Here is a 461,373-nt window from a genome sequence, read left to right as displayed (position 1 = left end):
TATCTGGTCCGCGACGGCTACTTTGATGACTGTGATATCGCGATCACATGGCATCCGTATACCATGAATAAAGCAATGAAGGGCGGTTATCATCTGGCAAACTTCCGTGCATTCTTTACTTTCCATGGAATTTCCTCCCATGCGGCAGGTGCTCCGGAGCTTGGGCGTTCTGCGCTGGACGCAGTTGAGATCATGGATATCGGTGTCAACTATATGAGAGAGCACATGATCGATGCGGCGAGAGTTCACGGCGCTATCACAAACTCCGGCGGAATCGCTCCGAACGTGATCCCGGCGGAAGCCCAGATCCTCTATGCGATCCGCGCACCGAAGGTAACCCAGGTGAAGAAGCTCTATGAACGGATGTGCGACATTGCGAAGGGCGCTGCGCTGATCACAGGAACAACGGTGGATATCAAACAGGTTGCGGCCTATTCCAACCTGATCAATAATGACACTCTTGCGGATCTTGTCCAGGAGAACCTGGAGCATGTTATCCCGGTCGGCTACACAGAGGAAGAGCTTGCCTATGCGAAGAAGTTCCAGGGCGTCATCACGGAACTTGATAAAGAAGGATTAAAAGATCAGGCATCCGCGATCGGAGGAAAAGAGCACCGTCAGGAGCTTTTAGAGAGCCCGATGTGGGATTTCATTGTTGATAAGAATACTTCTTACGGCGGAGGCGGATCCACGGATGTCGGAGATGTCAGCTGGGTCGTTCCGACAGGACAGGTCTACACGAGCTGTTTCCCGGCAGGTACTGCGCTCCACTCCTGGGTAGCGGTTGCCCAAGGTAAATCATCGATCGCCCATAAGGGAATGCTGGCGGCAGCGAAAGTCATGGCTTATGTCGGCGCTGAGCTTCTCCTGAATCCGGAGCTGATCGAAAAAGCAAAGGCAGACTGGAAGGAAGAGCTGGACGGAGAGACATATCCGAATCCGCTTCCGGCAGATCTGAAACCGTCGATCTGGTAAGGAGATCGTACTGCGGGTGATCCTGCATAGGAATTGGATTGTTTGAACCATGATTGCGGTGCGCGGCTGAGCTGTTTTTGCGCACCGCGATCGGTAAAACAAAAAATTGAATAAAAATTTCAAAAAGTGTTGACAGAAACGAAAATATGTAGTAGAATACTTTTCGTTGAGTGAGTTGCGGTTCACCAAGACTTCTCAAATGTGCGTCAGTAGCTCAGCTGGATAGAGCATACGGCTACGGACCGTAGTGTCGGGAGTTCGAATCTTCTCTGGCGCGCTGATTAAGGCATCTGCATTAGCAGGTGCCTTTTTTCGTATCATAGGAGACAGCATATGAAGAGAAAGACAGAACATTTTACATATGAACTGATCCGGGCGAAGCGCAGGTCCATGTCCTTAAAAGTGGATCTCGACGGGACGATCACGGTCCGGGCGCCTTACCGGACGCCGGTGCAGACAGCGGACTGGTTTGTCGAGGGACACCGGGACTGGATCGAGGTGCGCCTGAAAGCCGGAGAGCGGATCATGGCGGAGCGTCCGTCCTACACGGATCAAGAACGGGCGGAAGGCAGAAAACGGGCAGCAGAGGCGATCAGAGCCCGATGCAGCCATTATGCTCCGCTCATGGGCGTCTCTTACGGGACGATCACGATCAGGGAGCAGAAGACCCGCTGGGGAAGCTGCAGTGCGAAGGGAAACTTGAATTTTAACTGGAAGCTGGTGCTGATGCCTCCGGAGATCCTGGACTATGTGGTGGTGCACGAGCTCGCCCACAGACTCCAGATGAACCACAGCGCGGCATTCTGGGCGGAAGTCGGGAAAATCCTGCCGGATTACAGGGAACGGCGGCAGTGGCTGAAAGTAAATGGACAGAAATACTGATGGAAAACTTTTATCTGGCAGAAAAACGGTAAAAAATAACGGGAGAAAAACATGGAGGAAAAGAAAGAACTCTGGATGGTGCAGACGAAGCGGGCGGATTTTTCCGGTCTCGCCATGCGGCTGGGAGTCAGCCCGGTCGCGGTGCGGGTCATGAGAAACCGCGGACTGACGGAAGAAGCGGAGATGAGAAAATATCTTTATGGGACGCTGGACGATCTCTATGATCCGCGTCTGATGAAGGGGATGGAGCAGGCGGCGGAGCTGATCGCAAGAAAGCTGAAAGAGGGAAAGCATGTCCGGATCATCGGGGATTACGATATCGACGGCGTGTGCTCGACATATATTTTGTTAAAGGGATTTCAGCGGGCGGCAAAAGAACTATCGCAGCGGTGCTCATTGGAGGCAGGCCGATACAGCGTCGAGAAAGAAAATGATACTCAGATCGATTACGAGATCCCGGACCGCATCAAGGACGGATATGGGATCAACGAGTCGATTATCCGCCAGGCGTCCGCAGACGGAGTGGATACGCTCGTGACCTGCGACAACGGGATTGCGGCACTCCGTGAGATCAGCATCGCGAAACAGCTGGGAATGACGGTCGTGGTGACGGACCACCACGAAGTTCCGGTCGATGAGTATGGTCAGATCCTGCCTCCGGCGGACGCTGTGGTCGATCCGAAGCAGGACGGGGAGACTTACCCGTTCCACGAGATCTGCGGCGCTGTGGTCGCCTGGAAGCTCATCCGGGTGCTGTATGAGAAGCTTGGGATCCCGGAGAGTGAGTGGATGGACCTGTTGGAATTCGCCGCCATCGCTACGGTGGGGGATGTCATGAAGCTCCAGGACGAGAACCGGCTGATTGTAAAATATGGTCTCAAAAAGATCGGATCGACGAAGAATACCGGACTCCGGAAACTTATAGAAAAAAATAACCTGGATATCGAAAATTTAAGCGCGTACCATATCGGCTTTGTGATCGGTCCCTGCTTAAACGCCGGAGGCCGGTTAAAGAGCGCGAAGGTCGCACTGCGGATGCTTTTGGCGGAAGATCCGGAACGGGCCGGCGAGATGGCGGATGAGCTTAAAGAACTCAACGATATGCGGAAGGACATGACCGCGAAAGGGGAGGCGGAAGCGATCGAGCAGGTGGAAAAACAGTACATGGACGATAAGGTACTCGTTGTATTTCTTCCGGAGTGCCATGAATCGTTAGCCGGGATCATCGCCGGAAGACTCCGGGAACATTTCCACAAGCCGTCCTTTGTGCTGACCCGCGGAGAGACCACGGCGAAAGGTTCCGGCCGCTCCATCGAGCAGTATCACATGTACCAGGGACTCTGCAAAGTCTCGGATCTCCTCGTGAAGTTCGGCGGACATCCGATGGCAGCAGGACTTTCCCTGGAAGAAAAGGATATCGATGAGTTCCGGAGGCGGTTAAACGCGGACGCAGAGCTCACGGAGGAAGATTTTGTGCCAAAGATCTGGATCGACGTCCCGATGCCGTTCGAGTATGTGAACGAGAAGATCGTCCAGGAGTTAAAGGACCTGGAGCCGTTCGGACAGGGAAATGAAAAACCGCTGTTCGCGCAGAAAAGTCTGGTGATCCGGAATGCGAGAGTTCTCGGAAAGAACCGGAATGTCGTAAAGCTGAATCTCGTGACGGAGACGGGGCAGCCGGTGGACGGACTTTTGTTTGCCGACGGGGACCGGTTCCTTGAGGAGCAGGCGGGAAGAAATATGATCGATATGATCTACTACCCGGATGTAAATGAATATAATGGAACAAGGACATTGCAGGCCGTGATCAGAAATTATAAATTTCATTGAGAGACGCGGCCGGGTATGTTTTTCCCTCCATCCTCATAAACTTGCTAAAAGCAGGAGAGGATGGGGGGATTTTTTGTTTGAAGAAAAAACAGTCTTTGACGTAAAACGGGAGTTGGATGCCGGGGATCCAGGCGGTCTGTCCGACAGGGAGGCAAAACAGCGGCTGTCCATATATGGAAAAAATGAACTGCAGGAGAAGAAGCCTCCGTCTGTCCTGAAACGGCTGATCGGGCAGTTCATGGATCCGCTGATCTATGTACTGTTAGCTGCCGGTGTGATCTCAGTCCTTTTAGGGGAACAGGGCGACGCGGCGATCATCGCGGCAGTCGTGCTCTTAAATGCGGCGGTGGGAGTGGCACAGGAAGGAAAGGCGCAGAAAGCGCTGGATTCCTTAAAGAAGATGACGAGGCTCACGGCCGTGGTGCGGCGGGACGGGAGAATCCTTGAGGTGGATTCCGCCGTGCTGGTCCCCGGGGATCTCGTGCTGCTCAGTGCCGGGCAGCAGGTTCCGGCAGACATCCGGCTGATCACTGCGGAGAACTTAAAAACGCAGGAATCGTCACTCACGGGGGAGTCGGTTCCCGTGGAGAAAGACGCAGGATTTCTGGCAGGGGCGCATACCCCGCTGGGGGACCGGAAAAATATGGCGTACATGTCCACATTTGTGACAGCCGGGAGCGGCGAGGGGATCGTCACAGCGACGGGAATGGAGACGGAGATCGGCGGGATCGCAAAGCTGATCCACGAGACGCCGGAGGAGATCACCCCGCTGCAGAAGCGGTTAGGAGACCTCGGAACGATGTTAAGCATCCTGGCGGTGGGACTCTGCGCTGTTTTATTTTTGATGGCGATCTTCCAGAAGCGGGATGCGGGGGAGATGTTCCTGACGGCGATCTCCCTGGCGGTGGCGGCGGTCCCGGAAGGACTTCCGGCGGTCGTCACGATCGTTCTCGCACTCTCAGTCTCCAGGATGGCAAAAGTAAACACGATCGTACGGAGGCTGCCGTCGGTGGAGACGCTTGGAGCTGTCAATGTGGTCTGCTCGGATAAGACGGGTACGCTGACAAAAAACGAGATGACGGTGCAGGCGCTGGACGGGGATCCGGAACTCCTTCTGACGGCATTTCTTCTCTGCAATGATGCAAAATGGGGAAAACGGGAGGTGATCGGGGACCCCACGGAGGCGGCATTTTTACTCTATGCGGACAGAGAAAGCGAAGATCAGAAAAAGACGGACGTCAGAGACAGAAAGAAGAGAGGCCGGGAAAACGAAAGATGGTCAGAGAAGCTGAGAAGGGAGTGGGTCAGGAGCGCAGCACTGCCGTTTGACTCGGAGCGGAAGCGGATGACAACGGTATGCCGGAGACAGGACAGGATCGTCTCATTCACGAAAGGGGCGCCGGATGTGATCCTGGAACGGTGTGACCACTATAAGGACGAGACGGGGATCCATCCCATGACGGAGCAGCGGAGACAAAAATATGAAAAAAAGGTTTCCGCTTATTCCTCGTCAGGCGGACGCGTCCTGGGGGCAGCCATGAAGAACGGGAATGACATGTCCGAGCGAGGGATGACATTCCTGGGGCTGGCAGTCCTGGAAGATCCGGTGCGCCCGGAGGCCGCGGAGGCAGTAAGGGAATTTCGCCGCGCCGGGGTCACAACGGTGATGATCACGGGGGACCATAAAAATACGGCCCTGGCAGTGGCAAAAAAGCTTGGGATCGCGGATTCCCCGGCCCAGTGCGTGACCGGGGAGGAATTAGACAGGATGGGTGACAACGGGCTTGAGAAACGGATCGGATCGATCCGGGTGTTCGCGCGGGTCTCCTCGGATCACAAAGTCAGGATCGTTCAGGCATTTAAGAAGGCGGACGGGATCGTCGCTATGACCGGGGACGGGGTAAACGACGCTCCGTCTTTAAGGGCGGCTGATGTGGGGATCGCCATGGGAAAGAACGGGACTGATGTGGCAAAACAGGCGGCGGACATCGTTCTGACGGATGACAATTTCGCCACGATCCGGAATGCCATTGAGGAAGGAAGAGAGATCTATGAAAACATCAAAAAGACGGTGATATTTCTGCTTTCTTCGAACTTTGGGGAGATCATGACCATGTTTTTCGCGATCCTGTTTTCGCTGCCAGCCCCGCTCAAGGCAAGCCACATCCTTTGGATCAACCTGATCACGGATTCTCTGCCGGCACTGGCACTGGGGACGGATGTGTGCGACGGAATGGAGCTGATGGAAAAGGAGCCGCGAAGACCGGGAGAGAGCCTGTTTGCCCACGGAGGCGGGATCTGCACGGTGTTTTACGGATTTCTTATCGCACTGATCAGCCTGACCGCTTTTCTGGTCGTTCCGACAGCTCTTCTTGTCGGGAGCGGAAGACCGGCTGCACTTGCCGGGATCAGAAAAGTGCTGGAAGATCCCATGATCCTGGCGCACTGCCAGACGTATGCCTTTACCGTCCTGGGACTGTCCCAGCTTTTCCACGCGATCGGGATGCGGGATGTGGAAAAGTCTGTTTTCCGGATGGATCCTGTGAATAACCGGCTGATGATTCTGGCGCTGGCGGTCGGATTCTCCCTGCAGTTTGTGGTGACGGAACAGACGTCGCTCGTTGCGGCGTTCCAGACCGTGCGGCTCACGAAGACAGAATGGGCAAGACTTATCATCCTCTCCGCCATGCCGCTGTTTGCTCATGAGCTTTTACTCCTGCTGTCGCATTTTGGGAGAGGAACGGGGCAGGACGGAGATCCATCGGGGAAAGTCCGGTGATGGAAACGAGCACTGCAGAGGGACAGAAGCAGGATAAAATGGGGAAAATTTGAGGAAAAGATAAAAAAACAGGAACTGGGTATTCCCAACAAAGAGAAAAATTGGTAGAATAGTGGTGAAAATTGGTCCTGTTCATCTGGCAAAGAAAAGGAACAGGCACAAAAAAATCTGCGAAGAGCAGTCACCAGGAGGTCTTTCAATGAGTAAGCTACTGAAAGAATTCCGTGAATTTGCCGTTCAGGGCAATATGATCGACATGGCAGTCGGCATGATCATCGGTGCTGCATTTAAGGATCTTGTAAATTCCTTAGTCAGCGACATGGTGATGCCTGTGATCGGACTTTTCACGGGAAAGCTGGATTTCAGCAATATGTTTATCTCACTGAACGGAGAGCACTACGCGACTCTGGCTGAGGCACAGGCGGCAGCGGCTCCGACCGTAAACTACGGTCTGTTTATCACAGAGATCATCAACTTCATTATCATGGCGTTCGTGATCTTCATGGTAGTCAAACAGCTGAACCGCGCAAAGAAAATGTTCGAGAAACCGGCAGCTCCGGCTCCTGCTACGGAGAAGGAATGCCCGTACTGCAAAACAAAAATCAATATCCATGCGACACGCTGTCCGCATTGTACATCCGTGCTGGAAGACAAATAGTCTTTTCCGGGCGGTAACAGGCAGATGAGCCAGAAATTCCCGGCGGATCAAGGAAGAAAATTCTGCCGGGAATTTTTGTTTACCGGGAAAAGCCGGAACGGGTCCGCTTTGAGATCAGGAAGGAACAACAATGAAGAATAATATTCGCATTACGCTGGAATATGACGGAAGCCGGTATGACGGCTGGCAGAAACAGGGAAATACGGAGAATACGATCCAGGGGAAACTGGAGGCAGTGCTTTTAAAAATGGCGGGAGAGGAAGTGGAGGTCCACGGGTCCGGAAGAACAGACGCGGGAGTCCATGCAAAAGGCCAGGTGGCAAATTTCCATGTGGACGCGAAGATCTGCCCGGACGGAGAGACTGCGAAAGAATACTTAAACAGGTATCTGCCGGAGGATATCCGGGTGCTTGAGGCTGATCCCGCACCGGAACGCTTCCACAGCCGTTTGTCCGCCTCCTCAAAAACATACGGATATTATGTGGAGACCGGGGATAAGAAGAATGTGTTTGAGCGAAAATATGTTTACGGATTTGGAAAAAAACTGGATCTGGAGGCCATGAGGCGCGCGGCAGGCTTCCTCATCGGGGAGCATGATTTCAAAAGTTTCTGTGCGAACCGCAGGATGAAAAAGAGCACGGTGCGCCGGATCGATGAGATAAAGATCGTGGAACACGGAACGAAGATCGAACTTCTGTATACAGGAAACGGCTTTCTCTACAACATGGTGCGGATCCTGACGGGAACGCTCCTGGAGATCGGCAGCGGAATGCGGAAACCGGAGGAAATGAAGGTGATCCTGGAGGCAAAGAACCGGGACATGGCGGGGAGAACTGCTCCGCCGGAAGGCTTATTCCTTCTTCACGTGGCTTATGAAGGCGAGAGGAAAACGGTATGATGAATCAGAATGAAGAACATGAGGACATACTCTTTGAGGAGAAGAAAAAGCAGACGGACCGAAGGGAAGCGGGAATGGGAGCTGACGGAGAATTCTCCGCGGAATCCCTGAAAAAGTGGTTTACGAGGGCAGGAGGAGCGCTGGCGGCCTGCGCAGCTGCCGTCTGCCTGATGACGGTCCTGATGGCTGGAAAGAATCAGAAAGAGTCCCTGATCATGGAAGTAAATTCCGATATCCTGATGGAATTTACCATGAACCGGAGGGGCGCAGTGCTGTCGGCATCCGGAAAGATGGCGAGGACAAATGAAACAGTCTCCATGGATGCGTTTGACGGAAAAAGTCTTGGGATCACTGTGGGGAAAATTTTTGACCGGCTCGCTGAGAATAACAGTCTGGGCGAGGACGGAGGAATCCTGATCTCTGTCCGGAGATCTGATCCGGACAGTAAGGCGTCGCCGGAGAAGATCGTAAAAGAAGTTCAGAAGGAGACAGAGTCCGAGCTCCAAAAAAAGGAGTCCAGGGCGAAGGTCTACGTGTTTGAGGCGGATGAGGACGCAGACACGAAAAAACTTGTGACGGAATATGGGATCACGGTGACGAAGGCGGAGTTCTTAAAGCGTCTGTTTGCGGAAAATCCGGAGATCACAGTGCCGGAAAAGGAAGAACTCGCCGGGTATTCCTCGAAACGTCTGGTCCGTGAGATCGAAAAACATGAATATCAGCTGTCGCTGGAGCCGGTGATCGTAAAGACGACGTTTGAGAAGGCCAGCGAGGAGAGTACAGAGGAGGAGACAACTGCTCAGGAGAGCATGGAAGATGTCTTAAAGCAGGAAACAGAGACTACGGATGAGTCTGCTGCGGGTGAAGAGACAGAGACTACGGAGAACGATGGCCTTTCGGAGATGCAGAGACGCCGGAAAGCCCTGGAAGCCGGAGAGAGCGTGGACTGGGTGGACCAGGATACAGGAAGCTACCGGAAAGACGGGGATGACGAGGACGATGAGTCTGAGCGCGATGAATATGGAAGTTCTGAACGGAGACGGAATCGGAATACCTGGGAGTATGGAACTTCTCATGAGACGACCGGCGTTCCGGAAACTTCTCCGGCGGAGACGGCTCCTGCTGTAACTGCAGCGCCGGAAACTGTGCCGCCGGAGACAGCCGCGCCGACAGCCTCGGAGACAACGGCTGCGGTCCCGGAGACCACCGCGGCGTCCGGAATGCTGACACCGGAAACAAAGACTCCGGCATACATGCAGGGCCCTGGTTTCGAAGATCCGGACAATCCGCGGAATCATTAAGACAGGTGAGGGAAAATGTTCATCCACAGGCAGTAATTTTCCGGACTGGAAAGCCTGCAGCAGGATCCAGTAAATAAAAAATAAAAAAATTAAAAAAAATAGTTGACGGATCAGAGTCGTTGCGCTATAATATGTCTCGTTGATGCATTGGGCTATCGCCAAATGGTAAGGCAACGGACTCTGACTCCGTCATTTTCAAGGTTCGAATCCTTGTAGCCCAGTTTATAAACTAAATATTGTCGAAGTGCTTTAAGCACATATTATTATTGGGCTATCGCCAAATGGTAAGGCAACGGACTCTGACTCCGTCATTTTCAAGGTTCGAATCCTTGTAGCCCAGCTGATAAAAGGCTGTTAATCTTTGTGAATGCAAGGCTTAATGGTCTTTTTTGTTACTGTACACCTTTTTCTTGCGCTTGACATCCATTTGTGTTAATGTAAAGGCGAAGCTAACTGTTCAGTAGGTCTGCGCATTTACTGCGCTGACCGTACGAAAACATGGGCTGGCAGGCAAAAATCCCATTGCCGCAGGCAATTTTTAATGGATTTTTGCTCGTGACTGTGAAGGTACTGAACAGTTACAGGCGAAGTCGGAAAAAGAGAGCGTGTTTCGCGGGAATGGATTTTTGAGTCGGAATACGGATCTTGCCGATCGGTGAGGTAGATTATGTATGAATTAAACAGCCGGGTCCGGTACAGCGAGACGGATATTGACGCGAAGCTGTCCCTGACCGGGATCATGAATTATATGCAGGACTGTTCGACAATGCAGTCGGAAGACGCGGGAGTTGGGATCGGATATCTGGAGCAGGAGAAGAAAGCATGGCTGTTATCATCCTGGCAGATCATGATCGAAAGACGCCCGGCGCTGGGTGAAAAGATCCGCGTGGTCACATGGCCGTATGGGGTAAAAGGACTTTACGCCCTGAGAAACTTCGCGATCCTAGATGAAAAGAACGAATATCTCGTGAAGGCAAATTCCTACTGGTTTCTCCTGAATACGGAGACGGGACGCCCGATGCGGATCATGGAGTCGGACACAGCTCCTTACGGGGAGTTCAGCCCGAAACTCGAGATGGAGGATGCGGGAAGAAAGATCCAGGTGCCGAAGAAGATGGGGGAGACGGGCCGGATGGTGGTCATGAAACACCTTCTCGACACGAACCTTCATGTAAACAATGCCCAGTATGTGGACATTGCGAGAGAACTTCTTCCGGCCGGGACGGAAATTTCGGAGATCAGGGCTGAATACAGGAAAGCGGCTGTGCTCGGGGATGAGATCGTGATCAGGAGCGCGCGGGAAGGAAAATCCTATCTTGTATCGCTCTGCAATCCGGACGGCGATGTGTTTGCAAATATCGAGTTGAAAGAGATGTAACCGGATCCTGCTGATGGTTGGCAGGATCATGACAGTGAAAATAAAAAGAGAGGACGCAGCGGAAAGATCCTGGTTGCTGTTTGCATGGAACGTGAACAATGCCGGGGATGCAGCTGCGGGAGGACGAAAGACATGATGGAAATCGGAAAAATTCAGAAACTGAAAGTGATCAAAGAGAAGGACTTCGGAATTTATCTCTCTGACGGAGATAAGGCGGATGCCCAGGGCGTCCTTCTCCCGAAGAAGCAGGTACCGGCGGGAACGAAGATCGGGGATGAGCTGGAGGTGTTCCTCTACAAGGATTCTGAGGACCGCCTGATCGCGACGACATCCCGCCCGAAGGTCACTCTGGGTGAGACGGCGGTCCTTGAGGTGAAAGAAGTCTCAAAGATCGGCGCGTTTCTCGATATGGGACTGGAGAAAGATCTCCTGCTCCCGTTTAAGGAGCAGACCCACCAGGTCCGCAAAGGGGAGAAATGCCTGGTTGCCCTCTACGTGGATAAGAGCAAACGTCTCGCGGCGACCATGAAGGCGTACCAGTATCTGAGATGCGATTCCCCGTACCACACCGGAGACGAGGCGGATGGATTTGTATTTGAGATCAATCCGGATATGGGCGCATTCGTTGCGGTGGATGGGATCTACCAGGGAATGATCCCGAAAAAGGAACTGTTTTCCGGCTACAAGGTAGGAGATGAGATCCGTGTCCGTGTGACGAGAGTCCGTGCGGACGGAAAGCTTGACCTCACAACGAGAGACAAGGCGGGAAGCCAGATCTTTTCTGACGCCGATCTTGTCATGAAGGTCATTGAAGAGTTTGACGGAGTCCTGCCGTTTAATGATAAGGCAGCTCCGGAAGTCATCGCGCGCGAGTTCAAACTCAGCAAGAACGCATTCAAGCGTGCGGTGGGACATCTGTTAAAAGAAGGAAAGATCGAGATCACGGAGAAAAGCATCCGGAAAATCGATAAATAAGGAATCATGGAGGAAAATCACATGAAGAAAGTTATCAGCACAACAAACGCACCGGCAGCGATCGGACCGTATTCCCAGGCAATCGAGGCAAATGGTTTTGTATTTGCATCCGGACAGATCCCGGTAAACCCGGAGACAGGTGAGATCCCGGAGGGGATCGAGGCTCAGGCAGAGCAGGTCATGAAAAATGTGAAGAATCTTCTCGAGGCAGCAGGGACATCTGTTGACCAGGTTGTAAAAACAGGCGTATTCATCAAAAACATGGATGATTTCGCAACGATCAACGGCATCTATGCAAAATATTTCGCAAAAGACTGCCCGGCACGTTCCTGCGTGGAGGTTGCAAGACTTCCGAAGGACGTCCTTCTTGAGATGGAAGCGATCGCAGTAAAATAAGAATGATCGCGACAGTCGCCAGGGTCTCGTACAAGCGCGGACTTTGGCTCGTTGTTTGCGTAAATAAAAAAGGCGGAGACTGTGAGTGAAAACAGTCTCCGCCTTTTTGGTAATTTTGATAAGAAATTAACTAACCGTCTGTCTGTTTTTATGGAAAAAGGGCATATTTTTCAAAAAGTCTGAGTGGTCCTATGGAATATGCATGGAAAAAACGCATTTTTTTTGTGGAATAACCATATGGAAAAACATGTACTGTTTGTGTATGATGGATACAATAGATATAACAATAGGTTAAGTCTGCAATCCTGCAGATGAATATATCATACAGATCAGGAGGAAATTGATGTCTGGTTTAGTGTTAAAAAATATCAACAAGACGTTTCCGGGTGACCAGCAGGCAATCCGGGATTTCAATCTGGAAGTGAAGGATAGGGAATTTCTGATCTTGGTGGGACCGACGGCGTGCGGAAAATCGACGCTGCTTCGGATGATCGGCGGACTTGAGGAGATCACTTCAGGCAGCCTGCTGATCGATGGGATCGACATGACGGACGCGGATCCGAAAGAGAGAAACGTCGCGATGCTTTTTAAGAACAGTGTACTCTATCCGGGAATGAGCGTGGAGGAAAATCTCATGTTTTCACTCCGGATGGCAAAAATGAACCCGGCGGAGATCGAGAGAAGAGTGGAAGAGACTGCAAAGATCTTAAATCTTGGGGAGACTCTTGACAAGATGCCGGAAGAACTCTCAGCCGCTGATACATATCGTGTCCTTCTCGGACGTGCCCTGATGCGCCGCCCGGGGATCCTGCTCCTGGACCGCACGATCGCGGAGGCGGATCCGGATGTTCAGGAAGTGATGAGAAAAGAATTTGCAAACATCAACCGTGAGCTCGGGATCACAGTGATCTACGCGACAGACAGCCAGAAAACGGCAATGGCGCTGGGGACAAGGATGATCGTGATGAACGAAGGCGTGATCTGCCAGGAAGACTCCGCACAGAATATCTATAACCACCCGGGCAGCCTGTTTGTTGCCGGATTTTTCGGAACACCGCGGATGAACTTATCCATCGCGAAGGTGACGGAGGAGAACGGCAGTGTTGTCCTGAAGTTTTCATCAGGAACAATCCCGCTCTCAGAGAAAAAAGGAAATTTCCTCAGAGAGCTCGGCTATGTGGGCAAGGAGGTCTTAACAGGTGTCCGCCCGGATAAAGTCGCTCCGGCAAAGAACGGAGAGAACGGTGAGATCACAGGGGAACTCATCGGAGGCGAGGAGATCGATGATGCGCCGTATATCCGCTTCCGTGTCGGTGAGAATGAATTCCTGGCAAAGGCGGAAGGCGGAGAAAATCTCACCGGAAAGAAGATGTCCTTCAAAATTTCCGGCGACAATGTGTACCTCTTCGACAAAGAAACAGAAAAAATCATTGCAGAATAACCAAAATATCAGGCAGGCCGGTCCTTTTACGGGGATCCGGTCTGTTTTTTTAGTGAAAAATACAAAAAAATTCTTTTCTTTTTTGTGATTTTGCATTAGAATAAATGTGAATATGTCCATGCCTGCAACGATTGCCATTCATCCCGAAAGGAACTGCAAACCGTGGAACCTGAGGAGAAAGGTACTGGATCGTCGCGATACTGTGAAAAGGAGAGGACGCTATGATTTCAAATCAGATTTTACAGTCGAATATCGAAGGACTGAAAGAGATTACAAGAATTGACCTTTGCGTCTGTGATGTGGAGGGAAAGGTCCTGGCTTCCACATTCGAGCATGCGGAAGAGTATGAAAGCTCCATACTCGCGTTTGTGGATTCTCCGGCGGACAGCCAGGTGATTTCCGGTTATCAGTTCTTTAAAGTGTTTGATGAGCACCAGCTTGAGTACATCCTGCTCGCAAAAGGCGGCAGCGATGATGTTTATATGGTAGGCAAACTGGCAGCGTTTCAGATCCAGAATCTTCTGGTGGCCTACAAGGAAAGATTCGATAAAGATAACTTCATCAAGAACCTTCTTCTCGACAACCTTCTTCTCGTTGATATCTACAACCGCGCGAAGAAGCTCCATATCGAGACGAATGTAAAACGAGTAGTATATCTGATCGAAACAAAGAATGAAAAAGACAACAATGCTCTGGAGACGATGCGGAGCCTGTTCTCTACAAAGACAAAAGATTTCATCACGGCTGTCGATGAAAAGAATATCATCCTCGTCCGCGAGGTAAAGCCGGGTGAGACTTACGAGGATCTTGAGAAGGTCGCGAACACGATTCTGGATATGCTGAACACGGAGGCAATGTCCAAGGTGCGCATCGCGTTCGGTACGATCGTCGGCGAGATCAAGGATGTCTCCCGCTCCTACAAAGAGGCGAAGATGGCTCTCGACGTCGGAAAGATCTTCTACAACAGCAAGAATGTAGTTGCTTACTCGAACCTTGGTATCGGACGTCTGATCTATCAGCTTCCGCTTCCGCTCTGCCGGATGTTTATCAAGGAGATCTTTGACGGGAAGAACCCGGATGAGTTCGATGAGGAAACACTCACAACGATCAATAAGTTCTTTGAGAACAGCCTGAATGTCTCCGAGACATCAAGACAGCTCTACATCCACAGAAATACGCTTGTTTACCGTCTGGATAAGCTCCAGAAGAGCACCGGCCTGGATCTGCGCGTATTTGAGGACGCGATCACCTTCAAGATCGCCCTGATGGTTGTAAAGTACATGAAGTACATGGAGAATTTGGACTACTAAATTATGATAGAAATTTCAAAACTGACAAAGACCTATGACAGGGGTACGAAAGCCCTGCGGGATGTGAACATCACGATCGACGATGGGGAATTTGTCTTTATAACCGGCCGGAGCGGCTCCGGAAAATCCACATTGATCAAGATCCTCTTGAAGGAAGTGGAGCCGACTTCCGGCCGTGTTGTCGTTAATGACATGGACCTCGTGAAAATGCCGAGAAGATATGTTCCGAAATACCGCAGACGCCTTGGTGTCGTATTCCAGGATTTCCGTCTTTTAAAAGATAAGACAGTTTATGAGAATGTGGCATTTGCCCAGAGAGTGATCGGAGAGTCCAGCCGGACGATCCGGGAATCTGTTCCGCATATGTTGAAGATGGTAGGTCTTTCTTCCAAATATAAGTTTTTCCCGCACCAGCTTTCCGGCGGAGAACAGCAGCGAGTGGCGATCGCCAGGGCTCTGATCAACCGTCCGGAGATCCTGCTTGCCGATGAGCCGACAGGAAACCTGGATCCCCACAATGCGATGGAGATCATGGGACTTCTGGAAAAGATCAACAGGCGTGGGACAACCGTGATCGTTGTCACGCACAGCCATGAGATCGTGGACATGATGAAAAAACGTGTTATTACGATCGACCGTGGTATGGTGATCCGTGATGAGGAGGAAAGTGGGTACCGTTATGAGGATTAGCACATTCTGGTTCTGCATGAAGCAGGGACTGGTGAATATATGCAGAAATATCTGGTTTTCCCTTGCGTCGACCGCGATCATTTCTGCATGTATTTTTTTATTCTGCGTATTTTTTTCTGTGATCACCAACATCGAGTACATGGTCCGCACGGCGGAGACAACGATGGGGATCACGGTATTTTTCGATGAGAACCTGACGGAGGACGAGATCAAAGACATCGGGGCAAAGATCGAGTCGGATAAGTCGGGAATCATAAAAGAGATCAAATTTGTCTCCGCTGAGGAGGCGTGGGACAGCTTTAAGAGCGAGTATTTCGGGGACGAGGAGGCACTTGCGGAAGGATTTGCGGACGATAATCCTCTTGCGGGATCTTCTTCCTATGAGATCCGCTTAAACAACATCACGGATCAGGACGGGATGGTGGCTTACCTGGAAGGACTTTCCGGAGTCCGCAAGGTAAACTATTCCAACAGTGCGGCAACCGGCCTCGCGAGCTTTAATAAGATCATGGGACTCCTGTTCGGCGTCCTGATCGCCATGCTGCTCGCCGTTGCGGTGTTCCTGATTAGCAATACGATCTCTGTCGCCGCTGAATTCCGCAAGAACGAGAACAGGATCATGCGGCTCATCGGAGCGACAAATTTCATGATCCGGGCACCGTTTGTGGTGGAGGGAACGATCCTGGGGCTGATCGGAGCGGCGATCCCGCTGGGAGTCATGCTGTTCGTTTACCGCCAGACCGTGGAATATGTGATGAACCGGTTTGAGCTGCTCTCGGGGATCATCCAGTTCCTGCCGATCGGAACCTTCTATCCGACGATGGCGGCGATCGCCCTCGCACTTGGCGGCGGACTTGGATTTTTCGTAAGTTTCTTTACGATCCGCAGAGAGCTGCGCGTGTAGGAGGGAGAGACAAATGAGAAGATCAGGAAAATTTCTGGCTGCGGCCTTGTCTTTTGCCCTCGTTCTCGCGACGCCGCTTTCCGTCCAGGCGACGAAGAGCGGACTGAGTGACGCGAAGAGCAAAAAAACGGCGTTGGAAGCGGAAAAAAAGAAAACAGAACAGGAATTAAAGAACCTGGAAGGACTGAAAAGCGACACGACCGCCTATGTCAAAAAGCTGGATTCCAGCCTGGAATCCATTGGAAATGAGCTTTCAAAGCTGAATGATGACATCGACGCGAAGGAAAAGCAGATCGATACGACAAAGCAGGAACTCTCCGAGGCGAAGGAGACGGAGAAAAGCCAGTATGAATCCATGAAGCTCCGGATAAAATATATGTACGAGAAGGGAGACAGCACCTACGTGGATCTTCTCATGGAGGCGGGTTCCCTCTCAGAGCTTTTAAACAGGGCGGAGTATATCACAAAAATCTCTTCCTATGACCGGCAAAAACTCGATGAGTATGCCGCAACGAAGGAGAAGATCGCAGAGAAAGAGAAAGCTCTGGAAGGAGAGCATGCTGAACTATTAACTCTTCAGGATGAGACGGAGGCAAAACAGGCGTCCGTGGAGAAGCTTCTCGCCGCGAAACAGACGGAGCTCCAGAACTACGAGACGAAGATCGCTTCCGCAGAAGGTCAGATCTCCGAATATGCGAAGGCGATCGAGGCGCAGGAAAACCAGATCAAGTCCATCGAGGCGGAAATCAAACGGAAGGAAGAGGAAGCGAGAAAGAAAGCCGAGGAAGAGAAGAAAAAAGCTGCTGCGGCAAACAAGGCGGCACAGACGTATAAAACCGTGAGCCTTGGGGACATTAGCTTTACATGGCCGTGTCCGGCGAGCGGACGGATCACTTCGGGATTCGGAAGCCGGAAATCCCCGACAAAGGGAGCTTCTTCGAACCACCAGGGAATCGATATCAGCGCGCCGACAGGAACTTCCATCGTCGCGGCTGCAGCGGGTGAGGTCGTGATCGCGACTTACAGCTCTTCCGCTGGAAATTATGTGATGATCAGCCATGGAGGCGGCGTCTATACGGTTTATATGCACGCGTCCAGTCTTCTGGTATCACAGGGACAAAGTGTGAAAAAGGGACAGACGATCGCGAAAGTCGGCTCAACGGGCTATTCCACCGGATCCCATCTCCATTTCGGAGTCCGGGTGAACGGTTCCTATGTGAATCCGACGAAGTATGTAAGTCCATAGCGGACTTTGACAGAGCTGCGCAGATCATGCGGACAATTCGGATCGTGATAGGCTTTGCTGTACATAATGGATTTCAGACAGCAATGGAAGAGAAAAATCTCCAGACAAAAACAGCTGCAGAAGGATGAAGGAGAGAAGACATTGGAAGAGAAAGAGACGAAAAATAAATTCTGGAAAGGCGTCCTGGTGGGCGCACTTGTGACGGCTTTTGCGGGATTTGCAGTGGTTGGATTTGCAACCGGAATATGGATCATCGGGCGTCGGACTTCGGAGAGTCAGAGCGCACAGACGACCGGAGCGGATGCCAACAAGCTGGATATGAAAAAGATCGAGCCGAAGCTTCAGTACATGGAGGCACTGATCGACAAGTACTTCCTGTTTGATGAGAACATGACGGAGGAAGAACAGAAGAAGAACGGGACAGCGGAGGACTGGATCTATCGTGGGTACATGTATTCTCTGAACGATCCGTATTCTGTGTATTATGATAAGGACGAATATACCAGTCTGAACGAGGAAAATTCCGGTACCTACTGCGGGATCGGCGTTCAGGTCAGCCAGAATGTATATACCGGGATTATCACGGCTGTGAAGGTGTTTAAGGATTCCCCTGCACAGGAAGCCGGAATGCTTCCCGGAGATATCCTCTACAAAGTGGAAGATATCGAGGCGACCGGTGAGGACCTCTCTCTTCTCGTGAGCGATCACATCCGCGGTGAGGAAGGAACGAAGGTCCATCTGACTGTTTACCGTCAGTCCACGGATGAATATGTGGAGATGGATGTGGAGCGGCGCATGGTGGAGAACCCGACGGTGGAGTATGAGATGGTGGAAAACAAAGCCGGATATATCTCACTTTCTTCCTTTGAGGAGGTAAGCTCCGAACAGTTTAAGAAAGCTGTGGATGACCTTACAGCTCAGGGAATGGAAAAGCTGATCGTCGATCTTCGAAACAACGGCGGCGGTGTTGTCCAGGCGGCGAAGGAAATCGCAGATTATCTTCTTCCGGATGGAAAGACCATCGTAAGCTTTAAGGGAAAAGGAATCGATGACAGCACCTACTCTTCCGATGACGGACATGAAGTGGATGTCCCGATCATTCTTCTTGTAAACGGCGAGAGCGCCAGCGCCTCCGAGGTACTGACGGGTGCCTTAAAGGATAACAACTGGGCAACGATCGTCGGAGAGAAGACCTTCGGAAAAGGAATCGCCCAGGGAGTGTTCAATCTCCCGGACGGCAGTGGCCTGAAACTCACAACGGCATACTACTATACCCCGTCCGGTGAGTGCATCCACAAACTCGGCATCGAGCCGGATGTGACAGTCACACTCGACGAGGATTTGAAGTCAAAGATCGAGATCCCGAAGGATGAGGACAATCAGCTGCAGACAGCACTTGAAGTTTTCGATGAAGGCGTCGATGCGGTAAAAGCGAAGATCTCCGCGGAGACCGGGGAGACAGAAGCTGCGAATGATGACTTTGAGGCGAAGGTAAAGGAGAATCTGGAGATCGAGAAAGAGACAGGGGCTGAGAAGTAGGACCTGCGCATTAGATTCTGAGAAATTGATAACGGGGAAAATTGAATATCTACTATATTATATAGAAGAAACAGGATGCTCCCTGAAGCGAAAAGAGGAAAAAGTCACATGAGAATGGATCTGATGCGACCTTTTTCCTCTTTGCTGTTTCAATCTGTGCATGGAAAACTTCGATTTGAACATGCTCCTGCCGATTATCCACAAATTGAAAAAACCCTTAAAAAATAAGCAAAAAAGGCTTGATTTTTAGATTACGATGTGTTATTCTTATCTGGCTGTGACATGATAGCGTAGAAGCGAGAGGTTGCTGCCTGAGAATGGCAGGTGTTCCGTGGAGCGAATGTCAAGTTAGGAAACTGGCGACAAGTCACTGTACCAAATTAACAGCTGCTCAGGGTAAGGGGCAGTAACAACGTGTGAATCGGCATGATACACACGAGACCGTGTACAGTCACCGCTTGTCGTACTTCGATTAAAAGTGCGAAAAGGAGGCGACTTTTTTTATGGCAAGTCAGGTTATGAGAATCACATTAAAGGCTTACGACCATCAGCTGATCGACCAGTCCGCTGGAAAGATCATCGAGACAGTAAAGAAAACAGGAGCACAGGTGAGTGGTCCGGTTCCGCTGCCGACAAAGAAAGAGGTTGTAACAATCTTAAGAGCTGTTCATAAGTACAAAGATTCCAGAGAGCAGTTCGAGCAGAGAACTCATAAGAGACTCATCGATATCGCAAGCCCGAGCCAGAAGACAGTAGATGCACTGTCCAGACTGGAAATGCCGGCTGGTGTTTATATCGACATCAAAATGAAAAACAAATAATTGAAAAATATTTATTTTTCATGCTACTGAAATGTAGCCACTAAAATTAGAAATCCTGAATGGTTCTGATATAAAAGCAACACTACTCATCCTGAAAGGGAATCAACATCATTACAATATGTAATGTCATAGTGTTCCACCTATGTTGGGCTGCTCTAGGATGAACGCACAGAAAATTCTGTTTTGCGTTCCGCTGTAGATTAGTAACAGGAGGTAAAAACAATGAAGAAAGCGATTTTAGCTACAAAAGTCGGAATGACTCAGATCTTCAACGATGAAGGCGTTCTTGTTCCGGTAACTGTTCTTCAGGCTGGTCCGTGTGTAGTAACACAGGTTAAGACAGAGGAGAACGATGGATACAAAGCTGTACAGGTTGGCTTTGTAGATAAGAGAGAGAAACTTGTAAACAAGCCGGTAAAGGGTCACTTCGACAAGGCTGGCGTATCTTACAAGAGATTCGTTAGAGAGTTCCGTTTTGAGAATTCTGAAGAGTATAACGTAAAAGACGAAATCAAAGCTGATATCTTCGCTGCTGGCGATAAGGTTGATGCAACTGCTATCTCCAAAGGTAAAGGTTTCCAGGGCGCTATTAAGAGACTTGGACAGAGCAGAGGACCGATGGCTCATGGTTCTAAATTCCATCGTCATCAGGGTTCCAATGGTTCCGCAACAACTCCGGGCCGCGTATTCAAGGGCAAAGGCATGCCGGGTCAGATGGGTAACAAGAAGATTACCACTCAGAACCTCGAGATTGTCAAGGTTGACGTTGAGAACAACCTGATCCTTGTTAAAGGCGCTGTACCGGGACCGAAGAAGTCCTTAGTAACATTAAAGGAAACAGTAAAGGCTAACAAATAAGCTTTTACAGGAAAGGAGGAAACAGAAATGGCAAACGTATCCGTATACAATATGGAAGGTAAAGAAGTTGGCACAATCGAGCTGAACGACGCTGTATTTGGCGTTGAAGTGAACGAGCATCTCGTACACATGGCTGTTGTTGCACAGCTTGCAAATAAACGTCAGGGAACACAGAAAGCAAAAACACGTTCTGAGGTTTCCGGTGGCGGCAGAAAGCCGTGGAGACAGAAAGGAACAGGTCACGCTAGACAGGGTTCCACAAGATCTCCGCAGTGGACAGGCGGCGGAATGGTATTCGCTCCGACTCCGAGAGATTACACAATCACTCTTAACAAGAAAGAGAAGAGAGCTGCTCTTAAGTCCGCTCTTACAAGCAGAGTAAACGAGAACAAGTTCGTAGTTGTTGACGAGTTAAAGTTCGACGAGATCAAGACAAAGAACTTCAAGGCTGTTATGAACAACCTCAAAGTTTCCAAGGCTCTTGTTGTTCTTGCTGACAACGATCAGAACACAGTTCTTTCCGCAAGAAATATCCCGGAAGTTAAGACTTCCCTTGTTAATACAATCAATGTATTCGACATTCTGAAATACAACACTGTAGTAGCTACTAAGGCTGCTGTAGCATCTATCGAGGAGGTATACGCATAATGGCAAACGTACAGTACTACGACGTAATCCTCAAACCGGTTGTAACTGAGAAGAGCATGAACGCTATGAGCGAGAAGAAATACACATTCCTCGTACATCCGGAAGCAAACAAGACCATGATCAAAGAAGCTGTTGAGAAAATGTTCCCGGGAACAAAGGTTGACAGCGTAAACACAATGAACGCTGACGGTAAGAACCGCAGACGTGGCATGGTAGTAGGCAAGACTGCTAAGACAAAGAAAGCAATCGTTAAGCTTACAGCAGACAGCAAAGATATCGAAATCTTCCAGGGTCTGTAATTTTTGAAACTATGCGGCAACCAAAGCCGCGATACGAAAAATAGAAACGCCAGAAGGCGTTGAAAGGAGTCAGAAATGGGAATCAAAACCTATAACCCATATACACCTTCCAGAAGAAATATGACAGGTTCTGATTTCTCCGAGATCACAAAGACAACTCCGGAGAAGTCCTTAGTAGTTTCTTTAAAGAAGAACGCTGGTCGTAACAACCAGGGTAAGATCACCGTTAGACATCAGGGCGGTGGAAACAGACAGAAATATAGAATGGTTGACTTCAAGAGAAATTCCAAAGACGGAATTCAGGCAACTGTAATCGGTATCGAGTACGATCCGAACAGAAGCGCTAACATCGCTTTAATCTGCTACGCAGATGGTGAGAAGTCCTACATCCTTGCACCGCAGGGCCTTACAAACGGCATGAAGGTTATGAGCGGCGAGCACGCAGAGGCTAAGGTCGGCAACTGCTTACCGTTATCCTTAATTCCGGTTGGTGCACAGGTTCACAATATCGAGCTTTTCCCGGGCAAGGGCGGCCAGATGGTTCGTTCTGCAGGAAACGCTGCACAGTTAATGGCTAAAGAAGGAAAATACGCTACACTTCGTTTACCGTCCGGCGAGATGAGAATGGTTCCGATCGAGTGCCGCGCAACAATCGGTGTTGTAGGCAACGGCGACCATAACCTTGTTAAGATTGGTAAAGCAGGTAGAAAACGTCACATGGGTATCCGCCCGACAGTCCGTGGTTCCGTTATGAACCCGAATGACCATCCGCATGGTGGTGGTGAAGGTAAGACTGGTATCGGCCGTCCGGGTCCGTGCACACCGTGGGGCAAGCCTGCTCTTGGTCTTAAGACTAGAAAGAAAAACAAACAGTCTAACAAGTTAATCGTAAGAAGAAGAAATGGTAAGGCGATTTCATAATCGATAGGAGGTAAAACGATGGCTCGTTCACTTAAAAAAGGACCATTTGCAGACGCTAGCTTACTGAAGAAGGTAGACGCTATGAACGAGGCAGGACAGAAACAGGTTATCAAGACCTGGTCCCGCCGTTCTACAATCTTCCCGCAGATGGTTGGTCATACAATCGCTGTACATGACGGCAGAAAGCATGTACCGGTATACGTAACAGAAGATATGGTTGGTCACAAACTTGGTGAGTTCGTTGCTACAAGAACTTACAGAGGCCACGGCAAAGACGAGAAAAAGTCCGGACGTAAATAATAGATACGCTTTGAAAGGAGGTTCCAGTAATGGCTAAGGGACATAGAAGTCAGATTAAGAGAGAGAGAAATGCCCAGAAGGATACAAGACCGTCTGCAAAGCTGTCTTACGCAAGAGTATCCGTTCAGAAGGCTTGTTTCGTATTAGATGCCATCAGAGGCAAAGATGTTCAGACAGCACTTGGTATTGTAACTTACAATCCTAGATATGCTTCCAGCTTAATCGAGAAATTATTAAAATCTGCAATCGCAAACGCTGAGAACAACAACGGAATGAACGCAGAGAACCTGTATGTGGAGGAGTGCTACGCATCTCAGGGACCGATTATGAAGAGAGTAAAACCGAGAGCACAGGGTAGAGCTTACAGAATCGAAAAGAGAATGAGCCACATCACTATCGTGCTGAACGAGAAATAATAGGAGGCAGTTATGGGACAGAAAGTTAATCCACACGGCATGAGAGTCGGCGTTATCAAAGACTGGGATTCCAGATGGTACGCTGAAGCTGATTTCGCTGACAACCTCATCGAGGATCACAAAATCAGAACTTACCTGAAGAAGAGATTATACAGCGCCGGCGTTTCCAAGATCGAAATCGAGCGCGCATCTGATAGAGTAAAAATTATCGTTTTCACAGCAAAACCGGGCGTAGTTATCGGTAAGGGCGGATCTGAGATCGAGAAGGTCAAAGCTGAAGTTCAGAAGATGACTGCTAAGAAGGTATTTGTAGACATCAAGGAAGTTAAGAGACCGGACCGTGAAGCTCAGCTCGTTGCAGAGTCCATCGCTCAGCAGCTTGAGAACCGTGTTTCCTTCCGTCGTGCTATGAAGTCCACAATGTCCAGATCCATGAAGGCTGGCGTTCTTGGTATCAAGACAGCAGTTGGCGGACGTCTTGGCGGCGCTGATATCGCACGTACAGAGTTCTACAGCGAGGGAACAATCCCGCTTCAGACATTAAGAGCAGATATTGACTATGGTTTCGCAGAGGCAGATACAACTTACGGCAAACTTGGCGTTAAAGTTTGGATCTACAAAGGCGAGGTTCTTCCGACTAAGGGAAATAAGGAAGGGAGCGATAAATAATGTTAATGCCGAAAAGAGTAAAGCGCCGCAAACAGTTCCGTGGAACTATGGCCGGTAAAGCTTTAAGAGGAAATACAATCTCCAACGGTGAGTATGGCCTTGTTGCCCTTGAGCCGTGCTGGATCAAATCTAATCAGATCGAGGCAGCCCGTGTTGCCATGACTCGTTATATCAAACGTGGTGGTAAAGTTTGGATCAAGATCTTCCCGGACAAACCGGTAACAGCTAAACCGGCTGAGACTCGTATGGGTTCCGGTAAGGGCGCTCTTGAGTACTGGGTAGCAGTAGTTAAACCGGGCCGTGTTATGTTCGAAATCGCTGGCGTTCCGGAGGAGACAGCAAAGGAAGCTCTTCGTCTTGCTATGCACAAACTCCCGTGTAAGTGTAAAATTGCTTCCAAGGCAGATTTAGAAGGCGGTGATAACAGTGAAAACTAATAAGTATGTAGAAGAATTAAAAGCGAAAACCGCTGCAGAGTTAAATGAAGAATTAGTTGCAGCAAAGAAGGAGCTCTTCAACCTGAGATTCCAGAACGCAACCAACCAGTTAGATAACACAAGCAGAATCAAAGAGGTTCGCAAGAACATCGCAAGAATTCAGACTGTTATCACAGAGAAGGCAAGAGTTGCTAACTAATCCCGTATCGGTGAAGAACCCCCAAGGCATACTTGCGGGTTGAACAGCTGTCGTTATGACACACGCCGATGCGTGTAACAAATCGATTTTGAAAGGAGATTATCCGTCGTGGAAAGAAATCTTAGAAAAACACGTACTGGTAAGGTAGTTAGCAACAAGATGGACAAGACAATCGTCGTTGCTATCGAGAACCACGTAAAACATCCGTTAATCGGAAAGATCGTTAAAAAGACATATAAATTAAAAGCTCATGATGAGAAAAATGAGTGCAATATCGGCGATACAGTTAAAGTGATGGAGACAAGACCGTTATCCAAGGATAAGAGATGGAGACTTGTTGAAATCGTCGAGAAAGCAAGATAATTGATTCGAGGAAGGAGTAACAGGCATGATTCAGCAGGAATCCAGATTAAAGGTTGCCGATAATACAGGTGCAAGAGAACTGCTTTGTATCCGCGTTATGGGCGGTTCTACAAGAAGATATGCTAACATCGGTGATGTAATCGTAGCCTCCGTTAAAGAAGCAACACCAGGCGGCGTTGTAAAGAAGGGCGATGTAGTCAAAGCCGTTGTAGTTCGTTCTGTAAAAGGCGCACGTCGTAAAGACGGTTCTTATATTAAATTTGATGAGAACGCAGCAGTTATCATCAAAGATGACAAGACTCCAAAAGGAACCCGTATTTTTGGGCCGGTTGCAAGAGAGCTTCGTGAGAAACAGTTCATGAAGATCGTATCTCTGGCTCCGGAAGTATTATAAGGAGGTGCCAGATAATGCATAAAATCAAAAAAGATGATATGGTAAAGATCATCGCAGGTAAAGATAAAGATAAAACCGGTAAGGTTCTGAGTGTAGACAGCAAGAAGAACGAAGTTGTTGTTGAAGGCTGCAACATGGTAACAAAGCATACCAAACCGAGCCAGACAAACCAGAATGGCGGAATCGTTCATCAGGAAGCTCCGATCGACATCTCCAACGTAATGCTGTTCGTTGACGGAAAAGCTACAAGAGTTGGCTTTGAAGTTAAAGACGGTAAGAAAGTCCGCGTTGCTAAGGCAACCGGTAAAGTAATTGACTAATAGCAGAGAGGAGGAAACACAAGTTGGCTAGATTAAAAGAAATGTACCAGAACGAGATCGTTGAAGCAATGATCAAGAAATTTGGTTATAAGAATATCATGGAAGTGCCGAAGCTCGACAAGATCGTTATCAACATGGGCGTAGGCGAAGCAAAAGACAACGCGAAAGTCCTTGACTCTGCAGTTCGTGACCTTGAGATCATCTCCGGTCAGAAGGCAGTTCTTACAAAGGCTAAGAAGTCTGTCGCAAACTTCAAACTCAGAGAGGGCATGGCTATTGGATGCAAAGTTACTCTTCGCGGCGAGAAGATGTACGAGTTCGCTGATCGTCTGATCAACCTCGCTCTTCCGCGTGTACGTGACTTCCGCGGCGTAAACGCTAACGCGTTCGACGGCAGAGGTAACTACGCACTCGGCATCAAGGAACAGTTAATTTTCCCGGAAATTGAATATGATAAAGTTGACAAGGTTAGAGGTATGGACATCATCTTCGTTACTACCGCTAAGACTGACGAGGAAGCTCGTGAACTTTTAACATTATTCAACATGCCGTTTGCAAAGTAATTAGGAGGAGTAACCATGGCAAAGACTTCAATGAAGATTAAACAGCAGCGTCCGGCAAAGTTCTCCACAAGAGAATACAACCGCTGCAGAATCTGTGGTCGTCCACATGCATATCTGAGAAAATATGGCATTTGCCGTATCTGCTTCCGTGAGCTCGCTTACAAGGGCGAGATCCCGGGCGTAAAGAAGGCAAGCTGGTAGGATTTAGCTGCTTAAAAGGCGTCAGAAGTCAGGTGGGAAACGGCGAGTTCCCCCGCCTGACCGTGCAGTGAAGCGCCTGGCAAGCTGACTGGTCCCGTTCTTCGACCACAGGGAAAAGAACTTCCCTATTCATCGTAACAACGCCTATACGGAAAACTTGTTTTCCCCAGGCCGAACAACATTCCTGTGCAGCGCGAATGATTCGCGAACCACAGTGATAAACCAACAACCCATTAGGAGGAAATATAATCATGACTATGAGCGATCCGATTGCAGATATGCTTACAAGAATTCGTAACGCAAACACTGCTAAACACGATACAGTAGATGTTCCGGCTTCCAAGATGAAATTAGCTATCGCTGATATCCTTGTAAGAGAAGGCTACATCAAGAAATATGACATCGTTGAGGACGGTGCATTCCAGACAATCCGCATCTCCTTAAAGTATGGCGCAGACAAGAACGAGAAGATCATCTCCGGTATCAAGAAGATCTCCAAGCCGGGCTTACGTGTATACGCTGGCAAGGAAGATATGCCGAAGGTACTTGGCGGACTTGGTATCGCTATCGTATCCACAAACCAGGGAATCATCACTGACAAGCAGGCTAGACAGCTTGGTGTCGGCGGAGAAGTTCTTGCGTTCGTTTGGTAATTATTGATGTTATCGCACCCCGCCTGCAAAGCCGGATTTAAGATCTGGAAGGGCGGAGTTTGCGTGCGTCTGGAGATAACTTCAGACTATATATAACATAGAAACTGAAAACAGAGAGTGTTAAAGCACTTTCCGAGAATCTAAGTAGGAGGTAAAAGGCATGTCACGTATTGGTAGAATGCCGGTAGCGATTCCAGCAGGCGTAACTGTAACAATCGCAGAGAACAACAATGTGACCGTTAAAGGTCCGAAGGGAACACTGGTAAGAGATTTACCGGTAGAGATGGAAATCAAAGAAGAAGATGGACACATCGTCGTAACAAGACCGAACGATTTAAAGAAGATGAAATCTTTACACGGTCTTACAAGAACGCTAATCCATAACATGATCCAGGGTGTTACTGAAGGCTACGAGAAGAAGCTTGAGGTAAACGGTGTTGGTTACAGAGCTCAGAAGCAGGGCAAGAAGCTCACACTTTCCCTTGGTTACTCCCATCCGGTAGAGATGGAAGATCCGGAAGGTATCGAGACTGTTCTTGATGGACAGAACATCATCATCGTTAAGGGCATCAGCAAAGAGAAAGTCGGCCAGTATGCAGCTGAAATCAGAGAGAAGAGAAGACCGGAGCCGTATAAGGGCAAAGGTATCAAGTACGCTGATGAGGTTATCAGACGCAAAGTTGGTAAGACTGGTAAGAAATAATTTAAGGAGAGTGTAAAAATGGTTAGCAAGCAGTCAAGAAGCGAAATCCGCAGAAAAAAACACTATAGATTACGCAATCGCTTTGCTGGTACAGCAGAGAGACCGCGTTTAGCAGTGTTCAGAAGCAATAATCATATGTATGCTCAGATCATCGACGATTCCGTTGGACATACTTTAGTATCTGCTTCTACTCTTGAGAAAGAGATCAAAGCAGAGTTAGAGAACACAGATACCGTTGATGCAGCTGCATATATCGGAACCGTAGTAGCAAAGAGAGCAATCGAGAAAGGCATCAAAGAGGTCGTTTTCGATAGAGGCGGTTTCATTTATCAGGGTAAGATTCAGGCATTAGCAGATGCAGCCCGCGAGGCTGGTCTCGTATTCTAATAGAGAGGAGAAAACAGCATGAAGCGTACAATCATTGACGCAAGTCAGTTAGAGTTAAATGACAAAGTTGTTGCCATTAAGCGCGTATCCAAGACTGTTAAAGGTGGACGTACCATGAGATTTTCCGCTCTGGTAGTAGTAGGAGACGGCAATGGTCACGTAGGCGCAGGCCTTGGTAAAGCAGGTGAGGTTCCGGAAGCTATCCGTAAGGGTAAAGAGGCTGCTATGAAGAACCTTGTAGAGATCCCGATGGATGAGAACAATAGTATCCCGCATGACTTCCTTGGAGAGTTCGGAAGTGCTTCCGTACTTCTTAAGAGAGCTCCGGAAGGTACTGGTATCATCGCTGGTGGTCCGGTTCGTTCCGTAGTAGAGCTTGCAGGCATCAAGAACATCCGTACAAAGTCTTTAGGTTCCAACAACAAGACAAACGTAGTTCTCGCAACAATCGAGGGTCTTACAAAATTAAAGACTCCGGAAGAGGTTGCTAAGAACCGCGGCAAATCTGTTGAAGACGTTGTTTGCTAATAGGAGGATAATAAAATGGCAGAGAAGTTAAAAATCACATTAGTAAAATCCCCTATCGGCGCTGTTCCGAAGCAGAGAGCAACAATCGAGGCACTTGGTTTAAAGAAGATGCACAAGACTGTTGAGATGCCGGATAATGGTGCAGTTAGAGGCATGATCCAGAATGTCAGACATCTGGTAAAAGTTGAAGAGATCTAATAGATATAAGTAAGGAGGTGCAGTGATGAACTTATCTAATTTACATCCTGCTGAAGGATCTAAACACAGTGATAGTTTCAGAAGAGGTCGTGGACACGCTTCTGGAAATGGTAAGACAGCTGGTAAGGGACATAAGGGCCAGAAGGCACGTTCCGGCGCACCGAGACCTGGTTTCGAGGGCGGCCAGATGCCGTTATACAGACGTCTTCCGAAGAGAGGATTTACAAACATCAACTCCAAGGAGATCGTTGGAATTAATGTAAGCGCATTAGAGAGATTTGAGAATGACTCCGTAGTATCCGTTGAGACATTACTGGAGACAGGTGTGATCAAAAACCCGCAGGACGGCGTTAAGATTCTTGGTAACGGAGAGTTAACAAAGAAACTTGTCGTTAAAGCCAATGCTTTCAGTGAAGGCGCAAAAGCTAAAATTGAGGCAGTAGGTGGAACCTGCGAGGTGATCTAATATGCTAAAATCCTTACAGAAGGCATTTAAGGTGAAAGAAGTCCGCGACAGACTTCTTTACACCTTCATGATGCTTGTAGTCATCCGAATCGGCTGTTGTCTTCCGATTCCGGGCGTTGATCCCAGCTATCTGCATGATTTCTTTTCCAATCTCCAGTCATCTGGAATGGGATTTTTCAATGCGATCACAGGAGGATCTTTCTCCTCCATGTCGATCTTTGCGCTGAGCATCACCCCGTATATCACATCGTCCATCATCATGCAGTTGCTTACCATTGCAATTCCGAAACTTGAGGAAATGCAGAAGGATGGTGAGGACGGAAGAAAGAAGATCGCAGAGTACACCAGATATCTTACCGTTGGCCTGGCTCTTTTCGAGTCCTGTGCAATGGCAGTCGGCCTTGGCGGTAAAGGACTTCTTCTCGAAGATCACCGCAATGTCTGGGGATACCTCACGGTTGTAGCAGCTATGACCGCAGGTTCCGCTCTTCTGATGTGGATTGGCGAGAGGATTACAGACAATGGAGTCGGAAACGGTATTTCCATCGTACTTCTGATCAATATCGTATCTGGTACTCCACAGGATATGATGACATTATATGAGCGATTTATGGCAGGCAAATCAGTTGCAGTTGCAACAGTAGCATGCATTATTGTACTGGCGATCATCATTGCGATCTTTGTCTTCGTTATCATCTTAAATGATGCGGAGCGCAGAATTCCGGTACAGTACAGCAAGAAGATGCAGGGCCGCAGAATGATCGGCGGACAGTCTACCTACATTCCGTTGAAGGTAAACACCGCAAACGTTATTCCGGTCATCTTTGCTTCTTCCATCATGTCCATGCCGGTCATGATCGCTCAGTTCTTCCACGTAGATTATTCAACAATCGGTGGAAAGATCCTGTTAGCGCTGAGCTCATCCAACTGGTTTAAACCGGAAGCTCCGGCTTACTCCATTGGTTTGCTCGTATATATCGTATTAGTCGTACTGTTCGCGTATTTCTATACGTCCATTACGTTTAACCCGCTGGAAGTTGCTAATAATATGAAGAAATCCGGCGGCTTTATCCCGGGCATCCGCCCAGGTAAGCCAACTTCGGACTACCTTAACAATATCTTAAACTATATTGTATTTATTGGAGCCTGCGGTCTGGTGATCGTGTGCATTATCCCGATCATCGCATCCGGTCTCTTCTCCGTTGGTAATCTTTCCTTCGGCGGCACATCCCTGATCATTATTGCAGGTGTTATCCTCGAGACGATCAAGGCTGTGGAGTCTTTAATGCTTGTAAGAAATTACAAGGGATTCTTAAATGACTGATTTGACAGAGAAATAGCAGCAGCTGCGTGCTGAAAATCGGAGCGGGCGGAAAGATGCTTTTCGCCCGCTTTTTCGGTTTTTTAGGACGAGTGGAGGAAATAACAATTATGAAGATCATTATGTTGGGCGCGCCGGGTGCCGGAAAAGGAACCCAGGCACAGAGAATCGCGGAAAAGTACGGAATCCCGCACATTTCTACCGGAGATATCTTCCGGGCTAATATCAAGAACGGAACAGAACTTGGAAAGAAAGCGAAAGCATTCATGGACCAGGGACTTCTTGTTCCGGATGAACTGACTGTTGACCTTGTTATGGACAGGATCAGCCAGCCGGACTGCAAAGAGGGATACATCCTCGATGGATTCCCACGTACGATCCCGCAGGCAGAGGCTCTCACAGAGGCTCTTGCGAAAAAGGGAGAGGCGATCGATTTCGCGATCGATGTCGACGTACCGGATGAGAAGATCGTTACCCGTATGGCAGGCCGCCGTGCATGCGTAAAGTGCGGAATGACCTATCACATCGTATATGCTGCTCCGAAGAAGGAAGGCATCTGCGATAAGTGCGGCGCTGAACTCATTTTAAGAGATGATGATAAGCCGGAGACTGTTACAAAACGTCTTTCTGTTTATCATGAGCAGACGCGCCCGCTCATCAGCTTCTATGCGGATAAGCACGTCCTCTACACCGTAGACGGAACGCAGAATATGGAACAGGTATTTGAGGCTATCACAAAGATTTTAGGAGCTTAAAAGAATGGCAGTAACAATTAAATCGCCGAGAGAGATCGAACTGATGCGAAAAGCCGGAGAAATTCTGGCGCAGGTACACGAGGAGCTGCATGCAGCCGTTCATCCGGGAATGTCCACGATGGACATCGACAAGCTGGGAGAGCGCCTGATCCGCAGCCATGGGTGCATTCCGTCCTTTAAGAATTATAATGGATATCCGGCATCCATCTGCGTGTCCGTAAACGATGAGATCGTACATGGTATCCCGAATAAGCACCGCATTTTAAAGGAAGGCGATATCGTCAGCCTTGACGCGGGAACGATCTATAAAGGATACCATTCCGACGCAGCCCGCACCTGGGCAGTAGGAAACGTCTCCCCGGAAGCACAGAAACTGATGGATGTGACAAAACAGTGCTTTTACGAAGGTATTAAATTTGCAAAAGCAGGCAATCATCTGAATGACATCTCCACGGCAATCCAGGCATATGCCGAGAAATTCGGCTATGGCGTTGTCCGCGAGCTGGTTGGACATGGAATTGGTACCCACCTTCATGAAGATCCGGAGGTCCCGAACTTCGCAACGAAGAGAAAGGGGATCCTTCTGCAGCCGGGCATGACACTGGCGATCGAGCCGATGATCAATGCAGGTACACCGGATGTAATCTGGATGGACGATGACTGGACCGTTGTTACAGCAGATCATGCCCTGTCCGCTCACTATGAGAATACGATCCTCATCACCGAGGGCGAGCCGGAGATCCTCTCCCTGCGTCCGGGCCTTGAATAGGAGGCCCCGCATGGAGATGACCCCGGGATTCCTGGCGAGATCACTTGCCGGAAATGACAAGGATAAAATCTATGTCATAACGGAGGACCTTGGAACATACGTTTCTCTGCTTGCAGAGAACGGCCGGGTCCTCCGGAAAAATAAAAAACATGTCCAGATCATTAAGAAAGCAAACAGGAGGTAAATTTTATGTCTAAGGCTGACGTAATCGAGATCGAAGGCGTTGTTGTAGAGAAACTGCCGAATGCCATGTTCCAGGTTGAACTTGAAAATGGCCACAAGGTTTTAGCAACCATCAGCGGAAAACTGCGTATGAACTACATCCGTATTCTTCCGGGAGACAAGGTAACATTAGAGATGTCCCCATACGATTTATCCAAGGGACGTATCATTTGGAGAGATAAATAGTATCTTTGAGGACGGGCAGAAAAAAGTTGAAGAAAACCAGCAAAAATGCTTGATTTTCCTGTAAGGAAGTGTTATAATGCTCAAGCGAACTTTGTTGGAACGCTTGTATTATGCCCATTTTCAGGTGCTTTTTATACAGGTATAGCAACCCGTAATGCCGTTTCCAGATGGCACGGAATCGGTGTGTTTCCGGCAGTAAGGGAAGCGGACTACGAAGGAAAGGAGAATTACTGTGAAAGTAAGATCATCAGTAAAACCGATTTGCGAGAAGTGCAAGGTTATTAAGAGAAAAGGCAGTATCAGAATTATCTGTGAAAATCCTAAGCACAAACAGAGACAGGGCTGATGCCGCATATTTGCCTGTATTTTTTCGCGCGGCTTTGACATGAAACGCGAGAGTGCGTTGTCGTGTCGGCAATAACTATTTCTACAATATTTAAATGGAGGTACCACTCATGGCTCGTATTTCAGGTGTTGATTTACCAAGGGAAAAACGTGTCGAAATCGGCTTAACTTATATCTACGGTATCGGTAGAGCAAGTGCAGACCGTATTCTTGCTGCGGCTGGTGTAAATCCTGACACTCGTGTAAAGGATTTAACCGATGACGAAGTAAAGAACATTGCAGCAGTAATCGCTGAGACTCAGACTGTTGAAGGTGACTTACGTCGTGAGATCGCTTTAAACATCAAGAGACTTCAGGAGATCGGATGCTACAGAGGTATTCGTCACAGAAAGAGTCTTCCTTGCCGTGGTCAGAAGACCAAGACAAACGCAAGAACATGCAAGGGTCCGAGAAAGACTGTTGCAAACAAGAAGAAATAATAATCAGTAACAAATGTTATGAATCACGTTGCATGTTTTAAAGACAGGAAACAGGGTTCAGTAAATGAGAAAGTAGGTTAGTTTAAAATGGCTAAAAAAGTGTCCACTGCTAAAAAAGTGACAAAAAAGCGTGTAAAGAAAAACGTTGAACGCGGACAGGCGCACATCCAGTCATCTTTTAACAACACAATCGTGACATTAACAGATGCACAGGGTAATGCCTTATCTTGGGCAAGTGCAGGCGGTTTGGGATTTAGAGGTTCAAGGAAATCTACTCCATATGCAGCACAGATGGCTGCAGAAACTGCAACTAAGGCAGCTCTTGTACATGGTTTAAAATCCGTAGACGTTATGGTTAAAGGACCGGGATCAGGCCGTGAGGCTGCTATCCGTGCCCTTCAGGCATGTGGTCTTGAAGTAACAAGCATTAAGGACGTAACACCGGTTCCGCACAACGGATGCCGTCCGCCAAAGCGTAGAAGAGTCTAATTAGGAGGAAATAAAATGGCAGTTGATAGAGTTCCTGTTCTTAAAAGATGCAGATCCCTTGACCTTGATCCCATTTATTTAGGAATAGATAAAAAATCCAACAGAGAATCTAAGAGAGCAAACAAGAAGATCAGTGAGTATGGTCTTCAGTTAAGAGAAAAACAGAAAGCTAAGTTCATCTATGGCGTTCTGGAGAAGCCGTTCCGTAACTACTACGATAAGGCTGAGCGTTTAAACGGACAGACAGGTGAAAACCTTATGATCCTTCTTGAGCGCAGACTTGACAACGTTATCTTCCGTCTTGGTTTCGCAAGAACAAGAAAGGAAGCTAGACAGATCGTTGACCACAAGCACGTTCTTGTAAACGGTAAGTGCGTAAACATCCCGTCCTACCTTGTAAAGGCTGGCGATGTTGTTGAGATCAGAGAAAAGAACAAAGGCGACAACCACTACAAGCTGGTTCTCGAGACCACAGCTGGCCGTCTTGTTCCGGCATGGTTAGAGTCTGACCATGAGAACTTAAAGGGCGAGATCAAAACTCTTCCGACAAGAGAAGAAATCGACGTTCCTGTAAACGAGATGCTCATCGTCGAGTTATACTCCAAATAATTCACCGGAGCGGTTTTTACAAAGTATCTGGCCTTTTTTCGGCCGGATGCTTTGTGTTCTAAAATGCTCCGTGGCATTTGTCAAAGCATACCCAAAAGGAGGGGCTTTTTGTGTTCGATTTTGAGAAACCAAACATTGAGATTGCTGAGATTTCCGAAGATAAAAGATACGGAAAGTTTGTCGTAGAACCGCTTGAGAGGGGTTACGGCACAACTCTGGGAAATTCCCTGAGAAGAATCATGCTTTCTTCTTTACCGGGTTCTGCTGTCAGCCAGGTGAAAATTGATGGTGTACTTCATGAGTTCAGCTCCATCTCCGGCGTTAAGGAAGATGTAACTGAGATCATCATGAACATCAAGAGCTTAGCAATTAAGAACAACAGCGATACAAACGAGCCGAAGACTGCGTACATCGAGTTCGAGGGCGAGGGCGTGATCCACGCATCTGACATTCAGACAGATGCTGACATCGAGATCCTCAACCCGGATCAGGTGATCGCAACATTGAGCGGCGGTGCAGACAGCAAGTTCTACATGGAACTTACGATCACCAACGGCCGTGGCTACGTGAGCGCTGATAAGAACAAGAGCGACGATCTTCCGATCGGAGTCCTCGCTGTAGATTCCATTTACACACCGGTTGAGCGTGTCAACATGTCCGTTGAGAACACCCGTGTTGGTCAGCAGACAGACTACGATAAGCTCACACTTGAGATCTACACAAACGGAACACTTGATCCGGACGAGGCAGTCAGCCTTGCTGCTAAAGTTTTAAGCGAGCATCTGAATCTCTTCATCGACCTCTCTGAGAATGCAAAGACTGCAGAGGTTATGGTTGAAAAGGAGAACAACGAGAAAGAGAAAGTTCTTGAGATGAACATTGACGAGCTGGAGTTATCCGTTCGTTCCTACAACTGTCTCAAGAGAGCCGGTATCAATACCGTTGAAGAGCTTTGCAGCCGTACATCTGAGGATATGATGAAGGTTAGAAACCTTGGTCGTAAGTCCCTCGAGGAAGTACTTGCAAAGTTAAAAGAACTGGGCTTACAGCTCAATTCAAGTGACGAACAGTAAAATTTAGTTGTGATACACACCCGGATGGTAAGTCCAGAGAAGCACGGACGGGCGTAGAGCGACTCATTATGGAGAAAAAGGCGGCAGTCCAGTAAGTCCAAAGATGCGTGGGCGGCTGTTCCACAAATGGAGGAGAATTAAATCATGGCAGGTTATAGAAAACTCGGAAGAACTTCCAGTCAGAGAAAAGCATTACTTAGAATCCAGGCTACAAACCTTTTATATCATGGAAAGATCGTTACAACTGAGGCTAGAGCTAAAGAAGTAAGAAAGATCGTTGAGAGCCTGATCGCTCTTGCAGTAAAAGAGAAAGATAACTTCGAGACTGTAAAAGTTACTGCTAAAGTTGCCCGCAAGGACGCTAACGGCAAGAGAGTAAAAGAAGTTGTTGACGGTAAGAAAGTTACTGTATACGACGAAGTTGAGAAGGAAATCAAGAAGGACATGCCGTCCAGACTTCATGCAAGAAGACAGATGGTAAAAGCTCTTTATGACGTAACAGAAGTTCCGACAGCAGCAGCTGGTAAGAAGAAAAACACAAAAAAAGTTGATCTTACAAACAAGCTGTTCAACGAGATCGCTCCGAAGTACGCTTCCCGTAACGGTGGTTACACAAGAATCATCAAGATCGGTCAGCGTAAGGGCGACGGTGCTATGGCAGTTCTGATCGAGCTCGTTTAATTCTGTATAGCAATTAGCCGTACGGCAGAACTTAAGACCGGTGGAATACGTTTTATGCGTGTTCTGCCGGTTTTTTTGCGTCATATGGAAAAAAGGAAAGCCACTGTTCTTCTTCCGCGATCTTTTTGTGATCGATGGAAGGGAACAGTGGCTTTTCGATTGCCATAAAAGGTGATCAACCGGCTTTTGAAACAAAAGATTAATTGATCCCGAACTGCTGCTGAAACTGTTCAAAGAACTGGTTGAAAGCTGCCGCGTTGGCCGGGTCCTTCATCAAGTTGGTGATCGTCAGAGCATAAAAGAATTCACCGACACCGAGGAGAATGGCGATCACACCGAGAATGATGCCTGCGATGGCTGTTCCGCGGAATGCCTGCCCGCGTTTGGAGATGATCGCGAAACAGATCGCGCCGACTCCGCAGATGATCGCAACCGGGAATGCGAAACAGCAGAGCGTCAGGATCGCGAAGATACCGCTGATCAGGGACATCGCTGCGAATGAGTTTTTCTCGCGTCTTGGGCGCTGCGGCTGATCCTGCCAGTAGGGCGGCTGCCCGTTATGCTGAGGAGGGATCTGCTGGTTGTTTGGGTTCTGCCAGTAAGGATTCTGTCCGTTGTTCTGAGGAGGGATCTGCTGGTTATTTGGGTTCTGCCAGTAAGGATTCTGTCCGTTGTTCTGAGGAGGGATCTGCTGGTTGTTTGGGTTCTGCCAGTAAGGATTCTGTCCGTTGTTCTGAGGAGGGATCTGCTGGTTATTTGGGTTCTGCCAGTAAGGATCCTGTCCATTATTCTGAGGAGGCATCTGCCTATTGTCCGGGGACTGCTGGTTTGTATCCTGTCCGTCTGCCGGGGATGAAATCTGCTGACCGGTCTGTTCTGCAGGAGCTGTTTCAGTGGTTTGGTCTTTATATTCAGATGAATTCTGATCGTCGTAATCTGTCATGAAAATTCCTCCTAAATGTATGTGAAACTTGTCCGCGCCGCGGAAAAATGACACGGAACAGTTACCGTATAGTTTAACATGAAACGCCGCGCATGTCCACATTTAAGTTGCATAAGAGGATGGATTGAATTATAATGGAGATTGACATCTCCGGCAGCCTGGAGCCGTCCGGGGAAGAACCAGAAGGAGAAACAACATGGACATTTTAGGCGTACTGACAGCGGAATTAGGGGTAAAACGGAGCCAGATCGAGGCAGCCGTAAATCTGATCGACGAGGGAAACACGATTCCGTTTATTGCCAGATACCGGAAAGAAGTAACCGGTTCCTTAAACGATGAGGTATTAAGGAACCTGGATGAACGATTAAAATATCTGCGCGGACTGGAAGAACGTAAGACCCAGGTCCTCGCGGCGATCGAAGATCAGGGAAAACTTACCGCTGATCTGAAGAAAAAGATCGAGGATGCTGAGACGATGGTGGCGGTCGAGGACTTATATCTTCCGTTCCGCCCGAAGAGAAAGACGAGAGCAAGCGTTGCAAAGGAAAGAGGACTTGAGCCGCTTGCCGATACGATTATGCTGCAGATGGCGAAGGAGCCGATCGAGACTCTTGCGGCCCCGTATGTATCAGAGGAAAAAGGTGTTGCGAACGTGAAAGCAGCGATCGACGGCGCAAAGGATATCCTCGCGGAGCGGATCTCCGAGGTTGCGAAATACCGCGCCTATATCCGAAACGTGACGAAGGAAGAGGGATCGATCGTCTCCGAGGCAAAGGATGAGAAGACAGAATCTGTCTATGAGATGTACTATCACCACGAGGAGCTCGTGAGAAAGTGTGCAGGACACAGGATCCTCGCCTTAAACCGCGGCGAGAAGGAAAAGATCCTGACTGTAAAGATCGTGGCTCCGGAGGAGAAAATCCTGCGCTATCTGAACAAGATGGTGATCACGAGAGAAAACCCGGTGACAACTCCGATCCTGCAGGAAGTGATCGCGGACAGCTATAACCGTCTGATCGCTCCGGCGATCGAGCGTGAGGTCAGAAATCTTATGACGGAAAAGGCGGAGGACGGCGCGATCCAGGTATTCGGAAAGAACCTGGAACAGCTTCTCATGCAGCCTCCGATCGCCGGACGCGTTGTTCTTGGATGGGACCCGGCGTTCCGTACCGGCTGTAAGCTGGCTGTCGTTGATGCGACCGGAAAAGTCCTCGATACCGTTGTGATCTATCCGACCGCACCGCAGAATAAGGTCGAGGACGCGAAAAAGACCTTAAAGAAGCTGATCGAGAAATATCAGATCTCCCTGATCTCCGTCGGAAACGGAACTGCTTCCAGAGAGTCTGAGCAGATCATCGCGGAGTTTATCAAGGAGATCCCGGAACACGTCCAGTATGTGATCGTAAACGAGGCGGGAGCTTCCGTATATTCTGCCAGCAAGCTTGCGACAGAGGAATTCCCGAAATTTGATGTAGGTCAGAGAAGTGCTGTCTCCATCGCGAGACGTCTCCAGGACCCGCTTGCAGAGCTTGTAAAGATCGATCCGAAGGCCATCGGCGTCGGTCAGTATCAGCATGATATGAACCAGAAACACCTCGGTGAGGCGCTCGGGAATGTTGTGGAGGACTGCGTAAACAAGGTTGGAGTTGACCTGAACACAGCATCGGCATCCCTTTTGGAGTACATCTCCGGCGTGTCAAAGATGATCGCGAAAAATATTGTCGCTTACCGTGAGGAGAACGGTGCATTCACAAACCGCCGCCAGCTCTTAAAGGTCGCAAAGCTCGGCCCGAAGGCGTTCGAGCAGTGCGCCGGATTTATGAGGATCGCGGGCGGGGATAACCCGCTTGACGGAACGTCTGTGCATCCAGAGTCCTACAAGGCGGCGATGGAATTGTTAAAACGTGTCCATGTGGAGCCGGAGGAGATCACAAAAGGCGGAGCTGCCGGGATCTCAAAGAAGATCATGGATTATAAAAAGCTCTCAGAGGAACTGGAAGTCGGTGAGGAGACCTTAAAGGATATCGTAAAGGAACTGGAAAAACCAGCGAGAGACCCGCGTGAGGAGATGCAGAAACCGATCCTCAGAACGGATGTCCTCGATATGAAGGACTTAAAACCGGGAATGATCTTAAAGGGAACCGTCAGAAACGTCATTGATTTCGGCGCTTTCGTAGACATCGGTGTCCATCAGGACGGTCTTGTGCACATTTCCCAGCTTTCCAAGAAGTACATCAAGCATCCGCTTGAGGCGGTCAGCGTAGGGGATATCGTTGAGGTGAAGGTTCTCGGAGTGGATATGGCGAAGAAAAGAATTTCCTTATCTATGATATTGGACGAGGAATAAATTCTAAATTGTCGATATGAAGGAATATTTAATTGACGGAAAAGTCCTGAAATCCCTGCGGCAGGAAGAAACTGATTTTAGCGTAGGAATGCCAGAGATATAAGGCTTTTAAGGAGACGAACCAGATAAAAAGGAATACACGGGACAGACGGAGAATATTCCGGCGAGCCGAAGAAATGGAGGAGTCAGTCATGAAGTATAATTTTGATGAAGTGATCGACCGTAAGGGAACCCATGCAATGAAAGTTGAACGTCTGCCGAAGGGAGCTGACAAAGATTCCCTCGCCCTCTGGGTGGCAGATATGGACTTTGCCTGCGCAGAACCGATCTTAAAGGCTCTCCATGAGCGGATCGACCGGAAGATCTTTGGCTATACCATGTACGATGCGGACGAGTGCATGGATGCTGTGACAGGCTGGATGAAGAAGCGCTATGGCTGGGAGGAGAGCAGGGAGAATCTGTTCTTCTGTCCGGGCGTTGTGGCGGCTTATGCAGCGCTCATCAACCTCCTCACGGAACCGGGGGACGGGATCGTCCTCCAGCGCCCAATCTACTATCCATTTACAAATAAAGCCAACAGCAATGGCCGTGTTCCGGTGGATAACGCGCTGATCTATGAGAACGGTGCTTACCGGATCGACTTTGAGGATCTCGATAAGAAGATGGAGGACCCGGCAAACAAGGTTCTCGTGGTGTGCAGTCCGCATAACCCGACAGGCCGTGTCTGGACGGAGGACGAACTTAAAAAGACGGTTGAGATCTGTAAAAAGTACGACAAATGGATCATCTGCGATGAGATCCACTGCGACCTGATCCGCCGTGGCGTGACGTTCATACCGATCATGAATGTGGCTCCGGAGTATGCGGACCGGATCGTTGTCTGCACGGCGCCGAGCAAGACCTTCAACCTTGCCGGAATGAAGACCTCCAATATCGTGATCCACAATAAGGAACTTCAGAAAAAATGGAAAGACTATGTGAATGGCAGCCTGTCCATGGATGGCGCTTCCGCTCTGGGCATGACGGCGATGATCGCGGCCTACACAGAGGGGGAAGAGTGGCTGGAGCAGCTGAAGGACTATCTGGATGGAAACTTCGCGTATATCGACGAATATTTAAAGAAATATCTTCCGAAGGCTCATCTCGTCAAGGCGGAGGGAACCTACCTCGCGTGGCTTGATCTCAACGGATACGTTGACCGGGATGAGAAAAAACTGGAAGAACTGATGCAGAAGAAAGCAAAGGTCGCTCTGGATGAGGGATATATCTTCGGTGAGGAGGGACGCGGATTTGAGCGCATCAACGTCGCTTCCCCGCGCAGCGTCATCGAGGAGTGTATGAACCGGATCCGGACGGCATTTGAAGAGGAAAAAATGGTATGAAAATTCAGGTAAAAATGACAGCGAGAGATATTTTTGATTTCTCCATGTACAGCGCGTATTCGGGATTTGCCGGGATCTTTACATTTGTGTTCCTGATCCTGGTCATCGGGATTCTCGGATACGCATGGAGCTCAGTGGCAGTGATGCAGAGAGTCATGCTTTTGGGCTGTATCATCCTTTTTGTGTTTGTCCAGCCGATCATGATCTGGATGAAGGCAAAGGCGCATGCGAAAACGACCGGATACTCAACGCCGATCAATCTTGACGTTTCGGATGAGCAGATCGGGGTCGAACAGGCCGGTGTGACCGGAGAGTTGAAATGGGATCAGATCTGGAAAGTCGTTCGGATCCCGAATATGTATATCATCAAGGTCGGACCGACAAACGGATATCTTGTGCCATTCCGGTCCATTGAAGGGAGAAAGCAGGAGTTTGTTGATTTCTGCAAGCGGAATCTTCCGCCGAAGAAGACGAAAGGATTAAAGGCATGATAAAGGAAACAAATGCACCGGAGGAGACCTTCGCCTTTGGAAAAATGCTTGGGGAACAGGCAAAGCCGGGCGAAGTGATCTGTCTGAACGGCGATCTTGGCGTCGGGAAAACAGTTTTTACGAAGGGCTTTGCTGAGGGACTCGGAATCACGGAGCCGGTAAACAGCCCGACCTTCACGATCGTCCAGCAGTATGACAGCGGAAGAATGCCGCTGTACCATTTCGATGTGTACCGGATCGGTGATATCAGCGAGATGGATGAAGTCGGATACGAAGACTGCTTCTACGGGGATGGTGTGACGCTCATCGAGTGGTCCAACATGATCGAGGAGATCCTGCCGGAACATGTGAAGACCGTCACGATCGAAAAGAACCTGGAGAAAGGTTTTGATTACAGAAAGATCACGGTGGAGGACAAATAGATGCGGATTTTAGGAATTGAGAGCTCCTCACTGGTGGCATCGACGGCCATCTATGAGGATGGGATCACGATGGCGGAATATACGGTGGATTTCAAGATGACCCATTCACAGACTCTGCTGCCGATGATCGATGAGATGGTAAAACTTGTCGGGATCGATCTGAACACGATCGATGCGATCGCGGTGTCAGGCGGTCCGGGATCCTTTACGGGACTCAGGATCGGCTCTGCGACTGCGAAGGGACTTGGACTGGCATTAAATAAGCCGCTGATCCATGTTCCGACGCTTGACGCGACAGCGTACAACCTGTTCGGTGCATCCGGACTGATCTGTCCGATCATGGATGCGAGAAGAAACCAGGTCTACACGGGAATCTATCGCTTTGAGAAGAAATTTGAGACCGTGATGGATCAGGATGCGATGGATATGGGCGAGCTGATCGAAAAACTGAACGCGATGGGCGAGCGCGTGATCTTCTTAGGTGACGGTGTGCCTGTTTACGAGAAGCAGATCGCGGAGAAGATGACCGTGCCTTATGATCTTGCCCCGGCGCATGTAAACCGCCAGAGAGCCGCATCTGTGGCCGCTCTCGGTGCTGTCTATTTTGCGGAGGGAAAGACAGAGACCGCCATGGAGCATAAGCCGGACTATCTGAGAAAATCCCAGGCAGAGCGGGAGCGTGAGGAGAGAGAGGCTAAGAACGCTTGATCATTCATTATCCAGGTTATTATAAAAAGTTTCGCTGTCTTGCGGGGGAATGTCCGGATACCTGCTGTATCGGATGGGAGATCACCGTGGACAGGGAGACGGAAAAAACATATCAGAAACTCCGGAAGGGGAAAAGTGAGCTGGCAGAGCGCCTGAGAAGATCAGTCCGCCGCCGTCTCATTATCCCGGACGGAGACAGATGCCCGTTCCTTGCTGGGGACGGGCTTTGTGATCTCTGCAGAGAATACGGGGAAGCGGCGATGACGAGGACCTGCAGGCGCTATCCGAGACATGTGGAGGATTTTGGAGATATCCACGAGGTGGAGCTTTTATGTTCCTGCCCGGAGGCGGCGAGACTGATCCTGTCGGAGGATTTCCGGCTTATCACGAGGAACATGCCGGAGCGAAAAGGAAATACGGACGGGATCGATGAGGAGCGCCTGGCGCTTTGGTTTTCCGTCAGGGAGCAGGTGTTCGCGATGGCGGGAGACCGCAGAATGCCGCTTTGGGCTCGCATGAGGCGGATCCTGGCATTTTGTCATGACGTGCAGGGAAGACTGAGAAGAGAAGATACGGCTGGCGTGGAGGCGCTTGTGGAGCGGGCGAAAGAAAGCGTGCCGGGAAGATTGAAAGAAGCCGATCACAGGGAAAAAGATTGGGAAAGAACTAACGATGTATACACACCAGGGAAGGCAGACATGCATAACCTGGAAGAGCGTTTTTCTCTCATGGCGGATTTTTTCGCCGAGTTTGCATCCCTCTCCCCGATCGGACACGGATTCCCGGAACTTTTGGAGCGCAGCAGGACGTTTTTGTATCATTCGGAGGACAGCCGCAGCCGGTATGAGGAACGGCAGCAGGAGTTCCGCCGGAATATGCCGGAGGCGGAAGTCTGTACGGAACGGCTCCTGTTCTATTTCCTGTATTCGTTTGTGATGCCGGGGTTCTACGATGGGGATCTTTATATGAAAGCGAAGATGGCCGTGTTCGGTGCTGTGGCAGCAGAAGAGCTGGAGATGGCGGAGTATTTCAGAGATCCCGGGAAGTATGGGAAGAGAACCGGAGAGGGCAGAGGGAAAGATGCAGAGCCTGTAACGTCTCTGGAAAATGATGAAATGGTCACAGAAAGATCTGCGAAAGAACGGATTTCAGCACTCTCCCGCACCGCGTATCTCTTTGTGAGACAGATAGAAAATTCAGCGGAAAACAGGGATCTGCTGGAACAATTATTAAAACAGCCGGAATTTGGGATCCGGCGGATTATAGAAACGAAAAGTTGGTTTTAATAGCTAAGAAAAGGTCCATGCAAGTATCGAGACAGATATTTGCATGGACCTTTTTACTATAGAGGAAGCGAAGAAATCTCGCGAGAAATTTTTTTGAGTTTTTCTGTCATCTTATTTAAAAGTTCTTCCTGAGCTCTTTGAACTGGAATACTTACACATATGGCTGCGATCGGACGTCCGGTATATTTATAAATTGGAACAGCTATATTTACGACACCTTCTTCATATTCTTCCTGTTCCAGGCAGATTCCGGAAGTATGTATTTTTTCCAATTTTTCTTTTAATGAGGAAAAATCAGAATCGCTGAGTGAAGAATGTCCCTCTGAAATCAAAATCTCTTTCAATACATCACTGGAAAGACTGGATAAGAAGATATAGCCAGAAGCAGTGTGCATCAAAGGAAGCCATTTTCCGACAGCAACAGAAACACGCACTGGATGAGTGGATTCAACGTAGCTGGTACATAGAACCTGAGTGAGACCATTGATTTTTGAGTAGTGATAGACTCCGACCGTTTCATTAAACTCGGAAACCAATTGCTCAAGGTATGGCTGGCAAATGGTGGTGAGATTAATATTCTGATATGCCTTTGATGCGAGTTCGAAGACCTTTCCGCCTGTTTTATATGAAAGCGTATCAGGGCTTTGTTCCAGATACCCGCGTGCTTCCAGGGTTTTAATCAAATGAAAAGCAGTTGTTTTATTGAGATGACAATGTTCGGTAATTGTTGAAAGCTTTTGACCATTCCCACTGAAAACTGCGAATTCCAGGATATCAAGAGCGCGATGAACCGACTGAATTGTTTTTACGTTTTTTTCCAAATTATCCATAAGAATACCTCCGGATTAATCATAACATATCACAGAATGTTTTACAATATAAAACATAATAAAAAATAAGTTCCTATTGTGAAAAAATATTTGACAGACAGAAAAAGTGTTCTTATAATAAAAATGAGCTCAATTATAAAACCTGGTTTTATATTATAAAACACAAAGCAACTAATAAAGGAGGAAGATTATGACAGGATCACAGATTGATGTATTATTGAAAACAATGGCATTAGTTGGTACCTTGCTGTTGATTGGCACTTTTTTGCGTGCAAAAGTTAGTTTGTTTCAAAACCTTTTTCTTCCGGCTTGTGTGATCGGCGGGATTATCGGACTGATTTTAGGGCCGAGAATGCTGGGAGTGTTGCCGATTTCAGACGAGATCATGACAACTGCCTCTAATATGCCAGGTCGTTTTTTTGCACTGATCATTGCGGCATTACCGATGTGCAGTCAGAAATTAAAAAAGGGTGAATTGTTTCAACGGATCGATGCAATCAAGCTGGGAATTATCATTTCTTTGATCAGTGCGTTACAATTTGCAATTGGATTTCTAACCAATATTGTTTTTACAAAGCTTGGTCTTGAGATGTACTCCGGATATGGACTGGAAATGATGCTCGGCTTTTGCGGAGGACATGGAACAGCGGCTACAGTCGGAGGAATCCTGCAGAATCTTGGTCAGGACTATTGGGAAGTTGCCCAGGGTATGGCGATGACGTTTTCTACGATCGGTATGGTCGGTGGAATCATGATCGGAATCACGGTAATCAATATCGTCTCCAGAAAAGGATTAACCAATTATGTCAAAGATCCAGGTGCGCTTCCGAAAGAGATGAAAACAGGATTATACAGTACAGTAGATGAATGTCCTTCAGCAGGCCGCATTACAACTGCAGGAGGAAGCATTGATACACTTGGACTGCATTTAGCACTTATTTTCCTCTCTGTTGGTGCTGGATATGTCATTAACTACATGATCAATAAGTATCAAATCCCTGGTCTGACGTATTTAAGCTCATGGTTCTGGATGTTAATGTCGATGTATGTGATCTGGTTTGCAGTGCGCAAGTTAAATTGCGAACAGTATTTTGATGCAAATATAAAAAGCAGAATTCAGGGATGTGTCACAGATTTTATTGTAACAGCGGCTATTTTCAGTATGCCGATCGAAATGATCGCTGAATATTGGCTGCCGCTGCTTACAACTTCTGTTTTAGGATTTGTTGTGACAGTGAGTGTACTTTTATTCCTTGATAAAATGTATCTGAGCAAAGACTGGATCGAAAAATCGATGGGACCGTTGGGAATGCTCACTGGTGATTTTATTACCGGCGTTTTATTAACGAGAATGGTCGATCCGGACTTCAAGTCAGAGGCAATGGGAGATTTCTCTATTGCATATTCAATCAATACATTTTATTGTGTTGCAATGCTCGCAATTCTGTTCCCATTTGTTGTGAAACGCGGAGCGATGGCAGCGATGATCTTTACGGTAATTCATGCGGTTATTTTTATGGTAGCTTTATGTCTTGTCAATCTGAAAAAGAAGGGGTAAGGTGGGATTAGAAATATGAGAAAACTAAATGGATTATCAATTATCGAAAATGAATATTGCTATAACGAATGGAGATTCGATACGAGCACCAAAGAAAGAAAACGGATCCTGTCATCGATACGGGAGTACAGAGATCCAAGGGATACTACTTATTATAAAGAGTCTGGAACTTACCAAAAAGCGGGAGTTGATTATAAAGTCTTCAAAACAGACTTTGAAAGAAGGGAAAAATGTGAGCCCTATGAAGGAGTATTGAAAAATCTTTCGGATTTGGTTTGCAAAGAAATAAAAGAGGGAAACGGAATTCTGATGTCCAGTGGATACTGCGCGCATGCGCCTGCGATTGCCGGAGGAATTGAACGTGCAGTTGGTCCGGATAAGAAAATCGGAGTGATATGGATCGATGCTCATGCAGACAATCGAATTGCAGAAACTACAGAATCGTTAGATATCAGATTGGTTGGCGTTCCTGTTTCTGTCATGGTGGGACAGACAGCTGAAGATTATAGAAAAAAAGTTTGTGGTTTAACAGTCCCGATTGCAGGAGAGCATATCCTGGTTAGTGATGGTCGAATGAACATCCCGGAATTTGATGAGAATCTGAAAAATGCTGGTAGTAAAAAAGTTTCTGGAGAAATATTTGATGATCCGGAAAAATGGAAAGAAGAAATACAAAAACTTGCGGATCAGACAGATCTTTTATATTTGTCTGTGGATGCAGATATTCTTGCAGCTGAATGGATTCCAGCTTATGCGAAATATGTTCCGGACGGACATAGCTTAGAGACCGTGAAACAGAATGTACAGATCGTGATGGAAACAGGGAAAGTGATCGCATTTTCATTATTTTGCGTGGATTTTGACCGGTACGATATGGGAGGAGAAAAGACCTATAGCAGTGGAAAAGAAATTTTAGAGGCAGGATTGACATCCTGGAAACAGCTGCCGGATCTTGTATAAAAATAAGAAAGTTAAAACAATGGGGGCGGATTAGATCCAGCCCCCATCCATTTTAATGATCTGACCGGTCAGATATTCCGGTGCTTCGACGAGTTTCATGACGAGGTCAGCGACTTCCTCGGGTTTTCCCATGCGTCCGGCCGGGATCTCATCCAAAAGCATCGCATGTTCTTCCTCGGAGAGAAAACCGTTCATCTCGGTGTCGATCGCGCCGCAGGCGATCGCGTTGACCTGGATATTCGACGGGGCGAGTTCTTTTGCGAGAGCCATTGTGAGTCCGTTGACGCCGCCTTTTGTCGCGGAATATGCCGCTTCACAGGACGCGCCGCAGACTCCCCAGACGGAGGAGATATTGATGATCTTGCCACTGTGGTTGTGGATCATGCCTGGGATCGCGAGTTTTGTACAGTGGAAGACGGAGGAGAGATTCGCGGAGACGATCCGGTTCCAGTCTTCAAAGCTCAAGTCCTGTAAGAGCCCGATGATGGAGATCCCGGCGTTGTTTACGAGGACATCTACATGACCGAAGCGGGACTCGATCTCCTGAAACAGGCGCTTACAGTCTTCCGGATTTCCGACATCCGCCTGTACCGCCAGGCACTCTGCACCGAGCGTCTCCACTTCTTTTTTCACTTCTTCCATCCGGTCCGCACTTCTGGCGCAGTTGATCACGACCCGGTATCCGCAGGAAGCAAATTTTAAAGCCACCGCCCGCCCGATCCCGCGGGAGGAGCCGGTGACGAGAACTGTTTTTTTCATAGAGAGACACCTCATTTTTTATTTCTCCCTTTCATGTGTGGGAGAGATGTATAATTGCTCTTCAATCGAAGAGGGGAAAGTCGTCCGGCTTTCCGATGTGCGAAGTATAACATATCAGGTTAAATCATACAATGGTAACGATGAAAATCCCCCCGAAATATTTCGGAGAGATTTTGTGTAAGTTTATTTCTGCTGTCTCGCCTCATTCAGGCTCATTCCGCCGCGGACGAGGTCTTCGATCCGGTCTTCCTTTGCTTTGATCTTTTTGGCTTCTTCGAGAACTTCCTTTAAATGTGCACTTGGAACGACGGCAACGCCGGTGCGGTCCATAAGGATGAGGTCTTCCGGGCAGATCTGGACGCCGCCGATGAATACCGGGACATCGGTGTCAACCGTCTCCATGAAACGGGCGCTTTTTACCGGGCTTGTGCTGCCCAGATAGACCGGGAATTTCAGGTCTGCGATCTCGTCGATGTCGCGGAGACTTCCGTTTGTGAGTTCCCCCATAACGCCGCGCATCTGGGCTCTTGTGGCTAACATGGCGCCGCCTGTGGCGATATCGGTAAGACCGGTCGCCTCGATGACGAGAAGATCGCCGTATTCGGTCTGGGTGTCGATGATGGATGCCTGTTTTGTCAGCGCTTTTCCGTCGAATGCAGTCTTTCTGCGCATCTGGCGGATCGTTTTCGCAAAGCCTGCAGTACGCGGCTGGTAGACATCCAGAGCGTGAAGTCCGAGTACAACTCCGGAGCGGAGTCCGAGATTGTCCATGGCATCGGAGATGTTTGCAGTCGGAAATTTTTTGTAGTTTTCGATCCAGTAGGTTCGTTCTTCTTTATTGAACATGGTCATTTGTATCACAGCGTTTCTGCATTCATACAGCTGTGATTCTCCTTTCTAAATAATGATAGATCATTTCTGGAAGAACCATTTGAATTCTTCCCAGGCGGTCATAATTTGATTTTAGTATATCAGAAAAACAGCAGGGATTTTATGAATTTGGCGCAATTCATCATGCCAAAATGTCATGAAGATTCATTCCTTAAATTTATTACTTTTTAAGAAAAATGCCCGATGAAGATTCACCAGGCATTCCAAAGGATGTATTTGGGACCTTCAGTCCCTGAATGAACAAAAAAAATGGAATAATCGAAATTATTTAGCAAATTAGCATATTCATGCAATAATCTTATAAATTCCAATAAAAGCGAATACTGCCAACACCGCAAGCGCGATGAAGGATACCGCGAACAGCTCGACAAACAGTCTGTTCTGCGGGAATTTTTCATCTGCATCCTCCTGCTGCGCAACACCTGCCATGATGAGAGCACCGGTGGTGGAGATCGGTGTGAAGCCGGAAACAGTTCCGCCGATAACGATTACGGAGACAAGCTCTAACGCTGTCACGCCGCCGATGCTCGCAGCGAGCCCGCTGGCTGTCGGGATCAAGGTCGGGAATACGACACCGAGACCGGAACTGAAGAAGGACATGAGACCTGCTGCGATCGCCATGATCGTTGCGGCTGTCTTCGGACCCATAACGGATTCCAGACCGTCGACCATGATGTCGATACCACCGGAGAGGGAGATGACATTCATTAAGATGCCGACACCGAGAACCATGATGATCACGTTCCATGGGATCATCTTGAATGCAGTCTTTTCATCGCCGCATCCGAGAACGATCAGAACAGAACCGACGGTAAATCCTGTGAGACCGACATTCCATGAAAAGAACAGGGCACCGATGGCGAGAGCGGCAAGTCCCGCGAGGGAGAGCCACTGATTTTTGCTGAATTTCGGAAGAACGTCCTCATGAGCTGTGTGCGGAGCGACCTTCCATCCTTTGTAGTAGATGTACACGAGAACAGCCACGACAAGAGCTGTCACAGTGAGGCACATCATGATCGGAACGGTATTTCCTGCGAGTCCCTGTGCTTCCATAAGCTCACGGACAACGGCACTCTCCGGAGTCAGCGGGCTCATACGTCCGGACATAACGCCGAGATCGCCGATGATTGCCGTCATGATCGGGTTCACACCTGCGGATATCGCAACCGGGATCGCGATGACCGGAACGATCGCGAGAGACGGGATAGCTCCCGGTCCCACCGCACAGATCAGGAATCCGAGCAGGTACATGACGAACGGGATCAGCGCCTTGTGCGGTCCGACAAGCGCTACCATTTTTTTTGCGAGAAGCTCCAGAGTTCCGTTTTCGTTGATGATGGCAAAGAGATAAGTGATACCGATCATCTGCATGCAGAGGGAGGAACTGAAGCCTTTGATGATGTCTCCAGCCTTGATCCCGTAGACGAGGCCGAGGATCATGGAGAAGCCGATACATAAGATTCCGACGTTCGCCTTGCGGACGAAGCCGATGACGATGGCTGCTAAAAGAGCGATCAGTGAAATAAGACCAAGATTCATATGTGTACCTCCCTATCGGAATGTGATGCAGACCGGACTTTCGGCTGCGATCACGCGGCCGGTGTATTCCATGCGGCCCTGTTCAGAGTCAAGCTTCATCTCGATAATGGTATCGCTGTCCTCATTTGCCATATAGAAACGGCTGTAATCCGGATTGAAGGTAATGAAACGTGGGGTGAGACCCATTGCCGGGTAGTAGCCGAGCTCCTTCATATAACCGGTCTCCTGATCGATGTGGTAGAGAACGATGGACTCGTGGATGCGGTTGGAACCGATGAGGATCTCGCCGTTTTTATCAAGGAGAGAGGCGCTGGCCTGTCCTTCGCCGGTGTATGTCTCGGGAAGTGTCGGCAGGTTCTGGCGCGGAAGAAGCTTTCCGTTCACGTCATCAAAGCCGAAGTATGTCATCTTGTTGCCCTTTTCATTGATCAGGTACGCATACCGGTTGTTCGGATGGATCGCGATGTGGCGCGGCTCATCGTACTCTCTGGAGCGGAAGCAGTCGGTCTCGGTGAGAGTCCCGTTTTCTGCGTCGAAGCGGTATACGAGAACCTGTCCGTATCCCTGAATCCTTCCCTGGGTCACAACGAAGAGGAAGGTCTTTGTCTGATCCCAGATGCACTGGTGCGCGAAGGAGACGGATCCCTCTTTTTTGCCAGGAAGATGAGTCTCAGAGACGATCTCGCCGAGGCTTCCGTCTTCATTTCTCTTAATGACATAGACAGCGCCGCCCTGGAGAGCAGCAACGACTAAAAAGCGGTTTGTTCTGTCAGCAGTGATGAACACCGGATTTTTTCCGCCGATATCGATCATATTTAACGGAGATAAAGTTCCGTCTTCAAGAATTTTATAGCTGGAGACTTTTGTCTTGTCTCCGTGTACGGAATAGAGAAAATTTCCCTCATTGTCGAGTGTCTGGTAGGATGGATTTTCCTCCTCCGTTTTTAAACACTGGATCAGGTTCCAGTCTCCGGTCTTGTCGTTGATCTCGAAAACTTTTAAGCCTTTTCCGCGTGCATTTCGTTCTTTTGTTGTTCTGCAGCCCACATAAGCGTAGCTCATTTCCTTTTCCTCCTGAGATGAATATAGATCATATAAAAGATACCCACTTGATCACGTTACGGGATTCCCAGATCCGATGCCGGATTTCCTGCAGCCGGAGTGATGGCTTCAGGGAAAGATCGGAGGGATCCTGTCTTGTGATATCTTTATGATAAATTATTAACATGTCAAATGGAAATTCAGGAAAAGAATAGGCGCGGTATTCCATTATGGAATATCACGCCGGATTACAAACAGGTTTCAGACAGCCGGATCCAATTTCAGTTTACTCCGTAATAGTTTTCCACAAACCGGATAAAATCTGAGATTCCCTCACTTTTATAGCAGCGGTCCGAGATCAGCATGGAGACTTTTCTGGAAACAGGATTTCCGTCCCGGTCATAAGCAGGGATCAGCTGTAGTTTTTCCTCGTCGATCTTCCAGTCATCTCCGAACACGAAACAGATCCCGAGCCCGTTTTCTGCCATTTCGATGGCGATGTCAAAGTAGGGAACCTGCTGTTTCTCATGGGGACTGCTTCCGAACTGACTTTTCCACCATTGATTGATGATCATGCGGACCATCGGATTATAGAAGGTCTCGATGAGTGGCATATGTTCGATGGAATCCATGGTTGCTGTTTTCGGGGCAACGATGTAGAGCTCTTCCTGAAACAGGCATACCTGGTCACCGAGATACGGGAAATCGCCGCAGACGAGACCGATATCGATCGTATCGTCGATCAGATCCTTTAAGATCACGTCGCTGGAGTTGGAAATTGTCTTGATATAGAGATTGGCTCCGCTTTTCTGGTATACGGCGAGGAGTTTCGGAAGATGGCGCTTTGCAAACGAGTTCGGGACGCCGAGTTTTAAGGATTCCATCTTTGTATGGCGGTCTGCAAAGTGGTCCCCGATCTCCTGGAGAAAATCCAGCATGATGTTTGCCTTCTGTACCAGATATTTTCCGTCTTCTGTGAAAGTTACGCCGCGGCTTGTCCGTTCCACGAGCTGGCGGCCCCACTCGCTCTCGATCGACTGCAGCCGCTTTGTCAGGGCGGACTGGGTCATAAAGAGGGCGTCGGCGGCCTTTGTGATGCTGCGCTTTTCATATAATACTTTTAAAATTTTCCAGTCAATGTTTTTCATAGAAGTTCCTTCTTAAAAATAAGCAGATGAAGATGAAAATGAAGCAGCAAGCGATTCCGTATATTTTATAAAATCGGCAAGCTTTTCCGGCAGTCGTTTCTCCTTTGGGTACACAAACCATGTTTTTCTCGTCACCGGTGTTCCGTCCGGCCATGTAAGCGGCGTGAGCGTCAGCTGATACCGGTTCTCAAAGTTTTCCGGCAGAAAACTCAGGGCATATCCCATCCCCTCATCGATCAGCTTCCATGCCCCGTCAATGTGCCCGACCATCATTCCGGACGGGTAAGCGCTCTCAAAGCACATTTCCCACCATCTGTTCAGGATCCTGGTCGTCTTTTCGTTCGTTTTATAGTCCAGCCGGTGCATTCCGGGAAGCGCAGACACTTCCACGGCTCCTTTCGTGACAAGGAAACCGCGGGTCTCCCCTAACAGAGTCCTGTTTACCGGTCCCTCATAATCCCCGCGCAGAAATCCTACATCCACGGATCCGTCCAGGACCTGGCGGTAAAGAGCATCACTGGAATCATTGACGATCCGGAATTTTATATTTGGATGCGCGATCTGGTACGGAACAAGAACATCTGCGAGAGAGTATTTGCTGTAAGTGTAGGAAGCGCCGATCACGATCTCCGTCAGTGCGGCATCCTGCAGTTTTTTTAATTCTTCCTTTGTGTCATGGAACAGCTCCAGATATTTTTCTGCCTGTGCGGCAAGAAAATTTCCTTCTGCGGTGAATGTCAGGCCTTTTGGCGTCCGGTCCACAATGGTACATCCCCATTCGGTCTTCATTTGTTTTAATACCCCAAGTGAATTGATCAGGATGTAGAAAAACGCAGTCGTACTCCCTCGTATGGCTGCGTTTTTCTGTATTTTGCCACAGGAATGCCACTTAAATTTCAGTGAAACTGATTGTATAATAGATATATATGGTGCTATACTATACAAGGCGTATTTTTGTGTTTTGTGACCGCCTGGTGCGGACATGAAGAACAGGATGTGCGGAAAATGTATCACATATATCGATTCTGAGATTGGAGGCATCATGGAACAGATTTATGATCTGATCATTATCGGTTCCGGTCCGGCGGGACTCGGGGCTGCGATCTACGCAAAACGCGCGGAGCTTGAGACACTCGTGATCGAAAAAGAGATGATGAGCGGCGGACAGGTGCTTACAACATATGAGGTAGACAATTATGCCGGACTTCCGGGGATCGGCGGCTTTGATCTCGGAATGAAATTCCGGGAACATGCCGATAAGCTCGGGGTGGAATTCGCAAAAGATACCGTACAGAAGATCGAAAGTGCGGAGTCCGCAGACGCATCCGGGAAGGAAGAGGAGCAGGAACTCCTGACGGCAGCAGAAGCCGGGGCGGAGCGCCCGCCTGTGATCTATCAGGTTGTCTGCAAAAAGGAGACGAGACTTGCGAGAGCGGTCATCATCGCTTCCGGGGCGCATCACAGAAAGCTTGAGATCCTGGGAGAGGCGGAGTTTACGGGAAAAGGTGTTTCCTACTGCGCGACCTGTGACGGTGCGTTTTTCCGGAAAAAGACGACTGCGGTGATCGGCGGCGGGGATGTTGCCCTTGAGGATGCGATCTTCCTCGCGAGACTCTGCGAGAAAGTCTATGTGATCCACAGAAGAGACGAGTTCCGGGGAGCGAAGAGTTTACAGAAGCGTCTGATGGAGCTTCCGAATGTGGAGATCTTATGGGATACAGTCCCGGAAGAAATTGTCGGAACAGATAAGGTGGAAACACTCAGAATTTTAAATAAGAAGACCGGGGAGAAGAATGACCTGGCTGTGGACGGCGTGTTCGTCGCGGTCGGGATCACCCCGAACAGTGAGATATTCAGAGGATCCGTGGAGATGGATCCGGCGGGATATATCGCAGCCGGCGAGGACGGAAGGACAAATGTTCCGGGAATTTTCGCGGCCGGGGATGTCCGTACAAAGGCGCTCCGCCAGATCGTGACGGCGGTGGCGGACGGCGCGAACTGCGTCGCATCGGTGGAAGCTTATCTGAACGGGCAGAATTAAGTATATCGACAGCTTTTGACAGGATGCAGAATTAAGACGGGATTGCCGGTAATTGACAGGAGAAAAGAAAAAGAATGAACAGAGCAGGAAGAATCATCGCAGTCTGCGGGCTGAGCATGGCGCTCATGATGCCGCAGGCTGCTTATGCGGCTGAGACGCTTTCGGTGCAGGTGAGCGCCAGAGAGGGGATCACGACCGTTGGAAATAAACAGTCGGCTTACGATAATGTGGCGATCTCCCACGTGAGCAACTATGTAAATATCCGTTCTGAGGCGAACACCTCCAGCAGTATTGTCGGAAAGATCTACAATAACTGTGCGGCGACGATCCTTGCAACGGTGGACGGAGAGGGAGGAACCTGGTATCAGATCCAGTCCGGTTCCGTTAAAGGTTACATAAAATCAGAATATTTTATTACCGGTGCTGAGGCTGAGAAGATCGCAAAGAATGTGGGAACTGTATATGTCACAGTCAGCGCGGACGGTTTAAATCTCCGCGAACAGCCGAATATGAACAGCGCGGTCCTCACAACACTTTCCAAAGATTCGGAATATCTGGAAGTGAAGGAAGACGGCGATTTTATCGAGATCCAGGTCGATGAATCCCTGAGCGGATATGTTCATAAGGATTATGTCACACAGAGGGTAGAGTTCAAACAGGCGGTCAGCGTTGAGGAAGAAAAGCAGAAAGCTGAGGAGGCTGCCCGGATCAAGAAAGAGGCGGACGATGCGATCGCAAAGGTTGAGGAGCTGAAAAAGGAATCCGGACAGAGCACGGAAAATAAGGACACTCCGTCAACCTCGATCGGTATGATCGCGCAGAATCCGAATGCGGACAACGGAACGACGAAGGAGCAGACGAACCAGAGCAGCCAGGGCAGCACAAGCCAGAATACCGGCAATACGGCAGGTCCGGGCGGTGACGGCAGTAATACTTCCACAGGCAGCAGTACGGGAACCTCCGGAAGTTACCAGGATACCCAGAACGGACCGGGAAGTGCGGTATATGATTCTGCAGTCCGCACAGCGATCGTGGCTTATGCGAAACAGTTCCTCGGAAATCCGTATGTATACGGTGGGACAAGCCTGACAAACGGAGCGGACTGTTCCGGATTTACGATGCGGATCTTTGAGCATTTTGGAGTTTCCACCGGACGTACTTCGAGAGATCAGGCATCGAACGGAAAGCAGATCTCCCTGTCTGAGATCCAGCCGGGTGACCTTCTGTTCTATGCGAGCGGAAAGACGATCAACCACGTTGCGCTCTATATCGGCGATGGAAAGATCATTCACGCCAGCACGTCAAAGACCGGTATTATTATTTCCAACGCGTATTACAGAACGCCGGCGAAGGCGGTTACGTTCCTGAATTAAGGTTTGGTGAAAGATACGCGGCAAGTCTCCGGTCAGGAGTACTCGGTAATTCAGGGAAGGTTCCTCTAAGCTCCCGGGAGACTGCTAAAGGCGGAGAAGAGGAGACACAACTCGCTTCGCTCAGACAAGTGTCTCCTCTTCTCCAACGCAGTCACCCGCAAGCTAAGAGGAAGCCAGATTCCTGAATTAAGGCACTCCTGCCCGGAGACTTGCCGCTGGGAGTTGTCGGGAATAGAGAGAAGAACAAGCGAAGAATTACAGCAGGAACTATAAAAAAGAAACGATAAGGAGCTGTGGAAAAACAGCTCCTTTTTGTGTATAATAGTGGATAGTGTAGTATGTAGAAAAAAAAGCAAAACGGCAGCTGCGTTTTATAATCCAGCGCTGCGTATTTTCCATGCAGCATCATGGCCGTTTTGCGAAAAATACAGGAAATGAGGAAACAGGTATGAATGAGATCGGAACGTTCGATATTCTCGGACCGAATATGATCGGACCGTCAAGCTCTCACACGGCGGGAGCGCTGAGGATCGCCTTTATCGCCGGAAAAATGGTGGAGAAACCGGTGTCGGTGCGCTTTGTTCTCTATGGCTCTTTTGCGCGCACGTACCATGGGCACGGCACGGACCGGGCGCTGGTCGGCGGTATCTTAGGGTACCATCCGGATGATGAGAGGATCCGCGATTCGTTTGAGTACGCGAAGGAGGCGGGACTCCAGTTCAGTTTTGAGGAGAATTTTACGGACAAGGAGATCTATCCGAACACGGTGGACATCTATGTGAAGGATGAGAACGGGAATGAGATGTCCCTGCGCGGAAAGTCCATCGGCGGCGGAAATGCGGTCATTACGCGGTTAAATGGCGTTGATGTGGATCTCACCGGAAATTACAGTACGATCGTAGTCCAGCATATCGACAAGAAGGGAACGCTTGCATTCGTGACGGCAGTTTTAAGTGCATACGACTTAAATATCGGCTCCCTGCGCCTCTACAGGGAGAGCAAGGGCAAGATGGCCTATGCGATCATTGAAGTGGACACGACGGTCTCAAACCAGGTGGTAAACGCTCTGCGCGGCTTTGAGGCGGTCAAAAATGTACTTTTGGTTCCGGCGATCAATCTGGACTGACGGGAGGGAAAACGATGAATTTTACAAATGGAGCAGAACTTTTAGAGTACTGTGAGAAAGAAAAGAAAACGATCTCCGAGGCGATGTTTGAGCGGGAGACGACCTTCCTGGAGCAGGATCCGGAAAAGACGAAGGAAAAGATGAAAAAGGCATGGTCGATCATGCAGGCGTCGGCGAAAAAGCCGTTGAAGGAGAACATCGTCAGCATGGGCGGCATGATCGGCGGGGAGAGCCGGAAGCTGCACACACTCCGGGAGAACGGAAAGAATATCTGCGGGGATGTAGTGTCGAAGGCGATCGCTTACGCGGTGGGAGTTCTCGAGGTCAATGCCTCCATGGGACTTATCGTGGCGGCACCGACCGCAGGATCTTCGGGAGTGATCCCGGGAGTTTTCTGTTCGCTGCAGGAAAATTTCGGATTTACGGATGAGGAGATCTGCAAGGTGCTGTTCAATGCGGCGGCAGTCGGCTACCTGATCACGAGAAATGCAACAACGGCAGGAGCGGAGGGCGGCTGTCAGGCGGAGGTCGGAGCGGCGAGTGCGATGGCGGCGTCCGCGGCCGTGGAGCTTCTCGGAGGAACTCCGGCACAGTGTCTCGATGCGGCATCCTTTGCGATCGTGAATATCTTAGGACTCGTCTGTGATCCGATCGGAGGACTGGTTGAAAATCCATGCCAGAACCGGAATGCGATGGGCGCTTCGAATGCGCTGATCTCAGCAGAACTCTCCATGGCCGGGATCCGGAGCATCACCCCGATCGATGAGACGATCGGAGTCATGTATGCGGTCGGACGTTCGATCCCGTCGGAGCTTCGCGAGACATCCCTCGGCGGGATGGCAGTCGCGAAGAGCGCATGTGAGGCGTGCGCGGCGTGTGCAAAAAAGAAGAGATAAAAGAAGACAAAGAACAGGCGATAACCGATTTCAGATCAGGTACCGCCTGTTTTTCTACTGATCCGGAGAACCGGTCACTGTACGATGATCCGTATCGGTGCCGCTATCCGGTGATTCATTCTTATGAAATTTCAGAACACTTAGAACTCCGGCTCGATCAGTCCGTAGGAGTTGCCTTTTCTCTTGTAAACAACGTTTACTTCGTTTGTATCTGCGTTGAGGAACATAAAGAAATTGTGTCCTAAAAGTTCCATCTGTACGCATGCCTCTTCAGCATCCATCGGTTTCATCGCGAAGCGTTTTGTCTTTACGATATTAACGGTTTCTTCCTGCTCTGCTTCTTCCTGAAGGAAAGCTTCGCTGAAAGCTAATGCGCTCTGTTTCTTATCGACGATCTTGGTTTTATATTTCTTGATCTGGCGCTCGATGATCTCTTCTACAAGATCAACGGATACGTACATATCGCTGGAATCCTGTTCAGCACGGATAATGCTGCCTTTGACAGGAATCGTAACCTCTATTTTCTGACGTCCTTTCTCTACGCTTAATGTTACCTGTACTTCTGTATCAGGAGAAAAATAGCGCTCCAGTTTTCCTAATTTACTTTCCACGGCATCTTTTAAGCCTGGTGTAATGTTGATATTTTTTCCGCTGATTGTGTAACGCATAAAATCAACTCCTTTGTTTGGGATGGCTTAAGTATAACACAAAATTCTGTAAAAGACAACTAAAATACACAAAAAATGAGAAAATTTCAAAAGGTAAAAAAAGGTGTATAAAAGCTCAAAAGCTAGATAAAGTCTTCCGGGTTTGTCAATGGGATCGGGCAAAAAAGTTGTCGGAAATGTAAATTTTATGAGATGTTCACAAAAATAAAACAAATATAAAGAGAGTGTAAAATCCACCGGTGGGGAGGAAAAAACCTGTGGATAATGTGGATAACTTGGTGTATAACTGCGAAATAGCGTGAAATCGGCATTTTTCGAGGTGGACAACTTTCCACATAATTTTGGTGGATTAGTGTGGATAAAGTGGATAACCGGAGAATCGAATGTATGGTTTGTGCAAGTTGTACAGTCTGGGGGAAATGGGGGAATCATGGAGGAAAAGCTGCGGGAAGAGGATGCCGGAAGGGGAGAAGATGGGAAAAATGAGAGGGGAGGAAAATATCTGAATTTTTGGAAGTGTGTGGGAAAGGGGCACAGTTTTTAAGTGGAAAATGGTTTGGCAGGAATTTGGGGAGAAGAGATTGCGGGCGCTGGGGAGTATCTGCGGGCCGGTGAGATTCCGGGCAGAAGCACCGGCGATCCAGGGAGGGTTCCTCTAAGCTTGCGTGCGACTGCTAAGGGCGGAGAACGAGGAACACAACTCGCTTCGCTCAGACAAGTGTTCCTTGTTCTCCAATGCAGTCACCCGCGAGCTTAGAGAAGCCATCTCCCCGGATCAATGTGCTCCCGCCCGGAATCTCACCGGTCCGCTGCCACAGTGGTAGTAAACCGCGGCGAGTGCATGTGCTGGTACGGTTTCGGGAGCTCGTTGGTCTGCTGCCCGTAGAGGTGTTCAGCCGCGACAACATGCTTGGGAGTCGCGCTTGTTTGCTGGAGGCGACATTAATTTGTAAATTTATAAAGTACCGTCCTTAAAAATAAGAGATTTATGTACGAATTGTTAAAATTAAATGAAGTCATTGAATAAAAGCCCGGAAGGTGTTAAAATATTAAGGATTGTACGATGCAGTCGTATGCGGTCATGTGAAAAGTGCCGCAACATAGAAGAAAAGGCATCGGATAGAGATTGAAACAGTGTATGTGGCTGGATTTTCAGTTGAAAGCCTGGGGGTAGCCGCATGTGGATATTTATTTATATAGGAGAACAAGCAGAATGAATTTTGTTGAAAAAATATTTGGTACGCACAGTGACCGGGAATTAAAGTATATTTACCCGATCATCGATAAGATCGAGAAACTGCGCCCGACCATGCAGGCGATGTCTGATGACGAGTTAAAGGATCAGACGAGAAAGTTCAAAGAGCGCCTTGCTGCAGGAGAAACGCTCGACGATATTCTGCCGGAGGCATTTGCAACTGTCAGAGAGGCAGCAAAGAGAGTCTTAAATATGGAGCATTACCCGGTACAGCTCATCGGTGGTATCGTCCTTCATCAGGGACGTATCGCAGAGATGAAGACAGGTGAAGGTAAAACTCTTGTTTCCACCTGTCCGGCATATTTAAATGCCCTCTCCGGTAAAGGCGTCCAGATCGTAACGGTCAATGATTACCTTGCAAAGCGTGATGCTGAGTGGATGGGACAGGTTCATGAGTTCCTCGGCTTAAAGGTCGGAGTGGTATTAAACTCCATGACTTCCGAGGAGAGAAAAGCAGCTTACCAGTGCGATATCACTTATGTGACGAACAATGAGCTCGGTTTCGATTATCTTCGTGACAATATGGCGATCTACAAAGATCAGATGGTACTCCGTGACCTGGACTACTGCATCATCGATGAGGTCGACTCCGTATTGATCGATGAGGCGAGAACCCCGCTTATTATTTCCGGACAGAGCGGAAAGTCCACAAAGCTCTATGAGGTTTGCGATGTCCTTGCAAAGCAGCTGGTCCGCGGTGAGGAATCCGGTGAGTTTAATAAACTCAACGCCATCATGGGCGAGGAGATCACTGAGACCGGTGATTTCATCGTAAATGAGAAGGAGAAAGTCGTAAACCTGACAGAACAGGGTGTGAAGAAGGTCGAGGCATTCTTCCACATCGACAACCTTGCAGATGCGGAGAACCTTGAGATCCAGCACAACATTATCCTCGCACTCCGTGCACACAACCTCATGTTCCGCGATAAGGACTATGTGGTCAAGGATGATGAGGTCCTGATCGTCGATGAGTTCACAGGACGTATCATGCCGGGCCGTCGTTACTCCGACGGTCTCCATCAGGCCATCGAGGCGAAGGAGCATGTAAACGTCAAGAGAGAGTCCAGAACTCTTGCAACGATCACATTCCAGAACTTCTTTAACAAGTACGCGAAAAAAGGCGGCATGACCGGTACAGCCCAGACTGAGGAGAAAGAGTTCCGTAATATCTACGGCATGGACGTTATCGTGATCCCGACAAACCGTCCGGTAATCCGTAAGGATCTTGATGACGCTGTATATAAGACAAAGAAAGAGAAATTCCACGCAGTTGTCGAGGAGATCGTAAAGGCACACGAGAAAGGACAGCCGGTCCTTGTCGGTACGATCACGATCGAGACATCTGAGATGCTGAGCCAGATGTTAAAGAAGCGCGGAGTTCCGCATAAAGTATTAAACGCGAAGTATCATGAGCTGGAAGCTGAGATCGTAGCGGACGCAGGTGTTCACGGTGCGGTAACGATCGCGACGAACATGGCAGGCCGTGGTACCGATATCAAGCTTGACGATGAGTCCAAAGCACTCGGCGGCTTAAAGATCATCGGTACAGAGCGCCACGAGTCCAGACGTATCGATAACCAGCTCCGCGGACGTGCAGGACGTCAGGGTGACCCGGGTGAGTCCCGCTTCTATATCTCCCTTGAGGATGACCTGATGCGTCTCTTCGGTTCCGACAAGCTGATGAGCATGTTCAATGCCCTCGGTGTTCCGGAGAACGAGCAGATCGAGCACAAGATGCTGTCTTCCGCGATCGAGAAGGCACAGCAGAAGATCGAGACAAACAACTACGGTATCCGTGAGAACCTCTTAAAGTATGATGAGGTCAATAATGAGCAGCGTGAAGTCGTATACGCTGAGCGCCGCCAGGTACTTGACGGTGAGAACATGCGTGAAGTGATCATGAAGATGCTCAACGACGTTGTCGAGGGCGCTGTGGACATGTCCATCAGCGACGAGCAGACTCCGGAGAACTGGGGATTCAAGGAATTAAATGATCTTCTTCTTCCGATCATTCCGTTAAAGCCGATCGAGCTGACAGAAGAGATCAAGAAGATGAACAAAGATGAGTTCAAGCACATGTTAAAAGAGCTTGCGACGAAGTTCTATGAGTCCAAGGAAGCAGAATTCCCGGATGCAGAGCAGGTTCGTGAGATCGAGCGTGTCGTACTCTTAAAGGTTATCGACAACAAGTGGATGTCCCATATCGACGATATGGATCAGCTCCGTGAGGGAATCGGCTTACAGGCATACGGCAACCGTGACCCGCTCGTTGAGTACAAGATGAGCGCATACGAGATGTTCGATGATATGACTGCGGCGATCCGTGAGGACACGCTCCGTATTCTCTGCCATATCCGTGTAGAGGAGAAGGTCGAGAGAGAGCCGGCAGCCAAGGTTACAGGTACAAACCGTGACGATTCCGCGGCAAAAGCTCCGCAGAGACGCCAGACCCAGAAAATCTACCCGAATGATCCGTGTCCGTGCGGATCCGGTAAGAAATATAAGCAGTGTCACGGAAGAAAACCGCTGGCATAGAGACGGCAGCCGGAAAGATACTGAAATGTTACTGGTCAGCGCAAATTCTTGCGCTGACCTTGTTAAATCATTATTAAGAAAGGGCAGAGTCAATGGTTGAGTTAGACCAGTTTAAATACACCTTGTCCACATATGAAACTCCGTTAAAGGAGGTTCGTGATTCCCTGAATCTGGAGGCAAAGATCAGAAGGATCGATGAGTTGGACAAGACCATGGAAGAGCCGAGCTTCTGGGAGGATGCAGAGAAATCTACGAGACTCGTGAAAGAAGCGAAAAACTTAAAGGACACGGTCGCAGAGTACAACAAGCTCCAGAATCAGTATGAGGAGATCGGACTGATGATCGAGATGGGGTACGAGGAGAATGACCCGGCGATCATTCCGGAGATCCAGGAGATGCTCGACGAGTTCACTTCTGAGCTCGATGCGCTTCGTCTGCGCACACTTCTGACCGGAGAATATGACAATAACAATGCGATCTTAAGACTGAATGCCGGAGCGGGCGGAACCGAGTCCTGCGACTGGTGCAGCATGTTATACCGCATGTACTGCCGCTGGGCAGAGAGAAAAGGCTATCAGGTCGAGGTCCTCGATTTCCTCGACGGTGAGGAAGCCGGTATTAAGTCGGTAACGATCCAGATTAACGGTGAGAATGCTTTCGGCTACTTAAAGTCCGAGCGCGGCGTTCATCGTCTCGTAAGAATTTCTCCGTTCAACGCGAACGGAAAGAGACAGACCTCCTTCGTATCCTGTGATGTTATGCCGGATATCGAGGAAGATCTGGATATCGAGATCAACCCGGATGACCTGCGGATCGATACCTACCGTTCCAGCGGTGCCGGCGGACAGCACATCAACAAGACGTCATCTGCAGTCCGTATCACCCATATCCCGACCGGCGTTGTTGTCCAGTGTCAGAATGAGCGTTCCCAGTTCCAGAATAAGGACAAGGCAATGCAGATGCTGAAAGCGAAACTGTATATGTTAAAGCAGCAGGCAAATGCAGAGAAGCTCTCCGACATCCGCGGCGATATCAAAGATATCGGATGGGGCAGCCAGATCCGTTCCTATGTACTCCAGCCATACACGATGGTAAAAGACCACCGGACCGGATTTGAGAGCGGAAACGTAAATGCGGTGCTCGACGGCGGACTCGACGGATTTATCAGCGCCTACCTGAAGTGGGAGAGCCTTGGACGGCCGCAGGTGAAGGGCGGACAGGACGTAGAATAGATCCGGAAGAATGACGGATGGACGGAAACAGATCCATACGAAACGATGGAATGGCCGGGCAGCCGGTGATAGATCAAAAAGGAATCAGATAAAGAAAATTAAGAAAGTGCGTCAGATGATGGAGAAATTCATTGTCTGGCGTACTTTTTTTAGGAAATTCCCTGGAGGTTCCTGTAAAGTGACATACTCCCACCACTTAGCTCACGCTTGAAGTGGGGGCTTCTCGTTCGATTCCCCCGTTGGGCAAAGCATTCACGAGCGATCCCCGTGTGTCCCACGGTTCTTTTGGACTGATATCTTTTTATGATGCTTTTTCGCTCTTTTCCAATATGATCCCGGATATTCTCAGCCCTTCCCGGCAGATGTTGACCGCCGCATTTTCATCACGGTCCATCCGGTTTCCGCAGCTGCAAAGATATACCCGCTCTTCCAGTTTCAGATCATGTTTTATTTTTCCACAACAGCTGCATGTTCTGGAACTGGGATACCAGCGGTCGATGCGGACAAGCTTCTTCCCTTCCCGTTCCAGTTTATACTGCAAAAAATCTGTGAACATTCTCCAACCGTTGTCATGAACACTTTTTCCAAAATGATGTTCCCCGCTCATCGTCTTCAGATCCAGATCTTCGATACATACGATATCATAGAAATTGGTTATCTTTCTTGATTCTTTATGCAAGTAATCTTTTCTCTGGTGAGCGATATGTGTATGGATCCGCGCCACTTTTTTCTGTTGTTTTTTGTAACGATTGCTCCCCTTCCGGCAATGACTCAGTTTTCTCTGCGCTTTCGCCAGTTTTTCCTCGCTGTTTCTGAAATAGTGCGGATAACCTGCATGTTTTCCATTGGAATCTACATATAGTTCTTTCATGGAAAAATCGAGTCCGACGGCCTGCCTTATGTTCCTTATTTCCACTGGCTTTTCTTCACAAAAATACAGAAGGGAAACATAATACCGCCCATCAGCTTCCAGACAGATGGATGCACCTTTCAGGCAGGCATCTTTCCGGATCTTACGATGCTGCCGGATCCGGATCCAGCCTGCCTTTGGGAGCTTCAGCTTCCCATCTTTTAACAGGATATTTCCATTTACACTGTTTGTGGTATAGCTTTTAACAGGATTCTTTTTTGACTTGAATTTTGGAAATCCAAACGATGGATCCCGGAAAAAGTTTTTATAAGCAGTCTGCAGATGCAGCTGGGCATTGCACAGAGCAAGGCTGTCCACTTCTTTTAGCCATGGAAATTCTGCCTTATATTTTGCCGGAGTGACCTTCAGGTTTTTTCCGGTCTTTTCATAGCATTCCTTCTTTTCTGCCAGCATTCGGTTATATACAAACCTGACACATCCAAATGTTTTTGCAAACAGTTCCTGCTGTATTTTATTGGGATAGATCCGAAACCGGTATACTACGTTCATGTTTTTTCTCCCCCTGTGTCTCGATGTACTGACGGATCACTTCGATCGGAGCTCCGCCGGCACTCAGGAGGCAGAAGCTCTGACTCCAGAACATTTCCTTCCAGAGCTTCTGCCGGATCTCCGGATACTCTTTTTTGATCAGACGGCTGCTGGCACTTTTATAGGCATTGATAAATTTACTGAGTTCCGACTTCGGATGGGCACGGAACATGATATGGATATGGTCCTCATCGTGATTCCACTCTTCCAGGGTGATATGATATTTGGGCGCGATATATTCAAAGATTTCTCGTGCGCGACCCGAGATCGGATCATTCAGGACCTTTTTCCGGTACTTTACAACCAGGATCAGATGATAACAGAGTAAAAATACTGAATGTGCATTATTGTCGAGTTCTCTCATATTTATCAGCCTTTCTTTCTATTTCGACTGATTTAATTATATCACAAATGAGATCATTTGTCTATTATATTTCAGAACATTTGTTCTGTTTGATCTGCAATCTATTTTTCCTTCAGGCTTATTCATTGTATGCAGGATTGATGATATAGCACGACTACAAAAATCAATATATGAGAAGTTTACAATACACAGCACAGCTATGTGCAATAATCTGATATTTACATGCCAACTATGGCACTATGCAAGAGATAGCAATTCATCTCACCACCTATGGAGGTGGGAGAATTCTTGCTGATTATTGTTAAAAAAGGCACTTATAGGAGAAATATAAAACGTAAAAAGCCGGCTCAGGATCTGAACCGGATTTTTGGGGGTATGAAATTTTTATGAAGGTATCCAAATAGTGGTAGGATTATTCTCTGATGTAGGTCTTATCGTTTACAATAATAGTATCGTAGTCCACGATCGTCATATTGCGGGAATTGGAGGAGTCACGATATTTTGTATCACTGGATTTCGCAAAATTGTAGATATGGGTGTCACCGTCGTTGTCATAGTAGAAAGCTGCGATGGAATCGCCTGCACCGACCATGAGCTCGAAGTAATCTTCTCTGTTCTCGTCATTTGTCATGAAGGTTCCGACCATATCCTCGTTTGTGTAGACGGTGGAATCGCCAGAGGAAGTGCTTTGGTTGTTATCAGAAGTGTTGCCGGAGTTATTCTGGCTGTCCATATCTTTCTGGTACTTTAACTGTACAGAGTTGCCGATCGTCCAGGCACCGTCCGCATTGACGGTGTAGCCATCCGGAGTTGTTGTATTTGTATAGATATATCCGTTGGAATCGAAAGCATAGCACTCGTAGATCCCGTCCTTATTTCCGTCAAGCCATTTCCACTGGGATACCGGGTAGGAACCATTGTCTTCCTGCCACCACCAGCCGGTCGTGTTCTGAACCCACTGTCCTGCAAAAGCGGTCATTCCCATGGAAGCAGCCATAGCTGCGGTAAGTGCGAGAGTCATAAATTTCTTTTTCATCATGAAACCTCCTGTATTTGATGATTTTGATCCGGTAGAACTGCGGTACCCGTGAATATTACGGACAGTTACAAAATGTGAATGTGAGTATTTTAAAGAGTGCCGGTCAGTTTTCCGTTGGTTTTTATTTCCTTTTGACATATTAAGTATATCAGGGAAATGTGATTAACATGTGAAGACTTTGCGGTGAAACGTGAGGAAAGTGTGGCAGAGGTGAGTCAAAAGAATGGTTTATTTTATGAAAATATAATCAAAAACAGGTGATGCAATTACCGGATCGTAATCGCATCACCTGTGCTTTTTTTGTTATGAAGGACTAGGAAAAATCAGAAGATCATGATTTCTTATCTGCTTCCGGTCCGTAGGTTACGATACCGGATTTATCGGTGCAGTAGTAGTTGTCATCTGCGTCTTTGATGTTTTTCTTGTTCTTCTGGATCGTACCTTTTTCATTGACGAGGTACTGGGCATCTTTGTAAGTTACAACTCCATATTTAGAATCTTCATCAGCAGTCAGACGGAGACCATTTACATAAATGTATCCATCGGAAATACCTGTTTCGCCGACGCCTCTCGGAGAACCGTTGGATCTGAAGCTGAAGGTGTAGGAAGTACCATCAAGGGAGATCGTGGTTGTTCCTGTCTTTGCAGCACCACTGGATTCGAAGTAAACAAGCTTCTGAGTGTTGGAATTCATATTCTTAATAGTATCAACAGAATCTACTTCACCGGAGTAGGAAGTATATTTACCATCTTCATAGTATAAGATCCTGAGACCGGTTACCATCTCACCTTCATTATTGAAGAGGTAGGATTTTCCGTCGATCGTCTTGCACTCTTTTCTTGTAATCTCGCCTTTGGAGTTTGCATAGTACCAATGTGTGGTGTCGCTTTCATGATCACTACTGTTTAAATCCTTCGGCGGAACTGCTTCGAACCAACCAGTATGAAGCTTCGGTTCGTCTTCGTTGCCGTAGTATTTCCAGGTGTCTTTATTGCTGTCATGTACCCAGGAATCCTGTGCAACGCCTCTGTCGTCAAAGGTGTACTTCACGTTGCCGATCGTTTTCTCTGTGCTTACCGTCTTTTTACCGTTGGAAGCAAAGTAGAAGTGGTAAGTCGGCTCTTCATCGTCTTCATTGTCGTCATCTTTTACGCTGATGTATACCCATGCGTTTGTAACGAGGCTTCCGTCGCCTTCTGCGTCACCGTAGTATGTAGCCGTTGCCCAGTCGGAATCATCGGAGATATTCTCACCTGCAGCTGTGATCCAGCCTGTGAGCATTCTTCCATACATATCAAACGCATACTTCTTTCCGCCGATATCAGCGATCTTTACGCTGTCACCGGTCGTGCGGAGCGCACGTCCATTGTTATCGAAGTAGTACCAGCTTGCGTCGCCGACTTTATCGTCGCCCTGCCAGCTCGGGTTCTCAAGGAAGCGCCAGCCGTTCTTTAACATCTGGCCGCCGTTTCTTAAGTAGTAGTAGTTTCCGTTGTCCTCAAGAAGAGTGTTGCGGATCATATAGCCGTCCTCACCGAGGTAATAGGATTCGCCGTTGTCGGTTCTCCATGCGCTTGTCACGTTGTTGCCGTTATTGTCAGTATAGACCCATTCACTGTTTATGGACTTCCAGGCAGCAAAAGAACTGAATGAAGCACCCAGAGCGAGAATTGCGGATGCGGAAAGTACTGCCAGGCAGAAATTTTTCTTTCTCATTTAATTTTCCTCCTCATGGAAATTGTAACAGCAGCCAGATCGTTGTTTTCACGGCTGCTGAAAATTTTTAAATTGTTTACATATTCTATTATATCAGAATTCCGATTTATGACAATGGTATTTTCCCTTCAACTTGTGGTAAATGTGTGGCAGGGGAATTACAAATTGTTTAAGAAAAAAGTACGGATCAAACTTTATGATGAAAGTGATCGATCCGTACGTTTCGTAGTTCTTATTTTATGATTTCAGGTAATCCGACGCGTCCTTTAAGAAGCTGGCGATGATCAGCAGGATCACGAACGCTACCGGAAACGCTGCAATGATGGAGACACTCTGCAGGTTTGCCATGGAGCTGTCGGAAAATACAAGTGCCATGGGCAGCAGGATCAACAGGATCGCCCAGAAGGCTTTTACTGCATTGTGCGGCTCCTCGTCACCGGTGATCTGGCGGTATGTGTAGGAGGAGGCTACAAGGGCGATGGAGTCAAAGCTGGTAGCATAGAAGGCCACCATGGCAACGATTAAAAGCACAAGGACAAACGGTGCAAGCGGCAGTGTCTGGATAATGGCGATGATCGTTGTGTAGAGATCGCTGCCGGCGGCATAGATCGCCATAACGTCAAGCTTTCCGCTTACCTGGAGTCCGAGACTGTAGTTTCCTAAAATGATAAAGCTTAAGAATGTAGCGCTGACGCTGCAGGCATATCCGCCGAGGATCGTCTGCCGCACCGTTCTTCCGCGGGAGATGGATCCGATAAAGAACGGAGATGCCACGCACCACACCATCCAGTAGGCCCAGTAGAAGATCGTCCATGTCTGCGGAAAGGAAGTGGTCCGCTGCGGATCTGTGAAGGTTGCGAGGCCGAGGAAATTCTGAGCAAGATTTCCGACAGCCGCAAAGCCTGTCTCCAGAATATACCGTGTCTCTCCGCCAAGGAACAGCACATATGCGAGCAGGGCAAAGAACAGATACATGCAGGACTTTGCAAGCAGGGAGATCCCCTTCATGCCGTGCAGCAGGGCGTATGTATAAAAGACGCAGGTGACGGCCAGGATCGCGATCGTGATCCATTTCGAGGACGGAAGATGGAACAGGGTCGTGAGGACCTGGGACATTAACGGAGTTGCCAGTGCGAAGGTCGTCGTTGTCCCCGCGAGCAGGGCGAAGAGGGCGAGGAGATCGATCAGTTTTCCCGGGAGTCCATCGACTTTGTTTCCGAGAAGTGCGCGGCATGCCTCAGAGTATTTCTGCTTATGGCATCCGCGGACATGAAGCATGAAGCCGAAGCACACGGCGAGCACCAGGTAGAACGCCCACGGGATCGGACCCCAGTGGAAGAGCGGGTAGGTGCTGGACCAGGTCTGCATAGAGCCCATCTCGGAGATATGCGGGTCGTTGGCGTAGAGGATCCACTCACAGAAGGAGTAGAACAGGATGTCAGCGGCGAGGCCGGAGGTGAACATCATGCTGGCCCACACGAAGAGCGGGTATTTCGGCTTCTCATCCGGCTTTCCGAGGCGGATATTTCCAAACCTGGAGAAAGCCAGAAACAGGGAGAGCAGGAAGACGAAGAGGCCGACTGCCAGGTAGAACAGGCCGAAGGTGTCGCCTAGGATAAAGCGGATCGTGTCGAGAACGCTCTTTGACGCGTCCGGCATCAGGATGAAGCAGACGCAGAGCGCCAGGATCGCAAGAAACGGTACGATCACAGTGATCCAGTCGATCCGATCTTTTAATGGTGTTTCGGAATTTTTGGAACTCATAATTTGAAACCTCCTATGATGTTCAAAAATTAAATATTTATCAAGATATTGAACATTATAGCACTGCAGGAGAGAGAATGCAAGGGGGAAATGATATGATTCTGCCACGGCCACTGTATTATACAACATTTTCAGTTCAGAACTTGCCTGCCTCCCTGCACGGGAACAAGGACTCAGCGTCAGTTCGGATCATGGGAGGATGGAATGTTTGAGTTTTGCCCTGCGATCCGGATAAAATTGACCGTCAGGAATGTCACACAGAGTATCCAGCCGAGACCGGAAAAGAGAGCAACCGCGGTGAGCCCCATCTTTCCGATCATGATGGCGGAACAGATCGCACGGAAAATAATGTGTAGGGTTGTTCCGCAGAAGGCGATGACCATGTAGCCCTGTCCTTTAAAGTATCCCATGTAAGCACTTCCTGTAAAGCAGAATATATAGAAAACAGAGATCAGCCTTATATAACTATTTCCGTAATAGAGAGCCAGTTCGTCTGAAGAACTCAAAAACAGCCGGAGTGCAGGATCGGAACCAAAGAACATGAAAAGGGAGATTACCACACAGACCGTCCAGTTTAACATCAGCCCCCAAAATAGACTTTTTTTCACCCGGTCATGATTTCCGGCCCCAAGATTCTGGGAGACCATGACGGAGACCGCATTTCCTCCGCTGTCACCGAAGGAATTCGCGAACCCCTCAATGCGGGTCGCTGCCGTATAGGCGGCGATTCCCGGTGTTCCGAGTGTATTGACACTGCCCTGAACGAGAATCTTTCCGATATACAGGCTGGAGGCCTGAAGCGCTGAGATGAGACCGTAGCGCAGAGTGTGGATCATAAGATCCTTATGAGCTCCAATATCTTCTCTGCGGCAGAGCAGTCCCGGATAAGTATCCCGCAGATACAGAAAACAGCAGATTGCGGAGAAAAACTGTGACAGGATCGTGGCCGCGGCAGCACCGCCGGTTCCAAGTCTCAGAATGCCGATAAAGAGAAAGTCCAGAGCAATGTTCATTGTGATGGCGGCAGCGAGAAAAGACAGGGCAACTCTGGTGTTGCCGATAGACCGCAGGATTCCGGATAAAAGGTTATAAAGACAGGTAAAAGGAAGCCCTGCGAGGATAATGAAAAGGTAGGATTCAGCGTAAGGAATGAGTTCGTCCGGGGTGTGGATCAGGTTTAAGATCGGATTCAGAAAGACGGTACACACACCGCTGATGATAAGGGCGATAATCATGCCGAGAAGAAGGGCGGTGAAGACTTCCTCGCGGTATTTTTTTCTGTCACCGCTTCCGTAGAACTGACCGAGGATTACCGTGATCCCGGTGCAGAAGCCGTCGAGAATGAAGATAAAAAGGTTCATAAGACTGCCGGATATTCCCACAGAGGCAAAGGCATTGGTGCCGAGAAATCTGCCCACGATCAGTGAGTCGGCAGTGTTGTAAAGCTGTTGTAAAATGTTTCCAAGCAGCAGTGGAACAGCGAGGGTTAAGATCTGCTGCCGGATATTGCCGGAAAGCAAAGAGGTCTGGTTCATGGTTATGTACTCCTGAAATATAATCTTCTGATACCGGATATTCCGCACTGCGTACTCCAAATTCTATGCGCTGCTCCGGCTGGTACCAAATCTGATGGTTCAGTACCTTCACAGAAATCAGTGTATCACAGAAAATATTAATTGAAAAATGAATAATTAAAAAGTAAAATATAATCAAAATGATATATTTTGAACAGGATAAAATATTTGCAGTAAAGAAAATCGGAGAAAACGGAGATCATTATGACAAAAACAGAGTTGGAGGCATTCCTGGCAGTTCTCCAGTATGGCAGTATCTCAGCAGCGGCAGAACGGCTTTTTATCACACAGCCGGCTATGAGCCGCAGAATGAAATCGATGGAAGAGGAACTGGGATACAGCCTTTTTGAACGTGGACGCGGTCAGAGAAGTGTGGAACTTACAGAGAATGGAAAAGAATTCGTTCCGGTCGCGGAACGCCTGTTGACACTTTACAGGGAGGCGGAGGAGATACCGAGAAGAAAGAAAAGTCCGCTTCTGCGGGTCAGCACAGTGAACAGCATTGCTTTTTATCTGATGCCAGCTGTATTAAAAAAAATGATGTCCGATCGGGACACCTGCAGCATTGAATTTAAGACGGGGCGTTCTTCTGACATTTATGGGTATGTGGAAAATGGAAGTGTTGATGTGGCTCTGGTCTCGGATCTTTTAAATTCCAGAAGAATAGTTCCGTTCCCTGTGTTCAGGGAGCCGTTTGTGTTTGCCGGTGGTGAGAGCTGGAGAGAAACAGGGAGAGTGACTCCGGATATGCTGGATCCGGAAGAACAGATCCGGCTGCCGTGGAATCCGGAATATGATATCTGGCACAGCCGATGGTTTCTGCCGGATGCAAATCCGAGTCTCACAGCGGATAAGATGGAATTTCTGGAATATTTTCTGAATGGAAAAAAATGGGCGGTGATCCCACTTCTTGTTGCAAGGCGATTCAAGAGACAAGACGTGTGGATCTGTCCGATGGAAGGCGGACCGGAGGACATGACGATCTATGGACTCACAAAAGAGAACCGGATGGATGATCAGATCCGAAGATTTTTTCAGTGTGTGAGAGAAGAACTGCAGATGATCGATGGGATAGAGTTGTTTTCAGGAAGATAAGAAGAGATCCTGGTCTCTCAGAAAAATTTATAATTAAATTTCAGACAGGAAAAAGGGCCCAGCCATCGGAACATACCCCAAGATTCCGGTGCGGGCCCTTTTTCAAGAGTTACAATTTATAATCCAAAATTGGATCTTACAGGAAGTTCATAAATGTCGTAATGATAAGCGCATTGAAGAAGTCGATGAACAAGCTTCCTACTAACGGCACTACGAAGTATGCGGTCGGAGCCGGACCATACTTTGCGGTGATCGCCTGCATGTTTGCCATAGCGTTCGGTGTAGCACCCATACCAAATCCACAGAAGCCGGATGTCATAACGGCTGCGTCGTAGCTCTTTCCGAGAAGGTTGAATACTACGAAGTAAGCGAAGAATGCCATGAGAACTGTCTGTGCCGCAAGCATTACGATCATCGGAAGTGCAAGCTCTGCAAGCTGCCATAACTTTAATCCCATCATTGCGAGACCAAGGAATAAGGAAAGAGAGAAGCTTCCGATCGTGCTGATCTCTTCCATCGGCATATCTTTGTGGGTTGCGTCAACAACGTTACGGATGATAGCAGCAACAACCATTGCTCCGATGTAGCTCGGGAATGTCATTAACTTGTTAAGGAATAAAGAAACGATCGTGCCGGCACCGATTGCGATTGCAAGGTATAATGCGCCGTCCAGGAATCTTCTGGAATCGATCGCGCCGGTAACTTCGTTCTTATCAACTTTAACCTCATCACTGCCGGTAGCAGTCTCTGTGGACTTTAAGTTCAGGGAATGGATACGACGGTAAGCGAGCGGTCCGCCGATCACACAGCCGGCAACAAGACCGAAGGTTGCGGATGCGATCGCAACCGCGTTAGCGCCTACGACACCGGCTTCCTCAAGAACCGGTCCGAATGCGCCTGCGGTACCATGTCCGCCGACCATCGGGATGGAACCAACCGCAAGACCAAGTCTCGGGTCGAGATGGAAAGCACCGGCAAGTACAGCGCCAAGACCATTCTGAAGAGCAACCATGATAATGGAAACTAACAGGAATAAGAGTACCTGAACGCCGCCCTTCTTTAAGAGACGGAAACATGCGGTGTAACCAACGCTACAGAAGAATACAGTCATGAAGAAGGACTGTAATGTGTTGTCGAAAGAGATTTCGAGGATCCCTGCGGATCTTAAAATCAGGTGAACAACAGCGTAAACAACGCCGCCGACAACCGGTTCAGGAATACAGTATTTTGTTAAGAATGGGATCTTGCTTACAAGGAAACGTCCAAGAAGCAGAACCAGTGCAGCAACTGCAACTGCTTGATACATGTTGAGCTCGATTTGTAACATAGTTTTTATACCTCCATACCTTTTATGTACAGAGTATAAGCATGTCCCTTCAAAAAACTTCACAAAGTTACAAAAAGTTACAAAAATTACTTAACAAAATTTGTAATTCCTTAACAATATTTTTATACACAACAAGGTAAAATATGTGAAAAATTCCAATATAAGGAATGTGAAGATGGAAAGGGAATTGTTCCGGATGTGGATTTCCGAGGAATGAAGAGACGCATCAGAAATAGAAAAAACCAGGTACGATCCGTTTTTGCGGAAGATGTACCTGGATCATGAAAAACTATCGTTCGGCTTCCAGCATCAGCCCGTCGATGAATTTTTTGATGCTGACCTTGCCGCCGGATGTGCGTTTTCCCCGGAGATAGTCCATCTCCGCTTTTACGTCCTCGAAGGAGAATAAAGTTCCGGAGTAGAGAGTGTAGGTCTCGTTCATGAAATCCTCGATCCCCATGTGGGCAATGTTGGACATTCCGGCCGCGATCGTCCTGCGGACGCGCTGCTCCATGTTTTTCGGCGAGTCGCTGACAGCCTCACACATCTGGGCAACGCTCAGGTTGGAGACTGGAATGTGGTTGTCGTGGAGATATTCGCAGATCTTTATGATATCCGGGCATCCTTTTTCGCCGGACATGCCGATGCGGTTTAAGATGTACTTTAATTTCCGGCCGTAGTTGTCGGCTTTCGGCTTGTCATCTTTGGCAGGATGTTCGATCTCGTTCATGAACATGCGGCGGATGTTTGCGAGTGTACGTTCGTTGGTGATCTGCTGTTCTACATTTTTTAAGACGGAACGGACTTCAATGAGATTGATCGGTTTGCTGATAAAGAAGTCGACTCCCGCGCTGTAGGCTTTGCTGATCAGCTCTTTGGCAGATACCTGGGAGATCATGATGCACTTGATCGAGGTGTTGACGGCGCGCAGTTCCTTTACGAATTCTACACCGTCCTTAACGGGCATGAAAAAGTCAACGAGGATGACATCCGGCTTGGCGCGCAGCACGTCTGCGAGATTTGCCGGTTCCCCGCCGCAGTCTCCGCAGATTTCCCCGAGATCCTGTGTCTCGATGATGTCCTCTAAAATATTGATGACGGACAGGTCATCCTCTACAATATAGATTCTCATAATGTTTCCTCCACAAGGGAAGTGGCCGGAATCGTGATGGTGAAGGAGGTTCCGATCCCCTGCTCCGATTCAACGTCGATGCTTCCTTTAAATTGTTCTTCCACGGTCATTTTTACGCCATAGAGGCCGACACCGCGGAAAATGTTCCCTGTTTTCTGGTCAAATTTTGTCGAGTAGCCCATCTTGAAGATGTTCGGAAGATGACGGGGGGAGATTCCCGGACCATCATCGGTGACGCGGAAAACATAATTTCCGTCGGTCAGATGTTCCTCAATGTAGATCATTCCGAATTTCCGGTCAGATTCGATCGCCTCGATGGCGTTATTCACGAGATTTTTGAGAACGGCCATCAGCTCATAGTGTTCTTCGGTCATAAAATTATCGGAACACTGGAATTCCAGCTGAATATGGACATTCTTATTTTCCAGAATATGGTAAGTTGTGTCTTCAAGGATCTTTAAGATATCCTGAAAGCTCATCTGCTTTTCGTCATATTCTTCGGAAATTTCTTCCTCGATGCCCTGGATGATGCGGATATAATCCTTTTTGATCTCGTGGACATCGCGGGCGATAGCAAGAGACATATGTTTCATGTCTTCCGGCACATCCATTTCATTTAATTTCTCATACAATTTATATGCGTTTGCCATAACGGATTCGATCTCTTCAGAATTTTTCCGCATGAAGTAGATCTCATTTTTCAGTCCTGTTGTCATAAGGAAAAGACGGCGGTAACGGTTCTCGTGCTCTTCGTTTTTTAAGAGTGTCCGGTAGTGACCTTCCGCCATCAGGATCAGACCGGCAAGAAAGGTACGGAACAGTGCGATCAGGAAGAGATATCCTGCCTTGTCCGGAGTCATGGAGTGTGACATACTCTCGGAAATGCACAGTTCTACCAGGTTGGAACCGAAATCAGCAAAAAAAACGGCCGGAAACAGGCGGCTGTAGGAGACGGTATGTTTTCCCGGGACCATGGCTGCGAAAATAATACCGTAGCAGAAATAGAAGATCGCATTCGGAAAAACACTTTTCGCTGAGACGAGGAGACTGGTCCCGCTGTGGAGCGCTGGAAACAGGCGGAAGAAGAACACGATGACTGCGGTCACGGCGCAGGTGAGCGGTGTGGAAAGACTTTTTCCAAGTGTCATCAGAAGAACGGGCAGTATGATCACGGAAGAAGAGATCCGGAAATTATTTATAAAGATATTCCAGTAAAGCTGGGACACGAGAGCAACGATCAGTCCGATCAGGATCATTCGCCGGATATCGCGCGTCCGCATATTATTTGTCATAAAGCCATTCTCCTTTTCAGAATTCGAAGCAGATGGAATCATCATCCTATATCTTATTATAATACGTTATTGTTAAAGAAAAGTCAATGAGACGGTCAGGAGTTGCTTCGCGGAGCGCGGACCGAAGCACGGAAAGAGCTGAAGACGGGGAACAGGGAGCTGCTGCAGGCGGCAATGACTAAGATTTTTATGGGGTCAGGTTCAAAAAAATAAAAAAACAGAAGCAAAACTTTATTTTATAAGTTGAAATATTGGTTTTAATGAATTATAATAAGTGCTCAGGGAAAAGATAATCTGAAATATATCGTTGAATCATGAGGAGGAAACTGACATGAAACCATATCGCGAAATGTCAAAACAGGAACTTGCGTCTTTAAAGGAGCAGCTGGAAGCGCTGTATAAGGAGTATCAGGGAAAAAATCTTAGCCTGAATATGGCGCGGGGAAAGCCATGCAAAGAGCAGCTGGACCTTTCTCTTCCTATGATGGACGTTTTAAACAGCAGCAGTGATTATATGACATCGGACGGTGATGTGAGAAACTACGGAGTCCTGACCGGGATCCAGGAGGCGAAAGAGCTCATGGGTGCGATGATGGACTCGCCGGCCGAGAATATCGTGATGTACGGAAACGCGAGTCTGACACTGATGTTCGATACCGTGAGCCGTTCCTGGACGCACGGGGTATGCGGAAGTACGCCGTGGTGCAGACTTGACAAGGTGAAATTCCTCTGCCCGGTCCCGGGATATGACAGACATTTCGCGATCACGGAATACTTCGGGATCGAGATGATCAACATTCCGATGACAGGTGAAGGTCCGGATATGGATCTTGTTGAAAAATATGTAAATAATGACGAGAGTGTGAAGGGAATCTGGTGCGTTCCGCTCTATGCGAACCCGAGCGGTGAGTCTTACTCAGATGAGACTGTGAGAAGATTTGCAAACCTGAAACCGGCTGCGAAAGATTTCCGTATCTACTGGGACAACGCATACTGTGTTCATCATCTGCACCCGGATCACCCGGATCATGTCCTCGACATTCTTTCTGAGTGTGAAAAAGCAGGAAATCCGGACATGGTATATAAATTCGGTTCGACTTCAAAGATCAGCTTCCCAGGCTCTGGAATCTCCGCGATCGCTACTTCAAAGGCAAATATCGATGCGCTGAAGAAGCAGATGAATGTCCAGATGATCAGCCATGACAAGATCAACCAGCTCCGTCATGTCCGCTTCTTTAAAAATATCGATGGTTTAAAAGCGCAGATGGCTAAGCACGCTGAGATCCTCAGACCAAAATTTGAGGCAGTCGATGAGATCTTAAATGAGGAACTTGGCGGTCTGGAGATCGGGAAGTGGACAAAACCGAACGGCGGATATTTTGTCTCCTTCGACTCTCTTGACGGATGCGCGAAAGCGATCGTTGCGAAGTGCAAAGAGGCCGGTGTTGTGATGACCGGTGCCGGAGCGACTTACCCATACGGAAAAGATCCGCACGACTCCAATATCAGGATCGCGCCGTCCTTCCCATCCCTGGATGACCTCAGACAGGCGGCAGAGATCTTCTGCGTGTGCGTAAAACTTGTGAGTGTTGAGAAGCTGCTCGCAGAATAAAACGTCGTAACTGTTCAGCAGCCGGATACCTACAGGAACCTCCCACGGAGCTTCCATTCGGATGCATGGCAAGTTACGAGCAAAATCCATTCCAAATCGCTTTAAAAGAAGGTTACAGTACACGGGCACTCCATGCCCGCGCCCTGTAACAGGATTTTGCCGATGCTTCGCATTCCGAATCGGCAAAATCCGCAACCATAACGGTATCATACGGAATTTTCAGTTCAGAAAATTCCTACCCGTGAAAAGTAACAAAAGAAGGACTGACAGCTAGAAATTCGGCTGTCAGTCCTTTACTTTTTTGCGTTGGTATACTAAAATGAAAAAGACTATCGAATATGATAGGGAAATCCTGAAAAAATCGGAGGAACGTTTTGAAAACGATGATTCCGGAAAAGGACGGAAATATTTATGAATGAAAAAAATGAGAAGCCGGAGAGCGGACAGAAAACGGGGACAAAAAAGTCCGGTCTCGCCAGGGAAGGGATCGCTTATCTGATCTTCGGAGTCCTGACGACGGTGATCGACTACGCGATCTCGAATCTTCTATATTATATGTGGAAGATGGATCCGGTCCCGGCCCAGACAATCGCCTGGGTGGCAGCCGTATTGTTCGCATTTGTGACGAACAAATGGTGGGTGTTTGAAAGCCACACCTTAAACCCGGCGAAGGTATGGAAGGAATTTGTCTCGTTCATTTTATGCCGGATCGCGACATTTTTATTTAACCTGGCAGCGCTGTTTATCATGGTGGATCTCATGAAGATGGAGTTTTTTATCTGCAAGCTGCTGATCTCCGTGGTGGTCGTTGTTCTGAATTATGTGTTCAGCAAGATCCTGATCTTTACAGGAGATAAAAAGAAATGATCTACGATGTCTGCCCGGCGGATGTTGGGAGTATGAAAAAGCAAAAATGATTACAGGCTGATGAAGCCGGAGGAGTTTTTACTTTATGACAGAAATAAAAGAAATCGATACGATCCCGGATGAGCCAACTGCGGATCGTCCGGAAAATCGAAGGAAAAAGCGGCAGACAACGCCGTTTTTAAAGCCGAGGGATGGTCTTCTGATCGCCTTCTTTGTCCCGGTGCTCGTCATGATCTGCATTTTCGTTCAGAGGGGGATCTTTCCATTCGGGGAGAGGTGCTTTCTGAGAACAGATATGTATCACCAGTACGCCCCGTTCTTTTCGGAGTTCCAGTATAAGCTGCGGACCGGCGGAAGTCTCCTTTACAGCTGGGATGTGGGAATGGGCGTCAATTTCGCGGCGCTGTATGCCTACTACCTGGCCAGCCCGTTAAACTGGCTGATCCTGCTCTGCCCGAAGAAGTTTATCATCGAATTTATGACGATCATGATTGTTCTGAAGATCGGACTTTCGGGGCTGAGCTTTGCCTGGTATTTAAAGAAACACAGCCAGAACTGTATCCTGGGGGTTGGGTTCTTCGGGATCTTTTATGCCCTGTCCGGATACATGGCGGCGTACAGCTGGAACATCATGTGGCTGGACTGCATTCTTCTGTTCCCACTGATCGTATACGGCCTTGAGAGACTCGTGAAAGAGCAGAAAGGCATGCTTTACTGTGTGACGCTCGGACTTTCGATCCTCTCAAACTACTATATCTCGATCATGACCTGCCTGTTCCTGGTGCTTTATTTTATCGCACTGCTGATCATGGAAAAGCCGGGGCCGGTGAGAAAATACGTGGACAGCTGCGTCCGGTTTGGAATTTACTCGCTGCTCTCAGGCGGACTGGCAGCAGGAATCCTGCTTCCGGAGATCTATGCGCTGCAGAGCACGGCGTCCGGTGATTTTGACTTCCCGAAGGCGTGGAGCTCGTATTTCCCGATCTTTGACATGATCGCCCGCCATATCGGAAATGTGGAGACGGAGATCGGTCTTGACCACTGGCCGAATATCTACTGCGGTGTCGCGGTATTCCTCTTCTTTTTGATGTATCTCGCATGTAAGAAGATCGCAGTGAAGGAGAAAGCCGTCTACTGCGGACTGCTCCTGATCTTTTTTGCGAGCTTTTCCATCAATGCGCTGAATTTTATCTGGCATGGATTCCACTATCCGAACAGCCTTCCATGCAGACAGTCCTTCATCTACATCTTCCTGATGCTGTTTATCTGCTTCCGGGCGTATATGTATCTGGATGAGACGCCGAAAAAGCATATCGCGATCGCCTTCTGGGGGAGCGCGTGCTTTGTCCTGCTGGCGGAAAAGCTGGTGACACAGGAACATTTCCACTTTATCGTCTACTATGTGGCAATCATCTTCCTGGCGGCTTATGCCGGACTGATGTATCTCTATAAGGACGGAAAGCGGACGGTGTGCGGATTCCTGGCACTGACGCTGGTCGCAGTTGAGGCTTCGATCAACATGTCGGTGACGAGTGTGACGACAACGAGCCGTGAGTCCTACACCAGCGACAATGAGGAGGTACGGATCTTAAAGGATTCCCTGCAGCCGGCATCGGATTTCTACCGGGTGGAGAAAAAGACGAGAAAGACGAAGAATGACGGGGCATGGATGAACTTTCCGTCAGTATCCCTGTTTTCCTCAACGGCGAACGCGGATCTCTCGAAGTTTTTTAAGAAGCTTGGATGTGAATCGTCCACAAATGCTTACAGCATCACTGGAAGCACGCCGCTTGTCGACAGCATTTTTTCTGTGAAATATGCACTCTGTTCCGAGGCAGTCTCCAACACGGAGCTCATGATGTATCTGAGGGAGAGCGGCGGAACATATCTCTATGAAAATCTCTACACACTGCCGCTCGGCTTTGTCCTTCCTTCAGATATCGAGGAAAACTGGCAGTATGAGATGGATAATCCTGCGGAGGTCCAGAATGATCTCTGCCTGGTTTCCGGGGCGGATGAAGTTCTGGTGGATGCCGGCGGAACGGTGAATAAAAACACCTTCACATTCACACCGGATGAGACGGGCGAATATTATGTGTTCGTCATGAACAAGAAGGTAAAGACTGTGAAGGCGGAACTGCCGACCGGACAGAAATCCTTCAGCAACGTGGACCGCGGATATCTTCTGGAGCTTGGAACTCTGGCTCCGGGCGCAGAAGTGAAGCTCACGGCGGATGAGGCCGGCGAACAGTTAAATGCGATCGCCTACCGGTTCTCAGAGAACGCGATGATCCAGGTCTATGACCGGCTGAACCAGTCCCCGATGCATCTGACGAGCTGGAAAGATACGAAACTTTCCGGAACCGTGAGTGCGGCGAAAGCGGGAATGCTTTTCACCTCGATCCCGTTTGATAAGGGATGGACCGTAAAAGTGGATGGTGAGAAGGTGGAGACGAGAAAGGCGTTCGGTGCATTCCTGGCTATCGATGTGAGCGCCGGCGATCATGTGATCAACTTCTCCTATTTCCCGGAGGGCTTAAAGACCGGCGGTCTGATCTCAGGCGGATCCATCGTGATCCTGATCCTTCTGTGGTTTTTGCGCAGGGAGATGGATCGCCGGGAAGCGAGAAAGAGAATGAAACAGATCCGGAACATGCAGCAGGAAGAGGAAGAAGATCCTGATGAAGAACCGGAATTTGAAGAGATTCCGGATCTCGATGATGAAGATCTGACAGACACTATAAATAATAGAAAAGAGACAACGGAGGAACAGCTATGAAACTTTGGGGCGGAAGATTTACGAAGAAAGAAAACCAGTTAGTACATAACTTTAATGAGTCCATCTCCTTCGATCAGAAATTTTACAGACAGGATATCGCGGGCAGCATCGCGCATGTGACGATGCTCGCAAAACAGGGGATCCTCACAGAAGAGGACCGTGACGCGATCATCGCAGGCTTAAAGAGCATCCGCGAGGACATCGACAACGGAACCTTAAAGATCACAACGGAGTCCGAGGATATCCACTCTTTCGTTGAGGCGAACCTGATCGAGCGGATCGGGGATGCAGGAAAGAGACTCCACACCGGCCGCAGCAGAAACGACCAGGTTGCTCTCGATATGAAGCTCTACACGCGAGACGAGATCGACGAGATGGACGGACTTTTAAAGGGACTTCTTGAGGTCCTCTTAAAGCTCATGGAGGACAATCTTCATACTTACATGCCGGGCTTTACCCACCTTCAGAAGGCACAGCCGGTAACACTGGCGCACCATGTCGGCGCATATTATGAGATGTTCCGCCGTGACAGAGGACGCCTCGCTGATATCAGAAAGCGCATGAATTACTGCCCGCTGGGATCCGGCGCTCTTGCAGGGACAACTTATCCGCTGGACCGTGAGTACACTGCAGAGCTTCTCGGCTTTGACGGACCGACCTTAAACAGCATGGATTCCGTATCCGACCGTGATTACCTGATCGAGCTCCTGGCTGCGCTCTCCACGATCGCAATGCATCTGAGCCGTTTCTCCGAGGAGATCATCATCTGGAACAGCAATGAGTACCGCTTCGTGGAGATGGATGATTCCTACAGCACCGGAAGCAGCATCATGCCGCAGAAGAAGAATCCGGATATCGCTGAGCTGATTCGCGGAAAGGCCGGGCGTGTCTACGGCGCTCTGATGTCCATGCTGACGGTCATGAAGGGAATCCCGCTGGCTTACGATAAAGACCTCCAGGAGGACAAGGAGCTGACCTTCGACGCGATCGATACCGTAAAGGGTTGCCTCTTACTCTTCACAGGAATGGTATCCACGATGACCTTCCGCAAGGATGTGATGGAGGCGAGCGCAAAGAACGGCTTCACAAACGCGACAGACGCTGCGGACTACCTTGTAAACCACGGTGTTCCGTTCCGCGATGCACATGGAATTATCGGACAGCTGGTCCTTCTCTGCATCGATGAGAACAAGGCGCTTGACGATCTGACTTTAGAGCAGTTCAAGTCGATCAGCCCGGTATTTGAGGAAGATATCTACGATGCGATCTCCATGAAGACCTGCGTGGAGAAACGTGTGACAATCGGAGCTCCGGGTGCGGATGCGATGAAGAAAGTCATTGAGGTCTATAAGAAAGAACTGAACGGAGAGAAATAAAAAAAGAAAGGCCCTGGCTGTTCCTGCAAAATGGGATCATTCAGGGTCTTTGTATACATAGAAAATGTCGGCTATATCTTTATACGAACACAGCCGCCACGGACGATACCCCAATTATCGTTCCGGGCGGCTGTGTTTCTTTTATATCGCGTTGTAAAATATAATGAGAAGAAAGTTTTTGGGAGAAGTTGGTGCGGCTTCTCCGTTCATTTGATTATTATAGCATGAATCATGCGGAATGTAAAATGATTGTTGTCGAATGAAAAATAACAAATTTTACCATTAAATGTTAATAATACATTATATTTATTCTGTTACAGCGCATGGGAGAGGCTCATATACTGTCGTGAAAAATGTGAAAATTTGTATAGCGGCAGGGAGACCGGCGCTCATAGACAAGTGAAAACATGCTTCGTGAGTGTTCTCTTGTTATCGCGGCAGTCGCCAAGGTCTCGCGTAAGCGCAGACTTTGGCCTGTTGTTCGCGTAAATGAAAAAAGCCTGCATTCACAGGCTTTTTTCAGGGATTTTTCATCACATATATTGTTTCAATCCACAGTCGGTAATTTCACGGAGACTGACTGTGCTTTGCTTCGTGTCAGTAGGAGAATCCTTGCTGTTGTTCGTTGAATATATGGGAAGAAAGCTAAGTTTGATCTGTCCTTATCACCGCCGGAGCGGGAGAGTTTTACGAATATGGAAGGTTGTCAGATCAGCCAAGTTTCTTTAAAGCTGCTTCCATACGGTTCATACCTTCGATCAGGCTTTCCATGGAGTTGGAGTAAGCGATACGGATGTTGTCCGGAGACTCGAATGCACCGCCCGGAACAACCGCGATCTTTGCCTCGGCAAGGAGGTAATCTGCCATTCCGAAGGAATCAGCGATCTTCTTTCCGTTCCACTCTTTATCATAGAAAACAGTCATATTCGGCATTAAGTAGAAAGCGCCGTCTGCGTTGTTGCAGGTGATGCCATCCATGGAATTTAAGCGCTCTACCAGGAATTTACGGCGTTTGTCGAATTCAACTCTCATGGATTCCACGCTGTCCTGCGGTCCGCTGATCGCTTCGAGAGCTGCGTACTGGGCGATCGAGCAGGTGTTGGATGTTGTATGACCCTGAAGAGAAGTCATTCCTTTGATGAGAGCTGCATTTCCGGCTGCGTAACCAACTCTCCATCCGGTCATGGAGTAAGCTTTGGAAACACCATTGATGACAACGGTACGATCCTTTACTTCCTCGGAGATCGAAGCAACGCAGAAGTGTTTCTTTCCTTCATAGATCAGCTTCTCGTAAACTTCATCGGAAATAATATAGAAGTCATGTTTGCAGGCAAGTTCTGCGAGCTCTGTGAGCTGTTCTTTTGTATATACAGCACCGGTCGGGTTGTTCGGTGTGTTGATCATGATCGCTTTTGTTTTCGGTGTGATGGCTTTCTTGATACCTTCCACGTTGAGGGCGAAACCGTCTTCCTCACGGTTCTGTACGAGGACCGGAGTAGCACCGGAAAGTTTTACCATCTCGATGTAGCTGACCCAGCACGGAGTCGGGATGATAACCTCGTCACCTTCTTCACAGAGGGCAAGAACTGCATTGACGAGCGGCTGTTTTGCGCCGGTTCCGATACAGATCTCGTTCGGTTTGTAAACGACATTGTTGTCTTTTAAGAATTTTGCACAGATCGCTTCTTTTAAGTCCATGATACCGGAGACAACCGTGTATTTTGTTTTCTGGGCATCGATCGCTGCCTTTGCCGCATCACAGATATTCTGCGGAGTACCGAAATCCGGTTCGCCGAGGTTGAAGGCGATCACATCGATTCCCTGTTTTCTTAATTCAGCGACCTTTCCGGTCAGTGCAAGTGTAGCGGCCGGTTTAATGTTCTGGATCCTCTTTGTAAGCATCATAATGATTTCCTCCCTGTATGTTTTGATATTCCCCTGAGATTCGAACAATTCGTTCTTGTTTATGCTTAAATGATACCATAAGTGAATATAATTGTAAAATGTTTCTTTTTTTGATATAATATTCATAAATATTAACATTTAACTGAAAAGAATGTTACTATAAATATAGAAGAAACAGAAATGGAAAATGGTAGCTGTCAAACTTTTAGTTTTCAGAATTGAACTATTTTCAAATAATATTTCTGGACAAAAATGAAATCCTGTGGTAAAAAAGCAGAAGAGAGATGAGCGTTATAAAAAAACATGTGTGAAAGCAGGATCGAAATAGAAAACTGCCGGTCCCGGCAGAAAGGAGAACGTGATGACATTTCTGGAAATTGAAGCATTTTTAAAGATCGCTCAGTGCGGAAGTTTTTCCGCGGCGGCAGAAAAATTATATATCACACAGCCGGCTCTTGGACGAAGGATCCGGGCGCTGGAGGAAGAACTTGGATATTCCCTGTTTATCCGGAATAAAGGAGTCCGCCATGTGGAACTCACGAGACAGGGACGTGCCTTTGTCGGGATCGCTCATCGCTGGCAGGCTCTCTGGAACGAGACACAGGAAGAATCGCTCCTTGGAAATGAGAAGAGTTTCTATGTTGCGAGTGTAGGAAGTCTCCTGGCATTCATGCTTCCGACCGTGTTTCAGGAGTTCATGAAAGATACGCCGGAGTGCAGCCTGCATGTGACGACACTCCATTCCAGTGATGCCTATGGGTATGTGAACAATAAGACGGTGGATATCGCATTTATCACGGATCCGATGTACTCTTCCCAGGTAAAGACGGAGATCCTGTTTAAAGAAAAGCTCTGCCTGGTCGTCGGGACGGAGCTGAAACTTCCGAAGCGGATCAGCATTTCGGACCTCGATCCTCGCAAGGAGATCCGGACGCAGTGGGATCAGAATTTTGACAGTTGGCACAACTACTATTTCAGTAGTGCGGCCGTTCCGAGTGTTTATCTCGATGAAATGGGCTTTTTACAGTACTTTACGCAGAATGGTGACAACTGGGCGTTTCTACCTGTGTCGGTTGCAAAGAGCATCTTAAAAAGCACCCCGGTTTCCATCCATGAACTGGATGTGGAGCTCCCGAACCGGACCCTGTACTATCTGTACCGGGCAGGGGATGAATCTCCATATCAGGAACATCTTCTCGAGATCTGCAGGCAGAAATTAGCCGGGGAGAGCGGGATCACGCTGATGGAGCCGATTCTGAATCTGTGAGTGGAGAAAAAATTCAGATTTAGCGGATCGTTTAGAGAAAGAGATCATTTGCAGAAATAAAAAGCAGCAGCATTTTCTGGAGAGAATGTCAGAAAATGCTGCTGCTTTTTTGCGGACAACGAGCCAAAGTCCGCGCTTGCGCGAGACCTTGGCGACTGTCGCGATAACAAGGGGAAACTCGCGAAGCGTGTTTTCACTTGTTTACAGGAAATTCCGATGGAACTTCCCGTCAAAAAAATGGACACAAGTGATACGCAAAATACATATCTGAAAATAGTGTAGCAGGAGATTGGCTTATGATACAAAAATGTGAAGCTTTGCGATCGCATCTGCAACCTTCGGACTTGTTGCCGGATGTGCGATCGGCGGTCCGATCGCGACACGCCGGATCAAACAGTTTAATCTTCATTCAACGGAAAAAGCAGAGGGCGAGACAAAGAAAGAAGAAGGAGAGCCTTCCTAAAATGAAAGCTCTCCTGAAAAAACGGGAAAATACTATCTCTTGTTGCTTGCTCTCCAGATATGCATCTTCTCAGCCTCTGCGATCAGCTGGTCGCGGAACTGCGGATGTGCTACGGAGATGATCGCTTCAGTCTTCTGCCATGTGGAGAGACCTTTTAAGTTTACTTTACCGTACTCAGTAACGAGATAGTGGATATTCGCACGGGTATCGGTAACGATGGAGCCAGGAGCCAGAGTCGGAACGATCCTGGACTCTAAGGTGCCGTCTTTCTTCTTGAAGGTAGAAGAGCAGCAGATGAAGCTCTTTCCGCCCTTGGAAAGATAAGCGCCCAGAACGAAGTCGAGCTGTCCGCCGGCTCCGCTGATGTGCTTGATTCCTGCGGACTCAGCATTTACCTGGCCAAAGAGGTCAAGGTCAACTGCGTTGTTGATGGACATGAAGTTGTCGAGAGACGCAATCGTGCGGACATCGTTTGTGTAGTCGACCGGTGCGGACATGCACTCCGGATTCTTATTTAAGTAGTCGTATAATTTCTTTGTACCTGCGCCGAATGCATAAACCTGACGGCCTTTGTCGATATTCTTTCTCGCGCCGGTGATCTTTCCTGCGTTTGCGATATCAACGAAAGCGTCAACGTACATCTCTGTGTGCACACCGAGATCCTTTAAGTCGGATTTTGCGATCAGAGCACCGACTGCGTTCGGCATTCCGCCGATACCGAGCTGTAAGCATGCTCCGTCCGGGATCTCCTCAAGGATCAGTTTTGCAACTGCTTCATCGACATCGCTTGCAGCTGCAGCGCCGCCCATCTCAGCGATCGCCGGGTTGTCACCTTCTACGATCATGTCAACGTGGGAGATATGAACACCTTCCTCAGTACCGCCGAAGCATACCGGCATATTTTCATTTACTTCCACGATAACGACCTTGGAGGTCTCGCAGACAGCAGCCATATGGGATGCGTTCGGTCCGAAGTTGAAGAAACCGTGCTCGTCCATCGGGGAAACCTGGAAGACAGCGACATCCGGCTTGTTCTGGGATTCTCTGTAATATCTCGGAAGCTCGGAGTAACGGAGCGGAGCGTAGTAGCAGAAGCCCTGTGCGATCGCTTTTCTCTCGATCCCGCTCATATGCCAGGAGTTCCATGTCATATGTTCAGCCGGGTTCTCGATCTTGAAGATCTCCGGTACCCACATTAAGATACCGCCGCGGAAGTTTACGTCAGTTAATTCCGGAAGTCTTTTTGCGATTTCCTTATCGACTGCGATCGGAGTTGCTGTTGTCCAGCCGTAATCGACCCAGTCACCGGATTTGATAACGGAAGCTGCTTTCTCAGCGGAAACCAGCTTTTCCTGATACATCTGTTTGAAATCCATTTTAATACCCTCTCTTTGTAACCATAAAAATATTACTGCATCTCAGAACTTTGCCGGGATCATAGGATCCGGGGCCAAACTCTGACATTATTTTATCATTATCTGCCGGCAAGGTCAAGAAATCCGGTGAAAAAGGAATAGAAAGAAATGGTAAAACATGACAAAAGCAGAAAGTGACGCGTCAGAGCATAAAAGTAACTTTTGTACGAAATGAAGAGTAAAGTTCCTAATTTGTTTAGAAAAAATATATAAAAAGCTTTTGATAATGATTTGACAGCAAAACGGTTTGGTGATATGATTAGTTATACATAATATACTGCCTTGCTTATGGAAAAATATATGGTGTAGAGCTTGGCAGCGGTATGATGAGGAGGAAAAGAAAATGGCAAAGAAAGTTGTACTTGCAGGTGCATGCCGTACGGCAATCGGAACAATGGGTGGCGAATTAAGCACAGTACCGGCTCCGGAACTTGGCGCAATCGTAATCAAAGAGGCTTTAAAGAGAGCAGGAGTTGCTCCGGAAGCTGTTGACCAGGTTTACATGGGCTGCGTAATCCAGGCTGGTCAGGGACAGAACGTAGCACGTCAGGCTACATTAAAAGCTGGTCTCCCGATCGAGGTTCCGGCTGTTACGATCAATGTTGTATGCGGTTCCGGTCTTGAGGCTGTCAACATGGCTGCTGAGATGATCCTTTCCGGTGACGCTGATATCGTTGTTGCAGGTGGTATGGAGAACATGTCCATGGCTCCGTATGCAATGATGAAAGGCCGTTACGGATACCGTATGGGCAATGCTACTTTAGTTGATACAATGGTAAATGATGCTCTCTGGGATGCATTCAACAACTACCACATGGGTATCACAGCTGAGAACATCTGCGATCAGTGGGGTCTTACAAGAGAACAGCTTGATGTATTCGCTGAGGCAAGCCAGAAGAAGGCTGAGGCTGCTCAGAAGGCAGGCGCATTCAAAGATGAGATCGTTCCGGTAGAAGTTAAGAAGAAAAAAGAGACAGTTATCGTAGATACAGACGAAGGTCCGCGTCACGGAACAACTGTTGAGACTCTTGCTAAATTAAAACCGGCATTCAAGAAAGACGGCGGAAAAGTTACAGCTGGTAACTCTTCAGGAATCAACGACGGTGCAGCAGCAGTTGTTGTTATGAGCGAAGAGAAAGCAAAAGAGCTCGGTGTTAAGCCGATGGCTACATGGGTTGCTGGTGCTCTTGGCGGCGTAGATCCGAAGATCATGGGTATCGGACCGGTTGCAGCTACAAAGAAAGTTCTTAAGAGAACTGGCTTAGAGATCAAAGACTTCGACATCATCGAGGCTAACGAGGCATTCGCTGCACAGTCTGTAGCAGTAGGCAAAGAGCTTGGCTTTGACCTTAACAAGTTAAACCCGAATGGCGGCGCGATCGCTCTCGGACACCCGGTAGGAGCTTCCGGATGCCGTATCCTTGTTACACTTCTTCATGAGATGGAGAAAGCAGATGCTAAGAAGGGTCTTGCAACTCTTTGCATCGGCGGCGGAATGGGCTGCGCTACAATCGTAGAGAGAGACTAATCTGGGACTTTGGCAAAATCTGAGGAGAACTACATATGGGTTTTGTAAAATATGAGCAGGACGGTTTTGTTGGTGTTATCACCATCAACCGTCCGGAGGCATTAAACGCTTTAAATACAGAGGTTATTCAGGATTTAGACGCTGTTCTTGACAGCATCGATCTTGGTACAACAAGAGTGCTGGTTGTGACCGGCGCGGGTGAGAAATCCTTTGTTGCCGGCGCAGATATCGCTGCAATGAGCACAATGACTGTACAGGAGGCACGTGAGTTCAGTAAAGCTGGAAACGATGTTTTCCGTAAGCTGGAGACACTTCCGATCCCGTCGATCGCAGCTGTCAACGGTTTCGCGCTTGGCGGTGGAAATGAACTTGCAATGAGCTGTGATATCCGTTACTGCTCCGAAAACGCTATGTTCGGACAGCCGGAGGTTGGTCTTGGCATCACTCCGGGATTCGGTGGAACGCAGCGTCTCGCAAGACTGATTGGAACCGGAAAAGCAAAGGAAATGGTATATGCTGCTGTCAATATCAAAGCAGACGAAGCATACCGGATCGGTCTTGTAAACGGTGTGTGCACGAAGGAAGAACTTATGCCGACAGTTATGAAACTGGCAAAGAAGATCGCCTCCAACGCACCGATCGCTGTCAGAAATTCCAAGGAGTCCCTGACAGATGGTTATCTTTCCGACCTTGACCACGCAATCTCCATCGAAGAGAAATATTTCTCCGAGTGCTTCGAGACCGAGGACCAGAAGGAAGGAATGAAGGCGTTCCTCGAAAAGAGAAAAGTGGACGGCTTCAAAAACAAATAAATGGAACTGTTCAGTCTGAACAGCGATCAGTAAGTCTACATCATATGTTTGCATAAAGGAGATAAAATCATGAAAGTTGGTATTATCGGCGCTGGAACCATGGGTTCCGGTATTGCACAGGCATTCGCACAGACAGAAGGCTATGAGGTAATGCTCTGCGACATCAATGAGACATTTGCAGCGAACGGAAAGAAGAAAATTGCCGCTGGATTCGAGAAGAGAATCGCAAAAGGCAAAATGACTCAGGAAGAGGCTGACAAGATCCTGAACAAGATCACAACAGGCGTAAAAGATATCTGTGGTGACTGCGACCTCGTTGTTGAGGCTGCAATCGAGAACATGGAGATCAAGAAGCAGACATTCAAAGAGCTCGACGCAATCTGCAAACCGAGCTGTATCTTTGCTACAAACACTTCTTCCCTTTCCATCACAGAGATCGGCGGCGCAGTTGAGAGACATGTAATCGGTATGCATTTCTTCAACCCGGCTCCGGTTATGAAGCTGGTTGAGGTTATTGCTGGTTTAAACACAAAACCGGAAGATGTTGAAGCAGTTAAGAAGATCTCCGAGGAGATCGGCAAGACTCCGGTACAGGTAGAAGAGGCTGCTGGTTTCGTTGTAAACAGAATTCTTATTCCGATGGTCAACGAAGCAGTCGGCATTTACGCTGATGGCGTTGCTTCCGTAGAGGGTATCGATACTGCCATGAAGCTTGGCGCTAACCATCCGATGGGACCGTTAGCTCTCGGTGATCTGATCGGTCTTGATGTTGTTCTTGCAATCATGAACGTTCTTGAGACAGAGACAGGCGATCCGAAGTATCGTCCGCATCCGCTTCTTAAGAAGATGGTTCGCGGTGGCCTTCTTGGAAGAAAGACCGGCAAGGGCTTCTACGATTACAGCAAATAATAATGTAAGGGTTGCCTGACGGTGATCTTATCCCGTCAGGCAATATGCCTTTTATAACAGAAGAGTAAATTTCGAATTATTTTTTTATTACGATTGTTTATTTTTTCACAATATGTTATAATGAAAAGGCATGTACTAAATTAGGTACATCGGGGGAGTGAAGCATCCACATTTCCCCATGTTATACATGATACAATTCACAAGGAGGAACTAAAAACATGGATTTTACATTAGGTAAAGAGCATGAGATGGCGAGAACACTGTTCCATGATTTCGCCGAGAAGGAAGTCAAACCCCTTGCTCAGGAGGTTGATGAGGAAGAGAGATTCCCGGTTGAAACCGTAGAGAAGATGGCTAAAAACGGTTTCCTCGGTATTCCGGTACCGAAGGAGTATGGTGGACAGGGCTGTGATCCGCTTACATACGCTATGTGCGTTGAGGAGCTTTCCAAAGTTTGCGGTACTACAGGCGTTATCGTTTCCGCACATACATCCCTTTGCATGGATCCGATCATGACATTCGGAACAGAAGAGCAGAAGCAGAAATTCCTCGTTCCGCTTGCAAAAGGCGAGAAGTTAGGCGCATTCGGTTTAACTGAGCCGGGCGCTGGTACAGACGCTCAGGGTCAGCAGACAAAAGCTGTTTTAGACGGCGACGAGTGGGTATTAAACGGTTCCAAGTGCTTCATCACTAACGGTAAGTATGCTGATACATACATCGTTATCGCTGTAACAGGCACTGTTGAGAAACGTGGCAAAATGCAGAAAGAGATTTCCGCATTTATCGTAGAGAAAGGTACACCGGGCTTCACTTTTGGTACAAAAGAGAAGAAGATGGGTATCCGCGGATCTGCAACATATGAACTTATTTTCACAGACTGCCGCATCCCGAAGGACAACCTCTTAGGTAAGAAGGGTGAGGGCTTCAAGATCGCTATGCATACTCTTGACGGCGGACGTATCGGTATCGCTGCTCAGGCTCTTGGTCTTGCAGAGGGCGCTCTTGACAGAACAGTTGCTTACGTAAAAGAGAGAAAGCAGTTCGGCCGCACAATCGGTCAGTTCCAGAACACACAGTTCCAGCTTGCTGATATGGCAACAAAGGTAAAAGCTGCTCAGATGATGGTTTACCGTGCAGCAATGGCTAAGGCTACTCAGAAGTCCTACGGCGTAGAGGCAGCAATGGCTAAACTGTATGCAGCAGAGGTTGCTATGGAAGTAACAACAAAGGCTGTACAGCTCCATGGTGGTTATGGTTACATCAGAGAGTACGACGTAGAGCGTATGATGCGTGATGCTAAGATCACCGAGATCTACGAAGGAACAAGTGAAGTTCAGAGAATGGTTATCTCCGGCGCACTGTTAAAATAATAATTTAACAGCTGGAAGATCATAACTATAAATGAAAATAAGGAGTGAAATACAGTGAAAATCGTTGTTTGTGTAAAACAGGTGCCGGATACTAAGGGCGGCGTAAAGTTCAAACCGGATGGAACACTTGACAGAGCAGCTATGCTCACAATCATGAACCCGGATGATAAAGCTGGTCTGGAGGCAGCTCTTCGCTTAAAAGATCAGTATGGTGCAGAAGTTACAGTAGTTACAATGGGTCTTCCGAAGGCTGAGGAAGTTCTTCGTGAGGCTATGGCTATGGGCGCTGATAACGGTATCCTTGTTACAGACCGTGTTCTCGGCGGTGCTGATACATGGGCTACATCCCAGACAATCGCTGGTGCTTTAAGAAACCTTGACTATGACCTCATCATCACAGGCCGTCAGGCTATCGATGGTGATACAGCTCAGGTAGGTCCGCAGATCTCTGAGCACCTTGGTCTTCCGGTAATCAGCTATGCTGAGGGCATCGAGATCGATGGCGATTCCGTAATCGTTAAGCGTCAGTTTGATGATAGATACATGATGTTAAAGGCTAAAATGCCGTGCTTAATTACAGCACTTTCTGAATTAAATGAGCCGCGTTACATGACTCCGGGCGGAATCTTCGATGCATACAAGAAAGAGATCACCGTTTGGGGCAGAAAAGATCTGAAAGATGTCCTTGATTCCAACCTTGGTCTTAAGGGATCCCCGACTCAGATCGCTAAGGCTTCCGACAAAGTAAGAAAGGGTGCAGGCGTTAAGGAGACAAACCTTGATCCGTCCGCAGCTGCAAATTACATTGTTGAGAAACTTACTGAGAAACATGTACTTTAATTCAAAAAAAGAAAAGTGTGGTGAAAAGTGATGAATTTAGCAGAATATAAGGGTGTATATGTCTTTGCACAGCAGGTAGACAATCAGATCAGCAGCATCGCTCTGGAGCTGATCGGTAAAGGTAAAGACCTGGCAAAAGATTTAGGAACAACTGTAACAGCAGTTTTAGTTGGTTCCAACGTAAAAGGTCTTGCAGACGAACTCGGTGAGTACGGTGCAGACAAAGTTATCGTTGTTGACGATCCGGAATTAAAAGATTACAGAACTGAGCCGTATACTCATGCGATCACATCTGTTATCAACGAGTTCAAGCCGGACATCTTCTTAATCGGTGCTACAGCAATCGGTCGTGACCTTGGCCCGCGTGTTTGCGCACGTATCCATACAGGTCTTACAGCAGACTGCACACAGCTCGATATCGGAGATTTCCCGCTCGTAGCTATGCCGGGTAAAGAGCAGAAACATGGTCAGCTCCTTATGACCCGTCCGGCATTCGGCGGCAACACGATCGCTACAATCGCATGCCCGGAATTCCGTCCGCAGATGGCTACAGTACGTCCAGGCGTTATGCAGAAGCTTGACCGTGAGGCTGGCAGAAAAGCTGAAATTATCGAATTCAACCCGGGCTTCACTCCGGACAACAAGTACGTTGAGATTCTCGAGATCGTTAAGGCAGTATCCGACGTAGCTGATATCATGGATGCAAAGATCCTTGTTTCCGGTGGCCGTGGAGTTGGCAGCGCAGAGAACTTCAAACTGCTTGATGACCTCGCTGAGGCTATTGGCGGTACAGTAAGCTGCTCTCGTGCAGTTGTAGATTCCGGCTGGAAGCCGAAAGATCTTCAGGTAGGACAGACTGGTAAGACTGTTCGTCCGCACGTATACTTCGCAATCGGTATTTCCGGTGCTATCCAGCACGTAGCTGGTATGGAAGAGTCTGACATCATCATTGCGATCAACAAAGATGAGTCCGCTCCGATCTTCGATGTAGCTGACTACGGTATCGTAGGCGACTTAAACAAGATCGTTCCGATGCTGACAGAGAAGATCAAAGAAGCAAAGGCTGCAGCAGCTAAATAATTTACGTGAATTGTAAATGTATATAAAGTAGGCAGAGTGATTCTGCCGGTAGTGTCACAACAGGTGATGATCCCCGTCCGGGTTTCCGGGCGGGGATTTTTGCGTTATGGTGTCCTTGGTTTATCCTTCGTTTGTTGGTTATAATGATAGAAGACTGATAAATGGAGGATTTTTTATGTTATGTATGAGTGAACTTAGAGAGTACGGGGAATACCTGAGGGACAGGGAGATGAGTGAGAATACGGTGGAAAAGTATCTGCGGGATGCGGAGAACTTTCTGCGTTTTTCGAACGGAAGAGAGATCAGCAGGGAGCTGATGATGGAGTATAAATCATATATTTTGAATGCATGGAAGATATCGAGTGTAAATTCCATGATCACGGCAGTGAATTCATATCTGAAATGGGCAGGACAGGCGGAATTCTCTATCCACACCTGTCGGGTACAGAAGCAGATCTTTCGGGAGAAGAGCAGGGAGCTTGGAAAGGAAGAATATTACAGGCTGTTAAATGCAGCCGCTTCGGAAAAGAGAGAGCGGCTTTCCGGAATTTTGAGGACAATCGCGGCGACAGGAATGCGGATTGGTGAACTTCGGTATCTGACGGTGGAGACACTATCGAGACAGAAAATAGAGATCCATTTTAAAGGAAAACAGAGAGTGATTCTTATGGCGAGGTCTCTTGTGATATTTCTACGGGATTATTGCCGGAGAAACAGGATCACAAGCGGGATAATATTTGCCACAAAGAATGGAAATCCGGTAGATTGGAGAAATATCTGGGCGGAGATGAAGGAATTATGCGAACCGGCGAGAGTACTGCCGTCAAAGGTGTTTCCACACAATCTGAGACACCTGTTTGCGAGATGCTTTTATGAGAGAGAACGGGATCTCGTGAGACTGGCAGATTATCTGGGACACAGCAGTATCGAGACGACGAGACGGTATACGATGATCACTAGTGAGGAGGCGTGTGCGCGAGAGCTGGAACTGGGACTCGCAGGGAACGAATCATGGGGCGGGGCAGAAAAAATAAGACGGAAGAGATTAAAAAAGGAGAACAGCCGTTATGACATAATGGGTATTATGTCATGCGGTGGCGCTGAGATCTTCGGAATTTTTATCTCCATTTCTTCGTTGCCGTAATGACGCATTAACTAAATATGCCAAAAAGAGCTCGGATTCACTGAAATTTATTGTATTTCGAGACCGTTCGTGATAGGATAACTTATGTACACATATGAATTTTTAATCATTTGGTATTCTGATTACACCTCAGATACTGGATGATTAAAAAAAGTAGAACTTCCAATACGACATAATACCCATTATGTCATGAATAGAGGCGAATGGATGATGCAGGATACCTTGGTCGGGAAAAAGTTTGGGAATCTGGTGGTTCAGAAGCTGGCTTACCGGGGAAAAGATTCAAAGAAATACTGGGAATGCCAGTGTGGCTGTGGCAGAGTCTGTCTTGTCCAGGAATCCCATCTGAAAAACGGTCATACGAAGAGTTGTGGCTGTCTGCGAAAAAAAAGGATGACGAACCGCTGGCTGGATCTTACCGGGCAGAGGTACGGGAGACTTGTGGTCCAGCGGCTGGCGAATCAGGATGAGATTTCAGCCTATGGTACTGGCAAAGAAGGAGAACCTGGAAAAATAGCAGAAGAAAATGCTGGGGTTTTGGGCAGACTGCAGGATCTGTGGCTTTGCAGGTGTGATTGCGGAAATGTATGCGTCTGTCAGAAGGAAAATCTCAGGGACGGAAAGACAAAGAGCTGCGGCTGTTTCCGCAATGAAACCCGACAGAAAAATATGCGCAAGGCAATTCACATTGTGGACGGAACCTGCGTGGAGCGCATCGCGTGCCGAAAGACCTGCGTCAACAACACCAGCGGTCACCGCGGTGTATATCGGAGATCCAACGGAACCTGGCGGGCCAGCATCGGATTTCAGGGAAAAGTCTACAATCTTGGGACCTTCACTGCGTTTAATGAGGCGGTGCAGGCGAGGGTGAAGGCGGAGAAAGAGTTGTATGATCCGTTTATCAGAAGCTTTCAGGCACAGAAAAAGAAGACTTCAGGCAATGAAATTCCTTCATGTGCCGTAGGAGCAGAAAAGCAGATGGAAGAAGTTCTTGCAGAATGATTCACCCAAAGGTATGTGTACAAGTAATTGATCAATGTGTGGATAGGATACAAAGGTATCAATTAGAAAGAAGGTACAGTATGAAGAAGATGAAGTTGATCAAATCAAAGAAAATGCTGACAGTGCTGCTTACCGCAACGGCGGCGATGGCAGTGACTCCGATGGCGGGGTATGCGGAGACAGTACAGACAAAGCAGATCGTAAATCAATCTTCAGAGGCAACGGTTGAAGTTTTAAGTGGAAACTGCGGACCTGTTGATGAGGAGGGTAATTTTACGGAGTCAACCAAATGGAGTCTGGAAAAGAATTCAGAAGCGGAGGAATTCTATACTCTAAGAATTAGTGGAAATGGCCGTATGGCTGATTTTACAATAAATAACACAGAAGATAACAGACCGTGGAAGGACTATTTGGACTCCATCAAAAAAGTAGAAATGGAATCTGGCATAACTTCGATTGGATCATGGGCATTCAGCAATATGATAAATTTAGAGGAAGCAAATATTCCTCTTAGTGTAGAGAGTTTGGGAGATTGTATTTTCCGTAATGACACAGCGCTTACAACAGTTACATGGCCGGAAAATTTCGAAGCCCCTGAGTTGGTTGATTCAGATTCAAATACAAACATATATAAGGGAAGATATGTGCCGACGAGCATGTTTGATGGATGTACAAGTCTTGGAGAAGGTATAGATCTGGAGAAATGGCTTCCGTCCAGCTTTGAAGGTGTTGGCTGTGCTGCATTTCGCAAAACTATGTTTTCAGTAAATTTTGATGAGTGGTCGAATCTTAAATATATTGGCGCATATGGATTTGCAGAGATACCGAATCTTGACAGTGTCACAATTAAGGACAGCTGGGAGTTTGGAATGCGTGGTGCAAACTCTAATGCATTTAATGGATCTGGTTTAAGAGAAGTAGTAGTAGAAGACAAACGAACAGAAATTCCGAATGCAATGTTTTGTAGATGTAACGCACTGGAATCTATAACATTGGGTAAATCGATTGAAAAGATCGGTACGAATGCATTTTCGGGCACATCAAGTTTGAAAAACATTGATTTAAAGAATGTAACACAGATTTCTGGGTATGCATTCTATGATTCAGGATTAAGGGAGTTAATACTGCCGAAGAAAGTGAGATTAGTGGATGGAAGAGCGTTTGGACGCTGCGCCGAGTTGGAAAAAATATATATAGATTCCGATAATGTGACATTAAATGGTAATTCATTTACTGGGTGCAGCAGTCTTTCTTATATTGAAACGGCAGAAAACACAAGTGTTGCAATGAATAATTCGTTTAAAAAGACTGGGCAGCCAGAGGAAACAGCAGCAGTAAATCTTGAGGAGATCAACGCAAAGGGCACTATAAGCGGAAGTATTATTGAGCTGACCGGGTTAAAAAAACTGTCCATGGATGGGGATAGCGAGATCGCTAAAAATATTAATCGAATTGCAACAAACTCACTGCAGACATTGACCATCAGTGGAAATAGCTATGAATTTGATGGGTATTGCTTCGCTAAGAACAATGTGCCGGAAAATTTGATTGTAACGGCAAAAAATACAAAGGCTTCTGACAAAAAAGAGGCAGCATTCCGTTCCAATCTTGGTATTAAGAATGCCAAATTTACTGGAAAAAATGTTGAGCTTCAGAGCAAGATGTTCGCAGGTTGCGCAAACCTTGATAGACTTGATTTGTCAAAAGCTGAGAATGTTACATTTGGATCCCAGTGTTTTGGAGATGATACTAATACAGGTTATACTGGTGGATCTGTAAATAAATTTAATAAAAATTGTGTAATTTACGTTGCCAATAACAGGGATGCCCAAAAAGCAAGATCTGATTCGGGAATAAGCAATGACGCAGGAATTATTCTTGTTGCAAACGGCGGAATCGTTTTGGATCAGGCAAATGGCATAGACGCTGTTGTAAAAGATGGATATTGTGCAGAGTGGTATGATAATGCTGAATTTAATGGGCATGCAGTAACAACAACGGAGTCAGGGCATACATATTATGCAAAGTGGATCAAGAGCAGTTATAAAGTAACACCGGATTCCGTTGCGTTTGGCAGTGTTGAATATAAAGAAGATGCAGAGCCTAAGACTGTGATCGCGACCAGCAGCAACGCGGAAGAGTTCTCTATCACGGCATTTTGTTCAGATGATACGATTTTTGATATTGGTGTGACAGGTAGGGAAGTTACGATTACACCTAAAACAGATAATGCAGTTGGAAAATATAGTGAAAAGGTGTACATTACCTTAAATAATGGAACGGCCTTTATCGTTCCGGTGACAATGATGATCAAGCAGGCAGAGCCGGCCTATGAAGAGATGCTTCCTACGGGACTGATTGCTGACCAGTGGCAGAAACTTTCTGAGGTAAAAGGCTTACCAAAGGAGTTTAAGTGGAAGAATCCTAAAACCATTTTAAAGGAATATGGGCTCCAGAAGTTTGAGGCAGTATACACACCGGATGATAAAAATTACCATTCTGTAGATTGCATGGTTGAAGTAGATGTCATGCCGGAAGCGCTGGTAATGAATTCCGTACCGGTAATTACTGCAGAGGACATAACCTTAACGGTAGAGGATAAGTTCGACCCGAAGGATGGAGTCACTGCCTGGGATGAGGAAGATGAGGATCTTACAGACAAAATCGAGATCACCTATAATGATGTGGATACCAAGAAAGCGGGACTTTATAAAGTAATCTATAAAGTAACGGACAGTGATGGAGCGACTGTGACGAAGACCATCACGGTTACAGTCAACCCGAAGATGGAGACATTAAATGCCATTCCGACAATCAGCGCAAAGGACGTAACCCTGACCGCAGGCGACAGCTTTGATGCAAAGAAGAATGTGGCAGCTGCGGATGCGGAAGATGGAGATCTGACAGCAAAGATCGAGGTGATTGCAAACGATGTCGATACCACAAAGGCTGGCACTTATCATGTAATGTATAAGGTAACTGACAGCCAGGGCGCTTCCGTGACGAAGACAATCACAGTAACAGTTAAGGAAAAGGCACAGGACGCAAAGCCGTCCAACAACTACAGCAGCTCTTCCGACAGCGATGATGGCGGCGAACCGGCATCCAGTACGACGAGGAAGACGAGCCTGGCATCAACCTTCACATTGGAAGGATTCTGGAAGCGGAATGAAAAAGGCTGGTGGTTTGAGGCGAAGGACGGAAGCTATCCGAAGTCTTCCTGGAAACTGATCGGCTGGAATGGAAAACAGCAGTGGTATCACTTCGATGAGAACGGCTACATGCAGACTGGCTGGATCAAAGACAATGGAATCTGGTATTACCTGCATAATCAGGCTGACGGAAGTCAGGGACATATGTACACTGGCTGGCATCTGATCGACGGAAAGTGGTACTACTTCAGTGAAGGTATGAAGCAGCCGCAGGGCGCAATGCTTGCAAACACGACTACACCGGATGGATATGAAGTTGGTCCGGATGGGGCATGGACTGGTAAATAAAAATGCAGAATTCATTGAATGGTTTTGCTGAGATGAATTCATAAAAAGCAGATGTAGAGGACAGAACCTGGTATTCTCTGAAAAGGGGATATCTGGTTCTGTTTCTCTATATGGAGAACGCGTAGGAAAAGCTGAACGTGGTCCGGCAGCAGGTGCTGTGTTCGATTGGGGGACTTTTTTGAAATTCGAATAAAAAACAGATAAATAGCTGTGTACTTCACCGAATGAAACAGTTATACAAAGAAACATGACCGTGCTATGATAGATTTAAGAAACATGCAGGGGCAGTGAGAAGACTTCTATAAAGTTGCTGCAAAAATTTATTTACATCAGAAAGAGGCGGGAGGCATATACATGAATTTACTCGATCTATTCAGTCTTCAGGGAACCTTGTTTGCAACGAGATGTGTGGTTATGACGACGCTAATGTCCATGCTGACCCTGCCAGTCTGGTGTTATCTGGCAGGGTGAGAGGCCCCAGGCAGGTTGATCGTGTTCAGTTGGGAGAAGCGATAGAAATTTTTATTCATTTGAAAAACGGCACACCGCATGCGATAGAGAACGGAAAGCTAGGTGGTTGTGCCGGTTCTGGTGAGTGCAGCGTTCGCGGCATCCATAAAGTTCCGGATCGCCTTCCACTGGTAAGGCTGTTCCAGAGAACCGAAGCGGATCTTATATTTTGCGGATCGTCCGAGATGGATGATCCGCATTTTTTTGCGCTGCTCAGGGGAGAGGGAGCTCATGGCAAGGTTCAGTGGGGAGATGCAGGCGCCTTTTCCGGCGGCGCAGAGTTCCAGAAGCATTCCCATATTGTCGGACTGGGTCTTTACGATCGGTTTGAAGTTGCCCATGGTGATGAAGTGTCTTCCGAGCTGACCGGCGATGTCTGTGGCGTAGTTTAGAAGGAATGGGCAGTGTTCGAAGATCGAGAAGTCTTCCGGGCTTCTTAACATTAACGGTTCTGGCTGTGAATCTGTCAGTGCAGGGAGATCCTGGACAGAAAAGGAGAGAGTGCCAGCGGTGCCATGAGTGAAATCAGAGCCGGAGCAGCAGATAGTCTTTGGAAGATGTAAAAAAAAGGCATCTGCTGGGGCGGCATCGGAAATGACCTCATGAAACAGAGAATCAGCAAGCAGAAGGACGACCTCCTCCTCATAGAAATCGCTCAGAGTGATCCCTGGCAGAAAATCCGGGAACTTCGCGATGGCGAGATCGATCTTATGTTCCATCAGGTCTTTTTGTAGTCCAGTGTTCGCATTTTCGATGACCTGGATCTCCATATGCGGGTAGCGGCGCTGGTATTCCGTGATGATCGCGGGCATGATGGCGTGGCAGCGGGTAAAGGAGATGCCGATCCGCAGGATGCCCTGCTCATTTTTAGTCAGGTCGGCAAATTCGTGCTGCATTGCCCGGTATTTTTTCTGGAAGTCTGCGGCGTACTGCCAAAAGATCTCTCCGGCATAGGTGAGCTCCAGGGGAACATGGCGGACGAAGAGCTTGCAGTCCAGCTCCTGTTCCAGATTGGCGATGTGGGTGCTCAGGGTCTGCTGGGTGATGTGGAGAGCATCGGCGGCTTTTGTGAAGCTGCGCTTCTCGGCGGTCATGAGAAAGTAGTCCATGGAAAGAAAGTTCATATAAAACCTCCTCGTATAATAAGTTCGTAGGCAAGAAATATCGCTTATGAACTTATTCTTTTTATGGGTATAGATGGTAAGGACATCCAAGAGGAACTCCCCTCATCCTGAATCCCATCCATACGGTCAACAGTTACTTTTTATATGATTCATCCTGTGTTATGATATCAGGCAGAGTCTGATGTCCGAAGGCACTGCTTTTCCTCCTTTCAGCCGGCTTTGGCCGTGACTGCTTTTTTAGCATTCAGCCTGGCACATATGGCACATTCCGCTAACACAGAATTTTCGTCCCCCGCCGTAGCTCCAGCAAGAAAGGCTGGCCGGGTGCATGCTCATTGCGCGAGGCTTCGGTCACCATATGCAGCACAGGATAAACCTTTTACTTCAGGCTCCACAAATCCAGATCGGAAAGGATGTGATATCTTGTTAAAGATCAACTATATGTCCACCTTGTTTGTAGGTATTGATGTAAGCTCAAAATCCAATGCGGTCTATGCCATGGATTTTGAAGAAAACAAGTACATCTCATCCTCATTTGGCAACAATCAGCCCGGCGCTGATGAACTTGCCGATATGATCGCTAAATGCATGCAGAAACATAAAAACCTTGATACAATCATCGTTGCTTTAGAGTCTACCTCTGTTTACAGCGTCCATATCGCAAATTTTCTTTCTACATGTGAGACGCTTATGCCGTACAAGCCCTATGTTTTCTGTGTCAACCCCAAGGCTACATCCAATTACCGTAAATCCTATATCGGAATGGAAAAGACGGATCCTATCGATGCTTTTCTCATTGCTGACTTCGCAAGGGTCGGCAGGACGAAAAAGCTTGAGCCTTGGCGCGGCGGCCAGTTTATCGCCCTGAAGCGTCTTACCAGGCATCGCATGCACCTGTCAGAATGCATTACCAGGGAAAAGACCTACATGGTTTCAAACCTGTATCTGAAGTTCAGCGAACTGCAGCTTCTTGAGGGTGATAACAAGCCGTTCAGCAATATTTACGGCGCAACATCTTCTGCCATACTGACGGAGTTCCTGTCCCCCCAGGAGATCATCGACCTCTCAGAGGAAGAACTCCTTTCGTTCCTCGCTGAAAAAAGCAGGAACCGTATTTCTGACATATCCAGGACATCCGAGCTTTTGCGGAAAGCCGCAAGGGACTCGTACCGTTTGGATCAATGCATGTATGAACCACTGAATATTTCACTTGCAAGCTCATTTAACTGCATCCAGGCCTATCAAAAAGAAATAAAACTGATAGAGCAGGCAATTGAAAAGTGCATCAATGGGATGAACCCGAATGCGTTTCTTATCCTGAAGTCCATTCCCGGTATCGGACCGGTATGGGCCTCCGGCATGCTGTCCGAAATAGGCGACATAACTGCGTTCCACTCATCCGATGCACTTGCAAAGTATGCCGGTTTGTACTGGCTGAAAAACGATTCCGGCGATTTTATTTCCGAGGACAATCAAGTCTCAAAAGTCGGGAATCCGTATCTGCGCTATTATCTGGGAGAAGCGGCTAACAGCGTCAGGAAGCATGTGCCAGAATACACTGAGTATTATGCAAAAAAATATGCTGAAGTTACCAAGCATCAGCACAAAAGAGCACTCGCGCTTACATCTCGTAAACTTGTACGGCTTGTTTTTGGATTGCTGGTCAAAAACCAACTGTACACCGGCGAAAAGCTGGACACTCAATCAAATATCAACAAGAACTGATGTTCGCCTTTGGATTTTCCGCCGAAGGTCTATTAAAGTTACCCTTTTTCCTGAAAAATATATCAAAATCTTTTTTAAAAACTCTTGACATATCACCAGAATGCTGAATATAAAAAAGAAAGGTAACTGTTCAGTAGGTCTGCGCACTTGCTGCGCTGACCGTAAGAAAACCTAGGCTAAAAGGCAAAAATCCATCGGCGTAGCCGATTTGGAATGGATTTTTGCATGTAACTGTGAAGGTACTGAACAGTTACAAAGAAAGTTTAATTGTAAGTGTCGTGCAGAGTCTCGGATCAGCTGTGCTGACCATAAAGGATACGGGACAGCCAGAATGAACTGGGAAAATCGTGGAAAAGAATGAAAGCTGTAACTTATATACAGTTTTTTAGCTGTATTATATATCGGAAAATACAGTTAGACAAGTGGAAAATCCAGGCGTATACTATAATCATAAAGGTGGATCAGGATATCTGAACAGGGAACGGCTGGCTGAGGGAATGGTTCACGAAAGAAAACAGGGAAGAGGTAAAAATTATGAAGGTACAAACCAGTGAGACGGCTGTTCTGGTCGTGTTCGCGGTGACGCTGATCGGGTGCATCCTTGCGGGAATCCCGATCCTGGCAGCGTTGGCACTTGGATATCTGATCTTTTTCGCGTACACTTTGAGCCGCGGTTATACGGTCAGAGATATTCTCGGGATGTCCTGGAAGGGAATCAAGACGGCGAAAAATATTTTAATTACGTTTTTACTCATCGGGATGCTGACGGCGCTCTGGCGGGCGGCGGGAACGATCCCGGCGATCGTCTCCTACTGCGCAGGGCTTATGAATCCGTCGGTAATGATTTTGATGGCATTCCTTTTAAACTGTCTGGTGTCCGTCCTTACAGGAACAGCATTCGGAACGGCGGCGACCATGGGCGTGATCTGCATGACCATGGCGAAGGCGATGGGGTGCAATGAGATCCTGACGGGAGGCGCGATCCTCTCCGGCGTGTTCTTCGGGGACCGGTGTTCGCCGGTATCCACCAGCGCGCTGCTGGTCTCGGAGCTGACCCACACAAATATTTTTGACAATATCCGTCTGATGGTGAGGACGGCCATCGTGCCGCTAATTTTAACCTGTGCCTTTTACGGTGTCTGCGGAATCGCATTTCCGGCGGCGGAAGCCGGAAATTTGTCGCTGACGGAGAGTTTTTCTGGCGTATTCCATCTGGGACTGATCCCAATTCTTCCGGCGGTGGTGATCATGGTATTATCACTTTTCCGTGTACAGGTGCGGATGGCGATGCTGGCAAGTATCATGACGGCACTCGGCGTGTGCCTTTTCTGGCAGCACACGGACTTGTTCCTGATCGTTGGAATTCTGGTCAACGGTTATAAATCTCCGGATCCATCAATCTCGTCCATGATCGACGGCGGCGGAATCATGTCCATGGTGCGGGTGGCACTGATCATCACGATTTCGTCCTCCTATTCGGGTATCTTTGAGGGAACCGGACTTTTAAATGGTTTAAAATCGAAGATGGGCTCGGTGAGCAGAAAAATCACCGTATTTGGTACGATCCTTATGACGTCCATGGTGGCGGGGATGGTGGCCTGCAACCAGACACTGGCAACGATGCTGGTGGACCAGGTCTGCAAGGATCTGGAGCCGGATCAGCAGAGATTTGCGATAGATATGGAAAACTCGGTAATCGTTACGGCTCCGCTCATTCCGTGGTCCATCGCGGGTGCGGTTCCGCTGGCGTCTGTGTCGGCGCCGCTTGTGTCGATAGGGGCGGCGGTGTTCCTGTATCTGCTTCCAATCTGGCATCTTATTGTGAGAGCCAGAAAGGCTGTTTGATAAATTTTAACTTTTCCAGTTTTGGATGAAAAGGGCAGGGCTGGACAACAGAAATAAATAGGATAAAAATGTGGATGATCGTCCGGGGAGATAGATTATGAAAACAGCAGAAAAATTAACAGATGAAGCAAATAAGAAAATATGTTCAGGGAAGATACTGCAGAATCTGAAACAAGCGGAAGGGAAAGAATTTTCTGACCTGCCGTGGGAAGAGAGCGAGGATATGAAAGAGATCTGCGATAACTTCCGTATCATTGAAAGGCAGCGGAACCTGTACCGGGAGCGCTGCACCAGACTTCAGAAAGAAAATGAGAATCTTAAGCGATTGCTTGATAAGATCCAGATCGTTGTGTGTCAATAGTCTAACTGCTGACTACCTTCAGCCTTTTAGCCGCGGCACCGCCGGTCCTTTTTTGGGACCTGGCGGTGCCGCATTTCACACCCGTGTGTATATTATTTAGCCTTTGTCACGGAAAGAATGGTTCCATCAAAAGCGTCTACTTCATTGACCGTTCCGGTGTAAGTTACAGTAACTTTATCGCCGTCCTTGACTTCGGAGAGACCTTCCGGTTTTTTATCGGCTTCGAAGGTGAACGCGTAATCCTTTCCATCAGCACTTACCGTGAACATGAAATCTTTTATGTCACTGATGGTACCAGTCATTGTAGACTCTTTTGATTCGTCGCTTTTTTCACTGCTGTTTTCGGAAGCTTTGGAATCAGCCTCTTTCTTGCCTTCTGCTTTTTCAGCGGCAGTTGTCTCCTTTTCAGCAGCAGTTGTATTCTCCTTCACAGCAGCCGCTGTTGTCTCAGCCGTTGTAGAAGCAGCGGTCGTTGCGGTGGTTGTGCTCTGGGAAGAGCATGCGGTTGCTAATGCGAGAACGCCTGCTAAAGCAGCAGTCAATAATAAGTTCTTTTTCATAATCAAAGCTTCCTTCCTGTACTTGAAATTGTAGTTGCAAGGAAAGAGAATTTGGAAACAGATGTTTCAGATCTCTTTCTTACGTCTACTATTGAACCATAAAGTTGTGTCTAAAGTGTCAATAAAACATGAAATTTAAAGGACAAATCTGAAAGATTTTCTTCAAGCAAGAAAGAAAAACGTAAGAGGTTTAAGAAAAATGTTTCGTCAAAGATACTTTGAGTAAGATGAATGTTGGATATGAAAAATTAGAGAGGTTTGTGTGAGCCGATAGAGCTTTATTCGAAGAAAACACATTCGAAACAGAGGCACCGCAAGGAAAATTTACATAACCATGGCAAAGATATCAGATAGAAAGATTTGAAAGGATTTGTATTTGGATTTTGAAAATTGCAGTCGTTAGGGAGATTGTGTAATGGTCACGGTATCTGCACTCCACCAAGGGGAGCGGAAATACCGTGACTTTTTGAAATTCGCATAATATGGTCGGTGAATAACAGTTACCGCTCCGGCGTGGTTTTCCAGATTCTACCCAGTGTGCGAGTATAGGAATTGGAGAGATGGTGCTGCATTGCCAGAGCTGCTTTTTCAGGCTGATTTTTGAAGATTGCTTCACCGATAGCCAAATGTTCTTTATATACGAGCTTTCCATCAATGGAATTGTTGTAGACAGATTTGACTTCAAAACGCAGATAATGATCCAGGATCAGACTGGTCTGTCGGGAAAACCATCCATTATGGGAAGCATCCGCAACAAGACGATGAAACTGATGATCAATCCGGTAAAGAAGACGACTGTCAAGCGAGGAGAGATTCTGCTTTAATTCGGACAGGCAATCCATGATTGCCAGCTTTTCCTTGTCGGTACCTCGCTCGGCAGCAAGTTTTGCGTTGTGAGATTCCAGAAAAATTCGTGCCTCCAGAATATCTCCGGCATCCTGTTCTGTTACGGGGACAACTTTTACTCCCTTTCCGCGGGCGAAACTGACATAACCTTCCTTTTGAAGCTCAAGAAGAGCCTCACGGACAGGTGTTCTGCTGATACCGAGTTCGGTGCAGATCGCCTCCTGAGAATAGATCGCATCAACGCGGAAACGGTTGTAGAGAATTGCATTTTTGATCAGATCATATGCCTGATTTTTATATGTCTCAGTATGTATTTTTCGAGTCCCAAGAAGACTCTGCTGATTGTCATCCATAAAAACCTCCATTTGGATTTGGTATAGGAACGAAAATGTAATATAAATCAGTTCATTGTCGATGGTGATGTTAGTCGAAACAGGAAACCATGAAATGAAACAAAATGTTTTGGAAAAGCATTACAAAAAGTTCTGTATTTTAATCGAGACAGTAATTTTTTTCAAAAATATCGTATATTTCTTTTAGTATATAAGGAATTTGGCTGAAAATCAACCGCTTTGCCGTGAACTCTTGACAATTACCTATAAAGTTTGTATGATGAGAGCAAGAGATATGTAATGTGTAATATATTTCTGACAAGGAGGCAGAACAGTTTAACACGATCATATCAGTACGGTGTAACATAAAGAAAGCAAAATGTCTGCGTGGCAGTCAACAGATCTTCGGCAGAAAATCAGGGAGCACCAGATAAGAGTTTGAAAAGCGGAAGATCAGCAATTTTAGCAGGAGGGATATGTATGTTAGTAGCGGTATGGATCATTACATTCTGTCTTATCATCGGCATAGGTATTTATGCAGGAACCAAAATTAAGTCTGCAAACCAGTGGTCCGGCGGGGATAAAACAATGGGCGCATTATCACTGGGGTGTGTATTTGCAGCATGGCAGATCGGAGGCATGGCAGTTGTAGGAGCAGCCCAGAATGGATATAATCTGGGAATATCAGGTGCATGGTATTCGATTGCAGGTTCTTTTTATTTCATCGCGCTTGCGGTATTTGCAAAGATCATTCGCGAAAGGATGCCAGGAGAATCGGTTCCGGTCTATCTTCAGACAAAATATGATGTAAGAACGACAAGACTTTATTCATATGCGTGGATCGTGTACGGATTTTTGTATATTCCGATCCAGCTGAAGACTGTATCCAGTATCATTCAGATCGTGCTTCCTGGATTGAATCTTATGGTGGCAATGTTTATTGGTGTCACGATTGCAGTTATTTATACAAGCTTTTCCGGTATGAAAGGTGCATCTGCTGTCGGTCGTGTTGTATGTATTGGTATCTATGTTCTCTTGATCTGTTTTGTATTTACAACACTTCCGAAATTTGGAGGATTCAGTGGTCTTTTAGGCGAGCTTCCTGAGAAGTATGATTCCATGGGAAATATGCCGACACAGCGTATTGTTGCATGGATCGTAGGTGGCTGCATCAGTACGGCGGTTATGCAGGCTGTTCTTCAGCCGCTTCTTTCTGCAAAGAGCCCGGAGGCAGCAAGAGTTGGCTCTATCCTTGGTTATGTAATTGCCGCTCCGATTTGTTTCTTTACTGCAATCTGTGGTATGCTTTCCAAGGCAAGTGGTGCCGATCTCGGTGATGGATCCACTGCATTCGCATATGCTATCAAAACCTTCAGCAGTCCAGTATTTGCAGGTATTATTTTTGCATTTGCAACTATGATCATTGCAGCGACAATGGCAACTATGATGTTGGCAACGGGAACCATTATTACAAACGTATATAAAACAGAAATCAATCCGGACGTCGATGATGCGAAAGTTCTGAAGCTTTCAAAAACGATTACGTTTGTATTCGCATATCTGACATTGATCCCGGCATTTCTGATTCCAAGCAAGTCCTTAACAAACCTGTTCCTGACATTACAGCACGTTGCGGCAGCACCGGTGAGCTTCTCGATCCTGGCAGGATTACTTTGGAAAAAGACAACAAAACAAGGTGCATTCTGGAGCATGCTGACAGGAATGATCACAGGTGTGGCATGGATGCTTCTGGGACTTACTGATATTGTTGAAGCAGTATATCCGGTTGTAGTTGTTACTTACGGTGTAGGAATTATTGTTTCGCTCATGACTTATAAGGAAAAAAATTAATTTAGAAAGTGTGAGAATATGGCACAGAATATGAAAAAACAGATTTATATGTGGCCATCCTACTGGGGGAAACCGGTAGCGCATGGAAGCATGGGAGCGGTCAGCTGTAATAATATATATGCAACGAGAGCAGGACTTGAAATTTTAAATAAAGGCGGAAACGCGTTTGATGCGGCAGTAGCGGTGTCACTGACGTTATCTGTGGTAGAACCCCATCATTCTGGTATTGGCGGCGGATGCTTTTCCTTACTGTACGATGCGAAAACTGGGAAAACAGAAGGAATTGACGGAAGAGGGATCGCACCGGCAAAGGCAACAGCTGATCTCTTTATAAAAGATGGTGAAGTGCAGGATGAGTGGAAAGATCTTGGTGGTCAGTCAGTGGCGCTTCCCGGACTTTTAAAGACCATGGATATCGTATTGAAGAAATATGGAACTATGACTTTAAAAGATGTGGCAGCTCCGGCAATTCGTTGTGCTCGTAATGGATTTGGAACAAGCTATACAGGTGCTCTGACGATGTATGACAATTCGGTTGAGCGTAAAATGCGCCTTTCAGAAGCATTTCGAAAACTGTATCTGAAGGAAGATGGGAGTTTCTATCGATTCGGTGAGATCCAGAAGAACCAGGAGATTGCTGATCTTCTGGAGAATATTGCGGAACAGGGAGTTGATTATTTCTATAAAGGAAAAGTTGCAAAACAGATTGTAGATCTGATTAATGATCGTGGTGGTTGTTTTGATGTTTCTGACATGGAGAGTTATGAACCAAAATTCCGCGAACCAGTGAAAACAACATATCGGGGATATGAGGTTGCCGCATTTGCACCGCCGAGCGGAGGCTGTGCACTGGTTGAAATGCTGAACATTTTGGAAAACTATGATGTTCGTTCCATGGGACATAATACAGCAGCCAGTATCCATGCATTGACAGAGTCTATGAAACTGGGATTTGCTGACAGAAGTGTAGCACTTGGTGATCCGGATTTTGTGAATGTCGATGTAGAACGTTTGACAAGCAAGAAATTTGCTCATGAGCGTTTTACATTGGCGGGAGAAAAGGCGGGAGAGTTTGCATCGGCCGATGGAATCGAAGCAAAACAGTATCCTGGAAATACATCCCATTTCGTGGTAATGGATAAAGACGGAAATGCTTTTTCGCAGACACAGACGATTCGAGACTGGTTTGGATGTGGAATTGTTGTCGATGGCCTTGGATTTGTACTGAATAACGCAATGTCCGATTTCTCGGCGGCAGTAGGAGCAATGACAAGTCAGGGACTTGCATATGGAAGTGCCAATGCGATTCAGGGTGGAAAAACGCCGCTTTCCAGTATGTCTCCGAGTATGGTATTTAAAGATGGAAAACCATTCCTTGCAATCGGGGCAGCAGGTGGACCGAGAATTATTACGGGAACTCTTCAGGGAATCGTGAATGCAATTGATTTCGACATGACTCCGGAGCAGCTGGTGAATGCTCCATATATCAATTGCCTTACGAGGGCCCAGGGACTTGAAGTGGAGTATGGAATTTCCGGAGATACAAGAAAAATACTGGAAGAGATGGGGCATAAGATTGTTCCTGTTCCGGTGGATCAGGCGATGAGTACGATGCTAAACAGCGTAATGTGCATTGATGGTGAATTCTATGCGGCAGGTACGAAACGAGTAGATGGCTGTGGCGGTGCGCTTTTACCTGGAGGCCATATTGTACTGGAGGGAGTAAGCCAGGAAGAATTATAAAAAAGATGCGAAGTAATTGACAGAACGCACAGATAGGAGCGGCATGTATCGCGCATCCATAGAAAGAAGACCGGGAGCAGGAAAAATGTTCCCGGTCTTTTTGTAGAAACTTCTGGTAAACAGATATTAACAGCCCCGGCGGGAAATCCCTGCCGGGGCTGTCTGCCTAAGTTCTTATGAGAGAACGGGATTAGTTCTGGTTCTGATTTTTCTCGATCTCTGCCTTCTTCATCGCGCGAACCTTTGTGGAAAGGCCATAGAGGTTGATGAAGCCGGAAGCGTCGTGGTGGTCGTAGAGATCGCCGGTTGTGAAGGACGCGATGCTCTCGTTGTATAAGGAGTACGGGGAGGTTGTACCCTGTTTGATGATGTTGCCCTTGTAGAGTTTCATCTTGCACTCACCGGTTACATATTCCTGTGTGGACTCAACGAATGCCTGTAATGCCTCGCGTAACGGGCTGAACCATTTTGCAGAGTAAACAGCATCAGCGAATTCGTTGTCGATGTTCTTCTTGAATTTTAAGGTCTCCTTGTCCAGGATCAGCTCCTCTAACTGCTTGTGAGCTTCGAGAAGGATGGTTCCGCCAGGAGTCTCATAGACACCACGGGACTTCATGCCGACCATACGGTTCTCAACGATATCTGTGATACCGATACCGTTCTTGCCGCCGAGCTCGTTTAACTTTGTGAGGATCTCGGAGAATTTCATCTTCTCGCCGTTTAATGCGACCGGAACACCTTTTTCGAATGTGATGGAGATCTCTGTATCTTTATCAGGAGCTTTTTCCGGTGTTACGCCGAGTACGAGCATGTGGTCGTAGTTCGGAGCCAGGGACGGATCCTCGAGCTCAAGACCTTCATGGCTGATGTGCCAGATATTGCGGTCACGGCTGTAGCTGTCATTTTTCTTGAACGGAAGCTCGATGTTGTGTTTTGCACAGTATTCCAGCTCATCTTCACGGGATTTGATATCCCAGATTCTCCACGGAGCGATGATCTTCATATCCGGAGCAAGGGCTTTGATACCGAGCTCGAAACGAACCTGGTCGTTTCCTTTACCGGTAGCACCGTGGCAGATCGCAACAGCGCCTTCTTTTTTTGCAATATCAACGAGGATCTTTGCGATCAGCGGGCGGGCCATTGCAGTACCGAGAAGGTATTTGTTCTCGTATGTCGCATTTGCCTTTACGCACGGAGCGATATAATTGTCGCAGAATTCGTCAACAACGTGTTCGATATATAATTTGGAAGCGCCGCAGTATTTTGCTCTTTCTTCCAGACCGTCAAGCTCGTTTCCCTGTCCAACGTCGATGCAGACGCAGATAACGTCGTAGTTGTAAGTTTCCTTTAACCACGGGATCAGTACGGTGGTATCAAGACCGCCGGAATATGCTAAAACAACTTTCTCTTTCATAATCAAGTCCTCCGATTTATTTCAGACGTTTTATTTTCGTTGTGCTTCATAAATATACAACTGAATATACGGTATGTCAAGCATAAAATGTATTTTTATAAAGAAATTTTGCATATTATGCATATCAAGCGTATAAATGCAGGCGACAGAGAAGCAGGATGACGAGGTTTGACGATATGAAATATAAAATGTCAGGAAAAGGCGACTGTATATGGAAGAATATTGCAGATGGCTGATATCAGATTCAGCAGGCAGAGACCGGTCACAATGACGATTCGGAGACAGATTTATGCATAAAAGTGCCTGAATCATCCTATAGAAACGATAGGAAAAAGCGTTCCAGGATTGACAAGAATCGCAAAATCATGGATAATAATCCGAAGAACGCTGTTGGGTGCGTGCAGGAATTTTCTGAACAGAAGATTCCGTAAACGATTCCGCACAATACAGCAACGGCCGCAGCGTTTGCCGGTTTAGAACGCAAAGCAAAACTGCGGAGAGAAAATCTGGAAGGAAATATGTCATGGGACAGTGGAATGAATACCTGGAAGTTCTGGCATCCAAGGCACCGACTCCGGGAGGCGGAAGCGCAGCGGCGGTTTACGGCGCTGTCGGAACAGCCCTCGGCGAGATGGTGGGAAACCTGACGACAGGGAAAAAGAAATTTGCAATATATGAGGAAGAGATCCAGAAGATCCTTGTACGATTACAGGAAGCGAGAATGGATTTCATCCGTCTCGAGAAGGCGGACGAGCAGGCGTTTGAGCCGCTTTCGGAGGTTTACCGCATGAAGGCGGAGACGGACGAGGAGAAAAAAGCAAAGGAAGAGCGGATGGAAGAGTGCCTGAAAGCTGCTGCGCAGGTTCCGATGGAAGTCATGGAGCGGGCGGTCAGCGTGATGGATGATATCGAGTTCCTGGCATTGAACGGCAGCCGGCTTGCGGTCAGCGACGCCGGAGTCGGGATCCAGGGAATCCGTTCGGCGCTTCTCGGCGCGGTCATGAGCGTGTATATCAATACGAAGATGATGAAGGACCGGGAGTATGCCGAAGCAGTGAAACAGCAGGCGGAACTTCTTATAAAGAAGGGAACGGAACAGGCAGACCGGATCTACGAGATTGTGTTAAAGGCGGTAAGAGGATGATTACATTAAAGGGAGCAGAGGTTTCTGCAAAGATCAAGGAACAGGTTCTTTCCATGAACCAGGAATTAAACGGATATGTGCCGACAGCGGCCATCGTCCGGATCGGGGAGCGCCCGGATGACCTCTCCTACGAGAGAAATGTCATGAAACGCATTGCGGCATATGGAATGGAATCGAAGTCTTTTGCATATCCGGCGGATATCAGCGAGGAAGAGTTCTTTGCGGAATTCCAGAAGATCAATGATGATGAGACGATCGACGGGATCCTGTTATTCCGTCCGCTTCCGAAGCACATCAATGAAAAGCGCGCCGAGGCGATGATCCGTCCGGAAAAGGATCTCGACGGGATCTGCGCGGTCAATACGGCAAAGGTGTTTGCCGGTGAGAAAGATGGATTTGCTCCGTGTACGGCGGAGGCGGTTATTGAGGTCCTGAAGGCATTCGACCTTCCGATCACCGGAAAACGCGCGGTGATCGTGGGACGCAGCATGGTAGTCGGACGTCCGCTGTCCATGCTGATGTTAAAGGAAAATGCGACGGTGACGATCTGCCATACGAAGACCGAGAATCTGAAGGCTGTCTGCAAGGAGGCGGATATCCTCGTTGCGGCAGCAGGAAAGGCGAAGATGCTGGATGCGTCATTCTTAAAAGAGGGAGCTGTCCTCATCGATGTCGGGATCAATGTGGATGAGAACGGAAAACTCTGCGGAGACGTCCTCTGGGATGGTCTGGAAGAAAAGGCATCCGCGGCGACACCGGTGCCGGGCGGCGTCGGTGCTGTGACGACGGCAGTGCTGGCGAAACATCTGGCGCAGGCGGCGTGCAGGAAGAGAAAATAAACGTAGGACCGACAGCACGAGGTCTCGCGCAGGCGCGGACTTTGGCTCGTTGTTCGTGTAAATAAAAAATGGAAAAAATTCTCATTTTTCCGCATAAAGCGGCATAAATAAAGGAAAGAGGACCACCGACCCAGCACATCGGCGGTCCTCTTTTCTTGACAGAATTTTGGATAAGAGGTAGGATATTACTACAAAAGGGTTAGCAATAACTAACCATGTGCTTGTTCAAAAAGCAAATTGCATTTTCTGCACGGCAGAATGAAACAAAAGGTGTGCTGAGGCAGATCGTATTTCATGCACGCGAATCTCACAAATTCTTTTCTGACAGATAGGATAGGCAGGGGAGAAGATCTGCGAACGAATGGATAAAGGACAGTGTGTGCAATCCGAAATGCAGTTATGAAAACATGGGTTAGCTGAAACTAATTTCAATACCAGGGATGGTGCGGAAAGGAGAAAGGTCATGAAAAAGCAGAAAACGCTTGCAGTTCTGTTAAGTGCGGCGATGGTTGCCGGAGCGATTCCGACAGCAGCGCTTGCGGAAGTGGTGGGAAGTAATTCTGATTCCGGTGTGAAGGCAGCGGAGATGAGTGAAGATCAGGAGATTGAGGAACAGAATGAAAATTCTGAGGATGAAACTGGTCCCAGATATGTATTGATGAATGTGCCGTATGATGAGGTATATAGGAATGACATTAAAAATGATAAAAAAGTAGATGCTGTCTCATCTGCGACAATGAAAAAAACGAAAAAAAAGACTGTAGTAAATGGCACTTATCATTCAAATGATGGAAGCGAGATCAAAGGAGCGATCATTCCGGTAAAGGTAGATAATTTGTCTCTTTTAAATGGATTTAAGAGGGTTTCAGCGTCCAATGCGGAAAAGGTTACTGTCGCCTCGGCAAGTGATTCTACCTATAATGATAATCTGTTTGATGAGGAAGATGACTATACATATGCTGTACTTCCGAAAGGTTATACGCCGAAGGTTTATAAGGAACTAATAGAGTTTGATGAGAATGGAAAGCCGGAATTCAGTAAGTTCCAGGGTGAGGAACAGGAAGTCGATACTACTGCAACGATCGTTGCCTGCTCCGGACGGTACCAGCCTGGAAAGAAAGAAAACAAGTCATATCATGGCGACTATGAGATTACGATTCAGGATTATCAGGAGCTGATTGCGTCTTCCAGCAACGCAGTCTATGAGGTGGTTTTAGATACGGATAAGGGGGACAGCTACGGGCTTCGCCTTCTTGAAAACACATTCCTTAGAAAAGGAGAGTTGGGATTCTCAACCGGTTTCACAACAAAGAGCAAAGGCTGCGATTTGAAGCCGGATCATTATAAATCGCTTATCGGAAAAACGATCACCGGAATCCGCTTCGTAACGGAAAATGGAATTTTTGTGATCCAGACAGAACTGAAGGTCGAGGAACAGGAAATTTATGCGCTGATGAATATTCCGTATGACGAGCTTTACAAGAATGATCTGAAGCAGAATGAGATTCCGGTGGATGCGATGACATCTGCAACGTATCAGAAGACACGTACAAAATCACTATCGAATGGATCTTACCATAAGAATTCAGACGGATCAAAGATCGACGGAGTTACATTCCCGGTTAAACTGAAGGTAAATTCTGATGCGGACCTTGAGGGACTGACCCACGTGGGAGATTATAGTAAGGAACTGACGATCACGACAACCCTTCGCGGAAAACAGCAGACAAACACATACAAAGGAAGAGACACCTTATTTGAGAACGATACCTATGCGTATTATGTTTTAAGCCCGGAGGAAAAACCGGACTTTTATAAAGAAGTTACCGTTGGAAAAGATGGAAATTTTGAGTTCTCTGAGACAAAATTCCAGGATGGAAAGTCCGCTGAAAAATCAAAAGCAACCGCAGAGATCACGACAAAGACGACACGCGGAGATTACCAGATCAATGTGAGCGGACTTGACGAGTCTGTGACAAACAGTTCGATCTATGAAGTGATTCTTGAGACAAAGGACGGAAAGAGCTATGGTCTCCGCCATCTCGAAAATATCTGGCGCGGAAACGAGCTTGGAATTTACACCGGATATACAAAAGAGAGCCATGGCGTCGATGCCAGCGTGGAGCCGTACAAGGATATCATGGGAAAGACCATCGATAAGATCACATACCTCACAAGCGCAGGCGCTTATGAGATCGACACGGATCTTTATGTACCGATGAAGGATGGCACACAGGCTGAAGTGGCTGACGGAAAGTCTGGAAACGGATCTGTCGCTGTTACGGTGAAACTTCCGGAAAGATTTGATCCGGAGTATCAGGTCACGGGACTGAAGACATCCTTTGCAGACGGAGCGCTCACTTATACAGACGCAATGCCTGGAAAGTATACCCTTACAATCTCTGATAAGAATAAAAAGTGGGCCGATATCGAGGCAGATTTTGTACTCAGCAGCGATACGAATCCTGCATACTATAACAGGGATTACAGTGCACCGGCAGTCATCAAAAAAGGCTCTGCAGATGCAGCTGATTTCGCGAACTACTTAAAGAATATCACAAAGGTATCGGTCAACGGTAAGGAATATGCGGCATCCGGAAAAGGCGCTGCGGTGATCGTAAAGAGTGACGGAACGATCGATCTTGCAAACAGCAGTGTATTTGATGGCAAAGAGCCGTATACGGTCGTTGTAACATCCACAGGATATCCGGATCTGACTTTCGAGATCAAGCAAGTGACTTACGACAGCAGTGATTCGGATAGCGGAGAATCAGGAGAACCGGCAGGCTCTTCTTCAAAGAAGAAAAATACATCTGCTTCTGATGGAATGACGGCAGGAAGCTGGAGCCAGGATGCAGCGGGAAACTGGTACTTTAAGAATGCCGCAAACGGAAAGAATCTTGTATCTGCATGGGCACATATTGAGAATCCATATGCAGGCGCAGGACAGCCGAAGGATTCCTGGTTCCATTTCGATGCAAATGGTGTCATGCAGACAGGCTGGTTTAAAGATAGCGATGGAAGATGGTACTTCTTTTATCCGGTTTCTGACAGCACACTTGGAAGAATGATGACCGGATGGAACTGGATCAAAGGAAATGACGGCAAGCTTCGCTGCTATTATTTCGAGGAGATCTCCAACGGACACCGCGGAGCCATGTATTCCGGAACGACAACTCCGGACGGTTATACGGTTGATGCGGACGGTGCATGGACAGTAAACGGAATCGTTGTGACAAGATAAAAATTGGCATGTAAAAGCCGGTATAAAAACCTCCTGATCATGGAATCCTAAGGGAAACATGGTTTCAGGAGGTTTTTTATATGTGGGGAATTCTGGTGGCACTGCTTTCGGGAGCGCTTATGAGTCTGCAGGGGATTTTTAACACGGAGGTGACGAAGCAGAGCAGCATCTGGGCGGCAGCAGGATGGGTGCAGATGACGGCGCTTGTGACCTGCGTGGTCTTATATTTCGTTACCGGACGCGGGGAAATCTGGGGGATGTTTTCCATTGACCGGAAGTACATGCTGCTTGGCGGTGTCATGGGCGCATTTATTACCTGGACCGTGATCAAAAGTATGGACGGCCTGGGTCCGGCAAAGGCGACACTGCTCATCGTTGTGACCCAGATCCTGGTCTCCTATGTGGCGGAGGTATTTGGTCTCTTCGGTGTCGAGAAAGCGGCGTTTGAGTGGAGAAAACTTATCGGTGCTGTTCTGGCGATTGCGGGGATCGTGGTGTTTCGGTGGTAGCGCGACGCAAGATATCCTGAAAACAATATGAAAATTTTAAAACGATAGCGCGAGAAGTTTAAAAAAATTAAATATATGGTTTAAAAATTATAAAAACATATTGACAAAATAGGAAATGAAGGGTATGATAGCGCCATCGGATTTGAACAGGAAGTTCAGACGATGAGGAAACACAGGACTGCGGGATGACGGCGGTCGGAAAGGAGATACAGGTATGGGAAATGCTGGAAGAATTGATATGAACAATATGTGTTGTTGCTGTTGCATGTGTATTTCCGGGCGTTTTTTACGGCCAGGAGCTTTGCTGTGCGGTCATGTACCTGTATACAGAAAATAGTTTCCTGTTAATGCCAGAAAATGCGCCCGGAAGTGTAAACGCTTCCGGGTTTTTTATTTGGGAGGAAGAAACATTGATCCAGATCGAACATGTAAGCAAAACCTTTTCAGGGAAATACGGAACCGTCCACGCGCTGGACGATGTGAGTATCCATGTGGAAAAAGGTGATATCTGCGGCATCATCGGATTTTCCGGAGCCGGAAAGTCTACGCTGATCCGCCTGGTAAATGGCCTTGAAACGGCAGACAGCGGAAAAGTCACAGTCTGTGGAAAGGAGCTTTCCACACTGAAAAAGCCGGAACTCAGAACATTAAGAAGAAAGATCGGAATGGTTTTCCAGCAGTTTAATCTCCTGGAGTCTAAGACGGTATACCATAACATTGCACTTCCGCTGATCTTAGCAAAAACTCCGAAAGCGGAGATCGATAAGAAGGTCATGGAAGTATTAAAGATCGTTGAACTGGAAGATAAGAAAGATACCTATATCAGCCAGCTGTCCGGCGGACAGAAACAGCGTGTCGGGATTGCGAGAGCGCTGACGACCGACCCGGAGCTTCTCCTTTGCGACGAGGCGACAAGTGCCCTGGATCCGCAGACGACAGAGTCGATCTTAAAGCTTTTAAAGCGGATCAACCGGGAGATGGGCGTCACGATCCTTCTCATCACACACCAGATGCAGGTCGTTCAGATGATCTGCAACAAGGTAGCCGTCATGGAGAGCGGAAAGATCGTGGAATCCGGAAGTGTTATTGAGGTATTCGGATCTCCTAAGATGCCGGTCACAAAGCGGTTTGTCCAGACGGTCATCCGTGACCAGATCCCGGACAGTATCGTGAGTCTCGTAAAGGAACAGAAAGAAAATTTCCGCATCGAACGCCTGAAATTCATCGGTTCCAGCGTGAAACGTCCGGTGATCTCCGATATCTGCAAGACGGACGGCGTCGTGGTCAATATCCTCGGCGCAGCGGTCCAGGAACTGGAAGACAGCGTTATGTGCGTCTTTATCTTACAGCTCATCGGTGACGATGAGAGTATCCGGAAAGCGGAAGAGCAGATCGATAAAAACGGCGTCTTAAGAGAACGGATGGAGGTGGAGTAAGATGGAAGAACTCATGAAAACAAAGATCTTTAAGGTCACAGTGGAACGTCTCCTGTTAAATGGAGGACAGACTCTCTACATGGTCGGCTGGTCGCTCCTTGTTGGAACGATCATCGGTATGATCCTGGCCCTGATCCTGGTCCTCTGCAGAAAAGGCGGACTTGCGGAGAACCGGCCGTTATACTGGATCGTGAGCGCTTATATCAATGTGGTGCGAAGCATTCCGTTCGTAATTTTGCTTGTAACGATCATGCCGATCACACGCGCGATCGTCGGAACAACGATCGGAAGTACGGCGGCGCTGGTCCCGTTAGTTGTTTACATAAGTCCGTATCTTGCAAGACTGATGGAAAACAGCCTGCTTGAGATCAATCCGGGAATCCTGGAGGCGGCTGAGGCCATGGGTGCGACAACCTGGCAGGTCATCCGCTATTTCCTGGTTCCGGAAACCCTGGGTTCCATGGTGCTTGCACTTACAACAGGAACCATCGGACTTCTCGGAGCATCCGCGATGGCTGGTTATGTCGGCGGAGGTGGAGTCGGTGACCTGGCGCTGACATATGGTTATGAGAAGATGAACACCCCGCTCATGATCCTCACGGTCGTGATCCTGGTCGTTCTGGTACAGCTGTTGCAGATTCTTGGAAATACGATTTCCGGAAAGTTAAGACAACATAAATAAAAGAAGAGGAGAGAAAGAATTATGAGAAAAGTGATTGCAGGAGTACTGATGGGAGCGGCAGTTTTAAGCCTTGCCGCATGCGGAAAGACAGAGACAGCAGCTACAACAGCGGCACAGGCTGCTGAGAGCCAGGACACACAGGCAGACAGCACAGAGGCAGCAGCGGACACCACCGGCGACAAGAAAGAGATCGTCTATGGTAAGTCCCAGGGACCGTACACAGAGCTTTTTGAGGCGGCGATCGTTCCGATCCTCGAGAAAGAGGGATATACCGTAAATGGAGTTGACTTCTCCGACCTTCAGACAGCAGATATCGGACTGAATGACGGCGACGTCGATGTCAACGTAGAGCAGCACATTGCATATATGGAAAACTTCAACGCGAACTATAATGCGGATCTCGTTGCATTAAGCCCGATCCCGACAGTACCGGCAGGCGTATATTCCGCAAAATATAAGTCTGTCGATGAGATCCCGGACGGAGCAAAGGTTGCAGTTCCGAATGACGCATCCAACACCGCAAGATGCTACCTGATGCTTCAGAAGATCGGCTGGATCAAGCTTGCTGATGATGTGGATCCGTCCGCAGTAACCCAGGATGACATCGTTGAGAACCCGCACAACATCGAGTTCACAGAGATGAAGAGCTTAACGATCCCGGCAGCAATTCAGGACTTTGACTATGTAGCGATCACCGGCAGCGTTGTATATAACGCAGGCATCGACCCGTCCACAGCACTTGCAACTGAGGATATCCAGGATCATCTTGTTCTTCAGGTTGTTGTAAAGGAAGAGAACAGGGATGCTGAGTGGGCAAAAGCGATCGTGGATGCTTATCATTCCGACGAGTTCAAGCAGTACATGGAAGAGAACAACGATGGATTATGGTGGATCCCGGACGAGTTAAAGTAAGATTTAAGTTTGGAATTGATCGAGAAAAACTGATAGGGTGAGAATGAGCCAGGGGCGCATGTGAATGTGGTTCCTGGTTCATTTGTTTACGAAAAAATATCTCCGACACGGAAAAAATCTGGTGTCGGAGATATTTTTGTTTAAGGAAAATTCTGATGGAACATCCTGATAATCAAAGAAAATTATGTGTCAATGCGCACTCGCGTAAAGCTTGAGATTGTCGCAAACGACTGCTCCAGAAACCTGGATGTGTCAATATTTTTAGTTACCTTCTGTGGTCTGCAGCATCCGTGTGACTTTTTTCACACAATAGAAGCAGGTCGGAGCGATATAGCAGCAGGCAGCAACCCAGGCGGTCTGGTCGGCAAAGCAGATCGCGTTATAGCCGAATTGACCGACAAAGCAGAGGCTGACGATTGTGCGGGCGAACATCTCTGTCACTCCGGAGAAAAATGCTCTTCCGGAATATCCGAGTCCCTGCGTCACCATTCTGGTGATGTTTAAGATCCCGAGTGTCCAGTAAAAGAATCCCATGCAGCGCAGATACTGGGCGGAGGCGTCGAGAACACCTGCGGCATCTTTGCTCACAAAGATCATGGAGAGCGGACGTCCGAAGAAGATCAGGATCAATCCTGCGAAGACTCCGTAGCCAATCCCGAGGGCGATTCCCTCTTTCAGACCTTTTTTGATGCGGGCTGACTGACCGGCGCCGAGGTTCTGGCTGCAGAAGACGGAAACAGCGGTTCCGATCGCGTCGAACGGACACAGGGTGAACTGTTTTAGCTTCACACCTGCGGTAAAGCCGGAGACATAGTCACCGCCGAGTCCGTTGTTTGCGGACTGCATGACCATGCTGCCGATCGCCGTGATGGAAAACTGGAGCCCGGTCGGGAGTCCCATCTGGAGAAGTTCTGTGATCGCGTCTTTTTTGATCACACGGTTTTCTTTCGAAAGCCATAAGATCTTCATGCGCCGGATAATGACGAACAGGCAGAGAATTCCGCTGATCGCTTGGGATGCGATCGTTGCGAAGGCAGCTCCGGCACATCCCCACTTTGCGACAACGATGAAAAAGAGATCCAGAAAGATATTGAGCACCGCGGAGAATGCCAGGAAGATGAACGGTGTACGGCTGTCACCGACTGCGCGCAGGATACTCGATAAGTAATTGTAGAGCAGGGTGAACGGGATCCCGAGGAAAATGATCATCAGATAGATATATGCGTTTGCGTAGATATCGCTCTGGACAGAAAGCATGTGCAGGATCCACGGACACAGAACAGCGCAGAGCGTGGTCACGATGACTGCAATCACTGCGGTGAGGATTGCTCCGTTGAAGATAAAATCTTTCATGCGTTTGTGGTCGCCGGCGCCGAAATATTTTGCGACCGGAATGCCGAAACCGGTACAGCTTCCCATACAGAAGCCGAGGACGAGGAACTGGACGCTGGTGCTGGCCCCGACACTCGCGAGTGCCTGTGCGCCGAGTAACTGTCCGACGATCGCGGCGTCGATGATGTTGTATGTCTGCTGCAGGAGGTTGCCGACTAAGAGGGGCAGTGCGAACTGCAGCATGGACTTTAGAGGACTGCCCTTGATCATGGAAGTTGCCATGTAGAGATTACCTTCTTTCGAAATGGGAAATTTTTTGATAAAACGAACGTGAATTATCTTATCATAGAGAGGAAAAATTGTATACAGGCATATGCGACAAAATGTAGGTGGAATTTGGGTGGGGATTTTTGCTGTTTTTTAGAGGAACCAGATTCTCGAATCAAGGCACTCCTGTTCGGCTCCTCACCGCTAGGGATTGGTGGGACGAATAGTAAACTTTAACGTGAAAATGGTTGACATCTGGCAGAATCTACCATATAATTGTAAACTATAACGTAACAAAAGAGTTTACAATCAAACTTGGGCAGATGTGAGAGAAATGAGAAAAATCCTACAAAAAAAGTGGGAAAATCTGCTCTGGAATTACAACGAAATAATACATCTGCTGACTGTAAAAGAGGTTTGCGGCAGGCAGGATAAGATCAGGAAAAGGAGAACATTATGGACGCACTGACACTGGCACAGGAGATTATCGACGGAAGAAGAATCACAAGAGAGGATGACCTGAATTTCTTTCTGACATGCGATCTGAAGGAGCTCTGTGAGGGAGCAGACCGGATCCGCAAGGCATGTGTGGGAGATAAGGTAGACCTTTGTTCTATTATCAACGGACGGAGCGGACGATGTCCAGAGGATTGCAAGTACTGCGCACAGTCTGCTCATCATCATACAAACTGCGAAGTTTATGATTTCCTTCCGGAGGAAGAGATCGTGAAGATGTGCCGTGTCAATGAGGCGGAAGGTGTTGACCGTTTCTCTATCGTGACATCCGGAAAGGCACTGACCGGAGAAGAGTTTGAGAAAGCGATCCATGCTTATGAGACGATGAAGAAGGAATGTAAGATCGACCTCTGCGCATCCATGGGATTTGTGAGTGCGGAGCAGCTCCACAGACTTCACGAGGCTGGTGTTACAAGCTATCATCACAATATTGAGACATCCAGAAGAAATTTCCCGAACATCTGCACGACGCATACTTATGATATGAAGATCAATACTTTAAAGATGATCAAGGCGGAAGGAATGTGTGCATGTTCCGGCGGTATCATCGGAATGGGAGAGACCTGGGAGGACCGTCTCGACATGGCGGTAAGCCTTGCAGAGCTTGGAATCGATTCCATCCCGTTAAATGCACTGATGCCGATCTCGGGAACTCCGCTTGAGCATTTGGAGCGCATCTCCGAGGATGATATTCTCCGCACGGTTGCGTTCTTCCGCTACATCAACCCGGAGGCAAACATCCGTCTTGGAGCAGGCCGCGCACTTCTCACAAACGACGGCGAGACCGCATTCAAGTCCGGAGCATCCGCGACGATCACAGGAAATATGCTGACAACGGTTGCATGTGCGACGATCCGCAGTGACAAGAAGATGTTAGAGGATCTTGGAAGAAATGTGACACCGGAGTATATGAAATAATACCGGGATCAGGAGATTGGAATCATACGTTGTCCAAAAGTAGAAAGTACAGATTAGAAAAGGCTGCCCTGCATTATGTGCGGGCAGCCTTTTGAGCTATCAAGGAAAGTTCTTTTTCACAGCACCAGTAATCCACACCATGATATACACATTCACCGACCATGGAAAACTGCAGCTTTCGGTACGCGCGGAGCGCCTTTTCGTTCGTCTTTGCGACGAGATAATGGGCGGAACGAAAACCACGCCTTTTGGCTTCCTCCATAGCGCAGGTAAAAAGCCTTCCGGCAATCCCGCGGCCCTGATAATCCAGGGAAACAGCGACCCGGGCAAATTCAACGGACGGAACGAGTTCTTTCGACCAGCAGTCCAGGATATCGGTCTCCGGATCGGCGTCGAAGGAGATCACTCCGGCGAGATCATGCCCGGTCGTTGTCTTTAAACAGAACAGGGAATTTCTGGCGAGATCGAAACGGATCGTATCAGCAGACGGATAGTCATCCGTCCAGGCGCAGAATTCTCTGCCGATGTGGGACCGGTAGAGGGAAAGGATCGCGGATGCATCATCCGGGAGCGCAGGTGAAAAGAAAAATTGTTTCACAATTCCGTTTACGGAGATCAGAATCTCCTGATCCTGGATCAAATTCATGGACAATGCTCCTTTACCCTGCCATGATCTCACTCAGTGTTTTCACAAAGAAGATCATGAGGACCACCAGCATCAGCGGTTTTACGAATTTTGCACCGCCTTTATCGAAACACTTTGCACCGAGATAGTTTCCTGCGATACTGAACAGGCCGGCGGTAAGACCGAGGAGAAAAATCACCTTGCCATTCATCAGGTAGACCGCCAGCGCAGTCAGATTTGTTGTCAGGTTGATCGCTTTTGTGATCCCGTTCGCCTCCTTGAGGCCCATGTGGGCGACTCCTGTGAGGAGAAGCAGAAGGAATGTTCCTGTTCCAGGACCGTAAAAGCCGTCATAGATGCCGATGACAAAGGCGATAAATGCGCTGAAGAGGATCATTTTGCGGAGCGGGAATGCCTCTTTTTCTCCGATGAACGGTTTTCCGAACATGAGGTAGAGAGCGGTACACGGCAGGATCACAAGGATCAGGCGTTTAAAGTAGTAATCATCTAACCGAAGGGCAAGCTTTGCGCCGATAGAAGAGCCGATCAGAGCAGTGATGATACAGAGAACTGCGTTCTTCCAGGCAATGTAGCCGTTTTTTGCATATTTTGCAGTTGCGATCAGAGTTCCCATGCCGGAGCTCAGCTTATTCGTTCCAATCGCGAAGTGGACCGGAAAACCTGCGATCAGATAGGCAGGAAGCGAGATCAGACCGCCGCCTCCGGCTACCGCGTCGACAAATCCGGCGAGAAATACGAGCGGGCAGATGATCAGAAAGTGGATCAGATGTAATTCCATAGCAGTAATTCCCCTTAGAAAGTAAATATTGTAGATCTTTCGCCAAATATAGCATAAAATGTCTTGAAATGCAATGAAGGAAAATGACAGAAGAAAACCCTCTTGCTTTTGCCTTTATGATTCGGTAAAATAGAATCAGGCAGAACGATCCCCCCTGAAGATTCAGGAGGGAAACATATGAAAGATAATAAGAAGAAAATTCTGGCGGCTGCGGCTTTCCTGATCGCAGCCGGACTTGTGTTTGGCATGTCTAAAAAGGAGAACGGGATTCGGGAGCTGGATGATTCCGGGGCGGTCGTCATGAGCGGGTCAATGCAGGAACTTATGGGATCCGAAGGGAAACGCGATGCTGAGAAAAATACGAAGTTGAGCACGGATTCATCAATCCCTGACGGAGAAAAAAATCCGCAGACTGAAAGTGAGAGCGGCGTCGGGGAATCCCGGGAAGCCGGAAATGAAACCGGGACGGGGAAAAGTCCTTCAGAAACGCAGGTGGAAGTGGATAACTCGAAGGCAGCAGGGATCTATGTGTATATCTGCGGAGAGGTTGCAAATCCCGGCGTGTATGAGCTTTCCGAGGACAGCCGGATCTACGAGGCGGTGGATGCCGCAGGCGGATTTACGGAGAATGCGGCGCGTGAGAGCATCAACCTCGCGTCGAAGGTCAGTGACGGGATGCAGATCACGATCTATAATAAGGAAGAAGCTGCATCGCTTCCGGCAGGCGGTACGTCAGCAGGTAAAAATTCCGGGCAGGATCAGATGTCGGGATCTTCTTCACTTGTCAACCTGAATACAGCGACGAAAGAGGAACTGATGACCTTAAAGGGCATCGGGGAGTCGAAGGCGGAGGATATCATCCGCTACCGCGAAAAGAGCGGGGGATTTAAGAAGATCGAAGATATCATGAAGATCTCCGGGATCAAGGAAGCTGGATTCCAGAAGATCAAAGACAGTATTACAGTATAGTATAACTGAAAAAACATCATAAAGAGAGACAGCAGATCAGAAAAACAGGTTTGCGGATCCTGCATTGGGAAGGGAAAAATGGCAGATCCGGTTACAGGGATTGATGAGAGCTGTTATCGATCACAGCATAACATGGAGGAGTAAGATGGCAAGAGTTCTGGTAGTTGATGATGAAAAACTGATCGTGAAGGGAATCCGCTTCAGTCTGGAACAGGATGGATATGAGGTGGACTGCGCCTACGACGGCGATGAGGCGATCGAGAGGGCAAAAGAGCGGGAGTACGATGTGGTACTTCTGGACGTCATGCTTCCGGGACACGATGGATTTGAGGTCTGCCAGACGATCCGGGAATTTTCCGAGATGCCGATCATCATGCTGACGGCAAAGGGAGACGATATGGATAAGATCCTGGGTCTGGAGTACGGAGCGGATGATTATATCACGAAACCGTTCAATATTCTTGAGGTAAAAGCGCGGATCAAGGCGATCATCCGGAGAAATAATAAGAAGAACGGCGGCGCGAAACGCCAGGAATCGAGTGTGGTGACAGAAGGCGACTTAAAGCTCGACAGAGAGAGCCGCAGAGTCTTCATCAAGGACAAGGAGATCAACCTGACTGCGAAGGAATTCGATCTTCTGGAACTTCTTGTCACGAATCCGAACAAGGTCTACAGCCGTGAGACGCTGTTAGAGTACGTATGGGGCAATAAGGCCATGGTAAACGGAGATGTTCGCACCGTGGACGTACATGTGAGAAGACTCCGCGAAAAGATCGAACCAAGCCCGAGCGACCCCAAATACGTCCACACCAAGTGGGGCGTGGGGTACTTCTTTCGCGCATAGCGATGTCCGTGCATAGCAATGAGCAGTGCAGGGACAGCTCGTATAATTTTTGCGTTGTGCTTGCACAAAAGCAAAAATTATACGAGCTGGACCTATAGGGCGAATGCCCGCGAGCCCTGAGTCGGGGCTTGCCCCGATTCAGGGCTCCCACTGCGGAGTAAGCAGCAAGAAAGCGTTGTGCTTGCACAAAAGCAAAAATTATACGAGCTGGACCTATAGGGCGAATGCCCGCGAGCCCTGAGTCGGGGCTTGCCCCGATTCAGGGCTCCCACTGCGGAGTAAGCAGCAAGAAAGCGTTGTGCTTGCACGAAAATTATGCGGCCCAGCCAACAAATTTAAGTTGTATCAAAAAGGAGAAAAACATCTATGACATACACAATTCGCCCGGTCCGTCCGTCGGACCTTGCGGCAGTCACCGAGGTGGAGGCGATCTGCTTTCCTGCCGCGGAGGCAGCGACCGGAGAATCTTTTAAAGCCCGTATTGTGGCATTCCCGGAATGCTTTTTCGTTGCGGAATCAGAGGGAAAGATCATCGGCTTCATCAACGGCTGTGCCACGGATTCTAAAACGATCTGTGACGAGATGTACGAAAATTCCGCCTGCCACAAGACGGATGGAGCATACCAGTCCATCTTCGGTCTGGACGTGCTCCCGGATTACCAGCGTCAGGGGATCGCGGCAGATCTCATGAACCACATGATCGGGGATGCGAAAAATAAGGGAAGAAAAGGTCTGATCCTCACATGCAAGGACCGCCTGATCCACTATTATGCGAAATTCGGATATAAAAATATGGGCGTGTCCGAGTCTGTCCACGGCGGGGCAGTCTGGTATGACATGATCCTGGAATTCGGAGCGCAGGAATCATGAAGATCACACTGATCACGGTCGGAAAGATCAAGGAAAAATTCTTCCAGGATGCGATTGCGGAATATTCCAAACGCTTGAGCCGGTACTGCAAGCTGGAGATCATCCAGGTTGCGGATGAGAAGACGCCGGACGGTGCCAGCGAGGCAGTGGAGACGCAGATCAAAGAAAAAGAAGGCGAACGGATCCTTTCCAATATCAAGGACGGAAGTTTTGTCGTTGCTCTCGCGATCAATGGAAATATGCTGGATTCTGAGGAGCTTGCGGCAAAAATAGAAAAATGGGGTGTGTCCGGGATCAGTCAGATCGTGTTTATCATCGGCGGATCGTTGGGTCTTTCAAACCAGGTCCTGGTACGGGCCGATTACAAGCTGAGCTTTTCAAAGATGACATTCCCGCACCAGCTCATGCGGGTCATTCTTCTGGAGCAGATCTACCGGAGTTACCGGATCATTCAGGGAGAACCTTACCATAAATAGCGTGTATTTGTTACTTTTCACGGGGAGGATATTCCGAACCGAAAATTCCGCATGAGACAGCAGTGATTGCGGATTGAAACAAGGAGGCAAAAACGAGTGACAGAGGAACAGAACGCAGGGAAGATCCTTCTTTTCTGTAAGGAACCTTCACCGGAGCAGATCATGAAATGCCTGCGGGACGCATTTGACGTTCCGGGCAGTGTTCATGATGCGGACCTGAAACTTCATAACGGGGATCTGGACGTGACGATCCGGGTATATTGTGAGAGTGCGGGCGGCGAAGAACAGGAGCTTGTCCGTGGCTGGTCAGACCGGTCGCGTGGGCATTTTTCCAGAGTTGAGACTGCCGCGGTGGATGTGAAGACGAATCTTCTTTATCAGTTGGAGGGAACCGAGAGCATCGTTTCGGTGGATTATACATTTGAGGGGGAGGAGTCCGAATTCCTGACAGAGGAAGAGGAGTCTGCAAAGAGAAATATGGAGCAGACGCTGTTCGGCGTTCTTTCTACTCTTCGGGCTGTCATGGCGTTTCGGGGTGAAAAGAGAGGATTTTACTGTCTGGACACATCCGGGATGGAGAAGCTGATCCTGGATGGAAACGGAAACAGTGAGATGGAACGGTTTCTGCCCTACAAGTCGGTTGGATATGTCCCGGGAAATGATATCGAGGCAGAGCAGTTGAACAGGAGAGAGGGAAACCGCAGGGAATTTGAGGCTCATGGAGTGTATGTTCCGGTATTTTATCCACTTCTGGAAACAGAGGCGGAGGCGGACTGCCGGACACCTTATGAGATCGCGGCCCGTGCGGTAGCACTTCTTCTCGTGGCGGCATTCTCCGAAGCGATGCTTGCTGCGAAGATGGACCAGAAAGAGGCGCTTGAATTTATTGGAAAAAGGATCCGTGAGTTCGGTGCGGAGGACTTTTTCTCGCCGAAAGAATGGAAATATCTGCATGATGAGGAGCCGAAGGAATCGGAGAAGATCTCTTACTCCTGGCAGTACGAAAATCTGCATGTGATGGAGTGGGCGCTGGGGCTGATCGAGGGACCGCTTGATTTCCCGGATCATTTCTGTGACGTGGCGGAAGCTGCGCGGATCCTGACATCGTTCCATTCAATGCGGGAGATCCTGGATGCGGCAAAACCGAGATCTCCGAAGGAGCTTCTCGATGCCTGTGACATGATCTTCTGCCTGGACTGGGCCTGCACCGATACGCGGATGCGGGATCTTCCGACGCCGGCAGGGATGGACGGCGGCGTGGTCTTTGAGCGCCATAAAGCTTTGAACTGGCTCGTGGGGGTCGGGGAAAAGGCGGACTGGGATCATGTGCCGGTGGATACATGATAAAGAGAGCGAACTGTGGGCGTGAAAAGTAACGAAGCGAGGTTACAGTACACGGGCTCTCCATGCCCGCGCACTGTAACAGGATTTTGCCGATGCTCCGCATTTCGAATCGGCAAAATCCGCGACCAAAACTGTATCATACGGAATTTTCAGTTCAGAAAATTCCTACCCGTGAAAAGTAACAAAGCGAGTGCATTGCAGGGCAGGAAACTGTGATGCGCTTTTTTTCTTGCTTTTTTTAGCACGTTGTAGTATAATTACGGCACTGCGATAAAGACAAATGTCCACGCTGCACGGTCATGAAGCAGAAGCGAAACAGAAACGCTGTCGATACCGGATCCTGTATCCGGACCGGAGAAAGATGTGGAAAGAAAACCGGAGACTTTTCTGATCGCTGGTCAGGGAAAGGAAGACCGGGATAAAGGAGAAAAATACCATGGGAGAGAAAAAGGTGATCAAAGCGGCGCTCCTCGGTGCCGGAACGGTTGGAAGCGGAGTGTATGCGCTCTCTGAGATGTTAAAGGATGAGATGTTTCAGAAAACGGGAGCTAATCTGGAGATCAAGAAGGTCCTGGTGAGGAACACAAAAAAAGAGCGCCCGGGAATCCCGAAGGAGGTCCTGACGGACAACTGGAAGGAAATCCTGGAAGATGATGAAATCCAGCTGGTCATCGAACTGATGGGCGGCGTGGAGCCGGCGAGAACTTATATCGTGGAGGCGCTTGAGATAGGAAAACAGGTTGTCACGGCAAACAAGGATGTGCTCGCGGAGTACGGACAGGAGATCCTGACACTTGCGGAAAATAATGGATGCGATATCCAGTTTGAGGCTGCCGTTGCCGGTGCGATCCCGATCATCCGGCCGTTAAAGCAGAGTCTTGCAGGAAGTATGCTGACGGAGATCATGGGAATCGTCAACGGGACCACGAACTACATTCTGACGAAAATGTCGGAAGAGGGAATGGATTATCAGGAAGCGCTCGCGAAGGCGACGGAACTTGGCTACGCGGAGGCGGATCCGACGGCTGATGTGGAAGGTTACGATGCGGGCCGAAAGATCGCGATCATGTCCTCCCTGGCATTCAACTCCAAGGTGACATTCAAAGATGTCTACATGGAAGGGATCACAAAGATCACCTCCGATGACATCCGCTATGCAAAGGAATTCGGCTATGTGATCAAACTTCTCGGTGTCACAAAGCTGGTGAACAATGAGATCGAGGTCAAGGTTCACCCGATGCTGATCCCGGAGCAGCATCCGCTCGCGACAGTCCGCGATTCGTTCAACGCAGTGTTTGTCCATGGTGAGGCCTGCGATGACGCGATGTTCATGGGACGCGGTGCAGGAAAGATGCCGACGGCCAGCGCTGTCATGGGTGATATCATCATTGTCATGAGAAATATCGTCCATGACAACTGTGGATGGAACGGCGGCGTTGCATATAAGAATTATCCGGTAAAACCGATCGAGGAGACGAGATCGAGATATTTCCTCCGCCTTCAGGTTGCGAACAAGCCGGGCGCTCTGGCGAATATCGCGGGAGTTCTCGGAAACAACGATGTAAGCATCGCCCAGGTCGTACAGAAACGTGCGAGAGACGGAGTTGCGGAGCTCGTTGTGATCACGGATTCCGTGCTGGAGAGACATTTCAACGATGCGCTGATGATCGTGAAAGGAATGTCTGTATTGCGGGAGGTTTCCGGGATCATTCGTGTATACGGAGATTAAGAAAGAACAGGATGTTAATTGTAAAAAGGCAGATCTGCCTGGTTGGAAATACTTCTGACCGGTAGATCTGCTTTTTTTATCAGAAGACAGTAATTTTCTCCCCAAAACTGCGGACTTTTAGAGCAAAACGCAATTTCCTTCCCCAAATTGCGGACTTTCAGAACAAGATCGACCAAGTCATATTTCCGGACTTGTCTCATATGATGTATCACAGAATGGAAGGGAGGATGGCGGATTGAAGGCTGAAATGGTCCAGAGATTTCTGGAGCAGGTGATCACGGAGAAAGAACCAATACGGGAAATCAGGATACGGATTGGAAAGCCGGTGTTCGTTCTGGATTCGGAGGGGGAAAAAATCCTGAATTTTGATGAAAAAAGAGGAAATCCAGAATTACTGCGGATAGAAGATGAGAAAGAAAATTCAGGAATCGAGAATGGGAGCATGGCGGATTCCGAGCTGATCCGAGCTCTCATGGAAATCTTTGCAAGACATTCCCTCTATGCCTACGAGCGGGAGATCAGCCAGGGATTTCTCACGATCCGCGGCGGACATCGGATCGGGATCACGGGAAAAGCAGTGGTGGAGTCCGGACATGTAAAAACAGTCCGGGATATCTCATCCTTAAACATCCGCATCGCCCACGAGATAAAAGGATGCGCGAAATCCGTGCTGCCGCATCTTCTGTCAGGGGAAGAGTTTCTTGATACGCTGGTGATCTCCCCGCCGGGAGCCGGAAAGACTACCCTTTTGCGTGATCTGATCCGGGAACTTTCCAGCGGGGGATCATGGGGATCCGGGAAAAACGTGTCCGTGGTGGACGAGCGTTCGGAGATCGCAGCCTGTTTTGGCGGGGTCCCGCAGTGTGACCTCGGTCCCCGGACGGATGTGATGGACGGCTGTCCGAAAGCCGTGGGCATGCTCATGATGCTGCGCTCCATGGCACCGCAGGTACTGGCGGTCGACGAAGCGGGCGGGGAGGAGGAGATCCGGGCGATGAAATACGCGATGAAATGCGGGTGCCGGATCCTCGCCACGGTCCATGGAGCGGACATGGAGGACATCATGAAACGTCCGGCGTGGAGAGACATCGTGGGCGAAAAGATATTTTCCCGATATGTGGTCCTCACTGGGGTACCGACACCTGGAACTGTGGCGGAGATCTATGATGAATCTGTATGTCAATGCAGAGAGAAAAGCACCTGTGAAGACAGGTATGCAGCGGCAGCATTCAGTTACCGATCTCAGCTGAGGATGACCGGAAAATGGGAGAATGAAAAGATATGAAATATGTGGGACTTTTATGCATGGCGGCAGCGGTGGTGGCGGGCGGTTTTCTGATGGCGGGGGAGTGGGAAGCGCGGGTGAAGATCTTGCTGCTCTTCCGTCAGATGATGGTCTATCTGAAGAGCCGGATCCTCTACTCGAATGAGACGCTTCCGGAGGCTCTGAAGGAAGTCGGAACACGATTTGCGGACGAGAAAAGCGGGATGGAAGCGGAAGCAGGGCTTTTTTTCCTGAGAGTGGAAAAACGGATGGAGGAAGAACGCGGAAAATCATTTTCTGAGATATGGAAAGAGGAGCTGGACAGACTTCCGGAGGATCTGCCGATGAGAAACGAGGATCTTCAGGCACTCCGGTCGCTGGGGGAAAATCTCGGATATGCGGACAAAACGACCCAGGAGCGGACGATCCTTTTCTATCTGGAACAGGCGGATGACTCGCTTGCTTTCCTGAAAAAGGAGACGGAGAGCCGGACGAAGCTTTACCGGTCGCTTGGAATGGCAGCGGGACTTTTCATTCTGGTGCTCTTTGCGTAAAGGAGGGGAAACATGGGGGTAAATCTGATCTTTAAGATCGCGGCGGTGGGGATCCTGGTTTCGGTGATGTGCCAGGTTTTAAAGCACAGCGGGCGGGAGGACCAGGCATTTCTCACGAGTCTCGCGGGTCTGATTCTGGTCCTGTTCTGGATCGTACCGTATATCTATGAATTGTTTGAGACGATCAAAAACCTGTTTTCACTGTGAGGGGGAATGACTATGTCTGTGGTACAGGCGGCGCTTTTGGGGCTTACGGCGATCCTGTTTGCGGCTCAGCTGAAGCCGTTGAAGCCGGAGTACGCGGTCTATCTCGTTCTGGCGGCATCCATCGGGATCGGATTTCTGGGACTTGCAAAGCTCGGAGTCCTTCTCGAGACTTTGCGGGAGATCGGAAACGGGATCCGGATCCGGCATGTGTATTTGACAACACTTCTCCGGATGGCGGGGATCGCTTACATCGCGGAGTTCACGTCTGGGATCTGTAAGGATGCGGGATATTCGGCGGTGGGGACACAGGTGGAGATGGTGGGAAAACTCGCGATCCTGGCGGTGAGCGCACCGGTTGTTCTGTCACTCGTGGAGTCATTGAAGGTGTTTATGGAATGAAAAGATCGGGAAAACGTAGGGGATCTGCGGTGCTGATCCGGTTCATGCTCATGATCATGGGGCTTTTTGCGGGGAACTTTTTTAGGACAATTCCCGCATTTGCGGCGGAGCCGGGGGATCCCGGGCAGGAAGTATGGACACAGGATGCGGGGAGTACGGCTCTTGATCTTTCAGAGATCGAGAATTATCTGGACCGGATCGGGGAACAGAAAACGGCGGGAATGACATTTGGGGAACTGATGAACATGATCCAGGCAGGGGACATGGAGAAAATCTTTTTGTATGGAAGAGACCGGATCGCCTCCGCGTTATTTTCGGAAATCAGGACAAACGCATCATTTCTCGCGGAGATCCTGATCCTGTCCCTGTGCGGGGCGGCCTGCTCCGGTTTCTTTGGGATCTTTGGCTCCGGCCAGCTGTCGGAGACGGGATTTTATGTGATCTGCATCTGTGTGCAGACTTTTCTGGCGGCTGGCTTTTTTTCCAGCATCCGGATCGCGGAGGAGACGACGGGGGAGATCCTGGGATTCATGAAAGTGATGCTCCCGGCCTACTTTCTTGCAGTGACGATGGCGGGCGGGGCGGTGACATCCGCCTCGGTCTGCGGGTTTACGATCGGAGCCATCGGAGTGATCCAGACGGTAGTCTCCGGATTCCTTCTGCCGGTCATGAAACTTTACATGGTGATTTCCCTGGTCGGAAATCTGTTCCGGGAGGAGATGTTCTCGGTGATGACGGAGCTTCTGGGAAAGGTTGTGGGGTGGACGGTGAAGACCATGTTCGGGATCGTTGTGGGATTTCATCTGATCCAGGGGCTGGTACTTCCACAGGCGGATGCCATGAAAAACGCGGCGGTCATGCGGGCGGTCGAGGCAGTCCCCGGGGTCGGCGCAGGGGCCGGAGTGGTTTCTGATCTTCTTCTGGGATCGGCGGTCCTGATCAAGAATACAGCCGGAGCAGCGGCAGTGGCAGTCCTGCTTTTTCTGGCAGCAGTTCCGATGGTGAAGCTTACAGTCCTTATGGTGCTTTACTATCTGGCGGCAGCCGTGATGCAGCCCGTGTGCGACAAACGGCTGACGGCATGTATAACGCAGAATGCCGCCGGACATGGGATGCTGCTGAAGATCGTGGGGTACTCGCTGGCGCTGTTCGTCGTGACGATCGCGGTGATCAGCTATTCGACGAACGCGGTGTATTATGCTGGATGAACAAAATGAGAATGTGCAGTTTTGAAGATGCGGAGCGGGTATGGAAGTCTGAAAAATCAGACGGATGTTTTGGAAGTGGTGTGAGCAGCGGTGGAAAAGTGAGGTGAACGGCATGAAAGCAGTGGAAAACTGGGTGCGTGACATCGTATTTTACATGATCTTTGTGACGATGGTCATGAACCTTCTGCCGGATCCGAAATATGAGAAATATCTGCGGCTGTTTGCTGGCGCGGTCATGATCCTTCTGGCGTTTGGACCGGTATTACGGATCACGGGGATGGAGACGGCGATGGCGGGGATCTTTGAAAAGATCACATTTGAGAATGATGTCCGGACGCTGAAGGAAGAGCTGGGGGCGGCAGATGAGCGCCGGATCAGGGAATTTTATGGGCGATACCGAGCTGCGGCGGAGGCGGATATCCGGTCGATGGCGGAGCATGACGGGCTGGAATGTGAGAGCGTTTCGGTCGATGTGGCGGAAGCCGGGAATATCAGCTATGTGAAGCTGGTGGTCAGGGGCAGGCAGGATCAGACCGGAGCGGGGATCGCCTCGGTGAGAAGAAAGATAGGAGCGTATTATGGAGTGGAAGAACAGGACATTGAGGTCGATGTTAAAAGGAAATAAGGAGAAAGTGCTCTTTTTATTCTGTTCCGGACTGCTTTTGTTTGTGATCTCGCTTCTGGACAGCGGAAAGACGGATCCCGGGTGGAATAATCGTGCGGCGGAGGTCCTGGCCGATGTGGGGGATGAGAGTGCGGCGGATCCCAGCGCCGGTTCGGAGACGGCAGCAAAGGCGGAGAGTGTTTCCTACGAGGCGGAGCTGGAGCGGCGGATCCGGGAACTTTTAAGGAGTGTGGACGGCGTCGGGGAGGCGGATGTGATGGTAGTCTTAAAATCCTCGGAGGAGAGAGTCTGGCATGTGGATAAGAGCAGCACCTCCTCGGTGACGGAGGAGAGCGGGGCGGATTCCGGGAGTTCCAGGATCATACGGGAGGAAGATCAGTCGGAGAGCACGGTGCTTGACGGGAAGAGCCAGTCGCCGGTGATGGAAAAGGAGGTGAAGCCGGAACTCTCAGGGATCATCATCAGCGCGGACGGGGGAGGAAGCGCGGTGATCCGGGCGGAGATCACGGAGGCCATGGAGGCGCTCCTCGGGCTTCCGGCAAACAAGATCAAGGTGATGAAGCGGGCGGCAGGGGAATCCTGAGAAGAAATTCTCCGGGGCGGGATCCTGCTGTGGAACTTTCGGATGTCCGGAATGAGTGTATGGTGCCGGGAAAATAGATAGGTATTCTGCCGGGACTGCATATTTTAGGCGTGGAATCATAGAATGGAAGTATGAAAGTATGGGAAAGAAGGAGTTTTGCGATGAAACGGATCTTCAGAAGGAATCAGATCATTATCACGACACTGGCAGTCATGATTGCGGCGGCGGGATACCTGAATTACTCGTCGAAGAAGGAAGTGGCGGGGGCAGAGGTGTACGAGGCGGGGATGATGGACATTTCCGATTCGGACATTCTGGCGGAGAATCAGGCGAAGAGCGGAGTGGATGATGGAAGTCTCACGGAGATCGCAAGTCTGGACGGAGACGGCGAAGAGAAGCTTCCGGATGGAAATGAGGTGGCTGCGGTGCCGGAGAGTGCGGAGGTTTCTGGATCTGAGGCTGCAGGGGAGGAGACCGCGGCAGCGGGGATCGAGAATCCGGGCGAGGCGGTGCTCACAGGCGGAACGGGGATCTCTGAGTACATAGCGGGGGTTCAGCTTGGAAGGGAGCAGATCCGGGCGAAGAACAAGGAGACGTTGATGCAGATCATCAACAGTGACCAGATCTCGGAGGAGGAGAAGCAGACGGCGATCCAGAACCTGATCGGTCTGACGGAGGTTTCGGAGAAGGAGAATGCGGCGGAGACGCTTCTCAAGGCGAAGGGCTTTGTGGACCCGGTGGTCAGCATTACGGACGGGAAGGCGGACGTTGTTGTGAACGCGGCATCGCTCACGGACCAGGAGCGGGCGCAGATCGAGGATATCGTGAAGAGAAAGACGGAGATCGGGGCGGACGGGATCGTGATCACGCTGCTGGATGCGGAGGAGTGATGGGAACATGGCAGAGGATGAGAAAAAGAGCTATGCAACAGGGGGAGAAAATGGTATAATAACAGTATCTTTGATATACAGGAGGTAATTATTGTGGCAGCGGAAACAGAGAGAAGCAGTCATAAGGTTTATGAGAAGGACAAAATCGGAGAGGTCCGGATTGCGGATGAAGTCGTGGCAATTATTGCCGGCCTGGCAGCAACTGAGGTCGAGGGTGTGGATTCCATGGCTGGAAATATCACAAATGAGCTGGTTGGAAAGCTTGGAATGAAGAATCTTTCCAAGGGCGTGAAGGTAGAAGTGACAGAGGAACATGTGAGTGTGAATATGGCGCTGAACCTGAAGTATGGATATAGTATTCCGGATGTCTGCGAGAAGGTGCAGGAGAAGGTTAAGAGTGCGATCGAGAACATGACGGGGCTTACGGTGCTTGATGTAAATATTAAGATTGCCGGGGTCAGCATGGAGGAAAAGTAAAGATTATGACTGCGTGAGGGCAGAATCCCCAGAAGACTGGGGATCCTGCCCTTTTTGGCAAACTTATTCTATTTCGATGGTGTAGTTATAGCTGTAGGTATGGACGTAAAGCATATGATCTTGATACACGAGGAGATCAGGCTGTTTTTTTAGTTTCAGGCGGGAGAGGATTTCGCCGGTGTGAAGATCAAGCTGATAGAGGTAGTCGTCCTCGGAGGTGAAGCCGTATCCGCAGAGGATGACATTGTCTTTTAAGATAAAGTTCATGGAGTTATAAGTCTGGTCAGCGCTTCGCCAGAGGAGTTTATTATCTTCCAGATCATAGGCGAACATGAAACAGGTATCCGGCTGGGCATAGCCGTTTGTCACGCTGGCTCCATAGAAGATTCCGTCCCTTAGACAGGCGTTATTTCCGTTGATGTACCATTTGTCGGTGGGATAGGTTAAGACATACAGGCAGTTTCCGGTACCGTTCTCAAAAATATAAAGTTCTTCGCCGGACCAGAGGTACTGGTAGTTGTCATCATAAAAGTTGTTCCAGTCGGTGCCGATCATGGGGAGGGATAATTCTTTACTGTCGTACCATTCGTTTGCAAAATCGATACCGTTTTCTTCTTCGGATACGATTTTTAAATCAAAAGAAGCGGCGGCATCACTGGTGGGATGTGTCTCCTTGACTGTGGACAAGTCGATGGTAATGTATTTTGTCTCAGATTCAGAGCTGCTTTCTGCCGTTGTTTCTGTAGCATTTTTAGAACTGTCTTTCGTCTCTGTTTTTAATTCGATTTCAGAAGTTTGTATCGCTGTTTCTGTGGGAGTATCTGTTGAAATCGTGTTTTTCTCAGCGCCGCATCCTGATAATAGCATGCACAGGATGATGAACGGCATACATTTTACTTTGTCCATTGTATTATTTTCCTTTCTGAGGGGAATTTGGAATTCTGAAGGGATCAGAAAGAGTATACCATATTATAAGGATAAAAAAAACATCTCTCACATAAGGACTTGTGAAAGTATACATTTTCATGTATAATCCTAAATTAGGAGTACTCTGTTCTGCGCTCACATCTGCAGAAGCTGCAAAAGGCAGTTTTTCGGGATACATGGCGGCAAAAAGAGCAGTTCAGAGAGAATGACAATCAGAGCAGCACGGACTGTCGGAAAAGACCGTCGGTCCGTTCAGATAAACGGAGGTAGAAAAGTGACCAGAAGGGAAGCCAGAGAACATTGTTTTAAAATGCTGTTCTGCCAGGATTTTTACCCGGCAGAGGAGAAGGAAGAGCAGTTAGAGAGATATTTTGAAGCGCCGAAGGAGGACGTGACCGGCGAAGACGGAAAAGATGAGATCCTTCATGATCCGTTTGAGAAAGAAGAGGATCGCGCATACCTCGAAAAACGCGTCGAGAAGATCATGGAGCTGATCCCGGAGATCGATGAGAAGATCAACGAGATCGCGGAAGGCTGGAGAACAAGACGTATGGGTAAAGTTGAGCTCACGATTTTACGTCTTGCAGTGTTCGAGATGAAATATGATGAGGAGATCCCGGAGAAGGTTGCCATCAACGAAGCGGTTGAACTCGCAAAGAAATTCGGCGGAGATGAAGCCCCGGCATTTGTAAACGGTATCCTTGCAAAACTGATCCAGAAAGGCAATTAAACGATGGCAGGTGTTTACTCTGTTACACAGGTAAATTCATACATCAAAAATATGTTTGCACAGGACTTCCTTCTTCGCCGCCTGTCGGTGAAGGGGGAAGTTTCCAACTGTAAGTATCACAGTTCCGGACATATCTATTTCACGCTGAAAGACGGAGGCGGAACACTTCAGGCTGTCATGTTCGCAAGCCAGCGACGCGGTCTCAACTTCAAGTTAGCCGAGGGACAGCAGGTTGTCGTAAAAGGAACCGTGGATGTCTACGAGCGCGACGGAAAATACCAGCTCTACGCGTCAGAAATCGAACTTTCCGGGCGCGGGGACCTGTATCTGAGATTTGAAAAACTCTTAAAAGAGCTGGAAGAGATGGGAATGTTCGACCCGCAGTATAAGCGGCCGATCCCACGGTTTGCGAAGACGGTCGGGATCGTGACGGCTCCGACGGGGGCGGCGATCCGTGATATCATGAACATCGCGCACCGGAGAAATCCGTATGTCCAGCTGATCTTATACCCGGCTCTGGTTCAGGGAGACGGGGCGAAGGACAGTATCGTGAAGGGGATCCGGACGCTCGATGCGATGGGACTGGACGTCCTGATCGTCGGGCGCGGCGGCGGTTCGATCGAGGATCTGTGGGCGTTTAACGAGGAGGAGGTCGCGAGAGCGATCTTTGCGTGCAATACGCCTGTGATCTCGGCGGTCGGTCACGAGACGGATGTGACGATCGCGGACTATGCGGCGGATCTTCGGGCGCCGACACCATCGGCGGCGGCTGAGCTTGCGGTGTTTGACTATTTCCAGTTCCAGATGGATCTGAACGCGAGAAAGCAGCGTCTGATGAAGGAGATGGCGACATGTCTGGACCGGACGAAGAGCAGGCTGAGGCAGGATATGCTGACGCTTCGGTTTTATGATCCGAAGAGCCAGTTAAATGAGAAGAAAAAGCGGTTGGCAGATGCGGAGGATACATTGCTCCGGCTGATCGCGCAGAGGCAGCAGGAGGCAAGAAGAGATCTTCAGAATGCTGAGACGCTGCTTCAGAGAGAGATGAAGGACCGACTTGCCGCGGACAAGAGAAATCTTGCGGTGAAGAGTGCCAGACTCTGGGGACTTTCCCCGTTAAAGAAGATCAGCGATGGTTTTGGATTTATCACGGACGGAGACGGAAAGCGTCTGGAGACCGTGGAACAGGCAGTACCTGGAAGCCGGATCACAGTCCGTGTGAAAGACGGACGGATCGGAGCGACCGTGAACAACGTGGAAAACTATGACATCAGGACATCAGGACAGGAAAAACTGTCGCAGTGAGGAAAGACTATGGATGACGAGACAAGAAAAAAGATGAATGTAGAGGAGACGTTTGCGGCGATCGATAAGATCATCGGAAGGCTGGAAAAGGGAGACGGATCCCTGGAAGAAGCTTTTGCGGACTATGAAGAAGGTATGAAGCTCGTAAAGAGCTGCAATGAAAAGATCGAAATGATCGAGAAGAGGATCCTTGTTTTGAGCGGAGATCAGGCGGAGGGAACGAAAGATGACGGACAGTTTTAAGGAAAAGTTCAGACAGGCGGTCGCAGAGACCGAGGCAGTCGTATATTCTTATCTTCCGGAGGAGACCGGGCACCAGAAGACGATCTTTGAGGCGATGAATTACAGCGTGAAGGCGGGCGGAAAGCGTTTGAGACCGCTGCTGATGCGGGAAGTATACCGTTTATTCGGCGGGAACGGACCGGAGATCGGGCCGTTCATGGCGGCGATGGAGATGATCCACACGTCCTCACTGATCCACGATGATCTTCCGTGTATGGACAATGACGAGTACCGCCGCGGAAAGCTGACGACCTGGAAAGCGTACGGATATGATATGGCGGTCCTCGCGGGCGATGCACTGATGATCTACGCGTTTGAGGTGGCTTCAAAGGCATTCACGATGGGAGCGGACCCTGCGAAGGTCGGACGTGCGATCGGGATCCTTGCGGAGAAGACCGGGATCTACGGTATGATCGGTGGACAGACCGTAGATGTGGAGCTGACCGGAAAGGCGGTCCCGAGGGAGAAACTTGATTTTATCTACCGCTTAAAGACAGGAGCTCTTTTAGAGGCCTCCATGATGATCGGCGCAGTCCTTGCCGGTGCATCCGATGAGGAGATCCGGGAAGTCGAGACAATGGCGTCCGAGGTTGGACTTGCATTCCAGATCCAGGATGACATCCTCGATGTGACGAGCACCCAGGAAGAGCTTGGAAAGCCTGTTTTAAGCGATGAGAAGAATCAGAAGACCACATATGTGACGCTGGAAGGTCTTGAGAAGGCAAAACAGGATGTCAAAGAGATTTCCGACCGGGCAGCGGGAAGACTTGCCGGTCTGCCGGGAAAGAATGAATTTCTGTATGACATTATTGAAATGCTCGTAAACAGGAAAAACTAAGGAAGAAAAATATGTAAGGGAGTAGTCTGGAAACATGCTGCTTGATCATATAAAACAGTCTTCGGACATCAAAAAACTGAAAGAAGACCAGTATCCGGAGCTTGCGCGGGAGATCCGCCAGTTCCTGATCGAAAAGATAAGTAAGACCGGAGGTCATCTCGCCTCAAACCTTGGCGTTGTGGAGCTTACGATGGCGCTGCATCTGGCGTTCGATCTGCCGAAGGACAAGATCGTCTGGGATGTGGGACATCAGGCTTACACGCACAAGCTTTTAAGCGGAAGAAAGGCCGGATTCGACGATCTGCGCCAGTTCGGCGGGATGAGCGGGTTCCCGAAGCGAAAAGAGAGCCCGTACGATGCGTTCGACACGGGACACAGTTCCACTTCGATTTCCGCAGGGCTTGGGATCGCCCAGGCACGGGAGATCACGGGCGAAGAATATTCGGTGATCTCTGTGATCGGAGACGGCGCGCTGACCGGCGGAATGGCCTACGAGGCATTAAATAATGCTGCCCAGATCAAAAAGAACTTTATCATCGTGCTGAACGACAACGAGATGTCGATCTCTAAGAACGTCGGCGGTATGTCACGGTATCTGAGCAGTGTCCGCACGAAGGAAGGTTATGCGGAGCTGAAACTCAAGGTGGAACGGGGACTTTCCTCGATCCCGGTGATCGGAAAGCCGATGGCATATGGGCTTTACCAGTTAAAGAACGGGATCAAGCAGTTTCTCGTCCCGGGAATGCTGTTTGAGGATATGGGGATCACCTACCTTGGACCTGTTGACGGACATGATGTGAAAGCGATGATCCGCGTGTTTAAGGAAGCAAAGCGGGTCCAGCATGCAGTCCTGGTCCATGTGATCACGAAAAAGGGAAAAGGTTACAAGCCGGCGGAGGAAAATCCGGCGAGATTCCACGGTGTGGAGCCGTTCGATATCAAGACCGGAAAGCCGCTTAAGAAAAAAGAATTCCCGAGTTATACCGATATCTTTTCTGAGAAGATCTGTGAACTTGCGAAGAAGAACGAGAAGCTCGTTGCGCTGACGGCGGCAATGCCTGACGGAACGGGACTCACGAAGTTTTCGAAGGAATTCCCGAAGCGGTTCTTTGACGTGGGGATCGCGGAGGCACATGAGGTGACGTCCGCGGCTGGTATGGCGTCGGCCGGGCTGAAACCGGTTGTCGCTGTGTATTCCTCGTTTTTACAGCGCGGTTATGATCAGGTGCTCCATGACGTCTGTATCCAGAACCTTCCGGTCTTATTCGCGATCGACCGGGCCGGTCTTGTGGGAAGCGACGGGGAGACCCACCAGGGAATCTTTGATATCTCGTTTCTGAGTCTTGTTCCGGGGATGAACATCATGGCGCCGAAGAATCTCTGGGAGCTTCAGGACATGCTGGAGTTCGGCGTGAAGTTCAACGCACCGCTCGCGATCCGCTATCCGAGAGGTCAGGCGTACCGCGGACTGGAGGAGTTCCGGGCGCCGATCGAGTACGGAAAGGCGGAGATGCTCTATGAGGAGTGTGACATTGCTCTTTTTGCTCTCGGAAGCATGGTGAGCACCGGAGAGCATGTCCGGGAAAAACTGAAGGCAAAAGGACATGCATGTACCCTGGTAAATGCGCGGTTTGTGAAGCCACTCGACACCGATATGATCGATCATCTGTGCAAAGATCATAAGCTCATCGTCACGATGGAGGAAAATGTGCTCCGCGGCGGCATGGGCATGTATGTCACAAAGTATATTCATGAATTTTATCCGGAGATCCGGGTGATCCAGATCGCACTTCCGGATGCATATGTGGAACACGGAAATGTGTCCGTCCTTCGGGAAATGCTGGGGATCGACAGCGATTCGGTCCTGAAGCGGATCGAGAAGGAACTGGATTCCTGGAAATAAAGACAGTCTGGGAGGCGAAGATCCCGGGAAGGAGAAAAAGCCCATGAAGGAACGTTTGGATGTTCTTCTGGTAAAGAGAAACCTGGCGGAGTCCAGGGAGAAGGCGAAGGCGGTCATCATGTCCGGCATCGTCTATGTAGATGGACAGAAAGAAGACAAGGCGGGTTCCATGTTCGATGAGACTGCGAACGTGGAGGTGCGCGGAACGACTTTAAAATATGTGAGCCGCGGAGGTCTGAAATTAGAGAAGGCGATGACGCACTTTGGTGTGACACTGGCCGGAAAGATCTGTATGGATGTCGGTGCGTCCACCGGCGGATTTACGGACTGTATGCTCCAGAACGGAGCGGTGAAGGTTTACTCCGTCGATGTTGGACATGGACAGCTCGCATGGAAACTCCGAAACGATGAGCGCGTGGTCTGCATGGAAAAGACGAATATCCGCTATGTGACTCCGGAGGAGATCCCGGACCGGATCCAGTTTGTATCCATTGATGTATCCTTTATCTCCCTGACGAAAGTTCTGGGACCTGTGAAGGCGCTCATGGAGCCGGATGGTGAGGTTGTCTGCCTGATCAAGCCGCAGTTTGAGGCCGGACGTGAGAAGGTTGGAAAGAAGGGGGTTGTCCGTGAAAAATCAGTCCATCTCGAGGTCATCGAGATGGTAGCATCATTTGCCGGAAGCATCGGTTTTGAGGCGCTGCATCTGGAATTTTCACCGATCAAAGGACCGGAAGGAAACATCGAGTACCTGCTTCATTTAAGAAACTGTACTGATGGCAGCACCTTCACAAACGACGCGATCGGAGCTTCCGGGATCGTCGACAAGGCACACGAGACACTGGATAAATAGGACAGAATATATGAAGAAATTTTACATCGTTGCGAATCCTGACAAAGAAAATACGAAGAACATGCAGACAGCGGTCGAGGAGTATCTGACGACCCGCGGCGCAAAAGTCTCCGCCGGAAAAAGTGCTTCCGGACATGGAAATCCCTATACGGATCCTGAGGATGTTCCGGGAGATACGGAATGTGTCATCACACTCGGCGGCGACGGAACCCTGATCCAGGCGGCGCGGGATCTCGCAGGGCGTGATCTTCCGATGATCGGGATCAACCTCGGCGGTCTCGGGTATCTCACTCAGATCGGGCGGGAAGGCGATGTGAAGGAGCTTCTGGATGCGCTTTTGGAGGATTCTTACCAGATCCAGGAGCGCATGATGTTAAAGGGCTGCGTTTACCGGGACGGAAGACCTGTGAAGGATAGTATCGCGTTAAATGATATCGTCCTGACAAGGGACGGGGATCCGCGCGTTCTGAAATTAAAGCTGTACGTGGACGGACAGTTTTTAAACGAATTCAGCGCCGATGGCATGATCGTTGCGACACCTACGGGATCGACAGCCTACAATCTGTCGGCGGGCGGGCCGATCGCACAGCCGGACGGACAGCTCATGATCCTGACGCCGATCTGCCCGCACACGCTGACATCGAGAACGATCGTTTTCGGTGCCGGAAGCCGGATCCGGATCGAGATCCCGGCGACGAACCGCGGCAGCCAGGTGGCGGCGTTTGACGGTGACACGCTGGTTCGCCTGGAAAACGGGGATTATATTGAGATCACAAAGGCAGAGACAGTGACAAGAGTTGTGAAGCTTGATCACCGGTCATTCCTTGATATTTTAAAGATGAAGATGTACGACGCGTGAATTTACAGCGGAATAGCGCTGCAGGACACGCAGGGCGGTGTGCGGATCACTTCAAAAGAAGTGAAATGGACACTGATACAGGACGAGATCAGAAAGGGGCAGCAGACATGAAGGTTGACAGACACAGTAAGATCGTGGAGCTGATCGGAAAATATCAGATCGAGACGCAGGAGGAGCTTGCGGAGTATCTGAAAAAGGCCGGATATCATGTGACACAGGCGACAGTATCGAGAGATATCCGTGAACTGAAGCTCACGAAAGCTCCTGGAAAAAATGGCCGCCAGTGCTATGCAGTCATGCAGCATCAGAAAGATTTTGGCGAGAAATATATCCGTATTTTCAGGGACTGCTATGTGTCCATGGACATGGCACAGAATATTCTTGTGATCAAGACGGTTTCCGGTATGGCGATGGCAGTCGCTGAGGCACTGGATGTGATCGGTTTTCATGAGATCGTCGGCTGTGTGGCCGGAGACAATACGATCATGTGCGCGGTGCGGACCGTGGATGACACGATCATTCTGATGGATAAGCTGAAGAAGATCATTGAAGGAAAGTAACTGTTCAGTAGGTCTGCGCATTTACTGCGCTGACCGTAAGAAAACTTAGAATAGAAGGCAAAAATCCTATCGGCACAGCCGATTTGGAATGGATTTTTGCGCGTAACTGTTTACTGAACAGTTACGGAGGAAAATAGGCTTTGGACCTTTTGGTTTAAGGCAGAATATTGCAGAAATATTGAGCCCTGCGGAGCAGAAACGGGATAATTACCTTGTTTTGCTATGCAGGGATTTTTTTAGGAAACAGAACAGAAAAAAGAGAACAACTGTTCGAAAAATACTGGACAATCGAATGTATGTGTGCTATACTCGTTTTACAAAATCGAACAAATGTTTTATTTTCATAGAGGGAAAGCGAGGGAACAGGATGCTTGTTGGTTTACATGTAAAAAATCTTGCTCTGATTGAGCAGGCTGACGTGGAGTTTGGAAACGGTTTAAATATCCTGACCGGTGAGACCGGAGCTGGAAAGTCGATTATCATTGGCTCTGTTGCCCTGGCGCTGGGCGCGAAAGCGTCAAGGGATATGATCAGATGTGGGGAAGAGTATGCGTATATTGAGCTTATTTTTTCGGTTGATGACGAGAAAAAACGGGAAGAATTAAAGAAAATGGATGTGTATCCGGATGAAGATGGTCTTTTGATCATCTCAAAAAAGATCACCCAGACGAGAAGCATCAGCCGGATCAATGACGAGACAGTGACGACGGCGCGCTTAAAAGCCGTGACCGGAAAGCTTCTCGATATCCATGGACAGCATGAACATCAGTCTCTCCTTCATAAGCAGAAACATCTGGAGATTCTTGATGAATATTCCTGGAGAGAGACAGGAAGCTTAAAAAGAAATGTGGCAGAGAGTTACCGGAGATATCTGGAATTAAAGGGAAAGCTTGACGGATTCTCTCTGGATGAGGAAAGCCGGAAGCGGGAACTTGATTTCGTGAGATTCGAGATCGATGAGATTGAGGATTCTGCATTAAAACCGGGCGAAGAGGAAGAACTTGCGGCGAAATTCCGTAAATTTTCCCATAGTCAAAAAATTATGGAAAGCTTACAGGGAGCTTATCAGGCGGTAGATGGGGACGCGATCGGGCGTGCGTACCGTGAGATGGAAAGTGTGGCATCCTACGATGAAAGACTGTCCGGGATCGCTGCGGGGCTTTCTGACGCGGAAAGTATTTTATCGGATATCTGCAGGTCGATCTCAGACTATATGGATGAGATGGAGTTTTCAGGGGAAGATTTTAAAAAGACGGAAGAACGTCTGGATCTTGTCCGTGGAATTATGGCAAAATACGGAAACAGCGAGGAAGCTGTCTTAAAGAGTCTGGAAGAAAAGAAAAAACGACTTGAGGAACTGGAAAACTATGAGGAACTGGCGTTTACCGCAAAAGCCGAGTTTGAGGAGCAGAAGCGGGTTCTGGGACTTCTCTGCGGACGGCTCTCGAAGGAGAGAGAAAAAGCAGCAAAGATTCTGGAGAACCGGATCACGGAGGAGCTTGAGGATCTGAACTTTCTTCATGTGGAATTTCGGGTAGATGTACACCGGACCGATCACTTTACGGCAGCCGGCTCCGACGAGGTGGAATTTTTGATCTCCACAAATCCGGGAAGTATTCCGCCAAGGCCGCTGGGGGAAGTTGCTTCCGGCGGTGAACTTTCAAGAATTATGCTGGCGATCAAGACGGTCCTTGCGGACACGGACGATATTCCAACTCTGATCTTCGATGAGATCGATACGGGTATCAGTGGACGGACTGCCCAGAAGGTATCGGAGCGCCTGTCCTATATCGGAAAAAAGCATCAGGTACTCTGCATTACCCACCTTCCGCAGATCGCGGCAATGGCGGATACGCACTTTGAAATAAAAAAATCTGTGGAGAATGGTGTGACTGCGACGAAAATCAGAAAACTAACAGAGAAGGATGAGGTGGATGAACTCGCAAGACTCTTAGGCGGAGCTGAGATTACGGAAAAAGTACGGGAAAATGCCGAGGAGATGAAACGTCTGGCAGAGGAGACGAAGAATCACAGAGCTGTACTTCAAACAGCGGGATGAATCGGCAGAATGAGAAAAAACTGACAGGGTGAAAATAAGAAAGCATCACATAATAGGAGAGGAGCAAAAAAGCTGCCTCTCCTTTTTTTATAACAGTTTCTGTGACGGCTGGGAATGACTGTCTGACAAAGTGGAAACGATAAAAGGGAAGCGGCAGCTTCGGAAAACTGCAGTGCAGGCGCGACAGCGGCGTTGCAGATAAAGAACGAATAAAGGAGGAGCTGCCATGATGAAAAAAGAATCGTTTCGACGGATCCTGATCCGGATATTCTGGATTTCTCTCGTCTTTACAATCGGATTTTCCTGGGTCTATATCCGGTATGCAGTGCCGGATCGGCTGAATCTGGTGGTCAATGAGGAAGAAGTCTTTCATTTCGCTCTTCCTCCCGGAGTGACCTTTGAGAGTGACAGCGAGGAGGTTGTCCTGAAGAATGCTTCAGAAATCCCGCAAGGAATGATCCGGATCGAACGCCCGGATGCAGTCTCTATGTATGGGAAAAATGAGGGAAGCTACCGGGTCGGAATGAAGTTTCTGGGACTTATTCGGATGAAAGACATTCAGGTGGAGGTGGTGGATGGATCTTATGCGATCCCCTGTGGAATGCCGGTGGGAATCTATTTAAAATCAAAGGGCGTTATGGTGATCGGGACAGGGCAGATCACAAATGATACGGGAAACGTTGTGGAACCTGCTTACGGGCTCTTAAAGTCCGGAGACTATATCCAGACGGTGGACGGAGAAGATCTGGAAGATAAAAATGATCTGGTGGACGCGGTGAGCGCGTCAGACGGAAAGACGCTGGCGCTCGGAATCCGGCGTGATGGTCGCAGGATTGAGGTCGATATGACACCGGTTCTTGCGGAAGACGGAAGCTATAAGCTTGGTGCCTGGGTCAGGGATGATACTCAGGGAATCGGAACCATGACTTATGTGGATATGAACGGAAATTTTGGTGCTCTTGGGCATGGAATCAGTGACAGTGATACCGGGGAACTGGTGGATATTGAAGGTGGGGAACTCTATGAGACCCAGATCCTCGGGATCGAAAAAGGCCAGACCGGAAAGCCGGGAGTCATGTCGGGAGTAATCTATTACGGAAAAGGAACAAAACTGGGGGAAGTGAAGGAGAATACGACAGAAGGAATATACGGAACCGTAAACCAGCATTTTCTGGATTCAATAAAAACCGATGCGATTCCCGTCGGCTTCCGGCAGGATACTCACAAGGGAACTGCGTACATCCGAAGCAATGTGTCCGGGGAAGTAAAAGATTATGAGATCGAAATTCAGAAGGTGGATTACGGCAGCATTCAGAAAAATAAAGGCCTGGTTCTCCGTGTTGTAGATGAGGAACTTTTAAATTTGACAAGCGGCATTGTTCAAGGTATGAGCGGTTCACCAATTATCCAGGACGGAAAACTTATCGGGGCTGTGACCCATGTGTTTATCAACGATCCGACGAGGGGGTATGGGATCTTTATCGAAAATATGTTGGGACGATGAGTCACGGCAAAAAATAGCAGACAGCATGAGATCTCTCATAAGCTGTTCTGCTATTTTTTACTGTTCATCCTTATTTATTTTATATACAACAGTTACTGTTAACATGCTAAGAGCAGATTTACTATTTTTCTTTAATCATGTTTTTCATTTGGGAACCTGCCATTCATCAAAACAATTGTCACACTTATTATGAGTACATAGGGGAAATCAGGTATATATAGGCGATTGCTTTGCTTCGGAAATCGAATTTTTTAAAACATTCCAAAGCACAATAGCGCATACTGAGCTACATAAATCCTAACATGCAGACAGATTTTGTGAATTATGCATAATATAAATCGGTAAAATGCTGAAAAATAAAAATAGAATTGACAAAAAAGAGATGACGAGTTATTGTTGTATTACAACAGACAACATACAACGAATATCAAGTAATTTTTACGGATTCTTGACGTATATGGGGCGGGGAGAATCTAATGAGGAGGAGCAATGATGCAACCAATTGCGAATACAAGGAGAGATGATATTGTCTATAAACAATTGTTGGACAATATAAAGGCAGGTGTTTGGAAGAGTGGAGATAAACTTCCAACAGAAAATGAATTAAGTAAAGAACTTAATGTGAGTCGCGTAACGATTCGAGCTGCATTACAACGACTTCGTTCTATTGGATTAGTGGAATCAAAGCATGGTAAAGGGACATTTGTGTGTCCGAATGAAGATTTGTTTGACTATACGGGCTTTTCAGATACAATCAATCTGACAGCAAAAGAATATAAGGAAATTTGTCAATTGAGAGAGGCAATTGAAAAAACGGCAGTTCAAAATATTGTCGAGAATGGAATGGTGGGAGATTGCGAAGCGATTTTTACTGCATATCGTGGCATGGAAGAAGCAGCGAGTCAATTAGATTATAAAAAACTAACTCAATATGATATGATGTTTCATACTGCGATAATTGTAGCTAGTAATAATACACATTTTGTACAAATAATGAGAATCTTTCAAGAAGAATATTATCGAGTACTTCTTGAGACAAATAAACTGTTGATGAGGGATTACCCAGACACTGTTAAAGTTAAAATGCATTTTGATGAATGCTTATTAGGTCATAAAAAATTATTAGATGCATTGTTTGAAAAACGAGGAGATGCTATGGAGGAACAGAATAAGTTCCTACAGAGAAACAAGGAAAGAATCGAATATTTTTTCCAAAAACACCAAGAAAATGAAAAACAATTAGCAGATTATTAGTGCGGTTCGAGTGGCCATAGATACACGCATAATAATAAATATAATTAAAGAGGTGGTTAAATTGATTAAAATTACGAATATCAATACTTATATCACATGTCCAGATGGAATTAATCTGATTGTTGTGCGCGTTGATACAAATCAGCCGGGGCTCTATGGCTTGGGATGTGCAACTTATACTCAAAGATGTAAAGCGGTTGTCACGGTCATCGAAGAATATATAAAGCCATTGATTTTGGGTAGAAATGTTATGGAAACTCAGGAACTTTGGAATTTGATGAATAACAATGGATACTGGAGAAATGGCCCGGTGGTAAATAATGCTGTAAGTGGAGTAGATATGGCATTATGGGATATTAAAGGAAAAATTGCAAATCTTCCGGTATATGATTTGATTGGAGGAAAGTCCCGTGAAGCAGTGGCTCTATATTGCTATGCGAATGGTGAAAGCAGAGATGATATTCTAGAAAAAGCGTCAAAACGAATAGAAGAGGGATTTCATTATATTAGATTACAGTATTTTCCAATGCAAGGATATTCACAGTGTCAGCGTGATTGGAGACCTGATGGAGCCAAAAAGGGATTTTATCAGGATCCGCACGCTTATATACAAGAAATAATAGGACTGTTTGGAGACGCAAGAAGCAAATTGGGATTTGAACCAGAACTAATTCATGATGTACATGAACGCATTCCGGTATCAGATGCAATTAGTCTTGCAAAGGAATTGGAACCGATGAAATTATTCTTTTTGGAGGATTTATTATCTCCGGAATATAGTGATTATTATAAAATAATTAAAAATGTATGCACAACACCAATTGCTCATGGTGAACTGTGTACGAATCCTTTAGAGTGGAAACGTTTAATTTCTGAGCATTTGATCGATTTTATTAGAGTGCATTTTAGTATGATTGGTGGGTTCACACCTGCAATAAAACTTGCTCATTTTAGCGAAGCTTTTGGTGTTCGTACTGCTTGGCATGGTCCGACAGATATGAATCCAGTTGGACATGTTGCTCAGATGCATATGGATTTGGTTAGTCCTAATTTTGGAATCCAGGAATGGTCAGAATTTGCAGATTCTGTGCATGAAGTATTTGAAGGAATACCGAAGGTAAAAAATGGTTATGCATATGTAAATGATAAGCCAGGATTCGGAATAGAATTTAATGAAGTAAATGCAAAAAAATATCCACATCAGGATGGTATTGTAGAATGGACTCAGTTTCGCCATACAGATGGAAGTCTTTTTACTCCGTAAGTAAGAAATACAATTGAATCATAAAATTTTGGAGGAGGTACCGCATGAAGAAGAAAATTACAGTAGCAGCTTTATTAACAATTGCATTAATTACAGCAGGTTGTGGAAAAAATACAGAAGAAACAACTGCATCTGCCGTAAAAGAAGAAACAAATAATGGAGAAACTGTGAAATTGCGAGTTGGTATTGGAGCAACTGCAGATTCTGCTCTTGGACAGGGGGTTGAATACTTCGGCAAGCTATTAGATGAGAAAAGTGATGGGAAGATTCAAGTAGAGTTATGCGCTGGAGGCGTACTTGGTGGTGACAGAGAGACAATTGAAGGAGTAGGGCTTGGCACATTTGAAATGTGTAATATTGCAACAGGACCGATTGCTAATTTTTCAGATAAATTTATGGCATTAGATCTTCCATATGTTGTAACGGATCGTGAAACTGCATATCAAGTGTTGGATAGTGAGATGGGACGTGAAGTATTAGACAGTTTGGAAAATTCTGGAATTTATGCAATAAGCTTTTGGGAATTAGGTTTCAGAGATCTTTATAACACAAAAAAAATTATTAAGCATCCGGAAGATCTAAAAGGACTTAAAATTCGAGTCATGGAAAACGACGTATATATTTCGCTCTTTAATGGATTAGGTGCTTACGCAACTCCGATGTCAATAGGTGAAGTTTTTACAGCTTTACAGCAGGGAACAATTGATGGACATGACAATCCAATTGGTCCTACTGTTACAGGAAAATACTATGAAGCAGATAAAAATTGTACCAAAACTCATCATGTATATAGCGCAACAGTAAGTATGATCAATCGCAATTTCTTTGATAAGCTGCCAGATGAATATCAGCAGTGGATTTTGGAAGCTGATGCTGAAGCAAGAGATTATGAACGGAAACTTGTTTTGGAAGAAGAGGAGGCTTCTTATGAAGATTGGATTGAAAATGGAGGAACTGTAACGGAAGTAGATATGAATGAATGGGCAGAAGCTTGTAAATTTGTTGTGGATGATTATGAGAATAAGCTTAACATGGAATTTGTAAATGCGCTTCGCGGGCAATAAAGTGGGAGGCGAGTATATGAAGCGTTTAAACAAATGGATTTTTCAGATAGAAAAATGGATAGGCGGCGGATTGCTACTTCTAATGCTGTGTCTGGTATTTTTTGCTACGATTGGACGATATACAAAATTGTATAATATGGCATGGAGTGATGAGGCTTCTAGATATTGCTTGATTTGGTCAGTTTTTCTCTTGGCAGGTCTTAGTGCATATCGAGGTCAAATGTTTAGCATCGACATTGTCAGTGAGAAACTCTCATTAAGAGGACAAAGAATTTTTGCAATCATTCGTCTGAGCTTAGTTGTGTTATTTTGTATTTTTGCAGTTATTTATGGATGGGATTTAATGATGCGTCAAATGCAGATGGGACAGACTAGTCCCTCTCTAAAACTACCAATGTGGTTTATGTATAGTTGTGTACCGATTGGCTGCATTCTGCTTCTGTTACATTATATAGCACTTTTTTGGAAGCAAATGTCAGAAATTCATAAAAAAATGGAAACAGGAGGGAATTAGCATGTTCTTTGGGATTGTGTTATTTGGGACGCTTGTTTTCTTCTTGGTTTTTGGAACCCCCATTGCTGTAGCAGTAGGTTTGGCAACAATTTTAGGTATGTTAACAGCTGGAGACGTGAATGCTCTTCCAGCGATTACACAAAAAATGTTTACGTCTCTTGACAGTTTTCCACTATTGGCATTGCCGTTGTTTACTTTATCTGGTGAACTAATGGAAATTAGCGGAATTTCGAAAAGATTAGTCAAATTTATGAGAATGTGTTTCAGAAAGTTGCCAGCTGCATCTGCGTGTATAACAACTATTTCGAGCGCCTTTTTTGGAGCAATTTCTGGTTCAGCGCCTGCAACAGCAGCTGCAATTGGTGGAATCATGACTGAGTCAATGAAAGAGGTAGGATACAAAGGCGAAGATGCAGCAGCAATTAACGCTTCGTCAGCTTCCTTAGGAATTATAATTCCACCTAGCATTCCGATGGTTGTGTTTGCAACGACGGCATCTGTTTCGGTTGGCTCATTGTTTATGGGAGGAGTAATTCCGGGAATTCTTATGGCAATATGTTTTTGCTTCATGCATGCATTCCGCTATGGGAAAACAGAAATTAGCTCTGTCGAAAAATTATCTTTTAAAGAAGCAATAGCGACATTTTGGGAAGCAATATTTGCGCTGGGAATGCCGGTGATAATTTTAGGTGGAATTTATGGTGGATTCTTTACTCCAACGGAGGCTGCAGCTGTAGCATGCGTATATTCTTTGGTAGTTGGTTGTTTGATTTATAGAACATTGACATGGAAACAGATTTGGAAAAGCATGTGTGAGATCAGTATTAGGATAAGTTCTATGCTTACAATTGTCTGCTTAGCAACTGCTATGGCTTGGTTTGTATCTAGCAGTGGATTAGCACAGAGAATTTCAGCAGCTGTTTTGGCCGGTTTTAGTAGTAAATTTGCAATTTTAACAATTATTAATATATTACTGTTTGCGTTAGGATGTGTAATTGATCCAACATCGATCATACTTCTTACGTGCCCGATTATTATACCAATTACAAAATCTCTAGGGATGAGTACAGTTGCAGTTGGTGTATTTATGATCATGAACATTGCAGTGGGAATGGTTACCCCACCATTTGCTGGAACATTGTATATAGCCAGCCAGATTGCGGGTGAGAAATCTATTGGTCCAACGACAAAAAAATTGATGCCATATATTGCTTTAATGTTCATCGTAACTTTGGTAGTAGCATATGTACCAGCCATCAGTATTACACTTCCCAAAATACTTGGAATGACAATTTAATGCCCTCAAAAGACAAATCCCATAGTTTGTCTTTTAGGAGAGTCCAGACAACAGGTTGCAGTTGTCTGGACTTGATTTTTTATCGGTTGACTTATTTTAGAGTAAATTAAGCTGGAATTATCTATATGTTCGTATATTCTACCTGGGATGGTATGTAGATCTGTTCACACTCCTTATTGCGGCTTTTTAAAATCCTTCTTATTTTCTATTTGCAGATGTTTTTCAAGTATAGATTGTTTTGCAAGAATTGCATTGACCTTATCGTACAGATCCTCAATCATGATCTCGGTTTTCAAATTGACCTTGTAATCGTTTTCAGCTCTTCGGCGATCCTTTTCCTCCTGACGGTTCTGACTCATCATGATAAGCGGTGCCTGAATTGCTGCTACACAGGAAAGTACCAGATTCAGTAAAATAAACGGGTAGGGATCAAATGCTTTAGATGCCAAAACAGTATTGATGACCATCCAGAGAATGAGTATACCCGTAAAGCAAAAGATGAATGCCCAGCTGCCGGCGAATTTTGCAATGGTATCCGCTGCGCGCTGACCAAGTGTATATTTTTCCTTTGCGCTTTCAGGGTTAACAGAAATCTTACTGTCCGCCAGCAGATTTAGTACTTCATCGTCGGTCATATCGTGTCGGATGTCTTTGAGCACTTCTTTTAAAAGCTTTCTGTTTTCTTTCATAACAGTTCCTCCTCCTCTTTGCGATAGACAAACAGACGGTTCATACCTTCTTGCCACGGATATTCAAATTCCAGATAAATAAGTTCTTTTCCAAAGCGGGCAAATTTGTTTTTCCAATAAGTGGTTGTTGCCTGTCACAATTTCATAACATGGTCTTCTTCATAAATGTTATGACCTGCATTTCTATAGCCAAAGCTTTCCAGCTCTTCTTTGGAATAGTAAGGATTCATCTTAATAAACCAATATCCACCTGGTTTTAATACTCGTTCCAGCTCATCGACCACGGTCGTTGATACATGCTTATATCTTTACAGACGTAGGCTGGAACAAGAATGGTGTTGCCCAGCAGTTTGATATCACTGTACCGGGAACGATCCACCATACCTCCGGTCTCGCGAATATGGGCTTTGGCGCATCCGCAGTCCTTGGCGGAAAGCTCGGTGTTCCGGATAAGATCTGCCTGACACTGACAGGTGACGGCGGATTCGGCGTACAGCCTTCCTGCCTTGCGACAGCCGTTCAGGATGGAATCCCGTGTACATGGGTCGTTATGAACAACTCCGCCTTCGGAACCATTGCCGGTCTTGAGAACGCAAACTATCATCATAAATTCGGCACGGTATTCCACACACCGAACGGAGATTCCTATACACCAAGATGGTCAGCCGTTGCACAGGCTTATGGAATGGAATCCATCTGTGTGCAGTCCGCGGAAGAGTTCAAGGGAGCTCTTGAGAAAGCGCTTCAGACAAACAAAGAGGGCAGACCGTTCCTCGTAGAGGCACCGATGGAGAACATCGTCGTTCCGACACCGGGATGCTGGAACATCAACGATATCTACAGCCCGAACGGGCTTGTAAAAGAAGGTAAGCTGGTACGGAAAGAGAACGGACGCTACGTTGCTCCGAGCCACTCCAAGTCCCACAATACGAAATAATCGGCAACTGTTGATACCCTCACAGTTACGGTTATGACAAATGTCCAGTTGCGCAAAGAAATGCGCGGAAGACGGGACAGAAAAATTTCATCCTCATAGTTGAGTACCCACCTATAGATAAATAACCCCATTTAAAAAATCTGAGAAAAACTCCCAATCGCCGGATGTGCCATGATCCGGTGAGAGGGAGTTTTTCGTTTAATATTATAAGCATAAAAAAACAGCCTGTGTCCAGTGGAATAGGTTGCTGTTCACGTATTGCGCAAACAGTAACTGGAATAGATACAGGCTGCGAAAAATCAAGGGATAAGGTCGCGGACTGCTGACCTTACGCCAGAGTCTTTAAGAACGTGCTTAACAGGTTTGCCGGAATCTGTCCCGGCGCAGATGCTTTTCCGGCGGTTCCGAAGGTCACGCAGGAGCCGACGAGCTGACCGCAGATACGGCTGATGACGCCGGTGGGGCTCATGGACATGGTGATCACCGGGGTATCACTGTGCTCCTCCTTCATGGTCAGTGTGGCATCAAGCAGTGTCAGGACATCCCGCTCACACTGCGGCATCACTGCGAATTTCACGATATCAGCGCCCAGGGACTGCATCAGGCAGAGGTTGCTTATGATGATGTTCTTATCCGGCGTTGCGGTAAAGTCGTGGCGGGAAGCGACGACCTTCACACCGACCCGGTGGGCTGCCGCAACGATCGTTTTCATCGTCTCTTCCCCGCGGGAGAGTTCCACGTCAACGAGGTCGATGAGACCGCTGTCGATCACAGCGAGGATCGTCTTTGTGTAGGTCTCCGTATCAATCTCCATCATTCCGCCTTCCACGCTGGTACGGATCGTGAAGAGCACCGGAATATTCCCTAAAGCATTTCGAAATAAAGTCATTGCCTTGATCCGGACTTCGGGATCTTCCATACCGGTGTAGAAGTCCGCGCGCCATTCGATCAGGTCGAACGGAGTATTCCGGATCAGATTTACAGATTTTTTCAGGTCATCAAGATTTGTATCCGTAACCGGAATGCAGATCTTCGGCATTCCGTCTCCCAATTTTACATTTCTTACTTTTACAATTGCTCCCATAAGCGGTTACTCCCCTGTTTCTATATGATTGATGTAATATCCGGTCATGCATTATATAACGCGCATCTCGCAGAAAGAATGCCGGTGCTTTGCATTCCAAATCGGCAAAGCCTGCGAAGCGTGATCAGCTATGTCCATAGTATAAAGACAGGAGAGAAAAAAGTCAACACTTACGCGCGTTAAAGTTTAAAAATTTAAAGCGATATATTAACGGGAACGATCAATTCCTGCCGGTCAAGCGAATTCATCGATCAATCGCAAAGGCGCACAAAGGATTGTTAAAATAATATCATATAGATTCACAGGAAAACAGTCTTATTCCTGCATTTCACACATCAATTTTTACCATTCATACACGATTTTGTGCAGTTTGCACGAACCCCATTGTATCAGGGTTACGTTTACGTTAAAATTTAGACATGAAATGTGAAATATTTATAAAGAATATGAAGCATTTGAAAAGTGGGTATGTAATGATCCGGGTGGGACCGGATCGTTACGGGTAAACAAAAAGAAGGAGAGGTAAACAGTATGAGATTAGTGAAAAGAATCACAGCAGCAGCTATGGCACTTACAATGACAGCAGCTCTTGCAGGATGCGGCAGCAGCTCCGGCAGTACATCTACAACAGCAGCTGCTGACACAACAGCGGCAGCCGTAACTGAGAAAGCGGCGGATGGTTCCAGCGCAGAGGCAGGCAGCACGTCCGTGAGCATTGACAGGGCGAAAGAGTTTGTCACAGTCGCAACCGGTCCTACGAGTGGTATCTACTACCCGATCGGCGGCGCATTTGCAACCGCATTAGGAAATGCAGGATATAAGACATCCGCACAGGCAACCGGCGCTTCCGTTGAGAACATCAACCTGATCTTAAACGGTGAGGCAGAGCTTGCGATCGCAATGCAGGACTCCGTCGTACAGGCTTATGAGGGCTTTGGTGCGTTTGAGAAGGCAGAGCCGGATCTGAGAGCCATGATGAGACTCTGGCCGAACTACGTACAGCTCGTAACCGTGGCAAGCACAGGCATCAAGAGCGTTGAGGACTTAAAGGGCAAGAGAGTCGGTATCGGTGCTCCGAACTCCGGTGTTGAGTTAAATGCGAGAATGATCTATGAAGCATACGGCATGACATATGAGGATAGTGATGTTGACTACTTATCCTACGGTGAAGCGATCGACCAGATGAAAAACGGTCAGTGCGACGCGGCATTCGTTACCTCCGGTCTTCCGAACGCAACCGTCAGCGAGCTGGCATTCAGCTACGATATGGTGATTGTTCCAATCGACGGCGAAGGCAGAGACAACCTGATCGAGAAGTATCCGTTCTTCTCCGCAAGCACGATCCCGGCCAATACATACAACAACAAAGAGGACGTGGAGAGCGTATTCGTTTACAATATCATGCTTGTAAATAAGGACGTATCCGATGACATGGTCTACGATATGCTTGACTGTATCTTCTCCGACGATGGAATCGCTACCATCAAGGCATCCCACAACACAGCAGACAAGAACATCGATGTTTCCTTCGGTGTTGACGATGTAAAGATCCCGCTTCATGACGGTGCTGCGAAGTGGTGGCAGGATCACGGTTATGAGACTCCTGAGAACTAAATTAAAAATCCTGATTCCGGTTCTTCTGGTAATCACAGCAATCTCTGCTGCCGTGTTCGCACGGCAGCAGAAAAAAATTCTGGTGATCGAAGAGCTTGAAACCGGAAATGTTTACCGGGAGATTCCGGTAAAGACCGGTGACGAGCTTTCCTTCCAGTGGGAACATTCCTTTGAGCATATTCCGTGGTACGAGTATTACGAGATACAGAAAGACGGAAGCTTCATTCTCCACACCATCGCGGTCGCGGGCTTCGGTGCCGGAATTCCGGCAGAGATGGACTGCAAATACCGCTACGAAGACGGACTCGTCTACATGGATGAGATCGAAAGCGTCTTTCCGCAGTTCAACTGGATCAATTCCCAGACAGCCCTGAAGAACATCAAGGTGAATGGCGAGCTCCTGATTCAGGGTTCTGACATGCCGCATCACGTAAAAATGGTGCTGAGGATCCGGAATGGTTTTGAAAAATAAGAAAAGGAAACTGCTGAAGAAACACCGACAACAACTCTGACAACGAAGGAAGGGAAATCTGTATGAGCGAAAAAGAGAAAAACATCGTCCCCAGTACAGCGGAAGCAGAGATGAGCGAGGAAGAAAAACAGAAACTCCTCGAGCAGTTTGATAAAGAGAGCAAGACGAGAAAGTTCGGGTCCCCGGTATTAAAGAAAGCTTACCGGGTATTCGCGATCATCGTTACCTTATATCATCTGGTTTTCGCATCCGGTCTTTACATGCCGGAAACATTAAAACATCGTTCCATCCATGTCGGCATGATCCTGATTCTTGCCTTCATGCTTTATCCGGCTACGAAAAAAGCGAGCCGCAAAGTGATCGCATGGTATGATTATGTATTTATCGCATTGTCAGCCGCAGTTCCGATCTATATGTGCGTAGATTATGTAAACATCATCAACCGTGCCGGAAAGCCGGACATGATGGATGTCGTGATCGGTACCCTGTTAACCCTGGTCGTTCTGGAGGCAACGAGACGTGTCTGCGGCATGGCTCTCCCGATCATCTCCATTATCTTTATGATCTACAGCTTAATGGGCACGAAGCAGGGACTCATCCCGATCGATGTCCCGGGCATCTTCCTCCACAGAGGATATACATGGCAGAAGTTAATGAGCCACTTCTTCTCGAACACGGAAGGTATTTACGGATCGTCGGTCAACGTCGCGTCCACCTACATCTTCCTCTTTATCGCCTTCGGTGAAGTCATGAACAAGTGTGGCATGGGTCAGTTCTTCAACGACTTCGCGAACGCCATCGCGGGCGGCACAAAGGGCGGCCCGGCAAAGGTAGCAGTCGTTGCTTCCGGTCTTCTCGGAATGATCAACGGTGCAGCCGTAGCCGTCGTTGTTACGACCGGTTCCTTCACGATCCCGCTTATGAAAAAATCCGGCTATGACGACGAATTCGCAGGCGCCGTTGTTGCGACCGGTTCTGTCGGCGGACAGCTGATGCCGCCGGTTATGGGTGCTGCCGCATTTATCATGGCAGATACTCTTGGCATGAAGTACAACGAACTTCTTTTATCCGCGATTATCCCGGCAGTCATCTACTACATGGGCATCCTGTTCCAGATCCAGATGAGGGCTGAGAAGATGGGAATGCAGGGAACCCCGAAGGATCAGCTTCCGAAGATGTCCCAGGTCATGAAGGAGTACGGTCATCTGGCACTCCCGATCATCTTCCTCGTTTACATGCTGTTCTTCTCCGGAAAGACGGTTATCATGGCTGCGTTCTATACGATCGTATTCACGATCATCGTGGCGCAGTGCAGAAAGAATACGAGAATGACCTTCCAGGATATTCTTGATGCGATGGTAGCGAGCGCGAAGTCTACCGTATCCGTAGCGATCGCCTGCGCCTGCGTTGGTATCATCGTTGGTTCCTGCTCAATCACAGGTTTCGCCCTGAATATGGCAAATACCATCATCAGCATCGGCGGAAAGAGCCTGATGTTCACACTGGTATTCACAATGATCACCTGCATGATCTTAGGTATGGGTCTTCCGAGTATCCCGTCCTATATCATTACCTCCACGATCGCAGCTCCGGCTCTGGTACAGCTTGGTATCCCGGCCCTGGTTGCCCACATGTTCTGTTTCTACTTCGCAATGTTCGCAAACCTGACACCGCCGGTTGCCCTTGCAGCCTTTGCGGCAGCAGGTATCGCAGGCGGAAGTCCGATGAAGACAGGATGGGCATCCGTAAAGCTTGCGCTTGCAGGATTCATTCTTCCGTACATGTTTGTATACAATACAGACCTTCTGCTGCTTGATACTCCGCTTGCAAAAGCGATTCAGGTTGCAGTAACTGCTGCAGTTGGTGTATTCTTAATCAGTACAGCAGTCGAAGGTTTCCTGTTCACAAAGGTCAACATCGTATTGAGAATTGCCAGCATCATTGGCGCTTATCTCCTGATCGACAGCGGTCTTGTGACAGATATCGCAGGTATCGTGATCTGTGCAGTTGTATTCGTATTCCAGAAAGCAGCTGCAAAGAAGAGTGCACCGGCGGCAGCGTAGACCTTCATAGATAACCGGTGAACACACAGGGACTGCTGCAGATAATTTACTGCGGCGGTCCCTGTTTTTCTATATGTGTCTGTTAGAATACGCCAGGTCAGGCGTCAGACAGTTGTGATCCATGCCATGCGCAGATGGAAGCGCAGACATTCCGAAATGGAGGTTTTGCGCAGATTGCAATAACAACTGCGGACAGATATAGAAAAACAGGGATCGTCAGAGACAGGAGGAAACAACATGCTGCTTGATGTTATTTACAGTATCTGCTTTAACATCTGCCTATTGGTAGTGCTCGCCTTCATGATGACGAAGATGGACTTTGTCCAGAGACTTCTCTTAAATGAAGAGGGCGGAAGTGAGGAAGGAAGAGGGGAGAGTGTCTGGCAGAGGATCTGGGAAAAGGTGCTTCTCGGCGTGATCTTCGGCGTCTTCTGCATCATCTCTGATTACATCGGGATCCAGGTGACAGGGGCGCTGCCGAATGCCCGGGTGATCGGTGTTCTGTCCGCCGGATTTCTTGGCGGTCCTGTCTCCGGCTTTATCACGACAGTGATCGCGGCGGCCCATCGGTATCTGATCTTTCCAGAAAGGATCTCCACGGTGGCCTGTGTGCTCTCCGCGATCATCCACGGGATCATCGGTTCCTTTATCGGCTGGAAGAAGAAGGAAAACCGCCAGAACTCGAATACATTTCTGCTGGGAGTCACGTTCATTTCCGAGATGATCCATATTGTTCTGATCCTGCTGCTCACCCGACCGTTTGATGCGGCCGTTGAGATCGTAAAGATCGTGATCGTTCCGATGGTGATCATCAATTCCGTCGGCATGGTGATCTTCTTTAATGTTTTTAAATCGATCTTCAACACGGAGGACTTGAAGGTTGCGTCCAAGGTCTCCCTCGCAATGAGAACCGCCGAGCGGTGTACCCCGTATCTTGGCTCTGTGGAGAATGACCGGAAGACGGCGGGAAAGATCATCGACATTATTATGGAAGAGTACCACTGTCAGGGTGCGGCACTGATCGATGACATGAAATTTCTGGCAAGGAGCGGGGCATTTTCCAGTATCGTTCTCACAGAGAACAATTATCCGAGACTTTTATCCGCGACAAAGACCTTCAAGACGACGAGGATCAGCCGCGTGCCTTTACCGGAGGACGGATTTTATCCTCTTTATAAGGAGAATGTGATCATCTCCGCACCGATTCTCCTCGATGAAGGAAAGGTTCTGGCGCTTGTGATGCTGGTGAAGAAAAATGCCTATTCCTATCGGGCGGATATTGAATTTGTCACGGGACTGGCGAATCACTTCGCGATGCAGATCAAGCTCTCGGAGATGGAGAAACAGAAGGAAGAGCTGAGAAAAGCGGAGCTTCGGACCCTGCAGTCCCAGATCAATCCGCACTTCCTGTTCAATTCTTTAAATACGATCTCCTACTTCTGCCGGGAAAAGCCGGAGAAGGCGAGGGAGCTCTTGCTGGCACTGAGCTCCTATTTCCGCAGCATGCTGGAGGATACCGATTATATGGTAACGCTGGACACGGAGTTAGAGCATGTAAAAGCCTATACGATGCTTGAGGAGGCGCGGTTTGAAAAACGTCTCTCGATCGAGATCAATGCGGATCCGGAGGCGCTGCGAAGCTGCGTGCCGAACCTGATCTTACAGCCCATCGTGGAGAATGCGGTCCATCACGGGGCAATGCAGAGGGAAAAAGGAGTCGGAAAGGTCATCGTAAACGTAAAACGGGAGGAACGGTCCACGAGGATCGACGTGATCGACAACGGACCGGGAATGGACTACCGGATCGTCCAGAGCCTGTACGGCGGGGAAAAAGTGGAACATACAGGAATCGGAATGATGAACGTGCAGCAGAGACTGATCTCCTTATACGGAAAGTCCTACGGACTCCAGATCGTGACAAGTGAAGAAGGGACGGACGTGCGGATGAACATTCCGGACAGCGCGGCTGGAAGCGCGCAGCAGGAGAAAACGCCAGGCTGACGATCTTCTGAAAGAACAGATGACAGCAGCCTGCTGTTTGGAACAGCGGCGTTTTTGACAGAACAAGGGAGGCATGAGGTATGAGAATAGCAGTAGTTGACGATGAGCGCCCGGCAAGAAGCGAACTTAAATATCTGGTGGAGCAGTGTGAGCCGGATGCGGAGATCGCGGAGGCCGACGGGAGCGAAGAATTTCTTGCAATGCTGGAGAATGAGACCTTTGATGTGTGTTTTGTGGATATCAATCTGGGCGGCATGAACGGCACTACGCTGGCATCCATGATAAAGAGAAAGCAGCCGGACACGCTGATCATCTTTGCCACTGCGTTCCAGGAATACGCGGTAAAGGCCTTTGAGATCGGGGCGGTGGATTATCTCTTAAAACCCTTTGACTATGAACGCGTCAAACGGGCGATGGAGCGGGTTCATGAACACATAAAGGAAAAGGCCGCCGGTCCCGGATATGAAATCGGAAAGATCATGGTGAACACGGGCTCCAGCTTTCAGGTCGTTGATGTGGCAGATATCGTATTCATTGAGACGGAAAAGCGTTCCTGCAAGATCCATATGAGGGACGGATCCTTCTATCTGCAGAACGAGTCACTGAACAATTATGAGACTCACCTGAAAAAGAGCCGGTTCTTCCGGATCCACAAGAGCTACCTGATCAATCTGGATTATGTGAAGGAGATGCAGGTGAGCTACAATAACGGGTACTGTGTAAAAATGAAATTTTATGATGCTGAGGCACTGCCCATCGGACGGACCCAGGTAAAGGAATTCCGGCAGATTTTTGAAAAGTAGGAATAATCAGAACAGTAAAGCAAATATTGAAAAATAAAGATCCCGCCAAAAGCCAGAACGTACAGATATTGTACGGAGGAAGGTTTCGGCGGGATCTTTAAATATCACAAAAAATTCACATACCTCCCTTGACATTGAATATTTGATGTGTTACATTACATATAGAACAGCGAGGTGGTGAATATGTCATCGACAAAGAGAGATTATTATGATGTGCTGGGCATCTCGAGAGACGCGGATGCTGCGGCAATTAAACGTGCATATAGAAAATTGGCAAAGAAGTATCATCCAGACTCCAATCCTGGCGATAAGACGGCGGAGCAGATGTTTAAGGATGTAAATGAGGCTTACGACGTTTTGAGTGATCCGAAGAAGAAGAAGCTTTATGACCAGTTTGGACATGCTGCTTTTGATGAGACGGCAGGTTACGGACAGGGCGCCGGAGCAGGTGCCGGTGGTTTTGGCGGATTCGGCGGCTTCGGAAACGGTGCCGGCGGAGCATACCGGTCCGGATCCTTCCGCTCCGGGGATGGAACGTATCATGAGTTCCATTTTGAGGGCGGTGACGGGGATGATATCTTCGGCGATCTGTTTGGAAATATGTTTGGCGGCAAAGGAAGAACTGGCAGCGCTGGATTTGGCGGTTCCGGCTTCCATGGCTTTGGCGGCGGAAATGGATTTTCCGGTTCTGGATTTTCTGACCGCGGCAGCGATCTGAATGCGGAGGTCCAGATAACCTTCGATGAGGCCGTTCATGGCTGCGAAAAGACCATCACGATCCAGAATCCGAACCAGCCGGGCAGCAGGCCGCAGACGTTGAAGGTTAAGATCCCGGCAGGTATCGAGACCGGAAAGAGCATCCGTCTTGCAGGCAAAGGAATGCCGGGAACCGGCGGTGGTGCCGCAGGTGATCTGCTTCTTAAGATCACAGTCGGCGAAAAGGCGGGCTGGACGAGAAAAGGCATGGACGTCTACAGCGATGTGGAAGTTCCGTTCACCACGGCCGTCTTCGGCGGTGAGACTCTTGTCCACACGTTATATGGAGATGTGGTCTGCAAGATCAAAGCCGGAACCCACTCCGGCACAAAGATCCGTCTCCGCGGCAAAGGTATCGTTTCCTTAAAAGATCCGTCCATCCACGGCGACCAGTACGCCGTCGTAAGGATCCAGGTTCCGGATGACTTAAGTCCGGAGGCAAAGCAGAAGCTTAAGGAGTTTGAGGAGATCTGCAGGCGGGATGGGAGATTCCATGCGGCATAAATAAAGAAAAATAAAAGATCCGGGATTCCATCATGCATGGATGGTCTCCCGGATCTTTTTGATGAATATGGATAATTATTTCCCAAAAGAATCAATGTATTCTCTCGCAGTGATCTGATCCAGATCAAAATTTTTACATATTTGTTCCAGAATAGTATCATCGCTTAAATGGAATTCTCTTCCCATGCGAATCATTGCTAAAGAAAAAAGAAGCAGGACTCCCCCAAAGGAATCCTGCTCTGATACAATTCACACGGTTAATTATTTGATCACATGGATCCAGCCTTCCGGTGCCTCGATGTGGCCCATCTGGATGCCTGTTAATGTGTCGTAGAGCTTCTGGATCACCGGACCCATCTTCTCCATTCCGCTCGGGAAGCAGATCTCGTTGCCGTGGTCTACGATCTTGCCGACCGGAGAGATAACAGCAGCGGTACCGCAGAGACCGCACTCGGCGAAGTCTTTAACCTCAGAGAACGGAACCGGACGCTCCTCAGCCTTTAAGCCGAGATAGTGCTCAGCAACGTAAAGGATGGAGCGGCGTGTGATGGACGGAAGGATAGAGTTGGACTTCGGTGTTACGACTGTGCCGTCTTTTGTAACGAAGATGAAGTTTGCTCCGCCTGTCTCCTCAACATATGTTCTTGTAGCAGCGTCGAGATACATATTCTCAGCAAAGCCCTGGTTGTGAGCATCAACGATTGCATGTAAGCTCATCGCATAGTTTAAACCAGCTTTTACGTGACCTGTTCCGTGAGGTGCTGCACGGTCAAAGTCTGAAACGCGGATCGTGATCGGCTTAGCGCCGCCCTTGAAGTACGGACCGACCGGTGTACAGAAAGCACGGAACTGATACTCGGTTGCCGGTTTTACACCGATTACCGGGTTTGTACCGAACATATACGGACGGATATAAAGAGTTGCGCCGGAACCATACGGCGGAACATAGTCTGCATTTGCTGCGACAACCTTTGTGATCGCGTCAATGAAGCGCTCCTTCGGGAACTGCGGCATCTCAAGTCTTGCTGCAGAGTTCATCATACGCTCAGCGTTTAAGTCCGGGCGGAAGGTTACGATGTGGCCGTCCTCCGTTGTGTATGCCTTTAAGCCCTCGAAGCAGGTCTGTGCATACTGGAATACACATGCACACTCGTTTAAGGTGATCATATCATCAGTTGTAAGAGTTCCCTCATCCCAGGAACCATCTTTGAAGTTGGATACATATCTGTAATCAGTTTTGATGTAACCGAATCCGATATTGGACCAGTCGATCTCTTTCTTTGCCATTGGAAATTCCTCCATTCTGCCGTCAGACCGGCATTGTATTTTTTGCCGCCGGGGTCGGGCGGTAATGTCTTTTTACTGCGGTACTGTTTCGATGTAATGAACAGTTACCGTGTATTCTATTATAAATACTTAAGATTTATCCTGCAAGTTCTTTATGGTAAAAAGATGAAAAAAATATGGGAAAATGGGAGAAATAATGCTACAATATAACCTTAAGGAATAAAGAATATTCCGCAGATTTATTCAGCATGTCCGCAGAGGCCAGGCGCCTGCCATAAGAGTGAGTGACGGAGATGGAACCGGGTGGATATGTGGCCGGAAGTTTTCGGGGCGGACAGCCGGATACCGGCGATATGCGGAAAAGAAAAAAGCTGGGGAAAGGCAGAAATAACAATGGAACAAAAGAAAAACAGACTGCACTATGCCTGGTTCATCCTTGCGGGCTGTTGCATCCTGCAGGGGGCGACTCTGGGACTCATCAACAACTGTGCCGGTGTCTTTTACTCCCCGATCTGCAAAGAGCTGGGATTTGAGCTGGGAAAACTTACGATGTACCGGATGCTCTACTGCATCAGTTCTGCTTTGGCGCTGCCATTTGTGGCGACAAGCTTTCGGAAACATGATGTGCGGATCGTGATCAGCATTGCAGCTGTCATATACGGAGGCTGCGCGGCCCTCATGGGTACCTTCCATGAACTGTGGCAGTGGCATTTGACAGGCATCATTCAGGGAATTGCCTCGTCCTTCGTCTGCATGATCCCGGCGCCGATCATTCTTGGAAACTGGTTTAAGAAAAAGACCGGAATGGCGGTGGGAATCTCCGCGGCGTTCTCCGGTCTCGTCGGCATGATCGGCAGCAGCTTTCTTGGAATGGCGATCCCGGCATTCGGATGGAGGGTGAGCTATGTGGCGGTTGGAATCGTCAGTATCGCGCTGGTCCTCCCGATCTCCCTGTTCGTTCTCCGCTGCAAGCCGGAAGAGATGGGACTTCTGCCTTACGGGGCAGAGGATGTGGAGCGAAGGGCTGTATCAGACGCATCAGCGCCCGCATCCGGGGAAAACGGGATTACGTTAAAAGAATTGCTGCGTCAGCCGGAATTTTATATTGCCGTGGGTGCATACTGGACCAGTGTGTCATGCGCGTACCTGAATTCCTTCCTGACGCCCTGTGGGATCGCAGCCGGCCTGACGCTGCAGGCGGCGGCCATGATGACGAGTATCTCCCTTCTTGGAAATATGTCCAGCAAACTGATCCTCGGAAAGGTCAGTGACAGTCTTGGGATCATAAAGACCTTCGAATTTTCCATTGCGCTGGCGTTCTTTGGTCATGTGCTGTTGTTCATAGGTTCCCCGAAGACGGTGATGGCAGGTTCCCTGTTCTTCGGCGTGACATTGCCGCTTTCCTCGGTCATGATGCCGTTATTCTGCAGGATCTTCTGGAAGGGCGAGACATACAGCACGGCGTACGCTTACTCCACTATGGTGGGAACGCTTCTGGGAGCACCCTTCAACATGTGGTTTGGAACCTTTTATGATATAACGGGAGATTACAGGCTGACCATTGGAGTGAGCGCGGCGATGCTTGTTATGTTGACCTTCCTTATCATTCTTGAGGGTGTTCGTCTGAAACGGGCGAAGTCCGGAAAGTCTCCTTCGCAAGCTCGATAAAGGCGTCCATCTCACCGGTGTGCCATTTGTCTTTGTGATAGAGGACCTGACGGTAGAGCTCCATGTGGAAATCCTTTACCGGCAGGATCGAGAGAATACCGGATTCCACTTCATGCCTTACGGCAAACTCCGGGAGAAATGAGATCCCGGCATTCTGTTTTAACATATTGATAATGAATTCAGTGTTTCCTATTTCCAGGAAAGGCTTGATCTCCTTTCCGAGAGATGCCAGATACCGGTCAAGAACGAACCGGTAGCTGGCATTTTTTTCGGTCAGGAGGAATGGGTGGCTGATGACCGAGGCAAGGTCTGTGGAATCGTTTTTTGCCAGCGTGTGGACGGAGGAAGAGACAAAGGAGATATTTTCCGGCGCTTCCAGAACTTTTATAAAACGCTTGTCGTCAATGGGCTGGTCGAGGAGATAGACCAAATCGATAGAGTTCTTGTTCATGCGGTCCAAAAGAACATCCGGGGAGTCCAGAACGATGCTCACGGAGACGTTCGGGTAAAGCTGATGGAATTTCTTTAAAAGATCCGGAAAGATGGATTCACAGATGGATTCAATGGTTCCGATGGTGAGGTCACCGGAGAGCTCTGTGGAGGCGGAAACAGCTTTTTTCGCGTCGGCGACGGTGCCAAGGATCGTCACGGCATAGCGGTAAAAGATTTCCCCGTGATGAGTCAGGACCGTCTTTTTTCCGAGGCGGTCAAAGAGATGGATGCTGAGTTCCTCCTCTAACTGCTTGATCTGGACCGTGACGGCGGCCTGGGAATAGCCTAACGCCTCGGCGGCTTTTGAAAAACTTTGCTTTTGCGCGATCTGTAGAAACGTGCGGATCTCTCGAAGTTCCATGGCGGATTCCTCTCTTCTCTATAAAAATTTATAAACGATCTGTTTAAAACGTTCAATTTTACTTTTAATACTTCTTATGATACGCTAAGAATATAGAAATTGCAAGAAAATAGCAGGATAGAATGCGAATTTTCAGGATGTGAGACTCGGAGTCATGAATGGCGGGCGGAAAAAGTGATCCGATCGGCAGAAAAGAACGGAGAAAGGGCGGATACAATGGAGAAAAGCGATATCAGATATCAGGCATATGTGAGTATTCTGGAAGAGGAGCTGAAGCCGGCGATGGGATGTACAGAGCCGATCGCCATCGCTTACTGCGCGGCAGTCGCGAGAGAAGTGCTCGGCGGACTCCCGGAGAAGGTGAAGGTAGGAGCCAGCGGCAGCATGATCAAGAACGTAAAATCCGTGATCGTCCCGAATACGGATCATTTAAAGGGAATCCCGGCGGCGGCAGCAGCAGGAATCGTTGCAGGTGATCCAAAAAAGGAACTTGAGGTCATAGCGTCTGTTACAAAAGAGCAGATCACGGCGATGAAGGAATTCCTTCAGACGACCCCGGTGGAAGTGGAACATATTGATAACGGCATCACCTTTGATATTATTGTGACACTGACACGCGGAACAGATACCAGCATGGTCCGCATCGCAAATTATCACACGAATGTGGTACATATTGAAAAGAACGGAGAAGTCATCAGGGATATCCCGGTGAATGGTGAGGAGGAGGAAGGTCTTACGGACCGCTCACTGCTCGATATGGAGCATATCTGGGACTTTATCCATACGGTGGATGTGAATGATATCAGAGAGGTTCTGGAGCGCCAGAAAACTTACAATATGGCGATCGCCAGAGAGGGAATGCGTGGGAAGTATGGATCCAACATCGGCGCACTTCTTCTTGATATGAATGGAAATGATGTCCGTACACGGGCGAGAGCCATGGCGGCAGCTGGATCTGACGCACGAATGAACGGATGTGAACTTCCGGTTATCATCAACTCCGGCAGTGGAAATCAGGGAATCACGGCTTCTGTTCCGGTCATCGTATACGCAACGGAGCTGGGAGTCGATGAAGATACCATGTACCGGGCGATGGCACTCTCAGATCTCACGACGATCCACCAGAAGACGCCCATCGGAAGACTATCCGCTTACTGCGGCGCAGTCAGCGCGGGCGCGGGTTCCGGAGCAGGGATCGCGTATCTCTCCGGAGAGTCCTATGATGAGGTGGTCCACACCGTGATCAATGCGGTTGCCATTATTTCCGGTATGGTCTGTGATGGCGCGAAAGCGTCCTGCGCGGCAAAGATCGCTGAGGCGGTGGACGCGGGGATCATCGGCTACTATATGGCAAAGCGTGGTCAGAACTTTGATGACGGCGACGGAATCGTGACGGCCGGGATCGAGGCGACGATCCGCAACGTGGGACGTCTCGCAAAAGAGGGAATGAAGGAGACGAATGATGAGATCATCAACATTATGATCGGGAGCTGAGGTATGTCTCCCGTGCGAATTAAGATATGAAAGTATGGTTGCGGAGTGTTGTCCAGGTGACGGCACTCCGCTTTTGATGTATAAGGTTTTTTCTGCGAGAAATAACCTTAGTTTGATAAAGAATAACAAAGAAGTAGAAAGATATAGCAAAAAATGATACATTATATACAAGAAAAGCCGCAGGAATGTGCGGCTTTCAGAAACTCTTTTCAGCAGCGATGCGCGGGAAGAGAGATAGAAAAATGAGGGAGGGAAGAACATGAGCTATGATATCAATCTGAAACATCTGGAATACTTCATCAAGGTGGCGAGACTTGGTTCCATCAACAAGGCGGCCCAGATGCTCTATGTTTCCCAGTCCCATCTCGGAAAGATCATTCATGACCTGGAGGGGACCGTTGGGGCGCCGCTCTTAAACAGGAGCCGTCAGGGCGTGACGCTGACTCCCGAGGGAAATGAGTTTTTGGAACGGTCAGTGCGGATCTTAAAGGAAATGGAAGGAATGCATCTGCGGCCATTAAAGGAGATGGAGAAGACAGAGCCCCTGGCGGTGTCCATGACAAAGTTCTCCCATGTGATGGAGAGCTTTATCACTATCGTGCGACGGTACCAGGATCAGCCGGAATTCACCCACCGCCTGTATGAGGGGCAGCTGGAGGATGTCATCGAGGATGTGGTCTCCGGGCGGGCCGACATCGGAATTTTCCATTTCGACAGCCAGAGACATGAGGAAATCCAGGTGATGGCGGCGGCGAAAGGCCTTACATACCGGTTCCTCTCTTATGTGGAACCGCAGATCGTGATCTCAAAGGATCATCCGCTCGTCCGGGAGAAGAAGCCGATGACGAGGGAGAATCTTGCGAATTACGGATTTATCCGCTATATGGGGCTGTATGACGATATTCTCTCCAATATCCTCGGACCAAACGAGGATGGGGGAAGTACGGGAAAGAAGAAGGAGATTTATGTGACAGGGCGTGCGACGCTCATGAACCTGATCTCACAGACGGATTTTTACAGCATCGGGATCCATGACTTCGACAAGCAGCTGTCGGATTTCCGGGCAGTTTCCGTGCCGATTCCGGGGTGCGAGGTGAAGCTGGAATTCGGGTATGTGACACTTGCGGATGTGCCGATCTCCGGGATTGGGGAAGAGTTTTTGAAGGAAGTAAGAGAGCGGCTTGAGAGGGGACAGGACGTTTAAAATATGAGAAAATGCACGGAAAATGTGCTGATAAGAGTTTCCTGCAAAGTATGGAAAGTGCGGCAGCAGGAGTGGAAGGTCATAGAGGAAAGGAGTAAACAAAAGTTATGTTTCAGGATCTGATCAATGAGGCACTGGAAACGGGACGCCCATACATCAAAGAGGGAGAGGTTGCGACCTATATTCCGGAGCTTGGAAGAGCGGACAAGAATAAGCTCGGAATCAGCATCTTCTGCCGGGATGGAAGCCGGTTCTCCTGCGGGGATACGAAGGACCGGTTCAGCATCCAGAGTATTTCGAAGGTTATCAGCCTTGCAGTAGCACTTGAGGTATGCGGGTTTGACATGGTGTTTGAGAATGTGGGAATGGAGCCGTCGGGGGACGCGTTCAACTCCCTGATCAAGCTTGAGGGATCCAACAGTCATCCATACAATCCGATGATCAACTCCGGTGCCATCGCGGTGGCGAGCTTTATCGAGCCGAAGGTATCGTTTGGGGAGATGCTGGAGCTTGCTAGGTGTTTCTGTCAGGATGACGGGATCGTTCTGGATGAGAAGGTCTACCGCTCGGAGATGTCGACGGTGGCGAGAAACCGCGCCATCGCCTACCTTTTAGAGAGCAAGGGCGTGATCAATGGAAATGTGGAGGAAGCGCTGGATTTCTATGTGAAAATGTGCTCGCTGAGCGTCACGGCGGAAAGCCTTGCGGGATTGGGACTTCTGCTCGCGAATGACGGAGTGGATCCGTCCGGAAAGCGGCTGTTGAATTCCGATACCGTGAGAGTCGTGAAGACGATCATGCTGACCTGCGGCATGTATGACGGGTCCGGGGAATTTGCGGTCCGCGTGGGAATTCCTTCTAAGAGCGGTGTCGGTGGCGGACTGCTGTCTGTTGTTGACGGGAAGATGGGAATCGGAATCTATGGTCCGTCTCTGGACGCAAAGGGAAACAGCATTGCTGGGAGAAAAATCCTGCAGTTCCTTTCCTCACAGATGAAATTGCATATTTTTGCGAAGAAGGACTGAGCAGTTTTTTGATGAAGGGTAACAGTTCATTAGGTTACGATGAAAGTATGAAAGTGGTACGGGACCCAGGGGAAAATGGGCGGACGGAAACTTTCTTCTTTAGAGAAAAATTAGGAAGGGGAGGTATTAAGAGAGAAAATCAGGCAGAAGTTTGGGCTGATGATCACACAAAGATGTAGGTTGTCGCAAGCGACCGCGCTCGGCACGAGAATGTGTCGAGGCACATTCTTCTTCGGGGATAATGAAATGTGCGGTCCTGGCAAAATTTTCTGAAAAAATGATTGTAAATACGGATAACTTACAGTAAAATTTTGGGGTAACAAAAAAGAAAAAAGAGGGGTAACAACACATGTACGATTTGTATGGGGCACTGATCGGGAATCTCAGTAATTATCTTTACACATACATCCTGATCATTTTACTTGTTGCAGGCGGAATTTACTTTACGGTCCGCACAAAGTTTGTTCAGTTCCGCTATTTAAAGGAATCCTTGCGGGTCGTTCTCGCACCGAGTGAGGATGACAAGGCGATCTCGTCTTTTCAGGCACTTATGGTTTCGACGGCATCCCGTGTGGGAACCGGAAATATCGCAGGCGTATCTACTGCGATTTGTCTCGGCGGACTCGGATCATTATTCTGGATGTGGCTTACAGCGCTTCTGGGAATGTCCACTGCTTTCGTGGAGGGAACTCTGGCTCAGATCTACAAACGCCGTTCCGATGACGGCGGATGCTATGGCGGCCCGTCCTACTATATCGATCAGGCGATCGGAAAGCACTGGCTTGGGATCCTGTTCGCAGTATTTATGATCCTGACCTACATGGTTGGCTTTAATCTGGTTGCGTCCTTTAACATTGCGGATGCGCTCCGGGTAGTTCCGGGATATGCGGAGCATGAGAATCTTGCAAAGTGGATCATCGGCGCTGTGCTTGCGGTCCTGTTCTTTATATGCATCAGCGGCGGCGGAAAGCAGATCGCGGGGATTACAGAGAAGGTTGTTCCATTTATGGGATTCTTCTACATTGCGGTTGCAATGTTCGTGATCGTGACCCATATCACACTTCTCCCAGGAGTGTTCGCAGAGATCTTCCGCAACGCGTTTGATGTGAAAGCAATTTTCGGCGGATTTACGGGGTCTGCGGTCATGCTTGGTATCAAGAGAGGTCTTTTCTCTAACGAAGCCGGTGTCGGCGCTGCTGCGTGTGCGGCTGGTTCCGCGGGTGTTTCCCATCCGGTAAAGCAGGGACTTGTTCAGGTGCTTTCTGTATTCCTTGATACCTGTATGATCTGTACAGCGACTGCGATGCTGCTGCTCTGCTCCGGTGTGGAGCCGGATGCGGATATGGCCGGAATGGCCTATGTGCAGGCGGCTATGAACAGCACACTCGGCAAGTTTGGTGTTGTGTTTATTACAGTTTCCCTGTTCCTGTTTGCATTTACGACCCTGCTTGGAAACTTCTATTATGCGGAGACAGGGCTTGCGTATCTTTGCGGCATGACTCCATCTAATGGGGCAAAGTGGGGCATGAGGATCGTTGCTGCGGTGGTTGTGTGCGTCGGCGCTACGATGAAGCTTGGTATTGTCTGGGATACAGCGGATGTGCTGATGGGCTTCATGGCGCTGATCAATGTGCCGGTGATCGTTATTCTCCTGAAGCCGGTACTGCGGTGTCTTGAGGATTATACAGAGCAGAAAAAGGCCGGAAAGAATCCGGTGTTTAAGGCGGAGCATATTGGACTGAAGGAGAAGGTGGACTTCTGGAATTAGGGACGATATTTCCGGGAATGGAATTGGATATGGAAATGGATGAAGGGCAGCCGCAAGGCTGTCCTTTGTTTTTGGGATGGGAGCGACGATTTTGGAGAGAGTACGCTGCCGGTCTGCCTCCAGTCCCAGACGCCGGGTATTTCCCAGGCGGTTCCTCTAAGCTTGCGGAAGAATGCTAAGGGCGGTGGTCAGTCGGCACAACTCGCCTTCGGCTCAGACAAGTGCCGCCTGTCCACCAACGCATTCTCCCACGAGCTAAGAGGAAACCATGCCCGGAAAATAATGCGTCTGAGCCTGGAGGCAGACCGGCAGTGCGAGAGTGTTAAATTACATAGTCGTCCCCGGGCTGGCCGTTCTGCACGAGGTCGGCGATGGTGACGCCATCTAAGTATTCGTTGACGACTTTGTCGAGACCCTGCCAGAGAGGGAGAGTTTTGCAGCTTCCCATTCTGGGGCAGTCGGTGCTGCCGGGCTCTAAGCAGGCTACCGGAGCCATGGAGTTTTCAGTGAGGCGAAGAATGCTGCCGACTGTGTACTGTTCCGGTGCTTTTGTGAGGCGATATCCACCGCCTTTACCGCGGACCCCCTCTAAGAGTTTTGCTTTTACGAGGACCTTGATGATGCCCTCGAGGTATTTTTCAGAGATTTCCTGTCTTGCTGCTGTATCTTTTAATGGAATATAGCCGTCGGTCTGGTGTTCCGCAAGATCGATCAGGACGCGGAGAGCGTAGCGGCCTTTTGTTGAAACCATCATAATCTGTATCCTCCCATGCTGCTGCGTGTTGCTGAATATTTTTGATCGTAATGTAAGTTTAACATTATTCCTATTATAATACAAGGTTTAAGGGAAAAAAAGGGAATAAATACAACGCCGTTGTGCAATATGCAGAGAAAATGAGAAAAAATGCCATAAATAGTTTAAAGATTGACATACTTTATAGATATGTGTAAAATCGGATTAGTCATAACTAACTTAGCTGTAACTAACTAAAATAATCTGGAGGCAATATGAAAAAGAAAATCAATCGAGTATCTGTTTGTGCAATGGCTGCAGCAGCCAGCCTGTTTACAACGAGCTTTAGTGCAATGGGTGCTGGAGCAGGTGTCGGCGGATGGCGACAGGAGAATGAGAAGTGGAAATATTATGATGCATCCGGGATCTTGCTGACCGGATGGGTCAAAAACGGAAATGACTGGTATTATATTGATCCGTCAACTGGAGAGATGGTAACAGGATGGCTCCATACGGCGGATGGACATTGGTACTTCCTGAATAATCTAAGTGATGGATTTAAGGGGCGTATGGTAACAGGCTGGCAGTGGATCGATGGACGATGCTACTATTTTGAAACAGGCACCAACGGTCAGGGCAGTCTTTATATGGGCGGAAAGACACCGGATGGATACTTGGTCAATGCGGATGGCCAGTGGATCGATAAGAATGGAGAGATTCATGTTTCTGTAAATAAAGGATTTAAGACAAAAGAGGAGTCAGTAAAGGCAAGCACCGTGAAAACGAGATATAGCGGCAGTTCTGGACGTTCCAACAGCGGATGGTCTGACAGCGATGACGATGACAGTGATGACAGTGATGACAGAGATACTAGGCCAGTACAAACGGGAAGCAATGCGACCCCGGACAAGCCGGAGATTCCCAATAAACCGGATACCCCGGATCAGCCAGATACTCCAAGTAAGCCGGATACCCCAGATCAGCCGGGAATTCCGGATCAGCCGGATACCCCAGACAAGCCAGACACCCCGGATAAACCGGATACTCCAGACAAGCCAGACACCCCGGATAAACCGGATACTCCAGACAGACCAGACACCCCGGATAAACCGGATACTCCAGACAAACCAGACACCCCGGATAAACCGGATACTCCAGACAAACCAGACACCCCAGATCAGCCGGGTACCCCAGAAGAAATAACAGTAGTGGGATACGAAAATCTGAAGGAAGTTAATGCGGAATATGGTGAAGATTGGAGCCAGGTCTTAGAACGCCTTCCGAAGCAGCTCACGCTGAAATTAAGTAACGGGGAAACGAGAGACGTGGATGTAACATGGCCGTCATACCTGAACACATATCGTCCGGGAGAAGTAAAAATATATGGAAGATATGACCTGCCGGAAGATGTAAGGGGAGATAAACCGGAAGTTTCACTCACGATTATCGTAGCAGAAAAGCCGGAGGTGCCGGAGATCATCACGGCAGTGGGATACAAAGCAATCGACTCTGTAACTGTAAAATATGGGGAAAGCCGAACTGGTATTTTAGAGGCGCTTCCAAATACGATCACATTGCTGCTGAGCAACGAGAAAAGCATTGATGTGAATGTTGAGGATTGGATGACCTCGAAAGTGAATACATGGGCAGCAGGTACATATTACGCTGAGGCACAGTACGAACTTCCGGAGAATGTTACAGGAGATAAGCCGGAAGTAAAGGCTAAGGTCATTGTAGAGGAAAAGAAAACTCCGGACATGACACTGGATCAGCAAGATTACTACTATGACGAAAATCCGGTCATTACTTTAAAAAATATGAATTTCCCGGAAAAAGTGACAGTGACATATCTCGGCTATTATTCTGATAAAGAATATACAGATGGAGTGGAGTACCGTTATGATAAGGAGAATGGAACGATTACTCTGTTTACACAGCAGATCTTAAAGAGAGACAGCGGAAGCTTATCTTCAGCTGAGAGGGTAGATCTGGAAGTAAATGCAGGAGATCATTCAAAGTATATTACAGTAAGTTATAAAGCGAGCAAATCCGTATATGCTTATCCGACTGCATATGAAGATATCGAGACTGGTGCAACAGTAAAAGCAGAAGTGATCGGTCTTGAAAAAGCAGATTATGATGCTCTGAAGCTGTATGCAGGTGATCAGGAACTTACAGGAATTGAAGTAACAGAAGAGCGTGTGGATGGTGAAATGTGCACATATATCAATATTCCGTATGCTGCTGTCAAAGACCATCTGGAAGAAAATGGTTCTGTTGCCCTGACAGGAAAGGTTCCTGGAGCAAAGGCATTTACACTTACTTTATCCTACAAGCAGGAAACAGAAGCAAAAACATTAAATGCTGAAATTCCGGAGACAGACGATGGTCCGAAGTATGGTTATCCGATTTATCCGTACGATGAGTACAGCAGCATAAAGATCAATATTAACGACAGTGAACTGACACTTGACAAGATCAAAAATGAACTTCAGATCGATATGCAGAGCGAAGGGGAAAAGCGTTTTACAGTGCCGTCACCGATCGACAAGGAGACAGATTCTTCTAAGTATGGATATTGGAGTGTACAGAAAACAGCAGATGGTTTTCGGGTTCTTCGCCCGACAGATCAGTCAGAGGGAACGTTAAAATGGCAGATCAAGCCGGGAACAGATTATGACCGGTATGTGACAACGATCTATCTGAAACTTCCGGGGTATACAGAGACAGAACTGCATGTTGTACTGATGCCGTAAGTAGGGGAACAATAACAAAAAAGAGGGCTATTATGATAAAAAAGATAAAAGAGCTGACGTGCAAAGCACTTGTACTTTCTATGCTTGCATCTACAGTACTTCCGGGATTCTCCGGAAGTGCTTACGGTGCATACGGGGAAAAAGCTGCAGCTGATTCCGAGAAAACAGAGTATGTACTGTCAGAAATTGAAAGCCTGCTGAAGGGCAGTGCACCGTACGATATACTGATCAAGTGTACATATTCCGATGATGGTACGGGGCTTTCCAGAAAGGAAAAGGCAAACAAAGCACAGAGGGAGCTACTGGAACTACTGGAACAGAAAACAAAGGATCAGTCTGTGACAGAGTATCAATCCTATTACATTGTAAATGCGGTTCATGCGATCATCACATCGAAGGAATTGATAAAGCAGATCGCAGAACTTCCGAATGTGGAAAAGATCACACCGAACAATAAAATTGAATTGGTCGAGCCGGTCGAAGATGACGAGGAACCTGAAACGGCATCATATTCAGTTCGGAATTCAATTTTTGAACCGGATGAAAAGAACATTGAATGGGGAGTATCTATGGTCCACGCGGATAAAGTGTGGGACGATTTCCATATCAATGGAGAAGGCGTTACCGTAGGAATCATCGATACCGGTGTTAATTACAATCTTCCAGCAATTCAAAAGGCGTTTAAAGGTTATGATGAATCGACGGGAAAGATCGATAACCGCTACTATAAGGATTTTATAGACGATCTCCCGGAACCGGAGGCATCTTCTGTCAACGATCATGGAACGCATGTAGCCGGAACGATCTGCGGACGTGAAGGCGACAACCTGAACCAGATCGGTGTAGCGCCCGGGGCCAAATATATCAGTGCGAGAGCTTTGAATGATGAAGGCGGAGAAGTCGCGAATCTTCTGGAAGCAGCAGAGTGGATGCTGGAGCAAAAGCCGGACGTTATCAATAACTCCTGGGGGGGAGACAATGATGACGATGACTGGTTTTCTGAGATCACAGAAGCATGGATCGAAGAAGGAATCGTTCCGGTATTTGCTGCCGGAAACCAGTCTTCTGGAGATCCGGCACCCGGATCGATCGCAAACCCGGGAAATCTTCTGGAGGTACTTTCTGTAGGTGCTGTGGACAGAAATAAGAATCTTGGAAAGTTTTCCCTGGTGGGACCGTCGGCGTTTGATGAGACAGGAAAAATTATTAAACCGGAGATTGTAGCACCTGGTGTACAGGTCAGAAGTGTGGATGCAACAGGAAATTATGTAAGCTGGAATGGTACAAGTATGGCAACACCGCATGTGACTGGTGTAGTTGCACTTCTGAAACAGGCTGCTCCGGGACTTTCTGTCCGGGAAATCAAAAATGTGATCACGGAGACTGCAGAGCCGCTGACAGATCGGAAATATCAGGAAACACCCAATATGGGGTATGGATATGGTCTGATCAATGCATATGATGCAGTTGCACGTTTGAAGGGAAAGACGATCGGTTCTATTTCTGGAACAGTAAAGAAGCTGGGTACGGATACAGGAGCCAGCAGTGCAGAGTTCATTGGCGATGATTCTGGATATCTGGGAAGAGATGTCGAAGTGTCTGTAAAGGTAAAAGAGGATGTTTCTATTAAGAAGGCAGCCCTGTATTATCAGATTGGACAAGACGGTGATGAGATAGAAATTTCCCTGAAACTGACAGACGGAGAACAGAATGATGGAATCTATGGAGCAGTTCTGGACGCAGATATCCTGGAAGAAGGAGAATTGAATCTCAGAGCTGAGATTACGGATTATGCGGATAATATCACAAAAATCGAAAAGACGATGCAGATTCTTCCCGGCATTAAAGTTCCGTGGAAACAGGATTGTGAGGAAGATATGCAGGGATTTCTGATCGAAGGAAACTGGAAGTTATCCCATCGCGAGTCAGCAGCTGAACCGGAAATGCCGGATGATGGAAATACATATATTGGAATTGACGGCGGACAGAGTACGTTTGAAAAGCGTGTGGACAGCTATTTATATCTTCCGCCGGTTGACCTTTCTGATATGAATGAGGGGGATCCGGTATTCCTCTCAGCAGATATGTATGTGGGATTTACGGGAATCAGCCTTTCTGAGATCCAGGCATCTTATACAGGAGATGAGGATGACTGGGAAGTTGTCTATAATCTGACAAAACGACCGGATATTACGGAACGGAAATGGGAGCACAATACATATTCCCTTTCTAAATATGCTGGAAATTCCAAACCGTTATTGTTGAGATTTTATTTCTTTGGACATGATGCGGACAGTGGTGTGGGCTGGTATCTGGATAATCTGGAACTTGACACCGCTGGAAGTGAGATTCCGGAGAAAGTTACCGGACTGAAAGCTGTGGTAGATCAGAAGGGACTTTGCATAAGCTTTGTAAAAGTAGAAGAACCGGATGTAGAGAATTACCGGATCGAGCGAAGAAGCGCAGACAGCGAATTTGAAGAAGTCGCAATGCTGGACAAAGATGCAAAAGAAGAATTCATCAATAACGGAGTAGATAAAACTCACTACCGGATCCTCTGGTATGATGATACCGCAGAGGCAGGAGAAACATATTGGTATCGTGTCCAGGCTGTCGACCTTGGTGGGCAGGAAGGGCCATGGTCAGATGAGATAAAAGTGAAGGTATCATCATATGAAACATCTGTATCATATGAGTTTGATGAGAATGACGGGGGATTTACCTCCGAGATCCTTTCTGGGGAAGCAGATGACTGGGAATGGAGCCATCCGGAAAGACCGGACGATGAATACATGGATTTCATTCTAAAACAGGTATGGGAAAACCTGGAAAAGAACGGCTCCGGAATGTGGGGAACCACAGCGAATGGACTCCTTTCCAAAAAGCAGGATTCCTGCCTGCTTATGCCGGAATTTGAAGTTTCTGAAGGGGATTATTTCTATTTTGATTCTCTTACCACGGAAAGTATTGTGGGTTCCAACCGCATGACGGTGGAAATCAGGGAAGCTGATACGGATGAGTGGTTTACTTTGTTTACAAGAGAAGAGGTGCAGAAAAAAGAGCAGCAGCATGAATGGCAGACACTTTCAAAGAATCTGTCAAAGTATGCAGGCAAAACTGTACAGGTAAGATTCCGCGTGTCAACAGGCACAGATCTTGTTTCTTCTTACGATCTTGGCTGGTTTATTGACAACATTTTTGTGAGCAAAGCGCGTTCAGAATTTTCAGGAAGCAAAGCGTCAAAGTTGATTGCAACAGGTGGAAATGCTGTAAGAAAATATAATACGGCAACCAGATCAAATGCAATCAGAAAAAAAACTGCTGTTTTCGGTGGACAAGAAAATATCTCTGTGCAGGGAGAAGTGACAGAAATTCCGCTGAAGGCAAAAGTGACAGTACTGGAGACAGGAAAGTACACATATGCCAGTGAGATCGATGGAACTTATCATCTGGATCATGCGGTAAATGTGGAGAAACCATATACACTGGAAGTTTCGGCATATGGGTTTGAAACTCAGAGGATCTCTGTAGATCTGAATCAGGATCCGCATACAAATATTGACTTTGTTCTCAAAGAAGCACCAAAGGCAGTCATTAATGGTATTGTTGAGGATGAAGCAGGAAATCCGTTGGAAAACGCAAAAGTCCGCGTCCTGGAAAATGACAGTATTCCGCTCTTTGAGACAGATAAAAATGGATCCTATACCGGAAATGGTGTATATGCCGGAAACTGTACACTTCGTGTGTTTAAAACAGGCTATATTCCGCAGGAAGTGAAGGTAAACTTGACTGAAGGTGAAAATCAGGTGGATCCAGTACGCTTAAAAGAAATCGGAGACTTTGCCGAAGAAGAAGCGGATTACGGTTTTGTAGTGGAAGAAACCGAAGGAAGCTATCAAACTGTACACTTTACAAGTGGAATGAAAGGCGCAGCTGTATGGTTCCAGTCACCGCATAAAGGAGGAATTCTAAAGAGTGCTGATATTTTCCTCGTTAATAATAATTATTATGGTGGGGATCATGTGGAGATTGGGGTTCTTGGATATGATAAGCAGGGACGTTTAAGAGAACTTGCACCGTTCAGAGAATATGAAAATCTTGTTCCGAATGAATGGAATAAGATTGATCTGACAGAATATTGGATCCAGAGGGATGAACCGGTTTATATTGCAGTTCAGTATGAAAAGGAACTGGCTTCCTGCATGGGTGTATTTTACGACGTGAAAGCTTCAGATAAGGCGAAAGAAAGATCGTTTGTCTATGATGGGGCGTTCACAAAGACAACGGCACTTTCTGTTCCGGGAGCTTATGCGATGAAAGCATCCTGGTATTATCCGAAAAATGCGGAAAAGAATCCAGAATCCAGTGTAGATGGAGGAAACTCTGGTGGGGATACAGGAAATGTTAAACCGACGGATGAAGAAGAGTTTGTATTTGATCCGGAAACCCAGACGATCACAGAGTACAAGGGGGAGAAAACTTCTGTTGTTGTACCAGCCAAGATTAAGGGTGTTCCGGTGAAGAGAATCGGAAATGAGGCATTTAAAGGAGACGGAAAGGATGCTGATAAGCGGCTCCGTACTGTTCGAATTTCTGAGGGAATCGAAGAAATCGGTAAGGATGCCTTTAAAAATAATAATCTTCAGAAAATCTATCTTCCGGATAGCCTGAATGTTCTGGAAGAGGGGGCATTTAAATATCAGTGGAAGACAGGTATGGATGACGATTCTTTGACAGTACGTCTGCCGGAGAACATTCATATTGTAGAGAAATCCGTATTTGAAAGTGCAGGAAGCCCGCTTAAAGTAGAAATGCCCGGAGTTCTAACAATCAGGACAGGAGCGTTTGCAGGAAATAAGTCAGTGGAAGTACAGGCGGATGTTCTGGAAGAGATTGAAGATGGAGCATTCGGAAATACCTCCAGTGTACAGTTTGAATATGCAAAGGTGTATACAGGAGAAAACTCCGTGCTTGAATCAAAAGATGGACAGTATCTGATCAATCCGGCAGTCGTGGAACTGAATATGATCAATGCTAAGGATAAGGAGGATGTCATTAAAATCGGATTAAAGTATGGAACAGAAAATCCATATGGAATGACAAGAAATTATCCGGCATCTGATTTCTATAGAATCGGGCAGACGGTCACAGTAAATGCACCTTCGTTCAGAGATAACGGAAAAGTATATGTAAGTAAAGACAAATCGCAGACGTTAACTCTGAAAGAGAAAAATACGCTTGACTTTTACTATTATCTTCTTGAAGCACAGATTAGAATGCCGGTTCTGGAAGGAGATAAGGAAACTGTTGGATTTGTACTTCCGGGTGCTGAGGTGCAGGTGACAGCAGGAGGCTACACCGGAAAAACAGTGGCAGATGAAGCAGGATACTTTTATCTGGAACTTCCGGCAATAAAAGAGGGCGATACGCTCTCCTTCACAGTCAATGGACAGGAAGCAGGAAGTACAGCCGCAGAGAAGGCCGGAAATGGTCGCTTCGTTGTAAAAGATCATGTTCTTCTTCGGTATGTCGGCGCGGATGAGAATGTAGAGATCCCGAACTCAATTGGAAACAGCGGAGCAATCACAAAGATTGGCGATTTTGCCTTTTTCGGTAAAAAAATTAATAAAGTAACTCTGCCGGATCAGGTTGAGACTGTTGGTGCCGGTGCATTTATGGGAACAGGACTTCAGGAATTTGGTTGGAATTTAAATGATATCAACAAGGCAGGTTTAAGGATCATTGAGGAGTATGCATTTAAAGATAACGAACTTTCTTCTGTGAAGTTCCCTGAATTAATGCATGCGGTGAGAACTGGTGCGTTTGAAAATAATCAGATCAAAACTCTGGAACTTGGAAAATACACTGGACATATCGGTGACCGCGCATTCAAGAACAACCAGCTGAAGAATCTTATTCTGACAGGCAAGACAGAAGAGATCGGAAAAGAAGCATTTATGAACAATCAGCTGGAGACCCTGGAATTTGCGGCGAGAGTAGCAGGAGCGGAAGAGACATTTGAACTTCCGGAATACAGCTTTGCTGGAAATCGTCTGAGTGAAATTACTCTTCCAGAACTTGTGTCAGGAGTAGAAGAGAGTGCTTTTGCAGATAATGAAGGAGGAAAAGTAACACTCAGGACAGATGTTGAAAGCATTCAGCCGACAAAGACATATGATGTTTTGAGAAGCGATGGAACAAGGCTGACACTGGATCCAGAAACAGACAAACCAGGAACAGACAAACCAGGAACAGACAAACCAGGAACAGACAAACCAGGAACAGATGATCCGGGGTCAGACAAACCAGGAACAGATGATCCGAGCACAGATAAGCCAGATCCCGGAAATGGAGGCAATACTGGAGGCGGCGGACATTCCGGCAGCAGAGGAAACAGCTATTCCAGACAAAGTGCAAAATCGGCAGTTCCAGCTGGATATACCGGAGCAGTGCAGACGATACACGGATACATCCTTCCTGCAGGTGTGATGGAAGGAACGTGGCGAAAAGAAAGTGGAACACCATACTGGAACTTAATGGATCAGTTCGGCAATCAGTGTGTCGGAGGCTGGAGACTTGTATATCTGCCTGAGGCATCTGCAAATGGTCAGACAATGCCGTATGGATGGTTCTGGTTTGATGGAAATGGAAGAATGGCAACAGGCTGGATGACAGATGCGTCAGGAAATACATTTTATTTGAATACAGAACAAAATTCCTTAGAGGGCATGATGATAACTGGCTGGCAGAAAATCGGAGAAAACTGGTATTACTTTAAGACAGAGTTTGGTCCGGATATGGGAAAACTTTTGAAGAATACAGTGACTCCGGATGGCTATACAGTGACCTCTGATGGACGATGGAACGGTATGCCGGCAGTGCATTAAGTATTGAAAGACTTCGTGAGTCATAAAACTTATGGCGCGCGGAGTCTTTTTAGTATTGACAAATCCGTATATTTACAATATAATCCTATTAACATATGTGAAAGGTAGGTAATAACTTATGGCAAACATATATACATCCGCAGACCAGCTGATCGGAAAGACTCCGCTCTTAGAGCTTACACAGATTGAAAAATCCGAGGGACTTAACGCGAAGATCCTTGCGAAGCTGGAATATTTCAATCCGGCCGGATCGGTAAAGGACAGGATCGCGAAGGCGATGATCGATGACGCTGAGGCGAAGGGAATCTTAAAGACTGGTTCTACGATCATCGAGCCGACTTCCGGAAACACAGGAATCGGTCTTGCGTCGGTTGCAGCTGCCCGCGGTTACCGGATCATTATCGTAATGCCGGAGACAATGAGCGTGGAGAGACGCCAGCTTATGAAAGCTTACGGCGCAGAGCTTGTCCTGACTGAGGGAGCGAAGGGAATGAAAGGTGCGATCGCGAAAGCGGAGGAACTCGCGAAAGAGATTCCTGGAAGCTTTATCCCGGGTCAGTTCGTAAACCCGGCAAACCCGGATATTCATGAGAAGACAACAGGACCGGAGATCTGGGAAGATACCGATGGAAAGGTTGATATTTTCGTTGCAGGTGTCGGCACCGGCGGAACGATCACAGGCACCGGCAGATACTTAAAGAAACAGAACCCGAACGTGAAGGTTGTTGCAGTTGAGCCGGCAAGCTCCCCGGTACTCAGCAAAGGCGTTGCAGGTTCCCATAAGATCCAGGGAATCGGAGCCGGATTTGTGCCGGATGTCCTCGACACGAAGGTTTACGATGAAATTATCGCGGTTGAGAATGACGACGCGTTTGCAGCAGGAAAGTTAGTCGGAAAAAAGGAGGGCGTCCTTGTCGGGATTTCCTCCGGAGCGGCGATCTGGGCTGCCCTTGAGCTTGCAAAGAGACCGGAAAATGCAGGAAAGACGATCGTGGCACTTCTTCCGGATACCGGTGACAGATACCTGTCCACACCGTTATTTGCAGACTAGTACGTTAAAAAATTGTATCATGGATGAAGAAAAGACTGCAGGATCATGCGAAAAGGCGCGCGATCCCGCAGTTTTTTGCGTTGCCATGCATCTGTAAAGAGTTACCGGCGGCAGGTTCTGCAGGTGACTGAAAATAAGGAGAAATGCTTTGGCACATGCCAGGCGGATATCGCTAAGAAGGTTGTGACAGGTTGAAAGCCGGAGACAGTGGGGGAGGCCGGAATGTCGTATCCGTGCGGACCAAAAGAATCATACTTGTAAAGTAAAGAAAATATAAAATAGTAATAATTACTATTATTGACTTTTGAGAAGAGATGTGGTAGAATACAGACATGAGGAAAACAACGGATGACCGTTGAAAAAAAGTACGGATAAACAGAAGAAAAGAAAGGCAGACTGAATACGGGAATGCCGAAAATAAAAATTAAGATCTGAAAGGAGACCAGTTTTATGAGCAAATACGCAGGAACAAAAACAGAGAAAAACCTTGAGGCCGCTTTCGCCGGAGAATCCCAGGCAAGAAACAAATATACCTACTTTGCATCCGTAGCAAAGAAAGAGGGATATGAGCAGATCTCCGCATTATTCTTAAAGACTGCTGACAACGAGAAAGAGCACGCAAAAATGTGGTTCAAGGAATTAGAAGGGATTGGCGATACCGCAGCAAACCTTGCGGCAGCAGCAGACGGCGAAAACTACGAGTGGACCGATATGTATGATGAGTTCGCAAAGACCGCTGATGAGGAAGGTTTCCATGCACTGGCAGCAAAATTCCGTATGGTCGGCGAGATCGAGAAACATCACGAAGAGCGTTATCGTGCTCTCCTGAAAAATGTAGAGACAGCTTCCGTATTCGAGAAGAGCGAAGTAAAGGTATGGGAGTGCCGCAACTGCGGACATATCGTGATCGGAACAAAAGCACCGCAGGTATGTCCGGTCTGCAATCACCCGCAGAGCTATTTTGAGGTTCACGCAGAGAACTATTAAAAGTACGGACCAGTTGAAAATAAAAGTCGAAAAAAAGTGGCCTTCATCCCAGAATCGGGATGAAGACCACTTTTTATGTAACAGGAAATTCCGGGGAATTTCCTGTTACATAAAAAGGCACATTCTTTTATCGTTGGGGAATTCCCATGGAATTTTTGCCTTCAAGTCAATGTCATCTTGCGGTCAGCGCAGTAAATGCACAGGCTTGCTGAATAGTTACATCATTTTTATAACTTCTATTTCTGGTAAGCAGCCCGCTCTCCGCCGATATATTTGAGTCTCGTTCTCGCGCATACAACATGGGCGGAGCCGATGGACTGGATCTTCGTGCGGACCGGAACGGCAACATGGCGAAGGTGCATGCCGATCAGGGTATCGCCAATATCGATCCCGGCGTGTGCCTGGATGTATTCCACGGCGCACGGAGATTCAAAACCGTTCCATGCGGCGGTGGAGAAGGAACCGCCGGCCTTTAACTGCGGTTTTACATTCACCATCTCAAGGCCATATTTCTCAGCACATTCTTCCTCGACGATCAGAGCGCGGTTTAAGTGCTCACAGCACTGGGCGGCGAGGTAGAGACCGTGTTTCTTTGTCACATGGGAAAGGGCGGTAAAGACAGCCTGTCCGACTTCGCTGCTGGAGTAGCAGCCGATCGCGTGGGCAGCGATCTCGCTGGATGAGCAGCCCACCACCAGGATCTGCCCCGGTTTCATTGCGGCGGTATTGATCAGCTCCTCGGCGATCGCTTTTGTCTGTTCATAAATTAAGTCAAGGTCCACATCGACGGATGTGGCGATATCTGTTGCGCTCATAGTATTTCCCTCTTTTTGCAGAATGCCCGGAGACTGAAAATACTCCGGGCGGTATATGGTTTCATGGTTAAATGGATCCGGCGGTGCATGCCGCTGTCATGAGGAACGTGTGAACTGGAAATTACTCGAAATGATATTTGTCGAGCAGCTCATGTTTCATATCCCAAAGAGGCTTGGAGAGATCCACATGGACCTCATGCGGGTTTACGAGACGTTTTGTCTCATCCCACAAGGTATTCAGTTCCTCTTTGCAGTACTTCTGGATGTCCATGACCTTCGGGGAGTGGTAAATACACTCGCCGTTCTTAAATACCTGGACCGGAAGTTCCCGCATCGTGTAGGTTCCCGGAGCGAGGAGTGTCTTTTTCCATGTCGCGATCGGGTCAAAGAGCAACAGCGGTTCGTCCTCGTTGAAGGTCTCACCGACGAGACAGATAATGTCCGCGATGACCTTGTGGCTGTCCTTGCCATAAATGCGGTAGGTCGTCTTGTTGCCCGGGTTTGTGATCTTCTCCTCGTTCTCGGAAAGCTTGATCTTCGGGATAAATTTGCCGGTCTTCTTGTCCATGATCGCAGCGAGCTTATAAACGCCGCCGAAGGACGGGCAGTCTTTGGAGGTGATCAGGTTTGTTCCGACACCCCAGGAGTTGATGGTCGCGCCCTGATTCTTTAAGCTTGTGATCAGGGTCTCATCGAGATCGTTGGATGCGGAGATCACAGCGTCCGTGAAGCCTTCCGCATCGAGCATTTTTTTCGCCTCTTTGGAGAGATAAGCGAGGTCTCCGCTGTCCATACGGATTCCGTAGAAGGTAAGCGGGATTCCCTCGGCGCGCATCTCCTTGAATACCTGGATCGCGTGCGGGATACCGGAATTTAATGTATCGTATGTATCAACTAACAGGATACATGCAGTCGGATAGAGTCTCGCGTAGGTGCGGAAGGCGGTGAGCTCATCCGGGAAACTCATGATCCAGCTGTGGGCATGGGTTCCTTTTACCGGAACGTCGAACATCTGGCCGCAGAGAACATTGGAGGTACCGATACAGCCGGCGATCATAGCGGCTCTCGCACCGTAGATTCCGGCATCCGGACCCTGGGCACGTCTTAAACCGAACTCCATAACTCCGTCTCCGCGGGCTGCATGGACGATCCGGGAAGTCTTTGTTGCGATCAGGCTCTGGTGGTTGATGATATTTAAGATCGCGGTCTCAACGAGCTGGGCCTGCATGATCGGAGCGATGACTTTTACGAGAGGTTCCCGCGGGAACACAACGGTTCCTTCCGGGATCGCGTAGATATCGCCCGTGAATTTGAAGTCTGCCAGATATTCCAGGAAATCTTCCCCGAAGAGTCCTGTGGTGCGGAGATAATCGATATCTTCCTTATCAAAGTGTAAATTTTCGATGTATTCGACAACCTGCTCTAAGCCGGCCGCGATCGCAAATCCGTTTCCGTCCGGATTTGTGCGGTAGAATGCGTCGAAGATAACTGTCTCGTTCGCATCCTTTGCATGAAAATAACCCTGCATCATGGTCAGCTCGTAGAGATCTGTAAGCAGCGTCAGGTTTCGTTCGCTCATAATATTTCTCCTTCATGTTTCTCCGCGTCGGATACCGCGCGGAATATTGAACGCAGCGATCCGGCATAGCATCGGACAGGAACTCATACCGGATGATAGCGACAGCGTGAGCACGGTTCACCCCAAAAGAAACGCGCGGCTGTCAAACGTATTGAAGTTGATTATATCAGCTCTTGTGCGAAAAGGCAAATTTTACGTTAAAAAAGTAACGATCAATTAAAAAGAACGTAAAATATGACTAAAAACCTTAGAAAGAAAACCGAACAAAGAGAAAATATGGAAAGAATTCGCAACAGTCGGGGGATTCCCTTGACTTTTAAATACCTTATATTTATAATTGATTTGTCTGTATATCTAAGATGCAGGCGATCATAGAAAAAAGCCATGACGGAGACAGTAGGTTCACAAGCAGAAAGCCAAAGCGAGCCGGGGACGATGGAAGCCCGGTGCTTTTTCGTGAAAGGAAGATCACTCCCGAGCTGGAAGCTGAACCCCGGGTGCGGACCGTGTTCCCGGAAAGTAAGTGTCCCCGGCCTTTTCCGCCGTTAACGGAAACTCATATGTCAGTATGCAGTAATAGGTGGTTAAAAGCGTTATTTCGCCCTGTTCTCATTGGAACAGGGCTTTTTTATTTCTTTATTACCAACCGACGGCACCGGAAAGGCGCCGGGCGGACCTGACATACGACACACAAAAACACGAAGAGCGCGGCAGGGGACCGTCTGCGGAGAGTGCAGAGGGAAGCCGAGGCAACGAGAAAGCCCCGCGCGAAAAAAAGAATTGGAGGAAATGTGTCATGTACGAGAAAGTATCAACAGACCTGAACTTTGTGGACAGGGAAAAAAAGGTTGAGAAATTCTGGAAAGACGAAAAAATCTTTGAAAAAAGTATCGACAGCCGCAGAAAAGGAACCCCATACGTGTTCTATGACGGACCGCCTACCGCAAACGGCAAGCCGCATATCGGACACGTACTTACCCGTGTCATCAAAGACATGATCCCGAGATACCGCACCATGAAAGGATACATGGTTCCGCGTAAAGCCGGCTGGGATACCCACGGACTTCCGGTAGAGCTTGAGGTCGAGAAGCTTCTTGGTCTCGACGGAAAAGAGCAGATCGAGCAGTACGGTGTTGAGCCGTTCATCGAGAAATGTAAAGAGAGCGTCTGGAAATACAAAGGAATGTGGGAGGATTTCTCCAGCACCGTTGGTTTCTGGGCTGATATGGATAATCCGTATGTTACCTACCATGATGACTATATCGAATCTGAATGGTGGGCATTAAAACAGATCTGGGACAAAGGACTCCTCTACAAGGGATTCAAGATCGTTCCATACTGCCCGCGCTGCGGAACACCGCTTTCCAGCCATGAGGTTGCCCAGGGATATAAGGATGTAAAGGAAAAATCTGCCATCGCCCGCTTCAAAGTAAAAGGCGAGGACGCATATTTCCTTGCATGGACCACAACACCGTGGACTCTTCCGAGCAACGTGGCACTCTGCGTAAACCCGAAAGAGACATACGCAAAAGTAAAGGCCGCAGACGGTTATACCTACTATATGGCAGAAGCCCTGCTTGATGCCGTTCTCGGAAAGCTTGCGGATAAGGAAAACGGAACTCCGGCATATGAGGTTCTTGAGACATGCACCGGTAAGGACCTTGAGTACAAGGAATATGAGCCGTTATTTGACTGCGCAGTTGAGATCTGCGAGAAACAGCACAAGAAAGCATACTTCGTGACATGCGCGGATTATGTTACCCTGACAGACGGTACCGGCGTGGTACACATTGCACCGGCTTTTGGTGAGGACGATGCCCAGGTAGGCCGTCGTTATGATCTCCCGTTTGTACAGCTTGTAGATGCAAAGGGCGACATGACAAAGGAAACTCCGTATGCAGGCGTATTCGTGAAGAAAGCGGATCCGATGGTCTTAAAAGACTTAAAGGAAAAAGGTCTGTTATTCGAGGCACCGGCATTCGAGCACAGCTACCCGTTCTGCTGGCGCTGTGACACACCGTTGATCTACTATGCGAGAGAGTCCTGGTTCATCAAGATGACAGCGGTGAAGGATGACCTGATCCGCAACAACAATAAGATTAACTGGATTCCGGAATCCATCGGTAAAGGACGCTTCGGCGACTGGCTGGAGAACGTTCAGGACTGGGGAATCTCCAGAAACCGTTACTGGGGCACACCTCTTCCGGTATGGCAGTGTGAGTGCGGAAAGATGCACTGCATCGGCAGCCGTGAAGAATTAAAGAAGATGAGCCCGAACTATCAGGATGTTGTAAAGAAATACAGCAAAGAGATGGACGGAGACAAGGGAGAGGTTGAGCTTCACCGTCCGTTTATCGATGATGTAGTGATCACCTGCCCGGACTGCGGAAAAGAAATGCACCGTGTACCGGAGGTTATCGACTGCTGGTTCGACTCCGGTGCAATGCCGTTCGCACAGCATCACTATCCGTTTGAGAACCAGGAGCTTTTCCACAAACAGTTCCCGGCACAGTTCATCTCCGAGGCCGTTGACCAGACAAGAGGATGGTTCTACTCCCTCCTTGCCGAGTCCACGCTGCTCTTTAATGAGCCGCCGTACCAGAACGTTATCGTTCTCGGTCACGTTCAGGATGAGAACGGACAGAAGATGAGTAAGTCCAAGGGAAATGCCGTTGATCCGTTCGACGCATTAAAGACATACGGCGCTGACGCGATCCGCTGGTACTTCTACATCAACAGTGCACCGTGGCTGCCGAACCGTTTCCACGGAAAGGCCGTTATGGAAGGACAGAGAAAGTTCATGGGTACTCTCTGGAATACCTACGCATTCTTCGTTCTCTACGCAAATATCGACAACTTCGACGCAACCAAGTATACACTGGAATACGATAAACTTCCGGTCATGGACAAATGGCTGTTATCCAAGTTAAATTCTACTGTTAAGGCAGTGGATGACGACCTTGCGAACTACCGCATCCCGGAGGCTGCAAGAGCACTCCAGGAGTTCGTGGATGACATGAGCAACTGGTATGTAAGAAGAAGCCGTGAGCGTTTCTGGGCAAAGGGCATGGAGCAGGATAAGATCAACGCTTACATGACTCTCTACACAGCACTCGTGACGATTAGTAAGGCAGCAGCTCCGATGATCCCGTTCATGACAGAGGAAATCTACCAGAACCTGGTAAGATCCATCGATAAGACGGCTCCGGAGAGCATCCACCTCTGCGACTTCCCGACCGTTGATGAGGCACATATCGATGCCGAGCTGGAAGCAAAGATGGATGAAGTCTTAAAGATCGTTGTGATGGGACGTGCGGCAAGAAATACCGCAAACATCAAGAACCGTCAGCCGATCGCCAGAATGTTCGTAAAGGCACCGGAGAAGCTTCCGGAGTTCTACCAGGAGATCATCGAGGACGAGTTAAATGTGAAGTCCGTAGAGTTCACAGATGACGTCAGAAACTTCACATCCTACACCTTCAAGCCGCAGCTTAAGACCGTAGGACCGAAGTACGGCAAACAGCTCGGAAACATCAAGAAAGCTCTCGCTGAGTTAGACGGAAACGCTGCAATGGATACCTTAAACGAGAAGGGCGCTCTGACCTTCAACTTTGACGGAAATGAAGTCGTTCTCACAAAGGATGACCTTCTGATCGATATGGCGCAGACAGAAGGTTATGTATCCGAGGCAGACAACACCGTGACCGTTGTTCTCGATACAACATTGACACCGGAGCTTCTCGAGGAAGGTTTCTACCGCGAGATCGTCAGCAAGATCCAGACGATGCGTAAAGAGGCCGGATTCGAGGTTATGGACCACATCTACGTTTACGTTGACAAGAATGAGAAGATCGCAGATCTGATCAAGAAGTACGCAGACGAGTTAAAGAGCGAAGTCATGGCCGACAGCATCACGCTCGGCGAGATGACTGGATATACAAAAGAGTGGAACATCAACGGTGAAGATGTTGTACTCGGTGTCGCGAAAGTGACAAAATAGACGGATGACAACAGGAAAAAGTTCCGCAGCGCGGGGATTTCATGAACAATATTTATGGACAGACCCGCAATGCGGAACCTTCCTGTAAATAAGGGGTTCACATGGACCGGATCACAGACGCGGCCTGAAGAGGCATGGCGCGGGATCCGGCCATTAAGAGAGTATAAAGGAGGACTTTAGGGGTGAGTCAGACAATTAACAAGGATGAACTGAAGAAGACCATTGTGTTCAATGTAAAGAGCATCTACCGCAAAACGATCGACGAGGCGACTCCGGCTATGGTTTACCAGGCTGTCGCACTTGCAGTCAAGGACATGATCATCGACCGTTGGATCGCGACTCATAAAGAGTACGACAAGCAGGATGCGAAGATCGTTTACTACATGTCCATGGAGTTCCTGACCGGTCGTTTCCTCGGAAACAACATCATCAGTCTCTGTGAGCAGAAGGAGATCGAGGAGGCACTCTCTGAACTGGGATTTGACCTGAATTCCATTGAGGATCAGGAACGGGATCCGGCACTCGGAAACGGCGGTCTTGGACGTCTTGCGGCATGCTTTTTGGATTCCCTTGCATCTTTAGGCTATCCGGCATATGGCTGCGGCATTCGTTATCGTTATGGAATGTTCAAACAGCAGATCCGTGACGGATATCAGATTGAGGTTCCGGATGAGTGGTTAAAGGATGGCTATCCGTTTGAGATCCGCCGCGCAGAGTACGCGACGGAGGTCAAGTTCGGCGGTTATGTGGAGACCGAGTGGGACGGAAAGAGAAATCATTTTGTACAGAAGGGCTACCAGTCTGTTATGGCAGTTCCATATGATATTCCGATCGTGGGATACGGCAACAATGTCGTAAACTCCTTGAGAATCTGGGATGCACAGCCTGTGAACACCTTCAACTTAAGCGAGTTCGACAAAGGTGACTACCAGAAAGCCGTTGAGCAGGAGAATCTGGCAAAGACCATCGTTGAAGTCCTTTATCCGAATGATAACCATTATTCCGGAAAAGAGCTTCGCTTAAAACAGCAGTATTTCTTTATTTCTGCCAGTGTTCAGCGTGCCATCAAAAAGTACAAGGAAAAGCATGACGATATCCATAAATTCTATGAGAAGGCATCCTTCCAGTTAAACGATACACATCCGACCGTTGCTGTTGCTGAGCTTATGCGTATCTTACTTGACGAGGAGAACTTAGAGTGGGATGAGGCCTGGGAGATCACCACAAAGACCTGTGCCTACACAAACCACACGATCATGGCGGAAGCTCTTGAAAAATGGCCAATCGAGCTCTTCTCCCGCCTTCTTCCGCGTGTTTACCAGATCGTTGAGGAGATCAACCGCCGCTTCGTTGCCCAGATCCAGCAGAGATATCCGGGCGACAACGATAAGATCCGCAGAATGGCGATCATCTACGACGGACAGGTCCGCATGGCTTACCTTGCGATCGTCGGCAGCTTCTCCGTAAACGGCGTTGCGAAGCTCCACACAGAGATCCTTGAGAAACAGGAGCTTCGTGACTTCTATGAGATGATGCCGGAGAAGTTCAACAACAAGACGAACGGTATCACCCAGAGACGTTTCCTTCTTCACGGAAACCCGCTGCTTGCAGACTGGGTAACCGACAAGATTGGAAACGAGTGGATCACCGACCTCTCCAATATCAAAAAACTCTCTGTTTATGTGGATGACGAGAAGTGCCAGCAGGAGTTCATGAACATCAAGTACCAGAACAAGATCCGTCTTGCGAAGTACATCAAGGAACACAACGGAATCGACGTTGACCCGCGTTCCATCTTCGATGTTCAGGTAAAACGTCTGCATGAGTACAAGAGACAGCTCATGAACATCCTTCATGTGATGTATCTCTACAACCAGTTAAAAGATAACCCGAATATGGATATCGTTCCGAGAACCTTCATCTTCGGCGCAAAGGCAGCTGCCGGATATAAGCGCGCAAAGCTGACCATCAAGCTCATCAACAATGTAGCAAACGTGATCAACAACGATAAGTCCATCGGCGGCAAGTTAAAGGTCGTATTCATTGAAGATTACCGTGTATCCAACGCAGAGCTGATCTTCTCCGCCGCTGATGTCAGCGAGCAGATCTCCACAGCAAGTAAGGAAGCGTCCGGTACCGGAAACATGAAGTTCATGTTAAACGGCGCTCTGACGATCGGAACCATGGATGGTGCGAACGTCGAGATGGCGGAGGAAGTCGGCAAGGACAACATGTTCATCTTCGGAGCGTCCGCAGATGAGATCATCAACCTTGAGAACAACGGTGGCTACAACCCGATGGATATCTTCAACAATGATCAGGATATCCGCCGTGTTCTGATGCAGCTGATCAACGGTTACTATTCTCCGCAGGATCCGGAGCTGTTCCGTGATATCTACAATTCCCTGCTCAACACACAGAGCAGTGATCGCGCAGATACCTACTTTATCTTAAAGGACTTCCGTTCCTATGCGGAAGCTCATAAGAAGATCGACCAGGCATACCGCGATGAGAAGTGGTGGGCAAGAACCGCAATGCTCAATACCGCATCCGCAGGAAAGTTCTCCTCTGACCGTACGATCGAAGAGTATGTAAGGGATATCTGGCATCTGAAGAAGATCAAGGTAGAGCTGTAATCCGACACTTAAAATATTACGTAACTGTTCAGTACCCTCACACCTACAGAAACCTCCCCCGGAGATTTCCTTCGGATGCATGGCAGGTTACGAGCAAAAATCCATTCCAGATCGGCTTCGCCGATGGGATTTTTGCCTTCCGTCCCATGTTTTATTACGGTCAGCGCAGCAAGTGCGCAGACCTACTGAATAGTTACAATATTACTAACATAAAAGAATCACCCGCTTCATACACTGGAAATATCACGGTGTATGAGGCGGGTATTTTTTATGAAACGATTTTTTATGCTCCTGTTCGCGATGGTCATGATCCCCTATGTGACGACTCTCGCGTGGACAGGCAGGATCCGGACGGATGTGGGGGAGAGCATTCCGACAGAGGAGTTTCTCGTGGGGATGGTGGCGGCGGAGATCCCGGCGGAATATGGGATCGAGACAATGAAGGCGCAGGCCGTGCTCGCAAGGACGTATGTGTACCGGATCGTGGATCCCGGGATCGGTGGGGAAAACACGGACGATCCGGGAAGTGCGGATCCGGGAACAGACAGCGGCGCCGGAGCTGCGGGATGGGGAAAACGGAGCAGGACTCTGGACCGGGACCTTATGGAGGAAGAGTTGGACATCGACTGCCTGAGTGTACGGGAGATGGAGAAAAAGTGGGGAAACGAACATTTTGAGGAGTACTATGAGAAGGTCCGCAGGGCGGTCCGGGAGACGGAAGGACTTGTCGCGGAGTATGACGGGGAACTGATCGAGCCGTTCTACTGTCTCGCGTCGGCAGGAAAGACGAGAGAGCTGGCGGCGTATCCGTATCTTTCTTCTGTGGAGAGTCCGGGGGATCTGGAAACGGAAGGATTTTTATATGTCCGGACGTTCACGGAAAGCGAGTTTGCGGACAGGATCGGGCGGATCGGCGGACCGCAGCCGGCTGCGGACGGGATCGCGGAGAAGATCCAGATCATCGAGCGGGACAGTGCCGGATATGTAAAAAGGGCGCAGATCGGAAATATGGACTATACGGGAGATGAGGTCCGGGATTCCCTGGGACTTTCGTCATCATGCTTTTATTTTTCCTCCGCGGACGGAAAGATCCGGGTATCCTCGAAAGGGATCGGCAGCGGATACGGATTTTCGCAGGCTGGGGCGGACGCCATGGAGAGAGAGCAGGGGAGTGCGTTTCAGGAACTGCTGAAATATTATTTCCGGGGGATCGAAATCGTGAAGATCGCGGAGTAGAGGATCTGGCATGAATGACTCTGCTCCTTTTTTATCAGGATTGCGTGCTGCTGGCACGATGTGCTAATGATGCGCGTTTGCGCGAAGCTGAAGAATGCTGCAAACGACTGTGCCCAGTGCAGGAATGTGCCGGGGCATATGTTCTGTTGTGAGCTTTGTGCGGTCTGTCCGGCAAATGTGCAGACTTGCTGAATTATCGCAGAATTTTTTGCTTTTGTGAATAACTTTATCATCACGGGTAAAAATATAACCGAGGTGATAAACGTGAAAGAAAAAGGAAATCAGCTGTTCAGGGACAAATTTGTCCTTGTCATGCTCGTGCTCGGCCTGCTGACTATTGTTGCGGCAGCAGGAGTTGTGAGGATCCAGAAGGGGAGAGAAAATATCGAAAAGAGTCCCTATCTGGAGATCGAAGATCCGGACCATGTGATCGCGGGGGATTCCAACGCAGGCGCAGAGTCCGGAGGGGATACTTTGGCCGGGGAACTGGCGGCATCAAAAGATGAAACCAGAAACGTGGAAAATACCGGAGATGGCAGAAATGCTGCGCTTGCGGAAAATGAGGCGGGAACAGGCACGGATCCTGCTGCCGCTGCCCCGGGCATTTCTGAGGATACCGGTCTTGCGGATGCGGCAGGCGGAGCCGGGGCTGCATCGGATCGTTCCATGGCGGAAGCCGGAGCTGCCGTCACGGAGTCCCTGGTGCTCGACTTTGCCGATACGGACAAGCTCGCCTGGCCTGTAAACGGGAACATCGTTCTCGGCTACAGCATGGACACCACGACATATTTTCCGACGCTGGACCAGTATAAAGTCAACCCGGCAAATGTGATCCAGAGCGAGGTGAGCACCCCGGTATCGGCCCCTGCGGACGCCAGGATCGTCTCTGTGGGGACGAATGAGGAGATCGGAAACTATGTCGATCTCGACTTTGGAAACGGCTACACAGCCGTCTGCGGTCAGTTAAAGGAGATCCCGGTCGTGGAAAACGAGTATGTCCACCGGGGCGACCTTTTAGGCTATGTCGCGGAGCCGACGAAATACTATACGGTGGAAGGAACGAATGTGTTCTTCGAATTCTTAAAAGACGGCGTTCCGGTGGATGCGCTGGATTTTCTGGAGTGAGCGGGATGGATCACCCCGGTCAGTGTCATACCTGTGCCCACGAATCAATCCGGTTATGGATGCGCAGGGAAGAGACAGTGTGCGGCAATAAAATAAAGAGGAGTTTTGTGGAAGAGCTTTCAGGGAGAAATTTCTGAAGGCTCTTTTTCGCAGTGGAAAGATCCCATTTTTGATTTTGTGCATACCATAATATCAGAACAAAGAAAGGAGACATCCGCATATGAATTGCAGAAATTCTGATCTGCCGGATACCGCCCGGACTTCTCCCTGCGGCTGCGGCAGACTTCCATCTGATATTTCCGGCCCGGGACCTGTCGTCCGCCCGGTGTCCCGTGCCTGCTTTGACGGCAATGATCCGATATTTCCGGTAGGAATGGGCTACGTCCCGATGCAGATGTGGGGAACCACATATCCGTTAGCCAGAGGCTTTGTCCGGGGGACGATCTTCCCGACTCTGGATCTTCCATTCGCGATGGGGAGGTGCAGAAGATGAAAGAATTCTATCGATGCAGTATGATGCCGGGAATGCCGGCAGAACCGATCCGTGATCCGCGCCTGTCTGCTCAGAATGTCGTGCCGGCGTGCGGCAGCTGTCAGGGCGGTGGAGACATGATATTTCAGGATAAAGAGGCACTGATGCGCCAGATCATGGAGGCAGGATTTGCGATGGATGATGTGGTCCTGTTCCTGGACACTCATCCGGAAAATCAGGATGCACTCCGCTATTACCAGGCTGTCCGCGACATGCGAAATCAGGCCATTGCCGCCTATGAAAGCCAGTTTGGACCATTGAGATATGCCGATGTGATATCCTCATCCTGGGACTGGGTAACTGAAAAATGGCCGTGGGAAGGAGGATGTTAAGATGTGGGTCTATGAAAAAAGACTGCAGTTTCCGGTGAATATTAAGGAGCCGAATGCGAAGATGGCACAGTTTATCATGAGCCAGTACGGTGGGCCTGACGGCGAGATGGGTGCGTCCATGCGCTATCTCTCCCAGCGCTACTCAATGCCGTATGGGGAGCAGAAAGCGGTTCTGACGGATATCGGAACGGAGGAACTCGCCCACCTGGAGATCGTCGCGGCGATCGTTCACCAGCTCACGAGAAACTTAACAGCGGAGGAGCTGGAAGCGCAGGGATTCGGCCCGTACTATATCGACCATACCACGGGGATCTGGCCCCAGGCAGCCGGCGGCGTGCCGTTTAATGCCTGCGAATTCCAGTCGAAGGGTGATCCGATCACCGATCTGTTTGAGGACCTTGCTGCAGATGGTACGACTGCGTATGTGCAACATAGAAGTGTTAAGTAGAAGTTCTATATAATCTGGTGTGCCAGACACCAGATTTTACAGAACTTAGAAATTCCAATGTATTTCAATCGGGACATTTCTTGTCCCTGGAATCCGTTTTCCTACTAATATATAATCAATTAGTGTTTCAACGGTTTCTCTGTCTAAATGTTCAAGATTTGTGTATTGCTCAATAAGCTGGCGGCGATTATCGCCTGTTTGGATTTTTCTCTCAATTACATCAAGCTGTTTTTGCGTTTCAATCACCAGCTTTTCAAGCCGTTCTCTGTCATTCGTGAAATCTTTTGACAAATTCAGGAAATCATTTTCGGAAAGAATCCCTTTTACTTTATCAAGATAAAGTTCTCTGATTACCTTTGCGTCTTCTTCAATCTTTTTTTGATAGGTAGTAAGTTGTGTTTCTAAAGAAGTTTTTTTCTCCTTTACGTTGGAGTGAAATTCCACGTTCTGTTCCAATTCATCTTTATCAAGATATTCTTGTGATAACTTGTTCAGTTCAGAAATAACTGCCTGCTCCAACTTCTTCACAGAAATAAATGAACCTATGCAAGCGTCCTTTGCAACATGGCGATTTGAACATTGTAAATAATGTCTTCCATCTGTCTGCTTATTAGAACGCATGGTATAGCCACAGTTCATGCAGCGAGCTTTTCTGGCAAACAGCCCTATGGTTCCTACTGTAAATGGTTTTGCTTTTTCAGCTACCATAGATTGTACTCTATCCCAAAGTTCACGGTCAATAATCGGTTCGTGTGTTCCCTCTACTCTGTACCATTCCTCTTTAGGTCTGGGCTTATTTTGTTTTGTCTTATACGAAACACTGCCGTATTTTCCTTGAACCATATTTCCGATATAAATTTCATTTGTCAGCATATCGGAAATAGCAAAATATTTCCATAAGGTACTATTTTTTCTGGTAGGCTGCTTATAGCGTAAACCATGAAGCCGTTTATACTCCGTAGGGTTTGGAATCCCACGGTCATTCAGCATACGGGCAATCGCTGTTTTGCCATATCCCTGTGAAAATAAAGTGAAAACTTCTCTTACAACAGCAGCAGCTTCTTCATCAATAATCAGGTGTCCCTTTTGCTCAGGGTCTTTTTTATAACCATAAAGAGCAAATGCACCAATATGAAATCCATTCTTCCGGCGGTCAGTCAATACGCTGCGGATGTTTTCCGACATATCCTCCAAATACCACTCATTAACCAGACCATTGATTTGTCTTGATTTTTTGTTTCCTTTATTAGCGGTATCTGCATTATCTACAATACTGATAAAACGAATCCCCCAGATAGGAAACAATCCGTGTATATATTTTTCTACCAACTCTAACTCTCTGGTAAATCTGGATTGTGTTTTACAGAGGATAATATCAAATTTTCGGTGTTCAGCGTCATTTAACAGTTTGTTAAATTCTGGTCTTCGTCTATCTGAACCAGTATAATCATCATCACTGTATATATTGTAGACTTCCCAGCCTTGTTCCAATACATATTGAATCAGCATGGATTTTTGATTTTGAATACTGTTACTATCATCAGTTTCATGTTGTTTGTTTCTATCTTCTTCTGATAAGCGGCAATAAATAGCAACTTTTGACTTTGTGTTCATCATATTTTATCTCCTTTAAAGAGAAGATAAAACAAACATTCCACCTACACTTATTATACCGTGTTGGGAAATGTTTGTCTATCATTTTACAGGTAATACCTGCCCTTTGGATTTTTCTAATTGATTGATAAGTGCTATCCATTTTTGATTGAACTCTTTTTTTAATGCCGACTTATCTTCACACTTAAATACATTTTTGCAGGAAATTTCTGCTTCTTTTGGCATAATTCCACCTCACAGTCTTTACTATGTTTACAGACTATGCAAAAATGCTTGTTCATTATGAAAGAATCATCCTTAGCAAACCGAACAGCTTTCGCTAAAGCTCATGGGAATCTCACCCCTGCATGGTTCTCATCCAGCCGTACCCTTTGTCAGCGGTGCTACATCATCACACAGACTAAGGCTGTACGGAAGTATCATTATCACGATAGAAAGGTCATGGCGGCAGCTTTTGCGGTAAGCTGCTTATGGAACGCTGGCAGGAATCGCTATCCGGTTTCATCCCTCCTTTTGTGGGTTACGGCGTGCCAGCCCAACGGCTCTCTTTCTATCAAAACGTATTCGGCTGCTTTATGCTGCGTTGATTAGACGCTTTCTTTTTCAAGGAACAATCCGGCTTTGTCAGCCTGTTAAAATGCACTGGTGATAATGCACTTTAATAGACTGGCAAGCTCTGTCTGGGAAGCATGGGCTTGTCCATGCTTCCACAGGAGAGCGTTATTTCTAGTTGGGTTCCCTGATTTCAAAAGATAAAATCTTTGCAATCAGACGTGTTTCCATCCGGCGGCGTAGGGTTTCATCTACAACCATGTGGGTATTCCCGTATTCGTCTTTCATGGGACGCATGGAACGGCTGGCAATAAAACCGCTGTAATGGCGTACAATCTGGTTGACTGCTTCAATGTCACCATCCGCAGCCCTTACAATCACAGGAAACGGAATCATAGGGTGCTTTGCTGTCATGCTTCTTCCTCCATAAATTTTTTGATAAATTCCAGTCCGGCGTGTCTTCTTCTCTGGATGGTAGAACGGTTGACTTCCAGAATTTTTGAAATTTCTGTATCGTCAAATCCGAGGAAATAATATCTCAGGATAACGTCACGTTTCTTTCCATCCAGATTTTCCAACGCTTCTGCTAACAGGCTGTTTTCAACATGGACAGTAAATCCGTCCATTTCAAAAGTATGGAAGTGGGATGGATAGGTGTCTTCGGAAGAAAACAAGTTGACGGTGTAATCGTCCATATCACAGAACAGGTTTTCCCGTTTACACTGTCTGGACAACGCTTTGAGATAGTCTTTGCGTTCATCCTCCATAGCGACTTTACAGATGTAATCAAACTGGTTCTCTATGGTTGTCTGAAATTCAGATGGCTTCATCATTGCTCACCCCCTTTCCAGCCTTGAAAGGGAGCGAGTTGATAGGAATTCTGCTTCTTTCCCCCTTTTCGCTCTTAGTCCCGACAGGACAGGGGGTGCAGTTGCGTTTTTGAATAAAAAAATACACCCATTTTAAAATAAAAATGAGTGCATGAGAAATAACAGTAGAATAAATATGACTTGTCAGTTCATATTCAAAGTCGGACTTCCACAGTGGAGGAGCTATACTTTTTTTAATGAATGTAACCTATGTATGCTGTACAGCAACAAAGAAATCCCCATAGTGGCAATCCTCCTAAATGCCACTACTCATCATTCTGTGTTATTATTGGTTCAAGAATAGACAAAAAGAAGCGGCAGCTCTAAAAATCAAAGCCACCGCTTCAAAGGCGCGTGAAAATCTATCTGCGATACGACGGCTTTTTTTCTTTTGCCGTCGTCTGGCAGAAAATTATTCAATATTCATTTCTATTTTTCCGGTAAAATCTTCACATTCAATACCGATATAATTTCCACCATCGGGAAGTGTAATAGTATCGCTGTATGTTCCCGTTGTTTCAAGTAAAGTTACTGCTTCGTCAGCTCCCGAAATCCAAAATACTTTTGCAGTACCACTTGAAACTTCCAACGTACAAGTAACTGATATATCTTTTCCGGCTTTCCTTTTTATTGAAGTTCCTCCGAACAAATACTCCGTATTTGAAAAATTTTCATAGTCAGCTTGATAGCTTCCTGTATAATCATCAATCCCTTTTTCTTTTTTACCTTGTAGAGAGAGTTTTCCTGTAAGTTCTATGGAACCCGCAGATTGAACAACATTATTATAATGATTGAGAATTTCATCTTTTGTACAGCCGGAAAGCGTGGATACTCCAATAAGAATTAGTATCAATGATAAAAATATTTTTTTCATAAAATTTTACCACCCTTTCTTTGGCGTCACCTTTTTCGCTTTTTTCTTTGCCTGTTTGGGTTCTGTTTCTTTCATGCAAATAATCAAGACAGCGGAAATGACAACAATAACTGCAAGACTACAAATACAAGTTAATATGTTCCAGTTGACTGCGGTATCATAGCTGCGGTAGCCAATCATTCCAAGACTTGCCGTAATCGGATAAAGATTTGCTAATGTCATGTTTCCTGCGGCAAACATACCTCCATATCCGTAAACAAAGGCAATAATAACACCGATTAAAAAGCTGCCTGCTTTACGACAGGTAATTATAATAATCGGCAGAACAGCAAGATATAAAAAGAAATTGACTGCGGTTATTTGTAATGTCGCTTTTAAGGCTAAGGATATTTGAAAACCTGGAAATCCTACAATCATTTCTGCGATAACTGTAAACAGACTGCATATCAAACCGAAGATAATAGATAGTACACCACATACAATCAATTTTCCGGTCAACAACCGCTTAAATGAAATCGGTACAGTTAAAATATTTTTTAAGGTATCATCCGTTTGTTCGCGAGAAATCATATACCCAGCAATCAAACTAATACACATAGGGAAAATCATGGACATATTGTTTTTGATAACCTGTTCTGTGAGGTAAGCAAAATCCCATACTGAACCATCATTTGCCATAGACGTAAATAAAGTCAGTAAAACAGATAAAAGCATGAGGGCAACCCCAGCCCAAAGGATATGATACCTTTTTAGTTTATAAAACTCTGTTTTTACAATGCGAATCATAGTTATTCCCCCCTTTGTTTGTATAATCGGTCAATCAACCCAAATGAAATAATCGCCATAATTCCAAGTATCATTACAACTTGAAATGTTGAGGGGATAAGTCCTGTCATTTGTTCCAAGTCCATTTTTATTCCATGCGCTGCCATATCTCCAGCACTCCAAAATGTAGTTAATGGTGTAGGTAGGAACCACAATATTGTTTTTGGAAGTGCGTCAAACAATGCGGTTGCACTCATATTCAATACACTATAAAAAACACATAGCAAAATTGAAAATACATAGGTCTTACTAAAAAAGACTACAAGCACAATCAGCGGCAATGTACCTGCTGTAATAAAAATTCCTGTTTCAATGGCTAAAAATAATTTGTAACCAAGTCCATAAACTTCCAATGTTCCAAAACCACAAAGAATTGTCGCAATAGTGGACGCAACGCAAAAGATAATTCCAAATAGAAATAGTACAAAAATCTTAGCAAGTACCATTTGGGTACTGGTTACAGGAATAGTACGCAAATTTTTGAATGTATCATTGTCTCGTTCCATAAAAAACAACATAGCTGCAATGACACCAATAATACAAGGAAGTAAAAATTGTATTCCGTACCCAAGTACCATATTAAAAAGTCCATCAAATGCGTCTGCTTTATCTGTGTATCGCTCCATCATAGAGGGAGTTGTCATTAAATAAGTCAGTGGGATAGGGAACATAAAAGCTGATAAGATAATCAGTGGAATAAATTTTTTCCGTTTTAATTTCAAAAATTCACACTTTATTAGTTTAAGCAATTCCCTCGCCTCCCGTCACTCGCTTGAAGTAATCTTCAAGGCTTTCTTCGCAGGTATGCGCTTCTGATACTTCCAAGCCATTTTCTACAAAGGCAGTTACAATTTTTCCTACGGATAAGTCAAGGTTATGCAGGCGTAAGTTATGGTCGTCCTGTATAGAAAAATGGCTTTCGTGGAAAGTACGTTCTAAAATTCTTGCTGCCTGTGCAGTATCAGAAAGAGTAAAACGAATATGTTTACTGCTTTTTTGTTCTAGTTCTGAAAGACTTTCTTCTTCCAATAGTATGCCGTGGTCGATAATTCCAATATCATCAGCCAGTAGCGAAATTTCTGAAAGAATATGACTGGAAATTAAAATTGTTTTTCCTCTTGCGTCACAAAGTTCACGAATAAAAGAACGAACTTCTGCAATTCCAATCGGGTCAAGCCCATTGATAGGCTCATCTAAAATTAAAAGTTCTGGGTCGTGCATAACAGCAAGTGCAATAGCAAGACGTTGTTTCATACCAAGTGAATATTGAGAAAATAGTTTTTTGTCCTTATAAGGCAGTCCTACTAAATCTAAAGCGTCTTTAATCGCATGGTTATTTGGCACACCTCGTAAAGCTGCAAAGATACGCAAATTTTCTGTAGCTGTCAGATTAGGGTAAAAACCTGGGGACTCAATCAAGCTACCGATACGGGGTAAGAGTTTCTTTTCATTTTCCTGTAAAGGCTTTCCCCATATTTTAACTTCACCAGAAGTAGGCTTTGTCAATCCAAGAAGCATTTTCATAGTGGTTGTTTTTCCGGCTCCGTTTCTTCCAAGCAGTCCGTAAATTCTTCCTCTCTGTACATGGATATTTAAGTCAGCGACACTCTTTTGTGAGCCGTACTGCTTTGTAAGATTTTTTGTTTCAATGATATAATTTTTGTCCATATTCAAACCTCCTGTTCTGTAAAGTATTTTATCACTCCAATCTTGCATTAACCTTGCCGCAACCTTGCATTAACCTTGCAATTTCAAGTACAGCTTCTGAAAGCAATTAAGGCTCCTGCCATAAAGACAGAAAAGCCTTAATCTACCAAAGGAAAAAGCAAAATAAATTCAGTTCCTTTTCCATGCACACTTTTTGCTGTTATTGTACCATTCATTTTTTCTACGAGTTGGTGAGTAATAGACAGTCCAAGACCACTGCCTTTTTCAGAACGACCTTTATCGCATTTATAAAGTCGCTCAAAAATATGCTTCAAATCTTCTTTTTCAATGCCTATTCCATTATCTGATAATCGGATTTGCATATTTTTTTCCTGCTTTGACAGGATTATTTCTATTTTATCCGCATGACTATGAGAAATTACATTCTGAATAAGATTGTTCAATATTCGCATATAGCCATCCATATCAAGTTTTACATGAAAAGGCTGTTCGGGAATATCAATGTTGTAATCTATTTGCTTATCTTCAAATATGGGTATCCAGTCAATCAAGATATTTCGTGTTAGTTCCGCAGCTTCAATAGTATTTATATCCATAACAAACTCATTAGAGTTTAATTTGAACCAGTCAAAAAGAACATCTATATATTCTTTCAAATCGTGAGCTTTGCGGCGGGCAGTTTCAATATAGTCGTCTTTGTCTTTTCCTGTAACAATTCCTTTATGTGCGGCGTCAAGATACCCAATAAGCGTTGTAAGTGGCGTCCGAACATCATGGGAAAGGCTTGTCATAAGCTGCCGATTTGTTTCTTCTGTCTGCCGGATAGCAGATAGCCTTTTCTCATAAGACACAATAATTTCATTGATTTCATAGGCAAGAGGAGCTACCAGTTCATTTGTTGCTGATAAAATCCGCCTGTTTCCATTCCCATTTTTTACATCAGCCAATGCGTCTGTTATTTCTGCTATCTGCTTTTTGACACGCCGGATAACAAGGTAGGAAATAAAAATAGAAAAAAGTGCAATAATGATTGATAGAAAAATAATCGCTTCCATGGAAAATCAAACCTCCTTATTAAAACGATAGCCAATCCCTTTAATAGTCTGAATGTATTTGGGGTTTCCTGAATCAACTTCTAATTTTTTACGAAGCCGGCTGATAATCGCCATAATGTTACTGTCATCATAAAAATATTCTTCCCCCCATACTTCCTCATAAATCTGTTGCTTTGTCAAAATTTTTCCTTGGTGTTTCGCACAGTATAAAAGCAAGTCAAATTCCTTTGGTGGCAGTTCAAATGTTCCGTTTTCCGTAGTAATAGAGCGATTTTCAATGTCTATATGCAATCCGTCAAATTCAAGCTTCTGTGTCATACCGTCTGATTGATTGAAACGGGTATAACGGCGTATAAGAGAAATAATACGGGCTATCAATTCGTCCATATCAAAAGGCTTTGTCAAATAATCATCGGCTCCTGCACGTAAGCCGCATACTTTGGAAGCATTGTCATTTTTAGATGTAAACATCAAAATCGGCAAACTGTTTTCTTTTCTGATTTCTTTCATCGTTTCAAAGCCATCCATACCAGGCATCATAACATCCAATATTACAAGTTGATATTCTTTTTCTTTTAATTTTTGCAAGCCCTCTTTTCCTGTATTACAAAAATCAGCTTCTATATCTTCCGATAAAACACTTCGTTTAATCAGCACACAAAGTTCTTTATCATCATCTATAATTAAAATTTTATTCATAGTGCAACTTCCTTCCTTGCTTTGTTCTTCCATCAATAGGTTTTTCTGCGTCTTTTGGTATCAGCCACATATACCCAAGTTTTGAAACACCTTGTATGCGGTTCTCTCTGCATAGTATCTGTACACGCCGTTCAGAAATCCCCCATTTCTTCGCTGCTTCGGGGCAAGACATATATTCCATAACACCCAAGTCCTTTCTATAAATCATATCAGTATAATTATAGTCGTACATACGAATAATAGCAAGTGCAAGCATATGAATTATTATGGCTATAAATAGGAACTGTGTAGACGTATTCAGACAGTGAGAGGAACAGTAAAATGCAAGTGGGTGAATAAATATGGCAAAAAGACCAGTAGCAAAATATGATTTTAAGGCTTTTGGACAAGCTATCAAAGCAGCGAGAACCGAACGAAAAGAGAGCCGCAAAAAAGTAAGTGATGAAATGTATATCTCACCACGTTATCTTGCTAATATTGAAAATAAAGGGCAACAGCCTAGTTTACAAATTTTTTATGAGCTTGTAACACGTTATGATATATCTGTAGACCAATTCTTTTTCCCAGATAAATCGGCGGAAAAAGATACACAACGTAGGCAGCTTGATACATTGCTTGATAGTATGAGCGAGAAAGGAATACGGGTAGTCACTGCCACAGCAAAAGAGATAGCCGAAGTCGAAACAGAGGACAGGTAAATGTCCAGAACAGAATTTTAACGAGAAGACACATTGTAATCTTTCAAGAAATACAATGTGTCTTCTGCTGTATATAGCTCTATTTCACAATCTTCCAGTTTTCTCCGTTCTTTTCCAGCACAAGGTCAAACTGTGATACCTGTGTTGTCATGGTCTGGTTATCTAGATATTTCACTGCAAGGGAAGCTGTCACCTGATTTCCGTTTCGGTTGTAGACCGGATTTACCAGTTCTGAGAAGATATATTCTTTTCCCACAGGTTTCAGCACACCCTCATTTACATAATAGGTCAGCTCCTTTGCGGTTGCCGTAGGGTACAGCTTGAAAAAGGTAGTGAGAAATTCGTTGATTTCCTCCGTGGTGATGGAATCCACCGTACCGTCACTTTGTACTGCTTTTGGGGTGTAGCCGGATTTTATGGGAACGCTGGTGATGGTTGGGTTCTGGATAATCGTCAGGTTTCCAGAGCCGTCCACATAGACCGTCACCTGATAGGCGGAACGGACGTTTTTACTGGATTCCCCCTCTGTGATACGCTGTTCCACCGTATAGGTCACTTGATAGTGCTGCTCCTTTTCTTCTGTGATTTCCCATATCTGAAAATCGGTCAGGGCAGACGATACGGGGATGTCTTTTCGGACAGTATCTACATTCAGGGCTTGTAGTTCTCCGGTGAGATAGCCTTTTAAAGCGTTTGTCCGGTTATCAATGGAAGCAGCGGACTGTTCCCATGAATAGTAGACTTCTGCGAAATTCTCCACAAAGTTTTCTATCTTGTGGGTGTCGAGGATGGTTTCCTCAATCACTTTGGTTTCATGGACAGTATGAATGTCTATCGCCGTGAAATTCTTATAGACAGCAAACAGGAAGCTCACTGCCAGCAGCACCCACAGGGCAATCACGGTTTTTTTATGGGTATTGACTTTGTAGACTTTCAGTTTCTTTTCTTTCTGCTTTTTCTGGTTATCCTCTTTTCTAATCTGAATCATATCGGTTCATCCTTTCTTATTGTTTGATTCGTCCGGCTCCGGCAAGGTGCTGTTGCCAGTAGGAGCCTGTCAGGTCTGCGTAACCAATGGGATTTCCGGCATGGTACATCCGATTATTTCCCACATACAGTCCCACATGGGTGATGTAGGTTCCGGCGTTGTAGGTGGAGTGGAAAAAGACCAAATCCCCTGCTTTTGCTTCGGACAGGGGGATGTGCTGCGTTACATTGTACTGTTCCTGTGCTGTCCGTGGCAGAGCGATTCCTGCCTTGCCATAGCACCACTGCACCAGTCCCGAACAGTCAAAGGAAGTGGAGGGGGAATCACCCCCGTACACATACGTCCAGCCCTCATACTTTAAGGCTTCCTCCATGATAGCCTGCACCGTTTCATCATCAAACTGTGCCACGGTCAGATATTGCGATACCAATAGGACATAGAACATATTCCCGTAGGAATACCGCCAGCCCCCGTTTTTCTCTACCGCAACAGGGTTAGTGTAGGTGACTTTCTTTCCGCCGGATTTGTCCCTTGCGAAGCTCTCTGCCAGTTCAAAGGTGTATTTTTTTCCGTGTCCTGCCACATAGTCTAGGAAACCGCCGCCGTAATTATAGGATTGAATCATGCTGTTTAAGTCACAGCCCTTTGTTTCTGCCGCTGCGAGCAGTTCCGAGAAATACTTGCAGCCCTGTTTGATGGATTCCTCTGTACTAAGGGAGTTCGGGGGAAGACCCAGAGATTCCGAGGACTGCATAACGTCTTCCAGTGTGCCGCCGGATTCCACCTGAATGATGGCGAGCAGCACGTTTAAGTATTCCTCTATGTCATATTCCCTTGCATACTTTTCCAGCATAGGTTTATGGGCGAGGACTTCCTGTGATACGCTCACGCCCCCATAGATAAGATTTCCGCCGCTTCCTCCGTCTTCCTCATCCGAGAAAACAATCACCACCAAAAGGAGCAGGGAGAACATCATCACGAACACGCCGGAACAGGCGAAGAAAAGGTGTCTTAACTTCATGGTTTCTCCCCTTTCTTCTGTTTGGAAGCCGCTGTTATCGTTTTTGTCCACTCCTTTCTGGCGGTGGTACGCCGGATGGTAAAGTTCGATTCTTTTACCACAGGGGCAGCCCGTTTTCTTTCCGATATCACAGGAGCCGTATCGTTCTGGACAGGTCTTGCCGGACGGGGAGCAGCAGGTGTAGTAGTTGCCTTTTGTCTTTCCTCTGGTTTGTCTGGGGAAGCAGATGGGACTATCTGGCGTTCTGCCCTTACAGGCGGTATCTGTTTATGGTGGATGGAAGCCGCTTTTACCACCGGAACCGAAGCCCGTTCTGCCACAGTTCCCCCATAAGGAACCTGTCCCCGTTCCCTGATGGATGGGGAAGCTGGCTGTATGGCTGGTTTTCCTGTATGAGTGGTATCTGCATGGTTTTGGAAATCTTCCGGCTGCTTTGCAGTAACAGGGCGTTCATGGACGGGAGACGCCCCTTTGGGGGATTCGGAAGCTGTCTGTTGCGGCTGTTTTGCCTGTTCCAGTTCCGCCCTGCGTTCTGCAATGGTCTGTCTGCGGCTTTCTGCCTGTGCGTTCCGCTGTTCGGCTCTGGCAGTTCGGGTCTGGGTCACGCTGGAAGTAAAGTCCCGTACTCCCTCTGATACCTGTGTTTTCCCGTGGTAAAGGGCGTACTTTGCATTGACAGGCAAATCCTTTGCCTGCTCCCGAAGCTGTCCGGCAGTATCGGCTATCTTATCTTTGGTATCTGCCACCGCACCTACCGCAGAGCCAGCCCGTTTCCACGCAGATTCCTTTTCCGGTGCTGCCTGCCCGTCTGGTCTGCTGTGGTCTGCCTGTGTCCGTTTGGAAGAACCAGATGTTGAAGCAGTTCTCTGGTCTGAGCCAGCCTGCTTCCCTGCGTGGTAGGCAGCCGTTCCAGCCCCAAGAGCTGCCACAGAACGTCCCAACTTATGCTGTAAACGGTGCATATGGGCGTGCATGAGCATACGGGGTCTTCGCATGATACGGCTCCCCATGCTTTGGGAATCCCCACTCTGTAAGGAGAACATCCCCATCAAATCCCCCAGCTTGAAATAAATTCCGGCAAAGGTCACTATCTGCAAGAACGCCGTCAGGAAGAACGGATAGTCCCCAGACAGGTTGTAGAGCATGGTGGAAATGCTGAACGCTACCGTGATAATCAGGGTGATTCCGGCTCTGGTAAGGATGGTATTGAACAGTTTTGTAATGGCACGTTTGGACATCCCCTCAAAAGAGGGAACCATGCTAAGGAGGAAGCTCACAGGCAGGAACATGGCGTAGATAATAAAAAGTACCTGTGAGAAAATCATTATCCCTGTGAGCAGGAATACAAAAATGGAGATACCGATATTGAACATGAACAGGAAGAAGACGGTTCCCAAGCGGTTGATGGTCTTTGTGATGGTAAGGTTGGTGTTTTCCCTGTCTTCGATTTCCTCCACTACGATTTCTTCCCTGTCCTGCCCGTTGTTTTCGTCTGGGCTGGTTGAGAGCAGGCGTTCCACACGGTCAGCCCCAAGGCTTTCCACATCCGAGTTGCCGTATTGCAGCAGGAGCCACGGCTGCTTGACCTGTATGGAAAACAGGCTGTCCCGTATCAAATCCACGCTGTCTTTTCCCTGGCTTTCCGAGTTCGGCAGCACAATCTTTGTACCAAGGGTCAGGCTGGCATTGCTGATGTCTGCGGAAAATTCATTGATTTTCCCGATATAATCAGGAGCATAAGCGATAAAGGCAGCGGACAGCACGAACACCACCACGAAATTCACAACGGCATGGATGGTTTTTGTGGTTTCCCGTTTGATAAGCCCTGTGTAGGCAACATAAAGCCCCACCACCAGAATGAGAATCAGCAGGAACCCGATATAAAATCCCTCCGAGGACAAGCCGCCTGTGGTAACGCCTGCAAGGGTCTGCATATTTTTCCCAATGGAATCCGCCGTAGAGGAAATGAAGTCCAGCGAGTAGGCTTCCTGAATCAGATACCCCGTGGCGTTGGAAAGGTACAGGCTGATTGTCCAGATAAAATTTGTGATGGCATACAGCCCGTACATCACCTGTTTTCCGATACCGTCCAGCCAGTTCCACGGGAGCCAGTCCCATCCGCTGTCCACATAAAAATCAAGCTGGTAGTTGTCCAGAGGATATTTGCTGTATTCGTTGGCAGCGTCCACCGTATCATCCACCAGTCCGGCAGCGTGGGCGGCTGTGCCGAAGACTGCCAGCAGTAGGAGGATGAGCAGGAGTGCCAGAAGCACTTTTCCTGCTATACTCCCGATTTTTTTAAAAGAGTTTTCTCCCTTTGTCCGGCAAGGGACAAGAGCTGTCCCCTGCTGGATGGGCTTTCTTATCTTCATTCCTCCACCTCTTTTCTTACGGGCGGTCTGGTATCAAAGGCATGGAACAGGTCTTCAAAGATAGGATGGAACTGTATCACGCCCACACGTCCGTACAAATCGCTGATAAGGCACTGTCCGTTTTCCAAGTCACGTAGCCGCTTCTGGTTGTTTTCATCTTCGGAATCCACCCCGAAAAAGGCGAGGGTCTTCTTGATTTCGTTGATGTCTGTGGAACGGAACGCAAACTTTAAGCCCAGATTATTTTTCAGCTTTTCATCCAGCAAATCGTCCGTGTTCTGTGTCACAAAGTAAACGCCTGCGTTCATGGCACGTCCGGCACGAACCAGCTTCATAGAGAGGGTCTTGCCCTGTGCCACCTGTAAGAAGCTCCATGCTTCATCCAAATCCACAATCTTAAACACGCTGCGGTCGGTATGGATGAAGTCGAGGGCAAAGGTACTGATTACAATGAGCATTGCCACGGAAAGCAGCTCCATTGTGGTGTATTCTTCAAACGAAGTTTCCTTATCCGGCAGCACCAAATCCGCCACCTGAATGATATTGAGCTGCTTTTCAAGGCTGATGGACTGTGTGACATCCCCATCCGAAAAGAGCAGGTGTGCAAAGTCATAGTCCGTAAAGGATTCGATATGGTCGGCTATGCTGGTGCTGATGGCGGTTCCCTCCGCCCGAAGCTCTTCAATCACCTTGAAAAGCCCCCGTTCCTCACTGTTTGTTACTGCACGGATGGCTTTCCGAAGAACAGGGAACTTTTCCCCATCACGGCTGGAAATGCCTGTTAAAAAGGTCAGGATGTCGATTGCCAGTGATTCGGAATCCTTTGGGTTCTCCATAATCACATAGGGGTCGAGCAAGCCCCTGTTCTGTTCCTCTGAGGTCAGATTTACGATATTGATTTCATGGGCGATTTCCGGCAGGGTTTCTTTCCAGCGTCCCCGTTCCGCTTTCGGGTCAACAATGAGTGCCTGTGCCCCAAATAATACGGAATAATAGACTATCATGTTGTTGCTGAATGATTTTCCACCGCCGAGGGAGCCGACAAAAGCGGCAGCAAGGGCGTTGGTGACGGAGCCTTTCACTCCTTGACTGGCAAGGGCAGGCTTTAAGTACACGTTTCTTCCTGTATCAAGGCTGTACCCGATATAAATACCCTCCGATTCCCCTAACATCTGGGTTGCCCCGAAGCCAAGACCAGCGAGGAAGTCGCTGGTGACATACTGGATGTAATCGTTCAGATACCGCTTGCTGGCAGGGAGAAATTCCCCATGCAGCCCCAGCATATCCCCAAAGGGGCGAACCAGCTTCACGTTCAAATCGTCATAAAAATCTTTCACCTCATTGCAGCGGCGTTTCAGTTCTTCCAAGTCGGGAGCTGTCACACGCACCACATAGGACAGCTTATACATGGATTCCTTGCTCTGGTCTAAGGTGGATTCCAGCTCATTTACGCTGTCTAAAGCGTCCACCACGTTTGTGCTGGTTTCACTGTCATTCTGCCATGCGTGGTTGTCCAAATCTTTCAGCTCTTTTTTCTTGTTCCGCACCGTGGAGAGGGCTTTCCGGTTTGTCACAATCTCTACATTCATAGAGGTATCAATGGGAAAGGTAAATTGCTGCTGCTGATAGTAAAAGATTTCCGAGGATGGGAAGTCCAGTTCCCCCACAATGCTGTTGATGGTGAAGTAGGCGGCATACACTGTCCCGTCTTCCTGTTCGATTTTCAGATACCGCTGGTTTTCCTCTATCAGACAACGGGTGGGTTTGATAAGGTCATAGTATTTCACCAGCGTTTCCTCCTGAAACCGTTTCTTCGGCAGGTAATACTCATAATCTTCGTAGGCGGTTCCGGTCTGCCCGTATAAATGCTCAATCAGATAGCCAAAATCGTCCTTGTTAAGCCGCCGGACTTTGAAGCGGCGTGAGATTTTACTTTCCAGCAGCTTTTCCATCTTCTGAAACCGCCAGATTTCTTCATTGCTCATGGAAACAAAATCCCCCATGAGTTTGTGGTTGACTTCATGGAGGAAATCGGAAACAGCGGTCTTTGCTTCCCTGCGAAACTGCTTCATGGTGACTTCCTGCTCATTGACAAGCAGCTTGAAGCCGATAAAAAAGCGGTAGTCCACCTGATTTTCCCCTATCATGGAAATCAGGGCTTCGGTCTGTGCGTCAATCTTTGTACAGGCAACGTCCTTTAACTTGCCTGTCACTTCTTGTTTGGAGCGTTCCTGTGCTGCCCGTATGCTGGATTCGGTGCTGATTTGCAGGGCGTGAATCTTCCCGTCCCTGTTCTGGGCGATAAGCTGCCGGAACGAATCGTGTACCTGATATTTCTGTTCAGGGCTTAAAAAGGAATAGTTATAGGGAAGCAGCTCATAGTAAGCGAAGCACTCCCCGTCATGGTTGAACACAAGGTTATTTTCGATATACTTAATCGGATATGCCATAAATATCACTCCTTACTGCCGTGATGGGCTGTGCCGGATATTCCTTTTCCAGCTTCACGGGCTTTCCTGCATAGGTCAGTTTCGGGCGTACCAGATATGCCAGTACGGATTTCAGGAAGCCGTAAGGCTTTTTCCCGTCAAAGGTCTTCTGGCACATGAACCAAGTGAGGGCAAAGGGTACGCCGAAATATTTCAAAAATGCCCCGTCAATGAACGAAAGGGGAGGGAGGTTCCCCAAGAGCATAACTGCAAACACCGATACCACGAACCACGCCATCTGTGTGAACGTGATGGGGAATGGCAGCTTAAAATCATTGATGGAATAGAGTACCTTTTCCACCGACCAGATACTGGTATAGCTTCGTATTTTCTTCATGTTGTCCGTCCTTTCTAAAAGATGGGGACAGCAAAAGAGCCGCCCCTGAATAAAAAATCCGCCTGTATTTCCTGAAAGAGATACAGACGGGTCTACCGTAAGATTTCATATACGCCGTGGTTCGTGACAACAAAGGTTCCCTCCAATTCCATGTCACGCCCATAGGCTGCATAGTCGATATAGTTTTGTAAGTGTGCCGGAAGTTCTCCAAGCTGTCCGCTTTCTTCCAGATAGCAGCGAGCCACATCCGCCATATCGTCACAGCCGGAATGGCAGATAATATCGTCTTCATGCTCACAGAGTTCTTCGATACTGCCAAAGTAGGATTGCAGCTCTGATAGTTCCTCCTGAATGTACTCCGGTAAGTCCTCCACCATTTCACACAGGCGGTTGACTTCCTCAATGGGGGTATATTCGTCAATCTCAAAGGGCAGCTCATAATCATGGATGGCGTATTCCTCATACTCATCATTCAAGCCGATACGTTCCTTGACTTCCTCAAAATCCACAGGCGGCGTGAACCATGCCCCTACCAGTTCGCCCTCATTGTATTTGCCTAAGTTGGCAATGTAAATCCGCATTTCTTCCAAGTTCCTCCACCTCCTTTTAGCGGTAAAAAAAGATACCATTGTCCGTAAACAGGTAGTTTTCGCTGGTTTCCAGTTCCCGACCAATGGCAGCGTAGTCGATATGGTTCAACAGGTCTGGATGTACTTCTCCAAATAGCTGTACCTCCTGCACCAGATAACGGGCGAGGGATTCCCCGTCCTGTACCGGATAATAGCGTATCTGGTCTTTGTGGTCGATAAATTCCGTAAAGCTGGGAAACCACCGCTTTTGTACCACATCCATTTCATAATAGAGGGGCGTTCCCTGCATTTCCTGTATCATCCGGCAAAGGGCGTTGATTTCCCAGAGCCTTGTGTTGCCCTCCAATGGAAAGGGCAGCTCATAGTCTTCAATTTCGATTTCTTCCTCACTCTGAACCCCAAGACGTTCCCTGATTTCTTCAAAATCCACAGGGCAGGAAAACCATGCCCCAGGATATTCCTCAAAATCTTCATGGTAAAGCCGTGTGGTGTTCAGGATGTAGATTTTCATTTCTTCAATCGGTATCACATCCTTTCTGATTTAAGGTATATAAAAAACAGCTAATTCAAATAAGAATGAGCTGTTTCAAATATATCCACTATAAAATCACCATTTTTCAGGTATTGTAAAAGTTACAACCACATTAGTTTCTTTTGACAGATTTTCAATGGATTTCTTAAATCCACTTCGAAACTGTTTCATAGCTGAATCAAAATTCAAATCAGCCCATCTATCATTTTCTTTGTAGATAATGTGTGGCAGATTGAGTTTATTCAAATTATCCAGATATTTATTACATGTTTGTATCAGTTGACGTAGTTCTTTTTTTACATTAGAGCTAAAATCAAAGTCTTTGGCTATATTAACTAATTCAGCTTTTATTTCTAATACTGAATGTACGCATTGGTCTGGTAATTCCATTTCAATCGGATTTGTTAATATGCGTTTTGACTCTAAATAAAAAAACAAATATTCAATTCTATCTTTTTCAGTCGTGTACTGTTCCCAAGATATGCCACCAAAAGGAACACTTATACTATTTATTCTATATTTCAATGTGATTACCTCTTTCTTAATTTTTTGAAATTATAACACATTTAAAATATAGATACAATTTGTTTTTGGGGAGTTACGCTCCCCAAGCCCCTAGTGGACTTCCGCCATGAAGCAATCAGAGCTTGCTCCATAACGGAAGTGTAACAAGGGTTTCCTATGCACCGATAATCTTATTGAACAGTTCCAGTAAGATGTCCTTTACACCGTCCGCATTGAAAACCAGACCGACCGCTACAAGGGAAACTACTAAAAAGCCGATAAGTTTGGAAAATTCCCTCTTAAATCCTAGGTACAGTCCAATCACCACGATTGCCAGCAGCACAAGGGACTGGGCGTTGGATAAAAACCAGTTGTAAAGATTCTGTCCGAAATTCATAAAAGCTCCTTTCTTTCCTGTAAGATTTCTTAGGTTCTAAAATTGCCGCTGTTAAAGCACCACCTCCTTTGCAGCGGCGGCTTGCTGCTTCAGGATTTTTTCGTGTTTCTCCGTCAGCTTTGCATGGGTGATAATGTCATGGACAATCTGGGTGTGGTTCAGCTTATCCAGACGGAGAGCCAGTTTTAACGTGGGGGCTACCTGATGGGAGAGCCAGTGCAGGGTACGTTCAAAGGAATAGGGTTCCGGTTTGGTTGTCAGTTTCAGGCTTCCCCTATGTTCCCCTATAAACCACGCCCATTCCTCACTGATACGCCAGTCAGAACGGGGCTTCGTATCGTCCCTGTCCACGAACCGGACATAGCGGTTGATGATTTGAAAGGCTGTCCGTTCTGGATTGTCATGTTCTAACAGGTCACGGATGGCATAAAAGGCACGCTCATTTTTCAGCCGGATTTCAAAGCGGTTCTTTACCTCTGCGTCCGCAATGGGAATATCGTGCTTTTTGTACTGCTCATAGTCTTTTTCATAAATGCAGAAGTACACCTCACTTTGGAGGGAGCCGATATACAGGGTGTTCCCCATACATTCTTTTTCCCCACGCCGTACCAGTTCGCCGCTGCGGTAGCTTTTGAAGCTGCGGAAGACCGAGATACATTCCTCATGCCGGCACTTCTCTGTCAGATGGGGAATGTTCAGGATTCCCGTTTTGTCATTGATGGCAAGGTCAAGCCGTTTCATCACGCCGTCCTCCATGAGAACGTCCATAAAAAACTCATACCAACTCCGTTCCTGTGCCAGCAGATAGCTTTCAAACTGGCGGCAGCCACGCCCTTTCAGTTCCAGCAGCACCCCTTTTTCCAGTTCCGGTGATACCAGAACGAAAATATCACCCAGATAGTAATGCTCTGTGTAAGAGTAAAAGCCGTAGTCTTCATGGCTAAAGTAGGGGAGTTTTAGCCGCAGCACGTCTTCCACGATATGCTTCACATCCGTAGTGGGGAAGCGAATCCGCACATAGTCAAAGAGCATTTCAAGGGGATTGTCTGGATTGAAGCGTTCCAGAGCTTCCGTGATGGTTTCCTGTAATGCTTCGGATGGGTGAGCCTTGCCCGTTTCAATATCGCTCAGGTACGGGCGGGTGATTCCGGCAGCTAGGGCAAGTTTCTGTTGTGAGATACCGTAAACTTCCCGTTTTTCTTTGATGTCCCGTACCCATGTTTCTTCATTCAGTGAAAATCCCTCCTGTCTAAAAAAGCGTATGTCAACTTTCAGAGCCTTGTTGACACACGCCGGATATGGGAAAATCCCTTGTGTACCGTGGGATTCTGCCCTGTTGTTTGATTGTTGCCTGTCGATTTGTACCCCTCTGTTAGATACGAGGGGTTCATGCTGGCGTGCCTTGCGGCACACCAACCACAGCAGGTCAGTCCGTTTCTGCGGCTTTTGCTTCGCACGCCGCCTGCACTCCCTGCCTGCTGTCTGTCAGTTTTTTTATTTCTTTGAGGAAATCGTGTCCTTTTGGTACAAGGGGCGTGTAAAACTCCGAGATAACGCTGGTTCCCACATCCACATAGCCACGCCCCTTTATCTGCTTTAGGAAGAAGTCCTTTGTGGTTTCCCCGAACATCATCCCATAGCCCATTTCCGACATCCGCCCCAGAGCCACACGGAAATTAAACTGGTCACGGATTCCGTCCCCCAGATACTTGGCGTCTGGACGCTGGCAGGCGAGAATCAGGAAGAAGCCTGCCTGCCGTCCAAGCATAACGATTTGCTTTAATTTGTTGAGGACGGCGGCATTTTCTTTTGTGCCGAGCATTTCCATAAATGCCACATATTCATCAAAGATAAGGAAATGTGCCGGAAGTCCCAAGTAAGCATAGTTTTCCCCTGTCCGGTAATTCTCCATGAGCTTCATGTCTTCGCTGCGTTTCATCATTTCTTCATAGAAACGGTCAATGCAGGCGAGCATATCTTCCTTTTTGTAATACACATCCGGCATAACCGCCTGTAAATCCGCAAGGTCGGCGTTCTTCGGGTCTAACACGAACAGGACGGCGTTGGTGCGGAGCAGGGCTTCAATGAGGGTCAGGATAAAGTAGGTCTTTCCGCCGCCGGTTCCTCCGGCAATGAGCATATGGGGGAGCTTGTCATACTCCCACCAGACATTTTCCATAAGACGGAGCCTGCCGTCCTTTGCCTGTACATCCTCAATGGAAATACGGTTGGCAATGGTATCATAAAGCAGGGTGTACTCCACATAGGAATCCTTTAATTCCTTATCCGTCAGCTCACAGTACAAGCCGCTTTCCAGCTTTTTTTCCAAGTGTAAGAGCTGCTCCTGATATTTCCCCAAGGTGATTTCCACACGGATATGGAGCAAGCCCTGTTTCATCCGGTAGTAGATTTTGGGAAAATAAGTGATGGTTTCTTTGGAACGGCTGGAAGACAAGTCCTTGAAAAAAGCGTCTTCCTTTCTCTGCTCCGATTCATACCACTTGTTTTCCAACACCATCCTTGCCAGCTTTTGGCGGTGGATGAGCTGCTTTACTTCATCCCTGCGGTATCGCCAGAACAGAAGAACTGCTGTAAGACACACCAGCCCTGCCACGCCCATGCTGAATAACAGGTAAGGGATATTTATGTCCTGTGCTATCTGGGAAAGGGACACTTCCTGCCAGTTGGTTCCGGCAATTTGCCGGATATGAAACAGCAGGACAACCAGCAGGAAGACAGGGAACAGGGTGGCAAGGGCAGTATGGAACACAAGGTCTTTATCCGTGGGACGGATACGTTTTCCACGGGGGAAAAGCTGCTTCATGGGAATAATCCTCCTTTCGCTTTCTTCTTATATTCCTGTTATTTTACAGGGGGAGCGTCTTTCTTCGGCGGCTGAGGATTCATGGCAGCCCCTTTTTTCAGGACAATATCATCCGCCTTGATGTACCAGTCCACCTCTGCCCCCTGAAAGGTAGCCGTTGCCACGGTGTCTGCCACAGGATTGATGATTTCCACCTCTGCATTGTAATCAAATTCCTTTAATGGCACGCTGGCAGGAATGGAAACCTGAATCATACGCCCCTGTCCTCTGGATTTTAAGTCATAGGTACGCTCCTTGATTTCTTCTGATACCGAGCCGTCTTCATTCTGGAGGTGAACCTCACGGCGGAGGGCAGAAAATTTCAATGCCCCGAAAGTTGCTTCCTTGTCAATCACGATTCCGTTTGCTAATCTCATAGTCTGATGTCCTCCTTTTCCTTACGCTTTTACCATATCGTCAGCGTGCAAAATGTAGTTGGTAAAGCCCCTTGTGCCGATTTTATAGCCCTCTGCGGTGATACGGGGATTGACGAGCTTCACACGTTCCTCAAAATCAAAATGTTTCTCTCCGGCTTCGGCAGGGAGGATAACCACAATATCATCCGCCCTCTGTACGTCTGAATAAAGGTTGAAGCTGCGAGAGAGTACCGCCATGCGTCCGTTGATTCTTCTCTGTTCTGTTTTGTCTTCTCCGGCAAACTCCAAGTTGCCGAATGTCTTTTCCATGTTGGGGATAACGAATTTTAATTCCATATAGATGTACCTGTCCTTTCTGAATGTTGTGTTTGATGGTTGGTTTCGGGTTACGGTCTGGAAGCGGAGGGGAACGCTCCGGCGGTGGTGATTTCTTCGTGGTATCACGTCCTTTCTGGTTTTAGGGTAAAAAAATAGACGCTCATTTCTGAACGTCTGAATTGATACACTGGAAAGGCGGAATATCTGCTTTACCCTCTATATTTTTGTATATGTTGTACTTACAGGGTCGCCCCAGAACAGAAAGCCCGGAGCACCTACGACAACATCCTTCGTGTCGTGACGGATCCAGATGTCTGCGAACCGATCCGTTTCCTCAGAAAACGCGAGATCGTCCATTTCCAGCGCTTCGGCGAAGCACTCCGCGGCCTCCAGGACCGGCTCGATTCCAGAAATTTCTATGCGTTCAATCCGAGCTTCGATCCGGCACCGGTGAGGGCAGAAAATTCACGGTAGAAGAATAGAAAAAGAGATCCCGTTCCTTTTCCATAAAATTTATGGGAGGAAGGGATCTCTTTTCTCGTCAAGGGTCAGACAGGACTACATCTTGCACTGGAAGGAATCACAGTCGGTACATTCCTTTTTTGTAGGATTGAGCTCATGCGTTCCTACATGGATGCGGTCTAAGGTGCAGTAATCCACATTTTCCGCATGATGCACGCAGTTATGGATCGAGCACTGGATGCTGTCGTTCTTTTCCTGATTCATCATTTCTCACCACCTTTTTCTGGGATGGTATCAGTATAACCGGACGGCAGAAAATGATGCTGGAAGAAAATGACAGGAATTTATGCGACAGTCTGGAAAAAGCCATTTGAACCGGAATCCAATAACTTAAGCATTTCCTGTTTTCTTATAGGAACCGGAAAAATATTTCATGATATCACGTCTCGTGATAATTCCGATAAAGGATTTATTGTCATCGAGTACCGGGACAAAGTTCTGCTGCATCGCCTTGTCCAGCAGATCTTCCATTTTCGCACCGGCATTTACCGGGCTGTTGTCCTGACGGCGCTTTACTTCCATGATGGAGATCAGCTCCATATCCTTTAAACTCTGGTTCATATGGCTCTTCATGTACCAGAGCAGATCACCTTCCGTCAGCGTTCCGGCATACCGTCCTTGTTTCGTAAGGATCGGCAGGGCGGAGTAGCGGTGCGCTTCCATCAGGTCGATCGCTTCTCTCAGGTTCGCATCAGAATAGATAAATGCCACATCACTCTTTGGTGTCAGAAAAAACAGAATATTCATGTGTCTCTCCTTTAATATCCAAGATCTTCATTGATAAATACCATTTCAACTTCCATTCCGGTACAGGGGCGTTCTAAGATCAGGATCGCGTTACAGATCCTCTCCGGACTGTTGCAGTCATAGCACTTTTTGTCATCGGACACGACGCAAGGAGTCTTCTTGTTAAAACGCGCCGCGTTCTTTGGACAGGCGATATTTCGCGCGCGATCCATTGCGGAGGACAGATCCGGCGCGATTTTATTTTTCCCGATCACATAGTATACTCGTTTCGGTCCAAATAAGCTCTCGGAAAGACGGTTTCCGGTCCCGTCGATGTTGATGATCTGGCCGGTCGCGGCAGCGGCGTTGGCACTCAGGATATATACGGTGGAATCTTTCGCCTTGATCCTTGCATCCGGTCCCTGTTCCCAGTGCCAGATCACTTCGTTGTCTTTTCCGAGGATCTCAAAGAGATTCATCTCTTTTGCGGTGATAGAGCCGCCAAAGCCGACCTTCTCGCCCTTGATCTGGTTACTCAGATAAGCGGCAGCTTCCTCCTTTGTCTCGAAATATGATGTATGAAAACGATGGTTTTCAAAGTTCTTTTTTAATACTGCGTAATCCATAGGTTCTCGATGTTCCTCCTTCGGGTACAGGCGGCAGCCGCCGCCGGGTCAGTGGCGCAAAAACCGGTCCAAAAGAAGCAGCGGATCAGCTTTTTCTTGCGTAAATAGAGTCATGATACTTCACCATGACTCATCTATAGACAGTATAGCATAAATTGTAACAAAAAGAGGGAAGAAAACATGAATTATTTGTGAAAAAATTCGAAAAGAGTCATAGTATATGAAAAAAAGGTTCCTGCCTGGAGTTCTTTGGATGGGTGATTTTGATATCATATTGACATTAAAAAAAATAGAATATGATGTAGGCAGCTAAGAAATGTGGTGAACTTTTCTCATGCGACGCAAAAACCCCAGAGGCTGCCACCTCTGGGGTTTTCTTGTATTAATGAAAACTATGATAGATATAAAAAAAGAAGCTGTATGGAATTCCATACAGCTTCATGACCTGTCCGGGAATCGAACCCGGGTTTACGCCGTGAGAGGGCGTCGTCTTGACCGCTTGACCAACAGGCCGGAATCGAGGCGACAAGATTCGAACTTGCGACCTCTGCGTCCCGAACGCAGCGCTCTACCAAACTGAGCCACGCCTCGATGTCTTTAAGGCTTTGTGTTTTGTGCTGTTCACCAGCGACTCGTATATAATAGCATGACCTTGAAAAAAATGCAAGCGTTTTTTTGAAAAAATTTCAATTTTTTGAAAAAAAGTTTTTTCGGCGAATCTTCCGGGATCAAGAAAAACCTCACAAAGCCTTATTTTATAAGGAAAAACAGCAATCGATGGGTATGGGAATCATGCGCTGCGAGCAGGAAGAAAAATGTCCGGAAAGTTCACAGAAACCAAAAAAATCGAAAAGAAACATGAAAATTCAATTCAAAGATCGATAAGAACACTATGACCCTGACGGCAGATCCTAAATGCAAGCAATATGAAGATGCATGAATCATATTTCAGTACAGTCTGTTATACAGAACTGTATTTCAAGCGATTGACGGAATGAATAAAAAGACTGCCGCATTTCTACTCCTGCGGCAGTCCCAAAAAGAGGGGATTTATATTGTAAATGTTTTTAAAACAAAAGGGAGGGACCGGCAGAACGCTCTGCCGGTCAAGTATGAAAAAGTATATTTTGTTCCAGGCTTGCTGTCCTGTTACGCTTTACAGGATACTGGAAAAATGTGTCGAAATATTGTGTTTGATGTGAAAAAATTGTGAAATCGCTGTAGGATAGAATGCTCACCTGGAAGGAAGCTCCTTTTTCGGGCATGAGTTTTCTGGAGTGGAAATTACGGAGAGAAAGAAGGCGGGGAGGATCGTGCAGATCAAGACTGATAAAATTATAACAATTTCTACTCCGAAACGGTTGCAGGAACGTTCTAATTGGTATAAAATATAGATGTTTCTGCGATGATAGTACCGATATCAAAGCGTTGGACGGAAAGCTCCGTTCCGACCGCAGAAATATGATTGCATTTATAAAGAGCGCAGGAAGCTGCCGTTTGGAGCTGGCTCCTGCAGTCACGCAATAAAGGAGAAAAAATCATGAGCAAAAAGCCAGTAGTGTTAATGATCCTCGATGGTTACGGACTGAATAAAACACATGAAGGAAATGCGGTATATGAGGCGAAGAAGCCGGTGATGGACCGCTTAATGAAGGAGTGCCCGTTTGTGGAAGGTCAGGCCAGCGGACTCGCTGTCGGACTTCCGGAGGGCCAGATGGGAAACTCTGAGGTCGGACACCTGAACATGGGCGCAGGACGCATCGTTTACCAGGAGCTGACAAGAATCACAAAATCCATTCAGGATGGAGATTTCTTCAAGAACGAAGAGTTCCTCGCAGCTGTTGAAAACTGTAAAAAGAACAATTCCGCACTGCACCTGTTCGGACTCTTATCCGACGGCGGCGTGCACAGCCATATCACTCATGTCTACGGACTCTTAGAGCTTGCAAAGAGAAACGGACTCGACAAGGTATTCGTTCACTGCTTCCTTGATGGACGTGATACACCGCCGGCATCCGGAAAGGATTTTGTTGCGGCTCTGGAAGAGAAGATGAAAGAACTCGGCGTCGGCAAGGTTGCATCTGTGATGGGACGTTATTATGCGATGGACCGTGACAACCGCTGGGATCGTGTGGAGCTTGCGTATAAGGCACTGACAGCAGGTGAGGGCAATAAGGGAACATCAGCGACGGCCCTGATTCAGGCGTCCTACGATGACGGAAAGACAGATGAGTTCGTTGTTCCGGCTGTTGTGACAGGGGAAGATGGAAATGCAATCGGAACGATCAGGGACAACGATTCCGTGATCTTCTTCAATTTCCGTCCGGACCGCGCAAGAGAGATGACCCGCGCATTCTGTGATGACGAGTTTACAGGATTTGCGAGAGCGAAGAGGATCAAGACCACATATGTATGCTTTGTTGATTACGATGAGACGATCCCGAACAAACTTGTCGCATTCAAGAAAGAGACGATCAAGAATACTCTCGGTGAGTTCCTTGCTGCCCACGGGAAGACTCAGGCGAGAATTGCTGAGACAGAGAAATATGCCCACGTTACCTTCTTCTTCAACGGCGGCGTTGAGGAACCGAATCCGGGTGAGGACCGTATCCTCGTGAAGTCCCCGAAGGTCGCAACCTATGACCTTCAGCCGGAGATGAGCGCACCGGCTGTTTGTGAGAAGCTGACAGACGCGATCCGCTCCGGAAAATATGATGTTATTATCGTAAACTTCGCAAATCCGGATATGGTAGGCCACACAGGCGTTGAGAACGCGGCGGTCAAGGCCATCGAGGCTGTCGACGAGTGTGTTGGAAAAGCAGTTGAGGCAATCAAAGAGGTTGACGGCGTGATGTTCATCTGTGCTGACCATGGAAACGCAGAGCAGCTGATCGACTACAAGACAGGAGAGCCGTGGACCGCTCACACAACGAATCCGGTTCCGTTTATCCTCGTAAACGCAGGCGAGGGCTATGGTCTCAGAGAGGGCGGCTGTCTTGCAGATATCGCTCCGACCCTGATTGAACTTATGGGAATGGAACAGCCGAAAGAGATGACTGGTAAGTCTCTGCTTGTGAGAAAGTAATAAAGGCTGGTGTGTTGTAAAACAGCGGCAGAAAATATGAAGAATAGTTCCGGCAGTGTGGACGCAGAGAGTCTGTATGCCGGGACTATTTTTTTGTGCACACTTGACATAAGGATTCCCGGCGCATTAAGATGAAGGAAATGATTTCGGACAGGACAGAAGGAGAGCAGTATGGAACAGGAAACAAGAATCGCGGTAGTGGGAATTATTGTGGAAGATAAAGAGGCTGTGGAGGAGATCAACAGAATCCTTCACGATTACAGCCCGTATATTATCGGAAGAATGGGACTTCCGTACGAGAAGAAACAAGTGAACATCATCAGCGTCATCGTTGACGCCCCGTCTGACCGGATCAGTGCGCTTTCAGGGAAGCTTGGAAAGATCAAGGGGATCAGTGCGAAGGTGATGTATTCGAAGAACGGGCAGTAGGGAGAAACTATGATCGAAAAAATCAAGATCCGCGGCGCACGGGTCCATAACTTGAAAAATATTGATGTGGACGTTCCTTTAAACAAGATCGTCGCCATCGGCGGAGTCTCGGGTTCAGGAAAATCATCTCTGGCTCTGGGTGTCCTCTACGCGGAAGGCTCCAGGCGCTACTTAGAGGCTCTCTCCACCTACACGAGACGCCGCATGACCCAGGCGGCGAAGGCACAGGTGGATGAGGCACTCTATGTCCCAGCGGCGCTGGCGCTTCACCAGAGGCCTGGAATCCCGGGGATCCGCAGTACCTTCGGAACAGGAACGGAGCTTTTAAACAGCCTGCGTCTCATGGTGTCGAGACTGGCGAGCCACCGATGTCCGAACGGACATTATATCGAACCAACCCTTCTTGTGGCGGCGGGAAAGGAACTCTCCTGTCCGAAGTGCGGGGAAAAATTCTACGCCCCGTCGGCGGAGGAACTGGCCTTCAACAGCCAAGGCGCCTGCAGGACATGCGACGGAACGGGAATCGTACGCACTGTTAACCGTGCGGCCCTGGTGCCGGATGAATCCCTTACCATCGATGAGGGCGCGGTAGCTCCGTGGAATTCCCTTATGTGGTCCCTGATGACGGACGTCTGCCGGGAGATGGGGGTGCGGACGGACGTGCCATTTAAGGATCTCACGGAGAAGGAAAAGAACATTGTATACAACGGACCGGCGGAGAAAAAGCACATCTTTTACCATGCCAAGAACAGCAATCAGGCGGGTGAGCTTGATTTTACTTATTATAATGCGGTCTACACGGTGGAGAATGCCCTGGCGAAGGTAAAAGACGAAAAGGGCATGAAGCGAGTGGAAAAGTTCTTAAAACAGGACATCTGCCCGGATTGCGGCGGTTCCAGACTCTCGGAGGCAGCGAGAGCGCCGAGGCTCCGGGGAATCTCCCTGGATGAAATGTGCCGAATGCCATTAAATGACCTCACGGAGTGGGTCCGCAGTGTGCCGTGGTCTCTTCCGAAGGAGATGCGCCCGATGGCGGAGAATATCTGCGCGTCGTTTCTAGAGGTGGCAAAGCGGTTATTAGACCTTGGGTTGGGATATCTCTCCCTGGACCGCGCCGCATCTACACTCTCCACTGGGGAACGCCAGAGAATGCAGCTCGCGAGAGCCGTGAGAAACCGCACGACGGGTGTCCTCTATGTGCTGGACGAGCCGTCTATCGGTCTTCACCCGTCGAATATCGAGGGACTCACCGGTGTCATGCATGACCTGATTGCAGACGGAAACTCCGTAGTTCTCGTGGATCATGACGTCCAGATCTTAAAGGAGTCTGACTGGATGATCGAGATGGGACCGGAAGCCGGGGCTGGCGGCGGAACCGTCATTGCGGAGGGGACCATCGGGGAGATCGAAGAATCGGGAAAGTCGGTATTGGGACCGTTCCTATCCGGAAAAGCGGATACCTGCACGAGAGTCCGGGCGAATCGGGAGAATATGTTTGAGTATGGAAAAATCCATATCTCCACCGGAAATATCCACACGGTAAAACCTTTGTCTGCGGATATCCCGAAAGGTCGGATGACCGTGGTCACAGGAGTTTCCGGTTCCGGAAAGACGACTTTCGTCTTAGAGAGTCTGATCCCGGCGTTATCCGCCATGATTCACGGCGAAAAACGTCCGGAACACGTCCATGAGATCCAGGCGGAGGGGATCCGTCAAGTGAAGCTCATCGACGCGGCACCCATCGGCACGAATGTCCGCTCCACGGTGGCGACCTATGCGAATGTCCATGATGAGCTGCGAAAGATCTTTGCGAGAACACCGGACGCGAAACGTCTTGGGTATAAGACCGGGGATTTCTCCTACAATACGGGAAAACTCCGCTGCCCTGGATGTGACGGAACAGGCGTGATCAGCCTGGATGTCCAGTTCCTGCCGGACGTGGAGATCCCGTGCCCGGACTGCCGCGGATCGAGATATTCGAAAGAGGCGGATCTTGTAAAGCACACGGACAAAAGGGGAGTTTCCCATTCCCTGCCGGAACTTATGGATATGGATATCAATACGGCGCTGGAGAATTGCAGGGATATGAAGATTGTCTCCCAGAGACTGCAGGTATTAAGGGATTTAGGACTTGGCTACTTGACTCTGGGCGAGGAGACCCCGAGCCTCTCCGGCGGCGAGGCCCAGCGACTGAAACTTGCAAGCGAGATGGGAAAAGCCCAGGAGGACACGGTCTTCGTCTTCGATGAGCCGACGATCGGTCTTCACCCGGCGGATGTCCAGGTGCTCCTCGGTGTATTCCAGACGCTGATTGAAAACGGAGCCACCGTCCTTGTCATCGAACACGACCTGGATGTGATTAAAAATGCCGACTATATCATCGACATGGGCCCTGGCGGCGGAGAACAGGGTGGCCGGATTGTTGCGTGTGGGACGCCGGAGGAGATCAAAAATGTGAAAGAAAGTGTGACGGGGAGATACCTGTAAGGTGGAGTACATATAATACAAGATATTTAGACGAAGTTACTTGTAAATAAAAATATATCCGCTATAATATACTCAATGAGTATATTATAGCGGAGGATCAATGGAAAACAAAGAAATATTAAAAGAACTTAGAAGCATTATGGGACTAAATCGCCGGGAATTTGCGGAGTATTTTTGCATCCCATACAGGACAGTGCAGGAATGGGAACTTGCACATCGGAATATGCCGGATTATCTGTTAAGATTGATGTTGTATAGTGAGAAGCTGCGGAGTGAGAATAAATTTTATAGTGCCAGTAAAAATGTTTCTATTATTCAAGATGAATTCGGGAAAAATATCGTAATTATAAACGATATACGGTTTAAGGGAAAAAGAAATATCGATTGGGAAGAAGTTGAAAAATATTTAAAAGAATATATTGGAGAGTGTTACGAGATAGCAGAGTCATCAGAAAAAATATATATTGGAAAAGAATTCCCTGATGAATTTGCAAACGCAAAAGATGCTCGTGGTTTAAAGGGGGCAAATGCAAAGGCAAAAGCTAACGCGGCACAGGCAATTAAGGAATTAATACAAATAGCAGAGAATAAATCAGAATTTCCAGATTATGGAGATAGACATGGAAATAGAGCTAAAAATGGTTGGTATCGTTATGATGTACGATTTGGTCTGCCTGTTTACGAAGAAAATGGCACCTTGATTCGCTATAATATTTTCTCAGCAAGAATGCTTGTGCGGCACGATGCAGATGGAAAAATGTATCTTTATGATATTTTGCGCACAAAAAAAGAAGCGAGCAACCCGCTTGAGTAATAATACTGTACGGTCGCAAAACCCGCTTCTTTTTGTCATTCTAACATTGAATAAAAAAAATGTCAAGGATTTATACATCTTGAGTTTCCGTACTTTTATCCACTCTCCCCTGCTTTCACAGGCTCTGCTATAAACAACTTTCAAAAAATACCAAAACATAAGGAAGACGGAAGCTGGGACGGCACGGACAGCTGGCGCGGGCAATAAGGGAACAGCCGAAAAAGATGACTGGTAAGTCTCTGTTGGTAAGAGAGTAAGAGAACTTTGGCGCAATAAGATCATGTAAAAATAAAAACAGTTCCGGCGATATGGACAGAAGTGTCTGTATGCCGGGACTGTTTTTATGTAACAGGAAATTAAGATAAAAGAAATCTTGCATGGCATTATTCCCGTATGATATCAAGCAGGGTGTCATCTCTGGTTTCGAACCATTTCATAAAGGCATACCATTTTTTGCCATAAGGCGTATGCTTCCGAACAAAAAATGTATAGACGATCATGATTACCGCCATCTCGATCATTCCGAAAACAAGTCCAAATGCGAATATATCGGTTATTTTGTTGGATTCATCATTAGAAATCACGCCTTTCAGCTGGTTTTGGTCATCTAATAATAAGGTTAATGCTCTCTGATGCGGAAAGTCTGTATCAAGATTTAAGCCAAGCCCGGCGACATCATATTGATAGGAGCTGCCTTCTGTATACATTACCGTGGTCGGACTGGTTCGCACTCCTCCTTTAAAAGTCGTTGCATTATAAGCTGTCAGCAATTCATTTGTCTTCAGGTTCTGGATGTGATGGCTTAACAGTACAGTGCCACAACAGATGATTATGGATATAAAGATCCAGAGAAGGCAGTGAAATATCATTTTCTTAAAGGCGTTTGTTACCTTTGCATAGGTTGCGTGATCTAAAGTTCTTTGCCCATAATCTAAAGCCGCTGCAACTTCATCAAAATTAATAGTGGTATGTAGAAATAAGCCTGCATTACTCATCAGCTATTCCTCCGTAGGATTTATTTTCGCTATCTGATACTCCCGGTTTTTGGTCTAAAATATTTTATGAAATCATTCCCTTCCGCATATAGGTAAAAAGGTATTCCATAAATGCTTCCTTTGTCTCTTTTTTCTTTCGACGGCTGCAGAAAAGGCAGGAACCATTTTTTAGACGGACAGAACCATCCTCCTCCACAGAGATCACCTGCGAAAAATTGAGGAGGAGACTGCGGCCGCTCATATAAAAACGTCCGCCCTTTGGCAGCAGCGCCATTAGATCCGAAAAAGAGAGGCGCGTGGCAACGTCCCCTTTTAAGGTGTGGATGATCAGGCGGTGATTCTGCGTTTCCGCGTATAAAAAATCATCCAGAAGAATCCGCTGGCAGGATGACTGCCCCTGTCCAAGGACAGCCTGAATCTCAATGTAAGCCGGTTCGGAAAGAAAGGTGCGGATCTCATTGAGGCACCAGTCCAGAGCGTCTGCATCCACCGGCTTTAAGAGATAGTCAAGCGGATGTACCCGGTATCCCTCAAGGGAATAATCCCGCTCATTGCTCACAAAGATAAGAGGGATCCGTGCGGCAACAGCTCGAAGCTTTTCGGCTGTTTCAATCCCGTTCAGACCGTTTTTTGCAAGCATAATATCCATAAATACAGCGTTGAAAAGACCGGGGCGGAAAGCCTTTAAAAAGGCTTCACCGCTCTCATAGCAGGTAAAATCAGCCATTTCTCCATGCTCCTCGAAATTCTTCTGTATTAAATCGATCAGATGCTTCTGATCGAAAACGAAATCTTCCACAATAGCAATATGCATCATAATTTCAGCACTCCCTTCACCACGATGCTTCTGAACCAAATAGGTCGAGGTTTGACCATTTGCGTCGAGGTGGTTTTCAGAAAAACACGTAATTGATATACTATTAGTATAGAAGATTATGCGAAAAATGTAAATATTGCGGGAACCTGATGTTTATCTCAGTCGAGAAGACTCCCACCTCTTTCGGGTGGTGAGTAATAGCAAATTTGTCTCAGTGGGAGGAAAATTGTATGAGAAAAAAATCGAAACGAATTTTAGCAGCTGCATTGTCAGCTATATTAATATGGAATACATGTGAATGGCAGCCGCAGGCATTGGCGGCCGGTTCACTGCGGCGGATCGGGGCTGAAACGGAGTCAGATGATACTGCGGAAACAGCAGAAAAAGAAGCTGCATTAAAAAAATCTGCGTTAAAAGCCTCTCCGTCGGATGCTTCTCCGTCGAATGCGGAAGTAAAAGATAACAGCGGCGAGTCAGGTGCAAACGGAGCACCAAACGGCGCAGCAACAGGAGCAGAGACAAAAGCAGAGATAAAAGCGTTTCTGGAGCTGGATGAGGCCATTGCAGTGCAGAAGCTCTCTCTGGGTGCCAAAGAAAGCGATATCGTTCTTCCGGATACTCTGGAGGTTCGGATGAAGCGGGAAACTTTAGAGGATGCTCAAAAAGCAGAAGGCGAACAGCAGATAGATGCGGAAGCTGACACCGAAAAAGAAAGCTCGGAGACGGATGCAGATGAGGATATCAGAAGAATTTCCGGCGTGACATGGAAGCTGGATATCAATGAAAGCGACTATCCGGAATTTCACGGCGGGATCTCCCCGCAGGAATATTTTGAAGAATTTGACGAGGACGGAGAGCCTATCGAAACCTCCGATAAGACTTGGAATGGCTATTATGAGGCGAATCAGGACTACAACGGCTGTGCCTATGTCTACACACCGGTTCTGCCGGAGGAATATTCACTGGGAGAGGAGGCAGAACTTCCGGAAATCTGCGTTCTCGTAGGAGAGATGCAGTTGATGACTCTGGCAGGCGAGGAATGTAACCTGAATAATAGCCCTCTGGTCATTAATAGCCGTAATGTAGATCAGTTTAATGGAAAAACCATTACCGGCTCCTATTGCCCGAGCATCCGGCCGAGGGATTTTTTAGACATTAAGGGCGGTATCACAATTGATAATGTTACGGTCGATCTGACCATTAAAGATGTAACGATCCAATCCGGTGGCGCCGGTGCCGGAGGATGGGATCTGGCTGGTATTTACCTGAAAGGCAATGCCCAGCTGAATCTGACCTTAAAAGGAGACAATACACTTTTGGGGCTGGAGCATGGAGCCGGAATTGAGGTGGAAAAAGGGGCAACACTGGTTATTACGGAGAATAGTAACGGAAGCCTGAGGGCAGTGGGAGGTGCCTATGGGGCCGCCGGTATCGGAGGAAATGCCGATGCGGTCTCCTATTTCCATGGAGCTCTCGAAACAAAAGATTTCGACGGTACGAAATATGGGACAGGAACGATTATAATCAAGGGTGGAACCATTGCAGCTGAAGGTGGAGTTTATTGGGTTTCCGGAGTGACGGATTATCAAGGAGGAGCCGGAATCGGAACCGGTACCTATGGAATCGGCGGAACCATTAAAATACTGGGTGGAACGATAACCGCAGAAGGAGGAAAGAATACAGGAGCCGGAATCGGAGGCGGAACTGGTGGAGGTGTAGACACGATCGTGATCGACGGGGCGAATGGCGAAGCTCCCGATATAACCGTATCTTCTTATAATAGTGCGTGGGGATATCTGGGAGCAGCCATCGGCAGCGGATGGAATGGAGTGAGTGATTTAAAATTATCCTGTGGTGAGATCCAGATATTAAGTGGATCTGTGAAGGTAAAGGGCGGAAATATTGGTTATGGAGTGTTAAGGGATGTTAATGGAAATAGCATGAAAGGCGGCAGTGTCACTATTTCCGAGAAGGTGCAGCTGGAGCTGCCGCTTGAAAGCAAGATTGCTCCCCGGGGAGAATGCACCTACGGGAAAAAAACATTCCGGATCACCGCTTATGATAACCAGCTATCAGGTGGAACCTATCAGGCTGACATATCCCTGTATCGGGAGAATGATACAGAAAGAACAAACCCGGTTTATCAGACAAAGGCAGAAATGACCGTCTCCGGATTCATGGGAACGATACCGGATATAACCCAGTGGATAGGCCATTCCGGAAATATGCAGATGGTTGTAGCGCTGGAGCCTTCCGGTGGTGGGACAGGTAAGACGATGGAGGGAAGGGTTGCTTTAAACAAAGGAATGGATGAAACCATCTCCGTCACACTTGGAAAAACCGCCTACCAGAAGACAATGGATCTGACCATCCATGATGGCCGTTTGAGGGATGGTAAGAAATATACACTGACAGCTCAAATCGGGGAAGAAGCAAGCGAAGGCGGCACTGCACCGGATGTAGTAACCTATTCATCTCAAAAAGCTTCCGGTTATCAGATAAAGACTGGTAATGTCAGCTGGTATACGCCTCTGTTCGGAGAGGTTCCGGTATCGGTTCAGGTACAGGAAGAAGGAGGGGAAGGAGAAAATACGAATAGCTTTACAGTAACAGGATCCCTCTCGATGAAGTCAAAGGAGGAAACGAATCTTTCCCTTACCATCGGAAAACCCCTGTATCCTGTCCGGTTCCACTTCTATTCATCAAAGGTGCAGGCGGCAGAGGAAGTATCCCTGACAGCCGGACGGCTGGCTGGAGCCTTAGAAGCTCCGGTGGAATTAAAGCAGAACGAAGGCCAGTTCGCCTTTGACGGGAAACTGACAATCGATGCAGAAGCAGGCAATCATGCATATGCTCTGGCATATCTTCCGGCCGGAAATTACCGGTTTGTGATAAATACGGGTATTGCAGGTTTAGGCAGCTCCGGAGGAAGCTTTACTCTGGACAGCGAAACGGTAGAAGCAAAGGCTGCTGGAACGGATATTACCGTATTAAATGCGGCAGAGGCGCTGGAGGGAGAACTGGATCTTTCCCTTGGAGATATATCTTTTTCCGAAGAAAATGGTCAGCTGACCATTTTATATTCTAAAAGAGATGATTCCGGCCAAGTGGTTAAAGCAAAGCTAATAGACCAGCCCTACGATAAATGTTATCGGATCACTTCATCTGAGCTGGTAGAGAAGTATCATCTCTCTGTGAATACCCAAGCTTCCGGGGAATTAAAGCTCGTATTAAAGAACCTTACGATTACACCGGCAGAGGCTATCGCACCGATTCAGATAAACGGAGCGTCCCAGGTGATCACCTATCTGGAGGGGGAAAACAAGATTTCGATTAATAAATCAGAGAATTCTTCTTCACCTGCCGGCATCAGCGTGGCGAAAGGTGCAAAGCTTACGATTGACAGTGAGCCGGAACAGCAGGGTTCTATAGAGGTGCTCAATGAAACAACAGCAACCAGAAATGGTGCAGCAATTGGAGGAAATGGAGGAGAGGATGCAGGAACCATTCACATCAAGGGGGGGACTGTAATTGCAAAAATGACAAATTCCCGTTCTATGGGAGCTGCCATCGGTGCTTCGGTAGGAAAAAGTGTAACAGAAATACAAATCAGCGGAGGAACGGTTACTGCAGAAACAACATGGAATGGTGCCGGAATCGGAACAGGAAGTGCTTCTGGCAATAATAGAACCGGTAAAATCGTGATAGAAGGCGGAACGGTGAATGCAAGCTCGTGGAGTGGTGCAGGAATTGGAAGCGGTTATGGACATGCTCCTGGAAACCCAGCGATAACTGCTGAGATTGAGATTCATGGCGGAATGATTACAGCTTATTCTGAAGTGGGAGCCTGCATCGGAAGTGGTAAAGATAGTTCATCGAAGGTGCTGATTGACGGTGGTACCATATGTCTGGATAAAAAAACGACAGGGTATAGGAAAGTAGCACATATTGGGATGGGAGAAAGTAGTAATACACAGGTACAAACTGATGTGACGATTACGGGTGGAACGATCTGTTTGAAGGAGGCGGATGGATTTATACCGCGACCGATCATTTATGGCTGGGAACAGGTAGGCAAAACGTGGCAGAAGAATACACCAAAAGACGGGAAGGATGACCCGGTTTATTACACCACAGCGGATCTGACCGGTATCTATGAGAATAATACACTGGTTGAAAAAGCAGGCATTGAAGGAAGCTCCTACGGCTTTAAGGATGTCCGGACAGATTCCAACGGAAAGCTCTATATGTACCTTCCGGCTTCGGAGGCAGTGAAAGCCTCCTTTGGCGGTGTGGAATTTACCGGAAAGGTTGAGGCAGGCAAGGATGAGAATGTATTAGAGCGTGAACAGACTTCTATTGATTATCAACGGGAAGTCCTGAAAAATACGGCTCTGTATGAGCTCGAATATGCACAATCCAGGGATTCTGAATTTTGGACAAAGATCCCGGCAGGTGACGAGGCGTCTCTGACGGAAATTCTGGATAAACAGCTGGGGAACGCGAACGAGATTACCCTGTATGTGCGAAAAGCAGCTACAGGTTCCACAGCAGGAGGTTCCGCAGCAGGCGAAGCAGCCGCAATAATGATTCCGGTAAGACCGGCAAAACCGGATAAGATAACAAAGGTAACGAAAACCAGCTACTCTATCAAAATTGTCGAGCCGATTGATGCCAAGTATGAGTATGGAATTGCTGAATCTGAGTCGGGTGCGCTTCAATGGCAGATGGAGAGGACGTTTACGTCACCGAAGCCGGCTAACACCTATTATATAACCCTTCGTGTGAAAGCAACAGATAGCAGTTTTGCATCGAAGCCGGCTGAACGCTTGTCGGTGACAACACCGGATGCATTACTGATTGACGGTCCCGCCGGTAAAGTATCCTTTGAAACGACGGGAACCTATGGACAGACGCTGGATCAGATTTCGGTACAGCTGGCAGCGGGATTTCAGGTCGTTAATTATAAGAGATTACCGGTTTCAGGAACATGGAGGTTCAGCGAAAATCAGAAAGAAACGCCTGCTTCCTCCATTTATCCGGAGGTAAAGGGAACAACTGCATATCAGGTAGAATTTATCCCGGATGGAGCGTCAGAAGGGCAGTATGGAAATAGTTTGGAAAGAGATGTGATTCCGGAGATATCACCGAAAGAGTTGCATGCAGTTCTTACGACACCTATTGAAAAAAACTATGATGGAAGTACCGATATTACGTTAGAGGCAACGGTGAAGATAGGTGCTTTGGGTCAGAGCTATACCATCAGTGGCCTGAAAGGAAGCTTTGCAGATGCCAATGCCGGAACCGGTAAGCCGGTAACCGTTGATTCCTCAGAGGCAAGGGTTGAGACGGGCGAGAGTGCAGTGAATCTGCAGAATTACCTGATCACATATCCAGCCCAGACCGGAACGATCCATCGGAGACAGGGTTCGGTTTCCATCGATACGGAAGCATGGATTGGAGAAAAAACCTATGGAGACGACAGCTTTCCACTGACAGGTGTGAAGAAAGTGGGAGATGGAGTTCTGAACTATACAAGCTCTGATGAAAAGGTTCTCACCGTGGACGCACAGGGACAGGTGACCATTAAAGGTACCGGTTCCGCAGATGTAATCATCACCATGGCAGAGGGAACGAATTACCTTGGCACAAGCACACCGGCAGAGGGAAGGATCACCATTGAAAAAGGAACACTCATCCTTACCTTAACCGCTGTAAACCGGAATACCGGAGCGCAGCAGCCGGAAGGGATTCTCGGAACCTACGAGGATGATTTTGATATCATTGCAGGTATTCAGGGAGCGTATGGTGACAAGCCGCAGGGTATGATCCGCTTCCATGATAATGGAATTCAGAATCCTGATACGATCTCTGTAGGGGAAGCTGGATCTGCGGTTCTCAACCTGACAAAGCCGGGAGTCGCATCCGTAGGAACGCACCGGATGACAGCCGAGTTTGATTTTGACACTTATGATGAGTGGGCGGCCAAATACAACACGCCTGCTTCGGCTGCATTTACATTTACGATCGGAAAGGTGGCTGCACCGCAGATCACCTGGCCAACGGCAGCGTCGGTGAAGGCGGGAAGTCCTCTAAGTGACTCTGCCTTATCAGGAGGAAGCACCGAATACGGAAGCTTTGCCTGGAAGAATCCGGCCCAGACGGCACAGGCGGGCACCCATAGTTACGAGGTGATATTTACACCGAATGAATGGGCATCCGCTCGTTATGAGATTGCAGCAATGACCGGTACGGCAGAAGTGACAGCAACGGAAGATAAGCCGGACGAAACGGAAAAGCCGGACGAAACGGAAAAACCGGGCGAAACGGAAAAGCCGGGTGAAACGGAAAAGCCGGGTGAAACGGAAAAGCCGGGTGAATCAGGCAAACCGAACGAATCGAACAGAACGGATGATTCAGATGATTCGGATGAGCCGGAAAGACCGAACCGCAACAGCCCGTCCTCCGGTAAGGATAAAACCTCCGGCAGCGGTGTAGTCAGCCACGATTCAGTCAAAGGAACGGTCGACAGTATGGCAGGAATTACCACAGGAGAAACAAACAGCTTTGTCAATGACGGAAAGAGCCATTGGATGATGGATGAGCATGGCTGGTGGTTACGCTTTGCAGATAATACCTACCCGAAGGGAAGCGTGCGTGATTCCGGTGGTGTTTCGCATTGCTGGGAGAAGATCAACGGAAAATGGTGGGCCTTTGATGAAACGGGTTATGCTAAGACAGGCTGGTTAAGAGATGAGGATTACGGCGGCTGGTTCTATATGGATCTGGAACACGGCATGCAGACCGGCTGGGTGCTTCTCGATGGAGTCTGGTACTATTTTAACCCGATTTCCGATGGAAAGAGAGGGATTATGTGCGCCGGACAAAGGACACCGGATGGATACTATGTAGATAAAAACGGTGTCTGGGACGGAAGAAACAAGCAGTAAAGCGAGTTTCAAGCCGAACCTCCGTGAGACTTGGCGCGTGATTCTGGTAAGAGAAGCTGACATATTCCTGCCAGAATCACTGCGCATCTTCCGCGGAGCGATGCTCTTGCACTAAGTATAGAATAATCCGGAAGGGATCCATAGGCTTTGGGAATCCTTCCGGATTTCTATTTGCTTATTTTTATTTTCTTATTTTTCGCGGGAAAAAATCCGCTAAAATTAAGCTTGTCAAGCGTTTTGGTGAACGCTATAATAAAAAAGCATTAATCGGCATCGGAAACAGGACTATACTGTTTTCGCTGTCATTGCTGCGTGTCAGGCGAAAGCCTGTGAGTTGAAAAATATTGTTATATATTTATAAAAAGGCAATTGAATTGAAATGATTCGATTGCTTTTTTAAGTTTGTCATCCCCATTCCATAATAAATTCATATTATTATAAATTTATATATTACATTGACTTTTTGAGATGAAGGGACTATGATGAAATTACAGTAAATAAAAGGCAGATAAACGGAGAGATGCAAAATGAAAAGTGCGAAGATCAAGCTTTCTGAGCAGCAAAATCAGCAGCAGGATCAGTTGCGGGATCAAAATTCGGCTTATCAAAATCCAGCTTATGTTAAGCTGGCACATGTGGATCATAAATCCCAAAGATGCCAGTCCATGCAGGAGCATTCGGGGAATGTGGCTTGCTTTTCCTCTCGGATATGTGAGCTTCCGGAGCTGAAAAGTATTGTAGAGCTGGCAGGATTTCTTCACGATGCGGGAAAGCTCGGTACGGAAAATCAGGCGGATTTTAAAAATATCCTTGCGCGAGGGGACGAGGCTCATCAGTATGGATTGGATCATTCCACCGCCGGAGGAAGAATCGCATTAGAGCTGTTAAGGGGAAACCCGGTTTCGGAATTTATCAGCACGTTGATCTACTTCCATCATGGGCTGGAGGATTGTATTAATTTAGAAAATGGCCAGATGCTGCAGGAACGGCGCTTGAAAAAAGAGATCGAGTATTCCCGTATCAAAGAAAGCTTTTTTAAGCTTTATGATAGAGAACTGTTAGAGAAGATCGGAGAGCAGGCAGATCAGTCATACCGGATCATGCTTCAAAAGATAGGGGATTTTGTTAAGAATTGTGATTCCAAAGGAAAAAAATACGGGAGCAGATATTTTTATCTGGGAATGTATCTGAGGGTCGCATTATCGCTGCTGATCGATGGGGATTGGACAGATACGGGCTGTTTTTTTCAGGATATCCCTATTGAGATTGAGAAAAGATTTTCGCAGGAAGAAACGCAGAGAATATGGAAGGAATGTATCTGCAATTTTGAGCAGTATATGGAAAATGAGGTTCGGAAAAATCCGGATCAGGGAAATAAACTCAATGATGTTCGGCAGGAGATATCGGATTCCTGCAGAGCGGCTGCAGAATCAGAGGAAAAACGATATCGTTTGACCGTACCGACTGCTGCCGGAAAAACCTTGAGCAGTCTTCGTTTTGCTCTATATCATGCCGAAAAACAGAAAAAGCAGAGGATTATTTATATAGCGCCCTATAATTCCATACTGGAACAGAATGCGGAAGAAATAAGAAATGCGGTAGGAATGCCCTCGGTTGTTTTGGAGCATCATTGCAACGTGATCTGCGAGGCTGGTGAGGAAGAACGATATCGCGATCTCACGGAAACCTGGGACACACCGATCATCGTAACAACAGCAGTACAGATCCTGAATACATTGTTTTCCGATCGCAAGTCCTGCATTCGCAGAATGCATAATTTATGCAATAGTATTATCATATTTGATGAGGTGCAGGCATTTCCGGTAAAATGTACGGAGCTTTTTAATCTGGCGGTAAATTTCCTTACGCAGTTTGGCGATTCAACGGTTGTATTATGTTCTGCGACACAGCCGACGCTGGCTCCTCTTAAGGAAAATAATATATGTGAATGCAGGGAAATGTCAAGGGAAACTGAAAAATATGCGGAGATTTTCAAACGGGCAGAAATCATCGATGAAACAGAACGTTATCCGGGCAGGATGAAAACCGAAGATCTGAAGGAGTTTATACTTGAGAAAACCGAAGAATACCGGAGTACTTTAGCGATCGTAAATACTACCGCATGTGCATTTCAGGTATTCCGAAGGCTGGAGGAGAGCTGTTCGGATGAATATGAGATCTTTCATCTCAGCAATAATATGTGTCCGCAGCACAAGCTGGATACGTTGAAGGAAATAAAGCTTGCATTGAAAAAAAGAGAAAATAAGATCATTTGTGTCAGCACACAGGTGGTGGAAGCGGGCGTTAATTTTTCCTTTGGCTGTGTGATCCGGTCAAAGGCGGGATTAGATAACGTGATCCAGGCTGCCGGAAGATGCAATCGTCATAAGGAGCTTGGAAAAATGGGAGCGGTCTATATTGTTCAGATGTCTGATGATGCGGAGCATCTGGAGCACTTGCGGGAAATCAGAGATGCACAGGCAGCCCTGCAGAAGGTTTTGCATAGTTTTGATCTTGATGAGGGCGCCCTCGATTCGGAGGCGGCCATAAAATTCTATTATTCTGCTTATTACTCACAATTACGAGAGCTGGAAACGAAATATCCGGTCGAGGTGAGCGGAGTGACGATGACCTTGACCGATCTGCTTGGGAAAAATCAGACAGGACAAAACCAATATTATCGAAAATATGAAAGAAAGATCCATACAAAGCTTCCACAGGCATTTTTAACGGCCGGACATGAGTTTGAGGTCATCACTGATACCCACAAAATCAGTGTCGTAGTTCCCTATGGAAATGAACCGAAGCGGCTGCTTGAGGAGCTGTCGCAAACACAGACGGAAGCAGAAAAGAAAAAAATATTGAGAAAATTACAGAGATATACCGTTGGCATCTCAGAAAACAGGAAAAATAAGCTGGGGAATGCCATATACGAAAATGAGGAAGGGCTTCTGGTATTATGTGATGGATATTATGACAAGAAAGCGGGTGTTGTGGATGAGCCTGAAATGGGATTTTGTGAAATTTAAAGGAGGTGAGAGCGGTGAAAAAATACAGAAATACGATCGAATTTGAAGTATATGGTCCGTATGCGCTTTTTTCAGATCCTGTACTTCGTGTCGGCGGCGAGAAAACCAGCTATCATATCCCAACGTATGAGGCGCTGCGGGGGATCGTAGAAAGCATTTTCTGGAAGCCAACCATCTTATGGATCATCGATGCCGTCAGAGTGATGAATCCGATCCAGACAGAAACAAAAGGGATCCGTCCGATCGCATATAATGGCGGCAATGAGCTTGCATATTATACCTACTTAAAAGATGTACGATATCAGGTGCGGGCACATTTCGAGATGAATTATAATCATCCGGAGCTGGCGGAGGACAGAAATGAGAACAAGTACCACAATATGGCGAAGCGAATGGTAAATCGAGGCGGGCGCAGAGATATTTTCCTTGGAACAAGGGAGTGTCAGGCTTTCGAGGAGCCGTGTGTATTCGGCGAGGGAGAGAGCTATTATGATACCATGACCGGAGAAGTGGATTATGGTTTCATGTATCATGGGATCACCTACGCAGAGGAAGCAATCTTGGAAGAAGATAAGGGAAAGATGACGGTTCGCTTCTGGAAACCGGTAATGAAGAAAGGCGGGATCATTGAATTTTTAAGACCCGAGGAGTGTACTCAGAAAAGACATATCAGGGAAATGCAGCGCAAGGTCTTCGGAAAAGGCAGTTTTACCGGATTAGAAGAATTTACCGGTGAGGAGGTGGAGGAGTGAGCTGGGTAAATGAACTGATCGATCTGTATGAAATAAACAGTGATAAAGTAGGGGTCATTGAATATCGGGGAGATATGCCTTATGTTCTTCTGCCGCCGTTCCATACGACAGTAACCGCACAGATCGAGGTAACCATCGACCGGAATGGAAACTTTAAGGAGGCAAAGCTTGTAAGTCCGGAGGACAAGCTGACAGTGATACCGGTCACAGAAAAATCCGGAAGCCGTACAGCGGGAAAGGAGCCTCATCCTTTGTGCGATAATCTGAGGTATCTTGCGGAAGATTACACGAAGTATTATAAGGATGACGGGGTCTGTTACCAATTATATATTTCCCAGCTGAAGGAATGGGCGGAATCAGAATTCAGCCATGAGAAGGTTTTGGCCGTTTATCAGTACCTGAAAAAGAACAGCCTGATCCGGGATCTTTCGGATCAGAAGATCATCAAGCTGAATGAACAGGGAAAGATCGATGATAAGGAAAAGCTTCAGGGGATCGAGCAGGCAAAGGCATTTGTGCGTTTTATTATCCGGCCGGAAAGCTCAGGCGTGTTTGAAACATGCCCGGATGAGTGCTGGAAAGACAGAAGCCTGCAGGAGCGTTATATAAGCTATGCTCGTTCGCGGGAAAAAGAACAGGGACTTTGTTATCTTACCGGAAATACAGAGGCTATTTCATATCTCCACTCCAGAAAGATCCGCAATGAAGGGGATGGCGCAAAGCTGATCTCTGCAAATGACAGTCAAAATTTTACTTATCGGGGACGCTTTGTCTGTAAAGAGGAAGCCTTTGCAGTAGGAAATGAAACATCCCAGAAGATACATAATGCCCTGAAGTGGATCATCCGTAAGCAGGGAACCTTTTTCGATACGCTGGTCATCGTTACATGGGAATCCAATCGATCAAGCATGCCGAGATGGAATGCGGATACGGAAGATATCGCATCTGAGTATGACGAAGAACAGGATGACTGGGATGACGAGGAAAATGATGAGAGTGCAGTATCCGATGGGAATGCGATCACCGCAGAAAAATTCTATAAGGCGATCAGGGGATATGGGCAGAAGATCGAGAATACGTCATCAATGATCCTGCTCAGCTTTGATGCAGCGACCCCGGGAAGATTGTCGATGGTGGAGGAGGCAACTCTGGATTCTGCAAAATATCTGGAGAATATTAAAAAGTGGCATGAAAGCTGTGGCTGGATCCACACGAAATGGAAAGACAAAAAAAGAGTACAGTTTTACGGTATGATCGGAGTTAAGGATATCGCAGATATTTTATTTGGTATCGAAAGTAAAGGAACGCTTACGATCGTGGACGCAAACGGAAAAAAAATGTATGCAGAGGTTGCGAAAAGACTGCTTCCCTGTATCTGGAGCGGACACAGGATCCCTTACGATTATGTGAACCGCGCGGTGCAGAAGGCCTCAACGCCGCTGGCCTATAAGGATCGAAATAACTGGGAACGGGTTTTGACTTTGGCCTGTTCGCTGGTAAAAAAATGGAAAAAAGAAAATGAACAGGAGGAATGGACTGTGGCATTAGATAAGGAAGAAACGAACAGAAGTTATTTATACGGACGCTTGCTGGCAGTTGCGGACAGGATCGAATACCGCACGTATGATGAGAAGGATAAGGCGAGAATGACGAATGCAAAGAGATATATGAGCACTTTTTCGCAGAGACCCTTTGAAACATGGAAAATAATCGAGGAAAATATCCAGCCCTATATGAATAAACTGGAATTTCCGGAGCGACGTTTTTATGAAAACCTGCTGCATGAGATCAATGGCTTATTCGACGTGGACAGCTTTGGTGATAACAGCAAGCTGGATGGATTATATTTGCTAGGCTTTCATCATCAGGCCTATGAGCTGACATCAAAAAAGACAAAGTTTAATGAAAAAGAGGAGGAATAATGATGAGCGAGTTAAAGGGAAAAATCGATTTTACGTTATTTGTAAGTGTTGATAATGCCAATCCCAATGGCGATCCGTTAAATGGAAACCGTCCGAGGATCAGCATGGACGGCTATGGTGAAATATCAGATGTCTGCATCAAAAGGAAAATAAGAAACCGCTTTCAGGATCTCGGACAGAAGATTTTTGTGCAGTCCGATGACCGGGCGGACGATTCCTACAGTAGCTTGAAAGACCGTGCCGACGGATGTGCGGAGCTGAAGGCCCAGATCGCTGACCCAAAAAAAGCCAATCGTGATGTCTGTGCAGCAATCGCCTGCAAGGAATGGCTGGATGTAAGAGCTTTTGGACAGGTTTTTGCGTTTAAAGGGAGTTCGGTGTCCTTTGGAGTAAGGGGCCCTGTTTCCATCCATCAGGCAATCAGCCTTTCCCCCATCGACATTATCAGCATGCAGATCACAAAGAGCGTGAACAGTGAATCCGGAAAAGAGAGTAAGGCTTCCGATACGATGGGTACAAAACACAGAGTGGGTTTTGCAGTATATAAAGTGATGGGAAGCGTCAATGTTCAGCTTGCGGAAAAGACAGGATTCAGTCAGGAGGATGCAGAAGTGCTGAAGGAGGCATTGAAAACCTTATTTGAAAATGATGCTTCTTCTGCGAGACCGGAAGGAAGTGTGGAGGTCTGCAGGATGTACTGGTGGCAGCATGATGCTAAGACACCGGAAATCTCCAGCGGCAGGATTCAGAGAGGCTTTGACATTAAGGCCAAAAAGGAGCGTCCGAAAGAGTTTTCAGATTATGAGATCACATGGCATGTAGACGGATGTAAAGAACCGGAGGTATTTTAGCTTTGTTTCAGGAGGAGGATTTCCTCCAGCTATCCGGAATTCAGCACTTTGAGTTCTGCAGAAGACAGTGGGCATTGAGAAATATAAGCCTTTCTTTTATGTCTGGGAACGGAAGATTTCTTGCAAGAGTTATGGGTGAAGTCAAGGGAAATGTAACACTGTTTCTGGCACGAGTATGGAAAACGAAGCAGTCATTATGACAGAGGAAGGAAGCAAACGTTTGCGTCAGGTGGCGAAGAAATGCCCCAAATATGGGCAGAGAGTGCAGAATTCTGTATTTGAATGTCAGATGGATGCAGCAAAATGCAGACAGGTGAAAAACATACTTGAAAATCTCATCGACAAAGACGTAGACAGTCTGAGATTCTATTATCTGGGCGAGAAATACAAAAATAAGGTAGAACATATTGGCGCTAAGCCGGGATTTGATGTCACGGAAACGCTGCTATTTATAGTGCGAGAAGTATGTATACAGAAAAACCTCGGGACATTCGCACCGAAAAAACAGGGAAATCTTAGCCCAAAGACCATGGAAATCCTGAAGATGCGAGGGAAATTTAGCAGAAATATGTGAAATAAGTACAAAAAACAATTTTAGTCAGGCAATATTTTGACTAAAATTGCTGTCAGCCCCCTTGCGGGGCTGTGAGTTGAAATACAAGCCCCATCGCCCTCGCGTAATAGCTTGTCGTCAGCCCCCTTGCGGGGCTGTGAGTTGAAACACAGCACTTTCGATCGGATCATTATAATCGGTGGTCAGCCACCTCGTGAGGCTGACAGAAGATTCCACGTAAAGAATTTTTTACTTGACAGTTCTATGTTTTTTCATGTATGATAGAAATAGTGTGAAGAGACATTTATCGTTTTCATGCAAATGTATGTAATGACCACTCCCGCAGAACAGACTACGGAAGTTAAGCCCATCGGACAGGCGGGTCAAGCGCCGCGTGGGGTTAAGCCCACATTATTGATTGAGTTAAAAGCTCAAATTTATAAGTTGATTACTTTATAATCAGTGTTTGAAAAACACATCATCTTGTGAATCGGTCAATAAGTGCAGGGACAATATATTTGCGATTGCAGACTTGGAAGAAAAAACGATAAAGCTCAGAGGCAGACGGGAGCGGAGTGACGCGCCCCAGACCCCAATGGAATAGAATCGTTTTGAGCAGATGATGGTTTTGGCGTCATCTGCTTTTTTTATTATTCAGATGATGCGCAATCAATAAAATGCGTGAGGAACAAAACCATGGACAGAGAGAGACAAAAGAAAGCCCCGATCTATGAAGCGCTCGAGGCATTTAAAAAGAAGAGAGTTGTCCCGTTTGATGTACCGGGACATAAGAGAGGACGCGGAAATCCGGAACTGGTACAGCTTTTAGGCGAAAAATGTGTATCTTTGGACGTAAACTCGATGAAGCCGCTTGACAACCTCTGTCATCCGGTCTCCGTGATCCGTGAGGCGGAAGAGCTTGCGGCGGAGGCATTCGGAGCGGCCAGTGCCTATCTGATGGTAGGCGGAACGACATCTGCGGTCCAGAGCATGATCCTCTCGGTGGTAAAAGCCGGAGATAAGATCATCCTGCCGCGAAACGTACATAAGAGCGTCATCAACGCTCTGGTGCTCTGCGGCGGAATCCCGATCTACGTAAATCCGGAGATGAACCAGAGACTCGGTATTTCGCTGGGAATGCAGGTCGAAAAAGTAAAACAGGCCATCGAGGATAATCCGGACGCGGTTGCGGTGTTCGTCAACAACCCGACCTATTACGGTATCTGCTCTGATATAAAAACAATCGTACAGCTTGCCCATGCGAGGGGCATGAAGGTCCTCGCGGACGAGGCTCATGGAACCCACCTGTATTTCGGAAAGAATCTTCCGATCTCCGCAATGGCAGCGGGAGCTGATATGGCGGCGGTATCCATGCACAAGTCCGGCGGAAGCCTGACCCAGAGTTCGCTTCTTCTTTTAAATAAGGGAGTGAACACCGATTATGTGCGCCAGATTATCAACCTGACCCAGACCACAAGCGCATCCTACCTGCTTCTTTCCAGCCTTGATATCTCAAGACGAAATCTGGCTCTCCGCGGCGAGGAATCCTTCGCGAAGGTCGTTGAGATGGCAGAATACGCGAGACGGGAGATCAACTCCATCGGCGGCTATTATGCTTATGGAAAAGAACTGGTGAACGGTGACAGCATTTTCGATTACGATGTAACGAAGCTCTCCGTCTATACAAGAGACATCGGACTTGCGGGAATCGAGGTCTATGATCTTCTGCGCGACGAGTATGATATCCAGATCGAATTCGGTGATATCAGCAACATTCTGGCTTACATCTCCATCGGAGATCGTATCCAGGACATCGAGCGCCTTGTGGGGGCTCTCGATGATGTGGAACGTCTCTACAAAAAGGACAGCGCGGGACTTCTCTCCGGTGAGTATATCTCCCCGAAGGTCGTGATGTCCCCGCAGAAAGCGTTCTACTCCGAGAAGGTCTCTGTTCCGGTGGAAGCGTCTTCAGGAAGAGTCTGTGCGGAGTTTGTGATGTGTTATCCGCCGGGAATCCCGATCCTGGCGCCGGGGGAGATGATCACGGACGACGTGGTCCAGTATATCCTGTATGCGAAGAAAAAGGGATGCTCCATGCAGGGAACAGAAGATCCGGCTGTGGACCATCTGATGGTGCTGGCAAACATATAGCATGAATTTTTTAGGTGCCGGACCTGGCTGCAGGCAAACAGGCTGTCTGCCTGCAAACAGGCTTTGGCCAATACGATACAAGGAGTCACGAGATATGGAATTCTGGTTTTCAGAACTGCACACCGGAAACGTCAAGCTGTCCATCAAGATCGAAAAGCAGCTGTTTTCCGGGGAGAGTGAATATCAGCGGATCGACGTGTTCGATTCCGAGGAATTTGGAAAATTTATCTCTCTGGACGGGGAGATCGTATTCTCCGAGAAGGACGAGTTTATTTATGACGAGATGGTGACCCATGTGCCGATGGCGGTCCATCCGTGTGTGAAGGACGTACTGATCATCGGCGGCGGCGACGGCGGTGTCGCGAAAGAGCTTTTGCAGTATGACTGCGTGGAACATATCGATGTCGTGGAGACGGATGAGATGTTTGTGGAGGTTTCAAGAAAATTTTTCCCGGAGGTAGCCTGTGCCTTAGATGATCCGCGTGTCGAGGTCCACTATGATGACGGTCTGAGATTTTTAAGAAACAAGAAGGCAAAGTATGACCTTATCATCAACGATTCCACAGACCCCTTCGGCCATACTGAGGGACTGTTCACGAAGGAATTTTACGGTAGCTGTTACAGCGCCTTAAAGGAAGATGGAATCATGGTCTACCAGCATGGAAGCCCATTCTACGATGAGGACGAGCTGGCCTGCCGCAGTATGCACCGAAAGGCATTCCGCTCCTTCCCGATCAGCCGTGTGTATCAGGCGCATATTCCAACCTGTCCGTCCGGATACTGGCTCTTCGGCTTCGCTTCAAAGAAATATCATCCCATCAAGGATTTCAAGCCCCGGGAATGGGATGCATTAAATATCGAAACCTGGTATTACACGACACATCTTCACATGGGCGCGTTCATGCTGCCGAAGTATGTTGAGGATCTTTTAAAAGAGGAGGAAAAATAAACATGAGCAGATTAATGATCATCGGCTGCGGAGGTGTTGCGTCCGTAGCGATCCACAAGTGCTGTCAGAACAGTGATGTATTCACAGAAATCATGATCGCAAGCCGTACCGTATCCAAGTGCGATGCCTTAAAGGAGAAACTTCAGGGAACTACAAAGACGAAGATCACGACCGCGAAAGTGGATGCTGACAACGTGGACGAGCTGGTGGCTTTAATGGAAAGCTACAAGCCGGATGCAGTGTTAAACGTTGCACTCCCGTATCAGGACCTGACGATCATGGATGCATGCTTAAAGGCCGGCGTGAACTATATCGATACCGCAAACTACGAGCCGGAGGACACCGACGATCCGACATGGCGCGCGATCTATGAGAAACGCTGCAAGGAAGAGGGCTTCACCGCATACTTTGATTATTCCTGGCAGTGGGCATATCAGGAGAAATTCAAAGAGGCTGGACTTATGGCACTCTTAGGAACAGGTTTTGACCCGGGCGTCACAAGCGTCTTCTCCGCGTATGCGTTAAAGCACTATTTCGATGAGATCCACACCATCGACATCTTAGACTGCAACGGCGGCGACCATGGTTATCCGTTCGCTACAAACTTCAACCCGGAGATCAACCTCCGTGAGGTATCCGCAAACGGCTCCTACTGGGAGAACGGCCACTGGGTAGAGACAAAGCCGATGGAGATCAAGCGCGAGTACAACTTCCCGCAGGTCGGCGAGAAGGACATGTACCTTTTACATCATGAGGAGATCGAGTCTCTCGCTAAGAACATTCCGGGTGTAAAGCGCATCCGTTTCTTCATGACCTTCGGACAGAGCTACCTGACCCACATGAAATGCTTAGAGAACGTTGGAATGCTTTCCACTTCCCCGGTAAACTTTAACGGACAGGAGATCGTTCCGATCCAGTTCTTAAAGGCTCTTCTTCCGGATCCGGCATCCTTAGGTCCGAGAACCGTCGGAAAGACAAACATCGGCTGTATCTTTACCGGTGTGAAGGACGGAAAAGAGAAGACGATCTATATTTATAACGTATGTGACCATCAGGAGTGTTACAAGGAAGTCGGCTCCCAGGCCATCTCCTACACGACAGGCGTACCGGCTATGATCGGTTCCATGATGGTCGTTGACGGAACCTGGAAGGGCGCAGGCGTATTCAACGTCGAAGAGTTCGATCCGGATCCGTATATGGAAGCGCTGAATAAGTGGGGACTTCCGTGGGTTGTGGATGAAAATCCGGAGATTGTAGAATAAATGAAAATTAATGAATTACCCACTCCATGTTATGTAATTGATGAAAGAAAGCTTCGGAAAAATCTGGAAATCTTAAAGAAAGTAAAGGATGACACCGGCTGCAAGATCCTCCTTGCCCAGAAGGCATTCTCGAACTTCTTTGAGTACCCGCTGATCGGGCAGTATCTGGACGGAACCACAGCCAGCGGTCTTTTCGAGGCAAAGCTTGGATATGAAAAAATGGGAAAAGAAAATCACGTATTCGCTCCGGCCTTCAAGGAATCGGAGATCGGGGAACTCACTGATATCTGCGAACATCTGGTATTCAATTCCTTTTCCCAGCTTGAAAAATACGCGGACTTCTGTAAGGAAAAAGGCGTCAGCATCGGCATCCGCGTAAACCCGGAGTGCTCCACTCAGGGCGACCACGCGATCTACGATCCCTGTGCGCCGGGCTCCAGACTCGGCGTGACCCTGGCTAATTTCCGGGAAGATCTTGTGGAAAAGCTTGACGGGATCCACTTCCATACCCTCTGTGAGCAGAACTCGGATGATCTGGAGACGACTCTGAAGGCGGTGGAGGAAAAATTCGGAAAGTACCTGAAGCTTCCGAATATCAAATGGCTCAACATGGGCGGCGGACACCATATCACGAGAAAAGATTACGACATCGACCGCCTGGAGCGCTGTATCCGCCATATGCAGGATACATATGATGTCACTGTCTATGTGGAACCTGGGGAAGCCGTGGCATTAAATGCGGGATATCTCGTGACGGAAGTCATGGACATTGTGGATAACGGCATCAGGACTCTGATTTTGGATGCCTCCGCCGCCTGCCATATGCCGGACGTGCTGGAGATGCCCTACCGTCCGCCGTTAAAAGACTCCGGAGAAGCGGACGAAAAGCAGTACACCTACCGTCTCTCATCAATGACCTGCCTTGCGGGTGACGTGATCGGCGACTATTCCTTCGACCACGAGATTCAGATCGGCGATAAACTCTATTTCGAGGACATGGCGATCTACTCCATGGTAAAAAACAACACCTTCAACGGCATGTGCCTGCCGTCCATCGCGCGAATGGATGAGAATGGGGAGTGTAGTGTGGTGAAAACCTTTGGGTATGAGGAATTTGTGAGAAGACTGGGATAAAAAAGAAACATGATTATAGAAAACGGGGCTGCCGCTTGCCAAAATTGGTGCGGCAGCCCCTTCTCATTATTTTCGTTTCACAACGGCTGTTTTTCCACGAAAAGCAATCCCGATTTTTATGATCGGCCGGACACCTGTATCCCGCAATTCCGTGTCATATTTTTTCACATCTATTTGTTGGAGGGCGCGATCTGCCAGCGCATCCAGATCCACATGATCATCATTTGTGTGTTTGAATTCAAACAGGAATCCCGGAATTCCTTTTACTAATGGATTCAGTTGAATATCAAATCGGCCAAGCCCCGATTCTCGATTGGAACGAATCTGGTATCTGTTTCCAAGGATCGCACATAATCCAAGCATCATGCCATGATAAAAACTTTCATTTGCCCCATCCATAGAAGAAATACTCTGCAGCATAAAACTCTCCAGCAAAGACTGAAGCTTTTTTGCATTTCCGGAGAATATCGCCTGATTGATAGAAATCGCGACGCTGTTCTGATTCGTCCGATTTAAAATTTCTTTTTCATAAACACAGGCAATCTCTTTATTTGGAATTGCAACATCACACATGAAATTCCCATCATTCTGTGGATAAACTTCTGCAACTTTTAAGTAACCCGCAACAAGAAGAAAACTATAGATCGTGTATGGATTATTCTGTATCTCCGGATAGATCACGCTGGTGTCTATATAAGTAGTGATTTTTTCACCGCAGAGCAGTTTATGAAGTCCTTCCGTTATCTCGGGAGTAGATGTCGCGATAATCTCACCAATGATTTCGTTGCTGCCGGTAGACTGCCAGAATGCCTTTGGGAAGCATTGATCGGTAATGTAATTGATCACAGACCATGGATTAAAGATTTCTGTATGACCAAATCGGTATCCGTCATACCAGCTGCAGATCTCCTGATATTTGTCCTCTTTCCCATAGTAGTGCAGAATATCTTTTACTTCCTCAGTTGTAAAGCCGAAATATTCACTGTAACTGTCGTCCAAAATTGAATTGGTTTTCAAATTATTCATGCCGCTGAAAATGCTTTCTTTCGCCACACGGAGAATTCCCGTGAGAAAGCCAAAAGCCAGATGTGGATTATCCTTCAGGCCGCCGGAAAAGAAATTACGCATGAAATTCACGATTTCAGGATAAAAATTGCAATGATGTCCCTGCTGGATCGGTGTATCGTATTCATCAATAATGATAATACATTCTTGTCCATAATGCTTGTGCAGCAACAGAGATAAGATTTGTAATCCCATCTGGCAGTCTACTTCATTCGCATTGTCACTGGCAAGGCGATGGTACTGTTCTTTTTCATAGATTCCAAGTGCAGTACTTTCCTCAAGTTCACTGTGCCGTATAAATTCCAGTGAAATCAGCTTACGGATCTTCTGAAATGTCTCCTGCCATGTCAGACATTTTACATCCTTAAATGTCAGGAATATGACCGGATACTTTCCCTGATGCCGGGTATAATCAGAACCACACTGCCATATCTGCTTATCCTTGAAATAAATGGAGGTGTCCTCCTGTGTTTTTTCAAAAAAGACCCGAACCATATCCATATTCAATGTTTTACCAAAACGTCTCGGACGGGTAAACAACGATACCATAGGTTTCGTATCCAGAAAATCACGGATCAGCAAGGTTTTATCTACATAATAATAGCTTGTGGTCGCCGTCTTGAAATCAGAAATCCCAATGGGCATCGGCTTTTTCTTTTCGCCTGAATCTGGCCAAACTGCATTTTCTGGAATCAGCCAGGAATGTCCCTTTTTCACAGCTCCGGAAATTTCGCCCTGCTTGCACATCTGCTGGACTCTGCGCACTGTGATTCCCATTGCTTTTGCCGCTTCCATGCTGGATAAATAGTTCATAGAACACCTCCAAACGTAATTCTATCATAAGTATATCCCATTAAACGAAATATTACAACTCTGCATTTCGTTTATATTTCGTTTCAAACGAAATGTATAGACAGCAACAGTCGGGAGGACAATTCTGAATAAAAAAGCCGAATGAACGTTAATTTCATTCGGCAGTGAAGCTTTACGCGTCTTTTGTTTCTGTATTTTGTCTGTACAGGATCATCAGTCCGCGGAGCAGAAGATCCGGGTCATAGGTGATCTTGTGGGTGCAGAGCGGTGTGATGAATCTTGCCATACCGCCGGTAGCAATAAGGGTTGCCGGTTCGCCGAGCTCTGCGGTCATGCGGTCGATAAGACCGTCAAGCATTGCGGCATTGCCGAGCATGATACCATTTCTCATACATTCGATGGTGTTCTTTCCGATCGTACGTTTCGGAACATCGAAGCTGATCCTCGGAAGCTGGGCTGTATTGGAAACGAGGGAGTTTAAGGCAACCTTTACACCGGGGAGAATCACACCGCCGATGTAATTTCCATCGTGGTCCACCACATCGAGCGTTGTCGCGGTTCCCATATCCGCGATGATGATCGGTCCTTCATATTTGGCATTTGCAGCGACAGCGGCCACGATCCGGTCACCGCCGACGGTCTTAGGGTTATCCATCTTGATGTTTAAGCCCGTCTTCATTCCGGAACCGACAAGAAGCGGTTTCTTTCCGGTGATCTTCTTCACAGCGGAAGAGATCGGCGCATTTAACGGCGGGACAACGGACGCCATAATGGAACCTTCGATATCATTTTTCTTTACTTTATGGATCTCCAGAATATTCTTTAAAAGGATCGCGTATTCGAGACTCGTTTTCCGGTCATCGGTGGTGATGCGCTCCTCAAAATATGTTTTATTGTCGTCAAGGCCTCCGACAACGATATTACTGTTTCCCATGTCGATCGCTAAAATCATTGAGAAAACTCCTTCCACAAATCTAAGTAACGTGTTATACTGTTTTTACGTGTGCAGTTGATCAAGGGTTCCGTATTTGCGGGATTTGTCAACCGTTACTGTGAATATGAGAAACGTGTGAGACAGGTTCCTCATAATTTTAAAGTTCGAATTATCTTACCATAAATTGACTAAAATTACAACGGAGGATTCCAAATGTTAGCAGGAAAAACCGTACTTTTATGCGTGAGCGGCAGTATCGCTGCCTATAAAATCGCATATCTCGCCAGCGCACTGAAAAAACTGAAGGCAGATGTCCATGTGCTTATGACCCGGAATGCGACAAATTTCATTAACCCGATTACATTCGAGACACTGACCGGAAATAAATGCCTGGTGGATACGTTTGACCGGAACTTTGAGTTTTCCGTTGAACATGTTTCCCTTGCGAAGGCGGCGGACGTTGTCCTCGTTGCCCCGGCTTCCGCAAATGTGATCGCGAAGCTGGCCCATGGTCTTGCGGACGATATGTTGACGACCACGGTTCTCGCATGTACCTGCAGGAAGATCATCAGCCCGGCGATGAATACGAGAATGTTCGAGAATCCGATCACACAGGACAACTTAAAGATCTGCGAACACTACGGAATGGAAGTGATCAGTCCGGCAAGCGGGTATCTCGCCTGCGGCGATACCGGAGCCGGAAAGATGCCGGAGCCGGAGGTGCTGCTCCAGTATATCTTAAAGGAAGTCCAGTACGAGAAAGACTTAAAAGGAAAGAAAATCCTCGTGACCGCAGGCCCGACGAGAGAGGCCATCGACCCGGTGCGCTATATTACAAACCACAGTACCGGAAAGATGGGATATGCCATCGCGAAGACGGCAGCTCTCCGCGGCGCTGAGGTGACTCTTGTTTCAGGACCGGCAGAGGTGGAGCCGCCGATGTTCGTAAACTTTGTTCCGGTGGTTACCGCCAAAGATATGTTTGAGGCCGTGACAAGCCGCAGTGATGAGATGGACGCGGTGATCAAGGCCGCGGCTGTCGCTGACTACCGCCCGAAGTTCGTGAATACCGAGAAGACAAAGAAGAAAGACGGAGATATGGCGATCGAACTGGAGCGCACCGACGATATCTTAAAATGGCTCGGAGAACATAAAAAAGACAGCCAGTTCCTTTGCGGATTTTCTATGGAGACAGAACATATGCTGGAGAATTCCAGGGCAAAATTAAAGAAGAAGAACCTCGATATGATCGTTGCCAACAATCTGAAGGTTGCCGGTGCCGGTTTCGGAACGGACACGAATGTAGTGACGATGATCCGCGAGAATAAGGAGACGGAGCTTCCGATCATGTCGAAGGAAGAGGTTGCAGGGGCGATCTTAGACGAGATCTTTGAAATTAAAAGATAGAAAATTCCAATCTTTACCAGAAAATAGAAGATTCGACTACTCAGATGCCTTTACAGGTGAAAAACGCAAAGCAGGCACAGAGTGGTGAAGATTGCTATAAATATAACGAATTTTAGGGCTTTCTTCTTGACGAAACTCTTAAATACTGGTAAAAATTAATTGGAATAAGAGCAGCAGAAAAAAACGGCAGTCAATGAAGGACCGCGGTTCTTTTGTGCTGTCAGCAGGAAAATATTGTTAGACGAAACACAAGATAGATTTGGAGGAAAATTTTTTGGCTTCATTAAATGATGAAATAAAGAGACGACGGACATTCGCGATCATTTCTCACCCGGATGCCGGTAAAACGACACTGACCGAGAAATTCCTGTTATACGGAGGCGCGATCAACCTTGCCGGAACCGTAAAGGGACGCAAAGCGACAAAGCACGCAGTCTCCGACTGGATGGAGATCGAGAAGGAGAGAGGTATCTCCGTAACATCTTCCGTACTCCAGTTCAATTACGAGGGATACTGCATCAATATTCTTGATACCCCAGGACATCAGGACTTCTCCGAGGATACCTACCGTACCCTGATGGCAGCGGACTCCGCGGTCATGGTCATCGACGGATCCAAAGGTGTTGAGGCGCAGACCATCAAACTGTTCAAGGTCTGTGTGATGCGCCATATCCCGATTTTTACCTTTGTAAACAAGATGGACCGTGAGGCGAGAGACCCGTTCGAGCTCATGAGCGAGATCGAGGAGGTTCTCGGAATCAATACTTGCCCGATCAACTGGCCGATCGGCTGCGGAAAGAGCTTCAAGGGCGTTTATGACCGCCAGACAAAGAAGATCACGACCTTCACGGCTGCCATGGGCGGACAGAAGGAAGTTGCCACAGAGACTTTCGACGTGGAGGGAACAGACGTGGATTCCGTCATCGGTTCCGATTTCCACGCTCAGTTAAGGGACGATATTGAGCTTCTCGACGGGGCAAGCGATGAGTTTGATCAGGAGCTTGTCAGTGCCGGAAAGCTTTCACCGGTGTTCTTCGGATCTGCTCTCACAAACTTCGGTGTTGAGACATTTCTGGAGCATTTCTTAAATATGACGACTTCTCCGCTTCCGAGAAAGACAACGACAGGCGTGATCGACCCGTTCCGGGAAGATTTCTCCGCGTTCGTATTTAAGATCCAGGCAAACATGAACAAGGCACACCGTGACCGTATCGCGTTCATGCGCATCTGCTCCGGTAAGTTCGAGGCCGGAATGGAAGTCAACCATGTCCAGGGAGGCAAAAAGATCCGTCTGACCCAGCCGCAGCAGCTGATGGCTGAGAGCCGTAAGATCATTGAGGAGGCTTATGCCGGAGATATCATCGGCGTTTTCGATCCGGGTATTTTCTCCATCGGTGACACGCTCTGTACGTCCAACGAGAAGTTCCAGTTTGAGGGTATCCCGACCTTTGCACCGGAGCATTTCGCGAGAGTCCGCCAGATCGATACCATGAAGAGAAAACAGTTCTTAAAGGGGGTCAACCAGATCGCTCAGGAAGGTGCGATCCAGATCTTCCAGGAGTTCAATACTGGTATGGAGGAGATCATCGTCGGCGTTGTCGGGGTCCTGCAGTTTGAGGTCCTGACCTACCGCTTAAAGAACGAGTACAATGTCGATGTCCGTCTGGAACAGCTTCCGTTCGAGTATATCCGCTGGGTTGAGAATCCGGAGGAAGTGGATGTGGCGAAGATCCAGGGTACATCCGATATGAAGCGTATCTGCGACCTCAAGGGCAATCCGTTATTGTTATTCATCAACAGCTGGAGTGTCGGCATGGTCGAGGAGAGAAATCCGAACTTGAAACTCAGTGAGTTCGGAAAGAACTAATCAAGTTTACAAAATATATCATCACAGGAACATGTGGAACCAGTCGTTTTGACTGGGAATACTGCATAGACAGGAGGAATATAAGATGAGTAAGATCGATGTTGTAAGAGCAGCTATGGTCGAGGCGATGAAAGCAAAAGATAAAGAGAGAAAGGATTCCCTTTCCATGCTTCTCTCCGCATTAAAGAACGCGCAGATCGATAAGCGCGAAGCTCCGCTCACCGAGGATGAGGAGAACGCGATCGTAAAGAAAGAGATCAAGCAGGTCAAAGAGACGATCGATACCGCTCCGGCAGACCGCGCTGATATCATCGAAGAGGCAAAGAAGAGACTGGCTGTATATCAGGAGTTCGCTCCGGCAGATATGACCGAGGACCAGATCAGAGAGACGATCCAGAAAGTTCTCGCAGAGCTCGGAATCGAAGCTCCGACCGCAAAGGACAAAGGAAAGATCATGAAATCCCTAATGCCGCTTGTAAAGGGAAAGGCAGACGGTAAGATCGTAAACGAGATCCTGGCAGGATTCATGAAGTAATGAGCGCGGATCCGTGAGTCTAAACAAAATTATCAGCGGGGCTGGCTTTATATCCTGGAAACGCCCGGGACGAGGCGGCCCCGTCTGTCTTTCCTTACGCGAAGCGTGTTTTCACTTGTTGGGAAAATGGTATATAGAGAATAATGGAGGCAGAAATTATGTACAAAGAGAAGATCAGCCGGTATATTGATGCACATAAGAAAGAGATGCTGGAAGATATCGAGGAGCTTTGCCGGATCAACAGCGTGAAAGGCTCTTACCGGATCGGAAAACCGTATGGGGAGGGATGTTCCGAGGCACTGCGCACAGCGCTGCATATCGCGGAATGTTACGACTTTTCCATCAACAATTATGACAATTATGTCGGCACCGTGGACATGAACAACAAGGACGCCCAGCTGGATATTTTAGCGCACCTCGATGTCGTTCCGGCCGGAGATGGATGGACGGTCACAAAGCCGTTTGAGCCGGTCGTGAAGGACGGAAAGATCTACGGGCGCGGAACTGCGGACGATAAGGGACCGGCAGTCGCGGCTCTCTATGCGATGCGTGCGGTCAACGAGCTCGGGATCCCACTGAAAAAGAATGTCCGGCTGATTCTCGGAACGGATGAGGAGTGCGGAAGCTCCGATATCACCCACTACTACAGTGTGGAGAAGGAAGCACCGATGACCTTCTCACCGGATGCATCCTTCCCGGTCATCAACATCGAAAAAGGCCGGATCGAAGGCAATTTTACGGCAGAATTTGAGCCGTCCGACAAGCTCCCGAAGATGGTCTCCTTCAAGTGCGGGACAAAGGTCAACGTCGTTCCGGCGGCAGCGGAAGCTCTCTTTGAGGGACTTGACGGGGATGAGACGGAAGCTCTTGCAAAGAGCATGGAGGAAGAACTCGGGATTACATTTACCGTTTCTTCCGAAGACGGATGCTTAAAGATCGCAGCGTCCGGAGAAAATGGACATGCATCAACTCCGTGGAAGGGAAAAAATGCCCTGACAGGTCTTCTGGCGCTGATCGAGCGTCTGCCGCTCGCAGAGTGCGGACAACTCAAAGCTGTCCGTGCGTTAAATCATCTGATGCCGCACGGTGACTGGTTTGGCGCCGGACTGGGGATCCAGATAAGCGATGAGGAGTCCGGAGAACTGACACTCGCATTCAGCATGCTGGACATCTCCGAAAAGAGCCTAGAAGGCGAATTTGACAGCCGCTGCCCGATCTGTGCTACAAAGGAGAACACGATCGACGTGATCCGGAAAAATATGGAGGCAGAGGGGATTTCCTTCAATACCGAGGAACTGGAACCGCCGCACCATGTGCCGGCAGATTCCGACTTCGTAAAGACTCTTCTTTCTGCTTACGAGTCCTATTCCGGAAGAAAGGGCGAGTGCATCGCGATCGGAGGCGGAACATATGTCCACCACTTAAAGAACGGTGTCGCATTCGGTGCCTGCCTTCCGGAGACCGAAAATCACATGCATGGTCCGGATGAGTTCGCGGTGGTCGACGAGCTCTTGATGAGCGCGAAGATCTTTGCACAGGTGATCGTGGATCTCTGCAGCTGACCGGAAGACACATGATCATGTGAAAGAAAGGACAGGATACGGATGAACTGTAAGATCATCGATATCCACACCCATATTTATCCGGTCGCGCTGGCGAGGCGGGCGATGGAAGTCACCGGACAGGAGCATGATGATTTCAAAAATCTCCCGATCCGGGAGAATCTCCTGACACGGATGCAGGATGCCGGGGTGACACTCTCCGTCAATCTGCCGGTCGTCTCAAAACCGCAGAATCAGGCGGAGGTAAACAGGTTTGCGAAGGAGTCTGCCCGGAAAAACATCATTCCGTTCGGCGGACTTCATCCGGACTGTGAAAATGTGGTGGAGGAGCTGGAAAAACTGAAGGACATGGGAATGGCGGGGATCAAGTTTCATCCGCCGTTCCAGAAAGTCCATCTCGAAGATCCGAAATATGAGGAAATGTGGCGGCGGATCAATGCGCTGGGATTTCCGGTGCTGATCCACTGCGGAACTGCGAAGATCGCGCGCCCGTATGACCTCTATCCGTCCGGAGTCCGGAAAATCTTAAAATATGCCCCGGATATCCCGATCATCATGGCACATATGGGGAGCTTCTGCATGATGAAAAATCCGGAGGAGACGCTGGATGATCTTCCAGAAAATGTCTTTATCGACACGGCGATGAGCGCGGAGCTCGAGGATTCCGGGGAGTTCGAGGAGATCATCCGGAAATTCGGGCCGGAGCGGACCATGTACGGCTGCGATTTCCCGTACGGGAGCCAGAAAGCCGCGATCGCAAGGATCAGGGACAGCAGCTTTTCCGACAGCGAGAAAGAGGAGATGCTGTGGAAAAACGCTGCGAAAATATTAAAGTCGGTGAGGAAACTGCCGGAGAATTTTTAGAGAGCATTTCTGGGGGAATATGTCAGAACTTGTGAAAATACCGGTTTTGGATGAAAACGAATCAAATATGGCGCGTTCTGCATATCATAGACTGATTACATAAAAAATGTCCGGGAGATGATCGGATGCGGATGAGCGAGCTGAAAAAGCGCGAAGTGATTAACGTCTGTGACTGCAGGAGACTGGGATTTGTGGGCGATCTCGATATTGACCCGTGTTCGGGAAAGATCCTTGCGATCATTGTGCCGGGACCGGGCTGCGTCTGCGGATTTTTAGGGCGCGAGAAAGATTTTGTGATCCCGTTTGGCGATATCTGTCAGATCGGGGACGATATCATCCTGGTCCGTCTGGAAGAAAAGAAAGAAAAACCTCCGAAGCCGCCAAAACCGGGACCACCGCCGGGACCGCCCTGCCGACCGTGCCCGTGTCCGCCGCCATGCGAACCGGAATGCGGCTGCGGCGACCCAAAGAAATGGGAAAACGGGCGGTGCGGGAGAGAAAAATTCTGGTGAGAGAATAAAACAAAAATCCCATCGGCGAAGCTGAATTGGAATGGATTTTTGCCCGTAATTTGCCATGCATCCGAAGGGAAGCTCCGGGGGAGGTTCCTGCAGGTGTGAGGGTACTGAACAGTTACTAATAAAGACAGAAAGAGGAAACGGAACATGAAGAAACTTCACACACTCCCGGCCGCGGATGGATTCCGCATGCCCGGGGAATTTGAACCTCACCGGGGCTGCATCATGATCTGGCCGAAGCGTCCGGGAAGCTGGAACTACGGCGCAAAGAAGGCTAGAGAGGCATTTAAGCGTGTGGCATGGGCGATCGCCGAGAGCGAGGAAGTCTTTATGCTGGCGGAAGCGGATGTGGAAGAGAACGCGAGAGAAATGCTGACCGGAAATCCGGGACATGAGATCCATGTGATCCGGATGGAGTCTGATGACGCCTGGGCGAGAGATGTAGCTCCGACGTTTGTGGTGAACGATGAAAAAAATGTCCGCGGGATCGATTGGGAGTTCAATGCCTGGGGAGGCGATGTGGACGGACTCTACGCACACTGGGAAAAGGATGATCAGGTTGCGGAGAAGGTCTGCGAGGAACTCTATTATGACTGCTATGAGGCGCATCCGTTTGTTCTGGAAGGCGGCTCGATCCATTCGGACGGTGAGGGAACGGTCCTCGTGACAGCAGCCTGTCTTTTGAGTGCGGGAAGAAATCCAAAGCTTTCAAAGCAGGAGATCGAACAGAAGCTCTGCGATTATCTCGGAGCGCAGAAAGTGATCTGGCTGGAGCGCGGGATCTACAACGATGAGACGAACGAGCATGTGGACAATATCTGCGCTTTCGTGAGACCGGGGGAGGTCGTCCTCGCCTGGACGGATGACGAGACGGACCCGCAGTATGCGATGTCAAAGAGCTGTCTGGAGATCCTGGAGCGCGAGACGGACGCGATGGGACGAAAGATCAAGGTTCATAAGCTTCCGATTCCGAAAACACCGATCTGCGTCACAGAGGAGGATCTCGGCGGCTATGAGTTCGAGGACGGAGAGGACACGAGAGAAGTCGGAGAGCGGCTGGCGGCAAGTTATGTAAACTTCTATATTTCAAACGGCGGAGTGATCGTCCCGCAGTTTGGGGATGAGCATGATGAGGCGGCAGTGGAGATCTTAAAAGCGGCATTCCCGGAGCGGACTGTCTATCCGGTGCCGGCGCGGGATATCCTGCTCGGAGGCGGAAACATCCACTGCATCACGCAGCAGATCCCGGAAGGAAAGAGCAGAGAGTCACAAGCCTGAATAACATCAGAGTACCGGAAATGGGAAAATGAGATTTCTATGTCCGGAAAATTTTTAAATATCTGAAACTGAAATCTGGAGTCATGAGGGTACAGCTGAGTTTCAGGAACCCAAAACAAAGTCTGCGCAGGCAAAAAAAGAGCAGATGCGCAGAGAAAAAATAAGATCACTGGCAGGAGGAAGAAGAATGCGAAAGGTGAAAGTTGCGGCGGTACAGATGCGCTGCACGAGAGATGTAAATGAAAATATCGCGAACGCGGAACGGCTTGTAAGAAAAGCGGCGGCGGACGGTGCGCAGATCATCCTGCTGCCGGAGCTCTTTGAACGCCAGTATTTCTGCCAGGAGCGCCAGTACGAATACTATGAGTTTGCGAAGCCGGTGGAGGAGAATGATGCGGTAAAGCACTTTGCGAAAGTCGCAGAGGAGCTTTCTGTCGTCCTTCCGATCAGCTTCTATGAAAAGGACGGGAAACGCCTGTTCAACACGGTGGCGATCCTTGATGCGGACGGAACGAACCTAGGGATCTACAGAAAGACCCACATCCCGGACGACCACTATTATCAGGAAAAATTCTATTTCACACCGGGAGATACCGGATTTAAAGCATTTAAGACCCGCTACGGGACGATCGGCGTCGGCATCTGCTGGGACCAGTGGTTTCCGGAGACCGCACGATTCATGGCGGTAAAGGGCGCGGAGCTTTTATTCTACCCGACCGCGATCGGAAGCGAGCCGATCCTCTCCGTGGACAGCATGCCGCACTGGAGACGCTGCATGCAGGGACATTCCGCCTCGAACCTGATGCCGGTGATCGCGGCAAACCGTGTGGGCCTGGAAGAGGTAGAACCTTGTGAGCCGAACGGAAACCAGAAATCCGCCCTGAAATTCTACGGTTCCTCCTTCATCACGGACGGAGCCGGAGAGGTGATCGAGTCCATGGACCGCGACAGCGAGGGCGTGATCACAGCGGAGTTCGACCTGGACGAGCTGGAGCGCGAGCGCTTCTCCTGGGGACTTTTCCGTGACCGCAGACCGGAGATGTACCACGAATAAAGAAAAAGAGAACAAAGGCAGATACCGATGGATTTTTCCGGGGTATCTGCCTTTCTTTATCTTGGCCGGATAGGACTAACTTTTTTAAAGATGTCGAATCATTTTTGAGGAACAATCAGAATATAACCCTGATTCATACAACAGATAGAAAACATGTATGCCGGTAATTTCTCCCGATTTCTTGAAAAATAAGAAAATTTAGAGTATGATTACATGGAAAAGAATGGGTCGGGATGGATCCGGAATATAAAAAGAAGATCCCTGGATTCAAGTCCATGGGATCATGGAGGGTAAAAGAGATGGAATACACGATCGCAGCGATCTCCGGCGACGGGATCGGTCCGGAAATTGTAAGAGAGGCAAAAAAAGTTTTAGATAAAATTGGACAGAAATACGGCCATAAATTCAACTACGAGGACGTCCTCATGGGCGGAATCTCCATCGACACCTACGGGGTGCCGCTGACAGATGAGGCGCTTGAGACTGCAAAGAAGAGCGATGCCGTTCTTTTAGGCGCAGTCGGCGGAAATGTCGGAAACTCCCGCTGGTATGATGTGGCTCCGAACCTGAGACCGGAGGCAGGTCTTCTTGCGATCCGCAAAGGCTTAAATCTGTTTGCAAACATCCGCCCGGCGTACCTCTACAATGACCTTGCCGGTGCATGCCCGTTAAAGAAAGAGATCATCGGGGACGGCTTTGACATGGTCATCGTCCGCGAGCTTACAGGTGGTCTGTATTTCGGCGAGCGCCACACAGAGACGGTAGACGGTGTGGAGCAGGCAACAGATACTCTTGTATACAGTGAGAAGGAGATCCGCCGCGTAGCGATCAAGGCCTTCGAGATCGCAATGAAGAGAAAAAAGAAAGTGACGAGTGTCGATAAGGCAAACGTTCTTGATTCCTCCAGACTCTGGAGAAAAGTTGTAGCGGAAGTCGCAAAGGACTATCCGGAAGTTACACTTGAGAACATGTTAGTCGATAACTGCGCAATGCAGCTTGTCATGAATCCGCGCCAGTTCGACGTCATTTTAACTGAGAACATGTTCGGCGATATCTTATCTGACGAGGCGAGCATGATCACAGGTTCCATCGGAATGCTGTCCTCCGCAAGCTTAAACGAGAGCAAATTCGGTCTCTACGAGCCGAGCCACGGTTCCGCACCGGATATCGCAGGCAAGGACATCGCAAACCCGATCGCGACGATCCTCTCCGCAGCGATGATGCTCCGCTTCTCCTTCGACCTTGATAAGGAAGCAGATGCGATCGAAGACGCAGTGAGAAAAGTCCTTGCGGACGGTTACCGCACTGTGGATATCATGGATGAGGGCATGAAGCAGGTTGGAACGACCGAGATGGGCAACCTGATCTGCGAGAGGATCTGAGAATGACCGGGCCCGGATTTCTCAGTGAGAGAAAAAAGGGAGAGATCACGCAGATACAGAAAGTAAAATAGAAAGAATACAGGTAACTGTTCAGTAGGTCTGGGCACTTGCTGCGCTGACCGTAATAAAACACAGGCTTGAAGGCAAAAATCCCATCGGCGAAGCCGATTTGAAATGGATTTTTGCTCGTAACTGTGAGGGTACTGAGCAGTTACGAATACAGAAAGACAGAGTACATATAAAACATATGCAGTCTGTCTTTCTTTTTTTTACGCCAAAGTCCGCTGCTTGCGCGAGACCTTGGCGACTGTCGCGATAACAAGGGGAAACTCGCGAAGCGTGTTTTCACTTGTTACCGAATCAGGGAAGTCCGCTGCTTCTATTGAGTAAAGATATAACTGACGTACCATAATCTTACACGATAGGGAAATGAAAATCTAACATGGTTTATCTGCTTGAGATAAAATCCGATTTTCCCAGAGAAATCTAATAAAATTCGGAACTGTCTCATCGAAATTGTAAAAAAAGAGACTAAAAAAAGAAGAAAGTTTACATAATTCCCGAAAATAAAAAATTTTATCATTGATTTGCCGGGTGACTTGTGCTAGGATATATGACAAATCAGCCCGATTCGAGACTTCACATTGGTAGAGAAGAGACAAGGTGAAGTAATACAACGGATCATGCGACTGGGCTGGATTCGTGGCCGCCCCTGAGAGGAGAGACCATAGAGCAATCAGAGAGGGGAACAAAATTTATGAGCAGAGTTTACAACTTTTCCGCAGGTCCGGCTGTGTTGCCGGAAGAAGTATTAAAAGAAGCAGCAGCAGAAATGCTGGATTATAACGGAACCGGAATGTCCGTTATGGAGATGAGCCACCGCTCAAAAGCGTTCGAGGAGATCATCCAGACGGCAGAGCAGGATATCCGTGATCTTTTAAAGATCCCGGACAATTACAAAGTCCTGTTCTTACAGGGCGGCGCACACCAGCAGTTCGCTGCAGTTCCGTTAAACCTGTTTAAGAATCGTGTCGGCGATTACATCATCACTGGACAGTGGGCAAAGAAAGCATGGAAGGAAGCAAAGCTTTACGGAACCGCAAATGCCATCGCATCCAGCGAAGACAAGACATTCAGCTATATTCCGGACTGCTCCGATCTTCCGATCGACGAGAATGCTGACTATGTCTACATCTGCGAGAACAATACGATTTACGGAACAAAATTCCACACACTCCCGAATACAAAAGGAAAAACACTTGTCTCTGATGTCTCCTCATGTTTCCTCTCAGAACCGATGGATGTCACAAAATACGGCGTGATCTACGGAGGCGTCCAGAAAAATATCGGACCGGCCGGCGTTGTCATCGTGATCATCCGGGAAGACCTGATCCGCGAGGACGTTCTTCCGGAGACACCGACGATCATGCGCTACGATGTACAGGCGAAGGCAGGCTCTCTCTTCAATACTCCGCCGTGCTACGGAATCTATATCTGCGGCAAGGTATTCAAATGGCTGAAGAAACAGGGCGGTCTGGAAGCCATGAAAGTGAGAAATGAAAGAAAGGCAAAGATCCTCTACGATTACCTGGATCAGAGCAAAATGTTCCATGGAACAGTAAGAAAAGAGGATCGCTCGATCATGAACGTACCGTTCGTGACAGGTGACAAAGACCTCGATGCCCTGTTCGTAAAAGAGGCAGAAAAGGCCGGATTCGTGAACTTAAAAGGTCATCGCACCGTCGGCGGTATGAGAGCCAGCATCTACAATGCAATGCCGGAAGAGGGCGTTGTAAAGCTTGTAGAATTCATGAAAAAATTTGAGGCGGAGCACGCGAACGCGTAAGGCTGCCGGATCGAAAAGATTACAGGAGAGACATTATGAGAAAGATTTGCTGTTTAAATCAGATCTCCCACTACGGTACAGACCGCCTCACAGGAGATTATACATTTGTAGATGACATCAAAGATGCGGAAGGAGTCATGGTCCGCAGCGCATCCCTTCATGAGACAGAATTCCCGGAGAGACTTCAGGCGATCGCGAGAGCCGGAGCCGGAGTCAACAACATCCCGCTCGATGAGTGCGCGAAAAAGGGAATCGTCGTATTCAACACACCGGGTGCAAATAAGAACGGTGTAAAAGAGCTTGTACTTGCAGGCCTGTTCCTGACATCCAGAGACGTCATCGGCGGCGTGGAATGGTGCAGAGAGCATGCAGGTGAGGAAGATATCGCAAAGAAGATGGAAAAGAGCAAGAAAGCCTTTGCAGGAAATGAGATCAAGGGCAAAAAGCTCGGTGTCATCGGACTCGGCGCGATCGGCTGCGAGGTAGCGAATGCGGCTGCAGCTCTCGGAATGGAAGTATACGGATACGACCCGTTCATCTCCGTCAACGCGGCATGGATGCTGTCCCGCTCCGTAAAGCACATCATGGACGTCAACACGATCTACCAGGAGTGCGATTACATCACTGTTCATGTTCCGCTTCTGGATTCCACGAAATATATGATCAACAAGGACGCTTTCGATCAGATGAAGGACGGCGTTGTGATCTTAAACTACGCGAGAGATCTTCTTGTCAATGACGATGACATGGAAGCAGCATTAAAGGCAGGAAAAGTAAAGAAATATATCACAGACTTCCCGAACGCAAAGACATCCGCGATGGAAGGCGTGATCGCAACTCCGCATCTCGGCGCTTCCACAGAGGAATCTGAGGACAACTGTGCGGTGATGGCTGCGGATGAGTTAAAGGATTACCTGGAAAACGGAAATATCAAGAATTCCGTAAACTACCCGGCATGCGACATGGGGGTATGCCAGGTTGCAGGAAGAATCGCCCTGCTCCACGCAAATGTTCCGAACATGATCGGCCAGATCACCTCGATCCTTGCGGCTGAGGGGATCAACATCGCGAACATGACAAACAAGAGCCGCGACAAATACGCCTACACACTTCTGGATCTTGAGGACCCGGCAAAGGCAGAGGCGGTGAGCCATCTGGAGAAGATCAGCGGAATGTATAAAGTCCGCGTGATTAAAGGATGAAAACAGATTTACAGGCCCGATGTGTACGGATAAAAACGGAAAACGGTCTGTGATCTCATAATACTGAAAATGATAGAAAGGTCCGGTCATGGTGAGAAAACTCATCGTGACCGGATCTTTACTTGTTACGCGAACAACGAGCCAAAGTCCGTAGAATCCTGCAAAAAGAGCGGTTATGCTTGCAAAAGAGGCGAATCCGCTTTATAATTCTATCATAACGCCTCCGGGTGCCGTGACCACGATCAGATGGATCAGGGCGCTTTGGAATAAAAGAGAAAGATCCAGGCCGCAGGAAGGTCTAAATGACCGGAATGGCTGCCTGATAACACAGAACAGAAAGGAATATTGTTGTGGGAAAAGTAATTTTAACAGGAGATCGCCCGACCGGACGTCTTCATGTAGGACATTATGTAGGATCTTTGAGAAGAAGAGTGGAGCTTCAGAACTCCGGAGAGTACAGCGATATCTATATCATGATCGCTGATTCCCAGGCACTTACAGACAACGCGGATAACCCGGAGAAGGTCCGCCAGAATATTCTGGAGGTTGCCCTGGATTACCTGTCCGCAGGTCTTGATCCGGAGAAATCCACGATCTTTATCCAGTCCATGGTGCCGGAGCTCTATGAGATGACCGCTTACTATATGGATATCGTTACCGTTTCCAGATTACAGAGAAACCCTACTGTAAAGAGCGAGATCCAGATGAGAAACTTCGAGGCGAGCATCCCGGTCGGTTTCTTCACCTACCCGATTAGCCAGGCTGCCGATATCACCGCATTTAAGGCAAACGTGGTCCCGGCCGGTGAGGACCAGATGCCGATGGTTGAGCAGACAAGAGAGATCGTTCACAAATTCAATACGGTATACAATACAGACGCACTCGTGATGCCGGAGATTCTTCTTCCGAGCAACGACGCATGCCGCCGTCTTCCGGGAATCGATGGAAAGGCGAAGATGAGCAAATCCTTAGGAAACTGCATCTATCTTTCCGATCCGGAGGAGGAAGTAAAGAAGAAAGTCATGTCCATGTACACAGATCCGAATCACTTAAAAGTCAGCGATCCGGGACAGGTGGAAGGAAATACCGTCTTCACATATCTCGATGCATTCTGCAAGGACGAGTACTTTGCAGAGTTCTGGCCGGATTACAAGAATCTCGACGAGGTGAAGGAACACTACTCCCGCGGCGGACTCGGCGATGTAAAGGTGAAAAAGTTCTTAAACCGTGTGCTTGAGGAAGAGCTTCGCCCGATCCGTGAGAGAAGAAAGAAATGGGAGCAGGACATCCCGGCTGTATACGAGATCTTAAAGAGCGGAAGCGAGAAGGCAGAGCGCGTGGCTGCCCAGACCTTAAAAGAGATGCGCGAGGCGATGAAGATCAACTACTTCGATGATGCGGCGCTGATCGCGGAGCAGAGCCAGAAATATAATGGCTGATCGGAGAAAAAGGAAATGAATAATGCAGATCAGCTCCACATATATTGTACCCATGGCAAAGCGGGGGTGCGTATATGCGGGAGCTGGTACTGGAACTGATGGGGGAATACGGAAATCTTGCCGTATTCCTCTTTATTTTAGTGGAAAATCTGTTTCCTCCGATCCCTTCGGAGGTGATCCTGACATTTGGAGGTGTCATGACGACCTGCACGGACATGACGCCCGGCGGGGTGATCCTCTTCTCAACGGCCGGGTCCATGGCGGGAGCAGTCATTCTTTACGGAGCCGGGAGATTCCTTCCGGATGAGATATTTCGGAAACTGCTCTGTGGAAAGGCCGGACAGCTGCTCCATTTCAGACCGGAGGATGTCGACCTCGCGAAAGACTGGTTCCGGGATCGCGGGAAGTCTGCAGTCTTTTTGTGCAGACTGGTCCCGATCGTCCGGAGCCTGATTTCCATTCCCGCAGGGATCGCCAGGATGCCGGTCGTCCCGTTTCTTGCTTTCACGGCGGCGGGGAGTTTTCTGTGGAATACGGTTCTCGTCTATGCAGGCAGGATCGCCGGAGATTCCTGGGAGAAGGTGTCAGCTGCGTTCGGGGTGTACTCAGATCTCTTTCTGATGGTGGCGGGAATCTCTGTCACATTTGCAGTATTGTTCCGGGGATGCGGGGAGAGAAAAAGAAGGGGATAACCCAGGGGATTTAAGACGAATGCAGATGAACGTTGGTGCATCCTCTTAGTCAGCGCAAGCTGGTAGATGCGGTATTCTTGCAGAGTAAAAATCCGGGGCGGAGAAATCCAGTAATATACAGAGAATACTGACAGATAAAATTATTTGAATAATTATACACAATACAACAATTAACTAACAATAATAAAATAAATAAAAATATTTCTAAAAACATGTTGACAAAATGGGACTTATCGCATATAATAAAGACATCAAAAAGAAAGAGAGAACAAAGCAAAGAAGACGAAAAGGTTCGTACTTAAAAGATTCTAAGTAAAGGAGGTACAGTCCACCGAACACATAAGTCTCGTTCCATTTTTCAAATCTGAAAAATCCGGAACAAAGGAAACACACAAAACCGGGTAATTGATCGAAAAAAGATTATTTGAAATCCTTCGAGATATGACGAGAAAGTATCGAAAAGAGAAATACAATGATCGATATGAGAACAAAAAATATAAACTTTCGGAAAAAGCCGGCGGAGTGAACAAGAAAAACTTCATATAGAAACAAAATCTAATGAAAACGAGGTAAGATCCATTGGATAACGCAGAACATTAAGGTGGGTATCGAAACAGAAAAATTGATTCGGTACCCACCTTTTATGATGTTTGTATCCAGGAAGCTGCCGGTGCTGACGTTGTCATCATCAATCCTGTCGGTCTGAACTTCTACCGGCTCTCAGATCCCCTCACAGTCAAACGGCGGCGTATATTCTTCTTTGGCGCTGCTTCTTTCCTGCATGAAGCCCTCGGTGAGACCGAGATCGATGGCGGTATCAACGACCTTGTTATACTCGTATGAGGTGATCCGGCGGTTGATTTCTGGGTAGTCCGCGCTCCTGTAAAACGGCGTGTACTGGCTCATGATACTGATGAGATACTGGTGCTCCGGGAGGTTCTCTTTGATCCAGTGCAGGAGCCGGATCGAATCATCCTTTGCTCCCGGAAGGACCATATGGCGGATGACGACGCCGCGGTCCAGCATGGACGGGCTCTTTTGATTCCAGGTAAGTCCGCCGGTGAGGCGGATCATTTCTTTTATCGCGGCGGAAGCTTTCTCAAAATAGTCCGGAGCGGCAGAGTATTTTTTTGAGAGACCGTTGTCCATGTATTTGAGGTCCGGAAGCCAGATATCGACGTAGTCGGCGAGATCCCGGATCGTCTCGATCTTTTCATATCCCCCGCAGTTGAAAACAACCGGGATCTGAAGCTTTGGCTTTGCGAGATCCAGGGCACGGATGATCGACGGAGCGAACTGCGTCCCGGTCACGAGATTGATGTTTGCGGCGCCTTTTTCCTGAAGCTCCAGGAAGATATCAGAGAGCCGGGAAGCGGAGATCGTCTTTCCGTAGTTTTCATGGCTTAACTGGAAATTCTGGCAGAACACACAGCGCAGTGTACAGCCGGAGAAAAAGACGGTCCCGCTTCCGGTCGTACCGCTGATGCATGGTTCTTCCCACATATGTAAGGCGGCTCTGGCGGCGCGCAGTTCATGTCCGGCGCCGCAGAAGCCTGTGGATACTGTCCGGTCAACATGACATTCCCTCGGACAGAGGGTGCATGACCGGTAGATGGATTCATTTAACATAATCGTTGTACTTCTTTCTTTATTTGATCATATTTGGCTTGCAAGTTTCCGGTGCATCGAGAGAAGTTTCCGGATGCACGGATGAGTAGAAAAAATGGTTCCTGCACCACAGAGCGAAAATATCTAAACGAAAAATCCCGTATGATGCAGTTGTGAATGCATATTTTGCAGATATGGTCCGTGAAAGTCGGACTCATTTTTTTTCGTCAGGCAGATAATGGTAGAGATCCTGATAATGCTCAAGCTCTGCGTCACTTTCCGGGAGCGCCGGGATCAGACCGGTACAGTCGGTGGCGGAGCAGGACTGGATGTCGATCTCCCAGTCGGTATCAGCTGACTTATTTTTTGATGGTTCTTTCATACGATCACCTCCTGGCTGATAGTTTTCGATGGTGAGAGGGAAAACATGCAGGAAAGTAATTCATAAAAAATTTTATCATGAAAAATGCCGGCAGAACAGACGATGCTGGAGCAAATGAGTGCAGGAACCTTCTGTTACAGTGCGCGGGCATGGCGCGTGTCCTGTAAACATTCATACCGGGGCAGCGTGCATTATCTGATATACGGAAGGATCACATTCCATGCACCCTTTAATTTTTCGAGCGACCACGCTGCATTCGCCGGACTCGTGGACGGCAGGGAGACGGCGGGGATCCCGGTCACGGCTTCCTGATATTTCCTGTAATAATTCCAGGAAGTCTTTCCGTTGCAGAAGATCGCCCGGATATCGGCGGTGGACAGGATCACGGAGAGGTCGTTCGGCACGACATCGCGGATCGAACTGTCGCTGGAACCTTCGATCGAGCAGGAGGCAATCACATCCCAGAGCGCGATGCGGTGGGAGAGGAGAAAAGCCTTTTTCTCATCGATCGTGTCCGGAACCGGAACGTCCAGGACTCCGGCCAGGGTTTTCCAGAAGCGGTTCTGCGGATGATGGTAGAAAAAATGTCCTTCCCTGGATTTGACGGACGGGAAAGATCCGAGGATCAGGATCTTTGAATTCCGGTCAAATACGGGCGGGATCGGATGAATCACAGTGTTCATGATCATTTGCCTTTCAGATATGATAAAACTTTCGGACGGAACGTACATCTTGTATTGTAGCCTTTCTGAAAATTCTTGTAAACACGTAAATTTCATACTTTTTTTATTGCCTTATGGGGAAACTCAAATTATAATGATTAGGTATAACTATTTGAACAGTTACAATAGTTATAATTTTATATCACAGAATGCGGGCAATGTCCCCAAAAGGTGATATATGCGCTAAAGAAGTGGAGAAGATAAATGGACAACAACAATCAGAACAGAAAGCGGCCCAGCGGACAGAATATCGGGGTTCTCGCCCTGATCCTCGTGATCACGCTGATCGCTGTGACCGTCATGAACAACATGGTCCGCAAAAACCAGACCCAGGAACTCGGGTATGAGGAGTTTGTGGAATACTTGAAAGAGGGAGAGATCGATACGGCGAAGATCTCCGGCAACAGGATCTATTTAACGCCAAAGACTTCTTCCACAAAGCTTTCACGTTTTATCCAGTATTATACAGTGAGAATTCCGGACTCTGAACTTGCGGAGCGTCTTTTAGACTCCAACGGAGTCCATGTGGTGGCAGAAGATACGAGTACGAGTGCCAGCATCCTGAAATTCCTGATGGGATGGGTACTTCCGTCGGCACTGATGATCGGACTTCTCTATATGATGTACAGCCGGATGGGCGGCGGAGGAATGATGGGCGTCGGAAAGAGCAACGCCAAGGTCTACGTCCAGAAGGAGACCGGAGTCACGTTCGCGGATGTTGCAGGTGAGGATGAGGCGAAGGAATCCCTTGTGGAGATCGTCGATTTCCTGCACAACCCGCAGAAATATACAAAGATCGGTGCAAAACTGCCGAAGGGAGCGCTCCTCGTGGGTCCTCCTGGAACCGGTAAAACACTGCTCGCAAAGGCGGTAGCCGGTGAGGCGCACGTTCCGTTCTACTCCCTCTCCGGTTCCGATTTCGTTGAGATGTTCGTCGGCGTGGGTGCGTCCCGTGTCCGCGACCTCTTCAAACAGGCACAGCAGTCCGCCCCGTGTATCATCTTTATCGATGAGATCGATGCGATCGGACGCAGCCGTGACAGCCGTTTCGGTGGAAATGATGAGAGAGAACAGACCTTAAACCAGCTCCTCTCCGAGATGGATGGATTTGATTCCTCCAAGGGACTTCTCGTCCTCGGAGCGACAAACCGTCCGGAGATCCTGGATCCGGCGCTTTTAAGACCGGGTCGTTTTGACCGGCGTGTCATCGTCGATAAGCCGGACCTGAAAGGTCGTGTGAGCATCCTGAAAGTACATTCGAAGGATGTGCGTCTGGATGAGACGGTAGACTTCGAGGAGATCGCCCTTGCGACTTCCGGCGCCGTCGGTGCGGACCTTGCGAATATGATGAACGAGGCAGCGATCAATGCGGTCAAGAACGGTCGTCAGGCTGTCTCCCAGAAAGATCTCTTCGAGGCAGTGGAACTTGTCCTTGTCGGTAAAGAGAAGAAAGACCGGATCCTGAGCAAAGAGGAGCGCCGGATCGTCTCCTACCATGAGGTCGGACACGCGCTTGTAACCGCTCTCCAGAAGGATGCAGAGCCGGTCCAGAAGATCACGATCGTTCCGCGAACAATGGGCGCGCTGGGATATGTGATGCAGGTTCCGGAAGAAGAGAAATTCTTAAATACGAAGAAAGAGCTCAAGGCAATGCTCGTTGTCTCTCTTGCCGGACGTGCGGCGGAGGAGATCGTCTTTGATACCGTGACGACCGGAGCGGCAAATGATATTGAACAGGCGACAAGAGTCGCAAGAGCGATGGTTACCCAGTACGGAATGTCGGATAAATTCGGTCTGATGGGTCTTGAGACGCAGGAAAACCAGTATCTGACCGGACGCACCGTGATGAACTGCGGTGATGCGACAGCTGCCGAGATCGATACGGAAGTCATGAAGATGTTAAAAGAGGCCTATGCGGAGGCGAAACGTCTTCTCTCTGAAAACAGGGATGTGATGGATAAGATCGCAGCATTCCTGATCGAGAAAGAGACGATCACCGGCAAGGAATTCATGAAGATCTTCCGTGAGGTCAAGGGAATCCCGGAGCCGGAGGAAGGCCAGAAGGACGATCACAGCCGGATGGGCGGCGAGAGCGCTGAGACTGTTGAGTCTGCAGAGAACGGAAACAGGCAGCCGGAGATAGCAGCGGGATCTGAACAGCCGGCAGCTGAGCAGGTTCAGAATCCGGTGCAGGATGGAAACAGCGTGATGCCGCAGGATCCGGAGCAGAAGACAGCAGAAACTCAGAACGGTCAGCAGGGATCGGACAATGGTCAGGGACCGGCGGAGCTGTAACAGCCTGATCCGGATCGACAGGATTCCGCGAAATTGCAGTCGGTGGATCGAGACAACCGGAAAATGAAATACAGAGGTAGAATGATATCGGAAGATGTTGTTCTGCCTTTTCTTTTTAGACCGTATTTGGCGCTGCATTTACCTAAAAACAAAAAAGTTCATAGAAAATACAAGAATATCTGGTAGAATAAACATTGGTTTGAGTATGATAACGTTGTGACCGCGGATGTTGCTGAGCCGGAATGGGAAGGGAAGCAACGGCAAGATCCTGTTACAGTGTGCGGGCATGGAGTGTCTGTGTACTGTGACCAGAAAAGAGAGTGGATATGCAGCAGAAATATTTGAAAAAGAAAAGAGAAATTTCTAAAATCGCGGCGGGAATCCTGGCGACAGCCCTGCTCGCCTCATCGGGGCAGCCGCTTATGGCTTTCGCCTCGGAAAAGATTCAGACGAATGACCCGTCCGCCTTGGAACAGTGGGCTTTTTTCAATGACGGTTCCTTTGCAGCGGAGGAGATGAGGAAGTATCCGGTGTATTCGGATCCGTTCGGACAGCCGACGGAGAATGCGGAGCTTCTGGGAACTCTTGTGGAGGTGAAAAAGCGCCAGGCGGTATCCGGCGTGGATATCAACCTGGAGCAGGCATGGAAGACGTACGGAAACGGAAATCATGATACGATCGTCGCGATGATCGATACGGGCATCGACTACACGCATGAAGATCTGAAGGATACCCTGTGGGTGAACACGGATGAGATCCCGGGAAATGGAATCGATGACGATGGGAACGGATATGTGGACGATGTCTACGGATGGAATTTTTATAATAACAACAACCAGATCTTCACCGGGGAAGAGGACAGCCACGGGACCCACGGAGCCGGGACGATCAGTGCCGGGACGGGAAACGGGATCGGAATTGCCGGGATCGTTCCCGGAAACCGGGTGCGCGTGATGGCGCTGAAGGCACTAGGAGGCACGGACGGCGGAGGGAGCACGGCAGCAGTCATCAAGGCGATCAGGTATGCGGAGGACAATGGAGCCGTGATCTGCAACCTGAGCCTGACATCGACGGTGGATGACAAGGCGCTGTATGAGGCGATGAAGAATTCCAGTATGCTCTTTGTTGTGGCGACAGGAAACGGAAATCCGAAGACCGGAAAGGGAGTTGACACGGATGCGATCCCGTTTTATCCGGCGGCTTATGATCTCGACAATATCATTTCTGTCGCGAATCTAAGTATCGACGGAATGCTCTCCGCAAGTTCGAACTATGGAAAGAAAACGGTGGATCTCGCGGCTCCGGGAAGCTATATCCTGAGCACAACGCCGGGAAATACATATGGTTACATGAGCGGTACTTCCATGGCGGCGCCGATGGTATCCGGTGCAGCGGCGATGGTCTATTCCTATTTTGACGGGATCGGAGTCGCAGACGTGAAGGAGATCCTGATGTCCACGGTGACGCCGATGGAGAGCCTGAAAGACGTGACGGTTTCCGGCGGAATGCTGAATGTCGGAGCGGCATTATCCTACGATATCAGCACGCTCTCAAGAAAGGGATTCCAGAACGGCGGAACGAGACCGGAAAATGGGACGGCACCTCATATCGAGATGCAGACCTCGAGCAGGAATGGAGGAAATTATCTGACCGTGCGCGTTATCGACATCGATGGGGATCTCGACAAACTTCTCTATGCAAAGGGAGAGCACACGGCGGAGGAATTTGCGAACGGGACGGTGGAAGGAACGCCGTTTACGGTGAATGACAAAGATACCGCGGCATTTCAGATCACGGAAAAAGGAACCTATACCTTTTATGCGGTCGACAAAAAAGGAAACGGAGCCGTAAAACTCGCCAGATTCGTGTCGGAGAGCGATGGGCCGGGGGCGTTTCAATAAAACTCGCCATACAAGGATGCAGGTAAGATCCTGTGGGGGAATATCTGCAAATCCCACTGCGTTATTGCAGGAAATTTTGCCGGACAGGAATGTGAAAACGAAGGAAATGAGTCAGAAAAAAATTATGGGATATGAAAAAGGAGAGAGACAGATGAGAACAAGGAGATTGGGGAAAACAGGTCTGATGGTGAGCGAGATCGGCTTTGGCGGCGAGTGGCTTGAGCGCCATCCGGAGGAAGAGAGCATCGAGCTGATCAAATATGCATCGAAAAAGGGGATCAACATCCTGGACTGCTGGATGGCGGACCCGAAATCAAGAAATATCATCGGTGAAGGGATTAAAGAGAACCGCAGCCAGTGGTTCATTCAGGGACATATCGGATCAACCTGGAAGGACAACCAGTATTTCCGCACGAGAGACATGAAATACGTTCGCCCGGCTTTTGAGGACCTTTTAAAGAGACTGCAGACCGATTACATCGATCTCGGCATGATCCACTACGTGGACTCTGAGGAAGAATGGGAGAAGATCCAGCATTCTGACTACCTGGACTATGTGATGGAATTAAAGGAAAAAGGCATCATCCGCCATATCGGAATGAGCTCCCACAACCCGAAGGTTGCGATGAAAGCGGCGGAATCCGGCTATGTGGAGATGATCCTCTTCAGCATCAATCCGGCGTTTGACATGCTGCCGGCGAGTGAAAATATCGACACAATGTTCGCGGATGAGTTTGATGCAAGGCTGAAAGGGACAGATCCGGACCGTGCAAAACTCTACAAGACATGTGAGGAGCACGATGTAGGGATCACGGTCATGAAAGGATTTGCGGGCGGAAGACTCTTCGATGCGAAACGTTCCCCGTTCGGCGTCTGTCTGACTCCGGTGCAGTGTATTCACTATGCGCTCACAAGACCGGGTGTCTGTTCCATCATGTGCGGGTATGACACGAAGGAACAGGTGGATGCGGCAGCAGGATACGAGACGGCTTCTGAGGAAGAGAAAGACTATGCGTCCGTGCTTGCGAACGCGCCGTTTCACTCCTACCGCGGGGAGTGCACCTACTGCGGACACTGCAAGCCGTGTGTCGCAAATCTGGACATTGCCATGATCAACAAATTTTATGATCTGGCGACCATGCAGCCGGAGGTCCCGGCGACGATCCAGTCCCACTATGAACTCCTGGACCATAAGGCATCTGAGTGCATCGGCTGTCATGCCTGCGAATCCCGCTGTCCGTTCGGAGTTCCGATCGCGGAGCGGATGGAGAAGACTGCGAAGTTATTTGGGTGTTAAGTGCTGACAAAACCTCTCAGGTAATTCCCTTGCGCGAACCGGGAATCGGATATATAATAAGCAGGTCCATTTCGGGCAAATACGAAAAGAGGGAAGAAAAAGCATATGTGGTTTTGGCTTGCACTGACAGCACTGTTGTGCTGGAGTGGCTCGGATCTGTTTTCAAAGATCGGTTGCCGCGGAAATGATAAGTACGCCCACTTAAAGATGGTTATTGCCGTCGGAATTGTGATGGGAGTACATGCACTTTATACGATCTTTGTAGGAGGTACGGTGGTAACATGGCATATCGCCATGGTGTATCTGCCGGTATCCCTGCTCTATATCTCGTCTATGACGCTTGGTTACATCGGTCTGAGGTACATTGAGCTTTCGATCTCCTCACCGATCTGCAACTCCTCAGGCGCTCTCGTTGCGGTGCTCTGCTTCTTAACGGGTACCCTGGACGATGCGATCGAGGGGAACATGCGTCTTGCGGTGATCGGAGCGGTGGCTCTCGTGTGCATCGGCGTGATCGGGCTTGGTATTGTTGAGTCGAGGGAAGATGATGAACTGCGCCGGGAGCGCCAGGCTGCGTCCAATTATAAGTATGCGAAGTCCTGGCTGGCGCTGTTTCTGCCGGTGGCGTACTGTCTGCTCGATGCGGCCGGTACCTTCGCGGACACCATGGTGCTCGACAAGCTCGCAGGAGAGGCGGAGGCGGCCGGAATGTTCGCAACGGCAGAGGAATGCTCTTCCTACGCTGCGTCCGCGGCAAACAGCGCCTACGAGCTGACATTCCTGTTTGCGGCTTTCTGCTGCATCATCTACGTCGGTTTCATTAAGAAACAGAAGTTCACAGCTGCCCAGGAAGGTCCGAAATATCTCGGAGCTCTCTGCGAGACAGCCGGTCAGTTCGCGTATATCTTCGCACTCTCCGACACGGTCCACGCAGCGATCTCCGCGCCGATCATCTCCGCATACTGCGTCGCGTCAGTCGTATGGAGCCGGATCTTCCTGAAAGAGAAGCTTTCCTGGAAACACTATGCGATGATCGCACTGGTTGTGGTCGGGATCGTGATGCTCGGGGTGTTTGATATCTGATCGATGTGTATGTAAGAAAGACTGCTGTTGGTGACAGATCATATGCTGCCATCGACGGCAGTTTTTTTCACCATTTTCGGTGAAACGTGGTAGAATAGGGACAGCTTGCAAAGGAGGAAACACATCATGTCATTAGAAAAAGCAAAAGCAGATCTTGATAAAAAAGGTTTTCTGGATCATGTGATCGAACTTGCAGATTCGACAGCAACGGTCGCAGAGGCGGCGGAGGCGCTTGGCGTAGAACCGGGAATGATCGCGAAGACGATGTCATTTTTACAGGGAGACGCGCCGGTCCTGATCCTGACGGAAGGAACCGCAAAGATTGATAACCATAAATACAAAGAAACCTTTCATGTGAAGGCGAAGATGATCCCGTTTGATGAAGTGGAAGAAAAGATCGGCCATGCGCCGGGCGGCGTGTGCCCGTTCGGGATCAATGACGGGATCACGGTGTATCTGGACGAGAGTTTAAAGCAGTTTACGGCCGTTTACCCGGCAGCCGGAAACGACCACAGCGCGGTAAAACTCACGATCCCGGAGCTGGAGAAAGTCGCCGGTGCGAAAGGCTGGGTGGATGTATGTAAGGAGCCGGAGGAGTAGGGAAAACGGATAGTCCGGAAATCTGTACATCATGTTCAGGAAATTCATTGGAAGGCGATGAAATGCAGTTTCGCAAAAAATTCACGGAAAAAGAATTTCGCGGAATGTCAGAAAAATATAGAAAAAGAAAGAGTCATGTCATCCGACGAGAATGGCACGGCTCTTTCTTTTTACGGTTACATCGAGATCCACCCAAACGCATTCGCCACGGAGCTCACAAGAATGATCGCGGCAAAGATCGGGCAGAGGTATTTGATCATGAACTGGAAGATGGCTTTCCGCTTGAACGGGTGGCCGCCCTCGGTAACTTCGTTCTCGATCTTTTCCACACCGATGACTCTCGATACGAGCAGGCAGGTCGCGATCGCCGCGATCGGCATCATGACGGAGTTGGTCAGAAAATCAAAGAAATCAAGGAACTGCATTCCGATCACGGTAATGTCCGCCAGCGGACCATATCCGAGGCAGGAGAGTGTTCCGAGAAAGATCATGACAACGGTCATAAAGACGGTCGCTTTTTTCCGGCTCCAGTGCAGCTCATCCTCGAAGGTGGATACGGCGCTCTCGGTCAGGGCGATGGAGCTTGTGACCGCCGCAAACAGGACGAGGAGAAAGAACAGGATCCCTGTGCCTGTTCCGAATCCCATGCCCGCAAATACCTTCGGAAGTGTGATGAACATGAGGGAAGGTCCAGCCTGGAGAGTATCCGGGTCGCCGCCGGAGAAGGCAAAGACGGCCGGAATGATCATGAGTCCGGCCATGATCGCGATCGCAGTGTCAAAGATCTCAACATTTTTCGTCGAATCCTCGATCGAGGTGTCCTTTTTCATATAGGAGCCGAACGTGACGAGGATTCCCATCGCGATCGACAGGGAGTAGAACATCTGCCCCATCGCGGAGACGACGGTCATCCAGGAGAAGTTTTCGAGGTTTGGAACCAGGAAATATTTCACGCCTGCCATCGCGCCCGGTCTTGTCACGGAGTAGACCGCGATGATCACGGAGAGGATCACGAGGATCGGCATCATAAATTTTGAGACGCGCTCGATCCCGTTCCGGACACCCATGTAGATGATCACAACTGTGAACATGGTGAAGATCAGGAAGCAGATCTCCGCGGAAAATCCGTTGGAGATAAAGCCGGAGAAATAGTCGTCAGCCGCGAGTGCCTGTCCGTGTCCCAGAAGATACTCAAACAGGTATTTGATGACCCAGCCGCCGATCACGGAATAGTACGGCACGATCAGGATCGGGATCACGGCGTTGATCCAGCCGCCGGCGGACAGGAGTTTTGACTTTCCAAAGGATTCGTAGGCTCCAACCGGGCTTTTTTTCGTCATGCGCCCTAAGGAGGTCTCCGCCATGATCATCGTGTAGCCGAAGGTCAGCGCCAGGATGATATAGATCAGTAAGAAGATCCCGCCTCCGTATTTCGCGGCGAGATACGGGAAACGCCAGATGTTTCCCAGTCCCACGGATGCGCCCGCCGCCGATAAGACGAAACCGAGTTTTCCGGAGAACGAACTGCGTTTATGATTCATAATATAGTCTCCTCGTGTTTTTTTCACAAATACATTTGTGCGTGTAAGAGACAGTCTATCATAGAACATGCGAAAAAGCAATTTGATCTGCGGGAGACGGTGAAAATGGAATAGAGAGGCCGCCTGTCATAGTTTCAGCACATGGAATGACAGCGGATGTGGCAAATATCAGAGGAAGGTCGGGATAACAAATTTTGGAATCTGGAATGAAAAAATTCCGTGAAACAGAACATGTATAAAAAGAGGAACATCCGGAGAATCCTATAATTTGATGGCGAAATTGATAATTTTGCGCTATAATACACTCATACCTACCGGAAAATAGAATTTAACAAAACTCAGCGGTATTCGTGACTGGAGAAAAATGAGAGATTGTCAGAGTACGGGAGCATAGATACAGAGAGGTGAAATTGTGTTAAAAGCAGAAAATTTAGTCCTCCATGTGGAGGATAACGGGACGAAAAAATGTCTCCTGGATCATATTTCTTTCCAGGTGGACGATGGAGAAATGCTGGTGATCACGGGACCGAACGGCGGCGGTAAGTCTACGCTGGCGAAGGTCCTGATCGGGATCGAGAAGGCGGAGAGCGGAAAGATCTTTTTAAACGGGGAGGATATCACGGATTACGATATCAACCACCGTGCGAATGCCGGGATCGGCTATGCGTTCCAGCAGCCGCCGAGATTTAAGGGAATGACGGTGCAGAGACTTCTCGCACTGGCAGCAGGAAGAGAAATGTCAGACGTCGAGTGCTGTAAGTTATTATCGGATGTCGGACTCTGCGCGGAGGAATATTTAAACCGCCAGATCGATGGAACGCTCTCCGGCGGCGAGATGAAACGGATCGAGATCGCGACAGTTCTTGCGAAGGAACATACCTTATGTATTTTTGATGAGCCGGAAGCCGGGATCGACCTCTGGAGCTTTTCCATGCTGATCCATAAATTCGAGGAGATCCACAAAGAGAAAAAACAGAGTCTGATCGTGATCTCCCACCAGGAGAAGATCATCAGCATGGCGGACCGGATCATGGTGATCGATGATGGAAAGATCAAGGCGGAAGGTCTCAGAGAAGATGTCCTTCCGTGCCTGAACGGTCTCGATAAATGTCATACATGTGCAGGAAAAGCGGGGGTGAGAGCGTAATGGTAGAGCTGGATCATGTAGTAGAAGAAGTATTGAAAGTCATCAATGACAATGGATTTTCCCAGAAAGGCGCTTTCAACCTGCGTCAGAACGGAACTTCCATCTGCCACGGGGACAGTGAGCACATCAAGATCAAAAAGAAGACGGACAAGCCGGGGATCGATATCTATATCGACAGCGAGACAAAGGGCGAGAAGGTCTATATTCCGGTCGTTGTCAGCGTTTCCGGCATGACGGATCTTGTATATAATGATTTTTACATCGCAGATGGCGCGGACGTGACGATCGTTGCGGGATGCGGGATCCACAACAGCGGCTGCAATGAGAGCCGTCATGACGGGATCCATACCTTCCATGTCGGAAAGAACGCGAATGTCTGTTATCAGGAAAAGCATTACGGAGAGGGAAACGGAACCGGCGGTCGTGTGCTGAATCCGGTGACGAATATCTATGTGGGAGAAAACTCCGTATTTACGCTGGATACGGCGCAGATCAAGGGCGTTGACTCTACGGTCCGCGAGACGCTTGTCGAGATGGAGAAAAACTCCAGACTGTATGTGACTGAACGCCTGATGACCGAGGGAGAGCAGACGGCGGAGTCCAACATCGAGGTCCGCTTAAACGGGGAGGAGAGCTCCGCACAGATCATCTCCAGATCCGTCGGAAAGGGAAATTCCGTCCAGACGTTCCACCCGAAGGCGGTCGGCAACAACAAGTGCCAGGCGCATATCCAGTGTGACTCGATCATCATGGACCATGCGGAGATCGGCTCGATCCCGGAGATCCGCGCGCGTGATCTCAACGCGGCAATCATCCATGAGGCGGCGATCGGAAGGATCAACGATGAGCAGTTATTAAAGCTCCGGACTCTGGGACTTACCGAGGAAGAAGCGGAGAACGTGATCATCGAGAATTTCCTGAATTAAACGGGAAGCTGAAGACGGGAATTTTATATAGAAAGATTTCGCACAAATCCAGATTGATAAAAAACAGGTCCGCAGGTGAAGATCACCGGTGCGGACCTGTTTGATTTACGCGAACAACGAGCCAAAGTCTGCGCTTGTGCGAGAACTTGGCGACTGTCGCGATAATAAGGGAAATATTGGTTTTTTTAGAAGTACGTCCGTCTCTTCGGCGTATTCCAGCTTCCGACAACGCGCTTTACGTTGGAGATCGTGACAAACGCGTTAGGATCTTTTGACTGGACATAGTCCATAAACTGACCATATTCCTTCTTTGTGAGGATCGCCAGGATCTCGCTCTTCTGGGCATCGCTGTAGCCGCCGGTGGCCGTGTAGACAGTGATGCCGCGCTGGAGATTCTCGATCACATAGCGGCGGAATTCATCGTTGTGTTCGGAGATCACGCACACCCGGATCTTTCCGGTGAACTCATCGATAAAGTAGTCCAGCACGAGACCGCTGAAGTAGGTCGCCAGAGCACCGATGATCACGGTCTGAAGATCGTAGGCGAAATAGGAGCTCGCGACCGTCACCATGCCGGCGATGATGATCGCCTGTCCGAGATCCAGATGGAGATATTTGTTCATGATCTTCGCGATAATATCGAGACCGCCGGATGCCGCGTTGGCGTTGAAGAGGATCGCCTGTCCGAAACAGATCACAACGATCATACCAACCACATCCAGGGCGATGTTCCCCGTCGGAGATCCCGGATCCGGGAAGGCGGTTTCAAATACGAAGAGAAGTACCGGGAGCAGGATGGAGATAAAGATGATCTTTGTCCCGAAAGTCTTATCGATAAAGAGAAACGCCAGGATGATGCAGATGATGTTTAAGATCAGAGTCATGACGGAGAGCGACAGCGGAATGAAATTTACGAGGACTACTGCGAGTCCGGTGATGCTTCCGCTGACAATGTGGTTCGGATTCATGAAAAAATAGACTCCCACGGCGATGATGAAAGTACCGAAGAAGATCGTGGAGAAATATTTTAGTTTTTCGAACATACTGTACGTCCTTTTTCTGTCAGATTTTTGCAGAGTTTCCAAAAACAGGAGACACTGTCTGCGTGTAAATCATAGAGAAAAAAGAGCGGATTGTCAAACAGGCGCTTTGCAGTGTGAGCGCTTGTATGCGGCAAAGTGCGGGATCATCCTATTTCAGTTTCCCGTACTCCTCATCAGAAACGGTCTCACACCATTCGTTGGAGTTCTCTTCGCCCGGAACTTCGATGGCGAGATGGGAGAACCAGGAATCCGGAGCGGCACCGTGCCAGTGTTTGACTTCCGCCGGAATATTGATGCAGTCGCCCGGCTTCATCTCGATGGCTTCTTTGCCTTCCTCCTGATAGTAGCCGCGTCCGGCCACGCATACAAGGATCTGTCCGCCGCCGCTCTTTGCGTGGTGGATATGCCAGTTGTTGCGGCAGCCGGGTTCGAAGGTCACATTGAACACACCGACCTGTTTGGTGGATACCGGTGCGAGATAGCTCTGACCGACGAAGTATTTTGCGAAGGCGTCATTCGGGGCGCCGATCGGGAAGATCATGGACTTTGCATGGGCTCTCATGGCCTCGTCCTTGTAAGGAAGATCGCCTTCATTCATCTGCCATACTTCTTTTGCAAGGTTGAAGACGGCCCAGCCCTTCGGCCAGCCGACGTAGAATGCCACATGGGTGATGATCGCAGCGATCTCTTTCTGGGTGACACCGTGTGCGTTTGCGTTCTTTAAGTGGAACACGAGGGAAGAATCCGTGATCCCGGAGGACATGAGTGCCACAACGGTGATGATACTTCTCGTCTTTACATCGATGTCCTGGTTGTTCCAGTTTTCTCCGAAGAGGACATCGTCATTAAAATGTGCGAACTGGGGAGCAAATTCACCCAGTGCGTTTCTTCCTGCTGTCTGTACAATTTTTGCCATGTTTTTTCTCCATTTCCAGATCGACTGCAGGCTGCATGATCCTGGATCATGTCAGTCTGCAGCCGGTTTTTGCTTTATTATAAGGATTTTACCCAATCAGCGATCTCCTGTCTGGAAGCTCTGTTTAAAAGCTTTCCTTCCACGATCTCTGCATCAGGTGCGGACGGTTTTAATTCTTTTACTGTGTTGCCGAATCCGCTGCCGCCGGATGTCGCGAAGAGGACGATCTTCTTGCCTGTAAAGTCGTAGGACTCAAGGAAGGTGTTCACGATTGTCGGAGCGACATACCACCAGATCGGGAAGCCGAGGATCACGGTATCATAAGCGCTCATATCGATATCTGCCTTTACGATCTCCGGTCTGAATTTCTTGTCATTCATCTCCACGCTGCTTCTGGATTTTTTGTCCATCCAGTTTAAATCTGCTGTTGTATATGCCACCTTCGGTGTGATCTCGCAGAGATCAGCGTTTCCTGCTTCTGCGATCTGCTCTGCAATTTTCTTTGTTGTTCCGCCTGCACTGAAATATGCGACCAATTTTTTTGCCATTTGAATTACCTCCTGTGAAAACAAGTTCGCGTAAATAAAAAGGATGCAGAAAGAAGATATGGATCTTCTTATGCATCCATTGTAGGTCTAAGATTTTTGAATGTCCAATACCTATATCAAATCATGATTTATGCCTTGCAGGCATTTAACGAAATCAGAGAAGTTCCTGCATCATGAGTGGCCACGGAACTGATGATCTCGATAAATTTGTTGACCGCATGGGAGTTCGGTAGATTTCTCTGCCATGCGATCACGGTACTAGAGGTGATCTCTGGGAAGAGTTTCCGCTGAACGAGCAGGTCAGGCCGCCAGTATCTTGCCGCACCGGCGACAGATACCGGGTATCCCAGCCCGTAAAAGGCCATGACTCCGGCATTTGTTCCGAGATTGCTGGTGAATGCGATCTGGAGCTTATTGAAGTCTTTTCCGAACCAGTTTGCGATCTCACTCTGGACTCCGGTGCGCTCCGGGAGGATCAGCGGTTTCCCGAGGAGATCCTGCTTTGTGATGAATTCTTTCCCGGCGAGCGGATCGTCCGGGCGCATCCCGACGACCCAGTGGTCACTTTCCGGGATCCGGATGTAGTCGAGACCTTCCGTATCCACAGGTTCCAGGAACATCCCGATGTCCACGAGACCTTTTTTCATCATCTCGTAGACCGTATCCGCCGTGGCGGTGTGGATCGCGATCTGTACGAGCGGATATTTTTCACGGCAGACTTTGCAGATTTCTGCCAGGATCTCGACGGCTGCGAATTCCCCGCAGCCGATCGTGACGCTGCCGTCGATGACTTCCTCGGTCCCTTTCAGCTCCTCCAGAGTCCGCTTTTCGAGATCCAGCATTTCGAGAGCGCGGCGCTTTAGGAGAATCCCCTCGTCGGTCAGGGTGATCGTCCGCCCGTTCCGGTTAAAGAGAGAAATGCCGAGCTCTTCCTCGAACGCGGCTAACTGCCTGGAGAGAGTCGGCTGGGTGATATGAAGCTGTTCGGCGGCTTTTGTGAAGCTTTGTTCTTTGGCTACTGTGAGAAAGTAGCGGAGTATTCTGAGATCCATATAGAAATTCCTTTTTTGAGTCGGATGATTTTCAGTAATCGTGAAGATGCGGAACAATTTCGATTTTTAGAGGGCCGTAACTGGGAGAGTACGGAGTAGTTCCGATAATTCTATATTAACTGGAATTTCAGAATTTGTCATCCGGGTTTTTTGATAATTGTTGTCAGGGCGGTAATGTGGTAAAATGAGGAAAATATGTTTTATGGAAACAATCATGACTTTTTGCAGATATGTACAGGAAAGTCTGATGAGACTGAAAATGGAAAAAAGAGATTATTCGGGAGATGGAGGAGAGAGATGTTCAGGGAAATTCGGAAAAAGAAAAATGCAATTACGGCTGATGCGGCAGAATCACTTCTGGAGAAGAGCAGACGCGGTGTTCTCGCGGTAAACGGGGATGACGGTTATCCGTATGCGATCCCGGTCAACTATTTTTACGACAGAAACGAGCAGAAGATCTATTTCCATGGCGCGCGCGCAGGACACAAGGTCGATGCGCTGCGGGCTTCGGACAAGGTGTGCTTCACGGTTTATGGAAATGAAACGATCCGGGAGGAAGCATGGGCGCCGTATATGCAGAGCACGGTCGTCTTCGGCAGATGCCGCCTGCTTGAGACGGGGGAGGAGACGCTTGCCCTGTTGAAACGGTTTGCGATGAAATATTACCCGGATGAGAAACTGGCGGATGAGGAGATCGCGCAGGCGGGAAGAGCGGCACAGGTCTTTGAGATCGAGATCGAACATCTCAGCGGGAAAGAAGTTCAGGAACGATAAAACTTACGGAGGCAGAGTTTGAAAGTAGAACAGGATGTGATGGCTTACGGAGTGGAGCAGGACAATGCGGGCTGCTATTTTATTGAAGATGAAATCATCCTGAGAAAGCCTGAAAAGATCGAAAACAACAAAGAATTCTGCGACTGCAGCTTCCGTTGGAAGTTTACGGAGAACGATGCGCACGGCGTCAGCATCGGAAAGACACTCCCTGCCTATCCGACAGATGTAAAAAACGTGTATCCGAAGGAAGCGTTTACCGCAGAAAATGCGGCAAAGATCCCGTGTGAGCAGGTGCTGGGGACGTATTGGGTTGTGTTTGAGAGATAGAAAAGTATTATAAAGAACCGGGAGAGGAAGATTAACATGGCATATACGGTAGGAGAAACGGCGAGGATGCTTCATGTTCCGGCATCCACGCTCCGATATTATGATAAAGAGGGACTTCTTCCATCTGTAGAGCGGACGTCCGGTGGAATCCGGATGTTCAAGGATGATGATATTGAGTGGCTCAGGATCATCGACTGTCTGAAAAAGTCCGGGATGTCGATCCGGGATATCCGCGAGTACATTGCGCTCGTAGCGCAGGGAGATTCGACGATCAATGAGAGACTGCAGCTTTTTTACCGTCAGCGCGAGATCTTAAAGGCGCAGATGCGGGAACTGCAGAAAACGCTGGACACACTCGACTATAAATGCTGGTTTTATGAGACCGCAAAAGAGGCAGGAACCGTTGAAGTCCCGCAGCAGATGGCGGCAGAGGAATTGCCGGAAAGGTTCCGGAGTGTGCGTGCACAGCTGCAGGAACTTTAAGGGAGAAAGAACATGAATAATACAGGAACAATGTGATATATATATGACATAATTCCGAAACAAAATTGACAAAGTTCTTTTTGCAAGGTATGCTGTAGCTATAAAAGATGTTAGGAGGTGTTGCGAAGTGACGGAAATGATCCCGGTCAGAGAAGCGGCAAAACGCTGGAATATAACAGAACGAAGAGTTTCAACTCTGTGCAAAAACGGAAAAATTGATGGAGCAGAAAAGCAGGGAAAACGCTGGATGATCCCGAAAGACGCGCAGAAACCGGCAGATCAGCGGATAAGGACGGGCGTTTACCGGAAAGCGGAACGGCCAGCAAAGCTGCCTCTGCCGATCGGAGTTTCCGATTATTGTCTTGCATCATCGGAATACTACTACATCGACAAGACGATGATGATCAAAGATTTTATCGATGAGCGTCCAATGGTAACCTTGTTTACCCGTCCTCGCCGCTTTGGCAAGACTCTCAATATGGATATGCTGCGCACCTATTTTGAAAAGAGCGACAGGGATACATCCATCTACTTCAACAACAAAAAAATATGGACCTGCGGACAGAAATATAGAGATTATCAAGGAAAATACCCGGTGATCTTTCTCACGTTTAAGGATGTAAAATTCAATACCTGGGAAGAAACATTTGCGGCTATCCGCGATATTTTTGCTAAAGAAACCAGACGCCATAAAGAACTGCAGACCAGTGAAAAATGCGATGAATATAGCAGACAGATCTATGCGAACTTAGCGGCCGGAAAGACGGGGGAGGTGGAACTGGCTTCTGCACTTCTGGATCTGTCAGCAATGCTTCACAGCCATTACGGCATAGCCCCCATTATCATTATCGATGAATATGATACTCCGATCCAGCAGGGATATATGAAAGGCTTTTATGATAAGGTCATTCAGTTTATGCGAAACCTGTTTTTAGGTGGCTTCAAGGATAATAAACATCTTTCGTTCGGCTTCCTTACTGGAATTTTAAGGGTTGCAAGAGAAAGCATTTTCAGTGGGATGAATAACCTGGCGATTAACTCGGTGCTGGACAATAAATACAGTTCCTATTTTGGATTTACAGCAGATGAAGTGAGAGAGATGGCGGAATATTATGGAGCTGCAGACCAATATGATGAGATCTGTCAATGGTATGATGGCTACCGGTTTGGCAGGACTGAGATCTTTAATCCATGGTCAGTAGTCAGCTATTTCAGCAGCGAATGTGAGCCGAGACCGTACTGGGTATCCACTGGCAGCAATGACATTATCGGGGAGATCCTGGCGGAGGCGGATAAGGAGATCTATAGTCGTCTGACTTCGCTAATCAATGGGGAAACTTTCACCACCTATATTGATACAGGAGTGATTTATCCGCAGATCAGGAGCAATCCATCGACCATTTACAGTTTCCTTTTGATGACCGGATACCTGAAAGTCCTGAAAACTATGACGTCGTTCAGTGGAGATATTATGTGCGAAGTTGCCTTGCCAAACCGTGAGATCGCACTTGTGTATAATAAAGAGATTCTTCAGCGGCTTGGGAACATGATTCCTCAATCTACGGCGATTGCGATTCAGGAAGCTATTTTCTCTGGAGACAATCACAGACTGAAAACGCAGATACAGATGCTGTTGACCCAGTCCGTGAGCTCTTTTGATACGGCAGGAGAAAATTTTTATCATGGATTTATGCTGGGATTGTGTGCTTTGATGAACGGCGCTTTTGCAACATCCAATAGAGAATCCGGAGATGGACGTTACGATATTCAGTTAAAACCGATCCGAAAAGGTCTTCCTGGAATTCTGATCGAACTGAAGGCGGAGAAAAACTGCAGCGCTGAAAAACTGAAAAAACTGTCAGAGACCGCTTTGAAACAGATTGAAGACAAGAAATATGATACAGAACTGCTTTCCGCCGGCGTTACAGGGATCTACAAGTATGGTGTAGCTTTCAGTGGAAAAAAGGTTGAAGTGACAGCAGGATAAAGAAGGAGAAAGGGGATCACACCTTAGTGGGTGGATCCCCTTTTTGAAAAATGTTTAAGTTTTCTGTGAAACTGCTAAAAAAACTGGCGGCGCCGCCCACAGGGGAGCAGTACCGCCAGTTTTGATTTTATTTGATAAATTATTCGATCCCAGAGCAATTACTTGGTCTCTTTGTCATCTGCAGCTGCTGTGCCAGGAGCTGTTGTCACTTCAGTAGCCGGAACAACGTTGTGAACCGGGATGACGGAGAGTACAACTGCCTCCGGATCAGTCTTTAAGTCGATGTCTTTGTTCTTTGCGATCTCGAGATCTTTCACGTGGACAGTATCGCCGACCTTCAGGCCAGCGGCATCCAGAGTCGTTGTCTCAACAAGAGCGGACGGGAATGCCTTATAAGCAACCTCGCTTAAGTCTTCCTGAAGAACACCGCCGATAACGGCTTCACGGTTCAGGATCACGATCTCAGCAGTAGAAGAAACTTTCTCATCGCTTACCAGTGCCTGGAAATCGATCTCATCGATCTTTCTGGTCATGGAATTGTAATCAACTTCCTTGATCAGGACATCGTAAACCTGACCTTCGACATCAAGATTGATCTGGCCGCCTTTATGCTCTGTCTTTAAAAGACGATCAACATCCATTGCATTCATCTTTACCGGGATAGAACCTTCGATGGCATGTCCGAAAACATTGCCTGTAACAAATCCTTCTCTTCTTAATCTCTTTGCCTTAACATCCATGCTTCTTTTTTCAGCTTTTAAAGTAGTCATTTATCTTTTCCTCCAAAAATCTGATTGCCGGCAAACAACTTCTTTTGTTCTGCCGGATTCGCTTAGCAGCCCTCAGCTTTGAAAAGGGGGTTTTGTTAAGTTTGGTTGAACATTTGCTGTTCTCTTTGTTACAGCGTTAGTATAGCAGCATTTTGCAAAACAGATTAACCAAAAATGAAAAATATTTTGACAAAAATCTTAAAAATTGCACAAAAAGCGAAAGTGGGGAGGCTGTGGATGGTCAAGCGGAGGAAAATGTGGTAAGATGGATGAAAGATGGAAAATCCAGTAACAGTGGAGAGGATTGAAAAAGCAGACTCCGCAGATATGAGGGAATACCATGTTGATATTGCGCCAACAGAGCGGACTCCCTGAAAGAAGCGATGGGAGAATTGCGGCAGGAGATTCAGCGATACGGAAGCTCTGGCAGGCAGAGTGATATAGAAGAACAGAAAAACGGTGAGGTGACAGAAAAATGAGTACAGACAATCGCCCGATTGGCGTTTTGGATTCCGGACTTGGCGGGATCAGCGTGTTAAGAGAGCTGGTCAAACTGATGCCGGGAGAAGATTTTATTTATTATGGAGATTCGGCGAATGCCCCATACGGAACAAGAACGCCGGAGGAGGTCATCGACCTGACAAAAAAAGATGTGGAATTTCTGCTGGAGCGGGGCGCGAAAGCAATCGTCGTGGCCTGCAATACAGCGACAAGTGTGGCGATCAAAGAACTTCGAGCCGCATATGAGGAGGTTCTCCCGGTGATCGGGATCGAACCGGCGTTAAAACCTGCGGTCAAGGCAAAGGAACATTCCAAAGTCGTCGTCATGGCAACCCCGATGACGCTGTCACAGACGAAATTTAATTCGATGATGCATATTTATGAGGACGATGCGAACATCATCAAGATGCCGTGTCCGGGACTTGTGGAATATATTGAAAGCGGCGTGCTCGATGGACCGGTTCTCGATGCTTATCTGGAAAAACAGTTTGCACCGTACGACAAAGCAGAGATCGATGCGGTCGTTCTCGGATGTACGCATTATCCGCTGATCCGTGAGGTGATCCAGAAACATCTGCCGGGAGTTTTCGTTTACGACGGCGGATTCGGGACCGCAAAGCAGACGAAAAGGCGTCTTGAGGAGCGCGGACTTCTCTCGGACCGGGAATCCGGCGGAAAAGTTGAGATCTTCAACAGCAGGAACACGGAGGAGATTCTGGAGCTGTCGAGACAGCTGCTGAATATGTGACAGCCAAAGGAAAATCTGTGATAAAGACGGTCTGAAATGTGTGTAGAAACAGTGAAATTGCTTTTGGCTTCATGATAAGTGTAAAAGCTGGATCAATATAGCAGAATCAGGTGCATGGGTAAAACATAAACAGGGAGATCAGCAATGAAAAAGTTATTATTCATCGATGCCTGCGTCAACCGCGGCATCTCAAGGACGGAACAGCTCGCACAGGCGTTATTAAAGGAAATGAATCAGAACGGGGAGTATGAGATCGAGACTTTAAATCTTGAGGATGAAGATCTGAAACTCTTCACGGGTAAGGAGAGCGCACTCCGGGAATCGCTTACAAGAGCAGGAAATTTTGAGGGACCGCTTTTCACTTACGCGAAGCAGTTCGCGGCTGCGGACCGGATCGTTGTTGCAGCTCCGTACTGGGATTTCTCATTCCCGGCGCGGATGAAATGTTATCTGGAGCAGATCTGCGTGACAGGTCTGACGTTTACATTCTCCTCCAAGGGCATTCCGGGCGGTCTGTGCCATGCAGACAGTCTCCACTATGTGACGACCAGCGGCGGATCCATCGGGGAGCTGAACCTCGGATATGAGTATCTGGAGAAGCTCTGCAAAGTCTATTACGGGATCCATGAGACCGTATGCTATACCGCTGAGGGACTCGACATCGAAGGGAACTCGGTGGAGGAGATCATGAAAGAGGCGGAAGAAAAGGCAGTTCAGAAGTACAGGGAGTTTACAAGCAGGAGCAAACTGTGACGAATCATATTCAGGAAAACGAAAAGCAGAAAGTCAGGAAATTTACGCTTGATGGCAAGCTGTGACTGAGAGAATATGAGTCTGGCATGTGTGGAGTCCCTGAAAAAGAACGATCGGTCTGTACGGGGCAGGATCGCGGACTGGATGTGCATGCGTGTAAACTAAATAAACGGATCATGATACAGGACAGTGCGTCGACAGAAATGTGGAGCACTGTCCTGTTTTGTCTGGCAGGAAATTCCGATGAAATTTCCTGATAAAATAAGAAGGTACGATGTATCAATGATGCGTACTTATGCGAAGGTGCGGATTGCTGCAGACAACTTAGCGTTAAGACTGAATGTGACGAAGCCAATTTTTTGTCTTTTTTATATAAATTATTAGAAAAAATGAACTTTCCTCAAGGTTCCTGTCTCTATAAGACAGATGCATCAAAAAAGAGAGGAGGCAGGACATGGATGAAGAGAATATCGTGAGACGGATGATCGATGGCGACATGGAGGCATTCGGAACGTTGATGGAGCGATATGAGAAGCCGGCGCTCAGAGCCGCATGGCTGATATCCGGAAATGCTGCGGACAGTGAGGACATTGTCCAGGAGACATTTACCGCCTGCTATTTAAACAGAAAGAAGCTCAGAGAGCCGGCGGCCTTTAAGACATGGTTTTACCGGATCCTCACGAGGTCGGCATGGAAGATCTGCAAAAAGACAGGGCGGGAGTGTCCGGAGGAGGAACCGGCATCCGGGCAGGAGGACACAAAACGGTCGGTCCTGGAAACCTGCATCATGAAGGAGGAGGAACGGATCCTTTTTGAGGCGGTGGAGAAGCTGCCGCCGAAACAGAAAACGGTTCTGATCCTTTACTATTATAATGACATGCCGATCCGCGAGATCGCGAAGGTCTGCGGAGTGTTCGAGGGCACGGTGAAATCAAGACTGTACCATGCGAAGGAGCAGTTAAAGAAGGTCCTCACGCAGGAGGAAGGAGGAAAAACATGGACGATCCTATCTTAGAAGAAAGACTGAAAAAAATGTTTGAGAGCCGCGCAGGCGAATTTCCGGATGAATCCCTGCGGGAGGTGCGGATCAGGAAACGTGTACATGAACAGATAGAAAGAGAGGAAACTCATATGAAGAGAGGATTTATGAAAAAGGCAGTGATCGCGGTGGCAGCGATCTGTGTATTTGGCAGCATGACAGCATTTGCGATCGGGAACATTGCGGGAGTGACATCGCACAGTGACCGGAGAGATGAGGTGCATACTTATGAACAGGCGTTAAAGCTTCAGGAGGAACATGGCCCGAAGGTAAATTTCCCGGAACAGTTTTCCAATGGATATACGTTCGAGAGTGCTGTCCCGGTGAACTATGAGACGAGTGACAAGGATGGAAATAAGCTGGGCAAGGGGATCCATCTCGACATTACTTACGGAAAAGAGGGGATGGAACCGATCACATTTTCTGCGGAAGTCGGTCTGGACGGCGGGAGCGCTCCGACGGATGTAAAGACGTGCGGGGATGGCACGGAACTTCGATTCTATAAGACGGTCAACAAATTTGTGCCGGCCAATTATGAACTCACCGAGGAGGACAAAAAGGCCCAGGAAGCGGGCAACTTTGACCTTGCTTACGGCAGTGATGAGATCGAGATCACAACCTCCTGTATGGTCGAGTGGGACATGGACGGTCAGGGGTACAGCCTGTTCAAGTTTGGCGAGGAGCTGAGCGCGGAGGAGATGTTCGCGATGGCGGAGGAGATCATCGATGCACAGTAAAGCGGTATATTTACAAATAAGGAGCGATTCGGGCAGCTTTTCATGGGTAGGGATGTTCTGAACGGAAAATGAGGTATTGAGGAAAATAAAAGAATCAGATCAACAAGTGAAAACACGCTTCGCGAGTTTCCCCTTGTTATCGCGACAGTCGCCAAGGTCTCGCGCAAGCGCGGACTTTGGCTCGTTGTTCGCGTAAATGAAAAAGCCGGTGAAATCGGGTGGAGCTACCCTGATTTCATCGGCTTTTTGTGAAATCCGGCATATCCGGGATGCAGGATCAAAAACTTGCAGACTGTCTTATCTGGAGAAAAACTCACGTTTGATCTGCTCCACCGGCATCTCTTTTCCGGTCCAGAGGCGGAACGCCTCGGCGCCCTGGTAGAGGAGCATGTAGGAACCGTTGAAGAACGGGTTTCCCTGATGTTTTGCCATGGAGAGGAGTCTTGTCTCACGCGGATTGTAGATGATGTCGGATACGATGAGACCGTCCGGGAAGACGAGATCTTCCGGGACCGGGCAGGTATCCTCGTGCGGGGCCATGCCGACGGAGGTTCCGTTTGTGAGGATGGCGCTGTCTGCGAGTTCCTGTTTTAAGAGTTCAGCGTCGGAAAAATCGCAGATTTTGATCTTGCAGTCGGTGATCTTTGTGAGTTCGTCCACAGTATGTACCAGGCGGTCATAGAATCGGCTGGTCGGTCTCACGAAGACAGAGATTTCCTTTAAGCCGTCGAGTGCCGCCTGGACCAGGATCGCGGTCGCGGCGCCGCCGGCTCCGAGAAGAGTCATTTTTTTGCCGATGATGTCATAACCGGCATCTTTTACGGACTGCATGTAGCCGATGCCGTCGGTGTTATGGCCGATAAGGCGTCCGTTTTCGTTTACGACCGTGTTGACAGCGCCGATGATCCGGGCAGCGGTGGAGAGTTCGTCGCAGAGGGAGACCATGAGGTTTTTATCCGGCATGGTCAGGTTGAAACCGCGGGCACCGAGGACTTTTAAGCCGGCGACAGCGGTTGGAAGTGTTGCTTCATTTACGTCAAAGGCGAGATAGCGGTAGTCGAGACCGAGTGCTTCAAAGGATGCGTTGTGCATCATTGGGGAGATGCTGTGGGCGCAGGGACTGCCGAGAAGGCAGATCAGGGCGGTGTGGCCGGTGATCGGGGTGGGTGTATGATGTTCCATTTTATGGGTACCTCCGGGGATTATTTTCATTTTTTTATTATAGCAGTGGGGGTGGGGGAATGCAATGGAGAGATGAAATGCAGAATATGTTGGCGAGTGGTACGCGGTGAGTTTCCGGGCAGGAGTGCGGGGATGCGGGGAGGGTTCCTCTAAGCCCCCGGGAGACTGCTAAGAACGGAGAATCGGGGACACAACTCGCTGCGCTCAGACAAGTGTCCCCGATTCTCCAACGCAGTCACCCGCGAGCTAAGAGGAAGCCAGCTCCCCGCATCATGCACTCCTGCCCGGAAGCTCACCGCTGGGAGATATTGGGTGCTAAGAAGGATGCGCTGGCGGAAGCTTACTGCAGGGCCTGCGGTAATCCCCGGCTTGCAGTTCTTTTTTATATCTGCTATACTTTTCTTAATGATACCTGTGAGGACAGAACGGAAATTCTGTGTGGCACGGGCGGCGAAAGAGGAGAATGTAAGGATGGCAGGACTGAAGGAACATATTTTTCTGATCGGATTTATGGGATGTGGAAAGAGTACGAATGCGGCGCGTCTGGCGGAGATGACCGGGGCGGAGCAGGTGGAGATGGATCAGGAGATCGTGAACGGGGAACAGATGGAGATCGCGGAAATCTTTAAAGAGAAAGGTGAGCCATATTTCCGGTCACTTGAGACAGCGCTGATCCGCAGTTTTTCAGACCGGGATCCGGCGGTGATTTCGTGCGGGGGCGGAGCCGTGCTGAAGGAGGAGAATGTCCGTCTTATGAAGAAATGCGGAAAGATCGTCCTTCTCACAGCGACACCGGAGACGATCTATGGGAGAGTCAAGGACAGCACAGAGCGCCCAGTCCTGAATGGAAATATGAATCTTTCTTACATTGAGGATCTGATGGAAAAGCGTCGTTCGAAGTATGAGGCGGCCGCAGATATCACCGTTGCGACGGATGGAAAGACAGCGGAGGAGATCTGTGGGGAGATCCTTGGTAAGTGCGGAAAATAAAGAAGGGAGGATTTCACATGGGAAGTTACCTGAATCCGGGAAGCAAGGGATTTCAGGAGAGACTGAATTCTGAAATTTATGTAGATAAGACAGGTCTGATCGAAAAAACGAATGCAGTTTTGGATACAAGACAAAAGTTCCTGTGTGTAAGCCGACCAAGACGTTTTGGAAAATCAATGGCAGCAGATATGCTTGCTGCTTATTATGAGCGTGGGGAAGATGCAGATTTATTGTTTCGTTCGCTGAAGATCAGCAAAGCGGAATCCTATCGTGCTCATTTGAATCAATATGATGTGATCAAGGTAAACATACAGGAATTCCTCAGCATGACAGGAAGTATGGATGAGATGCTTTCGATGTTGAAAAAATATCTGGTGTTTGATCTCATGGAACATTTTGATGATGTTCGTTTTCGGGATGAGAGTAATCTGATCCAGGTAATGAAAGATATTTATGCAAAGACGAAACGAGCATTTGTGATCCTGATCGATGAATGGGACTGCCTGTTCCGGGAATACCAGCAGGATCAGGATTCACAGAAGAAATATCTGGATTTTCTGCGGGCATGGCTGAAGGATAAAGAGTATGTTGCTCTTGCGTATATGACAGGCATTCTTCCGATAAAAAAATACGGATCACATTCTGCGTTAAATATGTTTACAGAGTATTCCATGACAGATCCGGGGGAGCTTGCGGAGTATTTTGGATTTACCGGACAGGAAGTGGCACAGCTCTGTCAGAAATATGAGATGGATTTTGACGAAGCAAAGGCATGGTATGATGGATATGGGCTTGTCGCACACCGGCAGTCCGGGGATCAGTATTATTCCATGTACAGCCCGAAATCTGTTGTAGAGGCCATGCTCAGACATAAGTTTGGAACATACTGGAATCAGACGGAAACTTATGAAGCACTGAAGATCTATATCCAGATGAATATGGATGGGCTGCAGGATTCAGTCGTCAGAATGCTTGCAGGCGAGGAAGTGTACGTCAATATTGGTACATTCAGTAACGACATGACGACTTTTGCGACAAAGGATGATGTCCTTACGCTCTTGGTACATCTTGGATATCTGGCTTACAATAGTACGAATGGGACAGTGGAAATTCCCAATAAGGAAGTTTCGAAAGAATATGTCAATGCGATCAGTACCATGAGCTGGCATGGAGTTGCGGATTCGGTGGAAGCATCCCGCAGATTACTGGATGCACTGTGGAAAATGGATGCTGATGCAGTGGCAGCAGGAATCGATAAGGCACATGAAGAGATTTCTATTCTTCAGTATAATGATGAAAATTCACTTAGCTGTACGGTCAGTCTTGCATTTTATTTTGCGAGAGAATATTATGCGATCGTGCGTGAACTGCCATCAGGAAAAGGATTTACTGATATCTGTATGATCCCACGGAAACATCATCTGGATAAACCGGCAATTATCATAGAATTAAAGTGGGATAAAGGTGCGGATGCCGCGCTGGCACAGATAAAAGAAAAGCAGTATGGGAATGCATTGAAAGATTACCATGGAAATTTACTGCTGGTGGGGATCAATTATGATAAGAGTACAAAGAAACATGAATGCGTAATCGAATCCATGAAAAAATAATGGATCGGATAAGATAAAAAAGAGACCTTCACGGTCATCCCCAAATTTTCAGAAGCTGAATATGTCAGCGGCAGAAAATTGGGAAGACAGGTGAAGGTCTCTTTTTTTGTTCTCCGGGAAAATTAGATGAAACTTTCCGGAAAAAGGCAGTATGTTCCAGGAATGTGCACTTGCGAGAAGCCTGAGAATGCCGCAGGCAACCGCGCAAGGCAGAAAAATGAGAAATTCCGCCATTTGCGAAAAATGACTACGGCATCTCCGGTTTCTTCCCCAGCCGCACATCTTCCAGATATTTTCTCGTCTCCTCATCGGCGTGCAGGAAGAGGTAATTCTTCGCACTGCCGGTATGTTTTCCTTTCTCCTCGGAGATCAGCTTGCCGACGCGTTCGATCTCTTCACGGAAATCTCTTGCGGACCAGAGGATGCAGCCCTGGCTGCGGATGATGAGCTGGATCACGCCGTCGGAGGTTGCTACGGTGGTGCGGTAACGCCTGCCGATACGGATCGCGACTTTTTCGATGTACTGGTCTGCGGTCTCCGCTTCTTTTGTATACACAACGTGAATGTTGTGATATTTCTGGACTTTCTCGACACCGCCCGGAACCTTGTAGGCATCGAAGACAACGATGACGCAGATCTTCCGGAATCCCTGATAATTGCTCAAGATGTCCATGAGCTTGTAGCGGGCCGCATCGATATTGACGGCGGCAAGCTCACTCAGCTCGTCCCATGCAAAGATGATGTTGTAGCCGTCGACGAGAAGATATTCGTCTTCCGGCTCCTCTTTCTCTTTTGACGGTTTTACAGGAGCTGTATTTTTGGCCCGGATCACGGTGCGGGAGTCATAGTCCGAGGCGAGTTTTCGCTTCGGTTCGCCGTATGTACGGGTGAAGATCGCCTGGAGTTCCTTATCATCATAGAAGGAGAGGGAGCCGTCTCCGCGGCCGCGGGAAGAGCCGGAACCTGTATTTGCAGCAACCGCTGCCTCAGAAACAGCACCAGAGGGACTGCCGGAACGAAACTTTGCACTGCCGCCGGCTGCTCCGGCCGGAACTTTCCCGGCCGCCACATCGGCCTCCATCGCCTGGAGCCGTTCATTTGCCTCTCTTAAATCCCGCTCCTGCGCTTCCTTCGCAAGCTGCTTTGCGAGCGGACTCTCCACATGCATATAGTTTTTCACTTCGTTCCACGGAACGACAAAGCCGGCGCCGTGGGAGCAGAAAACAGATCCTGCCGGGTCCTGAAGGTCAAAATCGAAATCATATCCGGAAGCAGCGATGACTTCCTCCGCGTTGTGGCACGGTTCATACCCGGAAAGGCTGAGCGTCAGTCTTCCGCGTCCTTTCGTGTAGGAGATCACATCCCGCTGGTAGTTCCGCATCGTGGAAACCGGCGCGGTCCCGGTGAGCAGAGCCATTGCGCCGTCCTGCTCCGGTGCGGAAAATTCACCCTGCATCCGGTCGAGGTCCGCCATCGCGCGTCCGAGATTCTCGGACGGAACCTCCAGACGGAATGCGTAGTAAGGCTCTAAGAGCACACACCCCGCCTCGCAGAGTCCCTGACGGACAGCGCGGTAGGTTGCCTGACGGAAATCCCCACCCTCAGTGTGCTTCTGGTGGGCACGTCCGGCGATCAGAGTGAGCTTCATATCGGTGATCTCAGAGCCCGTTAAAATCCCGCGAAATCTCTTTTCTTCGAGATGCGTTAAAATCAGTCTCTGCCAGTTCTTATCCAGCATATCCTCGCTGCAGTTGGTATCAAAGACGAGTCCGCTTCCCTGCTCTCCGGGTTCCATTAAAAGATGGACTTCCGCGTAGTGGCGCAGCGGTTCGAAATGTCCGACGCCCTCGACGGTCTTAGCGATCGTTTCCTTGTAGACAATATTTCCTTCTCCAAAACCGATCTCCACGCCGAAACGGTCCAGAACCTGGCTCTTTAAGATCTCCATCTGCACATCGCCCATGACCTGTGCCTGAATTTCGCCAAGCGCCTCGTTCCAGACAATGTGGAGCTGCGGGTCTTCCTCCTCCAGCATGCGCATATTTTTGAGCATGGTGTGGGAGTCTGTTCCGAATGGCAGTAGGATCCGGTATGTGAGGACCGGCTCCAGGAGTGGAAGAACACTGTCGGAGGCAGTTCCGAAGACCTGTCCCGGCTTCGTGTCGGAAATCCCTGTGACAGCCACCACCATGCCGGGTTCCGCCTCCTTTAACGCCTCGAACTTTGAGCCGGAATAGAGCCGGATCTGGTTGATCTTCTCATCTGAATCAAGTGACAGCGAATCACGGATCTTCAAATTTCCGCCCGTGATCTTCAAATGCGTCATCCGTACACCTGTCTCGTCGCGGGAGATCTTAAACACCTTTGCACCGAAGTCCTTCGTATAGTCCGGGCATGACGCAAATTCCCCGAGGGCGGTCAGAAATTCCCGGACGCCGGTGAGCTTTAACGCGGAGCCGAAAAAGCAGGGAAAGAGCTTCCGGTTCTGGATTGCGTTCCGAACGTCCTCCGTCTTTAAGCTGCCGTCTGCCAGATAAGCTTCCAGAAGTGCTTCATCGCAGGTGGCAATCTCCTCAGCGGTTTTATCAGAAGTTCCAAGAATATCACGGTTTCCGGACACCCCGCTGAAATCCACGATCCCGTGATCCAGCCGTTCCTTCAGTGATGCCAGCACCGCCTCTCGATCCGTCCCCTTCTGATCCATCTTATTCACAAAGAGAAATACCGGGATCCGATACCGTTTTAAAAGTCTCCACAGTGTCTCCGTATGTCCCTGAACCCCATCAGCTCCGCTGACGATCAATACCGCATAGTCAAGGACCTGCAGTGTCCGCTCCATCTCCGCCGAAAAGTCCACATGACCCGGCGTGTCGAGGAGTGTCACGAAAGTATCGCCCAACGGAAAGACCGCCTGCTTTGAAAAGATCGTGATGCCCCGGGCGCGTTCAAGCGCGAAGGTATCAAGAAAGGCGTCACGATTGTCCACACGCCCCATTTTCTTTAGTTTTCCTGTCTCGTATAAAATTGCCTCGGACATCGTTGTCTTTCCGGCATCGACATGCGCGAGGATTCCGATCACAAATCGTTTCATATATTAAGTCCGCTTTCTGAAAATTTCCATAACGGTCCACTGAACCAGTATTTAGACACAGTATATCAGAAAAAAGAACCTTATGCAACGATACAGTGGCGTATCAATGGGCGGCCCCTGTCAACAGGGATCCGGTCGGAAGAACGGACGCGCAATGCAGATGAGATGTTCCCAGTCTACCAGGTCCTGATAGATAAAGAACAAGGCAGCCTGTCTGATCTCAGAAAGGACAGATGTGGGCAGGACACAGAGAAACCCGTCGAAGGAAAATACATGACGGCCCTGTTCTGTGCGCAGCTCACAAAGATAAGATCCATGGATATCAGGGGGCGTCAGTCCCGGCTCTAAACGGATATAGAGCCGTTCCCGGTCCGCAAACCAGTCTGCGACCGGTCCGCGGGTGACGCAGGTTTCCGTATTTTTGATACAGTGTTCCAACTGATCCTTCAGAGAGCGGTGGAGGAACGGATCAGAGATCCGGAGGAATGTTGTAAACAAATGGTCCGGAAGCTGTGGCTGATGCAGATCAAGTCCGGATGTGGCCGCGATATGGTATCCCTGAAAGATCAGATCCTCCCACCATAAGATCGCGTTTTTGTTGTCAGGGATCATCGGGTGGGCATTGTTTATGATCTCAATGAAATCGATCAGACTGTGGTCATGGATCCTCATGGACCAGCGCATCCCGGTAGAAAACGGAAAAGGAATGGAACAGGGGTGGGCAGGACCGGCCAGTCCGCCGGCCTCATGGACTCTCTGAAATAAAGGATCCGCACAGCCAGCATTGATATCGTCCCAGGGAATATAGGAATCGATGTTCTGGCACAGCATATGCCCGAAGTACGAGGTCAGTTCATAGCCACAGATAAATTCGGAATCCGGGGAGATTTCACGGACAGATTCCGGGAGCTGTCTCCAGCCCGATATCGTATTATGATCCGTGAGAGAAAAGGAACGGATATGTTTTGAAGTAAGAAAGCGCACGAGCTCGGTGACGGTCATACTGCCGTCAGATTCTACGGTATGATTGTGAAGTTCAATTCTTTTCCACATGTTCATTTGTCTCCTTCCCGATTTTTGCAGGATCGCGGGATTCTCCGAAAATCTCAAGCTGGTAGGGTGTCTCATCTTCCGCTGCATGAAAGATGTTTATGATGATTTTTGCCATGCCGGAGAGATCCTTACAGGGGATACAGCCGTGGCTGGCAGAATTTCCCGAAATTGTCATTTCCTTTACTTCCCCCGGCATATGGATGTTTCCGACGAAGACGGAATTTAACATGAAGCAGAGCTGGATCTCTGTTTTTATAGCGTTGATTTCCCTGCGGAGCAGATCTTCAGAAACCGGTTGTTCCATATATTGTTCCAGAATTGGGGCAAGCTCCGTCCTACGCCTGTTGAAATAACTGTCAGGATCGGAAGGATGTTCTTTCTGATAAGTAAGAACAACAGAGAGGGAAGAAAGATCAGAAGGAAGAAAAAAATTGTAAATGATATTCCCGTGATACCCCTGATGGAGCACACCGGAAAAACGCTGGATCATTTCCATAAATCGTTGGCCTCCTTAATAAGTACATTGAATTGGATTTTTTTAATGTAACCCATCATTTTAAAATGAAAGAATAAAAAAGGTAAAGCACCTGTAAATGTTTTTTAAATTCATACAATTAAATGTACTTTACTGAAAATTATGGATTTATTTACCTGCAAATGCAGTTACATTTTACAATTAACTGATAGAGTGACGGGGTAAAAATCAAAAAGGAGAGAAAACAATGGGAATCATAACAGCTCATTCAGGATGTGACGGAACAGAAGACAATTCCCTTGAATTTGTCACGTATGCTCTCAGATCCGAGGCAGGTTGTCTGGAAGTCGATGTCCGGAAGGGACAGGATGGAGATCTGATCCTTTCACATGATGACAATGGCGGCGAGGGTGTTTTTTTAAGAAACGTGTTTGAACGGATGGCACAGGTGCCTGAAAAGATGATCAACTGTGACCTGAAGGAAAGAGATCTGGAAATCCCGGTGTACCGAATGGCATGTCACTTCCATATGGAAGAACGGCTGATCTATTCCGGTGAGGTGGATCCGGTCCATCTGGAGGAGAACAAGAAAAATTTTGAAAAAGCCAGAATCTTTTTAAATATTGAAAATCTTTATCCGGATATTTATAAGGAAGAAGAGCAGGACAGGGAAAGAAAGCTGAAAGAGGCGATCGAAAAGGCGGCAAGTCTTCCGGTTACCTGCATCAACGCTGAGTACCATATCCTGACAGATGAGATCATAACCTTTATCAAAGGAAAAGGACTTGGATGCTCTGCCTGGACAGTCAATGATGAAAAGGAACTTAAACGGCTCATGATAAGGAAAGCGGAAAATATCACGACCAGAAATTTAAAGGGAGCGATCCTGGTGAAGAAGGAGATGGAGCTGTAATGATGACGCCGAGAGCATTTTATCACATGATGGGGAAAAGGAACTTTTTGCAGTACATCTTCTTTGCGGCATTTCTCTTTTTCTTCTACGTTCCGCTTATGAATCTGTGTATGCTGGCTTTTGCGGATAAATATGAAGTCCCGGCGATCATACCACAGAAATTTGGCTTTAAGTGGTGGGAATTTGTTCTGGACCAGAACAGTCTTATGGGGTCGATCACGACCTCCTTCGCGCTGGCAATCGTCGTAACAGCAGTCTCCATGCTGATCTGCATCCCGGCCGCTTACGCTCTTGCCAGATATAATTTCAGAGGAAAACGAATCTTCCTCCTGTCCTTTCTGCTCAGCAACGCATATCCGAGAATGGGACTCTACATTTCGATCGGAATCCTGTTTTATAAATTAAACCTGATGGGAACCTTCCTTGGTGTTGTGATCATTCATGTAGTCAATTCCCTGATGTTTATGACCTGGATCCCGAGCGGTTCCTTTAAAAGCGTTTACCGGCAGCAGGAGGAGTCAGCGAGAGACGCAGGAGCAGGACCCCTCAGAACATTTTTCAGCATTACCCTTCCGTTAGCGATGCCGGGGATCGCGGTTGGCGGCGTGTTTACCTTCCTTGGTTCTTTGGAAGAGGCACAGGGAACCCTTCTTGTCGGTTTCCCGGAGGTAAAAACCATGCCGGTAGAGCTTTACGGGGTGATCATGGAATATCCTCTGACTGCAGGACCGGTATTATCGTTGATCTTGATCATTCCGACGATTCTGATCCTGCTCGCAATGAAAAAATACCTGAGTGCAGATACGATCTCGAAAGGTTATGGAATGTAAAAAGGAGCAAGTTATGGAAGAAAAAGTAAAACTTCAGATCAGAAACATGAAAAAGCATTATAAAAACGGGGACGGAGTGGAAAACATCAACATGGATGTCAGGGAAGGTGAATTTCTCACGATGCTGGGACCATCCGGATGTGGAAAATCCACGATCCTCAGAACGATCGGAGGTTTCCTTGATATTGATGACGGAGACATTCTGATCGATGGCTGCTCCGTGAAGGATCTGGCACCGGAGAACCGGCCGACGGCGATGGTATTCCAGAGCTATAATCTGTGGCCGCATATGACGGTGTATGAGAATCTGGCGTTTGGTCTTAAGATAAAAAAATATTCAAAAGAAGAGATCAGCCGAAGCGTGAAGCGTGGGCTTGAGCTTGTAAATATGCAGGGCTTTGAAAAGAAATATCCGGGACAGTTATCCGGAGGCCAGCAGCAGCGGGTGGCGATCGCGAGGGCTCTTCTTTTAAAACCATCGGTCCTTCTTCTGGATGAGCCGTTTTCCGCACTGGATGCCAAGATCCGTGCGCAGATGAGGGAAGAATTAAAGAAAATTCAGGAAGAACTGAAGATCACGGTTGTTTTTGTCACACATGATCAGGAAGAGGCCATGGCTCTTTCCCATCGGATCGTTGTAATGAACAAGGGAGTGATCGAGCAGATCGGAACTCCGACCGAAATCTATGATCATCCGGCAAGCCGGTTCGTGGCATCCTTCATTGGGGAAATGAATTTCCTGCCGGATGGAGGAGTGAAGACACTGGCTGTGCGTCCGGAGGATGTGATCGTGACAAAAGGTGATGTATCCGGTGAGAAAAAGGGATATGTCCGGACAGTCATGGTCCTTGGACATTATGTCGAGGTCAATGTAGAGTCCGATGGTCAGATCATAAAAACATATGTACCAAAAGGCGCGGAGGAAGAATTTAAGCCGCGCGATCTGGTATCAATGAAATTTATAAAGACATACGAGTATTGTGCCTGAATATAAGTTCAGACGATGAGATCCCTTTTGTTCCCAACATCATTCATATATTAAAGGAGAAATTGAAAATGAAGTGCAATGGAAAGAAAATTACTGCGGTTATCATGTCTCTGGCAATGGGAGCGGCGTTTATGACGGGCTGCTCCGGGGCAGGAAATACAACTGCACAAAAAGCAGGAAACGGAAAGTCCGTCGTTACCGTGTGGGCCGGTGGATCGGATAATGTCCGTGTACAGTTTGAAAAGCAGATCGAAACATTTAATGCTTCTCAGGACAAGTATGAAGCAAAGTTGGAGTTTATCACATCCGGTACAGGAGCGGAAGGCCTTTTTGACCGTGTAGTGGCGGCAAAAAAGGCGGGTCAGACGAAAACAAACTTTGATGTGATCGAGCTTGGCGGAGACGAAGTGACAAAGTACATCTCGGAAGGAGGAGAAGACTTCTTTGTAACGCTGGATCGTTCTAAGATCCCGAATGCAGAGAATCTTAAAGTGGAATCCACCTACAGAAATGATCTGGTAATCCCATATCGCGGAACAACCGTGGTCCTTGCGTATAATTCCGATGTTGTGAAGGAACCGCCGAAAACAGCAGAGGAGCTGTATCAGTGGATCAAGGATCATCCGGGCCGTTTTGCATACAATACTCCATCCTCCGGTGGAGCCGGCGGTTCCTTTGTTGTGACCAGTATTTACAACTATCTCCCGGAGGAGGCGCTTACCTCTTCTGATGAGTCCTGGAAGGAAAAGTGGGGAGAGGGCTTTGATCTTTTGAAAGAGCTCCATCCGTATATGTACCAGTCCTCCGGCAAAGTTGTATACCCGAACAAAAACCAGGGAACACTGGATCTGCTTGCAAATAAAGAGGTTGATATGGTTCCTGCATGGGCAGATATGGCGCTGACCCAGATGAAACAGGGAACGCTTCCGGAATCCATCCGCATCAGTCAGATCGACCCATCCTTTACAGGAAATCCGGTGGTTCTCGGAATCCCATCGATCGGATCCAATGAGGATGGTGCATACGCCTTTATCGATTACATGCTGAGCGCAGATGCGCAGAATATCGCTCTTGATTCCATGGCGGCAATTCCGGTTATCGATTACAGCCTTCTTGATCCAGAGCTCACAAAGACGATCGAGACCCTGAAGGTCGATTCCTTCCGTATGAGCAGCCTTGGAACTCTCGGAACAGAGTTATATGAGGAATGGGATAAAGAGATCGGAACTCTTCAGTAGGAGAAGTGAGAGAATATGAAAAAAACGACCGTTCAAAAGATATTGCCATATCTTCTCATTTTCCCGTCGATCATGATCATGGTAACGGTGATCTTTTACCCGATCGCAGTCAGTCTTCTTCGCAGCTTCCAGCTGGAGGAAGGCGGCTGGGGTCCTGACAATTACATATTTTTCTTTACAGACCGCATTCAGCGCGGGAACATTCTTTATACACTTGAGATCGTGATGGCTACCGTAGTGCTGGCGATCGGGATCTCCTATTTCCTGGCGATCTATCTCAGATTTTCGGACTCTGTTGTCAGCAGGGCGATCGGTCATCTGTATCTGCTCCCGAGATTTATTCCGGGAATGGTGGCAGTGAACGGCATGATCACGGTTATCCGGGATTCCGGACTGATTAACCGGATCTCACAGCTCTTTGGACTGAATATCAAGCTTGGTCTTATGTATAACGGAAAAGGAATCGTGCTGATGAATCTCTGGTTCAACATACCATTCGCTACAATGCTCCTTGCGGCAGCGATGTCCAAGATCCATAATCCGGTCATTGAAGCGGCAAGGGACGCCGGTGCCGGAAAACTGAGGATCTTAAAAGACATGATCATTCCGATGACTTACCGGGATGTGTTCGTAGCAGCTACGTTTGTATTTATGAGCAACATCAGTTCATTTACAACCCCATATCTTATGGATGGAACAAATCCCCAGATGATGGGAATCGCTCTTTATAACCAGTTTAACAATATGCATTATGAGAAGGCAGCGGCCCTTTCTGTGATCATGTTCCTGTTTTCTGTTTTGTCGGCAGCAGTCTATGTCTATACGAACATGAAAGAAAACGACTGGGAAAAACAGGCGGGATAACAGGATGGAGGAATTGATATGACAGAGGGAACACCATGGAAAGTGATCTTACGGTTTTCGATTCCTGTGCTGATGGGAAATCTGTTTCAGCAGCTGTACAGTCTGGCAGATGCCATGATCATTGGCAGGCTGGTCGGTGTATATCCGTTGGCGGGAGTCGGAGCAGCGGCTGCCATGAGTTTCCTCGTCCTTGGGTTTGCCACCGGTTTGACCGGTGGTTTTTCTGTTGTTACAGCCCAGAGGGCGGGGCAGGGAGATCCTGAAAAAATAAAAGAATCCGCCGCAGCATCAATGGTATTGTGCGTTGTGACGGCAGTACTGCTGACGGTGCTCAGCGTTGCGACGGCAGTACCACTTTTGAAATTTATGAATACGCCGGAGGAAATCTTTCCTTATGCGCGTACCTATATCCGGATCACATATCTGGGACTCGGAGCCGTTTTATATTATAATCTGATGGCCGGTCTTTTGCGCGCATTGGGAGACAGCCGGACGCCCCTCTATTTTCTGATCATTTCATCTGTTCTGAATGTGGTTCTCGATGTGATCATGATTCGTGGTTTCCACAGTGGGGTGGGAGGTGCCGCACTTGCCACCGTGATATCCCAGCTTGTCTCAGCGGTCGCATGCCATCTATATGCAGTGAAGCGGTATCCGGTATTGAGACCGGAAAAAAGATATTTGAAGGTGGAGTGCAGGGAAGCGTTCGCCCATCTGCGGATCGGAGTTCCGATGGCACTTCAGTTTTCCGTGACAGCAGTCGGTATCATGATCCTGCAGGCGTATCTGAATGAACACGGGGCGCTTGTGGTGGCGGGGTATACTGCCGCGGGAAAGGTAGAGAATCTTGTAACCCAGCCGTTTAACGCGTTGGCGTTGGCAATGGAAGTGTACTGCGGGCAGAATATGGGAGCCGGAAAGAGAGAAAGGATCCGGTGTGGGATCCGGCAATGTATTGCTCTCGGCACGGTCTGTGTGATCCTGTCTTCGGCCGTCAATGTATGTCTGGGGCGTCCATTCATTGGTCTGTTCATGGAAACTTGTGATCCAAAGATTGTGGAGTACGGATATGTGTATCTGGTCATCATTGCAGTCTTTTTCTGGCTATTGTGTACCATGCAGATCATGAGGAGCTCCCTTCAGGGAATCGGGGAAGCAGCAGTTCCGATGGCGGGAGGAATTCTGGAATTATTTTCGAGATGGGCAGGCTGTGCCGCTTTTTCGGGGATATCAGGATACACAGGGGTATATCTCTCAACACCTCTCGCCTGGGGGATGGCGCTTCTTCTTTTGACGATCCGGTATCGGTGGCTGGCAGGCAGAGGATTTTTTGATGACAGGCAACAGGGGCAGACCTGAGAGGAGACCATTATGCCGATATTTCTATGATTTCCCGGTAAAACCCTTGATTTTTCTGGCTTTCTATGCTATGATGCTAATTGATAACATAAGTAACCGGTCAAAAGAGTGGACGAAACGTCCACTCTTTCGTTTTGCATAACCGGAAAGATCCGGCAGAGAGGCGGTGGAAACCCATGGCAAGAAGAGAGGAATATGAATCCAGGGTCGAGAAGTTTTTAACCCCGATCATGGAAGAGAACAATTATGAACTGGTCGACGTGGAGTACGTGAAGGAAGCTGGTACCTGGTACCTGAGAGCGTACATCGACAAAGAGGGCGGTTTTACAGTGGATGACTGTGAGATGGTATCGAGACGTCTGAGCGACTGGCTCGATAAAGAGGACTTTATCGATGACAGCTATATCCTAGAGGTGAGCTCCCCGGGACTCGGAAGACCGTTAAAGAAAGAGAAAGACTTTAAGAGAAGTCTCGGTGAGGCGGTCGACATCAAGCTGTACCGCGCGATCGACAGACAGAAAGACTTTTCAGGGATCCTCACAGCATATGACGCGGACACCGTGACGATCCGCTACGAGGATGGTTCCGAGAGTACATTCAATAGAAAAGACATTGCCTTAATTCGTCTGGCATTCGATTTTTAATAAGGAGGATAAAAAATGAACAAGGAACTGATGGAATCGATGAACATACTCGAAAAAGAGTACAACATCAGTAAGGACACATTGCTGGAGGCCATCGAGAACTCCCTTCTCACAGCCTGCAAGAACCATTTCGGCAAGGCCGACAATGTGAAAGTCATCATTGATCCGGATGGCTGCGATTATTCCGTATATATGGAAAAAGAGGTCGTTGAGAACGTGGAGGATCCGATCACACAGATCAGCCTCGCCGACGCAAGAATGATCGCTCCGAGACATGTCCTTGGCGACATCGTCCAGATCCCCATTGATTCCCATGATTTCGGCCGTATCGCGACCCAGAACGCGAAGAACGTGATCTTACAGAAGATCCGCGAGGAGAGCCGGAAATCCCAGTTAAGCGAGTGGCAGTGCAAGGAGAAAGAGGTCGTTACCGGTATCGTTCAGCGTTACATCGGCCGCAATGTCAGCGTAGATCTCGGAAAGATCGATGCGATCCTCCCGGAGGCTGAGCAGGTCAAAGGCGAGACCTTCCAGAGAACCGAGCGTATCAAGGTTTATATCCTGGAAGTCAAGGACAGCCCGAAAGGACCGAGAATCTCTGTATCCAGAACCCATCCGGACCTTGTGAGACGTCTGTTTGAGGCCGAGATCGCAGAGGTTCGTGACGGTACCGTTGAGATCCGCGCGATCGCCCGTGAGGCAGGTTCCAGAACAAAGATCGCAGTCAGCTCTACAGATCCGAACGTAGATCCGGTAGGCGCATGTGTCGGCTTAAACGGCGCGAGAGTCAACGCGATCGTAAATGAGCTCCGCGGTGAGAAGATCGATATCATCAACTGGGATGACAACCCGGCATTCCTGATCGAGAACGCACTGAGTCCTGCAAAGGTCATCTCCGTTGTTGCGGATGAGGACGAGAAAGAGGCACAGGTCATCGTTCCGGATTACCAGTTATCCTTAGCGATCGGCAAAGAAGGACAGAACGCAAGACTGGCTGCAAGACTGACCACCTACAAGATCGATATCAAGAGCGAGACACAGGCGAGAGAGCTTGGACTCTTCGATGATATGGACTTCGGCGAGGAAGGTTTTGAGGGCGAGTACGAGAAAGATGTAGAGCCGGCAGGAGAAGAAGCTCCGGCAGAAAATGAAGCTCCGGCAGAGGAGACTTCCGAAGCACAGGCCGAGACAGAAGAATAGGAGAGAAGGGAACGACGACAGTGAGTACAGTAAAGAAGGTTCCGCAGAGACAGTGCATCGGCTGCGGTGAAATGAAAAACAAGCGGGAGCTGATCCGGGTTTTAAAAGGTACTGACGACGTGATTTCCATCGACGCGACCGGGAGAAAAAACGGACGCGGCGCATACATCTGCCCATCCATGGCATGCTTTGAAAAGGCAGTGAAGAGCCGTGGACTGGAACGCTCCTTTAAAATGGCAATTCCAAAAGAAGTTTACGAAAGTCTGAAAAAGGAGATGGAACAGATCGATGAACAGAAATAAGATCCTTGGACTTTTAGGACTCGCGGAGAAGGCCGGAAAGGTCAGAAGCGGCGAGTTTTCCACAGAAAAAGCGGTAAAGTCCGGAAAAGCCGGGCTGGTGATCGTGTCGGAAGAATCTTCGGACAACACGAAGAAAATGTTCCGGAACATGTGTACTTACTATAAAGTCCCGTACTTTGAGTTCGGAAACAAGGAAGAACTCGGCCACATCCTGGGAAAGCAGATGAGAGCGTCCCTGGCGGTGATCGATCCGAATTTTTCCGAGGCACTGTTGAAGCATTTTGCCGATTAGGAATGTGAAGCATCGGCAAGATCCAGTTGCGGTACACGGGCGAAAAGTGGCTGTGCACTGTAACGTGATTTGGAGGTAGCGAGCGTGAGTGAGTTTGAAAAGGATTTAGGAAAGAAAAAAGAGGGAACAGATACATTGAATCAGAATCAGGAGAATTCCACAAAGCCGGCAGTTCCGGCTGAGGGAGAAAATAATGCGCCGGCAGCACCGGCAAAGAAGAAATTTGCTGCGGTTTATCGTCCGCAGAACAGTACACAGAAGCGCCCGGCGGGAAAACGTACACAGGGCGGACAGAGACCGGCAAGACCGAACAACGGTTCCGGCATGCAGGTAAGACCGATGACAGGAAACGCACCGGCAGAAGCACCGGCAAAGACAGCCGAGACACCGGCAGCACCTGCACAGAAACAGGAGACAAAATCTGAGGCACCTGCAAAGGATCTCAGAGAGAATGTCCGTCCGCTCCCGAACCAGGGAAGAACAGACGGTCAGTCCCAGCAGAGAGAGAGCCGTCCGTTCCCGAACCGCGACGGCAATCGTGACAACCGTCAGGGCGGCTATCAGGGCAATCGCGACAATCGTCAGGGCGGTTACCAGGGCAGCAGAGACGGCAATCGTCAGGGCGGCTATCAGGGCAGCAGAGACGGCAATCGTCAGGGCGGCTACCAGGGAAGAAACGATGGAAACCGCCAGGGCGGCTACCAGGGAAGAAACGACGGAAACCGCCAGGGCGGCGGCTACCAGGGAAGAAACGACGGAAACCGCCAGGGCGGCTACCAGGGAAGAAACGACGGAAACCGCCAGGGCGGCGGCTACCAGGGAAGAAATGATGGAAACCGCCAGGGCGGCTACCAGGGAAGAAACGACGGAAACCGTCAGGGCGGCTATCAGGGAAGAAACGACGGAAACCGTCAGGGTGGCTTCCAGGGCAGAAATGACAACCGTCAGGGTGGAAACCGCGGCGGAATGGGCATGTCCAAACCGTCCTTCGATACTCCGCTTGCACAGAAGCAGCAGAATACGAAGCAGAGCAAGAATGCTTACAAGAAAGAGCATGACGCAAAGAAAGACCGCGACATGGAGATGAAAGGCAAACCAGGAAAGGGCCAGAAGGGCGTAAAAGCTCCGGTTATGCCGCAGCCGAAGAAGGAGGAGGCGAAGGTCGAGGAGATCAAGACCATCGTGATCCCGGAGGTTATCACCATCAAGGAACTCGCGGAAAAGATGAAATTACGTCCGGCTGATATCGTTAAGAAGCTCTTCTTACAGGGCACGATCGTGACGATCAACCAGGAGATCGACTTTGAGAAAGCCGAAGAGATCGCAATGGAATATGACGTTCTCTGCGAGAAAGAGAAGAAAGTCAATGTCATCGAGGAACTCTTAAAAGAGGATGAAGAGGACGAGAAGGACATGGTTCCGAGACCGCCGGTCATCTGCGTAATGGGTCATGTCGATCACGGTAAAACTTCTCTTCTCGATGCGATCCGCCAGACAAACGTTACCTCCAGAGAGGCAGGCGGCATCACACAGCACATCGGTGCTTATGTTGTAGATTACAACGGCCAGAAGATCACATTCCTCGATACACCTGGTCATGAGGCGTTCACAGCCATGCGTATGCGCGGTGCCCAGGCAACCGATATCGCGATCCTCGTAGTAGCAGCGGACGACGGTGTTATGCCGCAGACCGTTGAGGCGATCAACCATGCGAAAGCCGCAGGCGTTGAGATCATCGTTGCGATCAACAAGATCGATAAGCCGAGCGCAAACGTAGAGAGAGTAAAACAGGAATTATCCGAGTATGAGCTGATCCCTGAGGACTGGGGCGGAAATACCGTATTCGTACCGGTTTCCGCACATACAAAAGAGGGAATCCCGGAACTTCTCGAGATGATCCTTTTAACAGCAGAAGTAAAAGAGCTAAAGGCAAACCCGAACCGCCGCGCAAGAGGTCTTGTGATCGAGGCGCAGCTTGATAAGGGAAGAGGACCGGTCGCAACTGTTCTCGTACAGAAAGGTACGTTAAGAGTCGGCGACGCAGTAGCGGCAGGCTGCTGCTACGGTAAAGTCCGCGCGATGATGGACGACAAGGGCAACCGTGTCAAAGAGGCAGGCCCGTCCACTCCGGTCGAGATCCTCGGTCTCAATGACGTTCCGAACGCAGGCGAGATCTTCATCGCCCACCAGAACGAGAAAGAGGCGAGAAGCTTCGCTGAGACATTCATCGCTGAGAGCAAGAACAAGCTGATCGAAGATACAAAGGCAAAACTTTCCTTAGACGACCTGTTCTCCCAGATCAAGGCCGGAAATGTCAAGGAACTTCCGATCATCGTAAAAGCCGATGTACAGGGTTCCGTAGAGGCTGTAAAACAGAGTCTCGTAAAACTTTCCAACGAGGAAGTTGTTGTCAAAGTCATCCATGGCGGCGTCGGCGCGATAAACGAGTCCGATGTTTCCCTTGCATCCGCTTCCAACGCGATCATCATCGGTTTCAACGTTCGTCCGGACGCACAGGCGAAGTCCATCGCAGACCGCGAGAAAGTCGATATGCGTCTGTACCGTGTCATCTACCAGGCGATCGAGGATGTCGAGGCAGCCATGAAGGGTATGCTCGACCCGGTATACGAGGAGCAGGTAACCGGTCATGCGGTTGTCCGCCAGACATTCAAGGCATCCGGAGTCGGCACGATCGCTGGTTCCTATGTGCTTGACGGTAAGATCACCCGCGGAAGCAAGGCACGCATCACAAGAGACGGTGAGCAGATTTTCGAGGGACCGCTTGCATCCTTAAAGCGTTTCAAGGACGATGTGAAGGAAGTTGCAGCAGGTTACGAGTGCGGTCTTGTATTCGAGGGATTCAACGATCTCCAGGAAGACGATATGATCGAAGTTTACATCATGGTAGAGGTACCGAGATAGGTTTTAAAGAAGAGGTAATATCATGAGAAAAAACAGTGTTAAAAATATCCGGATCAACGGCGAGGTTCAGAAAGCTCTGAGCGAGATCATCCGCTTCGAGCTCAAGGATCCGCGCATTTATCCGATGACAAGCGTGGTCCAGGTCTCGGTCACACCGGACCTCAAGATCTGCAAGGCGTATATCAGCGTCCTTGCGGATGAGGAGCAGGCAAAAGATACGATCCGCGGCTTAAAGAGCGCGGAGGGCTTTATCAGGACCCAGCTCGCGAAGAAGATCAACCTCCGGAATACTCCGGAGATCTTCTTCGTGCTGGATCAGTCCATCGAGTACGGCGTCCGCATGTCAAAACTCATCGATGAGGTGACAAAGGATCTGCCGGATGAGGATGATAAGAAAGAAAACGACGACCAGTAGAAAATCTGGTGAATGATCGGAGCGGTCCGGAGGAGTATCCGAGAGCCGGAACGATCGGAACAGAAGACGCACCGCGGCTGCGGAAATGAAGCAGCCGCGGAGGATCATATGGAGGAATCCGGTCAGACGCGCGCGGCGCGGATTCTGCCGGATTTTTCTGATTACGAGGAGGCGAAAGCATTGGGAATTCTTGATGAGATGCTGGAGGGAAAGAAGAGCATCGTGATCTTAGGACATGTAAACCCGGATGGGGACTGTATCGGATCCTGCCTGGGACTTTATAATTATCTGAAGGAAAATTATGAGGGACTTGAGGTTTCGGTCTATCTGGAGAAAATGGGAGTGAAATTTTCCTATCTTTCCGGTTATAATGATGTACACACAGAATATGACGGAACAAAAACATTCGATCTTTGCATCACATCGGATGCCAGCGATGTTCCGCGCCTCGGTGCGTTCGCACCTTACCGGGAGACGGCAAAGGACACGTTCTGTATCGACCATCATATCACAAACAAAGGTCTCTGCAGGGTCAATGTGATCGAAAGCGGGGCGAGCTCCGCGAGCGAAGTGCTGTTTGGTCTCCTCGATCAGGACAAGATCAGCAAAGCGGTCGCAGAGTGCCTGTATACAGGGATTGCCCATGACACAGGCGTCTTCAAGTATTCCAACACCTCCAGGAAGACCATGGATATCGCGGGGTTCCTGATGGAGAAAGGGATCGATTTCCCGAAGATCATCGATGAGAGCTTTTTCGCAAAGACATACGGTCAGGCAAAACTTCACGGACGTGCGCTCCTCGACAGTGTCAGGATCCTCGACGACCGCTGCATCTATACTGTGGTGACAACGGATGAGTTAAAGGAATACGGATGCACGGTCAAGGCGACGGACGGGATCGTGGACCAGCTGCGAGTCATTGAGGGCGCAGAGGTCGTATTCCTGCTCTATGAGACGGGAAATTCGGACGAATATAAGGTGAGCCTCAGGACGAACTCGGAGGTTGATGTGAGCAGGATTGCCCAGAGCTTCGGCGGCGGCGGTCATGTAAAGGCTGCAGGCTGCACGATGACAGGAAAGCCGGAGGAGATCGCAGAGAAGATCAGCGGAAAGATCAAAGAGCAGTGGGATGAAAATGCTGCTTTTCACGGGTGAAAATTTTCTGGAATGAAAATTCCGGGACCGTGTGTCCATAAGAGCGGAGGAAAGAATGTACGACGGAATTATTAACGTATATAAAGAAAAAGGATTCACCTCCCACGATGTCGTGGCGAAAATGAGAGGGATCCTCGGACAGAGAAAGATCGGTCATACAGGGACTCTTGACCCGGCGGCGGAAGGCGTTCTTCCGGTGTGTGCCGGAAAAGGAACAAAACTCTGCGATATGCTGACCGATCATGATAAGACATACCGGGCTGTTCTTCTTCTGGGAACGGAGACGGACACGGAGGATACAACGGGGACAGTGATCGGGACAAAGGACACGTCAGGACTTACAGAAAGTCAGGTCCGTGAGGCAGTCCTCTCCTTTACCGGGGATTATGACCAGGTTCCTCCGATGTATTCGGCGTTAAAAGTCGATGGAAAGAAATTATATGAACTTGCAAGAGAGGGAAAGACCGTGGAGCGGAAGGCGCGCCCGGTAAAGATCTTCGATATTCAGATCGAGACGATGGATCTCCCGGAGGTCACAATGACCGTGTCCTGCTCAAAGGGAACGTATATCCGGACCCTGTGCCATGATATCGGCGCGAAGCTTTCCGTCGGCGGATGCATGAAGGAACTGCTTCGCACGAAAGTGGGGAGATTTGAGATCAAAGACAGCCTGAAACTGGATGATCTTCAGAAGCTGAAGGAGGAAGGGCGCCTCGGTGAGGTGGTACTTCCGGTGGAGGAAGTCTTTAAAGATCTTCCGGAGATCCGATCGGAGACGGAGGAGCTGGATAAGCTCTTAAAGAACGGAAATCCGTTCCGCAGCCGCGCGGTGAAGAATGTAACAGACGGGGACATGTTCCGCGTTTACCATTCGGATGGAACGTTTATCGGCGTATTTCGGTATGACGCGGAAAAACGGATGTACTATCCGGAGAAAATCTTTCTGGGAGGAAATTGACATGCAGTACATCGCAGAAACCAGAGAGTTTCAGATCAAAGAGAAGACAGTTGTCAGCATCGGAAAGTTTGACGGACTTCACAGAGGTCACCAGAAGCTGATGCACGAGATGCTGAAATGGAAGGAACAGGGATTTAAGATCGCCGTGTTCACGTTCGCGACGCCTCCGTGGACGCTCGTGAAGGGAAAAATGCAGACCATGATCATGACGAACCCGGAGCGCGAGATGCTCCTGGAGCAGGTCGGCGTGGATTATATCGTGGAGTACCCGTTTGACGAGGAAGTCTGCCATATGGCACCGGAACAATTTATCTCCGATATTCTTGTCGGGCGGATGAACGCCGGAGTCATTGTCTCCGGACCGGACTGCCATTTCGGATACAAAGCGGCCGGGGACTGTGCGATGCTGGAGCGGCTTTCCGGAGAGTATGGTTATCGCTATTTTATCGTGGATAAAGAGCGCGATGAGGAAGGAAAGATCATCAGCAGCACCTATATCCGGGAAATGCTGGCGGATGGAAATATCCGGAAGGCGAATGACCTGCTGGGATATTGTTATTTTGTCACCGGAAAAGTGGAGCATGGAAATGCGATCGGGCATACAAAGCTGTATCCGACGGCGAATCTGATCCCGCCGGCTGTGAAGCATCTTCCGAAGTTCGGCGTCTATGTGACGCGGGTGACTGTGGACGGAAAGGTTTACGGAGGCCTTACGAATGTAGGAGCGAAACCGACGATCTCCGGGGATAATCCGATCGGTGTGGAGACATATCTCTATGATTTTTCGGGGGATCTCTACGGAAAAGAGATGAAAGTGGAGCTCCTCGATTTTGTGAGACCGGAGATGAAGTTTGCATCGATCGACGCGCTGAAAGCGCAGCTGGATCATGATATCAGGGAGTGCAGGGAACGCTATCACTCTTTTCAGAAAAGCCAGCTTGGCTGAATACAGATAAAACAGAGTCAGAAAAGGATGCGCCTGGATCTTGAAAGAAAAAAGGCGGCAGAATGACTGGAAAAGTGGAGAAGGAAAATTGGAGTTAGAAAATAAGCCGGATGGCGAGGAAAAAGGAACGTCCGGGCAGAAGCCGACGATGACATATGCGGAATTCAAAGCCCAGAAAGGAAGAAAACGGGGAAGAGACCGCGGACCTGGAATAAATAAGGATCTTGCAGTGAAGATCGCTGCCGTGTGCGGCGGCGTGGTCGTCCTCGTCGGAGCCGTTGGCGGCGGACTTTACTGGCATGAATCTTTAAAATACAAGACATGTTTTCTGCCGGGAACCATCGTTGACGGGATGGATGTGACAGGAAAGACGGCGGCGGAAGTGGAAGACGCGATCATGGAGCAGTTAAAGGGCTACAAACTCACGATCAACGGGCGTGAGGATCTCTCCGAGTCGATCACCGGGGAAGAAGTGGGACTCTACGCGGAGTTTGACGATACCCTGGCGAAGGCGATCGCGGCCCAGAAACCGATGGAGTGGGGAAAATACCGCTTCGGAAAATCCGTGAATGAGGTGAATACGGACGCGCTGATCCGATACAATGATGAGATGCTGGGCGAAGCGGTGGACAGTCTTTCCTGCATGGATAAGGAAAATATGAGAGAACCGCAGGACGCGAAGATCTCTGATTATACGTCCGGGGGCTACACGATCATCAAAGAAGATGAGGGAACGGAGCTTCTGGAGGACAAGGTGAAAGAGGCAGTGGCCGCTGCGGTCATGTCTCTGGCGGAGAGCGTGGATCTGGAGGAACAGGGATGTTATGTGTCTCCGTCCATCACTTCCGAGGACGAGGCGTTAAAGACGGCTTGTGAGACGATGAACAAGTATGTCGGGGCAAGGATCACTTATCAATTCGGTGACAAGTCTGAGACTTTGAGCGGAGATGAGATCCACAACTGGCTGACTGTGAACGGAACGAGTGTCAGAATCAATGAGGGAAAGGCGACTGAGTATGTCAAGAAGCTGGCTGCCTCTTATGATACTGCGTATAAAGCGAAGAGTCTGAAGACATCCTACGGGAAGACGGTTTCCATCACCGGCGGAAGCTACGGTTATAAGATCAATCAGGCGAAGGAGGCAGCGACGCTTGTGAGCCTGATCAAAAACGGGGAACAGACCTCGAGGGAGCCGGAGTATTCCCAGAAGGGCGCGAGCCGGACGGGGAATGATTACGGGAATACATATGTGGAGATCAACCTTACGGCACAGCATCTTTATTTCTACGTGAAGGGAAAGCTGGTGGTCCAGTCGGATTTCGTATCGGGAAATGCGGCGAAGGGCTGGAGTACTCCTGCAGGAGCATATTCGATCACTTATAAGCAGCGGAATGCGACTTTAAAGGGACAGGGATATGCGACGCCGGTATCTTACTGGATGCCGTTTAACGGAGGGATCGGTCTTCATGACGCGAACTGGAGAAAGACGTTCGGTGGGACGATCTACAAGACGAACGGTTCTCATGGATGTGTCAATCTGCCTCCGGCGGTCGCAAAGACGATCTACGAGAATATTTCGGCGGGCGATCCGGTCCTGTGCTACCATTTAGACGGTACGGAGAGTGCTTCGACGAGCGGCACGAAGAAGGATGAGACGGCGGCGACTACGGCTGCTGCGACGACGGCAGCACCGGAGACGACAGTAGCGCCGACAACGGCAGCACCGGAGACAACGGCGGCTCCTACAACAGCGGCACCGACTACGGAAGCGCCGACAACGCCTGCGGCGGGCGGTGATCAGGAAAGTGTCGGACCGGGGTTTGCGCCGGAGACGGAAGGGACGACGGAGCAGGAGGTTGGACCGGGATTTTGATGAAATAGAAAGTTTTGGCGGGAGTACGCGGTGAGCTTCCGGGCCGGGGCGCCCGGGATGCGGGGATGGTTCCTCTAAGCCTGCATGAGAATGCTAAGTGCGGAGAAAAGAGGACACAACTCGCTGCGCTCAGACAAGTGTCCTCTTTCCTCCAACGCATTCTCCTGCGGGCTAAGAGGAACCAGATCCCCGGATCAAGGCGCCTCAGCCCGGAAGCTCACCGCTGGGAATCGTCGGTAAGAGGGGAAGGCGCTTCGCGCTTCCTGGTGGGAGATTACCAATGAAAGTAGCGGAGAGTTACTAAAATAAGCCTGAAAAAGTAGTGCAAAGCTACAAAAAGTGATTTACTTTTGCAGACAGGTATGATATACTGTCGGAGTATGCGAAAAGCGCCGACGCTCGGTCTGCGGATAACTCCAACCGGGACCTGGTGATCGGTAAGTTTTAAGAATTTTAAGGAGGAAATCACAATGATTTCAAAGGAAAAGAAAGCAGCTATTATCGCTGAGTATGGCAGAAAACCGGGCGACACAGGTTCACCGGAGGTTCAGATCGCAATTCTTACAGAGAGAATCGCTGAGCTCACAGAGCATTTAAAAGTTAACCCGAAAGATCATCACTCCAGACGTGGTCTTCTTATGATGGTTGGTCAGAGACGTGGTCTTCTTGCATACCTGAAGAAGAAAGATCTTGAAGGATACCGTGCTCTTATTGAGAAGTTAGGCATCAGAAAGTAATAGCAAACTTATGGGTGGAGCGCATGTTTTTCGTGTACTCCACCTTTGTGTTATCTAAGTAAACAAAATATTGGCAGAAGAAACGTCCGAGACCGCTAAAGTGTGCATGAGAAACATCGGAAAAATCCTGCTGCAGTGCAGGGGCATGGAGTGCCCATGGATTGTAACTCGTGTCCAGTTTAGTAGTTTCGGATGGATGTCCGGCAGGTCCCGGCCTGTTGACGGACAGATCCATTTCGGCTTCTTCTGTCGCAAATGAATGAAAAGGAGACGAAGCCATGTTTAAGAGTTTTTCCATGGAACTTGCAGGACGTACCCTTACCGTTGAGGTAGGCCGCGTTGCAAAGCAGGCAAATGGTGCAGCTTTCATGCACTACGGCGATACTGTTGTTCTTTCTACCGCAACAGCATCTGACAAGCCGAGAGACGGGATCGATTTCTTCCCGTTAAGTGTAGAGTACGAAGAGAAATTATACTCTGTAGGTAAGATCCCGGGCGGATTCACAAAGAGAGAGGGAAAGGCATCCGAAAATGCAACCCTTACTTCCCGTGTTATCGACCGTCCGATGCGTCCGTTATTCCCGAAGGATTACAGAAACGACGTAACTCTTGACAACATTGTTATGTCTGTTGACCCGGACTGCAGCCCGGAGCTTACAGCAATGCTCGGTTCTGCGATCGCTACCTGCATTTCTGATATCCCGTTCGACGGCCCGTGCGCAATGACACAGGTTGGTTTAATTGACGGTGAGTTCATCATCAACCCGACTTCTGCACAGAAGAAGGTATCTGATCTTGCACTTACTGTTGCTTCCACAAGAGAGAAAGTAATCATGATCGAGGCCGGTGCAAAGGAAGTTCCGGAGCAGACCATGATCGATGCGATCTTCAAGGCACATGAAGTAAACCAGGAGATCATCAAGTTCATCGACCGCATCGTTGCTGAGTGCGGCAAGGAGAAGCACACTTACGAGAGCTGCGCGATCCCGGATGAGCTGTTTGCTGCGATCAAAGAGATCGTTCCGCCGGCTGAGATGGAAGAGGCTGTATTCACAGACGAGAAGCAGAAACGTGAGGAGAACATCCGCCAGATCACAGAGCGTCTCGAAGAGGCTTTCGCTGAAAACGAAGAGTGGCTTCCGCTGATCGGACAGGCTGTCTACCAGTATCAGAAGAAGACCGTAAGAAAGATGATCTTAAAAGACCACAAGCGTCCGGATGGCCGCCGCATCGACGAGATCCGCCCGTTAGCTGCTGAGATCGACATCCTTCCGCGTGTACATGGATCCGGTATGTTCACCCGTGGACAGACTCAGATCTTAAATGCCTGCACACTGGCTCCGCTTTCCGAGGCACAGCGTCTTGACGGTCTTGATGAGAATGAGACAACTAAGAGATATATGCACCACTACAACTTCCCGTCCTTCTCCGTAGGTGAGACAAAGCCGTCCAGAGGACCGGGACGCCGTGAGATCGGTCATGGCGCTCTTGCTGAGCGTGCTCTTGTACCGGTACTTCCGAGCGAGGAAGAGTTCCCGTACGCGATCCGTACTGTATCTGAGACAATGGAGTCCAACGGTTCCACATCCCAGGCAAGCATCTGTGCATCTACCCTGTCCCTTATGGCAGCAGGTGTTCCGATCAAGACAATGGTAGCCGGTATCTCCTGCGGTCTTGTAACAGGCGAGACAGACGACGATTACATCGTTCTTACCGATATCCAGGGTCTTGAGGATTTCTTCGGAGACATGGACTTCAAGGTAGGCGGTACTCACGAAGGTATCACAGCGATCCAGATGGATATCAAGATCCACGGTTTAACACGCCCGATCATCGAGGAGGCGATCAGACGCTGCCGTGAAGCAAGACTTTACATCATGGATAACATTATGGCTCCGGTTATCAGCGAGCCGAGAAAGACTCTGTCCAAGTACGCTCCGAAGATCACGCAGATCACCATCGATCCGGCTAAGATTGGCGATGTAGTCGGCAAGCAGGGTAAAGTGATCAATAAGATCATCGAGGAGACAGGAGTTAAGATCGACATCACAGATGACGGTGCAGTCAATGTCTGCGGTACTGATCAGGAGATGATCGACAAGGCGATCGCTACGATCAAGAACATCGTGACAGATGTTGAGCCGGGCATGATCTACACAGGTAAGGTTGTCCGCATCATGGAATTCGGCGCATTTGTAGAGCTTGCTCCGAACAAGGATGGCATGGTTCATATTTCCAAGCTCTCTGACAAGCGTGTAGCAAAGGTTGAGGATGTTGTCAACATCGGCGATGAGGTTACCGTCAGAGTCGTTGAGGTAGACCGCATGGGTAGAATCAACCTGACCATGAGACCGGAAGATATGACAGCAGACCTTGAGAAGTTAACACGTCCGGAAAGACGCGAGAGAAGCGACCGCCCGGAGAGACGTGACGACAGAAGAGGCGGACGCCGCGACGACAGACGCGAGCGTTCTGAGAAGAAGGAAGATAACGAGTAAGACATGTCAGAGTTCGGTTATGTGCCAGTTTTGGTTACTGCATGACTGAACGGTGCTGCTTACGATAAATACATGGGCCGCAGCCTGCAGCGATTATGCTTTGCAGCCTGCGGCTTGTGTTGGTTTAAAATAGATCGGAGAGGAGAACATCATGACATTTACATATCCTGCCGTATTTACAAAGAAGGAAGAGGGAGACGGTTATCACGCATTTTTCCCGGATCTGGAGATGTGCGAGGCAGACGGTGCTGACCTGGAGGATGCCATCGAGAATGCCAGGGATGCAGCCCAGAACTGGATCAGCGTGGAGCTGGAGGAATTTGAGGGTGACCTGCCTTTTGCGACCCATATGGACGATATTGAATTGGCGGAGAATCAGGTTGCAAAGCAGATCATGGTGAAGATTAAGTTTTTGCCGGACAGCGACTGATGGGAGGAACCTGTTTCAGACAGCGATTCCGTTTCCGGTATTCATGACAAAAGACATATAAATAAGATCCCCGGAATAGGATTGTAACAAAATCCATGACGGGGATCTTATTTTATGTTCAGACGTTTGCCAAGGCGCGCGAGAAAGGTGCTTACGGTGCTGGGAGTCCTGACGGTGATCTTAGGCGGGATCGCGGCATTTACCGGATGTCAGTCCGGAAATTCAGAGGAAACACAGGGGGAGGATCTGGAGTTCACAGTCACCGGGGAGGCGGATATTCCGGCGGCACTTAAGGAGCTGATCGACAAAAAGCGGGAAAAACCATTCAAGCTGACATACGCTGACGGGCAGGAGATGTATATCGTCATCGGTGAGGGCCCCCAGAAGGGCGGTGGCTATAGCGTGGCGGTGAAAGTGCTCTATGAGACGGATAATTCCATCGTGATCCGCACGGAACTTATGGGACCGGAAGCCGGGGAGGCGAAAGGAACGGAAAATTCCTATCCGGTGCTGATCGTGAAAACGGAATACCGGGATAAGCCGGTAGTTTTCCGGTAACATAGTATAAAAAATGGACCAATGCAATACTTTAACACTTTACTTTAATGATAGTTTCTGTTAGAATACTTGTAATTGACGGGAAGAGATTACATCGGGATGACAGGAGGAGAGGAAAACATGTTGTTAAAAGATATATGGCTTGATGTGAAGGCAGTTCAGGAGAGGGATCCGGCGGCGAGAAGTGCTCTGGAGGTACTGCTTTTATATCAGGGCGTCCATGCCCTGATCTGGCACCGGATCGCCCACTGGTTCTGGATTCACAATATGCGATTCCTCGGGCGTCTGATCTCCCAGATCGCCAGATTTTTTACCTTGATCGAGATCCATCCGGGGGCTGTTCTGGGACATGGGATCCTCATTGACCATGGCTGCGGCATCGTCATCGGTGAGACTACAGTGGTGGGTGACAACTGCACGATCTATCAGGGCGTGACACTGGGCGGTGTCGGAACAAAGAAGGGAAAACGTCATCCGACGATCGGAAACAATGTGCTGATCGGTGCAGGTGCGAAGATCCTTGGCGCCTTCGAGGTGGGCGACAACTGTCAGATCGCGGCGAATGCGGTTCTCTTAAAACCCCTCGAAGAGAACAGTACGGCGGTCGGGATCCCGGCGAGACAGGTCAAAAAGGACGGTGTGCCGGTGAATGACCCGGCGAAGAAAGTCAATATGGGGCACATCTGTAAGATCCAGGACACGATCGATGAGCTGGAGCGCCGGGTGCGGGAGCTTGAAAAAGAGCTGGAAGAGGCGAAGAAGGAGCTGTAAACAGCAGGTATAAAATGTTAAACGTCATCATACAATTTCCTGAAGCATAAACTGGAAAGGTATGGTGGCGTTTTTATGATGGAACTTTTGAAGAAGCATATCCACATGAATCGTCGCCGGGGGAACGTCACGTCCCAGATGACCCTGGATGACGATTTTAATGTGCCGGATTCCATGGATGATGTGGAGGAGCTGATCATGGAAAACGGGGAGGTAAAGATCGACTCGGTGAAAAATCCCGGTGAGAAGGCGGAGGTGAGTGGAAAGCTGGAGTTTCGGATCCTGTACCGGCGTCCCGGCGGGGAACTCACGGCGCTCGCGGGCAGCATTCCGTTTACGGAGACGGTACATATGCCGGGACTTTCGGAAAATGATTATGTTCAGGCGGGGTGGGAGCTGGACGATCTGAACGTGAGTCTCATCAATTCGAGAAAGCTGAATGTCAAGGCACTCGTGACGCTGAACCTCAGGGCAGACGAGATCCGGGACATGGAGGCGGCGTCCGATGCGAAGTTTGACGGTGAGGTCGAGGTGTTAAAGAAGACGCTGACCGTGGCGGCGATCGCTGTGCGGCGGCGGGATACGTTCCGGGTGCGGGAGGTACTTTCAATACCGGGAAATAATCCGGATGCGGAGACTCTTTTGTGGCAGGATATGCGCCTTCAGGATGTGGAGACGAAGCCGCTCGACGGGAAGATCCATATCAACGGAGATCTTCTCGTGTTCGCAGTCTACTCGGCAGGCGGCGGGCAGATGCCGGTGCAGTGTTTTGAGGAGACTGTTCCGTTTTCCGGGGACGTGGAGCTTACGGAGTCGGCGGAGGACATGATCCCGTTTATCACGGTAAAGCTGGTGCACCGGGATCTGGAGCTACAGCCGGATGCCGACGGGGAGATGCGGGAGATCGCCGTGGACGCGGTCATGGAGCTGGATATCAGGCTCTATGAGGAGGAAGAGGTGGAGCTTTTGAGCGACCTCTATGCGTTGGACCGGGAAGTGATCCCGGAGACAGGCACTGCATGTTTTGATACGCTGGCGGTCCGGAACCAGGTGCGGACAAAGATCCAGGAGAAGATACAGCTCACCGGGCGACAGAGGATCCTTCAGATGTGCCATGCTGACGGGGATGTGAAGATCGACGAGGTGCAGATCAGGGAGGACGGGATCCACATGGACGGGGTGCTGGAGGTCCGGCTTCTGTACCTGACGGCGGATGATCAGGCGCCTGTCGGTGCGGCGTCGGAGGTCCTGCCGTTTCATCTGATGGCAGCCGCGGACGGACTGCCGCAGGATGCGGTCTACGAGATCGCGCCGGGGATTTCCGGACTTTCCGCGGTCATGGCAGGCGGGGATGCCGTTGAGGTGAAGGCGCAGATCACGGCGGATGTGCTGGTGCTGACTCCTGTGTGTGTGCAGACTGTGGCAGCGGTGACGGAGGAGCCGCTTGATACAGAGAAGTTAAAGAAGATGCCGGGGATCATCGGATATGTGGTGAAGCCGGGAGATACGCTCTGGAAGATCGCAAGGATGTTCCACACCAGCGTGGAGCGGATCATGGAACTGAATCATCTGACGGACAGCACGATCCGGTCCGGTGACAGGCTGATCCTGGTAAAAACGGTACAGGGCTGAAATTTTTATTTTCCCCGAATGTCTGGTTGCAATTCGGGGAAAATTTTATATAATGGTATAAGTGGGATTTTTGTTACTTTTCGCGGGTAGGAATTTTCTGAACTGAAAATTCCGTATGATACCTTTATGGTCGCGGATTTTGCCGATTTGGAATGCGAAGCATCGGCAAAATCCTGTTACAGTATGCGGGCATGGAGAGCCCGTGTACTGTAACGGATTTTTTGCGCACGCCGGAAAGAGAAAAAAATTGCTTCCGGAGCTTCCGGAACCTTTCTGATGACGCCGCATAAAATAACAGTATCACAACAGAACAGGGCATCCCGATGCTTTCATATAGATTCCGCAGGCGCTGGCTTTCGGAGGACGGTAATGGATTCCATGGTCCCATTGCCGTTTACATAATATGTAAAAAGACGGAACGCGAAGCATCGGAAGATCGCGCTGCGGTGCACGGGCAGGGAGTGCCTGGGTACCGGAACCTGAGAAAGAGAGAACGGCAGATGAACTACACATATCTTCTGGAGTGTTCGGACGGAACGCTTTACTGCGGATGGACGAATGATCTGGAAAAGCGGGTGAACGCGCACAATTCCGGGCGCGGCGCAAAATATACGAAACCGCGGCGGCCGGTGCGGCTGGTGTGGTATGAGACGTTCGAGACGAAGGAAGAGGCGATGAGCCGGGAAGCAAAGGTAAAACAGCTTTCCCGGAAACAGAAAGAGGAGCTGGTGGCCCAGGGGCCGAATAACCGGAACACAGGGAGAAAAGATTTATGATTCATACGTTAAAAAAGAAACTGGCAAAGGTACTCTGCGGCGTGCTCGTATTTGCCCAGATGGGGACGATACAGGCGTTCGCGAGACCGGACTGGCCGTCCGATACGGGGATCGAGGCGGAAGCCGGAGCTGTCATGGACGTGGACACGGGAACGATGCTCTTCGGACAGAACAGCCATGTGGAATATTATCCGGCGAGTATCACAAAGATCCTCACGGCGCTTGTAGTGCTGGAGCATGCGGACCTTACCGATACGGTTACTTACTCGGACAAAGCGATGAACTCCGTGGAGGCGGACAGCGGAAATAAGTTAAGCCTCGTGGCTGGCGATACGATGACGGTTGAGGACTGTCTCTATGCGCTGCTTTTGGCGTCCGTGAACCAGGCGGCCAACGCGCTGGCGGAACATGTCGCGGGCAGCATCCCGGATTTCGTGGATATGATGAATGCGAAGATCGCGGAGCTTGGATGCACGGAGAGCCATTTTGCGAATCCGTCAGGACTCAACAATGATGATCAGGTCGTCACTGCGTTCGACATGACAAAGATCGCAGCTGCGGCGTACAGCAATCCGAAGCTTTTAGAGATCAGCTCCGCGAAATCATGGAAGGTCGGTGCGACCACGAACAACCCGGACGGGGTGAGTGTGAGAAATGAGCACCGCCTTGTGATCACGGAGGATACCGAGAGCCCGTACTACTGTCCGGAGGCGGTTGCCGGAAAGACAGGGTATCTTTTAAAAGCGGGAAACACACTCGTTACATACGGAGAGAAGGACGGTAGACGTGTCGTATCTGTTATCTTAAAGGGAAGTCCGAGACAGTATTTTGTAGACGGAAAGAATCTCCTGCAGTTTGGACTGAACCGTTTCCAGAACGTGGACATCGCGGAGAATGAGACAAGATATGTCACAGGCGATGACCAGGTGGATGTCAACGGGACAAGCTATGCACCGTCTGATCTGGCGGTCCAGGCGGGAAAGAAGATCACACTCCCGAAGGATGCGAGCTTTGCGGACGCGGAGCTGAGTCTCGGTGCGGTTCCGGACGGAGCGCCGGAGGGAACGGTCGGCGTCCTGAACTATATTTATAACGAGAGAAAGATCGGATCCGCGTACCTGATGACGAAGGCGGGGGCGGAGGCGCTCGCGGCTGCGGAGGCAGCAGGCGGGACGGAGACCACGGCTGCGGAAGAACCGTCCGAAGAAAGTGCGGACGCAGCGGATCCTTCGTCCGATGACGGAAACACCGATGACCAGACAGAGACGGAGACCATGGGAGAAACGGATGTGACGACTGCGGCAGACAGTGAAGACGCGTCGGACCAGGCCGGAAGCGGAGATGTAAGAGCTGCATTCCCGGTGAAGATCGTCCTGATCATTGTGGGGATCCTTGCGGCAGTAGCCCTGATCGGCGGCGGTATCTGGTTCAGGATCCAGAGCAACAAGAAAGAGGCGGAAGCGGAAGCACTCCGGCGTGAAAAGAGAAGGCAGCGTCTCATGGCGGAAGGCGGCGACGCGGAAGCCGAATTCAACCGGCTGCTCGAGGAGAAGCGGAAGCGGGACGAAAAGAGATGGAAACGATAAAAAGACAGGCAGGATCCGGAATATGGATCTTGTGAGGAAAAGCGCCCGGGGTAAGAATCCGGTCATGCATAAGAACAATAATAAAGGAGCAGAGCTTGCTGGCGAAATGCTGGCAGGCTCTGCTTTTTCTGTTTACGCGAACAACGAGCCAAAGCCCGCGCTTGCGCGAGACCTTGGCCGACTGTCGCGATAACAAGGGGAAACTCGCGAAGCGTGTTTTCACTTGTTTCATTTCACAGGAAATGCCGATGGAACTTTCTATGAAACCAGGCAGGATAACCGCCAAAACAGTTCAGAATGACAAAGCAGCCGAAGTCTGCTATACTGAAAAAGGCGCGGTTTTTAGCCGCGCCGGAAATGAAAACAATAGAAATTGGTGTAGTTGGAAAGTTTGTAACTGTTCAGTAGGTCTGCGCATTTACTGCGCTGACCGTAAGAAAACATGGGTTTGAAGGCAAAAATCCCATCGGCGCAGCCGATCTGGAATGTATTTTTGCGTGTAACTTGCCATGCATCCGAAGGGAAGCTCCGGGGGAGGTTCCTGTAGGTGTGAAGGTACTGAACAGTTACGAAAATTTTATGCAGCTGCCACATATCCGTACATCATCATATAGTGGCAGAAGCTTCCGCCCATGACGAAGAGGTGGAAGATCTCGTGGGAGCCGAAGTTTTTGTGCTTTGAGTTGAAGATCGGCAGTTTCAGAGCGTAGATCACGCCGCCGATCGTGTAGATGATCCCGCCGGCGAGGAGCCAGGCGAAAGCGGCAGGAGTCAGGGCTGCGACGATCTGACGGATCGCCATGACGCACACCCAGCCCATCGCGATATAGATCACGGAGGAGAACCACTTCGGGCAGTTGATCCAGAGGGCGTTGATGATGATTCCCACGATCGCGATGCCCCAGACGAGGGACAGCATCCGGTATCCGGAACGGTTTCCGAGGACGATGAGGCATACCGGAGTGTAAGTTCCGGCGATCAGGATGAAGATCATCATGTGATCGATCTTTCGGAGAAGTTTATTGACATGCTCCGAGATATCGAAGGTGTGGTAGACCGTACTTGCGGCGTAGAGCAGGATCATACTGACGATGAACACGCTGAGCGCCTTTAAATGCATCGTCCCGGGGACGGATGCGGCTTTTACGAGAAGCGGCGCTGCGGCAGCCATAGCGGCCAGCATTGCGATAAAGTGAGTCAGCGCGCTTCCGGGATCTTTTATTTTCAGTTCCATAATCATTCCTCCAATCATGTGAATGAGTAACCTGTATTAAATACCAGAAACATGATATGTAGTTTTGAAAACTACATATCATGTTTGAATATACTATACCACTTACGATAAAAATATGCAAGGGGAAATATTTTGATGTTAAAAGTATTATACGAGGATGACGAGATCATCGTCGTCGTAAAGCCGGCGGGAGTGGAATCCCAGGCGGCAAAACGATTCGCGCCGGATATGGTGAGTGAGGTAAAAAAACACCTGGTTATCAACAAATCATGCACACCGGGGAAGGAACCGTATGTGGGAGTTATCCACAGACTGGACAAGCCGGTTTCCGGTGTAATGGTGTACGCGAAGACGAAACGGGCAGCAGCGGCTTTGAGTGAGCAGGTTCAGAGCCATAAGATGAAAAAAATCTACACGGCAGTTGTCTACGGAAAGCCTGTGAATACGGTGGATAACTATGTGGATTATCTGGTGAAAACACCGGACGGGAATTATTCACAGGTTGTGGATAAGGGGATAACCGGAGCAAAGAAGGCGGAGCTCTCCTATGAGGTGTTAAAAACGATCGATGGGGAAGAGAATGGGATGCCCGGAAAAGGGCTGAGTCTCGTAAAAGTTGCATTAAAGACCGGAAGACATCACCAGATCCGTGTGCAGATGGCGTATCATGGAACGCCGCTTTATGGGGATATGAAGTATGGCATGGCGGCAGAAAAAAGAACATCAGCCGGAAATTTTTGCGGACAGAGAGAGTCGATCGCCCTTTGCGCATCATCGCTGACTTTTTTCCATCCGGTGACAAAAAAAGAAATGACGTTTGCGATGGAACCGGCGGGCGGTGTGTTCCAGCTTTTCAGGTGATGTGACCGCCCGGGGAATGCGATTCATGGAAAAAATGGAACAGGGAACCTGTTATCAGCGCGCATAGCAGGCGGATTTTGGACCATACTATGAGCAGTACAAAGGAAGTACAGAACAGAAAACAGGTGATTCCATGGTAAGCCCTGGGAAAGACTGAAGAAATATTTTAACAAGAGCAAGTAAGTCTCACGCTTTTGCTGCGTAAAGTAATAAGCAGTGGCAGGAAACTTGCACTGAGGATCACAGGGCGGGATGCAAAGGATCCCGGTGGATTTTCCTCCCTGTGGTCCTTACGCAAAAAATGACAGATTGTCTTGTAAAATATGCTGTGATACAATGATGAAAACAGGCCAGTGAAAAATATACATATGCAGGAGGATGAAATCCATGACAGAAGATACCTTTACGATCAGAAAAGCAGCTCCGGCCGATCTTCCGAGAATCCATGAAATCTACGCGGCCGCCCGCCAGTTCATGCGTGACCACGGGAATTTCAGCCAGTGGGACGGCGAAGATGCTCCGGAGCGTCTGCTTCCGGGGGATATTGAAGCAGGAAATCTGTACGTTCTCGAGGAAGCAGGCGAGATCCATGCGGCCTTTGCTTTTATCATCGGCGCAGACCCATGCTACGCGGTGATTGAGCAGGGCGAGTGGAAATCCGATGCCACATACGCCGCGGTACATCGTGTCGCGAGCGACGGAACCCTTCACAATGTCATCGGGCGGATCATGGATTTTGCAAAATCCAACATCTCCCATATCAGGATCGATACCCACGAACATAATAAAGTCATGCAGAAAGCCCTGGAAAAACAGGGATTTGAGAGATGCGGGATCATTTACGTTCCGGATGGAACACCGCGGATCGCGTTTGAGTGGATGAAGTGAGATTGTTCGAAGAGCGCGGGAACAGGAACGATAAAACGTAATGATACCAGGATACCGAGTAGGCCATAGAGCTTAGTCGGTATCTTTTTAATATAATTGTCAACCATATAAAAACAATAGGTTGACAATACGAAAATTCTGTGATAAGCTCCTTCTCAGTTCTTCTCTGTGATACCACCCGGGATCTGAGGATGGCGGCGGCTGTCTCAGAAGGTATGGGAGAGACGGGAAAAGCATGCGCATGTGCAGAAAGCTGAGACGCTCCGGATCGCTGGAGATTTCAGACATTTCAAGGGAAAATGTTCCGGATTGCCGGGACGTTCATGTATTTGAGGAGGAAATCATTTTGAAGCGTATGAAAACAAAAGACCTTGTGCTGTGCGCGATGTTTGTCGCGCTGATCGCAGTCGGGGCATTTATCAAGGTTCCTGTTCCGGTCGTTCCGTTTACCCTGCAGTTTCTGTTCACTATGCTGGCCGGGCTTCTTCTCGGCCCCGGAAACGGGGCGCTGGCGGTCGTGATCTACATCGTGCTGGGCCTGGCGGGACTCCCAATCTTTACGCAGGGCGGCGGGCCTGGCTACATCTTTCAGCCGAGCTTCGGGTACATCATCGGATTTGCGGCGGCCGCTTATGTGACCGGACGGATCGCGAATGAGAAAAGTCATCCCGGCTACGGACGGCTTCTGGCAGCAAATTTCATCGGCCTTTTTATCGTCTATGCGTTCGGCATGGTCTACTATTATGTGATCAGTAATTTCGTGCTGAACACGCCGATCGGTCTGTGGCCGCTGTTTTTATACTGCTTCTTGCTGGCAGTTCCGGGGGATATCGCGCTGTGCATTCTGGCTGCGGCGATCGGAAAACGGATGATCCCGATGATCAGGGAAGGGAGACTTGGATAAGAGATGAGCAGAAATATTTTTATCACAGGCACGGGAACCGATGTCGGAAAGACGTATGTGACCGGTTTGATCGTGAAAAAGCTGAAGGAGAGCGGAGCGGACGCGGCCTACTATAAGGCGGCAATGAGCGGGAATGAGAGGCGCCCGGACGGCAGTCTGATCCCGGGGGATGCTCTTCAGGTAAAAACAATGTCGGGGATCCGTCAGCCGCTGGAGGAGATGTGTCCGTACGTCTATGAGACGGCAGTCTCCCCGCATCTGGCATCGCGGCTGGAGGGAAATCCGGTCCGGATGGAAACGGTACTGGAAAAGTTCCATGAAGTCTGTGAAAAATACGAATATGTGACCGTGGAGGGAAGCGGCGGGATCCTGTGTCCGCTCTGCTTCGATGAGGCAGATCTCCGCCTTCCGGATGTTGTAAAAGCCTGTGACCTTGGCTGTCTGATCGTCGCGGACGCGGGTCTTGGAACAATCAACGGCGTGGCTCTGACCGCATATTACCTCAAAGAACAGGGGATCGCTCTGAAGGGGATCATTTTAAACCACTACAGACAGGGAGACGTGCTCTGTGAGGACAACCGGAAAATGTGTGAATTTTATACAGGAGTTCCGGTCATCGCCTGCGTGGCGGATGGTGACACGGAGCTTTCCATCAGGGCGGAGGAATTGAAGAACTTATATGACGATGGGAAATCATGCAGCGCGAAACAGGCGGAGCAGGAAACAAAGATGAGATAAGGAGAAGAGAAAAATGATCTGGTATCCATATGAACAATTAAAGACAATGAAGGCACCGTACGAGATCGTGGACGCAAACGGGGTGTACCTGTATACAAAGGATCAGAAAATGATCGATTCCGTTTCCTCCTGGTGGAGCGTGATCCATGGATATAAGAATCCCGTCATCAACCGGGCGATCATCTCCCAGGTAGAAAAGTTTTCCCACGTCATGCTCGGCGGACTGACCCATGAGCCGGCGAGAAAACTTTCGGAAAAGCTGGCATCCTGGCTGCCGGGAGATCTGGACTACTGTTTCTTCTCTGATTCCGGCAGTGTGGCAGTCGAGGTTGCACTGAAAATGGCGCTTCAGTACTACATGAACCGCGGGGATGAAAAGAGAACGATGATCCTGGCGCTGGAGCATGCCTACCATGGAGACACTTTTAAGACGATGGAAGCTGGGGATGATGAAGATTATCATTTCGTGCTGAAGGCGTACGGGGCAAGCCCATATGTCGTCCATATCCCGACGGAGATCACGGCGCTGGAGCAGGCGTTTGAGACATACCATGAACGGCTGAACTGTGTATTGGTGGAGCCGCTCCTCCAGGGGGCCGGAGGCATGCGGATGTACGATGTCTCATTCTTAAAAAAGGCGCGGGAGCTCTGTGACCGGTACGGTGTGCTCCTGATCTTTGATGAGGTGGCGACCGGATTCGGGCGGACCGGAAACCGCTTCGTGGCGGATCTTGTCCTTCCGGACATCCTGGTTCTCGGAAAGGCTCTGACAGGCGGATATATCGGCCATGCCGCTACCGTGGCGAACCGGAAAGTATTTGAAGGCTTTTACGATGACGTTCCGGAACATGCCCTGATGCATGGACCGACCTTCATGGGAAATGCGCTGGCCTGCAGCGCGGCTCTTGCATCGATCGAGCTGTTTGAGACGCAGAATTACATGGAAAAGATCAGAAAGATCGAGGAGATCACACGCCGCGAGATGGCAGGTTTTACAGACCCGAGGATCCGGGAAGTCCGGATCATGGGCGGATGTGTCTGCGTTGAGGTCTACGATCCGGCCGTTCTGAAAGGATATCAGGAGTATGCTTACCAGAGAGGTGTATTCAGCCGTCCATTTTTAAATTACCTCTACGCGATGGTTCCGTATGTGATCAAAGAGGAGGAACTGGTACAGGTCCTTCAGTGCATGAAGGATTGGTTTGCAAGGTAGACATGTGAGGCAGTGCGGCAGTCATGCAAAAAATTCCTGTTAAGATTTACAAAGCAGGGCCCTTATGCTATAATTTATAGTCGCGATGGACTTTTTTGCCGGAAAGCGGGAGTTACATCGAAAAAGTAAAAATTATGTACAGGAAAATTAAAGAAAGGCGAAGAGCCCTGCATGGAAAGGTTCTTCGAACAGGGATTAAAATAAAATGAAGCTTGGCATCGTCGGTCTGCCGAACGTAGGAAAAAGTACCTTATTTAACTCATTGACAAAGGCGGGTGCAGAATCCGCGAACTATCCGTTCTGTACTATCGACCCGAACGTGGGCGTTGTACCGGTACCGGATTTCCGTTTAAAACTTTTAACAGACCTCTATCACTCTGAGAAGACAACACCGGCTGTAATCGAGTTCGTTGATATCGCCGGCCTCGTAAAGGGCGCGTCCAAAGGTGAGGGACTTGGAAACCAGTTTCTTGCAAATATCCGTGAGGTTGACGCGATCGTTCATGTTGTCCGCTGCTTTGAGGACCCGAACGTCATCCATGTAGACGGAAGCGTTGACCCGCTCCGCGACATCGAGACGATCAACCTGGAGCTGATCTTCTCAGATATCGAGCTCATCGACCGCCGGATCGCGAAGATGGGAAAAGGCGCAGCTTCCAACAAGGCACTCGCGAAGGAATTAAATATCTTAAAGGCCGTAAAGGAACATCTTGAGAACGGCAACCTTGCAAAGAGCTTCGAGTGCGAGGACGAGGAAGAGCAGGCATTTGTCGCATCTCTCGACCTTCTCACCTGGAAACCGGTGATCTTCGCAGCGAACGTAGGTGAGGATGATCTCACAGATGACGGTGCTTCCAACCCGCATGTACAGGCTGTCCGCAAGTTCGCGGCAGAAAACGACAGTGAGGTATTTGTCGTATGTGCCCAGATCGAGGAAGAGATTTCTGAACTCGACGATGATGAGAAGAAGATGTTCTTAGACGACCTCGGATTAAAAGAGTCCGGTCTTGACAAGCTGATCGCTGCAAGCTACCGTCTCCTTGGCCTGATCAGCTATCTGACAGCAGGAGAGAAGGAGACACGTGCATGGACCATCAAGGTTGGCACAAAAGCTCCGCAGGCAGCAGGAAAGATCCACTCCGACTTCGAGCGCGGATTCATCAAGGCAGAGGTTGTCAACTACAAGGATCTTTTAGACTGCGGTTCCTACAACGGTGCGAAGGAGAAAGGTCTTGTCCGCATGGAAGGTAAGGATTACGTGATGAAGGATGGAGATGTTGTTCTCTTCCGCTTTAACGTATAATTTTCGGCTGGATGACAGGCTTGTTATAACAGATGGAGCAGCTGCGGAAAGTCCGAAAGTTTCCTGTGCGGATCGCAAGATCACAGGAACTGAACAGTTGTTATAAAGAAATATAAGAAAAGCCATGGAATGCGTATCATGTACGATTCCATGGCTTTTTTTGATCAAAATTTGTCTCAGTCAGATAAAACTCCCACATCTTTTGGATGTTAGGTAACACCAATTTGTCTCAGCTGCGTCCAATCTCCGGCTGAGATAAACACTCCTCGAAGGCGCATATGTCTGGAAGACAATGGGGTGCGCCGATCGAAACGGAGCGCAGAGCGCAATGTTCTGAAAGAAAGTTGTTGGCTTTCACTAACTGAAATAGAGAGGAGTCTGTGCTGCCTTCTTCTATCTGTGCATGATCTCCCACACGGTGGAGACATAAAGCCGCAGCCCCGTGAGCAGGGACGACTCATCAAAATTAAAATGATCATTGTGGTGCGGAGCAGCAATATTGGAGCCGATGCACATATAAGCAGCCTTTCTGCCGTGGGACTGGACTTTTGCCATCAGGTAGGTGGCATCCTCAGACCCGGAGAAAGCGGCTTCCTTTACATAATTGGTGATCTCCGGGACTCTCGCGGCTCCGGCCCTGATGAACGGTTCCAGCTCTGCACTGCTGTCGGCACTCGAAGCGCTGCCCATGATCTTTGTATCCACGGAGCAGTCGAACATTTCAGCGGCCCCGTTTACCGCGTTCATCGCCTTTTTCAGGACAAGCTCCTGAATATCGGCGGTCTCCCCGCGTGTCTCAAAGCGGATCATGGCGTCCGCCGGGACCACATTCCGTCCGCTTCCGCCCTGGATCGTTCCGACGTTGATCCGGGATGCGCCTCTGGAGTCCTGGCAGGCGGTGTGCATGGCGAGAGTTGCCGAGCATGCCGCAAGGATTGCATTTTTTCCGTCCTGCGGGGACATTCCGGCATGAGCGGAGACTCCCTTAAATTCGGCATCGACCTTCGTTGTGGAGAGAAATCCTTTTGAGAGGGCGACGAGGGAACCGGTATTCCATCCCATCCCGAGGTGTCCGGTGAGAAGATAGTCCACATCATCGAGGATCCCGCCTTCCGCGATCGACTGTGCGCCGCGGACTCCTTCCTCGGCGGGCTGGAAGATGACTTTGATGGTCCCGCAAAGATCATTTTTGATCTCATTCAACGCGATACAGGTGTGGAGTCCCAGGGATGCGTGTCCATCATGACCGCACGCATGCATGGAGCCGTCATGGATCGAGCAGAATCCGTCTTTCACAGGTTGGCGGTCCGCATCGGTGCTCTCGGTGACATCGTTGCAGTCGATATCAAAGCGGAGTGCGAGGACAGGTCCCGGCGTTCCGGTCTCGATCACGGCGCAGAGACCGGTGAAACCGTCCATTTTTTCGATGATTTCCGGGTCGGCGCCCTCTGCAAGCGCCCGGTCGATGGCGCTTTTCCGAACGCTTTCAGACGGGTAAGCCCAGAGATAATCCTTGTTGATGATCTCTTTTCCGTATTTCACCGGGATCCCGTGTTCCTTTAACTTCTTAATAAGAAGCGCGGTGGTGCGGTATTCGAGCCAGCCGGTCTCCGCGTGTCTGTGAAGATCGCGGCGCGTCCGGATCATGGAAGGTTCATATGATTTCAGTGTATCGAGATAGGATTGAATGTCCATGGCTGTTCCTCCTTGTAAGGGATAAATTCAGATGAATGTTTTCGAGTATTGTGGGAGCACGAAGTGCGGAACAATACGGTATCACAAGGGGTCAAAACCTTTTGACCCCAACATCTTATGGTTTCAGTATAAAAACTTATAAAATTGATGTCAATGGAAAGTATAAAATATACCGTAACAGGATTTTGCCGATGCTTCGCATTCCGAATCGGCAAAACCCGCGGCCACAACGGTATCATACGGAATTTTCAGTTCAGAAAATTCCTGCCCGCGAAAAGTAACCGGAAAGTTCCACAGGAATCGTCAACTTTTGTCGAATAAACATGAGGAGTGTCTGGCGAATCTGTTTGCTTTTTGCATGTTTTCGGAGTAAAATAAAACTCACCAAAGAAATAAAGGAGAAAAAATACGATATGACAGGAGCAGATGTAAGCTTCGTTCACCTCGGGATCACGATCCCGCATATGGTGAAGAGCTTTTCGATCGGAGGGATCTCCTTCGCATACTACGGGCTGATCATCGGGATCGGTATGATCATGGGACTTCTGGTCGCCCAGTCCGACGCGAAGCGCAGGGGACAGGATCCGGATATTTATGTTGATTTCGCACTCTACGGGATTATCTTTTCCATCATCGGAGCGCGGATCTACTATGTTTTCTTTCAGTGGGGATATTACAAAGACCACCTGCTGGAGATCGTGAATTTAAGGAAAGGCGGACTTGCGATCTACGGGGGAGTGATCGCCGGGATCCTGACGCTGCTCGTATTTACGAAAAAACGCCATCTTTCCTTTTTGTCCATGGCAGACAGCGCCTGCCTCGGACTTGTAACCGGACAGATGATCGGACGATGGGGAAACTTTGTGAACTGCGAGGCCTTTGGCCGTTATACGGACTGTCTGTTTGCCATGCGGCTCAAACGTAGTATCGTGAATGAAAGCATGATCTCACAGAACCTCCTCGACCATCTGATCCTTGACAACGGGATCGAGTACATTCAGGTCCATCCGACGTTCCTCTATGAATCACTGTGGAATTTCGGACTTCTGATGTTTATGCTCTGGTTCCGCAAACGGAAAACGTTCACGGGGGAAATGCTTTGTATCTATCTTGCCGGATACGGGATCGGAAGAACATGGATCGAAGGCCTGCGGACGGATTCTCTCCTGATACCGGGTACCGGGATTGCGGTATCCCAGGCGTTATCTGTTGTGCTGGCGACGGTATCTCTTGTGGTACTGATCTACCACAGGAGAAAAGCGTTCGCCCAGAGAAAGGGAGCAAACTGATATGGAGAGCAGGGAAGAACTGGTAAATCGGATCGAAGAGGCGAGAAAACGCCTGAACGGAAGCATTGATGGAAAAGAGGCATATGATCTGATCTACCGGTATAGTGTGGAGCTTGACCGGCTGATCGAAGAGTATATGGATGCGGGATATTAAAGTCCGCAGTACATAAAAATCGAATATACACCTGATGAAATGAAAAAAGCTGTCCGGATGGGCAGCTTTTTTCATTTCATCAGGAAAATTCCTTTGCCTAGGTGTGAAATCAGTCACAGGCAGAGGGATCCGGCGCAGTTATATCCGGCACATATGGGATCTTTTCTGTGGAAAACTCTGAAAATATCCGGTTTTACACCGTTTCCCCGGCATGTGGATAACTAAAAAAGCGCACCTCCTTTTATACATGAAAAAGTGAAAAATTCCTTGCTATTTTAAAGTAAATGTACTAAGATTACATTAGAAGTGGTGGAAAGTGGATAAAAGTGGTTTAAAATGGTGGATCGGTGGATAAAAAACAGTCGCCGTCCAACGGGGAGAGTCATGTTCATAGGGGAGTACAGTCACACAATCGATGCAAAAGGTCGTCTGATCGTCCCTTCCAAATTCCGTGAGCAGCTGGGCGATGAGTTCGTTGTGACAAAGGGATTGGACGGGTGTCTCTTCGTGTACGAAAATTCCGAATGGAAATCCTTTGAAGAAAAACTCCACGCACTTCCTCTTACGAATGCCAATGCCAGAAAGTTTTCAAGATTTTTCCTGGCAGGAGCCTGCGCCTGCGAGGTGGACAGGCAGGGAAGGATCCTGATCCCTTCTGTTTTAAGAGAATTCGCACATCTGGAAAAAGACGTTGTCTTAGTTGGCGTCGGAAGCCGGATCGAGATCTGGAATAAGGCAGTCTGGAACGAGAAGAATGTCTATGATGACATGGAAGAAATTGCAGAAAATATGGAAGGTCTTGGCATATGATTTTTGAACACAAATCAGTCCTGCTGATGGAGACCGTCGACAGTCTGAACGTAAAACCGGACGGTATTTACGTGGACGGAACACTGGGCGGCGGCGGACATGCATACGAAGTATCGAGGAGACTTGGCGAAAACGGACGCCTGATCGGGATCGATCAGGACGCGGACGCGATCGCGGCTGCGACAGAGCGCCTTCTCCCATTTAAAGATAAAGTGACGATCGTCAGAAGCAACTACAAAAATATCCGGGAAGTGCTCTTTAACCTTGGAATCGAAAAGGTGGACGGCATTTACCTGGATCTTGGCGTGTCTTCCTACCAGTTAGACACGGCGGACCGTGGATTCTCCTACCGGGAGGATGCCCCGTTGGACATGAGAATGGACCAGAGAAACGATAAGACAGCGGCGGACATCGTAAACGGATACAGCGAGATGGAGTTGTATAAGATCATCCGCGATTACGGTGAGGACCGCTTTGCGAAGAATATCGCGAAGCATATCGTGAGAGAGCGGGAGATCCACCCGATCGAGACGACACTGCAGCTCGCGGAGATCATCCGCGGTGCGATCCCTGCAAAGATCCGCGCAGAGGGCGGACATCCGGCAAAACGGACATTCCAGGCGATCCGCATCGAACTGAACCATGAGCTGGATGTGTTGAACGATTCCATTGACACGATGATTGATCTCTTAAATCCGGGTGGACGCCTCTCGATTATTACGTTCCACTCTCTGGAGGACAGGATCGTAAAGACGAGATTCCGGACCAATGAAAATCCATGTATCTGCCCGCCGGACTTCCCGGTGTGCGTGTGCGGAAGAAAGAGCAAAGGCCGTGTCGTGACGAGAAAACCGATCGTCCCGTCGGAAGAGGAACTGGAAGAGAACAGAAGATCAAAGAGCTCGAAGCTTCGTGTGTTTGAGAGAAGCTAGAGAGCATCGCAAAAGAAGAATCCTATATAACTGTGAAGATACTGAGCAGTTACAGCCATTTTTAGAAAGGAAGTGATGGTATGGCAGCAAGGAGACGGAGAAGAGCCCCACAGGCAACCGAATATGTAGAGGGAAATACTGTCCGCAAGATCGAGCGTGCTCCGCAGTATGAGGGGCAGGAAAGAAGAAAGCAGAAGAAACGGAATTCATCCCATACCGTTACAGTTCGGAGAAATCAGGAAAAAGCGCTTCAGATGAATCTTTTTTCCGTATTACTGCTGACAGCGGCTATGATCTGCACGCTGTATATCTGTGTGAGCTATTTAAAGCTCCAGTCTTCCGTGACGGCGAGACTGAATCACATTGAAAGCCTGGAGGAGAGTATTGAAAAGCTGAAAGGGGACAACGACGCCCTTCTTACAAGGATCAACACGTCGGTGGACCTGGATTATGTGTATAAGGTAGCAACAGAGGAGCTGGGAATGGTTTATGCCAATAAGGACCAGGTCCGCTTATACAATAAGACGGAAAGCGAGTATGTAAGACAGTATGAAGACATCCCGGAACGGTAATAATAAAAGAGTTTTTACCATGAGTATGAAAGAAAAGCTGGCGGTTACGGTTCTCGTAACGACGCTGGCTTTGTTTGGTCTTGTCGTTGTTTTATACCGGATGATCAAGGATAAAAACGCAGACTACACCCAGATCGTATTGAACCAGCATTCCTCCTACGACAGCCGGACGATCCCGTACCGCCGCGGTGATATCGTGGACAGAAACGGAACGTATCTGGCGACGAGCGAGAAGGTCTACAACCTGATCCTCGACCCGAATCAGATCAACCAGGATAAGGATAACTATCTGGAGCCGACGGTGTCCGCCCTCTGCGAGGTGTTCGGGTACGACCGGGCGGACCTGATGGCTGTGATCTCCGCAAACGAGAATTCCTACTATGTGCCGTATGAGAAGCAGATCTCTGCGGATAAGAAGGAAGAATTCGAGGCAAAGAAGAAGGAACTGAACGATGCCTACGCAAAGTCGAAGGATGACAGCGGAAAGAAGGTCAAAGGTGTCTGGTTTGAGGATGAGTACCGGAGATTTTACCCGTACAACACGCTGGCCTGCAATGTGATCGGCTTTTCCTATGATAACGGAAAACAGGGAAGCGGCGGGATCGAGCAGTATTACAACGACCAGCTGACAGGAACAAACGGAAGAGAGTACGGCTATCTGGATGATGAGGCCAACATGGAGAAGGTCATCAAGTCCGCCGAGAACGGAAACACGATCGTTTCCACCATCGACGTGAACATCCAGCGCATCGTGGAAAAATATATCGATGAGTGGATGAGCGGGATCGGAAGCAAGACCGCGGCTGTCATCGCCATGGACCCGAGAAACGGCGAGATCCTTGCCATGTCCTCCAACAGGAGATTCGACCTGAATAATCCGAGAGATCTGAGCAGCGCCTACTCCCAGGAGGAGATCGCTGCCATGACGGATGAAGGCAGGATGGATGCCTGGAACCAGATGTGGAGAAACTACTGTGTAAACGATACCTACGAGCCGGGTTCCCCGGCGAAGCCGATGACAGTTGCAGCCGGTCTGGAGGAGGGCGTGATCGGACAAAACGATACATTCCTCTGTGACGGCGGACAGGATGTCGGCGGATACAGGATCAAATGTGTCAGCATCTATGGACACGGGATCCTCACGGTAGAGCAGTCCCTGATGAAATCCTGCAACGATGTCATGATGCAGATCGCGGCAAAACTCGGGATCCAGCGCTTTGCGAAATATCAGAAATTATTCGGTATGGGTCAGAAGACCGGGATTGATCTTCCGGGTGAGGCGTACGGACTGATCTACAATTCCGACAATATGGGACCGACGGACCTTGCGGTAAACTCTTTTGGACAGAGTTATAACTGCACGATGATCCAGATGGCAGCGGCATTCGCCTCTGTCATCAATGGCGGTTCCTACTATGAACCGCATGTGGTAAAACAGATCGTGAATGATCAGGGATCAGTCGTCAGAAAGATCGAGCCGAACCTGGTTCGGGAGACGGTATCCGAGTCCACCAGCGAATTTATCCGTCATGCACTGTTCATGACCGTCGATGACGAGGAAGGAACCGGAAAAGCGGGACGTGTTGCCGGATATAAGGTTGGCGGAAAGACAGGAACAGCGGAGAAGCTTCCGCGTTCCGCACACAACTATCTCGTATCTTTCTGCGGCTTTGCACCGGCGGATGATCCGCAGCTTCTTGTATATGTGGTCATCGATACCCCGAACCTTCCGGGAAAAGAGCAGGCGCACAGTACATTCGCTACAGAGATTTTCCAGAAGATCATGACGGAGGCTCTTCCTTACCTGAATGTGTTCCCGGATACGGATACCGCGGCGGAGGACGCAAGTCTCGCGGACCAGAGTGAGGGGATCACGAACAACAATGAAGGCGGACTGGAGCCCGGAACAGGAGAGACTGAGGCGGAGACAGAAGCGCCGACGGACGCTGACGGAAATGTGATCCCGCAGGAGACAACACCGCAGGATGAAGTGGTCCCGTTTGATGACGGTCTCGGGCTGCCGGATGATATGCCGGCGGACACTTCCGATGGTTCAGATGCGGGCACAGCGGAAGCCCAGAGCATGGAAGCCGTTCAGGAGACGGAGACTGTGCAGGACGGAGCGGAAGAGACGATGGAGACGACGCAGGCTGCACAGTAATTCCGGTGAAGACCGGTCAGCTTATGCCTGCTGCATGGAATTACGCAAACGATAAGCCGGAGTCCGCGCAATGCGCAGGGCTCTGGCTGCTGTCACAATAATGGGGAAATGCGCGGAGCGTGTTTTGCCACGTGGGGAGAAGACGATGAACAGAGAGATGGATATGGCAGAGGTTTCCGACGGAAAACTCTATGGCCTGGATGATATGGTGAAGGCGGACTGCGCCGGGTGCGAGGGCTGCCACGCCTGCTGTACCGGGATGGGGACCTCCGTGGTCCTCGATCCTTTTGACGCGTACCGCATGACAGCCGGGACCGGAAAAACGTTTGAGGCGCTTTTGGCGGGACCGCTGGAGTTAAATGTGGTGGACGGGATCATTCTCCCGAACCTTAAAATGAGCGGTGAGGAAGAGACCTGTTCTTTTCTGGACGCAAATGGACGATGCACGATCCATGCGTGCCGTCCGGGGATCTGCCGACTGTTTCCTCTCGGAAGGATCTATGAGGACGGCGGATTCCGCTATTTTTTACAGGTCTACGAGTGTGCGAAGGAGACCCGCGCCAAAGTAAAAGTCAGGAAATGGATCGATATGCCGGAGCCAAAGCGCTATGACGCTTTTGTCTGTACCTGGCATTATTTTTTAAAGGATCTGGAGCGCGTGATCGGGAAAGATACGTCCGGACAGGCTGCGAAGACGATCAGCCTGTATCTGATCCGGCAGTTTTACCTGTCTCCTTATAAAAAAGAAGAGGATTTTTATCCGCAGTTTGAGGAGAGACTTACCGGGGCGAAACGGGCTCTGGCCGGATTCCTTGCGATGTAGCGGATCGAACGGGAAAGAGGAAAATGCAGACCGGAAGCTGAGAACATGGATTTTTGCGCATGATAAAACGGGAAGTCCCGTATATTAGTTACCAAGACTTTTTATTGAAAGTTTTGGAGATGGCGGAATTTCTGACATATCACAGGAAAAAAATCCTGGTCGTTTTTGTGATCTCGGCACTCCTGATGACAGGCTTATGCGGACAGCTGGGGTTCCTGATGATCGCAAGATCGGATCATTACAGCAAAATGGCGGATGCGCTCCATGAGCGGGAGCGGACCATCAAGGCCGCCAGGGGTGAGATCGTGGACCGGACCGGGACCGTGATCGCGGCGAACCGGACGGTCTGCACGGTGTCCGTGATCTACAATCAGGTGAAGGAGCCGGAGAAAGTGATCCGGGAGCTTGCGCGGATACTGGATCTTTCCGAGGAGGAAGTCCGGAAAAAAGTGGAAAAGTGGTCTTCCAGGGAGATCATCCGGACGAATGTGGAAAAGTCGGTGGGGGACGAGATCATGAATCTCGGACTTTCCGGCGTAAAAGTCGATGAGGACTACAGGCGCTATTATCCTTACGGAAGTCTCGCATCCAAAGTTCTTGGATTTACAGGGGCGGACAATCAGGGGATCATCGGTCTGGAAGTCATGTACGAGAAATATCTGAAGGGACAGGACGGTCTGATTCTGGCACTCTCAGACGCGAAAGGGACAGAACTTCAAAATGCCGCGGAGGAGCGGGTGGAACCGATCCCCGGAAATACCCTGACCGTGAGTCTGGATGTGAATATCCAGAAGTACGCGGAGCAGGCTGCATACCAGGTCATGGAGAAAAAAGGTGCAAAGGCGGTCTCCATCATCATCATGAATCCTCAGAACGGAGAGATCTACGCGATGGTGAATGCGCCGGAATTTGACCTGAACGCCCCGTTTTCATTGAGCGGGGAAAGCAGCGGACTCACAGGGGCAGAGCTTCAGGATGCGCGGAACAAAATGTGGAGGAACCGCTGTATCAACGATACGTATGAGCCGGGATCCACATTTAAGATCATCACAGCCGCTGCCGGACTTGAGGCCGGAGTGGTCCATCTGGACGATAAATTTTCCTGTCCGGGATTCCGGATCGTGGAGGACCGGAAGATCCGCTGCCATAAAGTCGGCGGACATGGTGCGGAGACATTCCTCCAGGGCGCGATGAATTCCTGCAATCCGGTATTCATCGACGTGGGACAGAGACTCGGCGTGGATTCGTTCTACCACTATTTTGAACAGTTCGGACTTCTCGGAAAGACCGGGATCGATCTTCCGGGCGAGGCGGCGACGATCATGCATAAAAAGGAAAATATGGGGTTAGTCGAACTTGCGACGGTTTCCTTCGGTCAGTCTTTCCAGATCACACCCATCCAGCTCATCACGACGGCCTCCTCCATCATAAACGGGGGAAGGCGGATCACACCGCACTTCGCGGTCAGTGCGGAGAGCACGGACGGGATGTTTTACAGGACATTTTCTTACCCGGAAAGGACCGGCGTCGTATCGGGATCCACGAGTGAGACCATGCGCTATATTTTAGAGCAGGTGGTAGCGGAGGGTAGCGGAAAACGAGCAAAGCTCCCGGAATACCGGATCGGCGGAAAGACGGCGACATCCGAAAAGCTCCCGAGAAGCTTAAAGAAGTATATTTCTTCTTTCCTGGGTTTCGCGCCGGCGGATGATCCTCAGGTGATCGCCCTGATCACGATCGATGAGCCGGTGGGGATCTATTACGGCGGCACGATCGCGGCTCCGGTGATCGCGGATATCTTTTCAAATATCCTGCCGTATCTGGATGTGGAAAGAGTGGATCCTGCCGATCCGGAATGAATTTTTGCGCGTGGGCGTGAAGGTACGGAACAGATACAAATTTCGATTGATTATTAAGAGAAAAGGACGTATACTATTTACGCGGCAGACCGGAAAATGTGATGAAAAACAGGCCGGTCCCGCGATATTTACATAGGAAGTATGAGGTGCAACTGGAAATATGAGGTTCAGTATGGTAAATGAGACAATCCTGGCGATCATTATCGCCTTTGCGATCAGCGCGGCGCTCTGCCCGGTGGTGATCCCTTTCCTTCACCGCCTGAAATTCGGGCAGCAGGTCCGCGATGACGGCCCGCAGAGCCATTTAAAGAAACAGGGAACTCCGACAATGGGAGGACTCATTATTCTCACGGCGACCGTGATCACATCCTTATTCTATATCAAGAGCTATCCGAGGATCATTCCGATCCTGTTCGTGACAGTCGGATTCGGGATCATCGGTTTCCTGGACGACTACATCAAAATCGTCATGAAGCGGTCGGAAGGACTGAATCCGATCCAGAAACTCATCGGTCAGTTTATCATTACCGGGATCTTCACCTATTATCTGATGACCTCCGGGGATGTGGGAACAGGAATGCTGATCCCGTTCACCGGCGGATTTGAGAACGGATATTATCTGAATCTCGGCTGGCTGTTTGTCCCGGCGGTATTCTTTATCGTTCTCGGTACAGACAACGGCGTAAACTTTACGGATGGACTCGACGGACTCTGCACGAGCGTGACGATCCTCGTAGCGACCTTCTTTACAGTGGTCGCGATCGGCGAGGACAGCGGGATCAGCCCGATCACCGGTGCGGTAGTCGGAAGTCTGTTGGGATTTTTACTGTTCAACGTATATCCGGCGAAGGTCTTTATGGGAGATACAGGTTCCCTGGCTCTCGGCGGTTTCGTGGCATCCAGCGCGTTTATGATGCAGATGCCGATCTTTATCGCACTTGTCGGTCTGATCTACCTGGTGGAGGTCCTTTCCGTGATCATCCAGGTCACATACTTTAAAAAGACCGGCGGAAAGAGGATCTTCAAGATGGCTCCGATCCACCATCACTTTGAGCTCTGCGGATGGTCCGAGACGAGAGTTGTCGCAGTATTCTCGATCATTACGGCAATCCTTTGCCTGGTTGCCTATCTGGGATTATAAACATATAGGAGGAGAAACCATGTCACAGAAAGTATTAGTTGCAGGAACAGGGATCAGCGGTATTTCCGCAGCAAAACTTCTGCTTGCCCAGGGCGGCGAAGTGATCCTTTATGATGGAAATGAGAAACTTTCCGAAGAAAAACTGAAAGCAAAATTTGACGAAGGCGCGAAAGTGACCATCGTTCTCGGAGAACTGAAAAAGACAGACCTTGCAGGGGTAGAGTTATGCGTGATCAGCCCGGGCATCCCGCTTGAGGCACCGTTCGTTGCGGTGATCGACGAGGCGAAGATCCCGATCTGGAGTGAGATCGAGCTCGCTTACCACTGCTCAAAGGGAAAACTTGCCGCGATCACCGGTACAAACGGAAAGACAACGACGACAGCGCTCACCGGAGAGATCATGAAGAAGTTTTATAAGAGCGTATTCGTAGTAGGAAATATCGGAGATCCGTATACTGCCCACGCACTCGAGACAACTGATGAGTCCGTGACAGTCGCTGAGGTTTCCAGCTTCCAGCTCGAGACGATCATGGACTTCCATCCGAACGTGTCCGCGATCACAAACATCACTCCGGACCACCTGGACCGCCATAAGACGATGGAATGCTATATTCAGGTAAAGGAAGGAATTACAAGAAATCAGACAGAGGAAGATACCTGCGTATTAAACTACGAGGATCCGGTCCTCAGAGAGTTCGGAAAGACCTTAAAGTGCAAGGTCCTCTACTTCAGCAGCAAGGAGAAGCTCGACGAGGGCATCTTCATGGACGGCGATCTCATCATCTACCGTCATGACGGAAAGAGCGAGAAAGTCCTTGACGTCAACGAATTAAATATCATCGGAAGACATAACCATGAGAATGTGATGACAGCTGTTGCGATCGCGATCCGTTTAGGTGTCCCGATGGATATGATCCGCGAGGCGTGCAAGGAATTCAAGGCAGTCGAGCACAGGATTGAGTATGTGAGAGAACGTTTCGGCGTTACTTATTATAACGACTCCAAGGGAACAAACCCGGATGCAGCGATCCAGGCTATCAAGGCGATGCCGGGACCGACACTTCTGATCGCGGGCGGATATGATAAGCATTCCGAGTACGACGAGTGGATCGAGAGTTTTGACGGAAAAGTCCGCTATCTCGTTCTCATCGGTCAGACGAGAGATAAGATCGCTGAGTGCGCGAAGAAACATGGTATCACCGATATCATGTACGCGGAAGATATGCAGGAAGCTGTTCAGGTATGTGCTTCCTACGCAAATGCAGGCGATTATGTGCTGCTCTCCCCGGCATGCGCCAGCTGGGGAATGTTCAAGAACTTTGAGGAGCGTGGACGGATCTTTAAGGAATGCGTCAACGCCCTGTAATGGAGGCTTAGCGTGGCTCGAAAAAAGGTTCGAAAAGCCGGCGGCAGGGCACAGGCACAGAGACAGGCGGTACAGCGCCAGCAGGCAAAACGTCAGCAAATGCAGCGCCAGCAGATGTCCGGAAAGCAGGTGGAGCGCCAGCAGATCGAAAGAGAACGGGCGAAACGCCAGCAGGAAGGACAGCGCCGGGAACAGCTTCTGATGCAGCAGCGCCAGGAAATGCAGGAGAGGCAGGAGATGCTCCGCAGACAGCAGATGCAGATGCGGGGAGAGCCCGAACAGGAAGAGGAAAGACGGAAAAAGAAAGCCCGCCGCTTCTATGATTATGACCTTCTTGTGGTCATCATCTTCCTGACGGCATTCGGACTGATCATGATCTACAGCTCCAGTGCGTACAATGCGCAGGTGAGCGGGCAGCCGTCCACCTACTATATGATACGTCAGGGAGGAATCGCCGTTGTGGGATTCATCATGATGCTCATCATCTCAAAGATCGACTACCACTTTTTTGCGAAGTTTGCCGTTCCGGCAGTGGTCGTATCCTACATCTGCGAATTCCTCGTAACCTTTACTCCGCTGGGAATCGCAGTAAACGGTAAAAAAAGATGGCTGGGAACAAGATCTCTGCGTTTCCAGCCTGCAGAGCTCGTAAAGATCGTGATGATCCTGTTTCTTGCGGTCGTCATCACGAGACTTGGAAAACGGATCAATGAATGGCGCGTGTGGGGAATGCTTGCGGTGCTGCTCGGACCGCTGGCACTCTTTGTCATGCTGAACAACCTGAGTTCCGGTATCATCATCTGCGGGATCGCTTTTGTGATGATGTTTGTCGCATGCAAGAGAAAATGGCCGTTTATATTGGTCGTGGTGGTGCTGATCGTCGTGATCGTATTCGCCCCCCCTGTGGCCATCGCCATGGAGAAAGCGGGAATCCTTCACTCCTACCAGCTGAGCAGAATCCTGGTATGGAAAAATCCGGAGGCATACCCGAAGTCCGGCGGATATCAGGTCTTACAGGGACTTTATGCGATCGGTTCCGGCGGACTTCTCGGAAAGGGGCTCGGACAGAGTATCCAGAAATTAAGTTTCCTTCCGGAGCCGCAGAATGATATGATCTTTGCGGTGATCTGTGAGGAGCTGGGACTTTTCGGCGCGATCGCCGTGATCTTCATGTTCCTCTTCATGCTGTACCGTTTCCTTGTCATTGCGGGAAACGCGCCGGATCTGTTCGGTGCGATGCTGGTGACAGGCGTCCTGGCGCATATCGCGATCCAGGTTGTCTTAAACATCGCCGTTGTTACCAACGTGATCCCGAACACAGGTATCACACTTCCGTTTATCAGTTACGGAGGTACGTCGGTCCTGTTTTTGATGGTGGAAATGGGAATGGTCCTGAGCGTGTCCAACCGGATCCGGCTGGAACAGGCGTAAGCGTCCTGAAAATGTAAGGCGCAGAACAGGAACAAAAAATATTTTTCCGCATATACTGTTTTATAGCGGCATATGCGGGGGAATCGGTTTGCAGGTATATAAAGTTCAGGGGCTCAGGCCTCTGCGTGGAAAAATAAAGATCCAGGGTTCAAAAAATGCAGTACTGCCGATGATGGCGGCGAGTCTCCTCACGGAAGGATGCACCGAGATCCGGAATGTTCCGAGAATCTCGGACGTGTTCCTCATGGCGGAGATCATCAGAGACCTGGGATGCCGGGTGATCTTTGAGGATGATGTTCTTATGATCGATGCCTCAGGGCTTTCGGGGACAGTGATCCCGAAGGAGACAGTGGGGAAGATGAGGTCTTCCAGTCTGCTCTTAGGACCGCTGCTTTCCAGAGGCGGGGAGGTGACGACCTGGTATCCGGGCGGCTGCGTGATCGGAAAACGTCCGATCGATTTTCATCTGGATGTGCTCCGGGCAATGGGAGCAGAGATACTTGATGATGGCGGAATGCTGATTGCAAAGGCGGAAACGTTTTGCGGAACAACATTCCGTTTTCCATATCCGAGTGTCGGGGCGACGGAGAATGCGGTGATGGCTGCTGTGTTGGCGTCCGGTACGACGAAACTCCTCAACTGTGCGCGGGAGCCGGAGATCGCGGAACTCTGCGGATTTTTGCGGTCCATGGGAGCGAAGATCAGCGGGGAGCGGACCGGGACCATCACGGTGACTGGAGTGGAAAAGCTCTTTCCGACAAACCATGTGACAGCGGGAGACAGGATCTGCGCCGGGACATACCTGGCGGCGGCAGCGGCATCCGGCGGCGAGATCGAGATCACCGGAGTGGAGCCGGTCGTCCTGGTGGAACCGTTAAAGGCACTCCGGAAAATGGGGGCCGGACTCCGGATCTTCGGGGCAGCCGGTCCGAAGGCGAGGATCCGCATGGTGATGGAACGGCGCCCGGCCGGGATCACGATCGATACCGGACCGTATCCGGGATTTCCGACGGATCTGCAGTCGGTCTTTCTCGCGGCGGAGGCGTCGGGAACCGGGGAGAGCCAGATCCGGGAGACCGTATACGAGGCGAGATTCGAGGCGGCGGTGCGTCTTGCGTCTTTTGGAGCCGATGTATCGGTTCACGGAGATACAGCTATAATAAAAGGAAGATATCCGCTTCTTCCCGGAGTTGTCGAGACACCGGATCTTCGCGGCGGAGCAGCGCTTCTCGTCGCAGCTCTGTCGGCAGACGGACTCAGCGTGGTCTCGGACCGGGGACACTTAAAGCGCGGATATGAAGATATCGGAAGAGATCTCAGAATACTGGGAGCGGACATTGAAGAGAATATTCTTTAAGAAAAAGAGATCATGCGGCGGTTGTGTACCGGAAATACTTCCCGGTACAGCAGGTTGCGATCAGGCAGATAACGGGTGAGAGGAATGTTATTTAGAAGAAGAGGACTTGGTTTTGGAAGGCGCGGCTTCGGGATCCATTTCGGGAGAAGGAGCAGCAGCGGTTTTGGAATGTATCATAGGAGAGGCGGAAGAAAGAAGGGGATCATTCTCGGGGTGATTCTGGGAATCCTCATCATTCTTCTCGTCCTCATCTTTTCGGTCCGCATCAAGGATGTGGAAGTGAGCGGCAACAAACAATATACAAAGGAACAGATCGAGTCGCTTTTGTTTGACGGGAAATGGTCGAGAAATTCTGCGTTCTGCTACTATCAGAACCGGTTTAAGGAACATAAGTCCATTCCGTTCATCGAGGAATACAAGATCAATTTCAAGAGTCCCACGAAGGTGGAGGTCGTTGTTTTCGAGAAGAGCGTTGTGGGCTGCGTTTCCTATATGAGCAGCTATATGTACTTTGATAAGGACGGGATCATCGTTGAGAGTTCTTCTGAACAGCTTCCGGGAGTTCCGGTGATCACCGGGCTGGAGTTCGGACATATCGTCCTGCACCAGCCGCTTCCTGTGGCGGATCAGGATATCTTCGGAGAGATCTTAAATCTGACGCAGGTACTGAACGTCAGCGGCATCCAGGTGGACAGGATCAATTACAGCAGCTACAAAGAGGCGGAGCTTGTGATGGGAGATATTACGGTGGAACTCGGGAACTCTGACAGCCTCGACGGAAAGATCGCGGAACTTCATGATATCATGCCGGAACTTTCCGGTCTCTCCGGTACTTTGTATCTGGATACTTACGATGAGACGAATTCCAGCCCGACATACCGTTTCGTGAAGAAAAACTAAAAAAAACCATCAAAAAACCATAAATTAAAGGTTGATATTTTTCAAAAAATCAAATATGATATATGTTAGATTAACTTGGGATTTTTATGCCATGCTAATGAAAATATAATAGATTGATAGATATTAAAGGAGGAGACATTCTTGTTAGAGATTAAGATAAACGAGGCAGAGAATGCCGCAAGAATTCTTGTGATCGGTGTCGGCGGCGCCGGAAATAACGCGGTAAACCGCATGGTAGAAGAAAATATTATGGGCGTTGAGTTTATCGGTATCAACACAGATAAACAGGCGCTTCAGTTCTGTAAAGCTCCGACTGCTATGCAGATCGGTGAGAAGCTCACAAAAGGACTTGGCGCCGGTGCAAAACCGGAGATCGGTGAGAAGGCAGCCGAGGAGAGCCAGGAGGAGATCTCCCAGGCATTAAAGGGAGCCGATATGGTATTCGTTACCTGTGGTATGGGCGGCGGAACCGGTACCGGTGCAGCTCCGGTGATCGCTCAGATCGCGAAAGATATGGGAATTCTGACAGTCGGCGTTGTAACAAAGCCGTTCCGTTTTGAAGCAAGACAGAGAATGAACAACGCGTTAAAGGGAATCGAGAACTTAAAGAACGCAGTTGACACTCTGATCGTAATCCCGAACGACCGTCTCCTTGAGATCGTTGACAGACGGACAACCATGCCGGATGCATTAAAGAAAGCCGATGAGGTCCTTCTTCAGGCTGTACAGGGAATCACAGATCTGATCAACGTTCCGGGTCTTATCAATCTTGACTTCGCAGATGTTCAGACTGTAATGACAGACAAGGGCATCGCACATATCGGTATCGGCAAGGCGAAGGGCGACGAGAAGGCACTCGAGGCTGTAAAACAGGCTGTATCCAGCCCGCTTCTTGAGACAACGATCGAGGGCGCTTCCCACGTGATCATCAACATTTCCGGTGATATCAGCCTGATCGAGGCAAACGAGGCTGCCGGTTATGTTCAGGAGCTCGCAGGTGATGATGCAAACATCATCTTTGGTGCAATGTACGATGAGAACGCAGAGGACGAGGTAACGATCACTGTTATCGCGACAGGTCTTGACGCTCACGGCGCAAACACACCGGTTGAGCGCGCAATGAAGGACTTTACAAACTATAAGACAAAAGTTCCGGCTCAGCAGGCTCCGATCCAGAGAACTGCTCCGACCGTAAAAGTTCCGTCTGAGGCAGCAGCTACAACAGAGTCTGCTCCGAAGTACAATATTCCGACCGGAAACGCACCGGTTTACCGTCCGGCACAGCGCGGCGAGACTCAGATCAACATCCCGGATTTCTTAAAGAACCGCAGATAAGATCCTGAGAATGGACAAGCTGCTTAAAAACAGTAAGGATGAACATATGAGGACCCAGGGAGAGAAATCTTCCCGGGTCTTTTTGGTTTCATAGAAAATTCCGATGGAACTTCCTGTGAAACTAAAAGGCACAGCATGGCTGAGATTTTATACATCACTTCTATAAAAATTCATCGCGGATCCCGACAGGAAAATGTCTGGATCCGCATTTTTTTTTCTTCTGTTTTCACAGATCCTGCAAATATCAGCGAAAATTTCCAATTTTTACGAAAAAACAGGGAAGAACCTGTTGGAAGAACCCGATGAGTTTCCAGGGTTCGCGTCCCCGCTTTGACAAATTCCGGATAGGAAGACAGGTATACTGTTGGAAAACGATATCAGGATTTCGGGGACGGATGATCGGAACTGAAAATCCTGTCTGACGCAGTATGGGCGGTCTTTGACGGTCCGGAATGCGGAAAGGGGGAATCCCGGTGGAATATGAATGGTACGCCGATCTCTTTTTTCTGGAAGAGGCGTACCGGGATGTCTTGATCCTGTGGCTGGCGGCGGTGCTCGGGAGAAAGAAGATTTCTGTTTTCCGGCTTTTGGCGGCGGGAATTGCAGGCGGACTTTGCGGGACCGCAGTTTCCTGCCTTGAGCTGTCAGGAATCGCAGCACGGATTACGGGAAGAAGCCTGGCGGTCTGGATTTTCTGGGAAAGCGGAAAAGTTCTGATAAACGGTTTTTTGATTATAACGGCTGCGCTTCCCCCAAAAAGAGTGTCCGGATGGAAAAAAGCGTTCTTTCAAAGGGGAAAGGAGCTTGGGCTGCTGGTCTTGTCAGCGGGGATCCTGCAGAGCGGTCTTGCGGTCTTGCGGGAGCGCTGCTTTCTCACCGGGTGGAAAAGTCTTCTGTTTATGGGATTTTTCTGTGCGGGAGTCCGCTTCTTTGCGGAGGCGCTCGTGAAGCGGCCGGTGATCGGAAAAATGAGGTATCAGGTCCGACTTTTTCTGAACGGACGATCAAAGGAGTTTACCGCGATGGAGGATTCCGGGAATCGTCTCGTGGAACCTGTGACGGGAAAGCCGGTCAGCATTATCGCAGCGGCAGATGCGAAAGAGTTTGGGAGCGAGCCGGCAGGCGTCCTGATGATCCCGTACCGGGCGGTAGGGACAAAAAGCGGAATGCTTCCGGGGATCCTGTTCGACCGGATGGAGATCATGGACGGAGAAAACAGGAGTGTCCGGATTGACAGACCGGTCGTGGCTGTCTCGAAGGAACCGCTGTTTTTCAGAAAAGATTTTACGATGATCCTGCCGGAAAGTCTTTTCACTGATAAGTTATGAAAGGGAGAAAATGAGTATGATCATGAGAATTTCTATGCCAAACCGGTTTCGGTTAAAAAAAGTGATGGGATTCCGGACAATGATCCGGCCGGAGCGCGGGGAAATCCATTATATCGGAGGCGCGGATATCCTCCCGGCACCGCTGTCCTTGAAGGAGGAGACGGAGGCGTTAAATAAGTTTGGAACGGAGGAGGAAAAAGAGGCAAAATCAGAGCTGATCGAACACAATCTCCGTCTGGTCGTTTACATAGCAAAGAAATTTGACAACACGAGCGTCGGGGTCGAAGACCTGATCTCTATCGGGACGATCGGTCTCATCAAGGCGATCAATACGTTCAATCCGACGAAGAATATCAAGCTGGCGACTTACGCGTCCAGATGCATCGAGAATGAGATCCTCATGTATCTCAGGAGAACCAGCAAGATGAAGCTGGAGGTCTCCATCGATGAGCCGTTAAACGTGGACTGGGATGGAAATGAGCTGCTCTTATCGGATATCCTTGGCACCGATGAGGATGTGATCTACAAGGACATGGAGGACGAGGTGGAAAAGGATCTCCTGAAAAATGCGGTGAGCCGGCTGAGTCCGAGAGAGCGGAAGATCGTGGAGCTGCGCTACGGCCTAAAGCGCCAGGACGGGGCGGAGATGACCCAGAAGGAGGTGGCGGATCTCATGGGAATCTCGCAGTCCTATATTTCGCGGCTCGAGAAGAAGATCATGATGAGGTTAAAGAAGGAAATCGTGAAATTTGAGTAGAGCAGAGCGTGTGACGAGTCATATCCGAAATGGTGAAAAAGACAGGTAGGAAATCCGCGGCCAGAACTGTATCATACAGAATTTTCAGTTCAGAAAATTCCTACCATGAAAAGTATCAAATAAAAGAACTGTCTGACTGAAAAATTATCAGCCAGACAGTCCTTTTTGTCTAATGGAAAATTACTCATCATACAGCTTCGCGTACAGCATCTCACACAGCGAATCTGCGTAGGCCTGGTCCGGAATATCGCGGCCGGTGATCAGGAAATCCTGGATCAGCTCGAAGCGCTTGAGACTCAGCTCTTCACCGGAAAGATCCGGATCTTCCATCAAGAGCTGCTCATCGAGTTCTTTTGCGGAATAATTCTTTAAGAACCAGTCGATGATCTCCTGAGTCTCCCGTTTTTCGTCGTCGGCTTCCACTTTTAACTCGGCGGCGCGTTTCCTTGAGGAGACGGCGACGACAAGGCTGGCGACGGCGAGAATGACAAGTGCCCCCTCAAAGATGTATTTCTGGAATCCCTCCATCGGGAGATGGAAGACGCCGAGAAGGCAGAGCGCTGCTCCCACGGCGAGAACCCCGCCGACCAGGAAAAATGCGGATGCGGAGGAGCTCATGTCCTCGTAGCGCTGCCCTTTATCGACGTAGGCATGGACGATCTCGTCAGCCGGCTTCTTTTTGGCGGAAGAGATTTCGTCGGGATCCGCGTCTTCTGTTTTGGCCATCTCACCGGAGAACGGGTCCATCTCCTGCGCCATGACGGCAAGCTGTTCTTCTTTTTCTTTCTGTTTCATCGCGTCAGCGACTTCTTTTGATTCCACGAGAGGACCGCCGCAGTCGCTGCAGACCTTGATCCCCTCAACAAATTCCATATCACATTTCGGACAATAAGGCATAACCTTTCCCTCCAGAATTTAAAATAAAGTGCCAAACATGCAAGCATGTTTTTCACTCACTTACTGCTCAAACATATTACGGCTCGCACTTCGTGCTAAGCGCTGCTGCGCAGCTGCCGTAATCGGCTTCGCCGCTCGTGCCAAACATGCAAGCATGTTTGGCACTCGCTTACTGCTCAGCATATCATATTTTTGAATATTCGTCCACAGTTTGGGTAGTTTTGGACTTCCATTTATATAGGAAATCGGTTAAAATAAGAAGAAGGTCTGTCTGCGTGGAAGAAAAGAAAAAACGCAGCGGGACAGGGTTACTTTTCAAAGGTAGGAATTTTCTGAATGGAAAAATCCGTATGATATAGTAACGGGCGAAGAGAAACAGAAAGGGGAAATTTTGTATGAAGATCGCAGTTGTTACAGACAGCAACAGCGGGATCACCCAGGCACAGGCAAAAGAGATGGGGATCACGGTCCTGCCGATGCCGTTTATGATAGATGGAGAAACGTATTATGAGGATATTACACTGACCCAGGAGCAGTTTTATCAGAGGCTGAAGGACAATTCCGATATCTCGACCTCACAGCCGACACCGGACTCCATCATGAAACTGTGGGATGAACTGTTAAAAGAGTATGATCAGATCGTCCACATCCCGATGTCCGCCGGACTTTCCGGATCCTGCGCGACTGCAATGATGCTGGCGGGAGAGGACGAGTACGAGGGAAATGTATTTGTCGTTGATAATCACCGGATCTCCGTGACCCAGTATCAGTCCGTGAAGGACGCGATGATGCTGGCAGATATGGGAATGGACGGCGCGCAGATCAAAAAGCGCCTGGAGGAGACAGTGGCTGATTCCGTGATCTTTGTCACGGTGGACACCCTGAAATACCTGAAAAAAGGCGGACGCATCACACCGGCGGCCGCGGCTCTCGGCACACTTTTAAGGATCAAGCCGGTCCTGATTATCCTGGGAGAAAAGCTGGATTCCTTTGCAAAGGCCCGCACGATGAAGCAGGCGAAGACACTGATGATGAATGCGATCCAGAAAGAGCTGGATGAGAGACTTCATGACAGTGAGTGCAAAGACTGCCACCTTGCGATCGCCCATTCGGACAACGAGGAGGCGGCTCTGGAGTTTAAGAAGGAAGTGGAAGAGCGATTCCCGGACGCAGATATCTATCTGGCACCGCTTTCCCTGAGCATTGCCTGCCATATCGGACCGGGCAGCCTTGCGCTGACGGCAACAAGAAAGATGGAAGAGGAACATGAGAAAAATTAGGGAACGGATCCGGGAGATCTACCGGAAACATACGCCGAGCGTCAAACTTCCTCTGATCATCCTGACTGTTTTATTCTGTATGATCCCGCTCCTCGTGGAGAGCCGGATTCTCGCCCGCTCCTCGCGGCAGGAGCAGGTGGAGCGCAGAATCATCGATGTCCAGAACCAGTGTCAGATCCTGAGCAATAAGATGTCGAGAAGCGGATATCTCACAAACTCCGCGCTGGATAATGCGGCCATCGACACAGAATTATCGCTCCTGTCGGATATCTTCAGCGGGCGGATCCTGATCGTAAATTCCGGCTTTAAGATCGTTGAGGATACGTTCGCGATCTCTGACGGAAAGACGCTGATCTCGGACGAGGTGATCCGGTGTTTCCAGGGAGAGAACACGAGCCGGTACGACAGTCTGAAACATTACTTCGTCCTGGCGATCCCGATCCCGGAATTTGAGCAGGAGACGGGAACGATCACGACGGGAAAGACAGCCGGAGTGATGATCGTTACCGCGTCCACGGAGAGCATGTACAGCCTGGAGGAGAGCCTGAAAGATAAGGCATCCCTGTACGAGATGATGATCTTCGTCATCGTACTGATCGTGACAATCCTGTCAGTTCACCTGATCATGAAGCCGTTCGGAACGCTGATCGCGTCGATCCGGCGCGCGGGTGACGGAAATCTGGATGAGGATGTCAACGAGGAAGCATACCGGGAGACGAAGCAGATCTCCGGGACGATCAATAAGACGCTGGAGAAGCTAAAGGCTGTGGATCAGTCGAGGCAGGAATTTGTTTCCAATGTCTCCCATGAGCTCAAGACTCCGATCACGTCGATCCGTGTCCTGGCGGATTCCCTGATGGGAATGGAGGACGCGCCGAAGGAGCTTTACCAGGAATTTATGCATGATATTTCGGACGAAATCGACCGGGAGAGCAAGATCATCGATGATCTTCTGACTCTTGTGCGGATGGACAAGGCATCCTCGGAGCTTTCCTGCACGCAGGTCCAGATCAACGGACTGATCGAGATGGTCTTAAAGCGCCTGCGCCCGATCGCCAGAAAACGGAACATTGAGCTGATCTTTGAGAGTAAGCGCGATGTCACGGCGGATATCGATGAGGTGAAGTTCTCACTGGCGATAAACAATCTTGTGGAGAATGCGGTCAAGTATAACAAAGAAGATGGCTGGGTCCGGGTAACGCTGGATGCTGACCATAAGTTCTTCTATCTGAAAGTGGCAGATTCCGGGATCGGGATCCCTGCGGAATTTAAGGAAAGAGTTTTTGAGCGTTTTTACCGCGTGGACAAGGCGCGGTCCCGGGAGACCGGAGGTACCGGCCTCGGACTCGCGATCACGAGAAGCGTGGTCCTGATGCATCACGGCGCGATCCGGGTGGACAGCGTCGAGGGAGAGGGAAGCACCTTCATGGTGCGGATCCCGCTCATCTATATTCCGTAGGAGGGAAAAATGAAGAAATTGTTGAAGATTCGGGCATTTTTTCTCCTCTTCGCACTTCTGTTTGCTTTGAGCGGCTGTACAGGGGAAAAAGCTGTGGAGCAGAGCGGAAATGCCTATACGATCTACTATTTAAACGCATCCGGGATCCAGCTTGTCGGGAGTGAGTACCGGACGGAAACGGCGGATACAGACGCGCTGGTGCGGGAGCTGCTCGATAAGATGGGAAATGTTCCGGCGGATCTCGATTGTCAGAGAGCGCTGCCGGAGCGGATCGAAAAGATCACCTATCGGATCGAAGGAAATGTTCTGTACCTGTACGCGGATGCCAATTATGCGCTGATGAATTCCGTGCAGGAGATCCTGTGCCGGGCGGCTCTCACAAAGACGCTGACCCAGATCCCGGGGATCGAGTATCTGAGCATCTACTGTGCAGAGCAGCCGATCACGGATGCAGCCGGAAACCCGGTCGGGATGTTGTCGGCGTCAGATTTCGTGGACAGTATCCGGGATGTCAACTCCTTCGAGCGGACCGAGCTGACGCTGTATTTTGCCAACGAGACAGGGGATCAGCTGGTGGAAGAAAAACGGGAAGTCATGCAAAACAGCAATACTTCTCTGGAACGTCTGATCGTGGAGCAGCTGATCGAGGGACCGCAGGAGCTCGGCCATTACGCGACGATCCCGTCGGATGTAAAGCTTTTGAATGTGTCCGTCAACGATTCCGTCTGCTCGATCAACTTTAATGCGGCGTTCCTGAACAACAGTCTGGATGTGGCGGCATACATTCCGATCTATTCCATCGTGGATTCCCTCGCGGAACTTTCCACGGTGAGCCGTGTGCAGATCCGGATCAACGGGTCCCAGGACGATGTGTTCCGGGACCAGATCCCGTTGAGCACGGTGTTTGAACGAAACTACGATTATATCGCAGGAGGAAAAAACGATTAAAAGACCTTTGCTGTGTGTGACAGGGGGATTGGTACTTGGAGAGGCACTGAACCTGTGGATCCCGGCAGAGCAGATCATTTTTGGACTGGCAGTCTGGCTGCTCTTTTTGGTGTGCGCATTTGCGCGCCGGAAGAGCAGATACAGGCTGCCAGTCCTTCTTTTTATGGCGGGACTGGCTGTGGGGAGTCTCAGGATGGAGGCGGAACAGGCGGCATTTTTGCGGGAAGAGGGATTTTTTCTGGAGGAACAGGAGGATGGAGTGGTTTTAAACGGGACCGTCCGGTCGGTGAAGGAGAAGGACGGGACGCTGGAGGTTGTTCTCGGGGACTGTACCTCGGAAGAGGAAAACGGCGGACTGGTGGGGAGATTCCGGAGAGTTTTATGTTACCTTGAGATCGTGGAAGCAGAAACAAATGAAAGTGAAAGTGTGGGATGGAATTCAGAGTCACTTTCTGCAGGAAAAAGGATCCGTGTCTTTGGAGAGGGAAAGGCTGCGGATCCGGCGAGAAATCCGGGCGGGTTCGATTACCGTCTGTACTGCAGGTCCCGGGGGATCTCCGGGATCGTCTACGCGGACGGATATGCGGTGACCGGAGGAAAAACACGGATCATCGCCGATCGCCTGTACCGGATCCGCCGATCTCTTTCGGAACGCTTAAAGACGATTGCACTCCCGGAGGATGCCGGGATCCTGTCGGCGGTCCTGTTCGGGGAGAAAGAGGATCTGGACAGTGCCGTCTATGAACTTTACCGGAAAAACGGGATTTCCCACCTTCTGGCGATCAGCGGACTTCATGTCTCCATCGTCGGACTCGGAATCTGGAAAATATTCCGGAAAGGCGGGGCAGGATTCTGGTTTGCGGGAGTGGGTGCAGGCGGCTTTCTCTGCGTCTACGGGATGATGGTGGGCTCCGGTGCCTCTGTGGTACGGGCGGTCTCGATGGCGCTGCTCTCCTTTCTGGCGGCGGCTGTTGGGAGGACCTACGATCTTCCGACGGCGATGTGCATTCCGGCTGTGGGACTCCTGCTCGCTCATCCTTTTCTTTTGACGCAGGCCTCATTTCAGCTCTCTTTTCTCGCTGTCACATCGTTAGTCTACCCGGGACGATTGTTTTCGGTTCGCGGGGAAAAGATTTTTGCGGGGGAACGGTCTTCTGCGGCGGCGTCCGCCTTTTTTACAAGTCTTTCACTCCAGATGGTGACGGCACCCGTCATTCTCTGGCATTCTTTTGGAATCCCGCTCTACGGGGTGTTCTTAAATCTTATCGTGATCCCGCTGATGACGTATGTGATCATATCGGGATTTCTTGGACTTGGTCTGTCCTTTTTATCAATATCGGTGGGGAGCGCCATGCTCGGAGGCGCACATTATATTTTGCGTTTTTATGAATTCGTCTGCAGCAGCACCGGAAAGCTTCCGGGGGCGGAGCTCGTTTTTGGGCAGCCGGAGGTGTGGAAGATCGGTTTTTATTACGGATGTCTGATCCTGGGAGCGGTTATCTATGAGCGGGGAGAGAAAACCTGGGAAAAATTTGGGAAAATGATGGCAGAAAACGGTTGGGAGAGAGGAGAAAAAGACAGAGGAAAGATTGGAAAAAAAGATGTAGAAATGGCGGACGGACAAAAAACAGAAAATTCAGAAAAAAACATGATCAGAAAGAGAGTCTGTAAATCAGTCAGACAATTGGAACATCAGAGAAAATGCAGAATGCAGTTCGATAAAAGGAAGCGCCTGTTCGGTCTTACTGTCTGCTGGCTCGCCGCATTCTGTTTCCTTATCCCATCCCGCTCCGCAGGTCTTTCCGTCACATTCCTCGACGTCGGGCAGGGCGACGGGATCGTTCTGCGTTCATCCGACAAAGCAGTCCTTGTGGACTGCGGCAGCAGCCAGCAGAAGACGGTCGGGGAGAAGACGCTGGTCCCGTATCTCAAGAGTCAGGGTGTGGCGCACCTGGATCTTGCCGTCATGACCCATGGAGACCAGGACCACATCAACGGGATCCGGTATCTTTTAGAACACCCGGAATCGGGGATTACGGTGGGCGGTCTTATGATGCCGGAAGCAGGAACAGATGAGATCTACGGGACGATGGCGGAGCTGGCAAAAAAGCAGGGGATTCCTGTGTTTTATGCCGAACGCGGCGATATATGGAAAGATTTTCCGGGAAAAGGAATGAAGCTGGAATGCCTGTCCCCGGACGGGGAGAGGGAATTCGCAGACCGGAATGAGGAATCCCTGGTATTTCGCCTGACGCTTAAACGGTTTTCGCTGCTTCTCACGGGAGATATGGAAGAAAGCGGGGAGGAAATACTTCTGGATTCCGGGATCCTGACTCCTGTGACGGTCTTAAAAGCCGGTCACCATGGTTCTGCGACATCCTCAGGGGAAAGGTTTATAGAAACCCTGTCCCCGTCGATCACAGTGCTCTCCTATGGAAGAAAGAACCGCTACGGCCATCCGGCACCGGAAGTGAAGGAACGACTGAAAGAAGCCAGTTCTGAGATCCTCGAGACCGGAAAATCCGGCGCCGTCATGATCCGGACGGATGGAAAGAAGATCCGGGTGCGGACGATGATCCGGGAGAAATGATAAGCCGGCCGCGACGATAAGCCGGCCGCGGCGGGAGCAAAGACGCTGCAGGGAATCCATGTGAAGAGGAACCAAGGTACGGCATATACGAAAAGAAATTACATAAGTCACATATGTCCGATTGACCGTATGATGGATCATGGATGTATTTAACTTGAAAAAAGCTCACTGTCTTCTTGTCATTTCAGGGATGAGACCGAGTTAAAAAGGTAATTCGTAACTTATATCGAAATCATGACGTTCCTTGACACAAAATGACAGGACTTTACATCCGCAAAAAAGATTTTGGTTTTCGCTTACCGAAATTTTACAAAGTAATCCTTTTGAATTTTACATCCTGTTTCTATAATTCTGTTTGTCTGGAGGAAAGAAACAGAATGAAAGGATTTTATTTTTCATCGACGCTCATGTGGGACGCCGATGCAGAGACGCTCATGAGGACAGCGGCAGAGAATGGCTTTGACGGGATCGAATTGTGGGCGCAGCATGCGGAGACGAAAAAGCTGGATCTGGAAACGATCCACAGGCTGAAAAAAGAGCTGGGCCTGAACACCGTAGTCCACGCAAAGAGCTGGGATCTGAACTACGCGGCATTAAACGATGCGGTCCGGAGGGCATCCGTGGAGGAGATCAAGTCATCGGTGGATCTGGCTGTGGAGCTTGGAGCTGACGAGGTGACGGTTCATCCGCCGAGATACACATTAAAAGAGGACGAGACGGCCAGAGACCGGGCCTACGAAAGCATTCGGGAATTTTACGGATACGCGAAGGAGCGGGGCGTGGATATCTCCATGGAGATCATGGAACACATTCCGAAGGAGATGGCGACGACGCCGGACGGCATGTTCGGGATCGTGAGGGATTTGAGAGGAAAGCTGACCTACACGATCGATCTGGCACACAGCCTGACGGAGGAGGAATTTTTCGAGAACATCCGTATCATGGGACGCGTCTCAAAGGTTCATCTGACAAACAAGAAAGGCACAAAACTTCACACGCCGATCCCGGACGGTGATTTTGATTTTGAGGAGATCTACCCGAGACTTCTGGCATATGGCTTTCCGATGGTCATCGAGGGCTATGAGGAGGGAGATCGTTACGAAGCGCTTACAGAAAACATTCAATATATACAAACACTGAAGGAGAAAAGAAATGAAGAAATTAAACGTACTTTTAACAACAGCGGCTATCCTGGCACTTACAGGCTGCAGTTCCAACAGTAAACCGGCGGAGACAACGGCTGCACAGACAACAGCGGCAGCGACAACGGCAGCAGAAACAACGGCGGCGGAGACAACGGCTGCAGAGAAGAAGGACGCATCAGGAACCCTGACCGTCTACACCTCCCAGCCGGAGGCAGACATCCAGGCGCTGGTGGAAGAGTACAATAAATCCTGCCCGGATGTAAAGGTTGAGATCTTCAGAAGCGGAACTGAAGAAGTTGTCAGCAAGGTCCTCGCAGAGAAAGAGGCCGGTTCCGTTCTCGCAGATATCCTTCTCGTATCCGATGCGGCGACGTTCGAGTCCTTAAAGGCGAAAGACATCCTGATGAGCTATGAGTCCCCGGAACTCTCCGAGATCGATCCGAGCTTCTATGACGCGGATCACACCTACACAGGAACAAAGATCATCAGCACCGGTATCGCGGTCAATACCGATGTGATCTCCAACATTCCGGAGTCTTTAGCGGACCTCACAAAGGCAGAGTACAAGGACGAGCTGATCATGCCGAGCCCGCTTTATTCCGGAGCAGCTGCATATAACCTCGGAGTCATCACGAGAACAGACGGTCTTGGATGGGAGTTCTATCAGGGCTTAAAGGACAACGGCGTGAAGGTCGACAAGGGCAACGGAGCTGTCCAGAAGGCAGTTGTTGCAGGAGAGAATGGTCTCGGTCTTCTCGTAGACTACATGGCGATCCGCTCCAAAAATGACGGAGCTCCGATCGAATTCGTGTACCCGTCCGAAGGTTCCCTCTGTGTCACAGAGCCGATCGGTATCGTTGCCGGAACAAAGAACGAGGCTGCAGCTGAATCCTTCGTAGACTTTATCCTCTCCGAGGACGGCCAGAAAGCGACAGCCGAGATCGGTTACACCCCGATCAGAAAAGGAGTTGCGGCTCCGGAGGGCTTAAAGAGCGCAGATGAGATCACAAACCTGACTTACGATCTTCCGACTCTGGTCGAGACAAGAGATTCCGACAAGGAAGCATTCTCCAAGATGTTTGAATAATCAGAAAAATAATGGCTCGGCAAGTCTGCTCATCCGGTCCATCAGAGTGACATGGACGAACCGCTATTTGTACACAATAAGAGGAAAAATCATGAAATCCAGTAATATTAAAACAATTGCAGGCCGGATCCTCTTTTTCCTCGCAGTATGCTTCATATTTATTATGCCGATTTTAAGCCTCCTTCGGATGAGTCTGACGACCGACGGAGGCTTTGGTCTGCAAAACTATGTGGACATGCTGCATGAGGAGAGGACGGCAAAAGCGATCCGGAACACGCTGATCATATCGGTATCTTCGACGGCGATCGCGGTGGCGGCGGGAAGTTTCTTCGCATTCTTAAACGCCTACACGAATGTGAAGAGGAAAAAGCTCCTGGAGCTCCTCGTCCTTGCCCCGTACATCATCCCTTCCTACATCATCACCTTGTCCTGGAGCAGTCTGCTCCTGAAACGCGGGTTTGTGAACACGACATTGAAAAATATCGGACTTCCGGTCATCGATATCTACACGCTTCCGGGGATCATCCTTGTGATGGGGATCTGCAACATCCCGGTCGTCTATCTCCTTGTAGTGGGAATGCTCAGAAAGATCCCGCGCGACATGGAGTGGGCAGGGCGGACTTCCGGCTATACGCCTTTTCAGACGATCCGGAAGATCACCATGGTCCAGGCGATGCCGGCGATCGCGGGCGGCGGCATGCTGGCGTTTCTTGCATCCATCGACAATTTCAGCATCCCGGCATTCTTAGGGATCTCCTCCGGAATTCCGGTGCTCAGCACTTACATTTATGAGAAAGCGATCAGCTTCGGACCGGATTCCTTCCATAAAGCGGCATCCCTCTCCGTGATCCTCTCGTTCATTGCGATCGGCGGCACCCTGATCCAGGGAAAGCTGATCCGGAAGAATTCAAACCTGGAGAGCGTGAAGGAAGATACTTCCGTCCGCTATGAGCTTCCGACGAAGTGGAGACGGATCCTCGAGTGGGGAAGCCTCGGAGTCCTGGCGGGATTTACGGTGGTTCCTGTGATTTCCATGATCATGAGCGCTTTTTTAAAGAATTACGGCACGAAATTCCGCCCGGAGAACCTGTCGCTCAAGAACTTCCAGTTCGTATTTACGAATGCAGGAGTCCGTCAGGCAGTGTTCAACAGCATCCTGCTTGCCATTGTCACCTGTATCATCTGTATCATCGCAGGTACGGCGACTGCGTACCTCAAGGTGCGGAAACACTCGAAGGCGGCCATGATGTTTGAGCCCGCGGCCTCACTGACATATGCGCTTCCGGGAATCGTCCTGGCACTCGCCATGATCTTCCACTGGACCATCGTTCCCGGTGTCTACGGAACCGTAAAGATTCTGATGATCGCCTATGCGACAAGATACGTGGTCTTACAGATCAAGGGAAGTACGACGGCGATGCTCTCCGTGGAACCAGCGCTCGAGGAGGCGGGAAGAGTGTTCGGAGCCGGAAAAGTGACGATCTGGAGAAAGATCATGATCCCGGTCATGGCGAAGCAGATCCTCTCGAGTTCCTTCCTGATCTTTGTCTCATCGCTGACGGAGCTGACGCTGTCGTCCATGCTCGCGAGTGCCGGGACAAAGACGATCGGTCTTACGATCTTCAACCTGCAGCAGGGCGGAGATTACAGTCTGTCCGCGGCAATGTCCGCAGTGATCGTGTTCATCGTATTCTTTGTGTACAGCCTGGTGGCTCTCGTAAAGAAGAAGGATGAGGAGGACGCAAAGCGCCCGAAGGTACAGGAGGGCAGTGCGGAAGAAGTCGGAGACCATGCGGTCGGACAGGGAGCGTAAGGAAACAAGAACGAGGAGAAATGAGAATAAAATGAGCCTTAAAATTGATCATATTACTAAAAAATTCGGAAATTTCACAGCATTAGATGATATTTCCCTGGAGATCCGTGACGGAGAATTTCTGGCGATCCTGGGGCCGTCCGGATGCGGAAAGACAACACTTCTCCGGATCATCGGCGGATTTGAGGCGCCGACCGAGGGGAGCATCCTGAAGGACGGGGAGATCTTTTCTTCCCAGAATGAAAATGTTCCTGTGGAGAAGAGAAATCTCGGAATGGTATTCCAGTCGTTTGCTCTCTGGCCGCACATGACCGTGCGGGAGCATGTGGAGTTTCCGTTAAACAGTAAGCGCTGTACCATGACGGAGGACGAAAAACGGAAAGCCGTGGACCAGGCGATCGAGGCGGTGGGACTTTCCACGATGGAAAAGCGGTATCCGGGGGAGCTCTCAGGCGGACAGAAACAGCGCGTCTCCCTGGCGCGCGCCATTGTCGCGAAGCCGTCGATCCTTCTGATGGATGAGCCGCTCAGCGCTCTTGACGCGGAGTTAAAGATCAGCATGCGCCGGGAGATCCAGAACATTCACAAGCTCACGGGGGCAACGATCATCTATGTGACGCACGATCAGAGTGAGGCGCTCGCCATGGCGGACCGGATCCTGATCATGAAGAGCGGAAAGATCGAGCAGCTTGACACGCCGGAGCAGGTTTACTGCAATCCGCAGACGGAATTTGCGGCGACGTTTGTCAGCAAATGCAATCTCGTGAAGGGAAAGTGGCTCGGAAACATGTTCAAGGTGGAGAACCAGGACGTTGTCTTCGAGACAGAACCGGCGGCGAAGGAATTTCTTGTCAAGGGACTCTGTCCGGTGCGCCCGGAGGAGTTCGAGATCAGCCGTGACGGAAACGGGATCCGCGGGGATATCGTGAACCGACAGTACAACGGCCGTGAGATCCACTACGCGGTCCGGACAACGGATGCGGTCTATAACGTCTACACCGGACAGGGACAGCTCTACAACGAAGGCGAGACGATCTATTTAAGAAAGAAGGCAGGCTGATATGGAACTGAGAGCACTGATGGATCTGCACACGCACACGCTGGCCAGCGGACATGCGTACAGTACGCTGAAGGAGAACCTGGAAGAGGCGAAAAAGATGGGGCTTGAGGTCCTTGGAACGAGTGAGCACGCGCGGATGATGCCGGGAACGGCACCGCTCATCTATTTCCAAAATTTTAAGGTGATTCCGAAGGAGGTGGATGGGGTCCGCCTGGTGAACGGGATCGAGGCGAATATTTTTGATGAACACGGCTCAATCGATGTGGAAGAGCCGATCCTCTCAAAGATGGATTACATCATTGCAAGTCTTCATACACCGTGTATCGCAAATCTTGGGATCGTGAAGAATACGGCGGCGCTCGTGGGCGCTGCCGAGAACCTGAATGTGACGGTCATCGGTCATCCGGATGATGACCGGTATCCGATCGATCCGGATGAGGTTGCGGCTGCAGCTGCGGAAAACCATACGGCCATCGAGCTCAACAACGGGTCGTTAAATCCGCTTTCGACGAGGATCAACGGACCGAAAAATATCAGGAAGGTCCTGGAGGCATGCAAAAAGTATCACACCATGGTGCTCATGGGGACAGACAGCCATATCTGCTATGAGATCGGACATTTTGAGGATTCGATGGTGCTGTTAGAGGAACTTGATTTTCCGGCGGAGCAGGTGATCAATTTCGATGTGGACAGGCTGGGGTATGTGCTGAGAAAGCATTGAGAACAGGTTGGGAATAGAGCAACGAAAAAGGGCGATCATATTGTAACAATATGGTCGCTTTTCGTATATCAAGCGACAGGGGCCAGTGACAGGGGAAAAGGCGCAGCTTGACCAGCAGTGGCATCTCTGATAGAATGGATGGCAGAAAATGATCAAATGTACAGTTCACGGAGGCGGTTATGCAGACATTAAACCAGGATATCAAAGAGAAAACATTTAAGCGGGTCTATCTGCTGTTTGGGGATGAACCGTTTCTTGTGAACAGTTATAAAAAGCGTCTCCGGGAGGCGATTGCCGGGGATGACACGATGAATTACAACTATTTTGAGGGCAAGGGGCCGGACGTGAAGGAGATCATAAGTCTCGCGGACACCATGCCTTTTTTTGCTGAGCGGCGGCTTGTGATGGTCGACGGCAGCGGATTTTTCAAGAACAGTGCGCCGGAGGAGCTTGTGAATTATATCGCGGAGATCCCGGAATCGACCTGCATGGTCTTTGTGGAAAGCGAGGTCGATAAGAGGAACAAGCTTTATAAGAAGGTCAAGGACAATGGATATGCGGCAGAGTTAAAGAAGCAGGATGCGGATCAGCTCATGCGCTGGGCGGCGGGGATCCTCGCAAAGGACGGGAAGAAGATCACTCGCCAGGTCATGGAGTATTTTATGGAGCGGACCGGGGATGATATGGAGAATATCCGGATGGAGCTGGAGAAGCTGATCTGCTACACGATGGGGCGCGAGGTGATCACGAAGGAGGACGTCGAGGCGGTCGGGACGGTTCATGTCACGAACCGGATCTTTGAGATGGTGACGGCGATCGTCGCGGGGAATACGAGGAAGGCAATGGATCTCTATGAGGATCTTCTGACTTTGAAGGAGCCGCCGATGAGGATCATGTTTCTGATCGCGAAGCAGTTTAACCAGCTTCTGCAGGTGAAGGAGCTTGCGGGGAAGGGCGCCCAGAAGGGGGAGATCGCTTCGAAGGTGAAGGTGCCGCCGTTTGTGGCGGGGAAGCTGATCGCGCAGGCGAGGGCGTTTTCGCGGGAGCAGATCCTTTCTTATGTGGAGTTTTGCGTGGAATCGGAGGAAGCGGTGAAGACGGGGAGGTTGTCGGATCGGTTGGCGGTGGAGTTGTTGATCGCTAGGAAGTACCGGTAGGTATGGCGGAAAGTTAGCTTTAGAAACTTGGCGAAAGGTACGCGCCGGCCTGCCTTCAGACTCAGGCGCGAGTGGATTCCGGGGGCGGTTCCTCTAGGCTTGCGAAAAAATGCTAAGGGCGGAGAACAGAGGGCACAACTCGCTGCGCTCAGACAAGTGCCCTCTGTTCTCCAACGCATTTTCCCGCGAGCCAAGAGGAAGCCAGAGCCCCTGGAATCAGGCGTCTGAGTCTGAAGGCAGACCGGCGCTGGGTGTTGGATTGGCGAGGGGACGCGCAGGTATGGCTTCAGCCACAGGCGCGAGTGGATTTCTGGGGCGGTTCCTCTAGGCTTGCGAAAAAATGCTAAGGGCGGAGAACAGAGGGCACAACTCGCTGCGCTCAGACAAGTGCCCTCTGTTCTCCAACGCATTTTCCCGCGAGCCAAGAGGAAGCCAAAGCCCCCGGAATCAGGCGCCTGAGTCTGAAGCCATACCTGCGCTGTGTAGTGGCGGGAGTGAAAAAAAGAACCGCCGGTTCCGACACACCCTCGGAATCAGCGATTCTTTTTTATTTATGCGTAATAATCCAGTTCGATGATAATTAAGCCATTGCGCTTACAGCTTTAGCCAAACGGGATACTTTTCTGGAAGCGGTATTCTTGTGATATACGCCCTTGGAAGTAGCCTTGTCGATCTCGCTTGTAGCAGCAAGAAGTGCAGCCTGTGCAGCAGCCTTGTCGCCAGCAGTAATTGCAGCTTCTACCTTCTTAACGAAAGTTTTCACTTTGGATCTGATTGCTTTGTTTCTAGCAGCTCTTGTCTCTGCTACTACGATTCTTTTCTTTGCAGATTTGATGTTAGCCAATCTGTACACCTCCATATTATTTTAAAAATTATCTCTGTTTGTTTTGCATCAAAGCCTGGACACGGACAGTTCAATGTAAACATACTATTACATTCTAGCGAATATTTCCCAGGATGTCAATACATAAATTGCTTTTTTCGAGAGAAAAATAGGAGAGAATGGTTACTTTTCTTTGATAGGAATTTTCAGAACTGAAAATTCCGTATGATACAGTGGAGGTCGTGGATTTTGCCGATTTGGAATGCGAAGCATCGGCAAAATCGAGTTATAGTGCGCGGGCACTATAACTGAGTCTGGTTACTTTTCGTGGGTAGGAAGGAGAAGATGCTATGAGGCAGGCGGATGTTGATTTTGTGGTGCGGACGGATCTGGCGATCGAGGAGCGGGAGCGGGTCTGGGAGAGCGGGAGTGAGATCGCGGGGGTCCGGATGCGGGAGTGGGAAGCGGCGGACGCAGGGATCCGGGTGACGGAGGTCTTGGTGTGTGATGAGAGAGGGGAAGAGGCGCTCGGAAAGCCGGTCGGTGTGTATCTGACGCTGGATGCGCCGTCGCTTGCGAAGAAGGACGAGGATTACCACAGGGAGGTCTCGGAGGAGTTATCGGGGCTTTTGCGGGGGATGTTTGTGGATCATGGGCTTGAGGCGGAGCGGATGGAGCGGCCGGTGAGGACGCTGGTCGTGGGGCTTGGAAATCCGGAGGCGACGCCGGATGCGCTGGGACCGAAGGTGCTGGAGCATCTCCAGGCGACGCGGCATCTGGCGATGGAGTACGGGACGGATTTTTGCTGGAAGCATGGATATCCGATCCTGAGTGGGATCACACCGGGAGTCATGGCGCAGACGGGGATGGAGACGGCGGAGATCGTAAAGGGGATCGTGCGGGAGACAGAGCCGGATGCCGTTATCGTTGTGGATGCGCTGGCGGCTAGGAGTGCGGGGAGACTCGGAGTCACGGTGCAGCTTGCCGATACGGGGATCCGACCGGGATCCGGGGTCGGAAATCACCGGAGCGGGCTGACGGAGGAGACGCTGGGGATCCCGGTCTTTGCGATCGGGATTCCGATGGTTGTCGGGGCGGCGGCGATCGTGTACGACACGGTCGGGGCGATGACGGAGATGCTGAGAGAGCGGGTGGAATGCGGATCCGGTGATGAGGAGAAAGGAACAAAGAAAGAAAAAACGAAGAAAGAAGCAATCAAGACCGAAGAAACAGAGGAAGATAAGGAAACGCGAAAAAACGGTGGAAAATGGACGAAGGAAGAGCCCCGGAGAAGAGAGGAAAAGCGGATGATACCGGAAATGCTCCGGGTTGAGGAGGCTTTTGAACTCGTCAAGGAACTTTTAAAACCGGATCTTGGTCCCATGTATGTGACTCCGCACGATATTGATGAGCGGGTGGATTTTCTGAGCTATACGATATCGGAGGCAATCCATGGGGCGCTGTTTTACAATAAATGAAAAAGGGTAACTGTTCAGCAGATCTGTGCACTTGCTGCGCTGAACATAATAAATCTGCCATGCATCCGAAGGGAAACTCCAGGGGAACTTTCTGTAGGCGTGTAATGAACAGTTACGAAAAATGATTCCGTTACAGGAGCTGATGGAAAGTGTGTGCGAAATTTATCCGAAATGAGATAAGAAAAATCCAGCGAAGAAAATGCGATTTCTTCAGCAGCGATAGCGTGATGTACTCGAAAAAAGCAGCAGACTTGATTGGTATCCGGCGATCGGGCGTAAAGGTACTGAATCACCGCTCTTGCACATAAAATGTAAGGAAACGGCGGGCCGGGCGGTAAGGATGAGGCGGAGATGGTACTATTTTAAGCGGATGCTTCAGGCGGACCGCCGGTTTGTCGTGCAGATGTTCGGGAATTTACTGGGAGTCCTCCGGTATGCCGGGCTGTGGATCGGGATCGCGGCGGTATGTGCGGCAGTTTTATATCTGGGGAGAAAAGTTTTTTCGGTTTCGCTGGGTAAATTTTATGAGGATCATGCGGTACAGATCGCTGACGATATTGTGCGGGGATTTCTTCCTGCGTGGAAAGAAGATGAAGGCGTATCGTTTTTCCGGGAAAGTCGGAAAAATGAAAACAGCGGGCTGAATGCGGAGTATGAAGAAATCTTCGGGATCGAAAATGAGAACGAGGCGATGCGGGCGGAATGGATCGCAGGCAGGGAGGCTGGAGAGGAAGAATACAGGGACGAAAGCGGGAAAATGATACAGGAAAACGGGGACGAAAGCGGGCAAACAATACAGGAAGGCGGAAATGCGAACGAGGGAATAAAAGAGGGGATGAACGGAGGACTAGACGAAAGCAGTCTGTCAGAACAAACCGAAAGCGGGCAGCTTCATGAGGAAAGAGCTGCATCGGATGACAATCTCCTGGCATCCGGAATTTTCAACACCGGAAATTCCGGCATTATATTAGAAAAACTGAATGATTACGACTATCTGATGAAAAAATTCTATAATGTCCATCCGACCACGACGGCGAGCCGTGATCTGATGCAGGCAGAAACATTTCTGTCCACCGATCTTTCCATCGAAAAGAATGCGGACAGTCCGCAGATCCTGATCTACCACACCCACTCCCAGGAGACTTACGCGGATTATCCGGAAAATCCGGAGGCGGATGTGATCCATCTGGGGGAGGAACTGGCGGTCCTTTTGCGGGAACGCGGTTACAACGTGTTTCATGATGAGAGTGTTTACGATTATCGGGACGGAAAGCTGGACCGGAGTGCGGCGTATACCTATGCGCTTGATGGGATCACGGGACTTTTACAGAAATATCCGTCCATCGAAGTGGTTTTAGATATCCACAGGGACGGCGTTGCGGATGGGACGAGACTTGTGACGGAACTCGGCGGGAGAGAGACGGCAAAACTCATGTTTTTCAATGGGACGTCCATGAGCCCGGACGGACCGATCGAATATCTTCCGAATCCGAATCTCAGAGAAAACCTGGCATTCAGCTTCCAGATGCAGCTTCTGGCGGATGGAAAATATCCGGGACTGATGAGAAAGATCTATTTAAAAGGCCTCCGCTATAATGAGCATGTCCGGGCGCGCTCCGCCCTGATCGAGGTGGGCGCGCAGACAAACACATACGCGGAGGCGAAGGCGGCGATGGAGCCGCTTGCAGATATCCTGGATCTTGTGTTGGATCATGGACAGGGAGATTAAAAAATCCGAAGGCCAGGTGACTGCCGGGATTTCCTTACATACTGATCTTCTTTTCCCACTTTCCGGACATATAATAAAGCTCGACGAGAATGGATGCCACGATCCATCCGATCGGATAACCGAAGCCGACAACTGCGGCCGTGTTGCAGATCGAGGTCGCAATATAGAGATAGATCTGGCGGAACAGGACAAAGGAGAACAGCATGATCAGCATCGGAGTTCTGGAATCACCGGCTCCTCGCATGGCTCCTGCGACAACCTGGTTCGGGCAGCAGAACGCGAGCATGAAGACGTTCATCCGGAGAAACATGGTTCCGTAGCGGACCACATCCGGCTCCTGGTTAAAGATCGCGACAAGGCTCGGGGCGAACAGGAAGAGGACGGCGGCGCTTGCGAACGTGATAATGAGAGCGAGGCGCATCGCGACACCGGTTCCTTTTTTTGCCCTCGGAAGGTTTCCGGCACCGAGGTTCTGACTCATGAAGGTCGTGGAAGCCTGACCGATACTCTGCATCGGAAGAAAGACGAACTGGTCGATCTTCGAATAACTGCTCCATCCGGCCATACAGCTCGAACCGAAGGTGTTGATGTAGGACTGGACATACACGTTTGAGAATGAGGTCAGCGACTGCTGGAATCCGGTCGGAAGTCCGATCATGAGGATCTGCTTGAAGATTCCTTTGTCGATCCGCAGATCACGCCAGGTAAGTCTGTAATTTTCCGTGCTGCGGGAGAGAACGACGAGTACCAGGGCAGCGGAGATGAACTGGGAGATGATCGTCGCGTAGGCAACGCCCTCGATCGCCATTCCGAAGCCGACCACAAAGAGGAGGTCGAGCGCGATGTTCATGACGCTGGAGAGACAGAGGAAGTAGAGGGGACGTTTCGTATCGCCCACCGCGCGCAGGATCGCACTTCCCATATTGTATACAAGAAGACCGAACACGCCGGAAAAATAGATTTCAAGGTACACGGACGCAGACGGAAGGACATCCTCCGGTGTGGACATGAATTCCAGCATATACGGGGTGACCCAGATGCCGAGTCCGGTCAGGAGAATTCCGCAGATGAAAGTCAGCGCCATCGTCGTCTCGACTGCGATGTGGAGTTTTTCATCATCGTGCGCTCCGTAGTAGCGGCTGATCACGACGCCGGCGCCGACGGAAGTTCCTGTGAAGAACATGACGATCATGTTGATGATACTTGTTGTGGACCCAACAGCGGCGAGGGCGTGGGAGCCGACGAAGTTTCCGACGACGAGGCTGTCTACGGTGTTGTAGAGCTGCTGAAAGAGATTTCCGATCACAAGCGGAACCGCGAACATGATGAGAAGTTTCGTGATGGAACCGGATGTCATGTCCATGGATTTTTGTTTTTTAGGGGTATGGTTCATAGCGGGTTCTCCTTGGCGTGACGCAAAAGGCTGCAGTAGTTACCGGATATGTTTCCAAAATGGAGAGTCATGCAGGATCTTGTCCGGATATCGCAGCAGGAAAATGGTGGACGGGTGACAAAAGAGGGACCGGGAGCAGAAATCCCAGTCAATGAAATGAATGTCAAGTTCATGTAAAGAATGTTAATTAAAGTCTAAATCAGAACGGTTGGAATGTCAATTGCTTTAACAAAACCTGTAAAAATGAAAAATCGCAAGGTAAATATTTGCGAAGGAAGACCCGGGATCATAAATACTGAAAGTGAGACCATGGTTCCCGGAAAAACCGGCAAAATCTGCGGGCGGTCATGTTCAGAACTGCTTGCGCATGAAGGCAAATAATGCTATATTTAATATGATAAATTGCCATTTCTGCCCCCATCAGCCTGCTCAGGGAATCTGATGGGAAAATGAATGCGATAAATATAGAAGAAAGGTAATTATTCAGTAGGTCTGCGCACTTGCTGCGCTGACCGTAACAAAACACAGGCTTGAAGGCAAAAATCCCATCGGCGAAGCCGATTTGGAATGGATTTTTGCTCGTAACTGTGAGGGACTGAACAGTTACGAAGAAAGATGTGCAGGAAACCGGCTGTCTCAGGGCGCCGGATCCCTGCAGAAGTAAAAAAGAAGAGAGGAACATGAATGGTTCATTATTCCCAGGATAAAATCAGAAATTTCTGTATCATTGCCCACATCGATCACGGTAAATCCACGCTGGCGGACCGCATTATCGAGAAGACCGGTCTTTTAACGAGCCGTGAGATGCAGGCGCAGGTTCTCGACAATATGGAGCTCGAGCGCGAGCGCGGCATCACGATCAAATCCCAGGCTGTCCGCACTGTCTATAAGGCGAAGGACGGCGAAGAGTATATCTTCAACCTGATCGATACCCCAGGTCATGTGGACTTTAACTATGAGGTATCCCGAAGCCTTGCGGCCTGTGACGGCGCGATCCTTGTCGTTGACGCGGCCCAGGGAATCGAGGCGCAGACACTTGCGAACGTCTACCTCGCCCTTGACCATGACCTCGACGTTGTCCCGGTCATCAATAAGATCGACCTTCCGAGCGCCGATCCGGACCGTGTGGCGGAGGAGATCGAGGACGTGATCGGACTTGAGGCTCACGATGCGCCGAGGATCTCCGCAAAGATGGGCTTAAATATCGAAGATGTTTTAGAGGCGATCGTCCACAAGATCCCGGCTCCGAAGGGAGATCCGGAGGCACCTCTCCAGGCCCTGATCTTCGACTCCCTCTACGATTCCTACCGCGGCGTTATCGTGTTCTGCCGTGTGAAAGAGGGAACCGTTAAGAAAGGAACCCCGATCCAGATGATGGCGACGGGCGCTTCCTACGATGTCGTGGAGGTCGGATACTTTGGCGCAGGCCAGTTTATCCCGTGCGATGAGCTCCGCGCCGGTATGGTAGGTTATATTACCGCCAGCATCAAGAACGTAAAAGATACCCGTGTCGGCGATACGGTGACGAACCGCTTAAATCCATGTGCAGCACCGCTTCCGGGATATAAGAAAGTCACTCCGATGGTCTACTGCGGTCTCTACCCGGCGGATGGAGCGAAATATCCGGAGCTTCGTGACGCCCTGGAAAAATTACAGTTAAATGACGCGTCCCTGTTCTTTGAGCCGGAGACATCCATCGCTCTTGGATTCGGATTCCGCTGCGGATTCCTTGGACTTTTACACTTGGAGATCATCCAGGAGCGCTTAGAGCGCGAGTACAACCTCGACCTTGTCACAACGGCTCCGGGCGTTGTATACCGGATCCACAAGACGAACGGAGAGGTGATCGACCTCACGAACCCGTCCAACATGCCGGATCCGTCCGAGATCGACTATATGGAAGAGCCGATCGTCTCCGCAGAGATCATGGTCACGACCGAATTTGTCGGTGCGATCATGCAGCTGTGCCAGGAGCGCCGCGGCGTTTACCTCGGAATGGAATATATGGAAGAGACTCGTGCACTCTTAAAATATGAGCTTCCGTTAAACGAGATCATCTACGATTTCTTCGATGCGCTGAAATCCAGATCCCGCGGTTACGCGTCCTTCGATTACGAGTTAAAGGGATACGAGAAGTCCGAGCTTGTCAAACTCGATATCCTGATCAACAAAGAGGCGGTCGATGCCCTTTCCTTCATCGTCTTCGAAGGTTCCGCCTACGAGCGCGGAAGAAAGATGTGCGAGAAGTTAAAGGATGAGATCCCGAAACACTTATTTGAGATCCCGATCCAGGCGGCCGTCGGCGGAAAGATCATCGCGCGTGAGACCGTCAGAGCGATGAGAAAGGATGTCCTCGCGAAGTGCTACGGCGGCGATATTTCCCGAAAGAAGAAACTTCTCGAGAAGCAGAAGGAAGGAAAGAAGCGTATGCGCCAGGTCGGAAATGTGGAGATCCCGCAGAAGGCGTTCATGAGCGTCCTGAAGCTGGATGAGGAGTAGACGGCAGAGGGAAGAACAGCGATTTTAAAAATCAGAGATCGATTGGCAGGATAGATTCTGCCGGATTCTGGAAAAAGCTGGAAAAATACAGTCTGACAGACAAAAGGATATAGTCCAGAATACTCCCTGTCTGCGCCGCAGCAGGGGAAAAACGCAAAAGTCCATTTCTGGTATAAGAAATGGACTTTTCCTGTATCCGGACCGGAGATCGAATTCCTGACTGCAGGTCCTGTCACCGGCGGTTCTTTTCAAATCTATAGAAACGGACCGATTTTGCCGTTACTTATCTCCTGAAAGGAGAACGGTTTCCCTGACGGAGACAGACCCTGAAAAAACAGAGTGAGGTACACAATGAAACTTACAACTCTTTGTTATATCGAAAAAGATGAAAAATATCTGATGATCCACCGGATCAAAAAGAAACATGACGTCAATAAGGACAAATGGATCGGCATCGGCGGAAAGTTTGAACGCGGGGAGAGTCCGGAGGACTGTATCCTCAGGGAGACGAAGGAGGAGACCGGTCTGACGCTCACAGACTACCGGCTCCGGGGCGTCCTGACTTTTGTATACAACGATGACGATGAGGAGATGGAGTACATTTTCCTCTACACGGCGGACGGCTTTGCGGGGGAGCTCGCGGAATGCAATGAGGGAACGCTGGAGTGGGTCCCGAAAACGCAGATCGACCGCCTGAACCTGTGGGAGGGCGACCGGATCTTCCATTATCTTCTCGATGAAGATGCGCCGTTTTTCTCCTTAAAACTCCGCTATCAGGATGATCTTTTAAAGGAGGCGGTCCTCGATGGAAAGCCGTTGGAGCTTCTCGATCTGCTCCGTGAAGACGGGGAACCGTCCGGTCAGGTGCGCTGGCGGACTCTGGTCCATCTTCACGGAGACTGGCACCGGACGAGCCATGTCTGGGTCGTGAGAAAACGCGCGGACGGAGGACATGACCTGCTTTTACAGAAGCGGAGCGGGGAAAAGGATTCCTTCGCAGGCTGTTATGACATCTCCAGCGCCGGACATATCCCGGCAGGACAGGACTACCTGGAATCGGCGCTGAGAGAGCTGAAGGAAGAGCTTGGGATCACAGCGAAACCGGAAGAGCTGCGGCTTGTGGGAGTCCACGACGGGCGCTATGAGGGCGAATTTGGCGGACAGATCTTTAAAAACCATGAAAAGAGCCATGTCTTCGTCTATGAGAAACCGGTGGAGATCGAAGACCTGAAACTTCAGAAGGAAGAAGTGGAGTCCGTAAAGTGGATGAAGATCGAAGATGTCCTTGCGTCGGTAAAAGCGCATGATCCGGGATACTGTCTGTTTGAGGATGAGATCGAAATGCTCTGCGGGGTGCTCAAATGAGCGGGGGCATGGAATTATATCTGCACATGCCGTTCTGTGTGAGAAAGTGTGCCTACTGCGATTTCCTGTCATTCCCGTCAGGAGCCAAGACGCAGAGAATGTATGCAAAGCGGCTGATGGAAGACATCGGTGTCATGGGAAAACGATACGGGGAGATCCCGGTCGAGACGATCTTTATCGGGGGCGGAACCCCGTCGGTGCCGGACTCTGGGCTGATCGTGGAGATCATGGAACATGTCAGACATGCGTTTCATGTCGCGGATGGCGCGGAGATCTCCATGGAGGCGAATCCCGGGACGGTGACGCGGGAGAAACTTACGGATTACCGGAAAGCTGGGATCAACCGGCTGAGCTTCGGTCTCCAGTCGGCGAATGACCGGGAGTTAAAACTTCTGGGGCGGATCCACACCTGGGCGGAATTTCTGGAGAGCTTTACGCTGGCCCGCGAGTGCGGGTTTGCGAACCTGAATATCGATCTCATGTCGGCGCTTCCGGGACAGACCTGTGAGTCATGGAAGGAGACGCTCTCGCGGGTCACGGATCTTGATCCGGAACATATCTCCGCATACAGCCTGATCATCGAGGAAGGAACGCCGTTCGGTGAACGATATGGGAGCGAAGAGGGGCGGAAACTTCTTCCGGATGAGGACTCCGAGCGGGAGATGTACCATGAGACGAAGCGGTTTTTAAAGGACTGCGGATACGAACGGTATGAGATTTCCAATTATGCAAAGCCGGGGCGGGAGTGCCGCCACAACATCGGCTACTGGACCGGAGTTCCGTACCTGGGACTCGGACTCGGGGCGTCCTCCTATCTGGACGGCTGCCGGTTCACCGTGAACCCGGATATGAAGCAGTACCTCGAAGAAAAGCCGGGAATGTTTGCAGATATCGAAAAGCTGACGAAGAAGGATATGGAAGAGGAATTCTTCTATGTAGGGCTCCGGATGACGGCCGGGGTGTCGCTTTCAGAATTTGAAAGACGATTCGGGATCTCCGCAAAGGAAGTCTACCCGGGGCTGATGGAAACATTCGTGAAAGAAAAGGCCGCGCATTTTGAAGGCGACCGCTTTGTACTGACTGATTACGGGCTCGATGTGAGCAACTATATCATGGCGCAGTTTCTGCAGGACTGAAGTTCCTGCGGAGGCTGCGTTTTTTAGATTTATGGGAAATTTTGACTTTATGAGTATAAAGTAATACAGATATATATAGGCAAAGTAAAAGTATGGTAAAAATGTATAAAAAGCTATCGAAAACGGCGAAAATGTGCTATAATTTATACAATCCTTGAGAATGCGATTTTATGCATTTTGCACGGAGAATACCGATCCAGAAATACAGGGGGATATTTTTATGGCTAAGGAAATGATCGCAATGCTCCTTGCCGGCGGACAGGGCTCCAGACTCTACGCGCTGACACAGAAGCTTGCAAAACCGGCAGTTCCTTTCGGCGGAAAGTATCGGATCATCGACTTCCCGCTCTCGAACTGTGTAAATTCAGGAATCGATACCGTTGGAATTCTGACCCAGTACCAGCCGATGGTGTTGAATGAGTATATCGGAAACGGTCAGCCGTGGGATCTTGACCGTCTCTACGGGGGAGTCCATGTACTGCCGCCGTACCAGAAAGCGTCCGGCTCCGACTGGTATAAGGGAACCGCAAACGCGATCTATCAGAACATTCCGTTTATCGAGCGCTACGATCCGCAGTATGTGATCATCTTATCAGGTGACCAGATCTGTAAGCAGGATTACAGTGATTTCCTCCGCTTCCACAAGGAGAAAGGAGCGGAGTTCAGCGTTGCCGTTATGGAGGTCCCGTGGGATGAGGCATCCCGCTTCGGCCTGATGGTCGCAGACGATGATGACCGGATCACGGAGTTTCAGGAGAAACCGAAGAACCCGAAGTCCAACCTGGCTTCGATGGGAATCTACATCTTCAACTGGGATATCTTAAAGAAGTACCTGATCGAGGACGAGGCGGATCCGAACTCCGAGAACGACTTCGGAAACAACATTATCCCGAACCTTCTGAAGGACGGACGAAAAATGTACGCCTACCACTTTGAGGGATACTGGAAGGATGTCGGAACGATCTCTTCCCTCTGGGAGGCAAATATGGAGGTTCTGGATCCGGAGCACAGCGGGATCAACCTCTTTGATGAGAATTGGAAGATCTACAGCCGGAACAGCGGCATGACCGGACATAAGATCGGCTCCAACGCGGTCGTTGAGAACTGTATGATCACAGACGGCTGCCGGATTGATGGAAATGTAAAGCATTCGATCCTGTTCTCCGGTGTTAAGGTAGAAAAAGGTGCAAAGGTCGAGGATGCCGTTGTCATGGGTGGAACCGTCATCAAGGCCGGTGCCGTTGTGGAACACTGCATCGTTGCCGAGAACGTTGTGATCGGTGAGAATGCGATCGTCGGTTCCATGCCGAAGGATGAGGGACACGGTGTCGCGACGATCGGATCCGGGATCACAATCGGAAAGGGCGCAAAGATCGGCCCGAACGCCATGGTCAATAAAAATGTGGAGGACGGTGAAGAACAATGGTAAATTCCAATGCAAATGCGATCGGTATTATTTTCCCGAACAGTTATGACAATCTGGTGCCGGAACTTGCGGGCGACCGCCTGATGGCATCCATCCCGTTCGCGGGACGTTACCGGATCATCGATTTCCTCCTTTCGAGTCTCGCAAACTGCGGGATCAGCAATATCTCCATCGTGGTCCGCGAGAATTACCATTCCCTGATGGACCATCTGGGATCCGGCCGTGAGTGGGATCTTCTCAGAAAGAACGGAGGTCTCAGCATCTTCCCGCCGTATGCGGAGAAGAACATGAAGGTCTACAGCGGCCGTGTCGAAGCGCTGGAGAGTATTCTGCAGTTCCTTAAAAATAAGAAAGAAAAGTACGTTATCATGACCGACGCAAATATTGCGGTCGATTTTGATTTCAATGATATGTTAAGGGCACATATCGAGAGCGGCGCCGATGTGACTGTCGCTTACGCGGAGCAGGAGATCCCGGCGGAGCTGATCCACGCGGGCGCCCATGGGGACATGTATTACACGTTAAAGCTCGAGGACGGGCGTGTGAAAAGGATCTTCATGAATTCCGAGGAGAGCGGAAAACAGAATCTTTCCATGAACATCTATATTATGGAAAGAGAAGCTCTGATCGAGAAGATCCATGCGGCGTTTGTACGCGGCTATTCCTATTTTGAGCGTGATATCCTTGCACCGCGCCTGGAGAAATATAACGTCCGCGCGTACAAGTATGAAGGATATTATGCAAGGATCTGCGGACTGAAGAGCTACTTTGACGAGAATATGAAGCTTCTTGACGATGAGAATCTGGAAGCGCTGTTTACCGGCGGTCCGGTCTACACAAAGATCCGTGATGACAACCCGACGAGATACATTACCGGATGTAAGGCGAAAAATAACCTCGTTGCAGATGGCTGTGTGATCGAGGGAGATGTTGAGAACTGTATTCTTTTCAGAGGCGTCAAGATCGAGAAAGGCGCGAAGATCAGAAACAGTGTCCTGATGCAGGATACGGTCGTGAAGGCCGGCGGACGCTTGGATTACGTTGTTACCGATAAGAACGTTACGATCGAGGTCGGACAGGAGCTTAAGGGAACGGATACACAGCCGTTTTATGTTGCCAAGGGACATACGGTTTAAAAAAGCAAAGGATAAAAGGGAATCTTCCGTGAGAGACTGGATGCTCCATGGAGATTCCCTTTTTGTGTATATGAGAACATAGAAAAAATGAAATCGGAAAGGCAGAGCGCTAAAGTCTGTGAAGCGCGGATTTTCCTGTAAAAAAAGGTGACCTGCGCAATGGCAGATCACCTTTTTGTAAGAAAACGGAGCATCAGGACTGGATCAGATAGACCTCAGAACGTTCCACGCCGTGATTTTTTGTTTCCGAATGTGTGTTGTAAAAAATATCGATGTGTTTTCCTTTGACGCCGCCGCCGACGTCCTCAGCGATATATTCGACGCCGTCGATGAGAAGATGGCTTCCGAGCGGGATGACGCGCGGGTCAACGGCTACGGTGCGGCTCGCGGTGGCCTGGGTTCCTGTTTTTGTGAGGCGTCCATATCCTTCGGAGCAGCTTCTGCATGGGCAGTAGGCGGTTGTCTTGAAGGTTCCTAAGGAGACGAGAGTCGCGTTTTTGATGATACCTGTCTCGGTATCGTACTGGTAGGCGATCGGAAGTGCCTGTCCGTTTACGCTGAGTTTGATCATGTAGGTGTTGTCCGGAATGGAGGACCAGTCGATCATGATCTCAAAGCCGTGGGCGCCGTTTCCGATGCCGCTTGTCTTTAAGTCATCGCGTTCGATATCTGCGGTGGCGGTCTCTGCTAAGAGAGAGTCGCCTGTATGGGCGTTGACCACGGTAACAGTGACGGAGACCGGGGTGTCCGGGACCGCGGAGTTCCACGCCCATCCGGAGATCTTATTTCCGTCGATGCTGTCGAGGTGGCCAGAGTTTTTCGAGGTGCTTGCGAAGGCGCATACGGTGTTTAGGAGCATCGCGAGGATGGTTATTAAAACACTGATGGTCATTCTGATTTTCTTCATATAACATATCCTTTCTTTTTTGTTTCATATCTGTTACAAAGTATATGCTGTGATGTAACAAATATGTAACAATTTGGAAACAAATATGTATTATACACGGATTTTTTTATTTGTCAAGTTTTCGGGGGGGGGGGGTACGCGGTGAGGTTCCGGGATAGCGTGCAGGGGATGCGGGGATGGTTCCTCTAAGCTCACGGGCGGCTGCTAAGGGCAGAAAATCGACGACACAACTCGCTGCGCTCAGACAAGTGTCGCCGATTTTCTAACGCAGCCACCCGTGAGCTTAGAGGAAGCCAGATCCCCGGATCAAAGCACGCCATCCCGGAGCCTCACCGCTGTGGGATGGCGGGAGGAAGGGAAGAGGTATAACTCGCTGCCTGCGCTCGGACGTGTACTATTTTGTATTCAACACAGTCAGCTGCGGATTAAGAGGAAGTGTATATCTGGAGCAAAGCACTTTTGCCCGGAGCCTCACCGCTGGGGAGTTGCGGGAGTGAGTGTGAAGAATCGATATCTTATAAGGAAATAGTTTGGTTGGGGAAGATTACTGTCGGTAAAGTGCGCGGGAAATTATGGGGTTTCCGGGAGATTTCTGGATAAAACAGGAATTATTCCTATATTTGTGAAAAAAATGTGAAAATTATCAAAAGCCCTTGACAAAAAACTTGCGAAGTAATATAGTAGCAACTGTAGATGTTAGCACTCCTCAAAAGAGAGTGCTAGCAAATCAGAGAGAAGAGGTGAGAGGTTTGGAACTGGATGAGAGAAAAGAGAAAATTTTGAAAGCGATTATCCAGACGTACCTGGAGACCGGTGAGCCGGTCGGATCCAGAACGATTTCCAAATACTCGGATCTGAAGCTCAGCTCCGCTACGATCCGAAATGAGATGTCTGATCTGGAAGAGCTTGGTTACATTCTTCAGCCGCATACTTCAGCCGGAAGGATTCCTTCCGATAAGGGTTACCGGTTTTATGTTGACCAGATCATTAAAGAGAAGGACAGTCAGGTCGAGCACATGCAGGAACTGATGATCCAGCGGGTTGACCGCGTGGAACTGCTTTTGAAGCAGCTTGCAAAGGTTCTCGCAAAGAATACAAATTATGCGACTCTGATCAGCGGACCGAGTTACAGCCAGACGAAGCTTAAATTTATCCAACTCTCCAGAGTTGAGGAGCATAAGCTTCTCGTGGTAATTGTTGTGGAAGGAAATATTATCCGGAACTCTTTTGTTACGGTTGATGAGGAACTCAGTGATGAGGAGATCCTGAATCTGAATATTCTCCTGAACAGCAATCTGAACGGTCTGACGATCGAGGAGATCAATCTTGGTGTGATCGCGAAGATGAAGGAGCAGGCCGGAAGCCACAGAAGAGTGGTGGATCTGGTCCTGAATGAGGTCAGCGAAGTGATCCGTTCCCAGGATGAGGATCTTCAGATCTATACGAGCGGGGCAACCAATATTTTCAAATATCCGGAACTTTCCGATACAGAGAAAGCGAGTCAGCTGATCAGCACGTTAGAACATAAGGAACTTCTCCGTGGGCTGATCGATGAACAGCAGCAGAATAAGACCGATGACCCGGACAATGAGATCCAGGTCTACATCGGAGATGAAACTCCGGTCCAGAGCATGAAAGACTGCAGCATCGTAACCGCAAATTATGCGCTCGGCGATGGAATGCGAGGAACGATCGGTATTGTAGGACCAAAGCGGATGGATTACGAGAAAGTCGTAACAACCTTGCGATCGCTTGTCGCGCAGCTGAACGAAACATTTAAAAATGAAAGGTGAAGAGAGCAGTGGAAGAGAAAGAGTTAGAAAAAGAGAACCAGGAGACGGAAGCTTCCGAAGAGAAAGAAGCGAAAGCCTCTGAGACTGATAAAGAAACTGAGAAGTCCGAGGATGCCGGAAAGAAGGAAAAAGCTCCGGAAAAGAAAAAGGATCCGAAGGACGAGAAGATTGATGAGTTAAATGACAAACTCAGAAGATCGATGGCGGAATTTGATAATTACCGCAAGAGAACGGACAAGGAAAAGTCCGCGATGTATGAGATCGGCGCGAAGGACGTGATCGAAAAGATCCTTCCGATCGTTGACAACTTTGAAAGAGGTCTTAACACAATCCCGGAGGATGCGAAAGGAACCGCATTTGCAGAGGGAATGGAAAAGATATATAAGCAGTTTGTAAAGACGCTCGATGATCTTGGCGTAAAGCCGATCGAGGCCGTCGGAAAGCCGTTTGATCCGAATTTCCACAACGCAGTGATGCATGTGGAGGATGAGAATCTCGGCGAAAATGTTGTGGCAGCTGAGCTTCAGAAGGGTTACACCTACAAAGAGTCGATCGTCCGTCACAGCATGGTACAGGTTGCGAACTAAGGATCGTGAGAGCACGTAAGTGCGGATCGATCCGGTATCAAAATTAACATTGAAATTCACTTAATTCCAAATATAACAGGAGGAAAAAATCATGAGCAAGATCATTGGTATTGACTTAGGTACAACAAACAGCTGCGTAGCAGTTATGGAAGGCGGTAAACCAACAGTTATCGCTAATACAGAAGGTGTCAGAACAACACCGTCTATCGTTGCATTTACAAAGACAGGAGAAAGACTTGTCGGTGAGCCGGCAAAGCGTCAGGCAGTTACAAACGCTGACAGAACCATCTCCTCCATTAAGAGACATATGGGTACTGACTACAAGGTAGACATCGACGGCAAGAAGTACACACCGCAGGAGATTTCCGCGATGATCCTTCAGAAGTTAAAAGCAGATGCTGAAAGCTACCTCGGTGAGAAGGTAACAGAAGCTGTTATCACAGTTCCGGCTTACTTCAACGATGCCCAGCGTCAGGCAACAAAGGATGCAGGTAAGATCGCCGGTCTTGATGTAAAGCGTATCATCAACGAGCCGACAGCGGCAGCCCTTGCTTATGGCCTTGACAACGAGAAAGAGCAGAAGATCATGGTATATGACCTCGGCGGCGGTACATTCGATGTTTCCATCATCGAGATCGGTGACGGCGTTATTGAAGTTCTTGCGACGAACGGTGATACACACCTCGGCGGTGATGATTTCGATAACCGTGTCACACAGTGGATGATCGATGAGTTCAAGAAGACAGAGGGCGTAGATCTTTCCGGTGATAAGATGGCACTTCAGAGATTAAAAGAAGCTGCTGAGAAAGCAAAGAAGGAACTCTCTTCCGCAACAACAACAAATATCAACCTTCCGTTCATCACAGCAACTGCTGATGGCCCGAAGCACTTAGATATGAATCTTACAAGAGCAAAATTCGATGAACTCACAAGCGACCTCATCGAGAGAACAGCGATCCCGGTGCAGAATGCATTAAGAGATGCCGGCTTAACAGCAGCAGATCTTTCCAAGGTTCTCCTTGTAGGTGGTTCCACACGTATGCTTTCCGCACAGGAGAAGGTAAAACAGTTAACAGGCAAAGAGCCGAGTAAGTCCTTAAACCCGGATGAGTGCGTAGCCATCGGTGCAGCGATCCAGGGTGGTAAGTTAGCAGGCGATGCTGGTGCCGGCGACATCCTTCTTCTCGATGTTACTCCGCTTTCCCTTGCAATCGAGACCATGGGCGGCGTAGCAACAAAGCTGATCGAGAGAAATACAACCATCCCGACAAGAAAGAGCCAGATCTTCTCCACAGCCGCTGATAACCAGACAGCTGTAGATATCCACGTTGTACAGGGTGAGCGTGAGTTCGCAAAGGACAACAAAACTCTTGGCCAGTTCCGTCTTGATGGTATCCTTCCGGCAAGAAGAGGTGTTCCGCAGATCGAAGTTACATTCGATATCGATGCAAACGGTATCGTAAATGTATCCGCTAAGGATCTTGGAACAGGCAAAGAGCAGCACATCACGATCACATCCGGTTCCAACATGTCCAAGGATGATATCGATAAGGCTGTTAAGGAAGCTGCAGCTTACGAGGCTGAGGATAAGAAGAGAAAAGAAGCGATTGATGCGAGAAACGAAGCTGACTCCATGGTATTCCAGACAGAGAAAGCTCTCGAGGAAGTCGGCGACAAGATCGATGCAAACGACAAGACTGCTGTTGAGGCTGACTTAAATGCCCTCAAGGAAGCAATCGCAAAAGCTCCGGCAGATCAGATGACAGATGCTCAGGTCGATGAGATTAAGGCGGCGAAAGAGAAACTCATGAACAGTGCCCAGAAGTTATTCTCCAAGGTTTATGAGCAGGCTCAGGCAGCTCAGGGCGCAGCAGGTGCCCAGGGTCAGGCTGGTCCGCAGGCAGGTCAGAGCGCAAGCCAGGCAGGCTACGGCGATGATGTCGTTGACGGAGACTACAAAGAGGTCTAAGACGAAAAATAAATTGACAGACTGAAAATAGTCTGTCAGGCAAAGCAGATCCGGAAGGACGCCCGCAAACGGGCGTTCTTTCGGCTGCCTTGTTTCCGGACGATGAATGATCCGGAGAAAATTTATCACGGCAGAAGATAAAACCGTGATGTCTGGAATGGGTTCTGGCGTTATCTGGTTACGGCGTGTGAAGGCAGATCTTCCGGCGGCAGAATTCCGCAAAAGGTACGTGGTACCGTTCATTAACAAGAAAGGTAAAGAAAGCAATGGCAGAGACCAAGAGAGATTATTACGAAGTCCTCGGCGTGCCGAAAGATGCGGACGAAGCGGCGTTAAAGAAAGCATATCGAGTTCTTGCAAAGAAATATCATCCGGACGCAAACCCGGGAGACAAAGAGGCGGAGGCAAAGTTCAAGGAAGCTTCCGAGGCATACAGTGTCTTAAGTGATCCGGAAAAGAGAAAGAAGTACGACCAGTTCGGTCATGCAGCCTTTGACGGAGGCGCAGGCGGAGCCGGATACGGCGGATTCGACTTTAACGGAGCCGATATGGGAGACATTTTCGGAGATATCTTCGGAGATTTCTTTGGCGGACGTTCCGCATACGGAAGAAGCAGCAATGGTCCGATGCGCGGAGCAAATTTGAGAACGGGTGTCCGTATCACGTTTGAGGAGGCGATCTTCGGATGTGAGAAGGAGATCGAGCTTACCCTGAAGGATGAGTGTCCGAAGTGTCACGGAACCGGCGCAAAGCCTGGTACATCCCCGATCACCTGTCCGAAATGTAACGGTAAGGGTAAGATCGTCTATACACAGCAGTCGTTCTTTGGCCAGGTACAGAATGTCCAGACATGTCCGGACTGCCGCGGTACCGGTAAGGTTGTCAAGGAGAAATGCCCGGATTGCTACGGCACCGGATATATCTCCAGCAAGAAGAAGATCCAGGTTAAGATCCCGGCCGGTATCGATAACGGACAGAGTATCCGTATCGCCGGGAAGGGTGAGCCGGGTACGAACGGCGGCGAGAGAGGAGACCTTCTCGTTGAGGTTACTGTATCCAGAAGCCCGGTATTCATGCGTCAGGAGACTTCCATCTTCTCGACTGTACCGATTTCTTTCGCAACGGCAGCTCTCGGCGGTCCGATCAAGATCAAGACCGTTGACGGTGAGGTTGAGTACGAGGTAAAACCGGGAACTCAGACTGACACGAAGGTACGTCTCCGCGGTAAGGGTGTTCCGTCCCTGAGAAATAAGAATATCCGCGGTGATCATTATGTAACGCTTGTTGTTACAGTTCCGGAGAAGCTGAATGAGGAGCAGAAGGAGGCTCTGAAGCGGTTTGATGACGCGATGAAGGGAATTGCGCCGGAGGAAGGGAAGAAGAAAGGATTCTTTAGTAAGCTGAAAGAGGATCTGAAGAACGAGTAATAGAGATTGGATTAGAAAATGCACGTTTTGCATGCAGGGAGGATCGGTATGCAGGGCGTGCGTTTTTTGTGTATGTGCTTGCTTGGTGTGTTGGCGAGAGTACGCGGTGAGTTTCCGGCCAGGAGTGCCGTGAAAATCTGGAAAAGGATTTTTGAGGTGTGTTGGCGAGGGTACGCGGTGAGTTTCCGGCCAGGAGTGCCGGGGATGCGGGGATGGTTCCTCTAACCTCCCGGGAGACTGCTAAGGGCAGAAAATCGACGACACAACTCGCTGCGCTCAGACAAGTGTCATCGATTTTCTAACGCAGTCACCCGCGAGCTAAGAGGAAGCCAGATCCCCGGATCATGCACTCCTGTCCGGAAGCTCACCGCTGGGGGATGGTGGGATCGCAAATAATGGTCACAATAATGGGAAATAATCTGCTTGTGGAACCTGAAGAAGTCTGTTATAATGGGGGCAGCTGAAAGCGAGAAATTACCTTTGTTTCTGCGACAAATATGAACAAAGTGTGAACATGCCAAAAATCACCTTCAAAAACACCTTTTTCAGAATATTCTGGAAAATACTTGCAAAAACGGGTCCGCAAAGCCTTTATTTATGCGGGTTCCCAGAGGCAAGTGTAGAAATGGAGGTCGCCCCTTTCAGGGCATTGACACTCTTTTTCTCCACTGATCCGTACTGTTACCATATACTGTAGAAATGGAGGTCGCCCCTTTCAGGGCATTGACACTCATCAGCAGTGCTTTCATCACTGGAAATGATTCCAGGTAGAAATGGAGGTCGCCCCATTCAGGCCATTGACACAGTGTTACAATTGTAACAACCAGCGTGATGTGGATTCCGGTAGAAATGAAGCTCGCCCCACTCAGGGCATAGTTACCGAAGTTGAACAGACCAGAGAACTTTCTTTTTGAACAAGAAAGTTCTCTGGTCTTTTTCCATTCGTAAGATTGCAAGTGTACAAAAATCGTGAACTGGCTATCGTAAAATAAAAACATAAAGACAGAGAGTTCAAAAGAGGATAACAGCAACATAAAATTTTCATACATTTTAAATCAACGGTTGAAGAAGTTTTTTGTTGTCTCTGTTAGAATAAAAGCAGGATCAAATTGAAAGCTCTGATGGACTCTGGCTGTGAAAGCAGGAGACAGGGGAAGCGCTGACAAGCAGAAAGGAACGAGTATGTACGCAGACGATAAATATAAGATTGTCGGGACCATTTCTATTCCGGAGGAGAAACGGGAAGAGTTCAACAGGAATGTAGAAAAGGTTCTGGATGTGTTCGGGATCAGGCAGACGGAAAAGCGAATGGTTGGGGACAGGGAGATCACGGTGTTAAAAAAGCCGGAGGCAGATGAAGATGGAATCGTAAGGTTTAATTATTCCATGTTCGAGAAGAGGGTCCGGGAAGGTGACAGTTATAACACGAAAACATGTCAACTGATCTGTCCGGACCGTGGATGGGATGAATTCGGCGTTGCCATGAACAGCATTTTGATCATGCAGGAAGCGTATTCGGAGACACCGTGTTTCCTGATGAGTGATGATGCATTATGTCCGGTTGGAAGTTACGCTGCGATGATCGAGGACATGACCGGGGTAAAGCTGGACTTTCCTCACAGGGGAAGGATCCTGGATGTTCTGGCATTCCTGAAGCAGAGGGACGAGTACCGGGATGTGGATGAATATAAATTATGGAACAGGATATGGGATGATACGATCCCGTTTACGATGGACGATATCATAGAACTGTTACATGTAAAATTTATGCCCAGTGAGGAGAGACAGAAGAATCCGTTTTGTGGAACAAAAAGTGAGATTAAGGATGCGACTTTAGTTGATCTGGAAGATTACCTCGTAAAAGAAATCAAGGAATACCTGGCGGACGGATCCGATGAAGTGCTTCGGGATTTTTACAGGGAGCTGATCTCTTCGGAACTTCCGGAACGCCGGAAAATGGCAGAACAAGACGGAACATTCGGGATCATTGCCGAAATATCACTCCGTGCTCCATGTACCTACCTTGTTTCTGCATATGCGGAAGCGGCTGACATTCCTTTCTGGGAACTATGGTTTAGTCTTCAGACGAAGGGCTACCGGACAAAGACGAAAATGTACCATGATGATCTCAGCAATTCAGCGGAACATAGAAAAAGAAGAGAGCTTTATCAGATATACCGGCGCGATAATGAAGATGAATTTCTGGAATTTGGAGCCGGACATCTCTCCAAAAAGCTTCTGGGACAGATCGCAGAGTGGAAAGAAGAGGTCCTGGAAATTCAGGTGCCGGAAGAGTTTGATGCGGAGCGTGCTGCTGGACAGATCCTGTGGGAGATGGAACATGTATGGAACTGTCGTTATGTGAGTGAAGAGGCAGTGGAGATCGTTCAGAAGAACAGGAATGATGTGCGTTGGCAGAAAGCATTGCTGGCGTTTCGGAAATATATGAATGCGTATCAGGAATATTTCCCGGAGCTGCCTCCGGAACTGGTAACGGAGCAGATCCTTGTCAGAGAGCGTGACTACTATTGCCGCACGATCATGGCTGCATTCTGGTTGCTCATGATGAATGAAACATTAAGGCAGGATACGTTCAGATTCTGAGAAAGGCGACGGCTGTTCACTGGATCTGCGGGTTTCATGTACGGACGATGAAATCACTGGTAAGCAGAACGCACGTCAACAATGGCAGAAATTCGGCCTGTAATTATGGAAACGTGAACAGCTGCGAAAGGGTGAAAAAATGGGAACATTTATGGGTTATAAAGGAAGAATGGCGGTTCCGGACGATAAGAGGGAACTGTTTACAGAGCAGATGATGAAGGTGTTTTATTACGGCGGCATGATGTCGTTTGATGACGTGAAGCTGTATGGACATGAGATTTCTCTGCTCTGCCCGGTGAAAAAGACGTATGGAAAGGAAGTGCGTTTCCATTACAATTACTTTCAGGACGATGCCTGGGAGACGGTGGAGTATGATGAAAAGGGAAATCGTCTGTGGTCAGGAAAGGTCGGCAGTAATGAATTTCTCGATGTGATGGCGGCGGCTTATATGCTGTATGAACTCTATTCGGATGAAGCGGGGGCGGCGATGGTCGATGGCGATATTCTTGATGGTGGAGAGGCAGTCGGATGGCTGAACCAGATCCTGAAAACGGAGTTTACGAGAGAAAAGCGCCTGGATCGGTTGTGGGAGCTGGGCGAAAAATTGGGACTGGAGTCTGCGGATGGCGATTACGATGCGCCTGATGTCCGGAAGATCATGGAGCTGATTCCCGAGGGACTTCGGTTTGCGGCGGGTGGAACAGACCTGGCCGATCTTATCTATATCGCCAATGGAACTGAATGTTTATGCGGAAAAGAGCCGGATGGAACGTATCCGGCGGAAGTTTATCACTGCAAGATGGCGCTCAGGAAGTATTTTGAGAAAAAAGGAGAGAGCGGGATCGATGATCTGTGGGCGCTTGTAAAGATGGAGCGGAAAGAGAGAGAGGCGGTGACGGATCCTGCATGGAAGGAGATCGTGGGATATACGGAGTTTCTTCCGGCAAGAGTGATCGTGTTTCTGACAGCGGAACTCACGGGGCGAGAATTCTGGAAAGAGTGGGCGAAACTGCGGGAACATGTCTATCATGATGAAACGAGGAAGGTTTATGCGGCACCGGAGATCCTGAAGTTTCGGGAGAAAAAACGCAGGGAGCCGGCAGTGCCTTTGAGAACGAGCGATTTTCTGCGTCAGGATGGATTTTTTGCTTTTTTTGATACTCCAAAGGAACTCAAGGGAAAGCCGAATTATTATATCAGCGATGCGGACCGCCTGTACTGGTGGGATGGATCCGATGAGGTGGAGATCCCGGAGGAGACGGACCAGTGGCTGAGGAAGCTCGGGGAACGGTATCGGAAGCTGCTGGAAGTGCAGGAAACGGAGAATGTGGACTTTTTGGAGTATTTTTTCGGGCTTCTCGAGCAGATCAATGAGTTTTACAAACGGGTATTTCCGTTTCAGGAGATGTTTTATGATTTTCTCCAGAACGACAGCCGCAGGGAGTACCGGGCTGCATTGAAGCTTTTGGAAGAGCTGGATCAGGAAAACCGTGAGGATGGAAGGATCATAGAGAAATTGTCCGGGAGCTGGGATCTTAACAGTTATAATGTGACGCACAATGTAGGACGGATGCGGATGAAGAGGTATTTGGCGGTTCTGGCGAATCGGGGGCTGCGGGAGATGTATTTTGGGTTTTAGGGAAGAAACTCCCGGGCGGCTGCTAAGGGCGGAGAACGTGGAGACAGCTGCTATGGGCATATAGGAATTTTCTGAACTGAAAATTCCGTATGATACAGTTGAGGCTACGGATTTTGCCGATTTGGAATGCGAAGCATCGGCAAAATCCTGTCCCAGTGCGCAGGCAAGAAAGCCTGTGTACTGGGACACAACTCGCTTTGCTCAAACAAGTGTCCGCTGTTCTCCAACGCAGTCACCTGTGAGCTAAGAGGAAGCCAGCTCCCCGGATCATGCACTCCTGTCCGGAAGCTCACCGCTGGGAGATGGTGGGATCACAAATAATGGTCACAATAATGGAAAATAATCTGCTTGTGGAGCCTGAAGAAGTCTGTTATAATGGGGGCAGCTGAAAGCGAGAAATTACCTTTGCTTCTGCGACAAATATGAACAAACTGTGAACATGCCAAAAATCACCTTCAAAAAAGTCTTTTTCAGAATATTCTGGAAAATACTTGCAAAAACGGGTCCGCAAAGCCTTTATTTATGCGGGTTCCCAGAGGCAAGTGTAGAAATGAAGGTCGCCCCTTTTAGGGCATTGACACACCAGATTCAACTTTGAAACAATCAGACTTTACATCGATGTAAAGACGATCAAACATGTCAGCGGATTTTTACTTGAGGTCGTTGTCCTCACGGCGATGGCAACTCTCGATATCGACCTAATCAGTACATATATCGTACCGATCGTTGTCTACACAGCAATCTGCTGTGCACTGACACTTGCGATCGCCCTCGGCTTCTGCAAACTCTTCTGTAAAGATGAGTGGTTCGAGAAAGCGATCATGGCATTCGGCGTAGGTACCGGAAACACAGCGACAGGTCTTGCGCTTGTCCGTGCGGTTGACCCGGATTCCAACTCCAGTGCACCGGATAACCACGGTGTGTACAGCGCAGTTATGTGCTGGAAGGAAGCATTCGCAGGTCTCGTTCCGATGTGGACGATGACAGGCGTCGGAATGACGATGGGCGTCGGCGGAGCGATGTTTGCGATCTGCATCATCGTGGGATGCATCTTATTCGTCCGTCCGAACAAAAAGACGGCATAAAATTTCGTACCGATTCAGCAGGCCTGAACATTTACAAAATTTCATAGCATTCACTTCGCGGGACAGGGCAGAAAGCTCTGTCCCGCTTTGTATATGACGCAGTAAAGTCCCACCTTGCAAAGCCTGTGAAACTATGTTATGATATCATGTGATTTCGTCTGCATCCATATAGGATACAGGCATATGTGCGGAAAGCCGGATATGACAGAACGGAATAAAACGATTGGTCCTGACCGGCGATCATAAAAAAGGAGAAACAGCATATGAAATGGAAGAAATTCACTCTTGAGACGACCACGGACGCAGTGGACTATCTCGGAAGTATGTTCGATGATATCGGGATCGAAGGAATGGAGATCGAGGACAACGTGCCGCTCACAGAGAGTGAGACAAAGGGAATGTTTATCGATATTCTCCCGGAACTCCCGCCGGACGACGGTACTGCCCGCGTAAGCTTCTACCTCGATGAGGATGAAGATACGGAAGAAAAGTTAAAAGCAGTCCGCGAGGGACTTGAGGAGATCAGCCAGTTCGTAAATATCGGAACCGCAAAGATCACAGAGTCCGAGACGGATGATAAGGACTGGATCAACAACTGGAAACAGTATTTCAAACCGTTTACCGTGGACCATATCCTGATCAAGCCGACCTGGGAGGAGATCCCGGAAGAACATAAGGACAAGCTCCTGATCCAGATCGACCCGGGAACCGCCTTCGGAACCGGAAAACATGAGACAACGCAGCTCTGTATCCGCCAGCTTGAAAAATATGTAAAGCCGGGCGTAAAGGTCCTTGACCTCGGAACGGGAAGCGGAATTCTCGGGATCGCGGCTTTAAAACTGGGCGCTGATTATGTATTCGGAACTGATCTTGATGAGAATGCGATCACGGCTGTCCATGAAAACCTGGCTGCGAACGAGATCCCGGAGGAGAAGTTCGGCGTGATCCAGGGAAACATCATCGACGACAAGGCAACCCAGGACGCAGCTGGATACGAGTGCTACGATATCGTTGTGGCAAACATTCTCGCCGACATTATCATCCTGATCCAGAAACAAGTTCCGTTCCACTTAAAGAAAGGCGGGATCTTCATCAGCTCCGGTATCATTGATATGAAGGAACAGGCGGTCCGCGAAGCTCTCGAGGCAAACGAAGCGTTCGAGATCCTTGAAGTGACAAGACAGGGCGAGTGGGTATCCTTTACAGCGAGGAAGAAATAGTGTACCATTTTTTTACGGAAACAGAATTTTTTACAGGGACGGAGGCCGTGATCACCGGCCCGGATGTGAATCATATTAAAAACGTGCTGCGGATGAAGCCGGGTGAGAAGATCCTGCTCAGCGACGGAAAGGGAACGAACTGCCTCTGCGAGATCACGGAGCTTTTTCCGGACAAGGTTCTCGCGAAGATCCTGCCGGAAGAGGTGGACGATACGGAGCTTCCGGTACAGGTGACTCTGTACCAGGGACTTCCGAAAGCAGATAAAATGGAATTTATCATCCAGAAATGTGTAGAACTCGGCGTCACAAAGATCGTTCCGGTGGATACCGACCGCGCGGTGGTGAAGCTCGACGCAAAGAAGGAAGAAGCGAAGAGAAAACGCTGGTACGGGATCTCCGAGAGCGCGGCGAAACAGTCGAAGCGCATGATCGTGCCGGAGATCGGAAATGTGATGAAATTCAAGGCGGCGATCGAGGCGGCGAAAACGGATGACCTGGCGATCATTCCTTATGAGGATTCGGAAAGTCTCCCGGGTGCGGGCGGAATGGCGCTCACGAGAGAGCTGATCGGAAGCTTAAAGCCGGGACAGAAACTGTCCATCTTTATCGGACCGGAAGGCGGATTTTCGGACGGGGAAGTGGAGATTGCGATGAACTCCGGCGTGAGACCGGTGACACTCGGAAAGCGGATCCTGAGAACCGAGACGGCCGGAATGTTCGTGATGGCGGCGGTCGGATTATTGCTGGAATCATGAAGAAACGTGGAATACGAGAATAAGGAGAACGGTCAGGATAACGGAAAAATGACAGCAGGAACACTGTGTGCATGGAGTTATTGCTGACAAACTGGGAGTAATAAAACTCATGGATAAGAGAGAAGTTTATTTTGACAACTCCGCGACTACCCGCGCGTTCGATGAGGTGCGCGATATCGTCGCTGAGACAATGACCGTGGATTATGGAAATACGTCCTCCAGACATATGAAAGGTGTGGAGGCGGAAAACTACATTAAGACTGCCCGCGAGGAGATCGCGAAAACGTTAAAGGTAAAGGACAAGGAGATCCTCTTTACCTCCGGCGGAACGGAGTCCAACAACATGGCGCTGATCGGTACGGCGCTTGCAAACAAGCGCGCCGGAAACCACATCATTACCTCCTGCGTGGAACATGCGTCCATCTACAATACGACAGCATTTCTTGAAGAGCTTGGTTTCCGCGTGACCTACCTTCCGGTCGACCACAACGGACATGTCTCCCTGGATGCACTCCGCGAGGCGATCTGCGACGATACGATCCTGGTGTCCGTCATGTATGTGAACAACGAGATCGGCGCTGTGGAGCCGATCGAGGAGATCGCGAAGATCATCAAGGAGAAAAAGCCGTCCGTCTACTTCCATGTTGACGCGATCCAGGCTTACGGAAAATATGTGATTCGCCCGAAAAAACAGGGGATCGATCTGTTATCTGCCAGCGGCCACAAGATCCACGGACCGAAGGGAACCGGCTTCCTCTATATCGATGAGCGCGTGAAGATCAAACCGATCATCTACGGAGGCGGTCAGCAGAAAGGTATGCGCTCCGGAACCGAGAACGTTCCGGGCTGTGCAGGACTTGGCCTTGCGGCAAAGATGGTCTATACAGACCATGACGCGAAGATCGATAAGCTCTACGCGATCAAGGATCGCATGGTGAAAGGCCTGCAGGCGATGGACGGCGTTACGGTCCACGGACTTACCGGACGTGACAGTGCACCGCAGATCGTGGCGGCAGGATTTGAGGGCGTGAGAGCGGAAGTGCTTTTACACGCATTGGAAGATAAAGGGATCTACGTTTCTTCCGGTTCCGCATGTTCATCCAACCATCCGGGTGTGTCCGGAACCTTAAAGGGGATCGGCGTGAAGGATTCCCTGCTCGATTCCACACTCCGCTTCTCCTTCGGCGCATTCAATACGGAGGAAGAGGTGGACTACTGCCTGGACGTGTTAAAAGAGCTTGTTCCGATGCTGCGGAGATACCGCAGAGCGTAAATATAGAAAACCAATGGAGGAAATTCCGTGAAATACAGATCATTTTTAATTAAATACGCGGAGATCGGCGTAAAGGGAAAGAACCGTTACCTCTTTGAGGACGCCCTTGTAAAACAGATCCATCACCGTTTAAAGAACCTGGAAGGAAAGTTCGAGGTTACAAAGGAAGCCGGAAGAATCTATGCGGAGGCATCTGAAGATTTCGATTACGATGAAGTGATCGACGCTCTCCAGCATGTATTCGGTATCGTCGGGATCTGCCCGATGGTTCAGATCGAGGACAATGGCTATGAGGACTTAAAGGCCCAGGTGGTCAAGTATATCGATGACGCATATGAAGATAAACACTTTACGTTCAAAGTTGTCGCGAGACGTGCGAATAAGCAGTATCCGGTCGTTTCCGACCAGATCAACCGCGACCTCGGCGAGGTGATCTTAAACGCATTCCCGGAGACAAAAGTAAATGTCCACACACCGGACGTATTACTCCGTGTGGAAGTCCGCCACAAGATCAACATCTTCTCCGAGACGATCCCGGGACCGGGCGGAATGCCGATCGGAACCGCAGGACGTGCGATGCTGCTCTTATCCGGCGGTATCGACAGCCCGGTTGCCGGCTGGATGATCGCGAAGCGCGGCGTTACGATCGATGCGACTTATTTCCATGCTCCGCCGTATACAAGTGAGCGCGCGAAGCAGAAGGTCGTTGATCTCGCAAAACTTGTCGCAAAGTACACAGGTCCGATTCGCTTAAATATCATCAACTTTACCGATATCCAGCTCTACATCTACGACCAGTGCCCGCATGACGAGCTTACAATTATCATGCGCCGCTATATGATGAAGATCGCGGAGACGATCGCGAAGGAGAATGACTGTCTGGCACTCGTCACCGGCGAGAGCATCGGTCAGGTTGCATCCCAGACGATGCAGTCCCTCGCCGTTACAAATGAAGTCTGCGAGCTTCCGGTCATGAGACCACTCATCGCGTTCGACAAGCAGGATATCGTGGATATTTCCTTAAAGATCAGAACTTACGAGACATCCGTTCTTCCGTATGAGGACTGCTGCACGATCTTCGTCGCAAAGCATCCGGTCACAAAGCCGAGCTTAAAGAAAATCAAAAATTCCGAAAAGAAGCTGGATGAGAAGATCGATGAACTGATGAAGACGGCACTTGAGACGAGAGAAGTGATCCGCTGCATCTAAAAAAAGGTGCAAAAAAACTGCCGGAAGTAAGATTCCGGCAGTTTTTAAAACCTTGTAACTGTTCAGTACCTTTACAGTTACACCCTTTTTTTCTTATGCTTCAATGATATACGGAGCAAGTACGGTAAGGATCTCTTCTGTGTTTCCGCCATCGTGGATATTCAGATCGATCGGCTTGGAAAGATCCAGGCTGAAGATTCCCATGATGGATTTTGCGTCGATGACGTATCTGCCGGAAACAAGGTCGAAATCGGTATCAAACTTTGTAAGGTCGTTTACAAAAGACTTCACTTTATCGATGGAGTTTAAAGAAATTTTAACGGTTTTCATGTCAGTGTTCCTCCCAATACTCGAATATTTGTTATTCTGATAAAATAGAAAAACCTACTTTCATACTAAATGGACATGCATGAAAAGTCAAGAGGTATCTTGAATAATGTTTAACAAGAATCAGCAAGAATTCTCCCACCTCTATAGGTGGTGAGATGAATTGCCATCTCTTGCATAGTGCGATAGTTGGTATGTAGATATCAGATTATTGCACATAGCTGTGCTGTGTATTGTAAACTTCTCATATATTGATTTTTGTAGTCGTGCTATATCATCAATTCTGCATACAATGAATAAGCCTGAAGGGAAAATAGATTGCAGATTAAGCAGAACAAATGTTCTGAAATGTAATAGACAAATGATCTCAGTTGTGATATAATTAAATCAGTCGAAATAGAAAGAAAGTCCGATAAATATGAGAGAACTTGACAATAATGCACATTCAGTATTTTTACTCTATTATCATCTGATCCTGGTCGTAAAGTACCGGAAAAAGGTCCTGAATGATCCGATCTCGGATCGCGCACGAGAAATCTTTGAATACATTGCGCCCAAATATCATATCACCCTGGAAGAGTGGAATCACGATGAGGACCATGTTCATATCATGTTCCGTGCCCATCCGAAGTCGGAACTCAGTAAATTTATCAATGCCTATAAAAGTGCCAGCAGCCGTCTGATCAAAAAAGAGTATCCGGAGATCCGGCAGAAGCTTTGGAAGGAAATGTTCTGGAGTCAGAGCTTCTGCCTCCTGAGTGCCGGCGGAGCTCCGATCGAAGTGATCCGCCAGTACATCGAGACACAGGGGGAGAAAAAACATGAACGTAGTATACCGGTTTCGGATCTATCCCAATAAAATACAACAGGAACTGTTTGCAAAAACATTTGGATGTGTCAGGTTCGTATATAACCGGATGCTGTCAGAAAAGAAGGAATGCTATGAAAAGACCGGAAAAAATCTAAAGGTCACTCCGGCAAAATATAAGGCAGAATTTCCATGGCTAAAAGAAGTGGACAGCCTTGCTCTGTGCAATGCCCAGCTGCACCTACAGATTGCATATAAAAACTTTTTCCGGGATCCATCGTTTGGTTTTCCGAGATTCAAGTCAAAAAAGAATCCTGTTAAAAGCTATACCACAAACAGTGTCAATGGAAATATCCTGTTAAAAGAGGGGAAACTGAAGCTCCCCAAAACTGGCTGGATCCGGATCCGGCAGCATCGTAAGATCCGGGAAGATGCCTGCCTGAAAGGCGCAACCGTCTGTATGGAAGCTGATGGGCGGTATTATGTTTCTCTTCTGTATTTTTGTGAAGAAAAGCCGGTGGAAACAAGGAACATAAGGCAGGCCGTCGGACTCGATTTTTCCATGAAAGAACTATATGTAGATTCCAATGGAAAACATGCAGGTTATCCGCACTATTTCAGAAACAGCGAGGAAAAACTGGCGAAAGCGCAGAGAAAACTGAGTCATTGCCGGAAGGGGAGCAATCGTTACAAAAAACAACAGAAAAAAGTGGCGCGGATCCATACGCATATCGCTCACCAGAGAAAAGATTATCTACATAAAGAATCAAGAAAGATAACCAATTTCTATGATATCGTATGTATTGAAGATCTGGATCTGAAGACGATGAGCGGGGAACATCATTTTGGAAAAAGTGTTCATGACAACGGTTGGAGAATGTTCACAGATTTTTTGCAGTATAAACTGGAACGGGAAGGAAAGAAACTTGTCCGCATCGACCGCTGGTATCCCAGTTCCAGAACATGCAGTTGTTGTGGAAAAATAAAACATGATCTGAAACTGGAAGAGCGGGTATATCTTTGCAGCTGCGGAAACCAGATGGACCGTGATGAAAATGCGGCGATTAATATCTGCCGGGAAGGCCTGAGAATATCCGGGATCATATTAGAAAAAAGCGAAAAAGCATCATAAAAAGATATCAGCCAAAAAGAACCGTGGGACACACGGGGATCGCTCGTGAATGCTTTGCCCAACGGGGTAATCGAACGAGAAGCCCCCACTTCAAGCGTGAGCTAAGTGGTGGGAGTATGTCACGTGTTACTGTATGTTACTGTACACGGTAGAAATTTTCTGAACTGAAAATTCCGTACAATACAGTTGTGGCAGCAGATTTTGCCGATTCGGAATGCGAAGCATCGGCAAAATCCGGGTATAGTGACAGAAACTGATTATATAATATGAGGAGATAGAATATGAGAAAAGCAGCGCTTCACAATCTTGGCTGCAAGGTAAATGCGTATGAAACGGAGGCGATGGAACAGCTTCTGGAGGCCGCTGGATATGAGATCGTGGGATTTGAGGAGAAAGCGGACGTCTATGTCATCAACACCTGCTCCGTGACGAATGTGGCAGACAAGAAATCACGCCAGATGCTGCACCGCGCGAAGGCGAAAAATCCGGACGCGGTCGTTGTCGCGGCAGGCTGTTATGTGCAGGCGGCAGCGGACAAACTGAGAGAGGACGCCGCTGTCGATCTGATCATCGGAAATAACCGCAAGGCGGATCTCGTTCCGCTTTTAGACGCCTGGTTTGCTGGAAAAGAGATCAAAGAGTCCATCACGGACCTCGCGGGATCCAATGAGTACGAGAAGCTTCACATTAAAAAGCAGGCGGAACACACCCGTGCGTTCATCAAAGTCCAGGACGGATGCAACCAGTTCTGCAGCTATTGCATCATCCCGTACACGAGAGGCCGCGTCAGAAGCCGCCGGCCGGAGGACGTGGAGGAGGAAGTAAAGATCCTGGCGGAGGAAGGTTACAAGGAGATTGTCCTCACAGGCATCCATCTGACTTCCTACGGCATCGACTTCAAGGATGAGGGGATCGACTTCCTGACACTGATCAAACGGCTGCATGCGATCGATGGGATCGAGCGGATCCGCTTCGGCTCCCTGGAACCGCGTGTGATCACGGAAACGTTCGCGGAGGAGCTTTCAAAGCTTCCGAAGATCTGCCCACATTTCCACCTCTCTTTACAGAGCGGATGCGATGACACCTTAAAGCGCATGAACCGCCATTACACCTGTGAGGAGTACGCGGAGCGCTGCGCGATCCTCAGAAAATATTTTGAGAATCCGGCGATCACGACGGACGTCATCGTGGGATTCCCGGGTGAGACGGATGCGGATTTTGAGACGACAAGGGAATTCCTTGAGAAGGTCCACTTCTATGAGATGCATGTGTTCCCGTACTCCAGACGTGCCGGAACCCGCGCGGACCGGATGCCTGACCAGGTGCCGGAGCCGGTGAAGAAGGAGCGGAGTGCCGTTCTCTTAAAACTCGAGAAAAAAATGTCCGGGGAATACCGGGAATCATTCCTCGGGACGGAGCAGGAGATCCTCCTCGAAGAGCCGGTGACGATCGACAGCGAGGTCTGCATGACCGGATATACGAAGGAATATGTGAAGGCAGCGGTCCGACTTGACGGGCGCGATCCGAAGATGCTGAAAAATACATTTGTCAGGGGAACCTTGAAGGAATTCCTGACGGAGGAGATCATGCTGCTCTCATAGAGCGGCGGAGTTACTTTTCACGGATAGGAATTTTCTGAACTGAAAATTCCGTATGATACCGTTGTGGCCGCAGATTTTGCCGATTCGGAATGCGAAGCATCGGCAAAATCACGTTACAGTGCGCGGGCATGGAATGCTCGTGTACCGTAACGCAGCGCCGCCGATGGTCAGCCGGGCAAGTTTGTATTGCAGAAACGATAAAATTAGAGTAGAATAAAGAATAGCAACAAAAGGGTTGATATAAATCTGATTTATATCAGCACAAGAGGACGTGAGGATATTTATGGGCGATATCAGTAATACACAATATCTTAAAGCGGTACAGGAAGATAAGAAGCTTGAGGTCGGCGAGGTCCTTCGTGAAGTCTACGAAGCACTGACCGAAAAAGGGTATAACCCGATCAACCAGATCGTCGGCTATATCATGTCCGGCGATCCGACCTATATTACGAGCTATAAGAGCGCGCGAAGCCTTATCATGAAAGTAGAACGTGACGAGATCCTGGAAGAGCTGATGGAGAACTATATCGAGACGAGACTCCGCTAGTCTTTCCGCAAAGGATGAGATGTCAGGTACTGAACAGATACGACGCCAGAACAAACAGCCGGGAAGGAACATATCCGGCTGGTTTTGGTATGAGGAAAAATAACAGAGGACAGAGTTTATGAGAATACTCGGACTGGATTTCGGTTCAAAGACTGTGGGGGTCGCGGTCAGTGACGGACTTCTTCTGACAGCCCAGGGCGTGGAGACGATCGAGCGCAAGGATGAGAACAAACTGCGCAAGACGTGTGCCCGGATCGAGGAGCTGATCAGGGAGTATGAGATCACGGAGATCGTTCTGGGACTCCCGAAAAATATGAACAATACAGAGGGCGAGCGCGTTGAGAAAACGAAAGCCTTCGGAGAAATGTTAGAGCGCCGTACCGGACTTCCGGTGCATTACTGGGATGAGCGTCTCACGACCGTTGCTGCGGAACAGATCCTGATGGAGAGTGGAGTGCGCCGCGAGAACAGAAAAGCGGTGATCGATAAAGTTGCCGCGGGCCTGATCTTACAGGGATATCTGGACTGCTTAAAGACGAAAGAAGATCGTCAGGAAGACTGAGAACGAAACGTGTAACTACGAAAACAGGAAACACTCGGCAGGTGGCCCGGCTGTGGGCTGCAGCAAACAGGAGAATATGTATGGAAGAGAGAAAGATCACACTGGTCGACGATGACCAGACACTCGAATTTTACGTTGTGGAAGAGACAAAATTAAACGGAGCGAACTATCTTCTCGTCACAGATGCGGAAGATGACGATGAGGAAGGCGACTGCTATATTTTAAAGGATATGTCCGGCGCCGAGGAGGCGGATGCCCTCTATGAGTTCGTGGAAGATGAGGACGAGCTGGAAGGACTCATGAAGATCTTCGCAGAGCTTCTTGACGACGTGGATCTGGAAAAACAGTAAAATAAGACAATGCGCGCCCACAACGGGCGTTTGACCCGGTCTTATCTGACGGAGATAAGACTGAGTAAATTTTTGCGGGATAGATGTTGGGAGACGAGAAAATGAACGATGAGACAGTAAAAGGACTGCTTCGCAAGGCAGGATTAAAAGTGACAAATCAGCGTATGATCGTGCTGGATATTATTGCGTCGCACCCGGCGGAACATCTGACCGCGGAAGAAATCTATGATCTGGCGAAAGTAAACAGCCCGGAGATCGGACTGGCTACGATATACAGGACTGTCCAGGTCCTTTTAGATCTGCATGTAATCGACAAAGTCACATTTGATGACGGTTTTACCCGGTATGAGCTGAACGGTGAAGAAAGCGCATCGGGACACCGCCATCACCATGCCATCTGCACAGGCTGCGGAAAGGTGTATTCCCTGGAATCGGACCTTTTAGACAGCCTGGAGGCGGAAGTGATGGAGAAACTGGGCTTTCTCGTGATGAACCACGAGGTAAAGCTCTACGGACTTTGCAGTGAGTGCAGGAAAAATGAAGAAAAAAAGAAAGAGGTTATGAATCGTGAAGAACGTGAAAAATGATACAGAAAACTGTAAAGTCAAAATTATCCCTCTCGGGGGACTGGAACAGATCGGAATGAACATGACAGCCATCGAGTACGGCGACAGCATTATCGTGATGGACTGCGGACTCGCATTTCCGAGCGACGATATGCTTGGAATCGACCTTGTCATTCCGGATGTAACCTACTTAAAAGATAACTATGAGAAGGTAAAAGGATTTGTCATCACCCACGGCCATGAGGACCATATCGGTGCGCTTCCGTACGTGTTAAAAATGGTGAACGCGCCGGTCTATGCGACCAAGCTGACTATGGGACTGATCGACCATAAACTCGAAGAGAACAACATGCTGCGCAGCGTAAAGCGCAAGGTTGTAAAACACGGACAGTCCATCAATCTCGGCTGCTTCCGCGTGGAATTTATCAAGATGAACCACTCGATCGAGGACGCGGCTGCTCTTGCTGTATTTACACCGGCGGGAATCATCTTAAATACCGGTGACTTCAAGATCGACTACACGCCGGTATTCGGTGACGTGACCGATCTCCAGAGACTTGCGGAGCTCGGAAAGAAAGGCGTGCTCGCACTTTTATGTGATTCCACGAACGCGATCCGTCCTGGCTTTACGATGTCCGAGAAGACGGTCGGAAAGACGTTCGATGCGATCTTCGCTGAGCACCAGCAGAACAGGATCATCGTTGCGACATTCGCTTCCAACGTGGACCGCGTGCAGCAGGTCATCAACTCCGCCTGCAAGTACGGAAGAAAAGTCGTTGTGGAAGGCCGCAGCATGGTCAATGTCATCGGAACCGCACAGGAACTCGGATATATCAACATCCCGGACGGAACCCTGATCGATATCGAGCAGTTAAAGAACTATAAGGAGGAGGATACCGTCCTCATCACGACAGGAAGCCAGGGTGAGTCCATGGCGGCTCTCTCCAGAATGGCGTCCTCCATGCACAGAAAAGTATCCATTACCCCGCGCGATGTTGTCGTTTTAAGTTCTACCCCGATCCCGGGAAATGAGAAAGCCGTATCGAGAGTCATCAACGAACTCTCCATGAAGGGCGCGACCGTAATTTCCCAGGATACCCATGTATCCGGGCATGCATGCCAGGAGGAGATCAAACTCGTTTATTCTCTGGTACGTCCGAAATATGCGATCCCGATCCACGGTGAGTACCGCCACAGAATGGCACAGAAGGAGCTTGCGATTTCTCTCGGCATCCCGAAGGAGAACGTTGTGATGCTCCACACAGGAGATGTGCTCGAGATCGGTGAGAGCGGCGCAGATGTGATCGATCATGTACAGGCCGGCGGCGTTCTCGTTGACGGACTCGGTGTCGGCGATGTCGGAAATATTGTTCTCCGTGACCGCCAGAACCTTGCCCAGAACGGTATCATTATCGTTGTCCTGACACTTGAGAAACACTCCAATCTCCTGCTCTCCGGACCGGATATCGTGTCCCGCGGATTTGTCTACGTGCGTGAGTCTGAGGATCTGATGGAGGAGGCACAGGCGATCGTGGATCAGGCTGTTGCAGACTGCTTAGAGCGCCACGTATCCGACTGGGGCAAGATCAAGAACATTATCCGCGACAGCTTAAGCGACTTCTTATGGAAGCGCATCAAGAGAAACCCGATGATCCTTCCAATCATCATGGAAGTTTAAATGAACCCAGTTAGCCGTGCACTGAGCTGGGCTGAAAATTGTGTTGCAAGCTTGCTTGCATAAGCAATTTTTGGCACAGCTCAGTATAGGGGGAACGCCCCCGGCTTCTTGTTTTCATGCACATGAAAACAAGAAGATACACGGCGGAGCTACCTGCAAGGGGAATGATATGAGCAAGATAACACGAGAAATCAACAAGATCAGCCTGTTTGTCATCAGCACATCCGGACGGATCATCCTGTATGGACTTGCTGCCATCCTGATCGTCACCGGGGCGAGAAGTGCCTACTCCTTTGGCCACGGGATCTTCTATGCGCCGGCGATGGAGGCGGAGCCGGGAACAGAGAAGAGCGTGAAGCTCACCGGAAACGAGTCGGTGGAAGAGGTCGGAAAGATCTTAAAGAAAGCCGGCCTGATCCGTGATCCGCGTACCTTTACGATCCAGGCAAAATGCTATGGATACGAGGTGAAGGCCGGAACCTATGAGTTAAATACATCGAAGGACTCCAAAGAGCTGATCGATATTTTAAAGGAAAGTCCGGAAGATGCTGCGAAGGAAGATACGAAATCATGATCACGGAAAACAGACTTACGGCTTATATAAATTCCCTGGATCAGGGGGATGGGGAGCTCATTGAACAGATCGCGGAGACTGCGGTAAAAAACAGAGTTCCGATCATCCGCAGGGAGACGGCGGCACTTTTGAAGACAATGGTGACGCTTGTTTCCCCTGCCAGGATCCTGGAAGTCGGAACGGCGGTGGGGTATTCAGCGCTTTTGATGGCGTCTGTAATGCCGGAAAACTGCCGGATCACGACAATCGAAAAATATGAAAAAAGGATCCCGGAGGCGAAGGAAAATTTCCGCCTCGCAGGGATGGAAGAAAAGATCACGCTGCTGGAGGGCGACGCCGGGGAGATCCTCGCGGGGCTTTCCGGCTCCTTTGATTTTATCTTCATGGACGCGGCAAAGGGGCAGTATATCAACTGGCTGCCGGATATCCTGCGCCTGCTGAGAGACGGCGGACTCTTAATGTCTGACAATGTCCTGCAGGACGGGACGATCATGGAATCCCGCTACGCGGTGGAGCGTCGGGACCGCACGATCCATGAGAGAATGAGAGAGTATTTGTACACATTGAAACATATGGATGAATTTGAGACTTCGATCCTGCCGGTGGGCGATGGGGTCGCGCTCAGTGTAAAAAACAGGTCAGGAAAGGATTAGTTATGAGAAAAACGGAACTTCTGATTCCGGCAGGAAGCCTTGATGTCTTAAAGACGGCCGTGATCTACGGCGCCGATGCCGTATATCTCGGCGGTGAGGCATTCGGACTCCGCGCCAAAGCAAAAAACTTTACGAACGAAGAGATCATGGAAGGGATCAAATTTGCCCATGACCACGGCGTAAAGGTATATATCACGGCGAATATCCTCGCACACAACGATGACCTCCCGGGCGTGGAGGCATATTTTGAGGAATTAAAGACGATCCGTCCGGACGCGCTGATCATCTCGGATCCGGGTGTCTTTACGATCGCTAAGAGAGTTCTCCCGGATATGGAGATCCATATCAGCACACAGGCGAACAATACAAACTATGGAACTTACCTTTTCTGGCATGAACTCGGCGCAAAGCGCGTCGTATCCGCCAGAGAGTTATCTTTAAAGGAGATCAAAGAGATCCGCGCGCACATCCCGGAGGACATGGAGATCGAGAGCTTTATCCACGGCGCCATGTGCATCTCCTATTCCGGAAGATGTCTGCTCAGCAACTTCTTTACGGGGCGCGACGCGAACCAGGGTGCCTGTACCCATCCGTGCCGCTGGAAATATTCCGTTGTCGAGGAGACAAGACCGGGCGAGTACATGCCGGTCTATGAGAATGAGCGCGGAACTTATATCTTCAACTCCAAGGATCTCTGCATGATCGAACATGTGCCGGAGATGATCGATGCGGGGATCGACAGCTTTAAGATCGAGGGACGCATGAAGACGGCCCTCTACGTGGCGACTGTCGCGAGAACCTATCGCAAAGCGATCGATGATTATCTGGAGGACCCGGAAAAATATAAGACGAACATGGAGTGGTACAAGGAAGAAATCGGAAAGTGTACGTATCGTGAGTTTACCACAGGCTTCTACTTCGGAAAACCGACTTCCGAGACCCAGATCTATGACAGCAATACTTACGTGAAGAACTATATCTACCTCGGAACCGTGGAAGAGCGGGATGCGAGAGGATTCGCGAAGATCGAGCAGAAGAATAAATTCTCTGTCGGAGAGACGATCGAGATCATGAAGCCGGATGGAAGAAATATTTCCGCGCTTGTCCGCGGCATCTACACAGAGGAAGGCGAGAGCCAGGAGAGCGCACCGCATCCGAAACAGATCCTTTATATCGATCTGGACGGGGAAGTGGAGCAGTACGATATTCTCCGCAAGAAAGAGGCGGAGTAAGATCCGGATCCGGAAAGAAGACAAAGCTGAATGGCTGCGTGCAGGATTTTGAAAGGAGGCATGATCGTGACAGTAATTTTTGGCATCCTGGGAATATTGTGTCTCATTTATTATGGTGTGATCGTGATCTACTCCGGTGCGGGAACCTCATTTTCCGCCATCTGGATCGTGCTGGCGCTGGGATTTTTTATCATGGCGGCCGTGGGAAAGTTTTATCCGAGGATCCGTGACAGAGTGCCGGTGCAGATAGAGGTAACTGTGATCACATTCTTTTCAGCGATCGCATTCATCTTCATCGTTGTGGAGCTCCTTATGGGATTCGGCGCGCTGTCTTTTCAGAAAGAGAGCGTCAATTATGTGATCGTTCTCGGTGCGCAGGTGCGCGGAAATACGATCAGCCGCACGCTGGAGCGGCGTCTGGAAAAGGCTGTGGAGTACGCGGCATATCATCCGAACACGGTATTTGTGCTTTCCGGCGGACAGGGGGATGACGAGGACGTGACGGAGGCATCCGCCATGTACCGCTACATGAAGAGCCGCGGAGTCCCGGATTACCAGCTGCTTCTTGAGGAATCATCCCGCAGCACTTACGAAAATATGGTATACAGCAAAATGCTGATTACAGAGCGTGAGCGGATCCGCCGTGCGACACTCCGCGCCGCCATGGCGGAATCCGGATATCTTCTCCCCCCGGATGAGGAGATCGTGATCCGGGTCGGGATTCTCACCAGCAATTTCCACGAACTCCGCGCCAAAGGGATCGCCCGCCACGTCGGCCTCCCCAACGTCAGCGGCATCTCCGCAAAGTCGGATCCCGTGCTGTTTGTACATTTTTGCGTGAGAGAGTGTTTTGCGATATTAAAAGATAAATTTGTGGGGAATATGTAACCAAGGGGATCAAGCTTAGAAGCCCGACGCAAGCTTGCTTGCAGGCGGGATTATAAGTTTGAGACCCACTCCCCACATGAGTAAGTAGCCATTTTTTCGAAGAAAAAATGAGCGGATTACGAATGTGGGGGGCAGGATTGCGGGAGCACGAAGTGCGGAGCAATTCGGTTACGACTATAGCGTAAAAAAGAAAGGATTTTTTCAGACATGGAGAGCCAGATCGAATCAGTCAAAGCCCTTGACGCGTATCGTCTTCGGCAGGTAAAACATATCCCGGAACTGAATTCCGACGGTATGATCTTAGAGCATAAAAAAACAGGGGCAAATATTTTCCTCATGAGCAACGAGGATGACAACAAAGTATTCTGCATCGGTTTCCGGACACCGCCGGCGGACAGCACCGGTGTTCCGCACATCATCGAGCACACCGTGCTCTGCGGATCTGATAAATTCCCGGTGAAGGACCCGTTTGTGGAACTTGTAAAGGGATCTTTGAATACATTCTTAAACGCGATGACCTACCCGGACAAGACCGTGTACCCGATCGCGAGCTGCAATGAGACGGATTTCCAGAACCTTATGGACGTATATATGGACGCCGTCTTCCATCCGAATATCGGAAAAGAGAAGAAGATCTTCATGCAGGAAGGCTGGCACTATGAGCTCGAGAGTCCGGAAGATGAGATCACCTACAACGGCGTTGTATACAACGAGATGAAAGGGGTGTTTTCCTCTCCGGAGAGCGTTCTGGACAGCTTCATCCACACGGCAATGTTCCCGGATACCTGCTATGGCGTGGAGTCCGGCGGAGACCCGGAGGACATCGTAAAGCTGACTTACGAGGATTACCTTGCGTTCTATCATAAATATTATCACCCGTCCAACAGCTATATCTACCTCTACGGAGATATGGACATGGCGGAAAAATTAAAATGGCTCGATGAGGAATATCTCGGAAAGTATGACAGAAAAGAGATCAATTCCGAGATCCGGATCCAGAAAAAATTCAAGGAGCCGATCGAGCGGGAGATCTTCTATTCCGTCTCCGAGTCTGAGAGCCTTGACCATGCGACTTACCTCTCGATCAACACGCAGGCCGGAAACGAGCTCTCCCCGAAGGAGTATGTGGCGTTCCAGATCCTGGAGTATGTGCTCTTAGATGCGCCGGGCGCACCGCTTAAAAAAGCACTCTTAGACGCGGGGATCGGCGACGATATCATGGGCGGCTACGAGTATGGGATCCTGCAGCCGTATTTCTCAGTGATCGCAAAGAATGCAGAGCGTGAGCAGAAAGATGAGTTCGTGAAAGTTGTAAAATCCACACTGAGAAAACTGGTGGACGGCGGCATCGAGAAAAAGAGCCTGAAGGCCGGGATCAACAACTACGAATTCCAGTACCGCGAGGCGGACTACGGTTCTGCGCCGAAGGGACTCATGTACGGTCTCCAGTGCCTGGACAGCTGGCTCTACGGCGGCGATCCGATGATGCACTTAGAGTATGAGGAGACCTTCGCAGCCTTAAAAGAAGGCGCTGACCATGGATATTTTGAAGGACTTATCAGGACATACCTTCTCGACAACCCATATGAGGCGGTTGTGATCGCAAGTCCGAAGAAGAACCTTACCGCCCGGATCGAAGAGCAGACTGCAAAGAAGTTAAAGGAATACAAGGACAGCCTCTCCAAAGAGGAAATCGATGCGCTGGTTCGCCAGACAAAGGAATTAAAAGAGTACCAGGACACCCCGTCCCCGAAGGAAGACCTCGAGAAGATCCCGATGCTGACGAGAGATGAGATCGGAAGAGAGCCTGCGAAGCTGATCTTTGAGGAGACAAAGCTTGACGGCATCACCGTGGTCCGCCACGAGATGTTCACATCCGGGATCGGATATCTGAAAGTCCTCTTTAATACGAACCGGGTTCCGCTGGAAGACCTGCCGTATCTCGGACTCTTAAAATCCGTCCTCGGATATGTGGATACGAAGAACTACAGCTACAGTGATCTGAGCAGTGAGATCTTCTTAAACAGCGGCGGTGTTTCCTTCTCCGTAACCTCCTACCCGGATCTTGCGAAAGCGGGAAGCTTCACAGGAGTTTTCGTTTGCAGCGCGAGAGTCCTCTATGAGAAACTTGACTTTGGATTCGAGATCCTGGAAGAGATCATCAACCGCTCGGTTCTCGATGATGAAAAGCGCTTAAATGAGATCTTGAGCGAAGGAAAGTCAAAGTCCCAGATGAAACTCATGGGATCCGGTCACACGGCGGCCGTTGCGAGAGCGACCTCCTACTTCTCCGATACTTCCTATTTCAACGATATGACAGGCGGGATCGGATACTATAAATTCTTAGAGGACCTGGCAAAGAACTTTGAGACAAAGAAAGACGAGATCATTGCCGGCCTGAAGCGTGTGATGGCAGCGCTCTTTACGAGAGAGAACATGACAGTCAGCTACACAGCTGACCAGGAAGGATTCTCTTATCTGGAAGGCGCGATGAAGAAGCTTTCTGAGAAGATCCCGGCAGGAACCGGAAAAATCTATCCGTTCACAGCACCGAAGGAGAACAGAAATGAGGGCTTTACTTCCTCCTCCAAGGTCAACTATGTGGCACACTGCGGAACCTTCGCGGGAAGCGGATATTCCTACACAGGCGCGCTGCGGATCTTAAAAGTGATGTTAAGCTATGATTATCTCTGGATCAACATCCGCGTGAAAGGCGGTGCATACGGCTGCATGAGCGGCATCGGGCGTTCCGGTGAGGGATATTTTGTCTCCTACCGTGATCCGGAGGTGAAGAAGAGTGATGATATCTATCTCGGAATCCCGGATTATCTGGAGAATTTCGAGGCGGATGAGCGCACGATGACAAAATATGTCATCGGAACCATCAGCGATATTGATACTCCGCTGACTCCGTCCTTAAAGGGAAGCCGCGGACTCTCCGCATGGTATTCCGGAGTGACGGATGAGATGCTGAAAAAAGAGCGCGAGGAGATCTTAAACGCGACCGTGGAAGATATCCGCGCCCTCGCACCGATCACAAAGGCAGTCCTTGAGACAGGAGCTGTGTGTGTAGTCGGAAATGAGGATAAGATCAAGGCGGACAGGGAACTGTTCAAGGAGATCAAACCGTTATTTGAGTAAGAAAAAAGACTGCAAAGGGAACTGTTCGGCAGGTCTGCATACCATCTGCACCGACCGGAACAGAACCTGGGACAGGAAGAAAAAATACAGGGAAAAGTACGGAAACGTTTTTGAAAAAGCTAAGGAGAATTCATGAAAAAAGGATATAAATCAGGTTTTGTGACACTGATCGGCCGTCCGAATGTTGGAAAATCCACATTGATGAACCATCTGATCGGACAGAAGATCGCGATCACGTCGGAAAAACCGCAGACCACGAGAAACAGGATCCAGACCGTGTATACAGACGAGCATGGTCAGATCATCTTCCTCGACACACCGGGGATCCACAAAGCGAAAAACAAGCTCGGTGAGTACATGGTAAACGTTGCGGAGCATACACTCCGTGAGGTCGACGTGATCTTATGGCTCGTGGAGCCGGGAACCTACATTGGTTCCGGTGAGCAGCATATCTTAAAAGTGCTGCAGACCGTAAAGACACCGGTCATCCTCGTCATCAACAAGATCGATACGGTGAAGAAAGAGGATATCTTAAAGACCATCGAGACCTACAAGGATGCATACCACTTTAAAGAGGTGATCCCGGTATCGGCGATGAAGAAGACGAACACTGACACGCTGATCCACACGATCTTCCAGTATCTGCCGGAGGGGCCGCAGTACTATGATGAGGACACCGTGACCGACCAGCCGATGCGCCAGATCGCTGCGGAGCTGATCCGCGAGAAAGCACTCCGCATGATGTCGGATGAGATTCCGCACGGGATCGCAGTGACGATCGAGCGGATGACGGAGCGCGACAACGGCATGTTCGATATCGATGCGACGATCATCTGTGAGAGAGAGTCCCACAAGGGGATCGTGATCGGAAAAGGCGGTCAGATGTTAAAGCGCATCGGAACCTCCGCGAGGATCGAGATCGAGAACCTCATGGACACGAAGGTCAACTTAAAGCTCTGGGTCAAGGTCCGCAAGGAGTGGAGAGATTCCGAGCTGTATATGAAGAACTACGGATATAATTCGAAAGATATCTGATCACTCTGCTGCAGCATGGCTGGTCAGGCAGACAGATTTCTGTCTGCGGCCGTAGCAGGAAAGCTCTGGATCAGATGCAAGAGGTTATTAAAGGAACGAAGAAATGAGAGAACAGGTAGTCCTGACCGGGATGGTCATCAAATCTGCCCCGGCGGGCGAATATGACAGAAGACTCGTGATCTTAACCTGCGAGCGGGGAAAGATCACGGCTTTTGCAAGAGGTGCGAGAAGACCCGGAAGTACGCTGATGGCGTCCTCAGCCCCCTTTGTGTTCGGCACATTCTCCCTCTATGAGGGCCGGGACGCCTATTCCCTCGTCTCTGTGGAGGTACAGAATTACTTCCGGGAGATCACGGAAAATATGGAGGCGGCATGTTACGGATCCTATTTTCTGGAGTTCGCGGACTATTACGGGAGAGAGAACCTGGAGGCAGTCGAGACCTTAAAACTTCTCTACCAGTCACTCCGGGCACTCTTAAAGAGCGCGATCCCGAACCGGCTCGTGAGGGCTGTCTTTGAGTTAAAGCTCATGGAGATCAACGGCGAGTACATGGAAAAGCCTCTGGGAAGGCTGGAAGACTCCACGATCTATACGTGGGAATACGTTCTCGCGTCTCCGGTGGAAAAGCTTTACACCTTTACAGTCACGGAGAAAGTCCTGGAAGAATTCACAAAGTGCGTGGCGGAAAATAAGCGGCGATTTGTGGATAAAACCTTCCATTCACTTGACATTTTGGATGTTCTTGTATATAAATGATGTTAAAGGTTTTTTGACTTTTTTGGCAATGGATCATTCGTTGCTTTTCACGGGTAGGAATTTTCAGAACTGAAAATTCCGTATGATACAGTAGCGGTCGCGGATTTTGCCGATTTGGAATGCGAAGCATCGGTATCATAAACAGGTTTATCCTTAAAAATCGTTTTTGAGGATCAAGGAGGAATTATGAAAAAAGGACAGACGGCGGCAGCCATTCTCCTTCTCGCATTTGCCTTAAACGGCTGCGGCGGCGGAGTGGGAAAGACCGCATTTGCCCCGACGGAGACCAGCCTTTATGTCACAAAGGAAGGCACCGTCACCAGCGCAGATGTGGAAATCTGCGAGAATGATTATTACAGCGCCGATGAATTAAAAGCCTATGCGCAGGAGATGCTGGACGCATTCGAGAGCGAAAACCAGTCCGGAAGCAGTGAGAAAAAGGCTGAGATCACGGAATGTACCGTGAAGGATGGGACTGCGAAACTTCTCATCACCTTCCCGGATGCGGAGGAATACCTTCGCTTTGCGGCGGAGTATCCGGATGAGGAGAGCGGGATCCAGGTCGAGAGTCTGGATGTGGTTTCCGTGCAGGACGGAGTGGAAAAAGGCTATATCGTCGGTTCAAATTTCTATAAAGCAGGCGATGAAAAGACGGAAGTATCCGCTGTGGACATCACAAAACAGAAAAAGTTCTATGTGGTCTGTGTGACCGGCAGCGCGAAGATCCAGACGGACGGTGCGATCCAGTATGTGTCCGAGGGCGTGACCTTAAACGGGAATACGGCCGAGACGCCGAAAGGCGAGACGTCTTATATTATCTTCAGATAAAAGGATCCGGCGGAAATCCGCGGATCTTAGAGAGACGGGATCTTCAGTTTAAGATCCTGTGATCATGGCAATACGCCGGATGGGATGGAATTACCCCGAAATCCCAGGTGGTTGTAGATAGAATTACTTTCCGCATAAACCAGTGCGGAAGAGATCAAGAGGAGAGTCACAATGGAAAAGACAATGGAAAAAATTGTAGCACTTGCGAAATCCAGAGGCTTTGTTTATCCGGGTTCCGAGATTTACGGAGGTCTTGCAAACACATGGGATTACGGCAATCTGGGCGTAGAGCTTAAGAATAACGTAAAACGTGCGTGGTGGAAGAAATTCATCCAGGAAAATCCGTACAACGTAGGTGTGGACTGCGCGATCTTAATGAACTCCCAGACATGGGTTGCATCCGGACATATCGGCGGTTTCTCCGATCCGTTAATGGACTGTAAGGCATGTAAAGAGCGTTTCCGTGCCGACAAGCTCATCGAGGATTATATGGCAGAGAAAGGCATCGAGCCGGAAACTCCGATCGATGGCTGGAGCCAGGAGCAGATGAAGAAGTACATCGACGACAACCAGATCCCGTGCCCGAGCTGCGGAAAGCATGACTTCACGGATATCCGTCAGTTCAACTTAATGTTCAAGACATTCCAGGGCGTTACCGAGGATGCAAAGAACACCGTTTACTTAAGACCGGAGACTGCACAGGGTATCTTCGTAAACTTCAAGAATGTCCAGAGAACATCCAGAAAGAAAGTTCCGTTCGGTATCGGACAGATCGGTAAGTCCTTCCGTAACGAGATCACACCGGGCAACTTCACATTCCGTACCAGAGAGTTCGAGCAGATGGAGTTAGAGTTCTTCTGCAAACCGGGTACAGACCTTGACTGGTTCGCATATTGGAAACAGTTCTGCATCAAGTGGCTGCAGGATCTCGGCATCAAACCGGACGAGATGCGTGCACGTGACCATTCTCCGGAGGAGCTCTGCTTCTACAGTAAGGCAACCACAGACCTTGAGTTCTTATTCCCGTTCGGCTGGGGCGAGCTCTGGGGTATCGCGGACAGAACCGATTACGACCTGACACAGCATCAGAACGTATCCGGACAGGATATGTCCTACTTCGACGATGAAGTAAACGAGAAGTACATCCCGTACGTTATCGAGCCGTCACTCGGTGCAGACCGTGTAACACTTGCATTCCTCTGCTCCGCATATGACGAGGAAGAGTTAGAGGGCGGCGATGTCCGCACCGTTATGCACTTCCATCCGGCGATCGCACCGGTGAAAGTCGGCATCCTTCCGTTATCCAAGAAGTTAAACGAGGGCGCTGAGAAGGTATACGCAGAACTTTCCAAATACTACAACTGTGAGTTCGATGACAGAGGAAATATCGGTAAGAGATACAGAAGACAGGACGAGATCGGTACTCCGTTCTGCGTAACATACGACTTTGATTCTGAGACAGACGGCGCTGTAACCGTTCGTGACAGAGACACGATGGAGCAGGTTCGTATCCCGATCGCAGAGTTAAAGAGCTATTTTGAGGATAAATTAAGTTTCTAATGGAGTCCGGAACGTGCAAAGCACATGACTGGCTGCGGAGCGGATCTGCAGACGGCGTGTGAGCCGCATGTGATTTAGGACTTTATGACAGGATGAGGCGGCTGGATCTTATGTCAGACCGCCTCTTTCTTCTATAACAGGAAATGACAGACAGGAAAGAAAAATGGAAAAAAGTAAGATCATTCTGGCATCCGGTTCCCCGAGACGGAAAGAACTGCTTTTGCAGATCGGGATCGTCCCGGAGATCATCGTGAGCCATGTGGAAGAGAAGATCACATCGGACGTCCCTGCTGAGGTCGTGATGAGTCTCGCAGAGCAGAAAGCCGTCGATGTGGCAAAAGAGATGCCGGAGGGAACCGTGATCCTTGGGTCCGATACGGTCGTCGCGGCGGACGGAAAGATCCTCGGGAAGCCGAAGAGCCACGAGGAGGCGTATGAGATGATCAGGCGTCTCGCGGGGCGCAGCCATCAGGTCTATACGGGCGTCTGCCTCGTGAAAAAAGGACCGGAGGGAGAAGCGGATACGGTCGTTTCCTTCTATGATGAGACGGACGTGAATGTTTCCCCGATGACGGAAAAAGAGATCCGGGAGTATGCGGATTCCGAGGAGCCGATGGACAAGGCGGGATCGTATGCGGTCCAGGGATTTTTTGCAAGATATATCGACGGATTAAAGGGATCTTACGCGAATGTGATGGGACTTCCGGTGCATCTTGTATATCAGGAATTGAAAAAACTTGGTGCTTTATAAATGTGCAGACGGGTTGATTCAGCAGGTCAGCGCATCTTGCTGTGCTGACCGTAATAAAACATACTTGCAGACAATGATCTGTGAGGTCTGCGTACCTGTTGCGGGAGACACAGGAAAACATAAGCTTGAGGACAGAAATATGGGAAAATGGAACCGGTGGGGAAGGACGCTTGCGGCGGTCGTCCTCACGGCAGTGATTGTCTGCGGATGCGGCGTGAAAGAGACGCTGCTTTCCGGCAGAAAAAGTGAAAGAGAGTACGGGAAAGCCGAGAGCATGGTGATCGTCACCACGGAGCGGCTCCGTTATGAAGAATTATATACAGACAAGATCTGGGATGTCGCGGTGGACGAGTCCGGAACCACGTTTGAGGAGACTCTGGTAAACCAGATCCATGATTTTTTAAAGGAATTAAAGACGATGAGCCGCATGGCCGACGAGGAGAACGTCACACTCTCGGGAAAAGAGCGGGAGCTTGTGAAGCAGGCGGCGGCTCAGTATATGGAAAATCTGAAAAACGCCGGGGACAGCTTCGAGATCACCCGGGATGTGGCAGAATCCTTATATGAGGACTACTGGAAAGCGGAAAAACTGGTGGAGACCCTGACGGAAAATGTCAATCTGGAGGTCAGCGACAGCGAGGCGAAGGTCATCACGGTCGATGAGATCGTACTTTCCGACAAAGATCAGGCGGATGAGACCTTAAAAAAGGTCCGGACGGAGGGAACGGACTTTATGACGGTCGCAAAAGAGGTGTCCGAGGACCAGGAGATCGAGAAAAAGATCTCCAGAGGCATGAGGTCAGAAGAATATGAGCAGGTCGCTTACGCGCTGGCTTCCGGGGAGATCAGCGATGTGATCGGGGCAGACGGAAAATATTATATTCTGCGCTGCGTGAGCGATTACGATGAGGCCGCGACGAAGATCCGGAAGGAAGAGATGGTCCGGGAGAAGAAGAACGAGGCGTTCTATGAGACATACTCGGAGTACGCGGCGAAGGTCCATCTCGCGAAGGATGACAGTCTGTGGAAAAATCTTTCCATCACAGACGGGGAGAAGACATCGGCAGATTTCTTCGAGATCTTTGAGACGGTATGTAAGGAGACGGAATGACGGTCCCTCTGGTCTGCGCATCTGTTTGCGGACTGTGAGATCACATAGACGGAACGGCGTAACTATTCAGTAGGTCTGCGCACTTGCTGCGCTGACCATAATAAAGCACAGGATTGGAGGCAAAAATCCCATTGGCGAAGCCGATCTGGAATGGATTTTTGCTCGTAACTTGCCATGCATCCGAAGGAAAGCTCCAGGGGAGGTTTCTGTAGGTGTGAGGGTGCTGAACAGTTACGGAACGGCAAAAAATATATGGAGGTAAGCAATGGTAGCATTAAAGGTCGAAGAGCAGAAAGCATTTACGGAAGGGCTTTTTATCGGGGAGATCTTTGATAAATTTCTTGTCAGGGAAGCGGAGATCGTGACCTGGAACCGGTTTTCCATCGACGGAAAGATCCGTCAGGGATATTTTTCGGAAGAAGAGCTAGAGGAGAACCGGATCGAAGAATATTCTTCCTGGAAGAGCTTAAAGCCGATCTGCTACTCCCTGATCAGGGGAAAACGGCTGCCGGAGAGCTTCCGGATCGTATTTCTGATGCCGCCGTCGGCAAGAGACCGGTTTGTTTCCGGGAGAGTTCCGGGGATCAGTCCGGATCAGGTAGGAGGACTTTACATCAATGTCCAGTATGAAAACCAAGAGATGATCTGCGTTACGGGGACGTCCATGAAACAGTTTACCATGGATCGGACGCTGGAGAATGAATGGGACGAGAATGTAAGGAAATTCCTCCGGAAAAACGGGGTAGCAGTCAGCTAGGACCGGCTGCGGTCTGTAAAATATGGGGAACAGACCGGAAAGCAGCATCATTTTGGGAAAGGGGTTACTATCATGGAAAAATTTGCGGATCTTCAGTATGTCCGTCCGGACATGGAAAAAGTCTTTGCGCGCGTATCGGTGGATATCGCAGCGTTAAAGGAAGCAAAGAGCTATGAGGAGTTTAAAAATGCCTACATGGACTTCGTGGAGGCGGATACGGAGCTTGAGACGGCAAAGACAGTCGCTCATATCCGGAACACGATCAACCTTTTAGACAGCTTCTACGAGGGCGAGATGGCATATTTCAACAGCCAGATGCCGAAATACGGGATCCTGAAAAAAGAGATGGGAGAGGTCATTGTGGCATCCCCGTTCAAAGGCGAGATGGAGAAAGAATTCGGCTCCATCCTCCTGCAGAACATGGAAGCGCAGAAACAGCTCTCCGACGAGTGCATTGTGGACGATCAGGTGGAGGAAGCCGAGCTTGTCAACCAGTACATGAAGACCCAGGCGGCGGCCACCGTGGATTTCCGCGGAGAGCAGCTCGGGACATACGGACTCTTAAAACACATGCAGAGTACGGACCGCACTGAGAGAAAAGCGGCGTTTGAGGCGTGGGCGGAGCTCTATGCGGGGATCGCCCCGAAGCTCGACGAAGTCTATGACGGTCTCGTGAAGGTGCGCTCCGGAATGGCGAAAAAGCTCGGATTTGAGAGCTTTATCCCGATGGGATATCTGCGCCGCCGCCGTTTCGACTATACGGCGAAAGACCTGGAAGTGTTCCGGAAACAGGTGCGGGAGATCATTGTCCCGGCTGCGAAGGAGCTCTATGAGCACCAGAAAGAGGCACTCGGCATCGAGCATCTCTATTATTACGATGAGTCCCTGACCTCCCCGGACGGAAATCCGGTCCCGGTCGGTGATAAGGAATACCTGGTCGGTGAGGCTCAGAAGATGTACCGCGAACTCTCGAAGGAGAGCGGAGAGTTTTTCGATTTCATGATCGAACATGATCTCTTCGACCTGGAGTCGAAACATGGAAAGCGCGCGGGCGGATACTGCACGACACTTCCTCTCTACCATGCACCGTTCATCTTCTCCAACTTCAACGGCACGGACGCCGATGTGAATGTCCTGACCCACGAGGCGGGCCATGCGTTTGCCGGTTTCACAGCGGCAAAATTCCAGAAGATCCCGGAGCTCTGCCACTCCACAAGTGAGATCGCGGAGATCCACTCGATGAGTATGGAACTCTGGACTTACCCCTGGATGGAGAAATTCTTCGGGGACCGCGCGGAGCAGTACCGGAAAGAGCACCTCGCGGACGCTCTCATGAAGATCCCGTATATGGTCTGCGTGGATGAATTCCAGCACAAGGTCTTTGAAAATCCGGAGATGACCGCGATAGAGCGGAGAGCAGTCTGGAGCAGCCTGGAAAAGATCTATATGCCGTGGAGAGATTATGACGGCAACGAATTCCTTGAGGGCGGCGGATTCTGGATGCAGAAGCAGCACATCTTCTTGTATCCGTTCTACTATGTGGACTACGCGATGGCCCAGATGGGGGCGTTTGAGTTCTACACAAAGATGAAGGAAGACCGGAAAGCGGCATGGGCAGACTACTACAAACTCTGCGCAGCCGGCGGTTCCATGGGATATTTCGATCTCTTAAAATACAGCGGACTCCACAAAGTCCTGGATGACGGTTCTGTGAAGATCATCATGAAGGGCGTGTTTGAGGAGCTGGGATTATAAAAAGAAAGATAAGCAGCGGAACTTATTCTCTGAGAGTAGTTCCGCTGCTTTTTTCATCGAGAAGAATACAACATGCAATACGGCATAAATTGGTTACTTTTCACGGGTGGGAATTTTCTGAACTGAAAATTCCGTATGATACCGTTATGGCCGCGGATTTTGCCGATTTGGAATGCGAAGCATCGGCAAAATCCTGTTACAGTGCGCGGGCATGGAGTGCCCGTGTACTGTAACATAAATTGTAAAAACTTCCTCTTAGTTTTCAGAAAAAAGTAAGGAAAAAAGGGTCGAAATATGGTAGGATGATACTAGGGTCAAAAGGACGAAAATCCGATGCAAGCTTGCTTGCAAGAGGATTTCCGTCCTTGGGACCCGCCAAAAACATGAATAAGCAGCCATTTTTCGCAGAAAAATGAGCGGATTATGAATGTTTTTGAGTATTGTGAGAGCACGAAGTGCGGAACAATACGGTATCATAAGAAACCTAAAAAGGAGGACAAATCATGGAACAGATCGCAATCCTTGTTGTGGATGATGAGAAAGAGATCGCGGACCTTGTGGAGATCTACCTGGTCAGCGATGGATATAAAGTATTTAAGGCAAACAATGCGAAAGAGGGACTGGAGATCCTGGAAAAGGAGGAGATCCATCTGGTGCTCCTGGACATCATGATGCCGGGAATGGACGGACTCGAGATGTGCAGAAAGATCCGGGAGACGAACAACATCCCGATCATCATGCTGAGTGCGAAATCAACGGATCTCGACAAGATCCTGGGACTTGGGACCGGCGCGGATGACTATGTGGTAAAACCGTTCAATCCGCTTGAACTCACGGCCCGCGTGAAATCCCAGCTCCGCCGTTATACCCAGTTAAACCCGAACAGCAATACCGGAAAGGCGGCAAAGAACGAGATCACGATCCGCGGACTCTCGATCAACAAAGACAACCACAAGGTCATCGTGTACGGGGAGGAGATCAAGCTGACTCCGATCGAGTTCGATATCCTGTACCTTCTCGCGTCGAATCCGGGCCGCGTGTTCAGCACGGATGAAATCTTTGAGAAGGTGTGGAACGAAAAAGTATACGAGGCAAACAATACCGTCATGGTACATATCCGGAGACTGCGCGGAAAGATGAAAGAAGACACGAGACAGGATAAGATCATCACGACGGTCTGGGGGGTAGGATACAAAATTGAAAAGTGACTGGAGCAGAAACTTTTACACGCAGATCGCGGTCAATATCTTTTACAGCGCTCTGATCGCATGTCTGGTGGACGCGTTCCTGATCATGAATATCAACCTTCTGCTGGCATATCTGGACCAGACCAGGTACGCGAATATGATGATCTTCCAGATTTTCCGGATGGGGACGATCACGACGATCCTCTATGTCCTCATCGGGATCGGAGTCTTTTCCCTCACGCTTCTGCTGCTTGAGAGAAAGACGATGAAATACATCGGAAAGATCGCGATGGCGATCCAGAACATCTCCGAAGGCGATCTGAATACCCAGATCGAGGTCGTGGGAGACGATGAATTCTCTGCAATGGCATCCAATCTGAACAGGATGGAAGCAGATATCCGGAAGCTTATGGATAAGGAGCGCGAATCGGAGCGGACGAAGAATGAGCTGATCACGAACGTCGCCCATGACCTTCGGACACCGCTCACGTCCATCATCGGCTATCTGGAGCTTCTCTCCTCCGGACCGGCGATCAGCCAGGAGATGCAGAAAAAGTATATCGATATCGCCTATGTGAAGGCAAAACGCCTGGAAAAACTGATCGAAGATCTCTTCGGCTTTACGAAGATGAACTACGGCAGGATTTCCATGAACGTCGGAAAAGTGGACATCGTTAAGCTTCTCGGGCAGCTTTTGGAGGAATTTTATCCGAGTTTTATGGATAAGGACCTGACTTACGAGTTAAAGAGCAATGTCCCGTCCCAGGTGATCACGGCGGACGGAAATCTCCTCGCGAGACTTTTCGACAACCTGATCAACAACGCGATCAAATACGGGGCCGAAGGAAAGAAAGTCCTGGTCCAGGTGCTCGCGAAGGACGATATAGTCACGGTGTCCGTCACGAACTACGGCTATGTGATCCCGGCGGAGGAGCTGCCGCTGATCTTCAATAAATTTTACCGCGTGGAGCAGTCCCGCTCATCAAAGACCGGAGGAACCGGTCTGGGACTCGCCATTGCAAAGAGCATCGTGGACATGCATGGCGGAACGATCAGCGTGGCCAGTGACTTGAACGGAACGGTGTTCACCGTAAAGCTGAAGGTGGATTTTGATGTGAATAAGGAAAATTTTGCAGGCAATGCTTCACGCTAGGAATATCAGGGGAAATATATGAATCAGACGAAAAAATATCTGCTTTTTGGGTGTATGGCTGCCGTCCTTGTGACGGCGGACAGCTTTCCCGCTTTTGCCGGGGATTCGGAACTCTACGGAGTCAGCCTGGATCAGGAAGAACAGGCGAAAGCTCCGGTCGCTCTGGACATCACGGCCGCGTATGGGAAGACGGCCAGGCTCGGGAGTTTTGTCCCGTTAAAGATCCGCCTCTACGGCCAGTCGGAGAGTGCGTTTCAGGGGACTCTTACCGTGTCGACGCTGGAGAGCGTAAACAACGGGACGGCGGAACCGTATGAATATTCCTGGTCGGTCGAGGTTTCGCCTGCGGAGACAAAGAACATGGAGCTCTACGTCCCGCTGGGGCAGAAAAACGGCAGGATCTATCTGACATTAAAAGACGCGAAAAACAGGACCATGGGGGAAACCTCCATGGATTTTGACGTTTCAAAGGAAGAGAGCCGTCTCCTTGCGGGAGTTATCGAAAACAGACCGGGAAACTTAAACTGGCTCGACGGAGTCGGTCTGAATTACGGGATGGTCCAGTCGAAAACGGTCGAGATCGCGAAGGAGGACTTTCCGGATGACCCGAGAGGACTTTCGATGTTCGACCTGCTCATTGTAAACGGGATCGACTGCGGGACTCTTGACCAGGCACAGAAAGAGGCCGTGGCGGACTGGGTGAGCGACGGTGGTACCCTGATCCTCGGCACCGGAAAAAACGGCGGGAAAACACTGGAACTCCTGAGTGAAATGCAGACGGATATCACGCTGGAGGACGCGAAGACCGTGTGGATCGGAATGGGAACCGAGTACGCGGATCAGAATCCGGCAGAATCTGAGGTGCGCTTAAACTACGCGCAGGCGGAGATTCCGGGTGCTTCGGAACGGATGGTCACAGACGGGACCCCGCTCTTAAAGATCATGAGCTGCGGAAACGGACGGATCGGCGTTCTGGGGATCGATCTTTCGGAGATTACCGGCTTCGTGAAACGAAATCCTTCCTACGCGGCCTGGTTTCTCGGGGAGGTGTTCCGGGAGGAAGAACTGAACAGGATCTATTACTATTCCTATGGCCGGGATGCCGGCTACTGGAATGCCCAGAATCTTGTGAGCGGAGGAAATGCGAAGCGGCTTCCGAACCTTGTCCTCTACGGCTTTGTGATCTTTGGATATCTGGTCATCGCGGGGCCGGGTCTCTATCTGATGCTGAAAAGAAAAGGACTGAACAGGTATTACGGCGGTTCTTTGCTTGTCTTTTCGGCAGCAGCCTGCGTTGTGATCTGGGCGATGGGGGGAAAGACGAGATTCACGAGTGAGTTCTGTACAAGTGCGACGATCCTGGATGCGGAGAACGATACCGTCCGTGAGAAGACATTCTTAAATATCCGGACGCCGGACAGCAGCGGATTTTCCGTGAAGCTCACGCCGGACTACCGGGTCTCCCCGCTGACAAGGAGCGGACGGTATGATACGGTCCGCGTGGAGAACTTTGAAAAGAACATTCAGGCTGCGATTGGGATCCGGAAAGAGGCGGATGACACCGTGATCTTCAGCAGAAGATCAAAAGCGTTTGACTCCCGGTATTTTCTTCTGGAACGGGAGACAGAGATGCAGGGCAAAACGGATGCCAGTCTCACGGTATCGGGCGGAAAGATCAGCGGTTATGTTGAGAATCATCTGCCTGTGAAGCTGGAAAATGCGGCGGTCTATCTCTACGGACAGGTCGTGATCCTGGGCGATCTGGAGCCGGGACAGAGGATCGAACTGGAGAATGAGAAGCTTCTGGTATGGCCGGTCGGAATGACATGGCTGCTCGCGGATCGGGTCTGCGGCTATCCGGACCGCGCGGACGATTCGAACGAGGAATACATGGAAAATATTCAGAAATCCGGTCTCGGAGGATATTTTGCGGATCATTATTATTCCAGATATAACCCGGAAGTCCGACTCGGCGGCTTTATTCCGTCATCTTACGCGGGATCGGCCGGAATCCCTGCTGACGACCAGGACGGAAAGACGTTCTATACGGAACCGGTGAGTTGTCAGATGGGAAAGGACGGGGAGATCTACCGCTGTGGTCAGATGGCGGAGCCGTCTGTGAGTACCGGAATGGGCGTCAGCTACGGAAACGCCATGGTCCTGTACGGAACGGATCCGGTGATCGTGGAGTATGATCCGGGAACGGATATTCAGATCGGGACATATTCCTTCCTGCCTGTTTCGGAGCAGTTTTTCGAGGATGCGAGATATTCCTATATCGGCCGCTTTTCCGGAGAAGCGTCATTTTATAATGAGAAGACGGGAACCTACGATCCGGTCGATATCCGGAAACAAGATTTTACGAGGGAGGAACTGAGTGATTACATTGCCGCGGACGGGAAGATCACGGTTCGCTATTCCGGCGGGAATGACGCGGAGAATGGAACCAGTCAGGCACTTCCGCTCCTGATGGTCACGGGGAGGGAAAACTGATGCTGAAGATACAGGGACTGAAAAAGAAATTTGGCAATTTTGAGGCGCTCTCCGGACTCGACATGGAGGTTGCGGAGGGGGCGCTTTACGGCTTTGTCGGACCGAACGGAGCCGGAAAGACCACAGCGATCCGCATCATCACGGGACTCCTGAATGCGGATGAAGGCTCTGTCCTGATCGACGGAAAAGACGCGTTCTGCTACCGGGACCAGGTGAAGGACCTGTTTGGATATGTTCCGGATGAATTTGGTCTGTATGACAATCTGAAAGTCTGGGAATACATGGACTTTTTTGCCTCCTGTTACGGGCTTTCCGGCCTGGTGGCGAGAGAGCGGTGTACAAACCTTCTGGAACAGGTAAAGCTTGCGGATAAGGAAGACTTTTTCGTGGACAGTCTTTCGCGCGGAATGAAGCAGCGGCTCTGTCTGGCCCGCGCAATGATCCACGATCCGAAGCTTCTGATCCTGGACGAGCCGACCTCCGGGATGGACCCGAGAGCGCGTGTGGAATTCAAGGAGCTCTTAAAGGAGCTGTGCGCGGAGGGAAAGACGATCCTTGTGAGCTCCCATATCCTCTCGGAGTTGGCGCAGATGTGTACCGATATCGGGATCATTGATGCCGGAAAGATCGTTCTGTCCGGAAACATGGGGGATATCTTAAAGCAGGTCAATGATTCGAACCCGATCCGTGTCCAGGTTGTCGAGAATGTCCGGGAGGCGGTACAGTTTCTCAGGGCAGAGCCGGAGGTCCGGACGATCACGGTGGAAGGAAACGACCTCGTCGTGGGATTCCACGGCGGAAAGGACGCGGAAGCGATGCTTCTCGCAAAACTGGTAGCGCACAACATCGGGATCTGCGGATTCTGGAGAGAACAGGGGGACCTGGAGAGCATCTTCATGCAGATCACGGATCATGATATGGAAAAGGTGGTGATGACGAGTGAAGAATAATCCGGTCTATAAGAGGGAAATGCTGGTCCGGTCGAGAAGTTTCCGGATCCCGCTCATCATCATGATCTTTAACGGGATCCTGGCTCTGGTGGCGCTCTTAAACATGTACCAGAGCATCGCGCAGGTAAAGGTGAGCGGATCCGTCACCTATGAGAATTTTTTACAGCTCTACACGTTTGTGGCTGCCCTGGAGTTTATGATGCTGATGTTCATCATGCCGGCGCTGACGTCGGCCAGCATCAGCGGGGAGCGGGAACGCCACACGCTGGAGCTGATGTTTACGACAAAGATCCGCCCGGTCGACATTGTGATCGGAAAACTCGCGTCGGCGTTCACGCATCTGATGATCCTCGTGTTCTCGAGTCTTCCGGTCCTGATGCTGACCTTCATCTATGGGAGCATCAGTTCGCAGGATCTCTTCCTGCTGCTGTTCAGCTATGTGACCGTTGCATTGTACTGCGGAAGTCTCGGAATCTTTGCTTCTTCGTTGATGAAGCGCTCGACATTTTCGAATGTCATCACCTACGGGATCATGCTGGTCCTCGTGGTGGGGACGTACATGCTGAATGTGTTCCTGCTGAGGATCTCGGAGACAGAGATCAATATGATGGTGCTGGGGGCGGGGGAGACGATCCCTGAGCCGACTTCCGGGGCGGCCGTCTATCTGCTGCTCGCGAATCCGGCGATCACGTTCGCGCAGATCCTGGAAGGCCAGGTTGCGGGAGGCGGAGGAAACTTTAAGATCCGGAACTTTCTCGGAAGTCAGGCTGGGAATCTGATCACGGATCACTGGGTCTTCTTTAGCCTCATCCTGCAGCTTGTCCTGTCGGCGATCTTCATATGGGGAGCCGTCTTTTTCCTGGAACCGGTGAGAAGACAGAAAAAGGCTGATCTTCAGAGTACCCGCTGAGTTACTTTTTACGGGCGGAACAGTCAGAGAGAAAAAATTCATGTGGAGGTAACAGGAATGTTTTATATCGGATGCCATCTCTCCTCTGCGAAGGGGTTCCTCGCGATGGGAAAGGACGCGGAAAAGATCGGAGCGACGACGTTCCAGTTTTTCACGAGAAATCCACGGGGCGGAAGTGCAAAGCCGCTCGACCATGAGGATATCCAGGCATTTTTAAAATTAAAGGAAGAGCTGGGGATCGGAACACTGGTGGCCCATGCTCCGTATACATTAAACGGCTGCTCAGCGGACGAAAAGATCCGTGATTTCGCAAAGCGGACCATGGCGGATGACCTGGAGCGCATGGAGGCGATCCCGGGAAATCTCTACAATTTTCATCCCGGAAGCCATGTAAAACAGGGCGTGGAAGCTGGGATCACTTATATCGCAGAAATGTTGAATGAGATCCTGCGTCCGGATCTCCACACGACGGTACTCCTCGAGACGATGGCCGGAAAGGGGAGCGAGGTCGGGAGAAGCTTTGAGGAGCTTCGGGAAATTCTTGACAGAGTCGAACTTTCTGATAAGATGGGAGTATGCATGGATACGTGTCATGTCTGGGATGCCGGGTATGACATTGTAAATGATCTTGACGGCGTGCTGGCGGAGTTTGACCGGATCGTGGGTCTCGACCGTCTGAAAGCGGTCCATTTGAACGACAGCATGAATGTGCGGGGAGCCGGAAAGGACCGCCACGCGCGGATCGGGGAAGGCGAGATCGGTGCGGAGGCGCTTGTCAGGGTGATCAATCACCCGGCGCTGCGCGATCTGCCGTTCTGTCTGGAGACTCCGAATGAGCTTCCGGGATATGCAGAAGAGATCCGCTTTCTGAAAGAACACAGACAATAAAAAGGAGAACATGGGATATGGGTATTTTAAAGGTTGGTGTCGGCGCGTTAAAGAGCGTGCTGGAAGATTCCTGGCGCGAGTATTTCTACTGTCCGGCAATGGAACCGGATGTCCTTGTCAAAAAAGGGGAAAACAGAAAGTCAAATAGAAGCTATAACACAAAAAACAGTGACAACCTGATCTCCAACGGATCCATCATCGCGGTCAATGAGGGACAGTGCATGATGATCGTGGATCAGGGAGCGATCGTTGAGGTCTGCGCGGAAGCCGGAGAGTTTGTGTACGATACCTCCGCGGAGCCGAGTATTTTCTACGGAAATCTCGGAAAGAGCATCGGGGACAGCTTTAAGCAGTTCGGAAAGCGTTTCACGATGGGCGGTGACACGGCGAGAGACCAGAGAGTCTACTTCTTTAATACAAAGGAGATCGTCGGAAACAAGTACGGCACGGCGAATGCAGTCCCGTTCCGCGTGGTGGACCAGAACATCGGTTTCGACATGGATATTGCGATCCGCTGCCACGGCGAATATTCCTACCGGATGGTGGATCCGATCCTCTTTTATAAGAACATCTGCGGAAACATCGAGGAAGATTATACGAGAGACAAGATTGATTCCCAGCTTCGCAGCGAGCTCCTGACAGCCCTGCAGCCGGCATTCGCAAAGATTTCCGGGATGGGAGTCCGCTACAGCGCACTTCCGGGGCATACGGTGGAGCTTGCAAATGCGCTCCGTGAGATCCTCTCCGACAGCTGGGACGATGTCTACGGGATCACGGTGAGCAAGATCGGAGTGAGCTCCGTGAAAGCCTCCGAGGAAGACGAGAAGATGATCAAGGAGCTGCAGAGAAATGCGACATTCCGCAACCCTGGAATGGCGGCAGCGCAGCTCGTAAATGCACAGGCGGAGGCGATGCAGAGTGCGGCGAAAAACACTTCGACCGGCCCGATGATGGCGTTCGCCGGAATGAACATGGCTGCACAGAACGGCGGATTTAATGCCCAGGGACTGTTTGACATGGCAGCTGCCCAGGGACAGCAGGGTGCTTCCAATATGGCTGCCCAGGCTCCGCAGACATCCAGCGGACCGGCAAAGATGGCGCCGTTATCCGGCTGGACCTGCTCCTGTGGTCAGGAGGGAAATACCGGAAACTTCTGCTCCAACTGCGGAAAGAAGAAGCCGGAGGAGAGCGGTTCCTGGACCTGCTCCTGCGGACAGGTAAATACGGGCAATTTCTGTTCAAACTGTGGAAAGAAGCGCCCGGACACTGTCTGGACCTGCTCCTGCGGTCAGGAAAATAAAGGAAACTTTTGTGCGAACTGCGGAAAGCCGAGACCATAAAAGAATCAGCTCCCGGATTGTTTCGGAATGACAGTCCGGGAGTTATGCCAGATACAGGGGGAAAAAGAGATGGCACTTGTAAGTTATAAATGCCCCAACTGCGGCGGCTCAGTGGTCTTTGATCCGAAAAAGCAGAAATTCTGCTGTGAGTTCTGCATGTCAGAATTTACGGAGGAAGAGATGAAAGCCGCGGCTCTGAGTTCAACAGAGACCAGCGGTGTGCAGGATGGGGGTGATACCTCCGGGACAGCGGGAACGGAGGCACAGGCAGAAAGCGGGGTTAATGCGAAAGCAGGCACCGAAACAGGTGCAGATCAAATATCCGATATGGCACAGAGTGGCCGTGCAGGCAGCACAGATCAGAAAGAGGACGCTCTCGTCTACATTTGTCCGAGCTGCGGTGCGGAGGTCGTGACGGATGCCACGACAGCGGCGACGTTCTGCTATTACTGCCACAACCCGGTCGTCCTCTCCGGAAAGCTTTCCGGGGAATTCCTGCCGGACTATGTGATCCCGTTTGCGATGGATAAGAAACAGGCGACGGGGATCTTCCTTGACTGGATCAAAAAGAAAAAATATATCCCGGATGACTTTTTCTCAAAAAGTCAGATCGAGAAGTTCTCCGGCGTGTATTTCCCGTACCTGATGTACAGCTGCAAGGTGGACGGAAAGATCCAGGCGGAAGGTGAAAAACAGCGGACCTGGGTTGCAGGAAATATCCGGTATACAGAGCATAAAAAATACCGGATGGAGCGCGCAGGGGAACTCGATGTCAGAAATGTGACGAGAAATGCCTTAAAGAAAAATAACAGCGCACTCGTGGAAGGCGTTCTGCCCTTCGATATGGAAAAGCTGAAATCGTTTGATATGGGATACCTCTCGGGGTTCCAGGCGGAAAAGCGGGATATGGAGAAAGAAGCTCTGACGCCGGAGGTGGAGCAGGAAGTAAAGCAGTACACGGTGGAACAGCTGAAAAACGACGTGATGGGACAGTACTCCGCAGTCCGCGTGGATCAGAGTGACACAAATATCCGGGACGCAAAGTGGCAGTATGCCCTGCTCCCGGTGTGGATCCTTACATATAGGGATAAGGCCAGAAAAGACGAACTCTATTACTTTGCGATGAACGGGCAGACAGGAAAGATCTGCGGAAAGCTTCCGGTCGCAAAAGGAAAGCTTGTGAAACTGTTCCTGGAGATCTTTGTGCCGGTTGCGGCGATCCTGATGATCGGAGGGTGGTTCCTGTGATGAAAATGAAGTGGATAACTGAAAAGACGGGGAAGAACAGTGGGAAAAACAGGGGCATTCTGGGAGCGGCAGGAAGATCGCTGAAAGTTTTCCTGGCAGCAGGCGTCCTTGGAATCTTCCTCTCGGGAACTGCCTTCGCAGCGTCCGGTGAGGACGCGTACCGCATGGCGGAGGGAACGGAAAACTATGCCGATGTCTACGATATGGCGGATCTTTTTACGGACGAAGAAGAACAACAGCTCTCCGGACAGGCGCAGACGCTTTCTGAGAAGATGAAGATGGAGGCGGTCATCGTCACGACGGAGGAAAATTCTGACTCCGCGCAGGTGTTTGCGGACGGATTTTACACGGAGGGTGGCTTTGGAACAGGCTCTGACCATTCGGGAATCCTGTTCCTCATCGACATGGACAACCGGGAGCTCTATATTTCCACGACCGGACAGATGATCCGGTACATGACGGACAGCCGGATCGAGGACGTCCTGGATGATGTTTACGGGTATGCGTCGGATGCCGATTATTACGGGGCGGCTTCAGCATTTCTTGCAGATACGGAAACGTGTTATGCGAACGGGATCTCGAAAGATCAGTACAATTATGACACGGAGACGGGAAAGATCAGCCGTTACCATCATCTGGAATGGTATGAGATCCTGTTTGCGATCGGCATTGCGGCAGTCTGCGGCGGCGCAGCGGTGGCCTCTGTGCTCAGAAGCTACAGTCTTCACGGGGAAGATAAGCGGATGGCTGCGAACTTTAAGCTCTCTTATCGGCGTGACAGCCGGTTTACCATGGGAAATATTCTCGCGGATGCCCTGCTGACTTCGTATATTACGCAGCAGGTGATCGCATCACAGAAAAATAACCGTCCGGGCACCGGAGGAGGAAGTTTTTCCGGCGGCGGCAGGTCATCCACCCACAGTTACGGTGGAAACAGCCACGGCGGCGGGGGAAGGAAGTTTTAAGGAATGGAGATCAGGACGATCGGGATCATCGGACAGGGCGCGCTCGGCGTCATGTACGGAAATCATCTGACAAAGAAGCTCGGAAATGGGCATGTATTTTTTATCGCGGACGAAACGCGTGTGGAACGATACCGCAAGACGGGCATGAGCTGCAACGGGGAGAAATGCGGATTTACATACCGCTCCCCGGCGGAAGCAGTGACGGCAGATCTCATCATCTTTGCCGTCAAATTTATGGGAATGGAGAGTGCGATCCGGACCGTGAAGCCGTTTGTCGGGGAGAATACCCTGTTCTTGTCGGTGCTCAACGGGATCTCCAGCGAGGGGATGATCGAGGAAGTCTACGGGGCGGATCATGTGCTCTATGCCTGCGTTCAGGGAATGGACGCTGGAAAGGATGGGAGCGCGGTCACTTACAAAAATATGGGCTACATCACCATCGGAAATAAGGATAAGAGCCGCGATGAGAAGTTAAAAGCGGTGACGGATCTGTTTGACCGGACCGGACTTTCCTACCAGGTTCCGGACGATATCCTGAGGGAACAGTGGAACAAACTCATGTTAAACACCGGCGTCAACCAGGTGACGGCAGTCTACGGCGCACCGTACAGCCTGATCCAGAAAGAGGGAGAGGCGCGGACCATGATGATCGAGGCCATGCGCGAGGTTCTCCGCGTGGCGGACACTCAGGATGTGGATCTTTCGGAGACGGACATTTTCTACTGGCTGGACCTTCTTGCAACCCTGAATCCGGATGGACATACGTCCATGTGCCAGGACGTGCTCGCGGGACGGCCGACGGAGGTGGAGCTGTTTGCGGGGACGATGTTAAAGATCGCGGAGGAAGAGGGACTTTCTCTTCCGGTGAACGCGTTTTTGTATGAGCGGCTGAAGGAGCTGGAGACAGCTGAAGATTGAAAGTAAGGAGAGCTGCGGGAACGCTCCGGCAGGTCTTTGTGCCTGCAGTGCTGAAACATGGCAGGAAGGTGAAAGAAGGAGAAATACATGACGATCATGGTAATTGACGGCCAGGGCGGAAAGATGGGAAAAGGTCTGGTGGAAATGTTGAAGAAAAGCTGCCCGGAGGACGAGATCCTGGCAATCGGGACGAACAGCATCGCTACGGCGGCGATGTTAAAGGCGGGGGCAGATGCCGGTGCGACGGGAGAAAACCCGGCGGTCGTCACAAGCCGCACGGCGGACATCATCGTGGGCCCGATGGGGATCGTTATCGCGGACTCCCTGATGGGGGAGATCACCCCGAAGATGGCCGTTGCGATCGGCCAGAGCCCGGCAAAAAAGGTTCTGATCCCGGTGAACCGCTGCCAGCATTTTGTTGTGGGCTGCAGGGACGTTTCGATGGGAGAATATGTAAAGCTCGCGGTGGAGGAAGTGCTGAAGATCCGGCGCGGGGAGCTGTAAATAAGCGCTGATAAAAAGACGAAGACACCTGATTTTTGATGATCTGGGTGGATTCGTCTTTTTTATTGTTTAGTTCTTCCATATCATCCAGAGCTTTTTCTGTGATTCTTGCCAGCGTGTCCACTGCGCATATTCTTCTGCCTGTCCGCATACACTGATGTGTATGCAGGCGCATCAGGCGCGTGCGCGTAAAGGTGACGGAAGGAGTGTCTGCCATGGGGAAAAAGATGCATCCGGGATCGGGAGCTGTGATCGGAGCGCAGCTTGTGATCCTTTTGATCCTGACGGCTTCCCTGTGTGTCCAGAGCAGGAAAGCGGCGGCGGAGAATACATATGCGATCATGGAGGAGAGCGGCGGGGAAAAGAAAGACTATATCCACTGGGTGGAATTTACCGTCCCGGCGGAAGTCATGCAGAAAGCATTCCGCCTGGACATGGGAAGTATCCAGGAGGATGTTCATCTGAACTGGGTGGAACTGCTTGCATATCTCGGAGCAAAATACGGCGGGGATTTCGAGCGGTTCCGGCAGGCAGATCTCGACGCGGTGACGGAAAAACTGAAGTCCGGGATGACGATGGAGGAGCTCACGAAGGACATGAAATACTATGCCTATTACCGGGAGGCATACGGTGCAGTCCTCGACGGGATGGTCGGATATTTTGAGCAGGAGACGGAGGCGCCGGAAGACCTCACACAGAGCGGAACGGGTGAAAATGGAAATGCGAAGACCGTCTGGCTCAGAAAATATGGTCTGAAAGCATTCTCACCGATCGCGAAAAACTTCCCGTACAGTGATTTCGACGATTTCGGTGCATCCCGATCCTACGGATTCAAGAGAAAACACCTGGGCCATGACATGATGGGGCAGGTGGGGACGCCGGTGATCGCGGTGGAATCCGGATATGTGGAGGCACTTGGCTGGAACCAGTACGGCGGATGGCGGATCGGGATCCGGAGTTTCGATAAAAAACGGTACTATTATTACGCCCATCTGCGCCAGAATTACCCATACCAGTCAAATCTCAAAGAGGGCAGTATCGTGACGGCGGGAGATGTGATCGGATACCTGGGCAGGACCGGATACAGCACCACGGAGAACACCAACAACATCACAACTCCGCACCTGCACTTCGGGATCCAGCTCATCTTCGATGAATCCCAGAAAGAGGGAAACAACGAGATCTGGATTGACTGCTACGAGATCGTGAAGTTCCTGCGGCTGAATCAGAGCGAGACTGTGAAGGTGGAAGGGACTAAAGAGTGGACGAGAGTCTACGGGATGAAAGATCCGGATGTACCGGGAGAAGAGGAAAATTCAGAGAGAGGTCATGGATAAAATCTTAAGAATCTCCCCATAATAATCAGAGTAATAAGGCACTGCCTGTAAAACTAACAGAAAACGAAAGGGTGAGATTCATGAAAGATCAGGTCTTTGGTGTCCTTCAGAGGATCGGGAGATCGTTCATGCTGCCGATCGCGCTGCTTCCGGCGGCGGGACTTTTGCTCGGTATCGGCGGTTCATTCTCAAATGTCACGATGCTCAAGGCATACGGGCTAACGAGGATCATGGGACCGGGAACCTTCTGGAACGCACTGTTCATGGTCATGAGCCGGGCTGGGGACATCGTGTTCACAAATCTCCCGATCCTCTTTGCCATGGGTGTTGCGATCGGGATGGCAAAGAAGGAGAAGGAAGTTGCAGCGTTAGCGGCGGTCATCTCGTTCCTCGTCATGCATGCTGCGATCGGAGCGATGATCGAAGTAAACGGCGGAGCGGATTCCCTGAAAGAGGGCGCCGGCGCCATGGTCGCGGGGATCTGGTCCCTGCAGATGGGAGTGTTCGGCGGGATCCTCGTGGGGCTTGGGACGGCATGGCTCCACAACCGGTATTATAAGATCGAGCTTCCCCAGGTGCTCTCGTTTTTCGGCGGAACGCGGTTTGTCCCGATCGTGTGCGCCCTGTTTTACGTTCTCGTGGGGATCCTCATGTACTTTGTCTGGCCGCCGGTCCAGACGGCGATCTCCGGAGTCGGCCGGTTCGTGCTCCGCTCCGGTTACCCGGGAACCTGGTTTTACGGCTTTGTGGAGCGGGCGCTGATCCCGTTTGGTCTGCACCATGTGTTTTACATCCCATTCTGGCAGACAGCGGTCGGCGGGTCCATGGAGATCGGCGGGAAAGTCGTGGAAGGCGCCCAGAACATCTTTTTCGCGGAACTCGCAGATCCCGCAGCGGAGAGATTTTCCGTGGAGGCGACAAGGTTCATGGCGGGAAAGTTCCCGCTTATGATCTTCGGACTCCCCGGCGCAGCTCTCGCCATGTATCAGGCGGCGCTGCCGGAAAAGAAAAAGGAGGTATCGGGGCTGTTCCTCTCCGCCGCACTGACTTCCATGCTCACAGGGATCACGGAACCGCTGGAGTTTACATTCCTCTTTACAGCGCCTCTGCTCTATGGGATCCACTGTGTGTTTGCCGGTCTGTCGTACATGCTGATGCACATGCTCGGCGTGGGCGTCGGAATGACATTCTCCGGCGGACTGATCGACCTGTTTCTGTTCGGGATCCTTCAGGGGAATGAAAAGACCGGATGGCTCTGGATCGTGGTGATCGGTGTGTTTTATTTCCTCGTGTATTACGCGGTGTTCCTGGTCGTGATCCGGAAACTCGATTATAAGACACCGGGGCGGGAGAGCGGGACCGCGGCGAAGCTTTATACGAGAGATGATGTGGAGCAGAGGAAACAGGATAAAAGAAACAAAACTGTTTCAAAAAACGCGAAAAACGAAAAAGATAGAGCAAAAGAAGCAAAGAATCCCGCAGAGACAGCCGGGGGACCGCACCAAAGTCAGAATGATAACGAAAAAAATCCGGAGAGATCCGGGGAGTCGCGCTCGGGAAAAATCCTCCGGGGACTCGGCGGCATGGACAACCTCACTGATGTGGACTGCTGCGCGACGCGGCTCCGCTGTACTGTAAAAGATGAAAAGAAAGTGGATGAGACGATCTTAAAAGCGACCGGGGCATCCGGCGTCATCAAAAAAGGAAACGGCGTCCAGATTATCTATGGTCCGCAGGTGTCTGTCATCAAGTCGGATCTGGAAGAATATATGGAAGCGTGTGAACAGGCACAAAATGCGTCAACTGTGATCAGAAGTCCCATGACCGGGACCGTCATTCCGCTTGAAGAGGTCCCGGACGAGGCGTTTGCCGGAGCCATGATGGGGGACGGTGCGGCGATCGTACCTACAGACGGGATCGTGCAGGCCCCGGCGGATGGAGAGGTGACCTTTGTGTTTCCCACAAAGCATGCCGTCGGATTCCGGGCGGATGCCGGTCATGAGATGCTGATCCATGTCGGGATTGACACGGTGTCCCTGTCCGGAGACGGATTTGAGGCTTTCGTGAGCGACGGGGATCATGTGCGGGCGGGAGAGCCGCTTTTAAAGGTGGATATCCGGAAGATCGGGGACCGGGTTCCGTCCATGGCATCGCCGGTCCTCTTCACGGACCTTGCGGAGAATATGGAAGTCAGGGTATTAAAAAAAGGGCAGATCCATGCAGGTGAGCCTTTCATGGAAGTGCACCGGAAAGCTGACGTTGGATTTTGCTGATCCGGAATGCGAAAATAAAAAGGAAGTGGGTTGATTATGGAGAAGTTTCAGTATACAATTACAGACGAGATCGGAATTCACGCAAGACCGGCGGGGGAACTCGCGAAGCTTTCAAAAGAATTCCGTTCAAAGATCACCTTGAAGACAGACACAAAACAGGCAGACGCGGAAAAACTGATGGCAGTGATGGCTCTCGGGATCCGTCATGGTCAGACGATCAACGTTGAGATCGACGGGACGGATGAAAAGACGGCGGCAGAAGCGGTACGGAAGTTTTTTGAGGCAAAACTGTGAGGCAGAAACAAAAAGTATGGAAATCATTAAAGGAAAATCAATTTTAAATAAAGTGGCGATCGGACCGATCCTCTACCACAGAAAGACGGAGAGCCAGGTCAAACGCCGCACGGTGGAAAATACGGAAGCGGAGATCAGCCGGTACGAAGCGGCAGTGAAATACGCCGAGGACGAGCTCAAGGCACTCCACAAAAAGGCGTGTGAGCAGGTCGGAGAGACCGGAGCGGCAGTGTTTGAGGTCCACATGATGATGCTGGAGGACGCAGACTACCGGGATTCCGTTCTGAATATCATCAAAAATCAGAAGACGAACGCGGAGTACGCAGCCGCGGTGACCGGTGACAACTTTTACCGGCTCTTTGCGGACATGGATGATGAATATTTCCGTGCCCGGGCGGCGGACGTAAAGGACATCACAGACCGGCTGCTAAAGATCCTCTCCGGCGATGCGGTGGAATCCGGTTTCCTGACAAAACCGGTGATCCTGATGGCGGAGGACCTCGCGCCGAGCGAGACGGTCCAGCTGGAAAAAGACATGCTGCTCGGATTTATCACCGAACAGGGGTCTCCGAACTCCCACACGGCGATCCTCGCGCGCAGCATGAACATTCCGGCGCTGGTCTCCGTGCCGGTGAAAGAGTCCTGGGACGGAAAGATGGCGGTCATCGACGGCGAGACCGGAACCCTCTATGTGGATCCGGATGAGAAAACGCTGGCGGATATGAAGAAAAAGAAGCTGGCGGAGGAAGAGAAAGAGCGTCTGCTCCAGGAGTTAAAGGATAAAGAGGATGTCACCCTGGACGGGACGAAGGTAAAACTCTATGCGAACATCGGGGACGTCTCAGATGTCGCGGAGGCATTAAAGAGCAATGCGGCTGGGATCGGTCTGTTCCGGAGTGAATTCCTGTACCTTGAGAAGAAGACGTACCCGACCGAGGAGGAACAGTTTGCCGCATACCGCCAGGTGGCGGAGATGATGGCGGGAAAGGAAGTCATCATCCGGACGCTTGACATCGGCGCCGATAAGCAGGCGGACTATTTTAAATTAAAGAAAGAAGAGAACCCGGCGATGGGATACCGCGCGATCCGGATCTGCCTGACAAGACCGGAGATCTTCCGGACGCAGCTTCGGGCAATCTATCGCGCGAGTGCCTTCGGGAAGATCTCGATCATGTTCCCAATGATTGCGTCCCTCTGGGAGGTAAAAAAGGCGAAGGAGATCGCCGCTTCCGTCCGGGATGAGCTGAAGGAACAGGGAGTTCCGTTCGGCGATGTGGCGATCGGCATCATGATCGAGACCCCAGCGGCAGCGATCATCAGCGAAGACCTCGCGAAAGAGGTGGATTTCTTCAGCATCGGAACGAACGACCTTGTCCAGTACACACTCGCCATCGACAGGCAGAATGAAAAACTGGACCAGTTTTACGATCCGAAACATCCGGCCGTCCTGAAACTGATCCGCTATGTGGCGGAGAGCGGCCACAAATATGGATGTACGGTGGGAATCTGCGGTGAGCTGGGTGCGGAGACAGATCTCACGGAGGAATTCCTTAAGATGGGGATCGACGAACTCTCTGTGTCCCCGTCGTTCTTACTGACGGTGAGAAAGAAGATCAGGGAGATCGATCTCTCCTGATGTCTGAGCGAATAAAAATGAATACTGCGGGAGAACCGGAAACGGATCCGGTTTCAGAGTCCGCTGATACAGGAGAAGATATGCAGACAGAAAAAAATATGGCAGGTCCTTACGAGATCATCGTCCTGGACCTTGACGGCACGCTGACGAACCGGGACAAGGTGATCACACCGAGGACGAAAGCGGCACTCATGAAGGCGCAGGAGCGCGGAAAAAAGGTGGTCCTCGCGTCGGGACGTCCCACGCAGGGCGTAATGCCGCTCGCAAAAGAGCTTCGCCTGGAGGAATACAGCGGATACATTCTTTCCTTCAACGGCGGGCGGATCATCAACTGCAAGACCGGGGAGACGGTGTTTGCGAGATCCCTTCCGGTGTCCGCAAATAAAAAGATCATCGGACTTGCGGAGGAAAATCAGGTGGATATCGTGACATACGAGGGCAGCAGGATCATCGCATCGAACCCGGAATCCCCATACACAAAACTGGAGAGCCGGATCAACGGGATGGAGATCTGGAAGCCGGAGAATATGGCGGAGTATGTAAATTTCGAGGTGCCGAAATTCCTCATGATGGAGGACGGGGATTACCTCGCAATGGTGGAGCCGAAGGTGAAGGCGGCGATGGGAAAGAATTTCAGTGTTTACCGCTCAGATCCGTTCTTTCTCGAGATCCTCCCGAAGGGGATCGACAAAGCCCAGAGTCTGGAGCGCCTGTTGGAAGTTCTGGGACTCACGAGAGAGCAGATGATCGCCTGCGGGGACGGTTACAATGATCTCACGATGATCAAATACGCCGGTCTCGGCGTCGCGATGGAGAATGCGGTCCTTCCGGTGCGGAACGCGGCGGACTATATCACGGCATCGAACAACGATGACGGGGTGGGGCTGGTTGTCGAGAAATTTATGCTGGCGTGAGAAATGAAAAAAAGGTTCATGATATCGAAATGCAAAATTGGCTGCCGATATTCCATCGGGATATGGCAGCCATAACTATTTCCGCTTTTTTATACAGAAAGACTGGACTTTTTGAATCTAACGTGTTAAACTGTGATTAGTGCGTGAAACAGATCGATCCATAAAAATGCAGCAGAAAAAGATCCAGACTCTGCTGCAAATATGAAGCAGAAGGGGTAACAGGTATCATGAACAAGAAAATCAAGACAGATGCGGTCGACCATCTTTTTGAGGCAATCCTGACATTAAAGACACCGGAAGAGTGCTATGCGTTTTTTGAGGATGTCTGCACAGTGAATGAGCTTTTGTCCTTATCCCAGCGTTATGAAGTTGCAAAAATGCTGAGAGAGAAACGGACGTATCTCGATATCGCGGAGAGCACAGGTGCTTCCACCGCGACGATCAGCCGTGTAAACCGTTCCTTAAACTACGGAAGCGACGGATATGATATGGTATTTAAACGTCTCGGATTCGAAAAACTCGATGATGAGGACGATGCGGAAAAATAAGATATGAAGAAAAAGACCTTCGTACAGGAGCGGAATGGGGATCTGCTTCCGGACGAAGGTCTTTTGGTATATTAGTTTGCCCGTAATCTGCCATGCATCCGAAGGGAAGCTCCGGGGGGAGGTCCCCGTAGGTGTGAAGGTACTGAACAGCTACATTATTTTTTCTTTTTCGGCGGATTCTCAGCCCTGAGTTCGTCGGCCAGGCGCTCGATCATCTGCTTTTTTAAGAACACATCAAAGGCGAGCTCACAGATAAACCCGAAAAGCTGGAGCGATTCCGCATTTTCCGGCTCTGCGCTGCCCTCTGCGCCGGAAGGAAACGTCTCCTTCGCCTTCTCAAATTTCTCTTTCACATCTTCCTTTAACCGATCCATCTGTCCGTGTTCCATCGAGAAGACCTTCGTGTAGATCTCCGCAAGGGAAGATTCGTCATCCGTATCGAAATGGTGCTCTGTAACATAGGAAAGAACCGTTTCGATATCCGTAAAACTCAGCAGATTTTTAAAATAATAGATAAATACCAGGAGCAGGATATGTTCCTGGGTATACTTTTTCTTTACCGGGGATGGAAGCAGGTTGTTCTTCGCATAGTTGTTGATCATCGTTTTTGTCAGGACCTTGTCTTCCGGGTAGCGCTTTAACTCACCGAGGTGCTTCTCCATAAAGGTCGTCACCTGATCCATGTAAAGGTCGATCTGCGGGATCTCGTCTACATGAATATGGTCTAGGCTGTCCAGGTGAGCGAGCAGCTCATTCAGTCGTTCTTCATTCGTTTTCATGGTGAAACTCCTTTCATCCATCTATTATATAGTATTAAAAACTATATGACAAGGGGTAAAGATGATTTTTCTGCGTACGAAAAGAAAAACACGTTACAGTACACGGGCACTCTATGCCTGCGCACTGTAACAAAAAACACACCACCAGAAAAAATCTGGTGATGTGTGGAAACCATGCATTCGAAATCCTGCCGCCTACCTGCTGTGTTCCTCCAAAAGTCCCTTTTCCTTATAAAAACGCTCTGCTCCGGCATGCAGTTCGATCGGGAGATCGTTGAACATGAACCCGGACTGGGCGGTGTAGGAGAGGGCGGGGTGAAGGTCCTTTAAGCGGTCACGGTTCTCATAGAGGATCGAGGTGATCTCGTAGACGAGGTCTTCATCCAGATCTGCGCGGACGCAGAGGAGGGCCTTGATCCCGAAGGTTGCGATATCTTCGTCCTGGCCTTTATAAGTTCCAGACGGGATCTGATCCATATAGTAGAACGGGTTCGAGCGGATGATGGAGCGGAGCTCAGAGTCTGTGTATTTTAAAAGATGGCATGGAACCGTGTCTGCCAGCTCCGCAAGCCCGGAGATCGGCACCCCGGTAAATCCATGGATCGCGTCGAGCGCCCTGTTTTTAACCTTGTCAGCGCCTGATCCGAGACCACAGTTGACGAAGGTGGAGTTCTGGTCGGTGATTCCGAGAGTGCCCAGGGAAACCTTTGCCGCGAGCTCTGTGGTGGAATCCTGGGGACCGACACCGAGACGATTTCCTTTTAAGTCGTGAACATAAAAGATCCCGGAGTCATCCCGCGCCATCCAGTTCGAAAGACTCGGATAGAGAGCCGCAATGACTTTCAGATCTTTGAATTCGTGATCCTTGAATTCACCGGTCCCGTTTACCGCGGAGAAAGCAATGTCGCCGCTCACAAGTCCGAGATCGATACTGCCGTCCTGGAGAGAGTGGACATTTCCGGAGGAGCCGGTCGAGGCGCTGATATTGATCTTGATGGAAGAATCAGCATCTCCTATCACGAGGGAGATCGCCTTTCCGACCGGATACATCGTTCCGCCGCTGTCGGCAGTTCCGATCGTAAGGATCTTTAAAGAATCTGATCTTGCTTCTGTCTGGCGCTGCGCAGTTTCGGATGATTTTCCGCATCCACCAAGGACAAGACCGGTACAGGCGAGGAACAAAGAAATTGTGTGTAAAAATTTATGCATGAAGTATATCCCATTCCTTGTATTAAAACCTGTCGGCTGTAAAAAGAACCTGACAAGTTTTGTAACTTTTGGAATGAGTATAGCATAAAAACCATCGCAGATTCAATGTTATTTTGAAAAAACGGGCAAAAAACCGGGCGGAAAGTGGGGGATTCCGCCCGGTGAAAAGAGGGAGGTCAAATGACCTTTAGTGAATGTCACATGTATTTCTATGAACGGAATAAGCCTCCGAAGATAGAAAGGAAGATCGGGTTGTAGATATCGTCGATGATAACGGCAAAGGACGGATACAAAACCCATGCGATGGTGTGCCAGCCGTACTGGTCCATGATCGCTTTCTCGTTTGCGACGGCATTGGAACCGGAACCGCAGCCCCAGCCGATGTTTCCGGCTGTCATGACAGCTGCGCCGTAATCGCGGCCGAAGAGATTGAAGGATACAAAGATTCCAAAGAGTGCCATGAAGATACCCTGTGCAACGAGAACGATTCCCATCTGACCTGCAAGCGGAGCAAGCTTTGTAAAGTCTGTGGTCATGAGAACGAGTGCAAGGTAAAGCTCAAGGAACATATGCTCGATCGCTTCTACTTCCGGAACATAGAACTTGATGCCGGCAGCTTCCATGACGTTTCTTGCGATCGCACCTGCGAAGAGGCAGCCGATGAATTTCGGCATCTCGATCATCGGGATGTTGTCGAGTAAGCAGTAGATCGGCATACCGAGTGCTGCGAGAAGAAGACATAATGCAAACATCATGATCATTCTTGTGTTGTCGAGTTCCGGAACTTTACCGGTTGCGTGTGCTTCCGGCTTGTCGTTCGGATCAGCTTTTAAGCCGTGCTTTGCGATCAGAAAAGCAGCGACCGGGCCGCCGATGAGGGAGCCCATGATGTTTCCCATGGTACCTGCCGCAACACCGACAACGGTAGCGTCTGCAGCGCCCCACTCTTCAAAGATCGGGCCAAATGCAGAAGCAGTACCAACGCCGCCGGACATGGCTGCGGAAGAGCACTGAAGGGCCAGGAGCGGATGCATGCCGATCAGCTGGCTCAGGGCATAACCTAAAAGGTCCTGGCAGGTGATCAGGAGGCATGCAGCGAATGCGATCAGGGCACAGAGTTTTCCGCCCGCATGTCTTAACATCTTTGCGCTGAAGCCGAAGCCCACGCAGAGGAAGAATAAGTTCTGGCAGAGATCCTTCATGATCGTCGCGTCGAAGGAGATTCCGACGATTCCTGCCCCCTTGATGCAGGATACGATGATCGAGAAGATCAGACCGGAAATAACAGGCGCCGGAATCGCGTATTTTCTGAGCGTCTCAGAACGGGCAACGATGGCCCTGCCGAGGAAGATCACGATGGCCGCGAAACCGAGAGTACACAGGTACTCAAACTTGAAAGAGGCGACTGCTCCGTCGGCTGCCGGTTTGTAGGTGCCGAAATAACTGATGATACTTTCCATAAGAGTTCCTCCAATCCTTTTTTGGCTTTCCGGGTCATATCATTCCGTCCGCTTCTGAGACCGGAAGGTTTTCTGTCTCCCCACAGAGAAAACGGTCGGATCACCCGGAAGATAAAACTTTAGTAACTTGAAAATCAGGAAGGACCGTTGCTAAAATTTATGAAGAAAGTATAAAATATTATAAAAATATTTGCAATTTTTCGAAACTATTAACCGACAAAAGTAACTAAAGTTATAAAATTACAGTAAAAAACTTACAAAAACAGATGCAGAGAAACAATAAAGATGAACAGATACTTAACGGAGAAAGACTTGACAGTAAGAAATAAGTCGTAAAAAATCCCCCGGGAGAGTGGGGAGCTCTCCTGAGGGATTTTTAAGGGAGGTTCTGTATAATTCGTGAAAACCTTATGTTTCCGATCAGCCTTTGAATAATCCACCAAAGATGGAAAGGAAGATCGGGTTGTAGATATCATCGATGATAACCGCGAAGGACGGGTAAAGAACCCATGCGATGTTGTGCCATCCGTACTGATCCATAACGGCTTTCTCGTTCGCAACGGCATTCGGACCGGAACCGCAGCCCCAACCGATGTTGCCGGCTGTCATAACGGCTGCGCCGTAGTCACGGCCAAAGAGGTTGAAGGATACGAAGATACCGAACAGAGCCATGAGGATCGCCTGTGCTACGAGGACGATACCCATCTGACCTGCAACCGGGGCAAGCTTTGTGAAGTCTGTTGTCATAAGAACAAGTGCAAGGTAAAGCTCCAGGAACATATGCTCGATGGCGTCAACCTCCGGAACATAGAACTTGATGTTTGCTGCTTCCATAACGTTTCTTGCGATGGCACCTGCGAAGAGGCAGCCGATGAATTTCGGCATCTCGATCATCGGGATGTTGTCGAGTAAGCAGTAGATCGGCATACCGAGAGCAGCGAGAAGTAAGCACATTGCGAACATCATGATCATCTTTGTATTGTCAAGCTCCGGTGCTTTGCCGGTTGCCTTTGCTTCCGGTTTATCGTTCGGGTCAGCCTTTAAACCGTGCTTTGCGATCAGGAAAGCCGCAACCGGACCACCGATGAGGGAGCCCATAACGTTACCAAGAGTACCTGCCGCAACACCGATCGTTGTAGCATCCTGTGCACCCCAGCCCTCGAAGATCGGACCAAAGGCAGATGCGGTACCAACACCACCGGACATCGCTGCGGAAGAACACTGAAGAGCGAGGAGCGGATTTAAGTTGATCAGGTGAGCGATCGCAACACCGAGAACATCCTGACAGGTGATCAGGAGGCAGGCTGCAAATGCGATCATGACGCAGAGCTTTCCGCCGGCATGTCTTAACATCTTTGCGCTGAAGCCGAAGCCCACGCAGAGGAAGAAGAGGTTCTGACAGAGATCTTTCATGACCTTTGCGTCAAAACTGATACTGACTGTGCCGGTCATCTTGATCGCGGAAATCAGAAGTGAAAAGATGATACCGGAAACGACCGGAGCAGGAATCGCGTATTTTCTTAACGCCGCGGAATGTGCGACGATCGCGCGTCCGAGGAAGATTACGATTGCTGCAAAGCCGAGAGTACATAAATACTCAAATTTAAAATTTGCGATTGCGCCATCGGCAGCTGGTGTGTAGGTGCCGAAATAGCTGATGATACTTTCCATAAAAAATCCTCCAATCCTTTTTTGGTAACTGTCTTGCATCAGTTACAGTCGTTTTTACCTTTTGCGTTGCTGAGATCTTTCAGTTTCTGTATTTTTAAAAACTGCTCACAGTAAAAAAACAGCTTCCACCGTTTATACCCCGCTTATTTTGGTGGAAAAAGTGTAAAAACTTTATAAAAAGAATAAAATATTTTGTATATAATGTCAATTTATGTAAGTATCTAACGAATTATGTAATTATCGTAACCGGAAAAATCACTTTCGTTCGCCACGCTCTGAACAGAAGACTCCGCCGGATCAGATCCGTGCGGAGTCTTAAGAAATGCCTGTTTATTATTTTTTCCCGAATCCGTATTTGATGGAAGGGCGTCCTCCCGTCTTATAGTCGATGGTGCTGATGATCTCTCCGGTGTCCACCATATAATTCATATATCGCCGGATCGTAATGCGGGAGAGATGGATCTGCTCGGCGATCTGTTCGCTGGTGAAGAAGCCGTCAGGATTTGCCATCAGATATTCCCGGACCATATTGAGGGTAGTCTCGTTCAATCCCTTTGCCAGCGTCGGTTTTGCCTCTGTTGTGGGCTCGCTTCCGGAAACCAGACGGTCGATGGCGTGCTGGTCCAGATTGGCATGGGAATCTTCCAGGTACTTCTTCATCTCCGCAAAACGGTCAAGAGCCGCCTTAAAACGTGTATATTCAAACGGTTTTACAAGATAATCCGTGACGCCGCGGTTTAAGAGCGAGCGGACGATATCCGTGTCATTCGCGGAGGTGACCATGATCACATACGGGGTGAGTCCTGCCGCATGGAGCGCGTCGAGGAATTCACCGCCGTTCATGACTGGCGTATAGTAATCGAGGATCACGAGATCAACAGGATTTGTTTTGATATAGGGCAGAGCCTCCGCTCCGTTTTTGAAGAGATGTTCTACACGGAAGTTGGTACTGACTTCGATATATTGTTTATTGATGGATGCGACCATCGGGTCGTCTTCAATGATGATTACATGGTACATGATGGTTTCTCCTTTCCGGTAAATGTAATGGTAAAGCAGGTTCCTTCTCCTTCTTCTGTTTCGATGGAGATATCCCCGTGCGATTCTTCGACAAGTTGTTTGATCAGGAAAAGTCCGGTTCCGCGGTTTTCGCCTTTGGATGAGACTCCACGCTCATAGATCCGGTCGATCAGATCCGGCCGGATCCCGCTGCCGGTGTCCTCACAGGTGATGATGTTGCAGTCCGGATCGCAGTAGAGTCCAAGCGTGATCTCTTTGATCTCATGCTCCCCGTTGGAAAGCTCCTCAATCGCGTTTTCGAGAAGGTTTCCGATGATCGTGATGTAATCTTCCATCGGCAGCAGCAGATCTTTCTCAAGACACCGGCTGTCGGGGGATACCGTGAGCAGGATCCCGAGTTCTGCGGCGTGCATCATCTTTCCGATGACCAGGGCGCAGATCTTTGATACGCGGATGCAGTCGGCTGTCTGCCGGATCGACTGGCTGGAGACGAGGTTGCTGTTGATGATGAATTTGATGGCTTCCTCTGTCTGACCTGTCTGGAGGTAGCCGAGGATGACATGAAGCTTATTTAAGAATTCATGGTTAAAAGCCCTCAGTGTGTCCAGCATCGCCTTTGCTCCGGTGAGCTCATCCATGACGGTTTCCATATCGGTCTGGTCATTGATGATGGTCAGGACGGCATGGGAACCTGTCTGGGAGTTGACGGGAACTTCGCTCACGAGAAGTCTGTGGTTCCCGTTGGTGCAGGCCCGGTGGTAGGACGGAACTCCGGAAGTCAGGACGCGGTCTGCCTGGGAGGCAGGAAAGAGGTCCTTAAAATGGCAGCCTTCAGTGGCCGGCGCCGGCTGCGGCAGCTGAAAGAGCTGTCTTGCCGCCTGGTTTGCATAGGCGATCACGCCATTCGAATCGGTCGCGATCAGACCTTCTTCCAATGCATTCAGAACGACATCCTGGCGGAGATAGAGATCAAGAAGCTCGGTCGGATGATGGCCCATCAGGGAATCGCGCAGGAGCGATACGAGTCCGTGCGACAGAAGGACACTGACCACCAGCATGACCATTGCGGCCAGTAAATAGGTAGGAAAGAGCGTTTGCATCTGCTCGAAGATATACGTGTTGAAGACGGATGCCATGATAAAGCCGATGATGTGCCCGTCCTTACTGAGGACCGCATGGAAGGCGCGCCGCTGTGTTCCGTGGGTGCCGTAGCCGGTCGTGATGTAGGGCTGGCTTTCTTTTAAGATCGCTTCTTCCTCGCCGCCGACGAAGGTCTCGCCGGTCTCCTGACGGTTCGTGTGATAAAAGCGGAGACCGTTGGTGTTGTAGACGGCGATGACGTTGAGGTCGGAAAAGTTTTCGGACAGGGAATCCAGCTCTTCAATAGCAGAGTCATCCGGATATCCGTTTTCCAGCATGGAGATCACGTTGTCCATCGACGCGATGTAGGAGGCGAGCGTACTGATATTTTTATCGATCTCCTGTCGCTGGCGTGTGATCGTCGAGAACAGGGTGATACTTAGGGAGAGGAGCAGAAGACAGATGGATACTGCCATGAAGCTTAAAAAGAGCTGGCTCTCCAGGGATAGTTTTCGGAATTTCTGTATCATATGTGGGTCCTCCGGGAGTGGGATGGAAAATATTTATCACTTAGTATATAGAAAATGAGGGGGAGATGCAAGAGGGGAAAAGAGAAAAATGTGCTTGAAAAAATGTGCTGGCGGGCCGGTGAGAGTTCGACTGGATGTGCTGGGGATGCCAAGAGGAAGCCAGCTCCCGGGATCAGGCACATCCAGCCGAACTCTCACCGGCTGGTTGGGGGATTGGCGGGATTAAGAAAAGGGTTTGCTGGCATGCAAAGTAATTTTTTCTGAGAGGGAAGAAGAGAAGAGTCCGGGAGGGGGCGATTTTGTTTGAAGTCTTACAGGCGCGTTAGAGGGTGGTGGGATGATGAGGGAAGGTTAGGCGGCTTTGGGACGGTTTTATTTAGGAAAAGATTTCAAAAAGGACTTGCTATTTCTATAGGAATTGGGTACAATAACCTTAAGGTTGATTATTATTTAACAATCCATGACTGTTCAACGTGAACAATCACATCATTTTCTAGGAGGAAAAGAAAAATGGCAGTTAAAGTTGCGATTAATGGTTTTGGCCGTATTGGCCGTCTTGCATTCAGACAGATGTTTGGCGCAGAGGGATTCGAGATCGTTGCGATCAACGACTTAACCTCTCCGGAGATGCTCGCACACCTTTTAAAATATGACTCCACACAGGGCAGATACGCTCTTGCAGATACCGTATCTTACGGTGAAGATTCCATCACAGTTGATGGCAAAGAGATCAAGATCTACGCGAAAGCAAACGCAGCAGAGCTTCCGTGGGGCGAGATCGGTGTAGACGTTGTTCTTGAGTGTACAGGCTTCTACACATCCAAAGCAAAAGCACAGGCTCATATCGATGCAGGCGCTAAGCACGTTATCATTTCCGCTCCGGCAGGAAACGATCTTCCGACGATCGTTTACAACGTAAACCACGAGACATTAAGCAAAGATGACCACATCATCTCCGCTGCTTCCTGTACAACAAACTGCCTCGCTCCGATGGCAAAAGCATTAAACGATGCTTACCCGATCCAGTCCGGTATCATGTGCACAATTCACGCTTACACAGGCGACCAGATGACACTTGACGGACCGCAGAGAAAGGGCGACAAGAGAAGAAGCCGTGCTGCAGCGATCAACATCGTTCCGAACAGCACAGGTGCTGCAAAGGCAATCGGTCTTGTAATTCCGGAATTAAACGGCAAGCTCATCGGTTCTGCTCAGCGTGTTCCTACACCGACAGGTTCCACAACAATCTTAACAGCTGTTGTTAAGGGCCAGCCGACAAAGGAATCCATCAACGCAGCAATGAAGGCAGCTTCCAACGAGTCCTTCGGCTACAACACAGATGAGATCGTTTCCAGCGATATCGTTGGTATGAGATACGGTTCTCTCTTCGATGCAACACAGACAATGGTTCTCCCGATCGACGAGAACACATCTGAGGTTCAGGTTGTATCCTGGTACGACAACGAGAACTCCTACACAAGCCAGATGGTTCGTACCATTAAGCACTTCGGAAAACTGTTAAACGCTTAATTTCGAGCAGTTATCGAAGAAAATAGACTCAGCAAAGGGTCCGGTCTGATGAGGACCGGATCCTTTTTTTCGATTTATAAAAAGGAGGAATTCCAACATGTCTTTAAATAAGAAAACAGTTGATGATATCAACGTAAAGGGAAAGAGAGTGCTGGTCCGCTGCGATTTCAACGTACCGTTAAAGGACGGTAAGATCACAGACGAGACACGTATCAACGCGGCTCTTCCGACAATCCAGAAGCTGATCAACGATGGCGGCAAAGTGATTCTTTGCTCTCACCTTGGAAAAGTAAAAAATGGCCCGAACGAGGGAGAATCCCTGGCTCCGGTTGCAAAGAGCCTTTCTGAGAAACTCGGAAAAGAAGTTGTTTTCGTATCCGATTACAACGTAACCGGCGAAGCTGCAACAAAGGCTGTGAACGCAATGAAAGAGGGAGATGTCGTTCTTCTTCAGAACACCCGTTTCCGCGGAGCTGAGGAGACAAAGAACGGCGAACAGTTCAGCAAAGAGCTGGCTGACCTCGCAGACGATTATGTATGCGACGCATTCGGTTCCTCCCACAGAGCACACGCTTCTGTAGCTGGCGTTACAAAATTCATCTCCGCAAAGGGCGGCTCCAACGTAGTCGGCTACCTGATGGAGAAAGAGATCGCTTTCCTTGGAAACGCGGTTGAGAATCCGGTTCGCCCGTTCGTTGCGATCCTCGGCGGCGCGAAAGTTGCTGATAAGTTAAATGTAATCTCCAACCTCCTTGAGAAGTGCGATACTCTTATCATCGGCGGCGGTATGGCTTACACCTTCTTAAAGGCACAGGGCAAGGAGATCGGTAAGTCCTTAGTTGACGATACAAAGATCGATTACTGCAAAGAGATGATGGATAAGGCAGCAAAGCTTGGCAAGAAGCTTCTTCTTCCGGTTGATACGACGGTTGTCTCTGAGTTCCCGAACCCGATCGATGCTCCGGTCGAGGTTGAGTATGTTTCCGTAGATGCGATCCCGGCTGACAAAGAGGGCGTTGACATCGGACCTGAGACCTGCAAGATCTACGCGGACGCAGTGAAGAACGCAAAGACTGTTGTATGGAACGGACCGATGGGCGTATTCGAGAACCCGACACTTGCTGCTGGTACGATCGCAGTGGCAAAGGCACTTGCTGAGACAGATGCGACAACGATCATCGGCGGCGGTGACTCCGCAGCAGCTGTCAACCAGCTCGGCTTCGGCGACAAGATGAGCCACATCTCCACAGGCGGCGGCGCATCCTTAGAGTTCCTGGAAGGAAAAGAACTCCCGGGCGTTGCAGCAGCTGACGATAAGTAAATGAATGAATGAAACCAGTACACCGTGCGCCGGAACAGGCGTGGAAGGGCGCTGCAAGCTCGCTTGCACAAGCCCTTTCAGGTCTGTTCCGGTATAGGGGGCGCAAATGTACGCATTTACTTCCCTGGCTGTAAATATTATAGTGTCCGAGATTTCAGATCCGGGGCGGTGATCCCGTCCCGGATTTTGTCATAGTATGGAAAACTGCAGATGTAGTTTTTGAATGTTATCGTTCAGAGAGAATCCTGTATATGGATCTTGAAGATAAATATTGGTATATATGGGGGTAGATAACCATGGCAAGAAAGAAAATTATCGCTGGAAACTGGAAAATGAACATGACTCCGTCCGAGGCAGTGGCACTCGTTGAGACATTAAAGCCGCTCGTTAAGACGGAGGAAGCGGACGTTGTATTCTGCGTACCGGCTATCGACATCATTCCTGTCGTAAAGGCATGCGAGGAAACAAAGATCGAGGTTGGCGCTGAGAATATGTATTTCGAGGAGAAGGGCGCATACACAGGCGAGATCTCCCCGAACATGCTGACAGATGCCGGCGTAAAATATGTGATTATCGGACATTCCGAGAGAAGAGAGTACTTCGCTGAGACAGATGAGACTGTCAATAAGAAAGTCTTAAAGGCATTCGAGCATGGACTGACCCCGATCATCTGCTGCGGTGAGACTCTTACCCAGAGAGAACAGGGCATCACTCTGGACTGGATCCGCAAACAGGTGAAGATTGCGTTCCAGAACGTGACAGCAGACCAGGCGAAGACTGCTGTGATCGCTTATGAGCCGATCTGGGCGATCGGAACCGGAAAGACAGCAACGACAGAACAGGCCGAGGAAGTCTGCGGAGCGATCCGTGCGTGCATCGGTGAGATCTACGATGAGGCAACAAAGGAAGCAATCCGCATCCAGTACGGTGGATCTGTAAATGCCGGAAATGCTGCAGAGCTCTTCGCACAGCCGGATATCGACGGAGGACTTGTAGGCGGCGCATCCTTAAAGGCTGATTTCGGAAAGATCGTCAACTACAAATAGTACATGTACATCCTGGCGCTGTGTCATAGAAAATGGGCTGTGACACAGCGCTTTTTTCATAGAAGATTCCAATGGAACTTCCTATGAAAAAAGGCACATTCGCGAGAAGATGAAGATCGTCGCAAGCGACCGCGCGCCCGGTGCGAGAATGTGCCAGGACACATTCTTTTTACATAAGAGAAAATAGTGACAATCTGTCATTTTTTGCCTCCACCCTATTGACTGGAAGGATTTTGGATGTTACGATTATTAGATACGCAAAACGTTAAAATTGCGCAAAAGACAGCAATCTCTTGCGTGAATCCAGGATATAAAGAGGGAATACATATATGAAGAAAATTGGAATCGTAACAGACAGTCACAGCAGCATCAGCCAGGAAGAGGCAAAGAAACTCGGGATCTTTGTCCTGCCGATGCCGTTCTATATCGACGGGGAGTGCTATTATGAGAGTGTGACGCTTTCCAGGGAACTGTTTTTTGAAAAGCTGACATCCGGAGCCGATATTTCGACTTCCCAGCCATCTCCGACCGCTGTGATGGAAATCTGGGACAAAGCACTCGAAGAATATGAAAAGATCCTGTATATGCCGATCAGCAGCGGACTCAGCAGTTCCTACAATACGGCGATGATGCTGGCGCAGGAGGAAAAATATGAAGGACGCGTCCTCGTTGTGGACGACGGACAGGTTGCGGCGCCGCTTCACCAGATGATCCTGGACACACTGGATATGATCGAAAAAGGATATGAAGCGGAACATATCCGCGAACTCCTGGAAAAGGCGGGAGACCGGATGATGATCTATATCGCCCTTCAGACGCTGGAATTCCTGAAAAAAGGCGGAAGAGTAACTCCGGCTGCAGCTGCGCTCGGATCTGTATTTAATATCAAACCGATCTTAAAGCTCCAGACCGGAAAACTGGATTCCTTTAAGAAGTGCCACGGAATGCAGAAGGCCAAAAAGACAGCCATCGAGGCGATGCAGACAGAGATCCGCGAGAATTTCCAGGATGCCTTAAACGATGGCGCTCTGCATCTCTTAGCGTCTTCCAGCGGAACGGATGAGGAGAATGCAGCGTGGGTCGAGGAGATCAAAGAGGTATTCCCGGGTGTTCCGATCCTTTATGATAACCTTTCTCTCGGCGTTTCCTGCCATATCGGACCTGGCGGAATGGGAATTGGTTGTGCGGTGGCACCGGATTATAAGAGAGTATAAGTAAGAAAATATTGGCTGCGAGTAAAAATACCATTGCTGCAGACAATTTTTAATGGATTTTTGTTCGTAACTGTGAGTATATGGAACCGTTACAAAAGAAGTTTGAAATCAGAGTTTCGGTTGTATGAACGTGCATAATAAGGAGGCAATCATTATGGAATACCGCAGATTTGGAAATACGATCGTAGCAAGGATCGATCAGGGTGAGGATGTTCTGGAGAAGATGAAGCGCATCGCGATGCTCGAGGATGTAAAACTCGCGAGTGTCAGCGCACTTGGAACTTTTTCATCCATGACGGTCGGCATCTATGACCTCGAAAAACGTCAGTTTATGGGGAATGATTTCGAGGGAATGTTTGAGATCGTTTCCTTTACAGGAACCATCAACACGATGGACGGAAAGTATTATAGCCACATCCACGCGGCGGCAGCCGACGCGAAGGGCAATGTGTACGGCGGGCATTTAAGTCATGGCATTATCGGAGCGACCTGCGAGATGGTGATTACGGTGATTGACGGAGTTGTGGACCGCGTAAAGGATGAGGAGACAGGACTCAATCTCTTTAACTTTAAGTGTTAAAGTGCAGAAAGGTAACTGTGAAGGTACTGAATCGTTACATATTTTCGTGAAATGTGATAAGAGATAAGAATAGATCGATAAGGAGCAGGCTATGGAGCAGATGATTCCGGGATTTCTGGAAGAGATGTTGAAAAAACAGTATGGAGAGGAAGTTTTCGCGAAGATCTTCGCGGGATATCAGGCGAGACGCCCGGTGACACTCCGGGTCAATCCCTTAAAGGCGGACCGGAACACGGTAGAACAGGCACTTACCGGCGCAGGGATCGCGTTTAAAAATGTATCATGGTATGAGGATGCGATGATCATCGAGGGCGCAAGGGAGCCGGAGATCCAGGAACTTCCGATCTATAAGGAAGGCGGAATCTATCTCCAGAGTCTTTCCTCCATGCTGCCGCCGCTGTTTCTCGGCCCAAAGGTTGGAGAGTCCGTCCTCGATATGGCTGCCGCCCCGGGCGGAAAGACGACCCAGATGGCGGCGATGACGGGAAATCAGGCGCAGATCACGGCCTGTGAGAAGAATAAGGCGCGGTCAGAAAAGTTAAAATACAATCTGGAAAAACAGGGGGCATCGGGAACCTACGTGATGGTGGAGGACGCAAGAAAGCTCGACGATTTCTTTTCCTTCGACCGGATCCTCTTAGACGCGCCCTGCAGCGGAAGCGGAACCGTAGAAGTGCGGGACGGCGTCTGCCGGACAAAGATCTCAAAGGAACTTGTGGAAAGATCTGCGAGAACCCAGGAAGAACTGTTAAAAAAAGCGCTGAAGCTTTTAAAATCCGGACATGAGATGGTCTACTCCACCTGCTCGATCTTAAAAGAGGAGAACGAAGGTCTCTTAAAGCGCGTGTTAAAGAGTGCAGGCGGAGAGCTTGTACCGATCGGGGAAGAGTGGACGAAGGAACTTCCATTACTTCCGAATGCGATGCCGGGAACGCTCCTCGTGGGACCGAATGACCTCTTTGAGGGATTCTTTGTGGCGAAGATCAGAAAAAAATAGAAGCTCAGAGGAGAGCTTCTATTTTTTTGCAAAAAACGCTTTAAGTTTTTATGCCGCCCTGCGGTTCTCAATCTCGATCCGTTTCAGCTCAGGCATGATCGTGATCAGCATCGTGAGAATGCAGGCGGTTCCGCCGATGACATTGGAGACCGGCTCAGCGAGGAATACGCCGTCGGTTCCCATATGCATGACGTAGGGGAGAAAGTAGGTCAGCGGTACAACGATGAATACCTTGCGGAGCAGGGAGAAGAAGATCGCAAAGACCTTCTTGTTCAGGGATTTAAATACCGCCTGACCAATGTACTGGAGGTCCATAAAGATAAAAGCTGCAAAATACATGTTCAGTGCCGGAACCGCATCCTGGATCAGCGCCGCGTCCGAGCTGAAAATACGGATCAGCGTTTCCGGGATGAGAATGATCATGCTCCACATGACGGCCGTGTAACCGAAAACGAGGAGACTCATGATCAGAATGGATTTCCGCACACGTCCCGGTCTGCGGGCACCGTAGTTGTAGCTCAGGATCGGGGAAGTTCCCTCTACCATGGCGTGGATCGGTGTCTCGACAAGCTGGCGCACACTGGAGATGATGGTCATGACGGAGATATAGATATCGCCGCCGGTGACGGAAAGGATATTGTTGCAGCAGATCGTCACGAGACTGTTTGTGAGCTGCATGATAAATCCGGCAGCGCCGAGGCTGAGGATATTTTTCGCGTGCCCGGTACATTCCGGGATCTCATTTTTATGAAGGAACCGCAGCTTTAACTCGGATTTTTTCGTGAGGAAAAACACGACGAAGGCGGCGGACAGGCACTGGGAGATCACGGTGGCGATGGCAGCGCCGCGGACACCGAGTCCGAGGGCAAAAATAAAGAGCGGATCAAGTACCAGGTTTGTTCCGGCACCGATCGCGACGGATAACATGCCGATGCTGGAGTAGCCCTGGGCGTTGATAAACGGGTTCATTCCGACCGCGATCATCGACGGCAGGGTTCCGATCAGATAGAGCATCATATACGGATAAGCGTAAACGATAGCCTCAGTGGAAGCACCGAAGAGGATCAGGATCGGGCGGGCGAAGAGGAAGCCGACCGCCATCAGGATCATAGCGCAGACACAGAGCATCGTAAAAGAAGTGTTCATAATGCGCCTTGCTGTGTCAGGGTCCTTCTTCCCGCGAAAGATCGAGAAGAGCGGCGCACCGCCGGTCCCAAAGAGGTTGCTGAAGGCTGTGATGATGACAATGATCGGAAAGCATAAGCCGACCGCGCCGAGAGCGGCTGTTCCGATCTCCGGGATCCGTGCGATGTAGATGCGGTCCACAATATTATATAGAAGGTTTAAGATTTGGGCAATCAGCATGGGGAGCGCGGCTCCGAGGATATTGCCCGTTATGGTTCCGTTTTCAAAATCAATACGTTTCATATGTATGGTAGATTCGATTCGATCCTTTCTAAATTTTTTCTTGCATTTCAAGTATAGCATCCCCTATAATATATGTAAATTATTGTTTTTGTATAGAAATATAATAAATATTATATAATATAAGAAGATTCTTTACATTCAGACTATGATTTTTACGATCCGGGATCCAGATCCCACAGCTCGCACCGTTGTGGGAGTGGAAATCCGCAGATCGCCGGTCAGAAGGAGAGATTATGGAGATCAGACAGTTAGAATACTTCCGAGCCATCGTTGACGCCGGAACCATCAGCGGAGCGGCGAGGGAGCTTCATATGACACAGCCGCCGTTAAGCTACCAGATGAAAATGCTGGAGGAGGAACTTCAGGTGCCGCTTTTTATCCGCGGTATGAAGCATATCACACTGACGGAGGCGGGAAAAACGCTCTACGAACAGGCGGGAAAGATCCTGATGCTCTCGGAGGTAACGAAGCGGGAGGTCATAAAATCAAGTCAGGCGGCGACGATCCATATCGGAATGACTCCGTCCACCGTGTCCATGATGTCCCATTACCTGATGCGTTTTGCAAAAAGCCATCCCAATATCCATTTTGATATCCACGAGGGATCCACATTCACGATGAGGGATCAGCTTGAGAACCGGATCCTTGACCTCACGACCCTGCGCACGCCAATTACGTTAAGGGGCTGTGAGACGAAAACTCTGGCTGAGGAACGCCTTCTCGCCATGGCAGTTCCGGAGTTCCCTCTTTTAAAAGGACGCACATCGCTCCATCTGCAGGAGCTCTCGGAACAGCCCCTGATCCTGTCCCACCGGTTTCAGAAATATATCGCCTCGAAGTTTGAGGAGGCGGGACTTGTCTGCGATATCTACCTTGCCTGTGAGGATGCAAGGACCGCGATCACGATGGCGGAACGGGGAATGGGGATCGCAATCCTGCCGACTTCGATGCTGGAACTTTCTGATAAGTTGAAAGCATGTGAGGTCTGTGATGCCGATTTTACAACAGAGGTCCTTCTCGCCTGGAGGAAAAGTCGAATTTCGTCGGAAATACAGGAATTTTTGGAATTTTGGAATTAAATAGTTTTTACAGGCAGATTATACGAGTAATTTTCTGAAAAATATGCCATAATGAGAAATAATGAAAAGCATCATATTATGAAACATGTCAGGTAAAGAGAGCCTGACAGAACAGGAGAAGAATCGTTCATGAAGTATGATCTGGAACATTATGGGCAATATTTAACAGAATGCGAGAAAAGTAAAAATACGATCGAAAAGTATCTGAGGGATGTGCGGAATTTCCTGATATTTTCAGGGGAACGGGAGCTGAGCAAGGAGATCATCTTGGAGTATAAAAAGCTTCTCGTAGAAAAATACCGGACGTCCAGTGTAAATTCCATGCTGATCGCGGTGAATGGGTATCTGAGCTGGATCGGCCGGGACGATCTCCGGGTCCGTGTGTGCAGAACGCAGAGACGGATCTTTCGCGAGGAGGAGAGAGAACTGACGCGCGAAGAGTACCAGAGACTTCTTATGACTGCGAGACGGGAGAATCGCGAGCGCCTGTTCTGCATCCTTCAGACCATCGCGGGAACGGGGATGCGGATCGGAGAATTAAAATATCTGACAGCGGAGACTCTAAAGGAGCGAAAGATACGGATCAACTTTAAGGGCAAAGTTCGGATCATCCTGATCCCAAGGTCCCTTCTGATCCTTTTGAAAGACTACTGTCGAAAACAGAAGATCAAGGAGGGAAGTATTTTCCACTCAAGGAACGGGAGACCGCTGGACCGGAGAAATATATGGACGGAGATGAAAAGTCTCTGCGAGAAGGCAAAGGTGGCAGCAAGCAAAGTGTTTCCGCATAATCTGAGACATCTCTTCGCGAGATGCTTTTACGAAAAGGAACACGACCTCGCGCGGCTGGCAGATTATCTTGGGCACAGCAGCATTGAGACAACAAGACGGTATACGATGATCACAAGCGAG

Annotated in this window: 401 protein-coding genes, 5 tRNA genes and 4 pseudogenes (2 of these 410 running past the window's edge); 314 read left to right on the top strand and 96 right to left on the bottom strand. The window is 49.1% G+C overall.

The genetic code is table 11. The features are described 5' to 3' along the window. The 51 genes from ACI3EW_RS13545 to ACI3EW_RS13295 all read left to right on the top strand — a co-directional run. On the top strand, positions 1-975 hold the 3' portion of the coding sequence (locus ACI3EW_RS13545) for a M20 family metallopeptidase (RefSeq protein ID WP_485663117.1). 462 nt of this gene lie to the left of the window's left edge; the window shows 975 of its 1,437 coding nt (coding positions 463-1,437); the start codon falls outside the window, past its left edge; its stop codon occupies positions 973-975. 203 nt (positions 976-1,178) lie between these two features. Next, positions 1,179-1,252: transfer RNA gene (locus ACI3EW_RS13540), tRNA-Arg, on the top strand. 56 nt (positions 1,253-1,308) lie between these two features. Then, the gene (locus ACI3EW_RS13535) at positions 1,309-1,857 is read left to right on the top strand and encodes a M48 family metallopeptidase (RefSeq protein WP_118298672.1); all 549 of its coding nucleotides are present in this window, start codon (positions 1,309-1,311) and stop codon (positions 1,855-1,857) included. A gap of 51 nt (positions 1,858-1,908) precedes the next feature. Then, positions 1,909-3,687, top strand: a complete 1,779-nt coding sequence (recJ, locus tag ACI3EW_RS13530; RefSeq protein WP_485663115.1) for a single-stranded-DNA-specific exonuclease RecJ — start codon at positions 1,909-1,911, stop codon at positions 3,685-3,687. Between the two features lie 73 nt (positions 3,688-3,760). After that, on the top strand, positions 3,761-6,466 hold the full coding sequence (locus tag ACI3EW_RS13525) for a cation-translocating P-type ATPase (protein ID WP_485663113.1): 2,706 nt from the start codon (positions 3,761-3,763) through the stop codon (positions 6,464-6,466). A 199-nt stretch (positions 6,467-6,665) separates the two neighbouring features. Beyond that, the gene (mscL, locus tag ACI3EW_RS13520) at positions 6,666-7,124 is read left to right on the top strand and encodes a large conductance mechanosensitive channel protein MscL (protein WP_118532453.1); all 459 of its coding nucleotides are present in this window, start codon (positions 6,666-6,668) and stop codon (positions 7,122-7,124) included. A 130-nt stretch (positions 7,125-7,254) separates the two neighbouring features. Next, the gene (gene truA / locus ACI3EW_RS13515; RefSeq protein ID WP_215701818.1) at positions 7,255-8,022 is read left to right on the top strand and encodes a tRNA pseudouridine(38-40) synthase TruA; all 768 of its coding nucleotides are present in this window, start codon (positions 7,255-7,257) and stop codon (positions 8,020-8,022) included. After that, entirely contained in the window at positions 8,019-9,323 is a 1,305-nt protein-coding gene (locus tag ACI3EW_RS13510) for an anti-sigma-I factor RsgI family protein (protein ID WP_485663112.1), read from the top strand. The genes truA and ACI3EW_RS13510 overlap by 4 nt, the downstream gene beginning before the upstream one ends. A 148-nt stretch (positions 9,324-9,471) precedes the next feature. Further along, positions 9,472-9,544: transfer RNA gene (locus ACI3EW_RS13505), tRNA-Gln, on the top strand. A 46-nt stretch (positions 9,545-9,590) separates the two neighbouring features. Beyond that, positions 9,591-9,663 (top strand) — tRNA-Gln (locus ACI3EW_RS13500). Between the two features lie 327 nt (positions 9,664-9,990). Further along, positions 9,991-10,701: an acyl-[acyl-carrier-protein] thioesterase gene (locus tag ACI3EW_RS13495; RefSeq protein WP_485663111.1), complete on the top strand. Its 711-nt coding sequence runs from the start codon at positions 9,991-9,993 to the stop codon at positions 10,699-10,701. 132 nt (positions 10,702-10,833) lie between these two features. Continuing rightward, a complete protein-coding gene (locus ACI3EW_RS13490) occupies positions 10,834-11,676 on the top strand; it encodes a CvfB family protein (RefSeq protein WP_118298678.1) in 843 nt (280 codons plus the stop codon). A 21-nt stretch (positions 11,677-11,697) separates the two neighbouring features. Further along, on the top strand, positions 11,698-12,072 hold the full coding sequence (locus tag ACI3EW_RS13485) for a RidA family protein (RefSeq protein WP_215701821.1): 375 nt from the start codon (positions 11,698-11,700) through the stop codon (positions 12,070-12,072). Between the two features lie 343 nt (positions 12,073-12,415). Next, complete coding sequence (locus ACI3EW_RS13480) at positions 12,416-13,513, top strand: ABC transporter ATP-binding protein (RefSeq protein ID WP_485663109.1); 1,098 nt, start codon at positions 12,416-12,418, stop codon at positions 13,511-13,513. 221 nt (positions 13,514-13,734) lie between these two features. Then, entirely contained in the window at positions 13,735-14,823 is a 1,089-nt protein-coding gene (locus ACI3EW_RS13475) for a PucR family transcriptional regulator (RefSeq protein ID WP_215701823.1), read from the top strand. A 3-nt stretch (positions 14,824-14,826) separates the two neighbouring features. Then, the gene (ftsE, locus tag ACI3EW_RS13470) at positions 14,827-15,513 is read left to right on the top strand and encodes a cell division ATP-binding protein FtsE (RefSeq protein WP_215701824.1); all 687 of its coding nucleotides are present in this window, start codon (positions 14,827-14,829) and stop codon (positions 15,511-15,513) included. After that, a complete protein-coding gene (locus ACI3EW_RS13465; protein WP_485663106.1) occupies positions 15,503-16,417 on the top strand; it encodes a cell division protein FtsX in 915 nt (304 codons plus the stop codon). Before ftsE ends, ACI3EW_RS13465 begins: the two co-directional genes overlap by 11 nt. 13 nt (positions 16,418-16,430) lie before the next feature. Then, positions 16,431-17,663 carry a murein hydrolase activator EnvC family protein gene (locus ACI3EW_RS13460; RefSeq protein ID WP_485663104.1) on the top strand — a complete coding sequence of 411 codons (1,233 nt, stop codon included), beginning with the start codon at positions 16,431-16,433 and terminating at the stop codon, positions 17,661-17,663. Positions 17,664-17,804: 141 nt separating this feature from the next. Next, on the top strand, positions 17,805-19,202 hold the full coding sequence (locus ACI3EW_RS13455) for a S41 family peptidase (RefSeq protein WP_485663102.1): 1,398 nt from the start codon (positions 17,805-17,807) through the stop codon (positions 19,200-19,202). 503 nt (positions 19,203-19,705) lie between these two features. Further along, entirely contained in the window at positions 19,706-20,023 is a 318-nt protein-coding gene (gene rpsJ, locus ACI3EW_RS13450) for a 30S ribosomal protein S10 (protein WP_015553845.1), read from the top strand. Between the two features lie 222 nt (positions 20,024-20,245). Beyond that, positions 20,246-20,881, top strand: a complete 636-nt coding sequence (gene rplC / locus ACI3EW_RS13445) for a 50S ribosomal protein L3 (protein WP_117503172.1) — start codon at positions 20,246-20,248, stop codon at positions 20,879-20,881. 27 nt (positions 20,882-20,908) lie between these two features. Beyond that, the gene (rplD, locus tag ACI3EW_RS13440; protein WP_117470152.1) at positions 20,909-21,529 is read left to right on the top strand and encodes a 50S ribosomal protein L4; all 621 of its coding nucleotides are present in this window, start codon (positions 20,909-20,911) and stop codon (positions 21,527-21,529) included. Further along, entirely contained in the window at positions 21,529-21,828 is a 300-nt protein-coding gene (rplW, locus tag ACI3EW_RS13435; RefSeq protein WP_117470153.1) for a 50S ribosomal protein L23, read from the top strand. Before rplD ends, rplW begins: the two co-directional genes overlap by 1 nt. Before the next feature lie 75 nt (positions 21,829-21,903). Further along, positions 21,904-22,749 carry a 50S ribosomal protein L2 gene (gene rplB / locus ACI3EW_RS13430; RefSeq protein WP_117470154.1) on the top strand — a complete coding sequence of 282 codons (846 nt, stop codon included), beginning with the start codon at positions 21,904-21,906 and terminating at the stop codon, positions 22,747-22,749. 18 nt (positions 22,750-22,767) lie between these two features. Further along, entirely contained in the window at positions 22,768-23,049 is a 282-nt protein-coding gene (gene rpsS, locus ACI3EW_RS13425) for a 30S ribosomal protein S19 (protein ID WP_015553840.1), read from the top strand. Positions 23,050-23,078: 29 nt separating this feature from the next. Beyond that, positions 23,079-23,465: a 50S ribosomal protein L22 gene (gene rplV / locus ACI3EW_RS13420; protein WP_015553839.1), complete on the top strand. Its 387-nt coding sequence runs from the start codon at positions 23,079-23,081 to the stop codon at positions 23,463-23,465. A 12-nt stretch (positions 23,466-23,477) separates the two neighbouring features. Further along, positions 23,478-24,134 (top strand): 30S ribosomal protein S3, encoded by a 657-nt coding sequence (rpsC, locus tag ACI3EW_RS13415; protein WP_015553838.1) that lies wholly within the window; start codon positions 23,478-23,480, stop codon positions 24,132-24,134. Next, the gene (gene rplP, locus ACI3EW_RS13410; RefSeq protein WP_015553837.1) at positions 24,134-24,571 is read left to right on the top strand and encodes a 50S ribosomal protein L16; all 438 of its coding nucleotides are present in this window, start codon (positions 24,134-24,136) and stop codon (positions 24,569-24,571) included. Before rpsC ends, rplP begins: the two co-directional genes overlap by 1 nt. Next, the gene (gene rpmC, locus ACI3EW_RS13405) at positions 24,561-24,770 is read left to right on the top strand and encodes a 50S ribosomal protein L29 (RefSeq protein ID WP_021905521.1); all 210 of its coding nucleotides are present in this window, start codon (positions 24,561-24,563) and stop codon (positions 24,768-24,770) included. The genes rplP and rpmC overlap by 11 nt, the downstream gene beginning before the upstream one ends. A gap of 81 nt (positions 24,771-24,851) precedes the next feature. After that, a complete protein-coding gene (rpsQ, locus tag ACI3EW_RS13400) occupies positions 24,852-25,133 on the top strand; it encodes a 30S ribosomal protein S17 (protein ID WP_330579573.1) in 282 nt (93 codons plus the stop codon). 25 nt (positions 25,134-25,158) lie between these two features. Continuing rightward, complete coding sequence (gene rplN, locus ACI3EW_RS13395; protein WP_118532547.1) at positions 25,159-25,527, top strand: 50S ribosomal protein L14; 369 nt, start codon at positions 25,159-25,161, stop codon at positions 25,525-25,527. 14 nt (positions 25,528-25,541) lie between these two features. Further along, positions 25,542-25,847 (top strand): 50S ribosomal protein L24, encoded by a 306-nt coding sequence (gene rplX, locus ACI3EW_RS13390; protein WP_118532549.1) that lies wholly within the window; start codon positions 25,542-25,544, stop codon positions 25,845-25,847. A gap of 23 nt (positions 25,848-25,870) precedes the next feature. Next, positions 25,871-26,410 carry a 50S ribosomal protein L5 gene (gene rplE, locus ACI3EW_RS13385; protein WP_118532551.1) on the top strand — a complete coding sequence of 180 codons (540 nt, stop codon included), beginning with the start codon at positions 25,871-25,873 and terminating at the stop codon, positions 26,408-26,410. A 15-nt stretch (positions 26,411-26,425) separates the two neighbouring features. Next, on the top strand, positions 26,426-26,611 hold the full coding sequence (locus ACI3EW_RS13380; RefSeq protein WP_008396318.1) for a type Z 30S ribosomal protein S14: 186 nt from the start codon (positions 26,426-26,428) through the stop codon (positions 26,609-26,611). Positions 26,612-26,862: 251 nt separating this feature from the next. After that, on the top strand, positions 26,863-27,264 hold the full coding sequence (rpsH, locus tag ACI3EW_RS13375; protein WP_015553834.1) for a 30S ribosomal protein S8: 402 nt from the start codon (positions 26,863-26,865) through the stop codon (positions 27,262-27,264). A 160-nt stretch (positions 27,265-27,424) separates the two neighbouring features. After that, the gene (rplF, locus tag ACI3EW_RS13370; protein WP_015553833.1) at positions 27,425-27,967 is read left to right on the top strand and encodes a 50S ribosomal protein L6; all 543 of its coding nucleotides are present in this window, start codon (positions 27,425-27,427) and stop codon (positions 27,965-27,967) included. A gap of 18 nt (positions 27,968-27,985) precedes the next feature. Then, positions 27,986-28,354: a 50S ribosomal protein L18 gene (gene rplR, locus ACI3EW_RS13365; protein ID WP_015553832.1), complete on the top strand. Its 369-nt coding sequence runs from the start codon at positions 27,986-27,988 to the stop codon at positions 28,352-28,354. Between the two features lie 18 nt (positions 28,355-28,372). Next, a complete protein-coding gene (rpsE, locus tag ACI3EW_RS13360; RefSeq protein WP_118321375.1) occupies positions 28,373-28,882 on the top strand; it encodes a 30S ribosomal protein S5 in 510 nt (169 codons plus the stop codon). Positions 28,883-28,897: 15 nt separating this feature from the next. Next, positions 28,898-29,080: a 50S ribosomal protein L30 gene (rpmD, locus tag ACI3EW_RS13355; RefSeq protein ID WP_015553830.1), complete on the top strand. Its 183-nt coding sequence runs from the start codon at positions 28,898-28,900 to the stop codon at positions 29,078-29,080. 25 nt (positions 29,081-29,105) lie between these two features. Next, positions 29,106-29,546: a 50S ribosomal protein L15 gene (rplO, locus tag ACI3EW_RS13350; protein ID WP_118298693.1), complete on the top strand. Its 441-nt coding sequence runs from the start codon at positions 29,106-29,108 to the stop codon at positions 29,544-29,546. A gap of 1 nt (position 29,547) precedes the next feature. Continuing rightward, positions 29,548-30,870 (top strand): preprotein translocase subunit SecY, encoded by a 1,323-nt coding sequence (gene secY, locus ACI3EW_RS13345; RefSeq protein ID WP_485663095.1) that lies wholly within the window; start codon positions 29,548-29,550, stop codon positions 30,868-30,870. A 107-nt stretch (positions 30,871-30,977) separates the two neighbouring features. Next, positions 30,978-31,622 carry an adenylate kinase gene (locus ACI3EW_RS13340; protein WP_118532555.1) on the top strand — a complete coding sequence of 215 codons (645 nt, stop codon included), beginning with the start codon at positions 30,978-30,980 and terminating at the stop codon, positions 31,620-31,622. Between the two features lie 4 nt (positions 31,623-31,626). Beyond that, on the top strand, positions 31,627-32,391 hold the full coding sequence (gene map, locus ACI3EW_RS13335) for a type I methionyl aminopeptidase (protein ID WP_118532557.1): 765 nt from the start codon (positions 31,627-31,629) through the stop codon (positions 32,389-32,391). Positions 32,392-32,401: 10 nt separating this feature from the next. Continuing rightward, on the top strand, positions 32,402-32,575 hold the full coding sequence (locus ACI3EW_RS13330; RefSeq protein WP_182426560.1) for a KOW domain-containing RNA-binding protein: 174 nt from the start codon (positions 32,402-32,404) through the stop codon (positions 32,573-32,575). A 5-nt stretch (positions 32,576-32,580) separates the two neighbouring features. Then, positions 32,581-32,799, top strand: coding sequence for a translation initiation factor IF-1 (gene infA / locus ACI3EW_RS13325; protein WP_015553825.1), 219 nt, complete (start codon positions 32,581-32,583; stop codon positions 32,797-32,799). Positions 32,800-33,031: 232 nt separating this feature from the next. Further along, positions 33,032-33,145 carry a 50S ribosomal protein L36 gene (rpmJ, locus tag ACI3EW_RS13320; protein WP_003022746.1) on the top strand — a complete coding sequence of 38 codons (114 nt, stop codon included), beginning with the start codon at positions 33,032-33,034 and terminating at the stop codon, positions 33,143-33,145. 109 nt (positions 33,146-33,254) lie between these two features. Continuing rightward, the gene (rpsM, locus tag ACI3EW_RS13315; protein ID WP_015553824.1) at positions 33,255-33,623 is read left to right on the top strand and encodes a 30S ribosomal protein S13; all 369 of its coding nucleotides are present in this window, start codon (positions 33,255-33,257) and stop codon (positions 33,621-33,623) included. 87 nt (positions 33,624-33,710) lie between these two features. Next, positions 33,711-34,112, top strand: coding sequence for a 30S ribosomal protein S11 (gene rpsK, locus ACI3EW_RS13310; RefSeq protein ID WP_015553823.1), 402 nt, complete (start codon positions 33,711-33,713; stop codon positions 34,110-34,112). 15 nt (positions 34,113-34,127) lie between these two features. Next, entirely contained in the window at positions 34,128-34,721 is a 594-nt protein-coding gene (rpsD, locus tag ACI3EW_RS13305) for a 30S ribosomal protein S4 (RefSeq protein WP_015553822.1), read from the top strand. Positions 34,722-34,831: 110 nt separating this feature from the next. Then, positions 34,832-35,794: a DNA-directed RNA polymerase subunit alpha gene (locus ACI3EW_RS13300; protein WP_118298697.1), complete on the top strand. Its 963-nt coding sequence runs from the start codon at positions 34,832-34,834 to the stop codon at positions 35,792-35,794. Positions 35,795-35,938: 144 nt separating this feature from the next. Further along, a complete protein-coding gene (locus tag ACI3EW_RS13295) occupies positions 35,939-36,475 on the top strand; it encodes a bL17 family ribosomal protein (protein ID WP_118532559.1) in 537 nt (178 codons plus the stop codon). Between the two features lie 199 nt (positions 36,476-36,674). On the opposite strand, the gene ACI3EW_RS13290 is transcribed toward ACI3EW_RS13295, so the two are convergent. Beyond that, entirely contained in the window at positions 36,675-37,418 is a 744-nt protein-coding gene (locus ACI3EW_RS13290) for a DUF4190 domain-containing protein (RefSeq protein ID WP_215701831.1), read from the bottom strand. 196 nt (positions 37,419-37,614) lie between these two features. Between ACI3EW_RS13290 and ACI3EW_RS13285 the strand changes: the two genes are divergently transcribed. The 6 genes from ACI3EW_RS13285 to fliB all read left to right on the top strand — a co-directional run bounded on the left by ACI3EW_RS13285 (position 37,615) and on the right by fliB (position 44,054). Next, entirely contained in the window at positions 37,615-39,765 is a 2,151-nt protein-coding gene (locus ACI3EW_RS13285) for a Tex family protein (RefSeq protein ID WP_118532563.1), read from the top strand. Between the two features lie 191 nt (positions 39,766-39,956). After that, complete coding sequence (locus tag ACI3EW_RS13280; RefSeq protein ID WP_118532565.1) at positions 39,957-41,147, top strand: MalY/PatB family protein; 1,191 nt, start codon at positions 39,957-39,959, stop codon at positions 41,145-41,147. Then, a complete protein-coding gene (locus tag ACI3EW_RS13275) occupies positions 41,144-41,638 on the top strand; it encodes a YcxB family protein (protein ID WP_021905509.1) in 495 nt (164 codons plus the stop codon). The genes ACI3EW_RS13280 and ACI3EW_RS13275 overlap by 4 nt, the downstream gene beginning before the upstream one ends. Continuing rightward, positions 41,635-42,060 carry a tRNA (adenosine(37)-N6)-threonylcarbamoyltransferase complex ATPase subunit type 1 TsaE gene (gene tsaE / locus ACI3EW_RS13270; RefSeq protein ID WP_021905508.1) on the top strand — a complete coding sequence of 142 codons (426 nt, stop codon included), beginning with the start codon at positions 41,635-41,637 and terminating at the stop codon, positions 42,058-42,060. Before ACI3EW_RS13275 ends, tsaE begins: the two co-directional genes overlap by 4 nt. Further along, positions 42,061-42,768 carry a tRNA (adenosine(37)-N6)-threonylcarbamoyltransferase complex dimerization subunit type 1 TsaB gene (gene tsaB / locus ACI3EW_RS13265; RefSeq protein WP_118650844.1) on the top strand — a complete coding sequence of 236 codons (708 nt, stop codon included), beginning with the start codon at positions 42,061-42,063 and terminating at the stop codon, positions 42,766-42,768. Then, complete coding sequence (gene fliB, locus ACI3EW_RS13260; RefSeq protein ID WP_485663088.1) at positions 42,765-44,054, top strand: flagellin lysine-N-methylase; 1,290 nt, start codon at positions 42,765-42,767, stop codon at positions 44,052-44,054. The genes tsaB and fliB overlap by 4 nt, the downstream gene beginning before the upstream one ends. Positions 44,055-44,110: 56 nt before the next feature. On the opposite strand, the gene ACI3EW_RS13255 is transcribed toward fliB, so the two are convergent. Next, a complete protein-coding gene (locus tag ACI3EW_RS13255) occupies positions 44,111-44,884 on the bottom strand; it encodes an IclR family transcriptional regulator (RefSeq protein ID WP_215701836.1) in 774 nt (257 codons plus the stop codon). A gap of 190 nt (positions 44,885-45,074) precedes the next feature. Between ACI3EW_RS13255 and ACI3EW_RS13250 the strand changes: the two genes are divergently transcribed. Next, positions 45,075-46,442 carry a sodium/glutamate symporter family protein gene (locus ACI3EW_RS13250; protein WP_215701837.1) on the top strand — a complete coding sequence of 456 codons (1,368 nt, stop codon included), beginning with the start codon at positions 45,075-45,077 and terminating at the stop codon, positions 46,440-46,442. Between the two features lie 15 nt (positions 46,443-46,457). Beyond that, a complete protein-coding gene (locus tag ACI3EW_RS13245; RefSeq protein ID WP_118298704.1) occupies positions 46,458-47,402 on the top strand; it encodes an arginase family protein in 945 nt (314 codons plus the stop codon). Positions 47,403-47,432: 30 nt separating this feature from the next. Here ACI3EW_RS13245 and ymfI read toward each other — a convergent pair whose 3' ends face one another. The 6 genes from ymfI to ACI3EW_RS13215 form a co-directional block, all read right to left on the bottom strand. Beyond that, positions 47,433-48,161: an elongation factor P 5-aminopentanone reductase gene (gene ymfI, locus ACI3EW_RS13240; protein ID WP_118532577.1), complete on the bottom strand. Its 729-nt coding sequence runs from the start codon at positions 48,159-48,161 to the stop codon at positions 47,433-47,435. Positions 48,162-48,344: 183 nt separating this feature from the next. After that, positions 48,345-49,013 carry an RraA family protein gene (locus ACI3EW_RS13235; RefSeq protein WP_118532579.1) on the bottom strand — a complete coding sequence of 223 codons (669 nt, stop codon included), beginning with the start codon at positions 49,011-49,013 and terminating at the stop codon, positions 48,345-48,347. A gap of 324 nt (positions 49,014-49,337) precedes the next feature. Further along, the gene (locus ACI3EW_RS13230; protein ID WP_118532581.1) at positions 49,338-50,591 is read right to left on the bottom strand and encodes an SLC13 family permease; all 1,254 of its coding nucleotides are present in this window, start codon (positions 50,589-50,591) and stop codon (positions 49,338-49,340) included. Between the two features lie 12 nt (positions 50,592-50,603). Continuing rightward, the gene (locus ACI3EW_RS13225) at positions 50,604-51,653 is read right to left on the bottom strand and encodes a lactonase family protein (RefSeq protein ID WP_118532583.1); all 1,050 of its coding nucleotides are present in this window, start codon (positions 51,651-51,653) and stop codon (positions 50,604-50,606) included. 260 nt (positions 51,654-51,913) lie between these two features. Next, entirely contained in the window at positions 51,914-52,780 is an 867-nt protein-coding gene (locus ACI3EW_RS13220) for a LysR family transcriptional regulator (protein WP_118532585.1), read from the bottom strand. A 12-nt stretch (positions 52,781-52,792) separates the two neighbouring features. Further along, on the bottom strand, positions 52,793-53,569 hold the full coding sequence (locus ACI3EW_RS13215; protein WP_118532587.1) for a LysR family transcriptional regulator: 777 nt from the start codon (positions 53,567-53,569) through the stop codon (positions 52,793-52,795). Between the two features lie 253 nt (positions 53,570-53,822). Here ACI3EW_RS13215 and trxB point away from each other — a divergent pair, with 253 nt between their 5' ends. The 4 genes from trxB (at position 53,823) to sdaAA (ending at position 58,216) form a co-directional block, all read left to right on the top strand. Then, a complete protein-coding gene (gene trxB, locus ACI3EW_RS13210) occupies positions 53,823-54,821 on the top strand; it encodes a thioredoxin-disulfide reductase (protein ID WP_215703098.1) in 999 nt (332 codons plus the stop codon). Positions 54,822-54,895: 74 nt separating this feature from the next. Continuing rightward, on the top strand, positions 54,896-56,194 hold the full coding sequence (locus ACI3EW_RS13205; protein ID WP_021905497.1) for a C40 family peptidase: 1,299 nt from the start codon (positions 54,896-54,898) through the stop codon (positions 56,192-56,194). A 448-nt stretch (positions 56,195-56,642) separates the two neighbouring features. Continuing rightward, positions 56,643-57,320: an L-serine ammonia-lyase, iron-sulfur-dependent subunit beta gene (gene sdaAB / locus ACI3EW_RS13200; RefSeq protein ID WP_021905496.1), complete on the top strand. Its 678-nt coding sequence runs from the start codon at positions 56,643-56,645 to the stop codon at positions 57,318-57,320. 14 nt (positions 57,321-57,334) lie between these two features. Beyond that, positions 57,335-58,216: an L-serine ammonia-lyase, iron-sulfur-dependent, subunit alpha gene (gene sdaAA / locus ACI3EW_RS13195; protein ID WP_118299257.1), complete on the top strand. Its 882-nt coding sequence runs from the start codon at positions 57,335-57,337 to the stop codon at positions 58,214-58,216. Positions 58,217-58,356: 140 nt separating this feature from the next. Here the strand turns inward: sdaAA and hpf are convergent, their stop codons facing one another. Next, positions 58,357-58,884 (bottom strand): ribosome hibernation-promoting factor, HPF/YfiA family, encoded by a 528-nt coding sequence (gene hpf, locus ACI3EW_RS13190; RefSeq protein WP_118533617.1) that lies wholly within the window; start codon positions 58,882-58,884, stop codon positions 58,357-58,359. Between the two features lie 1,213 nt (positions 58,885-60,097). Between hpf and secA the strand changes: the two genes are divergently transcribed. Then, complete coding sequence (gene secA, locus ACI3EW_RS13185) at positions 60,098-62,674, top strand: preprotein translocase subunit SecA (protein WP_118533619.1); 2,577 nt, start codon at positions 60,098-60,100, stop codon at positions 62,672-62,674. Between the two features lie 92 nt (positions 62,675-62,766). Next, entirely contained in the window at positions 62,767-63,906 is a 1,140-nt protein-coding gene (gene prfB / locus ACI3EW_RS13180; protein WP_118299253.1) for a peptide chain release factor 2, read from the top strand. A gap of 301 nt (positions 63,907-64,207) precedes the next feature. On the opposite strand, the gene ACI3EW_RS13175 is transcribed toward prfB, so the two are convergent. The 6 genes from ACI3EW_RS13175 to ACI3EW_RS13150 form a co-directional block, all read right to left on the bottom strand. Next, positions 64,208-65,326, bottom strand: a complete 1,119-nt coding sequence (locus tag ACI3EW_RS13175) for an RNA-guided endonuclease TnpB family protein (protein WP_485663082.1) — start codon at positions 65,324-65,326, stop codon at positions 64,208-64,210. Further along, entirely contained in the window at positions 65,289-65,729 is a 441-nt protein-coding gene (gene tnpA, locus ACI3EW_RS13170) for an IS200/IS605 family transposase (protein WP_485663080.1), read from the bottom strand. Before tnpA (ACI3EW_RS13170) ends, ACI3EW_RS13175 begins: the two co-directional genes overlap by 38 nt. Positions 65,730-66,141: 412 nt before the next feature. Continuing rightward, a complete protein-coding gene (locus tag ACI3EW_RS13165; RefSeq protein ID WP_147352720.1) occupies positions 66,142-66,768 on the bottom strand; it encodes a hypothetical protein in 627 nt (208 codons plus the stop codon). 331 nt (positions 66,769-67,099) lie between these two features. Then, entirely contained in the window at positions 67,100-68,485 is a 1,386-nt protein-coding gene (locus ACI3EW_RS13160; protein WP_215703209.1) for a PspC-like choline-binding domain-containing protein, read from the bottom strand. Between the two features lie 237 nt (positions 68,486-68,722). Continuing rightward, positions 68,723-70,249, bottom strand: a complete 1,527-nt coding sequence (locus ACI3EW_RS13155) for a BCCT family transporter (protein WP_329752055.1) — start codon at positions 70,247-70,249, stop codon at positions 68,723-68,725. 179 nt (positions 70,250-70,428) lie between these two features. Next, positions 70,429-71,784, bottom strand: coding sequence for an MATE family efflux transporter (locus ACI3EW_RS13150; RefSeq protein WP_485663078.1), 1,356 nt, complete (start codon positions 71,782-71,784; stop codon positions 70,429-70,431). Between the two features lie 243 nt (positions 71,785-72,027). Between ACI3EW_RS13150 and ACI3EW_RS13145 the strand changes: the two genes are divergently transcribed. Continuing rightward, on the top strand, positions 72,028-72,918 hold the full coding sequence (locus ACI3EW_RS13145; protein WP_405581090.1) for a LysR family transcriptional regulator: 891 nt from the start codon (positions 72,028-72,030) through the stop codon (positions 72,916-72,918). A 136-nt stretch (positions 72,919-73,054) separates the two neighbouring features. Here ACI3EW_RS13145 and gltS read toward each other — a convergent pair whose 3' ends face one another. The 3 genes from gltS to ACI3EW_RS13130 all read right to left on the bottom strand — a co-directional run bounded on the left by gltS (position 73,055) and on the right by ACI3EW_RS13130 (position 76,669). Further along, positions 73,055-74,245 carry a sodium/glutamate symporter gene (gene gltS, locus ACI3EW_RS13140; RefSeq protein WP_215703213.1) on the bottom strand — a complete coding sequence of 397 codons (1,191 nt, stop codon included), beginning with the start codon at positions 74,243-74,245 and terminating at the stop codon, positions 73,055-73,057. 289 nt (positions 74,246-74,534) lie between these two features. Next, positions 74,535-75,377, bottom strand: coding sequence for a response regulator (locus tag ACI3EW_RS13135; protein ID WP_142412291.1), 843 nt, complete (start codon positions 75,375-75,377; stop codon positions 74,535-74,537). Continuing rightward, positions 75,374-76,669 carry an ATP-binding protein gene (locus ACI3EW_RS13130; protein ID WP_405581098.1) on the bottom strand — a complete coding sequence of 432 codons (1,296 nt, stop codon included), beginning with the start codon at positions 76,667-76,669 and terminating at the stop codon, positions 75,374-75,376. Before ACI3EW_RS13130 ends, ACI3EW_RS13135 begins: the two co-directional genes overlap by 4 nt. 331 nt (positions 76,670-77,000) lie before the next feature. Between ACI3EW_RS13130 and ACI3EW_RS13125 the strand changes: the two genes are divergently transcribed. The 4 genes from ACI3EW_RS13125 (at position 77,001) to argH (ending at position 83,303) form a co-directional block, all read left to right on the top strand. Beyond that, a complete protein-coding gene (locus tag ACI3EW_RS13125) occupies positions 77,001-78,281 on the top strand; it encodes an aspartate aminotransferase type Ic (RefSeq protein WP_405581101.1) in 1,281 nt (426 codons plus the stop codon). Positions 78,282-78,692: 411 nt separating this feature from the next. Further along, complete coding sequence (locus ACI3EW_RS13120; protein WP_215703215.1) at positions 78,693-79,148, top strand: GtrA family protein; 456 nt, start codon at positions 78,693-78,695, stop codon at positions 79,146-79,148. A gap of 85 nt (positions 79,149-79,233) precedes the next feature. Next, a complete protein-coding gene (locus ACI3EW_RS13115; RefSeq protein ID WP_405581104.1) occupies positions 79,234-81,927 on the top strand; it encodes a YfhO family protein in 2,694 nt (897 codons plus the stop codon). After that, the gene (gene argH, locus ACI3EW_RS13110; RefSeq protein ID WP_405581107.1) at positions 81,924-83,303 is read left to right on the top strand and encodes an argininosuccinate lyase; all 1,380 of its coding nucleotides are present in this window, start codon (positions 81,924-81,926) and stop codon (positions 83,301-83,303) included. The genes ACI3EW_RS13115 and argH overlap by 4 nt, the downstream gene beginning before the upstream one ends. Before the next feature lie 711 nt (positions 83,304-84,014). On the opposite strand, the gene ACI3EW_RS13105 is transcribed toward argH, so the two are convergent. Beyond that, complete coding sequence (locus ACI3EW_RS13105) at positions 84,015-85,208, bottom strand: pyridoxal phosphate-dependent aminotransferase (RefSeq protein ID WP_118530424.1); 1,194 nt, start codon at positions 85,206-85,208, stop codon at positions 84,015-84,017. Between the two features lie 361 nt (positions 85,209-85,569). Here ACI3EW_RS13105 and ACI3EW_RS13100 point away from each other — a divergent pair, with 361 nt between their 5' ends. Both ACI3EW_RS13100 and ACI3EW_RS13095 read left to right on the top strand, forming a co-directional pair. Continuing rightward, entirely contained in the window at positions 85,570-86,475 is a 906-nt protein-coding gene (locus ACI3EW_RS13100) for a LysR family transcriptional regulator (protein WP_118530426.1), read from the top strand. A gap of 322 nt (positions 86,476-86,797) precedes the next feature. After that, the gene (locus ACI3EW_RS13095) at positions 86,798-86,938 is read left to right on the top strand and encodes a sodium/glutamate symporter (RefSeq protein WP_118530816.1); all 141 of its coding nucleotides are present in this window, start codon (positions 86,798-86,800) and stop codon (positions 86,936-86,938) included. A gap of 32 nt (positions 86,939-86,970) precedes the next feature. On the opposite strand, the gene ACI3EW_RS13090 is transcribed toward ACI3EW_RS13095, so the two are convergent. Continuing rightward, the gene (locus tag ACI3EW_RS13090; RefSeq protein ID WP_118530428.1) at positions 86,971-88,314 is read right to left on the bottom strand and encodes a butyryl-CoA:acetate CoA-transferase; all 1,344 of its coding nucleotides are present in this window, start codon (positions 88,312-88,314) and stop codon (positions 86,971-86,973) included. A 382-nt stretch (positions 88,315-88,696) separates the two neighbouring features. Here ACI3EW_RS13090 and ACI3EW_RS13085 point away from each other — a divergent pair, with 382 nt between their 5' ends. The 9 genes from ACI3EW_RS13085 (at position 88,697) to ACI3EW_RS13045 (ending at position 100,538) form a co-directional block, all read left to right on the top strand. Then, entirely contained in the window at positions 88,697-89,881 is a 1,185-nt protein-coding gene (locus ACI3EW_RS13085) for an acetyl-CoA C-acetyltransferase (RefSeq protein WP_405581114.1), read from the top strand. Between the two features lie 35 nt (positions 89,882-89,916). Then, positions 89,917-90,693 carry an enoyl-CoA hydratase-related protein gene (locus tag ACI3EW_RS13080; RefSeq protein ID WP_118530430.1) on the top strand — a complete coding sequence of 259 codons (777 nt, stop codon included), beginning with the start codon at positions 89,917-89,919 and terminating at the stop codon, positions 90,691-90,693. A 69-nt stretch (positions 90,694-90,762) separates the two neighbouring features. Beyond that, positions 90,763-91,602 carry a 3-hydroxyacyl-CoA dehydrogenase NAD-binding domain-containing protein gene (locus ACI3EW_RS13075; protein ID WP_118530432.1) on the top strand — a complete coding sequence of 280 codons (840 nt, stop codon included), beginning with the start codon at positions 90,763-90,765 and terminating at the stop codon, positions 91,600-91,602. Positions 91,603-91,820: 218 nt separating this feature from the next. Then, positions 91,821-92,972: an acyl-CoA dehydrogenase gene (locus tag ACI3EW_RS13070; protein WP_117470188.1), complete on the top strand. Its 1,152-nt coding sequence runs from the start codon at positions 91,821-91,823 to the stop codon at positions 92,970-92,972. A gap of 54 nt (positions 92,973-93,026) precedes the next feature. After that, entirely contained in the window at positions 93,027-93,812 is a 786-nt protein-coding gene (locus ACI3EW_RS13065) for an electron transfer flavoprotein subunit beta/FixA family protein (protein ID WP_117470189.1), read from the top strand. A gap of 30 nt (positions 93,813-93,842) precedes the next feature. Next, positions 93,843-94,892, top strand: a complete 1,050-nt coding sequence (locus ACI3EW_RS13060) for an electron transfer flavoprotein subunit alpha/FixB family protein (RefSeq protein WP_118298760.1) — start codon at positions 93,843-93,845, stop codon at positions 94,890-94,892. 175 nt (positions 94,893-95,067) lie between these two features. After that, complete coding sequence (locus ACI3EW_RS13055; RefSeq protein ID WP_405581119.1) at positions 95,068-96,036, top strand: tyrosine-type recombinase/integrase; 969 nt, start codon at positions 95,068-95,070, stop codon at positions 96,034-96,036. 207 nt (positions 96,037-96,243) lie between these two features. Further along, on the top strand, positions 96,244-97,038 hold the full coding sequence (locus tag ACI3EW_RS13050; protein WP_405581122.1) for an AP2/ERF family transcription factor: 795 nt from the start codon (positions 96,244-96,246) through the stop codon (positions 97,036-97,038). Beyond that, complete coding sequence (locus ACI3EW_RS13045) at positions 97,035-100,538, top strand: leucine-rich repeat protein (RefSeq protein WP_405581125.1); 3,504 nt, start codon at positions 97,035-97,037, stop codon at positions 100,536-100,538. The genes ACI3EW_RS13050 and ACI3EW_RS13045 overlap by 4 nt, the downstream gene beginning before the upstream one ends. A 569-nt stretch (positions 100,539-101,107) precedes the next feature. Here the strand turns inward: ACI3EW_RS13045 and ACI3EW_RS13040 are convergent. Further along, positions 101,108-102,172: a LysR family transcriptional regulator gene (locus ACI3EW_RS13040; RefSeq protein WP_405581128.1), complete on the bottom strand. Its 1,065-nt coding sequence runs from the start codon at positions 102,170-102,172 to the stop codon at positions 101,108-101,110. Between the two features lie 423 nt (positions 102,173-102,595). Between ACI3EW_RS13040 and ACI3EW_RS13035 the strand changes: the two genes are divergently transcribed. The 3 genes from ACI3EW_RS13035 to ACI3EW_RS13025 all read left to right on the top strand — a co-directional run bounded on the left by ACI3EW_RS13035 (position 102,596) and on the right by ACI3EW_RS13025 (position 106,103). Then, positions 102,596-103,897, top strand: a complete 1,302-nt coding sequence (locus ACI3EW_RS13035; RefSeq protein ID WP_227117340.1) for an IS110 family RNA-guided transposase — start codon at positions 102,596-102,598, stop codon at positions 103,895-103,897. 534 nt (positions 103,898-104,431) lie between these two features. Beyond that, entirely contained in the window at positions 104,432-105,742 is a 1,311-nt protein-coding gene (locus ACI3EW_RS13030; protein WP_405581131.1) for a Na+/H+ antiporter NhaC family protein, read from the top strand. Positions 105,743-105,839: 97 nt separating this feature from the next. Further along, positions 105,840-106,103, top strand: a complete 264-nt coding sequence (locus tag ACI3EW_RS13025) for a hypothetical protein (protein ID WP_405581134.1) — start codon at positions 105,840-105,842, stop codon at positions 106,101-106,103. A gap of 92 nt (positions 106,104-106,195) precedes the next feature. Here ACI3EW_RS13025 and ACI3EW_RS13020 read toward each other — a convergent pair whose 3' ends face one another. After that, positions 106,196-106,663, bottom strand: coding sequence for a hypothetical protein (locus tag ACI3EW_RS13020; protein WP_405581137.1), 468 nt, complete (start codon positions 106,661-106,663; stop codon positions 106,196-106,198). 500 nt (positions 106,664-107,163) lie between these two features. Beyond that, positions 107,164-107,862 carry a GntR family transcriptional regulator gene (locus ACI3EW_RS13015; RefSeq protein WP_118530450.1) on the bottom strand — a complete coding sequence of 233 codons (699 nt, stop codon included), beginning with the start codon at positions 107,860-107,862 and terminating at the stop codon, positions 107,164-107,166. A gap of 459 nt (positions 107,863-108,321) precedes the next feature. Between ACI3EW_RS13015 and ACI3EW_RS13010 the strand changes: the two genes are divergently transcribed. Continuing rightward, positions 108,322-109,692, top strand: a complete 1,371-nt coding sequence (locus tag ACI3EW_RS13010) for a sodium:solute symporter family protein (protein ID WP_118530452.1) — start codon at positions 108,322-108,324, stop codon at positions 109,690-109,692. A 30-nt stretch (positions 109,693-109,722) separates the two neighbouring features. Next, positions 109,723-111,435: a gamma-glutamyltransferase gene (gene ggt / locus ACI3EW_RS13005; protein WP_405581142.1), complete on the top strand. Its 1,713-nt coding sequence runs from the start codon at positions 109,723-109,725 to the stop codon at positions 111,433-111,435. A gap of 190 nt (positions 111,436-111,625) precedes the next feature. Here ggt and ACI3EW_RS13000 read toward each other — a convergent pair whose 3' ends face one another. Then, positions 111,626-112,849, bottom strand: a complete 1,224-nt coding sequence (locus ACI3EW_RS13000; RefSeq protein WP_182426766.1) for an argininosuccinate synthase — start codon at positions 112,847-112,849, stop codon at positions 111,626-111,628. 523 nt (positions 112,850-113,372) lie between these two features. Between ACI3EW_RS13000 and ACI3EW_RS12995 the strand changes: the two genes are divergently transcribed. The 7 genes from ACI3EW_RS12995 to ACI3EW_RS12965 all read left to right on the top strand — a co-directional run bounded on the left by ACI3EW_RS12995 (position 113,373) and on the right by ACI3EW_RS12965 (position 121,615). Then, entirely contained in the window at positions 113,373-113,993 is a 621-nt protein-coding gene (locus tag ACI3EW_RS12995) for a cyclodeaminase/cyclohydrolase family protein (protein ID WP_405581145.1), read from the top strand. Beyond that, on the top strand, positions 113,990-114,832 hold the full coding sequence (locus tag ACI3EW_RS12990; protein ID WP_405581148.1) for a bifunctional 5,10-methylenetetrahydrofolate dehydrogenase/5,10-methenyltetrahydrofolate cyclohydrolase: 843 nt from the start codon (positions 113,990-113,992) through the stop codon (positions 114,830-114,832). Before ACI3EW_RS12995 ends, ACI3EW_RS12990 begins: the two co-directional genes overlap by 4 nt. Before the next feature lie 463 nt (positions 114,833-115,295). Further along, the gene (locus tag ACI3EW_RS12985) at positions 115,296-118,076 is read left to right on the top strand and encodes a hemoblobin-interacting domain-containing protein (RefSeq protein ID WP_405581151.1); all 2,781 of its coding nucleotides are present in this window, start codon (positions 115,296-115,298) and stop codon (positions 118,074-118,076) included. An 80-nt stretch (positions 118,077-118,156) separates the two neighbouring features. Beyond that, positions 118,157-118,585 carry a DMT family transporter gene (locus tag ACI3EW_RS12980; protein WP_142412276.1) on the top strand — a complete coding sequence of 143 codons (429 nt, stop codon included), beginning with the start codon at positions 118,157-118,159 and terminating at the stop codon, positions 118,583-118,585. Positions 118,586-118,995: 410 nt separating this feature from the next. After that, the gene (locus ACI3EW_RS12975) at positions 118,996-120,021 is read left to right on the top strand and encodes a methionine ABC transporter ATP-binding protein (RefSeq protein ID WP_405581155.1); all 1,026 of its coding nucleotides are present in this window, start codon (positions 118,996-118,998) and stop codon (positions 120,019-120,021) included. Position 120,022: 1 nt separating this feature from the next. Then, positions 120,023-120,703, top strand: a complete 681-nt coding sequence (locus tag ACI3EW_RS12970; protein ID WP_182426564.1) for a methionine ABC transporter permease — start codon at positions 120,023-120,025, stop codon at positions 120,701-120,703. A gap of 21 nt (positions 120,704-120,724) precedes the next feature. Then, positions 120,725-121,615, top strand: a complete 891-nt coding sequence (locus tag ACI3EW_RS12965) for a MetQ/NlpA family ABC transporter substrate-binding protein (RefSeq protein ID WP_405581158.1) — start codon at positions 120,725-120,727, stop codon at positions 121,613-121,615. A 261-nt stretch (positions 121,616-121,876) separates the two neighbouring features. On the opposite strand, the gene ACI3EW_RS12960 is transcribed toward ACI3EW_RS12965, so the two are convergent. After that, on the bottom strand, positions 121,877-123,229 hold the full coding sequence (locus ACI3EW_RS12960) for an MATE family efflux transporter (RefSeq protein ID WP_405581161.1): 1,353 nt from the start codon (positions 123,227-123,229) through the stop codon (positions 121,877-121,879). Between the two features lie 441 nt (positions 123,230-123,670). Between ACI3EW_RS12960 and bioB the strand changes: the two genes are divergently transcribed. Continuing rightward, positions 123,671-124,648: a biotin synthase BioB gene (gene bioB / locus ACI3EW_RS12955; RefSeq protein WP_215703233.1), complete on the top strand. Its 978-nt coding sequence runs from the start codon at positions 123,671-123,673 to the stop codon at positions 124,646-124,648. Positions 124,649-124,721: 73 nt separating this feature from the next. Here bioB and ACI3EW_RS12950 read toward each other — a convergent pair whose 3' ends face one another. Both ACI3EW_RS12950 and ACI3EW_RS12945 read right to left on the bottom strand, forming a co-directional pair. Next, positions 124,722-125,294, bottom strand: coding sequence for a GNAT family N-acetyltransferase (locus ACI3EW_RS12950; protein ID WP_405581164.1), 573 nt, complete (start codon positions 125,292-125,294; stop codon positions 124,722-124,724). A gap of 13 nt (positions 125,295-125,307) precedes the next feature. Then, the gene (locus ACI3EW_RS12945) at positions 125,308-126,072 is read right to left on the bottom strand and encodes a sulfite exporter TauE/SafE family protein (protein WP_405581167.1); all 765 of its coding nucleotides are present in this window, start codon (positions 126,070-126,072) and stop codon (positions 125,308-125,310) included. 177 nt (positions 126,073-126,249) lie between these two features. Between ACI3EW_RS12945 and ACI3EW_RS12940 the strand changes: the two genes are divergently transcribed. The 15 genes from ACI3EW_RS12940 (at position 126,250) to ACI3EW_RS12870 (ending at position 138,511) form a co-directional block, all read left to right on the top strand. After that, positions 126,250-127,041 carry a helix-hairpin-helix domain-containing protein gene (locus tag ACI3EW_RS12940; protein WP_405581170.1) on the top strand — a complete coding sequence of 264 codons (792 nt, stop codon included), beginning with the start codon at positions 126,250-126,252 and terminating at the stop codon, positions 127,039-127,041. A gap of 145 nt (positions 127,042-127,186) precedes the next feature. Then, complete coding sequence (locus ACI3EW_RS12935) at positions 127,187-127,885, top strand: response regulator transcription factor (protein WP_118298743.1); 699 nt, start codon at positions 127,187-127,189, stop codon at positions 127,883-127,885. A gap of 366 nt (positions 127,886-128,251) precedes the next feature. Then, positions 128,252-128,755: a GNAT family N-acetyltransferase gene (locus tag ACI3EW_RS12930; RefSeq protein WP_329752075.1), complete on the top strand. Its 504-nt coding sequence runs from the start codon at positions 128,252-128,254 to the stop codon at positions 128,753-128,755. Next, entirely contained in the window at positions 128,752-129,231 is a 480-nt protein-coding gene (gene rlmH / locus ACI3EW_RS12925; protein ID WP_118298741.1) for a 23S rRNA (pseudouridine(1915)-N(3))-methyltransferase RlmH, read from the top strand. Before ACI3EW_RS12930 ends, rlmH begins: the two co-directional genes overlap by 4 nt. Before the next feature lie 96 nt (positions 129,232-129,327). Then, positions 129,328-130,575, top strand: coding sequence for a DUF4272 domain-containing protein (locus tag ACI3EW_RS12920; RefSeq protein ID WP_485663071.1), 1,248 nt, complete (start codon positions 129,328-129,330; stop codon positions 130,573-130,575). Between the two features lie 436 nt (positions 130,576-131,011). Next, entirely contained in the window at positions 131,012-132,304 is a 1,293-nt protein-coding gene (locus ACI3EW_RS12915; RefSeq protein WP_405581716.1) for a homoserine dehydrogenase, read from the top strand. Positions 132,305-132,539: 235 nt separating this feature from the next. Further along, positions 132,540-133,589, top strand: coding sequence for a stage III sporulation protein AA (gene spoIIIAA / locus ACI3EW_RS12910; protein ID WP_252197485.1), 1,050 nt, complete (start codon positions 132,540-132,542; stop codon positions 133,587-133,589). Then, the gene (locus ACI3EW_RS12905; RefSeq protein ID WP_142412268.1) at positions 133,586-134,122 is read left to right on the top strand and encodes a stage III sporulation protein AB; all 537 of its coding nucleotides are present in this window, start codon (positions 133,586-133,588) and stop codon (positions 134,120-134,122) included. Before spoIIIAA ends, ACI3EW_RS12905 begins: the two co-directional genes overlap by 4 nt. A gap of 12 nt (positions 134,123-134,134) precedes the next feature. Continuing rightward, positions 134,135-134,329: a stage III sporulation protein AC gene (spoIIIAC, locus tag ACI3EW_RS12900; protein WP_118298737.1), complete on the top strand. Its 195-nt coding sequence runs from the start codon at positions 134,135-134,137 to the stop codon at positions 134,327-134,329. Positions 134,330-134,341: 12 nt separating this feature from the next. Further along, positions 134,342-134,728 carry a SpoIIIAC/SpoIIIAD family protein gene (locus ACI3EW_RS12895; protein ID WP_142412267.1) on the top strand — a complete coding sequence of 129 codons (387 nt, stop codon included), beginning with the start codon at positions 134,342-134,344 and terminating at the stop codon, positions 134,726-134,728. Next, the gene (locus tag ACI3EW_RS12890; protein WP_405581723.1) at positions 134,725-135,936 is read left to right on the top strand and encodes a stage III sporulation protein AE; all 1,212 of its coding nucleotides are present in this window, start codon (positions 134,725-134,727) and stop codon (positions 135,934-135,936) included. The genes ACI3EW_RS12895 and ACI3EW_RS12890 overlap by 4 nt, the downstream gene beginning before the upstream one ends. A gap of 112 nt (positions 135,937-136,048) precedes the next feature. Next, complete coding sequence (locus ACI3EW_RS12885; protein ID WP_182426769.1) at positions 136,049-136,561, top strand: stage III sporulation protein AF; 513 nt, start codon at positions 136,049-136,051, stop codon at positions 136,559-136,561. Beyond that, positions 136,515-137,144: a stage III sporulation protein AG gene (locus tag ACI3EW_RS12880; protein WP_405581726.1), complete on the top strand. Its 630-nt coding sequence runs from the start codon at positions 136,515-136,517 to the stop codon at positions 137,142-137,144. The genes ACI3EW_RS12885 and ACI3EW_RS12880 overlap by 47 nt, the downstream gene beginning before the upstream one ends. A 161-nt stretch (positions 137,145-137,305) precedes the next feature. After that, positions 137,306-138,034, top strand: a complete 729-nt coding sequence (locus tag ACI3EW_RS12875; RefSeq protein ID WP_215703239.1) for a SpoIIIAH-like family protein — start codon at positions 137,306-137,308, stop codon at positions 138,032-138,034. 93 nt (positions 138,035-138,127) lie between these two features. Next, complete coding sequence (locus ACI3EW_RS12870; protein WP_142412262.1) at positions 138,128-138,511, top strand: Asp23/Gls24 family envelope stress response protein; 384 nt, start codon at positions 138,128-138,130, stop codon at positions 138,509-138,511. Between the two features lie 63 nt (positions 138,512-138,574). Here the strand turns inward: ACI3EW_RS12870 and ACI3EW_RS12865 are convergent, their stop codons facing one another. Then, on the bottom strand, positions 138,575-139,417 hold the full coding sequence (locus ACI3EW_RS12865; protein WP_405581730.1) for a hypothetical protein: 843 nt from the start codon (positions 139,415-139,417) through the stop codon (positions 138,575-138,577). Positions 139,418-139,712: 295 nt separating this feature from the next. Here ACI3EW_RS12865 and nusB point away from each other — a divergent pair, with 295 nt between their 5' ends. From nusB to ACI3EW_RS12790, 15 genes are all read left to right on the top strand, one after another. Then, positions 139,713-140,168, top strand: coding sequence for a transcription antitermination factor NusB (gene nusB, locus ACI3EW_RS12860; protein ID WP_021905440.1), 456 nt, complete (start codon positions 139,713-139,715; stop codon positions 140,166-140,168). 3 nt (positions 140,169-140,171) lie between these two features. Next, entirely contained in the window at positions 140,172-141,473 is a 1,302-nt protein-coding gene (gene xseA / locus ACI3EW_RS12855; RefSeq protein WP_215703242.1) for an exodeoxyribonuclease VII large subunit, read from the top strand. A 9-nt stretch (positions 141,474-141,482) separates the two neighbouring features. Then, entirely contained in the window at positions 141,483-141,716 is a 234-nt protein-coding gene (gene xseB / locus ACI3EW_RS12850) for an exodeoxyribonuclease VII small subunit (protein WP_118298728.1), read from the top strand. Next, entirely contained in the window at positions 141,700-142,593 is an 894-nt protein-coding gene (locus ACI3EW_RS12845) for a polyprenyl synthetase family protein (RefSeq protein ID WP_118298727.1), read from the top strand. Before xseB ends, ACI3EW_RS12845 begins: the two co-directional genes overlap by 17 nt. Positions 142,594-142,627: 34 nt before the next feature. Further along, positions 142,628-144,496 (top strand): 1-deoxy-D-xylulose-5-phosphate synthase, encoded by a 1,869-nt coding sequence (gene dxs / locus ACI3EW_RS12840; protein ID WP_405581736.1) that lies wholly within the window; start codon positions 142,628-142,630, stop codon positions 144,494-144,496. 43 nt (positions 144,497-144,539) lie between these two features. Further along, positions 144,540-145,349, top strand: coding sequence for a TlyA family RNA methyltransferase (locus ACI3EW_RS12835; protein WP_118530514.1), 810 nt, complete (start codon positions 144,540-144,542; stop codon positions 145,347-145,349). A 10-nt stretch (positions 145,350-145,359) separates the two neighbouring features. Next, the gene (locus ACI3EW_RS12830; RefSeq protein WP_118530516.1) at positions 145,360-146,208 is read left to right on the top strand and encodes an NAD(+)/NADH kinase; all 849 of its coding nucleotides are present in this window, start codon (positions 145,360-145,362) and stop codon (positions 146,206-146,208) included. A gap of 107 nt (positions 146,209-146,315) precedes the next feature. Further along, a complete protein-coding gene (gene argR / locus ACI3EW_RS12825) occupies positions 146,316-146,768 on the top strand; it encodes an arginine repressor (protein WP_021905435.1) in 453 nt (150 codons plus the stop codon). A 367-nt stretch (positions 146,769-147,135) separates the two neighbouring features. Then, entirely contained in the window at positions 147,136-148,827 is a 1,692-nt protein-coding gene (recN, locus tag ACI3EW_RS12820) for a DNA repair protein RecN (RefSeq protein ID WP_405581741.1), read from the top strand. A 226-nt stretch (positions 148,828-149,053) separates the two neighbouring features. After that, positions 149,054-150,331, top strand: a complete 1,278-nt coding sequence (gene spoIVB / locus ACI3EW_RS12815; RefSeq protein ID WP_405581744.1) for a SpoIVB peptidase — start codon at positions 149,054-149,056, stop codon at positions 150,329-150,331. Between the two features lie 489 nt (positions 150,332-150,820). Beyond that, positions 150,821-151,585 (top strand): FadR/GntR family transcriptional regulator, encoded by a 765-nt coding sequence (locus ACI3EW_RS12810; RefSeq protein WP_405581747.1) that lies wholly within the window; start codon positions 150,821-150,823, stop codon positions 151,583-151,585. Between the two features lie 52 nt (positions 151,586-151,637). Next, positions 151,638-152,849, top strand: coding sequence for an enolase C-terminal domain-like protein (locus ACI3EW_RS12805; protein WP_405581787.1), 1,212 nt, complete (start codon positions 151,638-151,640; stop codon positions 152,847-152,849). A 44-nt stretch (positions 152,850-152,893) separates the two neighbouring features. Then, a complete protein-coding gene (locus ACI3EW_RS12800) occupies positions 152,894-153,913 on the top strand; it encodes a TRAP transporter substrate-binding protein (RefSeq protein WP_405581750.1) in 1,020 nt (339 codons plus the stop codon). 16 nt (positions 153,914-153,929) lie between these two features. Beyond that, entirely contained in the window at positions 153,930-154,427 is a 498-nt protein-coding gene (locus ACI3EW_RS12795; RefSeq protein WP_405581753.1) for a TRAP transporter small permease, read from the top strand. A 1-nt stretch (position 154,428) separates the two neighbouring features. Next, the gene (locus ACI3EW_RS12790; RefSeq protein WP_405581756.1) at positions 154,429-155,724 is read left to right on the top strand and encodes a TRAP transporter large permease; all 1,296 of its coding nucleotides are present in this window, start codon (positions 154,429-154,431) and stop codon (positions 155,722-155,724) included. A gap of 173 nt (positions 155,725-155,897) precedes the next feature. Here the strand turns inward: ACI3EW_RS12790 and ACI3EW_RS12785 are convergent, their stop codons facing one another. After that, on the bottom strand, positions 155,898-156,413 hold the full coding sequence (locus tag ACI3EW_RS12785) for a DUF1003 domain-containing protein (RefSeq protein ID WP_405581759.1): 516 nt from the start codon (positions 156,411-156,413) through the stop codon (positions 155,898-155,900). A 289-nt stretch (positions 156,414-156,702) separates the two neighbouring features. Here ACI3EW_RS12785 and ACI3EW_RS12780 point away from each other — a divergent pair, with 289 nt between their 5' ends. Then, complete coding sequence (locus ACI3EW_RS12780) at positions 156,703-157,350, top strand: thiamine pyrophosphate-dependent enzyme (RefSeq protein WP_405581761.1); 648 nt, start codon at positions 156,703-156,705, stop codon at positions 157,348-157,350. A 328-nt stretch (positions 157,351-157,678) separates the two neighbouring features. On the opposite strand, the gene aroD is transcribed toward ACI3EW_RS12780, so the two are convergent. Next, a complete protein-coding gene (gene aroD, locus ACI3EW_RS12775) occupies positions 157,679-158,434 on the bottom strand; it encodes a type I 3-dehydroquinate dehydratase (RefSeq protein WP_405581764.1) in 756 nt (251 codons plus the stop codon). A gap of 531 nt (positions 158,435-158,965) precedes the next feature. Between aroD and ACI3EW_RS12770 the strand changes: the two genes are divergently transcribed. The 6 genes from ACI3EW_RS12770 to ACI3EW_RS12745 all read left to right on the top strand — a co-directional run bounded on the left by ACI3EW_RS12770 (position 158,966) and on the right by ACI3EW_RS12745 (position 166,647). Beyond that, complete coding sequence (locus tag ACI3EW_RS12770) at positions 158,966-160,048, top strand: TAXI family TRAP transporter solute-binding subunit (protein ID WP_243016000.1); 1,083 nt, start codon at positions 158,966-158,968, stop codon at positions 160,046-160,048. Beyond that, positions 160,029-160,520 (top strand): DUF1850 domain-containing protein, encoded by a 492-nt coding sequence (locus ACI3EW_RS12765; protein WP_117567550.1) that lies wholly within the window; start codon positions 160,029-160,031, stop codon positions 160,518-160,520. Before ACI3EW_RS12770 ends, ACI3EW_RS12765 begins: the two co-directional genes overlap by 20 nt. Before the next feature lie 62 nt (positions 160,521-160,582). Then, positions 160,583-162,583 (top strand): TRAP transporter permease, encoded by a 2,001-nt coding sequence (locus ACI3EW_RS12760; RefSeq protein WP_405581768.1) that lies wholly within the window; start codon positions 160,583-160,585, stop codon positions 162,581-162,583. A gap of 237 nt (positions 162,584-162,820) precedes the next feature. Continuing rightward, on the top strand, positions 162,821-164,584 hold the full coding sequence (locus tag ACI3EW_RS12755) for a LytS/YhcK type 5TM receptor domain-containing protein (protein ID WP_405581771.1): 1,764 nt from the start codon (positions 162,821-162,823) through the stop codon (positions 164,582-164,584). 80 nt (positions 164,585-164,664) lie between these two features. Next, positions 164,665-165,387, top strand: coding sequence for a LytR/AlgR family response regulator transcription factor (locus ACI3EW_RS12750; RefSeq protein WP_405581774.1), 723 nt, complete (start codon positions 164,665-164,667; stop codon positions 165,385-165,387). A 183-nt stretch (positions 165,388-165,570) separates the two neighbouring features. Further along, a complete protein-coding gene (locus ACI3EW_RS12745) occupies positions 165,571-166,647 on the top strand; it encodes a DnaJ C-terminal domain-containing protein (RefSeq protein WP_405581777.1) in 1,077 nt (358 codons plus the stop codon). A gap of 261 nt (positions 166,648-166,908) precedes the next feature. Here the strand turns inward: ACI3EW_RS12745 and ACI3EW_RS12740 are convergent, their stop codons facing one another. Then, the gene (locus ACI3EW_RS12740) at positions 166,909-167,934 is read right to left on the bottom strand and encodes a branched-chain amino acid aminotransferase (protein ID WP_118530528.1); all 1,026 of its coding nucleotides are present in this window, start codon (positions 167,932-167,934) and stop codon (positions 166,909-166,911) included. A 393-nt stretch (positions 167,935-168,327) separates the two neighbouring features. Between ACI3EW_RS12740 and ACI3EW_RS12735 the strand changes: the two genes are divergently transcribed. Beyond that, positions 168,328-169,602 carry an MFS transporter gene (locus tag ACI3EW_RS12735; protein ID WP_405581781.1) on the top strand — a complete coding sequence of 425 codons (1,275 nt, stop codon included), beginning with the start codon at positions 168,328-168,330 and terminating at the stop codon, positions 169,600-169,602. Here the strand turns inward: ACI3EW_RS12735 and ACI3EW_RS12730 are convergent. After that, positions 169,538-170,455 carry a LysR family transcriptional regulator gene (locus tag ACI3EW_RS12730; RefSeq protein ID WP_485663061.1) on the bottom strand — a complete coding sequence of 306 codons (918 nt, stop codon included), beginning with the start codon at positions 170,453-170,455 and terminating at the stop codon, positions 169,538-169,540. The two genes, ACI3EW_RS12735 and ACI3EW_RS12730, sit on opposite strands and share 65 nt — an antisense overlap. Before the next feature lie 216 nt (positions 170,456-170,671). On the opposite strand from ACI3EW_RS12730, the gene ACI3EW_RS12725 reads away from it, so the two are divergent. The 4 genes from ACI3EW_RS12725 (at position 170,672) to ACI3EW_RS12710 (ending at position 175,946) form a co-directional block, all read left to right on the top strand. Further along, positions 170,672-171,949, top strand: a complete 1,278-nt coding sequence (locus ACI3EW_RS12725; protein ID WP_405581612.1) for an L-cysteine desulfidase family protein — start codon at positions 170,672-170,674, stop codon at positions 171,947-171,949. Between the two features lie 259 nt (positions 171,950-172,208). Continuing rightward, positions 172,209-173,153 carry a LysR family transcriptional regulator gene (locus ACI3EW_RS12720; RefSeq protein ID WP_405581615.1) on the top strand — a complete coding sequence of 315 codons (945 nt, stop codon included), beginning with the start codon at positions 172,209-172,211 and terminating at the stop codon, positions 173,151-173,153. A 107-nt stretch (positions 173,154-173,260) separates the two neighbouring features. After that, complete coding sequence (glsA, locus tag ACI3EW_RS12715) at positions 173,261-174,178, top strand: glutaminase A (protein WP_117515798.1); 918 nt, start codon at positions 173,261-173,263, stop codon at positions 174,176-174,178. Positions 174,179-174,527: 349 nt separating this feature from the next. After that, the gene (locus ACI3EW_RS12710; RefSeq protein ID WP_215703253.1) at positions 174,528-175,946 is read left to right on the top strand and encodes an alanine/glycine:cation symporter family protein; all 1,419 of its coding nucleotides are present in this window, start codon (positions 174,528-174,530) and stop codon (positions 175,944-175,946) included. Between the two features lie 322 nt (positions 175,947-176,268). Here the strand turns inward: ACI3EW_RS12710 and ACI3EW_RS12705 are convergent, their stop codons facing one another. Further along, complete coding sequence (locus ACI3EW_RS12705; RefSeq protein ID WP_118530538.1) at positions 176,269-176,700, bottom strand: RrF2 family transcriptional regulator; 432 nt, start codon at positions 176,698-176,700, stop codon at positions 176,269-176,271. A 254-nt stretch (positions 176,701-176,954) separates the two neighbouring features. On the opposite strand from ACI3EW_RS12705, the gene ACI3EW_RS12700 reads away from it, so the two are divergent. The 4 genes from ACI3EW_RS12700 (at position 176,955) to rbr (ending at position 188,360) form a co-directional block, all read left to right on the top strand. After that, positions 176,955-179,435 (top strand): N-acetylmuramoyl-L-alanine amidase family protein, encoded by a 2,481-nt coding sequence (locus ACI3EW_RS12700; RefSeq protein ID WP_405581620.1) that lies wholly within the window; start codon positions 176,955-176,957, stop codon positions 179,433-179,435. 32 nt (positions 179,436-179,467) lie between these two features. Continuing rightward, on the top strand, positions 179,468-186,322 hold the full coding sequence (locus ACI3EW_RS12695) for a S8 family serine peptidase (protein ID WP_405581623.1): 6,855 nt from the start codon (positions 179,468-179,470) through the stop codon (positions 186,320-186,322). Between the two features lie 118 nt (positions 186,323-186,440). Next, positions 186,441-187,373, top strand: coding sequence for a cysteine synthase A (gene cysK / locus ACI3EW_RS12690; protein ID WP_405581626.1), 933 nt, complete (start codon positions 186,441-186,443; stop codon positions 187,371-187,373). A 450-nt stretch (positions 187,374-187,823) separates the two neighbouring features. Further along, positions 187,824-188,360, top strand: a complete 537-nt coding sequence (gene rbr, locus ACI3EW_RS12685; protein ID WP_118298609.1) for a rubrerythrin — start codon at positions 187,824-187,826, stop codon at positions 188,358-188,360. Between the two features lie 236 nt (positions 188,361-188,596). Here rbr and ACI3EW_RS12680 read toward each other — a convergent pair whose 3' ends face one another. Then, positions 188,597-189,175: a TIGR01440 family protein gene (locus ACI3EW_RS12680; RefSeq protein WP_118298610.1), complete on the bottom strand. Its 579-nt coding sequence runs from the start codon at positions 189,173-189,175 to the stop codon at positions 188,597-188,599. Between the two features lie 121 nt (positions 189,176-189,296). Then, complete coding sequence (locus tag ACI3EW_RS12675; protein WP_118530546.1) at positions 189,297-190,754, bottom strand: nicotinate phosphoribosyltransferase; 1,458 nt, start codon at positions 190,752-190,754, stop codon at positions 189,297-189,299. 796 nt (positions 190,755-191,550) lie between these two features. On the opposite strand from ACI3EW_RS12675, the gene ileS reads away from it, so the two are divergent. The 7 genes and pseudogenes from ileS to ACI3EW_RS12640 all read left to right on the top strand — a co-directional run. Beyond that, complete coding sequence (gene ileS, locus ACI3EW_RS12670) at positions 191,551-194,754, top strand: isoleucine--tRNA ligase (protein ID WP_329752110.1); 3,204 nt, start codon at positions 191,551-191,553, stop codon at positions 194,752-194,754. Positions 194,755-194,936: 182 nt separating this feature from the next. Further along, positions 194,937-197,390 (top strand): glycogen/starch/alpha-glucan phosphorylase, encoded by a 2,454-nt coding sequence (locus ACI3EW_RS12665; protein ID WP_405581634.1) that lies wholly within the window; start codon positions 194,937-194,939, stop codon positions 197,388-197,390. A gap of 270 nt (positions 197,391-197,660) precedes the next feature. Then, a complete protein-coding gene (locus ACI3EW_RS12660; protein WP_329752112.1) occupies positions 197,661-198,626 on the top strand; it encodes a SpoIID/LytB domain-containing protein in 966 nt (321 codons plus the stop codon). A 264-nt stretch (positions 198,627-198,890) separates the two neighbouring features. Beyond that, entirely contained in the window at positions 198,891-199,751 is an 861-nt protein-coding gene (locus ACI3EW_RS12655) for a peptidoglycan DD-metalloendopeptidase family protein (RefSeq protein WP_118530554.1), read from the top strand. 220 nt (positions 199,752-199,971) lie between these two features. Next, positions 199,972-200,244: a spore coat associated protein CotJA gene (locus tag ACI3EW_RS12650; protein WP_118530556.1), complete on the top strand. Its 273-nt coding sequence runs from the start codon at positions 199,972-199,974 to the stop codon at positions 200,242-200,244. After that, positions 200,241-200,615 (top strand): spore coat protein CotJB, encoded by a 375-nt coding sequence (locus ACI3EW_RS12645; protein ID WP_243022259.1) that lies wholly within the window; start codon positions 200,241-200,243, stop codon positions 200,613-200,615. The genes ACI3EW_RS12650 and ACI3EW_RS12645 overlap by 4 nt, the downstream gene beginning before the upstream one ends. A gap of 1 nt (position 200,616) precedes the next feature. Then, positions 200,617-201,024 (top strand): annotated as a pseudogene (locus ACI3EW_RS12640) (manganese catalase family protein); the annotation flags it as partial. A gap of 84 nt (positions 201,025-201,108) precedes the next feature. Here the strand turns inward: ACI3EW_RS12640 and ACI3EW_RS12635 are convergent. The 10 genes from ACI3EW_RS12635 to ACI3EW_RS12590 all read right to left on the bottom strand — a co-directional run bounded on the left by ACI3EW_RS12635 (position 201,109) and on the right by ACI3EW_RS12590 (position 209,219). Continuing rightward, on the bottom strand, positions 201,109-202,680 hold the full coding sequence (locus tag ACI3EW_RS12635; RefSeq protein WP_270437976.1) for a recombinase family protein: 1,572 nt from the start codon (positions 202,678-202,680) through the stop codon (positions 201,109-201,111). Positions 202,681-202,758: 78 nt separating this feature from the next. Beyond that, positions 202,759-202,902, bottom strand: a complete 144-nt coding sequence (locus ACI3EW_RS12630; protein WP_195344145.1) for a hypothetical protein — start codon at positions 202,900-202,902, stop codon at positions 202,759-202,761. Positions 202,903-203,403: 501 nt separating this feature from the next. Further along, on the bottom strand, positions 203,404-203,643 hold the full coding sequence (locus ACI3EW_RS12625) for a helix-turn-helix domain-containing protein (protein WP_117761128.1): 240 nt from the start codon (positions 203,641-203,643) through the stop codon (positions 203,404-203,406). Further along, positions 203,640-204,062 (bottom strand): RNA polymerase sigma factor, encoded by a 423-nt coding sequence (locus ACI3EW_RS12620; RefSeq protein ID WP_456301266.1) that lies wholly within the window; start codon positions 204,060-204,062, stop codon positions 203,640-203,642. The genes ACI3EW_RS12625 and ACI3EW_RS12620 overlap by 4 nt, the downstream gene beginning before the upstream one ends. A gap of 448 nt (positions 204,063-204,510) precedes the next feature. Continuing rightward, a complete protein-coding gene (locus ACI3EW_RS12615; RefSeq protein WP_118399150.1) occupies positions 204,511-204,972 on the bottom strand; it encodes a hypothetical protein in 462 nt (153 codons plus the stop codon). Positions 204,973-204,978: 6 nt separating this feature from the next. Further along, on the bottom strand, positions 204,979-205,758 hold the full coding sequence (locus tag ACI3EW_RS12610; protein WP_173898279.1) for an ABC transporter permease: 780 nt from the start codon (positions 205,756-205,758) through the stop codon (positions 204,979-204,981). Between the two features lie 2 nt (positions 205,759-205,760). Continuing rightward, a complete protein-coding gene (locus tag ACI3EW_RS12605; RefSeq protein WP_118399152.1) occupies positions 205,761-206,546 on the bottom strand; it encodes an ABC transporter permease in 786 nt (261 codons plus the stop codon). Beyond that, complete coding sequence (locus ACI3EW_RS12600; RefSeq protein ID WP_173898283.1) at positions 206,539-207,465, bottom strand: ABC transporter ATP-binding protein; 927 nt, start codon at positions 207,463-207,465, stop codon at positions 206,539-206,541. The genes ACI3EW_RS12605 and ACI3EW_RS12600 overlap by 8 nt, the downstream gene beginning before the upstream one ends. A 137-nt stretch (positions 207,466-207,602) precedes the next feature. Further along, complete coding sequence (locus ACI3EW_RS12595; RefSeq protein WP_118399154.1) at positions 207,603-208,520, bottom strand: sensor histidine kinase; 918 nt, start codon at positions 208,518-208,520, stop codon at positions 207,603-207,605. Between the two features lie 6 nt (positions 208,521-208,526). Next, positions 208,527-209,219 carry a response regulator transcription factor gene (locus ACI3EW_RS12590; RefSeq protein ID WP_270437973.1) on the bottom strand — a complete coding sequence of 231 codons (693 nt, stop codon included), beginning with the start codon at positions 209,217-209,219 and terminating at the stop codon, positions 208,527-208,529. Positions 209,220-209,560: 341 nt separating this feature from the next. Here ACI3EW_RS12590 and ACI3EW_RS12585 point away from each other — a divergent pair, with 341 nt between their 5' ends. Next, positions 209,561-209,917 carry a helix-turn-helix domain-containing protein gene (locus ACI3EW_RS12585; protein ID WP_270437969.1) on the top strand — a complete coding sequence of 119 codons (357 nt, stop codon included), beginning with the start codon at positions 209,561-209,563 and terminating at the stop codon, positions 209,915-209,917. A 79-nt stretch (positions 209,918-209,996) separates the two neighbouring features. Here the strand turns inward: ACI3EW_RS12585 and ACI3EW_RS12580 are convergent, their stop codons facing one another. The 13 genes from ACI3EW_RS12580 to ACI3EW_RS12520 all read right to left on the bottom strand — a co-directional run bounded on the left by ACI3EW_RS12580 (position 209,997) and on the right by ACI3EW_RS12520 (position 222,723). Beyond that, positions 209,997-210,905 (bottom strand): conjugal transfer protein, encoded by a 909-nt coding sequence (locus ACI3EW_RS12580; protein WP_270437968.1) that lies wholly within the window; start codon positions 210,903-210,905, stop codon positions 209,997-209,999. Positions 210,906-210,921: 16 nt separating this feature from the next. Continuing rightward, positions 210,922-211,926, bottom strand: coding sequence for a bifunctional lytic transglycosylase/C40 family peptidase (locus ACI3EW_RS12575; protein ID WP_405581652.1), 1,005 nt, complete (start codon positions 211,924-211,926; stop codon positions 210,922-210,924). Next, positions 211,923-214,298: a CD3337/EF1877 family mobilome membrane protein gene (locus ACI3EW_RS12570; RefSeq protein ID WP_318532650.1), complete on the bottom strand. Its 2,376-nt coding sequence runs from the start codon at positions 214,296-214,298 to the stop codon at positions 211,923-211,925. The genes ACI3EW_RS12575 and ACI3EW_RS12570 overlap by 4 nt, the downstream gene beginning before the upstream one ends. Beyond that, a complete protein-coding gene (gene tcpF, locus ACI3EW_RS12565) occupies positions 214,295-216,748 on the bottom strand; it encodes a conjugal transfer ATPase TcpF (protein WP_270437966.1) in 2,454 nt (817 codons plus the stop codon). Before tcpF ends, ACI3EW_RS12570 begins: the two co-directional genes overlap by 4 nt. Continuing rightward, positions 216,732-217,124 carry a conjugal transfer protein gene (locus ACI3EW_RS12560; RefSeq protein WP_005427021.1) on the bottom strand — a complete coding sequence of 131 codons (393 nt, stop codon included), beginning with the start codon at positions 217,122-217,124 and terminating at the stop codon, positions 216,732-216,734. The genes tcpF and ACI3EW_RS12560 overlap by 17 nt, the downstream gene beginning before the upstream one ends. Positions 217,125-217,216: 92 nt before the next feature. Next, positions 217,217-217,705, bottom strand: coding sequence for an antirestriction protein ArdA (locus tag ACI3EW_RS12555; RefSeq protein WP_055227448.1), 489 nt, complete (start codon positions 217,703-217,705; stop codon positions 217,217-217,219). Positions 217,706-217,730: 25 nt separating this feature from the next. Further along, positions 217,731-218,225 (bottom strand): antirestriction protein ArdA, encoded by a 495-nt coding sequence (locus ACI3EW_RS12550; protein ID WP_405582206.1) that lies wholly within the window; start codon positions 218,223-218,225, stop codon positions 217,731-217,733. Between the two features lie 96 nt (positions 218,226-218,321). Then, positions 218,322-218,771 carry a DUF6650 family protein gene (locus tag ACI3EW_RS12545; RefSeq protein WP_270437959.1) on the bottom strand — a complete coding sequence of 150 codons (450 nt, stop codon included), beginning with the start codon at positions 218,769-218,771 and terminating at the stop codon, positions 218,322-218,324. A 154-nt stretch (positions 218,772-218,925) separates the two neighbouring features. After that, complete coding sequence (locus ACI3EW_RS12540; protein ID WP_002570387.1) at positions 218,926-219,147, bottom strand: hypothetical protein; 222 nt, start codon at positions 219,145-219,147, stop codon at positions 218,926-218,928. A gap of 51 nt (positions 219,148-219,198) precedes the next feature. Further along, on the bottom strand, positions 219,199-220,380 hold the full coding sequence (gene mobT, locus ACI3EW_RS12535) for a MobT family relaxase (protein ID WP_483880011.1): 1,182 nt from the start codon (positions 220,378-220,380) through the stop codon (positions 219,199-219,201). A gap of 193 nt (positions 220,381-220,573) precedes the next feature. After that, a complete protein-coding gene (locus ACI3EW_RS12530) occupies positions 220,574-221,971 on the bottom strand; it encodes an FtsK/SpoIIIE domain-containing protein (RefSeq protein WP_270437956.1) in 1,398 nt (465 codons plus the stop codon). A 38-nt stretch (positions 221,972-222,009) separates the two neighbouring features. Continuing rightward, on the bottom strand, positions 222,010-222,387 hold the full coding sequence (locus tag ACI3EW_RS12525; RefSeq protein ID WP_196342782.1) for a YdcP family protein: 378 nt from the start codon (positions 222,385-222,387) through the stop codon (positions 222,010-222,012). Between the two features lie 21 nt (positions 222,388-222,408). Continuing rightward, positions 222,409-222,723 carry a YdcP family protein gene (locus ACI3EW_RS12520; RefSeq protein ID WP_002578441.1) on the bottom strand — a complete coding sequence of 105 codons (315 nt, stop codon included), beginning with the start codon at positions 222,721-222,723 and terminating at the stop codon, positions 222,409-222,411. Positions 222,724-222,951: 228 nt separating this feature from the next. On the opposite strand from ACI3EW_RS12520, the pseudogene ACI3EW_RS12515 reads away from it, so the two are divergent. Continuing rightward, positions 222,952-223,179, top strand: a pseudogene (locus tag ACI3EW_RS12515) (manganese catalase family protein); the annotation flags it as partial. Positions 223,180-223,263: 84 nt separating this feature from the next. On the opposite strand, the gene ACI3EW_RS12510 reads toward ACI3EW_RS12515, so the two are convergent. From ACI3EW_RS12510 to ACI3EW_RS12490, 5 genes are all read right to left on the bottom strand, one after another. After that, positions 223,264-223,434, bottom strand: coding sequence for a DUF1540 domain-containing protein (locus ACI3EW_RS12510; protein WP_021903995.1), 171 nt, complete (start codon positions 223,432-223,434; stop codon positions 223,264-223,266). A 123-nt stretch (positions 223,435-223,557) separates the two neighbouring features. Then, the gene (locus ACI3EW_RS12505; protein WP_118530560.1) at positions 223,558-223,974 is read right to left on the bottom strand and encodes a CBS domain-containing protein; all 417 of its coding nucleotides are present in this window, start codon (positions 223,972-223,974) and stop codon (positions 223,558-223,560) included. Positions 223,975-223,985: 11 nt separating this feature from the next. Beyond that, the gene (locus tag ACI3EW_RS12500; RefSeq protein WP_118530562.1) at positions 223,986-224,579 is read right to left on the bottom strand and encodes a lactate utilization protein; all 594 of its coding nucleotides are present in this window, start codon (positions 224,577-224,579) and stop codon (positions 223,986-223,988) included. Between the two features lie 441 nt (positions 224,580-225,020). Continuing rightward, positions 225,021-225,092, bottom strand: a tRNA-Glu gene (locus ACI3EW_RS12495). Positions 225,093-225,096: 4 nt separating this feature from the next. Beyond that, positions 225,097-225,170, bottom strand: a tRNA-Pro gene (locus ACI3EW_RS12490). A gap of 949 nt (positions 225,171-226,119) precedes the next feature. On the opposite strand from ACI3EW_RS12490, the gene gpmI reads away from it, so the two are divergent. The 4 genes from gpmI to ACI3EW_RS12470 all read left to right on the top strand — a co-directional run bounded on the left by gpmI (position 226,120) and on the right by ACI3EW_RS12470 (position 231,394). After that, positions 226,120-227,664: a 2,3-bisphosphoglycerate-independent phosphoglycerate mutase gene (gene gpmI, locus ACI3EW_RS12485; RefSeq protein ID WP_405582216.1), complete on the top strand. Its 1,545-nt coding sequence runs from the start codon at positions 226,120-226,122 to the stop codon at positions 227,662-227,664. Between the two features lie 171 nt (positions 227,665-227,835). Continuing rightward, positions 227,836-228,093 carry a TM1266 family iron-only hydrogenase system putative regulator gene (locus ACI3EW_RS12480; RefSeq protein WP_021904232.1) on the top strand — a complete coding sequence of 86 codons (258 nt, stop codon included), beginning with the start codon at positions 227,836-227,838 and terminating at the stop codon, positions 228,091-228,093. Positions 228,094-228,102: 9 nt separating this feature from the next. Further along, the gene (locus ACI3EW_RS12475) at positions 228,103-230,580 is read left to right on the top strand and encodes an excinuclease ABC subunit UvrA (protein WP_215703264.1); all 2,478 of its coding nucleotides are present in this window, start codon (positions 228,103-228,105) and stop codon (positions 230,578-230,580) included. Between the two features lie 100 nt (positions 230,581-230,680). Continuing rightward, positions 230,681-231,394, top strand: coding sequence for a helix-turn-helix domain-containing protein (locus ACI3EW_RS12470; protein WP_118530572.1), 714 nt, complete (start codon positions 230,681-230,683; stop codon positions 231,392-231,394). Positions 231,395-231,777: 383 nt separating this feature from the next. Here ACI3EW_RS12470 and ACI3EW_RS12465 read toward each other — a convergent pair whose 3' ends face one another. Both ACI3EW_RS12465 and ACI3EW_RS12460 read right to left on the bottom strand, forming a co-directional pair. Next, on the bottom strand, positions 231,778-232,389 hold the full coding sequence (locus tag ACI3EW_RS12465) for a hypothetical protein (protein WP_118530574.1): 612 nt from the start codon (positions 232,387-232,389) through the stop codon (positions 231,778-231,780). 64 nt (positions 232,390-232,453) lie between these two features. Continuing rightward, positions 232,454-233,206: a LytR/AlgR family response regulator transcription factor gene (locus tag ACI3EW_RS12460; protein ID WP_118530576.1), complete on the bottom strand. Its 753-nt coding sequence runs from the start codon at positions 233,204-233,206 to the stop codon at positions 232,454-232,456. A 230-nt stretch (positions 233,207-233,436) separates the two neighbouring features. On the opposite strand from ACI3EW_RS12460, the gene ACI3EW_RS12455 reads away from it, so the two are divergent. From ACI3EW_RS12455 to nspC, 11 genes and pseudogenes are all read left to right on the top strand, one after another. Beyond that, entirely contained in the window at positions 233,437-240,156 is a 6,720-nt protein-coding gene (locus ACI3EW_RS12455; protein ID WP_485663050.1) for a YDG domain-containing protein, read from the top strand. Positions 240,157-240,683: 527 nt separating this feature from the next. Continuing rightward, positions 240,684-243,185, top strand: coding sequence for a CRISPR-associated helicase Cas3' (gene cas3, locus ACI3EW_RS12450; RefSeq protein ID WP_118530580.1), 2,502 nt, complete (start codon positions 240,684-240,686; stop codon positions 243,183-243,185). A gap of 14 nt (positions 243,186-243,199) precedes the next feature. After that, complete coding sequence (gene cas5c / locus ACI3EW_RS12445; RefSeq protein WP_118530582.1) at positions 243,200-243,937, top strand: type I-C CRISPR-associated protein Cas5c; 738 nt, start codon at positions 243,200-243,202, stop codon at positions 243,935-243,937. Further along, the gene (gene cas8c / locus ACI3EW_RS12440) at positions 243,934-245,859 is read left to right on the top strand and encodes a type I-C CRISPR-associated protein Cas8c/Csd1 (protein WP_118530584.1); all 1,926 of its coding nucleotides are present in this window, start codon (positions 243,934-243,936) and stop codon (positions 245,857-245,859) included. The genes cas5c and cas8c overlap by 4 nt, the downstream gene beginning before the upstream one ends. A gap of 2 nt (positions 245,860-245,861) precedes the next feature. After that, complete coding sequence (gene cas7c / locus ACI3EW_RS12435) at positions 245,862-246,710, top strand: type I-C CRISPR-associated protein Cas7/Csd2 (protein WP_118530586.1); 849 nt, start codon at positions 245,862-245,864, stop codon at positions 246,708-246,710. A 2-nt stretch (positions 246,711-246,712) separates the two neighbouring features. Further along, positions 246,713-246,796: pseudogene (locus tag ACI3EW_RS12430) on the top strand (CRISPR-associated protein Cas4); the annotation flags it as partial. Between the two features lie 89 nt (positions 246,797-246,885). Continuing rightward, a pseudogene (gene cas2, locus ACI3EW_RS12425) lies at positions 246,886-247,158 on the top strand (CRISPR-associated endonuclease Cas2); the annotation flags it as partial. A gap of 801 nt (positions 247,159-247,959) precedes the next feature. Next, positions 247,960-249,414, top strand: coding sequence for an aminotransferase class I/II-fold pyridoxal phosphate-dependent enzyme (locus ACI3EW_RS12420; RefSeq protein WP_021904230.1), 1,455 nt, complete (start codon positions 247,960-247,962; stop codon positions 249,412-249,414). Positions 249,415-249,508: 94 nt separating this feature from the next. Then, complete coding sequence (speE, locus tag ACI3EW_RS12415) at positions 249,509-250,363, top strand: polyamine aminopropyltransferase (RefSeq protein ID WP_015553676.1); 855 nt, start codon at positions 249,509-249,511, stop codon at positions 250,361-250,363. Positions 250,364-250,365: 2 nt separating this feature from the next. Next, complete coding sequence (locus tag ACI3EW_RS12410) at positions 250,366-251,625, top strand: saccharopine dehydrogenase family protein (protein WP_118530590.1); 1,260 nt, start codon at positions 250,366-250,368, stop codon at positions 251,623-251,625. Then, the gene (gene nspC, locus ACI3EW_RS12405) at positions 251,626-252,759 is read left to right on the top strand and encodes a carboxynorspermidine decarboxylase (RefSeq protein ID WP_118530592.1); all 1,134 of its coding nucleotides are present in this window, start codon (positions 251,626-251,628) and stop codon (positions 252,757-252,759) included. Between the two features lie 66 nt (positions 252,760-252,825). On the opposite strand, the gene ACI3EW_RS12400 is transcribed toward nspC, so the two are convergent. Next, the gene (locus tag ACI3EW_RS12400) at positions 252,826-254,637 is read right to left on the bottom strand and encodes an AAA family ATPase (RefSeq protein WP_118530594.1); all 1,812 of its coding nucleotides are present in this window, start codon (positions 254,635-254,637) and stop codon (positions 252,826-252,828) included. Between the two features lie 172 nt (positions 254,638-254,809). Beyond that, the gene (locus tag ACI3EW_RS12395; RefSeq protein ID WP_118530596.1) at positions 254,810-255,589 is read right to left on the bottom strand and encodes a type III pantothenate kinase; all 780 of its coding nucleotides are present in this window, start codon (positions 255,587-255,589) and stop codon (positions 254,810-254,812) included. 195 nt (positions 255,590-255,784) lie between these two features. Between ACI3EW_RS12395 and coaBC the strand changes: the two genes are divergently transcribed. The 13 genes from coaBC to ACI3EW_RS12330 all read left to right on the top strand — a co-directional run bounded on the left by coaBC (position 255,785) and on the right by ACI3EW_RS12330 (position 271,217). Continuing rightward, positions 255,785-256,978, top strand: coding sequence for a bifunctional phosphopantothenoylcysteine decarboxylase/phosphopantothenate--cysteine ligase CoaBC (gene coaBC, locus ACI3EW_RS12390; RefSeq protein ID WP_118530598.1), 1,194 nt, complete (start codon positions 255,785-255,787; stop codon positions 256,976-256,978). A gap of 274 nt (positions 256,979-257,252) precedes the next feature. After that, positions 257,253-258,845 (top strand): peptide chain release factor 3, encoded by a 1,593-nt coding sequence (locus tag ACI3EW_RS12385; protein ID WP_405581231.1) that lies wholly within the window; start codon positions 257,253-257,255, stop codon positions 258,843-258,845. A gap of 85 nt (positions 258,846-258,930) precedes the next feature. Further along, positions 258,931-259,380, top strand: a complete 450-nt coding sequence (locus tag ACI3EW_RS12380; RefSeq protein WP_118530602.1) for a GatB/YqeY domain-containing protein — start codon at positions 258,931-258,933, stop codon at positions 259,378-259,380. A 158-nt stretch (positions 259,381-259,538) separates the two neighbouring features. After that, complete coding sequence (locus ACI3EW_RS12375; protein ID WP_215703275.1) at positions 259,539-260,942, top strand: Sapep family Mn(2+)-dependent dipeptidase; 1,404 nt, start codon at positions 259,539-259,541, stop codon at positions 260,940-260,942. Between the two features lie 42 nt (positions 260,943-260,984). Then, positions 260,985-261,806: an amidohydrolase family protein gene (locus ACI3EW_RS12370; RefSeq protein ID WP_405581227.1), complete on the top strand. Its 822-nt coding sequence runs from the start codon at positions 260,985-260,987 to the stop codon at positions 261,804-261,806. 131 nt (positions 261,807-261,937) lie between these two features. Further along, positions 261,938-262,318, top strand: a complete 381-nt coding sequence (locus tag ACI3EW_RS12365) for a YlmC/YmxH family sporulation protein (RefSeq protein WP_405581224.1) — start codon at positions 261,938-261,940, stop codon at positions 262,316-262,318. A 153-nt stretch (positions 262,319-262,471) separates the two neighbouring features. Next, complete coding sequence (gene aguA / locus ACI3EW_RS12360) at positions 262,472-263,602, top strand: agmatine deiminase (protein ID WP_405581221.1); 1,131 nt, start codon at positions 262,472-262,474, stop codon at positions 263,600-263,602. A gap of 187 nt (positions 263,603-263,789) precedes the next feature. Continuing rightward, entirely contained in the window at positions 263,790-264,656 is an 867-nt protein-coding gene (gene aguB, locus ACI3EW_RS12355) for an N-carbamoylputrescine amidase (RefSeq protein WP_405581218.1), read from the top strand. A 299-nt stretch (positions 264,657-264,955) separates the two neighbouring features. After that, the gene (gene leuB, locus ACI3EW_RS12350; RefSeq protein WP_329751632.1) at positions 264,956-266,038 is read left to right on the top strand and encodes a 3-isopropylmalate dehydrogenase; all 1,083 of its coding nucleotides are present in this window, start codon (positions 264,956-264,958) and stop codon (positions 266,036-266,038) included. Between the two features lie 757 nt (positions 266,039-266,795). Further along, the gene (serC, locus tag ACI3EW_RS12345; RefSeq protein ID WP_118298645.1) at positions 266,796-267,884 is read left to right on the top strand and encodes a 3-phosphoserine/phosphohydroxythreonine transaminase; all 1,089 of its coding nucleotides are present in this window, start codon (positions 266,796-266,798) and stop codon (positions 267,882-267,884) included. Positions 267,885-267,919: 35 nt separating this feature from the next. After that, entirely contained in the window at positions 267,920-269,086 is a 1,167-nt protein-coding gene (locus ACI3EW_RS12340) for a phosphoglycerate dehydrogenase (RefSeq protein WP_215703280.1), read from the top strand. A gap of 350 nt (positions 269,087-269,436) precedes the next feature. Continuing rightward, complete coding sequence (trpS, locus tag ACI3EW_RS12335; RefSeq protein WP_118298647.1) at positions 269,437-270,525, top strand: tryptophan--tRNA ligase; 1,089 nt, start codon at positions 269,437-269,439, stop codon at positions 270,523-270,525. Positions 270,526-270,599: 74 nt separating this feature from the next. Beyond that, a complete protein-coding gene (locus ACI3EW_RS12330; RefSeq protein ID WP_405581213.1) occupies positions 270,600-271,217 on the top strand; it encodes a DedA family protein in 618 nt (205 codons plus the stop codon). 720 nt (positions 271,218-271,937) lie between these two features. Here ACI3EW_RS12330 and ACI3EW_RS12325 read toward each other — a convergent pair. From ACI3EW_RS12325 to ACI3EW_RS12315, 3 genes are all read right to left on the bottom strand, one after another. Next, a complete protein-coding gene (locus ACI3EW_RS12325; protein ID WP_485663045.1) occupies positions 271,938-272,846 on the bottom strand; it encodes a radical SAM protein in 909 nt (302 codons plus the stop codon). A 193-nt stretch (positions 272,847-273,039) separates the two neighbouring features. Next, on the bottom strand, positions 273,040-273,207 hold the full coding sequence (locus ACI3EW_RS12320; protein ID WP_182426555.1) for a hypothetical protein: 168 nt from the start codon (positions 273,205-273,207) through the stop codon (positions 273,040-273,042). A 191-nt stretch (positions 273,208-273,398) separates the two neighbouring features. Continuing rightward, a complete protein-coding gene (locus tag ACI3EW_RS12315; RefSeq protein WP_118321267.1) occupies positions 273,399-273,890 on the bottom strand; it encodes a DNA-deoxyinosine glycosylase in 492 nt (163 codons plus the stop codon). 243 nt (positions 273,891-274,133) lie between these two features. Between ACI3EW_RS12315 and ftsH the strand changes: the two genes are divergently transcribed. The 5 genes from ftsH to ACI3EW_RS12290 all read left to right on the top strand — a co-directional run bounded on the left by ftsH (position 274,134) and on the right by ACI3EW_RS12290 (position 281,105). Beyond that, positions 274,134-276,224 (top strand): ATP-dependent zinc metalloprotease FtsH, encoded by a 2,091-nt coding sequence (gene ftsH, locus ACI3EW_RS12310; RefSeq protein WP_405581206.1) that lies wholly within the window; start codon positions 274,134-274,136, stop codon positions 276,222-276,224. Between the two features lie 326 nt (positions 276,225-276,550). Further along, on the top strand, positions 276,551-278,125 hold the full coding sequence (locus ACI3EW_RS12305; RefSeq protein WP_405581203.1) for a S8 family peptidase: 1,575 nt from the start codon (positions 276,551-276,553) through the stop codon (positions 278,123-278,125). A 151-nt stretch (positions 278,126-278,276) separates the two neighbouring features. Then, a complete protein-coding gene (locus tag ACI3EW_RS12300) occupies positions 278,277-279,422 on the top strand; it encodes an aldo/keto reductase (protein WP_405581200.1) in 1,146 nt (381 codons plus the stop codon). 105 nt (positions 279,423-279,527) lie between these two features. Beyond that, positions 279,528-280,505, top strand: coding sequence for an EamA family transporter (locus ACI3EW_RS12295; protein WP_118530621.1), 978 nt, complete (start codon positions 279,528-279,530; stop codon positions 280,503-280,505). 126 nt (positions 280,506-280,631) lie between these two features. Then, positions 280,632-281,105 carry a YbaK/EbsC family protein gene (locus tag ACI3EW_RS12290; protein ID WP_215703285.1) on the top strand — a complete coding sequence of 158 codons (474 nt, stop codon included), beginning with the start codon at positions 280,632-280,634 and terminating at the stop codon, positions 281,103-281,105. Between the two features lie 176 nt (positions 281,106-281,281). Here ACI3EW_RS12290 and ACI3EW_RS12285 read toward each other — a convergent pair whose 3' ends face one another. Further along, positions 281,282-282,646 (bottom strand): sodium-dependent transporter, encoded by a 1,365-nt coding sequence (locus ACI3EW_RS12285; RefSeq protein WP_118530625.1) that lies wholly within the window; start codon positions 282,644-282,646, stop codon positions 281,282-281,284. 412 nt (positions 282,647-283,058) lie between these two features. Between ACI3EW_RS12285 and ACI3EW_RS12280 the strand changes: the two genes are divergently transcribed. Both ACI3EW_RS12280 and ACI3EW_RS12275 read left to right on the top strand, forming a co-directional pair. Next, positions 283,059-283,793 carry an ABC transporter ATP-binding protein gene (locus ACI3EW_RS12280; RefSeq protein ID WP_118321263.1) on the top strand — a complete coding sequence of 245 codons (735 nt, stop codon included), beginning with the start codon at positions 283,059-283,061 and terminating at the stop codon, positions 283,791-283,793. A gap of 8 nt (positions 283,794-283,801) precedes the next feature. Then, a complete protein-coding gene (locus tag ACI3EW_RS12275; protein WP_483880007.1) occupies positions 283,802-284,719 on the top strand; it encodes a SufB/SufD family protein in 918 nt (305 codons plus the stop codon). A 185-nt stretch (positions 284,720-284,904) separates the two neighbouring features. Here ACI3EW_RS12275 and ACI3EW_RS12270 read toward each other — a convergent pair whose 3' ends face one another. The 4 genes from ACI3EW_RS12270 to ACI3EW_RS12255 all read right to left on the bottom strand — a co-directional run bounded on the left by ACI3EW_RS12270 (position 284,905) and on the right by ACI3EW_RS12255 (position 288,278). Beyond that, positions 284,905-285,762 carry a YitT family protein gene (locus ACI3EW_RS12270; protein ID WP_118530627.1) on the bottom strand — a complete coding sequence of 286 codons (858 nt, stop codon included), beginning with the start codon at positions 285,760-285,762 and terminating at the stop codon, positions 284,905-284,907. A gap of 148 nt (positions 285,763-285,910) precedes the next feature. Continuing rightward, complete coding sequence (locus tag ACI3EW_RS12265) at positions 285,911-286,678, bottom strand: carboxymuconolactone decarboxylase family protein (protein ID WP_405581191.1); 768 nt, start codon at positions 286,676-286,678, stop codon at positions 285,911-285,913. Between the two features lie 77 nt (positions 286,679-286,755). Further along, positions 286,756-287,226 carry a flavodoxin gene (locus ACI3EW_RS12260; protein ID WP_405581188.1) on the bottom strand — a complete coding sequence of 157 codons (471 nt, stop codon included), beginning with the start codon at positions 287,224-287,226 and terminating at the stop codon, positions 286,756-286,758. A gap of 128 nt (positions 287,227-287,354) precedes the next feature. Next, complete coding sequence (locus ACI3EW_RS12255; RefSeq protein WP_118530633.1) at positions 287,355-288,278, bottom strand: LysR family transcriptional regulator; 924 nt, start codon at positions 288,276-288,278, stop codon at positions 287,355-287,357. A gap of 297 nt (positions 288,279-288,575) precedes the next feature. On the opposite strand from ACI3EW_RS12255, the gene ACI3EW_RS12250 reads away from it, so the two are divergent. The 4 genes from ACI3EW_RS12250 (at position 288,576) to ACI3EW_RS12235 (ending at position 291,849) form a co-directional block, all read left to right on the top strand. Next, complete coding sequence (locus ACI3EW_RS12250) at positions 288,576-289,052, top strand: pyridoxamine 5'-phosphate oxidase family protein (RefSeq protein ID WP_118530832.1); 477 nt, start codon at positions 288,576-288,578, stop codon at positions 289,050-289,052. An 18-nt stretch (positions 289,053-289,070) separates the two neighbouring features. Then, a complete protein-coding gene (locus ACI3EW_RS12245) occupies positions 289,071-289,379 on the top strand; it encodes a hypothetical protein (protein ID WP_118530635.1) in 309 nt (102 codons plus the stop codon). Positions 289,380-289,415: 36 nt separating this feature from the next. Continuing rightward, a complete protein-coding gene (locus ACI3EW_RS12240; protein ID WP_329751646.1) occupies positions 289,416-289,862 on the top strand; it encodes a MerR family transcriptional regulator in 447 nt (148 codons plus the stop codon). A 136-nt stretch (positions 289,863-289,998) separates the two neighbouring features. Further along, entirely contained in the window at positions 289,999-291,849 is a 1,851-nt protein-coding gene (locus ACI3EW_RS12235; protein ID WP_405581244.1) for an AAA family ATPase, read from the top strand. Positions 291,850-292,007: 158 nt separating this feature from the next. Here ACI3EW_RS12235 and ACI3EW_RS12230 read toward each other — a convergent pair whose 3' ends face one another. Beyond that, positions 292,008-292,619: a 50S ribosomal protein L25 gene (locus ACI3EW_RS12230; RefSeq protein WP_329751649.1), complete on the bottom strand. Its 612-nt coding sequence runs from the start codon at positions 292,617-292,619 to the stop codon at positions 292,008-292,010. A gap of 475 nt (positions 292,620-293,094) precedes the next feature. On the opposite strand from ACI3EW_RS12230, the gene murI reads away from it, so the two are divergent. The 4 genes from murI (at position 293,095) to ACI3EW_RS12210 (ending at position 296,397) form a co-directional block, all read left to right on the top strand. After that, positions 293,095-293,868 (top strand): glutamate racemase, encoded by a 774-nt coding sequence (gene murI, locus ACI3EW_RS12225; protein WP_118530641.1) that lies wholly within the window; start codon positions 293,095-293,097, stop codon positions 293,866-293,868. Positions 293,869-294,012: 144 nt separating this feature from the next. Continuing rightward, on the top strand, positions 294,013-294,621 hold the full coding sequence (locus ACI3EW_RS12220) for an NAD(P)H-dependent oxidoreductase (protein ID WP_215703292.1): 609 nt from the start codon (positions 294,013-294,015) through the stop codon (positions 294,619-294,621). 454 nt (positions 294,622-295,075) lie between these two features. Then, positions 295,076-295,636, top strand: coding sequence for an RNA polymerase sigma factor (locus ACI3EW_RS12215; protein WP_405581180.1), 561 nt, complete (start codon positions 295,076-295,078; stop codon positions 295,634-295,636). Further along, on the top strand, positions 295,618-296,397 hold the full coding sequence (locus tag ACI3EW_RS12210) for a hypothetical protein (RefSeq protein ID WP_405581177.1): 780 nt from the start codon (positions 295,618-295,620) through the stop codon (positions 296,395-296,397). The genes ACI3EW_RS12215 and ACI3EW_RS12210 overlap by 19 nt, the downstream gene beginning before the upstream one ends. A gap of 297 nt (positions 296,398-296,694) precedes the next feature. Here ACI3EW_RS12210 and aroE read toward each other — a convergent pair whose 3' ends face one another. Continuing rightward, positions 296,695-297,579 (bottom strand): shikimate dehydrogenase, encoded by an 885-nt coding sequence (gene aroE / locus ACI3EW_RS12205; protein ID WP_329751653.1) that lies wholly within the window; start codon positions 297,577-297,579, stop codon positions 296,695-296,697. A 471-nt stretch (positions 297,580-298,050) separates the two neighbouring features. Here aroE and ACI3EW_RS12200 point away from each other — a divergent pair, with 471 nt between their 5' ends. Together ACI3EW_RS12200 and ACI3EW_RS12195 are read left to right on the top strand one after the other, a co-directional pair. Then, a complete protein-coding gene (locus tag ACI3EW_RS12200; protein WP_118530653.1) occupies positions 298,051-298,569 on the top strand; it encodes a shikimate kinase in 519 nt (172 codons plus the stop codon). A 17-nt stretch (positions 298,570-298,586) separates the two neighbouring features. Further along, positions 298,587-300,179, top strand: coding sequence for an AAA family ATPase (locus tag ACI3EW_RS12195; protein WP_405582374.1), 1,593 nt, complete (start codon positions 298,587-298,589; stop codon positions 300,177-300,179). 247 nt (positions 300,180-300,426) lie between these two features. Here the strand turns inward: ACI3EW_RS12195 and ACI3EW_RS12190 are convergent, their stop codons facing one another. The 3 genes from ACI3EW_RS12190 to ACI3EW_RS12180 form a co-directional block, all read right to left on the bottom strand. Further along, positions 300,427-303,270, bottom strand: a complete 2,844-nt coding sequence (locus tag ACI3EW_RS12190; protein WP_215703313.1) for a translation factor GTPase family protein — start codon at positions 303,268-303,270, stop codon at positions 300,427-300,429. 120 nt (positions 303,271-303,390) lie between these two features. Next, positions 303,391-304,323 carry a CehA/McbA family metallohydrolase gene (locus tag ACI3EW_RS12185; RefSeq protein WP_118530662.1) on the bottom strand — a complete coding sequence of 311 codons (933 nt, stop codon included), beginning with the start codon at positions 304,321-304,323 and terminating at the stop codon, positions 303,391-303,393. Further along, positions 304,307-304,819: a DUF6669 family protein gene (locus ACI3EW_RS12180; RefSeq protein ID WP_118530666.1), complete on the bottom strand. Its 513-nt coding sequence runs from the start codon at positions 304,817-304,819 to the stop codon at positions 304,307-304,309. The genes ACI3EW_RS12185 and ACI3EW_RS12180 overlap by 17 nt, the downstream gene beginning before the upstream one ends. A 226-nt stretch (positions 304,820-305,045) precedes the next feature. Here ACI3EW_RS12180 and ACI3EW_RS12175 point away from each other — a divergent pair, with 226 nt between their 5' ends. The 17 genes from ACI3EW_RS12175 to rpsO all read left to right on the top strand — a co-directional run bounded on the left by ACI3EW_RS12175 (position 305,046) and on the right by rpsO (position 322,434). Then, entirely contained in the window at positions 305,046-305,711 is a 666-nt protein-coding gene (locus ACI3EW_RS12175; protein ID WP_182426772.1) for a glycerophosphodiester phosphodiesterase, read from the top strand. Continuing rightward, positions 305,711-306,541, top strand: coding sequence for an ABC transporter permease (locus tag ACI3EW_RS12170; protein ID WP_118530669.1), 831 nt, complete (start codon positions 305,711-305,713; stop codon positions 306,539-306,541). The genes ACI3EW_RS12175 and ACI3EW_RS12170 overlap by 1 nt, the downstream gene beginning before the upstream one ends. A gap of 13 nt (positions 306,542-306,554) precedes the next feature. Next, positions 306,555-307,529: an ABC transporter ATP-binding protein gene (locus tag ACI3EW_RS12165; RefSeq protein WP_118530673.1), complete on the top strand. Its 975-nt coding sequence runs from the start codon at positions 306,555-306,557 to the stop codon at positions 307,527-307,529. A 68-nt stretch (positions 307,530-307,597) separates the two neighbouring features. Then, the gene (locus ACI3EW_RS12160) at positions 307,598-308,767 is read left to right on the top strand and encodes an extracellular solute-binding protein (RefSeq protein WP_118530676.1); all 1,170 of its coding nucleotides are present in this window, start codon (positions 307,598-307,600) and stop codon (positions 308,765-308,767) included. Between the two features lie 15 nt (positions 308,768-308,782). After that, positions 308,783-309,631, top strand: a complete 849-nt coding sequence (locus tag ACI3EW_RS12155) for an ABC transporter permease (protein ID WP_118530679.1) — start codon at positions 308,783-308,785, stop codon at positions 309,629-309,631. An 18-nt stretch (positions 309,632-309,649) separates the two neighbouring features. Then, on the top strand, positions 309,650-310,990 hold the full coding sequence (locus tag ACI3EW_RS12150) for an MATE family efflux transporter (RefSeq protein WP_118530681.1): 1,341 nt from the start codon (positions 309,650-309,652) through the stop codon (positions 310,988-310,990). A 176-nt stretch (positions 310,991-311,166) separates the two neighbouring features. Continuing rightward, positions 311,167-311,634, top strand: coding sequence for a ribosome maturation factor RimP (locus ACI3EW_RS12145; RefSeq protein ID WP_118298977.1), 468 nt, complete (start codon positions 311,167-311,169; stop codon positions 311,632-311,634). Between the two features lie 15 nt (positions 311,635-311,649). Then, positions 311,650-312,834: a transcription termination factor NusA gene (nusA, locus tag ACI3EW_RS12140; protein WP_118530684.1), complete on the top strand. Its 1,185-nt coding sequence runs from the start codon at positions 311,650-311,652 to the stop codon at positions 312,832-312,834. Between the two features lie 20 nt (positions 312,835-312,854). Beyond that, the gene (gene rnpM / locus ACI3EW_RS12135) at positions 312,855-313,136 is read left to right on the top strand and encodes an RNase P modulator RnpM (RefSeq protein ID WP_021904668.1); all 282 of its coding nucleotides are present in this window, start codon (positions 312,855-312,857) and stop codon (positions 313,134-313,136) included. Continuing rightward, complete coding sequence (locus ACI3EW_RS12130; RefSeq protein WP_118530688.1) at positions 313,123-313,428, top strand: L7Ae/L30e/S12e/Gadd45 family ribosomal protein; 306 nt, start codon at positions 313,123-313,125, stop codon at positions 313,426-313,428. The genes rnpM and ACI3EW_RS12130 overlap by 14 nt, the downstream gene beginning before the upstream one ends. An 84-nt stretch (positions 313,429-313,512) precedes the next feature. Then, positions 313,513-316,350: a translation initiation factor IF-2 gene (infB, locus tag ACI3EW_RS12125; RefSeq protein WP_485663035.1), complete on the top strand. Its 2,838-nt coding sequence runs from the start codon at positions 313,513-313,515 to the stop codon at positions 316,348-316,350. Between the two features lie 22 nt (positions 316,351-316,372). Continuing rightward, positions 316,373-316,765, top strand: coding sequence for a 30S ribosome-binding factor RbfA (rbfA, locus tag ACI3EW_RS12120; protein ID WP_405581863.1), 393 nt, complete (start codon positions 316,373-316,375; stop codon positions 316,763-316,765). Positions 316,766-316,873: 108 nt separating this feature from the next. Next, a complete protein-coding gene (locus ACI3EW_RS12115) occupies positions 316,874-317,920 on the top strand; it encodes a DHH family phosphoesterase (RefSeq protein ID WP_329751659.1) in 1,047 nt (348 codons plus the stop codon). A gap of 55 nt (positions 317,921-317,975) precedes the next feature. Next, complete coding sequence (truB, locus tag ACI3EW_RS12110) at positions 317,976-318,878, top strand: tRNA pseudouridine(55) synthase TruB (protein WP_405581866.1); 903 nt, start codon at positions 317,976-317,978, stop codon at positions 318,876-318,878. 1 nt (position 318,879) lies between these two features. Further along, a complete protein-coding gene (locus ACI3EW_RS12105; RefSeq protein ID WP_215703316.1) occupies positions 318,880-319,824 on the top strand; it encodes a bifunctional riboflavin kinase/FAD synthetase in 945 nt (314 codons plus the stop codon). A gap of 88 nt (positions 319,825-319,912) precedes the next feature. After that, positions 319,913-321,697 carry a L,D-transpeptidase family protein gene (locus ACI3EW_RS12100; protein WP_329751661.1) on the top strand — a complete coding sequence of 595 codons (1,785 nt, stop codon included), beginning with the start codon at positions 319,913-319,915 and terminating at the stop codon, positions 321,695-321,697. A 470-nt stretch (positions 321,698-322,167) separates the two neighbouring features. Next, entirely contained in the window at positions 322,168-322,434 is a 267-nt protein-coding gene (gene rpsO / locus ACI3EW_RS12095; RefSeq protein ID WP_118298984.1) for a 30S ribosomal protein S15, read from the top strand. Here the strand turns inward: rpsO and ACI3EW_RS12090 are convergent. Further along, on the bottom strand, positions 322,424-322,732 hold the full coding sequence (locus ACI3EW_RS12090; protein ID WP_147352722.1) for a hypothetical protein: 309 nt from the start codon (positions 322,730-322,732) through the stop codon (positions 322,424-322,426). The two genes, rpsO and ACI3EW_RS12090, sit on opposite strands and share 11 nt — an antisense overlap. Between ACI3EW_RS12090 and ACI3EW_RS12085 the strand changes: the two genes are divergently transcribed. From ACI3EW_RS12085 to ACI3EW_RS12055, 7 genes are all read left to right on the top strand, one after another. Then, entirely contained in the window at positions 322,713-324,932 is a 2,220-nt protein-coding gene (locus ACI3EW_RS12085) for a polyribonucleotide nucleotidyltransferase (protein ID WP_118530706.1), read from the top strand. The genes ACI3EW_RS12090 and ACI3EW_RS12085 overlap by 20 nt on opposite strands. 151 nt (positions 324,933-325,083) lie before the next feature. Then, complete coding sequence (locus ACI3EW_RS12080) at positions 325,084-325,362, top strand: type II toxin-antitoxin system HicB family antitoxin (RefSeq protein ID WP_118530708.1); 279 nt, start codon at positions 325,084-325,086, stop codon at positions 325,360-325,362. Positions 325,363-325,476: 114 nt separating this feature from the next. Beyond that, a complete protein-coding gene (locus tag ACI3EW_RS12075) occupies positions 325,477-325,920 on the top strand; it encodes a protease complex subunit PrcB family protein (protein WP_405581873.1) in 444 nt (147 codons plus the stop codon). Between the two features lie 120 nt (positions 325,921-326,040). Next, positions 326,041-326,691, top strand: coding sequence for a serine O-acetyltransferase (cysE, locus tag ACI3EW_RS12070; RefSeq protein ID WP_405581876.1), 651 nt, complete (start codon positions 326,041-326,043; stop codon positions 326,689-326,691). A gap of 75 nt (positions 326,692-326,766) precedes the next feature. Continuing rightward, entirely contained in the window at positions 326,767-328,323 is a 1,557-nt protein-coding gene (locus ACI3EW_RS12065) for a DUF3794 and LysM peptidoglycan-binding domain-containing protein (protein WP_118606191.1), read from the top strand. 500 nt (positions 328,324-328,823) lie between these two features. Next, positions 328,824-329,099, top strand: a complete 276-nt coding sequence (locus ACI3EW_RS12060) for a GIY-YIG nuclease family protein (protein ID WP_118298991.1) — start codon at positions 328,824-328,826, stop codon at positions 329,097-329,099. Beyond that, complete coding sequence (locus tag ACI3EW_RS12055) at positions 329,096-330,685, top strand: serine hydrolase (RefSeq protein WP_405581882.1); 1,590 nt, start codon at positions 329,096-329,098, stop codon at positions 330,683-330,685. The genes ACI3EW_RS12060 and ACI3EW_RS12055 overlap by 4 nt, the downstream gene beginning before the upstream one ends. Before the next feature lie 577 nt (positions 330,686-331,262). Here ACI3EW_RS12055 and trhA read toward each other — a convergent pair. Further along, positions 331,263-331,919 (bottom strand): PAQR family membrane homeostasis protein TrhA, encoded by a 657-nt coding sequence (gene trhA / locus ACI3EW_RS12050; RefSeq protein ID WP_118298993.1) that lies wholly within the window; start codon positions 331,917-331,919, stop codon positions 331,263-331,265. A 135-nt stretch (positions 331,920-332,054) separates the two neighbouring features. On the opposite strand from trhA, the gene ACI3EW_RS12045 reads away from it, so the two are divergent. From ACI3EW_RS12045 to ychF, 6 genes are all read left to right on the top strand, one after another. Beyond that, complete coding sequence (locus ACI3EW_RS12045; RefSeq protein WP_118530718.1) at positions 332,055-332,780, top strand: RluA family pseudouridine synthase; 726 nt, start codon at positions 332,055-332,057, stop codon at positions 332,778-332,780. Between the two features lie 387 nt (positions 332,781-333,167). Further along, positions 333,168-333,668, top strand: coding sequence for a GNAT family N-acetyltransferase (locus tag ACI3EW_RS12040; protein WP_405581887.1), 501 nt, complete (start codon positions 333,168-333,170; stop codon positions 333,666-333,668). Between the two features lie 355 nt (positions 333,669-334,023). Next, positions 334,024-334,572, top strand: a complete 549-nt coding sequence (locus tag ACI3EW_RS12035; RefSeq protein WP_118299020.1) for a biotin transporter BioY — start codon at positions 334,024-334,026, stop codon at positions 334,570-334,572. Positions 334,573-334,575: 3 nt separating this feature from the next. Next, positions 334,576-335,310 (top strand): dethiobiotin synthase, encoded by a 735-nt coding sequence (gene bioD, locus ACI3EW_RS12030; protein WP_405581890.1) that lies wholly within the window; start codon positions 334,576-334,578, stop codon positions 335,308-335,310. A 13-nt stretch (positions 335,311-335,323) separates the two neighbouring features. Next, positions 335,324-336,523, top strand: coding sequence for an adenosylmethionine--8-amino-7-oxononanoate transaminase (gene bioA, locus ACI3EW_RS12025; RefSeq protein ID WP_405581893.1), 1,200 nt, complete (start codon positions 335,324-335,326; stop codon positions 336,521-336,523). Between the two features lie 205 nt (positions 336,524-336,728). Next, on the top strand, positions 336,729-337,826 hold the full coding sequence (gene ychF / locus ACI3EW_RS12020) for a redox-regulated ATPase YchF (protein ID WP_118298998.1): 1,098 nt from the start codon (positions 336,729-336,731) through the stop codon (positions 337,824-337,826). Positions 337,827-338,219: 393 nt separating this feature from the next. Here ychF and ACI3EW_RS12015 read toward each other — a convergent pair whose 3' ends face one another. After that, on the bottom strand, positions 338,220-339,521 hold the full coding sequence (locus tag ACI3EW_RS12015; RefSeq protein ID WP_405581897.1) for an amidohydrolase: 1,302 nt from the start codon (positions 339,519-339,521) through the stop codon (positions 338,220-338,222). A gap of 413 nt (positions 339,522-339,934) precedes the next feature. On the opposite strand from ACI3EW_RS12015, the gene lgt reads away from it, so the two are divergent. The 16 genes from lgt to sigE all read left to right on the top strand — a co-directional run bounded on the left by lgt (position 339,935) and on the right by sigE (position 357,736). Next, positions 339,935-340,810 (top strand): prolipoprotein diacylglyceryl transferase, encoded by an 876-nt coding sequence (lgt, locus tag ACI3EW_RS12010; RefSeq protein ID WP_118322479.1) that lies wholly within the window; start codon positions 339,935-339,937, stop codon positions 340,808-340,810. Between the two features lies 1 nt (position 340,811). Next, positions 340,812-340,964, top strand: coding sequence for an aspartyl-phosphate phosphatase Spo0E family protein (locus tag ACI3EW_RS12005; RefSeq protein ID WP_118530749.1), 153 nt, complete (start codon positions 340,812-340,814; stop codon positions 340,962-340,964). A 384-nt stretch (positions 340,965-341,348) separates the two neighbouring features. Next, the gene (gene mraZ / locus ACI3EW_RS12000; protein ID WP_118322480.1) at positions 341,349-341,774 is read left to right on the top strand and encodes a division/cell wall cluster transcriptional repressor MraZ; all 426 of its coding nucleotides are present in this window, start codon (positions 341,349-341,351) and stop codon (positions 341,772-341,774) included. Continuing rightward, a complete protein-coding gene (rsmH, locus tag ACI3EW_RS11995) occupies positions 341,771-342,706 on the top strand; it encodes a 16S rRNA (cytosine(1402)-N(4))-methyltransferase RsmH (RefSeq protein ID WP_118299003.1) in 936 nt (311 codons plus the stop codon). The genes mraZ and rsmH overlap by 4 nt, the downstream gene beginning before the upstream one ends. A gap of 80 nt (positions 342,707-342,786) precedes the next feature. Beyond that, complete coding sequence (locus ACI3EW_RS11990; RefSeq protein WP_118530750.1) at positions 342,787-343,278, top strand: septum formation initiator family protein; 492 nt, start codon at positions 342,787-342,789, stop codon at positions 343,276-343,278. A 19-nt stretch (positions 343,279-343,297) separates the two neighbouring features. Next, entirely contained in the window at positions 343,298-345,439 is a 2,142-nt protein-coding gene (locus ACI3EW_RS11985) for a peptidoglycan D,D-transpeptidase FtsI family protein (RefSeq protein WP_405581904.1), read from the top strand. A gap of 145 nt (positions 345,440-345,584) precedes the next feature. Continuing rightward, positions 345,585-346,262: a YkgJ family cysteine cluster protein gene (locus ACI3EW_RS11980; RefSeq protein ID WP_405581907.1), complete on the top strand. Its 678-nt coding sequence runs from the start codon at positions 345,585-345,587 to the stop codon at positions 346,260-346,262. Between the two features lie 59 nt (positions 346,263-346,321). Next, positions 346,322-348,121, top strand: coding sequence for a peptidoglycan D,D-transpeptidase FtsI family protein (locus tag ACI3EW_RS11975; protein ID WP_485663027.1), 1,800 nt, complete (start codon positions 346,322-346,324; stop codon positions 348,119-348,121). A 172-nt stretch (positions 348,122-348,293) separates the two neighbouring features. Then, the gene (gene mraY / locus ACI3EW_RS11970; RefSeq protein ID WP_118299008.1) at positions 348,294-349,262 is read left to right on the top strand and encodes a phospho-N-acetylmuramoyl-pentapeptide-transferase; all 969 of its coding nucleotides are present in this window, start codon (positions 348,294-348,296) and stop codon (positions 349,260-349,262) included. Positions 349,263-349,281: 19 nt separating this feature from the next. Further along, the gene (gene murD / locus ACI3EW_RS11965; protein ID WP_118299009.1) at positions 349,282-350,628 is read left to right on the top strand and encodes a UDP-N-acetylmuramoyl-L-alanine--D-glutamate ligase; all 1,347 of its coding nucleotides are present in this window, start codon (positions 349,282-349,284) and stop codon (positions 350,626-350,628) included. A 12-nt stretch (positions 350,629-350,640) separates the two neighbouring features. Beyond that, positions 350,641-352,059 (top strand): FtsW/RodA/SpoVE family cell cycle protein, encoded by a 1,419-nt coding sequence (locus ACI3EW_RS11960; RefSeq protein WP_346011270.1) that lies wholly within the window; start codon positions 350,641-350,643, stop codon positions 352,057-352,059. Positions 352,060-352,147: 88 nt separating this feature from the next. After that, positions 352,148-353,416: a UDP-N-acetylglucosamine 1-carboxyvinyltransferase gene (gene murA, locus ACI3EW_RS11955; protein ID WP_215703327.1), complete on the top strand. Its 1,269-nt coding sequence runs from the start codon at positions 352,148-352,150 to the stop codon at positions 353,414-353,416. Between the two features lie 84 nt (positions 353,417-353,500). Further along, positions 353,501-354,316, top strand: a complete 816-nt coding sequence (locus ACI3EW_RS11950) for a cell division protein FtsQ/DivIB (protein ID WP_346011271.1) — start codon at positions 353,501-353,503, stop codon at positions 354,314-354,316. A 141-nt stretch (positions 354,317-354,457) separates the two neighbouring features. Further along, a complete protein-coding gene (gene ftsZ, locus ACI3EW_RS11945) occupies positions 354,458-355,651 on the top strand; it encodes a cell division protein FtsZ (protein ID WP_118515276.1) in 1,194 nt (397 codons plus the stop codon). Between the two features lie 473 nt (positions 355,652-356,124). After that, positions 356,125-356,979, top strand: coding sequence for a sigma-E processing peptidase SpoIIGA (locus ACI3EW_RS11940; RefSeq protein ID WP_329751677.1), 855 nt, complete (start codon positions 356,125-356,127; stop codon positions 356,977-356,979). A gap of 16 nt (positions 356,980-356,995) precedes the next feature. Further along, the gene (gene sigE, locus ACI3EW_RS11935; protein WP_118299014.1) at positions 356,996-357,736 is read left to right on the top strand and encodes an RNA polymerase sporulation sigma factor SigE; all 741 of its coding nucleotides are present in this window, start codon (positions 356,996-356,998) and stop codon (positions 357,734-357,736) included. 180 nt (positions 357,737-357,916) lie between these two features. On the opposite strand, the gene ACI3EW_RS11930 is transcribed toward sigE, so the two are convergent. Continuing rightward, positions 357,917-358,633, bottom strand: coding sequence for a hypothetical protein (locus ACI3EW_RS11930; protein WP_405578424.1), 717 nt, complete (start codon positions 358,631-358,633; stop codon positions 357,917-357,919). Between the two features lie 395 nt (positions 358,634-359,028). Here ACI3EW_RS11930 and ACI3EW_RS11925 point away from each other — a divergent pair, with 395 nt between their 5' ends. From ACI3EW_RS11925 to holA, 10 genes are all read left to right on the top strand, one after another. Beyond that, positions 359,029-359,913 (top strand): DegV family protein, encoded by an 885-nt coding sequence (locus tag ACI3EW_RS11925; protein ID WP_405578421.1) that lies wholly within the window; start codon positions 359,029-359,031, stop codon positions 359,911-359,913. Continuing rightward, on the top strand, positions 359,900-361,372 hold the full coding sequence (locus ACI3EW_RS11920) for a sensor histidine kinase (protein WP_182426776.1): 1,473 nt from the start codon (positions 359,900-359,902) through the stop codon (positions 361,370-361,372). Before ACI3EW_RS11925 ends, ACI3EW_RS11920 begins: the two co-directional genes overlap by 14 nt. 9 nt (positions 361,373-361,381) lie before the next feature. Then, positions 361,382-362,320, top strand: a complete 939-nt coding sequence (locus tag ACI3EW_RS11915; RefSeq protein WP_405578418.1) for a GerMN domain-containing protein — start codon at positions 361,382-361,384, stop codon at positions 362,318-362,320. Between the two features lie 28 nt (positions 362,321-362,348). Further along, a complete protein-coding gene (locus ACI3EW_RS11910) occupies positions 362,349-364,910 on the top strand; it encodes a ComEC/Rec2 family competence protein (protein ID WP_405578415.1) in 2,562 nt (853 codons plus the stop codon). A 377-nt stretch (positions 364,911-365,287) separates the two neighbouring features. Next, entirely contained in the window at positions 365,288-366,133 is an 846-nt protein-coding gene (locus tag ACI3EW_RS11905) for a sugar phosphate isomerase/epimerase family protein (RefSeq protein WP_405578412.1), read from the top strand. Next, positions 366,063-367,142, top strand: coding sequence for an ABC transporter substrate-binding protein (locus ACI3EW_RS11900; protein WP_405578409.1), 1,080 nt, complete (start codon positions 366,063-366,065; stop codon positions 367,140-367,142). The genes ACI3EW_RS11905 and ACI3EW_RS11900 overlap by 71 nt, the downstream gene beginning before the upstream one ends. Before the next feature lie 91 nt (positions 367,143-367,233). Continuing rightward, positions 367,234-368,955 carry an ABC transporter permease gene (locus tag ACI3EW_RS11895; RefSeq protein ID WP_405578406.1) on the top strand — a complete coding sequence of 574 codons (1,722 nt, stop codon included), beginning with the start codon at positions 367,234-367,236 and terminating at the stop codon, positions 368,953-368,955. A gap of 31 nt (positions 368,956-368,986) precedes the next feature. Further along, complete coding sequence (locus ACI3EW_RS11890) at positions 368,987-370,015, top strand: ABC transporter ATP-binding protein (RefSeq protein WP_215703332.1); 1,029 nt, start codon at positions 368,987-368,989, stop codon at positions 370,013-370,015. A 1-nt stretch (position 370,016) separates the two neighbouring features. Beyond that, on the top strand, positions 370,017-370,736 hold the full coding sequence (locus ACI3EW_RS11885) for a phosphatase (protein WP_252197495.1): 720 nt from the start codon (positions 370,017-370,019) through the stop codon (positions 370,734-370,736). Positions 370,737-370,915: 179 nt separating this feature from the next. Next, positions 370,916-371,893 carry a DNA polymerase III subunit delta gene (holA, locus tag ACI3EW_RS11880; RefSeq protein ID WP_118515570.1) on the top strand — a complete coding sequence of 326 codons (978 nt, stop codon included), beginning with the start codon at positions 370,916-370,918 and terminating at the stop codon, positions 371,891-371,893. A gap of 580 nt (positions 371,894-372,473) precedes the next feature. Here the strand turns inward: holA and rpsT are convergent. Next, entirely contained in the window at positions 372,474-372,737 is a 264-nt protein-coding gene (gene rpsT, locus ACI3EW_RS11875) for a 30S ribosomal protein S20 (protein WP_021905348.1), read from the bottom strand. A 329-nt stretch (positions 372,738-373,066) separates the two neighbouring features. On the opposite strand from rpsT, the gene gpr reads away from it, so the two are divergent. Next, the gene (gene gpr / locus ACI3EW_RS11870) at positions 373,067-374,194 is read left to right on the top strand and encodes a GPR endopeptidase (protein WP_118530776.1); all 1,128 of its coding nucleotides are present in this window, start codon (positions 373,067-373,069) and stop codon (positions 374,192-374,194) included. 340 nt (positions 374,195-374,534) lie between these two features. Continuing rightward, positions 374,535-375,923 carry a stage II sporulation protein P gene (locus ACI3EW_RS11865; RefSeq protein ID WP_405578399.1) on the top strand — a complete coding sequence of 463 codons (1,389 nt, stop codon included), beginning with the start codon at positions 374,535-374,537 and terminating at the stop codon, positions 375,921-375,923. Between the two features lie 34 nt (positions 375,924-375,957). On the opposite strand, the gene ACI3EW_RS11860 is transcribed toward ACI3EW_RS11865, so the two are convergent. Continuing rightward, a complete protein-coding gene (locus ACI3EW_RS11860; RefSeq protein ID WP_118530780.1) occupies positions 375,958-377,316 on the bottom strand; it encodes an MATE family efflux transporter in 1,359 nt (452 codons plus the stop codon). 684 nt (positions 377,317-378,000) lie between these two features. Between ACI3EW_RS11860 and lepA the strand changes: the two genes are divergently transcribed. From lepA to glgD, 5 genes are all read left to right on the top strand, one after another. Next, a complete protein-coding gene (gene lepA, locus ACI3EW_RS11855; protein ID WP_118515568.1) occupies positions 378,001-379,815 on the top strand; it encodes a translation elongation factor 4 in 1,815 nt (604 codons plus the stop codon). A 351-nt stretch (positions 379,816-380,166) separates the two neighbouring features. Continuing rightward, positions 380,167-381,180, top strand: coding sequence for an NUDIX domain-containing protein (locus tag ACI3EW_RS11850; RefSeq protein ID WP_405578394.1), 1,014 nt, complete (start codon positions 380,167-380,169; stop codon positions 381,178-381,180). After that, positions 381,177-382,316, top strand: coding sequence for a radical SAM family heme chaperone HemW (gene hemW, locus ACI3EW_RS11845; RefSeq protein ID WP_483879991.1), 1,140 nt, complete (start codon positions 381,177-381,179; stop codon positions 382,314-382,316). The genes ACI3EW_RS11850 and hemW overlap by 4 nt, the downstream gene beginning before the upstream one ends. Before the next feature lie 220 nt (positions 382,317-382,536). After that, a complete protein-coding gene (locus tag ACI3EW_RS11840) occupies positions 382,537-383,745 on the top strand; it encodes a glucose-1-phosphate adenylyltransferase (protein WP_118530796.1) in 1,209 nt (402 codons plus the stop codon). Further along, a complete protein-coding gene (gene glgD / locus ACI3EW_RS11835) occupies positions 383,739-384,878 on the top strand; it encodes a glucose-1-phosphate adenylyltransferase subunit GlgD (protein WP_118530799.1) in 1,140 nt (379 codons plus the stop codon). Before ACI3EW_RS11840 ends, glgD begins: the two co-directional genes overlap by 7 nt. A 193-nt stretch (positions 384,879-385,071) precedes the next feature. Here the strand turns inward: glgD and ACI3EW_RS11830 are convergent, their stop codons facing one another. Next, positions 385,072-385,785, bottom strand: a complete 714-nt coding sequence (locus tag ACI3EW_RS11830) for a 3D domain-containing protein (protein ID WP_405578387.1) — start codon at positions 385,783-385,785, stop codon at positions 385,072-385,074. A 740-nt stretch (positions 385,786-386,525) separates the two neighbouring features. On the opposite strand from ACI3EW_RS11830, the gene hrcA reads away from it, so the two are divergent. The 4 genes from hrcA (at position 386,526) to dnaJ (ending at position 391,561) form a co-directional block, all read left to right on the top strand. Continuing rightward, a complete protein-coding gene (gene hrcA, locus ACI3EW_RS11825) occupies positions 386,526-387,578 on the top strand; it encodes a heat-inducible transcriptional repressor HrcA (protein WP_118299193.1) in 1,053 nt (350 codons plus the stop codon). 8 nt (positions 387,579-387,586) lie between these two features. Continuing rightward, entirely contained in the window at positions 387,587-388,165 is a 579-nt protein-coding gene (gene grpE, locus ACI3EW_RS11820) for a nucleotide exchange factor GrpE (protein ID WP_243022267.1), read from the top strand. Between the two features lie 91 nt (positions 388,166-388,256). Further along, complete coding sequence (dnaK, locus tag ACI3EW_RS11815; RefSeq protein ID WP_118299191.1) at positions 388,257-390,134, top strand: molecular chaperone DnaK; 1,878 nt, start codon at positions 388,257-388,259, stop codon at positions 390,132-390,134. Between the two features lie 266 nt (positions 390,135-390,400). Continuing rightward, positions 390,401-391,561 (top strand): molecular chaperone DnaJ, encoded by a 1,161-nt coding sequence (gene dnaJ / locus ACI3EW_RS11810; RefSeq protein WP_118299190.1) that lies wholly within the window; start codon positions 390,401-390,403, stop codon positions 391,559-391,561. A gap of 641 nt (positions 391,562-392,202) precedes the next feature. On the opposite strand, the gene ACI3EW_RS11805 is transcribed toward dnaJ, so the two are convergent. Then, positions 392,203-392,595: a hypothetical protein gene (locus tag ACI3EW_RS11805; RefSeq protein ID WP_405578381.1), complete on the bottom strand. Its 393-nt coding sequence runs from the start codon at positions 392,593-392,595 to the stop codon at positions 392,203-392,205. Positions 392,596-392,695: 100 nt separating this feature from the next. Here ACI3EW_RS11805 and ACI3EW_RS11800 point away from each other — a divergent pair, with 100 nt between their 5' ends. The 7 genes from ACI3EW_RS11800 to thiI all read left to right on the top strand — a co-directional run bounded on the left by ACI3EW_RS11800 (position 392,696) and on the right by thiI (position 401,346). Beyond that, on the top strand, positions 392,696-394,165 hold the full coding sequence (locus ACI3EW_RS11800; protein ID WP_405578378.1) for a hypothetical protein: 1,470 nt from the start codon (positions 392,696-392,698) through the stop codon (positions 394,163-394,165). 139 nt (positions 394,166-394,304) lie between these two features. After that, a complete protein-coding gene (locus tag ACI3EW_RS11795) occupies positions 394,305-395,804 on the top strand; it encodes a hypothetical protein (RefSeq protein WP_405578375.1) in 1,500 nt (499 codons plus the stop codon). A gap of 677 nt (positions 395,805-396,481) precedes the next feature. After that, the gene (locus tag ACI3EW_RS11790) at positions 396,482-396,889 is read left to right on the top strand and encodes a hypothetical protein (RefSeq protein ID WP_215703607.1); all 408 of its coding nucleotides are present in this window, start codon (positions 396,482-396,484) and stop codon (positions 396,887-396,889) included. A gap of 263 nt (positions 396,890-397,152) precedes the next feature. Beyond that, positions 397,153-398,109 carry a 50S ribosomal protein L11 methyltransferase gene (gene prmA, locus ACI3EW_RS11785; protein ID WP_118297097.1) on the top strand — a complete coding sequence of 319 codons (957 nt, stop codon included), beginning with the start codon at positions 397,153-397,155 and terminating at the stop codon, positions 398,107-398,109. Next, the gene (locus ACI3EW_RS11780) at positions 398,109-398,864 is read left to right on the top strand and encodes a 16S rRNA (uracil(1498)-N(3))-methyltransferase (protein WP_118530814.1); all 756 of its coding nucleotides are present in this window, start codon (positions 398,109-398,111) and stop codon (positions 398,862-398,864) included. The genes prmA and ACI3EW_RS11780 overlap by 1 nt, the downstream gene beginning before the upstream one ends. Before the next feature lie 109 nt (positions 398,865-398,973). Further along, entirely contained in the window at positions 398,974-400,137 is a 1,164-nt protein-coding gene (locus ACI3EW_RS11775; protein ID WP_118297095.1) for a cysteine desulfurase family protein, read from the top strand. 27 nt (positions 400,138-400,164) lie between these two features. After that, entirely contained in the window at positions 400,165-401,346 is a 1,182-nt protein-coding gene (gene thiI / locus ACI3EW_RS11770) for a tRNA uracil 4-sulfurtransferase ThiI (protein ID WP_405578368.1), read from the top strand. Between the two features lie 93 nt (positions 401,347-401,439). Here the strand turns inward: thiI and ACI3EW_RS11765 are convergent, their stop codons facing one another. Further along, positions 401,440-401,676 carry an HPr family phosphocarrier protein gene (locus tag ACI3EW_RS11765; protein WP_015555013.1) on the bottom strand — a complete coding sequence of 79 codons (237 nt, stop codon included), beginning with the start codon at positions 401,674-401,676 and terminating at the stop codon, positions 401,440-401,442. Positions 401,677-402,091: 415 nt separating this feature from the next. Here ACI3EW_RS11765 and tnpA (ACI3EW_RS11760) point away from each other — a divergent pair, with 415 nt between their 5' ends. The 38 genes from tnpA (ACI3EW_RS11760) to ACI3EW_RS11575 all read left to right on the top strand — a co-directional run bounded on the left by tnpA (ACI3EW_RS11760) (position 402,092) and on the right by ACI3EW_RS11575 (position 443,517). Further along, on the top strand, positions 402,092-402,532 hold the full coding sequence (tnpA, locus tag ACI3EW_RS11760) for an IS200/IS605 family transposase (protein WP_117483318.1): 441 nt from the start codon (positions 402,092-402,094) through the stop codon (positions 402,530-402,532). Beyond that, complete coding sequence (locus ACI3EW_RS11755; RefSeq protein WP_329751690.1) at positions 402,495-403,613, top strand: RNA-guided endonuclease TnpB family protein; 1,119 nt, start codon at positions 402,495-402,497, stop codon at positions 403,611-403,613. Before tnpA (ACI3EW_RS11760) ends, ACI3EW_RS11755 begins: the two co-directional genes overlap by 38 nt. A 281-nt stretch (positions 403,614-403,894) precedes the next feature. Continuing rightward, positions 403,895-405,214 (top strand): tRNA (N(6)-L-threonylcarbamoyladenosine(37)-C(2))-methylthiotransferase MtaB, encoded by a 1,320-nt coding sequence (gene mtaB, locus ACI3EW_RS11750; RefSeq protein ID WP_118321137.1) that lies wholly within the window; start codon positions 403,895-403,897, stop codon positions 405,212-405,214. 283 nt (positions 405,215-405,497) lie between these two features. After that, the gene (locus ACI3EW_RS11745; protein WP_405578362.1) at positions 405,498-405,761 is read left to right on the top strand and encodes an IreB family regulatory phosphoprotein; all 264 of its coding nucleotides are present in this window, start codon (positions 405,498-405,500) and stop codon (positions 405,759-405,761) included. Positions 405,762-405,879: 118 nt separating this feature from the next. After that, positions 405,880-406,323, top strand: a complete 444-nt coding sequence (ruvX, locus tag ACI3EW_RS11740; RefSeq protein ID WP_118297091.1) for a Holliday junction resolvase RuvX — start codon at positions 405,880-405,882, stop codon at positions 406,321-406,323. 80 nt (positions 406,324-406,403) lie between these two features. Further along, entirely contained in the window at positions 406,404-406,673 is a 270-nt protein-coding gene (locus ACI3EW_RS11735) for a DUF1292 domain-containing protein (protein ID WP_118297090.1), read from the top strand. Positions 406,674-406,774: 101 nt separating this feature from the next. After that, a complete protein-coding gene (locus ACI3EW_RS11730) occupies positions 406,775-407,260 on the top strand; it encodes a Fur family transcriptional regulator (protein ID WP_118297089.1) in 486 nt (161 codons plus the stop codon). Continuing rightward, positions 407,250-408,917 carry a ribonuclease J gene (locus ACI3EW_RS11725; RefSeq protein WP_118297144.1) on the top strand — a complete coding sequence of 556 codons (1,668 nt, stop codon included), beginning with the start codon at positions 407,250-407,252 and terminating at the stop codon, positions 408,915-408,917. Before ACI3EW_RS11730 ends, ACI3EW_RS11725 begins: the two co-directional genes overlap by 11 nt. A gap of 169 nt (positions 408,918-409,086) precedes the next feature. Further along, positions 409,087-409,491, top strand: coding sequence for an endolytic transglycosylase MltG (locus ACI3EW_RS11720; RefSeq protein WP_118297088.1), 405 nt, complete (start codon positions 409,087-409,089; stop codon positions 409,489-409,491). Continuing rightward, the gene (locus ACI3EW_RS11715; protein ID WP_118532889.1) at positions 409,488-410,144 is read left to right on the top strand and encodes an O-methyltransferase; all 657 of its coding nucleotides are present in this window, start codon (positions 409,488-409,490) and stop codon (positions 410,142-410,144) included. The genes ACI3EW_RS11720 and ACI3EW_RS11715 overlap by 4 nt, the downstream gene beginning before the upstream one ends. 2 nt (positions 410,145-410,146) lie before the next feature. Beyond that, complete coding sequence (locus ACI3EW_RS11710; RefSeq protein WP_405578355.1) at positions 410,147-411,376, top strand: peptidase U32 family protein; 1,230 nt, start codon at positions 410,147-410,149, stop codon at positions 411,374-411,376. A 66-nt stretch (positions 411,377-411,442) separates the two neighbouring features. Then, positions 411,443-412,264, top strand: coding sequence for a YdcF family protein (locus ACI3EW_RS11705; RefSeq protein ID WP_405578352.1), 822 nt, complete (start codon positions 411,443-411,445; stop codon positions 412,262-412,264). A 207-nt stretch (positions 412,265-412,471) separates the two neighbouring features. Beyond that, positions 412,472-415,405: an insulinase family protein gene (locus ACI3EW_RS11700; RefSeq protein ID WP_405578349.1), complete on the top strand. Its 2,934-nt coding sequence runs from the start codon at positions 412,472-412,474 to the stop codon at positions 415,403-415,405. A gap of 132 nt (positions 415,406-415,537) precedes the next feature. Then, positions 415,538-416,440, top strand: a complete 903-nt coding sequence (gene era, locus ACI3EW_RS11695; protein ID WP_015555002.1) for a GTPase Era — start codon at positions 415,538-415,540, stop codon at positions 416,438-416,440. 103 nt (positions 416,441-416,543) lie between these two features. Next, positions 416,544-417,197, top strand: a complete 654-nt coding sequence (recO, locus tag ACI3EW_RS11690) for a DNA repair protein RecO (RefSeq protein WP_118603289.1) — start codon at positions 416,544-416,546, stop codon at positions 417,195-417,197. A gap of 186 nt (positions 417,198-417,383) precedes the next feature. Further along, positions 417,384-418,025 carry a hypothetical protein gene (locus tag ACI3EW_RS11685; RefSeq protein WP_118532885.1) on the top strand — a complete coding sequence of 214 codons (642 nt, stop codon included), beginning with the start codon at positions 417,384-417,386 and terminating at the stop codon, positions 418,023-418,025. A 171-nt stretch (positions 418,026-418,196) separates the two neighbouring features. Then, complete coding sequence (locus ACI3EW_RS11680) at positions 418,197-419,585, top strand: glycine--tRNA ligase (RefSeq protein ID WP_118532883.1); 1,389 nt, start codon at positions 418,197-418,199, stop codon at positions 419,583-419,585. A gap of 163 nt (positions 419,586-419,748) precedes the next feature. Then, positions 419,749-420,336 (top strand): Maf family protein, encoded by a 588-nt coding sequence (locus tag ACI3EW_RS11675; RefSeq protein WP_118532881.1) that lies wholly within the window; start codon positions 419,749-419,751, stop codon positions 420,334-420,336. A gap of 139 nt (positions 420,337-420,475) precedes the next feature. After that, the gene (locus ACI3EW_RS11670; RefSeq protein ID WP_405578343.1) at positions 420,476-421,447 is read left to right on the top strand and encodes a peptidylprolyl isomerase; all 972 of its coding nucleotides are present in this window, start codon (positions 420,476-420,478) and stop codon (positions 421,445-421,447) included. Positions 421,448-421,712: 265 nt separating this feature from the next. Beyond that, on the top strand, positions 421,713-422,204 hold the full coding sequence (locus tag ACI3EW_RS11665) for a DUF5721 family protein (RefSeq protein ID WP_118532877.1): 492 nt from the start codon (positions 421,713-421,715) through the stop codon (positions 422,202-422,204). Positions 422,205-422,276: 72 nt separating this feature from the next. Then, positions 422,277-423,959 carry a M3 family oligoendopeptidase gene (locus ACI3EW_RS11660; RefSeq protein WP_405578339.1) on the top strand — a complete coding sequence of 561 codons (1,683 nt, stop codon included), beginning with the start codon at positions 422,277-422,279 and terminating at the stop codon, positions 423,957-423,959. Positions 423,960-424,462: 503 nt separating this feature from the next. Continuing rightward, positions 424,463-425,167 (top strand): response regulator transcription factor, encoded by a 705-nt coding sequence (locus tag ACI3EW_RS11655; protein WP_118297076.1) that lies wholly within the window; start codon positions 424,463-424,465, stop codon positions 425,165-425,167. Beyond that, positions 425,157-426,299 (top strand): sensor histidine kinase, encoded by a 1,143-nt coding sequence (locus ACI3EW_RS11650; protein WP_118532873.1) that lies wholly within the window; start codon positions 425,157-425,159, stop codon positions 426,297-426,299. Before ACI3EW_RS11655 ends, ACI3EW_RS11650 begins: the two co-directional genes overlap by 11 nt. A gap of 18 nt (positions 426,300-426,317) precedes the next feature. Next, positions 426,318-428,792, top strand: a complete 2,475-nt coding sequence (locus ACI3EW_RS11645) for a hypothetical protein (RefSeq protein WP_405578334.1) — start codon at positions 426,318-426,320, stop codon at positions 428,790-428,792. Continuing rightward, positions 428,792-429,742, top strand: a complete 951-nt coding sequence (locus tag ACI3EW_RS11640) for an ABC transporter ATP-binding protein (RefSeq protein ID WP_118321126.1) — start codon at positions 428,792-428,794, stop codon at positions 429,740-429,742. The genes ACI3EW_RS11645 and ACI3EW_RS11640 overlap by 1 nt, the downstream gene beginning before the upstream one ends. Then, positions 429,732-430,652 (top strand): ABC transporter permease, encoded by a 921-nt coding sequence (locus ACI3EW_RS11635; protein WP_215703614.1) that lies wholly within the window; start codon positions 429,732-429,734, stop codon positions 430,650-430,652. Before ACI3EW_RS11640 ends, ACI3EW_RS11635 begins: the two co-directional genes overlap by 11 nt. Positions 430,653-430,709: 57 nt before the next feature. Further along, positions 430,710-431,540 (top strand): deoxyribonuclease IV, encoded by an 831-nt coding sequence (locus ACI3EW_RS11630; protein WP_118297071.1) that lies wholly within the window; start codon positions 430,710-430,712, stop codon positions 431,538-431,540. Positions 431,541-431,557: 17 nt separating this feature from the next. Beyond that, positions 431,558-432,880 carry an SPFH domain-containing protein gene (locus ACI3EW_RS11625; protein ID WP_405578329.1) on the top strand — a complete coding sequence of 441 codons (1,323 nt, stop codon included), beginning with the start codon at positions 431,558-431,560 and terminating at the stop codon, positions 432,878-432,880. A 69-nt stretch (positions 432,881-432,949) separates the two neighbouring features. Beyond that, positions 432,950-434,128 carry a TFIIB-type zinc ribbon-containing protein gene (locus tag ACI3EW_RS11620; RefSeq protein WP_118532865.1) on the top strand — a complete coding sequence of 393 codons (1,179 nt, stop codon included), beginning with the start codon at positions 432,950-432,952 and terminating at the stop codon, positions 434,126-434,128. Next, positions 434,128-435,093 (top strand): TPM domain-containing protein, encoded by a 966-nt coding sequence (locus ACI3EW_RS11615; protein ID WP_252197620.1) that lies wholly within the window; start codon positions 434,128-434,130, stop codon positions 435,091-435,093. The genes ACI3EW_RS11620 and ACI3EW_RS11615 overlap by 1 nt, the downstream gene beginning before the upstream one ends. A gap of 3 nt (positions 435,094-435,096) precedes the next feature. After that, positions 435,097-436,011, top strand: coding sequence for a ketopantoate reductase family protein (locus tag ACI3EW_RS11610; protein ID WP_405578325.1), 915 nt, complete (start codon positions 435,097-435,099; stop codon positions 436,009-436,011). Between the two features lie 87 nt (positions 436,012-436,098). Next, the gene (locus tag ACI3EW_RS11605; protein ID WP_118297066.1) at positions 436,099-436,515 is read left to right on the top strand and encodes a DUF3842 family protein; all 417 of its coding nucleotides are present in this window, start codon (positions 436,099-436,101) and stop codon (positions 436,513-436,515) included. Positions 436,516-436,730: 215 nt separating this feature from the next. Beyond that, entirely contained in the window at positions 436,731-437,852 is a 1,122-nt protein-coding gene (locus ACI3EW_RS11600; RefSeq protein WP_329751701.1) for a M23 family metallopeptidase, read from the top strand. Between the two features lie 80 nt (positions 437,853-437,932). Beyond that, the gene (locus tag ACI3EW_RS11595; protein ID WP_405578321.1) at positions 437,933-440,125 is read left to right on the top strand and encodes a PTS sugar transporter subunit IIABC; all 2,193 of its coding nucleotides are present in this window, start codon (positions 437,933-437,935) and stop codon (positions 440,123-440,125) included. Between the two features lie 36 nt (positions 440,126-440,161). Further along, positions 440,162-440,419, top strand: coding sequence for an HPr family phosphocarrier protein (locus ACI3EW_RS11590; protein WP_118532855.1), 258 nt, complete (start codon positions 440,162-440,164; stop codon positions 440,417-440,419). Positions 440,420-440,435: 16 nt separating this feature from the next. Next, positions 440,436-442,055, top strand: a complete 1,620-nt coding sequence (gene ptsP, locus ACI3EW_RS11585; protein ID WP_405578317.1) for a phosphoenolpyruvate--protein phosphotransferase — start codon at positions 440,436-440,438, stop codon at positions 442,053-442,055. Between the two features lie 80 nt (positions 442,056-442,135). After that, positions 442,136-442,969, top strand: coding sequence for a Cof-type HAD-IIB family hydrolase (locus ACI3EW_RS11580; RefSeq protein ID WP_118297142.1), 834 nt, complete (start codon positions 442,136-442,138; stop codon positions 442,967-442,969). A 227-nt stretch (positions 442,970-443,196) separates the two neighbouring features. Next, positions 443,197-443,517 carry a YerC/YecD family TrpR-related protein gene (locus ACI3EW_RS11575; RefSeq protein WP_118297061.1) on the top strand — a complete coding sequence of 107 codons (321 nt, stop codon included), beginning with the start codon at positions 443,197-443,199 and terminating at the stop codon, positions 443,515-443,517. 155 nt (positions 443,518-443,672) lie between these two features. On the opposite strand, the gene ACI3EW_RS11570 is transcribed toward ACI3EW_RS11575, so the two are convergent. The 6 genes from ACI3EW_RS11570 to ACI3EW_RS11545 form a co-directional block, all read right to left on the bottom strand. Continuing rightward, positions 443,673-444,296 carry a DUF1836 domain-containing protein gene (locus ACI3EW_RS11570; RefSeq protein WP_118297060.1) on the bottom strand — a complete coding sequence of 208 codons (624 nt, stop codon included), beginning with the start codon at positions 444,294-444,296 and terminating at the stop codon, positions 443,673-443,675. Positions 444,297-444,491: 195 nt separating this feature from the next. Next, positions 444,492-445,505: a TAXI family TRAP transporter solute-binding subunit gene (locus tag ACI3EW_RS11565; RefSeq protein ID WP_405578312.1), complete on the bottom strand. Its 1,014-nt coding sequence runs from the start codon at positions 445,503-445,505 to the stop codon at positions 444,492-444,494. A 209-nt stretch (positions 445,506-445,714) separates the two neighbouring features. Next, positions 445,715-446,965, bottom strand: a complete 1,251-nt coding sequence (locus ACI3EW_RS11560; protein ID WP_118297058.1) for a sodium/glutamate symporter — start codon at positions 446,963-446,965, stop codon at positions 445,715-445,717. 420 nt (positions 446,966-447,385) lie between these two features. After that, entirely contained in the window at positions 447,386-448,636 is a 1,251-nt protein-coding gene (locus tag ACI3EW_RS11555) for a sodium/glutamate symporter (protein ID WP_405578308.1), read from the bottom strand. 333 nt (positions 448,637-448,969) lie between these two features. Continuing rightward, positions 448,970-449,656: a response regulator gene (locus ACI3EW_RS11550; RefSeq protein WP_118321114.1), complete on the bottom strand. Its 687-nt coding sequence runs from the start codon at positions 449,654-449,656 to the stop codon at positions 448,970-448,972. Next, positions 449,644-451,266, bottom strand: a complete 1,623-nt coding sequence (locus ACI3EW_RS11545; protein WP_405578304.1) for an ATP-binding protein — start codon at positions 451,264-451,266, stop codon at positions 449,644-449,646. Before ACI3EW_RS11545 ends, ACI3EW_RS11550 begins: the two co-directional genes overlap by 13 nt. 510 nt (positions 451,267-451,776) lie before the next feature. On the opposite strand from ACI3EW_RS11545, the gene gap reads away from it, so the two are divergent. The 6 genes from gap to ACI3EW_RS11515 all read left to right on the top strand — a co-directional run bounded on the left by gap (position 451,777) and on the right by ACI3EW_RS11515 (position 457,954). Further along, the gene (gene gap / locus ACI3EW_RS11540; protein ID WP_117552041.1) at positions 451,777-452,796 is read left to right on the top strand and encodes a type I glyceraldehyde-3-phosphate dehydrogenase; all 1,020 of its coding nucleotides are present in this window, start codon (positions 451,777-451,779) and stop codon (positions 452,794-452,796) included. A 97-nt stretch (positions 452,797-452,893) separates the two neighbouring features. Beyond that, the gene (locus tag ACI3EW_RS11535) at positions 452,894-454,117 is read left to right on the top strand and encodes a phosphoglycerate kinase (protein ID WP_015554971.1); all 1,224 of its coding nucleotides are present in this window, start codon (positions 452,894-452,896) and stop codon (positions 454,115-454,117) included. A gap of 296 nt (positions 454,118-454,413) precedes the next feature. Beyond that, a complete protein-coding gene (gene tpiA, locus ACI3EW_RS11530) occupies positions 454,414-455,163 on the top strand; it encodes a triose-phosphate isomerase (RefSeq protein ID WP_405578299.1) in 750 nt (249 codons plus the stop codon). Positions 455,164-455,492: 329 nt separating this feature from the next. Continuing rightward, the gene (locus ACI3EW_RS11525; RefSeq protein ID WP_118322777.1) at positions 455,493-456,377 is read left to right on the top strand and encodes a DegV family protein; all 885 of its coding nucleotides are present in this window, start codon (positions 455,493-455,495) and stop codon (positions 456,375-456,377) included. Positions 456,378-456,531: 154 nt separating this feature from the next. After that, positions 456,532-456,957 carry a PPC domain-containing DNA-binding protein gene (locus tag ACI3EW_RS11520; RefSeq protein WP_118532839.1) on the top strand — a complete coding sequence of 142 codons (426 nt, stop codon included), beginning with the start codon at positions 456,532-456,534 and terminating at the stop codon, positions 456,955-456,957. A gap of 91 nt (positions 456,958-457,048) precedes the next feature. Further along, positions 457,049-457,954 (top strand): RsmB/NOP family class I SAM-dependent RNA methyltransferase, encoded by a 906-nt coding sequence (locus ACI3EW_RS11515; RefSeq protein WP_405578294.1) that lies wholly within the window; start codon positions 457,049-457,051, stop codon positions 457,952-457,954. Between the two features lie 48 nt (positions 457,955-458,002). On the opposite strand, the gene ACI3EW_RS11510 is transcribed toward ACI3EW_RS11515, so the two are convergent. Beyond that, a complete protein-coding gene (locus ACI3EW_RS11510; RefSeq protein WP_405578438.1) occupies positions 458,003-459,382 on the bottom strand; it encodes an MATE family efflux transporter in 1,380 nt (459 codons plus the stop codon). Between the two features lie 233 nt (positions 459,383-459,615). Here ACI3EW_RS11510 and ACI3EW_RS11505 point away from each other — a divergent pair, with 233 nt between their 5' ends. Beyond that, the gene (locus ACI3EW_RS11505; protein WP_015554965.1) at positions 459,616-460,461 is read left to right on the top strand and encodes a LysR family transcriptional regulator; all 846 of its coding nucleotides are present in this window, start codon (positions 459,616-459,618) and stop codon (positions 460,459-460,461) included. Between the two features lie 129 nt (positions 460,462-460,590). Further along, positions 460,591-461,373, top strand: partial view of a tyrosine-type recombinase/integrase gene (locus ACI3EW_RS11500; RefSeq protein WP_405578291.1) — the 5' portion only. The gene runs 84 nt beyond the window's last position; only the first 783 of its 867 coding nucleotides appear in the window; it begins with the start codon at positions 460,591-460,593; the stop codon falls past the right edge of the window.

It is taken from the genome of Pilosibacter rotomagensis, assembly GCF_045062245.2.
Taxonomy (GTDB): Bacteria; Bacillota; Clostridia; order Lachnospirales; family Lachnospiraceae; genus Pilosibacter.
Note: the sequence above shows the minus strand (reverse complement) of the source record. Positions and strands in the feature narration are given on the sequence as shown.

Bases quoted from the DNA above. Each gene is read 5' to 3' on its own strand.
- ACI3EW_RS13025 (WP_405581134.1), top strand. From the start codon at position 105,840: ATGAAAACAGCAGAAAAATTAACAGATGAAGCAAATAAGAAAATATGT.
- ACI3EW_RS11755 (WP_329751690.1), top strand. From the start codon at position 402,495: ATGAACGTAGTATACCGGTTTCGGATCTATCCCAATAAAATACAACAG.
- rplR (WP_015553832.1), top strand. From the start codon at position 27,986: ATGGTTAGCAAGCAGTCAAGAAGCGAAATCCGCAGAAAAAAACACTAT.
- spoIVB (WP_405581744.1), top strand. From the start codon at position 149,054: ATGATGAAAAAAGAATCGTTTCGACGGATCCTGATCCGGATATTCTGG.
- rpmD (WP_015553830.1), top strand. From the start codon at position 28,898: ATGGCAGAGAAGTTAAAAATCACATTAGTAAAATCCCCTATCGGCGCT.
- ACI3EW_RS11645 (WP_405578334.1), top strand. From the start codon at position 426,318: ATGAATCAGACGAAAAAATATCTGCTTTTTGGGTGTATGGCTGCCGTC.
- ACI3EW_RS13250 (WP_215701837.1), top strand. From the start codon at position 45,075: ATGACAGGATCACAGATTGATGTATTATTGAAAACAATGGCATTAGTT.
- mtaB (WP_118321137.1), top strand. From the start codon at position 403,895: ATGAGAAAAGCAGCGCTTCACAATCTTGGCTGCAAGGTAAATGCGTAT.
- ACI3EW_RS12090 (WP_147352722.1), bottom strand. From the start codon at position 322,732: ATGGAAAAACTCTTAAACATGGCTTCGTCTCCTTTTCATTCATTTGCG.
- ACI3EW_RS11795 (WP_405578375.1), top strand. From the start codon at position 394,305: ATGGGAACATTTATGGGTTATAAAGGAAGAATGGCGGTTCCGGACGAT.
- ACI3EW_RS13015 (WP_118530450.1), bottom strand. From the start codon at position 107,862: ATGGATGACAATCAGCAGAGTCTTCTTGGGACTCGAAAAATACATACT.
- ACI3EW_RS11710 (WP_405578355.1), top strand. From the start codon at position 410,147: ATGAGAAAAACGGAACTTCTGATTCCGGCAGGAAGCCTTGATGTCTTA.
- ACI3EW_RS11510 (WP_405578438.1), bottom strand. From the start codon at position 459,382: ATGAAACGTATTGATTTTGAAAACGGAACCATAACGGGCAATATCCTC.
- rpsJ (WP_015553845.1), top strand. From the start codon at position 19,706: ATGGCAAGTCAGGTTATGAGAATCACATTAAAGGCTTACGACCATCAG.
- ACI3EW_RS12235 (WP_405581244.1), top strand. From the start codon at position 289,999: ATGATCCCGGTCAGAGAAGCGGCAAAACGCTGGAATATAACAGAACGA.
- gltS (WP_215703213.1), bottom strand. From the start codon at position 74,245: ATGTTACAAATCGAGCTCAACATGTATCAAGCAGTTGCAGTTGCTGCA.
- ACI3EW_RS12560 (WP_005427021.1), bottom strand. From the start codon at position 217,124: ATGAAGAAAATACGAAGCTATACCAGTATCTGGTCGGTGGAAAAGGTA.
- map (WP_118532557.1), top strand. From the start codon at position 31,627: ATGGCAGTAACAATTAAATCGCCGAGAGAGATCGAACTGATGCGAAAA.
- ACI3EW_RS13290 (WP_215701831.1), bottom strand. From the start codon at position 37,418: ATGACAGATTACGACGATCAGAATTCATCTGAATATAAAGACCAAACC.
- ACI3EW_RS12615 (WP_118399150.1), bottom strand. From the start codon at position 204,972: ATGAAAAAAATATTTTTATCATTGATACTAATTCTTATTGGAGTATCC.
- ACI3EW_RS11595 (WP_405578321.1), top strand. From the start codon at position 437,933: ATGAAAGATCAGGTCTTTGGTGTCCTTCAGAGGATCGGGAGATCGTTC.
- ACI3EW_RS11545 (WP_405578304.1), bottom strand. From the start codon at position 451,266: ATGATACAGAAATTCCGAAAACTATCCCTGGAGAGCCAGCTCTTTTTA.
- tpiA (WP_405578299.1), top strand. From the start codon at position 454,414: ATGGCAAGAAAGAAAATTATCGCTGGAAACTGGAAAATGAACATGACT.
- ACI3EW_RS11675 (WP_118532881.1), top strand. From the start codon at position 419,749: ATGGAAAAAAGTAAGATCATTCTGGCATCCGGTTCCCCGAGACGGAAA.
- ACI3EW_RS13230 (WP_118532581.1), bottom strand. From the start codon at position 50,591: ATGAATCTTGGTCTTATTTCACTGATCGCTCTTTTAGCAGCCATCGTC.
- ACI3EW_RS13150 (WP_485663078.1), bottom strand. From the start codon at position 71,784: ATGAACCAGACCTCTTTGCTTTCCGGCAATATCCGGCAGCAGATCTTA.
- ACI3EW_RS12230 (WP_329751649.1), bottom strand. From the start codon at position 292,619: ATGACTACTTTAAAAGCTGAAAAAAGAAGCATGGATGTTAAGGCAAAG.
- ACI3EW_RS13225 (WP_118532583.1), bottom strand. From the start codon at position 51,653: ATGAGCTACGCTTATGTGGGCTGCAGAACAACAAAAGAACGAAATGCA.
- ACI3EW_RS12740 (WP_118530528.1), bottom strand. From the start codon at position 167,934: ATGGCAAAGAAAGAGATCGACTGGTCCAATATCGGATTCGGTTACATC.
- ACI3EW_RS12165 (WP_118530673.1), top strand. From the start codon at position 306,555: ATGGAAGAAAAAGTAAAACTTCAGATCAGAAACATGAAAAAGCATTAT.
- ACI3EW_RS12990 (WP_405581148.1), top strand. From the start codon at position 113,990: ATGATTACATTAAAGGGAGCAGAGGTTTCTGCAAAGATCAAGGAACAG.
- rpsO (WP_118298984.1), top strand. From the start codon at position 322,168: ATGATTTCAAAGGAAAAGAAAGCAGCTATTATCGCTGAGTATGGCAGA.
- ACI3EW_RS12725 (WP_405581612.1), top strand. From the start codon at position 170,672: ATGGAGAAAAGCGATATCAGATATCAGGCATATGTGAGTATTCTGGAA.
- ACI3EW_RS11745 (WP_405578362.1), top strand. From the start codon at position 405,498: ATGGGCGATATCAGTAATACACAATATCTTAAAGCGGTACAGGAAGAT.
- rplC (WP_117503172.1), top strand. From the start codon at position 20,246: ATGAAGAAAGCGATTTTAGCTACAAAAGTCGGAATGACTCAGATCTTC.
- ACI3EW_RS12285 (WP_118530625.1), bottom strand. From the start codon at position 282,646: ATGAATCATAAACGCAGTTCGTTCTCCGGAAAACTCGGTTTCGTCTTA.
- ACI3EW_RS12635 (WP_270437976.1), bottom strand. From the start codon at position 202,680: ATGATGAACACAAAGTCAAAAGTTGCTATTTATTGCCGCTTATCAGAA.
- ACI3EW_RS12220 (WP_215703292.1), top strand. From the start codon at position 294,013: ATGAAAAAGTTATTATTCATCGATGCCTGCGTCAACCGCGGCATCTCA.
- ACI3EW_RS12865 (WP_405581730.1), bottom strand. From the start codon at position 139,417: ATGGACAAAGTAAAATGTATGCCGTTCATCATCCTGTGCATGCTATTA.
- rplW (WP_117470153.1), top strand. From the start codon at position 21,529: ATGGCAAACGTACAGTACTACGACGTAATCCTCAAACCGGTTGTAACT.
- ACI3EW_RS12045 (WP_118530718.1), top strand. From the start codon at position 332,055: ATGTTAAAAGTATTATACGAGGATGACGAGATCATCGTCGTCGTAAAG.
- rsmH (WP_118299003.1), top strand. From the start codon at position 341,771: ATGATTTTTGAACACAAATCAGTCCTGCTGATGGAGACCGTCGACAGT.
- ACI3EW_RS13330 (WP_182426560.1), top strand. From the start codon at position 32,402: ATGGAGATGACCCCGGGATTCCTGGCGAGATCACTTGCCGGAAATGAC.
- ACI3EW_RS12150 (WP_118530681.1), top strand. From the start codon at position 309,650: ATGACAGAGGGAACACCATGGAAAGTGATCTTACGGTTTTCGATTCCT.
- ACI3EW_RS12210 (WP_405581177.1), top strand. From the start codon at position 295,618: ATGGACGATCCTATCTTAGAAGAAAGACTGAAAAAAATGTTTGAGAGC.
- ACI3EW_RS12880 (WP_405581726.1), top strand. From the start codon at position 136,515: ATGGAGTGGAAGAACAGGACATTGAGGTCGATGTTAAAAGGAAATAAG.
- ACI3EW_RS12540 (WP_002570387.1), bottom strand. From the start codon at position 219,147: ATGAATTTCGGACAGAATCTTTACAACTGGTTTTTATCCAACGCCCAG.
- ACI3EW_RS12675 (WP_118530546.1), bottom strand. From the start codon at position 190,754: ATGAGCGAACGAAACCTGACGCTGCTTACAGATCTCTACGAGCTGACC.
- hemW (WP_483879991.1), top strand. From the start codon at position 381,177: ATGAGCGGGGGCATGGAATTATATCTGCACATGCCGTTCTGTGTGAGA.
- prfB (WP_118299253.1), top strand. From the start codon at position 62,767: ATGGTTGAGTTAGACCAGTTTAAATACACCTTGTCCACATATGAAACT.
- ACI3EW_RS13125 (WP_405581101.1), top strand. From the start codon at position 77,001: ATGAAACCATATCGCGAAATGTCAAAACAGGAACTTGCGTCTTTAAAG.
- ACI3EW_RS12835 (WP_118530514.1), top strand. From the start codon at position 144,540: ATGAAGGAACGTTTGGATGTTCTTCTGGTAAAGAGAAACCTGGCGGAG.
- ACI3EW_RS11975 (WP_485663027.1), top strand. From the start codon at position 346,322: ATGATAAAACGGGAAGTCCCGTATATTAGTTACCAAGACTTTTTATTG.
- ACI3EW_RS12625 (WP_117761128.1), bottom strand. From the start codon at position 203,643: ATGACAGCAAAGCACCCTATGATTCCGTTTCCTGTGATTGTAAGGGCT.
- ACI3EW_RS11950 (WP_346011271.1), top strand. From the start codon at position 353,501: ATGTTATTTAGAAGAAGAGGACTTGGTTTTGGAAGGCGCGGCTTCGGG.
- ACI3EW_RS12985 (WP_405581151.1), top strand. From the start codon at position 115,296: ATGAAAAAGCAGAAAACGCTTGCAGTTCTGTTAAGTGCGGCGATGGTT.
- ACI3EW_RS12590 (WP_270437973.1), bottom strand. From the start codon at position 209,219: ATGAATAAAATTTTAATTATAGATGATGATAAAGAACTTTGTGTGCTG.
- ACI3EW_RS13275 (WP_021905509.1), top strand. From the start codon at position 41,144: ATGAAAATTCAGGTAAAAATGACAGCGAGAGATATTTTTGATTTCTCC.
- sigE (WP_118299014.1), top strand. From the start codon at position 356,996: ATGATCATGAGAATTTCTATGCCAAACCGGTTTCGGTTAAAAAAAGTG.
- ACI3EW_RS12700 (WP_405581620.1), top strand. From the start codon at position 176,955: ATGAAAAAGAAAATCAATCGAGTATCTGTTTGTGCAATGGCTGCAGCA.
- ACI3EW_RS11570 (WP_118297060.1), bottom strand. From the start codon at position 444,296: ATGAAAACGAATGAAGAACGACTGAATGAGCTGCTCGCTCACCTGGAC.
- ACI3EW_RS12015 (WP_405581897.1), bottom strand. From the start codon at position 339,521: ATGGACATTCAATCCTATCTCGATACACTGAAATCATATGAACCTTCC.
- rplD (WP_117470152.1), top strand. From the start codon at position 20,909: ATGGCAAACGTATCCGTATACAATATGGAAGGTAAAGAAGTTGGCACA.
- ACI3EW_RS11840 (WP_118530796.1), top strand. From the start codon at position 382,537: ATGGCTAAGGAAATGATCGCAATGCTCCTTGCCGGCGGACAGGGCTCC.
- ACI3EW_RS12550 (WP_405582206.1), bottom strand. From the start codon at position 218,225: ATGAAAATCTACATCCTGAACACCACACGGCTTTACCATGAAGATTTT.
- ACI3EW_RS12895 (WP_142412267.1), top strand. From the start codon at position 134,342: ATGTCTGTGGTACAGGCGGCGCTTTTGGGGCTTACGGCGATCCTGTTT.
- ACI3EW_RS13075 (WP_118530432.1), top strand. From the start codon at position 90,763: ATGAAAGTTGGTATTATCGGCGCTGGAACCATGGGTTCCGGTATTGCA.
- gpmI (WP_405582216.1), top strand. From the start codon at position 226,120: ATGAGCAAAAAGCCAGTAGTGTTAATGATCCTCGATGGTTACGGACTG.
- rlmH (WP_118298741.1), top strand. From the start codon at position 128,752: ATGAAGATCACACTGATCACGGTCGGAAAGATCAAGGAAAAATTCTTC.
- ACI3EW_RS12970 (WP_182426564.1), top strand. From the start codon at position 120,023: ATGGAAGAACTCATGAAAACAAAGATCTTTAAGGTCACAGTGGAACGT.
- ACI3EW_RS11895 (WP_405578406.1), top strand. From the start codon at position 367,234: ATGAAATCCAGTAATATTAAAACAATTGCAGGCCGGATCCTCTTTTTC.
- ACI3EW_RS12305 (WP_405581203.1), top strand. From the start codon at position 276,551: ATGCAGCAGAAATATTTGAAAAAGAAAAGAGAAATTTCTAAAATCGCG.
- ACI3EW_RS13465 (WP_485663106.1), top strand. From the start codon at position 15,503: ATGAGGATTAGCACATTCTGGTTCTGCATGAAGCAGGGACTGGTGAAT.
- ACI3EW_RS12885 (WP_182426769.1), top strand. From the start codon at position 136,049: ATGAAAGCAGTGGAAAACTGGGTGCGTGACATCGTATTTTACATGATC.
- ACI3EW_RS13175 (WP_485663082.1), bottom strand. From the start codon at position 65,326: ATGAACGTAGTATACCGGTTTCGGATCTATCCCAATAAAATACAGCAG.
- ACI3EW_RS12945 (WP_405581167.1), bottom strand. From the start codon at position 126,072: ATGGAATTACATCTGATCCACTTTCTGATCATCTGCCCGCTCGTATTT.
- ACI3EW_RS12330 (WP_405581213.1), top strand. From the start codon at position 270,600: ATGCGGGAGCTGGTACTGGAACTGATGGGGGAATACGGAAATCTTGCC.
- ACI3EW_RS12645 (WP_243022259.1), top strand. From the start codon at position 200,241: ATGAAAGAATTCTATCGATGCAGTATGATGCCGGGAATGCCGGCAGAA.
- ACI3EW_RS13480 (WP_485663109.1), top strand. From the start codon at position 12,416: ATGTCTGGTTTAGTGTTAAAAAATATCAACAAGACGTTTCCGGGTGAC.
- ACI3EW_RS12340 (WP_215703280.1), top strand. From the start codon at position 267,920: ATGAGAAAGATTTGCTGTTTAAATCAGATCTCCCACTACGGTACAGAC.
- rplX (WP_118532549.1), top strand. From the start codon at position 25,542: ATGCATAAAATCAAAAAAGATGATATGGTAAAGATCATCGCAGGTAAA.
- ACI3EW_RS12375 (WP_215703275.1), top strand. From the start codon at position 259,539: ATGTACAAAGAGAAGATCAGCCGGTATATTGATGCACATAAGAAAGAG.
- ACI3EW_RS11655 (WP_118297076.1), top strand. From the start codon at position 424,463: ATGGAACAGATCGCAATCCTTGTTGTGGATGATGAGAAAGAGATCGCG.
- ACI3EW_RS12240 (WP_329751646.1), top strand. From the start codon at position 289,416: ATGGCATATACGGTAGGAGAAACGGCGAGGATGCTTCATGTTCCGGCA.
- ACI3EW_RS11790 (WP_215703607.1), top strand. From the start codon at position 396,482: ATGGCAACTCTCGATATCGACCTAATCAGTACATATATCGTACCGATC.
- ACI3EW_RS12175 (WP_182426772.1), top strand. From the start codon at position 305,046: ATGGGAATCATAACAGCTCATTCAGGATGTGACGGAACAGAAGACAAT.
- ACI3EW_RS12035 (WP_118299020.1), top strand. From the start codon at position 334,024: ATGAAAACAAAAGACCTTGTGCTGTGCGCGATGTTTGTCGCGCTGATC.
- ymfI (WP_118532577.1), bottom strand. From the start codon at position 48,161: ATGAAAAAAACAGTTCTCGTCACCGGCTCCTCCCGCGGGATCGGGCGG.
- ACI3EW_RS11580 (WP_118297142.1), top strand. From the start codon at position 442,136: ATGCAGACAGAAAAAAATATGGCAGGTCCTTACGAGATCATCGTCCTG.
- ACI3EW_RS12800 (WP_405581750.1), top strand. From the start codon at position 152,894: ATGAAGAAGAAAATTACAGTAGCAGCTTTATTAACAATTGCATTAATT.
- ACI3EW_RS11610 (WP_405578325.1), top strand. From the start codon at position 435,097: ATGGAGATCAGGACGATCGGGATCATCGGACAGGGCGCGCTCGGCGTC.
- ACI3EW_RS13535 (WP_118298672.1), top strand. From the start codon at position 1,309: ATGAAGAGAAAGACAGAACATTTTACATATGAACTGATCCGGGCGAAG.
- ACI3EW_RS13295 (WP_118532559.1), top strand. From the start codon at position 35,939: ATGGCAGGTTATAGAAAACTCGGAAGAACTTCCAGTCAGAGAAAAGCA.
- ACI3EW_RS13145 (WP_405581090.1), top strand. From the start codon at position 72,028: ATGACAAAAACAGAGTTGGAGGCATTCCTGGCAGTTCTCCAGTATGGC.
- rpsH (WP_015553834.1), top strand. From the start codon at position 26,863: ATGACTATGAGCGATCCGATTGCAGATATGCTTACAAGAATTCGTAAC.
- ACI3EW_RS12500 (WP_118530562.1), bottom strand. From the start codon at position 224,579: ATGGATTACGCAGTATTAAAAAAGAACTTTGAAAACCATCGTTTTCAT.
- ptsP (WP_405578317.1), top strand. From the start codon at position 440,436: ATGGAAATCATTAAAGGAAAATCAATTTTAAATAAAGTGGCGATCGGA.
- ACI3EW_RS12965 (WP_405581158.1), top strand. From the start codon at position 120,725: ATGAGAAAAGTGATTGCAGGAGTACTGATGGGAGCGGCAGTTTTAAGC.
- ACI3EW_RS12810 (WP_405581747.1), top strand. From the start codon at position 150,821: ATGATGCAACCAATTGCGAATACAAGGAGAGATGATATTGTCTATAAA.
- ACI3EW_RS13280 (WP_118532565.1), top strand. From the start codon at position 39,957: ATGAAGTATAATTTTGATGAAGTGATCGACCGTAAGGGAACCCATGCA.
- ACI3EW_RS11515 (WP_405578294.1), top strand. From the start codon at position 457,049: ATGGAGCAGATGATTCCGGGATTTCTGGAAGAGATGTTGAAAAAACAG.
- ACI3EW_RS13090 (WP_118530428.1), bottom strand. From the start codon at position 88,314: ATGGATTTCAAACAGATGTATCAGGAAAAGCTGGTTTCCGCTGAGAAA.
- dnaK (WP_118299191.1), top strand. From the start codon at position 388,257: ATGAGCAAGATCATTGGTATTGACTTAGGTACAACAAACAGCTGCGTA.
- ACI3EW_RS12130 (WP_118530688.1), top strand. From the start codon at position 313,123: ATGAACAGAAATAAGATCCTTGGACTTTTAGGACTCGCGGAGAAGGCC.
- ileS (WP_329752110.1), top strand. From the start codon at position 191,551: ATGTACGAGAAAGTATCAACAGACCTGAACTTTGTGGACAGGGAAAAA.
- ACI3EW_RS11590 (WP_118532855.1), top strand. From the start codon at position 440,162: ATGGAGAAGTTTCAGTATACAATTACAGACGAGATCGGAATTCACGCA.
- ACI3EW_RS12465 (WP_118530574.1), bottom strand. From the start codon at position 232,389: ATGAGTAATGCAGGCTTATTTCTACATACCACTATTAATTTTGATGAA.
- bioA (WP_405581893.1), top strand. From the start codon at position 335,324: ATGATCTGGTATCCATATGAACAATTAAAGACAATGAAGGCACCGTAC.
- ACI3EW_RS12935 (WP_118298743.1), top strand. From the start codon at position 127,187: ATGGCAAGAGTTCTGGTAGTTGATGATGAAAAACTGATCGTGAAGGGA.
- bioB (WP_215703233.1), top strand. From the start codon at position 123,671: ATGGACGCACTGACACTGGCACAGGAGATTATCGACGGAAGAAGAATC.
- ACI3EW_RS12875 (WP_215703239.1), top strand. From the start codon at position 137,306: ATGAAACGGATCTTCAGAAGGAATCAGATCATTATCACGACACTGGCA.
- ACI3EW_RS12320 (WP_182426555.1), bottom strand. From the start codon at position 273,207: ATGAAAGAACCATCAAAAAATAAGTCAGCTGATACCGACTGGGAGATC.
- ACI3EW_RS12085 (WP_118530706.1), top strand. From the start codon at position 322,713: ATGTTTAAGAGTTTTTCCATGGAACTTGCAGGACGTACCCTTACCGTT.
- ACI3EW_RS12755 (WP_405581771.1), top strand. From the start codon at position 162,821: ATGCTGCTTGATGTTATTTACAGTATCTGCTTTAACATCTGCCTATTG.
- ACI3EW_RS13070 (WP_117470188.1), top strand. From the start codon at position 91,821: ATGGATTTTACATTAGGTAAAGAGCATGAGATGGCGAGAACACTGTTC.
- rplV (WP_015553839.1), top strand. From the start codon at position 23,079: ATGGCTAAGGGACATAGAAGTCAGATTAAGAGAGAGAGAAATGCCCAG.
- ACI3EW_RS11620 (WP_118532865.1), top strand. From the start codon at position 432,950: ATGGCACTTGTAAGTTATAAATGCCCCAACTGCGGCGGCTCAGTGGTC.
- prmA (WP_118297097.1), top strand. From the start codon at position 397,153: ATGAAATGGAAGAAATTCACTCTTGAGACGACCACGGACGCAGTGGAC.
- ACI3EW_RS11775 (WP_118297095.1), top strand. From the start codon at position 398,974: ATGGATAAGAGAGAAGTTTATTTTGACAACTCCGCGACTACCCGCGCG.
- rpsD (WP_015553822.1), top strand. From the start codon at position 34,128: ATGGCAGTTGATAGAGTTCCTGTTCTTAAAAGATGCAGATCCCTTGAC.
- ACI3EW_RS12580 (WP_270437968.1), bottom strand. From the start codon at position 210,905: ATGATTCAGATTAGAAAAGAGGATAACCAGAAAAAGCAGAAAGAAAAG.
- ACI3EW_RS12610 (WP_173898279.1), bottom strand. From the start codon at position 205,758: ATGATTCGCATTGTAAAAACAGAGTTTTATAAACTAAAAAGGTATCAT.
- xseA (WP_215703242.1), top strand. From the start codon at position 140,172: ATGGCAGGTGTTTACTCTGTTACACAGGTAAATTCATACATCAAAAAT.
- ACI3EW_RS13495 (WP_485663111.1), top strand. From the start codon at position 9,991: ATGTATGAATTAAACAGCCGGGTCCGGTACAGCGAGACGGATATTGAC.
- ACI3EW_RS11860 (WP_118530780.1), bottom strand. From the start codon at position 377,316: ATGAACCATACCCCTAAAAAACAAAAATCCATGGACATGACATCCGGT.
- ACI3EW_RS12270 (WP_118530627.1), bottom strand. From the start codon at position 285,762: ATGTTCGAAAAACTAAAATATTTCTCCACGATCTTCTTCGGTACTTTC.
- ACI3EW_RS11890 (WP_215703332.1), top strand. From the start codon at position 368,987: ATGAGCCTTAAAATTGATCATATTACTAAAAAATTCGGAAATTTCACA.
- ACI3EW_RS11680 (WP_118532883.1), top strand. From the start codon at position 418,197: ATGGAAAAGACAATGGAAAAAATTGTAGCACTTGCGAAATCCAGAGGC.
- ACI3EW_RS12530 (WP_270437956.1), bottom strand. From the start codon at position 221,971: ATGAAGCAGCTTTTCCCCCGTGGAAAACGTATCCGTCCCACGGATAAA.
- ACI3EW_RS12745 (WP_405581777.1), top strand. From the start codon at position 165,571: ATGTCATCGACAAAGAGAGATTATTATGATGTGCTGGGCATCTCGAGA.
- coaBC (WP_118530598.1), top strand. From the start codon at position 255,785: ATGTTAGCAGGAAAAACCGTACTTTTATGCGTGAGCGGCAGTATCGCT.
- serC (WP_118298645.1), top strand. From the start codon at position 266,796: ATGAGCAGAGTTTACAACTTTTCCGCAGGTCCGGCTGTGTTGCCGGAA.
- ACI3EW_RS13380 (WP_008396318.1), top strand. From the start codon at position 26,426: ATGGCAAAGACTTCAATGAAGATTAAACAGCAGCGTCCGGCAAAGTTC.
- ACI3EW_RS12600 (WP_173898283.1), bottom strand. From the start codon at position 207,465: ATGGACAAAAATTATATCATTGAAACAAAAAATCTTACAAAGCAGTAC.
- ACI3EW_RS12455 (WP_485663050.1), top strand. From the start codon at position 233,437: ATGAGAAAAAAATCGAAACGAATTTTAGCAGCTGCATTGTCAGCTATA.
- ACI3EW_RS11715 (WP_118532889.1), top strand. From the start codon at position 409,488: ATGATCACGGAAAACAGACTTACGGCTTATATAAATTCCCTGGATCAG.
- ftsH (WP_405581206.1), top strand. From the start codon at position 274,134: ATGGACAACAACAATCAGAACAGAAAGCGGCCCAGCGGACAGAATATC.
- ACI3EW_RS11525 (WP_118322777.1), top strand. From the start codon at position 455,493: ATGAAGAAAATTGGAATCGTAACAGACAGTCACAGCAGCATCAGCCAG.
- rpsK (WP_015553823.1), top strand. From the start codon at position 33,711: ATGGCTAAAAAAGTGTCCACTGCTAAAAAAGTGACAAAAAAGCGTGTA.
- ACI3EW_RS12295 (WP_118530621.1), top strand. From the start codon at position 279,528: ATGTGGTTTTGGCTTGCACTGACAGCACTGTTGTGCTGGAGTGGCTCG.
- ACI3EW_RS12765 (WP_117567550.1), top strand. From the start codon at position 160,029: ATGAGACTCCTGAGAACTAAATTAAAAATCCTGATTCCGGTTCTTCTG.
- ACI3EW_RS13000 (WP_182426766.1), bottom strand. From the start codon at position 112,849: ATGAAAGAGAAAGTTGTTTTAGCATATTCCGGCGGTCTTGATACCACC.
- ACI3EW_RS12890 (WP_405581723.1), top strand. From the start codon at position 134,725: ATGAAAAGATCGGGAAAACGTAGGGGATCTGCGGTGCTGATCCGGTTC.
- glsA (WP_117515798.1), top strand. From the start codon at position 173,261: ATGTTTCAGGATCTGATCAATGAGGCACTGGAAACGGGACGCCCATAC.
- ACI3EW_RS12575 (WP_405581652.1), bottom strand. From the start codon at position 211,926: ATGAAGTTAAGACACCTTTTCTTCGCCTGTTCCGGCGTGTTCGTGATG.
- cysK (WP_405581626.1), top strand. From the start codon at position 186,441: ATGGCAAACATATATACATCCGCAGACCAGCTGATCGGAAAGACTCCG.
- rpsC (WP_015553838.1), top strand. From the start codon at position 23,478: ATGGGACAGAAAGTTAATCCACACGGCATGAGAGTCGGCGTTATCAAA.
- ACI3EW_RS12145 (WP_118298977.1), top strand. From the start codon at position 311,167: ATGGCAAGAAGAGAGGAATATGAATCCAGGGTCGAGAAGTTTTTAACC.
- ACI3EW_RS12570 (WP_318532650.1), bottom strand. From the start codon at position 214,298: ATGAAGATAAGAAAGCCCATCCAGCAGGGGACAGCTCTTGTCCCTTGC.
- ACI3EW_RS13475 (WP_215701823.1), top strand. From the start codon at position 13,735: ATGATTTCAAATCAGATTTTACAGTCGAATATCGAAGGACTGAAAGAG.
- ACI3EW_RS12930 (WP_329752075.1), top strand. From the start codon at position 128,252: ATGACATACACAATTCGCCCGGTCCGTCCGTCGGACCTTGCGGCAGTC.
- ACI3EW_RS11985 (WP_405581904.1), top strand. From the start codon at position 343,298: ATGAGTATGAAAGAAAAGCTGGCGGTTACGGTTCTCGTAACGACGCTG.
- tcpF (WP_270437966.1), bottom strand. From the start codon at position 216,748: ATGGCATATCCGATTAAGTATATCGAAAATAACCTTGTGTTCAACCAT.
- aroE (WP_329751653.1), bottom strand. From the start codon at position 297,579: ATGGAACATCATACACCCACCCCGATCACCGGCCACACCGCCCTGATC.
- ACI3EW_RS12370 (WP_405581227.1), top strand. From the start codon at position 260,985: ATGAACTGTAAGATCATCGATATCCACACCCATATTTATCCGGTCGCG.
- ACI3EW_RS13010 (WP_118530452.1), top strand. From the start codon at position 108,322: ATGTTAGTAGCGGTATGGATCATTACATTCTGTCTTATCATCGGCATA.
- ACI3EW_RS11850 (WP_405578394.1), top strand. From the start codon at position 380,167: ATGAAACTTACAACTCTTTGTTATATCGAAAAAGATGAAAAATATCTG.
- tnpA (WP_117483318.1), top strand. From the start codon at position 402,092: ATGAGAGAACTTGACAATAATGCACATTCAGTATTTTTACTCTATTAT.
- ACI3EW_RS11805 (WP_405578381.1), bottom strand. From the start codon at position 392,595: ATGTTGCTGTTATCCTCTTTTGAACTCTCTGTCTTTATGTTTTTATTT.
- ACI3EW_RS11615 (WP_252197620.1), top strand. From the start codon at position 434,128: ATGAAAATGAAGTGGATAACTGAAAAGACGGGGAAGAACAGTGGGAAA.
- ACI3EW_RS12265 (WP_405581191.1), bottom strand. From the start codon at position 286,678: ATGGCAAAAATTGTACAGACAGCAGGAAGAAACGCACTGGGTGAATTT.
- ACI3EW_RS12200 (WP_118530653.1), top strand. From the start codon at position 298,051: ATGGCAGGACTGAAGGAACATATTTTTCTGATCGGATTTATGGGATGT.
- truA (WP_215701818.1), top strand. From the start codon at position 7,255: ATGAAGAATAATATTCGCATTACGCTGGAATATGACGGAAGCCGGTAT.
- mraZ (WP_118322480.1), top strand. From the start codon at position 341,349: ATGTTCATAGGGGAGTACAGTCACACAATCGATGCAAAAGGTCGTCTG.
- ACI3EW_RS13040 (WP_405581128.1), bottom strand. From the start codon at position 102,172: ATGAACTTTCTTTCCATGGACTACTTTCTCATGACCGCCGAGAAGCGC.
- ACI3EW_RS11865 (WP_405578399.1), top strand. From the start codon at position 374,535: ATGAGGCGGAGATGGTACTATTTTAAGCGGATGCTTCAGGCGGACCGC.
- ACI3EW_RS12705 (WP_118530538.1), bottom strand. From the start codon at position 176,700: ATGATGGTTTCAACAAAAGGCCGCTACGCTCTCCGCGTCCTGATCGAT.
- ACI3EW_RS12155 (WP_118530679.1), top strand. From the start codon at position 308,783: ATGAAAAAAACGACCGTTCAAAAGATATTGCCATATCTTCTCATTTTC.
- ACI3EW_RS12255 (WP_118530633.1), bottom strand. From the start codon at position 288,278: ATGGATCTCAGAATACTCCGCTACTTTCTCACAGTAGCCAAAGAACAA.
- ACI3EW_RS13285 (WP_118532563.1), top strand. From the start codon at position 37,615: ATGGACATTTTAGGCGTACTGACAGCGGAATTAGGGGTAAAACGGAGC.
- mraY (WP_118299008.1), top strand. From the start codon at position 348,294: ATGGTAAATGAGACAATCCTGGCGATCATTATCGCCTTTGCGATCAGC.
- ACI3EW_RS12365 (WP_405581224.1), top strand. From the start codon at position 261,938: ATGAGCGAGCTGAAAAAGCGCGAAGTGATTAACGTCTGTGACTGCAGG.
- xseB (WP_118298728.1), top strand. From the start codon at position 141,483: ATGGATGACGAGACAAGAAAAAAGATGAATGTAGAGGAGACGTTTGCG.
- ACI3EW_RS13460 (WP_485663104.1), top strand. From the start codon at position 16,431: ATGAGAAGATCAGGAAAATTTCTGGCTGCGGCCTTGTCTTTTGCCCTC.
- ACI3EW_RS11980 (WP_405581907.1), top strand. From the start codon at position 345,585: ATGAACAGAGAGATGGATATGGCAGAGGTTTCCGACGGAAAACTCTAT.
- rplN (WP_118532547.1), top strand. From the start codon at position 25,159: ATGATTCAGCAGGAATCCAGATTAAAGGTTGCCGATAATACAGGTGCA.
- ACI3EW_RS13100 (WP_118530426.1), top strand. From the start codon at position 85,570: ATGACATTTCTGGAAATTGAAGCATTTTTAAAGATCGCTCAGTGCGGA.
- ACI3EW_RS12250 (WP_118530832.1), top strand. From the start codon at position 288,576: ATGTTCAGGGAAATTCGGAAAAAGAAAAATGCAATTACGGCTGATGCG.
- ACI3EW_RS13340 (WP_118532555.1), top strand. From the start codon at position 30,978: ATGAAGATCATTATGTTGGGCGCGCCGGGTGCCGGAAAAGGAACCCAG.
- ACI3EW_RS12940 (WP_405581170.1), top strand. From the start codon at position 126,250: ATGAAAGATAATAAGAAGAAAATTCTGGCGGCTGCGGCTTTCCTGATC.
- ACI3EW_RS13045 (WP_405581125.1), top strand. From the start codon at position 97,035: ATGATTCACCCAAAGGTATGTGTACAAGTAATTGATCAATGTGTGGAT.
- ACI3EW_RS12300 (WP_405581200.1), top strand. From the start codon at position 278,277: ATGAGAACAAGGAGATTGGGGAAAACAGGTCTGATGGTGAGCGAGATC.
- sdaAB (WP_021905496.1), top strand. From the start codon at position 56,643: ATGAATGAGATCGGAACGTTCGATATTCTCGGACCGAATATGATCGGA.
- mscL (WP_118532453.1), top strand. From the start codon at position 6,666: ATGAGTAAGCTACTGAAAGAATTCCGTGAATTTGCCGTTCAGGGCAAT.
- ACI3EW_RS12630 (WP_195344145.1), bottom strand. From the start codon at position 202,902: ATGCCAAAAGAAGCAGAAATTTCCTGCAAAAATGTATTTAAGTGTGAA.
- ACI3EW_RS11730 (WP_118297089.1), top strand. From the start codon at position 406,775: ATGAACGATGAGACAGTAAAAGGACTGCTTCGCAAGGCAGGATTAAAA.
- ACI3EW_RS12905 (WP_142412268.1), top strand. From the start codon at position 133,586: ATGAAATATGTGGGACTTTTATGCATGGCGGCAGCGGTGGTGGCGGGC.
- ACI3EW_RS13245 (WP_118298704.1), top strand. From the start codon at position 46,458: ATGAGAAAACTAAATGGATTATCAATTATCGAAAATGAATATTGCTAT.
- glgD (WP_118530799.1), top strand. From the start codon at position 383,739: ATGGTAAATTCCAATGCAAATGCGATCGGTATTATTTTCCCGAACAGT.
- bioD (WP_405581890.1), top strand. From the start codon at position 334,576: ATGAGCAGAAATATTTTTATCACAGGCACGGGAACCGATGTCGGAAAG.
- ACI3EW_RS11900 (WP_405578409.1), top strand. From the start codon at position 366,063: ATGAAGAAATTAAACGTACTTTTAACAACAGCGGCTATCCTGGCACTT.
- rplB (WP_117470154.1), top strand. From the start codon at position 21,904: ATGGGAATCAAAACCTATAACCCATATACACCTTCCAGAAGAAATATG.
- dnaJ (WP_118299190.1), top strand. From the start codon at position 390,401: ATGGCAGAGACCAAGAGAGATTATTACGAAGTCCTCGGCGTGCCGAAA.
- rbr (WP_118298609.1), top strand. From the start codon at position 187,824: ATGAGCAAATACGCAGGAACAAAAACAGAGAAAAACCTTGAGGCCGCT.
- ACI3EW_RS12470 (WP_118530572.1), top strand. From the start codon at position 230,681: ATGGAAAACAAAGAAATATTAAAAGAACTTAGAAGCATTATGGGACTA.
- cas3 (WP_118530580.1), top strand. From the start codon at position 240,684: ATGAAAAGTGCGAAGATCAAGCTTTCTGAGCAGCAAAATCAGCAGCAG.
- ACI3EW_RS11670 (WP_405578343.1), top strand. From the start codon at position 420,476: ATGGGAAAATGGAACCGGTGGGGAAGGACGCTTGCGGCGGTCGTCCTC.
- ACI3EW_RS12785 (WP_405581759.1), bottom strand. From the start codon at position 156,413: ATGAAAGAAAACAGAAAGCTTTTAAAAGAAGTGCTCAAAGACATCCGA.
- ACI3EW_RS13115 (WP_405581104.1), top strand. From the start codon at position 79,234: ATGACAGAAATAAAAGAAATCGATACGATCCCGGATGAGCCAACTGCG.
- ACI3EW_RS13105 (WP_118530424.1), bottom strand. From the start codon at position 85,208: ATGATGCTTACAAAGAGGATCCAGAACATTAAACCGGCCGCTACACTT.
- ACI3EW_RS12710 (WP_215703253.1), top strand. From the start codon at position 174,528: ATGTACGATTTGTATGGGGCACTGATCGGGAATCTCAGTAATTATCTT.
- ACI3EW_RS12460 (WP_118530576.1), bottom strand. From the start codon at position 233,206: ATGATGCATATTGCTATTGTGGAAGATTTCGTTTTCGATCAGAAGCAT.
- ACI3EW_RS11630 (WP_118297071.1), top strand. From the start codon at position 430,710: ATGTTTTATATCGGATGCCATCTCTCCTCTGCGAAGGGGTTCCTCGCG.
- ACI3EW_RS12720 (WP_405581615.1), top strand. From the start codon at position 172,209: ATGAGCTATGATATCAATCTGAAACATCTGGAATACTTCATCAAGGTG.
- ACI3EW_RS11605 (WP_118297066.1), top strand. From the start codon at position 436,099: ATGACGATCATGGTAATTGACGGCCAGGGCGGAAAGATGGGAAAAGGT.
- ACI3EW_RS12770 (WP_243016000.1), top strand. From the start codon at position 158,966: ATGAGATTAGTGAAAAGAATCACAGCAGCAGCTATGGCACTTACAATG.
- ACI3EW_RS12830 (WP_118530516.1), top strand. From the start codon at position 145,360: ATGAAGAAATTTTACATCGTTGCGAATCCTGACAAAGAAAATACGAAG.
- ACI3EW_RS11920 (WP_182426776.1), top strand. From the start codon at position 359,900: ATGAGAAAAATTAGGGAACGGATCCGGGAGATCTACCGGAAACATACG.
- ACI3EW_RS11765 (WP_015555013.1), bottom strand. From the start codon at position 401,676: ATGAAAACCGTTAAAATTTCTTTAAACTCCATCGATAAAGTGAAGTCT.
- ACI3EW_RS12260 (WP_405581188.1), bottom strand. From the start codon at position 287,226: ATGGCAAAAAAATTGGTCGCATATTTCAGTGCAGGCGGAACAACAAAG.
- ACI3EW_RS12315 (WP_118321267.1), bottom strand. From the start codon at position 273,890: ATGAACACTGTGATTCATCCGATCCCGCCCGTATTTGACCGGAATTCA.
- ACI3EW_RS12170 (WP_118530669.1), top strand. From the start codon at position 305,711: ATGATGACGCCGAGAGCATTTTATCACATGATGGGGAAAAGGAACTTT.
- spoIIIAC (WP_118298737.1), top strand. From the start codon at position 134,135: ATGGGGGTAAATCTGATCTTTAAGATCGCGGCGGTGGGGATCCTGGTT.
- aroD (WP_405581764.1), bottom strand. From the start codon at position 158,434: ATGGGAGCAATTGTAAAAGTAAGAAATGTAAAATTGGGAGACGGAATG.
- ACI3EW_RS12325 (WP_485663045.1), bottom strand. From the start codon at position 272,846: ATGTTAAATGAATCCATCTACCGGTCATGCACCCTCTGTCCGAGGGAA.
- ACI3EW_RS12480 (WP_021904232.1), top strand. From the start codon at position 227,836: ATGGAACAGGAAACAAGAATCGCGGTAGTGGGAATTATTGTGGAAGAT.
- ACI3EW_RS13060 (WP_118298760.1), top strand. From the start codon at position 93,843: ATGAATTTAGCAGAATATAAGGGTGTATATGTCTTTGCACAGCAGGTA.
- trxB (WP_215703098.1), top strand. From the start codon at position 53,823: ATGGAACAGATTTATGATCTGATCATTATCGGTTCCGGTCCGGCGGGA.
- gap (WP_117552041.1), top strand. From the start codon at position 451,777: ATGGCAGTTAAAGTTGCGATTAATGGTTTTGGCCGTATTGGCCGTCTT.
- ACI3EW_RS12290 (WP_215703285.1), top strand. From the start codon at position 280,632: ATGTCATTAGAAAAAGCAAAAGCAGATCTTGATAAAAAAGGTTTTCTG.
- ACI3EW_RS12080 (WP_118530708.1), top strand. From the start codon at position 325,084: ATGACATTTACATATCCTGCCGTATTTACAAAGAAGGAAGAGGGAGAC.
- ACI3EW_RS11565 (WP_405578312.1), bottom strand. From the start codon at position 445,505: ATGCATAAATTTTTACACACAATTTCTTTGTTCCTCGCCTGTACCGGT.
- lepA (WP_118515568.1), top strand. From the start codon at position 378,001: ATGGTTCATTATTCCCAGGATAAAATCAGAAATTTCTGTATCATTGCC.
- ACI3EW_RS11720 (WP_118297088.1), top strand. From the start codon at position 409,087: ATGAGCAAGATAACACGAGAAATCAACAAGATCAGCCTGTTTGTCATC.
- ACI3EW_RS12395 (WP_118530596.1), bottom strand. From the start codon at position 255,589: ATGATTTTAGCGATCGACATGGGAAACAGTAATATCGTTGTCGGAGGC.
- secA (WP_118533619.1), top strand. From the start codon at position 60,098: ATGAATTTTGTTGAAAAAATATTTGGTACGCACAGTGACCGGGAATTA.
- ACI3EW_RS12995 (WP_405581145.1), top strand. From the start codon at position 113,373: ATGGGACAGTGGAATGAATACCTGGAAGTTCTGGCATCCAAGGCACCG.
- ACI3EW_RS12650 (WP_118530556.1), top strand. From the start codon at position 199,972: ATGAATTGCAGAAATTCTGATCTGCCGGATACCGCCCGGACTTCTCCC.
- ACI3EW_RS12400 (WP_118530594.1), bottom strand. From the start codon at position 254,637: ATGAACTATTTATCCAGCATGGAAGCGGCAAAAGCAATGGGAATCACA.
- ACI3EW_RS11505 (WP_015554965.1), top strand. From the start codon at position 459,616: ATGGAGATCAGACAGTTAGAATACTTCCGAGCCATCGTTGACGCCGGA.
- sdaAA (WP_118299257.1), top strand. From the start codon at position 57,335: ATGAATTTTACAAATGGAGCAGAACTTTTAGAGTACTGTGAGAAAGAA.
- ACI3EW_RS11915 (WP_405578418.1), top strand. From the start codon at position 361,382: ATGAAGAAATTGTTGAAGATTCGGGCATTTTTTCTCCTCTTCGCACTT.
- ACI3EW_RS11625 (WP_405578329.1), top strand. From the start codon at position 431,558: ATGGGTATTTTAAAGGTTGGTGTCGGCGCGTTAAAGAGCGTGCTGGAA.
- tnpA (WP_485663080.1), bottom strand. From the start codon at position 65,729: ATGAGAGAACTCGACAATAATGCACATTCAGTATTTTTACTCTGTTAT.
- ACI3EW_RS11520 (WP_118532839.1), top strand. From the start codon at position 456,532: ATGGAATACCGCAGATTTGGAAATACGATCGTAGCAAGGATCGATCAG.
- tsaB (WP_118650844.1), top strand. From the start codon at position 42,061: ATGCGGATTTTAGGAATTGAGAGCTCCTCACTGGTGGCATCGACGGCC.
- infA (WP_015553825.1), top strand. From the start codon at position 32,581: ATGTCTAAGGCTGACGTAATCGAGATCGAAGGCGTTGTTGTAGAGAAA.
- recO (WP_118603289.1), top strand. From the start codon at position 416,544: ATGAGAGAACAGGTAGTCCTGACCGGGATGGTCATCAAATCTGCCCCG.
- ACI3EW_RS11550 (WP_118321114.1), bottom strand. From the start codon at position 449,656: ATGTACCATGTAATCATCATTGAAGACGACCCGATGGTCGCATCCATC.
- ACI3EW_RS12730 (WP_485663061.1), bottom strand. From the start codon at position 170,455: ATGGAACTTCGAGAGATCCGCACGTTTCTACAGATCGCGCAAAAGCAA.
- ggt (WP_405581142.1), top strand. From the start codon at position 109,723: ATGAAAAAACAGATTTATATGTGGCCATCCTACTGGGGGAAACCGGTA.
- trhA (WP_118298993.1), bottom strand. From the start codon at position 331,919: ATGGAACTGAAAATAAAAGATCCCGGAAGCGCGCTGACTCACTTTATC.
- cas7c (WP_118530586.1), top strand. From the start codon at position 245,862: ATGAGCGAGTTAAAGGGAAAAATCGATTTTACGTTATTTGTAAGTGTT.
- leuB (WP_329751632.1), top strand. From the start codon at position 264,956: ATGGAATACACGATCGCAGCGATCTCCGGCGACGGGATCGGTCCGGAA.
- argH (WP_405581107.1), top strand. From the start codon at position 81,924: ATGAAACTTTGGGGCGGAAGATTTACGAAGAAAGAAAACCAGTTAGTA.
- ACI3EW_RS11665 (WP_118532877.1), top strand. From the start codon at position 421,713: ATGGTAGCATTAAAGGTCGAAGAGCAGAAAGCATTTACGGAAGGGCTT.
- ACI3EW_RS12065 (WP_118606191.1), top strand. From the start codon at position 326,767: ATGATGGAACTTTTGAAGAAGCATATCCACATGAATCGTCGCCGGGGG.
- ruvX (WP_118297091.1), top strand. From the start codon at position 405,880: ATGAGAATACTCGGACTGGATTTCGGTTCAAAGACTGTGGGGGTCGCG.
- ACI3EW_RS11885 (WP_252197495.1), top strand. From the start codon at position 370,017: ATGGAACTGAGAGCACTGATGGATCTGCACACGCACACGCTGGCCAGC.
- ACI3EW_RS12005 (WP_118530749.1), top strand. From the start codon at position 340,812: ATGGAGAGCAGGGAAGAACTGGTAAATCGGATCGAAGAGGCGAGAAAA.
- ACI3EW_RS12695 (WP_405581623.1), top strand. From the start codon at position 179,468: ATGATAAAAAAGATAAAAGAGCTGACGTGCAAAGCACTTGTACTTTCT.
- ACI3EW_RS13215 (WP_118532587.1), bottom strand. From the start codon at position 53,569: ATGAAGACCGAATGGGGATGTACCATTGTGGACCGGACGCCAAAAGGC.
- ACI3EW_RS13160 (WP_215703209.1), bottom strand. From the start codon at position 68,485: ATGAGAAAGAAAAATTTCTGCCTGGCAGTACTTTCCGCATCCGCAATT.
- ACI3EW_RS12950 (WP_405581164.1), bottom strand. From the start codon at position 125,294: ATGAATTTGATCCAGGATCAGGAGATTCTGATCTCCGTAAACGGAATT.
- ACI3EW_RS12555 (WP_055227448.1), bottom strand. From the start codon at position 217,705: ATGCGGATTTACATTGCCAACTTAGGCAAATACAATGAGGGCGAACTG.
- ACI3EW_RS13155 (WP_329752055.1), bottom strand. From the start codon at position 70,249: ATGAGTTCCAAAAATTCCGAAACACCATTAAAAGATCGGATCGACTGG.
- ACI3EW_RS12505 (WP_118530560.1), bottom strand. From the start codon at position 223,974: ATGAATATTCTGTTTTTTCTGACACCAAAGAGTGATGTGGCATTTATC.
- rbfA (WP_405581863.1), top strand. From the start codon at position 316,373: ATGAGAAAAAACAGTGTTAAAAATATCCGGATCAACGGCGAGGTTCAG.
- ACI3EW_RS11700 (WP_405578349.1), top strand. From the start codon at position 412,472: ATGGAGAGCCAGATCGAATCAGTCAAAGCCCTTGACGCGTATCGTCTT.
- ACI3EW_RS12750 (WP_405581774.1), top strand. From the start codon at position 164,665: ATGAGAATAGCAGTAGTTGACGATGAGCGCCCGGCAAGAAGCGAACTT.
- ACI3EW_RS13080 (WP_118530430.1), top strand. From the start codon at position 89,917: ATGGGTTTTGTAAAATATGAGCAGGACGGTTTTGTTGGTGTTATCACC.
- ACI3EW_RS12620 (WP_456301266.1), bottom strand. From the start codon at position 204,062: ATGATGAAGCCATCTGAATTTCAGACAACCATAGAGAACCAGTTTGAT.
- ACI3EW_RS12185 (WP_118530662.1), bottom strand. From the start codon at position 304,323: ATGTGGAAAAGAATTGAACTTCACAATCATACCGTAGAATCTGACGGC.
- ACI3EW_RS12075 (WP_405581873.1), top strand. From the start codon at position 325,477: ATGTTCAGACGTTTGCCAAGGCGCGCGAGAAAGGTGCTTACGGTGCTG.
- ACI3EW_RS12060 (WP_118298991.1), top strand. From the start codon at position 328,824: ATGAACTACACATATCTTCTGGAGTGTTCGGACGGAACGCTTTACTGC.
- rpsE (WP_118321375.1), top strand. From the start codon at position 28,373: ATGAAGCGTACAATCATTGACGCAAGTCAGTTAGAGTTAAATGACAAA.
- nusA (WP_118530684.1), top strand. From the start codon at position 311,650: ATGAACAAGGAACTGATGGAATCGATGAACATACTCGAAAAAGAGTAC.
- ACI3EW_RS13020 (WP_405581137.1), bottom strand. From the start codon at position 106,663: ATGAAAAAGAACTTATTATTGACTGCTGCTTTAGCAGGCGTTCTCGCA.
- ACI3EW_RS12595 (WP_118399154.1), bottom strand. From the start codon at position 208,520: ATGGAAGCGATTATTTTTCTATCAATCATTATTGCACTTTTTTCTATT.
- ACI3EW_RS12735 (WP_405581781.1), top strand. From the start codon at position 168,328: ATGGAACAAAAGAAAAACAGACTGCACTATGCCTGGTTCATCCTTGCG.
- ACI3EW_RS11685 (WP_118532885.1), top strand. From the start codon at position 417,384: ATGAAAAAAGGACAGACGGCGGCAGCCATTCTCCTTCTCGCATTTGCC.
- ACI3EW_RS12915 (WP_405581716.1), top strand. From the start codon at position 131,012: ATGGGAGAGAAAAAGGTGATCAAAGCGGCGCTCCTCGGTGCCGGAACG.
- ACI3EW_RS11575 (WP_118297061.1), top strand. From the start codon at position 443,197: ATGAACAAGAAAATCAAGACAGATGCGGTCGACCATCTTTTTGAGGCA.
- ACI3EW_RS11930 (WP_405578424.1), bottom strand. From the start codon at position 358,633: ATGCCTTATTGTCCGAAATGTGATATGGAATTTGTTGAGGGGATCAAG.
- ACI3EW_RS12520 (WP_002578441.1), bottom strand. From the start codon at position 222,723: ATGGAATTAAAATTCGTTATCCCCAACATGGAAAAGACATTCGGCAAC.
- rpsS (WP_015553840.1), top strand. From the start codon at position 22,768: ATGGCTCGTTCACTTAAAAAAGGACCATTTGCAGACGCTAGCTTACTG.
- ACI3EW_RS12215 (WP_405581180.1), top strand. From the start codon at position 295,076: ATGGATGAAGAGAATATCGTGAGACGGATGATCGATGGCGACATGGAG.
- ACI3EW_RS12115 (WP_329751659.1), top strand. From the start codon at position 316,874: ATGGAGGAATCCGGTCAGACGCGCGCGGCGCGGATTCTGCCGGATTTT.
- ACI3EW_RS12180 (WP_118530666.1), bottom strand. From the start codon at position 304,819: ATGGAAATGATCCAGCGTTTTTCCGGTGTGCTCCATCAGGGGTATCAC.
- nspC (WP_118530592.1), top strand. From the start codon at position 251,626: ATGAAAATTAATGAATTACCCACTCCATGTTATGTAATTGATGAAAGA.
- ACI3EW_RS12190 (WP_215703313.1), bottom strand. From the start codon at position 303,270: ATGAAACGATTTGTGATCGGAATCCTCGCGCATGTCGATGCCGGAAAG.
- ACI3EW_RS11660 (WP_405578339.1), top strand. From the start codon at position 422,277: ATGGAAAAATTTGCGGATCTTCAGTATGTCCGTCCGGACATGGAAAAA.
- ACI3EW_RS12760 (WP_405581768.1), top strand. From the start codon at position 160,583: ATGAGCGAAAAAGAGAAAAACATCGTCCCCAGTACAGCGGAAGCAGAG.
- lgt (WP_118322479.1), top strand. From the start codon at position 339,935: ATGACAGGAGCAGATGTAAGCTTCGTTCACCTCGGGATCACGATCCCG.
- rpsM (WP_015553824.1), top strand. From the start codon at position 33,255: ATGGCTCGTATTTCAGGTGTTGATTTACCAAGGGAAAAACGTGTCGAA.
- ACI3EW_RS12380 (WP_118530602.1), top strand. From the start codon at position 258,931: ATGAGTAAGATCGATGTTGTAAGAGCAGCTATGGTCGAGGCGATGAAA.
- gpr (WP_118530776.1), top strand. From the start codon at position 373,067: ATGAGGCAGGCGGATGTTGATTTTGTGGTGCGGACGGATCTGGCGATC.
- ACI3EW_RS11555 (WP_405578308.1), bottom strand. From the start codon at position 448,636: ATGGAAAGTATCATCAGCTATTTCGGCACCTACACACCAGCTGCCGAT.
- ACI3EW_RS12585 (WP_270437969.1), top strand. From the start codon at position 209,561: ATGGCAAAAAGACCAGTAGCAAAATATGATTTTAAGGCTTTTGGACAA.
- ACI3EW_RS11735 (WP_118297090.1), top strand. From the start codon at position 406,404: ATGGAAGAGAGAAAGATCACACTGGTCGACGATGACCAGACACTCGAA.
- ACI3EW_RS11925 (WP_405578421.1), top strand. From the start codon at position 359,029: ATGAAGATCGCAGTTGTTACAGACAGCAACAGCGGGATCACCCAGGCA.
- ACI3EW_RS11830 (WP_405578387.1), bottom strand. From the start codon at position 385,785: ATGAAGAAAATCAGAATGACCATCAGTGTTTTAATAACCATCCTCGCG.
- cysE (WP_405581876.1), top strand. From the start codon at position 326,041: ATGTTGTTAAAAGATATATGGCTTGATGTGAAGGCAGTTCAGGAGAGG.
- ACI3EW_RS12660 (WP_329752112.1), top strand. From the start codon at position 197,661: ATGAAACGATTTTTTATGCTCCTGTTCGCGATGGTCATGATCCCCTAT.
- rplF (WP_015553833.1), top strand. From the start codon at position 27,425: ATGTCACGTATTGGTAGAATGCCGGTAGCGATTCCAGCAGGCGTAACT.
- ACI3EW_RS13485 (WP_215701821.1), top strand. From the start codon at position 11,698: ATGAAGAAAGTTATCAGCACAACAAACGCACCGGCAGCGATCGGACCG.
- ACI3EW_RS11560 (WP_118297058.1), bottom strand. From the start codon at position 446,965: ATGGAAAGTATCATCAGTTATTTCGGCACCTACAAACCGGCAGCCGAC.
- recN (WP_405581741.1), top strand. From the start codon at position 147,136: ATGCTTGTTGGTTTACATGTAAAAAATCTTGCTCTGATTGAGCAGGCT.
- ACI3EW_RS12475 (WP_215703264.1), top strand. From the start codon at position 228,103: ATGATCGAAAAAATCAAGATCCGCGGCGCACGGGTCCATAACTTGAAA.
- recJ (WP_485663115.1), top strand. From the start codon at position 1,909: ATGGAGGAAAAGAAAGAACTCTGGATGGTGCAGACGAAGCGGGCGGAT.
- ACI3EW_RS12105 (WP_215703316.1), top strand. From the start codon at position 318,880: ATGCAGTACATCGCAGAAACCAGAGAGTTTCAGATCAAAGAGAAGACA.
- ACI3EW_RS13030 (WP_405581131.1), top strand. From the start codon at position 104,432: ATGAAGGTACAAACCAGTGAGACGGCTGTTCTGGTCGTGTTCGCGGTG.
- tsaE (WP_021905508.1), top strand. From the start codon at position 41,635: ATGATAAAGGAAACAAATGCACCGGAGGAGACCTTCGCCTTTGGAAAA.
- aguA (WP_405581221.1), top strand. From the start codon at position 262,472: ATGAAGAAACTTCACACACTCCCGGCCGCGGATGGATTCCGCATGCCC.
- ACI3EW_RS13050 (WP_405581122.1), top strand. From the start codon at position 96,244: ATGATGCAGGATACCTTGGTCGGGAAAAAGTTTGGGAATCTGGTGGTT.
- ACI3EW_RS11535 (WP_015554971.1), top strand. From the start codon at position 452,894: ATGTCTTTAAATAAGAAAACAGTTGATGATATCAACGTAAAGGGAAAG.
- rplP (WP_015553837.1), top strand. From the start codon at position 24,134: ATGTTAATGCCGAAAAGAGTAAAGCGCCGCAAACAGTTCCGTGGAACT.
- era (WP_015555002.1), top strand. From the start codon at position 415,538: ATGAAAAAAGGATATAAATCAGGTTTTGTGACACTGATCGGCCGTCCG.
- speE (WP_015553676.1), top strand. From the start codon at position 249,509: ATGGAATTCTGGTTTTCAGAACTGCACACCGGAAACGTCAAGCTGTCC.
- ACI3EW_RS13165 (WP_147352720.1), bottom strand. From the start codon at position 66,768: ATGATGAAAAAGAAATTTATGACTCTCGCACTTACCGCAGCTATGGCT.
- ftsE (WP_215701824.1), top strand. From the start codon at position 14,827: ATGATAGAAATTTCAAAACTGACAAAGACCTATGACAGGGGTACGAAA.
- ACI3EW_RS13085 (WP_405581114.1), top strand. From the start codon at position 88,697: ATGGCAAAGAAAGTTGTACTTGCAGGTGCATGCCGTACGGCAATCGGA.
- ACI3EW_RS12040 (WP_405581887.1), top strand. From the start codon at position 333,168: ATGACAGAAGATACCTTTACGATCAGAAAAGCAGCTCCGGCCGATCTT.
- secY (WP_485663095.1), top strand. From the start codon at position 29,548: ATGCTAAAATCCTTACAGAAGGCATTTAAGGTGAAAGAAGTCCGCGAC.
- ACI3EW_RS11640 (WP_118321126.1), top strand. From the start codon at position 428,792: ATGCTGAAGATACAGGGACTGAAAAAGAAATTTGGCAATTTTGAGGCG.
- dxs (WP_405581736.1), top strand. From the start codon at position 142,628: ATGCTGCTTGATCATATAAAACAGTCTTCGGACATCAAAAAACTGAAA.
- ACI3EW_RS12960 (WP_405581161.1), bottom strand. From the start codon at position 123,229: ATGGCAACTTCCATGATCAAGGGCAGTCCTCTAAAGTCCATGCTGCAG.
- ACI3EW_RS12680 (WP_118298610.1), bottom strand. From the start codon at position 189,175: ATGAGCGCAACAGATATCGCCACATCCGTCGATGTGGACCTTGACTTA.
- ACI3EW_RS11990 (WP_118530750.1), top strand. From the start codon at position 342,787: ATGGCAGCAAGGAGACGGAGAAGAGCCCCACAGGCAACCGAATATGTA.
- murI (WP_118530641.1), top strand. From the start codon at position 293,095: ATGAGTACAGACAATCGCCCGATTGGCGTTTTGGATTCCGGACTTGGC.
- murD (WP_118299009.1), top strand. From the start codon at position 349,282: ATGTCACAGAAAGTATTAGTTGCAGGAACAGGGATCAGCGGTATTTCC.
- ACI3EW_RS11905 (WP_405578412.1), top strand. From the start codon at position 365,288: ATGAAAGGATTTTATTTTTCATCGACGCTCATGTGGGACGCCGATGCA.
- ACI3EW_RS13490 (WP_118298678.1), top strand. From the start codon at position 10,834: ATGATGGAAATCGGAAAAATTCAGAAACTGAAAGTGATCAAAGAGAAG.
- ACI3EW_RS13205 (WP_021905497.1), top strand. From the start codon at position 54,896: ATGAACAGAGCAGGAAGAATCATCGCAGTCTGCGGGCTGAGCATGGCG.
- holA (WP_118515570.1), top strand. From the start codon at position 370,916: ATGCAGACATTAAACCAGGATATCAAAGAGAAAACATTTAAGCGGGTC.
- ACI3EW_RS12980 (WP_142412276.1), top strand. From the start codon at position 118,157: ATGTGGGGAATTCTGGTGGCACTGCTTTCGGGAGCGCTTATGAGTCTG.
- ACI3EW_RS13255 (WP_215701836.1), bottom strand. From the start codon at position 44,884: ATGGATAATTTGGAAAAAAACGTAAAAACAATTCAGTCGGTTCATCGC.
- ACI3EW_RS13220 (WP_118532585.1), bottom strand. From the start codon at position 52,780: ATGAAAAACATTGACTGGAAAATTTTAAAAGTATTATATGAAAAGCGC.
- ACI3EW_RS12525 (WP_196342782.1), bottom strand. From the start codon at position 222,387: ATGAGATTAGCAAACGGAATCGTGATTGACAAGGAAGCAACTTTCGGG.
- ACI3EW_RS11600 (WP_329751701.1), top strand. From the start codon at position 436,731: ATGGGGAAAAAGATGCATCCGGGATCGGGAGCTGTGATCGGAGCGCAG.
- ACI3EW_RS13055 (WP_405581119.1), top strand. From the start codon at position 95,068: ATGTTATGTATGAGTGAACTTAGAGAGTACGGGGAATACCTGAGGGAC.
- ACI3EW_RS12420 (WP_021904230.1), top strand. From the start codon at position 247,960: ATGGACAGAGAGAGACAAAAGAAAGCCCCGATCTATGAAGCGCTCGAG.
- ACI3EW_RS13130 (WP_405581098.1), bottom strand. From the start codon at position 76,669: ATGACAAATAATATGCGGACGCGCGATATCCGGCGAATGATCCTGATC.
- ACI3EW_RS12195 (WP_405582374.1), top strand. From the start codon at position 298,587: ATGGGAAGTTACCTGAATCCGGGAAGCAAGGGATTTCAGGAGAGACTG.
- ACI3EW_RS13510 (WP_485663112.1), top strand. From the start codon at position 8,019: ATGATGAATCAGAATGAAGAACATGAGGACATACTCTTTGAGGAGAAG.
- ACI3EW_RS13120 (WP_215703215.1), top strand. From the start codon at position 78,693: ATGAATGAAAAAAATGAGAAGCCGGAGAGCGGACAGAAAACGGGGACA.
- ychF (WP_118298998.1), top strand. From the start codon at position 336,729: ATGAAGCTTGGCATCGTCGGTCTGCCGAACGTAGGAAAAAGTACCTTA.
- ACI3EW_RS12160 (WP_118530676.1), top strand. From the start codon at position 307,598: ATGAAGTGCAATGGAAAGAAAATTACTGCGGTTATCATGTCTCTGGCA.
- ACI3EW_RS13135 (WP_142412291.1), bottom strand. From the start codon at position 75,377: ATGAGAATCTATATTGTAGAGGATGACCTGTCCGTCATCAATATTTTA.
- ACI3EW_RS12790 (WP_405581756.1), top strand. From the start codon at position 154,429: ATGTTCTTTGGGATTGTGTTATTTGGGACGCTTGTTTTCTTCTTGGTT.
- truB (WP_405581866.1), top strand. From the start codon at position 317,976: ATGTACGACGGAATTATTAACGTATATAAAGAAAAAGGATTCACCTCC.
- aguB (WP_405581218.1), top strand. From the start codon at position 263,790: ATGCGAAAGGTGAAAGTTGCGGCGGTACAGATGCGCTGCACGAGAGAT.
- hpf (WP_118533617.1), bottom strand. From the start codon at position 58,884: ATGCGTTACACAATCAGCGGAAAAAATATCAACATTACACCAGGCTTA.
- ACI3EW_RS12510 (WP_021903995.1), bottom strand. From the start codon at position 223,434: ATGATGAATCAGGAAAAGAACGACAGCATCCAGTGCTCGATCCATAAC.
- ACI3EW_RS12795 (WP_405581753.1), top strand. From the start codon at position 153,930: ATGAAGCGTTTAAACAAATGGATTTTTCAGATAGAAAAATGGATAGGC.
- ACI3EW_RS13235 (WP_118532579.1), bottom strand. From the start codon at position 49,013: ATGACCATGTTCAATAAAGAAGAACGAACCTACTGGATCGAAAACTAC.
- ACI3EW_RS12845 (WP_118298727.1), top strand. From the start codon at position 141,700: ATGACGGACAGTTTTAAGGAAAAGTTCAGACAGGCGGTCGCAGAGACC.
- argR (WP_021905435.1), top strand. From the start codon at position 146,316: ATGAAGGTTGACAGACACAGTAAGATCGTGGAGCTGATCGGAAAATAT.
- ACI3EW_RS12410 (WP_118530590.1), top strand. From the start codon at position 250,366: ATGAGCAGATTAATGATCATCGGCTGCGGAGGTGTTGCGTCCGTAGCG.
- rplO (WP_118298693.1), top strand. From the start codon at position 29,106: ATGAACTTATCTAATTTACATCCTGCTGAAGGATCTAAACACAGTGAT.
- ACI3EW_RS12055 (WP_405581882.1), top strand. From the start codon at position 329,096: ATGATTCATACGTTAAAAAAGAAACTGGCAAAGGTACTCTGCGGCGTG.